We start from the raw sequence: 430,201 nt of genomic DNA, 5'->3' as shown, positions 1-430,201 counted from the left end.
TGTATAATGGGTCAGCGACTTATATTCAGTGGCAAGGTTAACCGTATAGGGGAGCCGTAGCGAAAGCGAGTCTTAACTGGGCGCTCAGTCTCTGGATATAGACCCGAAACCGGGTGATCTAGCCATGGGCAGGTTGAAGGTTGAGTAACATCAACTGGAGGACCGAACCGACTAATGTTGAAAAATTAGCGGATGACTTGTGGCTAGGGGTGAAAGGCCAATCAAACTCGGAGATAGCTGGTTCTCCCCGAAAGCTATTTAGGTAGCGCCTCGGACGAATACTACTGGGGGTAGAGCACTGTTAAGGCTAGGGGGTCATCCCGACTTACCAACCCTTTGCAAACTCCGAATACCAGTAAGTACTATCCGGGAGACACACGGCGGGTGCTAACGTCCGTCGTGGAGAGGGAAACAACCCAGACCGCCAGCTAAGGTCCCAAAGTATTGCTAAGTGGGAAACGATGTGGGAAGGCTCAGACAGCTAGGATGTTGGCTTAGAAGCAGCCATCATTTAAAGAAAGCGTAATAGCTCACTAGTCGAGTCGGCCTGCGCGGAAGATGTAACGGGGCTAAGCAATACACCGAAGCTGCGGCAATGTCCTTTGGACATTGGGTAGGGGAGCGTTCTGTAAGCCGTTGAAGGTGAATCGTAAGGTTTGCTGGAGGTATCAGAAGTGCGAATGCTGACATGAGTAACGACAAGGGGGGTGAAAAACCTCCCCGCCGGAAGACCAAGGGTTCCTGTCCAACGTTAATCGGGGCAGGGTGAGTCGACCCCTAAGGCGAGGCTGAAAAGCGTAGTCGATGGGAAACGGGTTAATATTCCCGTACTCAATCAAATTGCGATGGGGGACGGAGAAGGCTAGGTGGGCCAGGCGACGGTTGTCCTGGTTCAAGTGCGTAGGCTTAAGAGTTAGGTAAATCCGGCTCTTTCTAAGGCTGAGACACGACGTCGAGCTACTACGGTAGTGAAGTCATTGATGCCATGCTTCCAGGAAAAGCCTCTAAGCTTCAGATTTGATGGAATCGTACCCCAAACCGACACAGGTGGTCGGGTAGAGAATACCAAGGCGCTTGAGAGAACTCGGGTGAAGGAACTAGGCAAAATGGTACCGTAACTTCGGGAGAAGGTACGCTCTTGATGGTGAAGTCCCTCGCGGATGGAGCTGACGAGAGTCGCAGATACCAGGTGGCTGCAACTGTTTATTAAAAACACAGCACTGTGCAAAATCGCAAGATGACGTATACGGTGTGACGCCTGCCCGGTGCCGGAAGGTTAATTGATGGGGTTAGCGTAAGCGAAGCTCTTGATCGAAGCCCCGGTAAACGGCGGCCGTAACTATAACGGTCCTAAGGTAGCGAAATTCCTTGTCGGGTAAGTTCCGACCTGCACGAATGGCGTAATGATGGCCACGCTGTCTCCACCCGAGACTCAGTGAAATTGAAATCGCTGTGAAGATGCAGTGTACCCGCGGCTAGACGGAAAGACCCCGTGAACCTTTACTACAGCTTGGCACTGAACATTGAACCTACATGTGTAGGATAGGTGGGAGGCTATGAAGACGTGACGCTAGTTGCGTTGGAGCCGTCCTTGAAATACCACCCTTGTATGTTTGATGTTCTAACTTAGACCCATTATCTGGGTTGAGGACAGTGCCTGGTGGGTAGTTTGACTGGGGCGGTCTCCTCCCAAAGAGTAACGGAGGAGCACGAAGGTGGGCTAATCACGGTTGGACATCGTGAGGTTAGTGCAATGGCATAAGCCCGCTTAACTGCGAGAATGACGGTTCGAGCAGGTGCGAAAGCAGGTCATAGTGATCCGGTGGTTCTGTATGGAAGGGCCATCGCTCAACGGATAAAAGGTACTCCGGGGATAACAGGCTGATACCGCCCAAGAGTTCATATCGACGGCGGTGTTTGGCACCTCGATGTCGGCTCATCACATCCTGGGGCTGAAGTCGGTCCCAAGGGTATGGCTGTTCGCCATTTAAAGTGGTACGCGAGCTGGGTTTAGAACGTCGTGAGACAGTTCGGTCCCTATCTGCCGTGGGCGTTGGAAGATTGAAGGGGGCTGCTCCTAGTACGAGAGGACCGGAGTGGACGAACCTCTGGTGTTCGGGTTGTGTCGCCAGACGCATTGCCCGGTAGCTAAGTTCGGAATCGATAACCGCTGAAAGCATCTAAGCGGGAAGCGAGCCCTGAGATGAGTCTTCCCTGACAGTTTAACTGTCCTAAAGGGTTGTTCGAGACTAGAACGTTGATAGGCAGGGTGTGTAAGCGTTGTGAGGCGTTGAGCTAACCTGTACTAATTGCCCGTGAGGCTTAACCATACAACACCCAAGGGGTTTTGTAGTGGACTCAAAGCTAAGCGCATAAGAATGTGTGTGAGAACGAAAACAGCTTTCCAGATTTTAAAATTTTGCTTGGCGACCATAGCGTTTTGGACCCACCTGACTCCATCCCGAACTCAGAAGTGAAACGAAACAGCGTCGATGGTAGTGTGGGGTTTCCCCATGTGAGAGTAGAACATCGCCAGGCTTTTAATTTAGCACCAAGCGCTAACCAATGCGGAGCGGTAGTTCAGTTGGTTAGAATACCGGCCTGTCACGCCGGGGGTCGCGGGTTCGAGTCCCGTCCGCTCCGCCACTTATTTGAGAAACCCAGTCTTACGACTGGGTTTTTTGCTTTCTGGATAAAAGTGCCGTTATCTTGGTTATTCAATCCTTATAACGCTCTTATTCTGCTTCTTGAGCCCTTAGAACAATGGTTTATCCTTTGTTTTTTGTATGACTCGCACCTCTCCATGCTGGCTGTTATGATGGCAAAAAAGGAGAAAATCAGTCATGCCTCATTTACGTTTTCGCGCAGTAGAAGCGCATAGCGTTAAATCGCTAGTCCCCACACTACTCGATGAGCTTTCCTCATTACTCAATACTCCTCGTGCCGCTTTTACGTTTGAGCTGGTGAATACTCAGTATTTTTCTGAGGGTGATATTTATCCTATGGTGGAAGTATTGTGGTTTGGAAGAGAACAGCAGACTCAGGATCAGGTTGCACAGGTGATTACTGATCAGACACGTCAGTTGCTCGGTGCTGATTCTCATGTTGCTGTAGTGTTTATACCTTTGCAACGCACCGCTTATTATCTTGATGGACAACACTTCTGAGGAGGCCGCATGAATCCTGTTATTGATACCATACTTAGCCATCGTTCTATTCGTGCTTTTACCCAAGAGCCTATTTCTGCAACGCAACTTGAGACGATCATTGCTTCTGGTATTGCTGCTTCGTCATCCAGCTTACTGCAAGTGACCTCGGTGATTCGAGTGACTGATGGCGGTATGCGTGAGCAATTAGCAAAGCTTGCTGGCAATCAAGCCTACGTGGCGAGTGCGGCTGAGTTTTTGGTTTTTTGCATTGATTATCAACGACATTATGCGCTGAACCCGAACGTGAAACCTGAATTTATGGAGTTAACCTTAATTGGTGCTGTTGATGCGGGGATTATGGCGCAAAACTGTTTATTGGCGGCAGAGTCGATGGGGCTTGGTGGGGTGTACATTGGTGGTTTACGTAATTCACCGAATGAAGTCGATGCTTTGCTTAACTTGCCGCCTTATACCTCCGTATTGTTTGGAATGTGCTTAGGACACCCAGCTCAGGATCCAGAGTTAAAACCGCGCTTGGCTCCGAAGGTGATCTTGCATGAAAACCACTACCAGCCTTTGAATAAAGAGGATGTCGCAGAGTATGACCGTACCATGGTTGAGTATTACCAAAAACGTTCCGGTAATCCAAAACAGCAGGGATGGTCTGAACAAATTACCGCTAAGCTTTCAGAAGAGTCTCGGCCATTTATGCTTAGCTATTTGCAGCGCAAAGGATTAGCTTTGAAATAATGTAAAAATCCCAGCACTTGGCTGGGATTTTCGATTTACGCGAGCCCTTGAATTACCACGAACTTCTCTAGCAGTTGCTCTTCGGTTTCGCGATGGGCAGGGTCGGTGATGATGCAGTTGCTGATGGGACAAACCGACTGACACGTCGGTTTGTCATAGTGCCCTTTGCATTCAGTGCATAAATCGGGATTGATCTCATAGATCTTATCGCCCATTGAAATCGCACTGTTTGGGCACTCTGGCTCACACATATCACAGTTAGTGCATTTGGCGGTAATGAGTAGCGCCATAATTACTTGCCTGTTGGGTTACGGGTATCCTGCCCTTGCACTAGGTTACGCATCAGTAGTGCGTAGCTGAGATCCAATTCTTCCGGAACTGGAATGTAAACAAAGTGACCGTTGCCTTTGGCATCATCTGTTGCTTCACCTTTGCGGTTTTCCATCGCTTCTAAAGTGAAGATGACATTGCCTTTTGGCGTCATCAGCTCAAGGCTATCGCCAAGTATAAATTTGTTTTTTACTTCCACTTCGGCCATTGCGCCGCGGCGTTTACCGGTAAATTCACCCACAAACTGTTGAGTGTCGGAAACCGAGTAGCCGTAATCGTAGTTTTGGTAAGCATCGTGTGTGTGGCGACGTAGGAAACCTTCGGTATAACCACGGTGCGCCAAGCTTTCTAGGGTAGTCATCAGGCTATCATCGAATGGCTTGCCCTCAACCGCATCATCAATTGCTTTACGGTACACTTGCGCTGTGCGTGCGCAGTAGTAGAAAGATTTAGTACGGCCTTCGATTTTCAGTGAGTGCACACCCATTTGAGTTAGGCGCTCAACATGCTGTATCGCACGCAGATCTTTCGAGTTCATGATGTAGGTGCCGTGCTCATCTTCAAACGCGGCCATTTTCTCATCTGGGCGATGGCTTTCAGAAAGCAGTACGACATCATCAATTGGTTTGCCTGCACCAATGGTGGTGTCTGGACGTTCATTTTGAACTTCGATGGCTTGCGCAGCATTGGGATCAAACTGTTCAACGATCTGACCTGCTTCATCTTCTTTAGCTGCTTCAACTTTGTATTCCCAACGGCATGCGTTAGTGCAAGTACCTTGGTTTGGATCGCGCTTGTTGATGTAACCAGACAGCAAGCAACGGCCTGAGTAAGCCATGCACAACGCACCATGTACGAACACTTCAATTTCAGTATTCGGACATTTTTCACGGATCTCTTCGATCTCTTCTAAAGAGAGCTCACGAGAAACAATCACACGCTCAACGCCTTGTGAAGCCCAGAATTTCACGGTTGCCCAGTTCACGGCATTCGCTTGTACCGAAAGGTGGATCGGCATGTGTGGGAATTCTTCGCGAACCATCATAATCAAGCCTGGGTCAGACATGATGAGCGCATCAGGCCCCATATCAATTACAGGCTTAAGGTCACGGATGAAAGTTTTCAGCTTAGAGTTGTGTGGCTGAATGTTACACACGACATAGAATTTTTTACCCAGTGCGTGGGCTTCATCAATGCCGATTTGTAGGTTTTCGTGGTTGAACTCATTGTTACGCACGCGAAGGCTGTAACGAGGTTGGCCAGCATATACCGCATCTGCCCCGTAGGCAAAAGCGTAGCGCATATTCTTCAGGCTACCAGCGGGTGAAAGGAGTTCTGGAACAAAGGTTTTTGGCGTTGTCATTGCTTGCTTCTCTTACAATCTGATCTCAAGTCAGGCCAATACCACCTGATGGTATTGGAAAGGGCGCAAATTTTACGTCAAAAACCCTACTCTGCATAGTGAAACTCTCACCACCTCATTTTACGCAGAGGTGGTGAAATTGAGTCCACGCTTAGGCTTCAGGGTGAGGCAGGCCACCTAAGGCATTGAATAGATCTGGTAGGAAGACCGACATTTCTCCGCACAGCAGAGAGAAATCGGCATCAAGACGTGCCGCGCGATCTTCGCGTGGGATGTCATCATTCTGCTCTTTGAGTTCATCGCTGTATGTTAGGCGTTTGATGCTGCAATCTTCCGCTAATACAAAACGAATCCGGTCTTGCCAGTTTATTGCCAGTTTAGTGACCACTTTATTGGCTTGAATGTGGCTGAGAATTTCATCGCTGCTCAGCTCTTGTTTTTTGCAGCGAATGGTTGCGCCGTCATCGAGTAATGATTTGAGCTCCGCTTCTTCCATCAGGCTAAAGCCTTGGGGCAGATTGCCTTCTTTCACCCATTGCGTCAGAGTCGTTTCTACCGCAATTTCAGGAATAGCAGGGACAACAGGCAGACTGCCCATGGTTTTGCGCAGTAGCGCGAGCACATCTTCGGCTTTTTTGTAGCTGCCTGCATCCACTAGAATTAAGCCTTCGGTTGGCATGATCAGCACAAACGTGAGTTGGCTTTTGCTGAATGCGCGTGGCAGTAAATCGATTACGATGTCTTCTTTCAGTGCTTCTTTTTCTTTTTTCTTCAGTGGGCGGCCTTCTTCAGCTTCCATCGCTTCGACTTTGGCATTGAGCGAATCTTTGATCACGGAAGCGGGCAGCATTTTCTCTTCACGTTTCGCGCAGACTAAAATACGGTTTTCACTGACGTGGGTCATCATGTCGCCGTGTTTACCCAGTGCGGAAACCCAACCAAACTTCTGTTTATCCTGACTGCCGCAAGGCGTAAAACGAAATTCGGCCAACTGCTTTTCCAGCTGATCGGCATTGAAGTTAACCTCGCGATTAACGCGATACACCATACAGTTTTTAAACCACATTGTTGTTTTCCCTTGGTTAGAAAGCCAGACATGATAGGGGAAGATGCTGAGAAAGTCTTAACCCTAATTCAAAAAAATAGGGATAGCTGCCCAGTTGTTGTCTCGCTTTGCTTGTGAGGCTTAGGTATATGAATTTCGCCTGAACCTTATATGAAAATTTGTTTGCAAAGGTCACAAAAGTGTCATAAACATTTCCCATAATGCATGGCGTTGGTGAAAAACAAAGGTTAATCAATTATGTCTAGAAGGATTCTGGTTGTTGAAGACGAAGCACCGATTCGTGAAATGTTGTGTTTCGTGCTTGAACAAAAGGGCTATCAGGCGGTTGAGGCCGAAGATTATGATTCGGCAATGAGTAAGCTGGCTGAACCTTTTCCTGATCTCGTCCTGCTTGACTGGATGTTGCCTGGTGGAAGTGGCATCAACCTCATCAAGCATATGAAACGTGAAGAGGTGACGCGCAACATTCCTGTCGTGATGCTTACCGCGCGTGGGGAAGAAGAAGATAAAGTTCGCGGCCTCGAAGTGGGCGCAGATGATTACATTACCAAACCGTTTTCACCCAAAGAGTTGGTTGCCCGTTTGAAAGCGGTCATTCGCCGAGTGACGCCAACGGCATTAGAAGACGTGATTGATGTTCAAGGTTTGAAGTTAGATCCGGTTTCACACCGTGTGACGGCGAATGATCAGCCGTTGGACATGGGACCGACTGAGTTCAAGATGTTACACTTCTTCATGACGCACCAAGAGCGTGTGTATAGCCGCGAACAACTGCTCAACAACGTTTGGGGTACCAACGTGTATGTTGAAGATCGCACGGTAGACGTTCACATTCGTCGTCTGCGCAAAGCTTTAGAAGATGCTGGACATGATAAGTTGATCCAGACTGTGCGCGGTGCGGGGTATCGTTTTTCAACCAAAGCCTAAGAGGGTGTAGAACAAATCAGTATGGTTGAACGCTTAACATGGAAAAAGCTGGCTTGGGAGCTGGCTTTTTTTTACTTGCCATGGATTGTGGTTGGATGGATTTTTGGAAGCATGCCGTGGTTGCTGTTAGCTGCTACGGTGTTGCAGCTTTTCTGGCATTTGAATCATCAAATTCGCCTCTCGGCTTGGTTGTGGGATGAAAAACGCCTCACCCCGCCTTCCGGAACCGGGAATTGGGAATCGCTGTTCAATGGCATTTATCGCTTGCAGCAGCGCCATCGTAAAAAACGCAAAGAGCTGACCAATCTCATCCGCCGCTTCCGTAATGGTGCTGAATCGCTCCCCGATGCGGTTGTGGTGTTTCGTAGCGAAGGCAATATCGTGTGGTGCAACCGCCTTGCGCAGCACTTGCTGGGTTTTCGTTGGCCAGATGATGCTGGGCAGCCGATCTCCAACTTGCTGCGTACACCGGACTTTATCAAATACCTCAAGAAAGATGATTTTACCGATCCGCTCGAAATGCGTTCGCCGCTCAATAGCGAGCGCATGCTGGAACTGCGGATTGTGCCGTACACCGAGGGTGAACACCTGATGGTGGTGCGTGATGTCACTCAGCTTAAACAGCTCGAAGGCATGCGCCGTAATTTCTTTGCCAACGTTTCCCATGAACTGCGCACACCGATGACGGTGCTGCAAGGTTATCTGGAAATGACCGAAGATCCGGATGTGCTGGCCGGTCCCATGTGGAGCAAAGCCCATGGCGTGATGACTGAGCAGCTCAATCGGATGAATAGTCTGGTGAACCAACTGCTGACGCTCTCGAAAATTGAAGCATCGCCGATGGTCGATCTCGATCAAGTGGTTGATGTGCCTGCCATGTTGGAAGTGTTAGAAAAAGAAGCAGTGAGCCTCAGTGGTGATGCGCAACATAAGCTGTATTTTGAGGTAGATAAAAGCCTGAAAGTGCTGGCGGATGACGATCAACTGCGCAGCGCGATTTCGAATCTGGTGTACAACGCGGTTAAATATACCCCGCCGGGCGCGCAAATTGATGTGCGTTGGTATCGCACTGGCAAAGGCGCTTGCCTCGAAGTGGAAGATAAAGGCGAGGGGATCGAGCCGCAACACTTACACCGTTTAACGGAGCGTTTCTATCGCGTCGATAAAGCCCGCTCTCGTGATACGGGCGGTAGTGGTTTGGGACTCGCGATCGTGAAACACGCGCTTGCACACCATGACACGCATTTGGATATCTACAGTAAAGTCGGTGTCGGCAGTAAGTTTTCGTTTGTTTTACCTAAGCGGTTGGTGGCGAAAGGATGAGCCGCATGCTAAGTCGTGTTGGTTTATTAGGTACATTGTCTTTGGCTTCATCGGCTGCTTGGGCGTTGGATGAAGGTTTACCTACCTATGAAAAAGTCAGCGGTATTTCGGGCAGCTTGTTGTCCGTCGGCTCGGATACGCTGGCGGGCATGACTACGCTGTGGGTGGAGGAGTTTCAAGCCTATTACCCTGCAGTGAATGCGCAAGTGCAAGCCTCGGGTTCGGCGACGGCGCCGCCCGCATTATCAGAAAGCACGGCACAGTTTGGCCCGATGAGCCGCCCAATGCGCAGCAGTGAAATTGCTGCGTTTGAAGCCATGCACGGCTACAAGCCAACCGCATTGCGTGTGGCGATTGATGCGGTTGGGATTTTTGTACACCGTGATAACCCGATCAAAGGGCTGAATTTTCAGCAGTTGGATGCGATTTTTTCCGCGACATTGCGCTGTGGTGCTTCACAAGCGATCGTCACCTGGTCTCAGCTTGGTCTGCCTTATGACTGGGCGAAGCGTAATATTCAACTGTTTGGTCGCAACTCGGTATCCGGTACCTACGGCTATTTTAAGCAAAATGCCCTTTGCCAAGGGGATTTCCAAAACCGAGTCAATGAGCAGCCGGGGTCGGCTTCGGTGGTGCAGTCGGTTGCATCTTCCATTAACACACTCGGTTATTCTGGGGTGGGTTATCGTGTTTCTGGCGTGAAGCTACTGCCAATTGCGCGTGAAGGGAATGATTATGTTGAGCCAACCCAAGCGAATATCCTGTCAGGGGCTTATCCTTTATCGCGCTACTTGTATGTGTATGTGAACAAGAATCCAAACCGAGATTTGTCACCGATTGAGCGTGAATTCATTCGATTTATGTTTTCGGAGCAGGGGCAGGCTTTGGTTGCGAAAGATGGTTATCTACCGATTTCAGCGCAAGTGGCTCAACAAGAGCTTGCAAAGGTAGGGATTGATCCTTTAACCGATTGAGCGGGTTCGTTCCGAGCAGGACAACAAAAAACGCCCAAATAGTTTTGGGCGTTTTTTGTAGGTAACTCGTGATTAAAAATGCAATTGCCAGCCTACTTCACGCCAGTATTCTTGCTCGGTCTGTAAATCGGCGTGCAGCAATTTATTGTTTTCTAACCAATCTGGCTGTTCACATTCCAATTTCCACTCATCGTCTTTCGCTGACAAGGAGAGAGGTGGTAGCGGGTCATCGTTGCGTTGACCATTCACTAAGATTGCGAGGCGTAACACGCGGATCAAGCCGATAATGTGTTTTTTCTTGAATAGGCTGAAGTCATCTAACTCATTGAGCTTGAGTGATTTACGCTGAAAACGAGCCAGATTGGAGAGCACCAATTGCTGCTCGCTGTTGAATCCCGCCATGTTGTTGTGGCGCAAAATATAGGCGGAGTGGCGATGGAAGCCTTGCAAATTAATGCTCAGCCCCACTTCATGCAGTAACGCTCCCCACTCAAGCAGATCGCATAACTCACTCCCTTCGGGCAAATTCAATTCGCCGGCGACTTGCGCTAAGAATTCACGCGCGTGTCCTTTGACTTTGGCGGCGTGTTCTAAATCGACCAAATGTTTAGCAGCCAGATTTTCGGTGGTACGCAGACGGATGTCAGAATACTTGAAACGATCTTCCATCTCATACAGCAGCCCTTCACGCAGTGCACCATCCGAGAAGTGCATCTCTTTGATTTTTAAACCATGAAAGATCGCGGAAAGAATGGCAACCCCTGCGGCAAACACAGGTTTGCGATCATCAGTTAAACCGGGCAGTTGTAAGTCGTCAATGCTGTCCCATTCGCACAGTTTTTCAATCAGCTTGCTCAGGCGTTCAAAGGTGATTAGCCCATCTTCATGCCCTTGCCCGACTAACACTTCGTGAATCGCTTTGATGGTGCCTGATGAGCCAAATGCGACTTGCCAGCCTTTTTTGCGGTACTTAGCGGCGATGGATTCTAACTTCTGCTCACTGGCGACAATGGCTTGAGCAAAGTTTTTACGCGAGAGTTTACCGTTGGCAAAATAACGCTCGGTAAAATTTACGCAGCCCATCTGCTTACTGTTGACCAGCTCGGCTTCAAATCCTTTGCCAATGATCATTTCGGTGCTGCCGCCACCAATATCAACCACTAACATAGAGTCGGCTTGCGGTTGGGTATGGGCAACGCCGAGGTAAATCAAACGCGCTTCTTCAGAACCGGGGATGATTTCAATCGGAAAAGGGAGCACTTCTAAGGCGCGCTGAATAAACAAGTGTGCGTTGCTGGCTTGGCGTAACGTGTGGGTGGCGGCAATGCGTACATTACGCGGCTCAAAGCCTTGTAAACGCTCCGCGAACATCGCCAAGCACTCTAAACCACGTTGAATGGACTCTTCATCAAGATTTTTCTGTGCATCAAGCCCTGCCGCCAGACGCACGCGCTGTTTATGTCGGCTAATCAATTGGAGATCTTGATCGACCACCTTGGCGACCACCATATGAAAACTGTTCGAACCCAGATCAATGGCAGCGATTTCTCTTGCGTTACTGACTGCTGTTGTCATTCGTCTCTTGTTGACCTTTTAGTTTACGAGTCTGTTTCTCGACATTTTTAAGATAGTCGTAAATGGCTATTTGAGAACGTACTTTTCTGCGATTGCCGCGTTCTACATATTCATTACTCATCTCTTTGTCGATTCGACGCGCTTTGACCGTATCAATGAACTGAATATTAAGGATATCAATGATGCGCTGTTTGATACGTTCATCACGAATCGGAGCCATGACCTCGATGCGATGATCAATATTCCGCTCCATCCAATCCGCAGAGGAGATGAAAACTTGTGGATTGCCATCATTATGCACAATCAATACACGAGGGTGTTCAAGGAAGCGGTCAATAATACTGATGATCTCAATATTGTCACTGACGCCTTCCACACCGGGGACGAGTGAACACATGCCACGGATGATCATGCGAATTTTCACACCTGCCGCACTCGCACCGTACAGTTTATTGATTAAGCCTTTATCCACTAAATTGTTCACCTTGAGGGTGATGGCGGCTTTTTTCCCGGCTTTCGCGTTGGCGATTTCACCATCCAACAAGCGATAGATTTGGGTGCGAGAATTGCGCGGTGAAACAATCAAGTGATTGAACTTCACTGGGCGGAAGGGGTTTTCAATGTAGCCAAATACGGCACGGACTTCAGCAGCGAGCTCTTGGTTGGCGGTGAGCAGGGCAAAGTCGGTGTAAATGCGTGCCGTACGTTCGTGGAAGTTGCCAGTGCCAATGTGCGCGTAACGAACGAATTCATCCCCTTCTTTGCGGGTGATAAGCAGGAGCTTAGCGTGAATCTTCATTCCCGGCACACCGAAAATAACGTGTACGCCCGCATCGGTCAGAATGCGTGACCATTCGATATTGGCTTCTTCATCAAAACGAGCTTGTAGCTCGACCACCACCACCACGCGTTTGCCGTTGTGTACCGCATCAACCAGCGAGTTCATCAATCGTGAATCTTTCGCAACGCGATAGATGTTGATTTTAATACTGACGACTTTGGGGTCAAAAGAGGCTTGGCGCACCAGCTCAGTCATGTGCTCAAAACTGTGGTAAGGGTAGTGCAGCAAAATATCTTGCGCGCGAATCGCATCAAAGACGTTGGCATAGCCTTCAAAATCGGCACAAGGCATCGGGGGTAACGGTTTGTTTTCTAAATAATCTCGGCCGACATTGGGGAAAGAAATAAAGTCTTTAAAATTGTGATAACGTCCACCGGGGATCAGACTATCGTAGTGGGAGATTTTTAGTTTGTAGCATAAGAATTTCAGCATCGCTTCCGGCATTTCGCGCTCATACACAAAACGCACCGGAAGTGCGGTTAAACGCTGGCTTAAGCCTTCTGACATTTGCTCTAGCAAGCTGTATTCGACTTCGTGGCGTAAATCGTATTCCGCATCACGGGTCATCTTCATTGCGTAACCGTTGAGCGTGTCATAGTTGTAAAAACCACGGAAAATCTCATCGAGGCAAAGACGAATAATGTTGTCGAGCAGAATGATGGTTTTGCGACGTTTGCCTTTTTGCTCAGGCAGCATCACAAAGCGGGGAAGTTGGTCTGTTGGGATCTCGATCAGCGCATATTTAAATTCATCGCCGCTGCACATTTCTACTGCGATATAGGCGTATTCATCTTTCAAAAACTGCATCACATCGATGTCATCTCGTAACATAATCGGGGTGACGTGTGGCAGCACTTCTTTCTGGAAGTATTTTTTTACCCACTTAAGTTGGATGTCGTCGAGCTGAGTTTCATTGACCAAGAAAATGCGCCGTCTGGCCATTTCAAGAATCAATTCATTGTAAAGGTTATCGAAATCTTGGTTGAGTTTGAGGGCTTTATTTTGCATGCGAGAGAGGAGGTGCTTGGAGATGTCGTTACTGCCTCGTTCTCGGTTGATCAGAATCTGCCGTTTTACATCGGCGAATCTCACTTTATAAAATTCATCAAGGTTATTGGAAAATATCCCCAGAAAGCGAATCCGCTCAATCAGCGGCACGGTTTTGTCCGCCGCTTCTTGTAGTACGCGCTCGTTAAACGAGAGCCAACTGAGTTCCTTGTCGATGTACAGCTTATCCGCACTCATATTTTACCTTTGCCGTTTTGAGTTGACGTAACCATCAGTAGAAGTACTGCAAACTAAGTGATTTTTGTGACACTTTTATTGCACTGCTTTCAGTGTCATAGAGTTGTTTTGATTTCAGTAATTTATTGTGAGCTGTAATATAATTGTCACCCAACGGAAATATTATGACACTCCCCCAACCTGTAGGTAATCCCAAGCATGGTCAGACAACCATTTTCATTGAAAGAACGTGATCGCGCACGGTTAGTCAAAGACCGTGTGGTGCGTTTTGCAGTGACCTGTGGTGGCGTGAGTGTGTTAGGGGCGTTGGTACTGATTTTTATCTATTTGGGTATGGTGGTTGTGCCTCTGTTTGGGGATGGTAAGTGGCATGGGGATGTGGCGGTAAAGCCGATTACAACGCCTAATCCACTGTTTATGACCATTGGTGACTATGGCGAAAATGCTTTTGTCCTCTCAGCCGATGGTGATGGGCAGTTTTGGTCATTAAGAAAACCCGGTGAACAGCCTATTCACACTCAATCGATAGGTTTTAAGCCTACACGGTGGGCACAAACCCCTGCTGCCCAAGGTTGGTTTGCGCTAGTGGGAGAAGACAACCAAGTGGCGGTGCTGTATCCGCAACTGTCTCACTCCATGACGGCCCAAGGACGAGAGTTTACTCCGAATCTTGAACGTTTGGCCTTGCCGGCTGAGTGGCGTTTGAGTGAACTTGCGCTCCAGAAAATCACGTTTGCGCTCACTGAGCAGCAAGTGATCTTCGCCACTTATGATCAAGCGCAGCAAGTACAGATTATACGAGTGGATCGCCAAACCGGACGAGAGTTGGCGCGCTTTGCTTTTAATGCTCCCTTTACTCAGTTGAGTCAGTTGCAACTGACGCCTGATGGTAAAACGCTTTATTTGCGCACAAACTCTGAGTTGGTCGTTGCATCGTTAGATAATCAAAGGGGGCAGATCCGTGAAGTGGTGGATCTCAGTGTCGGAGATAGCCATCATCAAGTCACTCAGCTCTATTTACTCTCTGGCGCATACTCTTTGTTGGCCGTACATAGTGATGGCTTAGTGTCGCAATGGTTTGACGTCTTACGTGATGGTGAGCGCCACCTTACGCAAATCCGCGACTTTAAGTTAGCGTCTGAAGTGCAGTATTTACTGCCAGATACCAACAGCAAAGGTTTCTACAGCTTCTATCGCAATGGCACTTTGCAAAGCCACTACACGACCAGTGAAAAATTGGTGCTGTTTGAGCGTGCCTACCAACAGGCGCCACAAATGGTAGCGATGTCGAATAATGAAGCGTATTTGGCTAGTTACGATCAAGGGCGTATTCGCTTGGCCCACATTGAGAATCGTAACCCTGAAGTTTCTTTTTCAGCACTGTGGCAAAAGGTATGGTACGAAAGTTACCCAGAACCGGAATTTGTTTGGCAATCGACCGCGGCAACCGATGATTTTGAGGCGAAATTTAGCCTAGTGCCGATTGCCTTTGGTACCTTAAAAGCGGCCGCATTTGCCATGTTGTTTGCTGTGCCGATTGCGGTGTTAGGCGCAATTTATACCGCCTATTTTATGACACCATCAATGCGACGAGTGGTTAAGCCCACTATTGAGCTGATGGAAGCCTTACCCACCGTGATCATCGGATTTTTAGCCGGATTATGGTTTGCCCCTTTTGTGGAGAGCCACCTTCCTGCTGTGCTCGCGTTAATGTTGCTGATGCCACTTTCAACAATGTTGGTGGGGTTCATTTGGTCACACTTACCGAGAGTATGGCTCCGTGGTATTCCTAATGGTTGGCATGCACTGATTTTAATTCCGGTGTTGATTGGGATCGCGACTCTGATTTTGGCCTACAGCGGTGAGTTAGAAAATGCACTGTTTGCTGGTGACTTGCGGGTGTATTTAGCACAGCACGGTATTGGTTATGATCAGCGTAATGCTTTAGTGGTCGGTTTTGCGATGGGTTTTGCGGTGATCCCTACCATTTTTACTATCGCGGAAGATGCCATTTTCTCGGTACCGAAACACCTTTCTGATGGTTCTTTAGCGTTGGGCGCAACACCTTGGCAAACATTAATGTATGTCGTGTTGCTAACAGCAAGCCCAGGGATATTTTCCGCCATCATGATGGGGCTTGGACGTGCGGTGGGGGAAACCATGATTGTCCTCATGGCTACCGGAAATACTCCGCTACTGGATTGGAATATTTTCGAAGGGATGCGTACTTTATCAGCAACGATTGCAGTTGAATTACCTGAATCTGAAGTGCAAAGCGCCCATTTCCGCATTCTGTTTTTAGCGGCGTTACTGCTGTTAACTTTTACGTTTGCGGTGAACTCGTTAGCGGAGTGGGTCCGCCAACGGCTACGTGAAAAATACCGTTCTTTGTGATGGAGCAAAATAGTGAATTGGTTTAAATCCGGTGCTCCTTGGATCTGGCTAACCGGGGGGGCGGTCAGTGTCAGCTTAATTGCAGTGCTTGGATTATTGTTGGTGATTGGTTGGCGCGGCTTAACCTATTTTTGGCCTGCGCCTTTATTGCAATGGCAAACCCCAGAGGGAAAAACCGTTGTTGGGCAGCTTTATGCTCAAGAAAGTGTGCCGGTGAGCCATTTAAAAGAGATGAATCTTCCATTGCCGGCGGAGATTGAAGCTGCTGGGTTGGCGACACGACTCAATATTAAAGTGGCGAATCGCGAGCTGTATGGCTCAGATTTTATTGCGCTACTTGAGTTTCAAACCGAGTTCAAAGGCGCCCCACAAGGATGGGCGGTGATTGAACGAAGCCGTGGTGGACAACTGTTTGGTCGGCCAGTCAGCTTTGATTCTCTAACGGGGCCAAAAGAACAACTGCTTAGCGATCATTTACGTCAAGCTCTGCTCGAAGCTGAGGCGATCCGCCAACAGGCGGACACCATAGTTGAACAGCAAGTGCGAGTGATCAGTGGCAATTTAGAAAAACTGCGTCTGGAAAAGCGCCGCAAGCAGTTGAACAACCAATTGACCGATGAGTTTTTACAAAACTATGTGTTACGTAAAAGTCGTTTAGAAGCTGAACTGACGGAAGTTCAAGCGCAGTTGGATGCACTCCGTGCGCCATTAGATCAGCAATTTTTGCATGTGGTGGACATGCGCGGACAAACCATATCGGTTCCGCTGAGTGAAATCTTGGATTTTTGGTACCCCAATGATATGAATTTTGCGCAAAAATTGGCGGAATGGGGTAAGCAAGCATGGCGATTTCTATCTGACTCGCCACGTGAGTCTAACTCGGAAGGTGGTGTGTTTCCTGCCATTTTTGGTACGGTTTTCTTGGTGATCATCATGTCGATCATCGTGATGCCATTGGGCGTGATTGCGGCTATTTATCTGCATGAATATGCCAAAGAGGGCGCATTTACCCGCATGATTCGGGTGGCGGTGATCAACTTAGCCGGTGTTCCTTCCATCGTCTATGGGGTGTTTGGCCTCGGCTTTTTTGTTTACACCATAGGTGCTTCGGTTGATAACCTGTTTTATGCCGAGCGGTTACCCACGCCGACATTTGGTACCCCCGGTTTGCTTTGGTCAGCATTAACACTCGCGGTGTTGACATTGCCAGTCGTGATTGTGGCCACTGAAGAAGGTTTATCGCGTATCCCGATTTCGGTACGTCATGGTTCCCTAGCATTAGGAGCCACCCAATTTGAAACCCTTTGGCGTATTGTGTTACCGATGGCAAGTCCTGCGATCATTACCGGATTAATTTTGGCGATTGCTCGTGCGGCGGGAGAAGTTGCCCCCCTGATGTTGGTGGGGGCGGTAAAACTCGCCTCTAGCTTGCCTGTGGATGGTGAGTTTCCGTTCGTTCACCTAGAGCGTAAGTTTATGCACTTGGGCTTTCATATTTACGATATCGGTTTTCAAACCAATAATATTGAAGCCGCTCGACCATTGGTTTACGCCACCTCATTTTTGTTGGTAACGGTGATTGTGGCACTGAACTTAACTGCAATCAGTATTCGTAATAACTTACGGGAAAAATACCGAACTTTGGGGCAAGACTAGCTATGTATTCCGCTAATCCCACTTTGGGCTACTATGTGCCACCGCTGGACGTGAATCATCTCACCGATCAGCAGACGGCGATTTCCATTGAGCATTTAAGCCTGTACTACCAGCAAAGTCGTGCCTTGAGTGATATTTCCATGCGCATTCCCAAAGGGCAGGTCACGGCGTTTATCGGCCCCTCCGGCTGTGGTAAATCCACGTTATTGCGCTGCATTAACCGGATGAACGATCTCGTCGAAGGTACGCGAGTAGAAGGCGAAGTGAAGCTGCATGGCAAAAATATCTATCATCCGGATGTGGATGTTCCGACTCTGCGCCGCCGCGTCGGTATGGTGTTTCAGCGTCCTAATCCATTTCCTAAATCGATTTATGAAAATGTGGTATACGGACTACGTTTACAAGGAATAAAAAACAGTCGTACTTTAGATGATGCGGCAGAACGTTCCCTGCGTGCTGCCGCATTGTGGGATGAAGTGAAGCATCGTCTGCACGAGAATGCATTTGGGTTGTCGGGGGGGCAACAGCAGCGTTTGGTGATTGCTCGCGCGATAGCCATTGAGCCGGAAGTGCTTTTGCTCGATGAACCGACTTCAGCACTCGATCCTATATCAACCTTGACCATTGAAGAGCTGATCCACGATCTCAAAACCAAATACACGGTCGTCATCGTTACCCATAATATGCAACAGGCAGCGCGCGTCAGCGATCACACCGCCTTTATCCATATGGGAAAGTTGATCGAATACTCAGATACCGACTCTATTTTTACTTCACCATTGAAAAAGCAAACCGAAGACTACATTACGGGGCGATACGGTTAAGCGTTTTTCAGTTAGTTTCAATAAGGATATGCCATGCAGTTTGGTCGACATATTTCAGGTCAATTCAATGTGGAGTTGGAGTCCATTCGTAGCCAAGTATTGACGATGGGCGGCTTAGTGGAGCAGCAGTTGACCTTAGCCATGCAAGCCTTGCATGAGGATGATGAAAAACTGGCGCGACGTGTGATTGCTGATGATCACAAAGTTAACGCGATGGAAGTCTCGATTGATGAGGCTTGTACACGCATTATTGCTAAACGCCAACCGACAGCCAAAGACTTACGCCTGATTATGGCCATCATCAAAACCATTACCGATCTTGAACGTATTGGCGATTCTGCGACTAAGATGGCTTACATTGCGATCGAACGCCCACCCGCGAAACAACACCAGTTCCAAGTATCTCTTGAGCCACTTTGCCGCCAAGCGATTGCTATGCTGCATCAAGTGCTTGATGCTTTTGCACGGATGGATGTGGAAGCCGCCGCAGAAATTTATAAGCAAGACGATCGACTGGATAAAGAATACGAAGCCGTGGTGCGCCAGCTGATGACTTATATGATGGAAGATCCGAAAAACATTCCACATATTCTGCAAGTCATCTGGTCGGCGCGTGCCATTGAGCGGGTGGGTGATCGCTGTCAAAACATCTGTGAATACATCATCTATTTCGTCAAAGGTAAAGACGTACGCCATCTTGGCGATCAAGGTATTGATGATGTGCTAAAGAAACCAAGTTTGTAAGCGAGGCGCTATCCTCTCTCACTTGCCGCCTAGCGGCAAGTTTGTTGGGTATCGGTTATTAGTAGCGCTGCGGTACAAAGGTTTGGTCTTCAATCGGTGGTCGAACATAACCCTGCTGATTGATCTCAGGCAGCTCAATAGGCGGATATTCAATCTCGTGGTACTCAATACTGCTTAATAAGTGGCTGATACAGTTGAGGCGAGCGCGTTTTTTATCGTCAGAAGGCACTACCCACCACGGGCAATGTTTGGTGTCGGTATACGCAAACATCTCATCTTTGGCACGGGAATACGCCGCCCAACGCTTACGAGATTCGAGATCCATCGGGCTGAATTTCCAGCGTTTGAGTGGGGTTTCGATGCGTTCCATAAAACGTTTTTCTTGCTCTTCATCGGACACCGAAAACCAGTATTTGAGCAAAATAATTCCTGAGCGTTGTAACATGCGCTCAAATTCAGGGCAGGAGCGTAAAAACTCTTGATGTTCTTCTTCGCTACAAAAGCCCATTACCTTTTCAACCCCAGCGCGGTTGTACCAACTACGGTCAAACAGCACGATTTCGCCGCCAGCCGGTAAATGAGCCACATACCGTTGGAAATACCATTGGGTTTTCTCTTTTTCGGTTGGCGCGGGTAGGGCGGCGACTCGACAAACACGGTGATTGAGTTTTTCAGTGATGGTTTTGATCACTCCGCCTTTACCCGCCGCATCACGACCTTCAAAGATGATGACCACTTTGAGTTTCTCTTGCTTGACCCACTCTTGTAACTTTACCAGTTCGACTTGCAGCTGCTCTAGCTCACGCTCATAGACTTTCTTATCCAATTTTGTCATGTCATCTCTCCTGTGATGAGTTAAGCATAGCAGCGTACTTTCGTAAGTTCAGTTTACCTTGATGGAGTTGAGAGCTTGTACGGTTTGTTGCAGGGCTACCGTGTTCGTTACCGGAATAATGAAGTCATCACAGTCGCTAGCGCCCATTTTGCTTTCAGAACGAATGAACTGCATCAGGCTTGGACGAGTCGTTTTTGCAGACAAATGCAGCTCTTTCACTCCGCTTGCCACGGCAATTTCCGTCACATTTTGTGCGTTAACACCTGCGCCAGCCATAATGGAAATGCGTCCCGCACTTTGTTGAACCAACTGGGTTAAGCAATCAATCCCCAAAGAGGCAGTACGTGCCAAACCAGACGTTAAAATGCGTTCGCAACCTAAAGCAATAATGTCTTCTAACGCTTGCTCTGGATCTGCACAGAGATCAAAAGCGCGGTGGAAAGTGACGCCTAAACCGAGTGAATGGGCTAAATCGACTAAAGGTTGGGTGCGTTGAACATCAATCGTGCCATTGGCATTGAGTAAACCCAGTACCACTCCCTGTAAATTGGCTTGATGGGCTGTATGAATATCCTGCGCCATGATGATGAGGTCGTCATCGTGATAGAAAAAATCCCCTTCTCTTGGGCGGATCATGGCGTAAACCGGAATGGATGAACATTTTCCTGCACTGTGCATCAACCCCGCACTTGGGGTTAACCCACCTAGCGCGAGTGCAGAGCAAAGCTCAATGCGTGTAGCGCCCCCCGCGATGGCGTTGTGCAAGGATTCAATATTGTCGATGCAGACTTCAACTTGATAATTCATAGAGTTATCTCCGGCTAGATAAAGCAAATTAGCCTCCATGATAGCAGCAGTCTGCGTGTTGAATGAGTCAGAATAGGGGTAAAGTTTAGCGTATGAATTACCCATTTAATGATGGTGAGCGCCCTTGATCTAAATGGTACTGTCCAATAAACAGGAGAGAGAAAGAGGTGATATTTCAGATAGAAAAAAGCCCAAAGCATTGCTTTGGGCTTTTGAAGACTTTACTTCTTAACTGATTGGCGTAGCGTTTTCGCTTTATATTTTCCAACCACCCGTGTTGAGCGCGGGGTTAAGAATCTTATTTCAGGTCAGAAGAGTGTTGTGCTAGGAATGCTGCAACGCCTTTTGGAGATGCTTCCATACCTGCTTTACCAGCTTCCCATTGCGCTGGGCACACTTCACCGTGAGTTTGGTGGAAGTTTAGTGCGTCAACCATACGTAGCATTTCATCGATGTTACGGCCTAGTGGTAGGTCGTTAACCACTTGGTGACGAACCATACCTTCTTCGTCGATCAGGAATGAACCACGGAATGCAACGCCTGCTTCTGGATGCTCTACATCGTAGGCTTTACAGATTTCGTGTTTAACGTCTGCAACCAGTGGGTATTTCACTTGACCGATACCGCCGTTTTCAACAGCAGTGTTACGCCATGCGTTGTGAGAGAACTGAGAGTCGATAGACACACCGATCACTTCTACGCCTTTTGCGATGAAGTCTTCGTAACGGTTGTCGAATGCAATCAGCTCAGATGGGCAAACGAAAGTGAAGTCTAGTGGGTAGAAGAAAACAACCGCTTTCTTACCTTTTGTAAACTCAGCGAAGTTGAAGTTTTCAACGATTTCACCGTTACCCAGAACAGCTGCAGCAGTAAAATCAGGGGCTTTGCGACCAACTAGTACCATTATTTTGCTCCTAAGAAGTATGGTAATTGCTAAGGCGTGACATGGAGCCACGGCTCAGTCCGTATTTGAACGAGAGAAACTATAGTACAGATTGTAGGATTGAAAAAAGCGAATTAAATAGATTGAGTTAATCGAAAAAAGCGATAAATATGGAATCCGTTAGCTGTGAAGCAAGTTTGACCTAAGGTACTGATAAAACCATGAGTAAATGGCCGAGCCTGAAACAATTGTCCTATTTAGTGACGCTGTATGAAACGCGTCATTTTAGTGAGGCTGCAGAGCGCTGTTTTGTCAGCCAATCAACGTTGAGCAAGGGCGTTCAAAACCTCGAAGAATTGATTGGGTGTACGTTGTATGAAAAACAGGATAAGAAAAGTCCATTAGTCTTTACGCGGGCGGGAGAGTTGGTGGTCAAGCATGGGCGTGAGTTATTGGCTAAAGGCCAAGATTTGGTCGAGCTGGGTAAGCTTTGCCAAGGTGATGGCATGGAAGGGCAACTTCGATTGGGCTGTATTCCCACGATAGCGCCTTTTTTACTTGGCGATTTGGTGCAAGAGATCAACCAACGCTACCCCAAACTGCACCTACTGTTGCGTGAAGATACTACCAGCAATCTGCTTTCAGCATTGCGCAGTGGTGAATTGGATGTATTGATACTGGCGCTGCCGGTTGAGATTGGCAATATGGAAACGCGCATCGTTGGACATGATCCGTTTCGTATGGTGATCAGCCGTCATCAAGCGGATCGCATCCGTGTTCCGATTAAGTATGATGATTTACCGGATGAGTCCGTGTTTCTATTAGAAAATGAACACTGTCTGACGGAGCATGCGGTATCGGCCTGTAAATTGACTGACAAAGAGAAAATCAATCCATTTACCGCCACCAGTTTACACACTTTGGTGCAGATGGTGGCCAATGGTTTGGGTACCACTTTTATCCCACAAATGGCGATTGATCATGGCCTATTGGATAACCAGAATTTAGTCGTTGTCGATCCCCCTGGTCAAAAAGCGTATCGGGAAATTGGCTTAGTTTGGCGACCAAGCTCCTCGCGAACGCACACTTTTGAACAATTGTCTCAAGTGGTTTCTGAACTGCTTTAGCGATTGGTCGTACATTCTAAGTTGACGTTATCTAGTGAAAGCACGCTGTGAAAAGCGTGCTTTTAAGTATTTTATCTGGTTAGTAATTTTTTTATTGTGAAATTTCACAAGTCAAAATTGGTGAGGCTTTCATAAAATTGTAAATATTCACAATGTGAATTTTACACATTCTGATTTAAACGCTGTTTAAATTACGCTCATTTCGATCTGCTTCAACCCAATAAAAACCGTCGTTTTCACCATCTCGAAAAATTTAAACACTTGTTTGAGAGTGTTTTCTTATTCATTTTTAAGTGTAATTAAATTACGTAATGAGTTACGCATTTGGCCTGTTCTCTTCGGCTTAATAAGTAACCGGATAAAACTTCGAATTTAACGTTCGGTTAACTTTTGCACTTTCGTAAAAAGCCTTTGTGAGTTAAGGTTTATTGGCGTTGTTAAGACTTATGTCTAGTGTTTTCCATCTTGCAAAGAGAGTCGCTTTAGGTGACCTTAATGCACAGTAAATCAGCAAAGTTAGTGGTTTGAATTTGTAGTTTTAAAGTTACAAATGTTCTTGGTGAGCGTTTCAAGGAAGGAATTTATGTCAACCAATACTGCCGAATTAACTCAACAATCAACTGCAGCAAAAACGACCCAAGGCAAGCTTGATGTGGTGGGAGCTCTTGCGCCCGAACATCAAGCCATTTTCCCTGTCGAAGCCCAAACTTTTTTACAGCACCTTTGTGAGCGTTTTGCCTCGCGAGTCGATGAGTTGCTGGCCTTGCGTGAACAAAAACAAACGCTTATTGACCAAGGTCAGTTGCCTGATTTTCTTCCAGAAACCAAAGATATTCGAGAATGGAGTTGGAAAGTTCTCGGCATTCCTTACGATTTGCAAGATCGCCGCGTGGAAATTACAGGCCCGACCGATCGCAAAATGGTGATTAATGCCCTTAATGCGAATGTGAAAGTCTTCATGGCGGACTTTGAAGATTCGATGTCGCCCGCGTGGGACAAAGTGTTGGATGGGCAGATCAACCTGCGTGATGCGATTCTGGGTACCATAAGCTATACCAACCCAGACAATGGCAAGCGTTATGAACTCAATACCAACCCAGCAGTGCTCATCTGTCGCGTGCGCGGTCTGCATCTCAAAGAAAAGCATGTCACTTACAACGGCTTGGCGATTCCCGGTTCACTGTTCGATTTTGCGCTCTACTTTTACAACAACCATCGCGCACTATTGAAAAAAGGCAGTGGCCCTTATTTCTACCTACCTAAGCTGCAAGCTTATCAAGAGGCGCAGTGGTGGAGTGACGTGTTCCATTTCACGGAAGATTATTTTGGCTTAGACACCGGCACCATCAAAGCAACGGTGTTGATTGAAACTCTGCCTGCGGTATTTCAGATGGATGAGATTCTGTTCTCACTCAAAGAGCACATTGTCGGTCTGAACTGTGGACGCTGGGATTATATTTTCAGCTACATCAAAACCTTGAAAAAGCATCCCGACCGCGTATTGCCGGATCGCCAAGTGGTGACCATGGATAAGCCTTTCCTCAATGCGTATTCCCGTTTGTTGATTTACACCTGTCATAAGCGCGGTGCATTTGCGATGGGAGGAATGGCGGCGTTTATTCCAGCCAAAGATCCTGCGGTGAATGAGCAAGTGCTACAAAAAATTCGTGGCGACAAAATGCTCGAAGCGACCAATGGTCACGATGGTACTTGGGTTGCTCACCCCGGTTTAGCGGATACCGCCATGGCGGTGTTTAACGAGGTGCTTGGTGAGCGCAAAAACCAACTCAATGTAAGCCGAATGGACGATGCTCCGATAACCGCGGCCGATCTATTGGCACCTTGCGATGGGTCACGCTCCGAGCATGGCATGCGCCACAACATTCGCGTTGCGTTGCAATACATCGAAGCATGGATTTCTGGTAACGGTTGTGTGCCGATCTACGGCTTGATGGAAGATGCGGCGACAGCGGAGATTTCACGCGCTTCGATTTGGCAATGGATCCAACACGGTAAAACGTTAGATAACGGGCAAGTGGTCACTAACGAACTGTTTCGCGACTACCTCAAACAAGAGATTGAGGTGGTGAAAAGCGAAGTGGGTGAGTCTCGTTTTGCACAAGGGCGTTTTACTGAAGCGGCCGAATTGATGGAGCGCTTAACGACCAGCCAAGAGCTACCGAATTTCTTAACCATACCGGGCTACGACTACTTGCCGTAGGCCTCTATAACACCAGTAAGGTGAAAAAACGCCAGTAACGTGAAACCACTTTACGATCAGCGTGCGCAGTACTGATCGAACAAGGAATCGAGCTGCCAACAGGCAACCAATATACAAGAGGGATAGATTATGACACTGACTCGTCGCCAACAAATTGAAGCACTAGAAAAAGATTGGGCAACCAACCCACGCTGGAAAAATGTGAAACGCACCTATACCGCTGAAGAAGTGGTGAGTTTGCGCGGCTCGGTTGTGCCGGCCAACACCATCGCTCAACGTGGTGCAGACAAGTTGTGGGAACTGGTGAATGGTTCAGCGAAAAAAGGGTATGTGAACTGTTTGGGCGCACTCACTGGCGGCCAAGCGGTGCAACAAGCCAAGGCGGGCATTGAAGCGATTTATCTCTCTGGCTGGCAAGTTGCGGCGGATAACAACACCGCAGGCACCATGTACCCAGACCAATCTCTCTACCCTGTTGACTCAGTACCTTCTGTGGTGCGCCGTATTAACAACGCGTTTCGTCGCGCCGACCAAATCCAGTGGTCAAATGGTAAATCTCCTGAAGATGAAGGTGGCATCGATTACTTCCTACCAATTGTGGCCGATGCGGAAGCCGGTTTTGGTGGAGTGCTCAACGCGTATGAGCTGATGAAGTCGATGATTGAAGCGGGCGCAGCTGGCGTTCACTTTGAAGACCAACTGGCTTCGGTGAAAAAATGTGGCCACATGGGCGGTAAAGTGTTGGTGCCGACTCAAGAAGCGGTGCAAAAACTGATTGCAGCACGTTTGGCTGCCGATGTGTCAGGTACGACTACGTTAGTGATTGCTCGCACCGATGCCAACGCTGCGGATTTGCTCACTTCAGACAGCGATCCGTACGATGCTGATTTTGTGACCGGTGAGCGTACTTCCGAAGGTTTTTACCGCGTGCGTGCTGGCATTGACCAAGCGATTTCTCGCGGCTTGGCCTATGCACCTTACGCAGACTTGGTGTGGTGTGAAACCGCGAAGCCGGATCTGGAAGAGGCGCGTAAATTTGCAGAGGCGATTCATGCGCAATACCCAGATCAACTGCTGGCTTACAACTGCTCACCTTCGTTCAACTGGGAGAAGAATTTGGATGCGAAAACCATCGCGCATTTCCAACAAGCCTTGTCGGATATGGGTTACAAGTACCAGTTCATCACCTTAGCGGGCATTCACAATATGTGGTTCAACATGTTTGAGTTAGCACATGCTTACGCGCAAGGTGAAGGAATGCGTCACTATGTTGAGATGGTGCAACGTCGTGAGTTTGAAGCGGCAGAAAAAGGCTACACTTTCGTGGCACACCAACAAGAAGTGGGCACAGGTTACTTCGATAAAATGACCAACACCATTCAAGGTGGTAACAGTTCTGTGACGGCACTGACTGGCTCAACCGAAGAAGATCAATTTCACTAATCGATAATCCACAATTCTGTGCGAACCTTTGGCGGCCATCTGGCCGCCTTTTTTATCAACGCCGAGCACAACAGCGTTGTGTTGAAAAACGCGATGCCGCTGACTTACTGTTCTTCATCCATTTCATCTGGTTCACTTTCTTCTTGCAACTCAAGCAGGTTGATCGCAATAGTCACAAAGTCACTGTCGGTAATGATGCCGACTAACTCACTCTTCGCAACGACAGGCAAACAACCAATCTTGTGTTTTTGCATATACAGTGCGCTTTCTTTCAGCCCCGCTTGGGGAGCTACGCTCATTACATCGGTGTGCATGACTTCGTAGAGTGGTGTATCGAGAGTGTAAGAGGGATCTTGGGCTATCCGTTGCAAGTTTGACTCTTGAGCGGCCAACAAATCTCGCTGGGTAACAATGCCCAATAATTTCTTGTTCGCATCCACCACCGGAATGTGCCGAATATCGAGCGCTTCCATGAGATGCTTTGCGTCATTGAGGGTGTGAGTACGTAACAAAGTGTGTGGATTACGTGTCATCATGTCTTCAACTTTGATCATCGCCAACTCCTTTGTCAAAGAGAGAAACTTGAACGGGATTTTCTAACCCTTTCCTATTCACTATAGCCCTACTGACGGGGAACTTCTGCGAACTTGAGCCGAAATATACCTTTCATGTAGATAAGGCGAACGTGATGGATTGACTCATCGAACTTTGGCCTCAACGTCATTCGGTCTTTACAAACGGTTACCTTGCGAGAGGTGTATCACCACGCAGCATTCCTGTATCTTGAGCGCACTTAGGTATATACTGGCGCGCCGCGAAATCGGGCGACGATACTGATCACTTAATCAAGAAAGAGCCATGCAAGTTTCAGATTTTCATTTTGAACTCCCAGACGAGCTGATTGCTCGTTACCCAAAAGCAGAACGTACCGCGAGCCGCTTGCTGCAACTTGACGGCAACAGCGGTCAACTGACGGATGGAACCTTTAAAGATGTTCTCGGATTCGTTGAACCAGGTGATCTGCTGGTGTTTAACAACACACGAGTGATCCCTGCACGTATGTTTGGGCGCAAAGCCAGCGGCGGCAAGTTGGAAGTGTTGGTGGAGCGCATGCTTGATGAACACACGATTTTGGCGCACGTTCGCTCATCAAAACCGCCAAAACCGGGCACTGAACTCTATTTAGGCGAAAATGATGAATTTCATGCCGTGATGCAGGCGCGTCACGATGCGTTGTTTGAAATCCGTTTTACTGCGGAAACCGTGGTATTGGATATCCTCAACCAAATTGGCCATATGCCATTGCCGCCTTACATCGATCGTCCTGATGAAGATACGGATAAAGAACGCTACCAGACCGTTTATAACCAAAAACCAGGCGCGGTAGCCGCACCAACGGCCGGTTTGCATTTTGACCAAGCGTTGCTGGAGCAGATCCAAGCTAAAGGTGTTGAGTTGGCGTATGTGACACTGCATGTTGGCGCAGGGACTTTCCAACCTGTGCGCGTGGAAAATATTCACGATCACCACATGCATGCGGAATACGTAGAAGTACCACAAGAAGTGGTGGATGCGGTTGCTGCAACCAAAGCGCGTGGTGGCCGAGTGATTGCTGTAGGTACCACATCCGTTCGCTCGCTAGAAAGTGCCGCGCAAGATGCACTGAAAAAAGGCACGGAATTAAAGCCTTTCTTTGGTGATACCGAAATATTCATCTTCCCAGGCTATCAATACCAATTGGTGGATTGCTTGATCACCAATTTCCACTTACCAGAATCAACCTTGATCATGTTGGTGAGTGCGTTTGCTGGTTATGAGCACACCATGGCGGCTTATGAACATGCGGTAAAAGAACAATATCGCTTCTTTAGTTATGGCGATGCGATGTTTATTCGCAAGCAGACGACTAAAGCGTAACCATCCCTAATTATTTGGAGTGGCAATTTCAAATAAAGAGGGATAACGAAAACGAGTGCTGGCAGTAGCCAGAAAAGGTTCAGGCCTTTTTCGCAGGGAAACGCGACCGCTCCGCAAAGAGCCTTATTCAATGATATAAGGCTTGGATTGTAGACCTGCTGATGTGGCCAATACGCCACATTGAGTGGGAATAAAACGTCAGACTGTTTCTCTGACATTGGAGGCTTCGTGAAATTAACATTTGAACTGAAAAAGAAAAACGGCAATGCCCGTCGTGGTCAATTGACCTTTGAACGCGGCACAGTGCAAACCCCTGCGTTTATGCCAGTGGGTACTTACGGCACCGTAAAAGGGATGACACCAGAAGAAGTGAAAGAGACCGGCGCGCAAATTCTGCTCGGTAACACTTTCCACCTCTGGCTGCGCCCTGGCCAAGAAGTGATGAAAATGCACGGCGACCTGCACGATTTCATGAACTGGCAAGGTCCTATCTTGACTGACTCAGGCGGTTTTCAGGTATTCAGCTTAGGCGATATCCGCAAGATCACAGAAGAAGGCGTACATTTCCGCAACCCAGTAAACGGCGACAAAATCTTTATGGATGCCGAGAAGTCGATGGAAATCCAAAAAGATTTGGGTTCTGACATCGTGATGATTTTTGACGAGTGTACGCCATATCCTGCGACCCACGATGAAGCGAAAAAGTCGATGGAAATGTCGCTGCGTTGGGCAAAACGCTCGCGTGACCACTTCGACAAGCTCGAAAACCCGAACAATCTGTTTGGTATCGTGCAAGGTGGTGTGTATGAAGATTTGCGTGATGTATCGGTAAAAGGGCTTACTGAGATCGGTTTTGATGGTTATGCTGTGGGTGGTCTTGCGGTAGGTGAGCCGAAAGAAGATATGCATCGCGTACTGGAACATACCTGCCCACAACTGCCGGAAGACAAGCCACGTTATCTGATGGGCGTCGGTAAACCGGAGGACTTGGTGGAAGGTGTGCGTCGTGGTATCGACATGTTCGACTGTGTAATGCCAACGCGTAACGCACGTAATGGACACCTGTTTGTGACGGGTGGTGTGATCAAGATCCGTAATGCAGTACATAAAACCGATACAACACCACTGGATCCGCATTGCGACTGTTACACTTGCAAAAATTATTCGAAGTCATACCTGCATCATTTGGATCGTTGTAACGAAATCCTCGGTGCACGCTTGAATACCATCCATAACTTGCGTTACTACCAACGCCTAATGGAAAGCATTCGTAAAGCAATTGATGAAGACCGTTTTGAGCAATTTGTAGCCGAGTTCTACGCGCGTCGTAACCGCGAAGTGCCACCACTACAAAAAGACAAAGCCTGATTTCGTGCACTGGGTTGGATTTGCGTGGTAAGCCGCTTGAATTCACCCCTGTGCATCCCAATAGAATCAACATTAAACAACAATAACTTAGAGGACGTTTCTCAATGAGTTTAATTTCTGTAGCACATGCCGCAGGCGAAGGTGCCCCACAAGGTGGCGGTTTTGAAATGATCATCATGCTCGCGATGTTCGCAGTGATCTTCTATTTCATGATCTACCGTCCACAAGCTAAGCGTGTGAAAGAGCACAAAAGCCTGATGTCATCCATGGCAAAAGGTGATGAAGTGCTCACTAGCGGCGGCTTGGTTGGTCGTATCACTAAGATCGCTGAAGACAACGCTTACATCACTATCGAGTTGAACACCAACAACGAAGTTGTGATTAAGAAGGACTTCGTGACTGCAGTGTTGCCAAAAGGTACGCTGAAATCTCTTTAAAACAGCCATAGGATCCTCGCTGTGCTAAACCGTTATCCGTTATGGAAGTATCTGATGGTGGTGTTTACTATCGCCATTGCAGCCTTGTATGCACTTCCAAATATCTACGGTGAAGATCCAGCTATCCAAATTACAGGGGCGCGTGGCGCCTCTGTTGATATGTCAACGCTGGATGCTGTCACCTCTGCGCTCGATAAAGCGCACCTCTCCAAAAAATCCATTGCTCTTGAGAATGGCTCAATCTTAGTTCGTTTCAATGATACGGATACGCAAATTAGCGCCCGAGATATCATCAGTGAAGCACTAGGTAATGACAAAATCGTCGCACTCAATCTTGCGGCCTCTACCCCGGACTGGCTTGAGTCAATTGGTGCTGCACCAATGAAACTGGGTCTTGACCTGCGCGGTGGTGTGCACTTCCTGATGGAAGTGGATATGGATGCGGCGATGGAAAAATTGGTCACTCAACAAGAAGAATCTTTCCGTAGTGATCTGCGTGACGAAAAAATCCGTTACCGTGCTATTCGCCCGCTATCCGATGCCGTTGAAGTGACACTGCGTGATGCAGAACAGCTTGCACAAACCAAACTGCTTCTTGAGTCGAAACATCGTGACATGACTTTTACGACTTCAGAAACCGATGGCCGTTTTGTGTTGCTGGCTAAGTTTACCGAAGCTCGCTTGCAGGAAATTCGTAACTACGCCGTTGAACAGAACATCACAATTCTGCGTAACCGTGTGAACGAATTGGGTGTGGCTGAGCCTCTAGTTCAACGCCAAGGTGCAACACGCATCGTGGTGGAACTACCGGGTGTACAAGATACTGCGCGTGCTAAAGAAATCTTAGGTGCGACCGCAACCCTTGAATTCCGTGAAGTGGACGACAAAGCAGATCTCGCCGCGGCTGCCGCAGGACGTGCGCCAGCTGGCAGCGAAATCAAGTTCGATCGTAATGGCCGTCCTGTGGTGCTGAAAAAGCGCGTGATTCTGGGTGGTTCAAGCATTACCGATGCAAGCTCAAGCGCCGACGAGTATGGTCGCCCACAGGTGAACATTTCGCTCGATAGCGAAGGCGGCAACAAGATGTCGGCGTTCTCGAAAAAGAACATCGGTAAGCTGATGGCAACAGTCTTTGCGGAATACAAAGACAGCGGTAAGCGTTCTCCAGAAGGTAAAGTGATCCTGACTAAGCAAGAAGAAGTGATTAACCAAGCGACGATTCAATCGGCATTGGGGCGTAACTTCCGTATTACTGGGATTGATTCACCGGCGGAAGCACATAACCTTGCACTGCTGCTGCGTGCAGGTGCTTTGATTGCGCCAATTTCTATCGTTGAAGAGCGCACCATTGGTCCATCAATGGGTCAACAGAATATCGACATGGGTATTCAAGCCTGTATTTGGGGCATGGTAGCAGTAATGCTGTTTACGCTACTTTACTATCGTAAGTTCGGCATGATCGCTAACGTGGCACTAATGGCAAACCTTGTGTTGATCATTGGTGTGATGTCGATGATTCCGGGTGCAACCATGACCTTGCCGGGTATTGCGGGTATCGTGCTGACAGTGGGTATGGCAGTTGATGCAAACGTGCTGATTTTTGAGCGTATTCGTGAAGAGTTACGTGAAGGGAAAAATCCGCAGCAAGCGATTCACCAAGGTTATGCAAACGCATTCAGTACCATTGCCGATGCCAACATCACCACCTTAATTACTGCGATCATTCTGTTTGCCGTAGGTACAGGTGCGATTAAAGGCTTCGCGGTGACGCTGTCTATCGGTATTTTAACCTCTATGTTTACCGCCATTATTGGAACACGTTGTATCGTGAACCTATTGTATGGTGGCAAACGTATCAACAAATTGTCGATCTGAGGCTGGGGTAAGTTATGTTTCAAATCCTAAAAGCAGACAAAATGATCGACTTTATGCGTTGGTCGAAATTCGCTTTTGCGTTATCGCTAGCGATGATCGCTGCGTCGATGTTTACTCTGTCTACCAAATGGCTCAACTGGGGGCTGGATTTCACTGGCGGTACTTTGATTGAGGTTGGCTTTGAACAGCCTGCCAATTTAGATCAAATTCGTAGCGCCCTTGAAACGAAAGGCTTTGGTGATGCCACCGTGCAAAACTTTGGTTCTGCACGTGATGTAATGGTGCGCTTGCGCCCGCGTGAGGATATGGCTGGCGAAACGCTAGGTAACCAAATTCTTGCTGCGATCAAAGAAGGCACGGGCGGCAACGTGGAAATGCGACGTATTGAATTCGTTGGTCCGAACGTAGGTGATGAACTCACTGAAGCGGGCGGTCTAGCGATTCTGGTCTCTTTGTTGTGTATCTTGCTTTACGTTTCTGTGCGCTTTGAATGGCGTTTAGCAGCGGGTGCTGTGCTGGCACTAGCGCATGACGTCATCATCACGCTAGGTATCTTCTCTATCTTACAGATCGAAGTTGACCTGACGATTGTCGCAGCATTGCTGACGGTAGTCGGTTACTCACTTAACGATACCATCGTAGTATTTGACCGGATCCGTGAAAACTTCCGTAAGATGCGCAAAGAAGAGCCAGCAGAGATCATGAACAGCTCAATTACTCAAACCTTGAGCCGTACGTTGATCACCTCTGGTACGACCTTGTTTGTAGTGATTGCATTGTTTGCGAAAGGTGGTGCGTTGATCCACGGTTTTGCGCTAGCCTTGTTGCTAGGTATTACTGTTGGTACTTATTCTTCTATCTATGTGGCATCAGCACTGGCGCTAAAACTCGGGATTACCCGTGAGCACTTGCTGCCTCCACAAGTGGAGAAAGAGGGCGCTGATCTGGATGAAATGCCTTAGTCATTCTTTAGGCTTATTAATAAAAAACCGCTGCTTAGTCAGCGGTTTTTTATTGTTATCCGGTTACTCAATGAGTAAGTATGTCATTACCGCTATCACCGTAAATGCTTGAACTGGGTAAAAACAGGTAAAAAAGCCCCGCCATAATGGCAGGGCGATATCAGCTGTGACGGAGCAGATATTATTTCAAGATTGCGCTGTTACCGTTTTCACGGATGTGCTGCAGAATAGCTTTCACACCGCGTGGGCTTGATGCCACGATGTTGCCCGATTGCATGTAATCAGTGCCGCCAGCAAAGTCAGTCACGATAGCACCCGCTTCACGAGCAATCAGTTCACCCGCAGCCATGTCCCAAGGTTTTAGGCCTAGTTCGAAGTAACCATCAACACGGTTTGCCGCTAGGTAACATAGATCCAGTGCTGCTGAACCAGTACGACGGAAATCCGCACATTCAACAAACATCGCAGAGAGGATCTTCATGAAAGATTCTGAGTGTTGTTTTTGTTTGAATGGGAAAGCCGTTGCCAGAACTGCGCCTTGCAGATCTTTGATTGGCTGAACGCGAATACGAGCGTTGTTGAGCTGTGCACCCGCACCACGTTGTGCAGTGAACAGTTCGTTAGTCATTGGGTCGTAAACACAAGCGACTTCAGTTTTGCCTCTAAAGCGTACCGCAATAGAAACAGCGAAGTGAGGTAAACCTTTTACAAAGTTAGTGGTGCCATCCAGTGGGTCGATGATCCATTGCACTTCCTTATCTTTACCTTCGATAAGGCCGCCTTCTTCTGCAATGATGCAGTGCTCAGGGTAAGAGCTTTTGATGGTTGAAACGATAATCGCTTCTGCTTCTTTGTCGACGTTAGTGACAAAGTCGTTGGTGCCTTTCTGAGTAGTTTGAATTTTCTCTGCGTTTTCCAGAGATTTGGCAATATGGTTACCTGCTTTTCGCGCGGCGCGAATAGCGATATTTAGCATTGGATGCATACAAGTTTCCCAACGGATGTTAAAGAACGAAAAAGCGGGCGGCAGTATACCAAAACAAATCAAAAAGGGAAGTGGTTATTTTTTGTGCGCTTGGTTGTTTGAGGAAGCAAAGGGTCTGACCATTTTAGTCAGGTTTGTGTTACTATCGCGCGGCTTTGTTTGGAGTACTGTGAGCAGATAATGTTAGATCGCGTGAAAGTCGTATTAGTCGGCACTTCTCACTCTGGAAATATTGGTTCGGCCGCTCGGGCGATGAAAGTCATGGGGCTGAGCCAAATGGTGTTGGTGGATCCGCAGTGTCAGGTTGATGCTCAAGCGATCGCGCTAGCCGCTGGAGCAAGCGAAATAGCACTGAATGCACAGATTTTTCCAACTCTGGAAGCCGCCGTTGCCGATTGCGGGCTCGTTGTGGGTACCAGTGCTCGTTCCCGAACTCTAGATTGGCCAATGTTGGAACCGCGTCAATGTGGTGAAAAACTGATTGCTGAAGCTTCACAGCATACTGTCGCGATGGTCTTTGGCCGCGAACGTACCGGATTGACCAATGATGAGCTGCAATTGTGTCACTACCATGTATGTGTGCCTGCGAATCCAGAATACAGCTCACTCAATTTAGCAATGGCAGTGCAATTGCTGAGTTATGAAGTGCGCATGGCATTTCTAGCAATGGATCAGAATCAGCGCCAAGAGCAGCGAGATCAGGAATACCCACGTCATCAAGAGTTGGAATTATTCTATGAACATCTTGAAAAAGTGATTACTCAAACCGAGTTTATTTCTGCACAACAGCAGGGGCAAGTAATGAATAAGCTGCGCCGAATGTTTACTCGCTCTCGACCTGAAGCTCAGGAAATCAACATCTTGCGTGGTATTCTAACCTCAGTGCAAAAGTCGATTGCGTATAGAAAATGAGCTTATAAGTCTCAGGGTTAAATACCTGACTAAATTAGTCAAATAAATACTTGACCAAAAAACTCAAGTATGAAAAACTTCCAGCCACATAAACAGTGTGGATACGGTGTGATTATGAGACTGACATCTAAAGGAAGATATGCGGTAACAGCCATGTTAGATGTGGCTCTGCATTCGCAACAAAACCCAGTACCATTGGCGGATATTTCTGAGCGCCAAGGCATTTCTCTTTCGTACTTAGAACAACTTTTTTCTAAGTTGCGTAAAGCGGGCTTAGTCGCCAGTGTGCGCGGCCCAGGTGGCGGTTATCGCCTAGGAATGGATTCGTACGCTATTTCCATCGGTACTGTTATTGCAGCGGTCGATGAATCGGTTGATGCGACTAAATGTAACGGGAAAGGCGATTGTCAGGGCGGAACTCGCTGTTTGACTCACACACTGTGGCGTGATCTGAGTTCACGCATTACTGATTTTCTGAACAACATCACGCTCGGTGAGCTGATGGTAGATAACGAAGTTATCGAAGTTTCGGATCGACAAGATCATCATCTTTCGGTCAACCAAAGGGTTTCGCAAAACAACTCAAATACAGTCACCATTGGTGCTGCACCTTTTGGTATTAATGTTCGCTCATAGCGGCAAGGTTTACACTGGAGTAGAAAATGAAACTGCCTATTTATCTAGATTATTCAGCCACATGCCCAGTTGATCCGCGTGTAGCTGAAAAAATGGTTCAGTACATGACGATGGATGGTACCTTCGGTAACCCAGCTTCTCGATCGCACCGTTATGGCTGGCAGGCAGAAGAAGCAGTAGACACTGCGCGTGAGCAAATCGCAGCCCTGCTGAATGCAGACCCACGTGAGATTGTTTTCACTTCGGGTGCAACAGAATCTGACAACCTTGCAATCAAAGGTGTTGCTCACTTTTATAACAAGCAAGGTAAGCACATTATCACCAGCAAAACCGAGCACAAAGCCGTGCTAGATACTATGCGCCAACTTGAGCGTGAAGGTTTTGAGGTGACTTATCTTGATCCAGAATCAAATGGTTTGATCGAACTGGCTAAACTTGAAGCCGCGATGCGTGATGACACCATTTTGGTTTCTATCATGCACGTGAACAACGAAATCGGTGTGATCCAAGATATAGCCGCAATTGGCGAACTGTGCCGCTCACGCAAAGTGGTATTCCACGTTGATGCAGCACAATCGGCTGGCAAAGTCGCGATTGATGTTCAAGAGCTGAAAGTGGATCTGATTTCACTGTCTGCACATAAAATTTACGGTCCAAAAGGCATCGGTGCTCTGTATGTGCGCCGCAAGCCACGTATCCGTCTAGAAGCACAAATGCACGGTGGTGGTCATGAGCGTGGTTTCCGCTCTGGTACATTAGCGACTCATCAAATTGTTGGTATGGGTGAAGCGTTCCGTATCGCAAAAGAAGAGATGCAGAAAGATTATGAGCATGCACTCGCGTTGCGTGAGCGTTTGCTGACTGGCATCAAAGATATGGAAGCGGTAACCATCAACGGCGATCTTGAGCAACGTGTACCACATAACCTCAACGTGAGTTTTGCCTTTGTTGAAGGCGAATCTCTGCTGATGGCACTGAAAGATCTGGCGGTATCGTCAGGCAGTGCATGTACTTCAGCTAGCCTTGAGCCTTCTTACGTATTGCGTGCTCTGGGTCTGAACGATGAATTAGCGCACAGCTCAATTCGTTTCTCTTTCGGGCGTTTCACGACAGAAGCTGAAATTGATTATGCGATTGAACTGATCCGCGTAGCGGTAGATAAACTGCGTGACATGTCTCCATTGTGGGATATGTACAAAGAGGGTGTCGATCTGAACACTGTTGAGTGGGCTCATCACTAATCACACCAAGGTTATAAAGGATTCGAGGTAACGAACATGGCATACAGCGAAAAGGTCATTGACCATTACGAGAACCCACGTAACGTTGGTTCATTTGATAAAGAAGATCCTTCTGTAGGTAGCGGCATGGTTGGTGCACCAGCGTGTGGCGACGTGATGCGTCTGCAGATCAAAGTGTCACCAGAAGGCATCATCGAAGATGCAAAATTCAAAACTTACGGTTGTGGTAGCGCAATCGCTTCTAGCTCGCTAGTGACTGAATGGGTTAAAGGTAAGAGCATTGATGAAGCGGCAGCGATCAAGAACAGCGAAATCGCCGAAGAGCTCGAATTGCCACCAGTGAAAATTCACTGTTCAATCCTAGCCGAAGATGCCATCAAAGCCGCCGTTGCGGACTACAAGAAAAAGCATCAACACTAATTCGTTTGGGAGCTGTCGCAGCTCCCACCCTTTAATTTATTGAAATCATAAGGTTGAAGTATGGCCGTCACTCTTAGCGAAACCGCAGCAAGCCGAGTTAAAGCTTTTCTGGATAATCGTGGAAAAGGCATCGGTTTACGTCTTGGTGTCAAGACGACTGGGTGTTCGGGAATGGCGTATGTGCTCGAATTTGTTGATGATCTCAACGAAGAAGACCACGTATTTGAAAGCCATGGCGTTAAAGTGATCATTGACACCAAAAGCATGGTCTATTTAGATGGCACTCAACTCGATTACAAAAAAGAAGGGTTAAACGAAGGCTTTGAATTCAACAACCCAAATGTCAAAAGTGAATGTGGTTGTGGTGAAAGCTTCAACGTTTAACGGTAACTGACCATCGAGACTGTTCTCGATTACAGGACCGCTATCAAGATGAATTATTTTGAATTATTTGGGCTGCCGATTCAGTTTGAACTGGATGGTAGCCTTCTTTCTTCTCAGTTCAGAACGTTGCAAAAACGATTCCATCCGGATAACTTTGCCACCGCTTCTGAGCGCGATCGCCTATTGGCGGTGCAACAAGCTGCGCAAATTAATGACGCTTACCAAACGCTGAAAGATCCTCTGCGCCGTGCTGAATATCTCTTGTCTTTACAAGGTATTGAGATGAATGCCGAGCAGCAAACGCTGCAAGATCCTATGTTCCTAATGGAACAGATGGAGCTGCGTGAGGAGTTGGAATCCGTCACATCGCATGCAGAACCAGAAACGGCATTGATGGATTTTGATAGCAAAGTGACCAAGATGCAGCGCGCTTATCTTACTCAGTTGCAACAACTCTTATCACAAAGTGAGTGGCTAGCGGCGGCCGACCAAGTCAGAAAGCTCAAATTTATTGCCAAACTCAAAAATGAAGTAGAACGAGTCGAAGACCAACTGCTTGGCTAATTCAAGATTCAAAGGAACAACTGATGGCATTACTTCAGATTGCAGAGCCGGGTCAAAGTTCGGCACCACACCAGCATAAATTGGCTGCGGGTATTGATTTAGGCACCACTAACTCCTTAGTGGCGTCTGTGCGTAGTGGAACCGCCAGTACACTGCTGGATAGCCAAGAGCGCAGTATTCTCCCGTCCGTGGTGAATTATGGCGTCGATGAAACTCGAGTGGGCTATCTAGCTCGTGAACAAGCCGAAACCGATCCGCATAACACAGTGATTTCGGTAAAACGTCTGCTTGGTCGTTCACTGCAAGACATTAATCAACGTTACCCGCATCTGCCTTATCGCTTTAAAGCGAGCGAGAAGGGCTTACCGATTGTGCAAACCGCGCAAGGGGATAAAAATCCCATTCAGATTTCTGCGGATATTTTGAAAGCTTTAGCAGAACGCGCCACCGCTACTTTGGGCGGCGATTTAGCAGGTGTGGTCATCACTGTTCCTGCGTATTTCGATGATGCGCAGCGCGTTGCGACTAAAGATGCCGCGGCGTTAGCGGGTTTGCATGTGCTGCGTTTACTCAACGAGCCTACCGCAGCGGCGATTGCTTATGGCTTGGACTCAGGTCAAGAAGGCGTGATCGCGGTTTACGATTTAGGCGGCGGCACCTTCGATATTTCGATTTTACGCCTCTCTCGCGGCGTGTTTGAAGTGCTAGCAACCGGTGGTGACTCTGCACTGGGTGGTGATGACTTTGACCATCTGATCGCCGATCACCTGCAAGCACAAATCGGACTCACCAGCTTAACGGCTGAGCAGCATCGCACGCTGATTAATGCTTCGACTCAAGCCAAAATTGATTTGACTGAACACATGACGGCTGAGCTTGATGTGCTTGGCTGGCAAGGCACTCTCACGCGTGAAGAGCTGGAAAGCCTAATTGCACCACTCGTGAAAAAGACGCTGCTTGCTTGCCGTCGTGCGTTAAAAGATGCAGATGTCGCAGCAGATGACGTGCTCGAAGTCGTGATGGTAGGTGGTTCAACCCGTACTCCGTTTGTTCGCGAGCAAGTGGGTGAGTTTTTTGGCCGCACGCCACTGACCAGCATTAACCCTGATGAAGTGGTCGCGATTGGTGCTGCGATTCAGGCGGACATTCTTGCAGGCAATAAGCCGGATGCAGAAATGTTGCTGCTCGATGTCATCCCTCTCTCTTTGGGGATTGAAACCATGGGCGGTTTGGTGGAAAAAATCATTCCACGTAACACCACGATTCCTGTCGCTCGCGCGCAAGAGTTTACCACCTTCAAAGATGGGCAAACGGCAATGAGCGTGCATGTGGTGCAAGGTGAGCGTGAAATGGTCGATGACTGCCGTTCGTTGGCTCGTTTTTCACTAAAAGGCATTCCGCCGATGGCGGCAGGCGCAGCACATATTCGCGTAACTTATCAAGTGGATGCAGATGGTCTGCTCTCCGTGACCGCACTGGAAAAAAGTACCGGTGTGCAGGCGGAAATTCAGGTGAAGCCTTCCTACGGTTTGAGTGATGATGAAGTTGCTCAGATGCTGAAAGACTCAATGGCTTATGCTAAAGAGGACATGCTGGCGCGTGCGTTGGCTGAGCAGCGCGTAGAAGCCGATCGCGTGATTGAAGGTTTGATCTCTGCACTGCAAGCGGATGGTGATGAGCTGCTCACAGAGCAAGAGCGCCAAACTTTATTACAGGCGATCGAGCGATTGATTGAACTGCGCAATGGCGATAATGCTGATGCCATTGAGCAAGGAATAAAAGACACAGATAAAGCGAGCCAAGATTTTGCGTCAAAACGAATGGATAAATCGATTCGCAGCGCACTGGCTGGCCACTCCGTTGACGAGATTTGAAGAGACTACCAACATGCCTAAGATTATTGTTTTGCCTCATGAAACCCTTTGCCCAGAAGGCGCAGTGTTAGAAGCGCAAACTGGGGAAACGATTCTTGATGTGGCACTCAAAAACGGTATCGCCATTGAGCATGCGTGTGAGAAATCGTGCGCTTGTACCACTTGCCACTGTATCGTTCGTGAAGGGTTTGATTCACTGGAAGAGAGTGATGAACTGGAAGACGATATGCTGGATAAAGCATGGGGTCTGGAGCCAGAATCTCGTCTCAGCTGTCAGGCTCGAGTGGCGGATGAAGACCTAGTGGTAGAGATCCCGAAATACACCCTGAACCACGCGTCAGAAGATCATTAATTCTCAGCCTCGGTGAATGCCGAGGCATAACCAATCGGAAGGTCAATCATGAAATGGACAGATTCTCGCGATATTGCGATTGAGCTGTGTGATAAGTTTCCCGATGTCGATCCAAAAACCGTACGTTTTACCGATCTGCATCGTTGGATTATGGAGTTGGAAGATTTTGACGATGATCCGAATCATTCCAACGAAAAAATCCTCGAAGCGGTGATTCTGTGCTGGATGGATGAGTTTGAATAAACAGAAACCTCACAGAGTTAACACTTCTTATCAAAAAATGCGGACCACTTGGTCCGTTTTTTTATTCGTTTGACATTTTGTCACGACATAATGCTAACATCGTGGCGATTTAATGAGATGGCACAGGCAAAGCCAATATTTAAGACAAGGAGAAACCATGTCTACACAGATGTCTGTATTTTTGAGTACTCAAGCTGCCCAGCCTCAGTGGGGAGAGAAAGCGCTCATTTCCTTTGCAGAGCAAGGTGCAACCATTCACTTGGCTCAAGCACAAGATTTCAGCGCGATCCAACGTGCAGCACGTAAGTTAGATAATCAAGGTATCCGCACGGCATTCCTGGCTGGAGAAGGTTGGGATCTGGAGAGCATTTGGGCTTTCTATCAAGGTTACCGAGATGCGAAAAAGCGCAATACCGTCGAGTGGAAAGCATTAGCGGCTGCTGAACAAGCAGAGCTAGAAGCGCGCATTAAAGCGACGGATTGGACACGCGATATCATCAACAAAAGCGCGGAAGAAGTGGCGCCACGCCAACTGGCGACAATGGCGGCAGAATTTATCAAATCACTCGCGCCGGAACATGTTTCTTACCGTATCGTGAAAGACAAGGATCTGCTCACCGAAGGTTGGGAAGGCATTTACGCTGTTGGCCGTGGCTCTGAACGTACATCTGCCATGCTACAACTGGATTACAACCCAACGGGCGATGAAAACGCTCCGGTATTCGCGTGTTTAGTGGGTAAAGGCATTACTTTCGACTCAGGTGGTTACAGCTTGAAGCCTTCCAACATGATGTCTGCGATGAAAGCGGACATGGGCGGCTCAGGTATGATCACGGGCGCTTTGGGCTTAGCGATCATGCGTGGCTTCAACAAGCGTGTGAAACTGATCCTTTGCTGTGCGGAAAACATGGTTTCAGGTCGTGCATTGAAGCTCGGTGACATTATCACCTACAAAAATGGCAAAACCGTAGAAATCATGAACACCGATGCGGAAGGGCGTTTGGTTCTGGCGGATGGCCTTATCTACGCTAGTGAGCAAAAACCACAACTGATCATCGACTGCGCAACCTTAACCGGTGCGGCGAAAAACGCACTGGGTAATGATTACCACGCACTGCTTTCTTATGATGAGTCGCTGAGTCAACAAGCATTAGCTGCGGCAAAAGAAGAGAATGAAGCGTTGTGGGCACTGCCTCTGGCTGAATTCCATCGTGAGATGCTGCCTTCTAACTTTGCGGATCTGTCTAACATCAGCAATGGCGATTATACGCCAGGTGCCAGTACTGCAGCGGCGTTCCTCTCTTACTTTGTCGAAGGGTACCAACAAGGTTGGCTGCACTTTGACTGTTCAGCCACGTATCGCAAGTCAGCCAGCGATAAATGGGCCGCTGGAGCGACGGGCATGGGCGTGAAAATGCTCGCACGAATTATGATGCAGCAAGCATAAATTTAAAGGCAGCTTGTAAAGCTGCCTTGTTTTTATTAAGAGAATTAAAACAAGCACAATAAACAAAAGGAAATTTTATGGCTCTAGAAAGAACATTTTCGATCATTAAACCGGATGCGGTGAAGCGTAACCTGATTGGTGAAATTTACCATCGTATTGAAAAAGCGGGTTTGCAGATCATTGCGGCGAAAATGGTCCACCTGTCGGAAGAGCAAGCGAGTGGTTTTTACGCTGAGCACGAAGGCAAACCCTTTTTCGAACCTCTGAAAGAATTTATGACTTCAGGTCCGATCATGGTGCAAGTGTTGGAAGGTGAAAATGCCATCGTACGCTATCGTGAACTGATGGGTAAAACCAATCCAGAAGAAGCGGCTTGTGGTACGCTGCGTGCCGATTATGCACTGAGCATGCGTTATAACTCAGTACACGGTAGCGACAGTCCAGCATCGGCCGCTCGTGAAATTGAATTCTTCTTTCCAGAGTCAGAAATTTGCCCTCGTCCATAGCCTTTGAATAGGGTTATTTAGGCTCCCAATGTGGAGCCTAAAATCTGCACAAAAAACAACTCATCAAGAATTAACACCTTAGAAATGACACGGTTTTACAGCCCTTGTTGTCGCTGCATAAAGGCTGTACAATTCGCGCCCTTAATTACTGTTCCGTCTTCTTGAGAGGCACCATGACCACAGAAAAAATCAATCTACTCGATTTTGACCGCAAGGGTTTACGTACGTTTTTTGCCGAAGAGCTAGGTGAGAAAGCGTTTCGTGCCGAACAGGTCATGAAGTGGATTTATCACTTTGGTTGTGATGACTTCGATCAAATGAATAACATCAACAAACAACTCCGCGAAAAGCTCAAAGCGAAGTGTGAAATTCGTGCACCTTACGTATCGGAAGCACAACACTCAGCCGATGGCACCATCAAATGGGCAATGCGTGTGGGAGATCAGGATGTTGAAACGGTTTATATCCCAGAAGAAGACCGCGCGACGCTCTGTGTTTCTTCCCAAGTGGGTTGTGCGTTGGAATGTAAATTCTGCTCAACGGCTCAGCAAGGCTTTAACCGTAACCTACGTGTTTCTGAAATTATCGGTCAGGTTTGGCGTGCTGCACGTGAAATCGGCCTAGAGAAAGAAACTGGACGGCGCCCAATCACTAACGTGGTCATGATGGGCATGGGTGAGCCACTGCTCAACATGAAAAACCTCATCCCAGCGTTAGAAATTATGCTCGATGATCTCGGTTTTGGTCTGTCTAAGCGCCGCGTAACTGTTTCCACCTCCGGTGTGGTTTCTGGTTTAGAGCAGATGATCGGCCAAATTGATGTGGCACTCGCCATCTCATTGCATGCACCAAATGACGAGCTGCGTAGCCAAATTATGCCTATCAATGATCGCTGGAACATCCAAGAATTTTTAGCCACAGTACGTCGCTATATCGCATCATCGAATGCCAACCGTGGCAAGGTGACCGTGGAGTATGTGCTGCTGGATCATGTGAACGATGGGACAGAGCATGCCCATGAACTCGCAGAATTAATGAAAGGCACGCCTTGTAAAATTAACTTGATCCCGTTTAACCCTTATCCGGGATCACCATACAAGAAGCCAAGTAATTCGCGTATCGATCGTTTCCAAAAAACCTTAATGCAATATGAGCACACGGTAACGATTCGTAAGACTCGTGGTGATGATATTGATGCGGCGTGTGGTCAGTTAGTTGGTGATGTTATTGACCGTACTAAGCGTACCAAAGCCAAACAATTTGCTGAACAAGCCATTCCAGTGAAAACACTGTAATTCACCAGCCAGATAAGCCAGAGAAGTTTCTCTGGCTTTATTTTTGCTTAACATAGCAACAAATTGCCGCCTCTAAATGTCAAATCGAAGAAAAACCTTGAACTAACTGTGATTTATTGGCCATTTCTTTATTGTTTAGTCAACAATATCTATTAGAATGGGGCAAATTTCTCAAACTTGATTTGAGCTATACCGAAGCTAAGCGCTAACTGATTGCACCGATTAAGCTAAGCTGTCATCTCACTACCTATAATGAAAAATAAAAGTGAGCGACTTAAGCCGCTTAGTCCTGACTAAGAGATTGAAATTACGGATGACTACTGAACAACAAGACCACAACCAAACCGACACCAACGAACAAGTGATCGAAAAAGTAGCGCCAGGTACGCTGCTGAAACAAAAGCGCGAAGATCTGGGGCTGACTCAGCGCCAAGTTGCCGATCGCCTTCGGTTACGTCTGTCGATTATTCAAAGCATTGAAGACAACCGTTTTGAAGATGGTCAAGTCGCAACGTTCACACGTGGCTACTTACGCTCGTATGCAAAAGCGGTGGGGATTCGTGAGTCTGATATCTTGTGTGCTTTTGATGATAGTTACTGTCAGCAGCCACCTACGCAACCTGACATGAAAAGTTTTTCTAAGAAAACCAAACGTCAGCTGCATGATACACGCATTATGATCATTACTTGGGTCGTTTTTGCCGTGATTGTCGGGATGTCTACCTTATGGTGGTGGCAGAACAGCCAGAAAAACAGCTTAATTCCCCCACAGATGGTGATTGAGCCGACCGCCGCGCCGGATGCTCAGCCCGTGGAAGAAGAGACTATCGCTAATGAAGAATTTGCGACGGTTCCACCACTGAATGATTTACAAAATAGCGCGCCGCCGAGTGAAGAAACGCCGCTGATGGAAGAGCCTCAATCAACGGATGGCAATGAACAGACTCCTTCAAGCTCAAATGAAGCTGAAGTGATCACTGAAGCGCCTGTTGTAGAAGAAGTCACAGCGATCGCTCCTCCTGTGGTACAACCTGAAGTCGCATCAACAACTCCTGCTCAAGCTGAACCAGAGGTTAGCTCTAGTGAAAATGTTTCAGCACCGCTAGTGCTGAACTTTTCGGCCGATTGCTGGATCCAAGTGAAAGATGCCACTGGTAAAACCTTGTCAACTGGGGTGAAAACTGCAGGGCAGAGTATTAGTTTGAATGGTTTACGTCCTTATAAAGTGGTGCTTGGCGCACCAGAGGGCGTTTCAATCACATTAGCGAGTGAACCCGTCGACCTTTCTGGTTATACTTCCGGCAAAGTAGCAAGATTGACCCTACCTTAGAAAAATGTCTATGCAACATGAGTCTCCTATCAAGCGTCGCCCCTCGACACGTATCTATGTGGGCAACGTTCCTATTGGTGATGGTGCTCCCATCGCCGTACAGTCAATGACCAATACTCGAACCACAGATGTTGCTGCCACGGTTGCGCAGATCAAGTCTTTGGAAAAAGTGGGTGCGGATATTGTGCGTGTTTCTATCCCAACGATGGAAGCTGCCGAAGCGTTCAAATTGATCAAGCAACAAGTTTCAGTCCCTTTGGTGGCTGATATTCATTTTGATTATCGTATTGCTCTGAAAGTGGCGGAATACGGCGTGGATTGTTTGCGCATCAACCCCGGCAATATCGGTAATGAAGAGCGGATCCGCTCAGTTGTCGATTGTGCACGTGATAAAGGCATTCCAATTCGTATCGGGGTCAACGGTGGTTCACTGGAAAAAGATCTCCAACTTAAGTACGGAGAACCCACGCCAGAAGCTCTGGTTGAGTCGGCAATGCGTCATGTTGATATTCTGGATCGCCTTAACTTTGACCAGTTTAAAGTCAGTGTAAAAGCCTCCGATGTATTCCTAGCCGTAGAGTCTTATCGCTTACTGGCGAAGAAAATCGATCAACCACTGCACTTAGGCATTACCGAAGCAGGTGGTGCGCGTGCTGGTTCTGTTAAATCGGCTGTTGGCCTTGGCATGCTGCTTGCCGAAGGTATCGGCGATACGCTGCGTATTTCGTTGGCGGCTGATCCGGTTGAAGAAATTAAAGTCGGCTTCGATATTTTAAAATCGCTGCGCATTCGTTCGCGCGGCATCAATTTTATTGCTTGTCCAAGTTGTTCACGTCAGGAATTCGACGTGATTGGCACAGTAAACGCACTAGAGCAACGTCTCGAAGATGTGTTGACACCGATGGATGTTTCAATCATTGGTTGCGTGGTGAATGGCCCTGGTGAGGCTGAAGTCTCTCACTTAGGTTTAGCGGGCAGCAATAAGAAAAGTGCGTTCTATGAAGATGGCGTACGCCAGAAAGAGCGATTTGATAACGATGATCTGGTTGCTCAATTGGAAGCGAAAATTCGCGCTAAAGCGGCACAACTGGACGAAAAAAATCGCATCAATATCCAGCAAATAGAACAAGATTAATCTCAACGATATTACGGTAAGAATTGTGGCAAAAACTATTCAAGCAATCCGAGGCATGAACGATTGCCTCCCAACCCAGTCTCCACTTTGGCAAAAAGTGGAAGGCGTGGTGAAAAGTGTAATCAGCGCTTACGGTTACAGTGAAGTTCGTATGCCTATCGTTGAGATGACTCATCTGTTTAGCCGCGCGATTGGTGAAGTCACCGATGTGGTAGAAAAAGAGATGTACACCTTTGAAGATCGCAATGGTGACAGCTTAACGCTGCGTCCAGAAGGCACCGCGGGCTGTGTGCGTTCCGGTATCGAGAATGGCTTGCTGTATAACCAAGAGCAGCGCCTATGGTACATGGGACCGATGTTCCGCCATGAGCGTCCACAGAAAGGCCGCTATCGCCAATTCCATCAGTGTGGTGTGGAAGTGTTTGGCTTAGATGGTCCAGATGTGGATGCAGAGCTGATCATGATGACTGCACGTCTGTGGCGTGAATTGGGTATCACTGAACATGTTCGTTTAGAGTTGAACTCAATTGGTTCACTAGAAGCGCGTGCCAATTACCGTAGTGCTTTAATTGAATATCTTGAACAGTACCAAAATGTGCTGGATGAAGATTGTAAACGCCGTATGTACACCAACCCGCTGCGTGTATTGGATTCAAAAAATCCTGATGTACAGGCGATTTTGGGTGATGCCCCACAGCTGTCTGACTATTTGGATGCGGAATCAAAACAACATTTTGCAGGTTTGTGTGAACTTCTGGATGCCGCAGGCATCGAATACACGGTTAATCAGCGTTTGGTACGCGGCCTTGATTACTACAACCGCACGGTTTTTGAGTGGATCACCGAAAGTCTAGGTTCTCAAGGTACCGTTTGTGGCGGTGGCCGTTATGATGGTCTGGTTGAGCAACTGGGCGGTAAACCGACTCCTGCTGTCGGGTTTGCTATGGGTCTAGAGCGTTTAGTGCTGATGATGGAAACCTTGGGTAATACCGAAGTTCGTCGTAGCGTCGATGTGTACATGGTGACTGCAGGTGAAGGCACTATGATGGCGGGAATGAAACTCGCTGAGCAACTGCGTGAGCAAGTACCGGGTCTGCGCGTGATGACTCACTTCGGTGGGGGAAATTTTAAAAAGCAATTTAAACGCGCAGATAAAGTAGGGGCAGCCATTGCATTGGTATTGGGTGAAGACGAAGTCGCCACTCAAACCGTGGTAGTTAAAGATTTAGCGGGCGGTGAACAGAGCACTGTTGCTCAAGCTGAAGTAGCTCAATTATTGGCTCATTTAGCGTAATTCTCCCGCAGCACGTTTTAAATAAGAGGACAGGAAGTGGAACTCTACGATACTGAAGAACAACAAGTTGAAGCGATCAAAGATTGGTGGAAAGAGAATGGCAAAGCCGTGATCTTTGGTGCGGTGATCGGCCTAGGTGGCCTATTTGGCTGGCGTTATTACCAAGATACTGTGGTTGCCGCTCAAGAAGCCGCTTCACACAATTACAGTCAAGCGATGGATGCACTGGTTGCCAAAGGTGCTGAAGCGGAAAGTTCTATCCAAACCTTTATTGATGCGAATAAAGAAACTGAATACGCGGTGCTTGCTGCAATGCAGTTAGCCAAAGCACAGGTCGATGCGGGTCAGTTAGATGAGGCTCTGGCTCAGTTGGAATGGGCAAAAGGTGCGACGCAAGATCCAGCCTTGAAACCATTACTGACATTCCGAGTTGCTCGCCTTCAAGCTGAGCAAAGTCAATTTGATGATGCGCTAACTCAACTAAGCAATATCCAAGAAAAATCTTGGGCTGGTCGAGTTGCAGAGTTGCGTGGCGACATTCTGATGCGTAAAGGCGATAGTGCTGGTGCTTATGCGGCTTATACCGAAGCACAGCAAGCCGATGATGCAAGCCAAACTTTGCAAATGAAACTGGACGATCTGGCCAAGTAAGGGCACTCCCTGATGAAGAAGCTGTTCAATCAAGTGTTGGTTGCTGCGGGGGTCTTAGCACTGCTCGCAGGTTGTGCCAGTGAAGAAGAAAACGTGATTATGGCACCGCTCCCTATTGTGAAAAGCGAATTTACGCCTAAAACATTATGGAGTACTTCGGTTGGTAACGGTGTTGGTCATTACTTCTCAAAACTCGCTCCTGATTATGCTTATGACAAAGTGTATGTGGCGAGTCGTGACGGTGTTGTGAAAGCACTTGATCCTCAAAATGGTAAAGTGATTTGGACCACTGAGCTTGAAGTCAATGGATCCGCCCGCTTATCTGGTGGTATCACTGCTGCTTTTGGTAAGTTGTTTATTGGTAGCGAAAATGGTGTCGTCAATGCATTGGATGCCGAAACGGGGGAACCTTTGTGGGCCTCTGTGGTAGAAGGTGAAATTCTGGCGGCTCCCGCTGCTGACAACAACATTGTTATCGTGAACACCAGCCGTGGTGCGCTGATTGCGCTCAATCAAGAAGATGGCGCACAAAAATGGACAATCAGCACCGAAGTTCCTAACTTAACTCTGCGTGGTGACAGCCGTCCGACCGCTGTTTCTGGTGGCGTATTCTGGGGAACCCCGAGTGGTCGTCTGGCTGCTGCGATTGCCGAACGTGGTCAATTGATTTGGCAACAGCCAGTGGGTCAGCCAAAGGGAGCGACAGAAATCGATCGCTTAGTGGATGTGGATGCATCTCCTTTGGTCATAGGTGGTACGCTATTTACCGTTGGATTTAACGGTCAACTCATCGCCATTGATTTACGTTCTGGCCAGCCAGTTTGGAAGCGTAATTACTCTTCTGCAACTGATCTTGCAACGGATGGAAGCCGTCTCTACTTGGTGACGGACAAAGACCATTTGGTGGCGGTAGATACACGCAGCGGAACAGAAATTTGGAACAATACACAGTTAGAACATCGCTTACTGACCGCACCGAAAATGGTTGGTGACTATGTGGTAGTCGGAGATGCCGAAGGCTACTTGCACTGGATTGACCGTAATAGCGGTGAGTTTGTTGCTCAGCAACTGGCTAATGACAGCGGTTTTGCTGTCGGGCCATTAGTGTTGAGTGATGGCTACGTTATCGTGACTCGTGATGGTCAAATAAAGAAGCTGACGATTCAACAATAAACTGTGATATGATTCACACGCGGCTCCTGGCTGGAAACAGTTAGGAGCCGTTTTATTGCTAGCGGCTCCAATTATGGGGAGCGGTCTACACTCCACCATTATGGTGATACATAAAGTGGTTATAGGTAAAAATTTAGCGCTTGTGACAGAGTGTTTACCTATAACTACATAAGATGACATTTTGTAGAGGTTGTTATGGTACCTGTTGTTGCTCTTGTTGGGCGTCCAAACGTCGGTAAATCGACGCTGTTTAATCGACTCACTCGCACGCGGGACGCATTAGTTGCGGATTTTCCTGGTTTAACTCGTGATCGTAAATACGGCCAAGCTAAATTGGGTGAACACGAATTTATTGTGATCGATACCGGCGGTATTGATGGCTCTGAAGAAGGTGTTGAAACCAAAATGGCTCAGCAATCGCTAGCTGCGATTGATGAAGCCGATGTGGTTCTGTTCATGGTGGATGGTCGTGCTGGTCTGACGGTTGCAGATGAAGCAATTGCTCAGCATCTGCGTCGCATTGAAAAACCTGCAATTTTGGTTGTGAACAAAGTGGATGGTATCGATGCGGATGCCGCTTCTGCTGAATTCTGGCAGTTGGGTATGGAGCAGATGTACCAAATCGCCGCCGCGCATGGCCGTGGTGTGGGTGCATTGATTGACCGTGCACTTAATCCGTTTGCAGAGCAAATGGAATCTGAGCAAGCTCAGCTTGAAGATCTGACTAACGAAGAAGATCCTGAAGAAGAGCAGCTAGAGTACAGCGAAGAAGAAGCGGAAGCGGAATATAAGCGTCTGCAAGATCTGCCGATTAAACTTGCGATCATTGGTCGTCCAAACGTGGGTAAATCGACACTGACTAACCGCATTCTGGGTGAAGAGCGCGTGGTGGTTTACGATATGCCGGGAACCACGCGTGACTCTATCTACATCCCGATGAAGCGTGATGAGCGTGAATATGTGCTGATTGATACTGCGGGCGTGCGTCGTCGTAAGCGTATCAATGAAACTGTTGAGAAGTTCTCGGTAGTCAAAACCTTACAAGCAATTGAAGATGCTAACGTGGTACTGTTGGTGGTCGATGCGCGTGAGAACATCTCCGATCAAGATCTTAGCCTGCTTGGTTTTGCCCTAAATTCTGGCCGCTCCATCGTGATTGCGGTGAATAAGTGGGATGGTCTGAGTCTTGACGTTAAAGAACACGTGAAGAAAGAGCTCGATCGCCGTCTTGGTTTTGTTGATTTTGCACGTATTCACTTTATCTCTGCACTGCATGGCACAGGTGTAGGTCACTTGTTTGAATCGGTGCAAGAAGCGTATCGCTCTGCAACCACTCGTGTGGGAACCTCGGTTCTGACACGCATTATGAAAATGGCCACCGATGATCACCAACCGCCTATGGTGCGTGGTCGTCGTGTGAAACTGAAATATGCTCACGCGGGTGGTTACAACCCACCGATCATCGTTATCCACGGTAACCAAGTGAACGAGCTGCCAGATTCATACAAGCGTTATTTGATGAACTATTACCGTAAATCGCTAGAAATCATGGGTACCCCGATTCGTATCCAGTTCCAAAATAGCGAAAACCCATTTGAAGGTAAGACCAACAAAATGACCCTCTCACAAGAGCGACAACGTAAACGCTTGATGAGCATGGTGAAAAATCGCAGAAAATAATTTATAAAGCCCAAGTTTACTTGGGCTTTTTTGTCTCTAAAGGATTGTTATTGCATGAGCTATTGCGCAACAGAAGTCACTTTTCCACAAGGGATTACCACCCTTGATACTCAAATTATGCTGTGCCAATCCCATTCTGCTGGGGTTGATGTGGTGACAGATAAAACCCCTTTTCACCCAGTCAGCCATATTTGGCCAGACCATCCTGCGGATCGCGGTGTGCTTATCTGGCAAGATAACGAATATCAGGTTACTGATTGTTTAGTGGGTGCGATTGAACAAGCGTCGGGCCATTTATACGTGGGAAATGACATTCCCGTAAAACGAGATGAGGCTGGATGGTTATTTGTGGTTGTACACCGCCTAAGCCTAATACCACCTGCACTTAAAGTGGGTGAGAGTGTTAAATTGGTGGTGGATGCTCAATACCAAGCAAGTTTGAGCCGAGGCCATAGTGCCGGCCATCTTGCTTACTTAGCTCTGAATAAGGTATTGGCTCAGAACTACTGGCGTAAAGATGCAGACCGTAAAGATCCACATGGGTATTTTGATTTCAACAGCTATGCTCAAATCTCTAGTTTTGTAACCCCAGATTGCTCAACGGACCTGTATCGATTAGGAAAAACACTGCGTAAGCGCGGCTTAAATAGTGATGACGTGCTAAAAAATTTAGATTTAATAGAGGAAAAAACTAACCAACAGCTTATGCAGTGGTTAGCGTTATCGAGTTCAATTCAGATTGAGTGTGAAGGCCCGATGCTAACCGATTCTCGCTACTGGGTGTGTGATTTACATGAAGGCACTCCGGCACGTATTCCTTGTGGAGGCACGCATGTCAAAGGGTTGGAAGCATTTCGTTTGATCAAAGTGGTACTGAAACAAGTCGATGAACAGTACATTGAAGCGATAACTTACACAGAACCTGCATGATTAGAGGGATCTTTTTAGTATATTCTTTTTTCTCTGCATTTTGATTTTATTTGTAGATTATAACTCTGTTTAAAATTGAAATGCAGGATATGTAACTTATGCTTTCGGTGGGTGGTTATATAAAAGTTCTTTTGAGGGCAGATCGCTGATCAACGCCTTCTGAGCACATGATCAAGCTAGGATCTTGTTTAAAAGAGTATCAGGTATTGATTAAATGCTGCGCATTAAACCCATCAGGCGTGATAAGGATCATGGCAGATGATCTCTTTGCACTAGATTATGTGACGCAATGCAAAACGATAAGGAGAGAGTCATGGACAATCCATGCCCAAAATGCAATCAAGAGCTAGAGTGGACGGGTCAGTATCACTGTGCTGCTTGCGATGTGGATTATCGTAAAGTGGGGATTTGCCCCGAGTGTGGCTGTGAATTAGAAAAGCTGCAGGCTTGTGGTGCTGCCAACTATTTTTGTAATCAGTGTAATGAGCTGAAATCGAAATCAAAAATCCGTTTTGTCTTTCAGCCGACTAACGATGATTCACAGTAGAGATAATCTCACCGTCCATTAACTGGGTGACCAAAGTGTCGCCCGGTTTCACTTGGGCGCTTTGACGAACTAATTCACCTTGAGCCGTACGTGTCACCGAATAGCCACGTGCTAATGTTGCAAGAGGGCTGACCGCATCCAACTTCTCACTGAGTAAAGCAAGGCGATGGCGTGATTGGATCAAATGGTGCTGGATCGACTGATTCATGTGCTGTTCTTGCTGGATCAGATTAAAACGCTGCTGGCGGATCAAGTGAATGGGCGAATGGAGTTCGATCTTATGGCTTAAGCGCTCCCAACGCTGCTGCTGAGTTGCCAGACGGTGCTGCATCTTTTGCTCAAGACGCTGGCTGAGTTCATCAAGTTGCTGCTGTTGACGCTCTAAGCGAGTCTGTGGGTGCTGTTTATCGAGCTTGTGCTGTAAGCGGGCAAATTGCGTATGTTGTAGTGCCAAATAATGACGAATGGCGCCGATGAGTTTGGCTTGCCATTGATGCAAGGCTTGCTGTTTATGGCGATTATCTCGGCTAACTAACTCTGCTGCTGCTGATGGCGTTGGGGCGCGAACATCGGCAACAAAATCGGCGATGGTGACATCGATTTCATGGCCTACCGCACTGATAATCGGTATTTCACTCGCAGCGATGGTTCGCGCCACGATTTCATGGTTAAAACACCACAAATCTTCCAAAGAGCCGCCACCACGACCAACGATCAACACATCACACTCCGCGCGTGAATTTGCACGACCAATCGCTTGGGCAATTTGAATAGCGGCATCTTCGCCTTGTACGAGAGTGGGGTAAATCACCACGGGTAAATTCGGGTCACGACGCTTGAGTACGTGCAAAATATCATGCAGTGCGGCACCGGTACGTGAGGTGATAATCCCCACACAACGAGGATTTTCCGGCAGTGGCTTTTTACGCGTCTGAGCAAATAAACCTTCTGCGGCGAGCTGCATCTTCAGTTGTTCAAACTGCTGTTGTAGGCGTCCATCACCTTCAGGTTGCATGCTTTCGAGGATGATTTGGTAGTCACCACGCGGTTCGTATAACGATAGCCGAGCTTTGACTAACACCTGCTGACCATTTTGTGGCTTGAAATTGACGAGTCGATTATTGCCCTTGAACATAGCGCATTTAACCTGCGCTTGGCTGTCTTTTAGGGTTAGGTACCAGTGACCAGAAACGGGAGCGGAGAAGTTTGAAATTTCGCCCACCAACCAGACAATCCCCATTTCATTTTCCAGTAATAAACGAACTTCAGAATTTAAACGGGAAACGGTGTAGATATTTCGATTGGCGAGAGAAGAAGACAACGCTGATTCCTCAGACGTGGGTATGGAAATTAGCCGCAATATAATACATATCAAGGGGTGGAATGCAAATAAAAAATGAAAAAATGTGTAGTCAACCGATTGCCTCGGGCGTATAATCCGTCCGCAATATCAAATATAAATCCCTTTGTTACGCGAAACGATGAAGTGGATTTCCGTTGTTAACACTCCTGTTGTGAGATATTGCACATGCTACGAATCGCAAAAGAAGCTCTAACCTTTGACGATGTTCTACTCGTCCCTGCTCATTCCACCGTTCTTCCAAATACTGCCGATCTTCGCACTCGGTTGACCAAAAATATTGCGCTGAACATTCCTATGGTTTCTGCGTCTATGGATACTGTCACGGAAGCACGTCTTGCGATCGCTCTGGCTCAAGAAGGCGGCATTGGCTTTATTCACAAGAATATGTCGATTGAACAGCAAGCTGCTCAAGTTCACCAAGTGAAAATCTTTGAAGCAGGTGTGGTTACTCACCCTGTGACGGTTCGCCCTGAGCAAACCATCGCTGATGTAATGGAATTGACTTACCACCACGGTTTTGCTGGTTTCCCTGTTGTGACTGAAAACAATGAACTGGTTGGTATCATCACTGGCCGTGACGTTCGTTTCGTTACTGACCTCACCAAATCTGTTGCCGCAGTAATGACACCAAAAGAGCGCCTAGCGACGGTAAAAGAAGGCGCAAGCCGTGCTGAAGTGCAAGAAGAGATGCACAAAGCGCGTGTTGAGAAAATTCTGGTGGTGAATGATGAGTTCCAACTCAAAGGCATGATCACCGCGAAAGACTTTCATAAAGCCGAAAGCAAACCAAATGCATGTAAAGATGACCAAGGTCGTCTGCGTGTTGGTGCTGCTGTTGGCGCTGCTCCAGGCAACGAAGAGCGTGTTAAAGCCTTGGTTGAAGCGGGCGTTGACGTTCTGCTGATCGACTCTTCTCACGGCCACTCAGAAGGTGTTCTGCAACGTATCCGTGAAACTCGCGCTGCTTATCCACATCTTGAAATCATTGGTGGTAATGTGGCGACCGCTGAAGGTGCGCGAGCTCTTATTGAAGCGGGCGTGAGTGCAGTGAAAGTCGGTATTGGCCCTGGCTCTATCTGTACTACTCGTATCGTAACAGGTGTTGGTGTTCCTCAAGTTACTGCTATTGCGGATGCGGCTGGCGTGGCGGAAGAGTTCGGTATTCCAGTTATCGCAGACGGCGGTATCCGTTTCTCTGGCGATATTTCTAAAGCGATTGCTGCTGGTGCATCTTGTGTGATGGTGGGCTCTATGTTCGCAGGTACTGAAGAAGCACCGGGCGAAGTCATTCTGTTCCAAGGCCGTTCTTACAAAGCCTACCGCGGTATGGGTTCACTGGGTGCGATGTCAAAAGGTTCATCAGATCGTTACTTCCAAACCGATAACGCGGCAGACAAGCTGGTTCCAGAAGGTATCGAAGGCCGTATCGCTTACAAAGGTCATCTGAAAGAGATCATCCATCAACAAATGGGCGGCCTACGCTCTTGTATGGGTCTGACTGGCTCTGCCACGGTAGAAGATTTGCGTACTAAAGCTCAATTTGTACGTATTTCTGGTGCGGGTATGAAAGAGTCTCACGTACATGACGTGCAGATCACTAAAGAAGCTCCAAACTACCGTATGGGTTAAGCGTAAACGTTTGCTTTAATGCTTGATGACTGAATGTGAGGCGAGTAGACTCGCCTCCGTTTTAAGACTTCCTGTTTTTAATACTTGGCTGATAAGACTGCTAAACAATGACTAAGAATATTCATGACCAACGAATTCTGATCCTCGATTTCGGATCTCAATATACCCAGCTGGTTGCCCGTCGCGTGCGCGAAATCGGTGTGTACTGTGAGCTGTGGAGCTGGGATGTAGAAGAGGCGGACATTCGCGAATTCAATCCAGATGGCATTATTCTTTCTGGTGGCCCTGAAAGCGTGACCGAAGCGAATTCGCCACGTGCCCCACAATATGTGTTTGACAGTGGCGTGCCAGTATTTGGCGTTTGCTACGGCATGCAGACCATGGCTGAGCAGTTAGGTGGCCGTGTCGCGACCTCTGATGAGCGTGAATTTGGTTATGCTCAGGTGAAAGTTTCTGGCGAATCAGCGCTGTTTAAAGATCTTGAATTGACTCAAGACGTTTGGATGAGCCACGGTGACAAAGTGGTCGAAATTCCAGCTGATTTCGTGAAAATCGGTGAAACAGACACTTGTCCATACGCAGCAATGGCGAATGAAGAGAAGAAATACTACGGCGTGCAGTTCCACCCTGAAGTAACGCATACCCAAAACGGTTTGCAGATGCTGGAGAACTTTGTTCTTGGCGTGTGTGGCTGTGAGCGTCTGTGGACGTCTGAATCTATCATTGAAGATGCCGTTGCGCGTATTAAAGAGCAAGTGGGTAACGATGAAGTGATCCTTGGTCTTTCTGGCGGTGTGGATTCTTCTGTGGTTGCGATGCTGGTTCACCGCGCGATTGGTGATCGCCTGACTTGTGTGTTCGTGGATAACGGCTTACTGCGTTTGAACGAAGGCCAGCAAGTGATGGATATGTTTGGCGACAAATTTGGCCTAAACATCATCAAAGTGGATGCAGAAGAGCGTTTCTTGAAAGCGCTAGAAGGCATTGATGAACCTGAAGCCAAGCGTAAAACCATCGGGCGTGTGTTTGTAGAAGTGTTTGATGAAGAATCGAAAAAACTGAAAAACGCTAAATGGTTGGCGCAAGGCACTATCTATCCAGATGTGATTGAATCAGCGGCTTCAAAAACCGGTAAGGCGCATGTGATCAAATCTCATCACAACGTGGGTGGGTTGCCAGATGACATGAAAATGGGTCTTGTTGAGCCACTGCGTGAGCTGTTTAAAGACGAAGTACGCAAGATCGGTCTTGAGCTTGGCTTGCCTTACAACATGCTTTATCGCCACCCATTCCCAGGCCCAGGCCTTGGTGTGCGAGTGCTTGGCGAGATCAAGAAAGAGTACTGTGATTTACTGCGTCGTGCAGATGCGATCTTCATTGAAGAGCTGCACGCAGCAGATCTGTATAACAAGGTTTCTCAAGCGTTTACTGTGTTCCTACCAGTACGCTCAGTAGGTGTAATGGGCGATGGCCGTAAGTACGATTGGGTTGTATCACTGCGTGCAGTAGAAACCATCGACTTTATGACCGCACATTGGGCGCACCTGCCTTATGAGTTCTTGGGTAAGGTTTCCAACCGCATTATCAACGAAGTGAATGGCATTTCTCGCGTAGTGTATGACATATCCGGTAAGCCGCCAGCAACGATTGAGTGGGAATGATATCCCATAAAGTGCATATAAAACCTCAGGCATAGCCTGAGGTTTTTCTTTTCTCCACAGATTCTGTTGATTTTGTATTTCTGTTCAAAAACTGGGTGTAGACCGCAGGCGTACGATTTACATCGTCCTGAAATGGCTCGCAATTCTAGATTCTTTCTTATTTTTCCCTATTAAATTAGTGCTCAATAAGCCTACTCTCAAATGGATTATCAAGTTGAGAGAAGGACTTTCGTCAATGTTTAAACTCAAACACACAGCATGGTGGGTTGCGGTGGCATGCGCTTTGCCTGTGCATGCCGCCATGAATATTCAACCTGATCCACAAAATTCTGGTGGATATGTGGTGGCTAAAGCCGATATTGTCGCGGCTGAACAAGCTAAAACAGCCAATCCAATGTACTCAGTTTGGTCAAATGCCTTAGCTACGCGTTCCAATGCGATTGTTGATGCGATTGAACCGGGACTGGCGACAAACCCTGATAATGTGAAACGCGTTGAGCGCGTATTTCCTGAATCAGAGTGGAATTTCCTTACCAATATGGCGGCACCGGAATACACCTATACCCGTTTTTTACGCGCGATAGGTAAATTCCCTGCGTTTTGTGCAGAGTATACCGATGGCCGTAATTCTGATGCGATTTGTAAAAAATCCATCGTGACGGCGTTTGCTCACTTTTCTCAAGAAACTGGTGGGCATATTGCAAAAGACAACATTTCCGATAACCCATTAGCTTTGGAAGAGTGGCAACAAGCTTTAGTGCATGTGCGGGAAATGGGCTGGTCTGAAGGGCAAGCAGGCTATACCACGGGGTGTGGTCAGAATGATTGGCAGAATAAGAAGTGGCCTTGTGCAACAGGGCAGGGATATTTTGGTCGGGGGGCAAAACAGCTTTCTTACCACTTTAACTATGGTGCTTTCTCTGAAGCCATGTTTGATGGTGATGCCACCGTATTACTCAATAACCCCGGTTTAGTGGCGGATTCATGGTTGAACCTTGCCTCTGCAATCTGGTTTTTCCTGACTCCGCAAGCACCGAAACCGGCGATGTTACACGTGATCGATCGTACTTGGGTTCCTTCACAACGTGAAATTGATGCAGGGATTGGTTACGGTTTCGGTACCACGATCAATATCATTAACGGTGGTATTGAGTGCGGCGAGCAGAACAAAGACAAAGGTCAGCCGGTTAACCGTATTCGTTACTGGGAAGGCTTAGCGGCGCATTATCAAATTCCGATCGAAGCGGATGAGAAGAACACTTGCTGGCAGCAATTGCCCTACGGCAGTTTAAACCTTAATGGTGCGACCGATGTGCTTTACACCAACTGGGATGGTAACTGGAAATATTACCCAGATCGTCCGGGTGGTTACTCGTTTGAGTGTGAGTTGGTCGGTTTCCAAACCGCTTATTCCGCTTTAGTGAAAGGGGATTACGAGAAATGTGTGACAAACTTGTATGGTTCTCACGCGAGTTGGCCGAAAGTCCGCGTAGTAGAAAAACTCGATCCATTACCTACCGATCCGACAGATCCTCCCGCGGGTGGCGTATCCGCTTGGGATGCCGGAAAGGTATACAACAATGGTGATAAGGTCAGTTACAAAGGCGCAATCTACCAAGCTAAGTGGTGGACGCAAGGTAATGATCCTACTTTAGGTGGCCCTTGGGCATTGGTTTCTGGTGAAGCAACCCCTCCGACCAATCCTGTTCCGCCAACGGATCCTGTACCACCGACCAATCCAGTGCCACCAACAGAGCCCACAACACCGACTCCGATTCCACCGACAGAGCCCGTACCTACAGATGCCATTGTGTGGCAACCAGGGATTACTAAGGTGGCAAATGGTGACAAAGTCACCTTCAACGGTCAGTGTTTTATTGCAAAGAATGGTCCCGGAGTTTGGGAGTCACCAACCCAAACAAATTGGTTTTGGGATAAGGTTTCTTGCTAATTATTTGTATTTAAATGATTTATTTAATCGCTCAACTTCGGTTGGGCGATTTTTTATTCGCACCTGTAACTAATCATTTCAACAATCTAAGTTTCCAATAAGATCTTTTTTCTTTTGTCTGTACGTTAATTAAAATCCGCGCGTAATTTTTACAAACATTTTTGAATTCACACTCTGAAGGTAAGTTCACATGTCCACTAAGCTAGCCAACCCAGCACCACTCGGTCTGATGGGTTTCGGTATGACCACCATTCTGCTTAATATCCATAACGCAGGTTTTTTCCCAATCGACTCGATGATTCTGGCGATGGGTATTTTTTACGGCGGTCTGAGTCAAGTTATCGTCGGCATCATGTGCTTTAAGCGTGGTGACACCTTCGGTACAACGGCATTTACTTCTTACGGTCTGTTCTGGTTGACGCTGGTTGGCTTGATCGTAATGCCACACATGGGGCTGCCTGCAAGCCCAGCGCCTTTCATGGGTTGGTACTTAGCTCTGTGGGGTATCTTCACTGGTTTTATGTTCATTGGTTCTCTGTGCTACCCAACTGCCAAGCAAGTGGTATTCGGTTCACTGACTATTTTGTTTGCTCTGCTGGCTGCTCGTGATTTCACTGGTAGCGAACTGATTGGCACAATTGCTGGTTTTGAAGGCATTTTCTGTGGTGCAAGCGCAATCTACTTTGCGATGGCACAAGTGCTGAACAATGAATACGGTCGTGTTGTTCTGCCTATCGGCGAAAAGCGCGTACAGCCTGTTAAAGCACAAGAGCTTGCAGCATAAGTTGATATTCTGGGAACGTATAAAGGGTTAGCCATCGGCTAGCCCTTTTTTTTGCTTTGTTACCCGTGAGTCCACGCTACGTTGCTACGTGTTGGGTGAGTGAACCAAGCCGATTAAAAAGTTAACTCAGTAGCAAGACGTCACAAAGTTGCAGGGCAGGGTGAAGTGAGATCGAGTAAGATCGCTCAAGTGTGATCAGGATAAAAACGGATGAGATAATGCTGCGAGATTACGACCTAAACCTACTGACAGTGTTTGATGCTGTGATGACGCTAGGCTCGGTGAACAGATCGGCAGAAAAGTTGAACATGACTTCAGCCGCGGTTAGCCAAAATTTGGCTCGTTTACGTGAACAGGTGGGGGAGCCTTTGTTTGTCCGGCAAGGGCGTGGATTGCAGCCAACTCAGCACGCACTCAATATGCACAAACACATTTCTGAAGGTTTAAGTGCGATTCGTTTTGGACTTGAAGCAGACGCGAGTTTTGACCCTGCAACCAGCACTCGCGAATTTATCATTGGTGGACAGGCGTATTTTGATTTGGTCGTGTTGCCGCAACTGCTGCAAAAAATCAGCGACATCGCTCCGCATATCACGGTCAATTTAAAATCCTATGAAGATGACCATTTCACACCCAGTCAGGTACTGAGCGAGCGAGAAGCCGATCTATTTTTAGCCTCACTCCCCATCAGCCATCCTTCTATTATTACCACTCAGATCACCGAGGAGGCTTTAGTTGTGGTGTACTCCAAAAATCATCCTCGGCTAGGGAGCTCCTTGAGCTTTGAGCAATTTTTCGCTGAAAAACACACGGCATTAACCAGTCGCCGTTTTGGGAACTATTTGTTTTCCAGCTTGGTGGATCAAGCACTGCCAGCGCGTAGAGTCCATTATCAAAGTGATTCAATGTTGAACCTTATGGCGACCGCATCGGTGACGGATCTCCTGTGTTTTACTCCTAAGCGCTTGGCGGATATGTGGGCAGAAAAATTGGGGTTATTTATTCAGCCGTTACCGTTTGAAATTCGCGCTGTTCCAACGTTTATCTGTTGGCACAAAGCCAAACAACAAGACAAAGGCTTGATCTGGTTGCGCGAGCAAATTGAGGCTGTTCTCTGTTGATAGTTAAGTAATGCTTAACTATTGATTATCGTTTGGCGAATCGTTCTACAGCAATTTCTCTCATATTCTTGTCCCTGTTCCCTAATGACTAAGAAAGAGAGATATCCAATGAAAACAGTCTGTAAACCTACCTTGTTGGCTGTATTGGTTGCCACCTCAGCACCGGTTTTAGCCCATTCTTTTACTGCAGAAACCAAAGCGCCGAGTGCAACCACACAGGCTTTTGCTGAAGAGCTGCGCAGCACACTGCCCTTTGCGGATCAAGAAGATTTCAAACTGGTTGAGAAAGGTCTGATCGCACAGCAAAAAGATCTCAAAATTAAAGATGCAACCGGCAAAGTGGTTTGGGAATTAGGTAATTACAGCTTCCTATTGGATGGCCGTGACTACGACAGTATTCACCCAAGCTTACAACGCCAAGCTCAACTCAATATGCACCACGGTTTGTATAAAGTGACGGATCGCATTTATCAGGTGCGTGGTTACGATTTGGCTAACATCACCTTTGTGAAAGGGGATACCGGTTGGATTGTGTTTGATCCACTGACGGTTCCTGCGACATCAAAAGCCGCTCTGGATTTTGTTAATCAAGAGTTAGGTGAGCGTCCAGTAAAAGCCGTGGTGTACAGTCATGCGCATGCTGACCATTTTGGCGGCGTGAAAGGGATTGTGAACCAAGAGCAAGTTGATCGTGGTGAAGTGCCGATCATCGCACCAAAAGGTTTCTTAGAGCATGCAGTTGCAGAGAACGTATTGGCGGGGAACGCCATGTCGCGTCGTACCACGTACCAATATGGTAACGTGTTGCTGAAAGGGGCTACGGGGCAAGTTGATGCGGCGATTGGTAAAAACGTAGCACAAGGTGAAGTGAGCCTAATTGCACCAACGAAAGTGATCACTGAGCAAACGGAAACGTTGGTGATCGATGGCGTAACCATGGAGTTCCAGAACACGCCAGGAACCGAATCGCCAGCGGAAATGAACACCTACTTCCCACAGTTTAAAGCCTTGTGGATGGCAGAAAACACAGTTGGTGGTTTACACAACGTCTACACTCTGCGTGGTGCGGAAGTGCGTGATGCACAAGCATGGAGTAAATACATCAACCAATCGATTCATAGGTACGCGAAAAAGGCGGATGTGATGTTCGCTTCACATTCTTGGCCACGTTGGGGTAATGACAACATCAACTATTTCCTACGTAAACAGCGTGATATGTACGGTTACATTAACGATCAGGCGCTGCGTTTGGCTAACCATGGCGTCACCATCAATGAGATTCAGGATGAATTCCATGTTCCTGATGTGCTCGCCAAAGAATGGTATAACCGCGGTTATCACGGCAGTTACCATCGCAATGCCAAAGCGGTGATCAACAAATATCTGGGTTACTTTGATATGAACCCTGCGACCTTGCGCCCGCTATCACCGACCGATGCGGCACCGAAATACGTGGCGGCAATGGGCGGCATGGCCAATGTTCTCAAGCAAGGGCAGGCTGCGTTTGATCAAGGTGAGTACCGTTGGTGTGCGGAGATTGTCGATAAAGCCGTGTTTGCCGAGCCGAGCAATAAACAAGCTCGTTACTTACAGGCGGATTGCTTGGAGCAACTGGGCTACCAGAGTGAATCTGCTGGTGAGCGTAACACCTATTTGATGGGGGCTTATGAACTGCGCAATGGTCTACCAACCGTCTCAGCGACGAAAACGGCTAGTGCGGATATGGTGGTGGCGATGGATACCGAACTGTTCCTTGATTATCTCGGTGTACGTCTCAATGGCGATAAAGCTGCGGGTGTGGATTACACCATCAACTTTGTTCTGCCGGATGTGAATGAGAAATTCTTGGTTGAACTGGAAAACGCCCATTTGAATAACTTAAAAGGTATTCAATCGGATAAGCCAGATATGACACTGACGCTGAATCGTTCTGAATTGAATCAGGTGCTGATGGGCAAAACTACCATTCAACAGTTAGCCAAAGAAGGCAAAGCGACGATAGAAGGCAACGCAAAAGCGCTGACCGATATTGCCGGAATGCTAGATAACTTCGAATTCTGGTTCAATATTATCGAACCGAAAACGAAGTAACGTTCACCTTAAGTCGAAAAATAAAGGGTTAGCATCTGCTAACCCTTTGGCTTATTTATGTTGTGTTCACTGCTTTTTCTTATAGTGAGCTAGTTTGCTCTACCCTTTGGGTCTCTTTCACTTCCGCGGTTGGGGCTTTGCCCGTTTTGCGAAGGTATTTTCCTTCCCAGTACGTCGCACCTTTGATGCCAAGTTTCACTGGGTTGAAGGTAAATTCGGTCACGCCTTGTTTTTGCTGATCTTCATAATCTTTCAGTGCAGCCATGGTTGGCTTAGACATAAAGAAGATGATGATGATGCCGACGATGTTGAGCCACGCCATCAAGCCGACGCCTACATCACCTAAAGCCCACGCCAAGTTGGCGGTTTTGACCGTACCGTAGAACACGGCGGCCATGAGCACGATTTTGAGCACAAACATCAAGCCATCGACTTTGAAGGTACGGCGGATATAGGCCACGTTAGTTTCGGCGATGTAGTAGTAAGCCAAAATTGTAGTAAAAGCGAAGAAGAACAGCGCAAACGCCACGAACGGTTTACCAATGCCGGGTAGGGCGCTATCCACCGCAATTTGGGTAAAGGCTGGGCTGCTGGCAATGATGTCCGCTGGCAGGTTTTGCACAAGGAACATACCTTCAGCTGCACCGTGTACGTTGTAGGCACCCGTGATCAAAATCATGAACGCGGTGGCTGAACAGACCATCAAGGTATCAATGTAGATAGAGAAAGATTGCACTAAGCCTTGTTGGGCTGGGTGTTCCACACTTGCCGCTGCCGCTGCATGTGGGCCAGTACCTTGACCAGCTTCGTTAGAGTAAACCCCACGTTTTACCCCCCAACCAATCGCCGCACCTACACCTGCCATCGGCGAGAATGCATCGCCGACGATCATCGCAATAATGCGTGGAACTTCACCGATGTTGAGCAGAATGATCACGAACGCAGTGATGATGTAGGCCAGCGCCATAAACGGAACGACGATCTGAGTGAAGCTTGCGATACGTTTTACGCCACCAAAAATAATGAAGCCGAGCAGGATAGAAACCACTGTACCGGTGAAAATTTTGGCGAAACTAAAGGTACCGATAGCGGTTTCAATCATTGGGCCCGAGCCAAATGCTGACTCAACGGCGTTGCCGATACTGTTGGATTGCACGCCCGGTAATAGCACACCACAAGCAAAGATGGTCGCAATCGCGAAGATCCACGCATACCATTTTTGCCCCATGGCTTTTTCGATGTAGTAAGCTGGGCCACCACGGAATTCACCGTTGTCTTCTTCCTTATAAATCTGAGCCAGAGTCGATTCTGCATACGCGGTAGCAGCGCCAAAAAAGGCAACGGTCCACATCCAGAATACAGCACCAGGGCCACCGAAACCGATAGCGGCTGCAACGCCGGCAATGTTACCCGTACCCACGCGACCAGAAAGTGATACGGCGAGTGCTTGGAAAGAGGAGATCCCTTTTGAGGATTCTTTATTATTCAGAAGTAGGCGCCACATTTCGAAGAAGTGACGAACCTGTACAAAACGAGTCAGAATGGAATAAAACAAACCAGCGCCAAGGCAGAGATAAATCAGCGCCGGACTCCAGATGATTCCATTCAGAAAATCAACAAATGACTGCATAAGTAGTTTCCCTGTAAATGAGTTGTTGTGTTTATTGTGTCTGTTGTGTGTTCGGTATATTAATCTTTTTGTAACTCAAATGTTAATTCTTTTATCTGGCAAAGAATGGATGCGTGACGCTGAACACAAAAACTGTTTATTTGCTGTACAACGGACTGAGTATTGGATGAAGTGGTGAATTTTTGGTCAATCTGGTGGGCGATGTGTGCTAGATAAAAATTTTATGCTTTGGTTAAGTCTGTTGAGATTCAATAAGAAATGACCAACATTTATTCGGTTTTTTGAAGTTTTACACTGTAGACTACAGGCATGCTGACTGCGAGAAATGGCTCTGCCATGCTTCTGCAGGCAGAGCCAAAAAGCCGCGCATTTAGGATGCTTTTGGATAACGGAACAGATCTAGTCCTAATCGGCTCAGTGTGCTTTCGCCCTGAGTGATCACATCGGCCAGAATACTGGCGGAGCCGCAAGCCATCGTCCATCCCAGTGTGCCATGCCCAGTGTTGGTATAGAGGTTGGTATACGGAGTGGCACCGATGATTGGTGTGCCATCGGGTGTCATCGGGCGAAAGCCGGTCCAGAATTGCCCTTGCGCAAAATCCCCTCCGTGCGGAAACAAATCACGCGCGACCATTTCAATCGTCGCTTTACGTGCTTCTGGAATCGCAGGATCAAAACCGGCTAGCTCTGCCGTTCCCGCTACGCGGATCCGATCGGCAAAGCGAGTCAGCGCAACCTTATAAGTTTCATCCATCACGGTCGATTGCGGCGCAAATTTTTCATCAATAATCGGTAAGGTTAGCGAGTATCCTTTTACTGGATAGACAGGAATATCAATGCCGAGCGGTTTGAGTAACGGGGTTGAATAACTGCCCAGAGCCATCACATAAGCATCTGCTTTGAGCAAGCCTAAATCGGTTTGGACACCGATGATCTTTTTGCCTTCATTAACCAATTGTTGGATGTGGCAATCAAAGTGAAAACGCACACCTTGTTGCTTGGCAAGTTCGGTTAGCTGTTGGCAAAACAAGTAACAATCGCCTGTTTCGTCATCCGGTAGCCATAGACCACCCACCAATTTTTTCTGCACTGGGGCGAGCCCCGGTTCATGAATCAGACACTGGGCGACATTCAGCAATTCAAAACGTACGCCACTTTGCGCCAGAAGCTGCATGTCTTTTTCAATCGCAGCTAACTGCTTTTCATCACGAAATACTTGTAAAGTGCCGCGTTGGCGGCCTTGGTAATCGAGCGAATAGGTTTGATTGAGTGCTTTTAAACACTCACGGCTGTGGTTGGCAATCGCCAACATCCGAGATTTATTAACTTGGTAGCGCGACAGTTGGCAGTTGAGCAGCATTTTTCCCATCCAGCTCAGTAATGCAGGATCAAGCGAGGGCTGAATTTTGAGTGGCGCGTGTTCTTCTAGCATCCATTTCAGGGCTTTTTGCGGAATGCCCGGCGCAGCCCAAGGGGAAGAGTAGCCATAGGAGATTTGCCCTGCGTTTGCAAAGCTGGTTTCTTCGGCGCTACGTGGTTGGCGATCGACGACGGTGACATCATGGCCAGCTTGCGCAAGATACCAAGCACTGGTTAATCCGACCACACCACTGCCTAAAACCAAAACTTCCATCATTGACTCCTTGCTTCATTTTCGGCTCAGTGTCGGAGGTTTACTTTTCATTAACAATCGATAAAAATTATCACCACCCTTTAGTAAAACTAAAAGCAAGTCCATGTTAAAAAGCCAGCAAGTTGCCAGTTTGCATACTTTTATGCAGGTAGCTCAATACTCCAGCTTTAGCTTAGCTGCTGCGGCTCTCCATCTCACCACGGGGGCGATAAGCCAACAAATGTTGCAGTTGGAAGCGCAGCTGGGTTTTAGCTTATTTGAACGGCATTCTCGCGGGGTACGTTTAACTGAGGCTGGACGAATCCTACTGACGACGGTGCAACGTAGCTATCAAGATATTGAACAGACAATTCACAGTTTAGTGCCATCAACGGAGCGAAAAGAGATCCGGCTGAAACTGACACCGTCATTTGCGTTTAAGTGGTTGGTTCCGCGGCTAGAGGACTTTTATCGCCGTCATCCGGAAATTCAGATTCAGACGTTCGCGGAAGGCGCGTTGGTGGATAGTGAGCGGCGTGATTACGATCTGGCGATTGATTATGGCGCGTTACCTTATCCGCGGCGAGAAGCGCAGTTATTGATGGAGGAGTGGTTATTGCCCGTGATGAGCACGAACTATCTCGCAGCCCATTCTTGGTTACAGCAGGATTGGGCAAACGCAGAAAATTGGCAGCAGGTCGTGCTACTGCATGATGCGATGCCATGGGCGAATGCAGCACGCGACCAAGAGTGGCACTACTGGGCTCAGCAAATGGGTATTACCTTGCCTGAGCGGCGTGATCACTATTTCAACCGCACGGATATGGCGATGTCTGCTGCAGAGGCCGGAGTGGGGATTGCAATGGCGCGTACTGCCTTACTTTCAAACGAACTCGATACAGGGCGTTTGGTTACCCCCTTTGCTCCCATTCGAGCCAAGGCTGGCTACTTTTTGATTACTCACCAAGCCACTGACGCGACGCAAGTTTTTTGCCAGTGGTTGCAAAAGCAAATTCCGGTGCAGGTTAGCCAAACCGATCGCGATTCTGCGCTATAGGGGCGGTGTGTTTTGCACTCTCGTTCGAAGAAATCGACCTTATTGTGCAAATTCGCCTGCTGATATTGTGCTTAATGTAGCGCTATGCTGACCTCGTCCTGTTGTTCTCTCCTAAGGAGTTACTATGTTTCATGCTCATGTTTATTTTGATCCAGACCAAGCGATCGTCGCTGAACGTTTTCGCCAACAGATTGCCCGTGAACGCCGTGATGTGATCGCGTTATTTGGCCTAGTGCCACGCCGTGTTGGCCCGCATGTTAAGCCGATGTTTGAACTGCATTTTCGCGATAATCAGTATGGGCTTATCGAGTGGTTAGAGGCGAATCGCGGTGCGCTGAGTGTGCTCATTCATCCGGTATCGGGCGATGATGCTTATGACCATCAAGATGACCAGATCCGCTGGTTGGGTGAGGCGCTAGGCATTAATCGCACGATTTTCCGTTACATTCATTAAGCACAAAATCGGTAAGGGTTGTGTGGTGTTAGCAAGATAACGCCATAAAAACCAATAAGATTTTTATCGCTACGGCGAACTTTGAATCGCTTCATGCTTAGCGGAGTCGAAATCCATTGTAATAGGGCGACTCAATAGCCACAGTGGTGATGCGATGTTAGTAAGAAAAGTTTCTAGAGATTTGGCTTCTGCCCAAGCGCGAGAAAATTGGTTGGCCTATTGGCAGCACTTTAGCCGAGATAGCCAAGCGTTTTGTGCGGAAATCAACTGTTTAATTCCGTCGTCGCAGGCGATGTTGGTGAAACGTGATAAAGATGAAGAAGGGGTATTTGTGATCCCACTTTGTCAGTGTCACAGTAACAACTTAGAAGGGGTGTTGGAAATAGGGGAGAGCACCGAAGTGATCCCCTTTCACTACACTTTGTAACTCATGCTTGATGCATTCGGCATGCTGGGTGGGCTAGCGCTTTTGATAAAGTCGTTCGGGACGACCCACCCGGCCATGCTGAATACAGGCCTCCAGAAAACCACTGGCCACACAATATTCCAAATAACGTCTGGCCGTGGTTTTGCTGATCCCAATCGCTTGTCCTAACAATTCTGCAGTGTAGGCCGCTTGCGGTTCATGGTGATAAATCTCTTGGATTTTGATTAAGGTCAGTTCATCAATCCCTTTCGGCAACCCATCAAGCTGCTCGGTTTTGGCTTGAAAATTAAATAGCTCATCGACGTGTCGTTGATTCACACTGTCATTGGCGCGCAGCGAGCTGATGTATTTCAGATACCGTTCCAGCGAGTTTTGTACTCGATCGTAGGCGATCGGTTTTAACAGGTAATCAAAAACCCCGCAGCGTACGGCTTCGCGCACGGTCTCCATATCCGAAGCGGCGGTGATAAAAATGACATCCGGCGCTTGCGGTTGATGGGTTAACTCTTTCAAAAACTCAATGCCACGACCATCGGGCAGGTAGTTATCCAAGAAAATCAGTTTAGGTTTGAGAATGCGCACCATATTGCGCGCTTCGTTGATACTTTGTGCCACGCCGACGGGGCGAAAGCGGGCGGTTTGTTTGAGATAAAAGCTGTGCACGTCAGCAATGCTCGTTTCATCCTCTACGATCAATACGTCGATTAATTCCATCATAATCAAACTCTTCTTATGCCCGTTCGGCAAGCTCTGGAAGGTTTTCCACTGCAAGCGTGTTGGGTCTATTGGGAATAAAAATAGAAAAAATAGTCCCTTGCGGCTCCGCACTGTCGATAAGAATCGATCCATGAGCCTGAGTGACAAATTGATGGACAAGGTAAAGTCCGATACCGTGTCCTTCTTGGTTTTTGCTACTCACTCCCTTGAGAAACAAAGTTTGGGCGATGTCGGCCGAGATCCCGATGCCGTTGTCCGCCACTTCAATCACCAACTCCTCACCGTTATCGGTTAGCAGCAGAGAAATGGTTTTATTGCTGTGTGGATTTTTTAGCGTAGCTTCAAACGCGTTATCCAGCAGATTGCCAAGTACCGCCGCCAGTTCATCTGAGGTCATGCACTGCGGCTCTTGGTGTAGATGCGATAGCGGATCGAACTCCAAGCACAGCCCTAACTCTTTGGCGCGGCTGTATTTCCCCAGCAGTAACCCCGCGATTACTTTCGGGTGAAAAGTTTGGGCGATGAAATCGATCAGCTGTTGCTGCTCTGCCGTTTCGCGGCGGATGGTTTTCACTGCTTCGTCATACGCACCGATTTGAATTAAGCCGCCGATGGTCGAGAGGCGGTTGGCAAACTCGTGACTCATCACGCGCAAATTATCGTTATGTTGACGGATCTGGGTGAGCTGCGAGGTGAGCGTGTTGAAATCATTGCGGCGACGAAAACTGACCACCCAGCCGATTTGTTGCTGCCCAGAATTGATCGGTACCCGATTCGCGACCAAGGTTTCACCATTACAGCTGATCAGTTCATCTTGCTGGCTGACACGGTTTTGCTGCGCCAACTTGCCAAACGGGCTTGCGCCCATAAAAAAGCAGGTTGGAGTGATGAACTCTTGAACATTACGCCCAATCAAATGAGTCGGCTGATGGGCAATGCCCAAAATATTCAGTGCCTTAGCATTGACGGACAGGATTTCCCCTTTCAAGCTGATCGCGACGATACCTTCATACACACTTTGTAAAATCGACTGCTGTAGGTTGAGGTTCATGGCGATCTCTTCCGGCTCCATATTGAACATCTGCTGTTTGATATGGCGGGTAAAGATCCAAGCGCCGAGCGCAGAAAGCAGCATTAAAAGCAGCACAGTGAAAATCACTGGGTAGGAGTAAACCCGCAGCCAACTGCTGATGTTATCGAGCAGGTAGCCAACAGAAACCACGCCGAGGATCTCTCCCGAAGGGGCAACAATCGCGGCTTTGCCTCGAATTGCCCAACCTAGGCTGCCTTTTTGAGTTGAGGTGTAATATTCGCCCTCTTTTAATGCGCGAATACTGTCTCCTCCTTGCATCGGTAAGCCGATTTTTTGCTCATCCGGATGCGCGATGCGAATGCCATTGGCATCGCCAATCACAATAAAATTGGCATCCGAGATGCGTTGTAAACGATCGATTTTGGCCTGCACTTCAGCAAGCCGATTTTGTTGGATCAGCACAATGAGATTGGGATCGGTCGCAATCTCACGCGCTTGAATTAGCGCTTTGGTACTGATCTGATCTTCTAAGGTTTCACTTAAGGTTTGATGAAAAAAGCCGGCCACCAGCGAAAGCTGGATCACCACCATAGCCACCAACAGAGCGCCGACCCTCTGTTGAAACGAAAGCGTCTGGCAGACTTTGGTGTGTAAAAATTGCGTGAGGGATATGTTCATGCCGGCGAGTCTATCCTTGCTATAAAGGAGGCTTATTGATTGGGGTCTAAGAAACCCCAACCAATTATGTTTAGCCCATCACATATTTGATCATTACCCCAGCGGCGACCGCAGAGCCAATCACCCCCGCGACGTTGGGACCCATGGCATGCATCAGCAAAAAGTTCTGCGCATTGGCTTCAAGCCCGACCTTGTTGGAGACGCGCGCGGCCATTGGCACGGCAGAAACCCCAGCAGAACCAATCAGCGGATTGAGTTTGGTGGTCGAGAAACGGTTCATCAGTTTCGCCATCAACACCCCAGCTGCGGTGCCGACACAAAACGCCACAATACCGAGCACCAAAATGCCGATGGTTTGTGGCTGCAGGAACTTATCTGCCATCAGCTTGGAGCCGACGGACAAGCCAAGGAAAATGGTCACTATGTTGATGAGGGCGTTTTGCGCTGTGTCGGATAAACGCTCCACCACGCCACATTCGCGCATCAAGTTACCAAAGCAGAACATGCCGAGCAGTGGCGTTGCCGAAGGCAGCAAGAGAGCAATCAAGATCAGCAGTAGGAGCGGAAAGCCGATTTTTTCCAGCTTGTGCACCTGACGCAGCTGCTGCATCTGAATTTTGCGCTCTTCTTGTGTGGTCAGCGCACGCATGATCGGCGGCTGAATCATAGGCACTAACGCCATGTAGGAGTAGGCGGCGACCGCAATCGCTCCCAACAATTCTGGTGCGAGCATGCTCGATACGTATATCGCGGTTGGGCCATCAGCACCGCCAATGATGCCAATCGCCGCCGCTTGCGCCACGCTAAAATCCATCACTCCTAAACTGCTTAATGCCAACGCGCCCAATACGGTAGTGAAAATACCAAACTGAGCCGCCGCGCCGAGCAGTAAGGTTTTAGGGTTGGCGAGCAGAGGACCAAAATCGGTCATCGCGCCTACGCCCATAAAGATGATTAACGGGCCAGCGCCAGAGGCAATCGCAATGCTGTAAAACAGATACAGCATGCCATCACTGTATTGGTACTGCTCAGCAAGCAGGTGCAAGGTGGTCATCTGCAGTGGCGTTGCGCTGCTCAAGGCTTGCTTGATGTCTGCAGGCATGTAGGAGCTGAGTTGCAGCACTTCTGAAAACGCCGTCATCACTTCCGGTTTGGCCGCATACACGGCATTTTCGATGGCTGACATGGCAAGCCCAGCATCAGGCAGGTTAGATAAAATTCCCCCAAAACCTATGGGTACCAGCAGCAAAGGCTCGAAACGTTTGACGATGGCAAGATAGAGCAGCACTAACCCAACAAGGATCATGATGCCCTGTCCCCACTGAAGGTGGAACAGGCCAAAATCACGCACCATGGCTAAAATATTTTCCATACTTTCCGCCTCTGATTACGCCAATACCAACAAAGCATCGCCGACTTGTACGGCATCGCCTTCATTGACTTCAATGGCACTGATCACCCCAGCACGTGGCGCGCGAATTTCGGTTTCCATCTTCATGGCTTCTAAAATCAGCAAGACATCACCTTCGGCCACTTCATCACCGGCTGAGGCATGAATTTTCCAAATGTTGCCAGAGAGCGGTGCGGCGAGGTTTTCACCTTCTGCTGCACTTGGTACTGGTGCATTGCTGGCTGATGGCGAGGGAGCAACATGTGTCAGGTCACCGCCTTCATCCACCTTCACCACATAGCTTTGGTTGTTCACCGTAATGGTGTAGACACCGTGATTTTCCACGGGCTGTACTTTGCTTTTTTCTGTTGGCGTTTTCGGTGTGCTGGCTGAACTTGCTGCTTGCGGCGCAGGTTCAAAGGCTTCTGGGTTATGGCGGTTGGCTAAAAACTTCCAGCCTACCTGATCAAACAGCGCAATGGTCAGTACATCATCAATCGCATTCTCGGCGAGGGTGATGTGCTGCTCTTTAGCTTGCTGCAATACGCGGTCTTGCAAGGTTGGCATTTCGGCGGCAATCAAATCCGCAGGGCGACAAGTAATGGCTTCTGCGCCCGCCAACACGCGAGCTTGCAGCTCAGTGTTAACCGGTGCTGGCGTTTTGCCGTATTCCCCTTTCAGCACACCGCTGGTTTCCTTGGTGATGGTTTTGTAACGCTCACCCAGCACCACGTTGATCACCGCTTGTGTACCGACAATTTGTGAGGTAGGGGTGACCAGAGGCAAAAAGCCGAGTTCTTCACGCACGCGTGGGATCTCTTCGAGCACTAAATCGAGTTTATCCAGCGCGTTTTGTTGTTTGAGTTGGCTTTCCATGTTGGTCAGCATGCCGCCGGGAACCTGAGCCACCAAAATGCGCGCATCGCTGCCTTTCATCATGCCTTCAAAGGCGTGGTATTTTTTGCGTACATCACGGAAGTAAGCTGCAATCTGTTCGAGTTTGGTGATATCCAATCCGGTGTCGTAGCCGGTGCCTTGCAAGGTTGCGACCAGTGATTCGGTCGCCGGATGACCATAAGTGCCACTCATGCTGGAAATCGCGGTATCCACTCGATCCACGCCCGCTTCAATCGCTTTAAGCAAAGTCATATCGGCAAGGCCAGCGGTGGAGTGACAGTGCAGATGCAGCTCGACATCCACTTGCTTTTTCAGGGTAGACACCAGCTCTTCAGCGGCATACGGGGTCAAAATGCCGGCCATATCTTTCAGGGCAATTGAGTCGACACCAAGCTCAGCCAGTTGCTGCGCCACATCGACCCAAGTTTGTAAATTGTGTACTGGGCTGGTGGTGTAGCAGAGCGTGCCTTGCGCATGCGCGCCCATCTTTTTCACCGCTTGCAGCGCCTGTTGCATGTTGCGTACATCGTTCATCGCATCGAAGACACGAAATACATCCATGCCGTTTTTCACCGCACGCTCAACAAAAGTATCCACCACATCATCGGCATAGTGACGGTAGCCGAGCAGGTTTTGCCCGCGCAGCAGCATTTGCAGTGGCGTATTGGGCATGGCTTGTTTGAGTAAACGTAGACGTTGCCATGGGTCTTCGCCTAAAAAGCGGATGCAGCTGTCAAAGGTCGCGCCTCCCCAACATTCCAAAGACCAATAACCGATCTGATCTAATTGCTGCGCAATCGGCAGCATGTCGTCAATTCGTAAACGGGTGGCAAAAAGAGATTGGTGAGCATCGCGCAATACGACATCCGTAACACCAACGCGTTTGATCGCCTGAGTCATCTGTGGTTTCTCCTTCACTTAAGATAGTTTTTGTTGTGTTTTATGGTGATGGACAGCGGCCGTGAGCACCGCGAGCAATTCACCTTGGTTTTGATTTGGGTTGGCTTTGGCCTTGTTGGCAGAGGCTTTTTTATTGGTGGTTTTGGCTGGCACTTCCGGCGGGGCAAAACGCACAATCAATTGCGACATCGCACGCGTGGCATATACCAAGAAAATCAGAAAGATGAACACAAAGCCCATCCCCAGCGTCAGCAAATTAATCCCTTCGAGGAACAGTGAGGTTGATTGCATGGTCACTTCCAGTGGTAAAAACAGGGTTGAAAACGGAGAGAAAAAAGGCGCGCTAAGCGCGCCAAATAATCCCAAGGAGCAAGGGTTAAAGGGTTAAACAAACATTCCGAATACGACGCTGGCGATGACCAGCACAATGCCGCCACCCAGACGTGAAGAGATTTGTGCGTAAGAGAGCAAGCTCATACGGTTAGAGGCGGCAAGCACTTCAAGGTCGCCCGATCCGCCGCGGTTTGCCATACATAGCCCTGCCGTAATCGAAGCTTCAACAGGGTAGAAGCCCATCGCCCAGCCACCTAAAGCGGCACCGATAATCGCACCAAGCACAATCACCGTAGCAATGATTACGTTGGCAAAGGTAAGAGCGTTGATGATTTCAGCCAGATCGGTGTAAGCAATACCAACGCCGACCATCAATAGCCACAGCATCTGTTTTGAGAAGAAATTCGACAGACGTTTCGCGCCTTCTTTGATTTCATCACTGCACAAACCCGCCGCGTTAAGGATGGCGATGATCACCACCATGTACGCAAAGGTGTGGATTTGAATGGTGCCAAAACCGGGCAAAATCTCTTTCGATAACGCATAAGAGAAGGTGTACACACAAGCGGCCAGCATTAAACCGATGGCAATTTCACGGTGAGTCACTGTCAGGTTTTTCGCTTCTTCGCTCACATCTAACTGGGTGCGGCGTACCAACTCACCATTACCGGTCAGTGAAGGCATTTTTTCGCCGATGATGTTGATTACCGCTGCGGCGACGATGGCCACAATGTTGGCGATAGTCAGGATCGCGATAGCAACCGAGTAGTATTGCTCTTTCGACCCACCCGTGACCGACTCATAAATTTCAGAAAGTGGGATAGCGCCAGCACCATTACCACCGCCCATAATCGGTAGCACGTACAGCATCATGATGCGATCAGGCGTGATACCAAATACGAGGCCGATAGCGATACCGAACACCGCAGCGCCCGCTACCGCGGCGAGAATAGTTGGAATGTAGCCAGCCAAAGAGCGGATCAGCAGTTTACGGTTGACCGCCAGAATTGAGCCGGTGATCAGCACTGCGATGAACAGATCCAAGAATTTGCTCTTATCCATCACTTCGGTCACGGTTTTGATTTCGCGATCACTGAGCCAGCCCATATGCACGAACCAAGCGGCAACCAAGAAAATCATTACCGGCGCACCGCCGATGTATTTATTAAAAATCGGTAGACGTTTGCCAACTTCGCCAAATATTGCGCCGATGACAAACATAAAAGCAAAACCACCCACCAAACCGCTAGGTAAAGTGTCAGTAAAATGAGCGGCTAATACAGTGATCAGTAAAAATAAAAATAAAGGGAGTGGAGTGCCAAATATTTTTGTTTGGCTTAGATTAAATCCACTTGCAGTTGCGGACTTTTTATCTAAATGTAGGGTTTTCTCGTTCATAATTCCATGTCCAATGAGGTTATTAAGACCTTTACTACATTAAATAAAATAGTCAGTGATAATTGTGAAAATAGTCATCCAAACCAGTGGCTTTAAAAATCTCAATGGTTTTTATGGTTTAAATTTAAAATAAAATTAAAAATCAAAGAGATAAGAGTTAAATTCATTAAAACCATAAAGAGCGTTAACGGCGGGAAATAAAGTGATTACCCTCATTAAACCTTTTAGGCTGAATTTAGATAATAAAGCCAGAAAAAATAGGTGAGGAAGCCGACCATGGTGGATATTTATACCTTCTCGCGAGTTTCAACCAAGAATCGAACCAAGCTATTGCAGATCAAAGAGTTTCTCTGCCAGCATCAGTTGACCGTGGATGACGATGTAGAGCATTTTGTGGTGGCTTATGGCACAAACCAAATCATCGCTTGCGGTGGAATTGCAGGGCATGTATTGAAGTCCATCGCGGTTTCTCCTGCGCTGCAAGGCACTGGTTTTGCGCTCAAACTGATGACCGAATTAACCAACTTCGCTTATGAAATGGGGCGTTTTTCACTCTTTCTATTTACTAAGCCAGCCAATATTGATTTATTTAGACAGTGTGGTTTTTTCTTGGTCGATAAAGTCGAACCGCATATTGCTTTATTAGAAAATAGCCCTAATCGCCTTTCTGTTTATTGCAAACAGTTGCAGTTATTAAAAATGTCTGGGCGTAAAATTGGCAGTATCGTGATGAATGCCAATCCATTTACCCTAGGTCATCAATATTTAATTGAACAAGCCTGTGAACAATGTGACTGGGTGCATTTATTTGTTGTAAAAGCAGAGAATAAAGATTTTTCTTACGCTGATCGCATGGCCATGATTAAGGCGGGTAGTAAACATTTATTGAATTTAACTATTCATTCCGGATCAGATTATATTATTTCACGCGCGACCTTCCCCAGTTATTTTATTAAAGATCAGCAAGTGGTCAATCAATCCCATACCGCGCTGGATTTAAGTATTTTTCGCCATTCTATCGCGCCTGCCCTTGGCATTACGCACCGCTTTGTCGGCAGTGAGCCGATTTGTACGGTGACGCGTCACTACAACCAAGCCATGCGCCGCTGGTTGGAAGAAGAGCACGATGTTAGTGCGCCGATCCAAGTCGTTGAAATTGAGCGCAGTCAACAAGCCTCGCAGCCGATCTCCGCATCGCGCGTGCGTTACTTGCTCAAACAATTTGGCGTTGCTGCGATTGCCGATCTCGTGCCGAAAACGACCTATTCCTACCTTTGCCAGCACTATGTGGAACATTCGCTACAGACCGCACCGCAACTGTTAGCGGTATGAGCGCGGTGCTGACACTGTTTTATCCAATAACTCATTAACAAGGTTGTACCCATGAAAATTGCCCATCCCGCCTTTGCGGGAACACTGGAATCCAGTGATCTTCAGGTTCGGATTGAACCCAATAACGATGGCGGTATTGAACTGGTGTTAGACAGTACCGTCGAACAGCAATTTGGTCATGCGATTCGTCAGGTCGTGCTGCACACTCTCGATGCGATGCAAGTGCACGATGCGCTGGTCACCATCGAAGACAAAGGCGCACTGGATTGTGTGATCCGCGCGCGCGTACAGGCGGCGGTGATGCGCGCTTGTGATGTTCAGAACATTGAGTGGAGCCAACTATCATGACCAAACTTCGTCGCAGTATGTTATTTGTGCCGGGCGCGAATGCCGCCATGCTCAGCAACACCTTTATCTATCAACCTGATTCGATCATGTTCGATCTGGAAGACTCGGTCGCGCTGCGTGAAAAAGACACCGCGCGGATGTTGGTGTTCCATGCGCTGCAACACCCTATGTACCAAGAGATGGAAACCGTGGTGCGGGTCAATCCGCTCGATTCTGAATTCGGCATCAAAGACCTTAATGCCGTGGTGCGCGGCGGAGCCAAAGTGGTGCGTCTGCCGAAAACCGATAACGCCAACGATGTGATTGAGATGGAAAAAGTCATCGAGCAGATCGAGCGTGAATGCGGACGTGAAGTGGGTAGCACGCGTATGTTGGCCGCGATTGAAAGCGCGCAAGGCATCAACAACGCGGTTGAGATTGCCTTTAGCTCACGCCGCCTGATTGGGATTGCGCTTGGCGCGGAAGACTATGTGCGCGATCTGCGCACGCAGCGTTCAGCGGAAGGGATTGAGCTGCTGTTTGCACGCTGCTCCATTCTGCAAGCGGCGCGTGCTGCCGGGATCATGGCGTTTGATACCGTCTATTCCGATGCCAATAACGAAGAGGGATTTTTGCGTGAAGCGGAGCACATCAAACAGCTTGGCTTTGATGGCAAATCACTGATTAACCCGCGCCAGATTGACTTGCTGCACAACGTGTTTGCTCCAACGCAAAAAGAGGTCGATCACGCCATCGCAGTCATCGAAGCCGCTGAAGAAGCCGCGGCGAAAGGGCTAGGCGTGGTTTCCCTTAACGGCAAAATGGTCGATGGCCCCATCATCGAACGCGCACGTTGGACACTGCAACGTGCTGAATCCGGCATCAAACACTAAAGGTCATCTCATGAGTATCAATACATTAAATAACCCTCTGTCTGTGCTGGAAGTGGAACGCTACGCGTTGACGCCTTACACCCAAGCGCACGCGATCACGCCGCATCTGCACGATGAGCAAGCGAAAAAAAGCCGCAAAGTGAAAAGCTCGATCCGCGAAGCGATTGTTGATCTTGGCTTAAAAGATGGCATGACCATCTCTTTCCACCATGCGTTTCGTGGCGGCGATAAAACCGTCAATCTGGTGATGGAGGTGATTGCTGAATTGGGGATTAAAAACCTCACGCTCGCCTCAAGCTCGCTCACCTCTTGTCATTCGCCTTTGATTGAACACATCAAAAACGGCGTAGTGAGCAAGATTTACACCTCAGGGATCCGTGGAGCGCTGGCTGACAGCATTTCTAACGGCCTGCTTGATGAGCCAGTACATATTCACTCGCACGGTGGTCGTGTGCATTTGATCCAAAGCGGTGAGCTGTACATCGACATGGCATTTATTGGTGTGCCTTGTTGCGATGAATTTGGCAACGCTAACGGCTTTAAAGGCAAATCCAATTGTGGCTCACTCGGTTATGCCAAAGTCGATGCCGAACACGCTGAAAAAGTGGTGATGCTGACCGAAGCGATCGTCGGTTTCCCGAATTTCCCTGCATCGATTACTCAAGATCGTGTTGATGCGGTGGTGCAAGTAGCCGAAGTGGGCGACCCAAGCAAAATCGGTGGGGATGCCACGCGCATGACCACCAACCCACGCGAGCTGTTGATTGCCAAACGCGCTGCAGAAGTCATCGAGCATTCTGGCTATTTCTATGATGGTTTTTCAATGCAGACTGGTTCGGGCGGTGCATCGCTCGCGGTTGCGCGCTTTTTGAAAGAGAAGATGCTGCGCCAAGACATTCGCGCTTCTTTCGCTCTCGGTGGTATCACCGCAACCATGGTCGACATGCATGAGCAGGGGCTGATTGATTACTTGCTCGATGTGCAGTGTTTCGATTCGGTGGCGGCGGGCTCGTTAGCGCGCAATCCGCATCATCTGGAAATCTCTGCTAACGAATACGCCAACCCAAGCTCGAAAGGGGCGGCGGTGGATAGGCTGGATGTGGTTATCTTGAGTGCGCTGGAGATTGATACCCAGTTTAACGTTAACGTGATCACCGGCTCTGATGGGGTAATTCGCGGTGCATCCGGCGGCCACTGCGACACGGCGGCGGCGGCAAACTTATCGATTATTGTGGCGCCTTTGGTACGTGGCCGCATTCCGACCGTGGTCGAGAAGGTCACTAACGTCATCACCCCAGGATCCACCATCGATGTGTTGGTGACGGATCAAGGTATCGCGGTTAACCCTAATCGTCCCGAACTGAAAGCACATTTCATCGCGGCGCAACTGCCCGTTGTCGAGATTGAAGCGTTGCAACAGCGTGCCGAGTTGCTGACGGGCAAACCCCAGCCGTTGCAATTTGAAGACAAAACCGTTGCCTTTGTTCACTACCGTGACGGTTCGATCATTGATGTTATCAAGCAGGTAAAAAGCCTATGAGTCACCATCCGGATCTTTCAGTCAGTCTGGACCAGCTCCTTCTGCGTAAAGAAGTGCGGGTTCGGCAACAAGGTGAGTGGCTAAAACGCCATTCACTGCCTCTGGTTTCTTTCACGGTTAACATGCCGGGCGCGGTTAAGCTCAACGCTGCCAGCCAAACCGTGATGGATGCAGGTATGCGTGCCATTCAAGAACTGTGTCAGCAAACGGGTTGGCGGCAAGTGGCTTGTCAGTTGCTGGTGGAAAAAACCGGGCCGGAAGCCTTTGTGGTGATTCAGGTTCCATCGGCCAGCATGTTGAAAAAAGCCATGATGAAGATTGAACGCGAGCACCCGCTGGGGCGACTGATGGATCTGGATGTGATTGATGTCGATGGACATATTATTTCGCGCCAAGGTGCGCAGTTGCCAAGACGGCGCTGCCTGCTGTGTGAACGCGATGCGGTGATCTGTGCTCGCTCACGGCGGCACAGTGTCGAAGCTTTGCTGGCAAAAATTGAGGAGATGACGCATGACTATTCCTGCTGCGCTTGATCTGCTGTTTGAACTGCCTAGCCAAGCGTCTTCCTCTTCAGGTTCAAAGACCTTCAGCCTGCCCCGCTTAGTGGGGCATCTGGCCTACCATGCCATGATGTTGGAGGTGCATCTCACCCCTAAACCGGGTTTGGTGGATACCGCCAATAATGGCGCGCACCGCGATATGGATCTCAACACTTTTATCGCCAGCGCCGAGGCGATCGCGCCTTATCTGCACTCTTTTGTCAGTGCTGGTTGGGAGAGTGCGGGAAATCCGGCAGCTCAGCTACTGAGCGCCTTACGCCCGATTGGCATAGAAGCTGAGCAAGCTATGTTTGCGGCCACACAAGGGGTGAATACCCACAAAGGGATGATTTTCATCTTGGGGCTTATTTGCGGCTCGGTGGGGTGGCTTAAAGCCAATCAACTCAAAATCGATGCGCAGCATATAGGTGAAACCATTCGCCAAGCGTGCCAGTTTTTGGTTATCGATGAGCTAAAAGCCAAGCGTGATTGTGAACCTGAAACCGCAGGCGAGCGCATTTATCGCCAGTATGGTTTGACTGGCGCACGCGGTGAAGCTGCTTCAGGCCTTGCGATGGTGATGCAACATGCGCTGCCAGCCTACCAAGCCTGTTTAACCAAAGGTGCCAGCACCGAGCAAGCCTTGTGGCATACCTTATTGGTGTTGATGGCCAACAATAACGACAGCAATCTTGTTTCACGGGGTGGGTTAGAAGGGCTACATTTTGTGCAAGAACAAGCGCAGCAACTGCTCGCCCAAGGTGGCTTTTTATATCAAGAAATCGAACAAGCCCTCACCGCGCTTGATAGCGCGCTGATTGAAAAACACTTAAGCCCCGGCGGCAGCGCCGATTTATTGGCCGCCACTTGGCTTATTTACGAATTGGTGCAGTTATTTAAAGTGCGTCACTAAGCTTACCGGTTATTCCATTTTTCATACTGCCCTGCCTCGATAGCAGGGCTTTTTATTGCATTTTTCTTAAATCACGCAGTTATGATTGTCTGAATATCCCCTTCCTATTTGAAGCTGCAGTGGTGTTGGCTACGTTCGTTCACCCCAATCACATCGTTTATCTATGCTCATGGGGATGAACTTACTTGCCGTCTACCTGCAACTCCAAGTAGTTTCGGTATAACAGGGCTTAATGCCACAAGTATTAGTAGAACTGATTATGGATTAAAAATATTCCATATACTTATGATGCGAGCTTTTCTATCCTGCCTGCCAAGCAAAAGATCTAGAGAGTAAGTGAGGAAAAATGTCAGGAATCAAAAACTTAGAATTGTTGTTGCAATCCATGTCGCCAGAGCTGATGGCGGGCGATTACGTGTTCTGCACAGTCAATGGGACATTGAGTGACTATTTATCTTTAGAGCCTATCGCCACTTTTCGTGAGCCAGAAGGGTTGACGTTAGTGTTGGAAGCTGAAAAGGCGCAGCAAGCAGGGCTGGAGAGCAGCGCGTTGTTTAGTTTGATCACCTTAACTGTGCATTCCAGTTTGGAAGCAGTCGGGTTAACCGCCGCGTTTGCCACTAAGCTTGCTGAGCATGGCATCAGTGCCAATGTGATTGCAGGTTATTACCACGACCATATTTTCGTGCAAAAAGAGAAAGCGCAGCAGGCATTACAAGCGTTAGGCGAGTTTGCTCAAGCCTAGCCCTTGGCAATCGAAAGCTGTGATTGTGTTGGTTTGATGGCTTCTCCTACGCGCCCCTTTAGCTCGTAGGGGCTTTGCACTATAATTCGCCGGCATTTATCTCGGACAGCACCATGATTTCGAAAACCCAACTCAAATTGATTCGCGCTTTAGGGCAGAAGAAACAGCGCAAAGCGCACGGCTTATTTCTGGTTCAGGGCGAGAAAAACGTCCTAGAGCTGATCAACAGCACGCTGAAAGTACAACACATTTTTGCGACCGCCGAGTTTCTCGCCGAGCACGCACAAGCCTTAGCGGGTTTTGAGTGTATTGAAGCGACCTTGGATGATTTAACCAAAGTCAGCACCTTGGTGAGCAACAACGCCGCGATTGCGGTGGTGGCGATCCCATATATCGAGGTGCCTAAAGCACAAGGGTTGATGATTGCGTTGGATGGCGTTTCCGACCCCGGTAACTTGGGCACCATTATTCGGGTAGCGGATTGGTATGGCATTTCGCACATCATCGCCAGCCAAGATTGCGCCGACCCGTATAACCCGAAAACCATCAGCGCCACGATGGGCAGCTTTGGCCGCGTACAAGTCAGCCAAGTGGATTTACCTGACTACTTAGCCAAGGCGAATTTGCCTGTGTACGGTGCATTTTTGGAAGGGGTGAGCGTGCATCAAACCGCTTTTCAAGCCGAAGGCATTTTGCTGATGGGCAGTGAATCACACGGTATTCGCGAGCAAGCGGCGCAGTACGTGACAGACAAAATCACCATACCAGCCTTTGGTGGCGCAGAGTCACTCAATGTCGCGATGGCAACGGGGATCATTCTCGATAATATTCGCCGTCAGCATAGTTAATCCATTTACCTAAAACGAATATCCCTAAAACCAAAAAGCGTCGGATTGTCCGACGCTTTTTTCATCTCTATGTTTTGTCTTAATGCACTGCACGCTCAAGTTCGCGGCTGGGGTTTACTTCTCCAGCATATCCAGTTTGTTTGGCACGCCATCCCACTTTGCGGCGTCTTCCATGGCCGGTTTCACTTCGGTCAGATTTGGCCAATGCTCCGCCAACTCAGCGTTGAGCTCAATAAAAATCCGTTGGTCACCCACCAATTCATCTTCCTGAAAAATGGCTTGCGCGGTACATTCCGGCACACACAGCCCACAGTCGATGCACTCAATCGGGTTGATCACCATAAAGTTCGGCCCTTCATGGAACGCATCCGCGGGGCATACCGCCACACAGTCGGTGTATTTACATTGGATACAGTTATCGGTGACGACAAAAGCCATGACAATTCGCTCTATCTAGTTAGCCGTTTCGTACACCTACAGTGTACGCAAAAATCAAGAACGGGGATGATACTGCGCCGCCGCTAAAATTCAACCCAAGCTGTTTCGATGGTGGCTATTTCCAGCCTGATCTGAGCTTTTAATATGACAGAGAAAGCGAATTCTCGTAAAATGCGCGCCATTGTGAGCCGCCACGCCAGTGGTGAGGCTAAGACACCCATGACCCACGAGACATCCCATGATACGTTTAACTGAACTTAAGCTGCCCCTCAACCATGAGGAAGGCGCGCTGCTTGATGCCATTGCTGCCAAGTTGAAAATTCCTGCTCAGCAAGTCCTCTCTTTCACTCTGTTTAGACGTGGCTACGATGCTCGTAAAAAAAGCGATATCCAACTGATTTACACCGTTGATGTGGAAGTGGCGAACCCAGAAAAACTGCTCGCCAAGTTCAGCAAAGATCAGCACGTGCGCCCAACGCCGGATATGTCCTACAAATTTGTCGCCAAAGCACCTGAGAACCTACCTGAGCGTCCACTGGTGATTGGTTTTGGTCCTTGTGGCCTGTTTGCTGGCTTAGTGTTGGCGCAAATGGGCTTTAACCCGATCATTGTTGAGCGCGGCAAAGAGGTGCGTGAGCGTACCAAAGATACCTTCGGCTTTTGGCGTAAGCGTACTCTGAATACCGAATCTAACGTGCAGTTTGGTGAAGGCGGTGCAGGTACGTTTTCCGATGGTAAGTTGTACAGCCAAGTCAAAGACCCTAACTTCTACGGCCGTAAAGTGATCACCGAGTTTGTTGAAGCAGGCGCGCCAGAAGAAATTTTATATGTGAGTAAGCCGCACATCGGTACCTTTAAACTGGTGACCATGATTGAAAAAATGCGCGCAAAAATCATCGAACTGGGTGGCGAAATTCGCTTTAGCACCCGCGTTGACGATATCCACATGCAAGATGGTCAAATCACCGGCGTGACGCTATCCAACGGTGAAGAGATCCAATCTCGTCACGTGGTGCTCGCGGTCGGCCACAGTGCGCGTGATACCTTTGAGATGCTGCATGCGCGTGGTGTGTACATGGAAGCCAAGCCTTTCTCGGTCGGTTTTCGCATTGAGCACAAGCAATCCATGATTGATGAAGCGCGCTTTGGACCCAGTGCGGGGCACCCGATTTTGGGCGCGGCAGACTACAAACTGGTACACCATTGTAAAAATGGCCGCACCGTGTACAGCTTCTGTATGTGTCCGGGCGGTACAGTGGTGGCAGCAACGTCTGAAGAAGGGCGCGTTGTCACCAACGGCATGAGCCAATATTCGCGTGCTGAGCGTAACGCTAACAGCGCAATTGTGGTCGGCATTTCGCCAGAGCAAGATTACCCAGGCGATCCGCTGGCGGGCATTCGTCTGCAACGTGAGCTGGAAGCTAACGCTTATAAACTGGGCGGTGAAACTTACGATGCGCCTGCGCAGAAAATCGGTGATTTCCTGAAAGGCCGTAACCCTAGTGAACTGGGCGATGTACAGCCTTCTTTCACTCCGGGCATCAAGCTTACCGACCTTTCCAAAGCGCTGCCTGCCTTTGCGGTAGAAGCGATTCGTGAAGCGATTCCAGCGTTTGATCGCCAAATCAAAGGCTTTGCCTCGGAAGATGGCTTGCTGACTGGCGTGGAAACGCGTACTTCATCTCCGGTGTGCATCAAGCGCGGCAAAGATTTCCAAAGCATCAACCTCAAAGGCTTCTACCCAGCTGGTGAAGGCGCGGGTTATGCGGGCGGTATTTTGTCAGCAGGGATTGACGGCATCAAAGTTGCGGAAGCGGTCGCGCGTGATATGGTGGCGCAGTTCGCAGGCGAGTAAGACTTGCAATAAAACAAAAGGGCTCAGTTGAGCCCTTTTTTGATCTTGATGGATTAAAGCGAAGCGATTACTTGCTGCGCAGAAAATCTTCCATCTTATGACCTGTGATGCTGGAAAGGCTTCTAAACAGATAGAACAGCGCGCCCATCATCAAAATCGTCACCGGCAGTGAAATCACCGGAAAGCTCAGCGCCGTCATCTTACCAATCTCTTCGTTAAAGGCTTCTGTACCCGCAGGGCTTTTGACAATCCACTTTGCCAAGCCATAGTTGAGCACGGCCGACACAAAAAACGAAAACGCAATCAGATAAGAGCTGACATTCACCCGACGCTCAAATTCCGCCTTCTTCTCTGGCGTGCTTAACGCGCTGTGCAGCTTGTCGTGATCGACAATATCTTCATTGAGCAGCATTTTACGCACTAGCGGATAACCAATCAGATTACTGACCACCAGAATCACAAAAATCAGCCCCGGAATCGCCGCTTCTTTAATGGCTATATAAGCAGGGTCGAGTTGCAGCAAGCCAATGCCACCGGTGAGCAACACGCTAATCATGCCGAGCGCCGAGTAAAAATTGACTTTGCGCTCTTGAATAAAGCTGTAAACCCCAAACAGCAGGGGAAAGGCTAACGCGGCCACCAATGCCCACGTTGGGCCAAGGTTATCTTCACCGCTCATTTTGCTCAAAATCACCACTGGAATAACAATGTTGATCAGAACATTACTGAGTAAGCTTTGGTTGGATTTCATACAAACAACTTCCTAGTGATTGAGCGCCCAGTATACGAATGAAGCGGTTTGACTCAAGCCCATTGATGGCGGCGGATTGGGTTAATTGTAAGCAGGTGTTGGGCAGGATTACGGTAGAGGGAAATTCATCTAGTTCCACAATTCTTGGCTGATAAGCTGGTTGACTATGTTCAAACACAGTTGTTTATGAAAGCCACTCAGAGATAAGAATGGGCATTGCTAAGCCAAAACTTTGTGTGATTGGTATGGTATTCGTGGAGCAGTTGCTGAATGAGTTAAACTGGCGTGGGCTAATATGTTGAGAACATTGAAAAAATGAGATAAAGACAACTAGTGGAAATGTAAAGAACACAAAATGGATTAATGGAAATACGGTAATATTAATCAATCTTGATGTTAATCCAGCTATGAAAATAAAGGAGCAGCATGCAACAAGTCGGAATTTATGAGCAGCTTATAACGCAGCTTATCGAGAGTCGCATTGACCGAGAACGATTCTATGTGGGCGAGCGTGAGCTCAATAGTAGTGAAGCATCGACGTGGTTATCTCGTTTCCTATCACACATTCTTGAGTATGCGATTGAGTCAGTCCCCTCTAACGATGATCGCCTACAACAGCAGATTGCTTTATCTAACCAATTGTTACTCTGGCTAAAAACACAAATTCAAGATAACGATTTTATCGAAGACAATTTGCTTGCCAGTCAGGGTAAAATTCTGACCGCGCTCTATGAGCTCGAAAATCCTGTCTCAGCCGATTTAAAAAATTATATTAACGACATTTTTCCACTAACAGGATTAAGCCAAAGCGAGCTGTTTTGTGGCAGTAATGCAGGGTTGTCGCTCGAATCTGAATTAAAGCGGGAGATCTTGTCTGCGGATAAAATCTACTGGTTAGTGTCATTTATTAAGTGGGCAGGGATACGAATTTTTCGTAAAGAGTTAGAAGAGTTTACTGCTAGCGGTCGCGAGTTAAAAATCATTACTACCTCATATATGGGGGCGACTGACGCGAAAGCGGTGGAATATTTGGCTGGCCTACCGAATACCGAGGTGAAGCTGAGTTATAACACTGAGCGGGAGCGTTTACATGCAAAGAGCTATCTATTTTTACGCAACACGGGTTATCACACTGGTTATATCGGTTCTTCCAATCTTTCCCATTCGGCGTTAACCAATGGCTTAGAATGGAATTTAAAAATTACTTCGCAAGAAATCCCACACATTATCAATAAATCATTGAGCACCTTTGAAACCTATTGGGCTTCTCATGATTTTGAACACTTTAGTGGCGATGTAACAAGTAGCGAAAAGCTCAAAAAAGCCTTGAACCAGCAGCGCGGAGATTTTGAGGCTAATCCCACGCATTTCTTTGATATTTCGCCGTTTCCGCATCAGAGTGACATATTGGAGCAATTGGCCGTTGAACGCAGTGTGCATCAGCGCTTTCGCAATTTAGTGGTGGCGGCAACGGGTACCGGAAAAACCCTTATTTCAGCTTTTGACTTTGCCCGTTTTATCAAAGAAAAACCGCAAGCTAAGTTCCTGTTTGTCGCGCACCGAGAAGAAATATTAAAACAAGCCAGAGCGGCATATCGTGGCGTATTGCGTAATAGTGCTTTTGGTGAGTTGTGGGTCGGCGGGCATACGCCAGAGCATTATCGGCAGCTGTTTGTTTCTATCCAAACCCTGAACAATCAGCTGGAACAGTTTAACCTAACGGCTGACTATTATGATTACATTGTGATTGATGAGGTGCATCATATTGCTGCGACTAGTTATCGCGCAGTGCTGGAGCATTTTTCCCCTGCGATATTACTCGGCCTGACTGCCACGCCAGAGCGACATGATGGCGGTGATATTTTAACGGATTTTGGTGGTGTGATTGCCGCTGAAATTCGTTTACCGGAAGCTATTAATCGTCGTCACCTTTGCCCATTTCAGTATTTTGGAATTGATGATGATACCGACCTTCGAACCATTCCTTGGAGTCGTGGGCGCTATGACATCGCTCAGTTAACCAATCTTTATACCCACAACCAAGTCCGCTTTGACAAGATTTTGCTGAGTATGCAGGAGATCATCACTGATATAGGCAAAATGAAAGCATTGGCCTTTTGTGTGAGCAAAGAACATGCGAGTTACATGGCACGGCAACTCTTATTAAAAGGCATTAAAGCGGATGTGTTGACCAGTGATAACAGCCACGAGCGGCAACAAAAGCAGCAAGCGATTCGTTCTGGCAGTATTAACATGCTTTGTGTGGTCGATATCTTCAATGAAGGTGTCGATATTCCCGAAGTGGATACCTTATTGTTTTTGCGCCCGACAGAAAGCCTCACGATTTTCTTGCAACAGCTTGGCCGAGGTTTGCGTTTAGCTGACGGAAAAGAGTGCTGTACTGTGTTGGATTTTGTTGGCAACTCACGGCCTGAATATGATTTTGCCAATAAATTTAGAGCTTTAGTGGGTAAAAGCCATAGCGCGATCAGCGAAGAAATAAAGCAAGGGTTCCCTCACGCGCCACTGGGTTGTCGCATTGAGTTGAGTAAGCGCACGCAAGAAATGGTACTGAGCAATATTCGTCAAGCCTCATTAACGTTGAAACGCCTAGTCGCGATGATCCGCCAATATCCTCAGCATTCCACACTGCCGTTAACCTTGTCGAATTTCTTAACTTTAAATCCTCACATCGACTTGAATGAGCTTTATAAGCGAGGGAGTTGGGCGCAGTTGGTTCAGCAAGCCAAAGATGAAATCAACGAAAATAATCTAGATGCAAAATTGCTGAACATGCTTAAAAAAGCCGTACATAGCCGAATTTTGACTTGTGATGATCATGCCTATTTAAGTTTCTTAAAACAGCTTTGCCATAACAACTTCGCAATAGAAGATTCGAGTCATCGTTATGCTTTAATGTGTCATTACGATTTCTGGCAAAAAACAGGGCCAGAGTGCGGTTTTGATTCCATTGAACAGAGCTTAGCGAAACTGAATACTTGCGAGTTAAAAGCAGAGTTACTGGATGTTGTGAATTGGCAGCTCGCACAAACCAAGCATGAGCAACCAACAATGCAGGCTTTGCCAGAGGTCGCATTGAGGCTGCATGCACGTTATGCGCGTGAGCAAATATTGGTGGCATTTGGAGCGACCACGTTTGAGCGCCAACCTCCAGCACGCGAAGGTGTGTTTGTGCTTAAAGATCAAAATATTGAACTGATGTTTGTCACCTTGGACAAAAACGAAAAGCAGTTTTCGCCAACCACCATGTATCACGATTACGCTATTAACGAACATCTCTTTCATTGGCAGTCGCAAAATAGTGCACGACCCGATAAGGGGCGTGGCTTGGAGTACATCCAGCATCAAGAAACGGGCAAGCGACTATTTTTATTTGTGCGTGAACAAAGCAAAGATGAATACGGTCGCACTATGGGTTTTGTGAATTATGGTGAAGTTGACTATGTATCGCATACAGGTTCACAACCGATGAGCATTACTTGGCAGTTGAGAGAGCCTATGCCGCACTTTATGTGGCAACAAGCGGCTAAGTTAGCTATCGGATAACTGTCATATTGATTGAGTCATTGATTAGAATTACCAAACGAGGTTCATCCAAGTTCAAATATCATGTAGATCAAGATGAGCAAAATAGCTTGTCGGATTTATTTCAAAAGCAAATTTCTGATTGGTATCACTCGGTCAGTCAAGCGCTCAAATACCCACTCTGGCGCGAAGTGGATAGTTAGCCGGCGGTGTGCAATTGGCAGTGAGATCGCTTGCTTATGTTTTTTTGCCATGATGGATACACCAGATTAACACGATAAAATCAGTGTACCTTTTAGTGTACCTAAAAATCAAAGCTGCTATGGAATCTTGTGGAATAGTTATGAATGCTAAGTTGTTGATTTTTAATTGTTTGATATAAGAAAAAAGACGTCCGGAGACGTCTTTAAACTATGATTTGGTGGAGCTGGGGGGAGTTGAACCCCCGTCCGAAAACCATTCATCTTTGGTACTACATGCTTAGTCGATCTTTAATTTCACCACCGCCTGCGAACCGACACGCTAACGAATGGCTAACCTGAATTGGATCTCGCGCTTCATCCCTCAGGTGGGGGAATCCACGCCAGCTTGATTTGGTTTGACCTTCCTGATTTCCCCGTCTTACAAGCGGAAGCTAGGGAGGAAGGGCTCTGAGCAGGGTATTAAGCTGCTAGTGCGTAGTTTTCGTCGTTTGCGACTATTTTTTTGCGGTTTGTTAACGAGGCCTACCGCACCTCGGCATGCACCTCAGACTGCAAAATTCCCGTCGAATCCTGAATCAGCCCCAGAGGTAACGGGTGCATAGTACCAGAATACGTGCATCTGTCTAGCTCCCATTTTTCAAGTGGTTACTATTAGCGCAATGCGCTCTTCATCACTCGATCTTTTTGACGTTGCCACTCTTTTTCTTTCAGATCTTCACGTTTGTCGTGCAGTTTCTTACCTTTCGCAACGCCAATTTTGATTTTGACCCACGAACGAGACCAGTAGAGTGACAATGCGGTTAGTGTCATCCCTTCACGGTTGATGCGGCCAAACAGGTTGTCCAGCTCGCGGCGTGAAAGTAGCAGCTTGCGGATACGGGTAGGGTTGGCTACCACGTGAGTAGAGGCTTGCTGCAACGGAATGATGGTCATACCGGAAATGAACGCTTCGCCATCTTTAATGTAGACGTAGCTTTCTGCAATGTTGGCTTTACCTTGGCGAAGTGATTTGACTTCCCAGCCTTGTAGCTCCATGCCAGCTTCAAATTCATCTTCGATGAAGTATTCGTGGCGAGCTTTTTTGTTCAGCGCGATAGTGTTGCTACCCGCTTTGGTATTGGTTTTCTTTTTTGTCATAGTGGGCGCATTATACGGATTGGTCAGCGGTTAGGAAACGCTTTTGTTTGCCGTAGCATACGGTTATCTGCGCGATGACTCAAGCGCTGTATTGTGTTGTGCGAGCCTGATGGCTTGAGGTGCTGGGGGGATGAAAGTACAATCCGTTTTCCCAAGCTGTTTGAGTCGTGGTAAGGAGTGAAAATGAAACAAGTGAGTCGTTCTGCCTTGGTCTCGTTTAGTGCAGAGCAGATGTTTCATTTGGTCAATGATGTGGTGCGCTATCCTGAGTTTTTACCCGGTTGTTCGGGTTCGCGTGTGCTGGAGCAGAGTGAGGCACATATGGTGGCATCGGTGGATGTTTCAAAAGCGGGGATCAGTAAGACGTTTACCACCTCGAATCAATTGACGCCTGGGGTGTCGATTGCCATGAGCTTGGTGGATGGGCCTTTTAAAACGCTGCGCGGTGGATGGTTTTTCACTCCGTTGGATGAAGCTGCGTGTAAAGTTGAGCTGCGTTTGGAGTTTGAGTTTTCCAGCAAGATGATTGAGTTGGCGTTTGGCAAAATTTTTAATGAATTGACCAGCAATATGGTGAATGCGTTTACTCGCCGAGCAAAACAGGTGTATGGAGAGTGATGATGAGCAGTGAAATGATTCATGTTGAAGTGGTGTATGCGCTACCGCATGAGCAACGTGTACTCAAGCTGGTGGTTGAGCAATCGGCAACGGTGGAAGAGATCATCCGTACCTCAGGCATTTTGCAGATGTACCCTGAGATTGATCTGACGGTCAATAAAGTGGGTATTTTTAGCCGGAATGTGAAGTTGGATGCTAAGGTGCGAGATAAAGATCGGATTGAGATTTATCGCCCATTATTGGCTGATCCGAAAGAGATTCGCCGTAAACGTGCGGAGCAAGCCAAAGCGGCCGCTAATCAAAGTTAATGTAATGGCTGAAGAATCAATACCAAAAAAGAAAAGGCTTGTGAAAGCCTTTTCTTTTTTACTCAGCAAAGTGCGCTTAGTTGACGCCTTCGAAGAAAGAATCGCCAGCAGGGAAATCTCCCGCGACATTAACAAGTTTGCCACCGTCATTAAATTTCACGATCAGGTTTTTCTGTACGGGATCGTTATGGCCTTGGGTGTGGTGATAAATGTAATACCAAGTATCTGGATATCCATTTTCAACCAGCATAGGTGAGCCGAGAACAAAACGAACTTGTTCTTTACTCATGCCAAACTTGAGCTGATCAACCGATTGTTGATCGACATAGTTACCCTGATTGATATCGATTCGATACACCAAGCGCTCTAATAAAGAGCAGCCGGATAAGGCGGTGACGGCAAGGGGAAGGGCGATGAACCACTTAGTAAACTGCATTGTTAAAACTCTCTGTCCCTCAGGGCTAAAAACTTGGCTGATAATAAACAAGCTCAGAGCAGATGTAAAAACCTCGATCGTGCTCTGAGCCTATTGAGACTGTGAATTTTGAATTTGGTTGCAAAGCTGAACAAAAAATCCAGCGATGCGATATGAAATTAGGCTGCGATTAATAGCTCTTTAGCATTTGCGAGCGTGGATTCGGTAATTTGGCTGCCTCCGAGCAAGCGTGCAAGTTCAGCAATGCGCTGTTCTTGATCCAGTTTGAGCATTTGCGTTTCGGTTTTGCCTGCTTTGGTCTGTTTGGCAACAAATAGTTGATGGTGTCCACAGCCTGCCACTTGCGGTAAGTGGGTGACACACAGTACTTGAGTTGACTCACCCAACTTACGTAACAGTTTACCGACCACGGCTGCTGTTGGCCCTGAAATACCCACGTCAACTTCATCGAAAATCAGGCTTGGAGTATCGACTTTCTGCGCAGTAATCACTTGGATCGCCAATGACATCCGTGACAGTTCACCACCAGAGGCCACTTTGGCGATCGGTTGCAGCGGTTGACCCGGGTTCGTCGAGACTAAGAAAGTCACGGCATCAAAACCTAAGGGCGATGAGTGCGCGCTGTCTTGCAGCACTTCGATTTTGAATTGCGCTTTTTCCATGCTCAGCTCATGCATGCTTTGGCTTATCAGCTTATCTAGCTCTTTCGCGTAGCGAGTGCGTGATTTATGCAGCTTGTCCGCAGCAGTAACGAAAGTTTGGTAGAGTACTTCCACTTCACTCGCCAGTGCTGACATTTTTTCATCAGAACAATCCAACTGAGCGATCTGCTGTAGCAGCGCTTGATGATGCTGATACAGCTCTTCTGGCAGTACATGGTGCTTACGGGCCAGAGACATTACTTTGGAATAGCGTTCCTCAACATATGACATACGTTCTGGATCGACATCAATAGAATCGAGATAGTTGCGCAGTTCATGGTAAGTTTCTTCAAGCTGAATCAGTGCCTCTGCCACCATAGAAGGGAGCGTTGTCAGCTTGTTGTCCATTTCAGCCAGATCGATCAGCGTATGGCTAACGTTTTGTAAGAGTCCTAAGGCGTTAACTTCTTCCCCTTCATTGAGCAGTTCAATCGCACGTTGGCAATTAAGTGCCAGATCTCCGCTATTGGCTAAGCGTTTGTGCTCTTGTTCTAGCTCGACAAACTCATCCTGACTGAGAGCCAATTCGTTGAGCTCTTTGATTTGGTATTCCAAAAGTTGTAACTGTGCCTGATTCTGCTGGCTATTTTCGTGCAGCTGTTTGAGCTGATTACTCGCTTGACGCCAATTTTGATAGGCGTGACGCGTGGCTTTGAGCAAGTCGGCATGACCTGAGTATTGATCAAGCATGCTGAGCTGATATTCCGGTTTCATGAGTTGCTGATGTGCGTGTTGACCATGCACATTGATCAGCAGTTGCCCCAACGTTTTGAGCTGAGAGAGCGGAACAGGGCTGCCATTGATAAAAGCTTTTGAACGCCCATCTTTGGTGATGATCCGGCGCAAAATGCACTCTTTGCCTTCAAGCAGTTCATTATCTTCTAACCAACGGCTGGCGAGCAGATTGTTATCCAGATGAAAGGCGGCGCTGACTTCAGTTTTATCTTCACCCTGACGAACCATGCTGGCTTCAGCTCGTCCGCCTAGACATAAACCCAAAGCATCGATCGCGATGGATTTACCTGCACCAGTCTCACCAGTGATGGTGGTCATCCCTTTTGATAATTCCAGTTGCAGAGATTTTACGATAGCGAAGTTATTGATACTCAAATGAGCCAGCATGTTTGCACCTGTATGATTAACCAATACTGTATGCTTAAACAGTTTATACTGTTTCTTTATACAGTAAAGTCGCACAGGTAAATTTTTTAGCGGCCTTTCCTATCAATGAGTGAAATCTGTGAGCGAAATCAAAACAGTTTGCTGGACCATCCAAGTTTTGTTCGTAGCACGTGATAATAGCTGTAATCCTCAGGATGGATCAGTTTAAGCACGTTAGGGCTTTGATATATATGAATTTCATCACCTGGCGACACAGGTAATGAGACTTGTCCATCACAGCTCACTTCTTGAGTGCCGCGATTTTCAGGGGAAACCACCAGTTTAATGCGTTGATTCCCGCCCACCACTAATGGGCGGCAGGAGAGGGTATGCGGAAACATAGGCACTAAAGTAATGGCATTCAGGCTTGGCGACAGGATCGGGCCTCCGCCGGAAAGTGAATAAGCAGTCGAGCCGGTTGGGGTTGAGACAATTAACCCATCGGAGCGCTGAGAGAAAGCGAAGTTATCATCAATATAAACTTCAAATTCAATCATGTGGGCAATTTTTCCGGGGTGAAGTACTGCTTCGTTCAAAGCCGCATTATGGCTTTTGATTTGCCCGTGACGATGAATTTCTGCTTCAAGCAAAAAACGAGTCTCTTGTAGGTATTTGCCGTTGAGGACTTCTTGTAAGCGAAGTTGGAAATCTTCTGGGTTTAAGTCGGTCAAAAAGCCTAAATTGCCACGATTGACCCCGATCACGCAGATATCGAAGCGAGATAATACGCGCGCTGCTCCGAGCATATTGCCATCACCACCGACCACAATAGCTAAATCAGCTTTTTTGCCGATTTCAATCAAACTTGCAAAGTGCTCGCTCGGTAAATCGGGCAAAATTTCCCGTAAACGATCATCAATAAACACCGAATAACCTAGTGAAATCAGCCAGTGATAAATTTCTTTATGCGTTTGAATTGCTTGTTGATCTCGCGGTTTGCCGATAATGGCAAGAACGTTGAACGGCTTTTTCATAAGGTTTCCAACCGATTTAGGCTTGAATCAGAATTCATCGTCCCCATAATAAGGGCAAGTTGTGCTTTTATGCGAATTTTTGTGTTGGGAAATCGACGATTAGACGATTTCTCCTGACCAGTATGAAGTGAATTTTGGAGATATCATGAGCAACGAAGAGATCAAGAACAAAGACGAGCAGCTGCAACAAGACGCGGTTGAGACTGAAGCTGAAGTTGTAGGAACAGATGCCGATATCGACTGGAACCAAGCCGCTGACGAAATCGATGAGAAAGAAGCGAAAATTGCTCAGTTAGAAGCGGCGCTGCTTGTGAGCGAAGAGCGCGTGAAAGAGCAGCAGGACAGCGTACTGCGTGCCCGTGCGGAAGTCGAAAACATGCGTCGCCGTAGCGAGCAGGAAGTGGATAAAGCACGTAAATTTGCGCTGAGCCGCTTTGCTGAAGAGCTACTGCCAGTGATTGATAACCTTGAGCGTGCGATTCAAGCTGCCGATGGTGAAGTTGAAGCAATCAAACCTCTGTTGGAAGGTGTCGAACTGACGCACAAAACTTTCGTTGATACGATTGCGAAGTTTGGCTTGAAAGAGATCAATCCGCACGGTGAAACCTTCAATCCTGAATTCCACCAAGCGATGTCGATTCAAGAAAGCGCCGAGCATGAACCAAACACAGTGATGTTTGTGATGCAAAAAGGCTATGAATTGAATGGACGTGTGGTTCGCCCTGCGATGGTTATGGTTTCTAAATAACCATTTCTTAGCCATTATGAAATCTGAAAACGAAAAGCGAAGCCGATTGGCTTCGCTTTTTTATGCCCAAAACGCAATAAATCTGAATTTTTTTCACTTTTACCCTTGAAATGGTTTTTGAAGACCTTATTTAAGGGGCATACGAGAAGCAAACAAGCCCGTTTTGGTTTGTGAGTAGGGGTTGAAACCCGATTCTCCATCCCCACATTAGGGGTATACAAATCGAACATAGAATTTTTTTGGAGATAGCCTGATGGGTAAAATCATTGGTATTGACTTAGGTACTACAAACTCATGTGTTGCTGTATTGGACGGCGATAAGCCTCGCGTAATCGAAAACGCAGAGGGTGAGCGTACTACTCCTTCTGTAATTGCATATACAGACGGTGAAACTCTGGTGGGTCAACCTGCAAAACGTCAAGCAGTCACTAACCCACAAAATACGCTATTTGCAATTAAGCGTCTGATCGGTCGTCGTTTTGAAGACGAAGAAGTTCAGCGTGATATCAAAATCATGCCTTACAAAATTGTTAAGGCTGACAACGGTGATGCTTGGGTTGAAGCGAAAGGCCAAAAAATGGCGGCTCCTCAAGTGTCTGCTGAAGTTCTGAAGAAAATGAAGAAAACCGCGGAAGATTTCCTCGGTGAACCCGTTACTGCAGCGGTTATCACTGTTCCTGCTTACTTTAACGATGCTCAGCGTCAAGCAACCAAAGATGCTGGCCGTATCGCAGGTCTAGAAGTTAAACGTATCATCAACGAGCCAACCGCAGCTGCTCTGGCTTATGGTCTAGACAAGCAAGGCGGCGATCGTACTATCGCGGTGTATGACCTTGGTGGTGGTACATTCGATATCTCTATCATTGAGATCGATGAAGTTGAAGGCGAGAAAACCTTCGAAGTTCTGTCTACCAACGGTGACACTCACCTAGGTGGTGAAGACTTTGACAACCGCATGATCAACTACTTGGTTGACGAGTTCAAAAAAGACCAGGGCATCGACCTGCGTAACGACCCGCTGGCAATGCAACGTCTGAAAGAAGCGGCTGAGAAAGCGAAAATCGAACTTTCTTCAGCACAGCAAACAGACGTTAACCTGCCATACATCACGGCAGATGCGACCGGTCCTAAGCACATGAACATCAAAGTGACTCGCGCGAAACTGGAAGCGCTGGTTGAAGATCTGGTTCAACGTTCTCTGGAGCCACTGAAAGTTGCTCTGGCTGACGCTGGCCTGTCTGTAAACGAGATTACTGACGTTATCCTAGTCGGTGGTCAAACTCGTATGCCAATGGTTCAGAAGAAAGTAGCTGAATTCTTTGGTAAAGAGCCACGTAAAGACGTGAACCCAGATGAAGCGGTAGCGGTAGGTGCTGCGGTTCAAGGTGGTGTTCTAGCGGGTGAAGTAAAAGACGTTCTGCTGCTAGACGTAACGCCTCTGTCTCTGGGTATCGAAACCATGGGCGGTGTGATGACCAAGCTCATCGAGAAAAACACCACTATCCCAACCAAAGCGAACCAAGTGTTCTCTACGGCGGAAGATAACCAAAGCGCAGTAACTATCCATGTACTGCAAGGTGAGCGTAAGCAAGCGATGTACAACAAATCTCTGGGTCAATTTAACCTAGAGGGCATCAATGCGGCACCACGTGGTATGCCACAAATCGAAGTCATCTTCGACTTGGATGCAGACGGTATCCTGCACGTTTCAGCAAAAGACAAGCAGACAGGCAAAGAGCAGAAGATCACTATCCAAGCTTCTGGCGGTCTGAGCGATGCTGAAATCGAAAAAATGGTTCAAGAAGCAGAAGCGAACAAAGAAGCGGACAAAAAGTTCGAAGAGTTAGCAACTGCACGTAACCAAGCTGACCAGATGATCCACGCGACTCGCAAACAAATCACAGAAGCAGGCGAAGCACTGCCAGCGGATGAGAAAGCGAAGATCGAAACTGCGATCAACGAGCTAGAAACAGCGAAAAAAGGCGAAGACAAAGCGGAAATCGATGCCAAAGTGCAAGCACTGATGGCAGCGGCACAGAAGCTGATGGAAATCGCACAGCAACAAGCTCAAGCACAAGGTGCAAACGCTGAACAGTCTTCAACAAAAGAAGATGACGTAGTTGACGCTGAGTTTGAAGAAGTTAACGACGATAAGAAGTAATTGAGCGATACCGCACGAAATAATTCGTGCGGTTTGCTGAGTTCTTATTGAACTTTGAAGCAGCGGGCGTTTGAGGTAACTCTTACGCCCGTCTGTTTGAAGCGTGTCGCTAAAGATAAAGGCAACGGGATCCCCCTTATCTATATCGATACCCACCGAGCGGCGTAGCCGTTGGCAGTAACAAATTGGTGACTGAGAACATGTCAAAACGTGATTTTTACGAAGTATTAGGCGTAGGCCGTGACGCCTCCGAGCGTGATATTAAAAAGGCATACAAACGCCTTGCGATGAAATACCACCCGGACCGCAACTCGGGAGATGCTGGTGCGGCGGAAAAGTTTAAAGAAGTCAAAGAAGCGTATGAAATTCTGACCGATGCGCAGAAGAAAGCGGCTTATGACCAATATGGTCATGCGGCGTTTGAACAAGGCGCGGGTGGTTTTGGTGGCGGCGGCTTCGGCGGTGGCGGTGCTGACTTTGGCGATATTTTTGGTGACGTGTTTGGTGACATCTTTGGTGGTGGTCGCCGTGGCGGTGGTCCAAGAGCACAACGTGGTTCCGACCTACGTTACAACATGGAACTGAGCCTTGAAGAAGCGGTTCGTGGCTGCTCGAAAGAGATTGAAGTACCGACATTAGTACACTGTGACGCTTGTGATGGCTCAGGTGCGAAAAAAGGCACCTCAGCACAAACTTGTGGAACCTGTCATGGTCATGGCCAAGTTCAGATGCGTCAGGGCTTCTTTGCGGTGCAGCAAACCTGTCCAACCTGTCATGGTAAAGGCAAGATCATCAAAGATCCTTGTAACGTCTGTCATGGCCAAGGTCGTAAGCAAAAGACCAAAACACTCAATGTGAAAATTCCAGCTGGTGTGGATACCGGTGATCGCATTCGTCTTGCCGGTGAAGGTGAAGCCGGAGAAATGGGCGCGCCAGCAGGGGATTTGTATGTACAAGTACATGTCAAAGAGCACCACATTTTCGAGCGTGATGGCAATAACTTGTATTGTGAAGTGCCAGTGAGCTTCGCGATGGCGGCTCTGGGCGGCGAAGTAGAAGTGCCAACACTCGATGGTCGCGTGAGCTTGAAAGTGCCTGCTGAAACCCAAACTGGCCGCATGTTCCGCATGCGCGGTAAAGGTGTGAAAGGCGTTCGCTCTGCAGCATTAGGCGATTTGATTGTCAAACTTGTGGTCGAAACCCCAGTCAATTTGAGTGCTCGCCAGAAAGAGCTGCTGAAAGAGTTTGAAGAGTCTTGCGGTGGCGAAGCGGCGACGAAACACAAGCCGAAAGCTGAAGGCTTCTTTAATGGTGTGAAGAAGTTTTTTGATGACCTAACCAGTTAATCAAGATTCAATGAGTCACTATCGAAAAGACCAGCTTGCTGGTCTTTTCTTATTTCGGTAAATCATTCAATGATGATTTATTACTTTGATATTCGGATTGGTCATTTCCAACACGCACTTGGTGATGTCACTCCTTTCTCATTCAACGTGAGAGAGGTGTAGGTGCTACCGCCGCATTTATCACTATTTTGTCCTTTACTGGATTGCGGAGTGGCTGTAATCGCATAGCTAGTGGCCGCGGTTTCGACCACAATCTTGTAACGATCACTGTCTACGCTACAAAAAGAATTACATACCTTTTGAGCATCGACGATACCTGTCGCCGTATAGCCGTTGTTGTACTTTTCTTCTAAATAGAGCTGAATTTTGGCCATATCAGCCATCGCCTGTTTACGATGACCTTCTTTGACATAGTTGGTATAGGCTGGATAAGCGATGCTCGCTAAAATTCCCACGATCACGACCGCGATCATTAATTCGATCAATGTCATACCTTGTTGCTGACTCACACTTGGCTTGCAGAAAATTTTTCGAATCATTTCCATTACTTCTCTTTATAAAACAACGCCATTTTTGATAGCTGTTAGCATCTATGCAAGTTGATTCACCATCCTCTCACAGTTTGCAAAGGATTTTGGGAAATGCATCGCGGCTTTACTTTGCTGGAGCTTTTGATCACCGTTGCGGTATTAACCACAATGTTGCTTTTTGCTGCCCCCAATTTCTCAAAGGTGAGCCAGCAAACGAAGATGACCAATTTAGCCAATGAATTACAGGGATTCCTCATTCAAGCTAAATCTGAAGCTGTTTTTCGAAATCAGGACTTATGGGTGCATATTCAAGGATTGCCTTCTATAACGGGTCAATGGCAACTGGTGCTATCCAGCGTATCGGATGTGGCAGCGATCGATGCAAGTAATACGGTTGCTCTGTTGCAAGGTCAGCGATATCAAAATGTATTTGTATCGAAGACCAATACACTAACAGAGGTCAAATTTGATCATGTAATGGGTAATCCTCAGGAAGCGGGTAGCCTTTTTATTAAACCGTCGGAATCTGCTGCAGATTCAATCAAAGTGACTGTGCACAATCGGGCTGGGCGAATCAAAGTTTGCACCGAAAATGAGGCAAAATATGGCTTTGAAAAGTGCTAACCAGCAAGGTAATACGCTGATTGAATTTATGGTTGCCGCTTTGGTGGGGGCGATGGCTTTAGCTATTGTCGGGACTGTCTTTTTGTCTAACCAAAAAGCGGCAGCGCAACGCAGTAAAGAAATTATGCTGCTTCAGCAAGTCAGCAGCGTTATGCAGCAGATGAAAGAGGATATCCAGCGTGCTGGTTTTGACGATGTGGGTAATCAATCTATGCGGCTATCTGGTGCTGTCGGTGTGATCTATCGAGCATCGAATAAAATTGGTTATGTTTATCGAAAATCATCCACCAAGGTGAGCAATACGATCTATCAATTAAATAATGATATGTTGGAGTATTGTCAAAAGGATTCAGCTTCTCCACTCAGCGTTGTCTCTGCTGCGACAGGATGTTTTGATTTATTTGACCCGAAACAAATCAAAATTGATCAATTTGAAATATCAGAAACGCCTTTATCTGGTCAAGCGGTCAATAGTTCATTGATGACGATTTCTATTATGGCGAAGTTAAAAGATGACCCTAATATCTCTAATGCTATCTCATTACAGGTTCAGCAAAGGAATTGGCAATAATGATTCAATATCAAAAAGGTGTCGCGACTTTACTGATTACCGCTATTCTGCTTTCAATTGCATTGGTTGTGACGCTCGGTTCGTATAAAAATCTTTTTTATCAGATTAAACGTGCACAAAATGAAGTAAAAGCTAGGCAGGATCACTGGCTTGCTGAGGGTGGGTTGGAGTGTGGCTACTCACAGTTTTTATTTGCCAATGGACTCCCGGGTACGATTACTGATTGTGGTAGTGGCTTAGGTGTTATACCTCAATTTAGTTTAATCAGTTCAGGGTATAAAGTAACCTCCCACTATGGTTATGCTTCATTAGTTAAAGATATTCTTATCTCAGGCAATATGGCTCATGGTGCAATTCAATCAGCTTCTGATATTTATGTTCGAGGGAGTGTGAATATTGTTCCAGACCCAGGTGCTTTTAATTCAGAGGGGTGGGAATGTATTGCGCTACGTTATAAAAATATTTTTGATGCATCTGGTGCTATACAAAATGAGGGAGTCTTAATTCCTAACAAACCGCCCTATACTGGATTCGTAAATCCAACGGGTAAGGATTGCCAAACCACACATAAATCGAGTGCGTCGGGAAGTCTGCCCACTGGTAGTGATTTTGTTAAGCAACCAGAAATGAGCTTATTTGAAGAGTTCTTTGATGTTAGTGAAGAACAGCATGAAAAAATAAAGAACAATCCGAAGTTCACGCAAATTCTTGCTCCAGAAAATACGAATGGTCAACCTAATATTGTTCCTGATTGCGGGAAGGAAATATTGGAACAAATAGAAAATAAACATTATTACCTCTGGATTGAAGGAGGGTGTGAACTTAATGCTATTTATACGCAAAAGGTTTCTGAAGCCTCTCAAAAAACACCTGGTGTATTGATTTTGGTTCACGAAGGGATTTTTTCCGTTATGGGAAATGGAGAGTTAAAAGGAGTATTGTTTCATTTCAATAAAGACTATGTTCCATCAACTCAACATTGGGCCTCTTTTGAAGCGAATGCCTATTTAAATCATAATCCAAGTGTCATACCTGACTCATTCAGAACAATTGCCTCTTATTATCAACACGGTTCATTTACTGTGACTGGTGGGCAGTTTCTTGACAGCGCAGGTCAGGCAGCGGCATTTAATAACTCCTTAGTATTTAATTTCAATAAAGATGTGATCGATCATATTGCGAGTAATTTTGTAAAACCGTGTTGGAAAGAAGGAAGCTGGAATGCGCAATAAGCAACGTGGCTTTAGCTTGATCGAAGTGATGATCTCATTTGTGTTGATTGGTATTGGTGCGCTTGGTTTGGTGAAATTACAAGCTTATATCGAGCAACGCGCTGATTACGCGATGCACAGTATTGAAGCGTTAAATCTTGCTGAGCAAAAATTGGAATGGTTTCGTACGCGTGGAGCCTTATCTGCGGTACCCTCGATACCTTCGGCAAATTTTGATAGCAGTATTGTTTCAGGGAATGATGCCTCACATCCCTTGTATGTTTTATCTTGGTCGGTGCCTGCTGCAACGGTTTCAGGTTCGCTCAAAACAGTGACAATCGAAGCAGCATGGCATGATCGTCAGGGTACCTTACAATCGGTTACGTTGAAAACGATGATTTCTAAATACAGCGAGTTTGATTAGCCAGCGGCTTTCTTTACTTTTATAAAATCCCCCCCAATCCCCTTTACTCTAGACTCCGTGTGATTTCATGGCGTTAACCACCGTGAAACGTTAGCGTCCAATGGCTAGCTATCTCATTATGGTGGTCTCTTTGCTGGTTTTGTGATGATTTGAGTAATCTGAGATTTTGCAAATTGGTTTCAAATTTGTATGTGTTGTCTTTTTGATTATGTTTCGACCATGTATCTTCAGTTTGCCATTTTTGCAAAATATGTCTCTAAATATGTAAAAAGAGAACGAACTCTGTGCTTTGGTTAGGTCGTTTCTATACAATGCTAATTGAAAAATTTCCGTTTCATTGTGACCGGTTTCAAAGGGGCACACGGATATCCGAAACGGATACAGAAGGCCAATTTAATAAGGCCTCACGCAGCAACATCACATTATGGAATTTACTATGAGTAACCAAGCTATCAATCAAGCGCCATCCGCGAAGCCAAGTGGGATGGATCGCTTTTTAAACTTTATTGAGCGAGCAGGGAACAAAATCCCAGATCCCGCGATTCTTTTCTTTTGGGCATTAGTTATCGTTTGGATTTCTTCCGCTCTACTCTCTAATGTCAGTTTTGATTTGACTAACCCTCGTACTAATGAAGCTCTAGAGATCAAAAACTTACTCACTGGCGAATCACTGGCTCATTTTCTGGCCAATATGGTGACCACATTTACCAGTTTTGCGCCACTGGGTATCGTTCTTGTTGCGATGCTCGGGGTGGGTGTGGCTGATTCTTCTGGTTTTATTACCACAGGCCTGAAAAAAATGCTTAATGTCACGCCTGTGAAATTGCTAACGCCAATGCTTATTTTGGTGGCGATTGTTTCACATACCGCGGCAGATGCGGGTTATGTGCTGGTGATTCCACTAGGCGGTATTATTTTCCATGCTGCAGGTCGTCATCCGTTGGCCGGTATTGCCGCGGCATTTGCTGGCGTATCTGGTGGATTCTCGGCGAATTTTATTCCGTCTGGTATTGATCCTCTGCTAGCTGGGTTTACTCAAACAGCGGCGCAAGTGTTGGATCAGTCTTATCAAGTTAACCCATTAGCCAACATTTACTTCACGGGCCTTTCCTCAATCATCATCGTAGCGATTGGTTGGTATGTGACAGATAAAGTGATTGAACCACGCTTGGCGGCGACCAAAGTGGATGAGGATGCGGAATCCGCACCTGATCTAGGTTCGTTTACTGCGATTGAATCAAAAGCCTTCCGTTATGCCGGTTGGGCAATGGTGGTGGGTATCGCACTATTGGTGGCTGCGGTATGGCCAGAAAACTCGGCTTTGCGTTCTCCTGAAGGTGAGATCACTGCCTTTACTGCGCCGATCATGAAGTCGATTGTGCCACTGATCTTTATCCTGTTTATTATTCCGGGTATCGTCTACGGCCGTGTTGCAGGAACCTTCAAAAACAGCAACGATGTCATCAAGGCCATGTCTGGCACCATGTCAACGATGGGCGCTTATATCGTCATGTCGTTCTTCTGTGCACAATTCCTTTCTGCTTTCGGCCAATCTAACATTGGTACTATGTTGGCGCTGTACGGTGCAGAAGGTTTGAAAGCGATGAATCTTCCAGGTCAAGCCACGATTGTTGGGATGATTCTATTGACGGCGATGGTTAACCTACTTGTGGGTTCTGCATCAGCAAAATGGGCGTTGATTGGTCCTATTCTCGTGCCAATGTTGATGGCAGTAGGGATTTCACCTGAGCTTTCTCAAGCGGCGTACCGCGTGGGGGATTCGGTGTCTAACATCATTTCGCCATTGATGGTGTTTTTCCCACTGGTGGTGGTCTATTGCCAACGCTATGTGAAATCAACGGGTATCGGTACTTTGGCTTCGATGATGATGCCTTACTCGATTGCGATGTTGATTGGTTGGTCAATTTTCTTGTTAGCGTATTGGGCGGTGGGTATTCCATTGGGGATCCAAGCACCTTATACCTATAGCATGTAATGTGCGCCTAATCATGTGTTGTAAGCCCACTCAAGCGAGTGGGCTTTTTCTTGGGTTGGCTTTCGTTTTTGCTGCGATCTCCGCTAGAATCACTTTTTTAATACACGTTGGAGTGTGGTTTTGCCCGAATCTCTGTTTTCTCCTCAAGATGAACAATTTATGCGTCGAGCCATCATGCTAGCGGCGCAAGCAGAAGCGCAGGGGGAAGTCCCTGTCGGCGCCGTATTAGTCCGTGATGGTGAAATCATTGCCGAAGGTTGGAATTGCTCGATTACTCATCATGATGCAACTGCACATGCAGAGATTGAAGTCATTCGTAAAGCAGGGAACGTGCTCAACAACTATCGTCTGCTCGATACCACGTTATACGTCACCTTAGAACCTTGCCCTATGTGTGCTGGGGCGTTGCTGCATAGCCGAGTGAAACGAATTGTGTACGGTGCGCCAGATCTGAAAGCGGGAGCGGCAGGAACGGTGATGGATCTGTTTAGCAGTCAGGCGGCTTATCATTATGCGACGGTGGATAAGGGGCTTTTAGAAGAAGAGTGTCGCATCCAGCTCCAAGCATTTTTCCAGCGACGTCGGAAAGAGATCAAAGCGAAACGGGATGCTGAAAGGAAAGAAGAGAAGTGAATCTTTGGCAAACATCTGCAACGATGTTTGCCATTCGAGGTGTAACGAGTTAGTTGCTTTGCTGTACGAAAGCGCGATGACGAGCCAACACTTTTTTCTTACTGTTGGCTAACATACGGCGACGACGATTTGCAGATACGGTTTTGTTCAGGAGTTTTGATTGACGTTTACGTCTCAACATAAAACACCCTCCTACTACTTACTGACATAAAACCCCTGCTCGTGAGAGTCAGGGAGCCCTAATATTGACCTATTGTGTTCTTGAAATGGCCAATCTGCCGTTTCAAGGACACGCAGTCTATTGAATATATCGCTTTATTATTGCGTTTGAATGTTACCTGTTTTTGACGACAGGAAAGCGATGTCATTCACAGATTGATTTACGTGTTTTCTTCTCAAAAATCAAGTGACTATTTTTTATTCTCATCTAATGGTGTGCTACTTGGGTCAGTATTGTCTGCGGCGTCCGATTCTAGCTGTACATCATCAGATTCAATGTCTTCAGTCCCTACCTCGTCGGTCAGTGCCTCATCATCGAGCGCAATTACCGCAAGGTCTTCAATATTGTCATCTCCTGTCATGAGCTGACGTTGCTCAAGATGACCGATAATACTTTGATAGTAGCGGCGGATGTTTTCAACATAGTTACGTGCTTCATCACCACGCGCGTAGCCATAACGAGTTTGAGTAAAGTATTTCTTCTGTTGTAGCTGGGGAAGGCGGTCTTTTACATCCGCCCAAGAATCTGGATCTGCACCTTGGTTTTTGGTCAAGCGACGCGCATCCATCATATGTCCATAACCAATATTGTAAGAGGCCAAGGCAAACCAGATCTTTTCATGTTCAGGGATAGAAGCGGGAACGCGCTCCATCATCCGGCGTAAATACTCGACGCCCCCGCGGATCGATTGTTCCGGATGCAGACGATCAACCACGCCGACGCTACGGGCGGTCGGAAGGGTAAGCATCATCAAGCCACGAACCCCGGTTGGTGATTTGGCATAAGGATTCCAGTGTGATTCTTGGTAAGCCAAAGCCGCGACTAAGCGCCAATCAAATTCCGCCGAATACTTCTGAAAAAGGGGCGTCCATTTGGGTAACCGAGTGTCTAAAGCGCGAATAAATGCGCGGGTATCGACATAGTCAAAGGCACCAATATGGCCGATGTATTTTTCTTCCAATGAAGCCAAATAGCCCGATTGTTTCAGATTACCAAAGAACTCAATCATTAAAGCGTACAAACTTTCATCATCGGCACGACGTGTAAACCATGAAATAGGTTGGTCTTCGGTCAGTTCAAAGGCGGCAGTCAGTTCTGGGTAGACGCGTTGAGAAAGCGATACTTCAACAGAGTCCGCCATCGTGAACATCAGTTCGCCTTGTGAGACTTTTTTCAGGAGATCATTCACATCGGAATTGCTATCGACGTGAAATTGAAAGTCTGGGTATTTTTGCTGTTTGGCCTGCAAGGTATGTTCAAAATGGGAATCATCTACCACGCTGAAAAAGGCCAATTCAGGATTATCTTTTAAAAGTTCTTGCTGCTTTTCGACCAACTGTTTGAAGTTGCGTGGACGCCAGCCACCTTTCTTGTAGACCACCTGTTGTGACACATAATAATATGCAGGCCCGGCGCGGAAATCTTTGAGTCGATCTTCCGATTGGCTTAAGCCTGCGGCAATGATGTCCACTTCACCATTTTTTAGGGCTGGGAATAGGCTAGAAAGGCGATATGCCGGCTTCATTTCCAATTTCACACCAAGCTCTTTAGCAAATTCGCGGGCTAACTCGTAATCCAAACCTGTTGGACCATCCGGGCCGATGTAATAGGAGAGGGGGTTGTTGAGAGTACCTACACGTAAAACCCCACGTTCACGGATTTTTTCCAGCTCGCTTTTGGGTTCTGAGTCGATTTGGCAACCGACTAAGATAAGGCTCAATAGGCCTAGCCAAAGTGCGCGAACGGGAAATTTATATGCAAAAGGAGTCATCAATTTGGTTTTTCTCTCATCAAGACAGATGCCTTTATATCAAAGGCGATGGTTTTGGCAAAGTCCTCACTGAGTAAGCTGTCATTTTGCTCGAAGATTTGTGCAAATGGGTCGTAACTCAAAATTAACGAAAAAAATGACGCAAACGGTTGCTTTTGGTGTTACGTCACAAAAAGAAATCCTCTATAATGCGCAGCCATTAGTAGAGGTGAAATCGGCATACATTCAATAAATAGAGTTTAATCTACTGTATTTGAAAGAGTTTATGCCAATTACACCTCAATCAATTGGACATAGAGACCTAAGCACATGAGAATTTTGCGTGGCTCCCCAGCTCTTTCAGAGTTTCGTGTTAACAAGCTCCTGACCGCGTGTCGTGAACTGCAACTGCCTGTAACCGGTATTTACGCCGAGTTTATGCACTTTGCCGATCTCAAGGCGGAGCTCAATCCGCAAGAGTTGGAAAAGCTCGAAAAACTGCTCACTTACGGTCCAACCATTCAAGAACATGAACCGCAAGGTTTATTGTTATTAGTGACCCCGCGTCCCGGAACCATTTCTCCTTGGTCTTCGAAAGCAACGGATATTGCCCATAACTGTGGCCTGCGTGGCATCAAACGCCTTGAGCGCGGTACGGCTTATTATGTTGAAGCAGAAACGGCGTTGACCGCAGCACAAATCGCAACACTTAAGACACTGTTGCACGATCGCATGATGGAAGTGGTGTTCGCAGAACTCACCGATGCGCAGCAACTGTTTAGCGTGGCAGAGCCTGCACCGCTGAGTCAGGTGGATGTGTTGGCTGGTGGTCGTCGTGCGCTTGAAGAGGCAAACGTTTCCCTTGGTCTGGCACTGGCAGAAGATGAAATTGACTATCTGGTTGAGAGCTTCACCAAACTGGGTCGTAATCCTAACGATATTGAACTGATGATGTTTGCACAGGCGAACTCAGAGCACTGCCGTCACAAGATCTTCAATGCAGATTGGACCATTGATGGGGTTAAACAAGATAAATCGCTGTTCAAAATGATCAAAAACACCTTTGAACAGACGCCAGATTATGTGCTTTCGGCTTATAAAGATAATGCCGCGGTAATGACTGGCTCGACTGTTGGCCGTTTCTTCCCTGATTCTGATAGCCGTCAGTACACCTATCACCATGAAGATGCCCACATTCTGATGAAAGTGGAAACGCACAACCACCCAACGGCGATTTCTCCTTGGCCGGGTGCGTCGACAGGTTCAGGCGGTGAAATCCGTGATGAAGGCGCAACGGGTATTGGCGGCAAGCCCAAAGCAGGCTTGGTCGGTTTTACCACATCTAACTTGCGTATTCCCGGCTTTGAACAGCCATGGGAAAGCGATTTTGGTAAGCCAAGCCGCATCGTCAATGCGCTGGATATTATGCTGGAAGGGCCACTCGGCGGCGCGGCGTTCAACAACGAATTTGGTCGCCCGAACCTGCTAGGTTATTTCCGCACTTATGAAGAAAAAGTGACTTCACATGCGGGTGAAGAGGTACGTGGCTACCACAAACCAATCATGATCGCTGGCGGTCTGGGTAATATCCGTGCAGAGCATATTCAGAAGAAAGAGATCCCGGTTGGGGCAAAACTGATCGTACTCGGTGGCCCTGCGATGAACATTGGTCTGGGCGGTGGTGCGGCCTCTTCCATGGCTTCTGGTCAGTCTGCTGAAGATCTGGATTTTGCTTCCGTGCAGCGTGAAAACCCAGAGATGGAGCGCCGCTGTCAGGAAGTGATTGACCGCTGCTGGCAGCTCGGTGACAAAAACCCAATCGCCTTTATCCATGATGTGGGCGCGGGCGGCATCTCTAACGCACTGCCTGAGCTAGTCAATGACGGCGATCGCGGTGGTAAATTCCAACTGCGTAATGTGCCTAATGATGAGCCGGGCATGAGCCCACTGGAAATCTGGTGTAATGAATCGCAAGAGCGTTATGTGTTGGCGGTTGCTGCGGAAGATATGCCGCTGTTTGATGCGATTTGCCAGCGCGAACGCGCACCTTATGCCGTAGTGGGTGAAGCGACCGAAGAGCGCCATTTGACGCTGGAAGACAGCCACTTTGCTAACACGCCAATCGATATGCCAATGGACATTCTGCTGGGCAAGCCGCCTAAGATGCATCGTGATGCGAACACGCTGAAAGTGGCTAGCCCAGCCTTAGAGCGTTCAGGCATTGAGCTTAATGAAGCGGTGGATCGTGTACTGCGTTTACCGGCAGTCGCAGAAAAAACGTTCCTGATCACCATCGGTGACCGCTCAGTGACTGGCTTAGTCGCGCGGGATCAAATGGTCGGTCCATGGCAAGTTCCAGTGGCTAACTGTGCGGTAACGGCCGCGAGTTTTGATTCTTACCACGGCGAAGCCATGTCGATGGGGGAGCGTACCCCAGTTGCGCTGCTGGACTTCGGTGCCTCCGCTCGTTTAGCGGTGGGTGAAGCTATCACGAACATTGCCGCAACCGACATTGGCGAGCTGAAACGCATCAAACTCTCTGCGAACTGGATGTCTCCAGCGGGCCATCCGGGTGAAGATGCCGGTCTGTATGAAGCGGTGAAAGCGGTCGGTGAAGAGCTTTGTCCAGCACTGGGTATCACTATCCCAGTCGGTAAAGATTCGATGTCGATGAAAACCAAGTGGCAGGAAAATGGCGAGCAAAAAGAAGTCACTTCGCCGCTGTCACTCATCATTACCGCTTTCGCACGAGTGGAAGATATTCGCAAGACCATGACTCCACAACTGCGTACTGACCTTGGCGAGACAAGCTTAATCTTGATTGACTTGGGTAATGGTCAAAATCGTCTTGGCGCAACCGCATTGGCGCAAGTGTACAAACAGTTGGGTGATAAGCCGGCTGATGTGGATAACGCGGCGCAGCTCAAAGGCTTTTTTGATGCAGTACAAACGCTGGTGCGTAACGACAAGCTGGTGGCTTACCACGACAAAGGTGACGGCGGTTTATTGGTGACGTTGGCAGAAATGGCTTTCGCGGGTCACTGTGGTATTAAAGCCAATATTGAAACCTTGGGTGATGATGCACTGGCGGCACTGTTCAATGAAGAGCTTGGCGCCGTGGTTCAAGTGAAAAATGATGAGCTGAATGCTGTTCTGGCAACACTTGCCGCCCATGGTTTAGAAGCGTGTGCTCACGTGATTGGTGAAGTAGAAGCATCCGATCGTCTGCTGATCACTTGTGGTGAGGAAGTCTTGATTGAACGCTCTCGTACTGAGCTGCGTACTATCTGGGCGGAAATGACCCATAAGATGCAAGCGCTGCGTGATAACTCGGCGTGTGCCGATCAAGAGTTTGCGGCCAAACAAGATAACCGTGACCCAGGTTTGAATGCGAAGTTAACTTACGATGTGCAAGTCGACGTTGCTGCGCCGTACATCGCCAAAGGTGCGCGTCCGAAAATGGCGATTTTGCGTGAGCAAGGCGTCAACTCACATGTTGAGATGGCGGCAGCGTTTGACCGTGCTGGTTTTGATGCGGTTGATGTGCATATGAGCGACATTCTGACTGGGCAAACCGTGCTCGATGCTTACCAAGGTCTGGTGGCTTGTGGTGGCTTTTCTTACGGTGACGTACTGGGGGCGGGTGAAGGTTGGGCGAAATCGATTCTGTTTAACGCCCAAGCGCGTGAGCAGTTTGAGCAATTCTTCCAACGTAAAGATACTTTCTCACTTGGGGTGTGTAACGGCTGTCAAATGCTGTCTAACCTGCGTGATTTGATCCCGGGCGCAGAACTGTGGCCACGTTTTGTGCGTAACGAGTCGGATCGTTTTGAAGCGCGCTTTAGCTTGGTTGAAGTGCAAAAATCGCCATCGCTGTTCTTTAGCGAGATGGCGGGCTCAAGAATGCCGATTGCGGTTTCTCATGGTGAAGGTCGTGTGGAAGTGCGTGATGCTCAGCATCTGGCGGCAATTGAGCAATCTGGCACTGTAGCGATTCGTTTCGTGGATAACTTTGGTCAGCCAACCCAAGCTTACCCAAGCAACCCGAACGGTTCACCGAATGCGATTACCGGTTTAACCACTCAAGATGGCCGTGTGACGATTATGATGCCGCACCCTGAGCGTGTATTCCGTACCGTCGCCAACTCGTGGCACCCTGATAACTGGGGTGAGAACGGCGCTTGGATGCGTATGTTCCAGAATGCTCGTAAATATTTTGGCTAATTGATTTAAGCTTAAGCACAACAAAAAGCGCAGAGAACCTCTGCGCTTTTTTCGTTTTTTCAGCTCCGATTTGAAAGGGCGCTTTGCGATAACCGTTGATTTAGCGGAATTGGCCGACTTGCGGTAAAAACTCAAAGCCTGCGCTCGCCAGCTTAGCTTCTAACGCGCTGCGATCAATATCGAAATCGTTGACCAGTTTATCCAGATCACCACCAAAGTCGTCACGCAGTTTCATGTTAATGATGCTCATCAGTATGATCGGATCCATAGTGGCAAAATTCGCGAGATTCATGGTTATTAATCCTCAAAATCGGAAATCAGTAAATTCGCCGCCGCAAACGCCGCTTTTTCTCGTGCCGCCAGTGGCAGGGCGGTATCAGCCGCAATCTCGTTTAATGCACGTACAGCGCAGCTGATGGCTTGCGGAATATAGCCTTGATCACCACTACCAATTTGCGCGTAAAGCTCGCGTACCAGTTCGCAACAGTCATAAACTTTCATCAGGGTGTCCTCAAATGATAACTGCTCTCAATATACCTTGAGAGCAGAGAAATACCAAACCTACTACTTGCGCTGGCTCAATGAAGCCTCATGAGTGGTGAATTATTGGCCAGAGACTTGTAAGTTCAGTTGCGCGACCAATTGAGCATCTAAGCCTAGCTGTTTAGCCAGTTCATTGAGATAAGCTTTTTCCATGAAATTTTGCTCGTCGGCAATCAGCAATGACGCCAGATACAGCTCAGCGGCTTGAGCTGGATTTTGCGCAAACCGAGCGATTTCAGCAGGATCCAGTGGTTTGCGCAGCTCTTGTTCAACCAATTGTTGTACTTGGTTATCTGCGCCCAGTTCATCAATCGCTTGTTGGATTCGCGCCATCTCTTGCTCATCGACATGCCCATCCGCTTTTGCGGCGGCAATCATGGCTTTTAAAATGATCAACTCATGGCGAGGATTGCTTTCATCAAAAGGGGTTGGTGCTGTATTGCCTTTTTGATTGGCATTCCAATCGTTGTAGACTTTATAGGCAAGAGCACCGAGCGCCGCTGCCCCACCAACTTTTAAAGCGCTTTTGCCCCATTTTTTGCTCTTTTTAGAACCAAGTAACATGCCCAGCAGACCGCCACCCAAGGCTCCCGCTCCCAAAGTACCGAGTTGGCTTTTATCTTGGCTTAAGGTTTTCAACTGCTCGCTGCCTTTTTTGACAAGGTCTGAGCTCAGTGCTTGGTCGAGTAATGATTTAAGATCCATGGCTTATCTCCTCTGGTTTTGGCTCAGTGTAGATGATGAAAAATGAATCTAATATTAATATCCCCTTCCTTCTTGAAGTTGCAGCGGTGTTGGCCGCGTTCGTTCACCTCAATCACATAGCCTCTCTATGCTCATGGGATGAACTCATTTGCCGCCTACCTGCAAATCCAAGTAGTTTGGGGAAAACTGGCAATAAAAAAGGCTGCCAGAGGGCAGCCTTTGTAAGCGAATGTGACCGAAAATTAGGCCAGTTTGGCTTGGATAAAGTCGATGATCGAGTCCATTGCCACTGCTTCTTTCTCACCTTGACGGCGATTTTTGTATTCGAAGTGGCCTTCGTCCATGCTGCGATCACCAATGATAATGGTGTGTGGCACGCCGATCAGTTCCATATCAGAGAACATCACGCCCGGACGCTCTTTACGATCATCAAACAGCACTTCGATGCCTGCCGCAGTCAACTCTGCGTACAGCTTCTCTGCTGCTTCCTGAACGCGCTCAGATTTGTGCATGTTCATCGGCACAATAGCCACTTGGAAAGGCGCTAGCGCATCTGGCCAGATGATGCCGTAATCGTCATGGTTTTGTTCGATGGCAGCAGCCACTACCCGAGATACACCGATACCGTAGCAACCCATCTCAAGGATGACATTTTTACCGTTTGAATCGAGTACGCCACAGTTCATCTTTTCAGAGTAGTTGGTACCCAATTGGAAGATGTGACCGACTTCAATACCGCGTTTTAGCATCAGAGTACCTTTGCCACATGGGCTTGGATCGCCTTCTACTACGTTACGCAGATCTTCGACTTTGCCGAGTTCAACGTCACGACCCCAGTTGATACCGAAGTAGTGTTTACCGTCGATGTTCGCGCCAGCGCCGAAATCGCTCATCACTGCAACGGTACGGTCAACAATGAATGGCAGTTTCAGACCAACAGGGCCTAATGAACCCGGGCCAGCACCGATCAGCGCGCGAATCTCTTCTTCGTTTGCCATTTCCAGTGGCGATGCTACTTCTGGCAGGTTTTCTGCTTTGATTTCGTTTAGTTCGTGATCACCACGGATGATCAGCGCAACGATAGGTGCATCAATCGCATCAGAGGCTTTCACAAACAGGGTCTTTACGGTTTTTTCGATAGGCAGACCGTGTTGCTCAACCAATTCCGCGATGGTTTTCGCGTTTGGTGTATCCACCAGCGTCATTTCCTGAGTTGGCGCAGCAGCTTCAGTCGCAGGTGCCAGTGCTTCTGCTTTTTCGATGTTCGCTGCGTAGTCTGATTCGGTTGAGAATACAATCAGATCTTCGCCGCTTTCTGCCAGAACGTGGAACTCTTGTGAACCGTTACCACCAATCGCACCGCTGTCTGCCAGCACTGGACGGTAATCCAGCCCCATACGATCGAAAGCTTTGCAGTAAGCTGCGTGCATCGCATCATAAGATTTTTGCAGGCCGTCTTTATCGATGTCGAAGCTGTAAGCATCCATCATTGAGAATTCACGCGCACGCATCACCCCAAAACGTGGACGACGCTCATCGCGGAATTTGGTTTGGATTTGGTACAGGTTCAGTGGCAGTTGCTTGTAAGAGTTCACTTCGTTACGCACGAGCGCTGTGATCACTTCTTCTGCGGTTGGGCTTAATACAAACGGACGCTCATGGCGGTCAGTAAAGCGCAGTAGCTCAGGTCCCATTTTTTCAGAACGACCAGTCTCTTCCCACAATTCAAACGGCTGTACCACCGGCATCAAGGTTTCGATTGCACCAGCATTGTCGATCTCTTGGCGAACGATGGTTTCGACTTTACGCAGTACACGCAGACCAGTAGGCAGCCAAGTATAAAGACCTGAAGCCAGCTTACGGATCATACCTGCACGTAACATGAGCTTATGGCTCACGACTTCTGCGTCGTTTGGAGTCTCCTTCAAAGTAGAAAGAAGATATTTACTGGTACGCATTCTATGGTATCCGTTTTATCAAAGTTTAAGGGATCGCTTTATTTATAGGAGTAACGTTATAAAGCGAATTTGGGCGCTAATAATATCAGCCAAATGGTTTTGTCAAAAGGGTTCAATTGCGTTGACAACGATTGCATCATCGCGAACGCTAAATTTCACGTTCCAATCGTACAAATTCACCGCATACAGCTTGTCGTCAGCGCGGTTTTTTTTGTAAGCCGGGCGCGGATCTTGCGCTAACACTTCGCTGATCACCGCACTACGAATTTCACCTTCAGGATGTGTTTTGAGTATTTGCAGCGCGGCATCACTGAAGGTAACCGCCATGCGTTGTGGCTCTTGCTCGGCATAGCCACCTTGCGCGTCGGTAATGGAATCGGAGTAGGGGATATAAGGCTTGATATCAATGATCGGTGTGCCATTGACCAAGTCGACGCTACCGAGTTCGAGATAATATTGATCGCCCTCTTTGCTCACACCACGCAATTCAACCGCGGACATGCCGATGCCATTAGGCCGAAAGGTGGCACGTGAAGCGAAAACACCCACTCGTTCATTCCCACCGAGACGAGGTGGGCGCACGGTGGGTTTCCAACCTGCGGCGAGGTTTTGGTCGAACAAAAATAGCAGCCAGACATGGCTAAATTGCTCAATACCGCGAATGGCCTCTGCACAGTTACATTCCCCCAACAGTTTGATTCGAGCAGTGGCGCTCGGCACTAAACGAGGCTGTCGTGGTACCGCAAATTTCTCTTGGTACGGACTTTCAATAATGGCAACAGGTTCAATGGGATACATGTTTTCTATCTGTGAGCATGGGTATTGAGAGCGCAAAAATAGCATAGCTCGGCGTAAAAATCGCTTGCAAATCACCTTGAGAATAATTATTAATTAATATGTTATAACATAACAATTGAGGTTAAGTTTTAAGATGAAAGCAGGCATTCATCCTGACTATCGTAAAGTGGTGTTCCACGATACGAGCGTTGATCACTACTTTGTGGTTGGTTCTACTTTGCAAACCGATCGCACCATTGAGTGGGAAGGTAAAACCTATCCCTATATCACTGTTGAAGTTTCTTCAGAGTCTCATCCGTTTTATACCGGTAAACAGCGCGTGGTACAGAAAGAAGGCCGCGTTGCTAACTTTACTCGCCGTTTTGGCCAGTTTGCTAAGGAACCCAAATGAAAGTACTCAGTTCACTAAAAAGCGCAAAAAATCGTCATCCAGATTGCCAAATCGTCAAACGCCGTGGCCGTTTGTATGTGATCTGCAAATCTAACCCTCGTTTTAAAGCAGTTCAGCGTTAATTGATTGTTGGATAAACGATTCGTAGCGAGATATTTTTCTAACCAGATGCTTGTTCATTGATATGATCATCTGGTTATTTTTTAAGTTTTGGATAAATATTGTTCGATTAGACAGATTTTGTAACATCTTTGCTTTTTAATTTACCTTTCTCGTCGAGTACTCTGCGCGCGCTTTTGACATTTGTGTCACAAATGCATAGGAATCAAGACAAGGAGGGAACAGATGAGTTCATCTGCTTCAATAAATCAAAATGCACCAAAGAAACCTTTAATCACCCGTTTTCTTGATGGTGTCGAATATTTGGGGAATCTATTACCCCATCCCATCACTTTATTTGCCATTTTCTGTGTTGTACTACTGGTTGCTTCGGGTATCGCAGGATACTTCGAACTTTCGGTGGTTGACCCGCGTCCGGAAGGCGCGAAAGGCCGCTCTGCAGATGGCATGATCTACGTTGTCAGCTTACTCAATGCCGATGGATTAGAGCTGATCGTAACCAACTTAGTGAAGAACTTTGTTGGCTTTGCGCCGTTAGGCACCGTATTGGTCGCTATGCTGGGTGTGGCGATTGCTGAGCACTCTGGTTTGCTCTCCGCAGCGATGCGTGGTCTGGTGATGGGCGCTTCACAGCGCATGGTCACCTTCACGGTCGTGTTTGCCGGTATTATCTCTAACACCGCGTCTGAATTAGGCTACGTCGTACTCATTCCACTGGCTGCGATGTTGTTCCATTCGTTAGGACGTCACCCATTAGCGGGTCTGGCTGCTGCGTTTGCGGGTGTTTCCGGTGGTTACTCGGCGAACTTGCTGATTGGTACGGTGGATCCGCTACTATCGGGCATTACTGAAACTGCTGCTCGTATGATTGACCCAACCTATAGTGTTGGTCCTGAAGTCAACTGGTACTTTATGGCTGCATCTACCTTTGTGATTGCAATTTTAGGTGCTTTCGTTACTGAAAAAATCGTTGAGCCAAAACTGGGTAAATACGATGTGGCAGAAGCCAGTGACGATCTCAGCCAAGACAAAATGGGCGTTTTAACGTCACTTGAAAAAAAAGCATTAGCTTATGCCGGTATTGCGATATTGGTTGTGAGCGGTCTGCTGGCTTGGACGATTGTACCTACCGATGGCATTTTGCGTGGTGCAGATGGTCAAGTTTCCGGTTCGCCTTTCTTAAAGAGTATCGTCGCATTTATTTTCGTGTTTTTTGCTATCCCAGGTTATGTGTATGGCCGTGTGGTAGGTACGATGAAAACCGATCGTGATGTGATCAACGCTATGTCCAAATCCATGTCTTCAATGGGCGTGTACATTGTACTGGTCTTCTTTGCAGCACAGTTTGTGGCTTTCTTTAACTGGACTAAGTTTGGCCAAGTGCTGGCGGTATTAGGCGCCGATTTCCTGAAAGACATCGGACTGACTGGCCCAATGCTGTTCTTCGCCTTCATTTTGATGTGTGGTTACATCAACCTGATGATTGGCTCTGCCTCTGCGCAATGGGCAGTCACCGCGCCAATTTTCGTCCCTATGCTGATGCTGGTGGGCTATGCCCCTGAGGTGATCCAAGCGGCCTATCGTATCGGTGACTCGGTCACTAACATTATCACCCCGATGATGAGCTATTTCGGTTTAATTTTAGCGGTAGCTACCCGCTATATGAAAAACCTCGGTATCGGTACACTGATCGCAACCATGTTGCCATATTCAGTGGTGTTTATGGTGGGTTGGAGCTTACTGTTCTACGTGTGGGTATTTGTGTTAGGTCTGCCGGTTGGCCCTGGCGCAGCCACGTACTACACACCATAGAGTTTTCTCTGAATACGAAAAAGCCTGCGAATATCGCAGGCTTTTTTTATCGCGCATGGTTTCGGGCTGTGGAGGAATTAAGCGGATCGCTTAGCCAAAATCCGATCCAGATGATTGGCAAATTCTCGGCGTTCGGTCTGCGAAAGCGCGGCAGGGCCACCAGTTTGAATACCGCTGGCGCGCATGGTATCCATAAAATCGCGAATATTCAGGCGCGCTTTGATGGTCTCTTTGGTGTAGAGCTCTCCACGGGGATTCAATGCTAAACCGCCTTTGCTGATCACTTCATCGGCAAGAGGAATATCCGCGGTGATCACTAAATCACCCACTTCAGTGCGTCTTACGATTTCGTTATCGGCAATATCAAACCCAGAAGAGACTTGCAGCGCGCGAATGTTGTCGCGTTTGGGGAGTGGGATTAAGTGGTTCGCCACAAAGGTACACACCACACCAGTGCGTTCAGCGGCGCGGATCAGCGTTTCACGGATCACTTTCGGACACGCATCGGCATCGACCCAAATTTTCATCGTTGAGTTCCTTTAGTCGTGGTTTCGAGTGCTTCAATACGTGCTGTGAGCTGTAAAATTGTTTGTTCTAACATTTCAATGCGTTGCTCAAGGTGGTTGCTGGTATTGGCGGTGGCGACTTCCACCTTAGGGATACGCTGAGTGCTTTTCCAGCTTTTAATGGTGGCAATAATCGCAGGCATAGGTACAGGCGTTTTTAAGCGAGCTTTGACTAGCGCGACGCTAGGCTCTTTGCCTTGCTGGCTGAGGCTATTGAGGATCTCTTCTAGCTCTTGAGATACGTCTTTGGTCAGCATAATCGTTCCTTTTTCGGGTTTGTCGCCATCTTACTGAGAAAGTCTCACGAGCAAAAGGGGCAATGGTTTGTAAGAGATCGCTTACATCTTGTGTAAGCCAAGGCAGTGAATTGATGCGGGAATAACGATGTAATCGATTTATCATTTTGAAATTTAAAGATATTTTATATTCTTAATCTGCTCTGTTCTATCTGAATTCTCTTAGTGGCTTGTACGAAAAAGCAAAACGGGTAAATTATCTCTTGTCGAAGGAAATGACCTAGGAACTGTGATTCTCAGGATGAGAAGTGGTGAGGATGACCACAAGCAGGAAGCCGGACACGCATAAGGAATGCGTTAGCCCACAGCGACGTGAGCTGCAAGGAAGACTAGGACACTCTAAGGATGTGAGAGGGAACACCATCAGGATGATGGCAAGGACACCGCTCAAGGAACAAGTGATGATCGCTGAATAGGATAATTTAGCATCAGGAAGAATAGGACACCGCTAGGACGGCGATGCTCGGAGTTCGCTGAAAGGATCAGCGAGTTAAGGATGATGCATGGAGCACGCTTAAGTAGCTGGATGCTGCGAGTAAGATTAAGCCCCGACATACTGTGTCGGGGCTTTCCTTAATCTTATTATCTCTCGCAACTGAAATAACCATTGCCAATTTGTCACTGTGCTTGAATATTTCAGGCTATAGAGCCCGCGCGCACTAAGCTTAATAAAATGAGCGCATAACGGGTTCGGTACACCATTAAAATAACAACGTCAGCGGCTTTACCTTCCATCTCTCAATTGCTGGGATGAAAGGTACCTGATCAAGGTCAGGTGAAATAAATAGCGCCTTTCTGTTTCGGAAAGGCGCTTTTTCCGTTTGATTGATCTTCTGTACAAGGAATGTCCGTGACCATCGCGACGCGCAGAACGCTACTTATCCCTTACACCGAGGCGCTAGAGTCTGATTTTTTGGTGCTGAATTATTGTGCTAAAAACCGTGCTCAGATGAATGGGCCAACTACAGTAGCCGCGGCAAAGCAGCTGTTCCAACGGGTGTTGCACGATGCTTCTTTGTACGCCATGGCGGTGCTCGATAACTATAACCGCGAGTATATGGGGCATGTGTTTATCGAATTTGAAAGTGAAGGGCGCGCAGAACTTGGCTTCTTATTTGATAAAGCGTATTGGGGGCAGGGATTGGCTAGTGAAGCATTAAATGCTTTCTTTCCCATTATTTGCCAGCGTTTCAGCTTGCAGCTCGTGGTTGCCACAATTAAGGCTCAACATGACGCCGCGCGTACTCTTTTGCAAAAATTAGGCTTTGAACACAGCGCGGACCTCGATGAATTCTACGGCCCTTGTAGTCAGTTCGTATGGATGGCTGTGGCAGAATGCGCTACCCCATCCGATGTGGTGGCAGAGCAAAACGTACCGCTCTAAATCCCTGCATTTCTAACTTGCCTTGATAACAATCATCTCCGAGAGATGAAAACTCAAACAGATAAATCGTATGCCAGCGCCAGCTTCCCGAGGGAGTTCTCACTTTATGCTGGCCGAATGCCACGTTGAGCAGTTGCAAATCAAGCTGATCGCAGTGGCGTTGAATCGCTTGTTTAGCGATTTCGGCTTGATGGCGCTGCTGCCAAAACAGAAATCCGGCAAAACAGAGCGCCAGTATCAAGAGTAAATCGCCAATCATGGTTTATCCTCGCGTCATCTGTTGCAACTGTTCCAGTGCGTATGCCAACTCCGGTGAGGGGCTAGCATGCAGCAAAGGCAGCATCACTCCACGCAGCGCAGGTAACATAACCACATCCGCAAAGAGCTGGTTAAATAACGCTTGATTTTGAGTTTGCGCTAAACGGATCAAGAAACGTTGTGCACGTCCTGAATCCTGTAAGCTCATCCAACTGCGTCCCGCAAGTGCAATTAACACTTCTTGGTGGCAAAGTGCTGGCGAGGCGAGAATGACATCACAAGTGGCATCAAGTAACTCTGAAGGCGCACCAGCCAAGGCACGCACTAAGGCCGCGAGTAAAAACAGATCCGGATCGCTCGCTTTCACTTCAGCTTGAGCGAGTTCACTTAAGCGTTCCGCGAGTTTTTCCGGTAAGGTGACATGCTCTAATGCCCCGAGCACAGCGTAGAGTGGTTGCGCGGGTAAATGAGTCAGGGCTTTACGGAGCAATACGCCATTTTGCTCTTGCTCTAAACGGGCACAAATATCGGTAATACCTTGTAATCCTACGGTGTGCCACTTGTCCCAGCCCAAGCCTCCAGAGAAATAGTGCTGAGCATGTTCGTAATATTGGCTGCATGATAGGCCAAGCTGTGCGCGGATCTGGCTATGCAGCATCGCGAGTTTGTCTTCACTGGGTTTGAAAGTATAGGGATTGCTCGCAAGCTTCTGTTGCTGTTCTTCAGTCAACGATTGATTGAGTCGGCTGCCCATCGCTTCGAGCAGATATTGAATAAATTGCCCCACATCGGCTTGTTGCAATAGGCCACGTTCATCCAAAGCAAATTTCAGCATCCAGATCCAAGGCTGATGCTGCTCATTCCAATAAGCGATAGCGAATTGCGCATGGCGCTGTACTGGGAAAGGGTAGGCTTGCTGGCCTAATTCTACTTGAGCAAATTGGCGGCTATCCATCGGTTGCACGCGACGCCCGAGATCAAAAATTTGGTACTGGCAGCCGCTATTTTGCAGCAGAGCCGTAAGGGTATGAATGGTATCCATGCGGAAATTGATCCTAACTTTCTTTCTCCAATAAATGGTACTCTATGGCACTTTTTCAAGGTCAACGTAGAAATAAACCGGACGAATTATGCTGTTCAACTCCACATTGGTGAAGTTACTCGATGAATTAGAGTCTACATTGCGTGCTGCGCAATTGTGGCAAGCAACGCCTCCAACACCGAACGCGCTCGCGAGCCAAGAGCCGTTTGCGGTAGATACTCTTTTACCCCATGAGTGGCTGCAGTGGATTTTTCTGCCCAAGATGAAACAGGCGATCGCCCAAAATACGGTACCGCGTGGTTTTGCGTTGGAGCCTTATTTTTCTGAAGTGTGGAAAACACAACCCCATCACCAAGCAGTAATCACGGTGATCCTGCAAATCGACAAGGCGTGCCAATAGATGTTAGAGATTGTTTATCAAGATGAATATTTGGTGGCGGTCAATAAACCCGCAGGCATGTTGGTACATCGTTCATGGTTAGACAAACATGAAACCCAGTTTGTGATGCAAACCCTGCGCGATCAAATTGGTCAGCACGTTTTTCCCTTGCATCGTTTGGATCGCCCGACATCTGGCGTGTTGGTGTTTGCGCTCTCTAGCCAAATCGCTTCTGAAGTGATGCCGATGTTCGCCAATCATGAAATGGAGAAAACCTATCACGCGATTGTGCGCGGCTGGATTGAAGAAGCGGATGTGCTCGATTACCCACTCAAAGAGGAGCTGGACAAAATCGCCGATAAGTTTGCCAAGCAAGATAAAGAAGCGCAGTCGGCGATTACGGCTTATCGCCCGCTGGCCAAAGTGGAACTGCCCATTTCGACTGGAAAGTTTGCCACGACGCGTTACTGCTTGATGGAGATGCAACCTAAGACTGGGCGTAAACATCAGCTGCGTCGTCATATGGCGCATCTGCGTCACCCGATTGTGGGTGATACCACCCATGGCGATGGAGTTCATAACCGACTGTTTCGTGAACACTTTTCCGCGCAACGCTTGATGCTGCATGCCAGCGAGTTACGTTTTATTCATCCTTATACTCAGCAACCGTTAGTGATTCGCGCTGGACTAGATGAAGTGTGGCAAGGCTTGCTTAGTGAGTTTGGTTGGCAAGAGTCGCTGTTAATCAACGCTTGATGATTTTCTCAATCAGCCCAATAAAAAAGCCTTCATTACGAAGGCTTTTTCTCGTTCTGATTTCTACCTAAGCGGCTTAAAGCGGCTGATGGAAAGTGCTATTTGGCCAGATAGTTGCGGATAGCACACTCGATACCTGCCGCATCTAACCCAAGCTCTGCATGCATCTCTTCTTGAGTGCCTTGCACAATAAATTGATCAGGTAGCCCCAGATTGAGGACTGGCTTAATGAGTTTCTCTTTCATCATAAACTCAATCACACCCGCACCCGCACCACCGGCAATCGCGTTTTCTTCCAATGTCACCAGTACATCATGAGTTTGGGCGAGTTGCTTGATGAGCGTTTCATCCAGTGGTTTCACAAAGCGCATATCGGCCACGGTCGCATTGAGTTTCTCTGCCGCTTCTAAAGCGTTAGGTAGCAGAGTACCGAAACTCAAAATCGCGACTTTTTCACCAGTGTTGGCGGTGTTTTCACGCATTAAGCGGCCTTTGCCAATTTCCAAGGCTGTAAAGTCACTTTCTAAGGCAACGCCCATACCATTACCGCGAGGGTAACGTACCGCGCTCGGACCTTGATGTTGATGGCCTGTGTAAAGCATTTGGCGGCACTCATTTTCATCCGCCGGAGCCATGATCAGCATGTTGGGAATGCAGCGCATAAAGCTTAAATCAAACGCACCTTGGTGTGTTTGACCATCAGCGCCGACAATACCCGCGCGGTCGATAGCAAACATCACCGGTAGGTTCATGATGGCCACATCGTGGATCAGTTGATCGTAACCCCGTTGCAAGAAGGTGGAGTAAATCGCCACAACCGGGTGATAACCCGCAATCGCCATGCCTGTTGCCAGTGTTACTGCGTGTTGCTCGGCAATGGCCACATCAAAGTATTGGCTTGGGTACTCTTTGGAGAAGCGTACCATGCCTGAGCCTTCACGCATGGCTGGCGTAATCGCCATTAATTTCGGATCTTGCGCGGCCATATCACACAGGAAATCGCCGAAAATTTTTGAGAAAGTCGGCTGTGTGCTGGTACTTTTGGGCAAGCTGTGTTGGCTTGGGTCAAATTTAGGTACGCCATGATAACCAATCGGATCTTTCTCCGCTGGCGCATAGCCTTTACCTTTTTTGGTCATCACGTGGAGGAACTGTGGCCCTTTTAGCTCACGCATGTTTTTCAGGGTTTTGATCAGATCCAAAACGTCATGGCCATCCACTGGGCCAATGTAGTTAAAGCCGAGCTCTTCAAACAGCGTGCCGGGTACTACCATGCCTTTGAGGTGTTCTTCGGTGCGACGAACCAACTCTTTGATTGGTGGAATGCCAGAGAGCACTTTTTTGCCACCTTCACGAATCGAAGTGTACAGGCTGCCAGATAAGACTTGCGCCAAGTGATTATTGAGTGCACCCACGTTCTCAGAGATCGACATTTCATTATCGTTGAGAATCACCAACATATCCGGGTGAACATCCCCCGCGTGGTTCATGGCTTCAAACGCCATGCCAGCGGTAATCGCACCATCGCCAATCACACTCACCACTTTACGGTCTTTGCCTTCTTTGCCCGCACAGATCGCCATGCCTAGCGCGGCACTGATCGAGGTCGAAGAATGGCCGACAGAGAGTGTGTCGTATTCGCTCTCTTCACGCCAAGGGAAAGGGTGTAACCCATCTTTCTGGCGAATGGTGGGCATTTGATCACGACGACCGGTGAGAATTTTGTGTGGGTAAGCTTGATGGCCTACATCCCAAATCAGATGGTCGAAAGGAGTATGGTAGACGTAATGCAGCGCAACCGTTAGCTCAACGGTGCCTAAGCCTGAAGCGAGATGCCCACTGGATTGACTCACCGAGTTGAGCAAATAGGTTCGTAATTCGTCACACAGTGTTGGCAGCACTTCTTTTGGCAGGCTGCGCAGCTCGTCGGGGGTGTTCGCCAGAGCCAGTGTTGGGTATTTTGAAATATCAAGAGTCATAAGTATGCGCGCTTATTGTTTAGTTCTTGCGCTCGACGACATATCGGGCGAACTCTTCTAGATGCTCAGTATTGTAGGGAATTGCTTCTAAAGCCAGAAGCGCTTCTTGTAACAGAGTATGTGCTTTTTCCTGTGCTCCTTCTAAGCCTAAAAGAGCAGGGTAGGTACTTTTATTCAATTGCTGGTCAGAACCTTGCGGTTTCCCCAAGGTTTCAGTGTCACTGATGATATCCAGAATGTCATCTTGGACTTGGAATGCGAGGCCGACTGCATCCGCGTAACGATCTAAATGCGGTAACATTGCTCGGCCTTTTTCGCCCGCAGCCAATGCACCTAAACGGATTGCGCAGCGCATCAACGCGCCGGTTTTATTACGATGGATGTTTTCCAACTCTTCCAGTGAAACTAAACGGTTTTCGGCTGCCAAATCCAACGCCTGACCCAGGCACATACCTTGTGCGCCAGAGGCTTCGGCAAGGGCTTGAATCATGGCGACACGCTGCGTTTCGCCCGCAGCAGAAAGAGTGCCTTCGGCCAAAATGGTAAACGCCAGAGTTTGCAGGGCATCGCCAGTTAAAATGGCGGTGGCTTCATCAAACTCGATGTGACAAGTCGGTTTACCGCGGCGCAGTTCATCATCATCCATTGCCGGTAAATCATCATGGATCAGTGAATAAGCGTGAATACACTCCACCGCAGAGGCCGGAGTATCTAATTCATTTAGCTCACAGCCGAGCATTTGTCCGGTAATGTAGACTAAGTAAGGCCGAGCCCGTTTGCCGCCAAGAAGTAACCCGTAACGCATCGCCTCAATCAAAGGCAAGCTCTGAAAAGGAATTCGGTTCAGCCACAGATCCAGTTGCTGATTATTTCGTTGTTGGTATGAGGATAACGCCTCAATCATAGAGCACTCGTCTTTATAAGTTGTTCAGATCGTAATACCGAGCATGGCTTACTCGGATAAGTCGTTAAAATCACTGAGTGGCGCTTCGTCACTGTTACTGAGTAAGATGCGTACACGTTGCTCTGCGTCATCCAACTTCAGTTGACCAGCTCTGGCAAGCGTAATACCACGTTCAAATTTTCTCAGTGCTTCATCCAGCGCCAGATCGCCACTTTCCAGTTGTTCAACCAACTGCTCTAGTTCTTCGATAGTTGATTCGAAGGACATGTTTTCCGGTTTCTTGCTCGCCATAATCTGTATGCCTTACTTAAGATGCACGAAAGTTACCTCAGGGGGCTGAGCTGGTCAAATTTAACCAAGCGATTTTGTCAGAAATAGAACGCTTTTTTACCGTGTTAGATAACGAAATGGAAAAAAGCCCACAAAGTCACAATCCCAAGGGTAAAAACTCTGTGTACCACAGGTGCATCTTCGGCCTGTTTGCGTATACACTTGAGTAAGGTTTTTGTTCTCTATTCTGACAATTTCATTAAAGAATTTATTCTGTTGCCGATAATGAGGGTAAGCTTTTCATTATCGCGAATGTGTAGCCGGAGGAGTGCTTCGTGGATTTAGCAACACTGATTGGCCTTATTGGTGGTATGGCTTTCGTTATCATGGCGATGGTGCTGGGCGGCAGCCTAATGATGTTCGTTGATACGGTCTCTGTTCTGATCGTAGTGGGCGGCGCTGTTTTCGTTGTGATGATGAAATTTACTATGGGGCAGTTTTTTGGTGCGGGAAAAATCGCCGCTAAAGCCTTTATGTTTAAAGCGGATGAGCCAGAAGATTTGATTGCCAAGATCGTAGAAATGGCCGATGCGGCACGTAAAGGTGGTTTCTTGGCGTTAGAAGAGATGGAAATTCCGAATCCCTTTATGCAGAAGGGGATTGACCTGTTGGTAGATGGACATGATGCCGATGTGGTGCGCGCCACTTTACAAAAAGATATTGCTTTGACTGACGAACGCCATAGTAAAGGTACGCAAGTCTTCCGCGCTTTTGGTGACGTGGCACCTGCGATGGGTATGATCGGTACACTGGTGGGGCTAGTTGCCATGTTGTCCAACATGGATGACCCGAAATCGATCGGCCCTGCGATGGCGGTAGCACTGTTAACCACATTGTACGGTGCGGTACTTTCCAATATGATCTTCTTCCCGATTGCCGACAAACTGGCTTTGCGCCGTGATCAGGAAACGCTCAATCGCCGTCTGATTATGGATGGTGTATTGGCGATTCAGGATGGACAAAACCCAAGGGTTATCGATAGCTATTTGAAGAACTATCTTAACGCTGGTAAGCGTGCTCTTGATGTTGATAAAGAGTAGCGGAGCCTCCTATGGATGACGAAGAGAAGTGCACTTGCCCTCCCCCTGGGCTACCGATGTGGCTCGGGACGTTTGCGGATTTGATGTCGCTACTGATGTGTTTCTTCGTACTCTTACTCTCGTTTTCCGAGATGGATGTACTGAAGTTTAAGCAAATTGCGGGTTCGATGAAGTTTGCGTTTGGTGTACAAAACCGCTTGGAAGTCAAAGACATTCCTAAAGGCACCAGCATTATTGCCCAAGAGTTTCGTCCTGGACGTCCAGAGCCAACGCCGATTGATGTGATCATGCAACAAACCATCGATATCACCCAGCAAACGCTTGAATTCCAAGAAGGTGAGTCAGACCGTGCTGGTGGTAACCAACGCGATTCTGGTCAGCTTACTGGTGGTCAGTCGGCAGAAACTTCCGTCCAAGATAACCAAAATACCCAATCGGAAATGCAACAGCAGCAAGCGCAAGCCATGTCTGATCAGATGGAAACCGTTGCTGAGAGCATTAAAAAAGCCTTATCACGTGAGATTGAACAAGGCGCGATTGAAGTGGAAAACTTGGGACAGCAGATTGATATTCGGATCCGAGAGAAGGGCGCTTTCCCTGAAGGGTCGGCTTTCTTGCAACCAAAATTCCGTCCGCTAGTGCGTCAAATCGCAGATTTGGTGAAAGACATTCCCGGTAAAGTACGAGTGACGGGGCATACGGATAACCAAAAATTGGATTCTGAGCTCTATCGTTCAAATTGGGATCTTTCCGCGCAGCGTGCCGTTTCAGTAGCGCAGGAGATGGAGAAAGTGAAAGGCTTTGATCATCAGCGATTACAGGTTCGCGGCATGGCCGATACTCAACCGCTCGGCCCCAATGATACCGAAGCACAGCGTGCGCTGAATCGCCGTGTTGAAATCAGCATTTTGCAAGGGGATCCACTGTATAGCGATGAAGTACCTTCACTGGGTGCGCCCGCCAAACCCTAGCCTGGTTTTTTACTGAGTACTGTTTTACAAAGGCAAGTCGAATGGCTGGCCTTTTTACGGGCTTTTCTCTCTCCGATGGAATCGTGTATAATGCCGCCCCTTTAGCGTGAATGCCCCAAACGGCTTGATATTTCAGTGCTGGTTGAAGCCAAACGCCACATCGTTCATCTAGATTGCGAATAAGCTTATGAAATTTATCGTCAAACCCCATCCGGAAATTTTTGTGAAAAGTGAATCGGTACGTAAGCGTTTCACAAAGATCCTTGAAAGCAATATTCGAATTATTGTGAAAGCCCGCACACAAGGGGTGGCGGTATTCAATCGTCGCGATCATATTGAAGTGACGGCTAACTGCGATACGTATTATGCGCAAGTGTTGGAGATTCTGACTACCACACCGGGTATTCAGCAAATTCTGGAAGTGCAGCAGTCAACATTCACCGATCTGCACAACATCTATGAGCAAGTGCTGGAACTGAACCGCCCCAATATCGAAAACAAAACGTTCGTGGTGCGCGCGAAGCGTCGCGGTAAGCATGATTTTACTTCGATTGAGCTTGAGCGTTATGTCGGTGGTGGCCTTAATCAAGCGGTAGCAAGTGCTAAGGTGAAACTGACCAACCCTGATGTGACGGTGCAAGTGGAAGTTGTCGATGAACTTCTAAACCAAGTGATTGCACGCCATAAAGGTTTGGGGGGCTTCCCGCTGGGTACTCAAGAGGATGTGTTGAGCCTGATTTCTGGTGGCTTTGACTCAGGTGTGTCGAGCTATCTGCACATCAAACGTGGCTCAAAAGTGCATTACTGCTTCTTCAATCTTGGTGGCCCAGCCCACGAGATTGGCGTTAAGCAAACCGCTTACTACTTGTGGCAAAAATACGGGTCATCCGCCAAAGTCCGTTTTATCGCGATCGATTTCGAGCCTGTTGTGGCTGAGATTTTAGAGAAAATTGATGATGGCCAAATGGGCGTTGTGCTGAAGCGTATGTTTATGCGCGCAGCCGGCATGGTAGCTGAGAAGTTTGGTATTCAAGCATTAGTGACGGGTGAAGCTCTCGGTCAAGTGTCTAGCCAAACCCTGACCAACCTGCGCCATATCGACAATGTGACTGACACTTTGATTCTGCGTCCACTGATCAACTGGGATAAAGAAGACATCATTCGTCTAGCGCGTGAAATCGGCACGGAAGATTTCGCGAAAACCATGCCTGAGTTCTGTGGTGTGATTTCAAAAAGCCCAACCGTGAAAGCAATTAAAGAGAAGTTGGAAGAAGAAGAAGCCAAATTCGATTTTGCTCTGCTTGAGCAAGTGGTGTACAACGCACGTCAAATCGACATTCGTGAGATTGGTAAAGAGTCACTTGAAAAAGCACCTGAAGTGGAGTTAGTGAACTCGGCTGAAGAGAGCAACGCGGTTGTGTTAGATATTCGTAGTCCAGACGAAGAGGATGAAAGTCCACTTGAGATCGCAGGCGTTGAAGTGAAGCACCTGCCGTTCTACAAGCTCGCGACCCAGTTTGGTGATTTGGATCAGTCGAAAACTTACTTGCTGTACTGCTCACGTGGTGTGATGAGCCGCTTACAAGCGCTCTACCTGCAAGAACAAGGCTTTAGCAACGTGAAAGTCTATCGCCCATAAGCGCGATCATGAATGGAAACGCAGAGTTTGCTCAGCAGGCTCTGCGTTTTTTTTCGCTTAACATTCTCCGGTTACTTGGTCGTGACAGAAAATGCAGATAAAAAAACACCGCCAACAGGCGGTGCTAAAAATTTGACAGACAGGTCAAAAATAAATACAGGAAGTATTTGTTTTGTGGCAGGGATAACTGCACAAAACAGATGGTAGAAACTACCTAACTCGAATTTCGAGTTTGCAAACACAACATCGCAACAACTAAGCCTATTGATTTACAAGGAAATCAAGCCGTTCAGGCCGTTGCTGCGCGGTGAAATATAGATTTTCTCTGGTCGGTTAGCAACGGACAAATTATAATGTTTCAGATTAAAAAAACTAATCTTGAACCGAGTATCTCTATGTCCAGAAGATTGCCTCCCCTCAATTCGTTAAAAGTGTTTGAAGCGGCCGCTCGCCATTTAAGTTTTACCCGAGCTGCCGAAGAATTATTTGTGACACAGGCCGCAGTTAGCCACCAAATCAAAGCGTTAGAAGAGTTTTTAGGTCTGAAGCTTTTTCGCCGACGAAATCGCTCTTTGCTCCTAACGGAAGAGGGGCAAAGTTATTTCCTCGACATAAAAGATATTTTCAGCTCATTAGCTGAAGCGACCGATAAATTACTTGAGCGAAGTGAAAAAGGGGCGCTGACCATTAGTCTACCGCCGAGTTTTGCGATTCAATGGCTAGTGCCACGTTTAGCGGATTTCAACCAACAAGAACCGGATATTGATGTGCGTATCAAAGCGGTGGATATGGACGAAGGTTCGCTTACCGATGATGTAGATGTGGCGATCTATTATGGGCGAGGCAATTGGCCGGGTTTACGTGCCGATAAGTTGTATCAAGAATTTTTGATCCCTCTCTGTTCGCCAGCACTGCTACTAGGAAGTAAGCCAATGGAGACTTTAAAAGATTTATCGTTGCATACACTGTTGCACGATACGTCGCGTAAGGATTGGAAACAATTTGCCAAAGAGAACGGTCTGGATAATGTCAATGTGAATCACGGCCCCATTTTTAGCCACTCTACTATGGTGTTGCAAGCGGCCGCACATGGGCAAGGGGTAGCATTAGGCAACAACGTATTAGCGCAACCCGAAATTGATGCCGGGCGCTTAATTGCTCCGTTTGATGAAGTGCTGATGACCAATAATGCTTTCTACGTGGTGTGCCATGAAAAGCAAGCTGACATGGGGCGGATTGCCACATTTCGTGATTGGATGCTGAAAAAAGCGCGCAGTGAGCAAGTCGATATCTTGCAGCATGAACATAGCCATTAAGCTGGAGAAGATGAGGTAGAGGATGAGCAGTAAGTATTTACTCACCATCGGTGGTGTATTGTCAGGGATTGCGGTGGGGTTGGGCGCATTTGCTGCGCATGGCCTAAAAAAGATCTTAAGCCCTTATCTACTTGGTGTGTTTGAAACGGGCGTGCAGTACCAATTTATTCATGCATTGGCCTTGTTGGTTTGTGGCGTGTTATTGCTGTTACCGATTCAACCTGCTGCACAAAAAGGCTTTTATCGTGCGGGGCTGTTTTTCTTGGTCGGTATTCTTTGCTTTAGCGGTAGTTTGTACGCGTTGGCACTCACGGGCGTGAAGTGGTTTGGCCCGATTACGCCTTTTGGTGGGCTAATGTTTATACTGGGCTGGGGCTGGTTTAGTTACGCGGCGTTGAAAAGCCAGTAGCCGGTTCAGTTATGATCAACCAGGTGCTGATTTAGTCAGCCAATGGTGGATTAAAACGGATATCTTGTAAGTTAAAGCCTAGCTCGATGTCCGTTTTTAGGGCGCTGACTTGTTTGCAGATGCGCGCCATTTCAATCTGTGGATCGAGTTTTTTCCGGTATTTCTCCGGCAGCTCAGAGCTTGCGTACGCTTCTTCGATATTGGCGAATTGGTTCAAAATCTCTTTGGCGGCTTTTGGGCCAATGCCCGCAACGCCGGGAACTTGGCTTGAACTGACGCCTGTTAATCCCCAATAGTCGGTTAATTGTGCTGGCGTTACCCCAAACTCTTGCGCAATAAACGGTTCATCTAACCAGCGCTGTTGAAAGTAGTCGCGAATCTGTAAGGTTGGCGAAAGCAGTTGGCAGTAGCCTTTATCCGTCGAGATGATCGTCACTTTCTCTTGATGTGCGGCCACTTTACAAGCCAGTGTCGCCACCAGATCATCTGCTTCATCCCCTTCTGACAGCAGAGAATCAATCCCTAATTGCCACCAAGCATCTTGAATGGTTTCAAGCCCTTGCTGTAATACCTCTGGCATGGGTTTACGATTGGCTTTATAGCTGGGGAGTAATTCGGCGCGCCAACCACGATCAGAAAGATGATGGTCAAACACTGCAATCATGTGGCTAGGTTGAGCTTCATTAATGATGCGTTGCAAAGTACGAGTGGTTGTTTCGGCAGTTCTGGCTATGTCATTCGGATCGGGCTGCGCAGAGTGAACACGACGGATCAAATTAAGAGCATCAATAATGACAAGATGAAGAGACATAACCAAAAATCATCAAAAAATAAGGGCTTGTAAGGCCCTTATTGTAATCAAATTCATCAGGATTACTACCCGTCGCCCCATCCTGTCAGTAACATCAGTCATTGATAGGGGAGCTTTCTTTAGGTCACGATTCGATAACAGGGTTCGTAAACGCTGCCGCCGGGCAGTTTCATACGATTTTGTGCTACGAAATCATTGAGCAGCTGATCCATTTTTTTCATCAGAATCGGATCTCCGTGCATTTCAAAAGGTCCGTGGCGTTCAATCTCTCGAATTCCTTCCGCTTTCACGTTACCCGCTACTATACCAGAGAAAGCTCGGCGCAGATTGGCGGCCAACACTTCTGGTCGTTGGTTCAAGTGTAAATCTAAGTTCGCCATGCTTTCATGGTTTGGTTCAAAAGGCAGTTGAAATTCAGGCTCAATTTTCAGTGACCAGTTAAAGCTGTAAGCATCTTCCTTATCTTTCCGATGCTGGCGAACCAGTGGCATCGCATTATTCATGATGCGTGCCGCCTCAGCTGGATTATCAATCACAATACTGTAATGCTTACGTGCCGTTTCTCCCAAGGTATCGGCGATGAATTTATCCAAAGACCGAAAATATGCTTCACTTTGTTTGGGACCGGTCAGAACGATTGGCATTGGTTGATCGGCGTTTTCTGGGTGCATCATGATGCCCAGAATATAGAGCAGCTCTTCTGCCGTGCCTGGGCCTCCTGGAAAAATGATGATGCCATGCGCCATACGTACGAATGCTTCCAAGCGTTTTTCAATATCCGGCATGATCACCAGTTCATTCACTATCGGGTTTGGTGGCTCAGCGGCAATGATGGAAGGCTCGGTAAGACCTAAATAGCGGTATTCACTGTAGCGCTGTTTGGCGTGACCTACGGCTGCACCTTTCATTGGTCCTTCCATCGCACCGGGACCACAACCAGTACAGATGTTTAGTTCGCGCAATCCCAGTTCATGGCCGACTTCACGAGTGTACTGGTATTCGACTTCATTGATCGAATGCCCGCCCCAACAAACGACCAAATTCGGCGTTGTTCCCGGGATCAGTGCGCCCGCATTGCGCAAAATACCAAAGACAAGATTGGTAATATGAGTGGCATTGGTCAGGTTTAGGCGCTGGCTATCGGCCAAATGCATGTTGACGTAAACAATGTCGCGCAGCACAGAAAAAAGGTGTTCTTGGATCCCTTTAATGATCTGCCCATCGACAAACGCATGTTCTGGGGGATTCGCCAGTTCAAGCTTAATACCCCGTTCACGGCGCATGACCGTGATATCAAAATTTCTATACTTATCGAGCAGCTCTTTCGAGTTATCGGTATGGCTGCCAGAGTTCAAAACCGCAAGGCTGCAGTTCCGGTAGAGCTGGTAAAGATCGCTTGATGCGGTTTTTTTCAGGCGTTCGACTTCCAGCTGTGAAAGCAGATCCATGCTGCCTGCGGGGCTGACTTGAATAATCATAGTGTCCTCCTTCAACCTGAGGTTGAGGTCATGCCTGTGCATGATATTGAGCATTTGTTATAAAACAAGAGTAGCAGAGATACCCAGAGAAGGGAGATAACCTCTTGATATATCTGATTTCAATCTAGAGGTATCACTTAAGGTAAGAAAATAGCACAAAGGGGTAATTGTGAAGCTGAGCACAATTTATCCATCATTGTGCTCAAATAGTATGCTGATTACTTCCAGACCAACTGACTAGGGCCGATGCTTTTCGCTTCATTTAAGGTGAGATTTAGGCGATCCAGCACGGTTTCAGGAGTATCTGAATCGACAAAACGAATACTTGCCGCGGAGAGCGTGATGGTTAGATTTTTATCACGGAATTTAAACGGCAGTTTTGACACATTGAGCTGAATTTGATGAATGATTTGATAAGTTTCATTCTCTGATCGCTCAGGCAGCAGGAGAATAAATTCTTCTCCAGAAAAACGCGCTACCGTGTCGTTATCACATAACTCTTTTTTAATTGTACGGGCAATAATGCTCAGTGCTTTATCCCCAGCCGCATAACCAAAGCTGTCGTTGATCGATTTGAATTTATCAATATCAAACAGCACCACGCGTAGATTGTGCTGAGTGCGGATCCAGCGTCGATACTCGTGTTCGAGCCGCTCAGTAAAGCTGCTGCGGTTGTACACTTTGGTGAGTGGATCGAGTTGCGCTCGTAAAGCTTGGTCTTCAAGTCGACGGTGGTAGTCTTGCGCTAAGTCAGAGAGCGCTTCCATCTGATCTTTGCTGTAGCGGATACGTTCAAGCAGGGCTTGTTCACGCTGTTCTGCTAAGGTTAATCGTTCAGAAAGTGATGACATCTCACGCAGTAAAGGCGTCATTTTCTGCTTAAGTGCTTCTAACTCTGTTTGCTCTTTTAATGCGGTTTGACTGCGAGCGACTAGGCTGCTCAGTTCGCTGTTCATCTCTTGACGATGAGCCATATAGCTTTGAGTTTGCTCAAGATTTTGCGCCGAACTCTTTAAGTTATTCCCAATTGAGAGATTGACTTGCTCTAAAAAGGCTTCAGCCGCTTTGCGTTCTGCATGGCTGCCATCAATGACTAAACGAAGCACTTCGAGAGTCAATTCAAGTAGGGTATGCGTGTTCACCCCAAGCAGAAGTTTGGTGCGGATATCACTCAGTTGATCGCCTGACTCACCATTAAAATCGAGTTCAGTGATCAAATGCTGGAGATCGATAGACAGACGATGGAGGAGCTCGCGGTCCGCTTGCTGAGAAATTTCATTGAGTGCCAAATTTGGATTGGCGCACTGAATTTTGACCGCACGCTCATAAATCTCCAACAAACGTAGTGCTTGCTGGGTTTTCTCTAATGGCTGAGCAGCGGTAAAACTCAGCAGATCACGGAGATCGCGTTTGATCTTGGCTGGTAAACCTGGCACACGCAGTAACGTTTCACCACTGTGCTGCAACTGGCTATCTAGATGACTGTTTTGTTTGTCCATGGCCAATGACTGTTGTTTCAACATGCGTTCCAGCACAGCCAGTTGAGGGATCAGCGTGCTGATGTCTTTTTGTTGTTCTAATGCAAAACAGAGCTCTTCTAAACTTTGGTTTAGTCGCTGACTACTGCCGTGACAGGTCGTAGCCAATGAAGTGACCATTCGTTTAAGAACTTGCTGCTCTCGGTTAAATTTGAACGAAGTATCCCTTTGTGTCAAACGTACTTGTTCTAACTGAGATTTCAGTTTTTGAAGCTCTGCTTGGATATCTTGTTCTAGAACGCCCATGTACAACAAACTAGATAGTAGAGGATCAATCCTGATCCTATTTATTGATTTGTCGATAATAGCAAATATTTTACGAACGTCACTCGGTGTTTATGTCGACTGGGCAGCATTTATCCATCTTTTAATAGTTTTTTGATGTTCTCCTCATTCTTATAAGAAGAATGGACTTTGATCAGCCCCTGATTTATCGCTTGCTTGCAAGAGAGGCGAATATTCTCAGAAGCGAAACTGGCGGCTGGCGCATTCTCAATCGCTTTTAAATACACCCATTGGCTTTGACTTTCACTCAGGCTTAATTCCCGAGCAATATGTGTCGCCATTAACAAAATATCGAGTAGCTCCTTATCATTGATGGCGGTATAAGCTCGGGGTAAAAATGGATAATCGGTGATGCCAATACGAACTATCCGATTTATTTTTCGATCTGTCGCAAATTCATTCAACCAAGATTGAATCTGGTTGAATAATGTTTCTGGGTCGCTACGTTGTTCGCCATGTTTTTCAATATAAAGCAAGCTAGCGTCAGAAAAATGATACAGTCGATTTGGATCTTTTATTTTCTCTTTTAGAAAATCACCAAAAGCGCGTTCTAATTCCAAACCCGCAGTGTATCCATTTTGCAGATACATGTTGCGCATGAAAGGAATATCAATTAAAGCAAAACGTAAGCGATCGTTGAGGGGCTGTTGGATTAACTCTCCGAGCTGCCATTGCTCGTAGTTTCGATGACTGTTCTCTAATGAGCTAGGAAGCTTAGCGTTCAGCATCCTTAGGTTATTGAGTCGTGAACGTGAGTGCGTAAATAAAGTGTCATGCAGTTCGGAGATTTCATCTTGTTGACGTTGTACAATATAACCACGTCGCAAGTTGATCATAAAAAGAACTACACAGATAACCAGTAAGAAAAAGGCAATTTTACGTAATTGAGAAAATTGGTTCTCCGTTTCTTGTAGGCGTTTTTCTTGTCCAACCAAATGCAAGGTTTGTTCAATAAATTCGCGTTGTTGTCGGAAAGCATCCTCACTGATTTGATTGAGTTTATTTTGTCTTTTTTGGGCGAGTTGTTGACTCTTTTTAAAACTCTCTAACGCTTTTGTTAGTGAGCCCGTTTTCTCATATCCCAGAGAGAGTAATCGATAAGCGTGCTCTTGCAGATAATCATCTTGAATTGAATCACCAATCTGTAGCGCCATTTCTGCATAACGTACAGTTTCTTGATTGATATTTTGGTAATACGCTAATCCTGAATGCAGTAGCGCTGCATGTCCATTTAAGCGTGGAATATCTGTCACACTGAGTAATTCTTCTGCACTGGTTAAATATTGCTCAGCAATTGGGTAGTTGTAGAGTTGTAAATAAGTTGCTGCGAGGTTAATCCGAATTTCAATTTCATCACTGAGTGGTGCATTATTATTGTGGTGATCGATGACATTGAAATAATGCACTAAAGCAAGATTGTACTTTCCTTGTTGGTAGTAGATATCACCCATTTGTTTGAGAACAGTAGGCAGAAAAGGGGATTGTTCATAGCGGCCATAGAAGTCGGCAGCCTGTGAAAAGTGATCCAATGCCTTATCCAATACCTGTCGATTGAAAAAAAGCTTACCTAACAAGGTATTGGCTTTGGCTAACAATACGCCGGAGTTACTTTCAATCGCACTCCAATAAGCAATCAACAATTCTGAAAGCGCTAGGTTATAACGCTCATGGCTGAGATGGTGCTGACCCAAGGTCAGGTGATATTCGATAGCCGGTTTTTCGTCTTGTAATGTCTCCAAATAAGGCTTGGCTTGGGTGAACAGGGTATCGGCTAATTCGAGATCATTGGCTTGCGAGGCAATTTCTGCCCGCAGTAAGGTGATTTTGTAATCAATGCCTTTGGCAATTTGATCCGCATTTTCAATGCGTTGATATTGCTTAGTTATCTCATTTAACGCTTGATTAGCAGCGGTGGTATCGCCGCCAGTTTGCCAAGTTAGTCGAGTGCTCAGGATCTGTACATCCAGTAGCAAGTACGGGAGTTGATATTGTTGGGTGAGCATTTTGGCATCATGTAGTACCAATTGTGCTTGCTCATTCTCACCGAGGTTATCCAGCGCTTGCGCCAAAATCATCATGGCATCAACGGTACTGCCGGGAGTTCGCGTTCGACTGTCGGCTTCGTCGCGGGCGATGGTGGCGGGGTGCTTTTCCAACTTATCGGCTAAATGGCGATCATCAAGGTATTGCTGCGCCATTTTTTTTGCTTGTAAAGGGGAGATCTCTACCAAACTATTGGCTTCATTGAGCATGGGGGAAGAATAAATGGTGGCCTGTGCCCAACTTGAAATCAGCAGTAAGCTCGCTATGGTTATCCAGCGTAGAAATCTCATCCTAAGTCGTATCCTTTATTGTCGCGCCATACGTTGATTATGCTCTGGTGCTGAATGGCAGTTGGAGCGGAATGGGTTAATGTCTAAGCCTCCGCGTCGAGTATAACGTGCATATACAGTTAAGGTTTTTGGCTGACAGTAACGCATAATGTCGGTGAAAATACGCTCAACACACTGTTCATGAAATTCATTGTGCTCACGGAAAGAAACAATATAACGCAGTAACGCTTCACGGTTAATTTTGGCACCGTGGTAAGCAATTTCGACGCTCCCCCAATCTGGCTGATTGGTGATTAGGCAGTTGGATTTAAGCAAATGGCTGTGCAGCACTTCGCTGACCTCTTCACCCTGTGCAGCCCCTTGCAGCAAGGCATCATCAAACTCGTAGCCCTTAATATCAATATCTTGATCATCAATACACTCACCTTGCATAGTCACAATCGGCTCTGCGGTGTATTCGTTCAGAGACTTTACGTTAACGGTGACGGTTTCTCCCGCGCAAGCAGAAAGATCTTGCATTAAGCGCGTTTGCACTTCATTCCAAGACGCAAAACGAGTCTGGTTGTAGCTGTTGAGGTAAAGCTTAAAGGATTTGGATTCGATCAAATTCGCGCTGGTCGCCGGAATCGACACTTCACCGATCGCCACTTGTGGCAACCCTTTTTGATTAAGCCACGACAGCTCATACAGCGTCCAAATATCGCAGCCTTGAAAAGGCAGAGTGTCGCTAAGATGCAGATCATCACGGTTCAAGCTGCGAGGTACGGGTTGCAGCAAGGTGGGGTCATAGTGATTGGCATACTCGGTTTTTTTACCCAGTGTTAGGCCAGCAAGCTCTTTGGCGTCGGAATATTTGCTCATGTTTTTCAGTCGATTCAATTAGAATGTGCAGAATTTTACGCAATCCCAGTGCCAGTGTCATTAACGAGGCGGCGCAAACTCAACATGGAGATGATTATGACGCAAAGCGTAGTGCAAGCCTTGAGTGCATTCAGTCAGCGTTTTCTACAACATTGTGCACAGCAAACCGGTCAATTACCGGAAAATGACGAATTGTTGGGACTGGCTTCGCCTTGTGTGGTGGAAGAAATAGCCGATGCGGTGCGCTGGCGCCCTGTTCATCGTGACGTGTGGGCGGATTTCAGTAATGTCGAACGGGCGATTGAACTCACGCTGCACGAGGATATCAAAGCGTTTTACGCTAGTCAGTATAGTGCGGACATGCCCGCGCAGTGGCGAGGTCGTGAATTGACGCTGCTGCAAGTATGGAGTGAAGAAGATTTTACGCGCTTGCAGGAGAACATTCTGGGTCATTTAGTGATGCAGCGCCGCTTAAAGCAAAAACCTACCGTGTTTATCGCCACTACCGAGGATGAAATGGCAGTGATTTCAGTGTGTAACTTGAGCGGTAATGTGATCCTTGAGAAATTGGGGACAGCGCAGCGTGAAGTATTGACTGCCGATCTTGAGACGTTTTTAGAACAGCTTGAACCAAAGGTGAATTGAGATGTACGTGGTTGAGTTAGAGTTTGAGTGCTTTGATAACACTACCATTAGTGCGGTGGATAAAGCGATCAATGGCTTGATGGATGCGTTGCGTTATAACGGGCAAGTGTTGGGGCGTGAGTTTCCGATTGTGCTCGGTGACGGAGTGTTTTACGTGCGCGCCGTCTGCCCTGAAAAAGAAAGTTTGCACCCTAAATTCCATTCGCAATATGTTGAAGCTTGTGTGAGCCGTTTAAGTGAGGCCAGTTTACTCGCGCCGAAAGTTCGCGTGCTGGGGTTAGACATCAACTCAGAACAAGCCGCGGAAGAGGAAATGCCGAGTTGGCAGGTGCTTTACACCACCTATGTGCATACGTGTTCACCACTGCGCAGCGGTGAAAGTCTGTTGCCTATTCCTTTGTACCGTAATCCGCCGACCTTTAATGGTGATCACAAAGCGGTGATCAAATGGCAAACCGAATGGCAAGCATGTGATGAGTTGCAAATGGCAGGAGCGTGCAAAGCTGAACATGCTGCGCTACATGAGATTTGCGATGTGGATAGTGATTTATTCCGTCGTGGTTGGGATCTGCGTGGTCGTATTGAATTTCTGACTAAAGTGCCAACCTATTACTATCAGTATCGGGTGGGAGGCAGTAGCCTTGCGCAAGAAAAAGCGCGCCCTTGCCCTAAGTGCGGCGGAGAGTGGTTGCTGGAAGAGCCATTGCACGACATCTTCCATTTTTGTTGTGAGCCGTGCCGGATTGTCTCCAATATTTCTTGGGATCACTTGAAATAGAGTGCTGGATGCACCTTGGATGCATCCGCATTCATCTTTTCTCTATTGGTATTCAAAGCACTCAGCAATAAAAAAGGTTGGCGTAGTGCCAACCTTTTCTGTTTTTGAGCGGAAAGACCATTAGAAATTGCGATTACCAGCCTTTTACGGCACCACCTTGGAAGATTTCTGAAGCAGCTTTAGCCACTTCATCGGTTTGGTAGGCTTTCTTGAAGTTTTGTACGTTTTCGGCATTCACGTTTGCTTCACGGGCAACCAAAATATTGACGTAAGGTGACTCTTTGTTTTCAACGAAGATGCCATCTTTTTCTGGGGTCAGATTGATTGAGCTCGCGTAAGTGGTGTTGATGATAGACAGAGCCACATCATCCAGTGAGCGTGGTAGCTGGGCTGCATCCAATTCGAGGATCTCAAGTTTCTTTGGATTTTCAACGATGTCACGTACGGTTGCCAGTAGACCGACATCTTCACGCAGTTTGAGCAGGCCTTGTTGTTGCAGCAGCAGCAGTGAGCGACCTAGGTTGGTTGGATCGTTTGGAACTGCAATGCGTGCGCCATCTTGTAGTTCATCAACTGATTTGATCTGTTTTGAGTAACCTGCGATCGGGTAAACAAAGGTGTTACCGACGATCGCTAGCTTGTAACCACGATCGGCAATTTGCTTATCGAGATAAGGTTTGTGTTGGAATGCGTTCGCATCGATAGAACCATCATCTAATGCCGCGTTTGGCGTTACGTAGTCGGTGAAAGTCACCAATTCGACATCCAGATTGTATTTTTCTTTAGCAACTTTGGCTGCCACTTCCGCAACTTGTGCTTCCGCACCCGCCATAACACCAATTTTCACTTTGTTGTTATCCACGGCTTTTTCACCACAGCCGGCCAAAATCAGGGTTGAGGCTGCAGCAGCGATAGTCAGTAAACTTTTCAGGCTAAACTTCATGATGAACTCCTTGTTCAAAAAAGGCTTTTGTTTTACTTATCGATGATCGACGCGGCGTACCAACGCATCACCGATGGATTGAATAATTTGTACCAGTACAATCAGCATGACCACAGTGACCGCCATGATGGTGATGTCGTAACGGTGGAATCCATAGCGGATCGCCACATCGCCCAGACCACCACCGCCAACGGTACCCGCCATGGCTGAGTAGCTGACCAGTGTCACGAGAGTAATCGTGACTGAGTTTAAAATCGTCGGCAGCGCTTCAGGCAGCAGTACCTTACGAATGATTTGCAGTGGCGTCGCACCCATAGATTGCGCCGCTTCCACTAAGCCGGTTGGCACTTCAAGCAGCGCACTCTCAATTAGGCGCGCTACAAACGGAATCGCCCCAATCGTGAGTGGCACAATGGCCGCAGTGGTACCGATAAAAGTGCCGACAATCAGTTTGGTGACAGGGATGATGGCGACCATCAACACCAAAAAGGGCACCGAGCGACCGATGTTAACCACGGCGCCGAGTACACGGTTCAGCGGTAGGTTTTCCAGTAAGCCCTCTTTTTTGGTGGTATGGAGAATCACTCCTAGCGGAATCCCGAGCGCAAAACCCACCGCACCGGCAATCGCGACCATATACAGTGTTTGCCATGTGGCGGTTAACAGTAGGTCGCTATTGAGTGCAAACCATTGTGCAATCGTATTAAAGGACATAACCTAGCACCTCTACTTTAACGTTGTTTTCGCGCAGATAACGAATCGCGGCTTCATCATCGTCGGCATTACCAAAAATTTCAGCGACCATCATGCCAAACTTCACGCCGCCGGCGTAATCCAGATCTGAGCTAAGAATGCTGACATCAATATTGTATTTGCGAGCAATTTGCGTCATCAGCGGTGCATCCACGGTAGCGCCGGTAAATTCCAAACGCACCAGTGGGTAGCTGCCTGCCACGCGAGTTGGCTGTAAGCGCACTTGGTAATCTTCAGGAATCGATAAATCCAACGTTGAGCGGATGAATTGATGCGCCAACTCGGTTTTCGGGTGGGCAAAAATATCGCCGACCGTGCCTTTCTCAACCAGCTCACCGCCACCAATGATCGCCACTTCGTGACAGATGCTTTTCACCACATCCATTTCGTGAGTGATCAGCAAAATAGTTAAGTTGAGCTTACGGTTAATTTCTTTAAGCAGCTCTAGAATCGACTGCGTTGTCGCTGGATCCAGCGCGCTGGTGGCTTCATCACACAGCAATACTTTGGGATCGCTTGCCAAAGCGCGAGCAATCGCGACACGTTGCTTCTGGCCGCCAGAAAGATTCGCTGGGTAGCTTTCTCTTTTATCTGAGAGGCCAACCAGTGCCAGCAATTCCGTGACTTTAGTTTCTATCTGTTGTTGTGATTGACTCGCTAACTCCAGCGGCAGAGCCACATTTTCAAACACAGTGCGTGATGAAAGCAGATTAAAATGTTGAAAAATCATGCCGATGTTACGGCGGGCTGCGCACAGTTGTGGATTATTGAGCGTGGTTAAATCTACGCCATCGACAATCACTTGGCCGCTAGTCGGTTTTTCTAGCATGTTGACACAACGGATCAGCGTACTTTTCCCGGCACCGGATGAGCCAATCACCCCAAAAATTGTACCTTGTGGAATCAATAAATTGATATCTTTCAGGGCGTGGATTTGCTTATCCCCCTGATAGAAAACCTTATTTACGCTTTTAATCTCAATCATGTGCAACCCTGTACTGCTCAAGGCAGAATAATCTATCGGCCTCTTCCTCAATTGGTAGTCGATGCTATGGGCTGACCGAGTTTAAGTCAATAGATATTTTTACGTCTAGACGTCTAAATGGTCGTGACTGATTAGACGAGAACGTTATTAGATAGTGACGAAAAAAATATAGATAGTGATGAAAAAAATAAAGCGTGCAATAATTCGCGTAAAGTGACTTGAAAGAGATAGCATTTTGGCCAAACCCGCCGTATTTCTGGATCGTGATGGCGTGATCAACGTCGATCATGGTTACGTGCATGATGAGCACGATTTCCAATTTATTGAAGGTGTATTTGAAGCGACTGCGGCTTTGCAGCGTATGGGGTATTTGTTGGTGCTAGTCACCAATCAATCCGGTATTGCGCGCGGCAAATTCAGCGAAGAACGTTTCATTTCTCTCACCCAATGGATGGACTGGAACTTTGCCGATAATGGTGTTGAGTTTGATGGTATCTATTACTGTCCGCACCATGCTGAACATGGTATTGGGCAATACAAAGAAGAGTGTGATTGCCGTAAACCTAAGCCGGGCATGTTTCTTTCGGCGCGTGATTTCCTGAAAATCGACATGGCCAATTCGGTGATGGTCGGTGACAAAGCCGAAGATATGATGGCAGCTGAAGCGGCGGGTGTAGGCACTAAGATTTTGGTGCGCACCGGTAAGCCAGTCACAGAGCAAGGTGAAGCCTTAGCGACCGTGGTGCTCGATAGCATTCGCGATGTGCCTCATTATCTACTGCGAGTGAAAAAATAAGGTCGCTAGAGCGATCTTATTCCTCTACTTTTTGATGAATATCCCACTGCTCATGAATCGAAAACTGACCATTTTAGACATTGCGAGACTTTCTGGTGTCGGTAAATCAACCGTGTCCCGAGTATTGACCAATGATCCCAAAGTGAAACCTGAAACGCGTGCACGCGTAGAGCAGGTGATCGCAGAATCGGGTTATGTGCCGTCCAAATCGGCACAAACCATGCGTGGTGGCAGCCAAAAAGTGGTGGGAATTATCATCTCGCGTCTGGATTCGCCTTCCGAAAACAAAGCGGTCAGCACTATGCTGCAAGCGTTGTATGCTCACGGCTACGATGTGGTGATCATGGAAAGCCAGTTTAGCCGCGAAAAAACCAATGCTCACTTAAAAGTGCTCGCCAAGCGGCAAGTGGATGGTGTGGTCGTGTTTGGTTTTACGGATATTGACCATGACGCACTGCTTCATTGGCAACATCGCTGTGTGCTCTTGGCGATGCACAGCGACGAGATATCCTCCATCAACTATGACAATGCTGGAGTGATTGAGCGCGCTTTGCAGCATTTGGCGCAAAAACAGTTACGCGATATTGCCTTTATTGGGGTCGACCCACGTGACAAAACCACGGGTGAGCAACGGCTTAACGCTTATCTTAACTGGTGTGTGCAGCATGAGATTGTGGCGAATTACCAAACCGGACAACTGCATCATGAAAGTGCTTATCTGCTGGTAGATAAAGTGCTGACTGAGCAAACTCAAGCGATTGTGTGTGCGAGTGATACTTTGGCGCTCGGCGTGATTAAGCGTTTGCAAGAGTTGCAACGTGATGATGTCGTTGTGACTGGGGTTGGTGGCAATGAACTGCTCTCTTTTTTATTTCCGAACATTTTTAGCGTTGACCCCGGCTATCGTGAAGCGGGCAAATTAGCTGCCGATCTACTGATCGAGCAACTGTGTGGCCCTGAAAACGGTTGTGTGCATTTAACACAGATTCCTGTATCGCGGTAATTTTCCGCCTTCTTTTATTGATGATACCTTTGATAACTCGTGAACCGCCTTCTCTCGCGAGTTTAACTCTCTTTTTACTACACTAAAATCATGCGCAAATAACGCACAATGTGATCGCATTCAATTTATGGGATTGTTCCCATTTTTATCTGTTATGCATTGTGTCAATATCGCACCAATTGATTTGGGACTGTTCCCAATTGCTGCAATGATAATAATTCAATAGGGTGGACGAGGATATGAGCAAGATAGCGAAACAAGACGTTACGCGTCTTATCGAACTGGTGGGAGGCGAAAGCAATATTGCGAGCGTTACTCACTGTTTGACACGCTTACGCTTTGTGTTAAATCAGCCAGAGCAGGCTGACAAGGCGGGTTTGGAAGCGTTGAGCATGGTGAAGGGCTGCTTTACCAATGCTGGACAATTTCAGGTAGTCATTGGTACCGAAGTTGATCAGGTCTACAAAATGCTGCTGGAACAAACCGGTAAACAAGCGGTTTCCAAAGACGATGCTAAAGTCGCAGCGCGTCAAAATATGAATGTGCTAGAGCGTGGCATCTCCCATTTGGCTGAAATTTTCGTGCCTCTGCTTCCTGCGATCATCACCGGCGGTTTGATCCTCGGTTTTCGAAATGTGATTGGCGACATTCGCATGTTTGATGGCAAAACGCTGACCGAAATCAGTCAGTTTTGGGCATCGGTACATGCGTTTTTGTGGCTGATTGGTGAAGCGATTTTCTTCTTCCTACCGGTGGGTGTGTGTTGGTCAACTGTGAAAAAACTTGGCGGTACGCCGATTCTCGGTATTACCCTTGGGGTAACGTTGGTTTCTCCACAATTGATGAATGCTTACTTGATCGGTAAGCAAGTGCCGGAAGTGTGGGACTTTGGGTTATTTGCGATTGAAAAAGTGGGTTATCAAGCCCAAGTGATCCCCGCCATTTTGGCTGGTGTGGTGCTGGCCTTTATTGAAAACAACTTAAGACGTATCGTCCCTTCTTACCTTTATTTGGTAGTCGTGCCGTTTGTTTCAATTATTCTTTCTGTGGTACTTGCCCACGCCTTTATCGGGCCATTTGGCCGTGTGATTGGTGATGGCGTAGCATTTGCAGCGAAAGCGGCGATGACCGGTGATTTTGCGGTGATTGGTTCGACGCTGTTTGGCTTCTTGTATGCTCCTCTCGTGATTACCGGCATTCACCACACCACTAACGCGGTAGATCTGCAACTGATGCAAGAGCTAGGTGGTACGCCGATTTGGCCGTTGATCGCGCTATCCAACATTGCGCAAGCTTCGGCGGTAGTGGGCATCATTATCATCAGTAAAAAGCACGGCGAGCGAGATATCTCAATTCCTGCGGCGATTTCAGCCTACCTTGGTGTGACGGAGCCTGCGATGTACGGTATCAACCTTAAATACAAATTCCCTATGCTGAGCGCAATGATCGGCAGTGCTTTGGCTGCCGCAGTGTGTGGTAGCGCAGGCGTAATGGCTAACGGCATTGGTGTGGGTGGTTTGCCGGGCATTCTTTCCATTCAACCACAATATTGGAGCATTTATCTGGTCGCGATGCTGATTGCGATTGCTGTACCGATAACGCTGACATTATTGATGTACAAGCGTGCCCAGCGTTCTGGCAAGTTGGCTGTATCAGCCGCCTAATTTCTTCCTGAGTTAGGAGTGGCTTGTGCCACTCCTTTTTCTGTTATTGAGTCAGTTTTTGAGTAAGTGAGAGTAGTATGAATAGCTCAACCCAGTCCATGCCTTGGTGGAAAACCGCTGCGATTTATCAAATTTATCCGAAAAGTTTTTGTGATAGTGGCGCAAAGGGCGTGGGCGATCTGCAAGGCATCATCGGCAAGTTGGACTATCTACAAAAGCTTGGGATTGATGCGATTTGGTTGACCCCGGTTTATCAGTCGCCAATGGTGGATAATGGGTATGACATTGCCGATTACTACGCGATCAATCCTGATTTTGGCACGATGCAAGATTTTGAACAGTTATTGAAAGAAGCGCATCGGCGCGGTATTCGCATCATCATGGATATTGTGGTTAACCACACCTCCACCGAACACGCTTGGTTTCAATCCGCATTGAGCGATCGCAATAGCCCTTACCGCGACTACTATATTTGGCGCAAACCGGTTAACGGTGGTGTGCCAAACAACTGGCAATCCAAATTTGGCGGGAGTGCATGGGCGCTGGATGAAGTGACCGGTGAGTATTATTTGCATCTGTTTGCCAAAGAGCAGGCCGATCTGAACTGGGAAAACCCGCAAGTTCGAGAAGAAGTAAAAAACATCATCGGATTCTGGGCTGAAAAAGGTGTCGATGGCTTCCGACTTGACGTGATTAACCTCATTTCCAAGCAACAAGATTTTGCCAATGATGAAATCGGTGATGGTCGCCGTTTTTACACCGATGGTCCAAGAGTGCATGAGTATCTGCAAGAGATCAGCAGTGATGTCTTTCAGCGTTATGGCAGCGTAACCGTGGGTGAAATGTCTTCAACCACTTTAGAACATTGCCAACAATATTCTGCGCTCGATGGGCGAGAGCTTTCTATGGTGTTTAATTTCCATCATTTGAAAGTCGATTATCCGAATGGCGAAAAGTGGACGAAAGCGCCGTTTGATTTTCTGCAACTCAAGCAGATTTTCAATCATTGGCAAACAGGGTTGAATGGCAAAGGATGGGGCGCGCTGTTTTGGTGTAACCACGATCAGCCGCGGATTGTGAGCCGTTTAGGTGATGATCAGCAGTACCGAGTTGAGTCAGCAAAAATGCTGGCGGCCACCATTCACCTGATGCAAGGCACACCTTACATCTACCAAGGTGAAGAGATTGGAATGACCAATCCGAGGTTTACCTCGATTAAGCAGTATCGCGATGTGGAAAGCATTAACATCCACCAGATGATGGTGCAGCAACAAGGGATGCCAGAAAGTGACATGCTGGCGATTTTGGCGCAAAAGTCGCGTGATAATTCGCGCACGCCAATGCAATGGGATACGAGCCTCCACGCTGGATTTACTCGTGGCGAGCCGTGGATTGAAGTTGCGAGTAACTATCCAGAGATTAATGCACAATCTGCATTGGAAGACCAGAATTCGGTGTTTTACTTTTATCGCCGATTATTGTCGCTGCGCAAAAAGGTCAAGGTGATAACCGATGGTGACTACACCGATTTACTGCCTGAGCATAAAGAGATTTTTGCTTATCAGCGCCGTAATCAGAAACAGGTACTGATCTGTTTGAATAACTATTACGGTCACGAAGCCGAATGTGTTCTGCCAGAATTACCGCTCGATGATGCGCTTTACTTGCTAGGCAACTATCCTGGTATTGAATTACAGCGCGTGTTGGCGCACCAAGTGTTACGTCCATACGAAACACGCATCATCCTGATTGAGTCACCCCTATAGGATTCAATCACTTTTCAGCCCCGCGTGTCGGGGCTTTTTTGTTCTTGGTTGGTCACAAATCGTCACATAACGGTTAAGCTCAATCCGCTATAGTTTGGATTCTTGCCCAATGGATGTGGACATAATGAACGGGACTTTACCTCAATCTTACCGAGTGATTCTGGTTGAAGATGACTTAGAGCTTGCGGAGCTGATTAAAGATTTTCTGAACCACTATGAATTTGATGTCACTATCGTTACTGATGGCCTTCAAGCGGTAGATAGCATCTTGAATGCGCAACCCGATCTGGTCATTCTGGATATTATGTTACCCGGTCAGAGCGGTATGGAAGTTTGCCGCGCTATTCGTGAACAATATCGAGGCATGATCTTGATGCAAACGGCACTTGATGACGACATCGATCAAATGATGGGCTTAGAACTGGGTGCTGATGATTATGTCGTAAAGCAAGTTAAACCGCGGCTGTTGCTTTCTCGAATACGTGCTTTGTTGCGTCGCCAAGAGCGCAATACTCAAGGCGATAAATATGAGTTACGCATCGGCTCTTTATGGATGAATCTGCAACACAGGGCGGTGTTGTTAGCGCAATGCCCAGTCAGGTTAACCACGAGTGAATTTGAGCTTCTGTACCTGCTTGCGCAAAATGTTGGCACCATCGTCACGCGGGATGACATAGCCCAACAGATCCGAGGTTTTGAATATGATGGGTTAGACCGCTCCATTGATCGGCGGATTTCAAGATTAAGACGAGCACTTAGCGATGACCCGAATGAACCACGACTGATTAAAACCATCCGTGGCCGAGGGTATCAGCTGTGTGCGATACAAGAAGGGGAGTGGCAATGATTAGAGCATTTTGGGTGCTTTGGGTCGCGGTGTTTCTCCCCATTTTATTGCTCAGTATTCCCAATCAATTTAACCCGATCCAACAGCTTACACGCACACTGTCGGAAGACTTCTATAAGCCGGTTTATCAAAGCAACTTTTCGTTTCTATCAAGAAAGCTACAGCAAGCACCACCTACCGATTGGCCAGTGATCGTTGAACATTATGCCCAATATTTTACTTACTCGTTACGCTTGGATGAGCTAGAGGGCTACGCATCTTCCACTCTGTTTTATCCCGCTTTACAAAGTGGCGAGCTTATTTTCCAAGATGGCGACCCCAATGCTTTATTACAACGAGTCCCGAACAGTAATAAGGTGCTCTATTTCGCGATTAATGAATCCAGAGAGCAGGGCGCATTAAACCAAGCGCGAGGAACACTATCACTCGCCATTGAAGATCTGCGTAGTCAGCCTCGTAGCCAGTGGGAAAGCAGTATCGCGGAGCAGAATCGCTTGATTCCGCTAAAACTGAGTTTAGTGCGAGAAGCCGATTTATTGCCGATTGAGCAGGAAAAGCTCGGTTCAGCCAAAGGGCAGATGATCAGCTACCTGAATCCCCAAGGCAGCATGATTTTACTGGCTCTACTTGATGAGGGAGTCTGGCTACATGTTGAAGACAATATCTCCTATCAAACGCAGCTGAAACTGACGACTGCCATCGCGGGTTTGTTCTTTTTAGGTATTTCTATTGCCTTAGTGATGTGGATTTTTCCCTTGTGGCGAGATCTCAAACGGCTAGTGAAAACCGCTAATGAGTTTGGTCAAGGCATACTTTCAAAACGAGCTTCCACCTCCCGGCTTTCGGTGGTCTCTCAATTGAGCGAGTCCTTTAATCAAATGGCCAACAACATAGAAAAGTTGATCGCGAGTCAAAGAACCCTCACTAATGCGATTGCACATGATTTGCGAACACCGCTTTATCGTCTGCGCTTTGCCTTTGAAATGTTGGAGGATCCAGACATAGCGCAAAGCCAAAAAGACAAATACCGCCACATCATTCATTCCAGCATTGAAGATCTCGACCACTTGATCAATCAAACCTTAGTGCTATCGCGCTATAACCGAATCACCGACATCAGCCATTTTTCTTACTGCTATTTCACGGAGAATTTAGACGCGGAGGCCGACCTTTTCCGGCTTGAGAATCCGCATCTAAAACTGCAAGTGGACGTAGCGGAATTTCTACGTCAGCAGAAGCTGTTTGTTGACCATCGGGCTTTATTACGAGCCGTTAAAAACCTGCTAAGCAACGCAGCGCGGTATGCTAAGCAGGTAATACATCTTTCTTTGAACGAAGCTCAAGGAGAGCTGATATTAATCGTTGAAGATGACGGGGTGGGCATCTCTGCCGACGATATGGAACGTATTTTTGAACCCTTTGTGCAATTGAATAATCAGGAACGCAACAGTGAAAAAGGGCACGGTCTTGGATTAGCGATTGTTAAGCAGATCACTCGTTGGCATCAAGGCCAAGTCGAGGTGGGACGTTCGGATTTACTCGGTGGTGCGCGTTTTGAATTGCGTTGGCCGAAAGAGATTGCGATGGGAAATGTGACTAAGTTGGATACAAATGGTCAATGAATTGCTAACGAGTGAATTGTTGCTTCGATGTTAACTTGATTGGGTGGAGGAATAAACCCACTGACAAGGAGTTAGCATGAATCGTAAACCATTGGCGCTATTGCTGAGTTGCGCTTTTTTCTCAATCCCCAGTTTGGCTAAACCCATTGAATGGCGTCCCGGGTTTAGTGGTGATATCAGCTTAAATGCTGGATTTAGCCAAACCAATTCCCAATTCAATACGGATGACAGCAATGCCATCACTCAAAGTTTAAATGGAACGGGGAAACAGCTCGAAACCGTTTCTCCCCTTATCTTAGGCCGCTTGCAATATACATTTGGTCATCAGGCACTCTTCTTTGGAAATAGTGAAGATCAGATAAGTGAAGCTCAGTTTCAAAGTGAACTGGGATGGATTGGACAAATGACCGCGAAAACTTACCTCACGCTTGCGGTGTTTGGCAACATTCCCGGCATGGATGAAACGTGGCAAGATCCGTATCTCACTGGCTTACAACGCACAAAAACCGATCACAATATCGTTGGTGCGCGAACCGCTCTTGAGGTCAGCATCCCTTTTCCTGTCACTCTGAAATATGCCTACGCGGATAGTGAAATTGAACATGACGTCATAGGTCAATCACAAGCTATCACCCCTAATGAACAACATTCGCTGTTACGCAGTAGCACTTATCAACGATTTGGTGTCGAAATACATTTCCCGCTTTCTATGAGCCTTATGCTATCCCCTGGGATTTATTACACCGATCAAGCGGCTGAAGGGAGTGCGCAGAGCCGCACAGAAACTGCGGCACAACTTAGTTTCTTTGCGAATTTGGATAGGCATCAAGTGGTTGTGACTTTACGTAGCAGCAAGAGCAAATATGAACAGGACAACCCGGTCTTTAATCGCAAACGAGATGATGATGCTTTCGCCATGTTTGCTGTTTATGGCTATCAAGATCCTTTTGCACTTTCCCACACCCAATTGAATGTGATGGCGGGATACCAGCAGCAAGATGCGCAAATCGATTTCTATGACAGTGAGAGCATGTTTATCGCCACTGGTATCAGTTACACCTTTTAATCCGTGACAGGAAAGACTCATGTTTAAGCTAACCCATTTATTGAAGACATTTTGTATTGTTATTCTGCTAGCAGGGTGTAATTCCGATGATTGGAAAGACCCAGAGAAGCTAACCAAACCCACAGTGAATGCAGGAAGTGATCAGTTACTGACACTGCCACTTAACAACATTACGTTGAGTGGTTCCGCCAAGTCTGAGTTATCCGTGTATACCATTAGAAACACGACTTGGCGGCAAGTCTCAGGGCCTCAATCGCTTGCTTTGCTCAACGCGGATACATTAAAAGCGACCGCGCTTTATCCTACTGTCGCGGGAACCTATCTTTTTGAACTATTGGCCGAAGACAGTGGCGGACGAAAGAACAGTGATCAAATACAAGTAATCATCCAACCCGCTGCGCAAAGTATGCAAAGAGCGAATGTGCAAGAGTCGCTTAATGTAGTGGATTGGCGTTATGCGGATCAGAATCAGGGTATATTGACGCTGAATCAGCTGGACTCTGTGACTTTGGCTGAATTGGATGAACAACTGATCAACGCATTGGCATCTCTCAATAGTGCCGCAGAGTTAACCTTATTGTTTGCGGAGCATTCAGGGGGCAATCTACAAACCGCGATCATGCTGCTTGATAAACTCTCGGCTCAGTCTCTTCCTCTCTGTCTGGAACTGGAAGGCAGCAATTCTTGTGTTAGTTTGGAGCAAGGATTTTTATTGCAGGCGGATTTGACCGGACAAGTCGATTGTGGTGATGCGCAAAGCTGTATTCATGCTTTACTTCAAGCTCAATAAGCAGAGTTCAGGCGATGAAAGCAAAAAGCCAGCTCAATGAGCTGGCTTTCTGTATATGGTGGAGGGGGACGGATTCGAACCATCGAAGGCGGAGCCGGCAGATTTACAGTCTGCTCCCTTTGGCCACTCGGGAACCCCTCCAGGGTGTTTTTCTTTTCACTGCTGAAAAGACTTAATTGACGTTTTCCCAACGCATCAATCAAGGGTTTCTCTTATGAGAGAATATGGTGGAGGGGACGGATTCGAACCATCGAAGGCGGAGCCGGCAGATTTACAGTCTGCTCCCTTTGGCCACTCGGGAACCCCTCCAGGGTGTTTTTCTTTTCATTGCTGAAAAGACTTAATTGACGTTTTCCCAACGCATCAATCAAGGGTTTCTCTTATGAGAGAATATGGTGGAGGGGGACGGATTCGAACCATCGAAGGCGGAGCCGGCAGATTTACAGTCTGCTCCCTTTGGCCACTCGGGAACCCCTCCAGGGTGTTTTTCTTTTCATTGCTGAAAAGACTTAACTGACGTTTTCCCAACGCATCAATCAAGGGTTTCTCTTGCGAGAAGAATATGGTGGAGGGGGACGGATTCGAACCATCGAAGGCGGAGCCGGCAGATTTACAGTCTGCTCCCTTTGGCCACTCGGGAACCCCTCCAGGGTGTTTTCTTTTCACTAACTGAAAAGCTTAAGTGATGTTTTCCCAACACATCGCTCAAGTGCGGAGCGCATCTTATCAAACTCGCTCCCCCTGTAAACTGTTTTTTTAGCAAATTGAATCGAATGCTGTCTTTTTGGGCAAAGATGCAAGGAATTGAGCATTTTAGCTGCTGAAGTCACAGCACACCTTACACTTTTACTGGCAATCTTTACGTTCCTTGACGTTCAAGTTGCGTATAACTCGCTACAATATAAACGCATTTTCTAGACACTAAGCCAAATCATGAACAAAAACACTGTACTTTCATTGACATTATTGACGGTGCTGATGCACAGCGCCGTGTTATCCGCTAAAGAGCCTTCTCAGTCTCCGGCTATCTCGGTGGTGACCGAACAAGTGCAATCTCAGCAAATTTCTCAATCGCTTTCTTTGGTCGGCAAAATTAAAGCACAACAATCGGTGGAAATTGCTCCTGAGGTCACCGGCAAAGTGAATGTGATTGCTGTGCAAGCCAATCAACAAGTGAATAAAGGCCAACTGTTGATCCAGTTGGACGATGACAAAGCTCAAGCAGCATTAGTTGAAGCAAAAGCTTATTTGCAAGATGAACAACGTAAACTCACCGAATACGAGCGTTTGTTGAAACGCAATGCTATCACTCCAACCGAAATTGATGCGCAGCGTGCGCGTGTGGAAATTGGCCAAGCGAGATTGAATGCCGCGCAAGCAAATCTCGCGGATTTACATATCACCGCGCCGTTTGATGGCACGGTTGGGTTTATTGACTTTAGCCGAGGTAAGTGGGTGAGCGCGGGCTCTGAATTGCTGACGTTGGATAATCTTTCCTTGATGCAGCTCGATCTGCAAATTCCAGAACGTTATCTGCCACAGCTCAGCAAAGGCATGAAGGTACAAGGCAGTAGCGAAGCGTGGCCAAACGTGCAGTTTGAAGGTTCAGTGGTGGCCGTGGATTCGCGTATCAATCAAGAAACCTTAAATTTACGAGTACGCGTGCATTTTCCCAATTCAGATCAGCGCCTTAAGCCGGGTATGTTGATGTCGGCACGCATCAATTTCCCCGCCATCAGTGCGCCGATTATTCCAGTACAGGCTTTGGAATATTCAGGCACGAAACGTTTTGTTTACGTGATTGGTGAAGACAATGTAGCCAAACGTCGCGAAGTTAGCCTTGGCGCACGGGTTGAGAATCAAGTCGTGATTGAAAAAGGCTTAGAGATTGGTGAAAAAATTGTTGTTCAAGGCATCGTCAATCTGCGTGATAACGCGCGAGTGAGTGAAGTGAGCGTGGAAGGACGTCCACTGAAAAAGGATGACAAATAATGTGGTTGTCGGATATTTCGGTTAAGCGGCCCGTTGCGGCGCTGGTTCTGAGTATGCTGCTGTGCGTGTTTGGTGTGGTATCTTTTACCAAGCTTGCCGTACGTGAAATGCCAGACATTGAAAGCCCTGTGGTATCGGTTTCCACCCGTTATCAAGGTGCTTCTGCCACTATCATTGAAAGCCAAATCACCAGCGTGTTGGAGGACCAACTGGCGGGCATTAGTGGAATTGATGAAATTACCTCGATCAGCCGCAATGGTATGTCGCGTATCACTGTAACGTTTGAACTTGGTTATGATTTAAATACCGGTGTGAGTGATATTCGTGACGCAGTCGCACGAGCGCAACGTTCTCTGCCCGAAGAGGCGGACGATCCGCAAGTATTCAAAAATAACGGTTCAGGTCAGGCTTCGGTTTACATCAACCTCAGCTCATCAGAAATGGATCGAACCCAACTGACCGACTACATCGAGCGGGTACTGCTCGATCGTTTTAGCCTCATTTCGGGCGTCAGCTCGGTGGATGTTTCCGGTGGTTTGTACAAAGTGATGTATGTACGCATCAAGCCGGAACTAATGGCTGGGCGCGGCGTAACCACCAGTGATATCTCAGATGCGTTAAATAAAGAAAACATTGAAAGCCCTGGGGGGCAAGTCCGTAACGACTCAACCGTGATGTCGGTGCGTACGGCACGCGGATACCAATCACCGGAGGATTTTGAATATCTAGTGGTGAAGCGGGCAAGTGATGGTACCCCGATTTATCTTAAAGATGTGTCTGATGTGTTTATTGGTGCAGAAAACGAGAATTCGACCTTTAAGAGTGATGGCATCGTCAACGTGAGCATGGGGATTGTGCCGCAATCGGATGCAAACCCGCTAGAAGTGGCGAAGCGCGTACATCAAGAAGTGGATAAGGTTCAGCAGTTTTTGCCAAAAGGGACACGCTTAGCCATCGACTATGACTCAACGGTGTTTATTGAGCGCTCAATCAGCGAGGTTTACAGCACACTGTTTGTGACTGGCGGGCTAGTGATTTTAGTGCTGTATATCTTTATTGGTCAGCTACGTGCCACGCTAATCCCTGCGGTGACAGTTCCTGTTTCGCTTATCTCAGCGTTTATGGCTGCATATTATTTTGGCTTTTCGATCAACCTGATCACCTTAATGGCGTTAATTTTGTCGATTGGTCTGGTGGTGGATGATGCCATTGTGGTGGTGGAGAATATTTTCCATCATATCGAACGGGGGGAAAAACCACTGCTGGCCGCTTATAAAGGCACGCGAGAGGTGGGTTTTGCGGTTATCGCGACTACCTTAGTCTTGGTGATGGTGTTCCTGCCTATCTCGTTTATGGATGGCATGGTTGGGCTGCTGTTTACCGAATTCTCAGTACTGCTTGCGATGGCGGTGATTTTTTCATCCCTTATCGCACTGACGTTGACGCCAGTGCTTGGCAGTAAGCTTTTAAAAGCCAATGTGAAACCAGGACGCTTTAACCAGTTTATTGATCGTCTGTTTGCAGGGCTTGAGTCCGGCTATCGCAAAATTGTAAGCCGAGCCATTCGTTGGCGTTGGGCTGCTCCTGTGGTTATCGCGGCTTGCATTGGTGGAAGTTATGGTTTGATGCAGCTTGTTCCAGCCCAGCTAACACCTTCAGAAGATCGCGGTGTGATTTTTGCCTTTGTGCGTGGTGCGGATGCGACCAGTTATAACCGCATGGCAGCTAATATGGATCTGGTCGAGCAGCGTTTGGTACCGCTATTAGGGCAAGGATTCTTGAAGTCGTTCAGCATTCAGTCGCCCGCTTTTGGCGGGAACGCTGGTGACCAAACCGGCTTCGTGATCATGATTTTGGATGACTGGAATGAACGTAGTGTTACCGCCCAAGAAGCGTTAGGCCAAGTGCGTAAAGCGTTAGCGGGTATTCCCGATGTTCGTGTGTTTCCATTCATGCCCGGATTTAGAGGGGGCTCGAATGAGCCTGTGCAGTTTGTTCTCGGTGGTTCGGATTATTCTGAACTGAAGAACTGGGCTGAAAAGCTAGAAGCGGAAGCGGAAAAATCTCCGTTTATGACTGGCGCAAATATTGATTACTCAGAAAAAACACCAGAACTGGTCGTGACGATCGATAAGCAGCGTGCCGCTGAGTTAGGAATCAGCGTTAAATCGATCTCCGACACTTTAGAAGTGATGCTCGGCGGTAAAAAAGTCACCACTTTTGTGGAACGTGGTGAAGAGTATGATGTGTATCTGCGTGGTGATGAAAACAGCTTTAACAATGCTGCAGATCTCAGCCAAATCTACATGCGTACCTCAACTGGTGATTTAGTTACCCTCGATACTGTAACGCGGATTGATGAGGTTGCGTCAGCCATTCGTCTGGCGCACTACAACAAACAGAAATCCATTACCGTGACGGCAAACTTAGAAGCAGGATATACCTTAGGCCAAGCTCTGGACTTTCTTGATCAAAAAGCTCAAGAAATGCTGCCAAGTGATATCTCGGTCAGTTACTCAGGAGAGTCAAAGGATTTCAAAGAGAACCAATCGAGTGTAGCGATCGTGTTTGCTTTGGCTCTGCTGGTCGCGTACTTAGTATTGGCTGCACAGTTTGAAAGTTTTATCAACCCGTTGGTGGTGATGTTGACTGTGCCTATGGGGGTGTTTGGTGGTTTTCTTGGCCTCTTTGTCATGGGGCAAGGGATGAACATCTACAGCCAGATTGGCATGATCATGCTGATCGGTATGGTGACCAAAAATGGTATTTTGATTGTTGAATTCGCCAATCAGTTACGAGATCGTGGTGTCGAGTTTGAAAAAGCGATCATTGATGCGTCAGCACGCCGTTTACGTCCAATACTCATGACGGCATTTACGACGCTCGCGGGTTCAATTCCTTTGATTATCTCGACTGGTGCCGGTTATGAAAGCCGAATTGCCGTCGGTACGGTGATTTTCTTTGGGATGGGCTTTGCTACTTTGGTTACCTTGTTGGTAATACCTGCGATGTACCGATTGATTTCGGGTTCAACCCAAGCACCCGGTCACGTTGAAGCAGAGCTAAACCATGAGTTGCAGCAAGATGTAAAAGGCCGCGTTCAGCACTAACCTTGGTTATCACCACACCACCGCTTTGTGCGGTGGTGTGTTTAATCTCTTCCCAATCACATCGTTGAACACCATTCCCATTGAGCCTTTAGGCTATCTATACCCAAGCTACTTGGAGTTGCTAGTAGGCGGCAAGTGAGTTCATCCCCATGAGCATAGACAAACAAACTATATGATTGGGGTGAACGAGCGAAGCCAACACTGCTGCAGCTTCAAGTAGGAAGGGTATTCATTACGTTTAACTAAGTTATTTTATTTATGTCAATAAGCATCACTCAGTAAATTTAACTTGTCGTATTTTTGATTCAAATTATCAGTTTTTTTATATGAGCTCAGAAAGTAAAACTACTTTTGTTTTACTGCTTTAGTTCTAATTAATTCCTGGCTCAATTATGAGACACGCATTGTCGGTCGGCTTAGGATAACCTTGTAGCCAATTTAGTGCGTATTGTTTGAATCATTGCCTCTGATGCCGAATTTATTGGATACGAAATATAAGCCTTTATCGATACTGGTAGTTTGTACCGGTAACTTATGTCGTTCTCCAATGGCGGAGATTATTTTGCGAGAAAAAATTCGACAGAAGAAATTAAATATCTCAGTGAGCAGTGCTGGAACAATAAAAATGAAGGGTAAAACCACTCCGGATGAAAAGGCTCTGCAAGCTTTGCAGAGTCAGGGATATTGTTTGGTGGTGAGTCAGGTAAGACAAATCACACAACAAGACTTCCTCGATTACGATCTCATCTATGCGATGGATAAAACTAACCTTGCCGACTTAATTGATCAGTGTCCACCGTCTTGTCGGAGTAAGCTCGGTCTGTTTCTCTCACACGCGCCAACCACAGAAAAAGAAGTACCAGACCCTTACCAGCGCAATATGGCGGTCTTTCATCAAACCGCGGCATTGATAGAAGCAGGAGCGCAAGCTTTGATTGAATACTGGGGTAAAAACGGCATGGCGATCTCGAAGAATGCCATCACTAACTAAAAGAGCATAGCTTAATGGGAGAAGCCGGACGTAAATAACACTCAGTGTAAGTGGTCTTATTCTACGTAAGTTCTGGTTTTGTTGACGATAACCTCATAACACATGGCTTACTTGCTATCTTAGGTATTTTTTGTGTTGTTGAAGTTTGTATGAAAGGCAAATGAAAAATAATCAAAGATGTCGTTTGCAATACATTTGAAATCTAAATAGTCGAGATTAAATAAACGAGTTAATCCTCAAACCCAATAATTGAGACTTTGCTTATATAGCGCGCCTTATTAGGCGTGTCAGGTTTGTTTTTCTTACGTTTGATGTGAAGAGTTTTGAGATTTTGAGAGGAAATAGGGAAGTGAAAAAGGTTCTTATCGTATTTGGTACGCGCCCTGAAGCGATCAAAATGGCACCGTTAGTACAACAACTATGCCAAGACAGCCGTTTTACGGCAAAAGTCTGTGTGACCGGACAGCATCGAGAAATGTTGGATCAAGTGCTAGAGCTTTTTGCTATCACCCCAGATTTTGATCTCAACATTATGGAGCCTGGACAAACTCTGAGTGGCGTGACCAGTAAAATTTTACTGGGTATGCAGCAAGTTTTGAGTAGTGAACAGCCAGATGTCGTTTTAGTGCATGGTGATACTGCAACTACATTTGCTGCTTCTTTAGCTGCGTATTACCAACAAATTCCGGTAGGGCATGTCGAAGCGGGTCTGAGAACGGGCAATATCTACTCCCCGTGGCCTGAAGAGGGTAACCGCAAACTCACGGCCGCACTCACGCAATATCACTTTGCACCCACAGAAACTTCTCGTGCCAATCTGCTGCAAGAAAACTATAACGCAGACAATATTTTCGTCACAGGGAATACCGTGATTGATGCTTTGCTGGCTGTTCGCGAGAAGATCCATACGGACAGTGATCTACAGGCGACATTAGCTAGCCAATTTCCAATGCTCGATGCGAGTAAAAAGCTGATTTTAGTGACTGGACACCGCCGTGAGAGTTTTGGTGGTGGTTTTGAGCGTATCTGCCAAGCACTGATTAATACCGCAGAACAGCATCCAGAATGCCAAATTCTCTATCCTGTACACCTAAATCCAAATGTGCGTGAACCCGTAAACAAACTTCTCAAAGGGGTTAGCAATATTGTGCTGATTGAACCACAGCAGTATTTGCCTTTTGTTTACTTAATGGATCGTGCGCACATCATATTAACCGACTCTGGTGGCATTCAAGAAGAAGCGCCTTCACTCGGTAAACCCGTTTTAGTTATGCGTGAGACCACAGAACGACCAGAAGCTGTGGCGGCAGGGACAGTAAAACTCGTTGGTACAGACGAACAACAAATTTGTGATGCGTTGAGCTTACTTTTGACTGATCTGCAGGCTTATCAAACGATGAGTCAGGCGCACAACCCTTACGGGGACGGTCAGGCTTGTAAACGTATCGCGGACATTTTAGCGAAATAGCTCATCAGGGGATGAAAGATGTTTAGTAAAGTTTCAGTGATTGGCCTAGGTTACATTGGCTTACCAACCGCAGCAGTGTTGGCTTCACGTGGATTAGATGTGGTTGGTGTTGATGTTAATGCGCACGCAGTTGATACCATCAATAAAGGTGAAATTCATATTGTCGAACCCGATCTTGATATCGTGGTGCGCAGTGCCGTCATGACTGGAAAATTAAAAGCCACATTAGCCGCTGAGCCAGCAGATGCGTTTTTGGTAGCGGTACCCACTCCATTTAAAGGTGAAAATCACGAACCAGACCTGAGCTATATTGAAGCTGCAGCAAAGACGATTGCTCCGGTTTTAGCCAAAGGTAACTTGGTCGTGTTAGAAAGCACTTCTCCAGTGGGTACCACTGAAAAGTTGGCACAATGGTTAGCCGAGGCACGTCCTGATCTCACTTTCCCTCAGCAAAAAGGAATCGCTGCAGATGTGAAGATTGCTTATTGCCCAGAGCGCGTATTACCTGGCTATGTTTTACAAGAACTGGTGAGTAATGACCGCGTCATTGGTGGTGTAAGTAAAGCTTGTAGTGAAAAGGCGGTAGCGTTGTACAAAACTTTTGTAAAAGGTGAATGCATTGTCACTAATGCGCGTACGGCGGAAATGGCCAAATTGACCGAAAACTCATTCCGTGACGTCAACATTGCCTTCGCGAATGAGCTCTCTTTGGTGTGCGACAAACTCAAAATCAATGTGTGGGAATTGATCCGCTTAGCCAACCGCCATCCCCGTGTGAGCATTCTCAACCCGGGTCCTGGTGTTGGTGGTCATTGTATCGCGGTTGATCCGTGGTTTATCGTCAACAGCTGCCCAGATGAGGCTCAATTAATCCGTACAGCACGTGAAGTGAATGATGGCAAACCTCATTGGGTTGTGGATCAAGTTAAACAAGCGGCTGACCAATTCAAAAAGCCAATCATCGCTTGCTTAGGCTTAGCGTTTAAAGCGGATATTGATGATCTGCGTGAAAGTCCAGCATTAGATATCACTAAACATCTGGCTGAGAGCAAAGTGGGTCAACTGTTGGCGGTTGAACCTAATATTACTGAGTTACCAAGCAAACTTGCGAAGCAAGGCATCGAGTTGGTTTCTCTAGAGCGCGCGCTTGAGCTTGCCAATATTGTTGTTGTGTTGGTAGACCACAAAGAGTTTAAAGCGGCGGATAAAACCGAGTTTGCTAAGAAAGTGGTGATTGATACTCGCGGAGTGGTGGCATGAGTTCACCTTGGGCGCTGATCAAATCCGATCTTTATCGGCATACTGGGCGGGTCAGCATTGGGTTAATCACGAAACATTTGTTACTCAATGCCGGTTTTGCCTATATGTTTTGGTTTCGCTTATGCCGTAGCCGAAATACGTTGGTTCGCTCTTTGGCTAGACTGATGCATCGTATTCTTTCCGTACGTTATCAAATTCAATTACCTAAAGAAACACAAGTCGGCCCGGGGTTGTACCTCGGGCATGCGACAGGGGTTATTGTTAACAGTACCGCGAAGATTGGGGCGAATTGTAATTTAAGTCCTTTTACTGTGATTGGATCGAATAAAGGGCAGGCTGCCACGATAGGGGATTATGTCTATATTGGCCCCCATGTTTCAATCGTCGAAGATGTCACGATTGACGATGGAGCTGTCGTAGGGGCTGGTACCGTGGTTGTCCGTGATGTGCCGGGAAATGCTGTCGTTGTTGGAAATCCAGGGCGAGTCATTAAAACGGAAAGTAATCGAGCCTATATTGGCCATCCAGTGCAGTTGGATAATCAGCAATGAAGAAAGTACTTCTGATCATGCCTCTTTCTACTCTTAATTGGGGGGAGAAAAATGCAGGTGGTGTAGATTCTGTATGCCAGATGTTGATTCGTGAGTTAGCCTCTAAAACTCAGCCTTCAAAATATCACTATCGAGTCCTGGCTTTTGATCCTAGCAATCAAGAGCAGTATACCGGTCGTCCAATTAATCTCTCTGAACAGGTAGAAGTTATATTTGCGCCTGCTAATGAATCACGTATAGGGTTACCCTTACCAGGAATAGTGGCAGGATGGTTACGGGTAAGAGAACAAATTTCACATTATAAACCTGACATCGTACATGCTCACATGAATAGTTGGATGATTTGGCCTGGAGGCAGAACTAAGAATATATTAACTCTTCATTCATACCGAAAAATAGCAAGAAAGCCAGTGTCAATAGCCAATGATTTTTTATATGAAAAAATAGTGCCTTTTTTTAGTAATTTTTTTGTTGATGTTTTCACTTGCGTTGGAGTTGAGTTGGGAGAAGCTCTGAAAAAAGACACAAAAAAACCAATTTATATAATTGGGAACCCTTTGGATTTTCGGTATAAATCAAAAAAAAATGAAAGTCCCATTACCGGTGTTGAGTGTGTTACATTAATTACCTGCGCATTGATTTCACGTAGAAAGCGTATTGACCTAATACTTTCTTTATTGATGGAAATAAAAAATTCAGGAAGAAATGTAGTATTAAAAATTATCGGACCCAATGTCGATCCTACCTATTTCTTGGAACTTGAATCATTGATTAGTCAATGGGGACTTCATGAAAATGTTCAATTTATGGGAGGGTTGACCCAGAAGGAGATAGCTTTGCAATATAGCAAAGCTGATGTTGGGATATTTTTATCAGAGCAGGAAACTTTTGGCTTAGTTCCTCTAGAAATGATCTTGGCTGGGTTACCATTGATCGCTACTCCAGTGGGAGTTTTAGGCGAGATGAAAAAAAAATTCGTAGATCTAGGTGTAGTTTTTTACTCAAAAGAAAATGAAAAAGGCATAGCTATGAAAATTGACGAAATTAAAAGTATTGATGTTAGAGAAGCTCAGGTTTTTTTACATAAGATATTTTCCCCTGAATTTATATTAAGTGAATATGAAAATACTTATGATAAAGTTATGTTCTCTGACTATGAATTAAAGTTAAAGCACTGACATTTATATTTTTTTTCGCAATAAACTTATGATGTTAATATACAATGCTTTTATTTTGTATTGGTTGGTTAATATATGATTAATAAGTCATTGTTATATCTTGTTGAACGTTTGGTTACTATGCTTACAGGGTTGTTGGCATTTGTATTGCTAGCTAGATTTTTTGGCCCGGAAACATTAGGGGAATTATCGGTTGTTCAGAGTACTTCTGCAGTTTTAATAACATTTGTGACTTTAGGTTTAGATAGGTTCATTGTAAAAAGCTTAGTTGATGAAAAAAATGAAAAAATTAGCATACTATTATCATCAACAGTTATGAGATTTTCAGGATGGCTGATTTACTCTATTTTATTGTTAGTGTTTTCTTGGTTCTTTAGTACTAATAAAAACGTATTTGGTTTGGTTTTTATAGAAATATCTACGGTTTTATTCATGCATGTGATTGTTCTTAGATATCTATTAGAAGCTGAAGGGAAAGCCAATATTTTAGCTATTACATTGGTTATATCTAGAGTTTGTGGGTTCTTATATTTAATATTGGCAATATCGCTAGATTTTTCATTTGTTTATACATGTGCCTTTCTTCCTATTCAAAGTGTAATTAGAACGATAATGATATTGATCTTGATAAGAAAGAAATGGTTTATTAAAGTGTCATTTAATATAGACAAACAATGGATGTTAGATAATTTTAAAATGTCATTTCCTATTATGATATCAGGAATGGTATTTCCTATATTTATGCAGGCTGATGTATTAATGATTTCTTACTTTCATGATGAGCATGCAGTGGGTTTATATTCAGCACCTATGAAGATAATTCTTCAGTCTGGATATGTTGGTGTGGCAATAATGACTGCGTTTTTTCCTGTTTTAGCACATCTATATAATGTGGATAATAAAAAATATGAGGCTATGCTTGCTGTTGTTTCCAAGTTCATGCTTATTTTGTCAATTATCTTTTCTTTATTAATATATTTTTCTTCTGACTTTGTTGTTGATTTTTTATTTGGTTCTGAATATGAAAAATCAAAGCTGACTTTATCTATACTTTCTTTTGTTGTCTTTTTTCAAATATCATCAAAACTATACTCCGCCTTGTTGATTATATATGGGTTAGCTAGGTTTGAAATAATAAAGGCAATTATTGCAACAATTTTAAATTTGGTTTTAAATTTTATTCTTATTCCTAAGTTTTATATTGAAGGTGCTGCATTTGCATCCTTGATGTCTTATGTTATATCTGATTTTATTATTTACTATGTATTTAGAGGCTTGAAGCCAATATCTAAAGTGATTAATGTATCATTAGTTGGATTACTTAATCCTATTGTTACAATTACATCTTTTATAAAATTAAAAGGATTTTAAAATGAACGTCTTGGCAATTGTTTCAACTATAGAGTTCCAAAATAAAGCTACTATTGAGGCGATATCGAAGAGATATGGAAATATAAACGTCGTTGTTAAAAGAAATATTAAAGATTATTTTAAGGTTAAGGTTCGATCTGAATTTGTTAATATATCTTACTTTTATACGTTTTTCCCAGAAAGGATTAGGCGGAAATATCATATTTTAGAATTTATGGAAATGATGATAAGTTTTTTCTTTTTATATGGTAAAATTAGAGGGAACGATGTTTTTCTTTTAACTAACACCCATGTTGCATATATTGTTCCTTTGTTGAAGTTAAAGAAAAAGAAAATAGTATCTCTATTTGTTGATCCGTATAGTTTGATGAATGACTTTTTGACAAAAAAAGATGAAACAACACTTGCTACCCGTAGTGATATGTTGTTATGCACAAGTAAAAATTTGGCTGCTATATATTGCAGGAAACATCTGGGTATTAATGTTGTTGGGAAGTATTGGCCAAATACGGTAGATCTTTCCCTATGGAATATCAATAAGTTTTCCTCCATTATTAATTCAGGTGCGATCGTGTTTGGATATGCAGGTAATATGAACGAAATTACAATTGATATTGATTTGGTGGAAATGTTAGTTAAGGAGTTTTCTGATTTTAATTTTAAGTTCGCAGGTGCGATAAATTTTAAAGATGAAAAAAAATCTAAGAGAATGAATGATATTTTTAGGTCTAATAACGTAGAATATATTGGAATGGTTCCATATGATTTGATTCAAAATGAGGTTTACTCTTGGGATGTGTGTTTAATGCTTGATAATATAAATGAATTGTCAAGTTATGTTCATCACAATAAGATTTATCAATATTTATCCCTTGGTAAAATAGTTGTTGCTACCAAGACTCACGATGATTATATAAATCTATCAAGTGAGGTTTATGAAGCGAAGACAAAAGACGAATTTATTGAAAAATGCCGTGATGCTATCTTAGTTGCTAGAGATAAAGATAGAATCATCAATAGGGTTAGATTGGCAAAAGCTGAGTCATCAGATGTTCGTGCTGAAGAATTCATGAAGTTGGTACATTCGAATTTATCTCCAAACTATTTGGAGTTGCAGGTAGATAGAAGTTGAGATTGTAACCATGTGCATATGTGGCTTATGTGATATGGGGAAAACTTGGCAAACTCTACGGCAATTCTAATAGGATGGTGTATGAGGAAATAACTTGATTAGATATTTATTCCAGTATGCTCCAGCTCAGGCCTTTTCAGCTTTAAGCGTCTTTGTTTTGATGGCTGTACAAACCCGCTTTCTTACTTTAGAAAACTATGGCATTTTGGCTGTTGCAATGGTGGTTCTAGAATTGGTGCGTGCTTTTAGTACTCAATGGCTTAACACGTCAATGTTACGCTTTTATCCTGCATATTCGGTTCGTGAGCAAGCGCAGCTTGTTCAAACTATTTCATTGATGACTATACTCGGATCTTTACTTGGTTTCTTGGCTATAGCTGTAATCTTGCTTGTCTATCAGGATCTGAATTTGGAACGGTTGTTAGCGCTATGTGCTTTACTGTTTGTTAAGTCAATATATCAGTATCAGTTAGAATTTAGTCGTTTGAATGAGCGTTTAAGAGCTTATCGTCAAGCTAGCTTATTACAGTCAATCTCATCGATAATGCTCTCTATGCTATGTTTTTCTTATTCTGCCACCATTGAATCAGCGCTATTCGCATTAACCTTGAGTTTTGGGCTCGGTGTTTTAGTCCTTGGCCTCCCTAAGCGACCTAAATGGCATCTCGATATACTAAAGCGTCTACTTATTTATGGAATTCCGATTATGTTAGCTGGAGGTATCGGGGTATTGAGTAGTAGAGTTGATCGCTTATTCATCGCCCACTTTTCAGGAATGTATGAAACAGGTATTTATGCAGCACAAGCCAACTTGTTGATGGGTATTCTGGGCTTAGTTTTCATGGTTGTCGCTATGCCACTCTATCCTAATTTAGCTAAGCACTCAGAAGATAAAGCAACCATATTGAATCAACATAAGGCCTACCTGCATTTATTAGTTGCCATTACTTTTCCAGCCTTGCTTGGATTGGGCATATTGCAAAAAGAGATCATTACACTTTTTTTGGGAGAGCAATATATAAGTGGTTCTAATGCATTATTCTGGATATTAGCATTAGCTATATATCTAATTAATTTTAAAGGACATTATCTTGATCATGGTTTGCAGTTTTTATTACAAACCCGCAAATTGCTATGGGTTTCTGTCTTTGGATTATTTGTTAATATTTTACTGTTACCCTTTATGCTCAATCAGTTTGGTATACTAGGCGCAGCAATTAGCTTGCTTATAGTTAGTTGCTTAATCGCTATATTTTCTTTTAGCTGTGCACTGAGGGTAGGGTATCGCTATATAGTTGGTATTGATGCTGTAAAAGTGATCATCTCTTCACTTCTGATGGGCTGCTATTTATACGCAGTTAAACAGTGGTCACTGACTATAAGTTCCGTTTTCGTTCTAGTTTTTTATGTCACCTCATCATTACTATTCTATGGCTTGTGTTTATTGTGTGCCAATGCCTTTAATGTGCGTCAGCGTTTATTCTCAAAATGGGGGTTTAATTGAGCGATCGTAATCTCATTCGATGGATGAATCTGATTGTAATCAGCGCTTTTTTGCTGGGGGCTTTTCTACTCGAAAATATAGGTATTCAGTATGTTTCAGAAGGTGGGAGTCCTATTCTTAAAATTCATGCCTATTCCTATTTAAGTATGGGAGTTTTTACTTTTCTGTTATTTAGAATTGGACTTTTTAATCTTGTTAAGTCATTACACGAACTCAGAAAGGCATGGCTGTTGGCTATAACGTCGATACTTGCTGTCATTTTATATGGCTTCATGCGCTTTGGTACATCTGGGTTGGCATATCTTATCGATACGATTTTTATCCCTTTGATACTAATTCCTGTTGTGTATGGGTTATCCGATTCAGCCAAAGTACAATTGCAAGCTTTACTCGGTTACCTTCTATTTCTTAATTCTTGCATCGCCATTATTGAGTTTGTCTTGGGCCAGAGCATAGTTGCTGTTGAGATTGGTAGTTTTTCATTCTTCCGCTCTACTGCCTTTCTGGCACATCCGCTTAACAATGCACTTATTACTGCATCGTTGACTCCTATTGTGATGCGTTATACAAAAATTCCAGTTGCTCTATATGTCTCTGTTGTAGTGCTAGGGCTTTTTGCTTTTGGAGGCCGTGCGGCGTTAGGTATTTTTCTATTGGGAAACTTTCTCGTGATATTACCTAGGTTACGTGATTTTTTAGGCCCCGGAATTCGCTACCAAAAACTGAAATTTGCTTACTTACAGGCTTTGGTCTATTTCTCTCTAATTACTGTAGTTTTGATCTTGGTCTTAAGTCCAATAGGTGAGAGGGTTTTATCAAAGTTGCATATTGATGCTAGTGCTGAAGCGAGATTCGATGCCTTTATTTTACTTGAACAGTTATCTTATTCTGAGTGGCTATTAGGTGCTTCACACGGGCTGTTGAATGATATTGTTTTTTATATTGGTATTAATGTTGTTGAAAACTACTTGATTGGCTGGATTCTAAATTTTGGTCTACTAGGGTGCATGGGTTTACTGTTTTCTACTTATCTTGTTCCTTTTATGTTGGTTTACAAGCAAGAATGGTCAGCTAAAATTGTTCTTCTCAGTTTTATTTTGATATCAGTTACAAATAATGCTTTAACGGTAAAAACTCCTGCATTGATGTTTTTGGTTGTGGTTTTATCCTGTCACTACCGTTCATCTAAATACTATCTAACAAATTCTGTATAGTGAATGATAAGTATGAATTTATATGTTAATTTCAACCTTAAATTATTTATGATTTTAATATTTCTACAGATGTTTAAAATTGCAATGAACTGATTTTGATATTCGTCGAGATATTTAGAAAAATATCTAACGAGTGATTTTTAAATGTAATTAGTGTAGCTAAATCTAGTTTTCAATACAATCTAAGCTATGCAGACATTGATCAAAAGGATTTTTACTGATGTTTACCAGCTCATTTTATGTTAGAGCGCCAATCTGGTTGCAAAATATCATGCTTTCGGTTCGGGCTTTATCGCGCAAACTGATCAGAGAAAATGGGGAGATGCGTGTCATCCTTAAAGAGATTCAAACGAATGAATACTCAAAAGCACAGTTGGCAAAGTATCAACAGCAGCAACTGCAACATGTATTAGAAAATGCATGTCAAAATGTACCTTTCTATGAACGCTTAGGATTGGCTAACTCACCGATTCAAGCCTTCCCCTATCTTGATAAAACGGTTCTGCGTTCTGAGCATGAACAGTTTATCTCTCAAATGAAACCCTCAGTGGTCGTGAAAGGGGCTACCAGTGGTACCACGGGAACGCCATTAACGATCTTGCAAGATATGCGTTCAGTGATCCGTGAACAAGCCTTTGTCGCAAGACAGTTGTCTTGGGCGGGTTATCGGAAAGGGGATAAGCGAGCATGGATCCGTGGAGATATGGTGGTGCCTCTCAGTCAAAAACAAGGCCCATTTTGGCGTTACTCTTGGTTTGAGCAGATGATAGTTATGTCATCTTTTCATCTTACACCGCAGGCTATGCCAAATTATCTGCAAGCGATGGTTGATTTCGGCGTTGATATCATCCAAGCCTATCCGTCGTCGATTGCGGCTCTCGCTCGCTATTTAGAGGCCAACCAAACGTATTATCCCGCAAAGTTGAAATCTATCATTACCTCTTCTGAATCGTTATCTGAAGAAGATAGGCAGGTGATCGAAACGCGTTTCAAATGCAAAATTTTTGATTGGTATGGTTTATTTGAACGAGTTGCGGCAATTGGCGAATGTGAACACCATCGCTATCACCTGTTAACTGACTACTCGCAGGTTGAGCTTTTGGATGCCGGGCTGGATCGCTATGAATTGGTGGGTACGAATTTCAATAATCATTATTTTCCTTTGATCCGCTATAAAACGGGTGATCATGTCCATTTATCGGAGAATGAGGTTTGTCCATGTGGGCGAGTTTTTCCGGTGGTAAAGCGAATTGAAGGAAGAGTTGGAGATTATTTGTTGGGTGAAGATGGGCAGAAAGTACACATTCTTAACCATATTCCGAAGGGCGTTTCTGGCATTATTGCTTGCCAGTTTGTGCAACATCAACGTCAACAGATTACTGTCAAAGTGGTTGCTGAACAGGAGTTATTTGATGTTGAGCAGCAACAAATATTGATCAGTAATACTCAAGCTCGCTTAGGTAGCAAGATAACAGTGACCGTGGATCTGGTAGACGAATTAGAGCGAACCGCGAATGGAAAAATTCGCCAAGCGATTTGTACCATCAAGGATGTACAGTGAGAAAAAACATTAATCTAATGATCGCCACAGATCTGAAAGGACAAGGTGGTGTTGCCACAGTCGTTGCAACTTATGCAGAGTGTGGTTTCTTAACCGCTAATCAAGTGAAATTGATTGTTTCACACTCGACTTTAGATGAAGGTATGAAGTGGCGAATGCTGCTGCGATTTACTTTAGCTCTCGTCAAGTTAATGTACAGCTTTGTGATTTATCGCGTTGGGCTTGTGCATATTCACATGTCGTCTCGCGGTAGTTATCGGCGTAAGGCATTGATAGTACGGTTGGTAAAAGCACTGAATGGCAAGGTCGTTCTTCATCTTCATGGCGCCGAGTTTCGAGATTTTTACCGCGATGAATGTAATGAGTTACAGCAATCTCATATTAAGCAAACGTTCTTATTAGCGGATCATGTCTTAGTGCTTTCTTCTCAGTGGTTGACGTGGATGCATGAAGTGATGGGACGAACACAAGGTGTTTCTGTGCTGTATAACGCAGTGCCGAGTTTAACATTAGACCGCCGCCAAGTGCAGATTGGGCGCATCGCTTTTCTTGGACGCTTGGGCGCTCGTAAAGGAGTTGGCGATCTTATCCAAGCATTTGCTTTAGTTAAGCAGCGTTGCCCTAATGCTGAGTTGTATTTGGCGGGTGATGGTGAGATTGAAACTTATCAAACGTTAGCTCGTCAGCTTGGGCTTAGAGATTCTGTACATTGTTTAGGCTGGATTGCTGGTCAAGAGAAGCTAGATTTATTAAGCAAAACGGATGTCTATTGCTTGCCTAGCTATAACGAAGGTTTCCCTATGGGCGTGATCGAGGCGATGTCTGCAGAAATTCCGGTGGTTGCGAGTAAAGCAGGTGGGATCCCTGACGCCATTACTGATAACGAAGATGGAAAATTAGTTGATGCGGGTGATGTGACCAATTTAGCTCTAGCACTAAGTGATTTAATTGAACAACGAACTGAAAACCAACGTTTAGCTGCTGCGGGCAAGCGAAAGTTTACCGATAATTTTTCTTTGCAATCAGTTATCCCTCGTCTGCAAAGTATTTACGATGAGCTATTAAAATCATGAAATTGAAAACGGTTGCAGATATTAGTCAATCTCTGTTAGAGAAAGCTCGTACTGAACAATTTGCTGGATACGATCCTTTTGATGGATTGAATTCAAGTTGGTTCTCTTGGATGCCGGTTAGTAAAGACTCTCTATTTGGCTTAGCGTGGATCCAACTATTTAAACGATCACCAATCAACTTGCGTCCTTGGCTTGGCGTCAATAAGGCTCGCAATCCCAAAGGTGTTGCGCTGTTCATTCTTGGATTGATAGAACATTACCAAGTGACGAAAGATGAAGCGCTATTGCAAGAAGCAAAGGAACTTGCAGTATGGTTAGTGGATCAACGATGTGATGAGCGGCAATGGCATGGTGCATGTTGGGGATACCATTTTGACTGGAAAGCCCGAGCTTTCTTTGTACCCAAAGGAAAGCCTAACGTTATCACTACTGTTTATGTCAGCCGAGCGTTATACCAATTAGGCCGCCTTATTGAGCAGCCAGAGTGGATTGAGTTGGCGCTTAGCAGTGGCGATTTTATTGCTCGTCATTTACTTACCCAAAGTGATTGTGGGGATTTTTTTTCCTATATTCCTGGTGAAACGGCATTTGTGCACAACGCCAGTTTGTGGGCTGCTGCTTGGCTGGCTGTGGTTGGCCGAGAAATGTCTCGTCCAGATTACACCGAGTTGGCATTACGTATTGCTCGAAACAGTGTGCAAGCACAAGCCTCTGATGGTAGTTGGGCTTATGGCACACGTCATCACCACACATTTATTGATGGCTTTCATACGGGCTATAACCTAGAGGCTTTGCACTTAATTCGTACGGTTTTGTTAACAAATGAGTTTGATGGAGTGATTGAGCGAGGCCTGAGTTATTACAAACAGCATTTGTTTGAAACGGATGGTACGGCTAAGTACTACCATGACAATCCTTACCCGTTGGATCCACATTCTGTTTCACAAGCCATCATCACACTGCTCAGTGTGGGTGGAGATGAGAGTGATCGGCAACTCGCTGAACGAGTTGTTGAACGTGCAATCCATATCTTATACATGCCGGAGCGTGATCAATTCGTTTATCAACGTAATAAACATTCCGTTAACCGAATTCACTACGCCAGGTGGACTCAAGCGTGGATGTACTTTTCATTTCGTTTTTATTTAAGAATCAACGAGGAATACAATCTTGCAACGCATTAATTTTCTTGGCAGCCCAATGGATGTGGCTTCAATGGGTGAAACTGTCGCACTGATCCGTGATCGTATTCTGCGTCAAGAGTTTACACAACACGTAGTCGTGAATGTGGCGAAATTGGTCAATATGCGCACGGATTTGGAGCTTGCACAGTCGGTGACTGAATGTGACATCATCAATATAGATGGGATGGGTGTAGTATGGGGAGCTCGTTTTTTGGGTCATGATGTACCTGAAAGAGTCGCTGGTGTTGACTTATTCCTTGAGTTGAATGCCATGGCGGCAACGGAGAAACTGCCGGTTTTTTACTTAGGAGCTAAACCTGAGATTGTTGAAAAAACGGCTTTAGTCATGCGCGGAAAACATCCTGAACTGATCATGGCTGGCTATCACCATGGTTACTTTTGGGATGATGAGCAAGCGATTGTCGATCAAATTCGCCAATCAGGAGCAAAACTGCTCTTCGTAGCGATTACTTCTCCGAAAAAAGAAAATTTCATTAACCGCTGGAAAGATCAGTTAGGTGTTTCTTTTGTTATGGGAGTCGGTGGGACATTTGATGTCGTAGCGGGGCATGTCTCACGTGCACCACTTTGGATGCAAAAGTCTGGATTAGAATGGCTATATCGAGTGTTACAAGAGCCTAGACGAATGTGGAAACGTTATTTAGTGACTAACACAAAATATGCATGGCTATTGTTACTTGAGAGATTATCTGGAAATAAAAATAGCAATAAACTTTAGTTTATTTTTAGTTGGACTCTCACTGTAAATGAACTGATTTTTGTTAAGTATTATATTTTAGACCCTTCATGATGATGGTGTCTCATTTTTGATAAATACAAATGCTTTCATAAAAGAGTGATGTATTTTTTAAAGTTATAAATTAGCCTTGTATCCATCAAATGACACCATGTCAAACCAACATCCTTTGGAAGGGAAATACTATGAATATCCGTCGTTCTTATTTGGCTTCATGTTTTGCATTACTATTCTCTGCAGCATCTTATGCAACCGTCGATTGCGAATCTCAGCCATTGGTTGATGCCAATATCAGCTTGAGTCAGCATCAACTTGCAGCGACAGGTGGCTATATCTCAAGCCAACTAGGTATTGCTAATGAAAGTTGTGAAAGTGTGAAGTTTAAATACTGGTTGTCAGTTAAAGGTCCTAAAGGTATTTATTTTCCTGCGAAAGCAGTTGTTGGGGTTGATACAGCTCAACAAGACTCCGATGCACTCAGCACTGGTCGTACATTGAAGGTTACACGTGGTTTCTGGATTCCAGAGTACATGGCTGATGGTAAGTACACCGTTTCACTTCAAATCGTGACTGAAAATGGTCAAATCTTTAAGGCAAATGAGACTTTTGTAAAAGGTGTCGACCTAAATACTCTACCAGAGATTGATGGTCTGACTGTGGATATACAGAACCAATTTGCCATTGAAAGCGTAGAGAATACGGGGGGGTATGTGCCTTTCTCAGTGGCTCTTAACAATAGTCGTGCATCAGAAGCAACGGTTGAATTCTGGATGACTGCAGTTGGTCCTAATGGACTGATTATCCCAGTTCATTCCAGAGAGAAATGGACTGTGCCTGCGGGAAATAGTACATCTAAAGCCCGAGGTTTCAATCTGGATAAAAGTTTCCCTGCTGGTGATTACATCATTAATACTCAAATTGTAGACACTGTATCTGGTGAGCGAATCGAAGAATCAATTACTGTAGTAAAAAAAGCAATAACTTTCTAAGTTAGATCAATATAGAGAAAACCGCCGAAAGGCGGTTTTTCTTTTCAGATATTAATCTTAGCTCAATGGATATATGAATAATAGTTTCGGTTTAAAAGCTAACTCAAATTTATTGTGTTATATCATGGGTTAGGTTTATTATTTTCTGTATCATTAGTGCAGATTGTCTGAACATTATTGTTGATATAGAGAGAAGTGCTTTTGTTGTCGATAGAAATAAAACTGCTATAAGGAGTGAGCTGATAGTGGTTGTCAATAATCTTTATATTGTTAAATGAAACTTTTTTGTCATTACTAACGGTTCTTATAATAGCTTTGTATTTATTTTCAATATCATTCCCAAAATAAATATTTTTGAAGGTGTTTTTGATTATTTCTATATTTTCTATGGCTTGATGGTTGTTGCCATGAACTGAAAAGCTTTGTAGGCGAATGCCTTGCTGAATGTTTTCGAAATTATTATTTGCAATGTGAATATTTCCCCATTGAACAGATTTACTCGTTCTAGAGTTTGGATAAATATTGATAGCGAATCCGCGAATATTTTCGAACCTATTGTTTTCATAAATGACATCAGAGTAATAACTTATCTCATTAGAGGGACCATTAATATGAGAAAAAAGATTGTTTATGACTTTTGCACCTCGTGTATCAGCTCGCGCTGAGAGTTTTAATTTGCACCCAATAAAACGATTATTATCGATCATAATATTTTGAGTTCCTGCCATCTCTGTGCCTTGAGTAGCTTGTGTAGTGGTCACTTGAGTGCAATCCTCAAAGTCATTATCACTAATCGTAACCGATTGAGATCCTGGAGTTGTTGATTGGTCGAGGCTAGACGTTGTAACCCTTAATGCTGCGTCACCAAAGGTTTTGAAGTGGTTCTGAATCACGAGGGTGTTTTTAGTGCTTCCTAGATAGACGCCTTGTTCTCCCCAGGTCGGTTGTTGGTTCCCGTTGTGAATTCCTTCAAAACTGAGATCTTGCAGTTTTAAGTTCTCTGTGTAGGTGATACTAAGTAAATATTCCCCCTGAAAGTTGCTGCATTTTTTGAGTTTACTCTCACCTAGTCCAATGATCTCAATGTTATTCCTATTTTTTAAATAAAGGCTATTACAGATTTGGTAAGTTCCAGATGGAATAACCAATACATCACCGTGAGATAATGAATTTAATGCGAGTTGAAAAGACTGGGAGTCATCAATTTCATCATTTGGAATAGCACCAAAATGAGTAATATCTAAATAAGATGCCTCTACTGAAAAAGATAATCCCAACAAAGCCATTGTGATCAAATTAGAGTGCAAGGTTTAATCCTAACTTTGGTGTGGCTAATGATACTGAGTATAACAGTTTCATAGAGTTGGTCAGGTTAAGAAACTCATTTATTCCATAAGGTAAATTTTTTCTTAAAAATGAGATGTCTCATTACTGAGGCGCTTAAAAAGGATTGACATGTTGAAATATCTTTCTTGCGTATTGATAATTCTGCTTGTTGCTAAAGAGCAATTTAAATCGTGACAGTTCTAGGTCGAGAAATAATAAAAACAAACAAAATCAACCGGATGCATATTGTTGTGTGTCTGAATGTTGCATGCATTAACACTGTAAAGGTAAAGGGAGTCTTCCTAATGACATCTCAATATATTGTGCTTGCTGTCGGCTTGTTGTCGCTAAGCAGCTCTGTGGTTCAAGCCACAACGAATGATGCTGAAGGGTGTATTATCAGTCGTCTTAATGGCGAAAAGTATTGCTTAAAAGCCGGAGAGCGTTCTGGCTATTCACTGCCCAATTGGATTTATGCTCATCCAATCGATGTACAAGCACCTAGCGGAGTTTCCGTAATGCTCAGCGATTGGGATAATCTTTCTTATAACCGTCTGGCGGTATTCAGTGGTTACACTGGTAACGAAGAGCTAAAGAACGTCAAAGCGTATAATGGCGCGTATCTTGACTTCTCTAAACCACGTTCTATGCGCGTTTTAGCTTCTGAAACATATCCTGAAGCTTGTATTGTGAGTCGTCAAACCGGTGAACGTTTTTGCTTGAAAGAAGGTGAGCGCTCTGGTTATTCACTACCAGCGTTCATTTATGGCCATGAAGTTGATGTTGAAGCTCCTCAAGGGTTAGGGGTAATGCTGAGTGACTGGGATAACCTTTCATACAATCGTCTTGCGGTGTTTGGTGGTAACACACAGAACGAGCAAATGCGCGCAGTCAAAGCCTACAATGGCGAAACGTTGGATTTCTCAAAACCACGTTCAATGAGAGTGGTACCTTATGAAGGCGACAGCTCAGCTTTGAATATGAAGCTGAAATGGTCATGGCAAGGAAGCACTTTCCAACCTAATTCTAATCAAGTGATGGTCACTCCTGTCGTTGCACAGCTTAACGATGATAACGGTGATGGCAAAATCGATGAAAAAGATGTTGCTGACCTAATTATTGTGACTTTTGAAGGTAATAAATACGCAAATGGCGGTTTAGTTCGCGCTTTGAGTGGTGTGGATGGCTCTGAGTTGTGGAGTTATGCAAATGGCGGTGTTATTGCGGATGCTCGTTATTCACCAGCTGTTGCTGATTTAGATGGTGATGGCATTGTTGAAATCGTCACAACCAACAACCGTGAGCAATTTATTACTGTGCTTGATAATCAAGGCAATATCAAAAAACAAATTCCGACCACTGAAAGCGGTTGGAGAATTGTTGGTGATATTACTTTGGCCGATCTAGACCATGATGGCAGTGTAGAAATTCTTGCACCAGATGGTGTTTATAATTACAACACAGGTTTAGTGTTTAACCATGCGTGGGCGCCATCTTCAATTAACGTTGATGTCGATGGAGATCAACAGCAAGAGGTTTTTGCTGGTGGTACTTTGTTCCAGAACAATGGTGCTATTAATTGGCAATATCAAGCTAATGATGCGGTGTGGTTCTCTTCGCTCGTCAACTTAGATGATGATGCCGAACCTGAGATTGTTGCCTCTGTGCCTGCGAGTTTCGCTACTGGTGAGAATGCGCGTTTTGCAGTGTTGGAACATGATGGTTCAATCAAATGGGAAATTAATAATGCAGCTAACCCTGGTGGTGGTGTACAAGCGGTGTCTAACTTCTTAGGCAAAGCTCAAGCTGTTGAAACAAGCGAATTCTCAAAGACTTATGGTTATCAACCTAATAACAATCCATCGTCAATCGCTTTAGCTATTGATGGTAAGATTTCAGTGCGTTCTGGTTTTGCGATTGACGCGATTGGTGCATCAGCTTCAACACTGGTGGGTGGCACAGGCGGAAATCTGAATTCTCCAGTTAATGTAAAAGATATCAAAGCGATAGATCTCACTTGGGGCAAATATTACTGGGGTGGTTATCACTTGTTGGCGCTTGATTTTAGAATGAGCAATGGCAATGTGATTTCTATGGGTTCGAAAAACTATGCCTACTCTAAGCAAACCGAACGCTTTACCGTGCCTGCAGGTAGCCGTATTAAAGGTATCAAAGCTTGGTCTGCCGGTTGGTTGCTTGATGGTGTGCAATTTGAGTTAGCCACACAAAATGGTACCAATGCTCTCGACGTAAAAGGCATTGTTTACGCCGGTTATGCTGCGGTTGACATGTACAACAGCAAAGGCGAACGTGTTTGGTCTGTGGCCAACGACGATACAGGCAGCGGCAAAATTGGTGTATCTGCATATGACTTTGATAACGATGGCATCGATGAAGTGCTCGTGCAAGATCATGCACGTGTGCGTGTATTAGATGGCAAAACGGGCAAAGAACGTGCATCGCTAGCGCACTCCACGGCAACACTTTGGGAATACCCAATCGTTGTGGACTTGGAAGGGGATAACAATGCTGAGCTGATCGTTGCAGCGAATGACTTTGATCGTCAATATTCAATTAATCACGGGGTATATGTATACCAATCAGCGGATAGTGCGAAACCTTGGAAAAATGCAACTCGAATTTGGAACCAACATGCATTCCATTTAACCAACGTTAATCAAGATGGCACAATCCCAACATTCGTTGAACCAAGTTGGTTAAGCCATAATACATATCGTTCAAGCACCATGCGTGTGGCTGTCGGAGGTGAGTCACCAATCTTTGGTTACTCAAATACCCAGCAGTATCAACGTGTAGTGACGGCTGATAACCAACTGTTTTTACGTTCTGGTTTCGCTATCGATGCGATTGGGACTACAACCAGTAATTTGGTCGGTGGCCCCGTGCAAGGTACCAATGGTGGTGTATTACAAGCTCCGGTTGCTCTTGATCAACTTCAGTCAGTAGAAGTGACATCTGGCCTATACAACTGGGGTGGGTACCATATCGTCGCGATCAAGTTCACGATGAAAAATGGTTCGAGCGTTTTACTCGGTTCAAAGAACTACGCCAGTAACAAAAAAGTGGAAACCTATACCGTACCTCAAGGCAAACGTATCAAACAGATTAATGTTTGGACTGGAGGTTGGTTAGTTGAAGGATTGCAGTTTGTTTACTAAGTTTCCGAACTGACTCCATCTCTAACCCAATACCCCGCTTTTGCGGGGTATTTTTTTGTATAGAGCCCCTTAGCTAGATACTGCCAATTGATGGTAGCTAAATCATGCCTAGTAGATGGTTCCTCTGCTATTTATCCTTGATGAAACTAAGCCGTTCGTTAATGAAATATTGATTTCGAGGTAAGTTGTTAGCTCTAGCTCGAAGGCTAACGCTTCATTGGTAAAAACGTTATTAGACACTCCTACGCGGGCTCAGTTGAATGCAACAATATTAATTACGTGCAGCACTGAGAAGAATGGATCTCTTTCCTAGGCAAGGCTATTACACATGAATCATGCATGATGGAATCGGGGGAATATGTTGCCAGAACTCTATTCTGCTTGGTTTATCTATCTTGGGTTGGATTAACAGAACCAATACATAAAAGCGAAGGGAGCGATGCCGCTCCCTTCGCTTTTATGTTATGCGGAGTGCCGTTTTAAACGGTATTTCGGTGTAGGGATGGTCATACTCCAGTTAGCCATGAATAAACAGAGCATAAAATAAAGTGTTGTAGCAGGCGCTTGTAAGGGAAAGTCAACGCTCATGTGCATTAACATTCCAATAATCGCCATTAGACTTCCCAAACCAATTCCACGCATTGTTGCATTACTGCGTTTACGAAAAGCTGCGAGACCTTGCCAAGCTGAAAATAGAACCATAATCCCTAGTAAGCTTGTGGCAATAAGGCCAGATTCAAGAGCAAATTGAACATAGTCATTGTGCGCATGGTCATAAAAAAGGGCGACATTGCCTTGGTTATAAGCCGGGAAAGTGGAGTAAAAAGTGCCATTACCAAATCCCGTCAATGGTCGCTCTTGGATAGCCTGGAGTGCATAGCGAACTACATCATCACGCGATTCATTTTGTAAGCTGGTTTCCGCTAAGCGCTGACGAACTTTATCAAGTCCAAACCAATTACTGACCACAAAGGTATCGATCACAAAGAGGCTAATGATCAAGATGTAGATGCTTTTAGGCTTGTTTTTATAAAACATCAGTAATAGCAAGCTACCGAGACTTAGAGCGGTAAAGAATGCGATATTTCCCATTCTAGAACGAGTCAAAACTAGGGAGATCACCATAATCACTAACCCTAAACGGATAAATGCCTTATCTGAAATCATGATCGTGAGTAATGTTTTAAGGGTATTTTTCCAACCTTGGGTTGTCTGGTGGCTAAGTTGAGCAATCAAAAGACCAAATCCAAGGCAGAGGTTCAGCATCAGAAAATTAGCTAAGTGGTTATGATAAACAAAGCTACCAGAGGCTCTTTCGCTTAATGGAAGTGAAAAAATAGGAGAGATGTGTAACTCCAGTAATAAAACCACGCCAGCATAAAAAGCTTGGCAAGTGCCACTGGCAACCATGGTAGTGGCTAGCATTTTTAGCTTTTGCGGTGTGTCGATCAATAACGCGGCAATTAGGCACACCTGAAAATAATGTAATGATTTGATAGCTGAAATAAAGACTAATCCTGTATCGGATGAGAGTTCTAGATTTTGCCAGCTTTGTATCCATGACCATAACGTAAAAGCTGCGACAGATAGAAGGATTAATTTGGCGCGGGCTACGGCTTGCCACCATTGTGAAGCAGGGATCCTCAGTAGGCAGATGAGGAGCAAAATTGCAGTGTAAACTTCATTCAGTGACCACGCCCAAGGGCGATTACTACCCAATGGAATGGGTAACCAGAAGATCAATAATAAAAAAGCGATGAACAGTGGTTGTCGCAGTAAAGCCATAAAATATCTGATCAGAGTTAGCTAGCATCTAGCGGAAATGAAAGTGAACACTCACACACTACCATTTGAATTTATCCGTTGTTTGGGCTTTCGATGTGTAATGGTGCGACTGAAATGATGATACGCAAAAGAGATGTTGTAACGAATGACTTGGTTAGTGTAAGAAGCGAACAACATTCAGATTTTGTATTATCGGTAGCTTAAGGTCGATGAAAGAGAAGCGTACGATTGAAGACACTAGCTCGAAATAGCTTGAGTTTCCGATCAACATATTTCTTATCAACGACAATGAAGCTACCGTAAAAAGCCAACTCTCTAGTTTGGAGAGGCTGTACCACCACCATTACCATTACCCGTACCAAAAGTATTAGTTGTACCTGGCGTGAGTGCAATGGGGGGCGGAGTTGCAATACCCGCTGCGGTAGGTTCGGTAATCGAACCAGGATCTGCCCCTCCCGCAATGGCGGCGATGATAATGTCTGTTGGATCCATTAAGCCGGCTTCTGCGACAGCATCAACAATCGCTTGAGCAAGTTCTTGAGGTGCATTTTCAATGGCGGCTTGCACTACATCGGCTCGTTGCTCCAGCGCAACACTTTTCACTGCTTCAACAGTTTGTTGTACTAACTGTTCATTGGGTGTCTGTTGAAATAACGCAGTGTAAATTTCCCGAGTGAGTTGTGGGTTAATGCTTGTAGCTAATGAAGCAATCTGTAAGGCATTGTCTGGGCATGAGGTGAGCAGCGCCGTGACAGTTGACACAAAATCCGTTGCTTGCTGCAAGCGTTCAAGTATCTGAGTGTTATCTGTACAGATTGCTGGATTGAGTGCTTTTGACGAATCTATTGCGGTTTCAGCCAACACGGCTTGGCTGGTGATTAAACCTGTCAATAGCAGGAATGGAATAGGTCTCATGTCGAATAATCCATCTTTCATTAAATTGGATAGATTCTAATCTAAGCATGATAAATATAGTTTTATTCTCAATAGAGTTTTTTGAGATTCTCATTATTAGCAATCTTAGTTTCTCATATTTGATACCAATTTCTTAAATATTGGACGAAATCGTCCGTTCATAAAATTGTCACGTATTAATCACATGTGATGGGATGAATTATGAACTTAGGTTTAGTGTGGCTTTTATGATTCTGTTGGTGTTTTTTTTTGATTATGCTGTTGTTTTTTAATGATAAAATTTTCCATTTTGTAAGGTTTTTAATATTGGATAATGCATTTTTATTATTTAATGAATACTTATTTAGTATCAGTCTTATAATTGACGCACTTATTTCTTTTGATAAAGATGTAGTCTTTAAAAAATAATTCATACATTCAAATTATTCTTCGTGAAAAGCTTACGTGGGTTCAGGAGCGTTTAGTGATGAAGGAAAAAAGCAGAATACGTATTACTAATTATCAAGGGAAGTTTTTCTATCGTCTGATCGATAGCTTCTTTATATTAGCAGTTATGTATATAGCGATTAAATTAAACCAACACGTCGTAACGATGTCTTATGTTTCTGTGGCATTGCTAGGAGTACTTTTCTACTCCTATATCGCTGAAAGCTTGGATATCTATAGTGGTTGGCGTACTGCAAAATTGCGTTCGCTTTCACTGCATACTGCTTTCTGTTGGGCTGCAAGTATTGCGAGTCTTACGTTGCTGGGCTACTTCTCAAAAACGGGGATTGAGTTTTCGCGCCTTGTCATGGGTAACTGGTTTGTAGGCTCTTTCATTGCCTTAATCGGATGGCGTATTTTAGCGTTTGCCACCATCCACTACATGCACAAACAAGGCTTCCATACACGAAAAGCCGTTATTATTGGCATGACCACCCAAGGACAAGAGCTTTCAGCGAATTTGCTTAATAATCCAGAATTAGGGATTGTGATGGAAGGTTTCTACGATGATCGTGCTCCGTCACGCTTGGAGGGAAGTGCACCTGTACTGGGTAATATTAACGATGCGCTGAGTCTGGCGAAAACAGGCCAAGTGCAAAACGTGTACATCGCTTTACCTATGCAAGCTCAACGTCGAATTAACCAGATTTTGGATGCGTTTTCAGACAGTACCGTGAATACCTACATAGTGCCTGACTTTTTTACGTTTAACTTATTGCACTCACGTTGGTACACCATCGGCGATGTTAACGCGTTTAGTATCTTTGATACGCCATTTAATGGTTTGCTTAACTGGGTAAAACGATTTGAAGATTTGGTACTTAGCAGCATTATTTTGCTACTGATCAGCCCTGTATTATTGGCTATTGCGATCGGGGTTAAACTCAGCTCACCAGGTCCTGTCATTTTTAAACAAAACCGCTATGGACTTGATGGAAAACCGATCCAAGTCTGGAAGTTTCGCAGTATGCGAGTGATGGATAATGGCAGTAAAGTGCAACAGGCCACCAAAGGTGATCCTCGGGTGACACCATTCGGGGCTTTTATTCGTCGCACATCATTAGATGAGTTGCCGCAATTTTTTAATGTTTTGCAAGGTACAATGTCGATTGTTGGGCCTCGTCCGCATGCGGTCGCGCACAACGAACAGTACCGTACAATCGTCAATCGCTACATGCTGCGTCACAAGGTGAAACCGGGGATTACCGGTTGGGCACAAATTAACGGCTGGCGTGGTGAAACGGACACTCTAGATAAAATGGAAAAACGGGTACAGTTTGACCTCGATTACATCCATCGATGGTCACTGTGGTTTGATATAAAAATTGTATTTCTGACCATTTTCAAAGGTTTTGTTGGAAAAAACGTTTATTAAGTTAAGGGGCTCTCGTTGTTGAGAGTCGTACTCTTGAATGAAGATAGATTTGAATAAGTGCAGGCAAATGGAACCGATTAAACTGACTTCTCTTCTTTCAGCCAGCTTGGTTACGCTGGCTGTCTCTTATGTACCTTTTGGCGTCGCGAAGCTTACACCAAATCCGATTACCACTGAATCTGGCATGGCGATTGTGCCATTTTTAAATCTTTCCACAGGTTATAATGATAACTTGGCTAAATCTAACCAACAGCAAGCCAAATCAGCTTTTTCAATCATTGAGTCAGGTGTTGGCTTTATGGTGGAGCCGGAGGGTAATAAAACGCTGCTTGGTTACCGTTTTCGTAACGGAACCTATTTTAGTTCTCAACAAGATAACTTTACGGATCACTATCTTGACTTGAGCAGTGATTGGGAGTTGAACTCTCGGCACCGTATCGGGTTTGAGTACAACTTAGCGCTAGCTCACGAAGGGCGTGGCGAGAATGATACGACACTCGGACTCGACTACAACCAATATGAAAGCCACACCGCTAATATCGGTTATGGCTTTGGTTCAACAGAAGCGATTGGTCGTATTGAAACTAATTTGGGTTGGCAAGATTTTACGTATCAAAATAACCGTACGGTTACTCAGTATCAGGACTGGGATGAGCTGCGTTTTAACTCGACCTTTTATTACCAAGCCCTTCCTCGAACGTCGTTTATCGCACAAGTGATTGCTAACTCTCGTGGATATGACGTTATCGCACCGGGTGCAAGTAGCAAAGATAATAATCATTACTTTGGTTACCTCGGTGCATCTTGGGATGCGACTGGTAAATTGCAAGGTAATGCTAAGTTGGGTTACCAACAAAAAGACTTTGATGCGTCCACCCGAAAGGATTTTGATTCGTTTTCATGGGATGTTGATGTTACTTACTTAATCCGCACGTATTCAGCATTACAGTTAGTGACTAACCGACGCTCGACGGATTCAGATGGTGATGGAGATGCGATTGATGCGGCAACCTATCAAGTCAATTGGACACACAATTGGGATACCAAATGGACGACAGAAGCAGCGCTAATTCGTTTGAATGAAGATTACACGGCATCAAATCGTAAAGATGACACCACAAATGCCACTTTACGTGCTAGTTATGATTTTCGTCGTTGGTTAGCGTTGGAAGTCGGATTTGGCCGAGAAAAGAAAGACTCGAATATAGACTCACTCAGCTACAGCCAAAATGTGTATTACCTCACCGTTCAGGGTGTAATGTAACCAGTTATGAAGTACTTGTTCTCTTTTTTATTGAGCCTTTTGCTCCTGCCATCGTTCGCGATGGCAAATGATGATTTCTATCGATTGGGTGTTGGTGACCAGATCCGTATCCAAGTTTATGATGAGCCAGAGCTTTCTTTTGAAACTCGTGTCAGTGATAACGGTAATATTGATTATCCATTTTTAGGTAAGATCCGCCTAAAAGGTAAAACCTTGGAAGAGGTTAAAATTGCCATCCATGATGGTTTACAGGATGGTTATTTGATTAATCCCAACGTATCTGTTTCTATTCTTGAATATCGACCTTTCTTTGTTAATGGACAAGTCATGAAGCCTGGAAGTTATCCTTTCCATCCTGGTTTGAGTGTTAACCAAGCAATCACTATTGCAGGTGGATTCACTGAACGTGCGTCTAAAACAAATTTGTTTATCTCTAGTAGTGATGACCCGGAAGCGAAACCGCTCAAAGTTACTTTGCTTAGTAAACTTCAACCCGGTGACATACTGACTGTCGCCGAAAGCTTCTTTTAATTTTAGGGTGTAATGGTACACGAGATGACAGGTAAACAATTCACTCAAGAAGAAGTGATCGATATTCGTCAGTATTTTAATGTACTGCTTAATTACAAATGGCGAATTTTGTTGTTTTCAATCATGGTTACAGCAATTACGCTACTTTTTGTCCTTTCCATGCGGTCAGAGTACACAGCTCGAGCGACAATTCTGATTGAATCGACACAAGCGAAAGCGGTGTCAATTGAAGAAGTGTATGGGCTTGATACCAAAAGTCAGGAGTATTACCTGACCCAAATTGAAATCCTAAAATCTGACACGATTGCTCAAGAAGTGATCGACAGGCTTGATTTGGCCTCCGATCCTGAATTTGATCTTAACCCTGAGAGCGAACAATCACCGAGCTTAAAAGAACGCTTATTAGAGTGGATGCCGTTTCTTCAAGGATTTAAGCAACAAGATGTGGTGGTCGATCCGGAGTTGGAAGCGTATCGTGAAAATCGACTGATTTTGTATAAGTTCAAACGTGGTCTAGAAATTAGCCCCATCCGCAAGACCCAGTTGGTGAATATCTACTACACCGCTGGTGATCCTAAATTGGCGGCGAAAATCGCTAATGAGATTGCGCGGGTGTATATGGACAGCCATTTGGAAGCTAAGTTAGAGGTAGAGCTAAAAGCGAATACTTGGCTTAATACCCGCATGGAAGAACTGCGTACTCAATTACGAGAGTCTGAAGCTAAGTTGCAAGCGTTTTTACAGTCAGAAGGCTTGGTTGATGTACAGGGGGTGGAAGGACTCGCAAGCCAAGAGTTGGAAGAACTCACCTCTCAGATGAACAAAGCTCGCGATCGCCGCGTGGCAGCGGAAACGCTGTATCAAGTGGCGAACAGCTACAGTAAAAATGACAGTGACTTGACGGCTTTGTCGTCGATCCCTGAAATTTCTAACCACCCAACCATTCGTGATTTGAAAGTGGCTGAAGTGGATGCTGAGCGTAAAGTCTCAGAGTTTTCCAAGCGTTATGGTCCTAAGCATCCTAAGTTAAAATCGGCTACTGCTCAGTTAGACGCGGTTCGAAAGAATTTACGTTCAGAGCTGAAACAGTTATTGAATGGTATCAATAACGAACTGCAAGCGGCTAAGCAATCTGAGCGTTCACTACAAACGGAATTTACTCAGCGTAAATCTGAGTTTCAGACGCTGACCGTGAAAAATGCCAAGTACTCAGAGCTTAAGCGTGAAGTACAAACTAACCGTGAGTTATTTGATTTATTCTTGGCTCGTCAAAAAGAAACTAGCGCTTCAGGGGACTTTAATACCACGATTGCCCGTTTCACTGACCAAGCTAGCGCACCTTTAGTTCCGAGTAAGCCCAACAAGAAATTAATTGTCATGTTGGCGTTTGTGGTGTCGTTTGGTTTTGCTTGTGTGGTTGCGTTTATCGCGGATGCGATGTCAGATACCTTTGCGGATATTAAGCAGGTTGAAAAGCAATTGGCACTCAGTTTACTGGGTGTGGTACCAGCGGTGCGCAAACGTAATGGTAAATTGGATGCGAAAGCTTACTTTGATTCCGAACTGCGTGAATTAACAGAGGCAGTACGTACCATTCGTACCAGCTACTTACTTGCTCATGTTAACCAAGAACAGCATATCGTGATGTTGACATCATGCTTGCCGGGAGAGGGGAAAACGACGTCGAGTATCAATCTGGCGCTATCGTTAGCCCAAATGGAAAAGACGCTTCTGATTGATTGTGACTTGCGTAAACCGGCAATTGCGCATCGCTTTGCGATTTCAGGATCGCAACCGGGGGTGACGAATTTGCTGACGGGTACACAGAGCTTTGAAGACTGTGTATATCATGATGAACAGTCAGGGCTTGATGTACTTACCGCGGGTGTGTATTCATCTAATCCGTTAGAGCTGTTGTCATCCACGAAATTTAGTGACCTCCTTGCGAACTTACGTGGCCAATACCAACGAATAGTGATTGATACTCCGCCATGCTTAGCGGTTAGTGACAGTTTTATGTTGGCACAACATGTTGATTCGGTGATTTTAGTGATTGATGCTAACCATACTCGTACCCAAGTTGTACGTGAAGTGGTGGGTAAGTTAACTCAGCAAGGTAGCCGAATTGATGGTGTTGTTCTTAACCGTTTGAATGGCAAAAAAGCATCACGCTATAGCGGTTATTATCACTACCAGGCTTATTATGGTGAAGACCATAAATCGAGCGCTACTCAGTGAATAGGCTAGTGCATATTGGATGGCGTGTAGCGATAGCGATATCTGCGTTATGGGTAATTTACTTTGCCATTCAGCAAGGTATTGCTTCGCTGTACGCTCTCGCTGCCGAAAAAGAGTTGTTGGCTTGGGAGCGATCTCCCACGACTCTTGCCTCTGTTGATGATGCGCACAAGGCCATCCAACGTGCAATCGAACATAATCCCAGTCATCCTCAATACTATTTTTTACAAGGTAGAATCTGGCAGTGGCAAGCTTATCTCTCCAGTGAGAACGAAGTGGGGGAAATGCTTGAACGGGCAAAAAGGGCCTATCTTACCAGTGTTGAGTTACGCCCAACATGGCCGGATAGTTGGGCGGAGCTACTGAAAATTGAGGCACAGCAGCACGACAAGGAAGCTCAAGAGCAAGTACCGCATCAGGCGTTGAGTGAATATCTTGCTAAGGCAGCGCAATATGGCCCTTACACTCCAGCGGTCAATATTGCGATATCACAAGTGGGATTGGCTAAATGGAAGTATTGGAGCCGTGAACAAAAATGGTTGGTGATTGAGCACCTCGCTCGCGGCTTGAATGGGAAAAACAGTCGACACCTTTTGGCGGATTACCTAAAATCCACACATCAGTTTAAGTTGGCTTGTACGTTAGCTTCACGTCGTGAACCGAAATTAGAGATCTCCATTTGCACATCCGTTTTAAAATAGGTCGACAAATTTACCAGCAGCGCCGAGCATCTGCGATATTGTTTGGATTACTCGCATTGTCTACGGTTTTAGCTTCGTGGCTTAAATCTTCCGGATTTCACGCTGACTACGTCTATCAATTAGAGATAGCTGTCGGTGGTGATACTCATTTGCACAGTTTGTTAGCATTCTTGCTCACTTTAGCGTTATACCGAGTATTGTCTGTTACGGAGAGTGGCTACAATATGGTATTGATGGCGGGCGGATTAGTGACATTATGCTGTTTGGTTGATGAGGGGCTGCAAGCATTCTCACCATTACGTACTTTTTCGGTACAAGATATTTTAGCAAGCTTAATTGGTGTTTCTGTGGCCTGTGCTGTAAATACCTTATTTGCAGGGTGGCTGCAGAGAAAGCGAAGAAATACCTAAACGGTATTTCTTCGTTGTGATAGAGAGTTAGTAAATCACGCGATAACGGCTTGGCTTATGGTTCATGGCAAGCACGATATTGAGCAAGAAGGCTCCAAGAATCGACAAACCGATCGTCAATGGTGATACGAAGAAGAATGACGTGAGCAAGATTAGACCATCGATCACCATCTGACTTTTACCTACGGAAATGCCAAATCGATCTTGAATAAATAGGCATAACACATTAAAGCCCCCAAGACTTGAACGGTGTCGGAACAAAATTAGCATTCCCAGTCCCATCAATAGCCCACCGGCTATCGCACAATACACAACGTTGACTTTTTCAAGTGTAATAAACATCGCGAGATGATCTGCAAATAAGGAGACTAACGCTCCTGAGATCGCACTGTTGAAGGCAAAGCGGGTACCAAAGCGTTTCCATGCCAGTAGATAAAAAGGGCAATTGGATAAGAAGTAGAGTACGCCAAAAGTGAGTGGTACAAATTGGCTCATCAATAACGCGAGTCCTGTAGTTCCGCCAGTGAGTAAATTACCCGCTTGCAAAAAATAGACGCCCTGAGCGACCAAAAATGTCCCTGTTAGTATCGCGATCCAATCTTCTTTGTGTGAATGTTTTTCCATAAATTTGGTTATCAAGGGAGAGAATTGCGCGGATGTTAATTAAAAGAAGCGATTTACGGTAGCTAGGGATGAAAAATTAAGGTAAACCTATGTCACATCCGCTTTACAGGGTGTAAAGCAAAAAATTGACAGTTTTGTTGTTTAGATGCCATTTCTATCGTCAAGATGAAAGCTGTCTTCATGGTTATGAAAAAACTGCATGATAAATTCGTGAATTTGGGCTTTATGATAAAGATCAAATTATGTAGAATGCGCGCCATAAAGTGATGACGAAAACGTTTGCGTGGAGTCATTTTGTGGTTTTTTTGCAATTTCAGTCAATCTGAGTCAGGAGATACAGATGCTTAAGCGTGATATGAACATCGCCGATTACGATCCGGAGCTATACGCTGCCATTCAGGAAGAGACGCTTCGTCAAGAAGAACATATTGAACTTATTGCTTCAGAAAACTACACCAGCCCGCGTGTAATGCAAGCACAAGGTTCTCAACTAACCAACAAGTACGCAGAAGGTTACCCTGGTAAGCGTTACTACGGTGGTTGTGAGTTCGTGGACAAAGCTGAAGCTCTGGCCATTGACCGTGCTTGCCAACTGTTTGGCTGTGAATACGCGAACGTTCAGCCTCACTCAGGCTCTCAAGCCAACAGCGCAGTGTACATGGCACTGCTTAATCCTGGTGATACCGTTCTGGGTATGAGTCTTGCACACGGTGGTCACTTGACTCACGGTTCACCAGTAAACTTCTCTGGTAAACACTATAAAGTGATCCCTTACGGCATTGATGAAGCGGGCCAAATCAACTACGACGAAATGGAAGCGTTGGCCTTTGAGCACAAGCCAAAGATGATCATCGGTGGTTTCTCTGCCTATTCACAAATTGTTGATTGGAAACGTATGCGTGAAATCGCCGACAAAGTAGGTGCTTACCTATTTGTCGATATGGCGCACGTTGCTGGTTTGATTGCGGCTGGTGTTTATCCAAGCCCAGTGCCTTTCGCACACGTTGTGACTACGACTACGCACAAAACTCTGGCTGGCCCACGTGGTGGTTTGATCCTGTCAAACTCTGGCGAAGAGATGTACAAAAAGCTGAACTCAGCGGTGTTCCCTGGTGGTCAAGGTGGTCCTTTGATGCATGTGATTGCGGCTAAAGCAGTTGCTTTCAAAGAAGCGATGGAGCCTGAGTTCAAAGCTTATCAAGCACGTGTTGTGCAAAATGCGAAAGCCATGGTGGCACAGTTCCAAGAACGTGGTTACAAGATCGTGTCTAACAGCACTGAAAACCACCTATTCTTGGTGGATCTGATTGATAAAGACATCACAGGTAAAGATGCGGATGCAGCACTCGGTGCAGCAAACATCACAGTGAACAAGAACTCAGTGCCTAACGATCCACGTAGCCCATTTGTCACTTCGGGTATTCGTGTGGGTACGCCTGCGATCACTCGTCGTGGTTTCACTGAGCAAGATGCTAAAGATCTCGCTAACTGGATGTGTGATGTTCTAGACAACATCAACGACCAAAGCGTGATTGAAGCGACTAAGCAAAAAGTATTGGCGATCTGTCAACGTCTACCAGTGTACGCTTAATCGCTCAGACCTGAACAACGTGAAGTTGCAACCCACGGGTTCAACTTTAGTTAGAAGAACTGTAGTGATAAAAAAGCCTGCAATATTCGCAGGCTTTTTTATTGGAGTCGAGTTCAGTGAACGCTTACTTACTCACGCTGATCATCGTGCCGGATTTGCACTTGAACATGTAGTATTTGTTGCTTTCGGTAAATTTACCCAGACCTTCCCCATCACAGTAATCCACGTTGATATCGCGCATGATATCGAGGGTTTTCTCGGTTTTCAGCGCAAACTTCGCGCCATCGGCACACACAATACGCACTTGACCATCATCACTGACTGAGTAAATGTTTACTTCAGTATTACAGAGTTCAAAAGACGCTTCGCGGTAGTTATCTTGCTGGGTGTTGGATGAACAACCAGCCAATAGGGCTGCTGCGGTAAGAGCGAATAAGCCGATACGAGTCATTATTGTTTTCCTTGTAGTCAGTTTTCACTCAACAGCGAGTTCGAGTTTATGAGCGAAAATTCATCGAAACTTAGCCTAAGCCTATAGAACCCAAGCACAGGATTCAAGGTTAAAGAACTGATATGGTGAGATTATGATGTAAGATCTCATCTTAGCTAAAGTATCAAGCCAGCGCATTGGCTGGCTTGATAGAGAGTACATGGGGTTATTTGACCTCTAAGCCTTTAGCTTGTAAGTCTGCGTGATAAGAAGAACGCACAAAAGGACCACAGGCTGCGTGAGTAAAACCAAGCTCAAGGGCTATTTCTTTGAGCTCATCAAACTCGGCTGGTGGCACGTAACGCTCAACAGGCAGGTGGTGACGGCTTGGTGCTAAATATTGCCCAAGAGTTAGCATAGTTACACCATGTGCGCGCAGATCTTTCAGCACTTCGACGATTTCTTCTTTAGTTTCGCCTAAGCCCATCATCAAGCCAGACTTAGTTGGCACCTCTGGATGCTGCTCTTTGAATTGACGCAGCAGTTCTAAAGACCATTTGTAGTTAGCACCAGGACGTACTTTTCGGTATAGGCGTGGTGCGGTTTCCAAGTTGTGGTTGAAAACATCCGGTGGATTGTCTTTCAGAGCTTCCAGTGCCACTTCCATGCGACCGCGGAAATCCGGTACCAGAGTTTCGATTTTGATGCTCGGGTTTAAAGCGCGGATTTCACGGTTACAATCGGCGAAATGTTGTGCGCCACCGTCCCGCAAGTCATCACGGTCAACTGAGGTAATTACCACGTATTTGAGTTTCATGTCGTGAATGGTTTGCGCGAGTTTCTTTGGCTCTTCCGTTTCTGGCGCATTGGGGCGTCCATGGGCCACATCACAGAACGGGCAACGACGAGTACAGATGGCACCTAAGATCATAAAGGTTGCCGTGCCGTGGTTAAAACACTCAGCCAAGTTAGGGCAGGAGGCCTCTTCACAAACCGAGTGGAGCTTATTCTTACGCATCGCAGCCTTGATATCTTGGATGCGTTGGCTGTCGGCGGGCAGTTTGATTTTCATCCATTCCGGTTTGCGCAGAATTTCTTTTTGTTCGGCCGGCATATTTTTTACCGGAATCAAAGCCATTTTATCGGCATCACGGTACTTTACACCGCGTTCCATCTGAATTGGTTTACTCATGATTGTATGCTTCTGTGCTGAATTCGACGTGCTCGTAGTCCAGTAGGGTAACGAGTTTTTGGATTAATATTTTTTCAACCTGCTCTTTTTCGATCGGGCCAGAGAAGTCGCTCACTTGCACCATCTCCATTCCTGCATAACCACAAGGATTGATGCGTAAGAACGGGCTGAGATCCATCTGGATATTGAGTGCGAGTCCGTGAAAAGAGCACCCTTTACGGATGCGTAAGCCCAAAGAACAAATCTTTTTATTTTGTACGTAGACTCCAGGTGCGTCAGGACGTGCCGCAGAGTCAATGTGATAGTGTTGTAGGGTGTGAATGACCAAGTTTTCAATATGAGTGACAAGTTCTCTCACGCCGAGTCGCTTACGGCGAAGATCGATGAGAAAGTAAGCGACTAATTGGCCTGGTCCATGGTAAGTCACTTGCCCACCACGGTCACTTTGCACAACAGGAATATCACCGGTGTTGATAAGGTGCTCAGCCTTGCCAGCTTGTCCTTGAGTAAACACGGGGTTGTGTTCGACAAGCCACACTTCATCACGTGTTGTTGAGTCACGTTGATCCGTGAATTGATGCATAGCCTGCCAAACCGGAGTGTAATCCTGTCTGCCGAGGCATCTCACCAACAGCTGGTTTTCCATTATTGTCATCCACCAGAGATATATAAAGTTTTTGGATTATAAACTGCTTACCACCAATGAACTACACATCAAGGGGAACTTTTTGACCCTGCTAACAAGATGGTTTTATTAATTTTTTGAAAAATAAAGAAAAAGCAGCTAAAGCTGCTTTTCAAAAATATTTGAATAAATAAAATAATAACGTGGTTTATAGCACCATACGCACAATGTCGATGTCGCCCAACTCTTTATAGAGAATTTCAACCTGTTCAATTGAAGTGGCGTGAATGGTGACTGAAACCGCGTGATAGTTACCTTTTGCGCTTGGCTTAACGCGCGGGCTGTAATCGCCAGGAGCGTGACGTTGAATAACTTCCAGCACCCGTTCTGGCAGCTCTGGCTTAGCATATCCCATTACTTTGTAAGTAAAGGAACATGGGAATTCGAGCAAATCTTTTAATTTCGCATCAGAGTTGATGGTCAGCATAGTGAAACTCCAGTTTGAGCATTGGAAAAACGGGACGAAATACTACAGCCATTCGAATGGAATCTCAAGCGAACAAAAAAGCCGCACAGGGCGGCTTTGTTTTTCTGGTGACTTCCTCAAACATCGATGGAGAGGCGTCGGTAAGCTTATTAGAACCAACCTTTAAATAGGAGTACGAGATAATCCCAAAGACGGCTAAATAGGCTGCCTTCTTCGACATCTTCTAGCGCCATCAGAGGGTATTGCGCAATATCGTTACCCGCTAACTGGTAGTAGAGTGTACCTACGACATCGCCTTTTTTCAGTGGCGCTTTCAGTTCTTTTTCAAGTACAAAACTTGCAGTGAGATCTTTTGCTTGTCCACGAGGCAGAGTGACGTAAGTATCTTTATCTACCCCTAGGGCGACAGTATTCTTATCGCCCATCCAAATCGCTTCATTGACGAACGTTTCGCCTGCTTTGTGCGGTGCGACAGTTTCAAAGAAGCGGAAGCCGTAGCCTAGCAGTTTTTTACTTTCTGCTTTACGAGCATTCTCACTGTCGGTTCCCATAACTACCGCCACTAAACGCATGTTACCTTCAGTCGCAGAGCTCACGAGGTTGTAACCTGCACCACTGGTATGTCCGGTTTTGATCCCGTCGACATTCATGCTTTTATCCCACAGTAAACCGTTACGGTTGTACTGGGTAATGCCGTTATAGGTGAATTTCTGCTCAGAATAGATCGCGTATTCATCCGGTACATCACGAATCAACGCTTGACCTAGCAATGCGAGATCGTAAGGTGTCGAGTACAGGTTTGGATTGTCCAAACCATGAGCATTGGTAAAGTGAGAGTTTTTCATACCCAATGAACTTGCCCAAGCATTCATTAAATCGACAAAGGCATCTTCTGAGCCTGCGACGTGTTCGGCCATTGCGACACACGCATCATTACCAGATTGGATGATGATGCCACGGTTGAGATCGCTAACTTTAACGGTGGTACCCACTTCTACAAACATCTTTGATGAATCTGGGAAGTTTTTCGCCCAAGCATTTTTACTGATCACCACATCATCATTGAGTGAGATGTTGCCACGCTTGATTTCTTGTCCAATCACGTAGCTCGTCATCATTTTGGTCAGGCTTGCGGGAGAGAGCTTGGTATTCATCTCTTTTTCGGCGAGCACTTTCCCTGAATGGTAGTCCATCAGGACATAACCCTTGGCGGCGATTTGTGGAGCATCTGGTGTCACGATAGGTGAGGCAAAAACAGTACTGCTTAACGTGATGGAAAGCGTAATAGAAGACGCTAACACGGATTTTAGGATTGATTTTTTCATGGTGAATGCTTAGTTCTAATTAAGTGTCCGTAATCTTAACAAAAATAACGTCCCAAACCAGACCGGATCTCCTCAGGTCAGGTTTGAGTGGTCATTGTGCGCGCTTATTAATGGTTTTAACAAAAGCACTGTCGTAGCCTGCGGATTTTACTTGTTCAAGTAAGGTTTGCGTCAGGTCATCGTCAGTAAATGGGCCTAGAAACAGGCGGTGCGTACTATTTGTACTTTCCACGAAGCTAGGCGCCGATAAACTCTGACCTAAGTTTTGCGCTAAAGTTCGCACGCGCTCAATATGTTGTGATGAAACCACCTGAATCACGTATTCGAGAGCATTGTTTTTCCCTTTTGGGCGAGGTTTAGATGGTTTATCTACAGTGATCACGTCAACACGCACATTGGCCGTACCCGCTTGTACAACCCCAATCTTGTATGCGGCGGCATAGCTTAGATCAATCACTCGCCCGTCATGAAAAGGACCACGATCGTTGACGCGTACGATGGTTGATTTACCGTTATCGGTATTGGTCACTTTCACATAACTTGGCAATGGTAGGGTTTTATGTGCCGCTGTCATTGAGTACATGTCATAAATCTCACCGTTTGAAGTGAGATGACCGTGGAATTTTTTGCCATACCATGAGGCTTTACCATTTTCAGAGAATCCTTGAGGATTCTTGATGATGCGGTAACTTTGACCACGTAGGTTATAGTCCTTATTTCCCCCAAAGCTGTAGGGTTCATATTGGGGAACGGCATCCTCAATATGCTCGACAGACAGTGGTGTGTCTGGCGCTTGATCGTCGGGCATATCATAGCGGCCGCCCGAAGAACTACACCCAGCGAGAATTAACGTAATCAATATGTATAAATAAATTCGGTTCATTAAATTGTCTTCGAAAATGCTTTGCGATGGGTATGGATGGACATCAAAATACCGAAACCGGCCATCAGTGTCACCATTGAGGTACCGCCATAGCTAATCAAAGGTAGTGGTACACCCACTACCGGCAAAATGCCGCTGACCATGCCGATGTTTACAAAGACATAAACAAAGAAGCTCAACACAATGCTGCCTGCCATCATACGGCCAAAGGAAGTTTGTGCATGGCTGGCGAGGTAAAGTCCGCGACCAATAATAAATAAATACAGGCTCAAAAGAACTAAAAAGCCGATCATACCCCATTCTTCAGCAATCACTGCAAAGATAAAGTCAGTATGTCGTTCAGGAAGAAACTCTAATTGAGATTGAGTGCCATGTAGCCAGCCTTTACCGGATAATCCTCCCGAGCCAATCGCAATTTTACTTTGGATAATGTGATAACCCGCTCCGAGCGGGTCAGATTCTGGGTCAAATAGAGTGCGTACCCGTGTTTTCTGGTATTCATGCATTAAGAAGAACCACAAGATGGGAACAAATGCACCCACTGCCATCGCTGCGGCGATAATTAATTTCCAGCTGACACCAGCTAAGAAAATCACAAAAATACCAGACGCTGCAATCAATATCGAGGTTCCAAGGTCAGGTTGTTTTGCGATCAAGATGGTTGGGACAAACACCATAATGAGTGACGCGGTCAGGGTTTTAAACGAAGGCGGAAGAGCATGTTTCCCGATATAGCGTGCCACCATCAAGGGTACGGCCAACTTAAGCAATTCTGATGGTTGAAAACGAACAAATCCAAGATCTAGCCAGCGCTGCGCCCCTTTGGATATTTCGCCAAATAACAACACACACAGCAATAAAATGACCCCACAGAAAAATAGTATTGGAGCAGCACTTTCGTAAGTTCGTGGTGGAATTTGAGCTAACAAAACCATAATTGCTAAAGCCATCGCCATACGCATGGCTTGGCGGTCCATCATTGCGAGACTTTGGCCGCTGGCACTGTACATAACGATAAGGCCAAATCCCATTAGCGCAAGTACGCCAAGCAAGAGGGGTAAATCGATATGAAAACGCTCAAACAACGCCCGGTTTTGTCCGGTTGCAGGATCCATCTTCATGGTTGTACTACCTCTTCTTTTTTCTCTTCTTCTTTTTTACCGAGCACCACATGATCGAAAATTTGCCGTACAACAGGCGCACCATTGCTGGAACCGCCGCCACCGTTTTCCAGTACGAACGTGACGATCACTTTGGGATCTTTAACTGGGGCAAAACCGGTAAACAAAGCATGGTCGTGTAAGTGCTCCGCTAACTCGCTTGCGTTGTATTTCTGGCCTTCTGCGAGACCAAATACTTGCGCGGTTCCTGACTTACCTGCAGTTTCGTAAGACATATTCTGGAAAGCACGTCGTGCTGTTCCTTTTGCGCCATGGTTAACGAGGTACATGCCGCGAATCGCCATGTCCCAGTATTTTTGTGGAACCCCTTCGATCGGCGGATAGGTTGTGTATTGCGCCTCTTTTTGAGTTGAGAACTGCTCTCCGTTATCAATTGTGGCACGCAGCAGATGGGGAGCAATCACTTTCCCGTGGTTGACGAGAACAGAAGTCGCTTTAGCGATCTGCAGTGGTGTTGCAGTCCAGTAACCTTGGCCAATTCCAACCGGAATCGTATCACCTTGATACCATGGCACCTTATGGCGAGCCATTTTCCATTCCCGAGTCGGCATATTGGCCTTACTTTCTTCATAAATGTCGATGCCAGTAAGATCGCCAAAACCAAAACGCATCATCCAGCTTGAGAGCTTATCAATCCCCATGTCGTAGGCAATTTGGTAGAAGAATGTATCGACCGACTCTTCCAGAGATTTAATGACATCGACGCGACCATGTCCCCAGCGGAGCCAATCGCGGAATGGGCGAGTATCGGTATTGGGAATACGCCAGTAGCCAGGATCACTTCGAGTCGTATTAGGAGTGATAATGCCATCTTGCAGCGCAGAAACCGCAATAAAAGGCTTCACAGTTGACCCCGGAGGATAAATGCCGAGCGTAGTTCGGTTTACTAGTGGTCGACTCTTATCATTCAATAAATCGCTGTAAGCTTTGCCTGAGATACCGTGAACAAAAGCATTGGGGTCATAGCTTGGGCTCGAAACCATTGCCAATACACCATTGTCTTTCGGATCAAGTGCAACCACCGAGCCTCGTCGTCCCTCAAGCAATTTATAGGCGTAGAGTTGTAGATCAATGTCTAAATTGAGCACAATATCTTTGCCAGGAATAGGCGGTACGTATTTAAGGGTGCGGATCACGCGTCCACGGCTATTCACCTCAACTTCTTGATAGCCCGCAATGCCATGTAAAATGTCTTCGTAATAACGCTCGATGCCGAGTTTGCCAATATCTCGGGTGGCTTGGTAGTTGGCTTTTTTACCTTCTTTGTCCAAGCGTTCGAGATCTTTATCGTTAATCCGCGATACATAACCAATCACGTGGGTCAGTACTTCGCCATAGGGATAGTAACGCTTTAGGTTAGCGGCAACGGAAACGCCAGGGAATTTATGCTGGTTCACCGAAAACTTTGCTACTTCCTCATCAGTGAGTTGGGTGAGGAGGGGCACTGAGTTAAAACGGCGCGTTTGGCGGCGTTCTTTTTCGAATGCGGCAATTTTCTCGGGGCTGATCTCCAGTATTTGCTGTAATCGCGTAATGGTTTCATCCATATTGGCGACTTTTTCTGGGATCACTTCTAGGTTGAACACGGGGCGGTTTTCGGCCAACAGTACGCCATTGCGATCAAAAATCAGACCACGGTTCGGTGCGATCGGCACTACTTTGATGCGGTTATCATTGGAGCGAGTTTTGTAATCCTGATACTGATTGATCTGGATATTGTATAAGTTGGTGACCAGCAGCCCCATGCAGATCAAAATCGCTAAAAATGAGAAAATAGCGCGATTGCGAAACAGGTGTGTTTCGGCTTGATGGTCACGTATGGGGGTGTGCTGGCGTAACATGGCACTTTATTCTCGATGATAGGGGTGGTTAGTGGTAATACTCCAAGCTCGGTATAAGCTTTCAGCCATAACCACTCTCACTAAAGGGTGAGGTAACGTCAATGGAGAAAGTGACCAGCTTTGATCGGCAGCGGCTTTACAAGCGGGGGCCAAGCCTTCAGGCCCGCCAATCAGAATGGAGACATCTCTGCCGTCGTGCTTCCAACTTTCCAGCTGTACTGCAAGTTCGTCCGTATCCCAACGTTTACCTGGAATATCGAGAGTAATGATTCGGTTACCTTTCGGTACCGCAGCCAACATGGCTTCGCCCTCTTTTTGCAAAATTCGCGCAATATCGGCATTTTTACCACGTTTACCCGCAGTAATTTCTACCAATTCTAACGGCATATCGTGAGGGAAACGGCGACGGTACTCTTGAAAACCCTCTTCAACCCATTTAGGCATTTTGGTGCCGACAGCGATCAGTTGAATCTTCACACTTAACCCCAGAGTTTTTCCAGTTGGTACAGCTCGCGCGGTACTTCTTGCATGACATGCAGCATCACAGTACCCATATCTAGAACTACCCACTCACCTTCATTTTCTCCGTTCATGCCGAGCGGTTGCAGGCCTGATAGCTTGGCTTCACTAGCCACATGCTCCGCAATAGAGGCAACGTGTCTTTTCGAGGTGCCGGTACAGACAATCATATAATCGGTAACACTGGATTTTCCTTGAACATCAAGTGTGACGATATCGACCGCCTTCATATCGTCGGCTTTGTCGGAAAGAAAGTCTTTAAGTGCTTCACCTTGCAAGAGAATGTCCTCTGAATGTCATCAATAAAAAATAGCTTTCGCTTAAAACGGCGCAGTATATCACGCTTTTACTGTGGCAAAGGTAGGTTTGCCTGAGGATTGCAGCATTCAAGGCTTAGTTGCTGCAAGATTGGCCATACTGGCTGTTCGTATTGCGTTTTTGCCAGTAATTCAGCCTGAGTTAATATTCCAACCAACCGAAGTAGGGTGCGACTTGGTAAGCGCTGTAAGGCGGCAGAGTAGAGTGGTCTTCGATTCTGCCAGACACGATAGCGATCAAAAAGACTCCCTAAATTACCCAGCTGTTGGCGCTCTTGTTGCCATTTAAGCAGTTGAGTGAGCTCTTTTTGCGCGGTGCGGATCAGAATAATCGGCTCACTCTCTTCGAGCATAAGCTGGCGCAAAATACGCTGAGCACGGTTGGCTTTGCCTTCTAATAGCGCATCCATCCAGTGATAAGGCGTGAAATGGTTATGGCGGCTCAGCGACTCTTCCAAGCGCACTAAAGTCAGTAGACCATCGGGGTAGAGTAACGCTAATTTTTCGAGACTCTGCGCTAATGCAAAGAGATTGCCCTCATGCCATTGCGCCAACATTTGCACCGCTTCGGCATCCGGCTTTAAACCGAGTGCAAAACAGCGCTGCTGAACAAATTGAGGTAAACGACTTAGTTCAGGCGTGAGGCAATTGACCCAACAAGCTTGCTGCGCAAGCGTTTTTAGCCAAGCTGCATTTTCTTGTGCCTTAGTCAGTTTTGGACCAATCACCAGCAAGATAATATCTTGGTGAAGTTGGCCTTCCAGTGCGCTAAGTTCCTTTGCCGTTTGAGCATTGACCCCAGATTCTGGGATCTCAATTTCGATAAGTTGGCGAGATGAAAACAGACTTAGGGCTTGGCAGCAGTCATACACCGCGTTCCAATCGAGCCCGGCATCCGCGCTAAATCGGTGTTTTTCCAAAAAACCTTGCGCTTGTGCCGTTTTTTCGATGGCGGTTTTGGCTTCTTGGATCAGCAGTGGCTCATTACCGAATACGAGGTAAATCGGATAGAGCGTTTTGTGCAGTGATTCAGCCAGTTTTTCAGCATAAATGCGCATCGAAACTACTTACTGCTGTCTTCTGTTGATGCGGGATTGATCACTTCTTGAGTATCAATGCGATAGTCAGCCACACCTTCGCTTTGAATACTTTCGTCATCCAAGGTCTTACGTGCAAAGTCCGCTTTCAGACGAGCCATTTGGCGTACGATTTGGCTGGCTGCTAGCTTGCGCATTTCATCTTCAATCATGTCGCGCTCAACGGATTTTGCTAATGCAGTCAGTGGGTTGTCTAAGTAGCTGCGCGTTACGCTAGTGGTAAAGGTGCGGCTGCCCAGCTCGGGTACGGTGACACGATAGCTTGCGACAAAGGTCAGCTCAATTTCGGCTGCACGCGTGTTTTGGTAAAGCGATAGGGTGCGTTCACCAGTGCTTTCACTGAGTAGATGTAGATTTGGTAGATTTTCTGCTGGAGCTTGCAGATCGATTTTATTCAAACGCAACTGACGGTGCACCATACGAGTAAAGGTGCTGTATTGGTCATAGCTAGTCAGTGACATACGAGAGAGTTCTTGGGGAATATCGTAATCACCGCGCAAGTGGAAACCACAAGCCGTGAGTAAGCTTGTCATCAGAACCAAGAGTGACCATTTCAAAGTAGGGGAAAGAGTGTTACGCATGGATGCTTCAGTCTCGTTATTAGGCAAAATACTTATCTCAGCTCACCAAGAGCGAAAGCTTGCTGTGCGATAAGCTGAGATAAGTAAACAGGGCGAGCCCTGTTTACTGACAGTAAAGTAAGCCATGAGTTCACAGAGTGTTCTAATGGCTTGGTGACTCATCAAAAAAGTGTGAGTTAGTTGGCAACGATGTTCAGCAATTTGCCTGGTACGTAAATCACTTTACGTACGGTGAGGCCATCAATGAATTTCAGCACGTTTTCATCTTGCATGCCGAGCGCTTCAACTTGTTGTTGAGTGGCATCGGCCGCAACAGTGAGTTTACCGCGCAGTTTACCGTTGACTTGCAGCACGATCAGCTTTTCATCTTCCACCAGAGCGGCTTCATCGTACGTCGGCCAGCTGGCCGTATCGATGTTGCTTTCACCCAGTGCGACCCACATTTCAAAACAGATATGCGGTGTGATTGGGTAAAGCATGAGCGTGATGGCTTTCAGTGCTTCATCCAGAATCGCGCGATCTTGCGCTTCGGTCATCGGCGCTTTCGTCAGCTTGTTCATCAACTCCATGATTGCCGCAATCGCCGTGTTGAACGTTTGGCGACGTGCTACGTCATCCGTCACTTTAGCTATGGTTTTGTGTACATCGCGGCGCAGCGCTTTTTGGTCTGCATTCAGTGCTGAAGCATCTAAAGCTGGAGCTTGGCCGAGCTCAGTGTGTTCACGCACCAGTTTCCATACGCGGCGCAGGAAGCGGTTTGCACCTTCAACGCCTGACTCTTGCCATTCCAGTGTCATGTCCGCTGGTGAAGCGAACATCATGAACAGACGTACTGTGTCAGCGCCGTATTTATCGACCATCTCTTGTGGGTCGATACCGTTGTTTTTCGACTTAGACATTTTGATCATGCCTGAGTGTTCAACTTGACGGCCAGTGGTGTCCACAGCAGAAACGATGCGGCCTTTGCCATCACGTTCTACTTTCACTTCGGTTGGCGCTACCCACTCTTTACCACCTTTGTCATTGGTGTAGTAGAACGCATCTGCCAGTACCATGCCTTGACACAGGAGCTTTTTGAACGGCTCATCACTCTTCACATAACCTGCATCACGCAGCAGTTTGTGGAAGAAGCGTGAATAGAGCAAGTGCATACACGCGTGTTCAATACCACCGATGTACTGATCAACCGGCAGCCAGTAGTTGGCTTTCTCTGGATCTAAAATGTCATCCGCTTGTGGTGAGCAGTAACGCGCGTAGTACCATGAAGACTCCATAAAGGTGTCGAAGGTATCGGTTTCACGCAGTGCTGGCTCACCGTTAAAGGTGGTTTTTGCCCACTCTTTATCGGCTTTGATTGGGCTAGTCACGCCATCCATCACCACATCTTCTGGTAGGATAACTGGCAGCTGGTCTGCTGGTACTGGGTGTACTTGACCATCTTCAGTGGTCACCATTGGGATTGGAGCACCCCAGTAACGTTGACGAGACACGCCCCAGTCACGCAGACGGAAGTTAACGGTTTTCCTACCTTTGCCTTCTGCTTCCAATTTGGCAGCGATCGCATTAAAGGCAGCTTGGAAATCCAAACCATCAAATTCACCAGAAGCGAAAAGAACACCTTTTTCAGTGTAAGCCGCTTCAGACACATCCAGCTCGCTGCCATCGGCAGGCTTAATCACAGGGATGATGTCGAGGCCATATTTGGTCGCGAATTCAAAGTCACGTTGGTCGTGCGCAGGCACTGCCATTACCGCGCCAGTACCGTAATCCATCAACACGAAGTTCGCGATATAGATAGGTACTTCACGGCCGTTGAGAGGATGGATCGCCGTTAGGCCTGTCGCCATGCCTTTCTTTTCCATGGTTGCGATTTCAGCTTCTGCAACCTTGGTGTTTTTACATTCATCGATGAAGGCGGCGAGGGCTGGGTTATTCGCTGCCGCTTTGGTCGCCAGAGGATGACCTGCGGCGATACCGACATAAGTAACACCCATCAGAGTATCTGGACGCGTGGTGTACACTTCAAGATCGGTGTTTTCACCTTTAACGGCAAATTTCAGTTCCACACCTTCAGAGCGGCCAATCCAGTTACGTTGCATGGTTTTAACCATTTCAGGCCAACCATCGAGGTTATCCAGATCGTCAAGCAGCTCTTGTGCGTAGGCGGTGATCTTAATAAACCACTGTGGGATCTCTTTTTGCTCAACTGGAGTGTCACAACGCCAGCAGCAACCGTCTTCAACTTGTTCGTTAGCCAGAACCGTTTGGTCGTTTGGACACCAGTTGACTGATGAGGTTTTTTTGTAAACTAAGCCTTTTGCAAACAGCTTAGTGAAGAACTCTTGCTCCCAACGGTAGTACTCAGGGCGACAAGTTGCGAATTCACGATTCCAGTCATAACCAAAGCCCAGTAACTTGAGTTGGTTTTTCATGTATTCGATATTTTCGTAAGTCCAAGGTGCAGGCGCAGTATTGTTTTTAACCGCTGCGTTTTCTGCAGGCAGGCCAAACGCATCCCAACCGATAGGTTGCATAACGTTTTTGCCTTGCAGACGTTGGAAACGAGAGACTACATCACCGATGGTGTAGTTACGCACGTGACCCATGTGCAGTCGGCCACTTGGATAAGGGAACATGGAAAGACAGTAGAATTTTTCTTTATTTGGGTCTTCACTTACAACGAAGGTTTTGTTGTTGTCCCAGTGCTGTTGAACTTTGTGTTCAATATCTTGCGGGTTGTATTGCTCTTGCATCGATGACATCCATCTTGGAATTTGTGAGTTCAGTAGGAACGAAGTCTTTCGGTTCGGCATAGAATACAGAAAGCAGGGGGTTACAACAATAGCTAATCCGGCAGCCATCAGGCTTGAGAGAGGTGAGAGATGCCAAAACAGAAAGCAAGTTATGAAGCCTTACTGGAAGAGGTGGTAGAAACGCTCAAACACAGCTCGAATGGGGTTGATGAGATCGTTGAATCATCAGCGAAATACGTCGATGCGGCGAATAATTTGACCAAGGATGAGCTAGCGTTAGTCTCTGCTTATGTTAAAGCGGATCTTAAAGAGTTTTCGCAAAGTTTTGAGCAAAGCAAAAGCAGCCCATTCTATCTGATGATCACCAATTCCATCTGGCAGGGGCTACTGGATATTACCGACCGTACCAAAGTGGAATGGGTCGAGCTGTTTGCTGATTTAGAACACCAAGGGCTGTATCAGGCGGGAGAAATGATTGGTTTGGGCGTGTTGATCTGTGACCAGTGCGGTCATAAAACTGAATTTAATCATCCAACGGAAATTGAACCCTGTTCGCAATGTGGCGGTAAAGCGTTTAGCCGCCAACCACTCAAACCCTAGTTAGAATAAAAAAACGGGAAGATAACTTCCCGTTTTGCTTTTACTTATCTAGCCCGGCGCTGGCGCCAGAAAGCGAACCCAATCGCTAAGCCTACCCAGAGATAGAGTGGCGTTGTGCCCCATAGGAAGTAAGGTGTACTACCGCGAGTCGGGGTGACCGTTACTTTTAGCACGCCAGTTTCGAATTGTGGCAGTTGAGCCATAATGCGTCCACGCTCATCGGTGACGGCCGTTACTCCATTGTTGGTGGCGCGGATCAGCGGCTTGCCCAATTCTAAGGCGCGCATGCGAGCGATTTCCATGTGTTGCAATGGGCCTATCGAACGACCAAACCAAGCATCATTCGAAAGCGTCAGTAGGAAGTCGGTTTCCGGCGTCACATTATCGCGTACCTGCTCATTGAAGATGATTTCGTAGCAGAGTGCTGTAACAAATGCGAAACCCTTTGCAATCAAATTCGGTTGCACGTAAGCCCCTTGGCTAAAGGAGGACATCGGCAAATTAAAGAATGGAGCTAATGGACGCAGGATCTCTTCAAACGGAACGAATTCGCCAAAAGGCAACAAGTGGTACTTATGGTAGCGCTGAGTCAGATCATAACGGTATTCGCCATGAGGCGTATCACCGACGGTCAGCACGCTATTGAAGTACTGCTTATCTTCACTTTGATTGATGATGCCAGTAATCACCGCGCTTTGGTTCATACGTGCCGCAGCATCAAGATTATGCAGAAATGAGGAGATTTCATATTCAAAAGCGGGGATCGCCGCTTCTGGCCAAATGATTACATCGGCATCCCAGTTTTCGCGAGTAAGATCGGTGTATTTCATGATGGTTGGCCAACGCTGGCTAGGCAGCCATTTCAATCCCTGTTCGATATTGCCTTGAATCAAGGCCAGTGAGGCTGTGCGATCCGTTTGTGGGGTGACCCACTGCATGGCTTGGAGGCCATAACCGGTTGCGTAAACCACAAGAGGGATGCAAGCCATCAACCAACGGCGATTAAGCACGGCATAAGCTAAGCTACCAGCACAAAACAGCAGTAACAGAGTGATGAGCTCTACGCCACCGATGGGAGCAAAGTTGGCAAGAGGGCTATCAATTTGGCTATAACCGAGCCACAGCCAAGGAAAACCTGTCATCACCCAACCACGTAGCCAATCGGTAATCAGCCACAAAGCTGGGGCAGCACATAACCACTTACTGCGTGAGTTGTTCGGAAACAAGCGATTAAGTAGCCAACCGAAAAGGCTTGGATAAAGCGCCAGATAGCCGACCAATAGAGTCATTAAAAACAGGCTAGCGATTTTGGGCATGCCACCAAAGGTATCAATACTGACGTGTACCCAACTGATACCCACCGCAAATTGGCCAATCCCCCAGAGATAAGCAATCAAAGCCGCTCGCTTGGCGCTTTGTTGGTGGAGCAGAAGCAGTAGGATAAATGGGCTGAGTAGAGCCAAAGGCCAAAATTGATACGGGGCAAAAGCCAGAGGAGTTATGACGCCAACAAAAGCGGCCGCAAGCGGCCGCATTAGGCGATGAGATAATACGCTGTTCATCGTCTCTTTTCTTTACTCTTACTTAGTAAGAGAGTGGGGACTACTCTTCCGCAACGTGCGAAAGGGCTTCCAGATCGGGAACGGTCACTTGAAGAGCCACCACTCGGCGACTATCCGCCGCCGTCACTTTGAAGTTGTAGCCTGCAATGTCTACGACTTCACCGCGCGCGGGTAAGTGGCCGAATGCCGTCATCACCAAACCACCGACCGTATCCACTTCTTCATCACTGAATTTGGTGCCGAAAGTGTGGTTAAAGTCTTCAATTGTGGTGAGCGCTTTCACCGAAAAGGTGTGTTTGCTCAGTTGGCGAATGTCTTTTTGCTCTTCGTCGTCGAATTCATCTTCGATGTCGCCGACGATCTCTTCCAGAATATCTTCAATGGTGACTAGGCCAGATACGCCGCCAAACTCATCCACCACAATTGCCATGTGGTAACGCTCTTCACGGAATTCTTTGAGCAGACGGTCAACCCGTTTGCTTTCCGGAACCACGACCGCAGGGCGGATCACTTCTTGGATGTTGAATGGGGCACAGTTAGAGCCTAGATATTTGAGTAAGTCCTTCGCAAGCAGAATGCCTTCCACATGGTCTTTATCTTCGCTGATCACTGGATAACGTGAGTGCTGCGCATCCGTCATGATGGCAACCAAAGCATCTAGGTTGTGAGTACGATCGATAGTGACCATTTGTGAGCGTGGGATCATGATATCGCGCACGCGCATTTCGGCGATTTCCATCACACCTTCGAGCATGTCGCGGGTGTCATGGTCAATCAAGTCATTGACTTCAGAGTCGCGAATCACATCGACCAGCTCTTGGCGATCTTTAGGCTCTCCCTGAAAAAGTTGACTTAGGCGTTCAAAGAAGGACTTTCTACTCGGACCTTCCGAATTCTGAGAATTGTCTTCGTTCATTATGTCTCAATTCACTAACGCTATCAGATGTGTGATAGCTCACATAGGCCTTATCTAAAAGGATAAGGGTTACTCTTTTTCTGCCAGATATGGGTCGGTAAAACCCATATCTTGCATAATTTCGGTTTCGAGAGATTCCATCTCTTCGGCTTCATCATCCTCGATGTGGTCATAACCTAGCAGATGCAGGCTGCCATGTACAACCATATGCGCCCAATGTGCTTGCAAAGGCTTATTTTGCTCAATCGCTTCACGCTCAACGACTTGGCGGCAAATCACCAAGTCGCCAAGCAGATCCATTTCCATCCCCGGAGGAGCTTCAAATGGAAAAGACAGCACATTGGTCGGTTTATCTTTACCACGGTAGTTCAAATTCAGCGCATGGCTTTCTGCTTCATCGACAATGCGAACCGTCACTTCAGCTTGTGGCTGAAACGGTGTGATGGTTCGAGTGAGCCACAACGCAAACTCCGCTTCGCTTGGTAGCCCATGTTCATTTTCGACGGCCAATTGCAAATCCAGTTCAATACTCATGAGGGATTCGACTCATTGTTGTGGCTCAGCGTCATTTCCGCGCGTTGCATTTCGAGTAATTTATTTTCACGTTCTTCACGGCGACGCTGCTCATATTCTTTGCGCTCTTTTTGATCTTGCGCTTCCCACTTTTCATAAGCGTTAACGATACGAGCAACCACTGGGTGGCGCACCACATCGTCAGCTTGGAAGAAGTTAAAGCTGATCTCATCGACTTCATTGAGCACTTCAATCGCATGGCGCAGACCGGATTTCGCGCCGCGCGGTAAGTCGATTTGCGTCACGTCACCAGTAATGACGGCGCGCGAATTAAAACCAATCCGTGTTAGGAACATTTTCATCTGTTCAACGGTCGTGTTTTGGCTTTCATCGAGAATAATAAACGCGTCGTTTAAGGTTCGACCACGCATGTACGCCAGCGGAGCGACCTCAATCACATTGCGCTCAATCAGCTTTTCTACCCGCTCAAAACCGAGCATTTCGAACAGCGCATCGTAAAGCGGGCGCAAATAAGGGTCGACTTTTTGGCTTAGATCGCCCGGCAGAAAACCGAGCTTTTCGCCCGCTTCAACCGCTGGACGAGTCAATAGAATTCGGCGAATTTCTTGGCGCTCAAGCGCATCCACAGCGGCCGCGACCGCAAGGTAAGTTTTACCGGTACCGGCAGGGCCAACACCAAAGGTGATGTCATGGGTTACCATATTCATCAAGTATTGAGCTTGATTCGGTGTCCGCGGTTTGATCACGCCTTTTTTGGTTTTGACAAACACTTCTTTGCCGTGAGCAATGCTGGATTCGCTGTGTTGTTCAAGCACGCCAGATTCTTTGATGGCAAGATGAATTTGCTCAGGTTCAATATCGGTAATCTGACCACGCACCGGAGCCGTTTCAACGTAAAGTGTTTTGATGATGTCGAGTGCAGCAGCGGCAGTATGAGGTTGACCCACGATAGTGAAGAAGTTGCCGCGGTAGTTGATTTCGACGCCCAAGCGACGTTCAAGGTGCTTGATATTGTCATCAAAAGGACCGCATAGGCTGGCGAGTCGGTGGTTATCGGAAGGTTCCAGATTGATTTCTAAAGTTATGATTTTATTGCTCAAATTTGCCTCTCAGTATGTCAATAAGCGTCCGATTGTGACCGGACGCTTATTGACAGTGTATACGAGATTAAGGAGTAAATGTAGCAACCCCAAGCTCATCCTCGCGGCGAGTCTTCGCTTTCATTTCAGAGGGAGAGGTCGCGATACGCAGATTCATCTCTTGTTCGGTACGTACTAGTTCACCACGCAGTGAGTTGGCAAACACATCGACAATCTTCACATCAACAAACTGACCGATCAGATCCGGTGAGCCTTCGAAGTTCACTACACGGTTATTTTCGGTACGACCACGTAACTCCATCAAATCTTTCTTCGATGGGCCTTCAACCAAAATACGTTGTTCAGTACCCAGCATCAGGCGTGAGTAACGCATGGCTTGACTGTTGATTTGTTGTTGCAGCTCGTACAGACGTTCTTTCTTCACTTCTTCCGACAGATCACATGGATAATCAGCGGCTGGCGTGCCTGGGCGAGGAGAGAAAATAAAGCTAAAACTCATGTCAAAATCGACATCGCGAATCAGCTTCATGGTGTCTTGGAAATCTTTGTCGGTTTCTCCAGGGAAAGCAACGATAAAATCAGAGCTGATTTGAATATCAGGACGAGCTTTACGCAGTTTACGGATGATGGACTTGTACTCAATGGCGGTGTGCGGGCGCTTCATCATAGTCAGAATGCGATCGCTCCCACTTTGCACTGGTAAGTGCAGGAAGCTCACTAACTCAGGGGTGTCTTCGTACACCGCAATAATATCATCCGTAAATTCGAGTGGGTGGCTAGTGGTAAAGCGGATGCGGTCGATGCCGTCAATGGTGGCGACCAAACGCAGTAATTCAGCGAAAGAGCAAATACCGCCATCGTGAGTTGCACCACGGTAAGCGTTGACGTTTTGACCCAGCAGGTTAACTTCACGCACACCTTGCTCGGCAAGCTGAGCGATCTCGAACAGGACATCGTCCATAGGACGGCTGACTTCTTCACCACGAGTGTAAGGCACTACGCAGTAAGTACAGTATTTTGAGCAGCCTTCCATGATGGAAACGAATGCAGTCGGGCCTTCTGCACGTGGCTCTGGCAAACGGTCGAACTTCTCAATTTCGGGGAAAGAGATGTCCATTACAGGCGCGTCGGTGGTTTGTGACTGTTTAATCATTTCTGGCAGACGATGCAGCGTCTGTGGACCGAAGATGACATCTACATAAGGCGCACGGTCGCGAATCGAGTCACCTTCTTGAGTGGCAACACAACCACCGACACCGATCACGACACCAGGTTTTTTGTCTTTCAGTGTTTTCCAACGACCAAGTTGGTGGAACACCTTTTCCTGTGCTTTTTCACGAATCGAACAGGTGTTTAAGAGTAAAACGTCAGCTTCCTCGGGTATCTCTGTCAGCTCATAGCCGTTTGCAGCGTTAAGCAGGTCAGCCATTTTTGATGAATCGTACTCGTTCATCTGGCAGCCCCAAGTTTTAATTAGCAGTTTCTTACTCATCACACTTTCGCTCGTTCAATAGTTCTTCAATCATTTGAGCTTTAGCTCACATTCTAGCCGCCTTCTCGGCGGTAAGCGGCGTATTGTACTGCTTTAAAAACCGACTGACTAGTAATTGGCGGAATTCTCTTGTAACCCTTGTTGTGATTGGCTTTTTACCTTATTCCTCGCAAGGTTTTAACGTAAAAAATGTCGCAATATTTCCCTTACTCCGTACAATGCCGTGAAGAGAAAATACTGGGTGGGAAAAGGTATGAGTAGCAATAAATTTGACATCCTCGTGGTGGGGGGCGGCATGGTGGGCGCGGCTGCTGCATTGGGCTTTGCACGTCAAGGACGCAAGGTTGCGGTAATTGATTCTGGCACTCCCCATGCTTTTGAACCCAGTCAGCCTATGGATGTGCGTGTCTCTGCGATTTCGCAAACCTCGGTAGAACTGCTGGACGAACTTGGGGCTTGGTCAAGCGTTGTTGGTATGCGTGCTTGTTCGTATCGCCACCTAGAAACGTGGGAACACCCAGAATGTCGTACGCGTTTTTCCTGTGAGTCCTTGAATTTGCCACAACTAGGCTACATGGTGGAAAACCGAGTCATTCAATTAGCACTATGGCAACAATTTGCAGCTTATCCTCAGTTGACTTTAATGTGTCCCGAACAATTGGCGCAATTGGATGTGAGCGAAGAAGGATGCCATGTCACTTTACAATCGGGCATTGAACTTGAGTGTGATTGGGTGATCGGTGCGGATGGAGCGAATTCACAGGTTCGTCAACTGGCACATATCGGCGTGACGGCGTGGGATTATCGGCAACACTGCATGTTGATTAATGTGCAGACAGAACAGATCCAACAAGAAACGACGTGGCAGCAGTTTTTCCCAACAGGCCCGCGCTCCTACTTGCCTTTAGGTGGTAATCAGGCGTCTTTGGTTTGGTATGATACACCGCAGCGCATTCGAAAACTGGCAGCCTTAAACCCTGAGCAATTGCGTGGTGAAATTCTTCAGCACTTTCCTGTTGAGCTTGGGGATATAAAAGTGTTGCAGCAGGGCTCTTTCCCGCTGACTCGACGTCACGCGCAGCAATATGTCAAAAATCGCTGTGTTCTGGTTGGTGATGCAGCACATACGATTAACCCGTTAGCAGGGCAGGGCGTGAATCTAGGTTTTAAAGATGTGGCCGTGTTGCTGGCGGAAACACAGGATCATGCGGTATTAAGTCTGACACAGTTTGAACGCTATGAGCGTCGTCGTCGTCCAGATAATCTGCTGATGCAAACGGGGATGGATCTGTTTTACAAAACCTTTAGCAACTCAATTACACCGATTAGGTTCCTGCGTAATGTTACTCTGGCTCTGGCAGAGCGTTCTGGGCCGCTAAAAACGCAAGTGTTGCGTTATGCGCTGGGTTTTTCAAATTGAGCTGCATCTCGTTAAACAACACTAACTAGGTTAATCAGTCAGATCTGAAAAACAAAAAACGCTGCACAAGGCAGCGTTTTTTACATCACACAAGCGAATTACTTGGTCACGCGTAGAACTGGAGTTTCACCCACAGTTACTGAACCAGAAAGTTTATTCAGCTCTTTGATTTCATCCATGTTAGAGATAACAACTGGAGTCAGAGTTGATTTTGCTTTCTCTTCGAGCAGTGCCAAATCGAATTCGATAATGGTATCGCCGATTTTCACTGATTGACCTTCTTCAGCGATACGCTTGAAGCCTTCGCCTTTTAGTTCAACGGTATCGATACCGAAGTGAACAAACAGCTCAACGCCGTCATCCGATTCGATAGAAAACGCGTGGTTAGTTTCGAAGATTTTGCCGATAGTACCGTTAACAGGAGCTACCATTTTGTTACCAGCAGGCTTGATCGCGATACCGTCGCCAACGATTTTCTCAGCGAAAACCACATCTGGTACATCTTCGATGTTTACAATTTCACCAGAAAGAGGTGCGATGATGTCGATTGCACCTGCGTTAGCGCTGTCGTCAGAGACTAGCTTCTTAAGTTTGTCAAACAGACCCATTGTGTCATGCTCCTAACGTTTTAAATTTGTTCTGTCGAAGTATAGTATACCAATCGCTAGAGATAGACGACTATTTTCATCGTCTATCTCCTTGGTATCAACCGATAATTACGCTTTTGCTGCGATGAATTTATCTACGCAAGCTTCAATTTCTGCAGCCGTTGGCAGGGCAAGTGCCTCTTCAGCCATGGCTTTGATTTCCGCATAATTGGCGTTACGGATCACTTTCTTCACTTTTGGAATCGAGATGCCGCTCATTGAGAACTCATCCAGACCCATACCGAGTAGGAGCAGAGTTGCACGCTCGTCACCGGCTAATTCACCACACATACCAGTCCATTTACCTTCTGCGTGAGAAGCATCAATCACTTGCTTGATCACGGTCAGAACTGCTGGAGAGAGTGGGTTGTAGAGGTGAGAGATCATCTCGTTACCACGGTCTACCGCTAGGGTGTACTGAGTTAAATCGTTAGTACCGATAGAGAAGAAAGACACTTCTTTCGCTAAGTGGTGCGCAATGGCTGCCGCTGCTGGGGTTTCTACCATCACACCGATTTCGATGTTTTCATCGAAAGCATGGCCTTCTGCACGCAGTTCAGCTTTGTACTCTTCAATCGCTTTTTTCAGCTCACGAATTTCTTCTACTGAAATGATCATTGGGAACATAACGCGAAGTTTGCCGTGTGCAGAGGCACGCAGAATACCGCGTAGCTGGTCACGTAGAATTTCACGGCGATCTAAGCTGATACGCACTGCTCGCCAACCCAAGAATGGGTTCATCTCTTTTGGCAGATCCATATAAGGCAGATCTTTGTCGCCACCAATATCCATAGTACGGATAATCACGGCATGACCGCTCATCGCTTCTGCGACTTCTTTATAGGCTTGATATTGCTCTTCTTCAGTCGGTAGAGCATCACGATCCATAAACAGGAATTCAGTACGGTACAGACCCACACCTTCACCACCGTTACGGATGATACCGTCACAGTCTTTTACTGTGCCGATGTTGCCACACACTTCAACACGGTGACCGTCTAACGTTTCTGCTGGAAGGTCTTTTAGCTTAGCGAGCTCTTCTTTTTCAGCAAGGAAAGCTGCTTTAACCGCTTTGGCTTCTTCGATTTGAGCTTCAGTTGGATTGACAATGATTTTGTTGTTCATTGCATCCAGAATCAGCATGTCGCCATTCTTAACCTGTTTGGTGATGTCGTTGGTGCCCACAATCGCTGGTAGTTCAAGAGAACGAGCCATGATTGAAGTGTGAGAAGTACGGCCACCGATATCACAAGCAAAACCAAGAACATAGTTCAGGTTAATTTGCGCGGTTTCAGAAGGGGTTAAGTCGTACGCAACTAGGACAACTTCTTGATCGATTTCGCTGAGCGAAACGATGTGCATTCCTAGAGCATTTTTTACAAAACGTGTGCCAATATCACGGATGTCGGTCGCACGTTCTTTAAGATATTCATCATCTAATGATTCAAGCGCAGTGGCTTGTTCTTCGATAACGGTATGGATCGCGTTATCGGCAGACATTTTGTCTTTCTTGATGAGGGCTAAAATCTCTTCTTCTAGCTCTTCATCTTCAAGCAACATGATATGGCCTTCAAAGATGGCTTCTTTTTCTTCACCAAAAGTTTCAAGTGCTTTTTGTTTGATCACTTCCAACTGCGCAGACGATTTATTACGCGCAGTGTAAAAGCGCTCAACTTCGGCTTCTACTTGATCGTCAGAAATGGTGTTTGTGTTTAGGACAATTTCATCTTCTTGAAGAAGTAATGCTTTACCAATCGCAATACCTGGAGATGCTAGAATGCCTGAAATCATAGCCTTACCTTAAACTGGTCAACTGTAAACGGGAGAATGGACAATGCGCTAACGATAATGTGTAGCGTATTTCTCGGGTTATTTCCAACAAAGCCATTTTGCGTGAACAAAATGGCTTTGAAAGGAAGACCGGATTAGTGAAGTTGGTCCATCAGAGCAACTAGATGCTCAACTGCTTCTTTTGCTTGAGGGCCTTCGGCAGAAATAGTAACTACAGTACCTTTTACCAGACCTAGCGTTTGCAGCTTGAAGAGACTTTTCGCGCTTGCACTTTTACCGTTAGAAGTCACAGTGATGTCTGCGTCGAAAGCTTTCGCTTCTTTAACAAACTGTGCAGCTGGACGAGTGTGAAGGCCGTTTTCTGCTGTGATTTCTACTTGCTTCTCGTACATGTTTTATACCCCAATGAGTTTATTTTTTGTAAGTTTGTTAACCAGATTTAGCTTAACCGCATAAACTGCTTTGTGCTAGCACTGTCACAGGCTTTTCGTGTCAGAACTAAGACTGGTCAAAATTTATCAATTGCCTTTGCTATTTCTTGCAATTTGAGCAACTGAGTGTAAACCGTCGGCTTCTTTATTTTGAAGCTAAAAATAAAACATGCCGATATTACCAAAGGTGAGGCAGGGATCAACAAAAAAGCCCCTGACTGGGGCTTTTTTAAACGAAAAATTGATTTAACCACGTATTACTGTTGGTTTTCTTTTTCGGTAAAAATGCCAGCGAAAAGGGCGGTGCTTAAATAACGCTCACCTGAGCTTGGTAGAATGGTTACGATAGTTTTATCTTTGAATTCAGGTAGTTGAGCTATTCGGTTTGCGGCTACAACGGCGGCGCCTGAAGAAATTCCCGCCAATATTCCTTCTTCTTCCATCAGGCGGCGAGCCATTTCGATCGCCTCTTCTGAGGTGACGCGCTCAACGCGGTCAATTAGGCTTAAATCCAAATTTCCAGGGATAAATCCAGCACCAATACCTTGGATTTTATGTGGTGCAGGTTTAATTTCTTCTCCCGCCAGTGCTTGCGTAATGACTGGTGATTCAGCTGGTTCAACCGCAACAGAGAGAATGGCCTTACCTTGAGTGCCTTTAATGTAGCGACTGGTTCCGGTTAATGTGCCACCAGTGCCTACGCCTGCAACAAATACATCGACTTGACCATCGGTGGCTTCCCAAATTTCAGGGCCTGTGGTCTTTTCATGGATTTGTGGGTTAGCAGGGTTGTTGAATTGCTGCAATAGAAGATATTTTTCTGGGTTGCTGGCGACAATTTCTTCCGCTTTGGCAATGGCCCCTTTCATGCCTTTTGCAGCTTCGGTGAGTTCTAAAGTCGCCCCGAGTGCTTTGAGCAGTTTACGACGCTCTAAACTCATCGATTCAGGCATGGTCAGAGTTAACTTGTAACCCCGAGCTGCTGCAACAAACGCTAAGGCGATCCCTGTATTACCACTGGTTGGTTCGACTAACTCAACGCCTGGTTTGAGTTTTCCTTGTTTTTCGGCTTCCCAAATCATATTGGCACCGATACGGCATTTAACGCTGAAGCTTGGGTTGCGTGATTCGACTTTAGCGAGCACTTTTCCTTGCGACACTTTGTTTAAGCGCACTAGGGGAGTGTTACCAATAGTAAGAGAGTTGTCTTCGTAGATTTTGCTCATAGCGATGTTCCTTCATTCGTTACGCAGTCAGCGCGTGCGTGAATACTTAGTGAATATGAGCAGAGAATAAGTTCATATTCACTAAGGGAAAAGGATTAAAAAGTTATAACTTATGTGGAGCTTATTCGTAGCGTTTGGATGGACGTTGCACCTTAAATACCTCAACCCACATAGCGGTTGCACCGCAGACGGCGACTGGTACTATAAATAAGTTCACTATGGGAATACTGGTAAAAAAAGCAACTAAGGCTCCAAATCCGTAAGCTTTGCTTTGATTTTGTTTCAAAGTATTACGCATGTCATGAAACGCAACTTTGTGGTTATCAAACGGATAATCGCAATACTGTACCGCGAGCATCCAAGCAGTAAAAATAAACCAAGCAAGAGGACCTAGTGTTTGACCCAGTGCGGGGATCAGTAACAAAAGAAAAAGTCCTAGCGCTTTAGGGAGCACATAAAGCAGTTTTCGCCACTCACGGCTCAGTATCCGAGGTACATCTTTTATCAGAGCGACAATCCCCTCTTCACCGACAGATTCGCCAGAGAGATGCATTTCCACTTTTTCAGCTAATAGGCCGTTGAATGGTGAGGCGATAAAATTGGCTAAGGTACTAAAGAAGTAAGAGAAGGTGGCTAAGATGGTTAGGATAAGCAATGGCCAAAGGACATAACTTAACCAAGCAAGAAAACTAGGCAGTTGCTCCATCCATTGTGTTATCCAAGAATCTAAATGGCTAAAGAGGTAATACATAGCGCCGCCCACTAATATGACGTTTGCCAGTAGTGGGAGAATAACAAAACGGCGTATACCCGGGGTTAGGGCTAAACGTACGCCATAAAAGAAGTAGCTGAATCCGGAACGTGAGCTGATCTGCATAAAAACGGTATTCTCCTTGATTAACCGAACGAAGATTGTACTTGATTGATACTGAAGTGAAATGACGAAACTGCAAAAAACGCGTCATCTTTTCAACTTCTCACATTAAGTTGTTCTAAATTCGACGAGAGTTTTGGTAAAGTACCCCGACAAGTCAAAAACACACCCTGATAAACGTCCTGTCGGGCGCTACAGCTCAGAACATCAAACGGGATACTGAGAGTTTAAGATGCAGGAACTGCGATTCGTATTGATAATTGTTGGCGCGTTGGCAATAGCGGCGTTGCTGTTTCATGGTCTATGGACCAGCAAAAAAGAAGGGAAATCTAAGTTTGGGGATAAGCCCTTACGTAAGATTGCGGTTGAAAACGATGAGCCGCCCTCACGAGATTTTGTGGCTGAGGATGATTTTGAAATCATTCGCAAGGAGCGTAAAGAACCCGATTTCGGGCTCCCCAATCAGCAACATGATCCTTTGATCTCTGATTTTGTCGTTCATGATGAGCTGGAAGATGATAATGAAGAGGTGGTGCAACCGTTACCGACGTATCATCCACCGAAACAGGTTAAGCCTGTTGAAGAGGTTTCACGTGTTATGCCTACGGCGCAAACAAGCGTGACTCAGCCTGTTCCTGAAGCTACTCCCGTTATTGAAGAGCAAGAGCCTCAAGAAGAGCAGTTGGATGTGATTGTGATCAATGTACATTGCTCTGGTAGCCAACCCTTTATTGGAACTAAGCTATTTGACAGTATGCAACAAAATGGTTTGCTGTTTGGCGAAATGGATATTTTCCATCGTCATGCCGATCTTTCTGGAACAGGAAAAGTGTTGTTCAGTGTTGCCAACATGATGCAGCCAGGTACTCTGATGCATGATGATCCTGCGGACTTTTCGACCAAAGGCATCTCATTTTTCATGACGCTACCTTGTTTTGGTGACCCAGAGCAGAATTTTAAGTTGATGCTGAAAACAGCACAACAAATCGCCGATGATCTAGGGGGGCATGTTTTAGATGATGCTCGCAACTTGATGACTCCGAACCGTCTTGATGCTTACCGTAAGCAAATTCAAGGGTTTAAGGCTCGCTCTGTCAGAGTGTAGGCGAGTTTTGCCATATCACTAACTTGCTACTTCAAGTTTTCCCTAGATTGAAGCGAGTTAGACGAAGCAAAAATTTCTATAGTTATAATAAAAGGCTCCATAGCGGAGCCTTTTTTCATCATCCGAGAGAATTACGATGTCAAATGTAGAGCAACGATTAACCGAGCTAAGACAAACCTTGCATGAGCATGGTATCCGTTATTACGTGGAAGATGCACCGACCATTCCGGATGCCGAATATGATCGCTTGATGCGTGAACTGCTGGATATAGAAGCCCAGCACCCTGAGTGGATGACTCCTGATTCCCCCAGCTTGCGTGTCGGTGGGCGTCCACTTGATGGGTTTGACTCGGTCATACATGAGATTCCGATGCTCTCTCTTGATAACGCGTTTGATGATGCTGAGTTAGAGAGTTTTTATCGTCGCATGACGGATCGTATTCCTGCTGTACAACAAAGCCATTTCTGTTGTGAACCTAAATTAGATGGTCTAGCGGTAAGTTTACTGTATGAAAATGGTGTCTTAACTCGTGCGGCAACCCGAGGAGATGGAGCGACTGGAGAAAATATCACAGAAAACGTGCGTACGATTAAGTCTATTCCGCTGCGTTTACAAGGCTCGGATTTTCCTCGCCGTTTAGAGGTGCGTGGTGAAGTTTTTATGCCCAAAGCAGGGTTTGATGCCCTTAATGCCCGAGCGCTTAAAAAAGGTGAAAAACAGTTTGTTAATCCGCGTAATGCCGCTGCAGGAAGTTTGCGTCAGCTAGACTCTCGAATTACGGCTCAACGTCCATTAGCATTTTACGCTTACAGTGTCGGTATTATCGAAGGTGGAACGTTGGCATCAAGCCATTATCAACGGTTTTTACAGCTAAAAAGTTGGGGATTGCCGATTTGCCCAGAAACCAAGCTTGTGGCCTCGTTATCGGAAGTGAAAGATTTTTACCAAGATATATTGCAGCGTCGAGGAGATCTCGCTTACGAAATTGATGGTGTTGTCATCAAAGTGGACGATATCACACTGCAAGAGCGCCTAGGTTTTGTTGCTCGTGCACCTCGTTGGGCGATTGCTTATAAATTCCCGGCACAGGAAGAGTTAACCTTGCTTAACGATGTTGAGTTTCAAGTCGGCCGTACGGGGGCGATCACCCCTGTAGCGAAGTTGGAACCCGTCTTTGTGGGTGGCGTAACGGTGAGTAATGCTACCTTACACAATGCTGATGAGATTGAGCGTTTAGGTGTCATGGTTGGCGATACGGTGGTGATCCGCCGTGCTGGTGATGTGATCCCACAGATTGTTTCCGTCGTTTTAGAACGCCGTCCGGCTGATGCCAAATCGATTTTGTTTCCAACGTATTGCCCTGTATGTCAGTCTGATATTGAACGTATCGAGGGGGAGGCCGTTGCTCGATGTACGGGCGGATTAGTTTGTCAGGCGCAACGTAAAGAAGCGTTGAAGCATTTTGTGTCGCGTAAAGCACTTGATGTTGAAGGTCTTGGCGACAAAGTGATTGAGCAGTTGGTTGATCGCGAAATGGTGACGACACCTGCCGACTTATTCCGTTTAAGAGCTGGCGAACTGACGATTCTAGAACGTATGGGGCCTAAATCAGCACAAAATGTGATTGATGCTTTGAATAAAGCCAAACAAACTACCTTACCTAAGTTTCTATATGCACTGGGTATTCGCGAAGTTGGAGAAGCAACAGCACTCAATTTGGCTCAGCACTTTTTAACTCTTGAGGCGATTGCACAGGCAACGATGGAGCAACTGATTGAAGTTTCAGATGTTGGTAACGTTGTCGCGGGTCACTTACATGCTTTCTTTGCGCAATCTCGTAATCAAAAAGTGATTGCTGAACTTCTTGAACTCGGCGTTACATGGCCAGCAATGACTGCTGTGTCATCTACTGGGACTGATTCTATGTTGGCAGGGAAAGTCGTGGTATTGACGGGTAGCTTCAATCAACTATCTCGTAACGATGCGAAAGCTGCACTACAAGCACTTGGGGCAAAAGTGACAGGAAGTGTTTCAAAAAATACGGATATTGTGTTTGCTGGTGACGCTGCTGGTTCTAAGTTAGCGAAAGCGACAGAATTGGGTATTGCTGTGATGGACGAGCAAGCATTGATTGAACTCTTAAAATAACAAGTTTATTTGGCGGTATTTAGCATCCTTGATAAATAAATGGAACTTTTTAGCGCCGAACAGTCTAAACCTCAGTCTCGACTGGGGTTTATTTTTGTTCAAAAACAACCCTGCATTTTTTGTCAATAAATGGTTTTTGTTGTTTTATAAAAGTCATCACTCGCCCTTTTATTATTCGACGCATCTCAAATAAATTAAAATACACAATAATAAAAAGTCTTTATTTTCAATTGTTTGAGTTTTGTTTGTTTTGACTTTGATAATAATTCGATCTCGATCACTTACTCCCCAGAAGTTTGCCGTGGCTCATATTTTTTTAGATAAAAATTAAGTTCTGATTGATGTTTTCTAACCGAGAGTTAGTCTACAGACATGGATACACGGTGAGTGTGCCAACAACTAAGAGAATCGGTTTCGATACTCGAAAAGGAAATGACTTCTCCCTTCGGCGGCCAACTTAAGGGAGAAAATCAAAAACAGCTATATCCATTTTTAGGAGTTATCCATGGACAAAATGTTTAAACGTACTCTTCTGGGTGCAGTAGTAGCGATGGCAGCAGTGGGTGTTCAAGCTGCTCAGCTTACTGATAACGTACAACTTTACGGTCAAGCTGCTGGTAACCTTTACTTTGAAAGCAAAGGTGACAGTGCAAAAGATGATACTGTAGGCGTTGAAATCGAATCTCGTATCGGTCTACGTGGTACACAATCTTTTAATAACTTCGGACCTGATTTTGTATGGCAAATCGAAACATCAAATGCTTACAATGGTGACACAGGCGGTCAATTTGGTGGTCGTGATACTTATTTGGGTCTAGCTTTTGATGGCGTAGGTACAGTGAAAGTGGGTCGTCAACTTGTTTCTATCTATGACTACGTTGACTGGCCACACTCAAACCCAGGTCTAGGTAACGTGTTTGACTGGCACAATGCTATCGGTGCTGGTTACCAAGACCGTGCTGACCACGTAATCCGTTTCGACTCTTCTGACTACAGCGGTTTCAAATACTCACTGTCTGCAAGTAAGATGAATTCATCTACTGATAATGCAGTTGTCAGCTTCGCATTAGCTTACAACGCAGAGCGTTTTGGTATCCACGGTGGCGCTTATCTAGGTTCAAAAGAAGAAACTAAGACTGCGGCTAAAAAAGCTTACTATGAATTCAACTCCGAAACAGGTCTTGCTGAGTTAAAACCAGCGACTGCAGCTAAGGTTGACGAAGCTCAAGCTGCTTACTATTTAGTGGGTGGTAACGTATCTATTACTGACAAGTTAAGCTTAACTGCAGCTTGGAAGCACATGACTAATGAAGTAAACAATGTTGAGAAAAAACAAGATGCTTACTCTGCAACATTGGCTTACTGGGCAACATCTGAGTGGCTATTTAAAGCAGGTTACTCTGCGACAACTAAAGCTAAGTTTGGTGGCGAAACTCAAGCTGATAGCGATAGCCGTGCAATCACTGCCCGTGCACTATATGTACTAGACCCATCAGCAGTGTTGTATTTCGACGTTCGTAACTACGATATGATGACACCGACTGACGGCGACGACAAAGGCAATGCTGATGCAAATGACCAAACTCGTTTCTTGATGGGTGTTGAATACTACTTCTAATCATATTGATTAAAAGTTCATACCAAGGCGAGCGACAGCTCGCCTTTTATTTGGAGGTAATAATGAATAAACTTTTGATTAGCGCGCTATTAGGAATGGTTGTTTCTTCTAACACCTACGCTGATGTGACGGTGAGTATAGACCGAAACCTCCAGATTCTAGCTGTTAATGGCGTTGAGCCTGAAATTTCATTCGGTCACACCGATGAAATGACTTTACCTAATGGTTTAAACCAACTTTTGGTTCGTCTTGAAAAAGTCATTCATTTCGGGGGGACTCAAAATAAATATAAGTCACCTGCTATGGTTGTCAGTTTTAATGCGGACAATGAGAGTCTTTTTCTGAAGCCAGGATCTGTAGTTAGGGATGAAGCTACAGCCAAAACTTTTGATAAAAAGCCAGCAGTTCTTTTGACGAATTCATCTATGCAGCCTATTGAATTCCAACAAGACGTTTTAGTTGCCAAAGGCTTTTCAGTATTTCGAGATTATGAAAATGAACTCTATAACTATAATGCTCAAGATAAGATTGCCTCGATTAGTGCTCTGAATAATGTAGGGATTAATCGAAAACGTAGTGAGACCATATCAGAACCAGCAAAAACTGCTCAGGCAGCCCAAGATTCCATAGTTAATAGTCAAGCTACGACTCAATCCGTTTCAAAATCTTATGACATGATCCAGTACTTATTTGGTGAAGCCAATGCAGCCGAGCGCCAAGAATTTGCTAACTGGGCCTTTGCTAACCGTGCAGAGGTAACTCAGCCTATTTCCACCTCAAATAAGCTAGTCGACATGATGGCAGATTGGTACAAAAAAGCCGATAAAGCTGAAAAAACATCGATCCTCTCTTGGTTGATCAGCCAAGAATAATTGCATTTCTTATTGGATAGAGGCATGGTCTTTCCATGCCTTTGTTATTTTTATGTGCCATGAATATTAGCCAGATTGCCAAACTCACCTCGCTGACTGCAAAGTCGATTCGTCTATACGAAGAAAAAGGTCTTATCACCCCACCATTGCGCTCTGAAAGTGGTTATCGAACTTACACTCAGCGGCATGTGGATGATTTACTGCTCATTGCTCGCTGTCGGCGAGTTGGTTTTAGTTTGGATGAGTGTAAAGCCATGCTCACTCTTGCTAATGATCCAAACCGAACGAGCGCGGCGGTGCGTGCGCGAGCACAAGAAAAGTGGCAAGAAGTCTCGAGTAAACTGTCCGAGCTCACCATGATTAAGCAGCAGCTAGAAGAGTGGATCGCATCTTGTCCCGGAGATCAAGGCAGCGATTGTCCAATCATAGAACAGTTGAAGGGGCATTGTTGTTCAAACGATAAAACTAAGACCCCGTAGGGTCTTAGTTCCGACTTTGAAGTCGCAGTTGCTAGTAGTTTTACTCATCCTACACAAAGATTTATGCGCATTTTGTGAGCTTTCTTGACGCGCACCTATTGGAACTGTGCACGTCAAGCATCTTAGTGTAAGAGTCAATTTGCCGATGGAATTACAGACTTTTCGATAGGTTTGACGACTAAGATAATCCCATCCACAGCAATGACCGAAACACGGCTCCCTGCGGCAAGCTCCTGATCGCAGCGAGCCGTCCAAGCCGTATCACCCACTGATACTTGGAACTCTCCTGCTGGGGTATCTTCGGTTATCGGAATAATACGTCCGAGTAACTGTTTTTCCTTTTGATTAAGGTCGCGTTCTGTATCTTGCTTTTTATCGCGGCTAAATTGACGTCGCCACCAAAGCCAAGTCGTGACCAGTGAAAAACTCGCAAAAGCCAGCCACTGCAGTTGCCAACCAAAAGGCATTACGGCCAGCAATACCCCAACTAACAGTGCTGATAGGCCAAGCCACAAAAAATAACCTGCAGTGCCGAGTAGCTCAGCGGCTAATAGAAGTAGGCCCAAGGCCAACCAATGCCAGAAATTCAATTGTGAGAGTAGCTCTACCACGGGACACCTACTTAGTGGTTTGTGATGATTTAAACATTTCTGCAATTCCAGCTACAGATCCCATTAGGCCTGTTGCTTCAAGTGGCAGCATGATGATCTTACCATTCTCGGCTTGACCAATGGCTTTCAGTGCTTCGGTATAGCCTTGAGCAATAAAGTAATTTACCGCTTGCATATCACCTTTAGCGATGGCTTCGGAAACCATAGTGGTTGCCTTAGCTTCCGCTTCGGCTGCACGCTCACGTGCTTCAGCTTGTAAAATGGCGGCTTGTTTTTCCCCTTCAGCTTTCAATATTTCGGATTGTTTTTGACCTTCGGCACGTAAGATTTGCGCTTGGCGTACCCCTTCAGCTTCAAGGACTTCAGCCCGTTTGTTACGTTCAGCTTTCATCTGAGCATTCATTGCGGCGGTTAAATCAGCAGGTGGCTGCACATCTTTGATTTCAATACGTGTCACTTTTACACCCCACGGGCTGGTGGCATGGTCAACAATCGACAGCAGCTTAGTGTTAATCATGTCGCGTTGGCTGAGCATCTCATCCAGCTCCATTGAACCTAATACGGTACGCATATTGGTAAGTGTGAGGTTTCGAATCGCATGTTGCAGTTGACTAACCTCATAAGCGGCTTTCGCGGCATCAATCACTTGCACAAAACAGACCGCATCAATCACAACGTTCGCGTTGTCTTTAGAAATGACTTCTTGAGCTGGGATATCTAAAACTTGTTCCATCATATTGATTTTATGACCAACACGGTCAATAAAAGGGATGATTAGGTTGAGTCCGGGCTTGAGTGTTTGTGTGTATCGCCCAAATCTTTCGACTGTCCAGTTATTACCCTGAGGCACGGTTTTTACTGCAGAGGAGATGAAAATAACTACAGCCAGTACAAGAACTGCAATAGTGATCAATGAATCAATAGCCATGACGTATCCTTTTTATTATTGAGAAATAAAGCCACTCTATGCTTTTAACAAGCACGTGGGTATTTAGCCAAATATCCCCTTCCTACTAGAAGCTGCAGCGGTGTTGGCTGAATTCACTCACCCCAATCACATTGTGTATCTATGCTCAGAGGATTCACTCATTTGCCGCCTACCTGAAACTTCAAGTAGTTTGGGTATAGTAGAAGTGCATTATCAATGAGCGGAAATTCTCTCTCAAAGACAGGGGATGACCAAATTAAGATCAGAAATTTACAGCTTTGCTCTAAAAAATGATCAATTTTTATTTATTGACAATCAAATTGATAAAAATGGCATTCAATAAGAACGCCATTGCATTCTTCAATCCTAATGCATTAATAGCTTGAATTGGTGTAGGGCCTTAATACAGAAGTGAGTAGAGTTTCTTTCGATATTGATTGGCTAAGGGGTGACCTTGTCCTAGCGCCGTTAAAATATCCATAAAGGTTTTTTTCATATCTCCATCTAGGGCATTGAGGTTTTTGCTTAACCATGACCAAAGTAAGCTCAGTGCTTCTTCATCTCTTTTCACTTGATGATATTGTCGAGCCAGCTCGATAGCTAAGTTTGGATTGTCTAAATCACTACGCCATTGTTGCTCTAATGCGATGATTTCTGGACTATTCGCGGTTTGTTGATGCAGTTCGAGTTTAGCAAGTAAGGTTTTATACTCACCTTGCTGGTATTCAAGAGGTATGTCGCAGAGAATTGTTTGCGCAGCGTCGATATCGTTGGTTTCTAAATAACAACGGGCTAGCGCAAGCTTTACCTCACCTTTGTTGCGCCACTCATCACTCAACGTGGTCAGTATTGAGCGCGCTTCAGTGAATTGATCTTGGGCCACTAGTTCTATCCCTTGTTGCATTAATCGCTCTTCATCACTTGGCAGGTGGCGTTTGAGCATCTCTTCGATAGCTTCGATGGGCTGCGGTCCGCCTAGACCATCCACCGGTTGACCTTCAATAAAAAGTGCAATAGTTGGAATGGCTTGAATGCCAAATTGTGCAGCAATAGCTTGTTCTTCTTGACAATTCAGACGAGCAAGAACAAATGCACCTTGATATTGTTCAGTGAGCTGCTCAAGGTGTGGTAGAAGTTGGGTGCTTTCATTGCTGATAGGAGCCCAAAAATAGAAAAGCACGGGAGAAAGAGTAGAGTGCTGTAATACTTGGTGAAAATTGTGCTGAGAAACATCAATCATATTCGCTGCTGGCATAGCAAATCCTTGGTTTGGATGGTACATCGCTTCGATAAACTATGGGGATGCAACATGGAAAACTCAAGCTTTATATGGTGTTAAAAGCGGAGGGCTTATTGGTGAGCTAAAAACGAAATCACCACCCGGAGGTAGTGATTTCGTTGCTCTTACGAGCTTGCAAGCAAAGGTGTTTAAAGCAATATAAATAAGGTCAGCGCAACACCGACACTTATCCAATTCAATTGGTTTAATGTCATTTTTGTCGTACCACATGCAACGCTTGGAAATCAGGGTGTCTGCGTGCATAAGCGAAAACTGCCCTATGCACACTGTGAATTTTGCCGAGTGATTGTTACTAAATAATGACAATTAGATAATTTATGCTGCTTTAAATAACAGTTTGTCTAGCCAGCGCGCTGGTAAACATCGTTTTAGTAGTGCAAATACTTTAGTGGGAGTGGTAATGCGGTAGCGGATTTTAGGGTTTGCAGATTCAAGGGCATGGCACAGAGGCGCTAGACAAGCTTCTGGTGGTAATACAAAGCGGTTGTTGGAATGGGTTTTACCTAAACGTTCAACTTGCTGTTGATAGGCTAAGTGATGAGCACTTTGTTCAACCGTTATCCAGCGTTGGAAGGCTTGTAGTGCATTGGATCTAAATTGTGTTTCAATTGGCCCCGGTTCGAGCAAGCTGATATGAATTCCAGAACCTTGTAGCTCTAGTCTTAAAGTATCTGTCCAGCCTTCTAGAGCAAATTTAGAAGCGTTATATGCACCGCGGTATTTCATAGCAGCAAAGCCTAATACGGAGCTATTTTGGATGATGCGCCCGTAGCCTTGGCTTCGGAAGTGGGGTAGCAAGCGTGTGGTCAGATGATGCCAACCAAAAAAGTTGGTTTCAAACTGTTCTCGCATGGCTTGCACGGGTAAATCTTCCAAAGCGCCTGGTTGACCGAAAGCACCATTATTGAAGATGGCGTAAAGTTGGTGGTTTGAGATTTCCAGAGCTTGTTCTACGGCAAGATTAATACTCTGTTCACAGCTCAAGTCTAAATGAAGACAAGTGAAACCCTCTTGTGTTAATCGCGCGACATCTTGCTCATCTCGGCAAGAGGCAATCACTTGATAACCCCGCAGCTGCAGTTGCTTCGCTGCCATGTAACCAATACCTGTTGAGCAACCTGTGATTAAAATGGATTTTTTCATCTCTATCCTTTATTGAGTTAAGCCATATCATTGAAGATGAAGTGAGCACTTACTGGGTTTGGCTCAGCAAATGGCTAAATGCCCGATCAATTCGAGAATAGTGGAATTGAAAACCCAGATCAGTCAGTTTTTTGGGCTTCGCACGAATGCTATCGAGTAGAAGCTCAGAGGCTTCCCCCATCAGCAGTTTTATCAGCCATTGTGGAGTTTTTAACACATGTGGTCGTTTCAATACATTGGCGAGAGTGAGACTAAATTCAGCCTGAGTGACAGGATGAGGAGCGCAAAGATTATAAGCACCTTGAGCATATTCTGTTTCTAGTAAAAAAACGATGGCTCGCACCATATCTTGCATATGGATCCATGGCATGTATTGCTGCCCATTACCAATTGGGCCACCTAAACCGAGGCGATACGGAGGAAGCATCTTTTTCAACGCACCTCCATCTAGCGCTAATACAATCCCAGTTCGCAATAAACAAACGCGAGTTTGTTCTGATTGCGCTTTCAGTGCTCGTTGTTCCCATTGTTGGCAAACCTGATGAGGGAAGTGCTCACTTTTTACCTGAAGACTCTCGTCAAAAGCATGTTCCTGTTGATCACCGTAAAAACCAACGGCTGAACCGCTAAGGAAAACACTAGGTGGTTGAGCACTGGCGTGAATTTTTTCGACGAGCTGTTCGGTAATCTCTAATCGACTACGCATAATCTGCTGCTTTTGCTTTGAGCTCCAACGTTTATCGGCGATCGGTTCTCCCGCAAGATTAATGATGGCATCAATCTCATTGAAATCAGATAGTTCATCTAAAAAACCAATAAAGTGTATGTTTTGGCTGGGGATATGAGCGAAGCGCAAAGCCGCTTTAGCCATGTCGCGAGTTAACACAACCAGCTCATGGGTACTGAGTAACTTTATCAACTCAAAGCCGATAAACCCGGTTCCTCCGGTGATCAAAATTCTCATAGTGACTCCTTGTGTTGAGTGGTGGCGTTATCCATGACCTCTGTTGATAACGATATGAAGAGTTTAACCGTAATCGACCCTCTTTTCTCTAGCTCTAGTGAAAGGCTGCAAAGCCGCTTCACGCTTCTGTGGCACGTAAGTCTATATTGCGGCTGTATGATCGAAAACTCAGAAAATCTTATGACGAGGTATGCTACAGATCAGAGATGACAAATCAGCAGTGCATCTAAGCGATGAAAACCTTACAATCGCTGAGTATTTGATGTGAGGCCTGTCATGAAACTTTTTTTTATCTCCGATCTGCACGGCTCTTTGCCTGCGACTGAGCAAGCACTTGCTCTCTATAAAGCTTCTGGAGCTCAATCGCTCGTTTTATTGGGTGATATTCTTAACCATGGTCCGCGTAATCCGATTCCTGATGGGTACAACCCTCCTGCGGTTGCTGAACGCTTAAATGAATTTGCTGAGCAAATTATTGCGGTACGTGGGAATTGCGACAGTGAAGTGGATCAGATGTTACTGAACTTTCCGATGATGGGCGATTATGCGTGGGTGCTATTAGATTCAGGGCAACGCTTATTTTTAACTCACGGTCACCTTTATCACGGGGAAAAGCTTCCACCGTTAAAAAAAGGTGACGTATTGGTGCATGGCCATACACATGTTCCCGTGGTAGATTGGGTTGGGCATGTATGGATTGTTAATCCTGGGTCAATGACTTTTCCTCGTGGAAATCATCAGCCGAGTTATGGGGTGTTAGATGGTAATCAGATGCAAGTCATGTCGAGCATGGGGGAGATACTGCTCAACCATGATATCGACTCACCACTATAGCGCTATTATTGGTTGCTAGGGGATTCGTTTTTAGCCGGGGAGAGGCGGTCGGCATGACCGAGATCTCTTTCCGGATCAATTAAGTCACGCACTCGCTGTTTAAGCCCTTTTGCTTCTGGAAATCCACCCTCTTGTTTACGTTCCCAGATCTGTACACCATTACAAATAATCTCAAATCGACCACCTGTGTCGGGGTGAAGTGCGACATAAGCAATTTCTTCGCTAAAGGTCTGGAGTAGCTCTTGGCTTAACCAAGCGGCACGCAACATCCAATTACATTGTCGGCAGTAATATATCTCTATCTGTGCTTTATTCATTGTCACTTTCCTTGTGTTGTGCACGTTACGCATACAGAGTGAGTGGGCTTCATGTGTCATGAAGTCCACTCGTTCTCTTTACGAATTACTGAATAACACGGTAGAACCATGATTTAGACTGGTAAATAGAATGGTTCTTTCATTAACAATATCGACTCGACGGCTTTGCTGGGCATCCATTTTAAATAATTGAGTGATAAGTTGAAGTTGTTCATCCGTAAAGTCTTTGCTCTGATTGGATGAAATATCTTTAAATTCTACCGGAGTGACGAGTAGATAGTTATCACTCACGTCCCACTCGCCAAATTCGGAAATATTAATAATGCTTTCAGCACTATGATCATCAGAAAAAAGTTTGACGATAGACACACGTAAATAAGTGCCATTGGGCAAATATTTTACATTTGAGGTGACATCAACTCGGCTGAGTGGCCCCATGGCCGGACTATTACTATTCGTTTTGATGAGTGAAACCATTTTTGATTGCCACTCACGAGACGTTAATACTTGCTCTAGCTTGAAGTCACTTCCCCAATAGAGCCAGCCACTAAATAGTAGGGACAGTAGCAAAACGCCAATAGCTATATATCTGGTTTTCATAAAAATCCTACTCACACACTTTGATGGCATCTTTAGGATTAGCAACGATGCGTAAGGTTATATTTTCGCCCGAGACTTCAGGGCTATGGATGTAATTGAGCGTCAATTGGTTATTTTGCCCACCGGTGGCGATAACTTCCTTAGGTTTTAGTCCCTCAGTATGCTTTTCATTGTATTTTTTAACGCAAAGTTCGATAGAAGGTAGCCATTTTGATAGGTCGGGGTGGTTGATTGGCATATTGACGGCAACATCATCGACGACAATCAAAGGCTTAAATTTTGATTGGCTAGGGTTAGTCAGTAATAACACGGCTAACGGGATGATCATTGCAACTAGCAAAATCAGTCGAGTTCCCCAATCGTGAGTCGGTTTGTTTATCGCTGTTTGTGTCGAAGATTCGGTATGTAGGCTACTGATTGCCGGCATTGAATTGAGCGTTTCAGCTACGTCAATATTGGCATTTTGCTGAGCAGATTCGTCCACTTCTATAGATCGCAGAATCTCTTCTTCGACTGTGTCGACACGAGCGATCAGTTGATAGCCACGTTTAGGTACAGTTTTGACGTATTGTGGTGATTTTGTGGAATCTTTGAGCAGCTTTCGTAGTGTAGAGATGGCTTGAGTTAGGCTTGAGTCATCAACTTCAAAGCCCTGTTCCCGCCATACAAAATCATGCAAATCGTTACGAGAAACAACTTCATTGGGATGCTGGGCAAGTAACCACAAAATCCGGCTTTCGTTACTGCCTAAGCGAATGATCTCTTCACTATTTTCTTTATCAATTAAAGAATTGCTTAAGGGATCAAAGGTAAATCTTTCAGCAAGAATGAATTTAGTACCAATATTACTCATCGATATCTTCTTTTGAGTTATGTCCTTGTATGAACATTTGATATCCCAGCTTCTCCCTGTCACAACACTCAGACTTTACTGGTTTTTTTATCTTCTTTGATAAAAATGCCGGGTTAGGATAATCCAATCTCAATCAAAAAACAGTGTTTTTATGAGTTTTGACCTTGAATTTACATTTTTTGTCCATATCTCACTTGCACATCCAGGTAATTCCATTGAATCTCGATGGATCAATAGTTTGAAACAGAAGTAAACGGAGCGATTATGAGCGAAACAGCAACCACTAATAAAGAAACGCGTGGTTTTCAATCTGAAGTTAAACAACTGCTGCACCTGATGATTCACTCTTTGTATTCCAACAAAGAAATTTTCCTGCGTGAGTTAATTTCGAATGCATCCGATGCTGCCGACAAATTGCGCTTTCAAGCACTTTCTCAGCCTGATCTCTATCAGGGTGATGCAGAACTCGGGGTCAAGCTCTCGTTTGATCAAGAAAACAATACGCTGACGATTTCGGATAACGGCATTGGTATGAGCCGTGACGAAGTGATCGAAAACCTCGGTACTATTGCGAAGTCGGGTACGGCAGAATTCTTTTCAAAGCTTTCTCAAGAGCAGTCAAAAAGCTCACAATTGATTGGCCAATTTGGTGTGGGTTTCTATTCGGCATTTATCGTAGCCGATGCGGTGACGGTTCGTACTCGTGCGGCGGGTTCTGCGCCTGCGGAGGCGGTGCAGTGGTATTCGAAAGGTGAGGGTGAGTACACCATTGAAACCATCAATAAAGAGGCTCGTGGTACTGACATTATTTTACACCTTCGCGAAGAGGGTAAAGAGTTCCTTTCAGAATGGCGTTTGCGTGATGTGATCTCTAAATACTCGGATCACATTGGTATTCCGGTTTATATCCAAACGGCAGAGTTGGACGAGGAAGGCAAAGCCACTGCAGAAATGAAGTGGGAACAAATCAACAAAGCTCAAGCATTATGGACGCGCTCTAAATCTGACGTGACGGATGAGGAATATAAAGAGTTCTACAAGCATGTATCACACGATTTTTCTGATCCACTCGTGTGGAGTCATAACAAAGTCGAAGGTAAGAATGACTATACAAGCTTGCTGTATATCCCTGCTAAAGCGCCTTGGGACTTGTTTAACCGCGATCATAAGCATGGTTTAAAACTGTATGTGCAACGCGTGTTTATTATGGATGATGCAGCACAGTTCATGCCGTCCTACCTGCGTTTTGTGCGTGGTTTGATTGATTCTAACGATTTACCTCTCAACGTATCTCGTGAAATTCTGCAAGATAACAAGATCACGCAGTCACTGCGTCAAGCTTGTACTAAGCGTGTGTTGACTATGCTTGAGCGTATGGCGAGTAGCGATGCTGAAAATTACCAGAAATTCTGGAAAGAGTTTGGCTTGGTGATGAAAGAAGGCCCAGCGGAAGACTTTGCGAATCGTGAAAAAATTGCCGGTTTGCTGCGCTTTGCGTCAACTCATGTCGATTCAGCAGAACAAGCCATCAGTTTGTCGTCTTATGTTGAACGCATGAAAGAAGGGCAAGATAAGATTTACTATCTCACCGCGGACAGCTACACCGCAGCGAAAAACAGCCCTCACTTAGAGCAGTTTAAATCCAAAGGCATTGAAGTGATTTTGATGTTTGATCGCATCGATGAATGGTTAATGAATTATCTGCCAGAGTTTGATGGCAAAGCGTTCCAATCGATCACCAAAGCTGGGCTTGATCTTAGCCAATTCGAAGATGCGGCGGAAAAAGAGAAGCATAAAGAAGCTGAAGAACAATTCAAATCAGTGGTTGAACGAGTGCAAGGTTACCTTGGTGACCGAGTCAAAGAGGTGCGTACTACGTTTAAATTGGCCAACACTCCTGCAGTTGTCGTCACCGATGACGATGAAATGGGGACGCAAATGGCCAAGCTACTGGCGGCTGCAGGGCAACCTGTACCAGAGGTAAAATACATCCTCGAAATTAACCCAGAACATGCTTTGGTCAAGCGCATGGCCGATGAAGCGGATGAGCAGATTTTTGGCCGTTGGGTCGAGGTGTTGCTTGGTCAAGCCATGCTCGCTGAACGAGGCTCAATGGAAGATCCATCACAATTTTTGAGTGCGATGAATCTGTTGTTAGGTCCCGTACATTAATTATGCCGTGTCACTATGGTCATTAAGCCCGCTTCGGCGGGCTTTTTCTTCGGCTGATTACGGGAGTGTGATAATGGAGGGAAAGTTTGGTATAGCCAGTCCTTTCAAGCACATTCTTTAGTCTTAGAACGGTATGCCAAACGATTTCTGTGATAGAATGCGGCACTTGAATGTGGTCATTAACGCGTGTATTTTTGCACGCCAGCTCGTTTCACGGGCTGTTCTGTCTGTTATACCGAAACTTACCGTGAGTTTTTGCAAGCGCTGTGAGCTTCGGTATAAAAATCAATTAGTATGAGGATAAAACATGCGCATCATTCTTCTCGGTGCTCCGGGTGCAGGTAAAGGCACACAAGCTCAATTCATCATGGAAAAATTTGGTATTCCACAAATTTCAACGGGTGACATGCTGCGTGCAGCCATCAAGGCGGGTACTGAACTCGGTAAGCAAGCGAAAGCAGTAATCGATGCAGGACAATTGGTATCGGATGACATTATTTTAGGTCTTATCAAAGAGCGTATTGCTCAGGCTGACTGTGAGAAAGGTTTCCTACTAGATGGTTTCCCGCGCACTATTCCACAAGCTGATGGCCTGAAAGAAATGGGTATCAATGTTGACTACGTGATTGAGTTTGACGTAGCGGATGATGTGATTGTTGAGCGTATGACAGGTCGTCGTGCTCATCTACCATCTGGTCGCACTTATCACGTGGTTTACAATCCGCCTAAAGTCGAAGGTAAAGACGATGTAACTGGTGAAGAGCTAGTTATCCGTGAAGATGATAAAGAAGAGACCGTTCGTGCTCGTCTGAATGTTTATCACACTCAAACTGCTCCGCTTATTGAGTACTACGGTAAAGAAGCGGCTGCAGGCAAAACTCAATATCTGAAGTTTGATGGCACTAAGCAAGTCAGCGAAGTGAGCGCAGATATCGCAAAAGCGTTAGCGTAATCATCAACCTGATGTGTTGATTGTATTGATAGGTGAAATAAAGCGGCATTAAAGCCGCTTTTTTTATAAACTTTTTGGCAGAAATCGACGTAATACGCTTTGTTGAATGCATTTTAAGGGAAGCCATGAATAATCATAAAAAACTTGGCGTTTTGCTGGCCAATTTAGGTACGCCTCAAGCGCCCACCCCCGAAGCCGTAAAAGCCTTTTTGAGCCAGTTTCTTCACGATCCACGCGTGGTTGATATGAGTCGTTGGCTTTGGTGCCCTCTATTACATGGCATCATTTTACCGACACGCTCTCCAAAAGTTGCCAAATTGTATCAATCGATTTGGATGGAAGAGGGCTCGCCACTTATGGTGTATTCCGAACGCCAACGTCAGAAATTATCGGAAATCACACAGTTACCTGTGGAGCTAGGAATGACTTATGGAAAGCCTAGCCTGCTTGATGGTGTGCAGAAATTGCAACAACAAGGCGTGGAGTCTATTGTTGTGCTGCCTCTTTATCCGCAGTATTCGGCAACGACTACGGCTGCAGTATTTGACGGATTAGCAAAAGCACTACGTCATCTTCCTATTGTGCCTGAATTGCAGTTTATTCGTGACTATCATAATCATCCACTCTACATCGAAGCGCTTGCGGACAGTGTAAGAGCTTCATGGCAGCAGAATGGGCAAGGTGAGATGTTGCTTTGTTCTTATCATGGAATACCTAAGCGTTATGCAGAAAATGGTGATATCTATCCCGAGCATTGCCAAACTACCACTCGTCTGCTTGCTGAGGCTTTAGGATTACCAGAAGGTCAAGTGATGATGACTTATCAATCTCAGTTTGGTAAAGAAGAGTGGCTGCAGCCTTACACGGATAAGACGATGGAAGCACTACCCAATAAAGGGGTAAAAAAACTCGATGTCATTTGCCCTGCATTTTCAGTGGACTGTTTAGAAACGCTAGAAGAAATCGCAGAGCAGAACCAAGAGATTTTTCTACACAATGGGGGAGAGGCTTTCCATTACATCTCTTGTTTGAATGATAGTTCGAGTCACATAGCATTGATGGCGGCACTCATCAAACCGTATTTGCGCGTGATAGGTTAGAGGTTTGTTGCTTGCAAAAACAAACAGCGCCATTGGGCGCTGTTTTCAATTTTAAAACACACTATTCAAAGATTATTGAGTTGCTAGCTCTAACTGCTCTGTCTCGCCACGACAGATTCGAGTTAGCTTGGGTGCAATCATGAAGGTAACTAAAGCAATCGCTGCAGTGACATAGCCGATTTGGGCAAACACATCACCATAAACCAATAACGACTCGGTGGCGCCGGCCACATTAGCCGGTGTTGACGTTAGGCTTGCAACCCAACCGGCGATAACTGCAGCTGATGCTGAGGTAAGGAACCACATACCCATCGCAAAGCCCATCATGCGTTGTGGTACAAGTTGTGCGACCATCGCTAAACCAAGGCCAGAAACGAGAAGCTCACCAATCGATTGGAAAGCATAACTTGCGATCAACCAATTTGAGCTGATGATACCTTGTTCGTTGGCAAAGAGTGTTCCCCAACTTAAAACTAAGAAGGAGAGGGCACATAACGCCATGCCAATCGCGAATTTAAAGGGCATCGCTAATTTATCCCCCAGTTTTCCATAGGCCGCTGCCAAGATTGGGCTCGCGATCATGATCCAAAATGGGTTGAGAGCTTGGAATTGCTCAGGGGCAACATCAAAACCCAAGATATGATGTTCAACATTATTGATAGCGAAGAAATTAAGTGAAGTTGGCATCTGGAAATAGAGTACGAAAAACACCACACCTTGCAGCATAAGAATGAATGCCACTAACATTTTTGCACGTTCAATACCAGAAATGGAGAAGGCTTCTTTAAAATAGCAACCCAAAATAAACAGGCCGGCGAGCACTAAAATACCGTGTGCAAGACTCAGGTTCTGCAATAAATAGCTGCATACCAAGCTGGCAATAACCGATCCTACCGCGACCAAAACCAAGTGCAGTTTATTGACGGGTGCAAGGTCGGCAGGTGAGCCAGTACCCTTTAGCATGCGTTGGCAGAATAGGAAGTTGACGACAGTAATGGCGAGCCCCACGGCACTGACACCAAAAGCCATGCCGTAGCCCATTTTTACTGCGACGATCGGTGTAATGATCATCGAGAAAAATGAACCTAAGTTAATGGCCATGTAGTACATGGTAAAGGCACCATCTAAGCGTGGATCATTCTCAGGGTAGATTTTTGCAAGCAAGCTTGATGGGTTGGCTTTAAATAAGCCATTTCCGACAGTAATGAAACCCATCGCGACGTAAATCAAAGTGGGTCCGACTAATGGGTGTTTGGCTGTGGAAAGCCCAAGTAAAATATACCCTACCATCATGACGATTGCGCCAAGGGTAATTGCCCGCTTGGTGCCAATCACCTTATCGCCAATCCAACCACCGATTGCAACAAATCCATAAACTAAGGCAGAAAATGCGCCGAAAAGAACGAAAGAGGCGGATTCATCCATTCCCATAATTTTGACCATGTAGACGGTCAGGATGGCTTGCATACCGTAGAAACCAAAGCGTTCCCAAAATTCAATCGAAAAGATCAAATAGAACGCGTTGGGTTGTTTGAAGATATTAAGGTTGGACATAAGCATTCCTGTATCATTGTGTAGTGCAATTAGTGAAATCTGTTGTTCAGAAAACAACCATCAAACATTATTTTTATTTAACTCATCCATGAGAGTTTTTTATTCGGCTGATACCTATACAGTCAAAATAAATGCATAGCAATAACTTGTTTCGCGCTATTTAGGTGTAAGTAAATGTAAATTAATGAAAATTAATGAAAATTTGGTTGGTTTGAATGTGTTTTTTATTGCGAAAACTAATTTTCCATAAAAAGGTGTTGCGGCAAAGAATTAGGCTCTCTGACTTATTGATTCTTATAGTGAATGTAACAATTTGAATGTTTTGATTTTTGTTATTGATTTTGGGCGGTTGTGGCTTAACGATACGATATAGATGTTGTGCAAAGTAAGCTTAGAAATGCACTTGTGTTTAGGCATGGTTTCTATGAACGAGGGGAGGGCGAGGTTTTCTCTTTGTTGATCGGGTGTGGTAGCATGCCTAAAAAGTTTGGCTAGCAGCAAAGATAATAAATGAAACGTTGGTATTTACTCTATTGTAAGCGTGGCGAACAGCAGCGCGCGAAGATTCACTTAGAAAATCAGAGTGTTGAATGCTTCTATCCGGAAGTCTGTGTTGAAAAAATTCTACGTGGAAAGCGACAAATGGTTCAAGAACCGCTTTTCCCTTCTTATATGTTTGTGCGTTTTGACTTTGAACACGGTCCATCGTTTACAACCGTGCGTTCAACGCGGGGGGTTGTTGATTTTGTCCGTTTAGGGCCACACCCAAGAGAGCTGCAAGGTGATCTCATTTATCAGCTCAAACAGCTTGATTGTGAGCAAATGAAGAATCTAGCTCAGCAATTACCAGAGAAAGGACAAACCATTCTTGTGGCCAGAGGGCCATTTGCGGGCATCGAAGCCATCTATCAAGAGCCAGATGGGGATACACGTTCAATCATGCTGGTAAAAATGATCAGCCAGCAAGTGCCGATGAGCATTGAAAATACCGATTGGGAAATGAGCTAAAAAGAATGGGTGAATCGTGAAGTATTCATAAAAAAGCCAGAGTCATGATAACTCTGGCTTTTTTACTTTTGTGAGCAAAATATAGAATTGTTAGTAGGCTTGTTTATGCACAGCTTTGACTGCGCGACCAGATGGATCGATGCAGTTTTTAAAGGACTCGTCCCATTCAATGGCTTTAGCGGAAGAGCAAGCCACCGAAGGTCCTCCTGGTACGCAGCGTGCTGCTGATTCTAGAGGGAAGAGTTCTTCAAATATCTCACGATATACATAACCTTCTTTAGTGGTTGGTGTATTGTAAGGGAAACGGAATCTCGCGGTTTCCATTTGCTGATCGCTGATTTTTGCTTCCGCTGTGGCTTTGAGAGTATCAATCCAACCGTATCCTACCCCATCAGAGAACTGTTCTTTCTGACGCCATGCAATCGATGCTGGTAGATAGTCCTCAAAACATTCGCGCAGGATGTGTTTCTCCATCTTACCGTTGCCACACATTTTATCGGCAGGGTTGAGGCGCATTGCAACGTCGATAAACTCTTTATCTAGGAAAGGCACTCGACCTTCAACGCCCCATGCTGCGAGTGATTTGTTGGCTCTAGCACAGTCGAACAAGTTTAAAGCTAGCAGTTTGCGCACGGTTTCCTCGTGAAATTCTTTTGCGTTCGGCGCTTTATGGAAGTAGAGGTAGCCACCAAAAATCTCGTCAGCCCCCTCACCGGAAAGAACCATCTTGATGCCCATCGCTTTAATTTTACGCCCCATCAAAAACATGGGTGTTGAAGCTCGAATCGTAGTGACGTCATATGTTTCGATGTGGTAAATCACATCACGAATCGCGTCTAACCCTTCTTGAATGGTGTAAGTCATTTCATGGTGCACAGTACCGATTTTTTCCGCTACTTCACGGGCAGCTTTTAAATCAGGAGCGCCTTCTAAGCCGATCGCGAATGAATGTAACTGTGGCCACCAAGCCGCTGTTTTTTCATCATCTTCAATACGCATTGCTGCAAAACGTTTGGCAATCGCAGAAGTAATGGAGGAATCCAACCCACCTGATAGCAATACACCATAAGGTACATCGGTCATCAATTGGCGTTTTACTGCAGCTTCCAGTGCTTGAGTTAGCTCTTCTTTGCTGCTGACGTTATCTTTTACTTCATCAAAACTATTCCAATCACGCACATAGTAGCGTGTTGCCGCTTGTTCTTTCGAGCTGAAGTAGCTGCCAGGAGGAAACTCGCTCAAGGTTTTGCATACTGGAACCAGAGCCTTCATTTCGGAAGCGATATAGAAGTTACCGTGTTCATCATGCCCCTGATAAAGAGGGATAATACCAATATGATCGCGTCCGATGAGATATTCATCCTTTTCTTCATCGTAGAGGACGAAAGCAAAAATACCATTAAGCTCTTCAAGAAGCTCAGTACCTTTATCTCGGTACAGTGCTAGGATCACTTCACAGTCAGAATCGGTTTGGAATTCATATTGATCTTTATAACGCTCACGAATTTCTTTGTGGTTGTAGATTTCACCATTCACCGCAAGAATGAGTTTGCGATCTGGGCTATAAAGGGGTTGAGCACCACTGTTGAGGCCAACAATAGCGAGGCGTTCATGAGCCAAAATGGCTTTGTCAGAGGCGTAAATACCTGACCAGTCTGGGCCGCGATGACGCAGTTTTTTCGACATTTCAAGAGCAACGGGTCTTAGCGTTGCAGCATCGGTTTTAATGTCCAAGATGCCAAAGATAGAGCACATATGAAATCCTTTTAAATGTTTTTTAATCTGTTGAACTTAATTTGCCATTCTGATTAAAAACTTCAACCCTTTGTTATGTTTTATTTTGAATAAAAAGATTTTGATTAAATAATTTCCACCTTAAATTTGCTTTTGGTGGATGTTTTTTAAAAAATGGTGAGAAAAGAAGCAATAGGGCGAGATTCGCCCTATTTTTTAACGTCTTGTAAAGTTCGGTTTTAGTTGTTCACACACGTGGCGGGCAAAACCTGTACCTGCTTCACTATAAATGTTGAATGCAGCGTGGGCACCATGCTCAAGTAAACTGTCTATCTGATCGGGATATTCTGCAATGGCTGCAATTTGTCCTTGGTACTGGCGTTTTTGCAATTGTTCAAGAGCTACTTGGTTCGCCTGGTGGTGAGGCATGGCCAAAAGAACGAGTTTTACTTTACCTGTATCAAAAATACGCTCCCAAAAGTCAGGGTCAGTTGCATCGCCAGAAATCACATTGCGCCCCTCTTCACGATGACTTAGTGCTGCATCTTCACGGATTTCTACGCCAAGGCAGATATCACCATGTCGTGCTCTTAACTCTTCGTAAGCTCCGCGCCCAATTCGGCCCATCCCTAAAATCAACACTTGAGCCTCTCCAGGGTCAATCAAACGATCTCGTGTATGAAGTGACTCTGCAGCTTGTTCTTTTAACCATTTCGCCGAGCGTTGGTAGATAGCATGGCCTTTACGCTCAATGGGGGCCGCAAGAATAAATGAAAGCGGTACTGAAACTGCCAGAGCGACTAAAATATCACTGTTGATCCAGCCCATTTTAAATGCAAGCCCCCCAACAATGAGGCCAAACTCACTGAAGTTAAATAGTGACAGTGAGGCGAGCAAAGACGTACGAACCCGAAAATGGAACTGATGGATCACCCAGAAATAGAGTGCGCCTTTGATCGGCAACAAAAGCAGTAACAATAGAGCCAACATGATCCCTGTCGTCGTTGGTTGTGCCGAGAGCCCGATGTTAAGAAAGAAGCAAACCAAGAACAGCTCTTTTAGATTAAACAAGGCCTTGGAAAGTTCGGAGGCTTTTTTGTGGCTCGCGAGCATCATACCTAAGATTAAGGCTCCTAAATCAGGTTTCATGCCGACTAATTGAAATGAACCCGCACCCACGACAAGAGCGAAGAAAATACCAAATAGAACGAGCATTTCGCCATGGCCAACCCAATCTAGTAATTCATAAAACAGCGGACGTAGTAAGGGCAATAAAAATAGGCTGATGGCATACCACTCAGGCAGTTTCCCTGTCGAAGCAGTTAGAAATACAACGGCAAAAATATCTTGCATGACCAGAATGCCGATAGCCAATGTGCCATAGGTAGCATTCATTTCCCCCTTTTCTTGAAGCGATTTCACTGCAAAGACAGTGCTAGAGAAAGAAAGAGCAAAGCTGATCAAAATGAGTTTATCAAAAGTAAGTTCAGCTAAGCTATCAAGGCCTAGTTGCTTGAAAATAAGAAGTAAAATAGTAAAGAGTGCAGTAGACAGTACGTTATGTATTGTCGAACCTGCCCAGATTTCTTTTGCGAGTAATGTTTTGACTTCGAGCTTTAGACCGATAGTGAACAGAAGAAGTGTGACCCCAAGATCTGCGAGCAGAGAAATGGTGTCATTACTGCTAAATCCATAAGCATTTAGTGCAAAACCAGCAATCAAAAAACCAACCAGTGGCGGTAAATGGCACTTTAACGCGATAAAACCCGCGATAAATGCGGCTGAGAGAAGAATCAAATCCATGAGCTATGTTCTTAATTTAATAATAAAAAACGGTGGCATAAAAATGCCACCGTCATTATAGGTCAATCAGTTGCTTAAGCTTAGCGAAAATGCTTAGTCTTCAAGCAATTTTTGTAACAGAACCCCATTTAGCATCGCGCGCTTAATCATCGCAAACGCCCCCATGGTAGGTTGTTTGTAGACTTGCGAAGAGACAATGGGCAAATGTTGATGGAAAGTTTTTAACGACTGATTTTCTACATTGCGCTGAATAGCAGGAAAAACAATCTCCTTCGCGGCAGTAATTTGTCCGGCAATCACAATTTTTTGTGGGTTAAACAGGTTAACCGTGATAGCGATAGCCTTACCTAACTGATTGCCCACTCGCACTAAGGCTTGTTTGGCAAGCTCATCACCAGCATTAGCATGTTCACAAACATCATCAATTGTGATGGTGTCTAAGTTTGATAGCGATGATTCATATCCTTGGGCAATAAGCTTTTTCACTCGTGAAATAATGGCGGGGTTTGTTGCTACCGTTTCCAAACAGCCAAAGTTTCCACATTGACACTGTTCGCCTAATGGATCGATTTGGATGTGGCCAATTTCACCGACGTTACGGTTATAGCCTAAAAATACTTGTCCGTTAACAATGATCCCAGCCCCCGTGCCTCGATGCACACTGACAAGAATCGAATCTTGGCAATCTTGGCTAGCACCAAAGTAGTGTTCAGCAAGAGCAATTCCTCGCACATCGTTACCGACAAAGCATTCAACGTGGAATTCTTCACGAATGGTTTCACCGAGCGGCAATTCATTGATTACCACATTCGGCATGTATTCAACCACACCAGTCTCAGGATTCACTAAACCTGGAAGGGCAACACCAATGGCAATTAATTGATCAATGATTGGAGTGTGTTGCTGAATAAACTGTTTGATTTGTTTTATCAGGCTCGACATCAACACATCTTGAGTGTTGTAGTGAAACTCATGATGCTCATCGATTAAGGAGTTTCCGCCTAAATCATAAAGGCTTAGTTGGATGTAATCACGTCCAATGCGAACCGCAATAGAATGGAAAGGTTTGACTTCGGTGGTCAATGAAATCGCCCTCCGACCACCAGTAGAGGCTTGTTGGGCGACCTCTTTGATGAGGCCGCGTTCAAGGAGCTGGCGGGTAATCTTGGTAACACTGGCTGGGGCCAGTTGGCTTACGTCAGCGACTTGAATCCGACTGATTGGGCCTTGTTGGTCAATTAAGCGGTAAACCGCCGCACTGTTTAGCTGTTTAACTAAATCTACGTTACCAATCTGTCCGCCATTCATTATCAATTCTGCTCGTATTGTCCGTTAACTACCGTCGCTTTTACGTTGAAGTCACGATCAAAAACAGTCAGGTTGGCGATCATACCTTTTTTGATACGACCTAATTTTTCATCAACACCGATTGCTTTGGCTGGATACAGAGTAGCCATTCGCAGAGCTTCATCTAAAGCGATACCGACATGCTCAACCGTATTTTGAACTGCTTCGATCATTGTTAGGGCTGAACCGCCAAGCGTGCCATTTTCATCAACACATTTGCCATCTCGGTAATATACTTTCTTACCGACAAAAATAAAGTAATCCATATCAGCGCCTGCAGGAGCTGTGGCATCGGTCACTAATACGAGTTTTTCGCCTTTAATTTTATGTGCAATTCGGATGTTCGCGTAATCGACATGGAAGCCATCAGCAATGATGCCTGCATAGACATCTGGAGTATCATAAATTGCCCCCACCACGCCCGGTTCACGGCCGACCATTGGTGTCATCGCATTAAATAAATGAGTAGCAAAAGTGATACCGGATTCAAAGCTTTGACGCGCTTCAGCATAAGTTGCATTGGTATGGCCAATTGAAACGACAATCCCTGCTTTAACCAATTTTTCAATATGTTCAGGTTTGTTGTTTTCTGGAGCGAGAGTCACCTTTGCAATTACGTCGCGATTAGCGCACATAGTTTCAATCATCTCGTCATCGGAAGGGCGGATGAAGTCAACGCTGTGGATCCCTTTTTTCATTACATTGAGATAAGGGCCTTCAAGATGCAAACCGAGTGATTGATTTGGGTATTGGCTTTGGTATTCACGCGCAGCATCAATCGCTTGACGCATATTTTCATCTGATGATGTGATAAGCGTTGGAAGGAAGCTTGTGCAACCAGATTTTAAGTTAGCTTTGTGCATGATGTCGATGGTTTCTGCGGTAATTTCATCGTTAAACATGACTCCGCCACAACCGTTCAGTTGTAAATCGATAAAGCCAGGGCTGAGATTAGCGCCATTGAGGTCGACCATCTTAATACCTGATGGCAACATTTCCTCAGGGCAAACCGCGTCAATTGTTTCACCATTAATGATGACCGCGTGTTTTACTAGCACATCATTGCCAGTAAAGATCTTGCAGTTAGTTAGCGCATACATAATCAGCTAATCCTCTTGTCGATATTTTTTGATTCATTTTAGCGACTCAAACAAGGTTACAACCCAAGCGTAGGGTGGCTTCACTTTGCGGCTTAACTTCAATCAGGTCGCGAATTATCTATTGTGCAAAAGACCACAGAAACTGCGGTTAAAAATAAGTTTTGGTCAATCCACATTGAGTGGTGCTCAAACCAATGCTTTAAGCTAAAAATACTCTGCTTAATAGTGTAACACGGCGACTGTCTGACCAACAAACGCTGTGATATTAGCGCTTAAATAATGTTTTTTTACATCATAAAATAAGTTTTATGATCTGGCTAGCAAAATCCTTTCGTTCTTGATAGCTCTGGTGATTAGGATCACAAATGATGAGGTTTTAATTTGCGGAGCAAAATTAATGTCATAAACTGACCAGGACTAAATTGGGCGACTAAAAAAAGTCTCCTAATATTATACAAAAATCCTATAGGGGGAACTTAAGGTGAATATTCTTGGATATGCGCAAAAGTTAGGTAAAGCATTGATGCTGCCTATCGCGACGTTACCCGTTGCGGCGCTCTTACTTCGTTTGGGTCAACCTGACCTGTTAGGCATTCCATTCATGGCAGCAGCGGGCGATGCAATCTTTAGCCAACTGCCACTATTGTTTGGTCTCGGTATTGCTATCGGTCTATCTAAAGATGGATCGGGCGCTGCTGGCCTTGCGGGCGCAGTGGCTTACTTTGTTCTGACTGCAACAGCAAAAACGATTGATGCTTCAATCAACATGTCATTCTTTGGTGGTATCTTCGCGGGTATCATTGCAGGTCACGCATACAATGCATTCCACACTACTCGTCTGCCAGAATGGCTAGCGTTCTTTGCTGGTAAGCGTTTAGTGCCAATCATGGCTGGCTTGTTTGCTCTGGTTGCTGGTGCTATTTCTGGTGTGGTTTGGCCTTCAATTCAAGGTGGTTTAGACGCTCTGGCTCATGCAGTATCAACTTCTGGCGCTCTTGGTCAATTTGTTTACGGTACTCTTAACCGCGCGCTGATCCCTGTTGGTCTGCACCATGTTCTGAACTCTTACTTCTGGTTCGGTATGGGTACTTGCCAAGAGATCCTAGTTTCTGGTGCTCAAGCGGCTGGCCAAGCTCTGCCTGCACTCGAGAAACTGTGTGTGGATCCAGCTCTAGCGAAAACTCTAGTGGTTGGTCAAGAACATACTTTTGCGTTTAAAAATGCCGTAACACCTGAAATCACAGCTGTGATTAAAGAAGTGACTGAAGTGGTTAAATCTGGCGACCTACACCGTTTCTTCGGTGGCGATAAGAGCGCTGGGGTATTCATGAACGGCTTCTTCCCAGTAATGATGTTTGGTCTACCAGGTGCTGCACTTGCTATGTACCTAGCCGCTCCAGTTGAGCGTCGTAGCCAAGTGGGTGGTGCTCTGTTCTCTGTAGCATTCTGTTCATTCCTAACAGGTATTACAGAACCTCTAGAGTTCATGTTTGTATTCTTAGCTCCTGCTCTGTATGCAATGCACGCTGTGTTCACTGGTCTGTCATTGGTTGTTGCTAACATGTTTGGCACACTGCACGGTTTCGGTTTCTCTGCAGGTCTGATTGACTTCCTGCTGAACTGGGGTCTAGCAACCAAACCAGTTACACTGTTCATCATTGGTCTGGCATTCTTTGCTCTGTACTTCTTCACTTTCTCTTTCGCGATTCGTGCATTCAATCTGAAATCACCAGGTCGTGAAGATGAAGAAGTTGCAACTGAGACTGACTCAGGCGATGCAGTGAAAGGCGATCTAGCTCGTCAATACTTGAAAGCACTGGGTGGTCATGAAAACCTGACTTCTATTGATGCTTGTATCACTCGTCTACGTCTGACTCTGAAAGATCGTTCTGTTGCTGACGAAGTGGTTCTGAAGAAACTTGGCGCGAAAGGCGTAGTGAAATTGGGTGAGAATAACTTACAAGTTATCCTTGGCCCTCTAGCTGAAATCGTTGCGGGTGAGATGAAAGCCATCAGCCCAAGCGAAGATTTGTCAGCCGTAAAACTGCCATAATCGCAATCATACTCTAGCCATAATCAAAGCCTTCGCGAAAGCGGAGGCTTTTTACTTATTTAGAACTGGCGATATAACCACCGAACCATAGAAATAATCGCAAGAAATCCATACTTTTTATTGTGCCAAACGCAAGAATTGTGGATGATTAGCGGCAATATTTTCTGTTTTCTAGCCTTTGCTGCGTGAAAACAAGAAACGCTTTCTGACAATACTAAATGAATTTTGAGGTGCTATAGATGAGTGAAGCTGAGGCTCGTCCATCGAACTTCATCCGCCAAATTATCGATAAAGATCTTGCGGATGGTAAACACACGACCGTGCATACTCGTTTCCCTCCGGAGCCGAATGGTTATCTGCACATCGGTCACGCCAAGTCAATCTGTCTGAATTTTGGTATTGCTCAGGATTATCAGGGGCAGTGTAACCTGCGTTTTGATGATACAAACCCAGAAAAAGAAAACCTTGAATACGTTGAGTCGATCAAAAAAGATGTGACTTGGCTTGGTTTTGAATGGTCGGGTGATGTGTGTTACTCATCTGACTATTTTGACAAGCTTTACGAATACGCTGTAGAACTGATTCAAAAAGGCTTAGCGTATGTTGATGAGCTTACGCCAGAACAAATTCGTGAATATCGCGGCACGTTAACTGAGCCTGGTAAGCACAGCCCATACCGCGATCGCAGCGTAGAAGAAAACTTAGCGCTGTTTGAAAAAATGCGTGCGGGAGAATTTGAAGAGGGTAAAGCCTGCTTACGTGCGAAGATCGATATGGCATCTTCTTTCATTGTGATGCGTGATCCAGTGCTTTATCGTGTGCGCTTTGCAGAGCATCACCAAACCGGTGACAAATGGTGCATTTATCCGATGTACGATTTCACACACTGTATTTCTGATGCGCTCGAAGGTATTACGCACTCTATTTGTACTTTGGAATTCCAAGACAACCGTCGTCTGTACGATTGGGTTTTGGATAACATTACGATTCCGTGCCATCCACGTCAGTATGAATTCAGCCGTTTGAATCTCGAATATACGGTGATGTCAAAACGTAAGCTGAACCAGCTAGTGACTGAAAAACTGGTCAATGGTTGGGATGACCCACGTATGCCGACCATTTCTGGCCTACGTCGTCGTGGTTTCACACCAAGCGCAATCCGCGAGTTTTGTAAGCGCATTGGTGTAACCAAACAAGAAAACATGATTGAGTTCAGTGCGCTTGAATCGTGCATTCGTGATGATCTCAACGAAAATGCACCTCGTGCTATGGCAGTGCTGGATCCGGTTAAAGTTGTGATTGAAAACTTCGCGGCCGACACTGTAGAAACACTCACCATTGCTAACCATCCAAATAAACCTGAGATGGGCGAGCGTGAAGTGCCATTCACTCGTGAATTGTGGATTGAGCGTGAAGACTTCCGCGAAGAAGCGAATAAGAAATACAAACGTCTTGTGCTTGGCAAAGAAGTCCGCCTACGTGGTGCCTATGTGGTGAAAGCTGAGCGCATTGAGAAAGATGAGCAAGGCAATATCACTACTATTTTCTGCTCATACGATCCTGAAACTTTGGGTAAAAACCCAGCTGATGGTCGCAAAGTGAAAGGTGTGATTCACTGGGTATCCGCTGAAAAAGGTGTTTCAGCAGAGTTTCGTCTCTACGAGCGTCTGTTCACTGTACCTAATCCAGGTGCGGCAGATAACTTTGCAGAAACGATTAACCCTGAATCCCTGGTGAAAGTTCAAGGTTACGTAGAACCAAGCCTTGTTGCTGCTCAACCTGAGTTTGGTTACCAATTTGAGCGTATGGGTTATTTCTGTGCAGACAGCAAAGACTCTAGTGCGCAAGCATTGGTGTTTAACCGTACTGTTGGCCTGCGTGATAGTTGGGCAAAAATCGACGAAGAATAAGTCGAAAAGGATCACTATTGATAAAGCCAGCCAGAGTGCTGGCTTTATTTTTAGTCGCGTGAAAATGGGTTTGCTTCACGCTAGGGCTGAAATTTGTGTGAGATTCCTGCGATTATTCCGGTCGTGACACATTTTTTGCCAGCCAGTCTATAGTTTTGCTGGAAGGATCCGATATATTTAACCAATCTCCGTACTTCAAAATTCAAAGCACATACTGAGCCTTTTATGCGTCGATTTTTCCAACGACTACTACTGCCTGTCGCAGTGATGGTCGTGACTCAGATTTCTTTCGTCAGTGCAGAAAGCATTCGTCTTGTTGGTCCTAATGGCCAAGTTCAACCTACGCCTCAATACAGTGAAAATATTGTTCGTAATTCGGCCAATAGCGAACCCGGTAAATTTTTCGGCCCGACAACGGAAAATCAGACCTTGTGGTCAATCGCGACTCAATTAAGACCGTCTCCCAGTGTGACGGTACAGCAGACGTTACTGGCGATTTATCAGCTCAATCCACAAGCGTTTGAGAATCAAAATATCCATACTCTGATCCCTGGTAGTACATTACGCGTACCGTCATTAGCGCAAATTAGCCGTAATAGTAACCAAGAAGCAGTCAATATCATGGCTGCTCACCAAGCGAAATTAAACCAAACACCAGTGGCACCTGCTGTGCCTGTTCGTCCCGCTGCTCCACCTAAAGTGCAGGAAGTCGCTCAAACACAACCTGAGGTTGCCCCTCAACCCAAAGTAGAAGAAAAACCAGCCCCTGAGATTAAGAACGCGGTTAAGCCAGTTAATTCAGAGACTGAAGTGATGGCGTTGGAAGAGAAAAACCATACGCTGCGAGTCATGTTATCTGAAGTCCAGTCTGAAGTGAGTTCGTTAAAACAAGAGCTGGGTGATGAAAATAGGATCCGCAGTGAAGTCGAAAAACTGCTCGAAGAAGAACGTCGTAAAGCCGAAGAAGCGCAGCGTCTCGCTCCCTCATCGTTGGATAATCTACTCTCAAACGGTTGGTTAGTGGCTCTGCTAGCCCTTATTCCTGGACTTCTGATTGCGATCGTGGTGCTACTGCTGCTCAATCGTCGTTCGGCCGCACAGCAAGACAATACCAATTCATCCAATCTTATTTCTGAAATGCCTACCGCAGCGCCAGTAACCCTTGGTCCGGAACAAACCGATGATATTGGTGATGACCTGTTATTGGATGATGATCTATTCAGTACCACTGATGATAAGGAAGAAAGCGCACAAGAAGATAAAGCTTTCTCTGATGATGATGTTTTCGCCGATTTGAATGAAACCGATCTGGATTTCAATCTCGATGGGCAAGATAGCGAAGATCTGTTTGTTGGCATTGACGATGACGGAGATCTGGACACTGAATTTGATGCGTTGAATGAAAGTGCCAACGGAATTTCAGTTAATAGTGATGATAAAGCGCTTGGACTCGAAGAGATGGAGCGGGCGCTCAACGATGTGACAACAGAAACAGAGGACGAAGATCTCAATTCTTTTGACTTGGCTGATGAGCATCAGATGTCAGAGGACGATATTGAAGCTCTGTTATCTGGCGATGCAGGACAGGATGAACCTCTTGAGGATGGTAACATCGACCAGTCACTGCTGGATGATTTGCTGTCCAGTGAACTGGATGCCCTTGATGAAGAGCCGGAACTTCAAGATACCGAAACGCTCGATACTTTATTGAATGATGAATTAGACCTGCTCAATACAGAAGGCGATGATGAGTTTGATTTAAGCGGTGCAGGTGTTGTCGATGAGCAAGATCTCGATGACTTGTTTGCTTCTATTGAGGAGCAAGCCGATCTTGAACATCTGGAAGCCAATGCGGTGGATGAAACAGCACTACTCGATGAAATGCTGGCTGAGCATGAAACACCGGTCGCGGAAAATAGTACCGATCTTCTTGAAGAGTTGCTTGATGAATTTGATACCCCCGAAACCGATGAGCTTGGGCTGCGAGCGACTCATCTCGCACAAGCTGATGAACCATTAGCTGAATTAGAGCAAGACAGTACGCAATTACTGGATGAGGTGTTGGGTGAGCCGATATCGAATGAAGATCTATCTGGACTCGATATTGATCAAAATAGCACGGAACTGTTGGATGAGTTGCTCGATGACTTGGATTTAGATGATGAGTCGGTTGAAACCAGTGAATTCTCAGTGGCTCCGGAAAAACTCAGTGTTGAAGACGGCACTGAGCTGTTTGATGAATTACTTGAAATAGAGCAACAAGCAGAACAAGTTGATTCCCCGATTGACGATGAATTTAATAGCGATACTTTCATTGATGATTTACTCAACTCTGCACCCGCTACCGATCCTTTACTTGAGCCTCAACGTGATGAATTAGAGTCAATTGCGCAAGCCGATGATTTTGATTTCAAACCAGAAATTGAAGGCAGTACCGAAGAGGAGTCGGCGCCTTTACCTCAAAATACACTTCCTGCGAATGAGTTTGGCATTCCTCAAGATGATGATTGGGCCTTTGAAGAGGAAACCTCTTCGCATGGGGCTGATAATCTAGAGGCACCATCATTAAGCACTAGTGCTATCAATGACTTGTCCGATATTGCAGATAGCCATGAGACAAAAGAAGAGCAACAAGATGAAGCATTGACTATCAATGATTTGGTGTTGCCTGAGGAAACGGAAGAGCAGGCTTTTAGTACATTCGCTCAACAGGATATGACTGATGTCTCTGAGCTTGACATGGATCCTCAACCTGAGCCAGTCACTGCTGACGCGAATGATACAGATCAAGATATAGAGACCAGTATCATCGATGATGATCTACTAGATGATTTCGCACCTGAATTGAGTAACGAACAAGCCGTTTCTGAACAGGATCTTGAACTTAGCCTTGATCCAGAAGTAGAGCAAGAATTCGTTGCACTTGATGAACTGGAACTACCAGAGTTCACCGAAGAAGATGCCCTCGTCGAAGCGTTGCAAGCACCTGCAGAGTCGGAACTAGAAGCCAGCCTTGATCCAGAAGTAGAGCAAGAGTTCGTTGCACTGGATGATCTGGAACTGCCAGAGTTCACCGAAGAAGATGCACTTGCTGAAGCGTTGCAAGCGCCTGTCGAGGAGTCAGAGCTTGAAGTAAGCCCTGAGCCAGAAGCTGAAGAAGAGTTCGTTGCACTAGATGAACTGGAACTACCAGAGTTCACCGAAGAAGAGGCACTCGCCGAAGCGTTGCAAGCGCCTATCGAAGAGCCAGAGCTTGAAGTAAGCCCGGAGCCAGAAGCTGAGGATGAGTTCACTGCACTGGATGAACTGGAACAGCCCGAGTTCACCGAAGAAGATGCCCTCGCCGAAGCGTTGCCAACTCCTGCAGAGTCGGAACTAGAAGCCAGCCTTGATCCAGAAGTAGAGCAAGAGTTCATTGCACTGGATGAACTGGAACTGCCAGAGTTCACCGAAGAAGATGCACTTGCTGAAGCGTTGCAAGCGCCTGTCGAGGAGCCAGAGCTTGAAGTAAGCCCTGAGCCAGAAGCTGAGGACGACTTCGCAACACTGGATGAACTGGAACTGCCAGAGTTCACCGAAGAAGAGTCACTTGCTGAAGCGTTGCAAGCGCCTGTCGAGGAGCCAGAGCTTGAAGTAAGCCCGGAGCCAGAAGCTGAGGACGAGTTCGCAACACTGGATGAGCTGGAACTGCCCGAGTTCACCGAAGAAGATGCACTCGCCGAAGCGTTGCCAACTCCTGAAGAGTCGGAACTAGACGCCAGCCTTGATCCAGAAGTAGAGCAAGAGTTCGTTGCACTGGATGAACAGGAACTGCCCGAGTTCACCGAAGAAGATGCACTTGCTGAAGCGTTGCAAGCGCCTATCGAGGAGCCAGAGCTTGAAGTAAGCCCTGAGCCAGAAGCTGAAGAAGAGTTCGTTGCACTGGATGAACTGGAACTGCCAGAGTTCACCGAAGAAGATGCACTTGCTGAAGCGTTGCAAGCGCCTGTCGAGGAGTCAGAGCTTGAAGTAAGCCCAGAGGCAGAAACTGAGGATGAGTTCACTGCACTGGATGAGCTGGAACTGCCCGAGTTCACCGAAGAAGATGCACTTGCTGAAGCGTTGCAAGCGCCTGTCGAGGAGCCAGAGCTTGAAACCAGCCTTGATCCAGAAGTAGAGCAAGAGTTCATTGCACTGGATGAACAGGAACTGCCAGAGTTTACCGAAGATGATGCACTCGCCGAAGTGTTGCAAGTGCCTGCAGAGCCGGAGCTTGGAACCAGTCTTGAGCCAGATGTAGACCAAGTTCCCGCAGCTGCGCTTGAGATTGCGTCTGAAACACCAACCGAGACCGCTAGTCGAGCTTCTCAACAAGGCTACGATGAAGATGCATTACATGATTGGTTAAGCGAAAGACCGGAAAACGAAAAAACATTCAGTTTTGATCGTCCGCTCGATGCGAAAACGATCGACAGTGCAGGCATGGATATTGATGCCATGTTGCAGATGGGAGGGGAAGACTGGAACGGTTTCCACTTAACGCCAGATCAGCAAGCACAGTTACCGGATGACGTGCCGGAAGACGAGCAGGCAATTTGGGCAAGTGAAACACCAGAGCCACAAGCAAAACCTGAGAATTGGGGTTCGCAAGAGGATCTGTTGGATTTCGACCCGCAGCGTGATGGTTACATGACGATTGATGAATTAATGGCACAGGTTGAATCGGAAGAGCAAAACCTAAACCCAGATGAAGAAGAACTGAAGCTTGATGTGGGTCTGGATGAGTTCCCCGATGTGATCGGTGATATTCGAGATATCGATGTGGATAGTGGCGCGGAAGCCGCGGGTAAGTTGGATCTTGCGAAAATTTACATCGAAATGAACGATGAGAAAGGTGCTATCAAATTACTCGAAGAGGCGATTGTTGACGGTGATGATGAAATTCGTCAGCAAGCTAAACGGCTAATTGATGTTCTTAATGGGCGAGTATAACCACTCTTTAAAAGGCAGCTTAGCTGCCTTTTACTTTTCTGGTGATTAGAAATTTATGAGCAAACTGTTTATACTTCCCGCCCCATTTTTATTGAGACAAGTAGCATGAGAATTGCGTTAGGTATTGAGTATGACGGGACTCACTACTATGGTTGGCAGCGCCAAAGAGAAGTCAAAAGTGTTCAAGAAGCGCTAGAAAAAGCGCTGAGCAAAATTGCCAATCATCCGGTTGAAGTACAATGTGCGGGTCGAACGGATGCAGGTGTTCACGGTACAGGGCAAGTAGTACATTTTGATACTACCGCGGAACGGCAGATGGTGGCATGGACGATGGGCGCCAATGCTAATTTGCCCAAAGATATTGCAGTGCGTTGGGCCTGCTCAGTACCAGACGACTTTCATGCACGATTCAGTGCTACAGCCAGACGCTATCGTTATGTCATCTACAACCATGTTTACCGTCCTGGCATTTTGAATTCTGGTGTCAGTCATTATCACGGTGAACTGGATGTCGAAAAAATGCAGCAAGCCGGACAATACTTGCTCGGCGAAAACGATTTCACTTCATTCCGCGCAGTGCATTGTCAATCACGTAGCCCTTGGCGCAATCTCATGCATTTGAATGTCACTCGTCACGGCCGCTATGTGGTGATTGACATCAAAGCCAATGCGTTCGTGCATCATATGGTGCGTAATATCACCGGTAGTTTGATTGCGGTGGGGCGTGGCGAGCAGAAGCCGGAATGGATTCAATGGTTACTTGAGCAAAAAAATCGGACTTTGGCTGCTGCGACAGCAAAAGCAGAAGGTCTTTATTTGGTAGAAGTGGATTATCCTGCGCATTTTGGATTGCCAGAAATGCCAATTGGGCCACTTTTCTTACCGGATAATTTGAACTAACGGCTAGTAATTGACTCAAAAATAAACAATATTGTGCTGTGGCCTAAGGGCGGAAATAGGTACAACCAGTTTTTTGTCTACAGTTAGCATTTTCTGTGCTTTAATCCACACGCGTTTTTGTCGAATTTATCTCTCCTGCTAATGGCAGGAGATTGAGAGTAAAAGGTCTTCCATGAGTTGGCTCGAAAAAATTTTAGAGAAAAGCAACATTGGTAGTTCACGCAAAGCCTCTATTCCAGAAGGTGTTTGGACTAAATGTACGTCGTGTGAACAGGTGCTTTATTACGCCGAATTAGAGCGTAACCTAGAAGTTTGTCCTAAGTGTAATCACCATATGCGCATGAAAGCGCGCCGCCGCTTGGAAACGTTCCTCGATCAAGGTGAACGTTTTGAGTTGGGTGAAGAGCTAGAGCCACAAGACAAACTGAAGTTTAAAGATTCTAAACGCTACAAAGAGCGTATCGTTGCTGCTCAGAAAGCCAGTGGTGAGAAAGATGCACTGGTTGTTATGAAAGGTGCGGTACTTGGCGTTCCTGTGGTGGCTTGTGCATTTGAATTCTCCTTCATGGGAGGATCAATGGGCTCTGTAGTAGGCGCTCGCTTTGTGCGTGCGGTCGAAGCGGCAATGGAACACAACTGTGGTTTGATCTGTTTCTCCGCCAGTGGTGGTGCACGTATGCAAGAGGCGTTGATGTCTCTGATGCAGATGGCAAAAACCAGTGCGGCGTTAGAGCGTTTGTCTGATAAAGGTCTGCCGTTCATTTCCGTGATGACCGACCCGACCATGGGTGGTGTTTCGGCTAGCTTGGCGATGCTTGGTGATATCAATATTGGTGAACCTAAGGCGCTGATCGGTTTTGCTGGTCGTCGTGTTATTGAACAAACGGTACGTGAAGACCTGCCAGAAGGTTTCCAACGCAGCGAATTTCTGCTTGAGCATGGCGCGATCGATATGATTGTTGATCGTCGTGATATGCGCCAACGCGTTTCTAGCCTATTGGCTAAAATGACTGGCCAAGCGTCTCCGCTAGTGGTTTCTGTGAACGACGCGCCAAATGAAGCTCCTTATGCGGTACCAGAAGCCAACAAAAAAGGGTAAAGTAAGCGCTAACTAAACCAACGGATTCTATGGTTGTACGTTAGATGACTCAAAAGCCTGTTCCTCAAGCCACATCTCCACTCGCGGTGTGGCTTGATTATTTAGCCCACATACACACTTCAGCAATTGATCTCGGCTTAGAACGCGTTCAAGCCGTTGCCCAAAAAACCAAACTCACCAAACCTGCACCAACCATCATCACAGTGGCGGGTACCAATGGTAAAGGTTCCACCTGTGCATTAATGGAAGCCATTTTGCTGCAAGCCGGCTATTCCGTTGGCGTGTACAGCTCACCTCATCTGATTCGTTATAACGAGCGCGTACGCATCAATGGGCAAGATCTGCCCGATGAGATGCACACCCAAGCGTTTGCGCATATTGAGCAAGAGCGTGGTGACGTGAGCTTAAGTCTGTTTGAATTTGGCACCTTGGCTGCGCTTTACCTTTTCCAACAACAGAAAGTGGATGTATTACTACTGGAAGTTGGGTTGGGTGGTCGCCTTGATGCCACCAACATTGTTGAGCACGATGTCAGTGTGATTACTAGCTTAGCTCTGGATCATACCGATTGGCTCGGTAATGATATTGCTGTCATTGGTTATGAAAAAGCAGGGATCTTCCGCTCAGGTAAACCTGCGATCTGTGGGCAACCTAAACCACCTGCGACGGTTGCGGCGCATGCTGATGATATTGGCGCCAAGCTGCACCAAGTTGAAATTCAATTCAGCTATGAAAAAACCTCAGAGACTACTTGGCATTGGCGCAGTGGGCGTTTTGAGTTAACGGACTTGCCCGTTCCGTCACTGCCTTTACCCAATGCTGCGACGGCGCTGATGGCGCTCGGCTGTTCTGGGCTAGAAATCAGTGATCTTGATGTTGTTGAAGGGTTACGTCATGCGCAATTGGCGGGACGTATGCAGGTAATTAGCCGTGAGCCAACCATAGTGCTGGATGTGGCGCACAACCCACACTCTGCGCACTATTTAGTGGAGCAGCTCAAGCAGCGTTATCCGCAGCAAGTGATCCATTTGGTGTTAGGTATGCTGCACGATAAAGACATTGCCTCGACAGTGATGGAACTGAATCCAGTGGTAACACATTGGTATCCAGCTTCTCTGTCTGGTCCTCGCGCTGCAACGGCGGAACAGCTTTGCCAGTATTTACCCGCAGGCAATATTCAATATGCTAATCCGGTAGCGGCATTTGAAGCCGCGTTGACACAAGTTTCAGCGCAAGATGTCATTGTGGTAGCAGGCTCTTTCCATACCGTGGGTGAAGTGCTTGAGCATTGGCAGAAGAGAGGATAGTAAATGGCCAGTAAATTTCAAAGCCGTTTAGTTGGCACCATCGTGTTGGTGGCGATCGGTGTGATTGTGTTGCCCGATGTGCTCGATGGTAAGAAAACGCACTTTAAAGAAGAGATCGCTAGCATTCCTATCAAACCGCAGCTAGAAGGTGAAGTAGAAAAGTTTGAGGTGCAGGATCCAGTACAAGATACCATTGCACTGCCCGAAGCGCCGGTGTCCGTTACTCAAACGGGTACTGAAAGCCCGTCTGTAGCTGCAAGTACCGCTTCTGTACCCAAAAATCCACCACCTACAAAAGTGGTGGAGCAGGTACCGGTGACAGTGACGGAAGTGCCAGAAACCAACGATTACCAAGATTCCGCTTGGATCATTCAGCTCATGGCATTAAAGAACGCAGACAATGCACGCAGTGTGGTCGCGGATCTGCAAAAGCGTGGCTATCAGGCGCATGTCAAACAAGAGAATGATTTTACCCGAGTGATTATTGGTCCGGATGTGTCGAAATCTAAGCTAGAAACTCAGCTGCTGGAATTAGAAAAAATTACCGGTGCCAAAGGTCAATTGCTCAAATTTAAACCATTAAACCCATAAGAAAACGTTTGCGTCGCGTTTTTTTCTGTTAAAATGCGCGCCAACTTAAGATGTAAGAACTCATGAACTGGTTAGATATTGTCATTTTAAGTGTGATCGGCCTGTCTGCGCTGATCAGTCTTGTTCGCGGCTTTGCTAAAGAAGCCTTGTCTTTAGTGATTTGGTTTGGGGCGTTTTATATCGCTTCGGAGTATTACGCCAAACTGGCGGTGTACTTCACCAACATTAAAGACGATATGTTTCGTAATGGAGCGGCGATTGCGGCTTTGTTCGTGGCGACTTTAATCGTGGGTGCTATCGTTAACTACGTGATTGCCCAATTGGTCGAAAAAACAGGACTATCAGGAACCGACAGAATTCTCGGCGTGGTGTTTGGTGCACTACGTGGTGTGTTGATTGTCGCAGCAGGTCTGTTCTTCATGGATGCGTTTACCGCATTTCCAAACACAGAGTGGTGGAAGAGTTCGCAGTTAGTGCCTGAATTCAGTCGCGTTATTGCTCCGTTCTTTGAACACCTAAAAGCAACATCAAGTTTTCTCTCTGGCGCGATTTAGCGCCGGAGACGGTTGAAATCGAGGATTAGGACATGTGTGGTATTGTTGGAATCGTGGGAACAACGCCTGTAAACCAGTCAATTTATGACGCTTTGACTGTGCTGCAGCATCGTGGCCAAGATGCCGCGGGTATTTGTACCATAGAAAGCAATCGTTTTCGTCTGCGTAAGGCAAATGGATTAGTCAGGGATGTCTTTGAAGCGAAACACATGCAACGCCTGCAAGGCAATGTCGGGATCGGCCATGTGCGTTACCCAACCGCAGGCAGCTCCAGTGCCTCAGAAGCTCAACCTTTCTATGTCAACTCTCCTTTCGGTATCACACTTGCTCACAACGGTAATCTGACCAACGCGAACCAAGTGCGCCAGAAGTTGTTCGAAAAAGATCGCCGTCATGTCAATACCACGTCTGACTCTGAAGTGTTGCTCAATGTGCTGGCACATGAGATCGATACGGTAAAAGGCAACGTGACAGCTGAGGATGTATTCCGTGCCATCAGCAATGTACACCGTACCATTCGTGGTGCTTACGCGGTGGCGGCGATGATCATTGGTCACGGTATGGTTGCATTTCGTGACCCACATGGTATTCGCCCATTGTGCCTCGGCAAGCGCGAAACCAATGGTCAGCACGAATACATGGTGGCTTCAGAATCGGTGGCGCTGGATGCTGTGGGTTTTGATTTTGTGCGTGATGTGGCACCGGGTGAAGCGATTTATGTCACTTTTGATGGTGAGCTTTACACCAAACAGTGTGCAGATAACCCAGCCCTGAACCCGTGTATCTTTGAGTTTGTTTATTTTGCGCGTCCTGACTCCTTCATCGACAAAATTTCGGTGTACAGCGCACGTGTGGAAATGGGCAACCGCTTGGGTGAGCGCATTAAAGCGGACTACAGCGATCTCGATATTGATGTGGTTATTCCAATTCCAGAAACGTCGTGTGATATCGCACTGCAAATTGCTCAGGCAATTGATAAACCATACCGCCAAGGTTTTGTGAAAAACCGCTATGTTGGCCGTACCTTTATTATGCCGGGTCAGCAGCAACGTAAGAAATCGGTACGTCGTAAACTCAATGCGATTCGCTCAGAGTTTAAGGATAAGAATGTACTGTTGGTGGATGACTCAATCGTACGTGGCACGACCTCGGAGCAGATCATCGAAATGGCTCGTGATTCCGGCGCGAAGAAGGTGTACATCGTTTCTGCTGCACCTGAGATCCGCTTCCCGAACGTGTATGGTATTGATATGCCAAGTGCCAATGAACTGATTGCTCACGGTCGTGACAATGACGCGATCTGTAAGCAAATTGGTGCTGATGCACTGATTTTCCAAACTATCGATGATCTGGTGGACGCGGTACGCTGTGGCAATCCGGATATCGTCAAGTTTGAAGCCTCGGTTTTCAATGGTGAATACGTAACGGGTGATATTGACCAGCAGTACTTGGATTTCCTCGAGTCCATGCGTTGTGATGATGCAAAATATCAACGTGAGATTCAGCAAGATCTGGCGAACCTAGAGTTACACAACGAAGGCGCTTAATCGCTCAGAGTGTCATGATTGAATCTCCGTCCAGTAACAAAAAGGCTTCCCTCGGGAAGCCTTTTTCGTAGGTGTTATTTCTCACTACGCTGTAGTTACAGCACCATAGCGGCAATCCAGCCGAAGACAATGAGCGGTAGGTTGTAATGGATAAAAGTTGGTACTACGGTTTCCCAAATATGCTCATGTTGACCATCGGCATTGAGGCCAGAGGTTGGGCCTAACGTTGAATCGGAAGCTGGGGAGCCAGCATCACCTAATGCAGCAGCGGTACCCACGAGAGCAACCGTCGCCATCGGTGAAAAACCAAACGAGAGGCAGAGTGGTACATAAATGGTGGCAATAATTGGAATGGTTGAGAAAGAAGAACCGATACCCATGGTCACTAACAGACCCACCACTAACATCAGTAGGGCAGCCAAGGCTTTGTTGTCTCCAATGCTAGTGGAGAGTGAGGCGACTAACGTTTCAACGCCTCCTGTGGCTTTCATTACCGCCGCAAAACCGGCCGCAGAAATCATGATAAAACCAATCATCGCCATCATGTGTACGCCTTTGGTGAACACGTCGTGCGTTTCTTTCCACGCAATCACACCACCAAAAGTGAACACCATGAAGCCAGCCAGTGCGCCAATAATCATTGATCCCGTAAACAACTGTACGGCCAACGCAGCAGCAATCCCCAATCCTGCGATGGCGATGTGTTTGCTATTGATTGCAAAACTGTCTTGCTGAACCACCGTCAACTCAGTTTCTTGATATTCACGAGGTTTACGGTAGCTGAAAAAGACCGCTAGCAATAGACCAAAGATCATACCAATCGCAGGCAGAATCATTGCCGTAGGCACTTGGCTGGCCGTGATGGCTTCCAATCCATTATCATGCAGGTTTTTCAGCAGAATGTTGTTGAGGAAAATGCCTCCAAAACCGACTGGAAGTACCATGTAAGGGGTGATCAAACCAAAAGTCAGTACGCACGCGACTAAGCGGCGATCGAGCTTGAGCTTGGCGAATACGCTCAGCAGTGGTGGGATCAAAATCGGGATGAACGCGATGTGCACGGGAATAACGTTTTGTGATGCCATTGCCATGAGCAGCAATGAAATCAGCACAACGTATTTCAGGCCCGTAGAAGCCACATGGTTTTCTTGACCATGAATGCGACGAATCACACTTTGCGCGAGTAAGTCGGTTATGCCCGATCTAGAAATCGCGACGGCAAAGGTGCCGAGCATAGCGTAACTTAAGGCGATAGTGGCTCCGCCACCCAAACCGCTTTCAAAAGCGGCAACGGTATCATTTAAACTCATACCTGCGACTGAACCACCAACGATGGCACTGAACGTCAAAGCAACCACGACGTTCACCCGCATCAGGGCTAGTAGCAGCATGACACAAACGGAAATGACTACTGGATTCATATTTTTTCTCGGGATGTTGTGTGTTTCCCCTGACTACCTGAAAAAAGAGGTGGTGTGGGGACAGGCCTTACCTGTTGAAGTCGCTCATACGCAGTAGCGAGCTTCAATCTAAGTCGGCATCATTGTTATTGTCCTCATTATCATTGACCAATGGCCAGCCACCTAAAGCCTTCCATCGGTTGACAATGGTGCAGAACAGCTCTGCAGTTTTTTGGGTATCGTACAAGGCAGAATGTGCCTCGCGATTGTCAAATTCCATCCCTGCGGTTTTACACGCTTTGGCAAGCACGGTCTGCCCGAAAGCAAGACCGCTCAGAGCCGCAGTATCAAACGTGGCAAAAGGATGGAATGGAACACGTTTTAATTTACAACGTTCGCTCGCCGCCATCACAAAACTATGATCAAAATGCGCGTTATGCGCCACAATGATGGCGCGGCTGCAGTCTGCGGCTTTTTGTTCTTTGCGAACCAGTTTGTAAATTTCTTTTAAAGCATGATCTTCAGTGACGGCGCCACGCAGTGGGCTGAATGGGTCATAAATCCCAGTAAATTCCAATGCGGCTTTTTCAAGGTTAGCGCCTTCAAAAGGCTCGACATGAAAATGAATCGTGCTTGCTGGGTGCAAATCCCCATTTTCATCCATACTCAAAGTAACGGCACAAATTTCAAGAAGGGCATCCGTCTGAGCATTGAATCCTGCGGTTTCTACATCGATAACCACAGGAAAATAACCGCGAAAGCGTTTTCTCAGGGTCTGCGCGTCATTTTTATCAGTCATGCGGGTTCTAAATTGTGTGATAAGGCTGGCATTATTGCAGATTCTGCTCGGGAGAAAAACCTAGCCTATTCAAATCAAGGCAATTAATTGCTCAAGAAAGAGGATCGGTGGTGTTTGACTGCTGAAGGTTTAATCGGTTAACCGAGAGTCAATTCCGTTTATCGTTATCCATGTTACTATCGCGCTGGCTAGATTTTTGCATCTAAATCATCAAGTCTCGCAGGTGGCAAACCTCCACCTGAGCATGCAGTACCAGTAGTGAGAAAAAGTATTTATGAATAAATGGGTTATCACAAGTTTGTTTGCCTTGAGCACATTATCAGCGCCAGTTGCTTTGGCGTTGGAGGTGCGTTATGTGGCAACACCACAGCAGTCTACGTGGCAAATGCAAACCAACACGCCGTTGGAATGCCGCCTTGTGCACCCGATCCCGAACTATGGGGATGCCGAGTTTTCTTCTCGTGCTGGCAAAAAAATCAACCTCGATTTCGAACTGAAAATGCGCCGCCCGATGGGCGATACTCGTAACGTTAGCCTTGTGTCTATGCCGCCGATTTGGCGACCGGGTGAGGCGGCAGATCGCATTACCAATCTACAATTCTTCAAACAATTTGATGGTTATATTGGCGGGCAAACGGCTTGGTCACTGTTGAGTGAGCTTGAAAAAGGGCGTTACCCAACCTTTAGCTACCAAGATTGGCAAAGCCGCGATCAACGCGTTGAAGTGGCGCTTTCTGCGGTGCTCTTCCAGCAACCTTACAACGAATTTAGCGACTGCATTTCCAAGTTACTGCCTTACAGTTTCGAGGACATTTCGTTCACGATTTTGCATTACGACCAAGGCGATAGCGTTGAGCTGAACAAAGCTTCGCAAAAGCGCTTAGCTCAAATTGCCGAATATGTACGCTATAACTCCGATATTGATTTAGTGCTGGTATCGACCTACACCGATTCAACCGACACTAACAACAACAGTCAAAATCTCTCTGAAAAGCGTGCTGAAGTGCTGAGGGAGTATTTTAAATCCATCGGTTTGCCGGAAGATCGAATTCAGGTGCAAGGTTATGGCAAGCGTCGGCCGATTGCTGATAACGCTTCACCGATTGGCAAAGACAAAAACCGCCGCGTGGTGATTTCTCTAGGTCGTACTCAGGTGTGAAACCCTACCTATGACGATTTACTAATAAGATGGCTTGTTATTACCCTAAAAAAATACCGCCAATCGTGGCGGTATAGGGAAGAAAACGGCTTGCTTAACCTTCTAGACCTGCTGTTGCTTGCTTGTTTTGGATGAGTTCAATCATGTAACCATCCGGATCTTTGACGAAAGCGATGTGCGTTGTACCGCCTTTCACCGGTCCTGGCTCGCGTGTCACGATGCCACCTGAGGCTTTGATGATGTCGCAAGTGGTATAGATATCGTCAACACCAATCGCGATATGGCCGTATGCATTGCCTTTTTCATATTCAGCAACACCCCAGTTGTAGGTCAGCTCAATCACGGCACATTGTGATTCATCACCATAACCTAAGAAGGCGAGGGTGTATTTGTATTCGGTATTCTCATTTTTACGCAGTAGAGTCATGCCCATGACTTGGGTGTAAAACTCGATCGATTTATCCAAATCGCCGACACGTAGCATGGTGTGCAAAATACGATGGTTTGACATAAAGGCTCCTTGCTTTCCGGATAACGGTTTTTTTTGAAATTAGCTTTCTGGGTAAACTTTCTCTTTGAATTCACAAAGATCTTCAATGATACAACTACCACAGCGCGGTTTGCGTGCAATGCACGTATAACGTCCGTGCAGGATCAGCCAGTGGTGTACATCGAGCTTAAACTCGCTTGGAACCACTTTGAGTAGCTTGTGTTCAACTTCATCGACATTTTTACCCACCGCAAACTTGGTGCGATTGGAAACACGGAAGATATGGGTATCCACCGCAATGGTTGGCCAGCCAAAGGCGGTGTTCAGTACCACATTGGCAGTTTTGCGCCCAACACCAGGTAGAGCTTCCAACGCTTCGCGGTCTTCCGGTACTTCACCTTGATGTTTCTCAAGCAAAATACGGCAGGTTTTGATGACGTTTTCTGCTTTGGAGTTAAACAGGCCAATCGTCTTAATGTACTCTTTGACTCCATCAACACCCAGATCGAGCATGGCTTGTGGAGTGTTGGCCACCGCATACAGTTTATCGGTGGCTTTGTTGACGCTAACATCGGTCGCTTGTGCGGAGAGCAATACCGCAATCAACAACTCAAAAGGTGAACTCCAGTTTAATTCGGTCTCTGGCTTTGGGTTGTTAGCCCGCAGGCGCTCTAAAATTTCAATCCGTTTCGCGTTATTCATTAGACGGGTTGGCTTCCTTTACAAGGTTAGACATTGGTCACTCGTGCGCGCTCTATGGCTTGCTTTTGTTGTTTTGGTTGGCGAGCGGCAATCTGTTTATCAATCACACTTTTCGCGGCAATCAAGAAGCCAACACCGATGAAGGCACCGGGAGGCAAGAGTGCCAGCAAAAAGCTGCTGTCAAAATGGAAGATTTCGATACGCAACACTTTGGCCCATTCACCAAGAAGCAGATCGGCGCCATCAAACAGAGTGCCGTTGCCGATGATTTCACGCAGTGAACCGAGTACGACCAGCACGGAAGTCATGCCGAGTCCCATCCAAAATCCATCAAGTGCGGCAGGCAAGACATCATTTTTTGAAGCGAAAGCTTCGGCACGACCAATGATGATGCAGTTCGTCACAATCAGCGGAATAAAAATGCCGAGTGAGAGGTAAAGCCCGTAGGCATACGCATTCATCAGCAGTTGTACGCAAGTGACTAGCGATGCAATGATCATGACGAAGACGGGAATGCGCACTTCTTTTGGCACATAGTCACGCACTAGAGATACCGTCACATTGGATCCAACCAATACCAGTAGGGTTGCGATACCTAACCCGAGCGCATTGGTGACGGTAGAAGAGACTGCCAGCAGTGGACACAACCCCAGCAATTGTACTAAGGCCGGGTTATTGTTCCACATGCCATTTAACATCAGAGTTCTGTTTTCACTCATGTTATTGACCCTCGCACGGATTAGGCTGACTGTGCAGCTGTTGTTTATGCTGGTTCACATACATCACCGCTTTTTTCACGGCTTGTACGACCGCACGCGGTGTAATGGTTGCGCCGGTAAACTGATCAAACTGGCCGCCATCTTTACGTACTTTCCAGTCATCTTGGTTATCTGCGGTGACTTGTTGACCGTTAAATCCTAATACCCAATTACTGATCCGTAAATCAACCTTATCGCCTAATCCTGGCGTTTCTTGGTGAGCAAGCACACGCACACCGAGCACTGAACCATTATTAGCGATACCAACAATCACTTTGATTTCGCCGTTGTAACCATCGGGTGCAATGGTTTCAATCGCAATGGCGCTTGGTTCACCACCTCGTTTAGCCAGATAAGCATGCATGGTTTTTGGTGTGCCAAGTTCGGCATCGTTTACCAAGGTGCAGGCTTCTGCTAGCGAGTTATCGTGGTATTTATGTGGGATCACTTGGTTCAGAACTTGCAGCAGTTGCTTCTGTTCTTGTTGCTTAATTTGATTGGCCGTCAAAGCGTACGTCAGCGCGACCAAGCCAGTAGAAACACAGGCAAAGACGGCGAGAATCAGACCATTTTTTCGAATTGCTGTCAGCATAAGTCGCGCTCTTAGTGTCCGTAAGTTCTGGGTTTGGTGTAGTAATCAATCAGTGGTACGCACATGTTGGCGAGCAGCACTGCAAACGCAACACCATCAGGGTAACCACCCCAGCTACGAATGATAAACACCATAGCACCGATAAAGAAACCGTAAATCAAACGACCCTTGTCAGTGGTGCTGGCACTGACCGGATCGGTCGCAATAAAAAATGCGCCGAGCATGGTCGCGCCTGATAAAAGATGGATAACGGGTGAAGCGGTTGTCCCCGGAGCAAAGAGCTGAGCGAGTAACGACGTGATGACTAAACCTGCCAACATTGCCACCGGAATATGCCAACGTATGATACGCAGCTTCAGCAGCATCAGGCCGCCGAGCAGATAGGCAATATTGACCCATTCCCAACCGATACCCGCAAAACCGCTAAACTGAGGCTGAGTTAAGGTTTCACTCATGGTGTGCCCCGCTTTGAGCGAGGTTTTGATGGCATCCAGTGGGGTTGCCATGGTTACGCCATCAATACCGGTGCGGATTTGCTGTAACGACAGCCCATCAATGTTAAAGCCACCGAAAATCAGTGATACCGAATCGACCAGCGAACTGGGTTCGGCATTCAACTTGGTTGGTGCAATCCAGCTGGTCATCTGTACCGGGAAGGAGATGAGCAGTACCACGTAAGCAATCATGGCGGGGTTAAATGGGTTTTGCCCAAGCCCACCGTAAAGATGTTTGGCTATCACGATCGCAAAGATCAAACCAATGACCACAATCCACCACGGTGAAAGCGGCGGAATGGCTACGGCCAATAACAGTGCCGTCACCACTGCGCTGTAGTCGCGTAGTGCGGATACGGGGGAGCGTTTACGCAGTAGCATAATTCCCGCTTCTAGCGCCACGGCGACTGAGATAGCCAGCAGTAATTGAATCAGTGTGCCGTAGCCAAAAAAGTAGGTTTGGGCAATCAGGCCTGGCACAGCACAGGCCAATACCCAGCGCATGACATCGGCAGTATTACGTTTGCTGCGTAAATGTGGGGAGCTAGCAATAAAGAAGGCCACTAGTCATTCTCCTCAGCGTTTAAATTAGATGATTGTTGTGCGGCTTTGCGCGCTTTAGCGCGAGCGATAGCAGTGGCAACGGCGGCTTTTTTCGGATCGGCGTCGTCATTGCTTGGTGCGACTTCAACTTGTACGGCATCGCTTTGTTCCGTTTCGTTTTGCTGCTGGGCTTTACGCGCTTTAGCACGAGCAATCGCTGCGGCTACCGCAGCTTTTTTCGGATCGGAGTCGTCATTGCTTGGTGAGACTTCGGCTTGCTGAGTTACGCTTTGCTCTGTTTCGTTTTGCTGCTGGGCTTTGCGTGCTTTAGCGCGAGCAATCGCAGCGGCAACGGCGGCTTTTTTCGGATCGGCATCGTCATTGCTTGGTGCGACTTCGGCTTGCTGAGTTACGCTTTGCTCTGTTTCGTCTTGTTGCTGGGCTTTGCGTGCTTTAGCGCGAGCAATCGCAGCAGCTACCGCAGCTTTTTTCGGATCGGAGTCGTTATTGCTTGGTGCGACTTCGGCTTGCTGAGTCTCGCTTTGCTCTGTTTCGTCTTGCTGCTGGGCTTTGCGTGCTTTAGCGCGAGCAATCGCAGCGGCTACCGCAGCTTTTTTCGGATCGGCATCGTCATAGCTTGGTGCGACTTCGTCTTGCTGAGTCTCGCTTTGCTCCGTTTCGTCTTGCTGCTGGGCTTTGCGTGCTTTAGCGCGAGCAATCGCAGCGGCTACCGCAGCTTTTTTCGGATCGGTGTCGTCATTGTTTTGTGTGACATCTGCTTGCTCAGGCTCGTTTTGCTGCTCGGCTTTACGCGCTTTAGCACGAGCAATCGCAGCAGCCACGGCAGATTTCTTATCGTTCGCGTCATCACTGATTGGTGCTTGTGCTTCTGTCGGTTCGCCTTTTTCCGTTTTGCGTTCCCGAGCTTGGCGTTTACGTTCTTCACGCAGTTTAGCCATTTCACTGTTATCCGGCTCACTTGCACCACTCTGTGCAGCTTCTGCCTGTTTGGCTTTGGCGCGTGCAATCGCCGCCGCAATCGCAGGTTTTACGCTGTTATCGGCTGGCTCAAGCTGAGCTTTTTGCGCTTTAACGCGTTCAATCGCAGCGGCAATGGCATCGGATCCACCTTGCTGCTGCATCTCTTTACGGCGATCTTCCGCCGCTTGCTTGAAGCGATTTTCGCGTTCCGCTTTGTCGCGATCCATGCGCGCTTTTTTCTCTTCAAAGCGTGCTTTAGCGCGTTCAGCGGCTTCCGCTTCTAAACTGCGGGTGCGAATTTCTGCTTTGGCTTGGCGATAATACTGCACCAAAGGAATGTCACTTGGGCAGACGTAGGCACAGGCACCGCATTCAATACAGTCTTTAAGATTTAACTCTTCACACTTATCAAACTCTTGCGCCTTGGCATGCCATTGTAACTGCTGGGGTAACAATGAAACCGGGCAAGCATCCGCACACTGACCGCAGCGAATACAGGCCATTTCATGATCACTGCTGGTTAACTCATTGCGTGTTGGTGCGAGAATGCAGTTGGCGGTTTTAGTGATCGGCACTTGCGCGTGTGGCAGGGTGAAACCCATCATCGGGCCGCCCATGATTAGGCGCGGCAGCTTTTTATCAGCCTTGTAGCCAAACTCATTGAGCAGAGCTTGTACTGGAGTGCCGAGCAGTGCCCAAACGTTACGCGGCTTACGGAAACAATCACCGGTGAGCGTTACAACGCGGCGGATCAGTGGCTCGCCATGCAAAATGGCGCGCGCAATTGCCTGTAAAGAGCCGACGTTTTGTACCAACAGACCAATATCAGCAGGAATGCCGCCTTTCGGAACTTCCAAGTTAGTCAGGATCTTGATGAGTTGCTTCTCACCGCCTGACGGGTATTTGGTTGGGATAACGCGGATCACTATTGGTTTGTCTTGCGCGGCTTGTTGCAGCGCTGCAACGGCTTCCGGTTTGTTATCTTCAATCCCGATGATGGTCAGTTTGGGCTTTAAAATGTGCTCAACAATCTCGATGCCCTGAATAATTTCATTGGCATGCTGACGCATTAACACATCATCTGCGGTGATATAAGGCTCACACTCGGCAGCGTTAATGATCAAGATTTCGGTGCGTGATAGCCCAGATTGCAGTTTCTTCGCGGTCGGGAAGCCTGCGCCACCCATACCTGAAATACCAGCCTGACGGATCAGTTCCAAAAGTGTCTCGGGTGACAACTGTTGATAATCCGGCTGTGGCTGCAATTCGAACCACTCTTCTTGGTGGTCTGGTGCCAGTACAATACACAGCTCGCTCAAACCGGAAGGGTGAGCCACCGTACGCGGTTCAATAGCGCTAATGACGCCTGAAGTTGGTGCATGAATCGGCAACATGAAGGTCGAGGTGTATTGAGTCAGCGGCTGGCCTTTTAGGACACGGTCGCCCACTTTCACCAGTAAATCGCCTGCCTTACCAATGTGCTGTTTGAGCGGCAGTACCAGCTCATTCGGAATGCTCGCATTGATAATGGGCTGACGGTTGGATTGATGTTTATTTTCAAATGGATGAATGCCGCCGGGGAAGTCCCAAAGCTTGCCTGATTTGATTTGTTCGATTAATGACAGCATACCAATCCTTAATTCACACTCTTCTGCGCAGCAGGCGCAGAATCGGTCACATTGACCACAGGGATGGCATTGAGTTGCCACTTCCAGCTCTCTGGCGTGGTTTGTACCGGGATCATTTCAATACAGTCGGTCGGGCAGGGGGCGACACACAGGTCACAGCCTGTGCACTCATTTTTGATCACAGTGTGTACGGCTTTGTTACCGCCCACAATCGCATCGACCGGACAAGCCTGAATACACTTGGTACAACCGATACACATGTCTTCATGGATAAAGGCGACCATTTTGACTTTGTTGTCCAGATCATGGGCGGAGTCTTGTACTTCGACGCCCATTAGGTCTGCGAGTTTTTCAATGGTCGCTTGACCACCAGGAGGGCACTTGTTAATCGCATCACCATTGGCAATGGCTTCAGCGTATGGGCGACATCCGGGGTAGCCGCATTGGCCACATTGGGTTTGCGGCAAGATGGAGTCAATTTGATCAACGATGGGGTCTGCCTCAACCTTAAAGCGGATCGAAGCAAAACCCAGTATGGCTCCAAACACGGCGGCCAATGCCGCCAGAGCAAGAACAGCGATGACTATGGTACTCATTACAGTTTCACCAACCCGGTAAAGCCCATAAAGGCCAAAGACATTAAACCTGCGGTGATCATAGCAATGGACGCTCCTTTGAAGGGCGCGGGAACATCGGCGACATGGATCCGTTCACGCATCGAAGCGAACAGGATCAACACCAGAGAGAAGCCGACTGCAGCGCCAAAGCCATAAATGATCGATTGAATGAAGTTGTGATTTTCGTTGATGTTGAGCAGTGCAACACCTAACACCGCACAGTTGGTGGTGATCAGCGGCAGGAAAATCCCTAGCAGGCGATAGAGTGTCGGGCTGGTTTTGTGCACAACCATTTCGGTGAACTGTACCACGACAGCGATCACCAAAATAAAGCTCATGGTACGCAGATACTCAATGCCTAGTGGTCGTAACACGTAGCTTTCCACCAGATAGGCGCAAACTGAGGCCAAGGTCAGGACGAAGGTTGTCGCTAACCCCATGCCAATTGCGGTCTCTAGCTTTTTCGATACGCCCATGAAAGGACATAAGCCCAAGAACTTCACCAGTACAAAATTGTTCACCAGCACCGTGCCGATTAACAACAAAATATATTCGGTCATAGTTATATAAATGTTTGATTCCGATCCCGGCATTATCCTGCTTTGCCAAAGCAATAACAACCAAGGAAAGCTAAGGTTTTAGATACATGAACATAAATTATACGCAATAGGTGGCAAATAAGAGGCGAACGGTAGAGAAGCACAAGAGATCGTGTAGGGAATTTTGTTCTGAAAATCGGTAATAAAAAAGCCCAGTCGCTAGGGACTGGGCTTTAAATTTGGCTCCTCCTGCGGGACTCGAACCTGCGACATACGGATTAACAGTCCGCCGTTCTACCGACTGAACTAAGGAGGAATAGTTTCGGAGCGGATGTTAGCGATCTGGTTTTTTCGTGTCAATGTTTTTCGCTGAAAAAAATGTCGCTTTTTTATGTGGTTAAGGGTTTACTTTCTCGTATCCCTTACGGCTATTGAGCTGCATTCACTTATCCACTAAATTTGTGGATAAGTGTGTTGATGAATCTTGAGTTAGTTCGGCTTAGAGTGTTTTTTGAGTAAAAGCTCAGTTTTATATAAAGGCGATTTTTTGTTTTATTTATTGTTTTATAAGAGTTATTTTTTCTTTTCCACAAGTTTCGTTGTGCGACATGGATTGATGAATTTTAGGCATGAAAACGGGTCAAGAGGAAAATCTGGGGAAAACAGGTGGATTATTTTTATGGCGAGGGTAGGCGATAAGCCTGAGTAGGGCTGAGGATGTTAGCAAACCTCATATCGTGAAGCTAGGATTATTTTCAGTAAAATGAAGATCCTTCGCACATGGATGCGGAAATCCATTTACACCACAGTGTACGTGATAAAAGGTGGCGAAATTAAGTGCTTGATCATCCGCTATGCATACAGCAACAATAGCGTTCGAAAAAGAGTGCAACGAGGATGCAATGAGTAAAGCATTTGAATTGGTTTCGGATTATCAACCTGCCGGCGACCAACCTACAGCGATTAAGCAATTACTAGAGGGGTTGGATTCAGGATTAGCGCACCAAACTCTGCTTGGGGTAACAGGGTCAGGTAAAACCTTTACCTTAGCCAATGTGATTGCTACCGCTCAGCGTCCTACCATTTTACTTGCGCCGAATAAAACCCTTGCGGCTCAGCTGTACGGCGAAATGAAAGCCTTTTTCCCCAACAATGCGGTGGAGTATTTCGTTTCTTACTATGACTACTACCAGCCTGAAGCTTACGTTCCGAGCACCGATACTTTTATTGAGAAAGACTCTTCAGTTAATGCGCACATTGAGCAGATGCGTTTATCCGCGACCAAAGCATTATTAGAGCGTAAAGATGCGGTGATTGTCGCTTCGGTTTCTGCTATCTACGGTTTGGGTGACCCCGATTCTTATTTAAAAATGATGTTGCATTTACGCCGAGGTGATGTCATCAACCAACGCGATATGCTGCGTCGGTTAGCTGAGTTGCAATATTCACGTAATGACATGGCGTTTGAACGGGGTCAATTCCGCGTTAGAGGCGAAGTCATTGATATCTTTCCCGCAGAATCAGATCAAGAAGCCGTTCGGGTAGAGATGTTTGATGATGAAGTGGAATGCATCAGCCTTTTTGACCCATTAACTGGGGTTGTGACGTCACGTGATTTAGCGCGTTTCACCGTTTACCCTAAAACGCACTATGTAACCCCGCGTGAACGGATCCTTGAGGCGATAGAGCAGATCAAGCATGAGCTGCAAATACGTCGGCAATATCTCTTAGATAACAATAAACTGCTCGAAGAACAGCGGATTTCTCAACGAACTCAGTTTGATATTGAGATGATGAACGAGCTGGGATTTTGCTCCGGGATTGAAAACTACTCGCGTTACCTTAGCGGGCGATCCGAGGGGGAGCCGCCTCCAACGCTCTTTGATTACTTGCCCCACGATGGCTTGCTGATCATCGATGAATCACACGTCACCGTGCCGCAAATTGGCGCGATGTTTAAAGGCGATCGTTCACGGAAAGAAACCTTGGTGGAGTTTGGCTTCCGCTTACCTTCCGCTCTGGATAACCGCCCGCTTAAATTTGATGAATTTGAAGCACTGGCTCCGCAAACCATTTTTGTGTCTGCAACACCGGGTGAGTATGAGTTAACCAAATCGGGTGGTGAAGTGGCGGATCAAGTGGTTCGCCCGACGGGTTTGCTGGATCCGATCATCGAAGTGCGCCCAGTGGCTACTCAAGTGGATGACTTGCTTTCAGAAGCACGTATTCGCGCTGCAAATGATGAGCGGATCTTGGTGACTACCCTAACCAAGCGCATGGCGGAAGACTTAACCGAATATCTGCATGAGCATGGGGTAAAAGTACGCTATCTGCATTCAGATATTGATACGGTTGAACGGGTCGAAATCATCCGCGATCTGCGATTGGGTGTGTTTGATGTGCTGGTGGGGATCAACTTGCTCCGTGAAGGTTTGGATATGCCGGAAGTCGCTTTAGTGGCTATCCTTGATGCAGATAAGGAAGGCTTTTTGCGTTCTGAACGTTCATTAATTCAAACCATCGGCCGTGCTGCTCGTAACATCAATGGTAAAGCGATTTTGTACGCCGACTCGATCACTAAATCTATGCGTAAAGCGATGGATGAAACCGAGCGCCGCCGTGAGAAGCAGCATGCTTATAACGAGCAGCTGGGTATTACTCCACAGCCACTAAAGCGCAGCGTGAAAGACATTATGGAGTTGGGCGATATTGCGAAATCTCGTAAGCAAAAGAACAGCAAAGTAGTGCCTTTGGCCAAGGTTGCGGAAGAATCGGCTGTATATCAAGCTCTTACACCACAACAATTGGAAAAAGAGATCAGCAAACTAGAAGCGGCGATGTACCAACATGCGCAGAACTTAGAGTTTGAGTTAGCCGCGCAAAAACGCGACGAGATTCATCAGTTGCGTCAGCAGTTTATCGCCAACAGCTAATCGGTGAATGCGTATTTCAAACACGCAGATAAAAAAATAGCCAATAGAATGAGTCTATTGGCTGTTATTTGTGAACATTTTTATTCACTAACAACGTCAGTTGGCTAGGTGACCCTTGCGGGTCAATAGTAGTAAAGCACATATCGTGCCAATGAAAAGCGGTCAATATTTGTGAGCATTGGCGCTATCGGGGAGAAATTTTCGATTGGAATTTGCAAAATGCAATTCCAAATGCAATTATTACAGCAAAATGCAAAACAATAATGGCTAGGCTATGCAACAACATCAATCTTTGCAGAAAGCAAAATACTTACTCATGGTAGAAGATACAGCGTCGGTGGCGGCGTTGTATCGCTCCTATCTCACCCCGTTGGATATTGATATCAATATCGTCGGCACAGGGCGCGATGCAATTGAAAGCATCAGTCGTCGTGAGCCGGATCTGATCCTGCTCGATTTACGTTTACCGGATATGACGGGGATGGATGTCCTGCATGCGGTAAAAGAAAAATCACCGGATGTGCCTATCGTGTTCATGACGGCGCACGGTTCAATTGATACAGCGGTTGAAGCGATGCGCCACGGCGCTCAAGACTTTTTGATTAAGCCTTGTGAAGCGGATCGTCTACGCGTAACGGTGAATAATGCGATCCGTAAAGCGTCGAAACTCAAAAACGATGTCGATAATAAAAATCAGAACTATCAAGGCTTTATCGGAAGTAGCCAAACCATGCAAGCGGTCTATCGCACAATAGACTCAGCGGCGAGCAGTAAAGCGAGTATTTTTATTACGGGTGAAAGTGGTACCGGTAAGGAAGTGTGCGCGGAGGCGATTCACGCTGCGAGTAAACGTGGCGATAAACCGTTTATTGCCATTAACTGCGCCGCGATCCCGAAAGATCTGATTGAAAGTGAGTTGTTCGGCCACGTCAAAGGCGCTTTTACCGGTGCGGCGACTGAACGCCAAGGCGCTGCGGAAGCCGCTGATGGTGGCACACTGTTTTTGGATGAATTGTGCGAAATGGATTTGGATTTACAGACCAAACTGCTGCGCTTCATCCAAACCGGAACCTTCCAAAAAGTCGGCTCATCGAAAATGAAAAGCGTGGATGTGCGCTTTGTGTGTGCGACCAACCGTGACCCATGGAAAGAGGTGCAAGAAGGCCGTTTTCGTGAAGACTTGTATTACCGCTTATATGTGATCCCTCTGCACTTACCGCCATTGCGCGAGCGTGGTGATGATGTGATTGAGATTGCCTACTCGCTGCTTGGTTTTATGTCCAAAGAAGAGGGGAAAGATTTCGTCCGCTTGTCGGCCGAAGTGGTCGAGCGCTTCCGTCACTACGAGTGGCCGGGTAACGTGCGCCAGCTACAAAACGTTTTGCGTAATGTCGTGGTACTGAATGAAGGCCGTGAAATCACGTTAGATATGCTCCCACCACCACTAAACCAAATGCCAGCACCGATCAATCGAGCTTTACCGCTCGCCCATGAAAACAAAGTGTCGGTGCATGAAATTTTTCCATTGTGGATGACTGAGAAACAAGCTATTGAGCAAGCCATTGAAGCTTGTGATGGTAATATCCCCCGCGCCGCGACCTATCTGGATGTCAGTCCTTCAACCATTTATCGCAAGCTGCAAGCTTGGAATGAAAAAGTTCAAGAAAAAGAGAGGGAGCGGTAAGCGATGAGTGAATGGATTAACCAGAGCAAAATTGATTTGCTTGCCAAAGAAATTGGCGAAGAGAATGTCCCCATACTGGTCAACATTTTTCTTGGTGAATTGAACGATTATCAGATTAGGCTAGTGAGTGAAGCTGTAGCCGATAAATTGGCGTATCTAAAAGAAATCAGCCACGCACTGAAAAGTAGCGCGGCTAGTTTTGGCGCAGACCGCTTGTGTGCCAAAGCGATTGAATTGGATAGCCGAGCCAAATCTGGCGAGATGCTGGACATCTCGCTAGAAGTCACACTGATGCTCGATTTGTTGAAACAGACGCATCAATGTTACTCAGAGCTCGTCGATTAACTGCTCTTCAATCGCTTGTCTCAGCTTCTGCCGATCATGACGCCAGTCACGGTTGGCAGAGGCCAAATCTCGGGTAACAAAATTCCATTGCCCTTGCAGATCCGAATGAGGGTGATGACCTAGCACTACATCAATTTTGCGTCCCTGACACGCTCTTTCACACCACTCCAACTTCTGCTCTAGGCTCATTCTTCCTGCTGGACCATATTCTGGTGAAAGGTTCTCCACAAAAATCACTTTAGCCTTTTGATTGCGTGCAATCGCTTTACCCAATTCTGGTAACAGAAGCGGTGGCATGATGCTGGTTAAGAAACTACCGGGGCCGAGGATCACGCAGTCCGCTTCTTGAATCGCAGTGATTGCTTCTTTGGTGGCGGGGACTTCAGGTGCAAGATCGAGTCTTCGCAAATCTTGCGTCATTTCGTCAACGCTGGTTTCGCCCGTTACCCATTTCCCATCCATTGAAAGAGCAGCAAGATCAGAGGGATGCTCAGACATCGGCAGAATATTCACATCAACTTTAAGCATGTTACGAATAAGATTAATCGCATCCAGCGGACGTACAGAAAGGTTGTCCAAAGCGGTGAGCATCAGGTTGCCCAAGTTGTGGCCGTTGAGCTCTCCAGCCCCTTTAAAGCGGTATTCGAACATCATCGAACTGATGGACGGCTCGGTAATCAACTGGTTGATGCAGTTGCGGGTATCACCCCAAGCAATCCCACCTTGGCAGTGACGAATACGTCCTGTTGAGCCACCATTATCTGTGGTGGTGACTATGCCGGTGGCATTGGAGCCAAACACTTTGAGCGCCGCCAACATGCGTCCCAAACCATGGCCGCCGCCAATGGCGACGACTTTCTTGTTTTCGTATAGAGACATGAGCATCTTCTTATTTTTTCATAACCTGCAGCAATTTAACGAACTTCATTCACAATGAGTACCTATTTAGGGCTAATTTCCGCAAGGTCATCATTTTTTTCTCGTTAAGGCTAGAATCACATACAATTATTAAGTATTTTACCAGCAGCCTGAGCTAAAGAGATGGAAACATCGTACTGCTTGGCCTTAACTCCGAGCTTACCGCGCTAAGTTTAAACCTGTAAATATGCGTTGTAAGCCAGTGGCAGAATGTCACAAGGGCAGGATTGGAAATGATTTTGCCTCCCGTATTTGGAAAGGTGTTCTGTGGCGCAACAATTCGAAGACAGATTTCAACGTAGGTTTTACTACTTACGTCTATCCATAACTGACGTTTGTAATTTCAAATGTACCTATTGCTTACCTGATGGCTATAAGCCATTGGTGGATCGTCCTACCTCATTTTTGGCTGTGAATGAAATTCGCCGAGTGGTGAATGCGTTTGCCCATTGCGGCACCTCAAAGGTGAGAATCACCGGCGGTGAACCTTCGCTGCGCAAAGATTTTGGCGAAATCATTCATACCATAGCGCAAACTCCCGGCATTCAGAAAGTCGCTACCACCACCAATGGCTATCGTTTAGCGAAACATATTGGTGAGTGGCGTGATGCGGGGTTGACGCAACTGAATGTCAGCGTGGATAGTTTAGATCCGCGTATGTTCGCGCAAATCACAGGTGAAAACCGTTTCCAGCAAGTGATGTCCGGTATTGATCGCGCGTTTGAGGTCGGTTTCGAGCAAGTCAAAGTCAACGTGGTGCTGATGAAAAATCTGAACCACCTTGAGCTCCCTACATTTATGGCGTGGATTAAAACCCGCCCCATCCAACTGCGTTTTATTGAATTGATGCAGACCGGAGAAATGGACGAGTTATTTACTCGCCATCATGTCTCAGGCGCGTCAATCCGTGACTATCTGCTTGGTAACGGTTGGCTACTCAAAGCCAGAGCGGATAACGATGGCCCTGCACAGGTGTTTATCCACCCGGATTACCAAGGCGAGATAGGCCTCATCATGCCTTATGAAAAGAACTTTTGTAGCAGTTGTAACCGCCTGCGTGTGTCGGCGCTCGGCAAACTGCATCTCTGCTTATTTGGCGAACAAGGGATAGATTTGCGCGATCTTTTGCAAGAAGATCACCAAGAAAACGCATTGATTGAACGAATTCAAACTCAGTTGCAAAACAAGGCGGAAACCCACTTCCTGCATGATGGAAACTCGGGTGTCACGCCGCATTTAGCCTCGATTGGCGGCTGAGTTTCTACCGATAATTTGACCTCACTATTGAGGTTTAACCATTTTTAAAAGGTGAACAAATGGGTCACGCAGAAAGCAAATTTCAAGCAGCAAACATCGCCGTTTTAACGGTGTCAGATACTCGTACGGAAGAAAACGATACCTCAGGTCGTTACTTGGCTGAGCAGCTGCAAGAAGCGGGTCATAAACTGGCGGATAAACAGATCGTGATTGACGATATGTACAAAATCCGTGCGGTAGTTTCACAGTGGATTGCGGATGAAACCATCCAAGCAATTTTGATCACTGGCGGTACAGGGTTTACCTCACGTGACAGCACACCTGAGGCGCTTAAGCCTCTGTTTGATAAAGAAGTTGAAGGCTTCGGTGAACTGTTCCGAATGGTCTCTTTTGAAGAGATCGGTACCTCGACCATTCAGTCGCGTGCGGTAGCGGGTTTTGCTAACCACACGGTGATTTTTGCTATGCCGGGTTCAACGGGTGCATGCCGCACAGGTTGGACAAAAATCATTAAACAGCAATTGGATGCTTCCCATCGCCCATGTAACTTTATGCCGCACCTAACGGTATAAGGGAGGTTTGATGAGTCAACTCACTCACATTAATGCTTCAGGTGAAGCCAATATGGTGGACGTGTCGAATAAAGCTGACACGGTTCGTGAAGCTCGTGCCGAGGCCTATGTGCGCATGGCACCCGAAACGCTGCAACTGATTCTCTCTGGTCAGCACCATAAAGGGGACGTATTTGCCACGGCGCGTATTGCGGGCATTCAAGCCGCGAAACGTACGTGGGAGCTGATCCCGCTTTGTCACCCGCTGCTGCTTTCTAAAGTAGAAGTACAGCTTGAAGCCTTGCCAGAGCAAAACAGTGTACGCATTGAATCACTGTGTAAACTCAGCGGTAAAACCGGTGTTGAGATGGAAGCCTTGACCGCCACATCGGTTGCTGCGCTCACTATTTACGACATGTGCAAAGCGGTACAGAAAGATATTGTGATTGAGAATGTTCGGTTGCTTGAAAAATCGGGCGGAAAATCAGGGCACTTTAAGGTGGATGCATGATTAAGGTACTGTTTTTTGCGCAAACCCGAGAGTTAGTCGGTTGCGATAGCCTTACCGTAGATGAGCATTTTTCGAGTGTAGAAGCTTTGCGTCAGCATTTGGTGCAGCAAGCGGGTAAGTGGGATTTGGCTTTAGAGCCGGGCAAGCTGCTGGCTGCTGTCAACCAATCCATTGTGCCACTTGATACGCCGTTACAAGAAGGTGATGAAGTGGCCTTCTTCCCGCCAGTGACGGGGGGTTAATATGGATCATCGCGTATCGGTACAAACGGAAGATTTCTCTGTTGCTCAAGAATACGAAGCTTTAGCGCAAGGGACTCAGGCGGGCGCTGTGGTGACTTTCGTCGGCAAGGTTCGAGATATGAACTTGGGTGATAATGTGGTGGGGCTGCACCTTGAGCATTATCCGGGGATGACGGAAAAATCCTTGTTGGAGATTTGCGATATGGCGGAAGAGCGTTGGCCTCTGCAGCGCGTTCGGGTGATTCACCGGGTGGGCGACATGCTCAGTGGCGATCAAATTGTGTTGGTTGGTGTGACTAGTGCGCATCGAAATGCAGCCTTTGAAGCGTGCGAATTCATCATGGATTACTTGAAAACTCGCGCGCCATTTTGGAAAAAAGAGCTGACGACGGAAGAGAGCCGCTGGATCGATTCACGTGATAGCGATCATCAAGCCGCGCAGCGTTGGGAGAAAGGTGAATAACTGTTACGGTTATTCATGCCAAGTCGTACTACTGAACATATGAATCGTGCCACGTTGCTGATGTTTAGCATGAAAAAGGGCCTTATCGGCAACAGAAACCAGTTTTTCGGCCGTCATTTCTCGCTCTATCAAGTCACAGTGACGAATGCCTATCGTGATCGTCACGTGATCTGAGACTCTTGAACTGTGATGTGGGATGTGCAAATTCGCGATCATCCCCATTAATTCTTCAGCGCGCTGTTGGCACAGTTCGATATTCGCACCTGTCATAAAAATCAGAAACTCATCTCCTCCGTAACGGAAACAGAGTTCAAGGTTGGATTTCCATCGGCGTAACGTTTGGCTGATTTTACGCAGAACCTCATCACCTTGAATATGACCATACCCATCGTTGTACTCTTTAAAACAATCGATATCGATCATCAGTATGGCGGCGCTCATCTTATCCAGTCTTGCAATATCAAGAGCTTGCGGTAGTAATGAATCCATCGCATAGCGGTTATACACTTGGGTGAGATGGTCCATATGCGTTAGGTGTTCCAACTCCAACTGATGCTGTGCGAGTTTTTCAACCGTGTGCTTGTAATCGGAGATGTTACGTATTGTCCATAGCACCATTTCCGTGCCCGGTAACGGGATCACTAACGCAGAAAAATACTGCTTGTCGGTAGGTCCTGGAACATGCTGAAAGCAAGGCAACTGAGTTGGGTCGACTTCATATTCCAACTCTTTAGCACAATTTTGTTCGATTGACTCAACAATCACCTCGGTAAACCAAGCCGCTTGTGCTGCGGGGAGTACGTCATACTGATTTAAACCCACTAAGTAAGAGGGATTATGGTGGCGTTCACTGTCAGTGCCTCCCCATGCTTCTAAATAGACACCTTGTTTATTGAGCAGAAAGGTAGGTTCAGGCAGTGATTGGAAAATAAACTGCAGAATTTCAGGGTTAGCAATAATCGTCGAGGAGAAAATAGAAGTCACCGACTCGATCCCTATTGAGTGATTACGTATTACTTTATTTATAGATGATCTTATCGTGAACGAATATGGGCCATGTATTACTTTTATTAATTAAACCTAATGTTCATAAGAAAGGATGAGATCGTTTTGATATTGTGCGATTGAGTTAAGAAATGAGACAGGATAAATCGTTCACTTTGTACAACACTTAAGATGATTCACAAGAGCGTGAACATAAGGAGAACAGGATGAACTCACTGAAAGTTAGTGATTATATGACCACGCAAGCGATTACCTTTAGTCCGGAAATGTCGTTGACTGCCGCGTTAGAGAAAGTGGTGCGTTCAGACAATATGGGGGGCCCCGTCATTGATGCACAGCGGCATGTGGTTGGATTTTTATCCGAACAGGATTTGTTGGATAAATTGGTACACGCCAGTTATCACTGCCAAGATACTCATATCGTTAGCGACTGCATGCATAACGAAGTGCTGTCGGTGTCACCGGACACTTCAATTATCGAGATGGCGGCGATGATGAAAGTGGGAAAACCTAAAATGTACCCTGTGATAGAGGATGGCAAGCTAGTCGGGGTGATCACTCGGCGTGATGTTCTTCGTGCTTTGAGTAAAACATTAAATAGCTGTTTTCAACATCCCGTTTAAGTCTCGTTATGGTGACTGAACGATAAACTTTTTGCTACTTATTGCTCAATAAGCTTGACCTTGAAGTTAACTCCAAGGTGTAAGCTGACGGCAGACCACAAAAAGGAGATGAAACTATGTGCACTAAACACCATGCTTGTCGTTCAAAATCATTAACGAAACCTATGTCTGGCCACCAAACAAGTTGCGCGGGAAGCCCTAAAATTGCGTCAATCCGTGCTGCCGACGTTGTGGCTTCATGTGGCGGTGATAGCTGCTGCAGTGGCGCTGAGGGCGGCGGAAGTTCCGATGAGGAGCCCGAGCGACGTCGAAATTCAGAGCTCTCATCACGTTTTCAGCAAAGCTGGTTCATTGCGGGAATGGATTGTCCTTCCTGTGCGCAAAAAATTGAAAAAGCAGTCAAACAACTGAGTGATGTCACTCAGGTACACGTCACTTTTGCTACCCAGAAACTGGTCGTGGGTTTTAACCAAGAATCGACGGCGCGACACATTGAACAAGCCGTGGTGAATAGTGGTTTTACCTTAAGTTCAACGGGTGCGACAGCTTCGGCTGCAGAGTCCACGAAACCACCGTTTTGGCAAAGTGAAAACGCACGAATTATTGGTATTTCAGCCTTGATGGCGGTGGGAGTAATAGTCAATTCCGCCGAAATCAGCCGTTGGATATTCACAATTACCTGTCTGTTAGGTTTATTACCGATCATTCAGCAAGCTTGGCGTCTGGGCAAATCGGGTTCTCCTTTCTCGATTGAAACCTTGATGTCGGTTGCGGCGATTGGCGCATTGTATCTGGGGGAAACCTTAGAAGCAGCAATGGTTCTTCTACTGTTTTTGATTGGTGAACGCTTGGAAGCGTACGCCGCGTCACGCGCCCGAAGCGGAGTGCAAGCCTTAATGGCTCTGGTGCCTGAAAATGCGCTACGGATTGAAAATGGTCAGCGTATTACGGTGCCGGTCGCGCAGTTACAGCCGGGAGATGTCATTGAAGTGGCTCCCGGAGGTCGTTTACCTGCGGATGGGCGCTTACTTGCCGCCGCCAGTCTGGATAACAGTGCGTTAACGGGCGAATCCTTACCTGTCGAATTAACGGCAGGGGAGCGGGTTTCTGCAGGTTGTGTGGTCGTGGATAAGGTGGTGCAGATTGAAATCACCTCGAAACAAGGTGAAAACGCGATCGACCGTATTTTGCATATGATTGAGGAAGCGGAGTCACGTAAAGCACCGTTGGAGCGGTTCTTAGATAAATTCAGCCGTTGGTACACACCACTTATGATGGTAGTGGCTGTTGCGGTAATTACGATTCCACCGTTGGCATTTGGTGCCGATTGGCAAACGTGGATTTACCGAGGCTTGGCTTTGTTGCTGATTGCTTGCCCTTGTGCTCTGGTGATTTCAACTCCTGCGGCCATTACTTCAGGCTTAGCCTCTGCGGCGCGTCGTGGTGCTTTGATTAAGGGCGGAGCCGCATTAGAACAACTCGGTAAAATCGAAACCATTGCCTTTGATAAAACCGGTACGTTGACCGAAGGTAAGCCACAAGTGACGGATCTTATTGCTTATCAGGGATGGAACGAGAACCGCTTATTGGCTCAAGCAGCTGCGATAGAGATGGGGTCACATCATCCATTAGCTACATCACTGGTCGCTAAAGCACAAGCAACAGGTTGTGAGATCCCAGATGCGGAAGATAAAACCGCGCTCGTAGGAAGAGGCATTAGCGGAAGGATTAATGGTGTCACTTACCAAATTTTAGCGCCCAATCGGGTTGCAATAGCATTACCTGAAACCGTACGCCAACAGGTAGAACAGCTCGAAGCAGAAAGTAAAACGGTGGTGGTGATGCTAGAAGGGGAGAGCGCCGTAGGCGTGATTGCTTGGCAAGATACCTTGCGGCAAGACGCTCGCCAAGCTGTTGAAGCACTGCAGAGAATTGGTGTGAATGCGTTAATGCTAACGGGTGATAACGAACGCAGTGCTGCCGCCATGGGTCGCCAATTGAATATGGATTTTCGTGCGGGGTTACTACCGCAAGATAAAGTGAAATATATCCAGCAGTTAGCGCAGAATCAGCGTGTCGCCATGGTGGGCGATGGCATTAACGATGCCCCTGCGATGAAAGAAGCCAGTATTGGTATTGCCATGGGCGGCGGTACGGATGTGGCGTTAGAAACGGCCGATGCGGCGCTGACCCACAACCGGTTGGTTGAGCTTGCCAGCATGATTGAACTGTCGCGGGCGACGCTGGCGATTATTCGCCAAAACGTCACCTTGGCATTAGGTCTAAAAGCCGTGTTTTTGGTCACGAGCTTACTTGGCATTACGGGGCTGTGGGTCGCTGTGCTTGCCGATAGTGGTGCGACAGCATTGGTCACACTGAATGCGCTACGTTTGCTCCGATTCGGTTCTCGATCTCCGTCATGATCTCTCTTCCTAATAGAAGACCGCTTTCGCTAGAGGCAATTGTTGCCTCTAGCAGGGTTGGTGCTGTGACTAACCCGCTTGAGGATGACAGATTCTGCACTATGCTTTGCTGAGATTGACGAAAGACGGCAATGGGTTGTATGTATTTGCAGCACAGATACAGATTATTTGTGATGCAAATCGATTAATTGTGAAAGATTGATGTTTATTGCTGTGTTTGATGTGATTGCTATCACTTAATTGATTTGCCCTATCAGGTACATTAGTTTCGTACCCCAAATGATTAATGCGCTGAATAGACGCAATTGAAGGAGCCCCCTTATGACCAAAACTGTATTCCACCTTGGTGTGACTGAAGCAGATTTAAACGGTGCAACATTAGCGATTATCCCGGGCGACCCTGCTCGTGTACAAAAAATTGCTGAGCTGATGGATAACCCAGTTTTCCTCGCTAGCCATCGTGAATATACCGTGTACCGCGCAGAGCTGGATGGCCAGTCTGTTGTGGTTTGTTCAACCGGTATTGGTGGTCCTTCAACGTCGATTGCAGTAGAAGAACTGGCACAATTGGGTGTACGTACTTTCCTGCGTGTTGGCACTACAGGTGCTATTCAACCACACGTTAATGTGGGTGACATGATTGTTACAACGGGTTCAGTGCGTTTGGATGGTGCAAGCTTGCACTTCGCGCCGATGGAATTCCCAGCAGTACCGGATTTTGATGTGGCGACCGCAATGAAAGCGGCAGCACAAGAAAGCGGTGCAACAGTGCACATGGGTATTACCGCTTCTTCTGATACTTTCTACCCAGGCCAAGAGCGTTACGATACTTTCACCGGCCGTGTCGTGCGCCGTTTCCAAGGCTCTATGAAAGAGTGGCAAGAAATGGGCGTGCTGAACTTTGAAATGGAATCGGCAACTCTGCTGACCATGTGCGCGAGCTCTGGTTTGAAAGCGGGCTGTGTGGCGGGGGTGATCATCAACCGTACTCAGAAAGAGATCCCTGACCACGCAACGTTGAAAGAAACCGAAGCTCGTTCTATCAAAGTTGTGGTCGAAGCTGCGCGTAAGATGCTGAAATAACGTACAGTTATTTTCCTCGATTAATGAAAAGCGCCACTTGATGTGGTGCTTTCTGTTTTTAGCTTCCTTTAAGCAATAACGAGTTGTGGTAACGGCTGATAAAGGCTCTCTACTAAATCATTCAGCATATGGTCATACACCTGTGCGATCGTTGAAGAAAGTTCACTGCTTAATTGATAAAGCTCGCTGCTCTCCAAATTGAATTGGTTGTTATCGGTGATTTCGTTAAGTTGGCGCATCGCCGATGAACAGACGGGGGAGCCGAGTGTCAAAGGGCTAATCAGCGCTAGCTGATTGAGCTTACGTTGCATCAGTTCACAATAGTGTCTCAAACGTAATCCATTGTTTTCATTGCGAGTATCTTCAATACTCAGACGCAGTTGAGTGAGTGTTTCCATCGCATCGAAAATTTGTTGCCAGTTCATATGGTACTCATCACTTAATTCTTCGCGTCCAGATTCTGCTAACCATGCCAACACCACATCATCCATCAAGTACATGCAGTGGCGGATCAACTTGCCATGCAGACGTTGATTTTTTCCTACGCTGGCTTGCTGCCACTCGTTAAAGACCGTTTTTAATGAGTTTTGCAAAATGCGGTATGAGGGCTTGTTATCAAAATGGGCAATCTGGATCAGTTGTTCAGATTTTTCCAACAGGCGTTTTTCTAGTGCAGCCAGTGCACTGAGCTCAGAAGAATTGACCTCGGTATGATTGAGTGCGTGATGAGTCAGGCTGCGGTGCTGACGGCACAGTGCTAGCACCTCGCGCAGGCAGATCAGCAACTCAAATTTACGTTGCTGCGTTGAATGCTTTTGTTGAGAAAGAGAATAAATGAAGCCAAGAATCGCCAATGATATCAGCATTGAAATCGTCACAAACATAGCCACCTCCGTGTTGGTATTAAATCGCCCTTTCGTATTGCACTGAGCCTATGAAAAGGGATGTTTGGAGTATTGCAGTTTGGATGCCAGAAATTTAATGATTAAAAATCAATGTATTATGAATTCAGGCTTCGATTTGATGCACATTTATGGGGCATGATGCGCAAAAAGTGTGAGCGACTTTAAGTTTTTCAGCGTTTGCATTGCACATCGCTGCACAGTGATTTCAGGGAAAAGCGCCAGTGAGTTGTTATTACAGGATTGGGATAAAAAAAAGCCTTTGCAATAGCAAAGGCTTTTAATTGTCATCCCTAAACCACCGCTTTTAGCGGTGGTGAATGTCCCTAGGGGCTTTTGCCCGAAAATGCGCCCATGTTAGAAGACAAACTCTTATTCACCATAAGTAAGAGGATTCAAATAACATGGGCGACTACAGAAGTTCATCACACGTCTATTGGCGTTGCAAATATCATATTGTTTGGACACCAAAATTTCGTTTTAAGATCTTAAAAGGTAATGTAGCCAAAGAGCTAAATCGTTCGATCTACATTCTTTGTAATATGAAAGATTGTGAAGTTTTGGAACTCAATGTTCAGCCAGAACATGTCCACTTAGTTGCGATAATTCCGCCCAAAGTATCGATTTCGACGTTGATGGGAGTTTTAAAGGGTAGGAGTGCAATTAGGCTATTCAACAAGTTTCCACATATCAGGAAAAAGTTATGGGGAAATCATTTTTGGGCGCGAGGCTATTTTGTGGATACGGTAGGTGTAAATGAAGAAATCATTAGACGGTATGTACGGCATCAAGACAAAAAAGAGCTTGAGCAAGAGCAGCAGTTAGAGTTATTGAGAGACTAACAGCGTCGTGGCCCCCTTTTAGGGGGCTTATATTAAAACCGCCTTCTAAGAAGGCGGATTTTTATGCTCTCAAACTCGATAACAATCGAAGAGAGGCGAGAATTACATCACGCGCATGCCCGCTTGAGCACCTTGATGTGGTTCAAGCAACCACAGGTCACTACCGCCAGGGCCGGCGGCGAGGATCATGCCTTCTGACATACCAAACTTCATCTTGCGTGGTTTGAGGTTGGCTACCACAACCGTGTATTTGCCAATCAGATCTTCTGGTTGGTAGGCAGATTTAATGCCAGAGAAGACTTGACGGGTTTCACCGCCGATGTCGAGTTCAAACTTAAGTAACTTGTCTGATTTCTCTACGGCTTCACAAGAAAGAATCTTGGCAATACGCAGATCCACTTTCGCGAAATCATCGAACTCAATTTCAGCCGCTAGGGGATCTTTGCTCAGTTCAGTTTCTTCACTCTTTGGTTTTGCTGCATCTGCCGCGGCTTTTTCTGCTGCCGCCTCGGCTTTAGACGCTTCAATCATGGCTTCAACGTGTTTCGGATCGATACGGTTGAACAGCGCTTTGAATGGCGTTACCGCATGATCAGTCAGCGGTGTTGCGATGCCTTCCCAAGTCAGTTCTTGGTTTAGGAAAGCTTCAGTGCGCTCTGCCAAAGCGGGCATCACTGGCTTGAGGTAAGTAACCAGTACGCGGAACAAGTTAATGCCTACAGTACAGATATCTTGCAGCGCTTGGTCTTGGCCTTCTTGTTTCGCGACAACCCAAGGGGCTTTTTCATCTACATACTGGTTCGCTTTGTCTGCCAATGCAGTAATTTCACGGATGGCACGACCAAACTCACGCGCTTCAAACAGCTCCGCAATGCGATCGGCTGCGCCAGCAAATTCTGCATACAGCTCAGGCTCAGCAAATTGTGCTGACAGCTTGCCATCAAAACGCTTAGTGATGAAGCCTGCGTTACGTGACGCAAGGTTAACGATTTTGTTCACCACGTCAGCATTCACACGTTGGGTGAAGTCTTCGAGGTTCAAATCGAGATCGTCAATGCGGTTGTTCAGTTTTGCTGCGTAGTAGTAACGTAGACACTCTGGATCCAAGTGATTCAGGTAAGTGCTTGCTTTCACAAACGTACCTTTCGACTTAGACATTTTCGCGCCATTGACGGTCACATAACCATGCACAAACACGTTGGTGGGTTTACGGAAACCAGAGCCATCCAGCATTGCAGGCCAGAACAAGCTGTGGAAGTAAACGATGTCTTTACCGATGAAGTGGTAAAGCTCTGTTTTGCTGTCTTTATTCCAGTATTCGTTAAAGTCCAGATCGCCACGCTTGTCGCACAGGTTTTTGAATGAACCCATGTAACCAATAGGGGCATCTAGCCACACGTAGAAGAATTTGTCTTTCTCGCCCGGGATTTCAAAACCGAAGTACGGTGCATCACGGGAGATATCCCACTGCTGCAAGCCACCTTCAAACCACTCTTGCATTTTGTTAGCGGTTTCAGATTGCAGAGAACCTGAACGCGTCCATTCTTTGAGCATGCTTTCGAACTGAGGCAGGTCAAAGAAAAAGTGCTCAGAATCTTTCATCACTGGCGTCGCACCAGAGACCGCTGATTTTGGATTGATCAGCTCAGTCGGGCTGTAAGTTTCACCACAGGCGTCACAGTTGTCACCGTACTGGTCTTCTGATTTACATTTCGGGCAGGTTCCTTTTACGAAACGATCCGGCAGGAACATCTCTTTTTCAGGATCGAACAGCTGAGAAATGGTGCGGCTTGAAATAAAACCGTTCTTTTTCAGTTGCAGATAGATGTGCGAAGCCAGCTCGCGGTTTTCATCGCTGTGCGTGCTGTGGTAGTTATCAAAGCTAATATCGAAGCCAGCAAAGTCGCGTTGGTGCTCTTCGCTCACCATCTCGATCATCGCTTCTGGTGTCATACCCATTTGCTGTGCTTTCAGCATGATAGGTGTGCCGTGCGCATCATCCGCACAGATAAAGTTTACTGTATTGCCACGCAGACGCTGATAACGAACCCAAATGTCAGCTTGGATATGCTCAAGCATATGACCAAGGTGGATTGAACCGTTCGCGTAAGGCAGGGCACAAGTTACCAGAAGTTTTCTTGGATCGTTTGCCATACTTAATATTCGCTTTTCTTGATAGGGACCAAATTGAAGCGATAATACTACCCTAAGCACGCAGTCACGCCAAGGCGCGCAACAGTTGATTCCCCTATCTTTTTCGGGGTTCAGTCGCAGGCTGAGCGGTGATAGCATGGGTAAAAAAGGGGAAGTTATGCAATCTATTCAATCCAAACAGGATCTCTGCCTATGGCTGAGTCAATTTTCGCATCCCGATTTAATTGCAGATTGGGCAATGTCACCGTCTGTCGTTACGATAATGCCCAATCAGCAAGTCACGATTCAACTACCGTTTGCTGCGAACACTCTTATCAATGAATTGAGTGACTGGATCGCCAAGCAGCAGGCAAGCGGCGCGATTGCGCCAGTAACCTTTGACATTCAAGTGAAACCTCAAGCGCTGGAAACTCGCGTAAGTGCGGCAGTCAAAGGGGTGAAAAACATTATTGCGGTGACGTCAGGCAAAGGTGGCGTGGGTAAATCCACGACTGCGGTGAATCTTGCACTCGCAATTGCGAAGTCAGGATCCAAAGTTGGTTTATTGGATGCCGATATTTATGGTCCTTCCGTCCCGCTCATGCTCGGTAAAACCCAAACTAAACCAGTAGTGCGTGAAAATAAATGGATGCAGCCAATTGAGGCACACGGTATTGCCACGCATTCGATTGGTTATTTGGTTGATGAGGCGGATGCCGCGATTTGGCGTGGGCCAATGGCTTCTAAGGCGCTGGCGCAGTTACTTAATGAAACCGAGTGGCCGGATCTGGATTATCTGGTGATCGATATGCCGCCGGGCACGGGGGATATTCAGCTCACCCTCGCGCAGCAAATTCCGGTGACCGGCGCAGTGATTGTGACCACGCCGCAGGACTTAGCGCTCGCCGATGCCCGCAAAGGCGCAGCGATGTTTGCCAAAGTGGACGTGCCCGTGATTGGGCTGGTGGAAAACATGAGTTACCACATCTGTAGTCATTGCGGCGAAAAAGAGCATATTTTCGGCGTGGGCGGAGCGCAAACTCTTGCCGCTGAATTTGGTTTATCCCTGCTGGCACAAATTCCGCTGCATATTGACATGCGAGAGGATATTGATGCGGGAGTTCCGACCGTGGTGGCGCGTCCCAATAGCGAACATACCGAACGCTATTTAGCGTTGGCGCAGCGTATGTGTGCTTCGCTGTTTTGGCAAGGCAAAGCCAAACCAGAGAGCATTCAAATCCAGTGGGTTAATTAAAGCCGCATCCTGCTCTAACAGCCAGAGTGAATGTAATCGTTTGCTCTGGTTTAATCTTATCCATCCGACATTTATGTGGCTGTTTTTGCCTAATGCAAACTGGTATCTCGGTCACATTCTCCCTATAATCAGGCGGTTTACCTTCATTCCTCACAACCATGTTCGGGTGCATAACCATGTCTGAGAATAATCAATGTGTCATCGTCGGTATTGCTGGCGCTTCTGCTTCTGGTAAGAGTCTCATTGCGAGCACGATTTATAATGAGCTACGCGCCAAAGTGGGTGACCATCAAATCGGTGTGATTACGGAAGATTGCTACTACAAAGATCAGAGCCATCTGAGCATGGAAGAACGTGTTAAAACCAACTACGACCACCCAAGTGCGCTAGACCACGATCTCCTTTGCCAACATTTGCAAATGCTGGCGCGTGGCGAAGCGGTTGAAGTGCCAGAATACAGCTACACTGAGCACACACGTACCGAGCAAACCACCACCATGACGCCGAAGAAAGTGATCATTCTGGAAGGCATCCTGCTTCTGACCGATCCACGTCTACGTGATTTGATGCACGCGACCGTATTTATGGATACGCCGCTGGATATCTGCTTGCTGCGCCGTGTGAAGCGTGATGTACAAGAGCGTGGTCGCACTATGGAATCTGTACTGAAGCAGTATCAAGAGACGGTACGCCCTATGTTTATGCAATTTATTGAGCCGTCTAAACAGTACGCTGACATCATTGTGCCGCGTGGTGGTAAAAACCGTATCGCGATTGATGTTCTCAAAGCGCATATCGCAAAATTGCTCAAATCGTAATTTTGACCAGAGCTTTGCATCGCTTAGCTTTATTTTTCAAAGTAGAAGTGGCACTTTAAGTGCCACTTTCTTTTTCTCGTCAAGCAAGGAAAAGCAGATGAAAAAACTGTTTATTTCTCTTCTCGGTTTAGTTGTGCTGATTGTTGGCGCACTGCTGGCCTTAGTGTTGTTGGTTAACCCCAACCAATTTAAACCTTTAATCGTAGAGCAAACCAAAAAACAAACTGGCTTAGATTTGGTGATTGAAGGCGATATTGGCTGGCAATTTTTCCCATCTATCGGTTTTGAGTTAGGCAAAACCGAGCTGAAAAACCCACAAGGTTTTGCTAGCCCAAACCTGTTTAAAGTTGAGAGTGTGGGTATTGATGTCTCAGTGATGCCACTGTTCGATAAACAGCTCAAAATCGGCAACATCCGTTTGGATGGTGCAGAATTCCATCTGGAAACGCTTAAAGATGGTCGCTCCAATTTGGATGCCTTGACGCAAGCGCAATCTAAACCCGCGTCCGCGCCAGCGACAACTGACTCTGCACCCGCTTCTCAGTCAAGCTCAAGCGAGCCAACCGCGGCGTGGAGTATTGAATTAGGGGGCGTTTCTGTCTCCAATGCGGTGTTGGAAATAACGGATAAAAAAGCGGGTTCGCATACCAAGCTGTATGACGTTCAACTGAGCGTTGCTGAGTTTGTGCCAGACAGCTGGACGAAAGCGACCTTTGCCGCGAAAGGCGATAAAGATCAGCAGAAGTTTGCCGCGCAAGGTGAAGCTGAAGTGCGCCTATCAGCAGATTTTAAGCAATATGCACTACGTAACATTAATCTCGATGCGAGCTTTAGTGATCCAAGTAACCAAATTGATTCTGCGAAGTTGCAACTCGATACTTTTGAGTTTGATAAAGCCAACGCTTTGACCTTCTCTGTGGCGGGTAAAGCGGCAGACATGAAGCTTAATGCGCAAGGTTCTGCATCACTGATGGTCAATCAAGCGATCAGCAAAGTCGGTTTGGATGCACTGAAGCTGCAAGCCGAACTGGAAGGGGCTGCGTTACCGCAATCACCGATGAAGTTAAGTTTAGACTCGCAGATTGCTTTCGATTTGACACAAAACCATCTCAGTGTGCTGCTCAACAAACTAACGGCTAATGCGCTAAGTTTCGATGGCAAAGCGGATGTCACTCTCGCAGATATTCCGAAAGTGCGTTTCAACTTGCACAGCCCTGAGATTGACTTGGATGCCTTCTTAGGCACGAAAGCTCAAGAGTCGCAACCTGCGCCAGCCAAGGAAGCAGCGGCATCCTCAGCGTCAGCTCCCGCGACAAATGCCCCAGCAGAAGTGGAACCAGATTTGTCGGCACTCAACGCCTTGGATGTGGCGGGTGAGATTAGCATTGATAAATTCAAAGCCAGCAACGCCCATCTACAAAATGTAAAAGCGAATTTTGCGGTCAATCGTGGCGTGGTGGATTTGAAATCCTTCACCGCGAATCTGTATCAAGGATCCGTGCAAGCTAGCGCGCAAGTGGATGCGCGTAAAACGCCCGCGACTTACAGTGTGAAGAAGCAGATCAAAGGGGTACAGGTTAAGCCTTTGCTAAAAGATGTGCTGAACAACGAAATGCTAGAAGGCACAGGCAATATTGATGTGAATGTGCAAGGCCAGAGCCTAACACCAAGCGGCATCCAGAAAAATCTGGTCGGTACTGTGGCGATTAACTTTGCCGATGGTGCGGTGAAGGGCATTAACGTGGCGCACTTGATTCGTACCAACTACGCCAAAATCAAAGGCCAAAGTGTTGAAGAAGTGGATACCGTCAAGAAAACCGACTTTAGTGCGATGACGACGACGCTGAAACTCAATAAAGGTGAAGTAACGACCAACGATCTTAATATGCAATCGCCATTGTTGCGTATTCATGGTGAAGGTAAAGCCAATTACCTACAGCAAAATGTTGATTTTCTGGTGCGTACTTCGATTGTTGGAACCTTGGAAGGTCAGGGCGGTAAGAGTTTAGATGAGCTGCGCGATGTGACCATCCCGATCAATATTTCAGGCGCATGGAGTGATCCGAAGTTCCGCTTGGTGTTTGATGATGTACTCAAACAAAAAGCCAAGAAAGAAGTGGATCGCGGCGTGGAAAAATTGACGGACAAGATCAAAAACGAAGACACCAAGAAAGCGGTGGATGGGTTGTTGAAAGGTCTATTTAACTGATGGTTATGCATTGCTAATGAAACTAAAAAGGGCTGAATTTCAGCCCTTTCTTATTGATTTTTTAGTGTCTTACCAATCGACCCCTTTAAGGGCTTTCACGCCGGATTCGAAAGCGTGCTTGATGTTTTTCACTTCAGAAACCGTATCGGCCATCTCAATCAAAGTGCGGTGTGCGCCGCGCCCAGTGATGATCACCGATTGCATTTTCGGACGCTGATTGAGTGCTTCGACCACTTCATCCAACTCGATGTAACCGTAGCTCACCATGTAAGTGAGTTCATCAAACAGCACCACATCCAGCGATTCATCCTGCAACATGCGTTTGCAGTGTTGCCATACTTCTTGTGCCGCTGCGGTATCACTCTCGCGGTTTTGGGTTTCCCAAGTAAAGCCAGTCGACATGACCTGAAATTCAACGCCGAGCTTTTCTAAAAGATTACGCTCTCCATTCTCCCAAGTGCCTTTGATAAACTGAGCCACCGCACACTGTTTACCGTGACCTATCGCGCGCGCAATGGTGCCAAAACCTGAGGTAGATTTTCCTTTACCATTGCCAGTAATAATCAGCAGTAACCCTTTTTCTTCTTGAGCGGCGGCAATTTTGGCATCCACTTGCTCTTTGACTTTTTGTTGACGAGCTTTGTGACGCTCTTGTTTGATTTCATCGCCGGACATGGCAAATCCTTTTTCAATCTGAAACTTGTCGCTATGATAGCCCAACTCGTCAGTGGCAAACACCAAACAAAAATAGGGATATAAGATGCAGAAGGTACTCGTGGTGTGCATGGGCAATATTTGCCGTTCTCCGACCGCGGAAGCGGTATTGCGTGCTAAGGCGGCACAACTCAAGGTTGATGTGGAAGTCGATTCAGCAGGCACGATTGGGTATCACCAAGGGAATCCACCGGATGCACGCTCAAAAGCGGTAGGTGAGAAGCGGGGATACTCATTTTCTGGCATCAAAGCGCGAAAGATCCATGATGAAGATTTTGTGAAATTTGATTGGATTTTAGCCGCAGACAAAGAGAATTTAGCTGAGCTGAAAGCTCGCTGCCCTCAATCCCATCAACATAAACTGTCATTGATGCTCAGCCATTGTGATTGCGGATGTGAAGAGATCCCCGATCCTTACTATGGAGGTGAGCAGGGTTTTGAGCGGGTATTAGATTTAGTGGAACAAGCGGCAGAGCAGTTTTTACTGAAACTAAAACAACAAGGCCAGCATTAAGCTGGCCTTGAAATACATTATTCGTTTCGCTATGGCGAAATGAGTACGTGATTAGAAGCGGTAGTTCGCTTGTACACCGATCAGCCACACATTACCGGTCACATCGGCATTGAATGCACCACCAACTTGAGCTGCCGCTTGGTCAGAGGCATCACGTGGTTCGTTAACCGTTGCGTCTTTGGCAAAGATGTAAGTGAAACCTGCATCCAGAGTCAATTGTGGTGTCGCGACATAGCTGCCACCGATGCTTACCCAAGTTCGATCAGTTTCTGGGATAGTGGCGGTACGGTTTTTATCATTGACGGCTGAAGTATCGTAAGCCACACCGGCACGCAGGGTGATTTTTTGATCGTACTGATAGGTTGTACCTAGCGCGAAGCGATAGTTATCCTCCCAGTTTTCCGATTTTATTTTATCGGGACCATCAGAAAAGACTGCTGTTAGTTCTTGGAAAGTGCTCCAGTCCGTCCAGTTAACACTGGCATGGATTGCCCATTGTTCATTCAGTTGATGGAGGCTTGCTAGCTCAGCGGTTGCTGGGAGTGTAATTGACATCATCCCTGGCTTTTGGCCACCATAAATGATGCCTTCTGCATGCCCATCAAAATCCATCACAACTTCCGATTTGTAGGCGAAACCTAAGCGATGATGTTCATTGATTTGCCATGCAGTACTTACCTGCCATCCCCAAGAGGTATCTTCACCTTCCATATATTTCAAGGTTGTACCTTGAGGCACTGAAATCGGCTGATGCGTTACAGGATGTTGCCCAACGATATTTTTCGCAGGAGCGGTAGCACCAAAATGACCGTCACCCATTACGTAGCGAATGCCGCCACCAATGCTCAATTGAGGCAGAATTTGGTATGCAATGTTTAGGTTTGCTTCTTTGCTGATCACGCTCGCTTGGTTACCAAAGTGAGAGCCTGCAAAGTCAGTACCCAGATCGGTTTCCATACCGTAGTTAGTGCCAAGGGCAAAGCCTAATACGATTTGTTCGCTCAATGGGTGAGTCAGGTAAAGATTAGGAACGATGGCATCGTGAGCAAAATCTTTTGCAGATGCTTGGCTTTGTCCTAGGTAGGTATGCTGAACAGTACCATTCACATCGACATTAGGGTTGACATAAATGGCTCCGATGGAGACTTGGGTTCCCTCTAAATAAGTGAGCATTGCAGGGTTGCGCCATTGTGCGCTGGCGTTGTCTGCGATAGCCGCTTCACCCGCGTAAGCACGGCCAAGACCCGTTGCTGAATACTCAGCAAGCTGGAAGCCAGCAGCATGAGTCACGGTTGAAACACTGGCTAAACCGAAAGCCACGGCGCAGGAAAGGAGAGTCTTATTGCTTTTCATTGGGATTGTTCGCTGAAATTTGCTGGTTTTTGTTGCGGCAAGTCTACGGCTAGAGCAATTGCTTTAAAACTTCAAATCAATGAAAGCAAAGGATTTGAAGTTTTAGCCTGTAAAATAGATATTTTCCAGATGATATTTCTATTTGTTCAACAAAGGTAATTAAAGGTTCAGCGTACAGATGTAGTGATATTGAGGCGGTTAATCGCACGCTTGTACGCTGAAATTAAGCAAAACTAGGTAGTCAGGAAAAGAAAGGGGCTGATAAATCAGCCCCTTAGTCAGGATATGTGGTGACGTTTTAATTAAAACGTACGGCTGTATTGTAAGCCGAACAGAATCGCGTCTGCGTGGGTTACACCTGAAACAGATGTATAGGCGTAACCAGTAGGGCTTGTAGTTGATGGTAATACAAGCGATTCTTTAACGTTGGTGTCTTTACCCATTAAGTAAGTAAAACCAAAGTCAATGTTCGATCTATCATCAATGTGATACGTGAAACCAGTTGATAGCCATTGACGATCTGAATCAGGAACAGAAATTGAAGTCAGAGAGTCTTGTGCGCTGGTGTCATACATGTAGCCAGCACGCAGTGTCCATGCACTGTTTAGGTAGTAGGTACCACCAATCGAGTAGTGCCAACCATCTTTCCATTGATATTGTTTTGCATAGGTTTTGCTTGAGGCTGCTAGCGCAGATTGGCTTACATTTAGATTTTCAAAGTCGATCTTGTCAAACGCTGACCAACCAATCCACTGTACGCTATAGTGAACCGCAAAAGAGGTATTTTCAATTTTATGGTAGCCAGAAAACTCTGCGATATCTGGTAGAGGAAGTGTGATCTCCTGACCATAATCGTCTTTAGCTTTAAACTCTGGGCTGTAGCGATAAGCTAAACCAAAGCGATTGTTTTCATCCAACTCATAAACTGAACCAAGGTTAAAACCAACTGCCCAGCCATCAGCTTTATCAACGTTGAGTAGATATGTGCTTGATGAACCAGGAACAGCACGTTTCATGGTTCCTTGACCGTAAATCAGATCAAGGCCAGCACCAACACTGAACTGTTGATTAATACGATATGAGCCAGAAAGCCCTAAGTTGAAGCTTTTAACGTCAGTCAAACCACCATACTCTGCTGCAGCATAGCTATTTGAGAATTCTGTTTTCGTACCAAAGTTAGAGTATGCATTTACGCCCCAAGCAAATTGCTCATTTACAGGAACAATTAGATGAATATTTGGTGCAACAGATGTACCGCCTGCGTCATCGTAATTTGCGCTTGTAGTCGTTGCGCCTAAAACAGAACCTGTAGCAGGCACATACGCGCCTTTTGTATATGCGGCATCTTTTACTTTGATATCGGTTGTAATGGTTTCAAAACCAAGAGAGAGCGCCATCTCATCAAACAGTGCCATCGCCGCTGGGTTGCGAGACATTACGGCAGCGTTATCGGCAATAACGGCATCACCCGCAAAGGCGCGACCAAGACCGGTAGCAGATTGTGCGTTGAGCTGGAAACCCGCAGCAAAAGCTTGTTGTGTGGCTAGCGTTACCGTTACGGCAAGCAGAGATTTTTTAAACAGACGCATGTTGTTCATTAGACTTTTTCCTTTTTGGTTTCGCCTCTGATGGGCGTTGTATGAGCTGTTGCTTTTTTTGAGCAATTGCTCAGTGGTGGCTGATCCTAGTCGCTAGTATAGGAGATAGAAATCCGACCATTGTCTAATTTGACGATAAAATTGCTGAAATGATGGCTATTTGGCAGGAATTTAGGCGAAAACTCTAAAAGTTAGAGTTTTCGCTCTATTTTTGGCATTTGCCATACTTAGCACATGGTTAGCCTAGTATGTGAAATTTAGATAGATGACTGAATCATTGGCATTAATTTTTCTGCAATAGCAGAGACATTTTCACCTTGTTCACCAACAAGAATTAAACTGGCATCTCCTATTGGTTCGACAATGCCAGACATACCGTCTTGCTTAAATGCTAATGCTTGCTTGCTGACGATAGGGGTAAAGAACAGAGTAACTTTGCCTTTTTCACCTTGAAACACCATATGCACTGCATTTTCTTTACCAAAACCACAATGGTTCAGATAGTAGACGTGATAGGGGAAATTTCCATCCAGCTTATAAGCAAAAGGTTGCATTTTAGCGTTGATTTGGCTCATGTCTGCTTGTTCATCCAGTCGATTGACAAAGCCTTCTTCATGAATCACATGTTGTACGGCCATTTCTGACAAACTGGCTTGTGCGGGAGAAACCAAAATATTCCCCCACTGGATCTGACCGACCAACAATCCTGCGGTAAAGGCAATGGAGGCCGCTATCGCCATCGCTTTACGTACAAATTGTGGGCGGATCACTTTCTCATCTTCAAGCAAAGCACTTTGCTGGAATAAAATTTTATCGGCCAACTCATCGGGAACATCGATCTTGAATGCCTGCGCTATGTGTTTATCGAGTTGCAGTACATCATCGACATATTTAGCACTTGATTCATTGGTGGCGATCATCTCAAGCAGTTCTTTGTCCCGTTGTTTAGGGTCAGACATGACTTTGCGGCGAAACTCTAATTCATCCATTTTGCTGCTCCGGGTAGTGTTCTGAACCATCCATCATCTCTTTAAGTTGGTTGCGTGCTCTAAACAAACGGGTCATTACGGTATTTTTATTTAATGAAAGAATATCGGCGATCTCTTCCCCGCTGAATCCCCCGACGACTTGTAAAAAGAGGGGTTCTCGATATTCCACATCCAGTTTTAAAATTTGATTCTGTAGCCACTCATTTTGGTGGTATTCATCATCGGTGTATTTCGCGTCATAGTCGTGTTCATCAATATCCACTAAGTCAAACTGTTTACGCTCAAAACGACGAGCATTTTCTCTGCGTAAAATAGTGATGAGCCACGCTTTGGCTGCTTTTTCATCTAGCAAACTATCGAGCGATTTCCACGCTCTTAAGCAGGTTTCTTGCACCAAGTCTTCGGCAATCGAGCGATCTTTACATAACCAATAGGCGTATCGGTAAAGATCGCGATGATAAGCTCGCACTAGAGCTTCGTATTTTCTTTGTCTGTCCATGTCACTATTGACCGGACGTTGGGAAACTTTCTTTCCAAACAGATTCAATATCGACACCAAGGACTCCCTGTATGCGTCGTGCAAGTTAAATAGATTTTAGTGATGTACTTGGCCATCATAAAGGTAAATAGGTCTCTACGAGTAGTGTTGAACAGATGTTCAATGAGTTGAGTTCAATAAATCACATTAAACTTGATCTAATTCAAAATCTCTTACTCTGAAGCCGTTATAGTAACTCCTGTCATCTCGTTAGTCATTTTGACTGACATTGTTGAGCAAAGATGACACTTCCTTTTGAAGGCTGACTTTACTTTCTCCTAATCAGGAAACTGATTTTTCAATTGGCGTAAGTTAATTGCTTTACCCATTCCGACCACACAGTTCTGTGTGGTTTTTTTTTGCAAAAAATCCCGAATCCTGCGTTTCTCCTGTATTTTTCCTTAGAAAGGATTGTCTAAATCACGATTATTTAAACGCTCGTTTGATTTGTTTAACATTCTCGTTACAATGCTTCAGGTCAGACCTCTTATTCGAAGGAGAAATCATGGGCAAGCAGGAAGTCAGGACTCGTTCTGGAGAACGAGTGGCGATTGTGGCGGGGCTACGTACGCCTTTCGCCCGTCAAAGTACCGAATTTGGTCAAGTACCCGCCGTCGATCTCGGCAAAATAGTGGTACAGGAAATGATGGCACGCACGGCCATCGATCCAAAATTGATTGAACAAGTGGTATTTGGTCAAGTGGTGCAAATGCCGGAAGCGCCTAATATTGCTCGGGAAATTGTGTTGGGTACCGGTATGTCGATTCACACGGACGCCTACAGCGTAACTCGTGCCTGTGCAACCAGTTTTCAAGCGGCGGTCAATGTTGCAGAAAGCATCATGGCGGGAACGATTGATATTGGTATTGCGGGCGGTGCTGACTCTTCTTCTGTTTTACCGATCGGTGTTTCCAAAAAGCTCGCCTCCTCACTCTTAGCCTTGAGCAAAGCCAAAACGATGGGGCAGAAGCTCAAGTTGCTGAGTAACCTTTCTTTCAAAGATTTGATGCCGGTTCCTCCCGCGGTGGCTGAATATTCTACTGGGCTTTCCATGGGGCAAACCGCTGAGCAGATGGCCAAAAGCTATGCCATTTCTCGCGCCGAGCAAGATGCGTTAGCGCATCGTTCACACACTTTAGCGGCGCAAGCATGGGCAGAAGGCAAAATTCGCGATGAAGTGATGACCGCTTTCCCTGAGCCTTATAAAAAGTGGATTGATACTGACAACAACATTCGCCTTGATTCCAAATTGGAGAGCTATGCCAAGTTGCGTCCGGCGTTTGATCGTCAATACGGCTCCGTGACCGCAGCCAACTCTACGCCGCTAACCGATGGCGCTGCCGCGATCATGTTGATGCGTGAAGGTAAAGCGAAGGAACTTGGCCTAGAAATCATGGGTTACATTCGTTCTTATGCGTTTGCGGCGATTGGCGTAGAAAAAGATATGTTGATGGGGCCATCGTATGCCACTCCGATTGCTCTGGATCGTGCAGGGATAACGCTCAACGATTTAACCTTGATTGATATGCACGAAGCGTTTGCGGCGCAAACCTTGGCGAACTTGAAGATGTTCGCGAGCGATAAATTTGCTCAAGAGCAGCTTGGTCGTGCGCAAGCCATCGGCGAAGTGGATATGAGCAAATTTAATGTTCTTGGCGGATCGTTAGCGTATGGGCATCCATTTGCAGCAACGGGCGCGCGGATGATCACTCAAACGTTACGTGAATTGAAACGCCGTGGCGGGGGCTTAGGCTTAAACACTGCTTGTGCAGCAGGTGGTTTGGGCGCTGCAATGATTCTGGAGGTGGAATAATGGACAACAAAAAAGCGTTTCAACTCTCGTTTGATGAGCAACACTACGCGTGGTTGGCTATTGATGTCTCCGGCGAGAAAATGAACACCTTGCAAGCGGCGTTTGCGGAAGAGATGCAAGCGGTGTTTACCGCACTCAATGAAAAGAAAGGGCAAGTAAAAGGCCTGATTATCCACTCTCTTAAGCCGGATAACTTCATTGCGGGCGCGGATGTGCGTATGTTGGAAGCTTGTCAATCTGTCCACGAAGCACAAGCGTTGGCTTCGCAAGGTCAGCAGATGTTTCAACAGCTTGCGGATCTGCCTTTCCCTGTGGTTGCTGCGATTCACGGCTCCTGTCTCGGCGGTGGTTTAGAATTGGCTCTGGCGTGTGATTATCGAGTCTGCACTGAAGACGATGTTACTCGCCTTGGCTTACCCGAAGTGATGCTGGGTTTGCTGCCGGGCTCTGGCGGTACGCAGCGTTTGCCACGTTTGATTGGCCTGCTTCCGGCGCTTGATTTGATCCTGACAGGCAAACAGCTGCGCGCGAAAAAAGCCAAAAAACTTGGCATTGTGGATGCGTGTGTTCCGCATTCTGTGTTGCTTGATGTCGCAAAGCGTGTGTTGGAAGAAAAAGGCCACAAGAAGCGTGCGCAAGCCGCACTACCGATCAAAGAAAAACTGCTCGCCAATACAGGCTTGGGGCGTAAGTTGATTTTTGATCAAGCCGCCAAGAAAACGCAGCAGAAAACACGCGGAAACTACCCAGCAGCGCAAGCCATTTTAGAGGTGATTCAATACGGCCTTGAAAAAGGGATGCATGCAGGTTTGGAGTATGAAGCGAAGCGTTTTGCTGAACTGGTGATGACCCGAGAATCAAAAGCACTTCGTTCGATTTTCTTTGCCACCACGGAGATGAAAAAAGATCTCGGTGCGGACGCGAAACCCGCAGCGATTAAAGCGGTAGGCGTGTTGGGTGGTGGCTTGATGGGAGCGGGCATTAGCCATGTCTCTGTGGCAAAAGCCAAAGTGCCAGTACGAATCAAAGATGTGGCCAACGATGGAGTGCTGAATGCGCTTAATTACAACTACAAGCTGTTTGATAAGCAAAGACAGCGCAAAATTTTGAGTAAGGCACAGTTGCAAGCTCAGATGTCGCAACTCTCTGGCGGTACCGGCTTTGTTGGATTTGATCGCTGTGATGTGGTGATTGAAGCAGTATTTGAGGATCTCAAACTTAAGCAACAAATGGTGGCGGATATTGAAGCGAATGCCAAACCGACAACGATTTTTGCAACCAACACATCTTCGCTGCCGATCCATCAGATCGCCAGCCAAGCGCAGCGTCCGGAAAACATTGTGGGTCTGCATTACTTCAGCCCTGTGGAAAAAATGCCGCTGGTGGAAGTGATCCCTCATGCTACTACTTCGGATGAAACCATTGCAACGGTTGTGGCACTTGCGCGTAAACAGGGCAAAACACCGATAGTGGTGAAAGATTGTGCCGGTTTTTACGTCAACCGCATTTTAGCGCCCTATATGAATGAAGCCGCGCAAGTATTGATGACCGGTGAACCGATTGAGAATCTGGATTCTGCTTTGCTCGATTTTGGCTTCCCAGTCGGCCCCATCACTTTACTCGATGAAGTGGGAGTGGATATTGGCGCGAAGATTATGCCGATTCTGGTTAATGAACTGGGGCCACGTTTCCAAGGTCCGGATGTGTTTGATGTCTTGCTCAAAGACAACCGTAAAGGGCGTAAAAGTGGTAAAGGTTTTTATATCTACAAAGGCAGCAAGAAAAAAGAAGTCGATAAATCGGTTTATAAGCTACTTAAGTTAACGCCTGAATCGAAGCTCAATGACAAAGCGATTGCGATGCGTTGCCTGCTGCCTATGCTCAACGAAGCTGTACGTTGTCTTGATGAAGGCATAATTCGTAGTGCACGAGATGGGGATATGGGCGCGATTTTCGGTATTGGCTTCCCTCCATTCTTAGGTGGGCCTTTCCGTTACATGGATACGCTTGGTTTGACCAAAGTGGTGGAACTGATGAATCAGCATACCGAGAAATATGGTGAACGGTTTGCCCCGTGTGATGGTTTGTTAACCAGAGCGGGCTTAGGCGAAAAGTTTTACCCCTAAGTTCGAGATTTCATCATGATTAAGAAAGAGGCCAAGTGCCTCTTTCTTATTGCGAGTGATTCTCAAAAATCTGTGCTAGGATGAAACGTAACATCAAGAACTAACAAGGAATTCACAATGGAAGCGCTCGATTTATTGCTCAACCGCCGTTCAATCGCCAAATTGGATGCACCAGCACCACAAGGCGAAGCTCTCGAAAATATTTTACGGGCGGGTCTGCGCGCCCCCGATCATGGTGCACTTACTCCGTGGCGTTTCGTGGTGGCTCATGGTGAGGGGTTGACAAAGTTGGCCAGCATTCTGGAGCAAACCGAAATCGCCAACGGCAGTGATGAAGCGGTGATCAGTAAAGCGAAAAATGCGCCTTTTCGCGCCCCCATGGTGATCACAGTGATCGCTAAAGTCACTCACAGTGAAAAGATCCCTGCGTTTGAGCAGCATCTATCCGCCGGTTGTGCAGTACAAGCCATGCAAATGGCGGCCGTAGCACAAGGGTTTCAGGGGATTTGGCGCTCTGGAAGTTGGATGTTCCATCCGGTTGTCCGTCGTGCTTTCAATGTACAAGGTGAAGACCAGATTGTTGGTTTTCTTTACCTTGGCACTCCAGGAACCACGGCAACAAAAGTCCCTGAACGTGAACTCTGCAAGTACGTTGAGTATCTCTAAATACGAGATTCTAAGAAAAAGGGCGCGAAGCCCTTTTTCTGTTTGAAAGCTCGAACAATAGAGCTGTGTGGTTTATTGCAGGTGATAGCCAATCACAAAATCAATAAACAGACGTACTTTCTCTGGTTGATGATCTTTGTGGTTATACAACATGTAAATGTCGCGTGGGTTAGAGCTCCAGTCCGAAAGCACTTGGACTAAGCTGCCATCACCCAAGAACTCACGCAACATCACATCCGGCATCAGTGTGATGCCTAACCCCTCTGAGCATGCACTGCGTACCACATTCAACGCACTGGCTTGAAAACGGCCACGATCCGTGTTGACGATGGTTTCCCCTTGGCTGTTCGTCAGTTGCCATTTAAGTAGCGGATACCCCTTGAGCAGTTGATGTTGGTGCAACTCTTCTGCGTGAGTGGGTTGGGGATGATTGGCCAAGTAGCTTGGGCTTGCCACCAAAATATCTTTCACTTCTCCAATTTTACGTGCAATCAGGCTTGAATCGCGCTGTGGCCCAACGCGGAAAATCACATCCCATTCGGTAGGGTCGAGATCGTCAGCTTGATTGCTCATCATCAGTTCGATATGGATGTCGGGGTATTTCTCCATAAACGCGTTGAACATCGGCATCATCATACGTTTGGTGAGGTTTGATGGCGCTGAGATCCGAATTCGACCTGAAGCACCGCGGCATTCATCAGTGATTTCTTCTGTCATTGACGCAAGTCGCTCGAGGAGCGGAGAGCAGTCTTTATAAAAGCGTTCACCCGCCTCGGTTAGCGTCAGTTTACGTGCGTGACGATTGAGTAACCTAAGATTCAGCGAGTCCTCTAAAGCTTGGATACGCCGAGTGATGGTGGCCACCGGAATCATGGTTTTTTTTGAAGTTGAGGTATAGCTTCCATTTTCGACAACCAGTCGAAAGAGGTTTAGGTCATCTAGTTTCATCGTTTCTGACACATTATGTTGCAACTATGGCTAATTTATACATATATAAGCTGTTAAATTTTGCGTGATGTCAACTTGTATGATGATTTGCTGAAAACCATACATCTAGTGATAGAACGATTTTTGGGTACCATGGTTTGTGTAAAGTCTATTTCAGAGCTATTTTTTAACTAGTCAATAATCCATTTCTCCGTAGCAAGTTAGTGATAACTTGTGCGCTGATGTTTATCAGTGAGGTCGATGTTTATGTTTAAATCTCACATCCCGGATACCAGTGAAGTTGAAGATCAGCGAGTAGCAGAAAAACTGATTTTGCTCGTCGATGATGACCCTGTTTTCCGACGTATGACGAGAGGTTATCTTCAGCAAGACGGCTACCAAGTCGTAGAGGCTGAAAATGGCCTTGATGGCTTGCGCAAGTTACGTGATAGCAAGCCAGATTTGATTCTTTGTGACTTATCAATGCCAGTGTTGAATGGCATTGAATTTGTGGAAGAAGTGAGCTTAGCGTATCCCTCCCTACCGTTGATTGTGGTTTCTGCGACCGAAGAAATGGCGGATGTTGCCAAGGCATTACGCTTTGGAATTAAGGACTTTCTACCTAAACCGATTACTAACCATCATCATTTAACCAATTCTATTGAGAATATATTGGCTAATGACGAACATCAGCGTGATTTTGTTAGCTGTTGGTATGGTGCCGATAGGCAAGGAGGTATCCCAGAAGAGCAGGAATTGCACTGGCATTTACAGCATTTAAAAGACAACCCGAATGCCGCGAGAGAATTACTCAATGCTCTTTTACCTGAAAAGGATTCACAGTTAGGTGGGTGGAAGTGTAGTTACCGATTGTTACAGTCGGCTGAACTGATGCCGCTAGTGTTTGACTATGCTTGGTTGATGAACGGGCAGTTTGTGTTTTATTTAGTGGATGCAGCAAGTCATGAAGATTGTGGGGCTGCATCGACATTGTTGGTCCGAGCCTTATTCCATGACTATGTGCGTAATTTACGTAATTTCAGTGTTGAGCTGAAAGATCTGGCTGAGATTATTGAGCGGGGGATTTGTTGCTCTGACTGTATTGGTAAAGTTTCCGCATTGTTTGGCGTTGCCGACGTTGCGGGTGGAACATTATCTCTCTTGCCGGCTGGGCTAAACTGCCAATGGTCAAATGGCTATGTGCAACATCGTATCACTTCTGGCGTTCAGCTTGGTGATAACAGTCTACGCAATTTTATTACCAAAGATTTGCCCATTCGTTCAGCTTGCCAAATCACGTTGAGCCAGCCGAGCGCTTATAGTTTTACTTTAGATCTCTATCAAGGTTGTGAGGTGTGATTTTACTGTCTAAATTGTGAGTGTGGTTGGAACTTTAGATCGAGTTGCTAATAACCTTATATATTGTCAGTGTTTGTGGCAGCGAGGTTTCGTTATAGTTCTGAGCGCATAAAACAAACGAGGCTGCCGTAGAGCGGTCCAATGTAAAGTCACCCAAAAGAGAAGATTACAATGGCAAATCACGAGTTTAAAGAACCTTTTAACATCTATTATTTCCTTGGCGTGGTCGCGGTTTTACTGATCCCGACACTGCCAGCAACATTAACTTGGATCCGCGTACTTAACGGTTACGCCACCTTTTAATGCGTTCATCCCTACAACGTTTCTTATTCAGTTTCATTGGAATGACGAGTCTATGCCTAGGGATACTGGGCATATTTCTCCCTCTCTTACCGACAACGCCCTTTATCCTACTCGCTAGTGCCTGTTTCTTACGCGGTAGTCCACGTTTCCACCGTTGGTTGAATCAGCATGAAACGTTTGGGCCGATCATTCAAAATTGGCAACAACACCGTGCCGTTAGCAAAGCGGTAAAAAAACGCGCCACAGTTTTTATCTTACTGAGCTTTACCTTTTCGATTTGGATGGTGTCTCTCCTGTGGCTCAAAGTTGGGCTGTTTATCTGGCTTGTGCTTCTGATCACTTGGTTTGCCCATCTGCCAACCCATGAGTTGGTTGCTAACCAACAAGAAAATCACTAGCATTAGCGGGAAGTGTGCCCACTCTTCGAGTGGGCTTTGTTTTTTCAGTGTAGGTTATACCGCGCTATCGCCTGCACCGGAATTGTTCTGTAATCACCTTAGGTGATTAAGCAAATGAAGCTAACGTAACTATGACAACTGAAACTCTTTCTCTGATCAAATCCAGCATCAAAAGCATCCCAGACTATCCAAAAAAAGGCATTCTGTTTCGTGATGTCACCAGCTTGCTAGAAGATGCCAAAGCGTATCAAGCGACGATTCAACTTCTGGTGGATAAGTACAAAGACATGGGTTTTACCAAGGTCGTTGGTACAGAAGCGCGTGGCTTCCTGTTTGGTGCGCCTTTGGCATTAGAACTGGGCGTGGGTTTTGTTCCTGTGCGTAAACCAGGCAAGCTGCCTCGCCAAACCGTTGCACAATCTTATGAACTGGAATACGGCACAGATACACTGGAAATTCATGTAGATGCGATCAAAACCGGTGACAAAGTGTTGGTCGTTGACGACTTACTGGCAACTGGCGGTACGATTGAAGCGACCACTAAGCTGATTCGCCAATTGGGTGGTGAAGTTGAGCACGCAGCCTTCGTGATCAATCTGCCAGAAATTGGTGGAGATAAGCGCCTTCAAGGGTTAGGCTTGCAGGTTTACAGCATCTGTGAATTTGAAGGTCACTAACCGACAACGGATATTGGAATGAGTTATCTTGCTTTAGCACGCAAATGGCGTCCGACACGATTTAGCGAAGTAGTCGGACAAACCCATGTTTTAACGGCCTTAGAGAACGCATTGGCGCAAAATCGTTTGCACCATGCGTATCTGTTTAGTGGAACCCGAGGTGTGGGTAAGACCACTATAGGTCGTCTGTTTGCGAAAGGGCTCAACTGCGAAACCGGAATTACGGCCACACCTTGTGGTGAGTGCGCAACCTGTAAAGAAATCGACCAAGGACGCTTTGTTGATCTGCTAGAAATTGATGCGGCATCACGCACCAAAGTGGAAGACACGCGCGAGCTGCTCGATAACGTGCAGTACAAGCCAGCGCGTGGACGCTTCAAGGTTTACCTGATCGACGAAGTACACATGCTCTCGCGTCACAGCTTTAATGCGCTGCTCAAAACGCTTGAAGAGCCGCCCGAGTATGTGAAGTTTTTGCTGGCAACTACAGATCCACAAAAACTGCCAGTGACCATCTTGTCGCGCTGTTTGCAGTTCCATCTCAAACCGATCAGTGTTGAAAATATTCAGCAGCAGCTTGATAAAGTGCTGCAAGCCGAACAGATCGCCAGCGACAGCAAAGCGCTGAATCTGTTAGCGCACGCCGCTGACGGTAGTATGCGTGATGCACTGAGCCTGACTGACCAAGCGATTGCGTTGGGTAACGGTGTAGTGAAAAGTGACATCGTCGCACACATGCTGGGCACGTTAGACACGGATCATGCACTGCATCTATTGCAAGCCATCAGCCAACAAACACCGCAAGCGGTGATGGAGTGCATCGATACACTGGCGCAAAATGGCGTGGAGTGGGATGGCCTATTGCAACAGCTTTCTACCCAGTTGCATCGCATTGCCATGTATCAAGCGTTGCCAGCGACTTTGGATAAATCGGTGCCTGAAGCATCAAGAATCGAGTCGCTTGCTAAAGTGTTAACGCCGCAAGATGTACAGCTTTACTACCAAATTGCTTTGAAAGGGCGACAAGATTTGCCGTTGTCACCCACGGCGCGAATTGGCATTGAAATGCTGATGCTGCGCATGATGGCGTTTCGTCCGTCGAGTGTATCTCTAGCCAGTGTGATCACGCCGGTCAATGCACAATCGGAAGTATCATCAGTTGCCTCACCAGCACCAATGGTTCGCCCTGCACCTCAAGCAGCAGTTCAAACACCACAGTCACAACCTGTAGTTCAGCCTCCAGTGTCGCAACCCGCACAAGCTATGCCGAATGCTATGGCACAGCCTATGATGGCTGCGGAGCCTGAGATGGAAAGGGCTGCTCCGGCCGTTCAGCGAGAAGAAGCAAACTCGATGAACTCACCAATGGGTACCGCTGTGCCCAATACGGATGCTCAAAACCAAACCACTATGCCTGCCTTAGCAGGGCTGCGTCATCAGCTGCGCTCTAAGCGTCAAGAAGTACAAAACAAAGGTGCGGACGGAAAAAAGCCTGACGCGACATCTGCTACTCCTGCATCCGCGCTAGAGCGTATTGCGCAGCGAGCACAGCAAGTGCAGGTGTCGCCAGATCTGAGTGATGAAGATGAGCTGGAGCCAGAAGAGGAAATTTATCAATGGCGTCCAATGCAACCCATCGAAGTCGCGGTGAAAAGTGAAGTCACACCGACTCAGCTGAAAAAAGCGTTAGAGCATGAAAAAACGCCAGAAATGGTGGCGAAGTTGATCGAAGAAGCGGTCGCGCAAGATGCATGGTCAGCTCTGATTCAACGCTTGCAGACGGCAAAAATGGTCGAGCAATTGGCGCTGAATTCCGCTTTTGTTCGTCAAGGCGACCAGATTTCTCTAACGCTGCGTCCAAGTCATGCCCATCTGCACAACGAAAAAGCGCAGCAAGAGTTAGAACAGGCATTGAATCAAGTGCTTGGCGAATCTTGTACTTTGAGTATTACCGTGGGGCAAGAGGGCGAAACACCGCTTGAGCTGCGTGAGCGGCTCTATCAGCAGAAGCTCACTTCGGCACTCCACAGTTTACAAACCGATCCGCATGTACAATTTATTGAGCGTCGGTTTAATGCGCAGTTGGATAGCGACAGCGTACGACCCATTTAACTGGGGTTGAAACCGAAGTGTCTCACCCCCACACTATGTGAAACATTCAACGATAACCAGAGAGATAAAGATGTTTGGTAAAGGCGGAATGGGCAACCTGATGAAGCAAGCCCAACAAATGCAAGAGCGTATGCAAAAGCTGCAAGAAGAGATCGCAAACATGGAAGTGACTGGTGAATCCGGTGCTGGCCTTGTGAAAGTGACAGTGACTGGTAGCCACAGCGTACGCCGTGTCAACATCGATGAAAGTCTGATGGAAGACGACAAAGAGATGTTGGAAGATTTGATTGCAGCCGCATTCAATGATGCCGCTCGTCGTATCGAAGAGACGCAAAAAGAGAAAATGGCTTCAGTCACCGGTGGAATGCAACTGCCTCCGGGCATGAAGATGCCATTCTAATCTGAGCCTGAATTTATGCGTACCAGTCACATGCTGGAACATTTGATGGAAGCGTTACGCTGCCTGCCGGGCGTTGGCCCAAAATCAGCGCAGCGTATGGCATTCCATCTGTTACAGCGCGATCGTAAAGGCGGTATACAACTGGCTGAGGCACTGAGTCAAGCGATGGTCGAAATCGGTCATTGTCAGGAGTGTCGAACCTTTACCGAGCAGGATGTTTGCCACATCTGTAGCAACCCGAAACGTAAAGAAAATGGTCAGTTGTGTGTAGTCGAAAGTCCGGCAGATATTGCTGCGTTGGAAGCAACCGGTCAGTTTTCTGGTCGCTATTTTGTGCTGATGGGTCACCTGTCACCACTGGATGGTATTGGTCCGAGCGATATTGGCTTGGATACTCTGGATTATCGCCTACAGCGCAAAGACATCAGTGAGGTGATCCTTGCCACTAACCCAACTGTGGAAGGTGAAGCCACTGCGCAATACATTGCGGAGTTGTGTCGTGAACATCAAGTGACAGCGAGCCGAATTGCCCACGGTGTCCCCGTGGGGGGCGAGCTAGAGTTGGTGGATGGCACGACCTTATCGCATTCGCTGTTAGGTCGTCATAAGCTGTTTTAACTCAGCCTCTACATTCACAATGCCGCTCATCGAGCGGCATTATTTTATCTTGGTTTAGGATGCTTATGAGCATGGCTCAATCAGCATCATGCTCAAGTTAGCCGTTCAAGTTCAGTCAAGTTATCGAATGCTTGTTGGTTGGTTTTTCCACAAACGACAGGGCAAGCTTTAAAATCGTGACACACTTTGGGGCGCTCGGGGCGACCAAATAGCTGGCACAGATTATCGTCATTGAGCTGAACACAGCGCACTCCAGCAGGTTTGCCATTTGGCATACCGGGAATGGGTGAAGAAATACTTGGTGCGATACAACAAGCACCGCAGCCTAATCGACAATCCATTATGAACTCTTTGCGCTGGAAAAATGGGCGGCCATCCTAACAGAAAGCCAAATAGGATGCACTGACTTGCGCTTTTCTTGCACTTTGGCAGTGCAAAGAGTATAAATCGACCCCCGATTGATTAACCGTAAGACAATGCAATGAGTACACCCTTCTGGCAAAGCAAAACTTTAGACCAAATGACCGAAGCCGAATGGGAATCGCTGTGCGATGGCTGTGGTAAATGTTGCCTGCACAAACTCATGGATGAAGATACGGATGAAATCTACTACACCAATGTGGCGTGTAGCTGGCTCAATAGTGACACCTGCTCTTGTAAAGATTATCCCAATCGTTTTAGCTCAGGTGAAGAGTGTTTAAAGCTCACTCGCGACAAGATTGAAGAGTTTAACTGGCTGCCGGATACTTGCGCTTACCGTTTACTTGGTAATGGTCAAACACTTCCAGAATGGCATCCTTTGCTGACCGGTTCGAAAGACGCCATGCATGCTGCCGATGAAAGTGTGCGCGGTAAAATCGTCTATGAAGTGGATGTGATCGATTGGGAAGATCACATTGTGCTGATGAGCCGAGATTAAGCGCTTTACTCATCGATGATGTTAGACAACAAAAACGCCTTGCTTCTCGCAAGGCGTTTGTCTTTGAGCGAAAGCTAAACTTAAGCCGCGTTATTTCTTCGGTTGGGCGTCGATACATTGCCCATGAACTTCACGGCCTTCTGGTGCCATTAGGTACAAATAGAGAGGCATGATGTCGAGTGGCGTTTTTAATTTGTCTGCATCTTCCGCTGGGTAAGCTTTCGCGCGCATTCCGGTACGAGTACCACCCGGGTTAATTGCATTTACACGAATGGTGCTGTCGCTCAGCTCATCGGCCAGAATTTGCATCATGCCTTCGGTGGCGAATTTAGAAATCGCGTAAGTCGCCCAGAAAGCGCGGCCAATGTGGCCTACGGTTGAGCTGGTAAACACAATTCGAGCATCGGCCGATTTATGCAGCAAAGGCAGCAGTGCTTGAGTCATTAGAAACTGTGCTTTCACGTTCACTTGCATCACTTCATCGAAGCTGTCTTCGCCAATTTGATCAAAAGGGCTAAGCACACCAAGCAAGCTTGCGTTGTGTAGAACGCCATCCAAGCGGCCAAACTGCTCTTCAATGGTATCGACCATATCCAGATAGTTTTGTTTGCTCGCGCCTTTCATATCTAGGGGAACGATGGCGGGTGTAGGGTAACCTGCAGCTTCAATCGCATCATAAGTTTGTTCGAGCTTTTTCACGGTGCGACCGAGGAGGATCACGGTAGCGCCATGTGCCGCGAAGCTGATCGCCGCTTGTTTACCGATGCCGTCGCCGGCACCTGTTACTAAAATCACTTTCTCTTTCAGGGCATCTGCTGAGACTGAATAATTCACGTCTTACATTCCTTATTATTCTTGGTTCTTCCTATTGATACACCGCGGTTTTTTCTTGTTAACCTCGCGAAGAATGTAACAGGGAAGAGGATTTGCTTTAAGTCTTCGTGACAAGGTGGTTACAATACACCAATTCGCATTGAAGAAGGATGAGTCACTTGGAGTTTTTGTTAGATTACGGCCTGTTTTTGGCCAAGATTGTGACTGTGGTAGTCGCGTTAGTGGCGGTGCTGGTCGTTGTTAAATCACTGGGTGGACGCAGTGGAACAGCCAAAGGTGAGCTGGAAATCACCGATCTGACTGAGCAGCACAAAGAGACTGTTGAACGTTTAGAATCTTATTTGCATGACGACGCGTTTTTAAAAGCGCGCGATAAAGCGGATAAGAAGAAAGAAAAAGCTGAGCAGAAAAGTCGTGAGAAATCACTCAAACAAGCGGCAAAAGAAGGCGAATTGGAAAGCAAACGCGAACCGCATCTGTTTGTGCTCGATTTTCATGGCAGCATTGATGCCAAAGAAGTCGCTTCACTGCGTGAAGAAGTGAGCGCGATTTTGGCGGTGGCACAAGCCGGTGATGAAGTATTACTGCGCTTGGAAACCGGTGGTGGCATGGTGCATGGTTACGGCTTGGCTTCCTCACAGCTTGATCGTATCAAAGCGGCTGGCTTACCGCTGACCATCTCAGTCGATAAAGTCGCGGCTAGCGGCGGTTATATGATGGCTTGTATCGCCGATAAAATCGTCAGTGCGCCATTTGCGATTGTCGGCTCAATTGGTGTAGTGGCTCAGTTACCGAACTTCCATAAACTACTGAAAAAGAACGATATCGAGTTTGAACAACTTACTGCGGGTGAATACAAACGTACGCTAACTATGTTTGGTGAAAACACCGATAAAGCGCGTGACAAGTTCAAATTAGAGCTCGAAGAAACGCATCAACTGTTTAAAGACTTTATTCGTGAGCATCGTCCTGCGTTGGATCTGGATAAAGTCGCTACGGGCGAACACTGGTTTGGTACACAGGCTAAAATGCTGGGTTTGGTGGATGAGATTCAGACTTCCGATGATTTGATTGTTGCCGCGTGCAAGAGCAAAACCGTACTTCTGCTGCGTTATACGCAAAAGAAAAAGCTGGCCGATAAATTGGCTGGGGTGGCGGGAGATGCCGCCGACAATGTGTTGATGAAACTGATCAGCCGAGGCCAACGTCCATTAGTGTAATGTTGGTTTCCACTACGGATTTCTAATGAATAAAAACGCGCTTAGTGACCCTAAGCGCGTTTTTTATTGGAAGGAGTGAGAAAGTTTAATCCAAACAGCCTGTAGCGGAAAACGTCTCCAATTTGTGCAGGTATTCGCTCAAGTCACCAATGTTATTTTTCACCCATTCAGGGTTGTAATAGGTGTCAAGGTAACGTTCACCGCTGTCGCACAGTAGAGTGACGATCGAACCTTGCTCGCCGCGACGCTTCATTTCACACGCCAGTTGCAGTGCGCCATACAGGTTAGTGCCTGTAGAAGCACCTGCTTTACGGCCAAGAATTTTCTCCAACCAGTAAATGGTGGCCACACTGGCGGCATCGGGAATGGCGCGCATTTCATCCACTACGTCAGGAATAAAACTTGGCTCGACTCTTGGGCGGCCAATACCTTCAATTTTGCTCCCACAATTGCGGGTTAATGCCGCATCACGAGTACGGTAGTAGTCATAGAAAACCGAGTTTTCAGGGTCGACCACACACAGTTTGGTGTTGTGCTGCTGATAGCGAATGAAGCGGCCGATAGTGGCAGAAGTACCGCCTGTTCCTGGGCTCATGACGATCCAACTTGGAACTGGGTGTTCTTCCATCTGCATTTGGCTGAAAATACTATCAGCGATGTTGCTGTTGCCGCGCCAGTCGGTAGCTCGTTCGGCGTAAGTGAACTGATCCATATAATGGCCTTTCAGCTCTTTGGCTAGGCGGTGAGATTCCGCGTAAATCTGATCTGAGCGGTCTACAAGGTGTGCTTTGCCACCATAGAACTGAATCTGCTCGATTTTTTTACGCGCCGTGCATTTGGGCATCACCGCAATAAAGGGTAGGCCAAGCAAGCGGGCAAAGTAAGCCTCAGAAACCGCGGTGCTGCCAGAAGAAGATTCAATAATCGTGGTTTCTGGCCCAATCCAGCCATTACATAGGCCATACAAAAACAGTGAACGGGCTAAACGGTGTTTGAGAGAACCGGTTGGGTGGGTACTTTCATCTTTCAGATAGATATCGACGCCAGAGACGCAAGGTAAATCGAGTTTAATCAGGTGTGTATCGGCAGAGCGTTGATAGTCTGCTTCAATTTTACGAATTGCGCTGTTAATCCACTGATGGTCAGTACACATAATCCAGTTTCTCCCTTAGGTTATGAAATAAGTTTAGCTAGGTTAGGAGAGAAAAACTTTGCTATTTTGCCTATGCTTTTGTAGTTTGGGAGAAAAATTTTCCCCTAATAAGGTGGTTTGTATGTTGCTCGACAAAATTGATCGGCAAATCTTGGCAATTTTGCAACAAGACTGCACCGTGTCACTCAATGAATTAGCCGAAGCGGTGAACTTAACCACTACACCTTGCTGGAAGCGCTTGAAAAAAATGGAAGAGGGTGGAGTGATTCGCGAGCGGGTAGCACTGCTGGATGCTCAAGCCCTCGAACTTTCTTTCACGGCGTTTGTGATGGTGACCACCAATAACCACTCCCATGAATGGTATTGCCGCTTTGTGACTGCCGTGGAAGAGTTTCCTGAAGTGATGGAGTTTTATCGAATGGCTGGTGAGTACGACTACATGATGAAAGTGCAGGTGAAAGACATGCAGTGTTTTGATCAGTTTTACAAAAAATTGGTTAACAGCATTGAGGGTCTGAACAAAGTGACCTCCACCTTTGCGATGGAGTCACTGAAATACACCACTCAATTGCCTCTGTGAGCGCTATTATTTAGTCAAGAAAACGCATCACGCCTTCTTGCACCGCCGTGGCTACAAGGTTGCCTTGGCGGTCATAAATCTCGCCACGTACTAAACCGCGTGTATTGCTCGCTGTTGGGCTTTCGATGGCATACAGCAACCAGTCATCCATCTTAAATGGGCGGTGGAACCAGATGGAGTGATCAATAGTGGCCACTTGGAATTTCGGGGTCATCAAAGAAACACCATGGGGATGTAAGGCGGTGACCAAAAATCCCCAGTCAGAAGCATAAGCGAGCAGGTATTGATGGATGAGCTGATCTTCCGGCATGTTGCCATTGGCGCGGATCCACAAATACTGTTTCGGCTCTGCTTTTTGTGGTTTCAATGGATTGATGACTGTGACTGGACGCATCTCAATTGGCTTTTCACCACAGAACGCTTTCTGCAATTTTTCTGGTAGGAAATGGGCAATTTGTGCCGCCAATTCGGATTCCGAAGCAAAATTTTCAGGCCCTGGTACCTCAGGCATAGTTTTCTGGTGTTCAAAACCGGGTGCATCACCATGATAAGAGGCGGTTAAATAGAAAATAGGGCGACCATTTTGAATCGCTTTAACGCGGCGAGTGCTGAAACTTCTACCATCACGCAAGTTTTCCACATCGTAAATGATCGGCTTTTCTGGATCGCCAGGATAGAGAAAATAGCTGTGGAAAGAGTGAACGGTGCGGTCAGATTCTACCGTGTAACGTGCCGCAGACAGTGCTTGACCGATCACCTGCCCACCATACACTTGAGGAAGACCCAAATTTTCGCTGGCACCCCGATAAAGTCCCTCTTCCAGTTTCTCCAATTGCAGCAGACTTAATAGTTCGTCTAACGGTTTACTCATGTACCTAGGATCCTTTTTCAGTGTTTTGATAATTTTGTGATGTTAGTCAGATATTTGTCAATAATCACGCTGTCCAATGACACAGATATCCGTGCAGCATATAATCCACGTGTTTCTTAATTTGCTATTTCCATTAGGTAATGAGGCCCTATGAAAAAGGTTCTACTTGTTGTTCTCTCTGTTCTGTTTGGTTCTTTACTCGTAGGTTGCCAAATGAATGAATCTGCCCCTAAAGAACAAGATAAAATTCAATCTATTACTGGGAGCGTTGCGTACCGCGAACGTATTGCTCTGCCTGATAATGCGGTAGTGACGGTTTATCTACAAGATGTCTCGTTAGCGGATGCGCCTGCAACCGTTATCGCAAAACAGAACTTTATCACTAATGGTATGCAAGTACCGCTAGAGTTCAACTTAGCGTATGACAGCAGCAAAATTAAAGCGAGCCACAGCTACAGTGTAAGTGCTCGCATTGAGGTGGATGGTAAATTGCGCTTTATCACCGATACCCATTACGGCGTGATCACCGATACGGATGCCACCAAACAAGTACAGATGATGCTCGTCGGCGTACAGAGCGAATAGCTGCATTTGTAAAACCAATGCATTCAACCAATGGCAGCTTTAGGGCTGCCATTGGTATTTTCGTAGCGATATTTTCCCTGCCTCGCTCACCTCAATACCCTCTGCCAACAAACGTTGTTGCTGGCGAATAAAATCGTTTCCCTGCAATGAAATCTTCCCTTGGCTGTTGATGACTCGATACCAAGGTAGTTGGCTGCCATCTGGCAGATTGCCAAGTGCCTTACCAACATGCCGAGCGTAGCCCGGATAACCGGCCATTTTGGCAACCGCACCATAGGTGGATACCTTACCAACAGGAATTTGGTGAATCACGACAAAGATCTGTTGTAAAAACTGGTCCATAATACAAAAGCCCGCAACAAATTTACCAAGGATAGGTATAGGGAGTTGGCATGATACTGTCTGCCTTACAATTTTTGACTGCAACACTCTTCGCTATTGCTGCTGCACATGTGGCAGGACTAAGCGAAGGCGATATTCCGATCATCGCATTTTTGATCCCCGCGCTCTGGTTACTGCCCAAATCTGGATTTTCCAGCATTGCCATGCTGATTGCGATCGGTATTTTTGGTTTTACCTTGCCGATGCAGCCTGTCGCCCTTTCGATTGGGCAATGGGTGCTGATCCCGCTACTGATGGTTGCATTTTCCGCACGTAGTAATTGGGGAGTCATCTTGGTGAGTGGTTTGATCGTGCTCACTTTGCAAGTGGGGATTATGGTAACGCAATCTGCTGGAAAACTGGAAGGCTCACCAATGGTGACGGTGGTACAGATTGTCATGGTGATGCTAATTTGGTGGGCAGCACGGGGTTGGAAGCCTAATCACTCACATAGCTGGTGGGCGTTAGTTCTAGTTATTCCGCTTTGGGTGGCCGAGCAATTTTATGCGGCAGCATTAGCGTTATTGATCACAGGGGTGATTGCGTCGTGCGAATCATTGGTACGCAAAACCACGGCTGAGCTGAACTGGGGAACGTTGCTGGGTTGGAGCCTGCCTTGCGTTAGTTTTGCTGCTTTGGTTGTCTCGCCAGAGACTGACGTACCTAATCCGGTATTTGTGGTGTGGATTTGCATTTTAGCCACGGCATGGACAACGGACTATGTGCTAAAAAATACCGAAGAAGCGCATGAACAGTGACCTGATTTGCCTTATTGAGGGTCGTCGCGAGCCCTATGCTGGTTGGGGTTGCATCGTTCTTGAGCATGACTTTTTGAAAACAAATTGACCAGTTTTATGAAATTTATTACCTAAAGTTGATAGTGAGGTAGGGGTATTTACGGTAAAATGCGCGACAAAAAATAACATCTAATATTCAACGTCTATGCTGTGTAATGTATTTTGTCGCTTTGTCTTGCTCCTCCTCGGATGGCTTGTAATTTCAGCGAACGGCTTGGCCGCGCCTCAATCTTATGTTGTTGCGACAGAGGCAGATGATGTGGTGACGCGAGTATTGTTTGACTCGATCGCGTACCATTTCAACCTTGAGATTGAGTACGTCAACTATCCCAGTTTTAACCATATCTTGATGGCAATAGAATCCGGTCAGGCCGATTTTGCCGCCAACGTAACCTACACGGAGCCGCGTGCTCAACGGTTTGATTTTTCAAGTCCCACTAATATTGAGTACACCTATCTCTACAGTTATGGTGGGCTACGCCTCAACGAAACTCGCATGCTCGGCATACCGAAAGGAACGATTTATGGTGATTTAGTTCGTCAACACTATCCCTATATCCAGCAAATTGAATACCAAGGCCATGAAGAAGCGGCCGCTCTGTTAGAAAGTCGTCGTGTGGATGGGGTCGTGGATGCGATCAATCAACTAAAACCGATGTTACTCAAGGGGTTGGATGCACAGCTGCTGAATGATCAAGTTCCGATTCAGCCGGTATCGATCATTTCTCCCAAAGGTAAACACCTGCAGCTATTGAACGACATTCAGCAATACGCGCATTCTGCTTATGTTCAACGTTTGTTACGTGAATCGATACAACGATACCAGTTTGATATCCGCAAACAGGCGCTACGCCAAGCGGTTGTGGATAGTGGGCTCAACGTGCAGCGTGTATTGCGCGTTAAACTGGAAAACAACCCTCAATATGCACTTTACCAGCCAGATGGTTCTGTACGCGGGATCAGTGCTGATGTTGTATTTCAGGCCTGTGACATGTTGCTGCTCAAATGTGAATTGGTGAGTCATGGTCAAGAAACATGGGAGAGCATGTTTGCCGATTTACAAGAGAAAAAAATCGATATTCTTGCTCCGGTAACCATTTCGCCACAGCGTAAAAATTTCACCTATTTCAGTGAGAGCTACTATCATCCAGAGGCGATTTTAGTCAAGCGAGAGCATTATAAAGATGATGTTTATAGCAATGTTTCTGAGCTTGTTACCGAACGAATTGGTGTCATCAATGACGACTTCTTCGAAGAATTACTTCAGCAGATGTTGCCCAACAAAAAGCTGTTTACTTACTCCAATCAGCAAGAAAAGTTACAAGCTTTATTAAACAAAGATGTCGATTATATCGTGCTCAATCGGGCGAACTTTAACCAGCTGCTTCGTGAGTCTAAAGAGATGCTGCCTATTGTGGAAGACACCATGATTGGCGCATTCTACCAGTATGATATTGCGATTGGATTTTCTAAAAATCCATTAGGTGCAACGCTTGCCCCTCTTTTCTCGCGAGCGATCAAAATGCTTAACACCGAACAAATTATCCATACCTACGATTATCAACCGAACTGGCGTGCCACGTTGCTTGCTGAAAAAAAATACCAACGTAGCACTCAGTGGTTGTTTGCCTTGGCATTATTAGCCTTATTCATGGTGGCTTTTTACCTGCATGGTATTTCACATACTGACAATTTAACCAAGCTACGCAACCGACGCGCCTTATATAATCGGTATCAACGTGGTTTATCGCCTCGATTGACGTTGGTGTATCTTGACGTCAATAAATTCAAATTGATCAATGATCAATACGGACATGAAGTGGGAGACAAGGTCTTAAAACAACTGTCACAGCGGATTGAGAATGTTTGGCGAGGTCGCAGTTATCGTATTGGTGGCGATGAATTTATCTTGATTGGTGAATGTTCAGCGGCACGCCTTGAGTATGTTCAAGCCCAATGTGAGCGTTTTATGTTTGTTGATGCGGAGCGCGACGTCAGCTTTGAAGTCTCTGTTGCCATTGGTGTTGCCAAGAACCGTGAACGAACGCAATCTCTCAACGATGTGATGCATCAAGCCGATATTGAGATGTATCGGGCGAAAGCCGAATCGGCACAACAACCATTTCAATCAGACCCCAAGGTAAAAAGATTACACATCATTTAGTCAAAATGGTGAAATGATGGCCGATTAGTCGGGGATGCAAGTTTAAATGAGGATTATCGCTTGCATTGCCCATGTCGATGTTTAATAATCGCACCCGCTTTGGAGCAATCCAAACTCAAATCGATGGAGGCCCTGGTCCTCCCGCAACACTAGTTCGTGAACCTGGTCAGATCCGGAAGGAAGCAGCCACAGCGGATGATGTGTGTGCCGGGATGTGGCTGGGGCCTCCGCCCATCTTGATGTTTGCAAAATAAGTTCGCATAAATTGCAGAATATTTCGCAAATTTGCACTATAAGTCTGCATAGACTACGTTTTGTTGTAGGTTTACAACAAAAGTGACTTAGCTATGTTTGACCAAACTAAGAAATCATCTCACGTACACAACATCTGTAAGTTTATGAGCTTGAAGAATGATGCTGTTGTTCGCACTCTCTCCATTCTGGAGTTCGATTTCTGTTTTCACCTCGAATACAACCCAAACATCAAAAGTTTTACCTCTCAACCTTTTGGTTTCCACTATCTATTCAATAACCGTAAGTGTCGATATACCCCTGACTTTTTAGCAATAGGTCACAATGAGCAATCAACATTCTTCGAGGTCAAACACTCTAGCCAGATTCTTAAACCTGATTTTAAGGAGCGCTTTGAAGAGAAACAGAGAGTAGCGTTGAGTGAGTTCAACAGACGGTTAGTACTCGTTACTGAGAAGCAAATTAGGATGGGACCAACGCTAGATAACTTTAAGTTGTTACACCGCTACTCTGGATTGCGCACAGTGACCGAGTTTCAAAAGCGAGTTTTGGCTTTTATTCAACGCAAGCAAATGGTCAAGTTGCAAGAGGTGTCTTTGTATTTTGGTCTATCAGAGCAAGACACACTTATTTCTACTCTACCTTGGATTTCTTCGGGGCACGTTAAAACAGACCTCAACACGATTGGCTTTGGTCTAGAAACTTGCGTTTGGTGCTAACTATGCCACCTGACTCTAATAATATATTTGGGTTCTTTGATGAGTTTGAAGTGTCAGAAGAAGAATCACAATTGCTCCCAAAAGAGCTAATTCTAGAACCCGTTGAAATATCATCGACCATAGATAGTTTGCCAGCAAAAATTCAGGAAGAGGTTCTTCGCCGCATAAAAGTGATTACCTTTGTAGAGAAGCGCTTGAAAGGTGGGTGGACAGAGAAAAACTTGAACCCCATCTTAAGTCTCGTTGAATCAGAATTACAGCTGACTCCCCCTAGTTGGCGGACTGTAGCAACTTGGAAAAAATCCTACTCTGAAGCAGGTAGAGAACCATGGGCACTTATTCCGAAGCATACGTTTAAGGGTAATCGCCAGAAAGAAATGGATTCGCAATCCTTGATTGACGAGGCAATTCAGAACGTATACCTGACACGTGAACGACTTAGTGTTGCAGAAGCATACCGATATTATAAGAGTCGAGTGATTCAAATGAATCGAGGGATTGTTGAAGGAAAAATCAAGCCAATTGCCGAACGCTCTTTTTACAATCGAATAAATGAGTTACCCCCTTATGAAGTGGCGATTGCGAGATTTGGTAAACGATATGCAGATCGGGAGTATCGCTCGGTTGGTCAGCAGGTAGCTGCAACTAAACCTATGGAGTTTGTTGAAATAGACCACACCCCAGTTCCAGTGATTTTGATTGATGATGAGCTAGATATTCCTTTGAGCCGCCCGTATTTGACGATGCTTTATGACCGTTTCAGTAAGTGCATTGTTGGTTGCAGTCTCAACTTTAGAGAGCCAAGCTTTGACTCTGTTAGAAAGGCTCTGTTGAATTCACTTTTGGATAAAAGCTGGCTTAAAGCAAAGTATCCATCGATTGAGAATGAGTGGCCTTGCCACGGTAAGATTGATTGCTTGGTCGTCGATAACGGTGCCGAGTTTTGGAGTCAAAGCTTGGAAGATTCGTTACGGCCTTTGGTGTCCGACATTCAATACAGTCAAGCAGCGAAGCCTTGGCGAAAGTCAGGGATCGAAAAGTTGTTCGATCAAATGAATAAAGGGTTAGTTAACGCTCTGCCTGGAAAAACCTTCACCAATCCTACTCAACTACAAGATTACAATCCAAAGAAGGATGCGGTGGTCAGGGTATCGGTATTTCTTGAATTACTCCATAAATGGATTGTCGACTATTACCACATGGCACCAGATTCTAGAAAGCGTGAGATTCCATACCACAAGTGGCACCAATCGAAATGGACGCCTTCTTACTATGATGGTGCTGAGAAGGAGCAACTCAGAGTAGAGTTAGGATTGCTTAGACACAGGACGATTGGAGTGGCAGGGATCAGGCTGCATAACTTACGCTATCAGTCCGCCGAGCTTATTGAATACCGGAAATATTGCACACCTAATGATGGCAAAAAGCTCTTTGTTAAAACCAAAACAGATCCTTCCGATATCAGCTACATCCATGTTTATCTAGAATCAGAAAAGAAGTACATAAAAGTTCCAGCGGTAGACAACAGCGGATATACAAACGGCCTTTCACTTTTTGAACACCAGCGCATACAAAAAGTACGCAGACTGAACACCAAGGATCTTGCTGATGATGAGGCTCTTGCGGATACATTTCTATATATGAAAAAACGTATCCAGGAAGAAACCGATAGATTCCGCCGTGTTAAAAGTAGCAAGCCCAACCTTCCTAAAACAGGTAACACGTCGAAACTAGCAAAGTTTAATGATGTTGGATCTGAGGGGCCAAGCTCAATCAACGTGACTCCTGTTAGGCTCAAATCTGAGGTTGTTTCCGATGCCTCAGAGTACTTAGATGACGATGATTTTGAAGATATTGAAGGGTATTAGTTTGAATTTAACACCAAAGCAGCTTGAGCAGCTAAAGTCCTTTGAAACCTGCTTTATCGAGTATCCCGCGATAACTGAAATCTACTCCATTTTCGATCAACTTCGTTTCAATCACTCTTTAGGTGGTGAACCAGAATCTTTCTTGTTAACTGGTGAGGCTGGAAGTGGAAAGACAGCTTTGATCAACAACTACTTGTCACGCTTTCAATCGGGTTCAACTTGGGGAAAGCAGCCAGTATTAAGCACTAGAGTGCCAAGTCGTATCAATGAACAGAATACGCTGACCCAATTTCTGGTTGATTTAGATTGTAAATCAGGAGGACGAGGGATTCGGCGCCGTAATGAAATTGCGCTTGGCGAAGCGGTTGTAAAGCAACTTAAACGTAAATCTGTTGAGCTGATTATTGTTAATGAAATTCAAGAGCTTGTTGAGTTTTCAACCGCAGAACAGAGACAAGTTATTGCCAACACATTCAAATATATAAGTGAAGAAGCAAGAGTCTCTTTTGTGCTTGTGGGTATGCCTTATGCTGATGTGATAGCGACAGAACCACAATGGAATTCGCGGCTAAGCTGGAGAAGAAAGATAGATTATTTCAAATTGTTGAAAGCGAATAGTCATTCGAGTAGAACGGCATCTTATGGGTTTGACTTAGAACAAAAAAAACATTTTGCCAGATTTGTCGCGGGTCTGAGTTCAAGGATGGGCTTTGATGAGCCACCAGTACTTACAAAGAATGAACTGCTATATCCTTTGTTTGCAATGTGCCGAGGAGAATGTCGAGCGTTAAAACACTTCTTGAAAGACGCGTTGCTTATTAGCTTCAACGACAATGCGGATACGATAGACAAAGCAATATTGTCACGCACTTTTGCATTTAAGTTCCCCTACCTAGATAACCCGTTTGATCGTCCTTTAAAGCAGCTTAGTCTTCATCAAATTGACTCTGGTTCTGCTTACCACTTAAATGCAGTCACCACTGAAGATAAAATAGTAGCCCCTCGTTTTACGGATGCTATTCCGCTGAGCATGCTATTGAGCAAAAATGGGCTTAAAGCTTAGAGGCTACTTGTCACGGCTTAGGCTGTCCAACAGCGCTGCTTTCTCTTCATCACTCATTTTGTCAATCACGCAAGCCAGTTCAGCACTTAACTCGTTTCTACAGAAAAAGTAGTTTAGTGGTACGTTTAACTCTTCAGCCATTCGTTCGAGCGTGCCAAGATCGGGTACATGTCTCCCTTTCTCATAGTGGTTCATCCGCCCACTCGCCGAGCTAGGTTCCATACCAATTCTGATACCCAGATCTTTCTGGGTAATGCCAGCTTTTTTGCGGGCTTCTTTAAGCCTCGTTGGGATTGGGTTGTCTTTATGCACTTACACATTTCTTTTCAACCTTTCGATAACTTAGATTGTCTAAGTTTTACCGATTTTTGTATACTTAGCAATCCTAAGTTTTGGATGGGTGAAATAGTGCAATGAATCGAAAAGTACCCCTTAACCAATGGCTATATAAGGCATTGATAAATAAAGAAATGGATGGTTTCACGGTACTGGAACTAAGAAATAGACTGTTGTACGCAACAGTGGGCGTATTCAACAAAAATGAACTCAGAAAAATGCTTTATCGCCAGCTTTATCAACTTGCAGAACGGGGATACCTTGAGAAAAGAAACAATCAGGCTAACGAAAAATCACGCTATTTCAAAACCTCTGCGTTCAAATCAGTAGAGTTTATTTCTGCGCATCGAACAAATTTACCATCCGCGAAAACAGGCTTGCCAAATAGCATTCAACAGCCTTTCATTCGGTATATATCCAAAGAAAAAGCGCAGTCCGAAGCTGAGCTTAGAATTCTGTTAGGGGAAGTTGAAGAATATAAGCGTGTGCTTACCCATTTTCCTGCTCAGTCAGCTCTTATCAAGCCGCTCTATGACAAATCAAAAGAATACTCAGCTAAGCTATTGGGAAGAGTTAATGCTCTGAGTAAATTGGAGTCACTGTAATGCTTGTGCGGGTCACCAAGATATGAAAGCGAGCTACATTCCGACTTTTTGTTGCTTATTATGAAAGCGGTGAGAGCTAGTGTGGTCGGTCTGGTGGATCACAGTTCTCATGGCACGTGTAAGTTAGTATCTGAAAAGCTTTGGGCAATTCCTTTAGCTATTCCTCCTTACAGAGAGCAGAAGAATATCACTAATATGGTGAATGGACTTCTTTCTATTTGCGACGAGTTAAAGTTATGTGTCGGTGATAGCCAACAAACGCAGCCTTAAAGTTGCCGGTTTGCTTTCTTAGATTTATATTTCTTGCAAATTACTGAAAAGATAAAAGTTCTTGTGGCGTACAGGGGGATTAGCCAAATTGTGTTACCATATCTGCCTTTCCGGATATTTAGTTTTGACCTTTAATCTGATGATATCTTTATAACAGTTAATCTTCACTCATCGAACCAGCGCGGATTATTATATGGATTTTTTTGGTGCTGATACTATTTACTTACTATCCAATAAGGTAACAAATGGAAAAGTCTGATTTATATCTTACATTTACAGATGAGAATCGTGCTCCAAAAGTAAATGAAGTTATTCTTTATGCAGAAGATAGCTCTTGGAATGACTTCGGTTATAAAATTGGGTGTACATTGAGAGTTCTTACTCATGAAGAGAATAAAAACTTTGAAGTTAGAGCATTTATAGGTTTTTTTGATCCAAGAAACTCAGAACTAGATGAAGAGCTCAAAAATGTAAACTACAAAACGACATCATATCTGGCGATGCTCCCTATAATACGGCAACTAGAAAAGAGAAGTGCATTAGATAAATTAGGCTTCTTCACTATGCTTCCTGATATGGAGGCTTACAGGTATGCAGTATCATATCTAGGTCCGGAGTTCTTAGAAAAGGTACTGCGAATTGTAAATGATTTGGTTCTTTACAAAGATAAAAAAAATAAATGGATTCCTCATGCTATGAATAGCGATGTTTTTAAACTGGGATTTATGAGGCATTCAAGTTCTTTTTTTGCGTTCAATAATGCTGACAGTGTGTTAGGAGGAGTAGAAGAAGAAAAGTTCGATGGGATATCCCAAGAGTTAACACTTAGGTATGAATTGGCCGGATTCGAAAATGATCATGAAATAAAATTAAAGTATGATCATACTAGCATTATACCCAAAAGGATCAATGTGCTAATCGGGAGGAATGGCCTGGGCAAAAGCCAAGCTCTCATGTCTTTTTGTCGAGCTGCTTTGAGATATCCAGATAAAGGCATTTCTCTCTCAACTTCAGATAGTAATGGTAGACCTGTAATAAATAGGTTACTTGCTATTGCAACGCCAGGCGAAACTCAAAACACCTTTCCATCAGAGAGAGTAAAAACCCAGAAGCTATACTATCGAAGGTTATCTTTAACTCGAAATGGACGCGCAAAAACCACGAAAACCATTAGTGATATGCTAGTTCAATTAGCACGTAGTGAAGATAGTATAGGCAAGAAGACTCGATGGGATATATTCATTGATGCTATCTCAAAAGTATTACCTATTAAAAGTTTGGTGATCGAATCAAGAGACAAGAAATATGTTGGTTTGGCTGATTTAGGGTGGGGTGGTGGAGAGCAGGCTTCTCTTGAAAGATGGGGCAACATTGCGCCTAATGCTGAGCCAAAAATAATGTTAGCTAGGGAAGCTTACCCGCTTAGTAGTGGGCAACTGACATTCATGAAGTTTGCCATTCTTTGTTGTTTATACATAGAGAACGGTTCATTCGTTCTATTAGATGAACCAGAAACTCACATGCATCCAAATATGATATCGGATTTTGTGGGGCTATTGGATGAAATTTTAGAAAATACAGGATCCTTGGCTCTTATTGCAACGCATTCTGCTTACTTTGTGAGAGAAATTCCACAAGATCAGGTTCATGTGTTTAAGAAAGAAGCGAACAACGTATGTATTTCTAATCCTAGACTGACCACATTTGGTGCACCCGTAGACTCGATATCAAGGTTTGTCTTTGATGACGATGCTGAGAGTAAACTCGCAGAGAAACTGTATCGACGAATCAAAAGGCAAAACACAACTTTTGAAGATATTGTTAATAAATTAGGTTACGAAATATCAGTAGCTGCAATGATGAAGTTGCGCCAGAAGATGGAAGAAGCATAATGAAAAAGCTTCCTATTCCTACCTACGACGATAAAGAGCGGACTACACAAGCATCTGAAAACACCAGAATGAGTAGTTACCCCCATCTTCGAAACCGATTAGCAGATGTAACTAGCGCATATCACAACTACTTGCAGCAGTCTGGAAATGCACTGAACATTGGTCCTATAGGTATTAGTAATGATCTAGCAAAAGCACTGAAGACGCACTACACGAGCGAACCTGAATGTTTTTCATTTATCCCATTACTACGTAGATCTTCTAGGCGCGTATGCCCCATGTGCGGTTCTTTGGGGACAGGAACGCTCGATCATTTATTGCCTCAGGCTATCTATCCAGAATTTGCGGTTTTTTCGAAAAACCTAGTACCAGCGTGTGATTGTAATACTAAGCGGCAAGATGTTGTTGCAGGATTTTGCAATCAATTCAATACTGGTGTAAGAGTTCTACATCCATATTTTGACGACTGCTTATCAGAGCGACAGATTTATTTCTCAATAGAGCCTTCCCCAGAATACCCGTTAGCGAAATTTGGGCTGGTATATATCAATCAGAACTGCAACGAATTCCCCTCAATCAAGTTTCATGTGGAGAGTGTTGTCCTTCCTTCGGGCATTGTGGCTGAAATGGTGGATATGTGGTCTAGCCTTAGCGAGTATCCTTCTGACAAAATTCACACGCTACCATCAGATGCAACCATAACTATTGAAAGCTTGAACGAAGCTTTGAGAGATGTATTAGGTAGACACGATCGACAAAAAACAACACCGAACAATTGGGAGTCTATTTTTGTCTATTCGATCATAAACAGTGAGAGTGCAAAAGAATGGATAGTTGAAAAACACAACTCTCTGATGGAGGAATGAGTCTCTACAACATCCCCAAAAAAACTGACCGCTTTAATTCAAACCACTTTTGAAGCTGAAGGGCTGCAAGAAAATCAGGATCTGCAAGAAGCACTTAAAGGATGCATCGACGCCATTGCCTCAGATTGCCTCGTGATCTCAAAAAGAGTTTTCCGACTGGGAAGACAGCTGTCGTCTTATTGATCTTCTGGCAATTATTCGAAATGCCAACTTTGTAGTCATTGAGCTAAGACGGGATGAAATCGGCGCACGGATGAAGCTTCAAGCTATTCGCTATGCTGCCATGTTCTCGCCTATGAATTGACGATATTTTGGTAATCATTTGAAAATACACTACACTAAAACTTAGATACTCTAAGTTTTAGTGGTGATATGTGAATACAGACATTCAACTTTACGCTGATGAATCGCTCGAAAGTTTCTTGCTGCGCTTATCGCAAGAACAAGGCTACGAGCGATTTTCTCATTTTGCTGAAGACATCTGGTTCGACACATTGGAGCAGCATGAAGTGATTCCCGGTGCTTTCCCTCTTGAGCTCAACCGAATCAATATCTACCATGCGCAAACTACAAGCCAAATGCGAGTGCGAGTTCTTATCCATCTTGAGAACCAATTAAAACTCAATAACTTTGGCGCTCTTCGCCTTGCGTTGTCACATTCAAAAGCTCAATTTTCTCCCGAATACAAAGCTGTGCATCGGTTAGGAGCTGATTATCCTTTCGTTTTTCTTGGTAAACGCTTCACGCCTATTTGCCCTTTATGTATTAGTGAGGCTCCATACATTCGCCAGCAGTGGCAATTTCTTTCTCAGCAAGCTTGTGAGCGCCATGGCTGTAAATTGGTTCATCACTGCCCCGAGTGTCAATCGAGATTGGAATACCAAACCACTGAGAGTATTAGCCAATGCGAATGCGGTTTTGAACTCCGAAACTCACCGGTAGAAGATGCGCCAGTGGCTGCGCTACTGGTTGCTCGATGGTTGTCAGGAAATGACTCAAAACCTTTGGGATTATTGAAGGCTGTGATGACGCTCTCTGAGCGATATGGTTTTTTACTATGGTACGTTAATCGTTACGGTGATATTGAGAACATCAGTTTTGAGTCATTTGTTGAGTATTGTTCTTGTTGGCCAAGAGTGTTGAAGGAAGAACTTGATGAGTTGGTAAACAAAGCCGATCTCATTCGAATCAAAGATTGGAAAAAGACGTTTTTCAATGAAGTTTTTGGCGCTTTGCTTAAAGATTGCCGCCAGTTACCAAGTAGGCAGTTAGAGCGTAATAGCGTGCTCACTCAAGTGTTAGCCTACTTTACAAAGTTAATGGCAACACTACCTTCAAGCAGCAAAGGGAATGTAGGCGATGTGCTGTTAAGCCCCTTAGAAGTGTCTACATTGCTTTCTTGCACAACGGATGAGGTGTATCGGTTGTATGAGTTTGGTGAGATTAAAGCAGCGATTAGGCCGCGGATGCATACCAAAATTGCCAGTCATGAATCGGCGTTCACCCTAAGAAGTGTCATCGAAACAAAGCTGACTCGAATGTGCTCTGAAAATGACGGTTTAAGCGTGTATCTACCTGAGTGGTAATTATGACGAAATTAAGTGATCTACTAGCAATTGAAGACGAGGCAATAAAACAAACTGCTCTAAAAAAGATGTTCATGCCCTATACAGAAGAGGTTTGTGTTGATGGGTATGAACAAGAAACGTTGACGATTTTGCTCAATCTCAGTTCTAGTCATCAAGCTGATAGGTGCTCAGATTGGTTGGATGTAGCTCGGGCTCAAAGGTATTTAAAAGACCGCGAAAACTTAAATGCCTCTCTTGCTGAAATCCAGTGGTTCCACACACATAACCTAAAGTTTCCAGATTGCCGTGTTAAGGATCAGCGGATAATTGCGCGACCTCTTTCTACAGCCGAGGAGTTTATTTCAAGTGCAGTATTGGATCAGCGATTGGGATGGGCTCATAACTCTGCTGTCTATCGTCACACATTGTGGTTACTGAATCCTTTTAAATGGCAATCACAGCCAGTGTGTATCCTTTCGCTTATTCAGCAGAAAAATCCAGTTTGGCTTGATCTGCTTACAGAATTTGGCTTGGATGTGAAGTCACTTGCTCGCTTACAACGTGCAATTGAAGAACAGCTTCCTGAGAATAGTTTTCCCGACAGTGTTAGTACTTACAGTAAGCAATTACGGTTTCCATGGGGTGATGATTATGTTTCGATCACCCCCGTTGTGAGTCATGCTCTTCAGTGCGAATTAGAAATAAGAGCACGAAGTCCAGAAAATAAACTCAGTTTTGTCTCTTCGTCACTGCCTAATTCTGCCAGTATTGGGAACCTGTGTGGCAGTTTGGGTGGGTATATGAGAGTCCTAAATTACCCGCTAGGTGTTAAGCAGGCCAAGGGGGGGACGTTAACGGAAAACCGTCAAAAGAGTGGTCATTACTTTGATGACTATCAGGTAACTAACGCCAAAATTTGTCAGGTACTAAATCGCCTAATTGGGTCTGAGCCATCCAAAACACAGCGGCAAAGAGAAAGAGCTCGTCAGGTTAGGGGTAAGATTTTACGAAAGCAAATAGCCTTATGGATGCTGCCACTCATTGAGTTAAGAGATATCGCCGAATCTGAACCCAATCAGCAACAACTAGAGCATGACGACACCTTAGCTCAAGCCTTTTTGTCGTTACCAGAATGGGAGCTTGGCTCTTTGGCTAGTGAGTTTAACCGACGCTTACATCTCACGTTTCAAAATAATATGTATTCAGCCAAGTTTGCTTATCATCCCAAACTGATGCAGGTAGCTAAAGCACAAGTGACATGGGTGCTTGAGCAACTAAGTAAGCCAATTAACAATCAAGATACGGTGACGGGGGAGCAATATATCTACCTGTCGTCAATGAGAGTGCAAGATGCGGTAGCGATGAGTAACCCTTGTTTGTGTGGTGTGCCGTCTTTGACGGCCATTTGGGGATTCATGCACGATTATCAAAGGCAATTTAATCAATTGGTTAACAATGATTCCCCAGTTGAGTTTTCGAGTTTCGCTTTTTATGTTCGAAACGAGAATATTCAATCAACAGCGAAGTTGACAGAACCTAATTCAGTGGCCAAAGCGCGAACGGTTTCTAATGCGAAACGACCGACCGTTCGTAGTGAACGATTGGCGGACCTAGAAATAGACTTAGTTATCAGAGTTCATAGTGAAAGCCGAATTTCAGACTTTAGATCAGCGCTTAAAACGGCCCTTCCCGTTGCTTTCGCCGGAGGGGCATTATACCAACCACAGCTATCGATGCAGATTGAGTGGCTTAGAACATTTACAGGCAGGAGTGAACTTTTCCATGTTTTAAAAGGATTACCTGCATACGGGCGATGGTTATACCCAAGTGAAAAGCAACCTACTAATTTTGATGAGTTAGAGCGGTTGCTCACTCAAGACGATGATAACTTGCTTGTTTCTCTTGGCTACCATTTATTAGAGCATCCAACTAAGAGGGGTAACGCAATCACAGGTTGTCATGCTTATGCGGAGAATGCGATAGGGCTAGCTAAGCGAATAAACCCGATAGAGGTCCGTTTTAGTGGACGAGATCACTTTTTAAACCGCGCCTTTTGGTCGATAGAATGCAGTAGCGAAACTATTCTTATAAAAAACTATAGGGATTAATCGTTTATGGAACTTTGCACTCAATTGAACTATGTCCGATCACTTTCTGCTGGCAAAGCTTATTTCTACTATCTATCCGAAAGTGGTGATATGTGTCCCCTTAATGTAGATAGAACCCGATTGCGCGCACCAAAAGGGAGTTATTCAGAAGCATATAAGGGGAACAAGTTCGTCGACAAGAATGTTGCCCCCCAAGACTTGGCATATTCAAACCCTCAGTTCATCGAAGAGTGCTATGTAAAGCCCGGCGTTGATGAAATCTATTGCGCATTTTCACTTCGAATTCGGGCCAATTCGTTAACCCCAGATATCTGTAGTGATGATGAAGTGCGCAGTAAACTGTCTATGTTTGCTAAGATTTATAAAGAGCTCAACGGATACAAAGAGTTAGCTAATCGTTATGCGAAGAACATCTTGCTTGGTACTTGGTTATGGCGAAATCGTGAGTGCAGAAATATCACTATTGAAGTGACGACCAGTGAATTGGATACCTTTGTTGTCGAACATGCTCAAAAACTCTCTTGGTATGGTCATTGGGATGGTGATTCAACAGAATGCTTAGAAAGGCTTACAGCCTATCTGGAGCGAGCATTGTCTGACCCGACCGAATACTTCTACATGGACATCAAAGCAAAACTGCGGGTTGGCTGGGGAGATGAGGTTTACCCAAGCCAAGAGTTTTTGGATAGTCGAGAAGATGGAATCCCTACTAAGCAGCTAGCCACAGTAGAGCTTTTGAGCGGAAAAGAAACCGTCGCGTTTCACGGACAAAAAGTTGGTGCAGCGTTGCAATCGATTGACGATTGGTGGCATGAAGAGGCTGATAAGCCTTTAAGAGTGAACGAATATGGTGCAGATCGAGAATACGTTATAGCAAGAAGACATGTAGCATATGGAAATGACTTCTATCAATTACTCAGAAATACAGAGAACTGGATTGAAAGTATGACTGCTTCTGAATCCATTCCGAATGACGTGCACTTTATTATGTCTGTTTTGATCAAGGGCGGATTGTTTAATTGCGCCAAGGTCAATTAAGAGGTTCTATCATGTCTCAACGGTACTACTTCTTGATACGTTACACGAATGCTAATGCCGACTATGGCTTGCTAGCAGGGCGTTGTATCTCACAAATGCACTTGTTTATGGTTAATCACCACCAAGCAATGAATAGAGTAGGTGTGAGTTTTCCTGATTGGAATGAATCTTCAGTTGGTCAAACCATTGCCTTTGTTTCCGAGGACAAAGAGATGATGATGGGCCTCTCTTTTCAGCCCTATTTTTCATTGATGGTTAATGAAGGTTTGTTTGAGATCTCCAGTGTTTATGAGGTGCCAGATACTTCCGAAGAAGTAAGGTTTGTTCGTAATCAGACGATTGGGAAAAACTTTTTGGGTTCCAAAAAGCGTCGAATCAAACGCAGTATGGCTAGGGCCGAGTTATTTGGTATTCAACAATCATTACCAGTAACGAATGAAGACCGTGTCATCGATAGTTTTCATCAGATCCCTATTTCTAGCAGCTCTTCACGGCAGGATTATATTCTGTTTATTCAAAAGGAATTCGCAGATGAGCGTGCTGAATCTGGCTTTAATAGCTATGGTTTTGCAACCAATCAAGAAAAAAGAGCGACGGTACCTGACTTACGTTTTAACCCTTTTGACGAAGACTCTTTTTTAGTTCATTAGAAACAAAGAGTTACAGTTGTGAAAATAAAAATGGTGTTTTTACCAAGTTGTGACTTTAAGCAAGAATGATCAGATGCTTAGTGATTATATTTTATAGTGTTCTGCCGAATAGGCAGCCAAGAAATTACTAATCCTCCTTTTTCTACTGTGAAAAAAGTGTTCTGCCGAATAGGCAGCTAAGAATAGGTCAGGAAGCAAGCAACCTACCTGCTGAACAAGCAGTTAATATTCAAAACCATCAAGTTTTCTCTTGGTGGTTTTTTGTTTTACAGCTTGTGTTGTGACGGCGGATTGGTTGTGGCCATTTAAGAACAGCAACGCACTTTTGCCCCTAAGTTTGTTTCCACGCATTCGTTCTAACGACAGTCTAGCTGATTTTGCTATACTGCAACTAATCTAAATCTTCTGTCAGGTTGTATGCTATGAGCAAGAAAAAGTTGTCCGAAAAAGAGTTGTTAGAAGGGATGACTCCTTATAATACCCACAGTGATTTGCTCGCAAAGACAGAAATAAAGCCTGATTGGATGTCTTTCGCCGACGAGGTTGAACGGCTTACAGATGATTTCATAGCTAACCGAAATGAGGTTTTCGATGATCCTAGTTCCGATTTGGTGAACCCATATATTTTTCTTTCAAACCTCAAGTTAGCACTTGATAGCCTTCCTGATGGTGATATTGAACTTTATGACTTGGGCAATGAAATTGGTCGGGTTATTGCTAGTTTGAGTTCACCAAATAAGACACGTTTACGTGAAGTCACTGATGGTATTGAACATGGTTTTGATTTAAAGAGGATCTTCGAATGAGTAAGCTTGATGAATGGGTTGACAACAATATGACATTAACCGGTATCATCATAATGGTTGCTGGGTTAACGCTCGGATACATCCTTTTCTAACATCGATTGCTATGTCTTTGAAGAAAACTTCAGTCGTTGCAAGTTTTATATTTGCAACAATTCCCACAGGCTCCAATTGTTCTACAGCCTGTTGCACAAATTAGTCTAAATAAAAAGTTGCTTAGACCTTTTACTCATTCACACCCTTATCATGGGCCTTTGCAATACCAAAAGTAATCCACTTTATTCCCACTCAAATCCTAAAAATATGCCATCTGTTTGACATGAGCACCAGTTGCACATATTCGATTGTGCTAGCATCCAAAAAGTCAGCATTACACCACTTCAAAGGAGAAACCATTGGCTAGACGAGGTAGTGGTTTACGAACGGCTATAAAGATTGTTAAAGCAATAGATAGAGCTAACAAACAAGCTGCTCGTGAATCCCAGCGTAGGCAAAAAGCTAATGAGCGAGCACATGCTCAGGCAATGAGAGAGCACGAAAGAGAAGTGCGAGAAGCTCAGCGCGAATTACAAAGGCAAGAAAGACTAAATAAGTCAGCAGCAAAACAAGCTTTTAAAGATGCAGTAGCTAACGCCGCAGAAGAATACCAAGAGCGATGTGAAGAGCGAGCAGCTCTTAGGAAACAATTCATACAAGAGGTTCTAAAGTAATCAATGGATAATAATTTACTGATGTTGGCAGGCTTATCATTAATAGCTGTCGTATTAACTTATATTCTAACAAAACGCTCAGCAGATAAGAAAATCGAGCAATACAAGTCGCTAGATGAAGCACTAGCAAAAACAAAAGAGGAATATGATTCAGTGTGTATGAGCCGAGAATCAATAATCGCTGCCACTGAAACCGCAAAGCTAGAGCTAGATAAAATCAATGAGGAAACTGCCGAACTTCAAGCTTTGAAAGGACAAGATAATGTACTAAAAAAGAGCATTCAAGAGCAGCAAGCGACCTTAGAATCGACTAAATCAACACTAGATGAACTTAACTCAAGTATTGAAAAAGGTGAGCTTGAGCTAGAAGAGTTAATGGGTGATCTCGACTTATATTCAAGGCTTGATGAATACACTGCTCATGGTCATTTTGAAATGCCAAAGTACCTTTACGAAACATCTACTCGATTTGCGGAAGAGATCAAGGATATTAGGCAGCAGCAAAAAGACATGATAAAAGATAAAACAGCGATCACTTTCCCAGAGTCAACGGTGATATCTAACGACAAGTCATTCAATAATTCAGTTCTAAATGGTCAAGTTAAACTCATGCTTACTGCTTTTAATATTGAATGTGATCTTCTTATCGGTAAGGTGTCGCCGAGTTCGTTTGGGCGTACTCTAGAGCGTATAGAAAAACTTGCCAACACACTAGAAAAGTCAGCTGCGACATTAGAGTGCGGATTTAATATAGATTACATCGAACTTAAGTTCGAAGAGTGTAAGCTTCAATACCAATACACACTTAAAAAGCAAGAAGAGGTCGCTGAGCAGCAGCTTATCAAAGAACAGATCCGTGAAGAACAACGAGCTATTAAAGAGTTTGAGAAAGCGATAGCCGATGCCGAAAAAGAAGAAAAAATGTACCGAAATCTTCTTGATAAAGCACAGCGAGAACTTGCTAACGCTACTGAGCAGGAGCGCTCTGAAATGGAGAAACGGATAGCAATGTTAGAGCAGCAGCTCGCCGAAGCAGAAGCCAAAGAAGAACGAGCTAAGAGTATGGCGGAACAAACCCGTAAGGGGCATGTTTACGTCATCAGTAATATTGGTTCGTTTGGTGAGGATGTTTACAAGATCGGTCTTACTCGCCGTTTAGAGCCAATGGACAGGGTTAAAGAACTAGGCGATGCAAGTGTACCATTCCCATTTGACGTACATGCCATGATTTACACCGATGATGCTCCAGCTCTTGAAACAGCATTACACCGCGAATTCAATTCTAAACGTGTAAACGCTGTAAACCTTCGCAAAGAGTTCTTTAATGTCGACCTTGCATCTATCCAAGAAGCCGTAGAAAAGATAGCTGGAATAGAAGCCGAATTTAAAATGACTGCTTTAGCTGAGGATTACTATGAAAGCTTGAGATTAAGTGAAGCAGCATAATGTGGAAATGTACTGAGCTAGCTGCTGTAGCTAGCTCAATTCTGCCCCAAAGTTGCTTAGACCTTTTACTCATTCCCATCCTGTTCAAGAGTTTTCCCCTACTAAAACTTATCCATTCTTCTAGTACTGTTCGTTGTGAATCCCCATGTTGTATTACGGGGGTAAATTCCACCTAAGTTCAACGTTTGTGACGTATGGTCCTATATTCATACAAAAAATATGGAAATAGTTGCACCTCTAATATAGATTATCATGCGATAAGTTGCGTCTATTCATATGGTTACAAGCGTATCCAAATTAAGAGTCAAGGTATTAACAATGGAAAACCTTTCCTATCAGAAATTCTCACAAATCAACCTTAATGATCCCTTCTTCTCAACACTTAAAGCTGATTACGTTGAGTTTCCGGATTGGTTTGCTAAAAAGGCACGCGAAGACGAAAGTGCTTACGTTCTTTATAACCGACATGGTGTAATCGAAGGGTTTATGTATCTCAAAATTGAAGTCGGAGAAATTACGGATACAAATCCACCTTTACCAAATGCTACTCATCTAAAGATCGGTACCTTTAAGTTTGATTCAGCAGGAACTCGCCGTGGTGAGCGCTTTATTAAGAAAGTCTTTGACCATGCTATTGAGTACAAGGCTGATGATATTTATGTAACGATTTTCGACAAGCACGAATACTTAATCATTTTAATGCAAAGATATGGCTTCAACATCATTGCGACTAAAGAAACAGCGAATGGTAATGAAAATGTACTGTTTCGCAAAATGTCGTCTGTAACTGGCGACATTTTGCATGATTATCCAAAATTTGAAACTAGAGGTAACAGTAAATACCTGATGTCGATTTATCCCGATTATCATACACGTATGCTACCTGACTCGATTCTTAACAATGAGTCCCACGACTTGATTCAAGATGTTTCTCACACTAACAGCATCCATAAAATTTACTTGTGTGCGATGGAAGGAACCTCGAATTTCAAACCCGGTGATATTATCGTTACATACCGTACTACGGATCGTCAGGGACCTGCGAGATACCGATCGGTTATAACTTCAGTCTGTGTTGTCGAAGAATACAAAAACATAGGTGAATTCAATACGTTAGAATCTTTTCTTCAATATGCTGGCTCATATTCAGTGTTTAGTACTGAAGAGCTGACCCGCTTCTATAGGACAAAACGCTATCCTCATATCATTCGATTCACGTATAATACTGCTATGACTAAACGCGTAATTCGTGGCCGACTTATTGATGAAGTTGGACTTAGCGATGGACCTGGCTCTTATTGGGGCGTAATGAGATTAACAGATCAGCAGTTTCATCATATGCTTGATTTAGGTGAGTTAGATGCAAGTTTTATTATCAATTAAGCCCGAATTCGTCGAAAGAATTTTTGCCGGGGAAAAGAAATTTGAATATCGCAAAGCAATCTTTAGACGTAGCGATGTAGAGAAAGTGATCATCTACTCTACACTACCTGAGGGTAAAGTAGTTGGTGAGTTTTCTATCGACAAGATACTAACGGACACTCCACAAAAGATTTGGAAGCAGACAAAAACCAAATCGGGAATCAACAAAGAGTTCTTTGACGAGTACTTTGATGGTCGAGCAGAGGCTCATGCAATAAAAATTGGTAATGTGAGAAAGTATCTCACCCCTTTCAAACTAGCCGACATGAAAGAGAAGGTTTCAGCACCGCAATCTTTCAAATATTTATCGTGCGAGTTACTACCCGAGTTAGCGTTTGAATGAATAAATTGATTTTTGTTTCTGGGGTGCATGGTGTAGGAAAATCCACACTATGTAAAAAGCTAAATGAGCATGTTGATATTCCATCGTATTCTTGTAGTGAGATCATTAAGGCAAACTCTGAGTATGTTGAAACTTCTAAGGTTGTTGATAAAGCGGAAGCAAATCAAATCGCTTTGCTCAATGGCTTATCAACATTACGCAATAGCTCGATTTTTCTTGACGGCCATTTCTGTCTCATCGGTAAAGATTCACAAATCATTGAACTAGATTTTTCTGTTTTTGAGCAAATAGCTCCAGCTTTGATCATTAATGTTATTGCTGAGCCGGACGAAATACATAGACGACTTGTCTCTCGTGATGGTGATTCTATAGGTATCTCATTGATTGAGAGCTTACAGAAACAAGAAACATCTAATGCACATGCTTTTGGTAACTCTCGAAGTATACCTGTAATTGATTATGTCTCTGGTACAGATGTGTCAAACTTGCTCAAACAGATAAAATAGACTGATTAGTTCAGTTTTATAAAGACTCCTTTCGGCTGTCTCTTGATCACAAGTCTTCGAGATTGAGAGACATGGCCAATTCGTAACCCTCAAGGATGGTTTGTAATTTAAAGCTTCTTTCCCACAATACCTCTACTGAAGCCCGGCCTGTCCGCTTGGTATTTTTCCAACCCCCTAATCTGGCTAGACGCTCGTACGCCCACTGCATATCTGGCGCCTGTTGCGGTAACGGACCTCCCTCCTTTTTCAGCCAAAGTAACTTCCAGGTTTTCTGACCCAACAATGTTTCACAACATTGTTATTCCACTTCCGCTTTATATTCCTTCATAAAGCGAAGTTGGAGTAGGCGATAAAAGCCAGTATCACACTCATGCGCTCCAGATTCTCCAGTCTCTGCATTCTAGCGGTGCCGCTGCTTTCCATACCTTTCAATCAACCAACGATGCTCGTAATAGCTGACAACCTCCAGCGCCTCTTCTGAGCATGTGATAGGTAATAGTTTTTCCCTTATCCCATTCTTTAACTGTTCTCACAGTTTTTAAACAAAGTTCAGCAGCTTGTTCGACGGATAACCACATTCAACCTCACGAAAAATATAGTTTTTTGTCATTTCGTGATACTTCATTAAATTGCCCCTCAAAAGCGGGACATTCTATATATAATTAATATGCAGCTGCATTAAGTATAAGCAGATAAAGTGCGCACTGTGCGAAGGCGTATTAATTGGCAAATTTGCCTTATAAAAAGTTATTCATGAATAGCTAATATTAGAACTCCTGAAACTAATTTTTGTCCATCTTCGAGCTAGCTAGGTGTGGCTCGCTCAGGTTTGTCCAAGAATGTGCGTTCATCATCCAGTTGGGACAACTCATATTGTGTCAAATGGCCAATCAATAGGAAAACAATTACAGTAATCTTATCTCCGTTGCGCTGTTGCAAAATACCTAATCTGAAATACAATATACTGTATCTATATACAGTGTGTGTTTTGTGTGAAAGTTATCCCTATCTTTGCTCATGCAGGTATCACAGGCTTTGAGAGTCCTGCTGAAGAGTATACTCAGCTCGCTTTAGATCTAGACCGGCTTCTTATTGAGCATCCTTGTGCCACGTTTCTGGGATATGCATGTGGAGATTCTATGCAAGATGTGGGTATCTTCGACAAAGATTTACTGATTGTAGATCGCTCATTAGATATACAAGATTTCGACATCATAGTGGCAAACCTCAATGGGGAATTTATTTGTAAACAAATTGACCTCAATCGTCGATTACTCCTCTCTGCTAATGAGCGATACCAGCCCGTTCCTATCCACGAATTTGATCAATTTTCCCTCGAAGGGATTGTAACTCGCTCAATTCGCTGCCACCGAGTGAGTCCATTGTTGAGAACAAGATAATGTTTGCTTTGGTTGATGCTAATTCTTTCTACTGTAGCGCTGAGCAAGTTTTCCGCCCCGATTGGCGTGGAAAGCCGATGATCGTTTTGTCCAATAATGACGGTTGCATTGTCGCAGCAAATCGACAAGCTAAAGAAGCTGGCATAGAAAAGTTCAAACCTTACTATCAAGTTAAAGCACTTTGTGAACAGAAGGGGGTGATTGCTCTGTCATCGAACTATGAGCTGTACGCGGATTTATCTGCCAAAATGATGCAGGTTATTGGTCGCTTCGCACCTGAACAACACATATACAGTATCGATGAGTCTTTCCTTTCATTTGAGCATAGCTTTCCAGCCATTCGTTCTCTTAAAGAGCACGGAATGAAATTACGACGCGCTGTTTGGCGTGAATGTCGCTTACCCGTATGTGTCGGGTTTGGGCAAACATTGACACTCGCCAAAGTGGCCAATCATGCTGCGAAAAAAATTGAGGGATATAATGGGGTATGTGTCTTAGATAGCGAACGAGAGCGTAGGGCGGTTTTAGGGCAACTGCATGTCTCAGAGGTATGGGGCATAGGCAGGAAACTAACTCATCGATTAGAGATGATAGGAATTAATACAGCGCTCAAGCTTGCCAATTATCCTCCTGCACTGATTAGAAAAGAGTTTAACGTAGAAGTGGAGCGTACAGTACGTGAACTCAATGGACAAAAATGTAAGGGTTGGGATACCGCTAGAGCGGATAAGAAACAAATATTTTCTACCCGCAGTGCAGGGCAGAGGATTACTAACCTTGAGTCGTTGCGGCAAGCGTTGTGCAAGCATGCGAATATTGCTTCCCTTAAGGCTCGAAAACAAAAATCACTGTGTCGAGTGATGCTTTGTTTCGCTAACAGTTCACCATTTGACTCGCTTCCTGTGGTACGCCGAGCGGTTCATCGTTTTGCGTATCCTACTGCTGATGTGACTCTGATAACTCAAGCCGCCTCTCGACTGGCAGAGCAGTTATTCCAACAGGATGTGAGATTTTATAAAATTGGTGTTGGGCTGATTGACTTAGTTGACGGTCAGCATGAGCAGCCCGATCTGTTCAACCTGACCCCGAATAATCCTAAGCTTATGAATGTGTATGACACGTTAAACAATCGATTTGGGAGTGATGCTATCTTCCTTGCTGCTCAAGGCATAACTCAAAAATGGGCAATGCGGCGTGAAATGTTATCCCCTCAATACACCACCCGTTGGCAAGACCTACCAAAAATCAAATGCTGATAGTGTGAATTATGCTCTACCTAATACAGAGCTAGTTTGGTTTTGCTCCCCAATGCGCTACCTTACTTCTGCCCCTCGAGTTTATAAACAGCCATTTGACTTAATTTTTCTTATCCGAGCAAAGGGCATTTCGTCTGAGTTTTCTAAGCTAAATATGATATTGTAATCATATTGGTGTTCTTAGTGCCGCTGTTACCAATAGGAGCGCTATCACCTCTATTGATGTGATTAATCGTCACTTAAGTCACAACACCTAAAAGTTAGAACTTTAAACACAAAAGGAAACATGATGCGATTCCTCGAAAATGGACCTTCAATACCTGATGAACTCTTATTAGCCAGAGACCAAGGTCGGGTGGTATTTTTTTGTGGTGCAGGTGTTTCAAGAGCAAAAGCGGGATTTGCCGACTTTTTTGGGCTAGCTTCATCTGTAACATCTGAGCTTGGTGTAGAAACCAGCAGTCCTGCCTTGAAGCTTATAGATGCAGCTAAAGCAATAACCGCTAGTACTGGCGTGGAAGGAGTAGTTTCGGCTGATAGGATATTTGGTTTGCTGGAGCGAGAGTTCTTAACGAGAGATATATATAAATCAGTAGCTAAGGCTCTCACGCCTGAGAGAGAAATTGACCTAAGTGCACACCAAACGATGCTTAAACTAGCTACAACGAACGATGGTATAGTACGTTTGGTAACAACTAACTTTGATTGCTTATTTGATCTTTGCAAACCAGATATAAATACCTTTATCCCCCCAAGACTACCTGATCTTAATCATCCAATTGAATTTAATGGTACGGTATATCTTCATGGCAAAGTAAACGAGGATGGTACAGGTGCTGCAAGCAACGGCTTTGTCCTCTCAAGTTCTGAATTTGGAGATGCTTACTTGGCTAATGGTTGGGCTACCTCATTTGTCAAAGGGATATTGGAAAAATATGTCGTAGTTTTTGTCGGTTATTCTGCGGACGATCCGCCAATTCAATATTTGTTAGAAGCACTCAATAAAAGCTCAAGCCATCTTAACGATATATACGCATTTCAATCTGGTGATGAAGGTTACGCTAGCTCAAAGTGGCACCATAAAGGGGTAAAAGCGATTGCGTATGACGATACAAATGGGCATATCGCGCTTTGGAACACTTTGGAATCTTGGGCAGATCGGGCTTCTGACCCAGATGCATGGTATCGAGGAATAATCACAAAAGCTGGAATGGGGCCTCACCTGTTACAGCCCTTTGAACGCGGTCAGATTGCACATATTGTTTCTACAACCGAAGGAGCCAAAAAGTTTGCTAATAGTGAAATACTAGCTCCTGCCACTTGGCTTCATGTGTTTGATCCTGAGCTGAGATATGAAGTTCCTCGTAAGAATTTATCCGGTAAAGAAAACCTAGCTGATATGGTAGACCCATTTCACTTTTACTCTTTGGATTCGGATCATACACCACAGCATGTTGACCCTAATGACTTTTATAACAAACGTGAAGTTCCCACTGGTGCATGGGATGCTTTTGAGTTTAATTCACAAGATATTAAAGGAACACAAGACCAACGTTCTATCAGATTTAGAGGGGATGATTCCAGTTTCCCTCAGTTTTCTACCCTGCCTCAAAGGCTTAACGCATTAACATATTGGTTGAGCAGAGTGGCGGAACAGCCTGAAGTAATCTGGTGGGTTACGAAGCAGCAATGTCTTCACCCTTGGGTTCAGTTTGTACTTAAGTCACAATGTGAGCGTCGTTCTAAAAATATGGAAAGTACACTCAATGAGGCATGGAACTATGTTTTTGATGGCTTTGAACAAACTGATAAAAGAGGACACCGCGATTGGTTTACTCTGGAAGGAGCAATAAAGAATAATGGCTGGTGTCCCAGAAAATTACGGCAATTTGAAAAGATAACGAAACCATTCATCAAGGTCACACCTCCTTACCGCACCCCGAATGAGATCAACCGAGAGCAGATTAGTTTAAAAGACTTAATTCATTTAGATGTCCATTACCCAGAACTACCAAGAAGGCTAGAAATTCCTGATGAGTGGATAATTCGTATCGTTGAAGTCCTGAGACGTAACCTAGAGCTTGCTGTTGAACTAGAAAAAGAAATAGGAGGATACGGCCTGAGCCTGAGTTGTTCGTTAACACCGGATAAGACTACAGAGGATTCGTATAGTCGAACTTATGGTCTATCTGCATGGGTATTGCTGTTTGTTTCTTACTTAGAGAAATTAGTATTGATTGATCTTGATGCAGCTCGGAAGGAGCTTTCAAGGTGGCCATGCGCTGACAGTACTATCTTTGCAAGGTTAAAGATTTGGGCGTTAGGGAAAACCAATCTTGTGCCTAATGAAAGTATTATTATTACTTTAAATCAACTTTCAGACGAGGCATTTTGGGATAATTATAATGCTAGAGACTTGCTTCTAGCTTTCGTAGCCAGATGGAAAGAACTCGACAAATGTAGCCGTTCCGCAATAGAAAATAGAATATTGCAAGGACCTAAACCTTGGAAAAACGAAGATGAAAGTAGATTTAAGGAACGGAATGCGAGGAATATTCTGGATAGAGTAACTTGGCTTGAACAAAATGGTTGTGAGTTAACAATAGCTACGGATAAGTTAGTTGATCGGCTAAGAGATGATACGCCGGAATGGAAGCCTGAGCATGCAAAAGATGCAGCGCGCTCCTTTCAAGTTCGCAGTGGTATTGTTACCAAAAATACAGACTATTCTTTGTTAGCAGATGAACCAATAGCCTCAATCCTTGAAAGAGCAAGTGAATTATCTGGTAGACAAGCTGATTTTTTGATTGATGAAGACCCATTTCTTGGTTTATCACAAGAAAAACCGATTCGAGCTTTCAACGCTTTAACTTGTTCTGCAAAAAAGGGAAACATTGTTGACTGGGCTTGGGATACTTTCCTTTATTCTGAAGCCCGTAAGAATGATAAACCCCGATTTATGGCATTAATTGCAGAGCGTTTGTCTGGTTTTACCAGTAACGACTTGGTAAAAATACTTCGTTCAGTATCAAGCTGGTTTGAGAAGTCTACTAGCGTACTCGCTGATAATTATTATGCTACATACTATAAATTAGCGTTTAAATTAGTTGATGTAATGTCGATACAACCTGCTAAGGGTGAATCTTCAACAATACGAGGTAGTAAAGCTCCTGATTGGGCCATGGAGTCAATAAACTCACCAACTGGAAACTTAACCAGTGCAATACTGCAATCACAGCATAGCCGTACTTTTGAATCTGGAGAGTGCTTCACTGGAAATTTATTGTTATTGCTCAACCAATTATTAGCTTTACCTAATGATTTACATCGTTACGCAATGGTTATACTTAGCCGCAGTTTAAGTTGGTGCTTTTGGGTTGATCCTGACTGGACTCAACGGAACTTGCTTTCTGTCTTAAACTCTTCTTCCAGAGAAGATCGTCAGGCATTTTGGGCTGGTGTTTTATGGGGAGGAGTTTGTGGGAAAGAACTATTCACCATTTTGAAGCCAAGTATTCTGGAGTTGGCATATTCAGGAGAAGTTGAAAGCCGAGGTCATCAGGATGCTATTGTGGGATTAATTTTCTCAGCTTGGAAAATTAAAGATGAGGATAAAAGGTGGGTATCTGATCTTGAATTAAAAGAAGTATTAATTAAAGCAAGTGATGACTTTAGGTGTGGAATATTATGGCAAGCTAGGCATGGAGATAGTGAAGACAAAGAGCATTGGTTACTACCATTCAGAGAACTTATCTCAAATGTTTGGCCTAAACAGCTTGCTGTTAAATCACCCGCTGTATCAGAACGCCTTTGTGATATCGTATTTTGGTCGGAAGATCACTTCCCTGAAATTGTAAACCTAATCACTCCGTTCTTAACGAAATTAGAATGCGCTAACCATATCTACCTGAATGACGACAACGTACTTAAACAATATCCTAATGATCTTTTGTTACTCCTGAACATCATATTACCTGATGATGTTCACAAATGGCCTTACAACATGGGGGACTATTTAGACCAAATGATAGAAGCCAATACCGAGTTAGGTGATGATGAACGCTTTATCGAACTCAAAAGAAAATGGGATGCAAGGTGAGTCGATTTTAACAAATATTCGAGATTTTAAGTTACTTTTTCTTATCGGAGTAAGGCGCGTTAGAGTGAGATATCTAACGCTTTTTTGTCTAAAACTTTGTTAAACGTATGCTCATTGTTTTTCCAATGCACACGATTATCTACGAGCATTGGTTATTATGTAGTAACTTTACAACGTAATATTCCGATACCTACTCAAATATGCTGACTTTTGATGCAATCTTATGCGAACTTATTCTGCAAATTTCTTCGTAACTACTTGAAAGCTAGCTCTGTCTATGCAGACTTATGCTGCAAGCATCACATCTGACGATCTAAAAATCCCATTCCTTCCCAATAATTCTGTGAGCTTCCTTGTTCAAGGGATAAGTTGGCCTAACTTCAGCTATCGCTATTTCCCCCCCCTCGGTTCTACTCATTTTTCTAGCCTTAATGATTTTTTATCCAATACACCATCAAACACTGATTGACATCGATTTTTTATTCAATAAGATATTCACATATCCATATATATTGGAGTTGATTATGTTACCTCACCAGTTTTTCAAATTACTCGCCGATGAAACGCGAGTGCGCTGCTTACTGATGATTGCTCGGGAAGAGAAGGTTTGTGTGGCTGAACTCACCGAAGCCTTGAATGAAAGTCAGCCGAAAATTTCTCGCCATTTGGCGTTGCTGCGTGCCAGCGGCGTGGTGGTCGATATCCGTCAGGGGCAGTGGGTGTTTTATCGTATTTCCGATCAACTGCCGGGATGGATGCGCAAGCAGATCCAAGGGTTGGTGGAATCCAACTGTCTTAAACAAGAATACCAGCAAGATATTCAGCGCCTCGCCGAGATGACCTCTCGTCCTCAGTGCTGTGTGTAGAGAACCAAGTTGAGTTATCCCCCAATGGCTTAGCGTTGCAGCCAAGGTCGCTACTTAGTTGGGAAGGAATAAAAGCAAGTTTAAAGGAAAAGGAAGATGGCAATTAAAGTCGGAATTAATGGATTTGGTCGTATCGGGCGTTTGGCTTTAAGAGCTTCGTTTGATTGGCCTGAGATTGAATTTGTACAGATCAATGATGTGGCGGGCGATGCTGCAACATTGGCACACCTTTTGGAGTTCGATTCGGTACAAGGTCGTTGGCACCATGCCGTGAGCAGTGAAGCGGATGCGATCCTGATCAACGGCAAACGCATTCGCGCAACACAAGAAAAAGCGATTGATGCAGTGGATTGGTCGGGCTGTGATGTGGTGATTGAGGCTACGGGTAAGCACCGTAAAGGCGAGTTCTTGAACCAGTATTTGGCACAAGGAGTAAAACGCGTCGTCGTTTCAGCGCCTGTCAAAGAAGAGGGGATCGCCAATATCGTGGTGGGGGTGAACGACCATATCTTCAATCCTGAACAACATCGCATTGTTACTGCTGCTTCTTGTACCACCAACTGTATTGCCCCTGTGGTGAAAGTGATCCACGAAAAACTGGGTATTGCGCAAGCCTCTTTTACCACCATCCATAACCTAACCAATACGCAAACCATTTTGGATGCACCGCATAAAGATTTACGCCGTGCGCGTGCTTGCGGTATGAGCCTTATCCCCACTACGACAGGTTCTGCCAAAGCGATTATCGAAATTTTCCCGGATCTGAAAGGCAAGATTGATGGACACGCCGTGCGTGTGCCGCTGGCGAATGCCTCGTTAACCGACATCATTTTTGATGTGGAGCGTGATACGACGGTGGAAGAGATCAATCAGCTGTTAAAACAAGCCTCAGAAAACGAGCTTAAGGGTATTTTGGGTTTTGAAGAGCGTCCACTGGTGTCGATTGATTACCAAGGCGATCAACGTTCAACGATTGTGGATGCGCTCTCCACTATGGTGGTTGGTAAGCGAATGGTGAAAATCTACGCTTGGTATGACAACGAAATGGGTTACGCCACGCGCACCGCGGAATTGGTTCGTAAAGTCGGCTTGGCATAAGGAGTAGTAAAAAATGACGCATCCTACTTGGGAATTACTGGTAGCCGACAGTCAGGCGAGCTTAGTGCTCACACCTTGTCCGGGAACCAAAGGCACACCACTGTCGGAAAGCATTGCCCAACTGAAAGCGCAAGGGGTTTCGGCTGTAGTGACGGCGCTGAGCCATGAAGAAATGGAGCAGCATGGTGTCGGAGAGCTACCTGCGGAAGTCGAAAAAGCCGGATTACAGTGGTTTCATGCGCCGATTGAAGATGATTGCGCGCCAGATGCCGCCTTTGCGCAAGATTGGCAACAGTGCTCACCCGCTTTGCATCAGGCACTCAGCCGCGGTGAAAAAGTTGCTTTGCATTGTATGGGCGGTTCTGGTCGTACTGGCTTACTGGCCGCGCATCTGCTGCTTGAAAAAGGTTGGCCGCTGGAAAGCATCATTACTCAGGTGCAAGCATTAAGACCGGGCGCTTTTACCAAAGAAGTGCAAGTAGAGTACGTCCAACAGCTCGTGAATTCATAACCAGAGCAAAGAGCCGCATCACGCGCTCTTTTTAAGAGAGTGTTTATGTTGTCCCAACTGAATGCCCATGTTCGTCAGTACATGCTCGTGACGTTCAACTACTGGAACTTTACCCTGACTGATGGGGCGCTGCGTATGTTGGTAGTGCTCTATTTCTATGATTTAGGCTATTCCAGCTTAGCGATTGCCTCGCTGTTTCTGTTCTATGAATTTTTTGGTGTGGTGACCAACTTAATTGGCGGGTGGCTTGGGGCTCGGCTTGGGCTGAATCGCACCATGAACATCGGGCTTGGCTTGCAAATCATCGCGCTTTTGATGTTGGCAGTGCCGGCAAGCTGGTTGACCATTCCTTGGGTCATGGCCGCGCAAGCTCTATCGGGCATCGCGAAAGATCTCAATAAGATGAGTGCTAAAAGCGCCATCAAAACCTTAGTGCCAGAAAATGCACAAGGCGCGTTGTATAAGTGGATTGCGATACTGACGGGTTCAAAGAATGCCTTAAAAGGCGCTGGATTCTTCTTGGGCGGCGCGTTGTTGTCTTTGATCGGTTTCCAGTACGCGGTGGCTGCTATGGCGGCTGTGTTGGTATTGGTTTTCATTGGCAGCGTAATGAGTTTGAAATCGGATCTAGGCAAGGCTAAGAACAAGCCTAAGTTTTCCGATATTTTCTCTAAATCGGCGAGTGTGAACATTCTCTCGGCGGCACGGCTCTTTCTGTTTGGCGCGCGCGATGTGTGGTTTGTCATCGCACTGCCTATCTATTTAGGTAGCGTGTTTGGTTGGGATCACAGTGCCGTAGGTGGCTTTCTGGCGCTTTGGGTGATTGGCTACGGCGTAATTCAAGGTTTTGCACCGAAAATTACGGGCAGCAAATCGGAGCATCCACCTACAGGGCGAGCCGCCATTGGTTGGGCATTGGTACTGTCCTTGGTCACGGGGCTGATTGCTTACGGTGTGCAGATACAGTGGCACCCAGAAGTAGTGATCATCGGAGGACTCATGCTGTTTGGCGCGGTATTTGCGGTGAACTCTTCACTGCATTCATACCTGATTGTCAGCTATGCCAAAGACGATGGCGTGTCGCTCGATGTCGGTTTTTACTACATGGCGAATGCAATGGGGCGCTTAATCGGCACGATATTATCCGGCTGGGTCTTTCAGCTTTGGGGGCTGGCAGCTTGTTTGTGGTTCTCTTTCGGATTTTTAGTGCTGACGACGCTGATCTCATTTTGGTTGCCGAATCGCACTCAGGAATAACGTTGGGAAAGTGTGGCATAACCTCGCTGAATGAGGCGCAGAACGTAGTGCCACTCTTATTCAACTGGTAAACTTATTGCACCTCAATCTTATCTAAAATCAATACTATGACCTCGACCCAGCGTAGAGATGCAATTCTGAAATACATTCAGCACCACCAAAGTGGTTCGGTGAATTATTTTGCTGAGCAGTTTCAGGTGTCGGAAGTTACGATCCGCCATGATCTGAATATTCTTGAAAAAAAAGGCTGTGTCACCCGTTGCTACGGTGGTGCGCTGATCAACGCACAATTTGCGTTTGACCAACCGTTGCAAGATAAAAAGCAGCTCAATCAGGACATCAAAAGCCAGTTGGGGGCGTACGCAGCCTCTTTAGTGGAAGATGGTGACACGCTGATCCTTGATTCAGGCTCAACCACGGAGCAGATCGCCTTTCATCTCACCGATAAAAAACAGCTCAAAGTGATGACCAACGCCATCAACATTGCCTATCACTTGGCGAATCACGACAACATTGAGGTGATTGTGACTGGGGGGCTAATGCGCAAAAACTCGTATTCGTTACACGGTGAATCAGGTGAGGCGCTGCTCGGGCAGTTTCGTTTTAATAAACTGTTTCTGGGTGTTGATGGTTTCGATAAGCTGGCGGGCGTGACGACACCCCATGCGGGTGAGGCGAGTATTAACCGTAGAATGGTTGATGCGGCACAAATGGTGATTGCGGTGACCGACTCTTCAAAATTTAATCGACAAAGTTTCTGTTTGATTGCACGCCCAGAGCAGCTCGACATGTTGATCACCGATAGTGGGATGCCTGAAGATTATCGACGTGAATTGACCGCGATGGGGGTAGATGTCCGCATCGTCGATGCCTATTAAAGACGTTCTGATGACGTAATCAGCTCTGCATTTTGTCTCGGTTGGCGAGGATGTTTTTTAGCCCTCTTTCCTAAAGTGTGATCTCACGCAGGTCGCAATCTGAAATTTCGCTGCTTTTTTGATCAGTGCTTTGCCTTTCACTTTCGTTTCCCTGCTTTCCTTTAATTTCCATCGATTAAGCCGCTTTTCTCATTCAATCATTGAAAGTTATTGCTTTCACTTTCTGCAAAGTGAAAGGGTTTTTGCATCCAAATCGAAAGGTTTTTGGCTGTGATCTGGCTTTCATTTTTCTCAATCTGCCCCTGATTAAATAAAAACACAAGGAAGCGAAAGCTTTAGCAGGCTAACCGAAAGGTAGCGAAAGGGGAGAGGAATGATGACCAGCGCAGAACGTCGACAACGAATCATGTCCCATATCGTGCAACACGGTACGGGGAAAGTGGATGAATTCGCTCTGACCTTCAATGTTTCTGCGGTCACCATCCGTCATGACCTTAATCTTTTGGAAAAAGAAGGCTGCGTTTTTCGTTGTTACGGAGGCGCGAACCTGAACCCTAATTTCGCATTTGACCAGCCGTTATACCGAAAAGATCAGTTAAATCGCGACATCAAACAGATGATTGCTTTCGCGGCAGTGCAACTGATTGGTGATGGTGAAGCGATTATTCTCGACTCGGGTTCCACTATTGCTTTGATGCCGCAGCATCTGACCCAGAAAAAATTGGTGGTGATGACTAACGCGCTCAACACCGCATACCAACTTAGCCACAACGACAATGTGGAACTGCATGTGATTGGCGGCAGTTTACGCCGTGCTTCTTGCTCGCTGACGGGGCATCACGGTGAGCAGCAAATTCGCTCCTACCTGTTTGATAAGTTGTTTTTAGGCGTGGATGGGTTTGACCTGCAAGCGGGCATCACCACACCAGATAACCACGAAGCCCAAGTAAATCGAGCGATGTGCGATGTGGCGCGACAGGTAATTGCCGTGACCGATTCTAGCAAGTTTGGTCGCAAAAGCTTTTGCATGATCCGTGCGGCAAGCCAGATCGATGTGCTGGTGACCGACAGCCATATTCCGCCAGCGACTCATCAGGCACTGCTTGATATGGGGGTGCACGTCATCCTCGCTGACCAAACTTCCCCACACCGTAAGTTGAACTAGGACCGCTCATGAAAACGCTACTCTCTTTAATTCAGCAACATAAACAAGGCCAAGCTAAGGGCATCTACTCGGTATGCTCAGCGCATCCACTGGTGTTGGAAGCGGCGATCAAACAAGCGGCTCGCGATGGTCAGTTGGTGTTGATTGAAGCAACCTCCAACCAAGTGAATCAGTTTGGCGGTTATACAGGGATGACGCCCCAAGCGTTTGCGGATTATGTCTTCACCTTAGCAGCGCGTTTGGATTTTCCGCGAGAACGGATGATTTTGGGCGGTGATCATCTTGGTCCCAACTGCTGGCAGCATCTGCCTGCGAGACAGGCAATGGAATATTCTGCACAACTGATTCATGACTACGTGAGTGCAGGGTTTAGCAAAATTCATCTCGACTGTTCTATGGCTTGTGAAGGCGATGAGCTGCCGTTGAGCGAAGCGATGATGGCCGAGCGTGCCGCGCAGCTGTGCATGGTGGCTGAACAAGCATGGAAAAACCGTGGCGGTGAAGCACCTGTGTATGTGATTGGTACTGAAGTGCCGACGCCGGGTGGGGCTTTGGAATCTTTGCAAGACCATGAGCTGCAAGTCACTCAGCCAGAGCAAGCGCTCGCAACCTTAGGTGCGCATCACCAAGCCTTTAGTGATTTGGGGTTAGGTTATGTGTGGCCTCGGGTGATTGGTTTAGTGGTACAGCCGGGCGTGGAGTTTGATCATCACCAAGTGCATCACTACCAAAGTACTCAAGCCCAAGCGCTGAGCAAGATGATTGAAAGCCAACCGCATTTGGTGTTCGAAGCGCACTCGACCGATTATCAAAACCCGCAGGCATACCATGAGCTTATTCGCGATCACTTCGCGATTTTGAAAGTCGGTCCCGCGCTGACTTTCGCGGTACGTGAAGCGCTGTTTGCCTTAGATGCCGCTGAAAAAGAGTGGATTGGCGTACATCAAGCCTCCCACCTGCGTGACACCATTGAGCAAGTGATGCATGAGCAGCCGAATTATTGGCGCTCCCACTATCAAAGCAAAGGGCACCAGCAATTTCTGGATTGTAACTACAGTCTGAGTGACCGTATTCGTTACTACTGGACACACCCTGAAGTGCAAACGGCGCAGCAAGCACTGTTTGAGCATCTGATTGAAAAACCATTACCGACCACTTTGTTAAGCCAATACCTGCCGAATCAGGCTCGGGCGATTGCGCAGCAGCACATCGCTAATCATCCCGCTGAGATCATCGTTCACAAAATTATGGAAGTCACTCAGCTCTATTCCGATGCCTGTTACCGCAATGCAGCTGTTTGTAAGGAGACGATTTAATGACAACTTTTTTAGGTTATTCATCCACTTGGCTTGCTGAGCATAACGCGACCCATACGGCAAAAGAGATTTCTCATCAGCCCGTATTGTGGCGCGCTTTAGCCGAGAATTTGCAGCAACAAGCGCCAAGCATTGAAGCTTTTCTGGCTCCGCTATTAAAGCGTGATGATTTGCGCATTATTTTGACCGGTGCTGGCACTTCTGCCTTTGTCGGCGATGCGGCCGTGCCGTTTTTGCAACCTGAATTGAATTTTCAAATGGAATCAATCCCGACGACGGATTTGGTTTCTAACCCTGAACTGTATCTGGATGCGGATCGTCCGACCTTGCTGATTTCCTACGCACGCTCCGGCAATAGCCCAGAGAGTGTGGCCTCGGTGGCCTTGGCGGATCAACGGGTCAAAGAGTGCTATCACCTGTTTTTAACCTGCAATGGCGAAGGGGCGTTATCGCGTTACGCACAGCAAGCCAAGCGTGCCTTATGTGTGCTGATGCCAGAAGGATCAAATGACAAAAGTTTTGCCATGACCTCCAGCTTTAGCTGCATGTTGATGGCGACACTGATGCTGTTGGGAAAATCTTCTCAAAACGCGATTCAAGCCACGGCAGAATTGTGCGAAAGCAAACTCGTGCAGTGGCCTGAAGCGATTAAACAGTTGGCGGCGCTGCCTTATGAACGCCTGATTGTGCTTGGCAGTGGTGGCTTTGCTGGATTGGCACGCGAGGCTTCACTCAAATCGTTAGAACTGAGTGCCGGCAAAGTGATGACGGCTTTTGATTCCTCACTCGGTTTTCGTCACGGGCCTAAATTTGCCATCAATCACAAGGCGCTGGTTATTCAACTGCTGTCGAGTGATGACTACACCCGTCAATACGATCTGGATCTATTGCGCGAAATTCGCCGTGATAACCAAGCGCTGCGTCACATCGCCTTGACCGAAACCCCACTCAACGAAGACGACGTATTTGAGCTCGGACATTTAGGTCTTGGCGATCGTTGGCTCTGTTTCCCTTACATCCTGTTTTGCCAAATGTTGGCGTTTGAAAAATCGCTCCAGCTTGGTTTGGGGCCTGATAACCCATGCCCAACCGGCGAAGTTAACCGTGTCGTACAAGGCGTCACGATTTATCCCTACCCACAGCAACCTGTTTTGAATCAATAAGGAAATGATCATGCCGAATATTGTACTCAGTCGAATTGATGAACGTTTAGTGCATGGCCAAGTGGGTGTGCAGTGGGTGGGTTTTGCCGATGCCAATATCGTGGTGGTCGCCAATGATGAAGTGGCGGAAGACACGATTCAGCAAAACCTGATGGAAATGGTACTGGCCGATGGGATCGCCATCCGTTTTTGGACGGTACAAAAGACCATCGAAACCATTCACAAAGCCTCGGATCGTCAGCGCATCCTTTTGGTGTGCCGCACTCCGCGCGATTTTCGCCGTCTAGTTGAAGGGGGCGTACCCATTCAAGCCATTAACGTTGGCAACATGCATTACGCCGACGGCAAAAAGCAGATTTCTAAAACGGTTTCGGTTGATGCCGAAGACGTGGCGGATTTTCAACAACTTAAAGCACTCGGGGTTCGCTGCACGATTCAAGGCGTTCCAACAGAAAGTGCAACCGATCTCTTCACTCTACTCTGATAAAAGGACATCTATCATGGAAATAGGACTCTTTCAGGCGTTGATGTTGGGCATACTGGCCTTTCTGGCTGGTCTTGACCTGTTCAATGGCCTTACACACTTCCACCGGCCTGTCGTACTCGGGCCAATCGTGGGTCTGATCTTAGGCGATCTGCAAACCGGTATTTTGGTCGGCGGTACCTTAGAACTGATCTGGATGGGCTTAGCCCCGTTGGCGGGCGCACAGCCACCTAACGTTATCATCGGCACTATCGTCGGTACGACATTCGCGATCACCACGGGGGTTGAGCCCAATGTGGCAGTTGGGGTTGCCGTGCCATTTGCGGTTGCGGTTCAAATGGGCATTACCTTGCTGTTCTCTGCCATGTCTGCGGTGATGTCGAAGTGCGATGAGTACGCTCAAAACGCCGATACCGATGGTATTGAACGCGTCAACTATTTTGCGCTGGCGGTGCTCGGCACGTTCTATTTCCTCTGTGCTTTCTTACCGATTTACCTTGGCGCTGAACATGCGGGAACCATGGTTTCCACTTTGCCGAAAGAGCTGATTGATGGCTTAGGCGTTGCGGGTGGCATCATGCCTGCGATTGGTTTCGCGGTACTGATGAAGATCATGATGAAAAACGCTTACATCCCGTATTTCATTTTGGGTTTTGTCGCCGCTGCATGGCTACAACTGCCGATTTTGGCGATTGCCTCTGCTGCGACAGCGATGGCGATTATCGACTTTATGCGCAAATCCGAACCGACGGCAGTGACTGCGAAAACTGAGGATCTTGAAGATGGAATCTAATGCAATCAAATCAATGGATATGGGTAATGTGAATCCAGATGTCAGACCGGCTCCCGGTGTGGCGGCGGATGAGTATGAGAATAAAGCGATTGGCGCGGAGCTAACCAAAGCCGACATCAACACCATGGCGTGGCGCTCACTTTTATTGCAAGCCTCATTCAACTTTGAACGTATGCAGGCTTCTGGCTGGCTCTATGGGTTATTGCCTGCGCTGAAAAAAATCCACACCAACAAAGCGGATCTTTCCAAGGCTATGCAAGGGCATATGGGTTTCTTCAATACCCATCCATTCTTGGTCACCTTCGTGATGGGCATTGTTCTGGCGATGGAGCGTTCCAAGCAGAACATCAACAGTATTCAAAGTACCAAAATTGCGGTGGGTGCACCGATGGGCGGGATTGGTGATGCCATGTTCTGGCTCACACTGCTGCCAATCTGTGGCGGTATTGGTGCTGACCTTGCGCTGCAAGGTTCCATCATGGGGGCGGTGTTCTTCTTCGTGCTGTTTAACGTAGTGCACTTTGGTCTGCGTTTTGGGTTGGCGCATTACGCCTACCGCATGGGGGTTGCCGCAATTCCAATGATCAAAGCTAACACCAAGAAAGTCGGCCATGCTGCTTCCGTGGTGGGGATGACGGTGATTGGTGCTTTGGTCGCGACGTATGTTCGCCTCTCCACCACGGCAGAAATTACCGCGGGGGATGCGGTAGTGAAATTGCAAGCTGATGTGATTGATAAATTGATGCCTGCTTTCCTGCCACTGGTTTACACCCTAGCCATGTATGCCTTGGTGAAACGAGGCTGGAGCCCTCTAAAACTTATTGCGATCACGGTGACATTAGGGGTAGCCGGACGTTTTATGGGCTTCCTCTAACCTAACGAGATATAGCCGTAATAATGGGGTTGGTACGCCAACCCCTATCAAGGAGACTAATATGCTAGCGGTAATTTTATCTGGTCACGGAGCATTTGCTTCTGGAATGGCGCAGGCAGTACATCAAGTGATCGGTGAGCAGCCACAGTTTCGCTTCATCGATTTTCCTGAGCAGATGACCACACCACAGCTTGATGTGGCGATGCGTCAAGCCATGGACGAAATCGATACGGGGGATGGCATTGTGTTTCTCACCGATTTACTCGGGGGGACACCGTTTCGTACCGCTTCGCTGCTTAGCCAAGAGCGTGCAGATATTGAAGTGGTAACCGGAACCAACATGCAGATGGCCGCAGAAATGTTGCTTGAGCGAGATGAGCTGTCGTTGGTGGAGTTTCGTAATCTCGCGTTGGAGTGCGGACACCGAGGCATTACCTGTTTAGCGACAGAAATGGCAGAAAAGACACCGAGCAACACAATGGTGGAAGAAGATGGTATCTAACCTGCAACGTTTTCGTGCTCAGCGTGTTCTGCATGGCGATAAGTGGCAACCCGATGCGGTGGTCACGGTCGATGACACAGGAGTGATCACGGCCATCGAAACCTATGATGCACAGCGTCATGCTGATGCGGTGGATTTAGGTCAAGTCGACCTGCTGCCCGGCCTGCTTGATAGCCATGTGCATGGCAGTAAAGGTTGCGATGTGATGGATGCGACGCACGAAAGCCTCAATACCTTGTCACTTTATTTTGCTAGTTTAGGTGTAACAGCGTTTGTCGCGACTACAGTCACCGCGCCGGTGGCCAAAATTCGCGCTGCTTTAACTCAAGTGGCGAAAAGTAAGCAAGAGGGCGTGGCAGGTGCGGAAATTCTAGGGGCGTATTTGGAAGGGCCTTATTTCACCGAAAAGAATAAAGGCGCGCACCCAACGCAATGGTTTCGTGAATTGGCTCTCGAAGAGCTGGATGACTGGATCTCGTACAGCGATAACCAACTGCTCAAAGTGGCGTTGGCTCCGGAAAAATCTGGCGCGCTTGAAGCCATTCGCTATCTCGGTGCGCACGGCGTCAAAGTCATGCTCGGCCATAGCGATGCCAGTTACGATCAAGTACAACTCGCCCTAGACGCGGGCGCAAAAGGCATAGTGCACTGCTACAACGGCATGCGTGGACTGCATCATCGTGATCCCGGCGTAGTTGGGGCAGGGCTGCTACATCCTGAATGTTATGTGGAGATGATTGCTGATGGTCACCATGTACATCCTGCGGCGATTGAGGTAGCGCACCGCTGCTGCGGCTCACGCATGACACTCATCACTGATGCGATGTGCGCGACTGGTATGCCCGATGGGCAATACACATTAGGTGAATACCAAGTTGAAATGAAACAAGGCGTTGTCACCACTCAGTCCGGTGGATTGGCGGGCAGCACCTTAACCCTGCTTGACGGGGTAAAGAATATTCAACGTTGGCTCAATCTGCCGGTTGAGCAAGCGTGGCTGATGGCGTCACTCACTCCAGCCAAATCGTTAGGCATTCAACATCAACTCGGCACCTTAGAAGTGGGCAAATACGCTTCCATGGTCGCCATCAGTTCCGATTTCTCAATTGAAAAAACGTGGGTGAAAGGTCGTCTGGTCTTTGACACCGTGGTGTCCCCACGTCAGGAGGTTTTATGTATCTAATTTCTTCTCGTGAAATGTTAAAACGCGCTCAACTTGGTGGTTATGCGGTTCCCGCATTCAATATTCATAACCTCGAAACTGTACAAGTGGTGGTGGAAACCGCTTCAGAAATGGGCTCCCCTGTCATTTTGGCTGGCACGCCGGGTACCTACGATTACGCGGGTACCGACTATCTGATCAGTATTTGCAAAGAAGCGGCGCACAAACACTCGATTCCGCTCGTGCTGCATCTGGATCACCATGAAGATCTGCAAGATATCCGGAACAAAGTTGAACACGGCATTCGTTCTGTGATGATAGATGGTTCGCATTATGCCTTTGAGCAGAACATCGAAATTGTGCGCTCTGTTGTGCAGCTCTGCCATCGGTTTGATGCCACTGTCGAAGCGGAATTGGGGCGTTTGGGCGGGCAAGAAGACGATCTGATTGTGGATAGTGCCGATGCCTTGCTCACTGACCCTGCCTCTGCCGCTGAATTTGTACGCCGCACGGGGATTGATTCGTTAGCGGTGGCGATCGGGACGGCACACGGACTGTATAAAGCGGAGCCGCGACTCGATTTTGCGCGTTTAGAGAAAATTCGCGCGGTGGTGGATATTCCTTTGGTGCTGCATGGTGCTTCCGGAGTGCCAGATGAGATGGTACGCCGCTGTATTGGTCTGGGTGTGTGCAAAGTCAATGTCGCGACAGAGCTGAAAATCGCTTTTGCGGATGCGGTAAAAGGTCATTTTGCACAGCACCCCGATGCGAATGATCCACGCAAGTACATCACGCCCGGCAAAGCAGCGATGAAACGAGTTGTGATGGATAAAATCCGTCTGTGTGGTAGCGAAGGCAAACTGTAAAAATCGGTTAAGTTTACTAATACTTCCCCCTCATTAAGTATTAGTCAGGCACTGGAAACAGTGCCTTTTTTATAGGCTGATTCCTTCGTTTATTACACTCACAATAAGATATTTTTGGATACATTAATTACGTGCGTGAATATTATTGGGTTGAGTTTAAAAATAAGTGCGTGAGAATTTTCTTACGTAATGCTCTCTAGGGGAATTGTTTTGTTATTATTAATTTGTGTTTCGTATAGTAATAATAAACTATTCGTTTTTTGAAGTTTATTTCGAGGAAGTAAATAGGATTTCACTGTGTTATTTTTGAACTGAAATGTAATTGGATGTTTCTGATTGTCTGGTTTTTATCTATCTACTATGCTGATTTTAAATGTTATTTATCGCAAGTGGTTATAATTTTTAGCTGTTTTTATCAGTATTGAATATGACTTGAGTGGTAATGAAATTATTTTTATTGAACCGTGATCTCAGATGTGATTTTTAGATTTAATTATTGATTGATTTCAATGTTTTTTAATGTGGTTTAAATTTGTATAAGGATATTTACATTCTCTTACATCCGGAGAAATCAGAATGAAATGGTTTTCTTTTTATAATGAGACATAAATTTTGTTCAATAAAATAAGTCTCGAAATAATGAAAAGATCAGCATTAACTTTAATGCCGACCGTTCTTGCATTAGCAGTGGGAATGGCGATGCCTGCAGCGCAGGCGGCAATCAATAGTGACGCTTCTGTGGTTGGTACGGAAAGCCAGTGGTGGAATACCTACAAAGTGACGTTGACCAACAATGGCAGTCAGCCAGTTGAACTGCGTGGCGCAAGTATTGTGTTTGATACCAACCTTTCCGTTTCAACACCTTCTTGGTCAGCACAAGGCATCTCATACCCAAGCATGAGTTTTAGCAGTAATGCACAAGGTTCTGTGTTTAGCAATCGCTTAACGCTGAGCTTTGATCAAGGTAGCTGGGTAAAAACGCAACTGCTGCCGGGGGCAAGCATTGATCTTACTTTAGGCGTCAGTGGTGTGCTTGACCTGAGCCTGCTGCAAAGCACGATCGCTCTGGAAACCGATGGTGAAGTTGAGCCGGGCGAACCAGAAATTTCGCTAGAGCTGGCTTCACCCGTTCAAGGTGCAGAGTTCATTGAAGGCCAGACCGTTGCGATTGCGGCTAACGTTACCGCAACCAACACAACCGTAAAAACTGTCACGTTCTTGGTGGATGGTGAGCAGATTGCGTTGCTTGAGCAAGCACCATTCCAAGCGAACTGGACTGCGGCTGGTGAGGGTGCTCACTCCATCAAAGCCATCGTGGAAGATGCTTCTGGTTTGCTAAAAGAGCAAGCGGTACGTATTACCGTCAAGGCCGAGGAAATTGATCCACCAGTTGAGCCTGAAGTTCCTGTTGCCCCTGTGATTGAACTGACCAATCCACGTAACGGACAAAGCGTATTTTTGGGCAAAGTCACCACACTGGCCGCGAATGCGACAGACGAAAATAATGATCTCACCGCAGTTGAGTTTTTGGTGAATGGCGAATCGATTGGCCGTGTTACGCAAGCTCCATATCAAATGGCTTGGACTCCGGTGGTTTTGGGTCAATACACCATTGAAGCGATCGCTTACGATGCTGCAGGGCATCAAACGCAAACCCCAATGGTGACAGTGAACGCCAAAGAAATGGGCACGGGCAACCTAAGTTGTGACATCAAACAGATCTATCGTGAAGATGGCACAGAGTGCATGGGTGACGATCACCCGCGCCGTATCATCGGTTACTACACCTCATGGCGTACCGGTAAAAATGGTCTGCCAGCGTACCTCGCCGGCGATCTGCCTTGGGAAAAACTGACCCACATTAACTACGCGTTCGCCAGCATCAACAAGTCTGATTTCAGCATGCAAGTGGATGATTCCGCGACCAAGATGACGTGGGAAAATGTACCGGGTGCCGAGATGGATCCTTCACTGCCATACCAAGGTCACTTCAACCTGCTGAGCAAGTTTAAGAAACAGTACCCCGATGTGAAAACGCTGATTTCTGTTGGCGGTTGGGCGGAAACCGGTGGTTTCTATCCAATGACGACCGATCTGGCTTCTTGTTCAGTGAATATGGAAGGCATCAAGGCGTTCAACAAATCGGCAGTGGATTTCATCCGTCAATACGATTTTGATGGCGTGGATATCGACTACGAATACCCATCTTCAATGAAAGATTCCGGTAATCCGGTCGATTTCGAGCAGTCGAACAAGTGTCGTGGCCAGCTGTGGGATAACTACATGGTGATGATGACCGAACTGCGCAAAGAACTAGATAAAGCAGGCGAAGAAGATGGCCGTCGTTACATGCTGACCATCGCGTCACCTTCATCAGCTTACCTACTGCGTGGTATGCAAGACTTCGCGATGCAAGATGTACTGGATTACGTCAACATCATGTCTTACGACCTGCATGGTACGTGGAACGAGTTTGTCGGCCCACAAGCCGCACTGTTTGATGATGGTAAAGATGCTGAGCTGGCCAAATGGGGCGTGTACACGACCGCAGAATATCAAGGCATTGGCTACTTAAACCAAGCGTGGACGCACCACTTCTTCCGTGGTGCCTTTAAACCAAGCCAAATCAACATGGGGATTCCTTACTACACCCGTGGCTGGCAAGGCGTGAGCGGCGGCGATAAAGGTCTATGGGGTCGTGCGGTTGAACCAAACCAATCGTCATGCCCAGAAGGCACCACCGTTTGTGGTTGGGGCGCGGAAGGTACCGACAACATCTGGCATGATGTGGATGCCAACGGTAACGAAATCAAAGCCGGTGTGGTGCCCATGTGGCATGCGATGAACTTGATGCATGCTGAAACATTGGGTATTGACGGTATGCCAAGCTATGGCCCAGCGTGGGGCATGGATCCAAACAACCCGAAACACCTGATTGAAGGTAAATACGAGCGTGTGTGGAGCCAAGAGCTGCAAACGGCATGGCTGTGGAACGACACCAAAAAAGTGTTCCTGAGCATTGAAGATAAAGACTCACTGAAGCCAAAACTGGACTACATCGTTGATAACGGTTTAGGCGGCATGATGATTTGGGAAATGGCAGGTGACTACTCGTATGATGCGGTGAAACGCGAATACGTGATCGGTTCTGACATGACTTCTTATGCTCATGAAGTGTTTGCTGCGGCGGAGCCGATGGATATTCGTCATAACGATCTGCCACAACCAGACTCGGTGATTGATGTCACGGTATCAACCACTGAATGGCCAGAAGGCGATAGCAACTACCCAATCAACCCGAAATTGGTGTTTACCAACCACTCAAATGTGGCGATTCCTGGCGGTTCAACCATTGAGTTCCTAATGCCAACGTCAACCGGTGATATCGTCAAAGATTGGAGCGGTGCAGGCCTGAAAGTGATTGAAAGTGGTCATACTGGCAGCAACTTCTCGGTGAATGGTGAGAAGAAACTGTTCCACAAAGTGGCAGTAACACTGCGCTCAACCGAAACGCTCCCTGCGGGCGGTGAATACAGCGTTGATATGGTGTACTACACCCCAGTGTCTGGCGTGGCTAACGGCGTGCGCTTTATCGTGGGTAACGAAACGGTTGGTCTGAAGAAAGACTTCCCAACCCTGCCAGCGTTTGAAGGTGCCACCGATGGCGGCAATGGTAGCGAAGGTGGTGCGGGTCAATCTTGTGCCGATGCTGGCATCAACCCGAATGGCTTGAAAGTGTACCCAGAGTTTCCACGTGGCGACCACGCTGCAGGCGGTGACCAACTGATCCACAACGGTTCAGTATGGCAAGCGAATTGGTGGACGAACAGCACGCCATCCAGCGCCGATGCATCATGGAAAGCAGTGTGCAAAATCTAAGCTAACTACCGTTCATTAAACATAAGCCCGGCCACTTGGCTGGGCTTTTCTATGCTCGGAAAAAGAAAAAAGGAAAAGGCGTTTAACGCGCCAGCATGGGATAGGTGAAAAACAGCAAGTGAGCGAAGTTAAATAAGAAATGCACGCCAACACTGACCCAAAGACGCCCGGTAAAATGGAACACCAAACCATAGCCAAGTCCCGCAAGGGCGGCGAAAATCATCAAAAGCGGGCCACCCGCCAAATGGGCCATACCAAACAGCGCGCTGGCGATCAAAAGTCCAGCAATAGCGCCAAACTGCTGCTGAGCTTTTTGCTGAATCAAACCACGAAATAGCGCTTCTTCTGCCACACAAGTAAATAGCAAATTGTTGAGGGCAAAAATCCACCACCACGCCGGCAATGACCATTCAAATGCCAGCGCGCCTAACCAAACCGCGATCGGCAAGAGAGCAAATAAAGGCACTAAGGTCAGCAGTGTGGCCTTGATGTTTGGCGTTTTAGCATGACCCAGTAGCGCTGGAAACGCGAGTAACAGTGCAAAAAACACCAGCGGTTTATCTAAATTTAGATAAAGGCTGAAAGGGGTACTGTGCGCACTAGCGATCACTTTATCCAGCACTTTGAGGTTAGAAAAACCGGGTAGCCAATGGAGAAATAGCGCCAAACACCACAGCAGCAAAGCAACCCAAGCAGCACTGCGCCAATGTGCTGTACCATTAGCGGCAAAATACGCCAGAACAAAACCCAAACCAGCAATTAGGCTGCCGATCAGCGATAAATGCCCTGTTGCAAAAGCACTCAGCAGCGTGAGGCTAAGCAATCCCCATGTGATGTGACGATAACGGGTAAATCCAGCTATAACAGCAAGTGCCAACGGCAGCCAAATGAAAGCAGAAAGAGACAATAACATTTTGATATCCTTTTATATTCCTCAGAACAGGGAGTAAGACGCCCAGTTTCCGAAGTTTGGTTTTATATACCTTGTGAATAAAAAGTGGCATTGAACCGATGAGCAAGAGAAGAACGATGGAGTCCATAACGGAGTGGCACATCGATGAAAACTGCATTGTTTGGGTTCGCCACATCAAATCGGCAAGATATAAGGTCGGGATAATGACGTGCTAAGCTAGCAGCGACAAGTCACATCGCTAGGCTTTCTCACTGGTTAAACCTGTTATTCATCCAACCTATAATGGTGATTTTCTTATAGATAAATAAAATTGAGTTCACCATAAAACTCAAAAATGGCTATTATTAGGTTAATATTGAGTGCTTTTGTTACCTCATATGGAGTTGGGAAACGGTAAATTACTCTCGTCAACTTAATGAGGAGAATCTCTATGAAAGCACGTTACCTTTTACCTGTACTCGCCGCCGCGATCACTTTTCCTGCGCTGAGCAGCCCTGTAATGACGCTCACTAGCCAAGACATTCAAGAAGGTTCACGTATGGCGAACCAATTTGTGTTTAATGGTTTTGGTTGCAGCGGCGATAATTTGTCGCCACAACTGAGCTGGAACAATGCCCCGAAAGGTACCAAAAGTTTTGCCATTACGGCTTATGATCCTGATGCGCCGACTGGTAGTGGTTGGTGGCACTGGGTAGCTCTGGATATCGCGGCGGATCAACATAATGTGGCGCGTGGCGCAGCTAAGCAACTTAAAGGCGTACGTGAACTGAACAACGATTACGGTTTTAGCGGTTTTGGTGGTGCGTGTCCTCCACAAGGCCATGGTATGCACCGTTATCAATTTACCGTGTGGGCTCTGCCTTTCGAGAAGATGGAGATCCCACAAGGGGCTTCTAATGCTCTGGTTGGTTTTATGTTGCGCGCCAATACATTGGGGCAAGCGACTCTCACCGCGACGTATGTGAGCGAATAATAGGAATTGCAATGAGTAAGGTCATCGTCCAGACGGGGCAGTTTAGAGGTTTACGTAAACAGCCTCTGCATAATGTCTTGATTTATGCCCCCACGATTATTTGGGTAACCCATGGGCATAAACAGCTCTGGTGGCATGACTCAACGCTCAATTTCCACGCTGCTGATTGGCTGATGTTGCCAGCCAATCAGTACCTCACTTTTGTGAATGTACCGCAGCAGGCACAGTTCTATTCACGGACATTAACCTTGCACGAGGCTCCGCCTGCTGAGTGGATTGCACAATCAAGCCAGATGGCGACGGATCCAGAGCCGAGAATCAAAGTGACTACAGCACTGGCCTATTGCTTCGAGCTTCTTTACGAGATGAGCCAAAAATCACTCAGTGAAGAAACACAGCGACAATTTGTGCTGGGTTTTTATGCCCAACTGCGTGATGTCAAAGCGCTGCACCTACTCTTTCCTAGCGAAAATGCGTTGATGCGTGAGCGTCTTGCGCGCTACTTAAGTGTTAATCCCGGTGATGAACACAGTATTGAAACCGTAGCCACACACTTTGCGATGAGCCGCGCGACAATGGCTCGCCATTTGGCTGCGGAAGGAACGGGTTTTCGAGAAGTGCTGAGTGAAGTGCGGATGAACTATGCGCTAGCGTTGTTGCAGGAGTTACGCCCGTTGATGGATGTTGCCGTCGCGTGCGGCTACCAGTCTCTGACTCGGTTTTCTGCACGTTTTAAGCAGCAGTACCGGATCACGCCATATCAATACCGGCAAACGCTAACGGATAAGCCGTAAAAATAAAAAGAGCCACCTTAGGTGGCTCTTGAACTATGAATTACCGAGATTAAATGCCCGCACGTTTTAGCAAACCCGCCATCAAAGCTGAGCTCGATTTCACTTGCTTAGATTTGTTGATCAGATTTTTAGCTAATGCTTGGTTATCAATGCTTTTCGCGATGTAAGACATCGCATGATAGAAGTCGCTCGCCGTTTTGATCTTGTTGGCATCATTAAGTGGCGCAAGCAATTTCACCATTTCGGTGCCTTTCATTTTTTTCTCAGTGGCGTACGCTTCAACGGCATCCAGCACAAGGTCGAGATCGCCCATGGCTTCCGCGCTTTCTACGCCGTGCTTTCTCATCTCTTTTTGGTTGCGTTTACGCAGTTGCTTAATCATAAAAGCAGGTTTGTTGATTGTTCTAAAACCAAAATAACCTGCAGCAATCACGATGACGATCCCGCCGACGACATAACCCCAAATTGAGCCACTGGACTCAACTACAGGCTGTACGGTTTGGGTGGCAAAATCGACGGTGGTAGAAACATCAGACATCTTACAAATCCTATCGGTGGCGCTTCAAAACTGAAGCTATTAATTAATCTGGCTGCCGAGTTGGCGCATTGCGGTGCATCAATCTTTATTGAAAGGGAGACTGAAAAGCACGTTTTTTTCACCAGCTTTGTGAACATCAATGGGGATATGTATCCACAAAACCAAGCCGATATCTGCTGACATCTCAGTTTGGTTATCCAGTTTGCTGCGTGAGTTCACAAAAATTGTCACAATTTATCGCTGTACTCAGCGTTGCCATTGGCTTAGCTGGCCGCGCGACGCAGCCGATCATGCACGGCAAGCCATGTTTCACCCTGCGGTGGACGCTCTAACCAAATTTCATCCACGCCCCATTTATCCACTTCGGCCAGAGAACGATATAACGCTTGTCCGTAGGCTTTGGCATCTTGCGGCATCGGTTTAAGTAAACGTTGTTCACTGGCTTGCAATTCGGATAGGTGCAATAGAGCGATTTTGATATTGCCCGCCGTCGCTAGCTCTTTTTCAAGTGCGTCAATCACGCGCAGACGTGTTTTGGGTTGGTAGTGGCTATCGACATTTCCCGGCACCGCAACTTGATGAACTTGCGGTTGCACGACTTCTTGACCTAGCACTGCACTTAATTCACTTGCCGTGATGGGGCCGGCACGAAGCACGCGAAAAGGTTTACAGGTTAAATCGACAATCGTGGATTCCAAACCGTGTTGGCATTCACCGCCATCGAGCACTGCCGCCAGTTTGCCATTAAGTCCCTCTAATACTTGCTGAGCTGAGGTTGGGCTGAGTTTTTTATACGGGTTTGCAGACGGTGCCGCCACGGCTAGCCGATGGTTTTTTAAAATCTCCAATAACACAGGGTGAGCAGGCACTCGGATACCGATGGTGTCTAAACCCCCTGTGACCACAGGAGAAACATGCTCCGCTTTCGGCAGCAGCATGGTGAGTGGCCCTGGCCAGAATGCTTGCGCTAATTGATAGGCTTCGTCAGCAATATCGGTTGCCCACTCGCAAAGTTGTTCTGCCGAACCTAAATGAACGATTAACGGATGATTGGCTGGGCGACCTTTTGCGCTAAAAATTTGTTTCACTGCCTCAGGCTGGGTGGCATCAGCCGCCAATCCGTAGACGGTTTCGGTCGGTATCGCAACCAGTTGGCCTTGCTTAAGTAACTGCGCTGCGCATTCAATATCAGCAGGTGTCGTCGCTGAAAGCTGTTGGGTATTCAACAAAAAATCTCCGTGGTTCGGCATAACTTCATCGCATCAACCATTCACCAAAAATATGGCTTCCGGTGTTTTGAAACGCGGCATTCTAGCAAACCTTGACGCAGATCCCTACTCAAGATTATGAGCAATCCACCAGACCTTGAGTATGAAGTTTATTGTTAACTTTAAAACTAAAACTGTGCTTCAAGGCCGTTCATCGGGCTAATATTGAACTACACTGTGGTTAAGGTATTGGTTTATATCGCAACCCTGACACTGGAATAAGAAAATATGGAGCAGAGCGCCGCATTTAACACTGCTACGATCGCCAAAATGGTGGGAAGCGAACTCGTGGAATCTATGCTCATCAGCTATCAAGAAACGATGCAGGTACAGTTACCTAAATTGGTGGAAATCAGTGCCACACAATCGGTGAGTGATCTGCATCGTTTAGTACATAGTATGAAGTCTTCCGCACGATTTATTGGTTGTGACACCTTGTCGGAACTCTGCTTCCAGCTAGAAATGAAAACCGCAGCAGATCCACTTTGGCATGCCAGCTACGGCAAAAAAATCGCTGAATTATGTCAATGCAGTCGTGATGTATTGGAGCAGATTGCGATTTATGTAGAACAGCAAAAAGTGAGTAGTCGATGACAACAGAGATTATGAAAGTCGTCTGTGTCGATGACGATGATTTTATGCTTAAAGCGCTTGGACGCATGATTCGACGCATGCGGCCGAGTTGGGAGGTCGTTTTAGTTGAAGATGCCACACAATGGGTGGTGAATACCGACGATCCTCCGAGTGTGGTGATTTCCGATCTGCTGATGCCGGGTAAAAATGGTGAAACCTTGCTGACTGAAGTGCGTTCGCTTAGCCCACAAACCTTGCGGGTGTTACTGACGGGGGATACCACTCAAGAATTACCGAAAAAAGCCCATACTTACGCGCAATTTGTTCTGCCTAAACCTTTCACTCATGAGGATTTCGAACACCTATTCATATGCATGGAACGGCTTTATCAAATGCCGTTCAATAATGAATGCCGGAGGCGCTTAGGCGCATTGGAAGAGATCCCGATCTTGCCCAATTCTGTGCGCAAGCTGCAGCAAGTGATCTCCTCGCCCAATTGCAGTATGGATGAGATAGCCGAAACCATCGTACATGAACCGTTACTGACCGCCAAAATTATCCAAATTGCTAACTCGTCCTATTTTGGTTTTCGCCGTAATACCGATTCTTTGCATGAAGCGGTCGCAAGGTTAGGTGCAGTGTTGGTGGAGTCAATAGCGATCTCGCTGTTGGCGATTCATCCGAGTAATCCTAATTCAGCGGAAGATCATCAGTGGGTGGCGGATTGCGCGTTTAAATCGAGTTCGATTGCCAGAGCGTTAGTCAAAATGCTGGGTTATTCGCGCCAGGATCAAGACCGAATTTTTGTGGCAAATCTGCTGACATCGATCGGAAAAATCCTTTTGTTAGAAGATGGTGCGAGTAAAAAAGAGTTTGTGGACTTCTACCAATTACAGCCAGGTTATGCAGATTGCGATGTGATATCGGCATACATACTGATTATGTGGGGCTACGATATTGGTATAGGGGATATCATTCTTAACCAAAGATTGACGACGTATAGCGGTGAACATTTAGAACAGCTTGGTAGCCTCTCATGCTTGGCCAATCAAATTGAAAATTGTCGGCAAATCAATGAGTACCGACAGCTAGTGCAAAAGACACCTGAATCAATACAGGGTGCGCTCAAAGAGCTAGAAGAGCAGTTTTTTCCAGATTAGTCAGTGAAATACTGCATTGTTAAGGGAGTGAATGTATGGCGATTCGACTAACGGTAGCAGATGATTCAAAGATGTCGCGCAAGTCCGTGATTAGGGCGATTCCTGCCGGTTGGGATGTAGAAATAACCGAAGCTCAAAATGGCAAAGAGGCGGTCGAACATTATAACAATGGTCTCGCGGATGTGATGTTTCTGGATCTAACGATGCCTGAAATGGATGGGATGCAAGTGCTGGAACATTTTCATCATATTGATGCGAAATGCTTAGTTATTGTGATCAGTGCAGATATTCAACCTTTGGTTCAACAACGAGTTCGGGAATTAGGCGCGTTGAATTTTTTGCAAAAACCGCTTGATCCAGCGCAACTGGAACAGACACTTCATGAGGCAGGGTTGCTATGAGCATAGTACTTTCCGCAGATCATAAAGATGCATTGCAGGAATTTATGAACATCTCAATGGGTAGAGCAGCCAGTAAATTGGCGACCTTGCTCAATTTGCATGTCACCATTTCTGTTCCCAATATCCGAGTCGCTACCGAAGAGGATATGCAAGCTCTGCAATCCTATGCCACCGATTATTATTACACTAGACAATCCTTTTATGGCGGAATGGATGGTGAGCTGATTACCTTAATGAGCCGCCGTGGTTGTGAACAAGTGGTCAATGATTTGAATCATTCCAAAGGCATGATGAACGGGTTAGTGAGCATTGAAGAGAGTATTTTGGATATTTCCAACATTCTTTCGGGCGCGAGTTTGAAAGGGCTCTGTCAGCAAATTGAGCTGAAAACCAAAATCCAGCCTCCTGTGCTTTTTGACCCAAACCATCAGCCTTTGCCGATTTTGCAATGGCGGTTGTCACTCATTATGGAAATCAACTTTTTGGTTGAGAAAGCCTCTTTTTCGGCGAAAACCATCATCTGTTTTGCAGATAAAGAGTTGGATAAGGTACTTGCGCATCTCGATGAACTGTTGATGTAAGGAGACGAGTATGGCAAAGAGTCGCTTGTTGCTCTCTGAACTGCTGGATCAGCTCTCTTTTGCGCTGTGCATTGTGCGTAACGATTATGTGATCGTCAAAGTGAATGAGTATTTTGAATCTCGTGTCATTTTTGATGGGGAAACCATGCAAGGGAAGAACATTCTTGACCTGTTTCCTGAATCTGCAGACTACTTAAAACGCAAAATCGATACCGCCTTAGTCATTGAATCCTCAAGTTTCAGTAGCTGGGAGCAAAAGCCCCATCTTTTGCCTTTTAAAAGCTCTCGTCCGGTTTCTGGTGATGAAGAAAAAATGTATCAGGATCTCGAAGTCGTCCCCATCCATAGTGATGATGGCTCAATAGAGCACGTTTGTCTGTGTGTTTACGATGTGACGATTCAAGCTAGCCAACAACTGGAATTAAAGCGTGTTTCACAGAAGTTGGAAGAAGAACATTTATCGCAAAAGGTATTAATCAAAAAACTCGAAGACGCTCAAGGGCAATTGATTCAATCAGAAAAAATGGCCTCGATAGGTCAGCTTTCTGCGGGGATCGCCCATGAAATTAATAACCCCGTTGGTTTTATTACCTCCAACTTGCAAACCTTAAATGACTATTTCAACAGCTTAGAAAAAGTGTTGAAAAATATCATTAAAATCATCGACCAAGGTAAGGATGCTGACTTGATAGAAGCGTGCCAAAACATCCTTAAACAAGGGCAAGTCGATTTTATTTTGGAGGATACTGCCGAGTTGATCACTGAGTCTTTAGAAGGCTCATCACGAGTGATGTCGATCGTCAAAAACCTCAAAGAATTTTCACATGTGGATCGTTCTGAATGGGGATATGCCAACTTAGAGAACTGTATCGAATCGACACTGAAAATCATCAATAACGAGATCAAATACAACATCACGGTAGAAAAACATTATGCGCCGAGTGTGCCAGATGTGTTTTGTCAGCCAATGCAGATCAATCAGGTACTGTTGAACATTCTTGTCAATGCCAGTCATGCCATTGAGGGTGATGGAACGATTTCCATCACCTTACAGGCCGCCAATACCGAGTTTGTGGAGATTCGTATTCAAGACACTGGGTGTGGTATTCCTGAAGATATCCGTGAGCGAATTTTTGAACCTTTCTTCACCACTAAGCCAGTTGGATCAGGGACGGGGTTAGGCCTGTCAGTTTCCTACGGCATTATCAATAAGCATCATGGCACCATCAGTGTGACCAGTGAAGTCGGTAAAGGCAGTGAGTTTGTGATCCGTCTACCGATTAATCCGATTCCGGAAACGGTAAATCATACCGATCCCAATGCGGCGTAAATGGGGTGGAGTATGGTTGATAAACAACGAACTTCATGTGTGAACATGCTGGCGCAAGGGAATGATAGCCACATTCCTTTTGCGTTATTAGCTTTCCTTAAGGTTTTGTTTTCCAATGTAAAACCCAAAAGAAAGTTTGATAGTTTGATGACCACCATCAACGATCTGGTACCGGGGTGCCAAATTGCGTTATTCGAACATCAAACCGATGAACGTTGGCGTGTTATTCAAACCAGTGGCGGATCGAATGTCCCGCAAAACCGTGGAACATTCTCTGGTTTGTTAGATGAAGAGTGGCGTTGCTTGCCGAATGTGCGGGATGACGCCGTATGGTTGGCAGAATATGCGCATTATTTCCCTGAATGTCACAGTGCATTGGCGGTGAAGTTTCATACCGCAGAAAGCCACTATTTCTTATTGATGATGCAGCCCTCAGAAAATGGGTTTAGCCACCAACAACGTGATGAGTTGTATGCCTTATTTGATGTGACCAAAAGTGCGCTTTACTCCATGTTGCAGTTTCGTAAATCGGTGATCGACAAGCATCAAGTTCAGCAAGAAGAGAAGCTAGCATCTTTGGGTAAGTTAGCAGCCGGTGTCGCCCATGAAATCAATAATCCGCTCGGTTTTGTGATGAGCAATTTCAGTTTTCTCAATGAGTATGTCGCCAAAATCAAACAACATCCACAGATTGAACAGATAGACGATCCGCAATTACAAGAAATGATTGCAGACAGTGAAGCGATTTTGATGGAGAGCTTAGAAGGCTTATCACGGATCAAAAATATCGTTTCAAGCCTCAATGTGTATGCGCATACGAGTGAAAATCTGGCTGAAATCGATATGCGCGATGTGGTCAGCTCTGCTCTGGCGTTGATCATTGGTGATTTAAAATTCCGCGCTCAGTTTATTTACCCATCGCCGGACAAACCTTATTACATTCGGGGAGTTACAACAAACTCCAACAAGTGTTTATCAATTTGATCATCAATGCTGTGCAATCTGTCTCTGCTACTCATGAAGGCATTGTTCATATAGAAATCAGTGAAATACGCTGGCCCGGTGAAGGTATTCCGCGTGTGCAAGTGATGATTGAAGACAATGGTAAAGGGATCAGTCCCGAATATCTTGAGAAAGTGTTTGAGCCCTTTTTCACCACCAAAAAAGTGGGCGATGGGGCTGGGTTAGGGTTATCGGTCGCACGTGAAATCATCGAAGAACATCACGGTAAAATTAAGCTTTGTTCAACACAAGGGGTTGGAACCCGAGTCTATGTGATTTTGCCGCAAACGGTGCATGCACAAGGAGGGGCTTGATGCAGGCAAACCGCGAGATTTTACTGGTCGATGATGAACCTGCGGTGCTCAATGCGTTGAAGCGAGAGTTGCGACCTTATTTTTCTCATTTATATACCGCAAGCTGTGCTCAAGAAGCCTTAGAGATCCTGCAGCAACACCCAATCCAGATGGTGATTTCTGACTATCGAATGCCCGGTATGAATGGTGCGGATTTGGTGATTGAGATTAATCGACGTTATCCGCAGATTATGTCGTTAATTCTCTCCGGTCAGGCGGATATGGATGGATTATCGCGGGCATTAAATGAAGGTGAGCTCTACAAATTTTTGTTAAAGCCTTGGGATCGAACCTATTTATTACAAACCATCATGCATTGCTTTAGTGAGTTAGATCGTGAGCAAGAATTTAATGCCACCTCGGGGCTGAAAACCCTGCAAGCTCTAAACAAACAAATATCTCTTCTGCATTCTCTGGCTGATCATCCGTATCTTGTGCTGATCATTGAAGCTACGACTCCGATTGATGAGCAGCAGCAGGCTGTAATGACTCAACATCTTATCAGTCAATTACCGGATTCCGATAATCTGTATCAAGAAGGCCAACGTTGGTTCTGGGTGGTTCACCGGTTAACCTCATGGTATCAAACACTATTTAAACTCCTTACAGGCTTTGAAGCGGTATCGAGAAGTCGCGTGGATTGCGCGCCACGCTGTGCGATCACTGATATAGAATCTTGGTCGGAGGTAGTTTTGTCGTTCGATAAGGCTTCCTCTCAAGCCTCCCTTTTATTAGAAAATGCTCCTGTTTATTGGTATGGAAAGATAGAAGACGCTCTGGAAATCAAACAGTTGCTGAATATTTATCGTGATTTGCAACAAGGCCGCTTTGGCGCGTTTTATCAACCGCAAAAACACCTTATCTCTGGTGAGATTATCGCATTCGAAGCCTTAGCAAGACGATGGATGGAACAAGGCACTTATGAGATGCCTGATCGTTTTTTTCCGGTCTTAGAAAAATACCATCTGATCCCTGAACTTACCGAAGTCATGGTACGCGATATCTTGACCTTTTTGTCCGATGAGCAAGATGGCCTACAAGACATCACCATCGGGGTTAATATTCCGGGTACGATGTTGACTGACGGTAGCTTCTACCGCTTGTTACTTAACATCGCCGAGCAACAGCAAGCCGAAGCCGCACTGCCTCGTCTTTCGGTTGAGATTACCGAGCATGATCTGATTGCCGATTTTGATGCCGCTAAACATGAGATTTATAAGCTAAAATTATTAGGAATACGCTGTGCTTTAGATGATTTTGGTACAGGCTACTCGGGTTATGAGTACTTGTGTGAGATCCCGTTTGACGTCGTCAAGATTGATGGACGTTTTATCCAGAGTTTAGGGAGCTCGGATTCGAGTAACGTGATAGTGAATGCCATGATCGCCAGCATTAAATCCTTGTCGATGCAAGTGATTGCTGAATGGGTTGATTCTGAGCAACAGTACCAAATTCTAAAAGAGATGGGATGCGATATGGTGCAAGGGTATTTAGTCAGCCCCGCAATCTCGCCACAGAAAGTCCTGACATACCTCAAGAAAGAAAGGGGGCGCTATGCAAATGGATAATACGCACGATGATAAGTTAAATGTTCTGCTGCTAGATGATGAAAACGATATTCTCAAAGCGCTTAACCGAGTATTACGCATGGATTACAACGTAGTCACCTTTGATAACGGGGCGGAAGCGTTGGAGTATCTGCAGGAAAATCCTATTCATATCATTATTTCTGATATGCGTATGCCTGAAATGGATGGTGCGGATTTCTTGGCGAAAGTACGAGAGATGCAGCCACAAACGGTGCGCTTATTACTCACAGGGTATGCCGACATCCAATCTACGGTTCGAGCGGTCAATGCAGGCGGAATACACACCTACATCAGCAAGCCATGGGATAATGAAAACCTTAAGTTGATTGTGGCAAAGGCGGCTGAGTTTTATCGTTTAACCCGAGATAAAGAGCGCCTGACGATTGAGTTGGAGGAGCGCAACAAAGAGCTTGAAGTTGCTAACCAAGCCTTAGCTGAGAATAACCAGAAGCTGGCAGAGTTTAACCAAGAGCTAGAAGTGAAAGTTCAAGAACGTACCTTAGAGCTACAAGATACCAATAAACGGCTGGAAGTATCGCTGGCCTCTCGTAATAAAACGTTTAAAGATATTCTTGCTATGGTCACGGCAATTATTCAGCATCGTACCGGATTTCCTGCCGATCATGCCGAGCGAATTGCTAACCAAGCCAAGTCAGTGGCAATCAAGCTCAAATTACCCGAAACAGTGGCCAGTCACGTTTATTTATGTGGCTTAATGCATCAAATTGGTTTGATTGGTGAATCTGGCAATGATTGGAAAGTGGTTAAGGTTGATCAAGATTCTGATATCCCGATAACCCCGAATGTGAACCCGATTTTGGGGGCAGAAATCGTGGGTCGGATTAAACGCTTTGAGCCTTTGATGGAGATAATTCGACATCAGGATGAACTATATGATGGCACCGGCAAACCCGACCATTTTCAAGGGGAGCAGATCCCGATAGGGGCTCGAATCATCAAAGTGGTGAAAGATTACGATTTCTTTGTCTCAGGCGCTAATAACCCAAGACGCATGCACACCAAGAGCGCACAAGGTTACCTGCGTCAACAAGCCGGTATTTGCTACGATACACAAGTGGTTGAAGCATTCATTACGATTGTGAGTGCTGTAACCCGTATTGAAGAGGGTATGGAGTTGTGCGTGAGTCTTAATGAAGTGCGTCCGGGTATGATCATCAAGCGCGATATTTATTTGCCTAATGGTAGCTTGATGCTCACCGCTGGAAACAAGATGAATGAATCTTTGTTGCGTAAACTAAAAGACCTTGAACAAGAAATGAACATGCCGATTCCGGTTTACATTGGTTAAGCCTAGAGGTGATGGCGTTTTTAAGGGGACGCAGAGGTCAGTGGTAGGGTGATGAGAACTCGAGTACCTTGGCCTAGTTCACTGAAAAGTTGAATATCTCCTCCGTATTTTTTGATGCTACTGTAGGCCTCAGTTAACCCAAGGCCAACACCTTGACCAACGTCATGCGTTGTGAAAAAGGGATCAAAGGCATGCTGTTTCTCTTCTACACTCATGCCGCGTCCGAAATCAGTAATTTCAAGTTCCAGTTGCTGCTGGGTATGGCGCAGCGAAAGTTCTATCCGCCGCTCAAGCGTTTCTTTCGCGTAGGCTTGATAAGCGTTGTGTAAGATCGCACTGAATGCGCGGCTTACATCATGGCTATCACAATAAATCATCGGTGGATAAGGTGCTTTGTCTTTCCAGACGATCCACTGGTTCAGGTCGCTGATTTGGATCGCCTGTTCCAGCAAACTCAACGGGGAAAACCAATGATTATTATGAGTATTAGGTTGAGCTTGACAGTGTTGAACCTTATCGACAATCACTTTGATACGATCGACGCAATGTAGGGCATCTTTCAAGCTTTCTTCAATGCCCGAAAAACTCTCATCCAAGTAAAGCTCTCGTTGGGTTTGGGAAAACTGGGCGTAATAAGGACTGTCTTTGAGCATGGTTTCAATCGAATCAAACCCGATTTTTAACTGCTGAAAATCTTGCTGGAGCAGTTGTAAATGGCTTTTTAGAGCGCCATTTGGATTGTTGATTTCATGGGCAAACCCCGCCGCAAGTGTGCCAATTGAGATCATTTTTTCGGTTTCGACTAACTTATCTTTCATCAGTGTTAGCTTGGTGTTTATTTCTTCAAGCTGCTGATTTTTAGATAAAAGTGTTTCAGTTCGTTGATTAACTTTATCTTCTAATTCTAAATTCCATTGTTCAAGCTGATGCTGATAATCACGCATGGTTGATTCAGAATGGCGGAGTGATTGCACCATTTGTTGAAAAGAGTGTGCCACGCGGCTGATTTCATCATGTCCTTGTAGATCGAGTAGTACGTCACGGTTACCAAATGTGATTTGATCGGTCGCCACTTTCAGCTCAGTTAAACGACGGGTTAGAGCATGACCAAGCAGATAGGAGAATAGGGCAACAAGCCCCATTTCGCCAAGCACGATAAGCAATGTCCAGCGTCTCGCATGACCGATTTGTTGTTCAAGGTAGGAGAGGTCAAAACCGATAAAGACCGTTCCAAAAACAGTACCACTGACTTCAATTTGGTCACTGATACTGTAAATAGGTTGTAGTTGGGAAAAGTCTTGGTCGTTAATCGTATGATAAGCTTCGAATAATTCACGATTACCTTGAAAAGCCAGCCGTTGACCATGTGGATTTTCTACGGCCACGTAAACAATGTCTTGGTTTGACATCATCAGGGCCGTCGCCGATTCAATGTTGGCAAGATCATAGGCAAGTACTGGGTTCTTCACCATCGTGGCAAACAGAGTAATGGTTGTTTGAGCACGTTTTTGCAATCCACTATAGTTGGTGGATTCGAGATAACTCAGGGTGAATGTGATTAAAATGGTTAGCAAAATCGCTTCAATCAAGGCCACACCGAGCATTGTCTTCAAGCGTATCGACATTGCTTATTCCTTCAGCAGATGAGACAACGTCTGGATGTTTAAAGCGCGAATATCATTCCAGTCACTGTCTTGTGCGGCTTCAATACCCGTAAATCCAATAGCTTGCAGCTGCAATTTTCCTTGCTCGGTTTGAGAAAGATTCAGTAGTGCAGTTTGTAGCGTAACCACCTGATCTTTAGTTAGTTTTGGGTGGTAAGCAAACGCATGGGGAGTAAAGCGTGGGCTCTCCCATAAAATGCGCAGCTGATTGGTGACCGCTTTGGGGGCAGTATCAAAGGTGCGTTTAATCCCTCCCCCCGCGATAAAAAAACCATTGGCCACATTAAGGTACACAGAATCGTGTGACGAGACATATTTAGAGTCAATATTGATGCCCTCTTGAATTAATGAGGCTTGAGGAATAATGGTTGCCGCAAAAGCAGCAGGAGAGGGAAATGCCAAGGTATGGAGATTGAGATCTTGAATGGAGCGAATCGGGCTTTCTTTAGCTACTACGATAATGCCTTGTAATTTTTGATCTTTCTGTTTAGCAAACGCGATATATCCGGGGTTTTGGTGGAATAAGGTGTAGTGATAAGGATTCATATACACCACATCGTATTCTCCTTTTAGCACCCGTTGTTCAAATTCAGGAATTGTTGCCGCAGTACGAAATTCCACATCCATGCCTGTGCTTTTTGAAAGGCTTTCGAGGATAGGAACCCAACGTTTAGCCAACTCTTCAGGAGATTGTTGTGGCACCACACCAAAAGAAAGGGTGGATGCCAATGTTAACGAAGAGAAAAACCAAACTAACCCAAACCACTCATAGCGCATATTGTTGCCTTTCATTTTCTAATACTAATGGGGTAAGTATAGAAAATGGTTGATCAGCTTGGTGATTATTTTCCAGTGCACAATTTTTGTGGATGAATGGCCTTCATTCTGTTCAACAAAATTTACGCTTATGGGTCAGATGACGAATGTACGCGACGCTAGTACAAAATCTAGTGATTTATGCCAAACGATTGCTTAAAACGTAGGTTTGAGGTGGCTCACATTTTTATCGTGTTAGACAGTGCATTGTCATTAAGAGTTGGAGTGTTTGTGTACGAAATGTTAAATAGATCTGAGTTATCTAGCATAATGCACTGTACATTGGGTGTGCACTAGATAATCTTGCACATTGTCTGTTTAGGCCAGCTTCCACGCTCTAATTCACTAGAGATAATCACGAGTGGTGAAGTTTTTTACTGATGTCTGAGAAAACCAAAGAGGATAGTCGGTTTTTAAGACATTTTTATGGCAAATTAATTCAATGATTGCTAATGTGTGCCGCAATCCCTGTCAGGTGTAAGTTGCCTTTGTTTAAAACTTATACGACAAACGACAACAATCAGCCGTTCTGAATACCTGACATGGAAGTCATGGATGCAATACTAAAACTTGGAGTTTATGCATGTATAAGAACAAAATCACCCAAGCACTGCTGTTAAGTGCTGGTCTAGCGGTGGCCGCTACATCTTTTTCCTCCCTTGCAGCGAATGTTCCTGCTGGTACCAAACTTGCTCCTGTTCAAGAGCTGGTTCGTGGTAACGGTACTGAAGTCGCATCACTTGACCCACATAAAACCGAAGGTGTTCCTGAATCTAACGTGATTCGTGACCTGTTAGAAGGCTTGGTTAACCAAGACGCTAACGGCAACGTGGTACCGGGTGTAGCAGATAGTTGGGAAACGACGGACAACAAAACCTTTACATTCCACATCCGTAAAGATGCAAAATGGTCAAATGGCGACCCTGTTACCGCACAGGATTTCGTGTACAGCTTCCAACGCGCTGTCGATCCTGCTACGGCTTCTCCTTACTCTTGGTATATGGAATACACCAAGATGATCAACGCGAAAGAAATCATCGCAGGAGAAAAAGACAAGTCTACTTTGGGCGTGAAAGCGATTGATGACAAAACGCTGATGTTTGAACTGGAAAGCCCAGTGCCTTACTTCGTGATGATGATGGGTCACACTACTGTGAAGCCTGTTCACAAAGCGACAGTAGAAAAGTATGGCGAACAGTGGACGAAGCCTGAACACTTCGTAGGCAACGGTGCTTATGTTCTCGATAAATGGGTAGTGAACGAGCGTTTAGAGCTGAAACGCAACCCTCAATACTGGGACGACAAAAATACCGTTCTGAACAAAGTGACTTATCTGCCAATCGAAAACCAAGTGGCAGAGATGAACCGCTTCCTATCGGGTGAAATTCAGATCACCAACGAACTGCCTCTTGAGCACTTCAAACGTCTGAAAAAAGAGCATCCAGAATCTGTTCAAGTGCAAGGCCAACTTTGTACTTACTACTACGGCTTTAACACAGCCAAAGCACCATTTGATGATGTTCGTGTACGTCAAGCGCTCTCTTATGCGATTGACCGTGATGTCATCTCTGATGCGATCTTAGGTCAAGGCCAAAAACCGGCATACTTCCTGACCCCAGAAATCACCGCAGGATTCAGCCCAGAGATGCCGGCTTACGGCAAAATGACGCAGAAAGAGCGTGTGGCTGAAGCGAAAAAACTTCTTGAAGCTGCGGGTTATAACAAGTCAAACCCTCTGAAATTCACTCTGCTGTACAACACATCTGAAAACCACAAGAAGATTGCAACTGCAGTTCAATCTATGTGGAAAACGACATTGGGTGTTGATATCGCACTGGAAAACCAAGAGTGGAAAACTTTCCTAGATACGCGTCGTCAAGGTAACTTTGATGCGACTCGTGCGGGATGGTGTGGTGACTACAATGAAGCGTCTTCATTCCTAACTCTATTGATGTCAAGCAACTCATCGAATGACTCTAAGTACCACAGTGCTGAGTATGATGCGACGCTAGAAAAAGCGATGACTTCAACGTCAGAAGAAGAGCGTCAAAAACTCTATGCTGAAGCTGAGAAGTTGTTGGCTCGTGATATGCCAATCGCGCCTATCTATCAATACGTAAGATCACGTCTTGTTTCTCCAACAGTCGGTGGTTACCCATCGAACAACGCGGAAGACAAGATCTATATGAAAGATCTTTACATCAAAGCTCAATAATCGAGCCATAAAACTATAAATAACACAGACACTGCATGTGAAATTCACATGCAGGGTCTTTTCTTTTCCTTGTCACAGATTGAAAGAGTGAGTTTATGCTTAAATTCATAGCAAAAAGGATATTTGAAGCAATCCCAACCATGTTGGTGTTGATTACTATATCTTTCTTTCTTATGCGCTACGCGCCAGGTAACCCATTTTCTTCAGAGCGTCCTTTGCCGCCAGAAGTCATGGCCAACATCAACGCTAAATACGGTTTAGATAAGCCGGTTTCTGAACAATATCTCACTTATTTAACCAACATCGTTCAGGGTGATTTTGGTCCATCGTTTAAGTACAAAGACTATACGGTGAATGAACTGATCGCCAGTGCACTGCCAGTGTCGGTGAAAATCGGTTTAGCCGCATTTATCTTCACCGTGATCATGGGGGTAACGGTTGGAACCATTGCCGCCTTGAAGCAGAACACTTGGGTTGACTACACCATCATGTCGACCGCCATGATAGGGGTGGTGATGCCCTCGTTTGTTTTGGCTCCTGTGCTGATTTATATCTTCGCGATCAATTTTAATCTGTTCCCGGCTGGGGGATGGCAAGACGGCGGCTTCAAATATATGGCTCTGCCAGTTTTGGGGATGTCTCTGCTGTATGTGGCTACTTTTGCCCGTATTACCCGTGGTTCGATGATTGAAACCCTGAACAGTAACTTTATTCGTACCGCTCGTGCGAAAGGCTTGAGTTACGGTTATATCGTGGTGAAGCACGCGCTGAAACCAGCGTTGTTGCCTGTCGTTTCTTATATGGGACCTGCTTTCGTCGGTATCATCACGGGTTCGGTTGTTATTGAGACCATTTTTGGTTTACCTGGTATTGGTAAGCTCTTCGTTAACGCCGCCTTCAACCGAGATTATTCTCTGGTGATGGGGGTAACGATCCTGATCGGTTTCCTATTTATTCTGTTTAACGCGATTGTCGATATTCTTCTCGCTTACATCGATCCGAAGATTCGCTACTAATAGGACTTAGATAATGTTGACGAAAAAAGAAAATTTAGCGGCGATTGAAAATTTCTCGCAAAACCTTGAGATCCAAGGCCGCAGCCTATGGCAAGACGCGCGAATTCGCTTCATGCGCAATAAAGCGGCGATGGTGAGTTTGTTTGTTCTAACCCTGATCACGTTGGCTGTGATATTCCTGCCGATGTTTTCAGCCTATAGCTATGAAGATACTGACTGGTATGCAATGCATGCCGCACCTTCGGCTGAACACTGGTTTGGTACTGATGCTCTTGGGCGTGACCTCTTCGTGCGCACGCTCGTGGGTGGCCGTATCTCACTGATGGTAGGTATCATGGGTGCACTCGTCGCGGTACTGATCGGTACCCTGTATGGCGCGGCATCGGGTTTTATTGGTGGACGTACTGACCGTGTGATGATGCGTATTCTGGAAATCCTCTACGCTATCCCATTCATGTTCTTGGTTATCGTATTGGTGACGTTTTTTGGCCGTAACATCGTGCTGATTTTCGTGGCGATCGGTGCGATTGCATGGCTAGATATGGCGCGGATCGTACGTGGTCAAACCCTGAGCTTACGTAGCAAAGAGTTTATCGAAGCGGCACATGTGTGTGGTGTGAGTAAGTGGAACATCATTACTCGCCATATCGTACCAAACGTATTGGGCATTGTAGCGGTTTACTCAACCCTGCTGATCCCAAGCATGATTTTGACCGAATCTTTCCTTTCTTTCCTTGGCCTTGGTGTGCAAGAGCCGATGACCAGTTGGGGCGCTCTGCTACAAGAGGGTGCAAACACAATGGAAGTGGCCATTTGGCAACTGCTATTCCCCGCTGCATTCATGGTATTGACCTTGTTCTGTTTTAACTATGTCGGTGATGGTCTGCGTGACGCGCTCGATCCGAAAGACAGATAAACCAAGAAGAATCAAAAGGAAGTAATGATGAGTTTATTAGATGTCCAAGATCTGCGCGTAGAGTTCTCTACCCAAGACGGTATTGTTACCGCAGTGAACGATCTCAATTTCTCTCTGAAACAGGGAGAAACCTTAGGTATTGTTGGCGAATCCGGCTCAGGTAAATCACAAACCGTGTTTGCCATCATGGGGCTATTAGCCAAAAACGGCAAAATCACTGGTAGCGCAAAATTTGAGGGTAAAGAGATCCTCAATCTGCCGGAGCGTGAACTGAATAAAGTGCGCGCTGAGCAAATCGCGATGATTTTCCAAGACCCAATGACTTCACTCAACCCTTACATGAAAGTGAGCGATCAGCTGATGGAAGTGCTGATGCTGCATAAAGGTATGGGTAAAGCGGAAGCATTTGAAGAGTCAGTTCGTATGCTGGAAGCGGTAAAAATTCCAGAAGCGCGTAAGCGTATCACCATGTACCCGCACGAGTTTTCAGGCGGTATGCGTCAACGTGTGATGATCGCGATGGCGCTGTTGTGCCGTCCAAAACTGTTGATTGCCGATGAACCAACCACGGCATTGGATGTAACGGTTCAAGCGCAGATCATGGAACTGCTTAACGATCTGAAGCGTGAGTTCAATACAGCCATCATTATGATCACTCACGATTTGGGTGTGGTTGCAGGCTCTTGTGACAAAGTGCTGGTGATGTATGCCGGCCGTACTATGGAATACGGTTCAGTAAACGATATTTTCTATAACCCAAGCCACCCTTACGCAGAAGGTCTGCTAAGTGCCATTCCACGTTTGGACTCGGAAGGTGAAGTGTTGCCAACCATTCCGGGTAACCCGCCTAACTTGCTGCGTTTGCCAGTGGGTTGCCCTTACCAAGAGCGCTGCCATCGCGTGACGGATCGCTGTAAGCGTGAAGCACCGATTCTGCTGCCGTTTGGCAATGACCGTCAACGTGCGTGTTTTTCTGATTGGGAGGCTTGGACAAAATGAGCGCAGAGAAAAAATTATTACTGGACGTTAAAGATCTGAAAGTCCACTTCAACATCACGCCAAAATCGGCTTGGCCGTGGACCAAACCGATGACCCTGAAAGCGGTAGACGGTGTAAATGTACGTCTGTATGAGGGTGAAACGCTAGGCGTAGTGGGTGAATCTGGCTGTGGTAAATCAACTTTTGCACGTGCCATCATCGGCTTGGTACAAGCGACTCATGGCGAAGTGCTGTGGTTAGGCCAAGATTTAACCCGCATGCAGGAAGTCAAACGTCGTGCAACGCGTAAGCAAATCCAGATGATTTTCCAAGACCCATTGGCATCCCTCAATCCACGGATGACGGTGGGGGATATCATCGCGGAACCACTGCAAACGTTTTATCCTGAACTTTCAAAGCAAGAGGTGAAAGATCGGGTAAAAGAGATGATGATGAAAGTAGGCTTACTGCCTAACGTGATCAACCGCTACCCACATGAATTCTCTGGTGGTCAGTGTCAGCGTATCGGTATTGCTCGTGCATTGATCCTCAAACCTAAGATGATCATCTGTGATGAACCGGTTTCAGCACTGGATGTGTCGATTCAAGCTCAGGTGGTTAACTTGCTGAAAGAGCTGCAAAAAGAGCTCGGTTTAAGTCTGGTGTTTATCGCGCACGATCTCTCGGTAGTAAAACACATTTCTGATCGTGTATTGGTGATGTATTTGGGCAATGCGGTGGAGCTTGGGGTATCCAAAGAGTTGTTTGCGAATCCTAAACATCCCTACACGAAAGCACTGATGTCAGCCGTTCCGATTCCAGACCCTGATCTGGAACGCAATAAAACCATCCAGATGCTGGAAGGGGATTTACCTTCACCAATGTTCCCGCCTTCCGGTTGTGTGTTCCGTACTCGTTGCCCTCAAGCAACGGCAGAGTGTGCGAAAACCAAACCAGTGATTAAAGGTTCGGATATTCACTCAGTCTCTTGTTTATACGCTGAGGCATAAATTCAGCCTGTGACGGGCCAAGCGCGATTCCTTGTTTGGATCGCGCTTTTTTTGTATTCGAATTTTTTGAACAACACGGCCAACAGCCTTGGGTTAAGTCCACAGCTCAGTTACTTATAATGCCCAAAAGAAGCAGAAAGGGGGCAACATGGGCAAACTGATCAAAGGTAAGTGGCATGACGTGTGGTACGACACTAAGCAAAGTGACGGCGAGTTTGTCCGCGAAGACGCAGGATTTCGTGATTGGGTTGAAGCCGCGCCCAGTGCATGTTTTAGTGCTGAATCTGGCCGCTATCATTTGTATGTTTCATTGGCATGCCCATGGGCGCATCGAACACTGATTTTCCGCGCGCTCAAAGGACTTGAAGCGCATATTGATGTGACAATTGTCTGTCCAGACATGCTTGCGCACGGTTGGCAGTTTGGCATCCCTGAGCCTCTCTATGGTTATACCCAACTACATCAACTGTATACCCACGCAAAAGCCGATTACACAGGGCGAGTGACTGTGCCTGTATTGTGGGATAAGAAGCTACACACCATCGTCAGTAATGAATCTTCTGAAATTATTCGCATGTTGAACAGTGCATTCAATGGGTTAACGGGCAATGAAACCGATTATTACCCCAAAGCTTTACGAACGGTTATAGATGAATGGAATGATTTTATTTATCCCAACATCAACAACGGGGTATATCGTTGTGGTTTTGCGACTACGCAAAAAGCCTATGAAGAAGCGTTTGAAGCGCTTTTTGCAGCATTAGATAAGGTTGACCAGCATCTCGCAACACACCGCTATTTAGCTGGGCATCAAATTACTGAAGCCGATTGGCGCTTATTCACGACTCTGATTCGCTTTGATGCAGTGTATGTCGGGCATTTCAAATGCAATCGCCAACGTATTGCAGATTACCCACACCTGAGTGGCTACTTGCGTGAGTTGTATCAAGTAGACGGCATTCAAGAAACGGTCGATTTTTACCATATTAAGCGGCATTACTACTTCAGCCATACCACGATCAACCCAACTCAAGTCGTGCCCGTCGGGCCGCAATTGGATCTCCTGAGTCCGCATCAGCGAGAGCTGATTGTTTGAAATGCGACCATAGATTTCATGAATAAAGAGCATAAAAAAGCCCCCGAGTTTCGGGGGCTTTGCATTTAAGCCGATAAGTCAGACTTATTTCTGCTCTTGACCTGCTTGGATAGCTGTCAGGGCGATGGTGTAAACGATATCGTCAACCAATGCGCCGCGAGACAGGTCGTTAACTGGCTTACGCATACCTTGCAGCATAGGACCGATAGACACTAGATCCGCTGAACGTTGTACCGCTTTGTAAGTGGTGTTACCTGTGTTCAGATCTGGGAATACGAATACGGTCGCTTTACCTGCCACTGGCGAGTTAGGCGCTTTAGAAGCCGCTACGTTTTCCATGATCGCTGCATCGTATTGCAGAGGACCGTCAATGATCAGATCAGGACGTTTCTCTTTCGCAATGCGGGTTGCTTCACGTACTTTATCAACGTCAGCACCTTGACCAGAAGTACCAGTTGAGTAAGAGATCATCGCTACGCGAGGCTCAATACCGAAGGCTGCTGCGGAATCTGCAGACTGGATAGCAATCTCAGCCAGTTGCTCTGCGTTTGGATCTGGGTTGATCGCACAGTCACCGTATACCAGTACCTGATCAGGCAGCAGCATAAAGAAGATTGATGAAACCAGAGACGCATTTGGTGCAGTCTTGATGATTTGTAGCGGTGGACGAATGGTGTTCGCTGTGGTGTGAACCGCACCAGAAACCAGACCGTCAACTTCGTTACGCTCAAGCATCATAGTGCCCAGAACAACGGTATCATCCAGTTGTTCACGCGCAACCACTTCAGTCATGCCTTTGCTCTTACGGAGTTCCACTAAACGAGCCACATATTGCTCTTGCGCTACTTTTGGATCGATGATTTCGATACCAGAACCCAGCTCAACGCCTTGCTGCGCAGCAACACGTTTGATCTCTTCTGGGTTACCCAGTAGCACACATTGTGCAATGCCGCGCTCAGCACAGATAGCTGCTGCTTTCACGGTACGTGGCTCATCACCTTCTGGCAATACGATACGCTTGTTCGCGCTACGAGCCAGTTCAGTCAGTTGGTAACGGAACGCAGGTGGACTCAGGCGACGAGACGCTTGCGCACCTTCAGTCAGAGAGTCTACCCATGGGCCGTCAATGTGGCTTGCTACGTGCTCGCTGATGAATTCGATACGCTCTTTATCGTCTGCAGGTACTTCAAGGCTGAAGCTTTGCAGGTTCAGCGAAGTTTGCCATGTGTTACCTTGCGCTTTGAAAATTGGCAGGCCAGTATCAAAGGCAGGTTTACACAGGTTAACGATTTCATGTGGGATGTCGTAACCGCCAGTCAGCAGTACCGCACCAATTTCCACTCCGTTCATTGCCGCCAGTGCCGCAGCCACAATCACATCAGGACGGTCTGCTGAGGTTACCAACAGCGAACCTGGTTTGAAGTGCTCAATCATGTGTGGAAGAGAGCGTGCACAGAAAGTGATGCTCTTGATACGACGGGTATTGATCTCGCCTTGATTGACGACTTCGGCTTTCAGATGCTTCGCCATATCGATTGCACGAGTCGCAATCAGGTCGATGCTCCATGGCACACAACCCAGAACACGGATCGGGCTAGTGTTGAAGATCTGCATCACTTCCAGGTTGGCTTGCTTCGCGCTGTCAGCATCATCAAAGATTTCAGACAAGTCAGGGCGAGTACGGCCCGCTTCATCAACCGGTGCATTCAGTTTGTTGATGATAACGCCAGAGATGCTCTTGTTCTTGGTGCCACCAAAGTTAGAACATGCGACTTCAATGCGCTCTTTCAGTTGCGTTGGGTTATCAGTACCCGGAGTGGCAACGAACACAATTTCTGCGCCTAGCGTGTTGGCGATTTCCGCGTTCACTTGGTTAGCAAAAGGGTGTTTACGTGTTGGAACCAAACCTTCGATCAGAGTCACTTCTGCATCTTTGTTGATCTGGTTGTAACGTTCAACCACGGTTTCTAGCAGAACGTCCATCTTCTCGCTACCAATCAACGCTTCTGCAGCAGACATACTCATCGGCTCACCGATCTTAATGTCGCTGTTGCGGCTCATGACAGTAGAAGTCAGGTCAGGTTGGTCATCGCCAGTACGTGGCTGTGCGATAGGCTTATAGAAAGAAACGCTAACCCCTTTACGTTCCATAGAACGCAGGAGACCCATGCTCACGCTAGTCAGACCGACGCCAGCGCTGATTGGGATAAGCATAATAGTACGGGACATTGGTAAAGTACCTCAACACTATTGATACCAATCTAAGGTGCTTAGATTGAAAGTGACAAAGCTCAAACGCAGGACAGGCTTACGCTGAGCCCCTAAATGACACTGGCTAACCTGAGTTAGCCAGTGTAAGTCGAATTAGATGTTAGTCAGACGAGCTGTATCTTCTGCAATCACTAACTCTTCGTTAGTCGCGATAACCATCGCTGGGATACGGCTGTCAGCAGTCGTGATCACACCTTCACCGCCGAAACGCGCTTTCAGGTTTGCTGCGCTGTCAACAGTGATACCGAAGATCGCTAGACGGTTCAGAACCATTTCACGGATAGGCGCAGAGTTTTCACCGATACCACCAGTGAAAGTGATCGCATCCAGACGGCCTTCTAGGCTTGCAGTGTAGCCTGCAACGTATTTCGCCAGACGGTGACAGAACACGTCCATTGCGCGAGTTGCTTCTTCTTTTTGACCGTAGTTGTCTTCAACAAAACGGCAGTCAGAAGTCACTTCAGTCAGACCCAGCAGACCTGATTCTTTGGTCATCATTGTGTTGATTTGCTCAACTGAGTAACCCAGTGCATCGTGCAGATGGAAAATGATCGCAGGATCGATATCACCACAACGAGTACCCATCACCAGACCTTCCAGTGGAGTCAGACCCATAGAAGTGTCAACAGATTGGCCGTTTTTGATCGCACAAACAGAAGCACCGTTGCCTAGGTGGCAGTTGATGATGTTCAGTTCGTTAGCTGGTTTGCCCAAACGCTCAGCCGCTTCACGTGCGATGAACAGGTGAGAAGTACCGTGCATACCGTAACGACGGATGCCGTGCTCTTTGTACAGCTTGTATGGCAGAGCGTACAGGTACGCTTCTTCAGGCATAGTTTGGTGGAACGCAGTATCGAACACGGCTACGTTTTGTAGTGCAGGGAACGCTTTTTGCGCTGCTTTGATACCGATGATGTGTGCTGGGTTGTGCAGTGGAGCTAGAGTGGCACAATCTTCGATACCTTTCAGCACAGCGTCGTCGATCAGTGCTGATTGAGTGAACTGCTCACCACCGTGTACTACGCGGTGACCGATAGCTTTCAGTTGAGCTGCCAGTTCTGGCTTAGAAGCAAGAATAGTTTCAACGATGAACGACAGGGCTTCATCGTGTGCTGCGCCTTCGCCCAGTTGAGCTTCGTGCTTGCCGTCCAATTTCCACTTGATACGAGCTTCAGGAAGGTGTAAACATTCAGCAAGACCTGAAAGATGTTGTTCACCGCTTTGAGCGTCAACAACTGCAAACTTAAGTGAAGAACTACCGCAGTTTAAAACTAAAACCAGCTTAGACATGTGTGACTACCTGTAATAATCGGTTAGGATAAAATCAGTACCAAGAATAGATGACGCCTTGATGTACGGCACTAATCTCGGTCAATAAAACGTCAATTTCCGTATCGTGGAGACGTGACAAAGTCAGTATAAATCGTCGATGCAATCCGTGCAGGAATCGTCCCAACGTTGCCTAAATTGTAAATAAGGGCAACAATGAGATTGAGAGTCCGCAGAGCATAGCGATAATAGACAAATATAACAAAAAAAATTTGAATCAATATTAGCTTTTGTCAAATTTTTGCGTCTTTTGTTGAATCATTCAACTAAATTTTAGTGGGTTGAGCAAAGAGCAGCGAGGAAGTGGGTATGAATAATAAAGTCGGTATCGTGCATAGCCTCAAAGACGGCCAGAAGTACATGGATATTTGGCCGATACGCAAAGAGTTAAATCCGCTGTTTCCTGAGCAACGTGTGATCAAGGCGACTCGCTTCGCGATTAAAGTGATGCCAGCGGTAGCGGCGATCAGCGTATTGACTCAAATGGTGTTTACCAATACGCAAGCCATGCCTCAAGCGATTGTGGTTGCTTTGTTTGCCATGAGCCTGCCATTGCAAGGTATTTGGTGGTTAGGTAATCGCGCGAATACTCAACTGCCTCCCGCGCTAGCCAGTTGGTACCGTGAACTCTATATGAAGATAGTTGAAACCGGATTTGCACTTGAGCCGATCAAAAGCAAACCGCGTTATAAAGAGCTGGCTCATGTGCTGAATCGCGCGTTTCGTCAGTTGGATGATACTGCGCTAGAACGTTGGTTTTAATTCTTCCGCCTAGAGGGTTTGCCTCGTCAGTCAGTTGTGGCCAACGGATATCGGATAGTTGGCCACGGAAACATACAGTAGGCTAAGGCAACTTAGCTCTGTCGCTCAAGATAACTTAGCGCTGAGTGTGGCGACTGCGGGACGTTCTTTCTTTATGAGCAGAAGCTGCTTTCGCTTGAGATTTCAAAATAGAGTCTACTGTTAATTGCATCGGTTCTTTCGGCTGTAGGCCATGAGGGAAAGTTCGTGCGCGTGGCGGGAGATTAAACTCTTCACTGGAAGCGCGAGGCATGCGTTTAAAGCGATAGAGATAAAAGTTTTCTAGTTTTTCTCGTGCCCACTCGGTCTTGTTTAAATATTTGACACTACTAGCAATCGAAGGCTTGGTATGAAAGCAGTTAAAGTGCATTGCTGTATCTAAAATATCCCAGCCATAAAAATCCACCAGCTCTTGTAGCAAGGTTTCTAACTTAAGGCCGTGTAATGGGTTGTTCTTTTGTAGTTCGATTCTTTCTTGATCGGTCATAATAATCGGCTCCTAAGGGTAAATGGTAGATAGGGTAGGCATACCAAGATTTGGCAGATATGAGTCATGTACTTGTTGATCCCGGCGAGGGGGGCGAATTCTAGCAGAGTTGATCTTACATCCCTATGGTTATCTGTTATGGGGATCATCTTTTATTAGTTCACCTCAATCACATCGCTTCTTTACACTCATGAGAATCAATTTACCCACTGTCATCTGCAACTCGAAGTCGTTTGGGTATAGTCAACTTCACTTCCATTTTCGACATTGACCAAATTCTGCACTTTTTTCTGTTATCTGACTGTTAAATCCTACTTCCCTTTGCCTAAAGTTACTGGTAATAATGTTGTCAGCGACACCTTGAGTGTCCAATAAAAACTATTAAATATATACCCACACACAACATCATAAAAACTATGCTTTATATCAAGGAGTTAAGATGAAAGCAGGCAAAGTTATTGCTACCGCCGTTCTAGCCGGAGCTGCACTACTGTCTTCTCAGAGTATTATGGCCAAAACAGCCAAAGTCGCGGTGTCACAAATTGTGGAACATCCTGCTTTGGATGCAACACGTCAAGGACTACTCGATGGATTGAAAGCCAAAGGCTATGAAGAAGGCAAAAACCTAGAGTTTGATTACAAAACCGCGCAAGGTAATCCTGCCATTGCTGTACAAATTGCGCGTCAATTTGTTGGTGAAAATCCAGATGTGTTAGTTGGTATTGCAACACCTACTGCGCAAGCACTGGTTTCTGCAACTAAAACTATTCCTATCGTGTTTACTGCAGTGACCGACCCTGTTGGTGCTAAGTTGGTAAAACAACTTGAACAACCGGGCAAAAACGTCACAGGTCTGTCTGATCTGTCTCCGGTTGAACAGCATGTTGAACTGATTAAAGAAATCCTACCAAACGTCAAATCGATCGGCGTGGTGTACAACCCAGGTGAAGCCAATGCAGTCAGCTTAATGGAGTTACTCAAACTCTCGGCTGCAAAGCATGGTATTAAGTTGGTCGAAGCTACCGCGCTGAAAAGTGCTGATGTTCAATCTGCTACCCAAGCGATCGCCGAAAAATCTGATGTGATCTATGCCCTGATCGACAACACTGTCGCAAGTGCAATCGAAGGTATGATTGTGGCGGCTAACCAAGCCAAAACCCCGGTCTTTGGTGCAGCGACTTCTTATGTAGAACGCGGCGCGATTGCGAGCCTCGGTTTTGATTACTATCAGATCGGTGTGCAAACCGCTGACTATGTGGCGGCTATTTTAGAAGGTAAAGAGCCGGGCTCGCTTGATGTTCAAGTCGCAAAAGGCTCAGATCTTGTGATCAACAAGGCTGCGGCTGAACAGTTGGGTATCACCATTCCTGAAGCCGTGCTTGCACGTGCAACCAGCATCAAATAACTAAGCAATATCCAAATCACAGGTCGTTTCTGCTATTGAGCGGTAACGACCTGTAGAAAGCGTATATTCCAAGGTGTTGGAGTTATCTAACGCCTTGAAGCAGAAAGGAGTATGTATGTCTGCTTTTGCCTTTTTTGGCGCTTTGGAGCTTGGCTTGTTGTATGGCTTAGTAGCTTTGGGCGTGTATTTAACTTTTCGAGTGCTCGATTTTCCAGATTTGAGTGTCGATGGTAGTTTTCCTATGGGAGCTGCGGTCGCAGCAACCGCAATTGTGGCGGGGATTAACCCTTGGGTGGCAACAGGATTAGCGATTCTTGCTGGTGCTGCCACAGGCTGGGTAACGGCATTTCTGACTGTGCGCTGTGGTATTTTGCATTTGTTAGCCTCGATTTTGACCATGATTGCTGCATTTTCGATCAATATCCGCATCATGGGGCGTCCTAATCTTGCCTTGTTAGGGGAAGATACGATTTTGACTCCCTTTGAGGCTCTAGGCGATCCCGTTTTTATTCGTCCTCTGGTGGTCGCCGTTCTGGTTCTTATCTCTGCTCTATTCGTGATCAGATTGTTGAACAGCGATTTCGGTTTAGGATTGCGAGCCACAGGCGTCAACGCGCGTATGGTGGCAGCCCAAGGGGCAAGCACCGCATTTTATACCTATTTCTGTTTGGCGCTGTCTAATGGTTTTGTGGGTTTTGCAGGTGCTCTATTTGCGCAAACCAACAGTTTTGCGGATGTAACCTCTGGCGTCGGCACCATTGTGGTTGGTCTTGCGGCGGTCATTTTGGGTCAAACTTTAATTCCTGGACGTAAAATATGGGTCGCTGTCGTCGCTGTGATTGTTGGCTCTGTGCTGTACCGTTTGGCGGTGGCTTTTGCGCTTAGCTCAGGTATGTTTGGCTTACAAGCTTCGGATCTTAACCTAATCACGGCGGTCTTGGTCGCCTTGGCGCTGATCATGCCGAAGATCAAAAGGAATTTGAAAACAAAAAAGCGTAACGCACCTGCTCAGAAGTCGGAAGTCTCTCAGCAGGGAAGCGCCTCAGGAGAAGCAGTATGATCCGTTTGCAAGATATTCAGGTGACATTCAACTCTGGCACGATTTTGGAGAATCGCGCGTTACGCGGTGTATCGTTAGAGGTTCCTGAGCATCAATTTTTAACTGTGATTGGCTCTAATGGTGCAGGGAAATCAACTTTGCTCGGGGCGGTCACAGGTGAAACCCCCATCGTAGGCGGTCAGGTATTAATTGATGAGATTGATGTAACTAAACAGAGTGTCGATCAACGCGCTAACCTTTGTGCGCGTGTGTTTCAAGATCCGCTAGCTGGGACTTGTGGAGCCCTGACCATCGAAGAGAATATGGCGCTTGCTTACATGCGTGGCAAAAACCGCGGTTGGAGTTTGGCGCTTTCCAGTCAGCGCCGCAAATTGTTTCAAGAGCGCATTAGTATTCTTGGCTTAGGGTTAGAAAATCGCCTGGGCGACAATATTGGTCTGCTTTCTGGTGGCCAGCGCCAAGCAGTAAGTTTGGTGATGGCAACCTTGTCAGAAAGTAAACTTTTGCTACTGGATGAACATACTGCAGCACTCGATCCTCGTATGGCGGCATTCATCATTGATCTGACGAAAAAAATTGTTAAAGAGTTTAATTTAACCGTGATGATGGTGACCCACTCGATGAAAGATGCTCTGGCTTGTGGTGATCGTACGGTCATGTTGCACCAAGGCCAGATTGTATTGGATGTTACGGGTGCACAACGTGCCAGTATGGGTGTTCCAGAGCTGCTGGAGATGTTCTCTAAAGTACGAGGTGAAGAGTTGGCGGATGACAGCCTGCTACTGAGTTGATTGCAGTTTTTAACTGGAAGTAGTGAAAACTTGCAGTGTCCTTACCAACAAAATCTAGCAATTTTTGGGTTTTTCTTGGCATAATCGTCGCAACGCAATATCCCTACCCATCATAAGCGTTATCTGTTTATGATGGGTTTTTCATTTCTAGAGGTTAGCAGGCAATTATGAATCAGCGCATGAGTTTGACTTGGATAATCTGCGCGCCACTATTTGTCGCTTTCGTGTTGGTCGCTTCAGTTTTTCAGCAATACTTATATGATTTAAACGAAGAGATCGATGATGCCTACGTTGATATCCAACAACAGCTTGAACGCGCCGAAAAAGTGGTGACAGCACTGGATTATACTTTCACGCATAATCAACGCCCGGCGGAGAATATATTGTTTAAACACTCGGCTCGTGTGGTTGCGAATGTTTGTCAAATCAAACCGATAGATGGGCTGATTCTGGCTCAGGGGTTGAGTTCCAAGTTTACCGTTCCCAAATTAGATCTAAGTTATATGCTAATTGGGGATGCCTCGTTATGCGATTCAAAGCCAAGTCATGATCCCAGTTTACAAATCAAACTCTCCATGGCTCCTATGCTCTCGTTTTTGCATGACATGGATGAATATATTTATGGTGTGCATTATGTGGATACCAGCGGTTATATCATTTCATCGCCGGACACCATCAGCGAAAAGGTAACCTATCAGCAAATTAAAGACTTTATCAGCGAGAGTCCTTTGTGGAGCCATGCGATTGCTGCCCCCAATATGATTGCCGTTGATGGACCTTATCGCTCAGTTATCAGAGAGCAACATGAGTGGTTATTAACACTGATTCTGCCCGTTTACCGTGACGCGGATTATCAAGGACTCGTTGCGGTAGATATTGGTTTACGCGAACTGCTTAGTCGCATGCCTCATTTAGCTTCTCGTTTTGAAATGATTGATTTGAATGAGATGGCTATTCCAACGTTTGCCTATCGTCCACACAAGCTCACCAGTGAATATGCCGAGTATCATCAGGTGGTATTTTATAAGTTGGATATTCAGTCCGAATTGAGCAATTTTCTTACTGAGAAGAGCGGTAATTTACTGGTCGTTGCTCTGGTGTACCTCTTTCTCACAGGCGTGCTTATTTATCTCAATACGCGTTGGGATCGCCAACATTATGCGCAGCTCGCCGCGCGTGATCCGATGACGGGTTTACTCAATCGACGTGGTATGGAAAGCTTTCTGAAAGGCAAACGCCACAGTCAATATTTAGCCATTGCCGTGTTGGATATCGATGACTTCAAGCAGATCAATGATGCTTACGGTCATGATATGGGTGATAGGGTGATCTGCTACATTGGTGAGCAGATTGAAAACCATATTCGTAGCTCAGATGCCGTGGCACGCTTTGGTGGCGAAGAGTTTGTGGTTTATGTCACAGCAAAAGAAAAAGAGCAGATCACGAGAATTATGCAGCGCATTTTTGATGCGGTTTGCCGCGAGTCCCCTTTAATACTAGAGCCAGGTTTTACCGTCTCCGGTGGGATAGAGGTGGTTGAAAGTACAACCGATCGCAGTTTTGAAGATTTGTTTAAAGCCGCTGATGAAAAGTTGTATGTGGCGAAAACCAGCGGCAAAAATCAGTTGGTATACTAATCAGTTGATTTACTGATCCGTTGTTTTACTCATTAGACAGGTAGCTCGATCGCAGCATGATGGAGTTGATCGCGATAGCGATGTAGCTGATCAACGATCGGCTCGACTAGAGTCAACGTACGTAATTCACCAAACAGCTCATTCGCCTGAGGGTAGGCGTGGCGCAGATAAGCAAACCACTGCTTAATACGGTTTGGGTAGTATTTGCCTTTGTCACCACGCACTTCAAATTGCGTATAGCGCAGCAACAAATCCACCACTTCATGCCAAGGCATGGCGGCGTGATTGTGTTTAACCACATTGCCTAAATTCGGCACGTTGAGCGCGCCGCGGCACACCATGAGTGAATCGACACCTGTGGTTTGGATGCAAGCTTGACCATCGGCGTAATTCCACACTTCACCGTTAGCAATCAATGGAATGCTGCATTTTTGGCGGATCTGATCAACATAATGCCATTTAATTTCGCTGGCTTTGTAGCCACCCGCTTTGGTACGCGCGTGCACAGTGAGCTCATCGGCTTTGGCTTGCGCAACGGCATCAACAATCTCAAAACAATCTTCAGGATCTTCCCAACCTAAGCGGATTTTCGCCGACACAGGAATGTGCGCAGGCACTGCGTCACGACACGCTTTGACCACCTGATAAATCAACTCGGGATGCTGCAAAAGAGCCGCGCCGCCTTTGCTTTGATTGACCATCTTCGCTGGGCAACCAAAATTCAGATCGATGCCATAAGCCCCAAGCTCAGCTGCGCGAATAGCGTTTTCTGCCATCCAGTGTGGATCTTGGCCAAGCAGTTGTACTTTTACCGGAACACCGGACGGGGTTTTAGAACCCTGTTGCAATTCAGGACAGAGGCGATAAAACACATGATCAGGCAGCAGCAGATTCACTACGCGTACAAATTCGGTGACGCAGAAATCGTAGTCATTGATTTGTGTCAGCATGTCACGCATCAAATGATCTAACACGCCCTCCATCGGGCCTAAAATAACTCGCATAGTGATGAATACCGGCTAGCGCTGAAGAAAAGGGAGCGAGATTGTAGTAGTAGCATCGATAAATGTCACCCATCCATTCTGATTCAAGTTCAGTGTGACGACCTGCCACTTCTTTGGCTTTGAGTATATAATGCGGCGCAACTTTCCTTGTCTTAAGTGTTTCCTATGAATTATTCCCTGATCGATCTCAGCGCGATTGAATGCCCTGAGTCGGATCTGTTTATTGAAGGTGTGGTGCTCGCCGCTAACTTGGCGACTCGTCCGCTCGATCCTGAGCAGTGGCTACCAGAGCTGTTTACCGAGCAACATCAGGCGTTATTACAACCGGTGACCGAGCAAATTCATCGCCAATACCAGCTGCTTAAAGGCAACGGTTATGATTTGTTGACGCTGTTGAATGAGCATGCACCCTCGCGTGAGCAAGGTTTGGCAGATTTTGCGGAAGGCTTTATGCAATTATGGCCACAAGTTGAACCCATGTGGCAGCAAGGCGCATTTGCAGATGGTTCGATCCGCATGCTGCAAGCATTATTGACCACCTTGATGTTGGCGATTGATGAAGCGCAAACCCAAGCGCAAATGCGCGAAGCGGGCTATGAACAAGTTCCTGCGCTCGCCGATTTGATCGAGCAACTGAATTTAATGGTGCACGAAGTCGCGCTTGCGGCGGATGAAGCCATGCTCGGCGCTAAAGCACAAAGTGTGAATCCGTTTAAAGGCATTGGTCGCAATGATGCTTGCCCTTGCGACAGCGGTAAAAAATTCAAACAGTGTTGTGGGCAATAGTTTATTACACATCACTGACACGTTAGAGAAGGCAAACGCTTAGGCTTTTGCTTTATTATCTTCCTCATCGCTAAATTGCTTGGAGCAGAGTCAGCATGAACAAATGGTTAGCCCTGTTATTTTGTAGTTTCTCGGCCATTGCCGCCCCTAAAGATACTTTAAGTGAGCGTTTAGCCATGAGTGAAGGCTTCAGCGCGACCTTTAATCAGCAAGTATTAAGCCCAGAGGGCAAAGTGATCCTGACCGGAAATGGCAAGGTGGATATTGCTCGTCCGAGCCTATTTCGTTGGGAAACCGAAACGCCGGATGAAAACTTACTGGTCTCTGACGGTACAACCTTATGGCATTTCGATCCTTTCGTGGAGCAGGTCACCTTGTACCGCGCCGAAGAAGCTTTAGAGCAGACGCCTTTTGTGCTGCTGACTCGTAATAAAGCCAGCGATTGGGATGCTTACCATGTGGAAGAAAAGGGCGATGTGTTTACCCTGACGCCAACTGCGCTGGATTCAAACCAAGGCCGTTTCCAAATCACCATCAGTGAGAAAGGGGTGGTGCAAGGTTTTAAAGTGATTGAGCAAGATGGTCAGCAGAGCGAATTTACCTTTAGTAAGGTGAAACAGCAGAAACCAAACGCTAGCGTATTTAACTACAAAGTGCCGAAAGGCGTGGAAGTTGACGATCAGCGTAACTAAATCAGCACCAAGGAAGCGAGTCGAGTGAGTAATTACAGCTTAGATTTTTCCGGCGACGAAGATTTTCGTCCGTTAGCTGCCCGTATGCGTCCACAAACCGTGGAGCAGTATATTGGTCAGCAACACATCTTAGGGCCGGGAAAGCCGCTGCGCCGTGCATTAGAAGCGGGGCATATTCACTCGATGATTCTTTGGGGACCTCCGGGCACCGGAAAAACCACTTTAGCTGAAGTGGCAGCCAACTACGCCAATGCGGAAGTGGAACGCGTATCGGCGGTGACGTCCGGAGTCAAAGAGATCCGTGCCGCGATCGAAAAAGCGCGTGAGAACAAGCTCAGTGGTCGTCGCACGATTTTGTTTGTCGACGAAGTCCACCGCTTTAATAAATCACAGCAAGATGCGTTTTTGCCGCATATTGAAGACGGTACGGTCACTTTTATTGGCGCAACCACGGAAAACCCTTCTTTTGAGCTCAATAACGCGCTGCTTTCCCGCGCGCGGGTTTATAAGCTTACCTCGCTCAATCAACAAGAAATTCTGCAAGCCCTGCATCAAGCGATTGCGGATACTGAACGCGGGCTTGGCAAAGTGGCCGCAGTCTTTGCCGATAACGTACTGGATCGCTTAGCAGAACTGGTGAATGGCGATGCGCGCATGTCGCTAAATTATCTTGAGCTGTTGTATGACATGGCTCGCGAGGATGATCAGGGACGCAAGCAGATTGATCTGCCTTTACTGGCCGAAGTCGCTGGCGAAAAAGTGTCGCGCTTTGATAACAAGGGCGATATTTGGTACGACCTGATTTCCGCTGTGCATAAATCGATTCGTGGTTCCGATCCCGATGCGGCGCTGTATTGGGCAGCGCGGATGATCTCTGCAGGTTGTGACCCTTTGTATATCGCGCGTCGTTTGCTCGCGATTGCCTCAGAAGATGTCGGCAATGCCGACCCGCGGGGGATGCAAGTGGCGCTTTCTGCTTGGGATTGCTTTACTCGTGTGGGGCCTGCAGAAGGGGAGCGCGCGATTGCCCAAGCGATTGTCTATCTTGCCTGCGCACCGAAAAGCAATGCGGTGTACACCGCTTGGAAACAAGCGCTGTCGGATGCGCATAATCTGCCTGAGTTTGAAGTACCACCGCATCTGCGTAATGCACCAACGCGACTGATGAAAGATCTCGGTTATGGTGAGGAATATCGTTACGCCCATGATGAACCGGGTGCTTATGCCGCAGGTGAATGTTATTTCCCACCAGAAATGAGTGGAACTCGCTACTATCAGCCCACACAGCGTGGGCTGGAAACCAAGATTGCTGAAAAGTTAGCGTATCTGGCGGATTTGAACGCAAAAAGCCCACAAAAGCGCTATGAAAAGTAGTGCCTTTTGGTTATCTTTGGCAGGGTAAATTTCAATACGCGTGGCTTTGGCTAAAAAGGAAGCACACGCGCTTTCTCGCAACTCTTAAAGCATAGGATTAGCAATGCTGGATTCTAAATTACTTCGTACTGAGCTGGACGAAACAGCTGCAAAATTGGCACGTCGCGGTTTTAAACTCGACGTGGAGACTATCCGTACTCTTGAAGAACAACGTAAGTCCATTCAAGTAGAAGTTGAGAATTTACAATCCACGCGTAACTCCATCTCCAAGCAAATCGGTCAACTGATGGCGTCTGGCGACAAAGCGGGCGCAGAAGCGGTTAAGCAACAAATCGGCACCTTGGGTGACGATCTGGATGCGAAAAAAGTTGAACTGGATGCGGTTATGGCGCAATTGGATGCGATCACCCAAACCGTGCCTAACATTCCAGACGATGCAGTGCCAAACGGTAAAGACGACAGCGAAAACGTAGAAGTTTCTCGTTGGGGAACACCAAAAACTTATGATTTTGAAGTGAAAGATCATGTGGATTTGGGTGAAATGGGCGACGGTCTGGATTTCGCTAGCGCAACCAAGATCACTGGCGCGCGTTTTGTGGTGATGAAAGGTCAATTTGCTCGCCTGCACCGTGCTATCGCACAGTTCATGTTGGATCTGCACACCGATCAACACGGTTACACTGAGCTGTATGTGCCTTACTTAGTGAACGCAGAAACATTGTTCGGTACGGGTCAATTACCAAAATTCGGTCAAGATCTATTCCACACTGAGCCTCTGACTGAGAAAGCCAGTGATGAAGAGCCACGCCGTCTGTCACTGATCCCAACTGCGGAAGTGCCAGTGACTAACTTAGTGCGTGACACTATTTTGGATGAAGCTGAACTGCCTCTGAAAATGACCGCACACACGCCATGTTTCCGTTCTGAAGCGGGTTCTTACGGTCGTGATACTCGTGGTCTGATCCGTATGCATCAGTTTGATAAAGTGGAACTGGTACAAATCACTCGCCCTGAAGATTCAATGGCGGCATTGGAAGAGCTGACTGGTCATGCAGAAAAAGTTCTGCAACTGCTGGAGCTGCCTTACCGCAAAGTGATTCTGTGTACTGGCGACATGGGCTTTGGCTCTTGCAAAACTTACGACTTGGAAGTTTGGGTTCCAGCGCAGAAGACGTACCGTGAAATCTCTTCTTGTTCAAACATGTGGGATTTCCAAGCGCGTCGTATGCAAGCACGTTTCCGCCGTAAAGGTGAGAAGAAGCCTGAATTGGTGCACACACTGAACGGCTCAGGTCTGGCGGTTGGTCGTACCATGGTCGCGATTTTGGAAAACTACCAAGAAGCCGATGGCCGTATTGCGATTCCTGCGGTACTGCAAAAGTACATGGGCGGTTTAACCCATATCGGTTAATTCTGTTTCCTATCAAGCGAAATCAGTGCCCAAATTGCATAAGAATGAAAAAAGCCGACGTGATGTCGGCTTTTTTGTGCTTGCCGTTTGTTGCGTGGCGTATTGTCTATTGTTTAAAGCAGTCTGGTTGGCTTAACGCGGCTGCAATTGCATCCACTAGCTTTTGCAGATGTTCAGGTTGACTAATATACGGTGGCATCAGGTAAATCAGCCGGCCAAAGGGGCGGATCCAAACTCCATGCTCCACAAAGAGAGCCTGAATCACTTCCATATTGACCGGAAGATGCGTCTCCACCACACCAATCGCGCCTAGCCAACGAGTCTGTTTCACCCGTGGCGAATCGTTGAGCTTAGGTAGATGTTCGGCAAAAAACGCTTCAATGTTTACGACTTGCTGTTGCCAATCTCCTTGCTCAATCAGCGATAAACTCTCGCTTGCCACCGCGCAAGCCAGCGGATTGCCCATAAAGGTAGGGCCATGCATAAAGCAGCCAGCTTCTCCCGCACACACGGTATCGGCCACTTGTTTGGTAGTGAGGGTGGCTGATAGCGTCATGTATCCGCCAGTCAGCGCTTTACCTACACAGAGAATATCTGGTTGAATTCCTGCATGTTCACAAGCAAAGATTTTGCCTGTGCGACCAAAGCCGGTCGCAATCTCATCCAAAATCAGCAGCACGCCAAACTCATCACACAACGCACGAACTTGGCGTAGAAACTCGGGGTGATAGATACGCATACCGCCAGCGCCTTGTACGATAGGCTCAAGGATTACTGCGGCAATCTGGTGGTGATGTTCAGTCAGTTTGTGACGAAAATCGGCAATATCACGCTTATCCCACTCATCAAAAAAACCACCTTCTGGCGAGTTGGCGAAAATATGCTCTGGCAGAAAACCTTTGTACAGGCTGTGCATTGAGTTATCCGGATCGGTCACTGACATCGCCGCAAAGGTATCGCCGTGATAGCCGTGGCGTAGGGTGAGAAACTTTGCTCTCGGCTGACCTTTGCTGTGCCAATACTGCAACGCCATTTTCAGGCTCACTTCTACGGCGACTGAACCTGAATCGGCGAGAAACACTTGCTGTAAATTGTTGGGCGCGAGTTTGAGCAGCTTTTGGCAAAGCTCAATCGCCGGTTGATGAGTTAACCCACCAAACATGATGTGTGACATCTGCTCGATTTGCTGGTGCGCCGCTTGATTGAGCTTGGGGTGATTGTAACCGTGGATCGCCGCCCACCAAGAGGACATGCCGTCCACTAAGCTGCGCCCATCTTCAAGTGTGATCATTACGCCATCGGCTCGACTCACGGGGTAACAGGTCAGAGGTGTCAGGGTCGAAGTGTAGGGATGCCAGATGTGGCAACGGTCGAAGGCTAAATCCATCATCATTCCAAAATCAATAGAAGATTAATTAATAATCACATGTAAACCTTGTGATTTTCTTGTTGTTGACAGTCTAACGCCTGTCAGTAGACTAGCCAAGCATAAAACCAATAACCCCAATAAGGATTACACGTGGAAGTTCGTCATAACTGGACGGTCGCTGAGGTCAAAGCGTTACTGGATAAACCTTTTATGGATCTGCTGTTTGAAGCGCAGCAGGTGCATCGTCTTCATCATCCGCACAACCATGTGCAGGTCAGCACGCTGCTGTCGATCAAAACCGGCGCTTGTCCAGAAGATTGCAAATATTGCCCGCAAAGTGCTCACTATCGTACGGATGTAGATAAAGAGCGTTTGATGGAAGTCGAGCGCGTATTGGATGCGGCGCAAAAAGCCAAAAATTCAGGCTCGACCCGTTTTTGTATGGGCGCGGCGTGGAAGAATCCGAAAGAGCGTGATATGCCGCTGCTCAAAGAGATGATCCGCGGCGTCAAGGATATGGGGCTAGAAACCTGCATGACGCTGGGTATGCTAACGCCAGATCAAGCGCAGCAATTGGCGCAAGCGGGGCTAGATTATTACAACCACAACCTTGATACCTCCCCTGAATACTACGGCAACATCATCACCACACGAACATACCAAGACCGCTTAGATACCTTGTCACATGTACGTGATGCAGGGATGAAGATCTGCTCGGGGGCATTATCGGCATGGGCGAAAGCACCAATGACCGCGCTGGGTTATTGGTTGAGCTCGCGAATTTGCCGACTCATCCGGAAAGTGTGCCGATCAACATGCTGGTAAAAGTGAAAGGTACGCCACTGGAACAAGTCGATGATGTGGAACCTTTTGATTTTGTTCGCTTGATTGCAGTGGCGCGCATTATGATGCCGAAATCCGCGGTTCGCCTTTCAGCTGGACGCGAGAAGATGAATGAGCAGATGCAGGCGCTGTGCTTTATGGCCGGAGCCAATTCGATTTTCTACGGTTGCAAACTGCTGACCACCCCCAACCCAGCAGAAGACAGCGATATGCTGCTGTTTAAAAAGCTAGGAATTAACCGTGAACAAGTGGCGCAAAAGCCCGATGAAATCACGGAAAATGAGTTGCTGGATAGAGTCGTTGAACGAGTAGCCGCGCGCCCAACCGCCAGCGATCTATTTTATGACGCTGCGCTTTAAATCGCGGATTGAGCAAGCTCTGAATGAGCGTGAACATTCAGGGCTGACTCGCCGTCTTCAGCATTTAGATCGAAGCGCTCAAGGCGAACTGATTCAGCAAGATCGTACTTACCTGAACTTCTCAAGCAACGATTACCTTGGTTTAGCCAATGATGCAGAGCTAATACAGGCTTGGCAAACCGGTCTGGCGCGCTTTGGTGCTGGCAGTGGCGCTTCGCCGATGGTGACTGGTTTTAGCTCAGCTCATGCCGAGTTAGAGCATGAGTTGTGTCATTGGCTTGGTTACGAGCGAGCAGTCTTGTTCAGCTCTGGCTTTAGTGCCAATCAAGCCCTGCTGTTTACTGTGCTCGAAAAAGAGGACTTGCTGCTGCAAGACAAACTCAATCACGCCTCCTTGATGGAAGCGGGTATGTTAAGTCCTGCCACAATGAAACGCTTTAAGCACAATGATACTGATCATCTTCGCCAATTACTGCATGAGCAGAGCAACAGCTTAGTAGTGACGGAAGGAGTGTTTAGTATGGATGGCGATTGCGCACCCTTGGCGCAAATTGCCGCTGCGGTGAAACAGCGGGCGTGGTTGATGGTGGATGATGCGCACGGCATTGGCGTGCTTGGAGAGCATGGGGCGGGGAGCTGCCAAGCGGCAGGGATTCATCCCGAGATTCTGGTCGTTACTTTTGGTAAAGCCTTTGGTTTAGCAGGTGCGGCGGTGTTGTGTGATGCACACGTTGGCGATTATCTGACGCAATTTGCACGCCACCATGTGTATTCCACCGCTATGCCTCCGGCACAAGCGCATGCTCTGATCCATGCTGCGCGGATGATCCAAAGTCAGTCTTGGCGCAGAGAAAAACTGGCTGAGCTGATGGCGTGTTTTGATGAGCAGTGCCGCAATATTCCGGGTTTTGTGGCAACACAAACGCCAATCAAACCTTGGTTGTTGGGCAGCTCTGATTCAGCATTGAGTGCATCCCACGAGCTCAAGCAACAAGGGATTTGGGTAAGTGCTATTCGACCACCCACCGTGCCTGTAGGCTCTGCTCGTTTACGTATCACGATAACGGCGGCGCATACCCAAGCGCAGATACGCCGCTTATCGGAGCAGTTAAAACATGTGATGGAGAAGGACACATGAGCATGACAGCCACGGAGCTTTGTGTTGAATTAAAAGATAAAAGCGCGATTGCGCAAGCCTTTGGCAAAGCCGCCGCGCACTATGATCAGCACGCCGCTTTTCAGCGCGATGTCGGATTGCGTTTACTGCAAAAAATGCCCAGTTGTCTGAATGGGCTGCGAGTATTGGATCTCGGCTGTGGTACCGGTTATTTTTCAGCCCTGCTGCGCGAGCGGGGAGCGCAAGTGGTGTGCGCCGATATCTCACACGCCATGCTTGATCAAGCAAGGCAACGTTGTGGCGATGAAAGAATGAATTATCAGTTAGCGGATGCCGAGCAACTGCCTTTTGCATCTGCTTGTTTTGACATGGTGTTTTCAAGCTTAGCATTGCAATGGTGTGAAGATCTGTCGCTGCCGCTGGGCGAAATTCGCCGTGTACTCAAACCACATGGTCAAGCCTTTGTCTCGACTTTGCTTGATGGCTCCTTGTTCGAGCTACAAGAAGCTTGGCGGAGTGTTGATCATCATCGCCATATCAATCAGTTCATTTCCATCAATCAGGTAAAAATTGCGTTAGCGCAAGCCGGATGTGCGCAACATCACTTAGACTTAGCGCCAATCACAGTTTGGTATGAGACAGCCTTCGCACTGATGCGCGATCTAAAAGGGATCGGAGCCAATCATGTCAGTGGGCGTTCAACTGGGCTGATTAGCCGTAGAACGTTGGCAAAAGTTGAGTTGGCCTACCAATCATTTCGTAACCAACAGGGTCTTGTGCCTGCCACATATCAGGTTTGTTTAGGGGTTATTCACCGATGAGAAATGCAATTTTTATCGCAGGGACGGATACCGACGTTGGGAAAACAGTCGCTTCGAAAGCGATTCTTCAGGCGCTAGCGGCGCAGAATATTGCCACAATTGGCTATAAGCCAGTGGCGGCGGGTAGTGATAAAACGGAATTTGGTTATCGCAATTCAGATGCCTTGCATCTAATGAAAGCAGCAACAGTGACAATGCCGTATGACGATGTGAATCCTTACGCTTTGGTTCTGCCGACATCTCCTCACATTGCGGCTAAACATGAAAATGTGGCGATTGATTATGCGTTGCTAAGCAATAAGCTAGCGAAACATAAACAAAATGCTGAGTTGGTGGTGGTTGAAGGGGCTGGTGGCTGGCGAGTCCCCACTTCGGATTCTGATTGCTTATCCACTTGGGTAAAACAAGAGCGTTTGCCTGTGATTTTAGTGGTTGGAATTAAGTTAGGTTGTTTGAGCCATGCGATTTTAACGGCGGAAGCGATTCGTGCCGATGGCCTTGAATTGATAGGTTGGGTTGCTAACCGTATTAATCCCGGTACGGAGCATTATGCTGAGATTATTGAACACCTCGAAGGGCGAATTGGTGCCCCTAAACTGGGTGAAATTCCTTATATGCCGAGTGCGAAGCGTCAGGAATTGGGCAAATTCATCCATCTTGAACAGGTGTTAGAAGTCACTCCTACCGCGTAAGTATAGAAAAGTAACAAAATAAAAAGGCAGCTCATGCGTGAGCTGCCTTTTTAGTATCCGAAGTGCTTATTTTTCTGCACTTAGCCCCATCAGGGATTGTTGAGTCTCGACGATCTGCTGTTGCAGCGTCTGCTCTTTGGCTTCCAATCCGAGTTGAGTACGAGCTTCTTGTTCACTGATACCTAAATGACAACAAAGTAAATCAATCGCCATTTGATAGCTATGTGCTTCAGCCATGTGTTTTCCTTTGTTTATGGTGAAATTCCTTTGACTCCCGCACTCTATTCTTTCGCTATGCTTAGCTCAATACGACCAAAGTCTATATCTCTGCTCATTTAAAACGCCTGCTAGGTTAGCTAGACATTAAATGTTGCAATTTCCTACTTAACCTTGTTTTTCAAATGAAAGAACATATGTTGTAAATAAGAACAAACGATGTGTGGTAAAGTCGCGCATCGCATCAGCTGAGAAGTTTCCTTCGGAGAGTAAGTCATGAAACGTATATTGTTATTCTTAGCAACCAACCTTGCTGTCGTATTGGTGCTTAGTGTTGTTTTGAATATTGTTTATGCTGTTACCGGCATGCAACCGGGCAGTTTATCTGGGTTGTTGGTGATGGCTGCGGTATTTGGCTTTGGTGGTGCATTTATTTCGCTGCTGATGTCTAAAAGTATGGCACTACGTTCAGTAGGTGGCGTGGTCATTGATACACCGCGCAATGAAATTGAGCATTGGTTATTAGAAACGGTACGCCGCCAAGCAAACCAAGCGGGTATCGGTATGCCAACCGTGGCGATTTACGATGCACCTGATATGAACGCGTTTGCGACAGGGGCTAAGCGTGATGATTCTCTGGTCGCGGTTTCTACCGGCTTGTTGCACAACATGACGCGTGATGAGGCCGAAGCCGTGCTGGCGCATGAAATCAGCCATATTGCGAACGGTGATATGGTGACCATGACGTTGATGCAAGGCGTGGTAAATACCTTCGTGATCTTCCTGTCACGCTTTATTGCCAATATCGTTGCGTCACGTGACTCTGAAGAGGGTGAAGGCAGCAATATGATGGTGTACTTTGGGGTTTCAATGGCTCTAGAGTTGGTATTTGGTTTGCTAGCAAGCTTCATTACTATGTGGTATAGCCGCCGTCGTGAGTTCTATGCTGATGCCGGTGCGGCTCAACTCGTTGGTAAGCACAAGATGATTGCTGCATTGGAACGGTTGAAAATGGGCCAAGAGTCGCATCTTGAAGGTTCGATGATGGCGTTTGGTATCAACGGTAAACGTTCATTGTCTGAATTAATGATGACTCACCCGCCATTGGAAAAACGTATCGCCGCCTTGCGTAATATGTAATGTTTGAGAACCAGCCTTCGGGCTGGTTTTTTTATCTCTGCTTTAATTTCTCTTCAGCTAATTTTCTTAATATTTTTCAGTGATCCCTTGCGTTCTGAGTTGCGTAATATGAACTACAAAGTTGTACAGAAAAAATATTGTACAAGGTTGTAAACTCAACTATGGTTGTAATGCATTATACGAATATTAAATTTGTATAACTTTAGGGATGAGCATCATGGACGTACAACACGTCGCGCAGTTTTATCAACAATTAGATAAGAGCCAATTACATAGGCTGATTGAAATCTATCATCCTGATGTGGTGTTTGAAGATGCTGCACATCGTATCGAAGGGTTTGACGCCCTTTACCAGTATTTTTTGAATCTTTACCAAAACGTTCATACCTGTACCTTTACCATTCATGAGCAGTACGCGGTCAATGAGGGCGCGTTTTTGATCTGGACCATGCATTTGCGCCACCCCAAATTAGCCAAGGGCGAGCAGGTGGATGTGAAAGGCGTGAGCCACTTGCGCTTTGCCGAGGGCAAAGTGACCTACCATCGCGATTATTTCGATATGGGGGAAATGCTTTATGAGCAGTTGCCTGTGTTGGGGCAAGTTATCCGCGCGATTAAGCGGAGACTAGGACAATGACTGCCGTGTTCATTACCGGTGCGACCTCCGGAATTGGTAAACAACTGGCGTTGGATTATGCCAAACAGGGCTGGCAAGTAATTGCGTGTGGACGTAATCAGCAGGTGTTAGACAGCTTGCAGACACAATATGCCAACATTTTTGCCTTGGCGTTTGATGTCACCGATCATCTCGGCACAAAAGCGGCATTAGCGCAGCTTCCATGTCAGCCGGAACTCTGGATTTTAAATGCAGGTGATTGTGAGTACATCGACGATGGCAAGATGGATGTGACACTGATGGCACGTGTGTTCAATATCAATGTGCTTGGCGTAGCGGCAGTAATTGAATGTATACAGCCACATTTGGCGCGTGGTCACCGTGTGGCGATTGTCGGCTCGATTGCCAGTGAGTTGGCCTTGCCGCGAGCAGAAGCTTATGGCACTTCCAAAGCGGCCGTTGCTTATTTAGCACGAACGCTTCAACTCGATTGGCGTCCGCTTGGTATCGAAGTCACCACCATTTTTCCGGGCTTTGTCGCCACACCACTCACGGATCGCAATACTTTTGCCATGCCCATGATCATCACAGTAGAGCGTGCCGCCCAGGAGATCAAAGCTGGCTTGGCGCGCGGTGTGTCACAACTCTATTTCCCTAAACGATTTACTTGGCTGATTCGGTTACTCGGTGCTTTGCCTTATGCATGGCAAAGTCGCTTAGTTCGACGTCTGTTGAAGGCTTAATAAGGATTTTTTGATGAAAATTGCAATCATTGGCTCGGGCATTTCAGGTTTAACCTGTGGTTACTATCTGCACCGTTATCACGATATCACCCTATTCGAAGCCAATGACTACATTGGCGGGCACACTGCGACGGTGGATATTGAGCTTGCGGGTAAGCCATACGCAGTGGATACGGGCTTTATCGTTTATAACGACAGAACCTATCCCAATTTCATCAAAATGATGGATGAGATTGGCGTACAAGGTAAACCGACGCAGATGAGCTTCAGCGTGCGTAATGATGCTAACGGTTTGGAGTACAACGGGCATACCCTGACGACCTTATTCGCTCAAAAACGTAACTGGCTGAATCCAAAGTTTTATCGTTTTATCGCGGAGATTTTACGCTTTAACCGTTTAACGAAAGCGTGCGTCGATAATCAATTGGCGAATGAGCAAACCTTAGGTGATTTTCTGGCTCAGCATCAGTTTTCTGAATACTTCTGTGAAAACTACATTCTGCCCATGGGGGCGGCGATTTGGTCTTCCTCTCTGGCTGATATGCGAGCTTTCCCTCTGATGTTTTTCGCGCGCTTTTTCCTAAACCATGGCCTATTGGATGTCACCAATCGTCCGCAGTGGTATGTGATCCCCGGCGGTTCGCGCAGTTATATTGCACCTTTAACCCAAGGATTTGGCGATCGCATCCGCCTCAATAGCGCGGTCACTCAAGTGAAGCGTTTACCAAGTGGGGTAGAAGTTGTGGTGAATGGTCAGAGTGAGCGTTTTGATGAAGTGATTTTTGCCTGCCATAGCGACCAAGCTCTCGCCATGCTCAGCGATCCGACAGCCAAAGAGCAGCAGCTGCTTTCAGCTTTGGCTTATCAAGCGAATGAAGTGGTATTGCATACCGATACTCGCCTGCTGCCCAAACGTAAAGCGGCTTGGGCGGCTTGGAATTACTGGTTGAAAGGGGAAGCCAATCAAGAAAGTCGTTTGCCATCTTTGACCTACAACATGAATATTTTGCAGCATATTGAAGCGCCAGAGACGTTCTGCGTCACACTCAATAGTAGTGAGGACATTGACCCGAGCAAGGTGCTGCGTCGATTTACCTATCATCATCCGGTGTTTTCTCGTCCTGCGATTGAAGCGCAGCAGAAAAAAGCGCAGATCAGCGGTGTCAACCACACTTGGTTTTGTGGCGCATACTGGCATAACGGTTTTCATGAAGATGGGGTACGCAGTGCGCTGGATGTGGTGACCCAATTGGAAGCTTACGCACAGCGCAGTGAGCAAGGAGCAGCCTAATGCCTGTGCCCCAAGATAGCACCGAGTGGCAAAGTTGTTTGATGGTTGGACAAATCAGACACCGACGTTTTACGCCGGTCGAGCACGCGCTCAACTATCCGCTGTTTATGCCTTGTATTGATTTAGATGAATGGCCACAGTTGGCGGATAAAGTTTGGGGATTGGGTGAGCGTTGGTGGCATTGGGCGCGTTTTCGCCGTGAAGATTACCTCGGGCAAGGCCCGCTCAAACAAGCAGTACTTGATAAGGTCGAGCAACTGACGGGAGAGCGAATAGAAGGCGGCAGAGTGGTGGCTTTGCTGCACCTGCGCTATCTGGGAATCTATTTTAGCCCAGTCAATTTTTACTACGTCTACGATAGCGAAAAGCGTTGGCGTTATCTGTTGGCTGAAGTCAGTAATACTCCGTGGAATGAGCGCCACTACTACGCGGTTCCGGCGCAGACGGCCTCGACATCGACAAATGCTGCCGCGATTGAGTGGCAGCATGCGAAAGCATTTCATGTGTCGCCATTCAATCCCATCGAACAGAGATACCACTGGAAAATAAAACCCTTAACCCGCGCGCTGATGATCCATCTTGAATGTCATCGAAGTGATAAAGAGTTTGATGCCACATTAGCGATGCAGGCTGAACCCTTAAGCGCAAGCAATTTATTACCTCGATTGATCAAAACGCCGATCATGGCAGTAAAAGTGGTACTGGGAATTTATTGGCACGCCTTCAAACTGTGGCGTAAAGGCGCGCCGTTTTATGCGCACCCAAACCAGAGCCAAAACAATAATAAGGAGCAACCTCATGTTAAATAGCTCGTCGATGGAAATATCCCGCTCTCTCACCAGTTGGCAGAAAGGTGCCCGCAGTATCATTCACCGTGCATTACAGTATCTCGAAGGCAATTTAACTGTGGTTGAGCATTTTTCTGGACAAACGCAAACATCACATGAGCAATTTGGCCACGATAAGCCTGATGCTATTCATGCAGTGATCGAGGTTAAGCACCCTGATTTTTACAGTCGTATTCTGAAAGGTGGAAGTATTGCTGCGGCCGAAGCCTATATGGATGGTTGGTGGGAAAGCCCTAACCTGACGGCCTTGATGCAGTTGATGGCTGCCAACCTCGGTACGCTCGATAAATTGGAAAGCCAAAGTAGCCCAGTAACTCAATGGTTGAATCGGCTTGCCCATTGGTTAAAACGCAACACGATCGAGCAAGCGAAAAACAATATCCATCAACACTATGATTTAGGTAATGCGCTGTACCAATTGTTTTTAGATGACAGCATGCTTTATTCCAGTGCGCTGTTTAATCAACCCGATCTCTCACTTGAACAAGCGCAGCAGCAGAAGATGCAACGTTTATGTGAACAGCTACAGCTTAAACCCACTGATCATGTGTTGGAAATCGGTACTGGATGGGGGGCGATGGCGATTTATATGGCGCAAAACTATGGTTGTAAAGTCACCACCACCACGATTTCTGAAGAGCAGTTTGCTTACGCAAAACAGCAAATTACAGCGTTGGGTTTGAGTGAGCAAATTACGCTTTTAAAACAAGACTACCGTTTATTGGAAGGCCAGTATGACAAACTGGTTTCAATTGAAATGATTGAGGCGGTTGGCAAAGCGTATTTACCCTCCTTTCTTAGCCAGTGTTACGACTTGCTCAAACCTCACGGCAAGATGGTGTTGCAGGCGATTACCATTGCTGACCAACGTTATGAAAGTTACAGCAATAGCGTGGATTTCATTCAAAAGTATATTTTCCCCGGCGGCTTTTTACCGTCGGTCAGTGCATTGACTGCGCTTGCCACAAAACGCACGAGATTCGTTGTGCGTAATCTGCACGACATCGGCATGGATTACGCCGTGACATTGCAACATTGGCGTGAGCGCTTTGAACAGCAACTGCCCAAAGTGCGTGATCTCGGTTATGACGAACGCTTTATTCGCATGTGGCGTTACTACTTTTGTTATTGCGAAGGGGGCTTTTTAGCTCGCAGTATCAGCACAGTGCATATGACGTTCGAGCGAGATTAATGATGGCACTGGTATGGGTTTCCATTTGGTTTGACCTAATTTGGGCTCTGGCGGTGTTTGGTCAGCAAAAATGGCTATGGCTAACCGCTTTGCTTGTTATTGGGACCTATGCATTGGCTGCTATGCAGCGCCATCCGCTATTTGAAAAAATGGTGTGGATGGCAATTATTGGCATCTTACTCGATAGCGGCAATATGGCGATCGGCCTGCTTAGCTTTGCCGACGGCGAGTTTCCACTTTGGCTAATGGCACTTTGGTTTGCCTTTACTTGGTATGCAGGCCATTTGCTGCCGCAGCTGACCCGTTATTCCAATACTTTATTGTGCATAGCTGGTGGTGGCTTAGGTTGCTTAAGTTATTGGTTCGGTTATCGAATCGGAGCAGTGAGTTGGGAATACCCCACATTGATGGTGATGTTGGCACTGTTTTTGGAATGGATAGGTATCACTTGGTTACTGTTGAAGGTAATGAGGCATGAAAAAAGGACTTATAACCCTATTCGTTTTGCTGATGAGCGGTTTGGGATACGCCGACGCCGCTAGTGCAGCACAAGCTGAGCATAAACCGACCAGTACATGGACGGATTGGCCAGTGGTCGGGCAGGCAACGCTTTCGTGGTTTTGGTTGGATATCTACTCTTCACAACTGAGAGCACCGGATGGTCAATACCATGAGTCGCAGGATATCTCACCGCATCCCATGGCATTGGAGATTCGTTATCTGCGTAATATTAAACGCCAACAGTTAATCGATGCCACCAAAGACCAATGGCATAAGTTGGGGTTTAAAGAGCCACAAACCCAGTCTTGGCTCGATCAATTACAGCAAATGTTACCGGATGTCTCGATAGGTGATCGTCTGATATACGTTTCCGATGGGAAAAGCGGTGAATTCTTCTTTGCTCGTGAGCAAGAAGCACAACAAAGCATTGGAGTGGTTGCGGATGAAGCATTCAACGATGCCTTTTTATCGATTTGGCTTTCTCCACAAACTGAATATCTAGCCTTACGGAATCAACTGATAGGAATGAATCGGCAATGAAATACTACTCAACTTGGCTGTTATTGTTCTTCTTAGGACTTAGCGGATGTTCAGCGGATATCGATGATTACCGTGTGGCGACGCCCAAGTTTGATCTGTTCAATTACTTTGTTGGCACTACTCACGCTTGGGGTATGGTGCAAGACTATACCGAGACGCAGACGCGCCGTTTTGAGGTGGTAATTGAAGGCCGAGTTGAGAATAACCAACTGATTTTAGTTGAAGACTTTGTGTTTGATGATGGGGAGAAGAACCAACGGATCTGGACGATTAACCGAACGGCTGATGATGAGTACGAAGGACGAGCGGATGATATTGTTGGAACGGCTCGTGGTAAAGAAGTGGGTAATGCACTGCAGTGGCAATACGATTTTGTGTTGCCACGCGACAGAGGCGATGTGCAAGTACACTTCGATGACTGGTTGTATCGACAAGATGACAAGCGGGTATTTAATTTAACCAAAATTCGCAAATTTGGTCTTGAAGTCGGTCGGATTACTCTGTTTTTTGAAAAGCACGAGTGAAACGGTCTGGTATAAACCAAGTCGATAAGTCGTCAATAAGTAAAAGGGGAGCTGTTGCTCCCCTTAGTCATTTGGTCTCTCTTGTCGAGATTACAGCTTGTCCGTCAGCTCAATCGCGTAGCCAATATAGCTGGCTGGTGTCATGGCTTTCAGGCGCGTTTTCTCTTCGGCAGGCAGCTCTAAACCGTCGATGAATTGACGCATCGCTTCGCCATCAACACGCTTACCACGAGTCAGCTCTTTCAGCTTCTCATATGGCTTTTCAATGCCGTAGCGGCGCATCACAGTTTGGATTGGCTCAGCCAAAACTTCCCAGTTGTGATCCAGTTCTGCGAGCAGTGCATCGCGGTTCACTTCCAGCTTGCTGATGCCTTTTAGGGTTGAAGTATAGGCAATGAGCGCATAACCCACACCCACACCGAGGTTACGCAGAACGGTAGAATCCGTCAGGTCACGTTGCCAACGAGAGATAGGTAGCTTTTGTGCTAGGTGAGTAAACATCGCGTTGGCCAGCCCCAAGTTACCTTCCGAGTTTTCAAAGTCGATTGGGTTGACTTTGTGTGGCATGGTAGAAGAGCCAATTTCACCCGCGATGGTTCTTTGTTTGAAGTGGCCCAGAGCAATGTAACCCCAAACATCACGATCAAAATCGATCAAGATGGTATTGAAACGTGCTACTGCTTCAAACAGCTCAGCAATGTAATCATGCGGCTCGATTTGTGTGGTGTATGGGTTCCAGTCTACACCCAAAGATTCAGTGATGAACTCTTCGCTGAATTTATGCCAATCTACCGTTGGGTAAGCAGAAAGGTGCGCGTTGTAGTTACCCACCGCACCGTTGATTTTGGCTAGGATTTCTACGTTAGCGATCTGCTTGTATTGGCGCTCCATGCGGTAGGCCACGTTCGCCATCTCTTTACCCATGGTCGATGGAGAGGCTGGCTGACCGTGAGTACGAGAAAGCAGCGGAATATCGCGGTACTCTTCGGCCAGTTTGCGAATTGCGTCAATCACATTGCGAATTTCAGGCAGGATCACCGTGTCACGCGCTTCTTTGAGCATCAACGCATGTGAAGTGTTGTTGATGTCTTCTGAAGTACAAGCAAAGTGGATAAACTCATTCACTGCATGCAGCTCTGGCATCGCAGCAACTTTCTCTTTCAGGAAGTATTCCACGGCTTTTACATCGTGGTTGGTAGTGCGTTCAATTTCTTTGATACGCAGTGCATCCGCTTCATTGAAGTTCGCGGCAATCGCATCAAGGAATTGATTCGCTTCGGCACTGAATGCAGGCACTTCTGCGATCTCAGCAGTGGCGGCTAGCTTTTGTAGCCAGCGAACTTCAACGATAGTGCGGTACTTTAGGAGACCAAACTCACTGAAGATACTGCGTAACGCAATCGTTTTACTTCCGTAGCGGCCATCTACCGGTGAAACAGCAGTCAATGCTGACAGTTCCATGTTCTTCTCCTGAATATTGAGTTAAAGGTGTGAGTAATTTGAGTGGGTTGTCATCATTTAGATTCGCGCTAATAAAAGCTGCGCCTGTTCGATCATCTTTTTACGACCGAAAATCAGGTGACGACGTCGTCCGCCAACCTGACGCCACAATACGGCGCAGCGGATCCCTGACAGGAGTAGGGCGCGCACTTTGTGCTGGTTAGCGGTTTGCTGTAATACGGCTGGAGTACCAGTCACTTGAATGCGAGGACCAATCGGGCTAATCACATCAAGGTAAATACTGGCGAGGTTACTGATCATCTGATCATCAAATAAGTCAAAATGCTCAAGCTGGCGCTCAATCATTTGAATGCGATCGCCTAATTGACTCATCGTGTCACGGCGGCCACTCAACTTACGTTCAAGCGCCATTAGGCTAATTAGATAACGGGTGATTTCGCTACCTGATGGTGTGCTGTCAATCCCTTTGACCAAGCACTCCAAGCCGAGCTTGAGCTGACTTTCGTGGCCGAAAACTTCCAGTGTATTACTGGGATTAGTACACGTAATGGCTTTGAGCGACGTTTCAAACGCATCTGAATCACAGTGACCATTTTGGGCGACTTGTTGAACAAGTGCCACAGCCTGACAAATGCCAGCGAAAGCGATGGTACGGTCGTAAATTGCGTTAGCCACGTAAATCTCCTAAAAATTGACTCTAAATGCGCTCTTCAATGATGCCGCCACCAAGGCAGATTTCACCTTGATAAAACACGGCGGATTGTCCTGGCGTTACAGCTACTTGCGGCTCATCAAACATCACTTTAATTCGGTCATCACTGAGTGGAATGATGGTACAAGCGATGTCGCTTTGGCGATAGCGGGTTTTCACGCTGCAACGTAGAGGTTCAGTGATTGGAGTACGGTCAACCCAATGCAGCTGCGCCGCCACCAAACCGTGAGACTTGAGCAGGGGATGATCGGCGCCTTGTACTGCAATGAGCACATTGCGTTTGAGATCTTTATCCGCCACATACCATGGCTGTTCGCTGCTCTCTTTCATACCACCAATGTGCAGACCTTTACGCTGTCCGAGTGTGTGGTACATCAAGCCTTGGTGCTCACCAATCACTTTGCCTTCCGGGGTCTCAATTTTACCCGGTTGAGCTGGCAAATAGCGAGATAAGAAGTCGGTAAATTTGCGCTCACCGATAAAACAAATACCGGTTGAATCTTTCTTCTTCGCCGTAATTAAGCCTTGTTCTTCGGCAATGCGGCGTACTTCTGGTTTTTCTAGTTCACCGACGGGGAATAGGCTGCGCGCCACTTGCTCATGACTCAGTGTATAAAGGAAGTAGCTCTGATCTTTGTTACCATCGAGACCGCGTAACATCTGCGGTTTTTCACCATTTTGCGGGAAAGTACGGCGCACATAGTGACCCATGGCAATGTAATCAGCATCCAGCACTTCATCGGCAAATTCTAAGAACGCTTTGAATTTAATTTCTTTATTACACAGAATATCTGGGTTTGGGGTCCGTCCGGCTTTATATTCCGCGAGGAAGTATTCAAATACGTTATCCCAGTATTCTGCGGCAAAATTAATGGTATGAAGTGGGATGCCGAGTTTGTCACACACTGCCTGAGCATCTGCAAGATCTTCCGCCGCAGTACAATACTCTTCGTTATCGTCTTCTTCCCAGTTTTTCATAAACAGGCCTTCCACTTGGTAACCCTGTTGCTTGAGAAGATAGGCTGAAACAGAGGAGTCAACCCCTCCAGACATACCGACAATCACTTTCTTTTGGCTGTTTGCGCTGTGCTCTACAGACATCACTTTTCTACCACTTGAGGAACTTGGACGGGGATTCTAACAGAAAGAATTTTTCGAGGACAGATCCGAGACGGTAATCACACTTCATCTGACTTCAGTCAAATGTTGCTAAATCATTGAATCACTTGTGCTCCAATAGCTAAAGATGGAGAGCGAAATAAAATCATCATCGTGCAAACGTTTGCTATTTTTTCCTTTGTTGCTGCACTAAAAGGTGCGCGGTAGAATCGGCGCTCCTTTCATCCCAGAAGCCTAGTAACCCTTATGAAATTTCCTGGCCAACGCAAATCTAAGCATTATTTTCCAGTTCACGCGCGTGATCCTTTAGTGATTCAAGCGCAAGAAAATAAGAAGATGTCGCGCACTCATATTATCGGTATTGATCAAACGTTGGTGGATATTGAGGCCAAGGTGGATTCAGATTTGATCGAGCGTTATGGGCTGAGTAAGGGACACTCATTAGTGATCGATGATCAAGCGGCTGAGGCCTTATATAACGAATTAAAAGATCAGCGTTTAATTACCAATGAATATGCAGGTGGAACCATAGGGAATACGCTGCACAACTATTCAGTATTAGCCGATGACCGTTCAACCTTGCTGGGTGTGATGAGCCAAGACATCAAAATTGGCAGCTATGGCTATCGTTACCTATGTAATACTTCTAGCCGTATGGATCTGAATTATTTACAAGGTGTTGAAGGTGCCATCGGGCGCTGTTTTGCATTGATTACCGAAGATGGTGAACGTACTTTTGCGATCAGCGAAGGTCAAATGAACCAATTACGCCCAGACAGTATTCCTGAGAAAATATTTGCCAGTGCATCTGCATTAGTGATCACCGCTTATTTAGTTCGCTGTAAAGAAGGCGACCCGATGCCAGAAGCGACAATGCGCGCCATTGAATATGCCAAAAAATACGATGTTCCTGTGGTATTAACTCTAGGAACCAAATTTGTTATTCAGGATGATCCTAAATTCTGGCAAGATTTTTTACGTGATCATGTTACTGTCGTTGCAATGAATGAAGATGAAGCATTGGCGTTAACTGGAGAGAGTGACCCTCTAGCGGCTTCTGATAAAACCTTGGATTGGGTTGACTTAGTGTTATGTACTGCAGGCCCAGTTGGTTTATTTATGGCCGGATATACAGAAGAATCAGCCAAGCGCGAAACCTCACTTCCATTATTACCTGGTTCGGTTGCGGAATTTAATCGCTATGAATTTAGCCGCCCTGCACGTAAAGACAGCTGTATAAACCCGATTCGTGTTTATTCACATATTTCACCGTACATGGGTGGGCCAGAGAAGATAAAAAATACCAATGGTGCGGGTGATGCAGCATTATCGGCCTTGTTACACGATATGGCTGCCAATAAATACCACAAAGAAAATGTACCTAACTCAAGTAAGCATCAACATGAGTTTTTAACCTATTCCTCTTTTTCTCAAGTGTGTAAATATTCAAATCGCGCCAGTTATGAGGTATTGGCTCAACATTCTCCACGTCTTTCTCGTGGTCTTCCCGAGCGGGAAGATAGCCTTGAAGAAGCTTATTGGGAAAGATAAAGATAATAAAAAGGCTCCTTTGGGAGCCTTTTTCATATTCGTTTGAAACGCTTAATTAAAGAGCAAACTCTTCGAGAGATTTACCTTCGTCGAGTGCTTTTTGAATGGCAGAAGGAGTACGGCCTTGACCTGTCCAAGTCTTTTCTTCACCGTTGGTGTCGATGTACTTGTATTTTGCAGGACGAGGAGCACGTTTGCCTTTTGCTTTCGTTTTTGTTTCACCAGATAGCGCAGAAATAAGCGCTTCTAGATCAATACCATCTTTAGCAATTTGCTCTGCAATCGCGGCTAATTTCGCTTCTTGTTCTGCACGAGCAGCAATTTCTTCTGCTTCGGCTTCTTTACGCTCTTCAACAACTGTAGTGAATTTATCTAAAGCTTCTTCAAGTTGCTCAATAGTCAGTTCGCGTGCATAAGCACGTAGGCTACGAATATTTAATAAAGTCTTAGTGATTTCCGACATTACCATTTCCTGTTCACAATTTGGATAACGAGTTAATACTAAACCTAGCTTATTATACTGACAAGTTTTCGCTGCAAATATTAAGTCAAAATAGTAAGAAAGTAAAAATATAAAGTTTATTTATATTGGTATTTCCTAGTTTTTGGAAAATTTACACAAGGCATATAAAAGTAACTGCAGAAAACGTATCACACAGATAAATAATATTAGACCGATATATCAAGGTGTGAGAATTTTTTATGAAATAGGTATCAATAGTATGGTTGATTTGTGAGCTGTGCCACTTGTTTTTCTCACCTATACCTAGTTGCATTGATATTTTTGTTAAGTAAAATGTTTCTTACCTAATGCGAAAAGCGGGCTGAACTTGAACCAAATGAATTGGAATAGTGAGCTACGAGGTTTTCGCCGTAGAGGAGCGATTACGAAGAGTATCCACAATTAGGGTGATGCCTATGAGTTGTGAAGAAAGGCGTTGTCGCCGAAGTCAGTTTGCCCATCAAAGCAACTGGCTGGGGTTACATCAAATAGGTGTAACACTGCCATAGTCTATATTGTTGTTAAACTATGGAGCGCTACTGTAGGGTTGGGTGAAGTGTTCGCTTCCCTTTCGCTTAGTTCAACATAAATTAAGTTGACATGAAGTCACTTAGTTTGTCTGCAGTAGATCTCTAACCATTTTTTACTGGTTTAGGAAGATCATGAATTTAATCGATTTTGCTTCTTCGCCTTTCTCAGTTGTGCCACCTCTTGTGGCTTTGAGTCTGGCTATCATTACTCGCCGCGTATTACTTTCTCTCGGTGTGGGTATTTTCTTAGGTGCTTTATTGTTGGCCGACTATTCTGTTGGTCAAGCGTTGCAATATATTGCCACTCAAGTCGGTAGTGTGTTTGTAAAAGACGGGGCAATCAATGCTTGGAATATGAGTATTGTTGGCTTTTTACTGTTACTGGGCATGATGACTGCGCTACTGACATTGTCGGGCGGCACTCGCGCTTTTGCTCAGTGGGCACAGGTTCGAGTCAAAAGTAAACGAGGTTCGAAATTACTGGCAGCATTCTTAGGCGTATTCATTTTTGTTGACGATTATTTTAATAGCCTTGCTGTTGGTTCTATCGCCCGTCCGGTGACGGATCGCTTTTACGTTTCGCGTGCTAAGTTAGCCTATATTCTTGATTCCACGGCGGCACCGATGTGTGTGGTGATGCCCGCTTCAAGCTGGGGCGCGTATATCATGACCATTATCGGCGGTATTTTGGTTTCGCATGGTATTGAAGATTACTCCGCACTAGGTGCTTATCTACGCTTAGTGCCGATGAACTTCTACGCAATCTTTGCGTTGCTGATGGTATTTGCGGTGGTATGGTTCCAGATGGATATCGGCCAGATGCGCAAACATGAAATTGCTGCCTCTCAAGGTCGTGGTTTTGAAGAAGATCCAAGTACCGATGCGAAAGAAGCGCATGAGCTGAATGAAGAACTCGACATCCACGAAAGTGAAGGTGGTACTGTTTTAGATTTGGTTCTACCTATCGTCTTCCTTGTTGTTGCGACGATTAGCGCAATGATTTGGACTGGCGCGAGCGCATTAGCAGAAAGCGGTCAATCCTTTAATATTTTGGGGGCGTTTGAAAATACCAATGTAGGTACCTCATTGGTTTATGGCGGATTAGTTGGTCTGGCGATGGCCTTTGTCACCGTATTTCGTCAAAAATTGCCAACAGTTGAAATCGCAAAAACGTTGTGGACTGGCGCTAAATCGATGTTTGGTGCGATTCTGATCCTGATTTTTGCGTGGACGATTGGCTCTGTGATTGGTGACATGAAGACGGGGACTTACCTTTCATCATTAGTACAAGGGAATATTGGCCCACATTGGTTACCGGTCATTTTGTTCATCTTGTCAGGCGCAATGGCGTTTTCCACCGGCACATCATGGGGTACTTTTGGCATTATGCTGCCGATTGCCGGAGATATGGCGGGAGCCACCGATATTGCGCTGATGCTACCTATGCTCGGTGCGGTGCTTGCAGGTTCCGTTTTTGGTGACCACTGCTCACCGATTTCCGATACCACCATCCTGTCATCGACAGGCGCGCGTTGCCACCATATTGATCACGTCTCTACTCAGCTGCCATATGCGTTAGCCGTTGCTTTGGTTTCTGCATTGGGCTACGTAGTGTTAGGTATGTTTGGCTCACTGTGGTTAGCATTAGGTGCAACTTCTGTGGCTTTTGTGGCAGTGTGCTTTATCTTTGCTTTGCTTTCTAAGGCGAAAGTCAGTAAGCAAGTCTCCGCATAATTCATCGCGTGATCGATATATAGAAAAGAGGCCATTTGGCCTCTTTTTTCGGCTCAAACAAGGTGTCATGAAAAAATAACCAGAAAAGTATCAATTTGTGGTTGAAAAAAAAACTCAGCTTGGTTAGTGTGAAGGCAGTTATCAAAAAGATAGAAAGTAACTAAGTATGCGTAATTTCGTAATGAACATTCATCACCATCATCATCCCTAAGGTGTCTTTCGGGAGATGTACGCATACCCGGGGGACAGGAATCTCCCGGAGTTGAAATCAGAGCCACAAAAAGATTCTAACCCTCGGGAGACCAAACTCCCGAGGGTTTTTCGTTTTAAGCTTTGAAAAAATCATTAAATTCAACAAATTGCAAAGGAATAATGAGATGCAAACACAACGACTAAGAATCGCGGTACAGAAAAAAGGCCGCCTGAGCCAAGAGTGCCAAGAACTGCTGAAAAAATGTGGTGTGAAATTCAACATCATGGGCGAGCGCTTGGTGGTTCATTCACTGAATATGCCGATTGATCTGTTGTTGGTGCGTGACGATGATATTCCAGGACTGATCATGGATGGGGTGGTGGATTTGGGTTTTGTTGGTGAAAACGTGCTTGAAGAAACACGTTTAGATCGCCTAGCACTCAACCAACGTAACGAATTTATCACTCTTCGTCGTATGGACTTTGGTGGTTGCCGTCTGTCGATCGCGATCGAAAAAGATGCTGAGTATCGTGGCCCGCAAGATCTGAATGGTAAGCGTATTGCCACCACTTATCCGCAACTGCTCAAAGCTTACATGGATCGTCAAGGTGTGGATTTCAGCACCTGTATGTTGACGGGTTCGGTTGAAGTTGCCCCACGTGCGGGGTTAGCCGATGCGATTGCGGATCTGGTCTCCACTGGCGCAACCTTGGAAGCCAACGGTCTTAAAGAAGCGGAAGTGATCTTCGAATCCAAGGCCACTCTCATTCAACGCCCAGGGGCTTTTGCTGAAGATAAAGCGGCACTGATCGATAAGCTCCTCACTCGTATGCACGGCGTACAACAAGCCAAAGAATCCAAATACATCATGCTGCACGCACCGGTTGAGAAGCTGGCTCAAATCAAAACCTTGTTGCCCGGTGCGGAAGACCCAACAGTGCTCCCCTTGTCTGCCGACAAATCCAAAGTCGCGGTACACATGGTGAGCTCAGAAAATCTATTCTGGGAAACCATGGAGCAGCTCAAAGCTCTCGGTGCTAGCTCAATTCTGGTGTTACCGATTGAAAAAATGATGGAGTAAGGCGATGAGAACCGTGGTTTGGCAATCGTTGAGTGAAGCTCAGCAAGAATCGATTTTAGAACGTCCTGCGATTACGGAAGGAGCAAACATCACTGCCGCAGTTGCGCAGGTGATTGCGAAAGTGCGCAGTGAGGGTGATGCTGCCCTGTTTGAATTAACCGAAAAATTTGATCGCGTAAAACCCGCCTCACTGCGCGTATCTCGCGAAGAGATGGATGCCGCCGCTGCACGTTTGTCGGAAACGATGAAACAGGCACTAGAGCAGGCATACAACAACATCAGCAAATTCCACAAGGCGCAAAAAGCGCAGCCAATCAAAGTGGAAACCATGCCCGGAGTGGTGTGTGAGCAAGTGACTCGCCCGATCAATAAAGTGGGTCTGTATATTCCGGGTGGAAGCGCACCGCTACCATCAACCGTGCTAATGCTCGGTGTGCCTGCTCAAATCGCAGGTTGCCGTAAAGTCGTGCTCTGCTCACCACCGCCAATCGCTGATGAAATTCTCTACGTCGCTAAGCTGTGTAACATCGATGAGGTGTACAACTTAGGCGGCGGCCAAGCGATTGCTGCTATGGCCTATGGCACGGAAACGGTCACTAAAGTTGACAAAATCTTTGGCCCCGGTAACGCCTATGTGACAGAAGCAAAACGCCAAGTGAGTAACGATTTCCGCGGCGCAGCGATTGATATGCCAGCGGGCCCATCTGAAGTGTTGGTGATTGCCGATGAAACGGCGGATGCTGATTTTATCGCCGCCGATCTACTCAGTCAGGCAGAGCACGGCCCTGATTCTCAGGTGGTCCTGGTCACACCATCACCAGTGTTGGCCGATCAAGTGACTGATGCGGTACAACAGCAGCTTAAAGTGCTTTCGCGCGCCAGCATTGCTGAAAAAGCTTTGGCTTCCAGTCTGATTATTATTGCTGAATCACTCACCCAAGCGGTGTCCATTTCTAACTACTATGGCCCTGAGCACTTGATTGTGCAGACGCGCAACCCACGTGAACTGGTTCCACTGCTCGATAACGCAGGCTCCATTTTCCTTGGCGACTGGTCACCCGAATCGGTAGGTGATTACGCTTCTGGTACCAACCATGTGCTGCCAACTTACGGTTACACCCGCACCTATTCTAGCTTAGGTTTGGCCGATTTCAGCAAACGCATGACAGTGCAAGAACTGACCGCTGATGGTTTGCAATTGCTCGCGCCCACCGTAGTCACGATGGCAGAAGCGGAAGGGTTAGACGCGCATAAACGTGCGGTTACGATTCGAGTAGAAAAATTACAGAAGGCTCAATAAATTATGGAAAAACTGGCTCGTCAACAAATTCAGGCGTTAACCCCATACCTTTCTGCGCGTCGTATTGGTGGTAGTGGTGATGTTTGGCTCAATGCCAACGAATCGCCTTTCAATAACGAATACAAAACCGATTTTGCGCGCCTTAATCGTTACAGTGATTGCCAACCTAAGGCGATGATCCAAGCCTACGCCAATTACGCTGGAGTACAGCCGGAGCAAGTGCTGACTTCGCGCGGCGCGGATGAAGGGATTGAGCTTCTGATCCGTGCGTTTTGCGAACCCAATCAGGACGCGATTCTGTTTTGCCCTCCAACCTATGGCATGTACGCGATCAGTGCAGAAACCTTTGGTGTTGAGCGTAAAAAAGTGCCGTTGACTACTGATTGGCAACTCGATTTACCGAGCATCGAAGCCAATCTGGATCGCGTCAAATTGGTGTTTGTGTGTAGTCCAAACAACCCGACTGGAAACTTGGTCAAACGTGCCGACATCATCAAACTGCTGGAGATGACCCAAGATCGCGCGATTGTGGTGATGGATGAAGCCTACATCGATTTCTGCCCAGAGGCATCGACGGTTGATTTGCTCGCCCAATATCCGAACTTGGCGATTCTACGCACACTCTCTAAAGCTTTTGCTTTGGCGGGACTACGCTGTGGCTTCACGCTTGCCAATGCTGAACTCATCAATGTGTTGCTCAAAGTGATCGCGCCTTATCCGGTGCCGGTGCCGGTTGCCGAAATCGCGGTGCAAGCCTTATCACCTGCAGGTCTCGCGCGCGCCAAATACCAAGTATTGGATCTCGGCGCGAATCGAGCTTACCTACAAGTGGGGCTCTCTATGGTTCCGGGTGTGCAGGTCTTTGAAGGTTGGGGTAACTATCTATTAGTGAAATTCCCTGATGGCAATGCGCTATTTAAAGCAGCGTGGGAGCACGGCATTATTCTGCGTAACTCGCCGATTGAAAATTGTGTGCGTATCAGTGTTGGCAATCGCGAAGAGTGTGAAAAAACCGTCGCGTTTATTCGCAACTACTACCAGTAATTTTGTTTACAGCAGCTCGCAGCGCGGGCTGCTGATGAAAAGGACATTCTTGTGAGCAAACAACAAAAAATTCTTTTTATCGACCGCGACGGCACCTTAATTGTTGAGCCGCCAGTGGATTTTCAAGTCGACCGTTTGGACAAACTCAAACTTGAGCCTTATGTGATCCCAAGCCTGCTCAAGCTACAAGAGGCGGGCTATCGCTTAGTGATGGTAACTAATCAGGATGGTTTAGGCACTTCAAGCTACCCGCAAGCGGATTTCGATGCGCCGCATAACATGATGATGGACATTTTTGAATCGCAAGGCGTTAAGTTTGATGATGTGTTGATTTGCCCGCACTTTGAGCGTGATAACTGCTCGTGCCGCAAACCGAAACTTGGCTTGGTCAAAGAGTATCTACAAGGTGGCAAAGTCGATTTCAAATCATCAGCTGTGATTGGCGATCGCATGACCGATCTGCAACTGGCGGAAAATATGGCGATTCGCGGTATTCAATACCACCCGCAAACTATGGGTTGGCTGGATATCGTTAAAGATCTCACCACCAAGCCACGTGTTGCCCAAGTGGTGCGTAAAACCAAAGAGACCGATATTCAGGTTCTAGTCAATCTTGACCAAACTGGCGGTAATCAGATTGAAACTGGATTGGGCTTTTTTGATCACATGCTGGATCAAATCGCAACCCACGGCGGTTTCCAACTGCAACTGAAAGTGGTGGGCGATCTGCACATTGATGATCACCACACGGTGGAAGATACTGCCTTGGCACTGGGGCAAGCGCTGCGTGAAGCACTGGGTGACAAACGTGGTATTGGACGCTTTGGTTTCACATTGCCCATGGATGAGTGTTTGGCACAGTGCGCGTTGGATCTATCGGGCCGCCCGTATCTGAAATTTGATGCGAGCTTTAGCCGCCCGCAAGTGGGCGATCTCTCGACTGAGATGGTGTATCACTTCTTTCGCTCATTGACCGATACCTTGGCGTGTACTCTGCACCTTTCATCCAGTGGCGATAACGATCATCACATCATTGAGAGCCTGTTTAAAGCGTTTGGTCGCACGCTGCGTCAAGCAATCACGGTGCAAGGTAACGATCTGCCGAGCAGTAAAGGGGTGCTCTGATGACTCAAAATGTGGTGATTATTGATACTGGCTGCGCCAATATCTCCTCGGTCAAATTTGCCATTGAGCGATTAGGTTATGCGGTGACGATTTCGCGCGATCCGCAAGTGGTACTCGCGGCAGATAAACTGTTTCTGCCCGGAGTTGGCACCGCGAGCGAAGCGATGAAAAACCTCACTGAGCGTGATTTGATCGAGCTAGTGAAACGGGTTGAAAAACCATTGCTTGGGATCTGTCTTGGCATGCAACTGCTTGGCAAATTGTCCGAAGAAAAAGGTCAGAAAGCCGATGAGATTGTACAATGCTTAGGGCTGGTCGATGGAGAAGTCCGTTTGCTGCAAACCGGCGATCTGCCGTTGCCACACATGGGCTGGAACACGGTGCAAGTGAAAGAGGGGCATCCGCTGTTTAACGGTATAGAACCTGATGCGTACTTCTACTTCGTGCACAGTTTTGCTATGCCCGTTGGCGATTACACCATTGCCCAGTGCGAATATGGTCAGCCGTTTAGCGCAGCGATTCAAGCAGGGAACTATTACGGGGTGCAATTTCACCCTGAGCGCTCTTCAAAAGCGGGCGCACGCTTGATTCAAAACTTTCTTGAGCTTTAGGGACAAGCGCTGGTCAAAGCTGGCGCAATACAAGGAACCACAATGATTATTCCCGCATTAGATTTGATTGAAGGTCAGGTTGTGCGTCTGTATCAAGGTGATTACGGACAAGTGACCGAATATAAAGTAGACCCAGCGGAGCAGTTTAATTTGTACCACCAAGCTGGGGCAGGTTGGTTGCACTTGGTGGACTTAACTGGCGCGAAAAATACCGCGGCACGCCAACTGGATTTGATTGCCCGCCTGCTCGCGAGCACACCCGCCAATATTCAAATTGGTGGTGGAGTACGCAGTGAACAAGACGTGGTGGATCTGCTTGAAGCAGGTGCGCAGCGCGTGGTGGTGGGTTCAACCGCGGTTAAACAGCCGCAATTGGTCAAAAGCTGGATGGAAAAATACGGCGCTGAGAAAATTGTTTTAGCGTTGGACATCAACATTGATGAACAAGGTACGCGCAAAGTCGCGATTTCCGGCTGGCAGGAAGATTCCGGCGTGACGATTGAAGCTTTGATTGATGACTACTTAACGGTTGGCTTAAAGCACGTACTGTGTACCGATATTTCCCGAGATGGCACGCTAGCCGGCTCGAACGTTGAGCTGTATCGCGATCTCTGTCGTCAATATCCACAAGTGCAGTTCCAATCGTCCGGTGGCATTGGTTCACTTGCCGATATTGAGGCATTGAAAGGCACAGGCGTTGCGGGTGTGATTGTCGGCCGCGCGCTATTGGATGGCAAATTTACCGCGCAGGAGGCATTCGCATGTTGGCAAAACGGATAATTCCTTGTCTGGATGTACGAGATGGACAGGTAGTGAAAGGCGTTCAGTTTCGTAACCACGAAATCATTGGAGACATTGTGCCACTGGCCAAACGTTACGCCGAAGAAGGCGCGGATGAGCTGGTGTTTTACGATATTACCGCTTCCAGTGATGGCCGCGTGGTCGATAAAAGCTGGGTCGCGCGAGTCGCGGAAGTGATCGACATTCCTTTCTGTGTCGCGGGGGGATCAAATCGGCGCAAGATGCTGCACGAATCTTGGAGTTCGGTGCAGATAAAGTGTCAATTAACTCGCCTGCACTGGCGAATCCACAACTCATCACCGATCTTGCGGATCGCTTTGGCGTGCAATGTATCGTGGTTGGCATCGACTCTTATTTTGATAAAGAAACAGGTCAATATCAGGTTTATCAGTTTACCGGTGATGAAAGCCGCACCCGAGCGACTCAATGGCAAACTTGTGATTGGGTGCAAGAGGTTCAAAAGCGCGGCGCTGGGGAAATTGTACTGAACATGATGAACCAAGATGGTGTGCGCAATGGTTACGATCTTGAGCAGCTCAATTTAGTGCGCTCGGTGTGCCGAGTTCCACTGATCGCCTCCGGAGGTGCAGGGGCGATGGAACATTTCGCGCAAGCTTTTACTCAAGCGAACGTCGATGGCGCTTTAGCCGCTTCGGTGTTTCACAAGCAGATCATCAATATCGGTGAACTCAAGCAGTATCTAAAACAACAAGGAATTGAGGTGAGACGATGAATCCAGCAAGCCCATTTGCCACGCTAACCGACCGTATTGATTGGCAGAAAGTCGATGGACTTGTGCCAGCGATTGTGCAGGATTTTCAGTCCAGCCAAGTCTTAATGATGGGGTATATGAACCCTGAGGCGTTGCAAAAAACCCTCGATACTCAACAAGTGACCTTTTTCTCGCGCAGCAAACAGCGTTTGTGGACCAAAGGGGAAACCTCAGGCCATGTGTTGCAACTGAAAAACATCGCGCTGGATTGCGACCAAGATACGCTACTGGTGAAAGTGAACCCGATTGGCCCTACCTGCCATACAGGCACCGTGACCTGTTGGGATGGTGATGCACAAGAAGAGTCGCAAATGGTTTGGCTTCATCAGCTTGAACAATTGTTGGCTGAGCGAAAAAATGCCGATCCCAGTTCTTCTTACACGGCCTCTTTGTATGCGCGTGGCACCAAACGTATTGCGCAGAAAGTGGGTGAAGAAGGGGTTGAAGTCGCGCTGGCGGCGACGGCAGGGGATAAGGAGGAGCTGATTTGCGAATCCGCCGACTTGATGTACCACTTGCTGGTGCTGCTGCAAGAGCAAGGCTTAGCCATGAATGATGTGATCAATAAGCTGAAAGAGCGTCACAAGTAGTTTAGATCTAATCACGATCCAAACGATAACGCCCCATTATTGGGGCGTTATTGTCTTCCTACTTGAAGCTTCGGCGCGGTGTTGGCTGCATTCGTTCACCCCAACCACATACTGTATCTATGCTCATGGGGATTGACTCATTTGCCGCCTACCTGCAACTCCAAGTCGGAAGGCTATATATCGTTGATTAATCAGAGTGTTAAAGCGTCACTTCCTGCCACTCACCAGGCTGCAAATCTCCCAAGTTCCAATCGCCCATGGAGTAACGAATCAAGCGTAGAGTCGGGAACCCGATGTGCGCCGTAATGCGTCGTACTTGGCGATTGCGCCCTTCCATCAAGGTAATGGCTAACCATGTGGTAGGAATCGCAGCGCGAAAACGCACCGGAGGATTCCGTGGCCAAAGCGTGGGTTCGGGCATGATTTCTACTTTCGCCGGTAAAGTCGGACCATCTTTTAAGGTCACTCCGTGGCGCAATGCCTCAAGGTCGTTTTCTTGCGGCGCACCTTCAACTTGTACCCAGTAGGTTTTTGGCGCTTTGGATTGCGGTTGCGTCAATCTGGCCTGCAAAATGCCATCATTGGTTAAAATCAGTAGTCCTTCGCTATCGCGATCCAAACGTCCTGCGGCGTAGACATCCTTAATCGGGATGTAGTCGGCCAAGGTTTTTCTTCCATCCCCATCGGTAAATTGGCTTAAAGTGTCATATGGTTTATTAAATAGGATCACTTTCCGTTCACTGGGCGAAATCGTGCGTTTAGGGGAGCCAATGTCGTTAGATGTTGCTCTTCTCTTGGTAGAAGAGTTTCTCTTTCCTGATGTGTTATTGGCGCGAGCGGTGTTTTTTGTTGCCTTCTGTTTGAAATGCGATTTTCGTTGCGCAGGAGAAGAGGGAGCATTGTCGCTAGGAGAGCGAGATGACATGTTAAGCACCTTGCAAAAATGTAAAGAAACTGTGTTTGAAAGTTTTCCGCAGGAGCGATATCGGCTATCATTTGCGCGCCCTGGAAAAGGTTTAGCGAACAAGATAATAGACTATTGTCTTCAATTTGTTTAATTATAAATACCTTCACTCAAGGACGAGCTCGAAGGCGGCTCAACGTCATTCGAACACAGGATTTGCAAGAGTGAGAAGATCGTACTCAGGTTGAGGGGATGTCGCCGACTTGAGTACGGACAGTCACACAGTGTCATTGCATCCAATGGTGCTGTTAGAACAGATAGGGAAAGTTCATGCCTACCAATAAACCTACAATTATTTATACCATTACTGACGAAGCCCCGGCTCTAGCCACGTATTCATTACTGCCAATTATTCAATCGTTTACTGCCTCATCAGGCATTGATATCGATACACGCGATATTTCATTAGCTGGCCGTATTTTGGCTAATTTCCCTGAGTATTTGACTGAAGAACAACGTATCGGCGATGCGTTAACTGAATTGGGTGCATTGGCACAAACACCAGAAGCTAACATAATCAAACTGCCGAATATTTCAGCCTCAATTCCGCAGCTCAAAGCGGCAATTAAAGAACTGCAAGACAAAGGCTACGCACTGCCAAATTATCCAGAAGAACCGAGCAACGATAAAGAAGAAGTGATTAAAGCGACTTATGACAAGATCAAGGGCAGTGCGGTAAACCCTGTTTTGCGTGAAGGTAACTCAGATCGTCGTGCACCTGCCTCGGTGAAAAACTACGCCAAGAAGAACCCACACTCAATGGGCGCTTGGAGTAAGGATTCTAAATCCCATGTCGCGAGCATGAGTGATAAAGATTTCTTTGGTAGTGAAAAGTCAGTCACGGTCAGTGGCGCAACCAAAGTTGCGATTGAATTTGTGGGTAAAGATGGTGCAGTGAAAGTGCTGAAAAAGCCATTTGTGCTGCAAGATAAAGAAATCATTGATACCAGCGTGATGAGCAAAAAAGCGCTGATTGCTTTCTTTGAAAAAGAAATCGCCGATGCGAAAGCGCAAGATGTGCTGTTCTCTCTGCACATGAAAGCGACCATGATGAAAGTCTCGGATCCAGTGATCTTTGGTCACGCGGTGAAGGTGTACTACAAAGCAGTTTTTGATAAGTATGGCCAACTGTTCGATCAACTGGGTGTAGACGTCAATAACGGCTTAGGTGATGTTTACGCGAAAATTCAATCGTTACCAGAAGCGCAACGCGCAGAGATTGAGGCGGCGATTCAAGCGGTATACGCCACTCAACCTCCTCTTGCTATGGTGGACTCTGATCGCGGCATTACCAACCTGCATGTACCAAGCGATGTGATTGTCGATGCGTCAATGCCAGCGATGATCCGAACTTCTGGCCAAATGTGGGGGCCAGATGGTAAGCAGAAAGATACCAAAGCGACGATTCCAGATCGTTGCTACGCGGGTGTTTACCAAACCGTTATCGATTTCTGTAAACAGAATGGCGCATTTGATCCAACCACCATGGGCAGTGTGCCAAACGTTGGTCTGATGGCGCAAAAAGCAGAAGAATACGGTTCACACGATAAGACCTTTATTCTGGATGCTGAGGGTGTGGTGCGTGTGATTGACGAAGCGGGTAAAGTGTTGCTGGAGCAAACCGTCGAAGCGGGCGATATCTTCCGTATGTGTCAGGTAAAAGATGCGCCAATCCAAGACTGGGTGAAACTGGCGGTAACTCGTGCTCGTGCTTCAGGTACACCTGCCGTTTTCTGGCTTGATCCAGAGCGTGCACATGATGCTGAACTGATCAAAAAAGTGAATCAGTATCTACCAAATCACGATACATCAGGCTTGGAAATCAAGATCCTGTCTCCTGTTGATGCAACGCAATACTCACTAGTACGCATGAAAGCAGGACAAGATACCATTTCCGTAACGGGCAACGTATTGCGTGACTATCTAACTGACTTATTCCCAATCCTTGAGTTGGGTACTTCAGCGAAAATGCTTTCCATCGTTCCGTTGATGAATGGCGGTGGCTTGTTTGAAACGGGCGCGGGCGGCTCTGCTCCGAAGCACGTACAACAAGTACAAAAAGAGAACCACTTGCGTTGGGATTCACTGGGTGAGTTTTTGGCGTTGGCCGCTTCTCTGGAACACATGAGCGTGGTTACTGGCAATCGCAAAGCGCAAGTGTTGGCAGATGCCCTAGACAAAGCGACCGGTAAGTTCCTCGATATGAACAAATCGCCTTCTCGTCGTGTGGGTGAAATTGATAACCGTGGTAGCCATTTCTATTTGGCAACTTACTGGGCACAAGCACTAGCTGAACAAACGGCAGATGCTGCTCTGGCGGCTGAATTTGCACCAATTGCCAAAGAGCTTGAAGAGAAAGAGGCACTGATTGTGGCTGAACTGAATGGTGCACAAGGTAAGCCTGCCGATTTGGGTGGCTATTATGCGCCTGAGTTTGCTAAAGCGGCTCAGTTAATGCGCCCTAGTGCGACTTTTAACGCTGTGATTGATCGTTAATAGTGCGCTATTGCAAAACAAAACCCGCCACATTGGCGGGTTTCTATTTTGGGTGCTGATCAATATCAAACACACCGAGTGCGGCAGTGCACCTATCACTTAGCCACTTGTCCCTCGACCGGCACAACGCAGCTAGCGTGGTATCCTTTAGGCCCCTGCTCCACCTGATAAGAAACCTGTTGTCCGGCTTTGAGTGTACGGTATCCGTCCATTTGAATGGTTGAGTAATGGGCGAAGATGTCTCCGTCTTCACCTTCCGGGCAAATAAAACCGAAGCCTTTGGCATTATTAAACCATTTCACTGTACCTGTAGCCATGCTATACATCCCTCATGCATTTTATAACTGATGTTTTAAGAGAAACGTCAATTCGTCCCAAGGACTCTCTGACTTCTCAAAAGTGAATAGCGATTCAGCTTATGCTTAACGTTAGTCACTAATTGACCAATTTAGACGATGATTGAACGCAGTCAATAGGACGAACGTATAAAAGCACACAGTTTGATATGAAAACTCAATTTTGCAATTGCAATTATATAAATTTGTCATTTGCAAATCGCGAAGCAAATTACTAGCAAGGTTGCATACTGGTGTTGGTAAAATAAGCAATCGCGCTATTCGTGATCGCCATTCGCAATGTTTTATTTGCAGCGTTACAATTGCTGCATTAGTCTCTAAGTAAGAGGCGAAAATCATCGAAGTGCGAACTCAGTAAGTTAGTTAAAAAAGCTAGGTTTACAGCACTTTATAGTTGAATTCTCGGTAAAAAGTCCTCAAATACTGAAGTGTTATGAGTAAAAATTTTGAATGGATATCTCCAGACCTCGATTTGCTGGAGAAAGAAAAGACGGCGGTTAAGCCACCATCTATGTATCACGTTGTATTAAACAATGATGATTACACCCCGATGGACTTTGTCATTGAGATTCTTGAGCGCTTTTTCTCTATGGATATAGAGAGGGCGACACAAGTGATGCTCAAAGTGCATTACGAAGGAAAAGCAATATGTGGCACGTTTACTGCAGAAGTTGCAGAGACGAAAGTCGCTCAAGTAACGATGTACTCAAGGGAAAATGAGCATCCACTCTTGTGCACGATGGAGCAAGCGTAAGCTTGCCAGACAACGTGGTTGTTCCTTAAGGAGGCCTTATGCTTAACAAAGAATTAGAGTCTAGTCTAAACGGCGCGTTCGCTCGGGCACGAGACAAAAGACATGAGTTTATGACCGTCGAGCACCTCCTACTTGCATTGTTGGAAAACGATGCAGCGCGGGAAGCCTTGTTAGCCTGCCAAGCTGATATCGATGTGTTACGCCGTGAGCTGGATACTTTTATCGACCAGACCACGCCCCTTATCCCCAAAAACGATGAAACCCGTGAGACTCAACCGACCCTGAGCTTCCAACGTGTACTGCAACGTGCAGTGTTCCACGTGCAATCTTCTGGTCGCAGTGAAGTGACGGGGGCGAACGTGTTGGTGGCGATTTTTAGCGAGCAAGAGTCACATGCGGCGTATCTGCTCAAGAAAAATGACATCAGCCGTTTGGATATTGTCAATTTTATCTCGCACGGTATTACTAAAGCCTCTAATCACAGTGAAGACTCTTCTTCTGATTCGTTTGGTAGCAGCGATAGTTCCGAAGAAGTGAGTGCTGATGAACGTTTGGAAAGCTTTGCGACTAACCTGAATCAACTGGCTAAACAAGGTCAAATTGACCCGTTAATAGGCCGTGATAAAGAGTTGGAACGTACGATTCAAGTCTTGTGCCGCCGCCGTAAAAACAACCCGCTATTGGTGGGTGAGGCTGGCGTAGGAAAAACAGCCATTGCTGAAGGTTTAGCGTGGAGAATTGTGGAAGGCAACGTGCCGGAAGTGATTCAGCGCAGCGTGATTTATTCACTCGATATTGGCTCGCTGTTGGCGGGTACCAAATATCGAGGTGATTTTGAAAAACGTTTCAAATCGATTTTGAAACAGCTTGAGAAAGAAAAAGACGCGATCCTGTTCATTGATGAAATTCATACCATCATTGGTGCTGGTGCGGCTTCTGGTGGACAAGTTGATGCTGCGAATCTGATAAAACCTCTGCTCAGTAGCGGCAAATTGCGTTGCATCGGTTCTACCACCTATCAAGAATACAGCAACATTTTTGAGAAAGAGCGCGCTTTGTCTCGCCGCTTCCAAAAGATTGATATTGTTGAGCCTTCGCTCGATGACACCACCAAGATATTGATGGGGCTTAAAACCAAATACGAAGCTCACCATGATGTACGTTATACCAATAAAGCGCTGCGTGCGGCGGTGGAATTGTCGGCGAAGTACATTAATGAACGTCATCTGCCAGATAAGGCGATTGACGTGATTGATGAAGCTGGCGCGCGTGCGCGTTTGATGCCAGCAAGCCGTCGTAAGAAAACGGTCGGTGTGGCGGAAATCGAATCTATGGTCGCCAAAATGGCGAGAATCCCTGAGAAATCCGTCTCGTCTTCTGACAAAGATATTCTGAAGAATTTGGATCAGAAGATGAAGATGTTGGTGTTTGGTCAAGATGCTGCAATCGATGTACTGACTGAGTCAATCAAACTGACTCGTGCCGGATTGGGCGCGGAACATAAACCAGTCGGTTCTTTCCTGTT

379 protein-coding genes, 6 tRNA genes, 2 rRNA genes, 2 other RNA genes, 10 pseudogenes, 2 riboswitches and 1 other annotated feature (2 of these 402 cut by a window edge) are annotated in these 430,201 nt (G+C 46.3%); of the genes and pseudogenes, 258 read left to right on the top strand and 141 right to left on the bottom strand.

The window, feature by feature from the left end; translation table 11 throughout:
- From EPB59_RS09255 to nfsA, 5 genes are all read left to right on the top strand, one after another.
- A 23S ribosomal RNA gene (locus EPB59_RS09255) occupies positions 1 to 2,330 on the top strand (it extends 556 nt beyond the left edge of the window).
- A 92-nt stretch (positions 2,331 to 2,422) separates the two neighbouring features.
- A 5S ribosomal RNA gene (gene rrf, locus EPB59_RS09250) occupies positions 2,423 to 2,538 on the top strand.
- Between the two features lie 31 nt (positions 2,539 to 2,569).
- Positions 2,570 to 2,646: transfer RNA gene (locus EPB59_RS09245), tRNA-Asp, on the top strand.
- 197 nt (positions 2,647 to 2,843) lie between these two features.
- Complete coding sequence (locus EPB59_RS09240) at positions 2,844 to 3,167, top strand: DUF1904 domain-containing protein (protein WP_055052328.1); 324 nt, start codon at positions 2,844 to 2,846, stop codon at positions 3,165 to 3,167.
- Positions 3,168 to 3,176: 9 nt separating this feature from the next.
- Complete coding sequence (gene nfsA, locus EPB59_RS09235; RefSeq protein WP_154172463.1) at positions 3,177 to 3,899, top strand: oxygen-insensitive NADPH nitroreductase; 723 nt, start codon at positions 3,177 to 3,179, stop codon at positions 3,897 to 3,899.
- A 35-nt stretch (positions 3,900 to 3,934) separates the two neighbouring features.
- Here nfsA and EPB59_RS09230 read toward each other — a convergent pair whose 3' ends face one another.
- From EPB59_RS09230 to rdgC, 3 genes are all read right to left on the bottom strand, one after another.
- The gene (locus EPB59_RS09230) at positions 3,935 to 4,189 is read right to left on the bottom strand and encodes a YfhL family 4Fe-4S dicluster ferredoxin (RefSeq protein ID WP_001196281.1); all 255 of its coding nucleotides are present in this window, start codon (positions 4,187 to 4,189) and stop codon (positions 3,935 to 3,937) included.
- A 2-nt stretch (positions 4,190 to 4,191) separates the two neighbouring features.
- The gene (gene yegQ, locus EPB59_RS09225; protein ID WP_154172461.1) at positions 4,192 to 5,592 is read right to left on the bottom strand and encodes a tRNA 5-hydroxyuridine modification protein YegQ; all 1,401 of its coding nucleotides are present in this window, start codon (positions 5,590 to 5,592) and stop codon (positions 4,192 to 4,194) included.
- 151 nt (positions 5,593 to 5,743) lie between these two features.
- The gene (gene rdgC / locus EPB59_RS09220) at positions 5,744 to 6,658 is read right to left on the bottom strand and encodes a recombination-associated protein RdgC (RefSeq protein WP_095459224.1); all 915 of its coding nucleotides are present in this window, start codon (positions 6,656 to 6,658) and stop codon (positions 5,744 to 5,746) included.
- A 237-nt stretch (positions 6,659 to 6,895) separates the two neighbouring features.
- On the opposite strand from rdgC, the gene phoB reads away from it, so the two are divergent.
- The 3 genes from phoB to EPB59_RS09205 are packed head-to-tail and all read left to right on the top strand — an operon-like array spanning position 6,896 to position 9,882.
- Positions 6,896 to 7,585, top strand: a complete 690-nt coding sequence (gene phoB, locus EPB59_RS09215) for a phosphate regulon transcriptional regulator PhoB (protein ID WP_000091118.1) — start codon at positions 6,896 to 6,898, stop codon at positions 7,583 to 7,585.
- 21 nt (positions 7,586 to 7,606) lie between these two features.
- Positions 7,607 to 8,908, top strand: coding sequence for a phosphate regulon sensor histidine kinase PhoR (phoR, locus tag EPB59_RS09210; protein WP_154172459.1), 1,302 nt, complete (start codon positions 7,607 to 7,609; stop codon positions 8,906 to 8,908).
- A gap of 5 nt (positions 8,909 to 8,913) precedes the next feature.
- A complete protein-coding gene (locus EPB59_RS09205) occupies positions 8,914 to 9,882 on the top strand; it encodes a PstS family phosphate ABC transporter substrate-binding protein (RefSeq protein WP_154172457.1) in 969 nt (322 codons plus the stop codon).
- 72 nt (positions 9,883 to 9,954) lie between these two features.
- Here the strand turns inward: EPB59_RS09205 and ppx are convergent, their stop codons facing one another.
- Both ppx and ppk1 read right to left on the bottom strand, forming a co-directional pair.
- Positions 9,955 to 11,457 (bottom strand): exopolyphosphatase, encoded by a 1,503-nt coding sequence (gene ppx / locus EPB59_RS09200; protein WP_095469357.1) that lies wholly within the window; start codon positions 11,455 to 11,457, stop codon positions 9,955 to 9,957.
- Positions 11,438 to 13,543, bottom strand: coding sequence for a polyphosphate kinase 1 (gene ppk1 / locus EPB59_RS09195; RefSeq protein ID WP_055052288.1), 2,106 nt, complete (start codon positions 13,541 to 13,543; stop codon positions 11,438 to 11,440). Before ppk1 ends, ppx begins: the two co-directional genes overlap by 20 nt.
- A 198-nt stretch (positions 13,544 to 13,741) precedes the next feature.
- Here ppk1 and EPB59_RS09190 point away from each other — a divergent pair, with 198 nt between their 5' ends.
- Genes EPB59_RS09190 through phoU form a run of 4 tightly spaced genes read left to right on the top strand, consistent with a single transcriptional unit; the run spans position 13,742 to position 19,161 of the window.
- Entirely contained in the window at positions 13,742 to 15,937 is a 2,196-nt protein-coding gene (locus EPB59_RS09190; protein ID WP_154172455.1) for an ABC transporter permease subunit, read from the top strand.
- Positions 15,938 to 15,946: 9 nt separating this feature from the next.
- Complete coding sequence (gene pstA, locus EPB59_RS09185; RefSeq protein WP_154172453.1) at positions 15,947 to 17,593, top strand: phosphate ABC transporter permease PstA; 1,647 nt, start codon at positions 15,947 to 15,949, stop codon at positions 17,591 to 17,593.
- A 2-nt stretch (positions 17,594 to 17,595) separates the two neighbouring features.
- Positions 17,596 to 18,417 carry a phosphate ABC transporter ATP-binding protein PstB gene (gene pstB, locus EPB59_RS09180; protein ID WP_055052291.1) on the top strand — a complete coding sequence of 274 codons (822 nt, stop codon included), beginning with the start codon at positions 17,596 to 17,598 and terminating at the stop codon, positions 18,415 to 18,417.
- Positions 18,418 to 18,450: 33 nt separating this feature from the next.
- Positions 18,451 to 19,161 carry a phosphate signaling complex protein PhoU gene (gene phoU / locus EPB59_RS09175; protein ID WP_001159461.1) on the top strand — a complete coding sequence of 237 codons (711 nt, stop codon included), beginning with the start codon at positions 18,451 to 18,453 and terminating at the stop codon, positions 19,159 to 19,161.
- A gap of 58 nt (positions 19,162 to 19,219) precedes the next feature.
- On the opposite strand, the gene ppk2 is transcribed toward phoU, so the two are convergent.
- The 3 genes from ppk2 to EPB59_RS09160 form a co-directional block, all read right to left on the bottom strand.
- Positions 19,220 to 19,996 (bottom strand): polyphosphate kinase 2, encoded by a 777-nt coding sequence (gene ppk2, locus EPB59_RS09170; protein WP_055052292.1) that lies wholly within the window; start codon positions 19,994 to 19,996, stop codon positions 19,220 to 19,222.
- Between the two features lie 48 nt (positions 19,997 to 20,044).
- Positions 20,045 to 20,803 carry a copper homeostasis protein CutC gene (locus tag EPB59_RS09165; RefSeq protein WP_154172451.1) on the bottom strand — a complete coding sequence of 253 codons (759 nt, stop codon included), beginning with the start codon at positions 20,801 to 20,803 and terminating at the stop codon, positions 20,045 to 20,047.
- A gap of 298 nt (positions 20,804 to 21,101) precedes the next feature.
- Entirely contained in the window at positions 21,102 to 21,707 is a 606-nt protein-coding gene (locus EPB59_RS09160) for a peroxiredoxin C (protein ID WP_000244650.1), read from the bottom strand.
- A gap of 200 nt (positions 21,708 to 21,907) precedes the next feature.
- Between EPB59_RS09160 and EPB59_RS09155 the strand changes: the two genes are divergently transcribed.
- The 3 genes from EPB59_RS09155 to aceA all read left to right on the top strand — a co-directional run bounded on the left by EPB59_RS09155 (position 21,908) and on the right by aceA (position 26,477).
- Positions 21,908 to 22,813 carry a hydrogen peroxide-inducible genes activator gene (locus EPB59_RS09155; RefSeq protein ID WP_154172450.1) on the top strand — a complete coding sequence of 302 codons (906 nt, stop codon included), beginning with the start codon at positions 21,908 to 21,910 and terminating at the stop codon, positions 22,811 to 22,813.
- A 583-nt stretch (positions 22,814 to 23,396) separates the two neighbouring features.
- Positions 23,397 to 25,034, top strand: a complete 1,638-nt coding sequence (gene aceB, locus EPB59_RS09150) for a malate synthase A (RefSeq protein ID WP_195706971.1) — start codon at positions 23,397 to 23,399, stop codon at positions 25,032 to 25,034.
- 129 nt (positions 25,035 to 25,163) lie between these two features.
- Complete coding sequence (aceA, locus tag EPB59_RS09145) at positions 25,164 to 26,477, top strand: isocitrate lyase (RefSeq protein ID WP_000176891.1); 1,314 nt, start codon at positions 25,164 to 25,166, stop codon at positions 26,475 to 26,477.
- 104 nt (positions 26,478 to 26,581) lie between these two features.
- On the opposite strand, the gene EPB59_RS09140 is transcribed toward aceA, so the two are convergent.
- Positions 26,582 to 27,031 (bottom strand): CBS domain-containing protein, encoded by a 450-nt coding sequence (locus tag EPB59_RS09140; RefSeq protein WP_055052295.1) that lies wholly within the window; start codon positions 27,029 to 27,031, stop codon positions 26,582 to 26,584.
- A gap of 304 nt (positions 27,032 to 27,335) precedes the next feature.
- Between EPB59_RS09140 and queA the strand changes: the two genes are divergently transcribed.
- The 5 genes from queA to secF all read left to right on the top strand — a co-directional run bounded on the left by queA (position 27,336) and on the right by secF (position 33,036).
- Positions 27,336 to 28,394, top strand: a complete 1,059-nt coding sequence (gene queA, locus EPB59_RS09135) for a tRNA preQ1(34) S-adenosylmethionine ribosyltransferase-isomerase QueA (protein WP_154172446.1) — start codon at positions 27,336 to 27,338, stop codon at positions 28,392 to 28,394.
- A gap of 228 nt (positions 28,395 to 28,622) precedes the next feature.
- The gene (gene tgt / locus EPB59_RS09130) at positions 28,623 to 29,762 is read left to right on the top strand and encodes a tRNA guanosine(34) transglycosylase Tgt (protein ID WP_055028793.1); all 1,140 of its coding nucleotides are present in this window, start codon (positions 28,623 to 28,625) and stop codon (positions 29,760 to 29,762) included.
- Positions 29,763 to 29,866: 104 nt separating this feature from the next.
- The gene (gene yajC, locus EPB59_RS09125; RefSeq protein WP_000053139.1) at positions 29,867 to 30,199 is read left to right on the top strand and encodes a preprotein translocase subunit YajC; all 333 of its coding nucleotides are present in this window, start codon (positions 29,867 to 29,869) and stop codon (positions 30,197 to 30,199) included.
- Positions 30,200 to 30,220: 21 nt separating this feature from the next.
- The gene (gene secD / locus EPB59_RS09120; RefSeq protein ID WP_154172444.1) at positions 30,221 to 32,074 is read left to right on the top strand and encodes a protein translocase subunit SecD; all 1,854 of its coding nucleotides are present in this window, start codon (positions 30,221 to 30,223) and stop codon (positions 32,072 to 32,074) included.
- A 14-nt stretch (positions 32,075 to 32,088) separates the two neighbouring features.
- The gene (gene secF, locus EPB59_RS09115) at positions 32,089 to 33,036 is read left to right on the top strand and encodes a protein translocase subunit SecF (RefSeq protein ID WP_055052298.1); all 948 of its coding nucleotides are present in this window, start codon (positions 32,089 to 32,091) and stop codon (positions 33,034 to 33,036) included.
- Between the two features lie 181 nt (positions 33,037 to 33,217).
- Here secF and suhB read toward each other — a convergent pair whose 3' ends face one another.
- Positions 33,218 to 34,021 (bottom strand): inositol-1-monophosphatase, encoded by an 804-nt coding sequence (gene suhB, locus EPB59_RS09110; protein ID WP_000553438.1) that lies wholly within the window; start codon positions 34,019 to 34,021, stop codon positions 33,218 to 33,220.
- 180 nt (positions 34,022 to 34,201) lie between these two features.
- Here suhB and trmJ point away from each other — a divergent pair, with 180 nt between their 5' ends.
- The 20 genes from trmJ (at position 34,202) to EPB59_RS09010 (ending at position 52,635) form a co-directional block, all read left to right on the top strand.
- On the top strand, positions 34,202 to 34,933 hold the full coding sequence (gene trmJ, locus EPB59_RS09105) for a tRNA (cytosine(32)/uridine(32)-2'-O)-methyltransferase TrmJ (protein WP_195706970.1): 732 nt from the start codon (positions 34,202 to 34,204) through the stop codon (positions 34,931 to 34,933).
- 114 nt (positions 34,934 to 35,047) lie between these two features.
- On the top strand, positions 35,048 to 35,569 hold the full coding sequence (gene iscR / locus EPB59_RS09100) for a Fe-S cluster assembly transcriptional regulator IscR (protein ID WP_050412787.1): 522 nt from the start codon (positions 35,048 to 35,050) through the stop codon (positions 35,567 to 35,569).
- Between the two features lie 26 nt (positions 35,570 to 35,595).
- A complete protein-coding gene (locus EPB59_RS09095; RefSeq protein WP_154172442.1) occupies positions 35,596 to 36,810 on the top strand; it encodes an IscS subfamily cysteine desulfurase in 1,215 nt (404 codons plus the stop codon).
- Between the two features lie 36 nt (positions 36,811 to 36,846).
- Positions 36,847 to 37,230 (top strand): Fe-S cluster assembly scaffold IscU, encoded by a 384-nt coding sequence (gene iscU, locus EPB59_RS09090; RefSeq protein ID WP_000331703.1) that lies wholly within the window; start codon positions 36,847 to 36,849, stop codon positions 37,228 to 37,230.
- Positions 37,231 to 37,290: 60 nt separating this feature from the next.
- On the top strand, positions 37,291 to 37,614 hold the full coding sequence (gene iscA / locus EPB59_RS09085; protein WP_154172440.1) for an iron-sulfur cluster assembly protein IscA: 324 nt from the start codon (positions 37,291 to 37,293) through the stop codon (positions 37,612 to 37,614).
- 48 nt (positions 37,615 to 37,662) lie between these two features.
- Positions 37,663 to 38,178, top strand: a complete 516-nt coding sequence (gene hscB / locus EPB59_RS09080; RefSeq protein ID WP_154172438.1) for a co-chaperone HscB — start codon at positions 37,663 to 37,665, stop codon at positions 38,176 to 38,178.
- Between the two features lie 23 nt (positions 38,179 to 38,201).
- Positions 38,202 to 40,052 (top strand): Fe-S protein assembly chaperone HscA, encoded by a 1,851-nt coding sequence (hscA, locus tag EPB59_RS09075; RefSeq protein WP_154172436.1) that lies wholly within the window; start codon positions 38,202 to 38,204, stop codon positions 40,050 to 40,052.
- Positions 40,053 to 40,065: 13 nt separating this feature from the next.
- The gene (gene fdx / locus EPB59_RS09070; protein WP_001124187.1) at positions 40,066 to 40,404 is read left to right on the top strand and encodes an ISC system 2Fe-2S type ferredoxin; all 339 of its coding nucleotides are present in this window, start codon (positions 40,066 to 40,068) and stop codon (positions 40,402 to 40,404) included.
- Positions 40,405 to 40,452: 48 nt separating this feature from the next.
- Positions 40,453 to 40,647 carry a Fe-S cluster assembly protein IscX gene (gene iscX / locus EPB59_RS09065; protein ID WP_000872174.1) on the top strand — a complete coding sequence of 65 codons (195 nt, stop codon included), beginning with the start codon at positions 40,453 to 40,455 and terminating at the stop codon, positions 40,645 to 40,647.
- Between the two features lie 157 nt (positions 40,648 to 40,804).
- Complete coding sequence (pepB, locus tag EPB59_RS09060; protein ID WP_000107228.1) at positions 40,805 to 42,094, top strand: aminopeptidase PepB; 1,290 nt, start codon at positions 40,805 to 40,807, stop codon at positions 42,092 to 42,094.
- Positions 42,095 to 42,171: 77 nt separating this feature from the next.
- Complete coding sequence (gene ndk, locus EPB59_RS09055) at positions 42,172 to 42,600, top strand: nucleoside-diphosphate kinase (protein WP_001162852.1); 429 nt, start codon at positions 42,172 to 42,174, stop codon at positions 42,598 to 42,600.
- 173 nt (positions 42,601 to 42,773) lie between these two features.
- Positions 42,774 to 43,895: a bifunctional tRNA (adenosine(37)-C2)-methyltransferase TrmG/ribosomal RNA large subunit methyltransferase RlmN gene (locus EPB59_RS09050; RefSeq protein ID WP_000206069.1), complete on the top strand. Its 1,122-nt coding sequence runs from the start codon at positions 42,774 to 42,776 to the stop codon at positions 43,893 to 43,895.
- Positions 43,896 to 44,208: 313 nt separating this feature from the next.
- Positions 44,209 to 45,225: a cytoskeleton protein RodZ gene (gene rodZ / locus EPB59_RS09045; protein WP_154172434.1), complete on the top strand. Its 1,017-nt coding sequence runs from the start codon at positions 44,209 to 44,211 to the stop codon at positions 45,223 to 45,225.
- Positions 45,226 to 45,235: 10 nt separating this feature from the next.
- The gene (ispG, locus tag EPB59_RS09040) at positions 45,236 to 46,360 is read left to right on the top strand and encodes a flavodoxin-dependent (E)-4-hydroxy-3-methylbut-2-enyl-diphosphate synthase (protein WP_055033506.1); all 1,125 of its coding nucleotides are present in this window, start codon (positions 45,236 to 45,238) and stop codon (positions 46,358 to 46,360) included.
- 25 nt (positions 46,361 to 46,385) lie between these two features.
- Positions 46,386 to 47,654, top strand: coding sequence for a histidine--tRNA ligase (gene hisS, locus EPB59_RS09035; RefSeq protein WP_154172432.1), 1,269 nt, complete (start codon positions 46,386 to 46,388; stop codon positions 47,652 to 47,654).
- 36 nt (positions 47,655 to 47,690) lie between these two features.
- Positions 47,691 to 48,305, top strand: coding sequence for a YfgM family protein (locus EPB59_RS09030; RefSeq protein ID WP_055064820.1), 615 nt, complete (start codon positions 47,691 to 47,693; stop codon positions 48,303 to 48,305).
- A gap of 12 nt (positions 48,306 to 48,317) precedes the next feature.
- A complete protein-coding gene (gene bamB, locus EPB59_RS09025; RefSeq protein WP_154172430.1) occupies positions 48,318 to 49,478 on the top strand; it encodes an outer membrane protein assembly factor BamB in 1,161 nt (386 codons plus the stop codon).
- A gap of 195 nt (positions 49,479 to 49,673) precedes the next feature.
- Positions 49,674 to 51,158, top strand: a complete 1,485-nt coding sequence (gene der, locus EPB59_RS09020; protein WP_055028803.1) for a ribosome biogenesis GTPase Der — start codon at positions 49,674 to 49,676, stop codon at positions 51,156 to 51,158.
- Positions 51,159 to 51,212: 54 nt separating this feature from the next.
- Positions 51,213 to 52,088, top strand: a complete 876-nt coding sequence (locus tag EPB59_RS09015; protein WP_154172428.1) for an alanyl-tRNA editing protein — start codon at positions 51,213 to 51,215, stop codon at positions 52,086 to 52,088.
- 313 nt (positions 52,089 to 52,401) lie between these two features.
- A complete protein-coding gene (locus EPB59_RS09010) occupies positions 52,402 to 52,635 on the top strand; it encodes a zinc ribbon domain-containing protein (RefSeq protein ID WP_055051538.1) in 234 nt (77 codons plus the stop codon).
- On the opposite strand, the gene xseA is transcribed toward EPB59_RS09010, so the two are convergent.
- A complete protein-coding gene (gene xseA, locus EPB59_RS09005) occupies positions 52,616 to 53,956 on the bottom strand; it encodes an exodeoxyribonuclease VII large subunit (RefSeq protein ID WP_154172426.1) in 1,341 nt (446 codons plus the stop codon). The genes EPB59_RS09010 and xseA overlap by 20 nt on opposite strands.
- Before the next feature lie 207 nt (positions 53,957 to 54,163).
- Between xseA and guaB the strand changes: the two genes are divergently transcribed.
- From guaB to EPB59_RS08975, 6 genes are all read left to right on the top strand, one after another.
- Positions 54,164 to 55,627, top strand: a complete 1,464-nt coding sequence (gene guaB, locus EPB59_RS09000; RefSeq protein ID WP_154172424.1) for an IMP dehydrogenase — start codon at positions 54,164 to 54,166, stop codon at positions 55,625 to 55,627.
- Between the two features lie 107 nt (positions 55,628 to 55,734).
- Positions 55,735 to 57,288: a glutamine-hydrolyzing GMP synthase gene (guaA, locus tag EPB59_RS08995; protein ID WP_000164602.1), complete on the top strand. Its 1,554-nt coding sequence runs from the start codon at positions 55,735 to 55,737 to the stop codon at positions 57,286 to 57,288.
- A gap of 235 nt (positions 57,289 to 57,523) precedes the next feature.
- On the top strand, positions 57,524 to 59,239 hold the full coding sequence (locus tag EPB59_RS08990) for a chitinase (RefSeq protein ID WP_154172422.1): 1,716 nt from the start codon (positions 57,524 to 57,526) through the stop codon (positions 59,237 to 59,239).
- A gap of 190 nt (positions 59,240 to 59,429) precedes the next feature.
- Positions 59,430 to 60,023 (top strand): acetate uptake transporter, encoded by a 594-nt coding sequence (locus EPB59_RS08985; protein WP_000104914.1) that lies wholly within the window; start codon positions 59,430 to 59,432, stop codon positions 60,021 to 60,023.
- Between the two features lie 218 nt (positions 60,024 to 60,241).
- Positions 60,242 to 61,144 carry a LysR family transcriptional regulator gene (locus tag EPB59_RS08980; RefSeq protein ID WP_154172420.1) on the top strand — a complete coding sequence of 301 codons (903 nt, stop codon included), beginning with the start codon at positions 60,242 to 60,244 and terminating at the stop codon, positions 61,142 to 61,144.
- Positions 61,145 to 61,252: 108 nt separating this feature from the next.
- Entirely contained in the window at positions 61,253 to 63,235 is a 1,983-nt protein-coding gene (locus EPB59_RS08975; protein WP_154172418.1) for an alkyl/aryl-sulfatase, read from the top strand.
- Positions 63,236 to 63,314: 79 nt separating this feature from the next.
- Here EPB59_RS08975 and EPB59_RS08970 read toward each other — a convergent pair whose 3' ends face one another.
- Both EPB59_RS08970 and EPB59_RS08965 read right to left on the bottom strand, forming a co-directional pair.
- Entirely contained in the window at positions 63,315 to 64,865 is a 1,551-nt protein-coding gene (locus tag EPB59_RS08970; protein ID WP_055051544.1) for an alanine/glycine:cation symporter family protein, read from the bottom strand.
- Positions 64,866 to 65,235: 370 nt separating this feature from the next.
- On the bottom strand, positions 65,236 to 66,498 hold the full coding sequence (locus EPB59_RS08965; RefSeq protein ID WP_195706969.1) for a D-amino acid dehydrogenase: 1,263 nt from the start codon (positions 66,496 to 66,498) through the stop codon (positions 65,236 to 65,238).
- 103 nt (positions 66,499 to 66,601) lie between these two features.
- On the opposite strand from EPB59_RS08965, the gene EPB59_RS08960 reads away from it, so the two are divergent.
- The 3 genes from EPB59_RS08960 to EPB59_RS08950 all read left to right on the top strand — a co-directional run bounded on the left by EPB59_RS08960 (position 66,602) and on the right by EPB59_RS08950 (position 68,415).
- Positions 66,602 to 67,534: a LysR substrate-binding domain-containing protein gene (locus EPB59_RS08960; protein ID WP_154172414.1), complete on the top strand. Its 933-nt coding sequence runs from the start codon at positions 66,602 to 66,604 to the stop codon at positions 67,532 to 67,534.
- A 124-nt stretch (positions 67,535 to 67,658) separates the two neighbouring features.
- Positions 67,659 to 67,988, top strand: coding sequence for a DOPA 4,5-dioxygenase family protein (locus EPB59_RS08955; protein ID WP_000468219.1), 330 nt, complete (start codon positions 67,659 to 67,661; stop codon positions 67,986 to 67,988).
- Between the two features lie 154 nt (positions 67,989 to 68,142).
- On the top strand, positions 68,143 to 68,415 hold the full coding sequence (locus EPB59_RS08950) for a hypothetical protein (RefSeq protein ID WP_055044121.1): 273 nt from the start codon (positions 68,143 to 68,145) through the stop codon (positions 68,413 to 68,415).
- A gap of 33 nt (positions 68,416 to 68,448) precedes the next feature.
- On the opposite strand, the gene EPB59_RS08945 is transcribed toward EPB59_RS08950, so the two are convergent.
- From EPB59_RS08945 to citS, 6 genes and pseudogenes are all read right to left on the bottom strand, one after another.
- Positions 68,449 to 69,132, bottom strand: coding sequence for a response regulator (locus tag EPB59_RS08945; protein ID WP_000970288.1), 684 nt, complete (start codon positions 69,130 to 69,132; stop codon positions 68,449 to 68,451).
- A gap of 13 nt (positions 69,133 to 69,145) precedes the next feature.
- Positions 69,146 to 70,843, bottom strand: a complete 1,698-nt coding sequence (locus tag EPB59_RS08940) for an ATP-binding protein (protein ID WP_154172412.1) — start codon at positions 70,841 to 70,843, stop codon at positions 69,146 to 69,148.
- Positions 70,844 to 70,913: 70 nt separating this feature from the next.
- Positions 70,914 to 72,215: a sodium ion-translocating decarboxylase subunit beta gene (locus tag EPB59_RS08935; RefSeq protein ID WP_000427751.1), complete on the bottom strand. Its 1,302-nt coding sequence runs from the start codon at positions 72,213 to 72,215 to the stop codon at positions 70,914 to 70,916.
- Between the two features lie 15 nt (positions 72,216 to 72,230).
- Positions 72,231 to 74,030 (bottom strand): sodium-extruding oxaloacetate decarboxylase subunit alpha, encoded by a 1,800-nt coding sequence (oadA, locus tag EPB59_RS08930; RefSeq protein WP_154172410.1) that lies wholly within the window; start codon positions 74,028 to 74,030, stop codon positions 72,231 to 72,233.
- Between the two features lie 18 nt (positions 74,031 to 74,048).
- Positions 74,049 to 74,422: pseudogene (locus EPB59_RS08925) on the bottom strand (OadG family protein).
- A complete protein-coding gene (gene citS / locus EPB59_RS08920; protein WP_055032044.1) occupies positions 74,415 to 75,761 on the bottom strand; it encodes a citrate/sodium symporter CitS in 1,347 nt (448 codons plus the stop codon). The pseudogene EPB59_RS08925 and the gene citS overlap by 8 nt, the downstream one beginning before the upstream one ends.
- A 276-nt stretch (positions 75,762 to 76,037) precedes the next feature.
- On the opposite strand from citS, the gene citC reads away from it, so the two are divergent.
- The 8 genes from citC (at position 76,038) to EPB59_RS08880 (ending at position 82,898) form a co-directional block, all read left to right on the top strand.
- Positions 76,038 to 77,093 (top strand): [citrate (pro-3S)-lyase] ligase, encoded by a 1,056-nt coding sequence (gene citC, locus EPB59_RS08915; protein ID WP_176467357.1) that lies wholly within the window; start codon positions 76,038 to 76,040, stop codon positions 77,091 to 77,093.
- A gap of 51 nt (positions 77,094 to 77,144) precedes the next feature.
- Positions 77,145 to 77,441, top strand: coding sequence for a citrate lyase acyl carrier protein (citD, locus tag EPB59_RS08910; protein WP_000684014.1), 297 nt, complete (start codon positions 77,145 to 77,147; stop codon positions 77,439 to 77,441).
- Entirely contained in the window at positions 77,438 to 78,313 is an 876-nt protein-coding gene (citE, locus tag EPB59_RS08905) for a citrate (pro-3S)-lyase subunit beta (protein ID WP_000164137.1), read from the top strand. The genes citD and citE overlap by 4 nt, the downstream gene beginning before the upstream one ends.
- Positions 78,314 to 78,323: 10 nt before the next feature.
- Positions 78,324 to 79,853 carry a citrate lyase subunit alpha gene (gene citF / locus EPB59_RS08900; RefSeq protein ID WP_154172408.1) on the top strand — a complete coding sequence of 510 codons (1,530 nt, stop codon included), beginning with the start codon at positions 78,324 to 78,326 and terminating at the stop codon, positions 79,851 to 79,853.
- Positions 79,850 to 80,386 carry a citrate lyase holo-[acyl-carrier protein] synthase gene (citX, locus tag EPB59_RS08895; protein WP_033930749.1) on the top strand — a complete coding sequence of 179 codons (537 nt, stop codon included), beginning with the start codon at positions 79,850 to 79,852 and terminating at the stop codon, positions 80,384 to 80,386. The genes citF and citX overlap by 4 nt, the downstream gene beginning before the upstream one ends.
- Positions 80,364 to 81,305, top strand: coding sequence for a triphosphoribosyl-dephospho-CoA synthase CitG (citG, locus tag EPB59_RS08890; protein ID WP_154172407.1), 942 nt, complete (start codon positions 80,364 to 80,366; stop codon positions 81,303 to 81,305). The genes citX and citG overlap by 23 nt, the downstream gene beginning before the upstream one ends.
- Before the next feature lie 346 nt (positions 81,306 to 81,651).
- Positions 81,652 to 82,050, top strand: coding sequence for an ACT domain-containing protein (locus EPB59_RS08885; RefSeq protein ID WP_154172405.1), 399 nt, complete (start codon positions 81,652 to 81,654; stop codon positions 82,048 to 82,050).
- A gap of 113 nt (positions 82,051 to 82,163) precedes the next feature.
- A complete protein-coding gene (locus EPB59_RS08880; protein ID WP_195706968.1) occupies positions 82,164 to 82,898 on the top strand; it encodes a TrmH family RNA methyltransferase in 735 nt (244 codons plus the stop codon).
- A 114-nt stretch (positions 82,899 to 83,012) separates the two neighbouring features.
- On the opposite strand, the gene fdxA is transcribed toward EPB59_RS08880, so the two are convergent.
- On the bottom strand, positions 83,013 to 83,336 hold the full coding sequence (gene fdxA / locus EPB59_RS08875; RefSeq protein ID WP_000896327.1) for a ferredoxin FdxA: 324 nt from the start codon (positions 83,334 to 83,336) through the stop codon (positions 83,013 to 83,015).
- Between the two features lie 238 nt (positions 83,337 to 83,574).
- Here fdxA and EPB59_RS08870 point away from each other — a divergent pair, with 238 nt between their 5' ends.
- Entirely contained in the window at positions 83,575 to 85,191 is a 1,617-nt protein-coding gene (locus EPB59_RS08870) for an NAD(P)/FAD-dependent oxidoreductase (RefSeq protein WP_142629531.1), read from the top strand.
- A gap of 67 nt (positions 85,192 to 85,258) precedes the next feature.
- Here EPB59_RS08870 and EPB59_RS08865 read toward each other — a convergent pair whose 3' ends face one another.
- Entirely contained in the window at positions 85,259 to 85,942 is a 684-nt protein-coding gene (locus EPB59_RS08865; protein WP_000841479.1) for a VC0807 family protein, read from the bottom strand.
- Positions 85,943 to 86,368: 426 nt separating this feature from the next.
- Between EPB59_RS08865 and EPB59_RS08855 the strand changes: the two genes are divergently transcribed.
- Entirely contained in the window at positions 86,369 to 89,509 is a 3,141-nt protein-coding gene (locus EPB59_RS08855; protein ID WP_154172401.1) for a DUF3427 domain-containing protein, read from the top strand.
- A gap of 398 nt (positions 89,510 to 89,907) precedes the next feature.
- On the opposite strand, the gene ssrA is transcribed toward EPB59_RS08855, so the two are convergent.
- Positions 89,908 to 90,274: a transfer-messenger RNA gene (gene ssrA, locus EPB59_RS08850) on the bottom strand.
- A gap of 68 nt (positions 90,275 to 90,342) precedes the next feature.
- Positions 90,343 to 90,828 (bottom strand): SsrA-binding protein SmpB, encoded by a 486-nt coding sequence (gene smpB, locus EPB59_RS08845; RefSeq protein ID WP_000162689.1) that lies wholly within the window; start codon positions 90,826 to 90,828, stop codon positions 90,343 to 90,345.
- Between the two features lie 183 nt (positions 90,829 to 91,011).
- Here smpB and EPB59_RS08840 point away from each other — a divergent pair, with 183 nt between their 5' ends.
- Both EPB59_RS08840 and EPB59_RS08835 read left to right on the top strand, forming a co-directional pair.
- A complete protein-coding gene (locus tag EPB59_RS08840) occupies positions 91,012 to 91,446 on the top strand; it encodes an SRPBCC family protein (RefSeq protein ID WP_000815882.1) in 435 nt (144 codons plus the stop codon).
- 2 nt (positions 91,447 to 91,448) lie between these two features.
- Positions 91,449 to 91,754, top strand: a complete 306-nt coding sequence (locus EPB59_RS08835; RefSeq protein WP_001929603.1) for an RnfH family protein — start codon at positions 91,449 to 91,451, stop codon at positions 91,752 to 91,754.
- A 76-nt stretch (positions 91,755 to 91,830) separates the two neighbouring features.
- Here EPB59_RS08835 and bamE read toward each other — a convergent pair whose 3' ends face one another.
- The 3 genes from bamE to nadK all read right to left on the bottom strand — a co-directional run bounded on the left by bamE (position 91,831) and on the right by nadK (position 95,026).
- On the bottom strand, positions 91,831 to 92,190 hold the full coding sequence (bamE, locus tag EPB59_RS08830; protein ID WP_001160912.1) for an outer membrane protein assembly factor BamE: 360 nt from the start codon (positions 92,188 to 92,190) through the stop codon (positions 91,831 to 91,833).
- 158 nt (positions 92,191 to 92,348) lie between these two features.
- The gene (recN, locus tag EPB59_RS08825) at positions 92,349 to 94,013 is read right to left on the bottom strand and encodes a DNA repair protein RecN (protein ID WP_154172399.1); all 1,665 of its coding nucleotides are present in this window, start codon (positions 94,011 to 94,013) and stop codon (positions 92,349 to 92,351) included.
- Between the two features lie 128 nt (positions 94,014 to 94,141).
- Entirely contained in the window at positions 94,142 to 95,026 is an 885-nt protein-coding gene (gene nadK / locus EPB59_RS08820) for an NAD(+) kinase (protein ID WP_154172397.1), read from the bottom strand.
- Positions 95,027 to 95,171: 145 nt separating this feature from the next.
- Here nadK and grpE point away from each other — a divergent pair, with 145 nt between their 5' ends.
- From grpE to dnaJ, 3 genes are all read left to right on the top strand, one after another.
- Positions 95,172 to 95,774 (top strand): nucleotide exchange factor GrpE, encoded by a 603-nt coding sequence (gene grpE, locus EPB59_RS08815; RefSeq protein ID WP_154172395.1) that lies wholly within the window; start codon positions 95,172 to 95,174, stop codon positions 95,772 to 95,774.
- Between the two features lie 253 nt (positions 95,775 to 96,027).
- A complete protein-coding gene (gene dnaK, locus EPB59_RS08810; RefSeq protein WP_000516151.1) occupies positions 96,028 to 97,935 on the top strand; it encodes a molecular chaperone DnaK in 1,908 nt (635 codons plus the stop codon).
- Positions 97,936 to 98,135: 200 nt separating this feature from the next.
- Positions 98,136 to 99,281 (top strand): molecular chaperone DnaJ, encoded by a 1,146-nt coding sequence (gene dnaJ, locus EPB59_RS08805; protein ID WP_000043912.1) that lies wholly within the window; start codon positions 98,136 to 98,138, stop codon positions 99,279 to 99,281.
- Positions 99,282 to 99,382: 101 nt separating this feature from the next.
- On the opposite strand, the gene EPB59_RS08800 is transcribed toward dnaJ, so the two are convergent.
- On the bottom strand, positions 99,383 to 99,826 hold the full coding sequence (locus EPB59_RS08800) for a type IV pilin protein (RefSeq protein ID WP_154172393.1): 444 nt from the start codon (positions 99,824 to 99,826) through the stop codon (positions 99,383 to 99,385).
- A 96-nt stretch (positions 99,827 to 99,922) separates the two neighbouring features.
- Between EPB59_RS08800 and EPB59_RS08795 the strand changes: the two genes are divergently transcribed.
- The 6 genes from EPB59_RS08795 to tadA all read left to right on the top strand — a co-directional run bounded on the left by EPB59_RS08795 (position 99,923) and on the right by tadA (position 105,270).
- Positions 99,923 to 100,435 (top strand): pilus assembly FimT family protein, encoded by a 513-nt coding sequence (locus EPB59_RS08795; RefSeq protein WP_000554595.1) that lies wholly within the window; start codon positions 99,923 to 99,925, stop codon positions 100,433 to 100,435.
- A complete protein-coding gene (locus tag EPB59_RS08790) occupies positions 100,416 to 101,006 on the top strand; it encodes a PulJ/GspJ family protein (protein ID WP_001185559.1) in 591 nt (196 codons plus the stop codon). Before EPB59_RS08795 ends, EPB59_RS08790 begins: the two co-directional genes overlap by 20 nt.
- Positions 101,006 to 102,238 (top strand): hypothetical protein, encoded by a 1,233-nt coding sequence (locus EPB59_RS08785; protein ID WP_195706967.1) that lies wholly within the window; start codon positions 101,006 to 101,008, stop codon positions 102,236 to 102,238. Before EPB59_RS08790 ends, EPB59_RS08785 begins: the two co-directional genes overlap by 1 nt.
- A complete protein-coding gene (locus EPB59_RS08780; RefSeq protein ID WP_055051563.1) occupies positions 102,228 to 102,641 on the top strand; it encodes a type IV pilus modification PilV family protein in 414 nt (137 codons plus the stop codon). Before EPB59_RS08785 ends, EPB59_RS08780 begins: the two co-directional genes overlap by 11 nt.
- Positions 102,642 to 103,077: 436 nt before the next feature.
- The gene (locus tag EPB59_RS08775; RefSeq protein WP_055051564.1) at positions 103,078 to 104,637 is read left to right on the top strand and encodes an AbgT family transporter; all 1,560 of its coding nucleotides are present in this window, start codon (positions 103,078 to 103,080) and stop codon (positions 104,635 to 104,637) included.
- 120 nt (positions 104,638 to 104,757) lie between these two features.
- Positions 104,758 to 105,270 carry a tRNA adenosine(34) deaminase TadA gene (tadA, locus tag EPB59_RS08770; protein WP_081017812.1) on the top strand — a complete coding sequence of 171 codons (513 nt, stop codon included), beginning with the start codon at positions 104,758 to 104,760 and terminating at the stop codon, positions 105,268 to 105,270.
- A 49-nt stretch (positions 105,271 to 105,319) separates the two neighbouring features.
- Here the strand turns inward: tadA and EPB59_RS18850 are convergent, their stop codons facing one another.
- Complete coding sequence (locus EPB59_RS18850; protein WP_258463652.1) at positions 105,320 to 105,451, bottom strand: hypothetical protein; 132 nt, start codon at positions 105,449 to 105,451, stop codon at positions 105,320 to 105,322.
- Between the two features lie 229 nt (positions 105,452 to 105,680).
- Positions 105,681 to 107,261: a membrane-bound lytic murein transglycosylase MltF gene (mltF, locus tag EPB59_RS08765; RefSeq protein WP_055051565.1), complete on the bottom strand. Its 1,581-nt coding sequence runs from the start codon at positions 107,259 to 107,261 to the stop codon at positions 105,681 to 105,683.
- 106 nt (positions 107,262 to 107,367) lie between these two features.
- On the opposite strand from mltF, the pseudogene EPB59_RS19025 reads away from it, so the two are divergent.
- Both EPB59_RS19025 and purL read left to right on the top strand, forming a co-directional pair.
- Positions 107,368 to 107,574, top strand: a pseudogene (locus EPB59_RS19025) (hypothetical protein).
- Positions 107,571 to 111,464, top strand: coding sequence for a phosphoribosylformylglycinamidine synthase (purL, locus tag EPB59_RS08760; protein ID WP_154172383.1), 3,894 nt, complete (start codon positions 107,571 to 107,573; stop codon positions 111,462 to 111,464). Before EPB59_RS19025 ends, purL begins: the two are co-directional and overlap by 4 nt.
- Before the next feature lie 100 nt (positions 111,465 to 111,564).
- Here the strand turns inward: purL and EPB59_RS08755 are convergent, their stop codons facing one another.
- From EPB59_RS08755 to tsaA, 5 genes are all read right to left on the bottom strand, one after another.
- Complete coding sequence (locus EPB59_RS08755) at positions 111,565 to 111,756, bottom strand: DUF4250 domain-containing protein (protein WP_154172381.1); 192 nt, start codon at positions 111,754 to 111,756, stop codon at positions 111,565 to 111,567.
- A gap of 5 nt (positions 111,757 to 111,761) precedes the next feature.
- Positions 111,762 to 111,965 (bottom strand): YaeP family protein, encoded by a 204-nt coding sequence (locus tag EPB59_RS08750; protein ID WP_000870111.1) that lies wholly within the window; start codon positions 111,963 to 111,965, stop codon positions 111,762 to 111,764.
- Positions 111,966 to 112,067: 102 nt separating this feature from the next.
- Complete coding sequence (locus EPB59_RS08745; RefSeq protein ID WP_154172380.1) at positions 112,068 to 112,712, bottom strand: tellurite resistance TerB family protein; 645 nt, start codon at positions 112,710 to 112,712, stop codon at positions 112,068 to 112,070.
- 242 nt (positions 112,713 to 112,954) lie between these two features.
- Positions 112,955 to 114,670, bottom strand: a complete 1,716-nt coding sequence (locus tag EPB59_RS08740) for a proline--tRNA ligase (protein ID WP_154172378.1) — start codon at positions 114,668 to 114,670, stop codon at positions 112,955 to 112,957.
- A gap of 102 nt (positions 114,671 to 114,772) precedes the next feature.
- Positions 114,773 to 115,468 (bottom strand): tRNA (N6-threonylcarbamoyladenosine(37)-N6)-methyltransferase TrmO, encoded by a 696-nt coding sequence (gene tsaA / locus EPB59_RS08735; protein WP_154172376.1) that lies wholly within the window; start codon positions 115,466 to 115,468, stop codon positions 114,773 to 114,775.
- Positions 115,469 to 115,601: 133 nt separating this feature from the next.
- Between tsaA and EPB59_RS08730 the strand changes: the two genes are divergently transcribed.
- The 3 genes from EPB59_RS08730 to EPB59_RS08720 all read left to right on the top strand — a co-directional run bounded on the left by EPB59_RS08730 (position 115,602) and on the right by EPB59_RS08720 (position 117,791).
- On the top strand, positions 115,602 to 115,859 hold the full coding sequence (locus EPB59_RS08730; RefSeq protein WP_095456962.1) for a type B 50S ribosomal protein L31: 258 nt from the start codon (positions 115,602 to 115,604) through the stop codon (positions 115,857 to 115,859).
- Entirely contained in the window at positions 115,856 to 115,981 is a 126-nt protein-coding gene (gene ykgO, locus EPB59_RS08725) for a type B 50S ribosomal protein L36 (protein ID WP_000866542.1), read from the top strand. The genes EPB59_RS08730 and ykgO overlap by 4 nt, the downstream gene beginning before the upstream one ends.
- Positions 115,982 to 116,204: 223 nt before the next feature.
- Complete coding sequence (locus tag EPB59_RS08720) at positions 116,205 to 117,791, top strand: AbgT family transporter (RefSeq protein WP_154172374.1); 1,587 nt, start codon at positions 116,205 to 116,207, stop codon at positions 117,789 to 117,791.
- Positions 117,792 to 117,868: 77 nt separating this feature from the next.
- Here the strand turns inward: EPB59_RS08720 and EPB59_RS08715 are convergent, their stop codons facing one another.
- Together EPB59_RS08715 and EPB59_RS08710 are read right to left on the bottom strand one after the other, a co-directional pair.
- Positions 117,869 to 118,318: a YaiI/YqxD family protein gene (locus EPB59_RS08715; RefSeq protein WP_055051572.1), complete on the bottom strand. Its 450-nt coding sequence runs from the start codon at positions 118,316 to 118,318 to the stop codon at positions 117,869 to 117,871.
- Entirely contained in the window at positions 118,315 to 118,614 is a 300-nt protein-coding gene (locus EPB59_RS08710) for a hypothetical protein (protein ID WP_154172372.1), read from the bottom strand. The genes EPB59_RS08715 and EPB59_RS08710 overlap by 4 nt, the downstream gene beginning before the upstream one ends.
- 889 nt (positions 118,615 to 119,503) lie before the next feature.
- Here EPB59_RS08710 and EPB59_RS08705 point away from each other — a divergent pair.
- Positions 119,504 to 120,037, top strand: a complete 534-nt coding sequence (locus tag EPB59_RS08705) for a GNAT family N-acetyltransferase (RefSeq protein ID WP_195706966.1) — start codon at positions 119,504 to 119,506, stop codon at positions 120,035 to 120,037.
- Here EPB59_RS08705 and EPB59_RS08700 read toward each other — a convergent pair.
- Both EPB59_RS08700 and EPB59_RS08695 read right to left on the bottom strand, forming a co-directional pair.
- Positions 119,994 to 120,296 carry a DUF3301 domain-containing protein gene (locus tag EPB59_RS08700; RefSeq protein WP_081017813.1) on the bottom strand — a complete coding sequence of 101 codons (303 nt, stop codon included), beginning with the start codon at positions 120,294 to 120,296 and terminating at the stop codon, positions 119,994 to 119,996. The two genes, EPB59_RS08705 and EPB59_RS08700, sit on opposite strands and share 44 nt — an antisense overlap.
- 3 nt (positions 120,297 to 120,299) lie before the next feature.
- The gene (locus EPB59_RS08695; RefSeq protein WP_154172368.1) at positions 120,300 to 121,337 is read right to left on the bottom strand and encodes a DUF3549 family protein; all 1,038 of its coding nucleotides are present in this window, start codon (positions 121,335 to 121,337) and stop codon (positions 120,300 to 120,302) included.
- 88 nt (positions 121,338 to 121,425) lie between these two features.
- Here EPB59_RS08695 and EPB59_RS08690 point away from each other — a divergent pair, with 88 nt between their 5' ends.
- Complete coding sequence (locus EPB59_RS08690; RefSeq protein WP_154172366.1) at positions 121,426 to 121,737, top strand: YqcC family protein; 312 nt, start codon at positions 121,426 to 121,428, stop codon at positions 121,735 to 121,737.
- Entirely contained in the window at positions 121,738 to 122,472 is a 735-nt protein-coding gene (truC, locus tag EPB59_RS08685; RefSeq protein WP_154172364.1) for a tRNA pseudouridine(65) synthase TruC, read from the top strand. It begins immediately after the preceding gene.
- A gap of 98 nt (positions 122,473 to 122,570) precedes the next feature.
- Here truC and dxs read toward each other — a convergent pair whose 3' ends face one another.
- The 4 genes from dxs to EPB59_RS18875 form a co-directional block, all read right to left on the bottom strand.
- Complete coding sequence (dxs, locus tag EPB59_RS08680) at positions 122,571 to 124,451, bottom strand: 1-deoxy-D-xylulose-5-phosphate synthase (RefSeq protein WP_154172362.1); 1,881 nt, start codon at positions 124,449 to 124,451, stop codon at positions 122,571 to 122,573.
- Positions 124,452 to 124,470: 19 nt separating this feature from the next.
- On the bottom strand, positions 124,471 to 125,355 hold the full coding sequence (gene ispA, locus EPB59_RS08675) for a (2E,6E)-farnesyl diphosphate synthase (RefSeq protein ID WP_154172360.1): 885 nt from the start codon (positions 125,353 to 125,355) through the stop codon (positions 124,471 to 124,473).
- Positions 125,356 to 125,403: 48 nt separating this feature from the next.
- Positions 125,404 to 125,646, bottom strand: a complete 243-nt coding sequence (gene xseB / locus EPB59_RS08670; protein ID WP_000157117.1) for an exodeoxyribonuclease VII small subunit — start codon at positions 125,644 to 125,646, stop codon at positions 125,404 to 125,406.
- 247 nt (positions 125,647 to 125,893) lie between these two features.
- The gene (locus tag EPB59_RS18875; protein WP_320194350.1) at positions 125,894 to 126,103 is read right to left on the bottom strand and encodes a hypothetical protein; all 210 of its coding nucleotides are present in this window, start codon (positions 126,101 to 126,103) and stop codon (positions 125,894 to 125,896) included.
- Between EPB59_RS18875 and pomA the strand changes: the two genes are divergently transcribed.
- The 5 genes from pomA to EPB59_RS08645 all read left to right on the top strand — a co-directional run bounded on the left by pomA (position 126,012) and on the right by EPB59_RS08645 (position 131,060).
- A complete protein-coding gene (gene pomA, locus EPB59_RS08665) occupies positions 126,012 to 126,725 on the top strand; it encodes a flagellar motor protein PomA (RefSeq protein ID WP_309303986.1) in 714 nt (237 codons plus the stop codon). The two genes, EPB59_RS18875 and pomA, sit on opposite strands and share 92 nt — an antisense overlap.
- An 11-nt stretch (positions 126,726 to 126,736) precedes the next feature.
- Positions 126,737 to 127,696: a flagellar motor protein MotB gene (locus EPB59_RS08660; protein WP_154172358.1), complete on the top strand. Its 960-nt coding sequence runs from the start codon at positions 126,737 to 126,739 to the stop codon at positions 127,694 to 127,696.
- Between the two features lie 187 nt (positions 127,697 to 127,883).
- Positions 127,884 to 129,335 (top strand): tRNA uracil 4-sulfurtransferase ThiI, encoded by a 1,452-nt coding sequence (gene thiI, locus EPB59_RS08655; RefSeq protein ID WP_154172356.1) that lies wholly within the window; start codon positions 127,884 to 127,886, stop codon positions 129,333 to 129,335.
- A gap of 395 nt (positions 129,336 to 129,730) precedes the next feature.
- Positions 129,731 to 130,651 (top strand): transcriptional regulator GcvA, encoded by a 921-nt coding sequence (locus EPB59_RS08650; protein WP_154172354.1) that lies wholly within the window; start codon positions 129,731 to 129,733, stop codon positions 130,649 to 130,651.
- 22 nt (positions 130,652 to 130,673) lie between these two features.
- A complete protein-coding gene (locus tag EPB59_RS08645; protein ID WP_154172352.1) occupies positions 130,674 to 131,060 on the top strand; it encodes a DUF423 domain-containing protein in 387 nt (128 codons plus the stop codon).
- 31 nt (positions 131,061 to 131,091) lie between these two features.
- Here EPB59_RS08645 and xni read toward each other — a convergent pair whose 3' ends face one another.
- From xni to queF, 5 genes are all read right to left on the bottom strand, one after another.
- On the bottom strand, positions 131,092 to 131,871 hold the full coding sequence (gene xni / locus EPB59_RS08640; RefSeq protein WP_055051582.1) for a flap endonuclease Xni: 780 nt from the start codon (positions 131,869 to 131,871) through the stop codon (positions 131,092 to 131,094).
- 119 nt (positions 131,872 to 131,990) lie between these two features.
- Positions 131,991 to 133,349: a nucleotide 5'-monophosphate nucleosidase PpnN gene (gene ppnN, locus EPB59_RS08635; RefSeq protein WP_195706965.1), complete on the bottom strand. Its 1,359-nt coding sequence runs from the start codon at positions 133,347 to 133,349 to the stop codon at positions 131,991 to 131,993.
- A 218-nt stretch (positions 133,350 to 133,567) separates the two neighbouring features.
- Positions 133,568 to 135,133 (bottom strand): GGDEF domain-containing protein, encoded by a 1,566-nt coding sequence (locus tag EPB59_RS08630; protein WP_055051584.1) that lies wholly within the window; start codon positions 135,131 to 135,133, stop codon positions 133,568 to 133,570.
- 110 nt (positions 135,134 to 135,243) lie between these two features.
- Entirely contained in the window at positions 135,244 to 137,505 is a 2,262-nt protein-coding gene (locus EPB59_RS08625) for a tetratricopeptide repeat protein (protein WP_154172348.1), read from the bottom strand.
- A 15-nt stretch (positions 137,506 to 137,520) separates the two neighbouring features.
- Positions 137,521 to 138,366: an NADPH-dependent 7-cyano-7-deazaguanine reductase QueF gene (queF, locus tag EPB59_RS08620; protein WP_154172346.1), complete on the bottom strand. Its 846-nt coding sequence runs from the start codon at positions 138,364 to 138,366 to the stop codon at positions 137,521 to 137,523.
- Between the two features lie 96 nt (positions 138,367 to 138,462).
- On the opposite strand from queF, the gene syd reads away from it, so the two are divergent.
- Together syd and EPB59_RS08610 are read left to right on the top strand one after the other, a co-directional pair.
- On the top strand, positions 138,463 to 139,011 hold the full coding sequence (syd, locus tag EPB59_RS08615) for a SecY-interacting protein (RefSeq protein ID WP_195706964.1): 549 nt from the start codon (positions 138,463 to 138,465) through the stop codon (positions 139,009 to 139,011).
- 1 nt (position 139,012) lies between these two features.
- Entirely contained in the window at positions 139,013 to 139,789 is a 777-nt protein-coding gene (locus EPB59_RS08610) for a Zn-ribbon-containing protein (RefSeq protein ID WP_055051588.1), read from the top strand.
- 133 nt (positions 139,790 to 139,922) lie between these two features.
- On the opposite strand, the gene metQ is transcribed toward EPB59_RS08610, so the two are convergent.
- Genes metQ through metN form a run of 3 tightly spaced genes read right to left on the bottom strand, consistent with a single transcriptional unit; the run spans position 139,923 to position 142,470 of the window.
- The gene (gene metQ, locus EPB59_RS08605; RefSeq protein WP_000672706.1) at positions 139,923 to 140,732 is read right to left on the bottom strand and encodes a methionine ABC transporter substrate-binding lipoprotein MetQ; all 810 of its coding nucleotides are present in this window, start codon (positions 140,730 to 140,732) and stop codon (positions 139,923 to 139,925) included.
- A gap of 36 nt (positions 140,733 to 140,768) precedes the next feature.
- Complete coding sequence (locus EPB59_RS08600; RefSeq protein ID WP_000009572.1) at positions 140,769 to 141,446, bottom strand: methionine ABC transporter permease; 678 nt, start codon at positions 141,444 to 141,446, stop codon at positions 140,769 to 140,771.
- Positions 141,436 to 142,470: a methionine ABC transporter ATP-binding protein MetN gene (metN, locus tag EPB59_RS08595; RefSeq protein ID WP_154172342.1), complete on the bottom strand. Its 1,035-nt coding sequence runs from the start codon at positions 142,468 to 142,470 to the stop codon at positions 141,436 to 141,438. The genes EPB59_RS08600 and metN overlap by 11 nt, the downstream gene beginning before the upstream one ends.
- Before the next feature lie 235 nt (positions 142,471 to 142,705).
- On the opposite strand from metN, the gene gmhB reads away from it, so the two are divergent.
- From gmhB to EPB59_RS08555, 8 genes are all read left to right on the top strand, one after another.
- The gene (gmhB, locus tag EPB59_RS08590) at positions 142,706 to 143,266 is read left to right on the top strand and encodes a D-glycero-beta-D-manno-heptose 1,7-bisphosphate 7-phosphatase (RefSeq protein WP_055051590.1); all 561 of its coding nucleotides are present in this window, start codon (positions 142,706 to 142,708) and stop codon (positions 143,264 to 143,266) included.
- 52 nt (positions 143,267 to 143,318) lie between these two features.
- The gene (treR, locus tag EPB59_RS08585; RefSeq protein WP_154172340.1) at positions 143,319 to 144,269 is read left to right on the top strand and encodes a trehalose operon repressor TreR; all 951 of its coding nucleotides are present in this window, start codon (positions 143,319 to 143,321) and stop codon (positions 144,267 to 144,269) included.
- Between the two features lie 239 nt (positions 144,270 to 144,508).
- Complete coding sequence (treB, locus tag EPB59_RS08580; RefSeq protein WP_195706963.1) at positions 144,509 to 145,933, top strand: PTS trehalose transporter subunit IIBC; 1,425 nt, start codon at positions 144,509 to 144,511, stop codon at positions 145,931 to 145,933.
- Positions 145,934 to 146,010: 77 nt separating this feature from the next.
- Complete coding sequence (gene treC / locus EPB59_RS08575; RefSeq protein WP_154172335.1) at positions 146,011 to 147,699, top strand: alpha,alpha-phosphotrehalase; 1,689 nt, start codon at positions 146,011 to 146,013, stop codon at positions 147,697 to 147,699.
- A gap of 124 nt (positions 147,700 to 147,823) precedes the next feature.
- Positions 147,824 to 148,546 (top strand): response regulator, encoded by a 723-nt coding sequence (locus tag EPB59_RS08570; RefSeq protein ID WP_154172333.1) that lies wholly within the window; start codon positions 147,824 to 147,826, stop codon positions 148,544 to 148,546.
- Positions 148,543 to 150,168 carry an ATP-binding protein gene (locus tag EPB59_RS08565; protein WP_195706962.1) on the top strand — a complete coding sequence of 542 codons (1,626 nt, stop codon included), beginning with the start codon at positions 148,543 to 148,545 and terminating at the stop codon, positions 150,166 to 150,168. The genes EPB59_RS08570 and EPB59_RS08565 overlap by 4 nt, the downstream gene beginning before the upstream one ends.
- 76 nt (positions 150,169 to 150,244) lie before the next feature.
- Positions 150,245 to 151,234 carry a DUF2860 family protein gene (locus tag EPB59_RS08560; protein ID WP_154172329.1) on the top strand — a complete coding sequence of 330 codons (990 nt, stop codon included), beginning with the start codon at positions 150,245 to 150,247 and terminating at the stop codon, positions 151,232 to 151,234.
- Between the two features lie 19 nt (positions 151,235 to 151,253).
- On the top strand, positions 151,254 to 152,024 hold the full coding sequence (locus tag EPB59_RS08555) for a PKD domain-containing protein (RefSeq protein WP_055051596.1): 771 nt from the start codon (positions 151,254 to 151,256) through the stop codon (positions 152,022 to 152,024).
- 56 nt (positions 152,025 to 152,080) lie between these two features.
- Here EPB59_RS08555 and EPB59_RS08550 read toward each other — a convergent pair.
- The 4 genes from EPB59_RS08550 to EPB59_RS08535 all read right to left on the bottom strand — a co-directional run bounded on the left by EPB59_RS08550 (position 152,081) and on the right by EPB59_RS08535 (position 152,672).
- Positions 152,081 to 152,165: transfer RNA gene (locus EPB59_RS08550), tRNA-Tyr, on the bottom strand.
- A gap of 84 nt (positions 152,166 to 152,249) precedes the next feature.
- Positions 152,250 to 152,333: transfer RNA gene (locus EPB59_RS08545), tRNA-Tyr, on the bottom strand.
- 84 nt (positions 152,334 to 152,417) lie between these two features.
- Positions 152,418 to 152,502: transfer RNA gene (locus EPB59_RS08540), tRNA-Tyr, on the bottom strand.
- An 85-nt stretch (positions 152,503 to 152,587) separates the two neighbouring features.
- Positions 152,588 to 152,672 (bottom strand) — tRNA-Tyr (locus EPB59_RS08535).
- Positions 152,673 to 152,957: 285 nt separating this feature from the next.
- Between EPB59_RS08535 and vexG the strand changes: the two genes are divergently transcribed.
- From vexG to EPB59_RS08455, 16 genes are all read left to right on the top strand, one after another.
- Positions 152,958 to 154,016, top strand: a complete 1,059-nt coding sequence (gene vexG / locus EPB59_RS08530) for a vibriobactin export RND transporter periplasmic adaptor subunit VexG (RefSeq protein WP_154172327.1) — start codon at positions 152,958 to 152,960, stop codon at positions 154,014 to 154,016.
- Positions 154,016 to 157,126 (top strand): vibriobactin export RND transporter permease subunit VexH, encoded by a 3,111-nt coding sequence (vexH, locus tag EPB59_RS08525; protein WP_154172325.1) that lies wholly within the window; start codon positions 154,016 to 154,018, stop codon positions 157,124 to 157,126. The genes vexG and vexH overlap by 1 nt, the downstream gene beginning before the upstream one ends.
- A 547-nt stretch (positions 157,127 to 157,673) precedes the next feature.
- On the top strand, positions 157,674 to 158,117 hold the full coding sequence (locus tag EPB59_RS08520; RefSeq protein WP_241666215.1) for a low molecular weight protein-tyrosine-phosphatase: 444 nt from the start codon (positions 157,674 to 157,676) through the stop codon (positions 158,115 to 158,117).
- A gap of 349 nt (positions 158,118 to 158,466) precedes the next feature.
- Positions 158,467 to 159,585 carry a UDP-N-acetylglucosamine 2-epimerase (non-hydrolyzing) VpsA gene (gene vpsA / locus EPB59_RS08515; protein WP_154172321.1) on the top strand — a complete coding sequence of 373 codons (1,119 nt, stop codon included), beginning with the start codon at positions 158,467 to 158,469 and terminating at the stop codon, positions 159,583 to 159,585.
- Positions 159,586 to 159,603: 18 nt separating this feature from the next.
- A complete protein-coding gene (gene vpsB / locus EPB59_RS08510) occupies positions 159,604 to 160,845 on the top strand; it encodes a UDP-N-acetyl-D-mannosamine dehydrogenase VpsB (protein WP_055028758.1) in 1,242 nt (413 codons plus the stop codon).
- The gene (vpsC, locus tag EPB59_RS08505; protein WP_154172319.1) at positions 160,842 to 161,396 is read left to right on the top strand and encodes an exopolysaccharide biosynthesis acetyltransferase VpsC; all 555 of its coding nucleotides are present in this window, start codon (positions 160,842 to 160,844) and stop codon (positions 161,394 to 161,396) included. Before vpsB ends, vpsC begins: the two co-directional genes overlap by 4 nt.
- On the top strand, positions 161,393 to 162,574 hold the full coding sequence (locus EPB59_RS08500; RefSeq protein WP_154172317.1) for a VpsD family glycosyltransferase: 1,182 nt from the start codon (positions 161,393 to 161,395) through the stop codon (positions 162,572 to 162,574). The genes vpsC and EPB59_RS08500 overlap by 4 nt, the downstream gene beginning before the upstream one ends.
- A 75-nt stretch (positions 162,575 to 162,649) precedes the next feature.
- Positions 162,650 to 163,945, top strand: a complete 1,296-nt coding sequence (locus EPB59_RS08495) for a flippase (RefSeq protein WP_154172315.1) — start codon at positions 162,650 to 162,652, stop codon at positions 163,943 to 163,945.
- 1 nt (position 163,946) lies between these two features.
- Positions 163,947 to 165,077, top strand: coding sequence for a hypothetical protein (locus EPB59_RS08490; RefSeq protein WP_154172313.1), 1,131 nt, complete (start codon positions 163,947 to 163,949; stop codon positions 165,075 to 165,077).
- A gap of 94 nt (positions 165,078 to 165,171) precedes the next feature.
- A complete protein-coding gene (gene vpsE / locus EPB59_RS08485) occupies positions 165,172 to 166,581 on the top strand; it encodes an exopolysaccharide biosynthesis flippase VpsE (RefSeq protein WP_154172311.1) in 1,410 nt (469 codons plus the stop codon).
- A complete protein-coding gene (gene vpsF / locus EPB59_RS08480) occupies positions 166,578 to 167,795 on the top strand; it encodes an exopolysaccharide biosynthesis protein VpsF (RefSeq protein ID WP_154172309.1) in 1,218 nt (405 codons plus the stop codon). The genes vpsE and vpsF overlap by 4 nt, the downstream gene beginning before the upstream one ends.
- Before the next feature lie 220 nt (positions 167,796 to 168,015).
- Positions 168,016 to 169,356, top strand: coding sequence for an exopolysaccharide biosynthesis protein VpsH (vpsH, locus tag EPB59_RS08475; RefSeq protein ID WP_154172307.1), 1,341 nt, complete (start codon positions 168,016 to 168,018; stop codon positions 169,354 to 169,356).
- Positions 169,332 to 170,429, top strand: coding sequence for an exopolysaccharide biosynthesis glycosyltransferase VpsI (vpsI, locus tag EPB59_RS08470; RefSeq protein WP_154172305.1), 1,098 nt, complete (start codon positions 169,332 to 169,334; stop codon positions 170,427 to 170,429). The genes vpsH and vpsI overlap by 25 nt, the downstream gene beginning before the upstream one ends.
- The gene (gene vpsj, locus EPB59_RS08465; RefSeq protein WP_154172303.1) at positions 170,426 to 171,613 is read left to right on the top strand and encodes an exopolysaccharide biosynthesis protein VpsJ; all 1,188 of its coding nucleotides are present in this window, start codon (positions 170,426 to 170,428) and stop codon (positions 171,611 to 171,613) included. The genes vpsI and vpsj overlap by 4 nt, the downstream gene beginning before the upstream one ends.
- A 16-nt stretch (positions 171,614 to 171,629) precedes the next feature.
- Positions 171,630 to 172,352: an exopolysaccharide biosynthesis glycosyltransferase VpsK gene (gene vpsK, locus EPB59_RS08460; RefSeq protein WP_154173208.1), complete on the top strand. Its 723-nt coding sequence runs from the start codon at positions 171,630 to 171,632 to the stop codon at positions 172,350 to 172,352.
- 203 nt (positions 172,353 to 172,555) lie between these two features.
- Positions 172,556 to 173,359, top strand: coding sequence for an RbmA family biofilm matrix protein (locus EPB59_RS08455; RefSeq protein ID WP_154172301.1), 804 nt, complete (start codon positions 172,556 to 172,558; stop codon positions 173,357 to 173,359).
- 122 nt (positions 173,360 to 173,481) lie between these two features.
- On the opposite strand, the gene EPB59_RS08450 is transcribed toward EPB59_RS08455, so the two are convergent.
- Positions 173,482 to 174,645 (bottom strand): right-handed parallel beta-helix repeat-containing protein, encoded by a 1,164-nt coding sequence (locus EPB59_RS08450; RefSeq protein WP_241666229.1) that lies wholly within the window; start codon positions 174,643 to 174,645, stop codon positions 173,482 to 173,484.
- A 345-nt stretch (positions 174,646 to 174,990) separates the two neighbouring features.
- Here EPB59_RS08450 and EPB59_RS08445 point away from each other — a divergent pair, with 345 nt between their 5' ends.
- Positions 174,991 to 177,864: a beta-prism lectin domain-containing protein gene (locus EPB59_RS08445; RefSeq protein WP_154172297.1), complete on the top strand. Its 2,874-nt coding sequence runs from the start codon at positions 174,991 to 174,993 to the stop codon at positions 177,862 to 177,864.
- A 462-nt stretch (positions 177,865 to 178,326) separates the two neighbouring features.
- Here the strand turns inward: EPB59_RS08445 and EPB59_RS08440 are convergent, their stop codons facing one another.
- Together EPB59_RS08440 and EPB59_RS08435 are read right to left on the bottom strand one after the other, a co-directional pair.
- Entirely contained in the window at positions 178,327 to 179,649 is a 1,323-nt protein-coding gene (locus tag EPB59_RS08440; RefSeq protein WP_154172295.1) for an O-antigen ligase family protein, read from the bottom strand.
- 315 nt (positions 179,650 to 179,964) lie between these two features.
- The gene (locus EPB59_RS08435; RefSeq protein WP_154172293.1) at positions 179,965 to 180,564 is read right to left on the bottom strand and encodes a hypothetical protein; all 600 of its coding nucleotides are present in this window, start codon (positions 180,562 to 180,564) and stop codon (positions 179,965 to 179,967) included.
- Between the two features lie 463 nt (positions 180,565 to 181,027).
- Here EPB59_RS08435 and vpsL point away from each other — a divergent pair, with 463 nt between their 5' ends.
- The 6 genes from vpsL (at position 181,028) to vpsQ (ending at position 187,569) form a co-directional block, all read left to right on the top strand.
- Positions 181,028 to 182,425 (top strand): exopolysaccharide biosynthesis glycosyltransferase VpsL, encoded by a 1,398-nt coding sequence (gene vpsL, locus EPB59_RS08430; protein ID WP_081017821.1) that lies wholly within the window; start codon positions 181,028 to 181,030, stop codon positions 182,423 to 182,425.
- Between the two features lie 67 nt (positions 182,426 to 182,492).
- Entirely contained in the window at positions 182,493 to 183,689 is a 1,197-nt protein-coding gene (gene vpsM / locus EPB59_RS08425) for an exopolysaccharide biosynthesis beta-barrel protein VpsM (protein WP_154138692.1), read from the top strand.
- Between the two features lie 6 nt (positions 183,690 to 183,695).
- Positions 183,696 to 184,220, top strand: a complete 525-nt coding sequence (gene vpsN / locus EPB59_RS08420; RefSeq protein ID WP_055027485.1) for an exopolysaccharide export protein VpsN — start codon at positions 183,696 to 183,698, stop codon at positions 184,218 to 184,220.
- A 24-nt stretch (positions 184,221 to 184,244) separates the two neighbouring features.
- Positions 184,245 to 186,458: an exopolysaccharide regulatory tyrosine autokinase VpsO gene (vpsO, locus tag EPB59_RS08415; RefSeq protein WP_154172291.1), complete on the top strand. Its 2,214-nt coding sequence runs from the start codon at positions 184,245 to 184,247 to the stop codon at positions 186,456 to 186,458.
- The gene (gene vpsP / locus EPB59_RS08410; protein WP_206666804.1) at positions 186,455 to 187,159 is read left to right on the top strand and encodes an exopolysaccharide biosynthesis protein VpsP; all 705 of its coding nucleotides are present in this window, start codon (positions 186,455 to 186,457) and stop codon (positions 187,157 to 187,159) included. Before vpsO ends, vpsP begins: the two co-directional genes overlap by 4 nt.
- Positions 187,138 to 187,569 (top strand): exopolysaccharide biosynthesis protein VpsQ, encoded by a 432-nt coding sequence (gene vpsQ, locus EPB59_RS08405; RefSeq protein ID WP_154172289.1) that lies wholly within the window; start codon positions 187,138 to 187,140, stop codon positions 187,567 to 187,569. Before vpsP ends, vpsQ begins: the two co-directional genes overlap by 22 nt.
- A 27-nt stretch (positions 187,570 to 187,596) precedes the next feature.
- On the opposite strand, the gene EPB59_RS08400 is transcribed toward vpsQ, so the two are convergent.
- Complete coding sequence (locus EPB59_RS08400; protein ID WP_154172287.1) at positions 187,597 to 188,193, bottom strand: YitT family protein; 597 nt, start codon at positions 188,191 to 188,193, stop codon at positions 187,597 to 187,599.
- Between the two features lie 340 nt (positions 188,194 to 188,533).
- Between EPB59_RS08400 and glyA the strand changes: the two genes are divergently transcribed.
- Positions 188,534 to 189,784, top strand: a complete 1,251-nt coding sequence (gene glyA / locus EPB59_RS08395) for a serine hydroxymethyltransferase (protein WP_154172285.1) — start codon at positions 188,534 to 188,536, stop codon at positions 189,782 to 189,784.
- Between the two features lie 124 nt (positions 189,785 to 189,908).
- Here the strand turns inward: glyA and EPB59_RS08390 are convergent, their stop codons facing one another.
- The 13 genes from EPB59_RS08390 to leuS all read right to left on the bottom strand — a co-directional run bounded on the left by EPB59_RS08390 (position 189,909) and on the right by leuS (position 203,015).
- Positions 189,909 to 190,235: a hypothetical protein gene (locus tag EPB59_RS08390; RefSeq protein ID WP_055051618.1), complete on the bottom strand. Its 327-nt coding sequence runs from the start codon at positions 190,233 to 190,235 to the stop codon at positions 189,909 to 189,911.
- A gap of 205 nt (positions 190,236 to 190,440) precedes the next feature.
- Positions 190,441 to 191,406, bottom strand: coding sequence for a lipoyl synthase (gene lipA, locus EPB59_RS08385; RefSeq protein WP_055051619.1), 966 nt, complete (start codon positions 191,404 to 191,406; stop codon positions 190,441 to 190,443).
- Positions 191,399 to 192,052 carry a lipoyl(octanoyl) transferase LipB gene (lipB, locus tag EPB59_RS08380; protein ID WP_055051620.1) on the bottom strand — a complete coding sequence of 218 codons (654 nt, stop codon included), beginning with the start codon at positions 192,050 to 192,052 and terminating at the stop codon, positions 191,399 to 191,401. Before lipB ends, lipA begins: the two co-directional genes overlap by 8 nt.
- A gap of 187 nt (positions 192,053 to 192,239) precedes the next feature.
- Positions 192,240 to 192,518: a DUF493 family protein YbeD gene (ybeD, locus tag EPB59_RS08375; protein ID WP_000955768.1), complete on the bottom strand. Its 279-nt coding sequence runs from the start codon at positions 192,516 to 192,518 to the stop codon at positions 192,240 to 192,242.
- Between the two features lie 149 nt (positions 192,519 to 192,667).
- Positions 192,668 to 193,843, bottom strand: a complete 1,176-nt coding sequence (locus EPB59_RS08370) for a serine hydrolase (RefSeq protein WP_154172283.1) — start codon at positions 193,841 to 193,843, stop codon at positions 192,668 to 192,670.
- Positions 193,844 to 193,934: 91 nt separating this feature from the next.
- Positions 193,935 to 194,726, bottom strand: coding sequence for a septal ring lytic transglycosylase RlpA family protein (locus EPB59_RS08365; protein ID WP_055051621.1), 792 nt, complete (start codon positions 194,724 to 194,726; stop codon positions 193,935 to 193,937).
- On the bottom strand, positions 194,726 to 195,847 hold the full coding sequence (rodA, locus tag EPB59_RS08360; protein WP_154172281.1) for a rod shape-determining protein RodA: 1,122 nt from the start codon (positions 195,845 to 195,847) through the stop codon (positions 194,726 to 194,728). The genes EPB59_RS08365 and rodA overlap by 1 nt, the downstream gene beginning before the upstream one ends.
- Positions 195,844 to 197,748, bottom strand: coding sequence for a penicillin-binding protein 2 (gene mrdA / locus EPB59_RS08355; RefSeq protein ID WP_154172279.1), 1,905 nt, complete (start codon positions 197,746 to 197,748; stop codon positions 195,844 to 195,846). Before mrdA ends, rodA begins: the two co-directional genes overlap by 4 nt.
- Positions 197,749 to 197,754: 6 nt before the next feature.
- Positions 197,755 to 198,225 carry a 23S rRNA (pseudouridine(1915)-N(3))-methyltransferase RlmH gene (gene rlmH / locus EPB59_RS08350; RefSeq protein WP_000701619.1) on the bottom strand — a complete coding sequence of 157 codons (471 nt, stop codon included), beginning with the start codon at positions 198,223 to 198,225 and terminating at the stop codon, positions 197,755 to 197,757.
- A 2-nt stretch (positions 198,226 to 198,227) separates the two neighbouring features.
- A complete protein-coding gene (gene rsfS, locus EPB59_RS08345; protein WP_154172277.1) occupies positions 198,228 to 198,545 on the bottom strand; it encodes a ribosome silencing factor in 318 nt (105 codons plus the stop codon).
- Positions 198,546 to 198,613: 68 nt separating this feature from the next.
- Complete coding sequence (gene holA, locus EPB59_RS08340; RefSeq protein WP_154172275.1) at positions 198,614 to 199,642, bottom strand: DNA polymerase III subunit delta; 1,029 nt, start codon at positions 199,640 to 199,642, stop codon at positions 198,614 to 198,616.
- A gap of 5 nt (positions 199,643 to 199,647) precedes the next feature.
- Entirely contained in the window at positions 199,648 to 200,262 is a 615-nt protein-coding gene (gene lptE, locus EPB59_RS08335) for an LPS assembly lipoprotein LptE (protein ID WP_154172273.1), read from the bottom strand.
- Positions 200,263 to 200,438: 176 nt separating this feature from the next.
- Positions 200,439 to 203,015 (bottom strand): leucine--tRNA ligase, encoded by a 2,577-nt coding sequence (leuS, locus tag EPB59_RS08330; protein ID WP_154172271.1) that lies wholly within the window; start codon positions 203,013 to 203,015, stop codon positions 200,439 to 200,441.
- Positions 203,016 to 203,144: 129 nt separating this feature from the next.
- On the opposite strand from leuS, the gene EPB59_RS08325 reads away from it, so the two are divergent.
- Positions 203,145 to 203,615, top strand: coding sequence for a zinc ribbon-containing protein (locus EPB59_RS08325; RefSeq protein ID WP_001125924.1), 471 nt, complete (start codon positions 203,145 to 203,147; stop codon positions 203,613 to 203,615).
- A 44-nt stretch (positions 203,616 to 203,659) separates the two neighbouring features.
- Here the strand turns inward: EPB59_RS08325 and lnt are convergent, their stop codons facing one another.
- From lnt to miaB, 5 genes are all read right to left on the bottom strand, one after another.
- Positions 203,660 to 205,177 carry an apolipoprotein N-acyltransferase gene (gene lnt / locus EPB59_RS08320; protein ID WP_154172269.1) on the bottom strand — a complete coding sequence of 506 codons (1,518 nt, stop codon included), beginning with the start codon at positions 205,175 to 205,177 and terminating at the stop codon, positions 203,660 to 203,662.
- A 40-nt stretch (positions 205,178 to 205,217) separates the two neighbouring features.
- Positions 205,218 to 206,093 (bottom strand): CNNM family magnesium/cobalt transport protein CorC, encoded by an 876-nt coding sequence (gene corC, locus EPB59_RS08315; RefSeq protein WP_001001301.1) that lies wholly within the window; start codon positions 206,091 to 206,093, stop codon positions 205,218 to 205,220.
- A 69-nt stretch (positions 206,094 to 206,162) separates the two neighbouring features.
- Positions 206,163 to 206,627, bottom strand: a complete 465-nt coding sequence (gene ybeY / locus EPB59_RS08310; protein WP_000021210.1) for an rRNA maturation RNase YbeY — start codon at positions 206,625 to 206,627, stop codon at positions 206,163 to 206,165.
- Entirely contained in the window at positions 206,624 to 207,727 is a 1,104-nt protein-coding gene (locus EPB59_RS08305; protein WP_000066204.1) for a PhoH family protein, read from the bottom strand. The genes ybeY and EPB59_RS08305 overlap by 4 nt, the downstream gene beginning before the upstream one ends.
- A gap of 67 nt (positions 207,728 to 207,794) precedes the next feature.
- On the bottom strand, positions 207,795 to 209,219 hold the full coding sequence (gene miaB / locus EPB59_RS08300; protein ID WP_154172267.1) for a tRNA (N6-isopentenyl adenosine(37)-C2)-methylthiotransferase MiaB: 1,425 nt from the start codon (positions 209,217 to 209,219) through the stop codon (positions 207,795 to 207,797).
- Positions 209,220 to 209,472: 253 nt separating this feature from the next.
- Between miaB and EPB59_RS08295 the strand changes: the two genes are divergently transcribed.
- A complete protein-coding gene (locus EPB59_RS08295) occupies positions 209,473 to 210,639 on the top strand; it encodes a 2-octaprenyl-3-methyl-6-methoxy-1,4-benzoquinol hydroxylase (protein ID WP_195706961.1) in 1,167 nt (388 codons plus the stop codon).
- Positions 210,640 to 210,737: 98 nt separating this feature from the next.
- Here the strand turns inward: EPB59_RS08295 and crr are convergent, their stop codons facing one another.
- From crr to cysZ, 5 genes are all read right to left on the bottom strand, one after another.
- A complete protein-coding gene (gene crr, locus EPB59_RS08290; RefSeq protein ID WP_000522239.1) occupies positions 210,738 to 211,247 on the bottom strand; it encodes a PTS glucose transporter subunit IIA in 510 nt (169 codons plus the stop codon).
- A 108-nt stretch (positions 211,248 to 211,355) separates the two neighbouring features.
- On the bottom strand, positions 211,356 to 213,077 hold the full coding sequence (ptsI, locus tag EPB59_RS08285) for a phosphoenolpyruvate-protein phosphotransferase PtsI (protein ID WP_055051632.1): 1,722 nt from the start codon (positions 213,075 to 213,077) through the stop codon (positions 211,356 to 211,358).
- Between the two features lie 134 nt (positions 213,078 to 213,211).
- Positions 213,212 to 213,469: an HPr family phosphocarrier protein gene (locus EPB59_RS08280; protein ID WP_000273061.1), complete on the bottom strand. Its 258-nt coding sequence runs from the start codon at positions 213,467 to 213,469 to the stop codon at positions 213,212 to 213,214.
- Positions 213,470 to 213,765: 296 nt separating this feature from the next.
- On the bottom strand, positions 213,766 to 214,734 hold the full coding sequence (gene cysK, locus EPB59_RS08270) for a cysteine synthase A (protein ID WP_055027475.1): 969 nt from the start codon (positions 214,732 to 214,734) through the stop codon (positions 213,766 to 213,768).
- Positions 214,735 to 214,855: 121 nt separating this feature from the next.
- Positions 214,856 to 215,611 carry a sulfate transporter CysZ gene (gene cysZ / locus EPB59_RS08265; RefSeq protein WP_154172264.1) on the bottom strand — a complete coding sequence of 252 codons (756 nt, stop codon included), beginning with the start codon at positions 215,609 to 215,611 and terminating at the stop codon, positions 214,856 to 214,858.
- A gap of 229 nt (positions 215,612 to 215,840) precedes the next feature.
- Between cysZ and zipA the strand changes: the two genes are divergently transcribed.
- The 5 genes from zipA (at position 215,841) to cueR (ending at position 221,831) form a co-directional block, all read left to right on the top strand.
- Positions 215,841 to 216,713: a cell division protein ZipA gene (gene zipA / locus EPB59_RS08260; protein ID WP_154172262.1), complete on the top strand. Its 873-nt coding sequence runs from the start codon at positions 215,841 to 215,843 to the stop codon at positions 216,711 to 216,713.
- A 136-nt stretch (positions 216,714 to 216,849) separates the two neighbouring features.
- On the top strand, positions 216,850 to 218,862 hold the full coding sequence (gene ligA / locus EPB59_RS08255; RefSeq protein ID WP_154172260.1) for an NAD-dependent DNA ligase LigA: 2,013 nt from the start codon (positions 216,850 to 216,852) through the stop codon (positions 218,860 to 218,862).
- Between the two features lie 505 nt (positions 218,863 to 219,367).
- On the top strand, positions 219,368 to 220,480 hold the full coding sequence (locus EPB59_RS08250) for a porin (protein WP_154172258.1): 1,113 nt from the start codon (positions 219,368 to 219,370) through the stop codon (positions 220,478 to 220,480).
- A 62-nt stretch (positions 220,481 to 220,542) separates the two neighbouring features.
- Positions 220,543 to 221,352 (top strand): YccT family protein, encoded by an 810-nt coding sequence (locus EPB59_RS08245; protein ID WP_154172256.1) that lies wholly within the window; start codon positions 220,543 to 220,545, stop codon positions 221,350 to 221,352.
- Positions 221,353 to 221,411: 59 nt separating this feature from the next.
- Positions 221,412 to 221,831 (top strand): Cu(I)-responsive transcriptional regulator, encoded by a 420-nt coding sequence (gene cueR / locus EPB59_RS08240; RefSeq protein ID WP_055051663.1) that lies wholly within the window; start codon positions 221,412 to 221,414, stop codon positions 221,829 to 221,831.
- A gap of 134 nt (positions 221,832 to 221,965) precedes the next feature.
- On the opposite strand, the gene EPB59_RS08235 is transcribed toward cueR, so the two are convergent.
- From EPB59_RS08235 to EPB59_RS08210, 5 genes are all read right to left on the bottom strand, one after another.
- Positions 221,966 to 222,442, bottom strand: a complete 477-nt coding sequence (locus tag EPB59_RS08235) for an NfeD family protein (RefSeq protein ID WP_154172253.1) — start codon at positions 222,440 to 222,442, stop codon at positions 221,966 to 221,968.
- A 7-nt stretch (positions 222,443 to 222,449) separates the two neighbouring features.
- Positions 222,450 to 223,370 (bottom strand): SPFH domain-containing protein, encoded by a 921-nt coding sequence (locus EPB59_RS08230; protein ID WP_000963390.1) that lies wholly within the window; start codon positions 223,368 to 223,370, stop codon positions 222,450 to 222,452.
- Between the two features lie 400 nt (positions 223,371 to 223,770).
- Positions 223,771 to 224,625, bottom strand: a complete 855-nt coding sequence (locus EPB59_RS08225; RefSeq protein ID WP_195706960.1) for a co-chaperone YbbN — start codon at positions 224,623 to 224,625, stop codon at positions 223,771 to 223,773.
- Positions 224,626 to 224,985: 360 nt separating this feature from the next.
- On the bottom strand, positions 224,986 to 225,813 hold the full coding sequence (locus EPB59_RS08215) for an SDR family oxidoreductase (RefSeq protein ID WP_154172249.1): 828 nt from the start codon (positions 225,811 to 225,813) through the stop codon (positions 224,986 to 224,988).
- Positions 225,814 to 225,862: 49 nt separating this feature from the next.
- Positions 225,863 to 226,777, bottom strand: a complete 915-nt coding sequence (locus EPB59_RS08210; RefSeq protein ID WP_154172247.1) for a TIGR01777 family oxidoreductase — start codon at positions 226,775 to 226,777, stop codon at positions 225,863 to 225,865.
- A 276-nt stretch (positions 226,778 to 227,053) separates the two neighbouring features.
- Between EPB59_RS08210 and yfcE the strand changes: the two genes are divergently transcribed.
- Positions 227,054 to 227,611 carry a phosphodiesterase gene (gene yfcE / locus EPB59_RS08205; RefSeq protein WP_154172245.1) on the top strand — a complete coding sequence of 186 codons (558 nt, stop codon included), beginning with the start codon at positions 227,054 to 227,056 and terminating at the stop codon, positions 227,609 to 227,611.
- A gap of 5 nt (positions 227,612 to 227,616) precedes the next feature.
- On the opposite strand, the gene EPB59_RS08200 is transcribed toward yfcE, so the two are convergent.
- From EPB59_RS08200 to EPB59_RS19015, 4 genes and pseudogenes are all read right to left on the bottom strand, one after another.
- Positions 227,617 to 227,928 (bottom strand): SelT/SelW/SelH family protein, encoded by a 312-nt coding sequence (locus tag EPB59_RS08200; protein WP_154172243.1) that lies wholly within the window; start codon positions 227,926 to 227,928, stop codon positions 227,617 to 227,619.
- Between the two features lie 78 nt (positions 227,929 to 228,006).
- Positions 228,007 to 228,528 carry a regulatory protein ToxS gene (locus EPB59_RS08195; protein WP_055051645.1) on the bottom strand — a complete coding sequence of 174 codons (522 nt, stop codon included), beginning with the start codon at positions 228,526 to 228,528 and terminating at the stop codon, positions 228,007 to 228,009.
- A 7-nt stretch (positions 228,529 to 228,535) separates the two neighbouring features.
- A pseudogene (locus EPB59_RS19020) lies at positions 228,536 to 228,883 on the bottom strand (transcriptional regulator); the annotation flags it as partial.
- A gap of 137 nt (positions 228,884 to 229,020) precedes the next feature.
- A pseudogene (locus EPB59_RS19015) lies at positions 229,021 to 229,381 on the bottom strand (winged helix-turn-helix domain-containing protein); the annotation flags it as partial.
- 264 nt (positions 229,382 to 229,645) lie between these two features.
- Here EPB59_RS19015 and htpG point away from each other — a divergent pair.
- From htpG to hemH, 3 genes are all read left to right on the top strand, one after another.
- A complete protein-coding gene (htpG, locus tag EPB59_RS08185) occupies positions 229,646 to 231,553 on the top strand; it encodes a molecular chaperone HtpG (protein WP_154172239.1) in 1,908 nt (635 codons plus the stop codon).
- Positions 231,554 to 231,860: 307 nt separating this feature from the next.
- Complete coding sequence (adk, locus tag EPB59_RS08180) at positions 231,861 to 232,505, top strand: adenylate kinase (RefSeq protein WP_154172237.1); 645 nt, start codon at positions 231,861 to 231,863, stop codon at positions 232,503 to 232,505.
- Positions 232,506 to 232,630: 125 nt separating this feature from the next.
- Positions 232,631 to 233,605 (top strand): ferrochelatase, encoded by a 975-nt coding sequence (gene hemH, locus EPB59_RS08175; protein ID WP_154172235.1) that lies wholly within the window; start codon positions 232,631 to 232,633, stop codon positions 233,603 to 233,605.
- Positions 233,606 to 233,677: 72 nt separating this feature from the next.
- Here the strand turns inward: hemH and dtpA are convergent, their stop codons facing one another.
- A complete protein-coding gene (gene dtpA / locus EPB59_RS08170) occupies positions 233,678 to 235,159 on the bottom strand; it encodes a dipeptide/tripeptide permease DtpA (RefSeq protein ID WP_195706959.1) in 1,482 nt (493 codons plus the stop codon).
- Between the two features lie 510 nt (positions 235,160 to 235,669).
- On the opposite strand from dtpA, the gene rfaH reads away from it, so the two are divergent.
- Positions 235,670 to 236,167, top strand: coding sequence for a transcription/translation regulatory transformer protein RfaH (rfaH, locus tag EPB59_RS08165; protein WP_154172231.1), 498 nt, complete (start codon positions 235,670 to 235,672; stop codon positions 236,165 to 236,167).
- A 90-nt stretch (positions 236,168 to 236,257) separates the two neighbouring features.
- Here rfaH and asnB read toward each other — a convergent pair whose 3' ends face one another.
- The 4 genes from asnB to nagA (EPB59_RS08145) form a co-directional block, all read right to left on the bottom strand.
- A complete protein-coding gene (gene asnB / locus EPB59_RS08160; protein ID WP_055051650.1) occupies positions 236,258 to 237,922 on the bottom strand; it encodes an asparagine synthase B in 1,665 nt (554 codons plus the stop codon).
- 195 nt (positions 237,923 to 238,117) lie between these two features.
- A complete protein-coding gene (locus EPB59_RS08155) occupies positions 238,118 to 239,704 on the bottom strand; it encodes a cation:proton antiporter family protein (protein WP_154172229.1) in 1,587 nt (528 codons plus the stop codon).
- A gap of 93 nt (positions 239,705 to 239,797) precedes the next feature.
- Positions 239,798 to 241,012, bottom strand: coding sequence for a DNA-binding transcriptional regulator NagC (nagC, locus tag EPB59_RS08150; RefSeq protein ID WP_154172227.1), 1,215 nt, complete (start codon positions 241,010 to 241,012; stop codon positions 239,798 to 239,800).
- A 2-nt stretch (positions 241,013 to 241,014) separates the two neighbouring features.
- Entirely contained in the window at positions 241,015 to 242,151 is a 1,137-nt protein-coding gene (gene nagA / locus EPB59_RS08145) for an N-acetylglucosamine-6-phosphate deacetylase (protein ID WP_154172225.1), read from the bottom strand.
- 481 nt (positions 242,152 to 242,632) lie between these two features.
- Between nagA (EPB59_RS08145) and nagE the strand changes: the two genes are divergently transcribed.
- The 9 genes from nagE to purF all read left to right on the top strand — a co-directional run bounded on the left by nagE (position 242,633) and on the right by purF (position 257,083).
- Positions 242,633 to 244,204: an N-acetylglucosamine-specific PTS transporter subunit IIBC gene (gene nagE / locus EPB59_RS08140; RefSeq protein WP_055051654.1), complete on the top strand. Its 1,572-nt coding sequence runs from the start codon at positions 242,633 to 242,635 to the stop codon at positions 244,202 to 244,204.
- A gap of 239 nt (positions 244,205 to 244,443) precedes the next feature.
- Positions 244,444 to 246,114, top strand: a complete 1,671-nt coding sequence (gene glnS / locus EPB59_RS08135; RefSeq protein WP_055043876.1) for a glutamine--tRNA ligase — start codon at positions 244,444 to 244,446, stop codon at positions 246,112 to 246,114.
- Positions 246,115 to 246,339: 225 nt separating this feature from the next.
- Complete coding sequence (locus tag EPB59_RS08130; protein ID WP_154172223.1) at positions 246,340 to 251,085, top strand: FimV/HubP family polar landmark protein; 4,746 nt, start codon at positions 246,340 to 246,342, stop codon at positions 251,083 to 251,085.
- Positions 251,086 to 251,190: 105 nt separating this feature from the next.
- Positions 251,191 to 251,985 carry a tRNA pseudouridine(38-40) synthase TruA gene (gene truA / locus EPB59_RS08125; protein ID WP_055043874.1) on the top strand — a complete coding sequence of 265 codons (795 nt, stop codon included), beginning with the start codon at positions 251,191 to 251,193 and terminating at the stop codon, positions 251,983 to 251,985.
- Positions 251,986 to 252,157: 172 nt separating this feature from the next.
- A complete protein-coding gene (accD, locus tag EPB59_RS08120; protein ID WP_000118589.1) occupies positions 252,158 to 253,084 on the top strand; it encodes an acetyl-CoA carboxylase, carboxyltransferase subunit beta in 927 nt (308 codons plus the stop codon).
- 44 nt (positions 253,085 to 253,128) lie between these two features.
- Complete coding sequence (gene folC / locus EPB59_RS08115; protein WP_154172221.1) at positions 253,129 to 254,391, top strand: bifunctional tetrahydrofolate synthase/dihydrofolate synthase; 1,263 nt, start codon at positions 253,129 to 253,131, stop codon at positions 254,389 to 254,391.
- 3 nt (positions 254,392 to 254,394) lie between these two features.
- Complete coding sequence (locus EPB59_RS08110; protein ID WP_154172219.1) at positions 254,395 to 254,982, top strand: SPOR domain-containing protein; 588 nt, start codon at positions 254,395 to 254,397, stop codon at positions 254,980 to 254,982.
- 62 nt (positions 254,983 to 255,044) lie between these two features.
- Positions 255,045 to 255,536 carry a CvpA family protein gene (locus EPB59_RS08105; protein ID WP_001104251.1) on the top strand — a complete coding sequence of 164 codons (492 nt, stop codon included), beginning with the start codon at positions 255,045 to 255,047 and terminating at the stop codon, positions 255,534 to 255,536.
- Positions 255,537 to 255,568: 32 nt separating this feature from the next.
- A complete protein-coding gene (purF, locus tag EPB59_RS08100) occupies positions 255,569 to 257,083 on the top strand; it encodes an amidophosphoribosyltransferase (RefSeq protein ID WP_055050467.1) in 1,515 nt (504 codons plus the stop codon).
- Between the two features lie 95 nt (positions 257,084 to 257,178).
- Here purF and EPB59_RS08095 read toward each other — a convergent pair whose 3' ends face one another.
- Together EPB59_RS08095 and rnt are read right to left on the bottom strand one after the other, a co-directional pair.
- The gene (locus tag EPB59_RS08095) at positions 257,179 to 258,504 is read right to left on the bottom strand and encodes a Na+/H+ antiporter family protein (protein ID WP_154172217.1); all 1,326 of its coding nucleotides are present in this window, start codon (positions 258,502 to 258,504) and stop codon (positions 257,179 to 257,181) included.
- 103 nt (positions 258,505 to 258,607) lie between these two features.
- Complete coding sequence (gene rnt, locus EPB59_RS08090; protein WP_000130235.1) at positions 258,608 to 259,282, bottom strand: ribonuclease T; 675 nt, start codon at positions 259,280 to 259,282, stop codon at positions 258,608 to 258,610.
- Positions 259,283 to 259,556: 274 nt separating this feature from the next.
- Here rnt and motY point away from each other — a divergent pair, with 274 nt between their 5' ends.
- A complete protein-coding gene (gene motY, locus EPB59_RS08085; RefSeq protein ID WP_134818710.1) occupies positions 259,557 to 260,441 on the top strand; it encodes a flagellar protein MotY in 885 nt (294 codons plus the stop codon).
- Positions 260,442 to 260,535: 94 nt separating this feature from the next.
- On the opposite strand, the gene gloA is transcribed toward motY, so the two are convergent.
- The 9 genes from gloA to EPB59_RS08040 all read right to left on the bottom strand — a co-directional run bounded on the left by gloA (position 260,536) and on the right by EPB59_RS08040 (position 268,101).
- Positions 260,536 to 260,952, bottom strand: a complete 417-nt coding sequence (gene gloA / locus EPB59_RS08080) for a lactoylglutathione lyase (protein ID WP_154172215.1) — start codon at positions 260,950 to 260,952, stop codon at positions 260,536 to 260,538.
- Between the two features lie 39 nt (positions 260,953 to 260,991).
- A complete protein-coding gene (gene nth, locus EPB59_RS08075) occupies positions 260,992 to 261,633 on the bottom strand; it encodes an endonuclease III (protein ID WP_001057748.1) in 642 nt (213 codons plus the stop codon).
- 26 nt (positions 261,634 to 261,659) lie between these two features.
- The gene (locus tag EPB59_RS08070) at positions 261,660 to 262,352 is read right to left on the bottom strand and encodes an electron transport complex subunit E (RefSeq protein WP_055050471.1); all 693 of its coding nucleotides are present in this window, start codon (positions 262,350 to 262,352) and stop codon (positions 261,660 to 261,662) included.
- 1 nt (position 262,353) lies between these two features.
- Positions 262,354 to 262,983, bottom strand: a complete 630-nt coding sequence (gene rsxG / locus EPB59_RS08065; protein ID WP_148534489.1) for an electron transport complex subunit RsxG — start codon at positions 262,981 to 262,983, stop codon at positions 262,354 to 262,356.
- An 11-nt stretch (positions 262,984 to 262,994) separates the two neighbouring features.
- On the bottom strand, positions 262,995 to 264,041 hold the full coding sequence (rsxD, locus tag EPB59_RS08060) for an electron transport complex subunit RsxD (RefSeq protein ID WP_055050472.1): 1,047 nt from the start codon (positions 264,039 to 264,041) through the stop codon (positions 262,995 to 262,997).
- Positions 264,041 to 266,629, bottom strand: coding sequence for an electron transport complex subunit RsxC (gene rsxC / locus EPB59_RS08055; protein WP_195706958.1), 2,589 nt, complete (start codon positions 266,627 to 266,629; stop codon positions 264,041 to 264,043). Before rsxC ends, rsxD begins: the two co-directional genes overlap by 1 nt.
- Positions 266,630 to 266,637: 8 nt before the next feature.
- Positions 266,638 to 267,225 (bottom strand): electron transport complex subunit RsxB, encoded by a 588-nt coding sequence (gene rsxB, locus EPB59_RS08050; protein ID WP_000104491.1) that lies wholly within the window; start codon positions 267,223 to 267,225, stop codon positions 266,638 to 266,640.
- Complete coding sequence (gene rsxA / locus EPB59_RS08045) at positions 267,225 to 267,806, bottom strand: electron transport complex subunit RsxA (protein WP_000141446.1); 582 nt, start codon at positions 267,804 to 267,806, stop codon at positions 267,225 to 267,227. Before rsxA ends, rsxB begins: the two co-directional genes overlap by 1 nt.
- A 219-nt stretch (positions 267,807 to 268,025) precedes the next feature.
- Positions 268,026 to 268,101, bottom strand: a tRNA-Asn gene (locus EPB59_RS08040).
- Positions 268,102 to 268,687: 586 nt separating this feature from the next.
- Here EPB59_RS08040 and uvrB point away from each other — a divergent pair.
- From uvrB to luxU, 3 genes are all read left to right on the top strand, one after another.
- Complete coding sequence (uvrB, locus tag EPB59_RS08035; RefSeq protein ID WP_154172211.1) at positions 268,688 to 270,718, top strand: excinuclease ABC subunit UvrB; 2,031 nt, start codon at positions 268,688 to 268,690, stop codon at positions 270,716 to 270,718.
- Positions 270,719 to 271,034: 316 nt separating this feature from the next.
- Entirely contained in the window at positions 271,035 to 272,402 is a 1,368-nt protein-coding gene (gene luxO, locus EPB59_RS08030) for a quorum-sensing sigma-54 dependent transcriptional regulator LuxO (RefSeq protein WP_081017668.1), read from the top strand.
- Between the two features lie 3 nt (positions 272,403 to 272,405).
- Positions 272,406 to 272,747 (top strand): quorum-sensing phosphorelay protein LuxU, encoded by a 342-nt coding sequence (gene luxU / locus EPB59_RS08025; RefSeq protein ID WP_055050478.1) that lies wholly within the window; start codon positions 272,406 to 272,408, stop codon positions 272,745 to 272,747.
- Here luxU and EPB59_RS08020 read toward each other — a convergent pair.
- Positions 272,730 to 273,626, bottom strand: a complete 897-nt coding sequence (locus tag EPB59_RS08020; RefSeq protein ID WP_055050479.1) for a YvcK family protein — start codon at positions 273,624 to 273,626, stop codon at positions 272,730 to 272,732. The two genes, luxU and EPB59_RS08020, sit on opposite strands and share 18 nt — an antisense overlap.
- 178 nt (positions 273,627 to 273,804) lie before the next feature.
- Positions 273,805 to 273,944: riboswitch (molybdenum cofactor riboswitch) on the top strand.
- On the opposite strand from EPB59_RS08020, the gene moaA reads away from it, so the two are divergent.
- The 5 genes from moaA (at position 273,933) to moaE (ending at position 276,689) form a co-directional block, all read left to right on the top strand.
- Positions 273,933 to 274,922, top strand: coding sequence for a GTP 3',8-cyclase MoaA (gene moaA, locus EPB59_RS08015; protein WP_195706957.1), 990 nt, complete (start codon positions 273,933 to 273,935; stop codon positions 274,920 to 274,922). It overlaps the preceding riboswitch by 12 nt.
- 59 nt (positions 274,923 to 274,981) lie before the next feature.
- Positions 274,982 to 275,494 (top strand): molybdenum cofactor biosynthesis protein B, encoded by a 513-nt coding sequence (gene moaB, locus EPB59_RS08010; protein WP_000509704.1) that lies wholly within the window; start codon positions 274,982 to 274,984, stop codon positions 275,492 to 275,494.
- 10 nt (positions 275,495 to 275,504) lie between these two features.
- Complete coding sequence (gene moaC / locus EPB59_RS08005; protein WP_195706956.1) at positions 275,505 to 275,984, top strand: cyclic pyranopterin monophosphate synthase MoaC; 480 nt, start codon at positions 275,505 to 275,507, stop codon at positions 275,982 to 275,984.
- Entirely contained in the window at positions 275,981 to 276,226 is a 246-nt protein-coding gene (gene moaD / locus EPB59_RS08000; protein WP_154172204.1) for a molybdopterin synthase sulfur carrier subunit, read from the top strand. Before moaC ends, moaD begins: the two co-directional genes overlap by 4 nt.
- Before the next feature lies 1 nt (position 276,227).
- Positions 276,228 to 276,689, top strand: a complete 462-nt coding sequence (gene moaE, locus EPB59_RS07995) for a molybdopterin synthase catalytic subunit MoaE (RefSeq protein ID WP_154172203.1) — start codon at positions 276,228 to 276,230, stop codon at positions 276,687 to 276,689.
- Positions 276,690 to 276,698: 9 nt separating this feature from the next.
- Here the strand turns inward: moaE and EPB59_RS07990 are convergent, their stop codons facing one another.
- Entirely contained in the window at positions 276,699 to 277,673 is a 975-nt protein-coding gene (locus EPB59_RS07990) for a GGDEF domain-containing protein (protein WP_154172201.1), read from the bottom strand.
- A 227-nt stretch (positions 277,674 to 277,900) separates the two neighbouring features.
- Here EPB59_RS07990 and EPB59_RS07985 point away from each other — a divergent pair, with 227 nt between their 5' ends.
- The 3 genes from EPB59_RS07985 (at position 277,901) to udp (ending at position 281,823) form a co-directional block, all read left to right on the top strand.
- A complete protein-coding gene (locus EPB59_RS07985; protein ID WP_001086715.1) occupies positions 277,901 to 278,317 on the top strand; it encodes a CBS domain-containing protein in 417 nt (138 codons plus the stop codon).
- A gap of 116 nt (positions 278,318 to 278,433) precedes the next feature.
- Positions 278,434 to 280,740 carry a zinc/cadmium/mercury/lead-transporting ATPase gene (locus tag EPB59_RS07980; RefSeq protein ID WP_154172199.1) on the top strand — a complete coding sequence of 769 codons (2,307 nt, stop codon included), beginning with the start codon at positions 278,434 to 278,436 and terminating at the stop codon, positions 280,738 to 280,740.
- A 321-nt stretch (positions 280,741 to 281,061) separates the two neighbouring features.
- Positions 281,062 to 281,823 (top strand): uridine phosphorylase, encoded by a 762-nt coding sequence (gene udp, locus EPB59_RS07975; RefSeq protein ID WP_055031974.1) that lies wholly within the window; start codon positions 281,062 to 281,064, stop codon positions 281,821 to 281,823.
- Positions 281,824 to 281,891: 68 nt separating this feature from the next.
- Here the strand turns inward: udp and EPB59_RS07970 are convergent, their stop codons facing one another.
- A complete protein-coding gene (locus EPB59_RS07970; RefSeq protein WP_055050485.1) occupies positions 281,892 to 282,707 on the bottom strand; it encodes a hypothetical protein in 816 nt (271 codons plus the stop codon).
- Between the two features lie 422 nt (positions 282,708 to 283,129).
- On the opposite strand from EPB59_RS07970, the gene tnpA reads away from it, so the two are divergent.
- Positions 283,130 to 283,567, top strand: a complete 438-nt coding sequence (tnpA, locus tag EPB59_RS07965; protein ID WP_142740806.1) for an IS200/IS605-like element IS1004 family transposase — start codon at positions 283,130 to 283,132, stop codon at positions 283,565 to 283,567.
- A 102-nt stretch (positions 283,568 to 283,669) separates the two neighbouring features.
- On the opposite strand, the gene metG is transcribed toward tnpA, so the two are convergent.
- Positions 283,670 to 285,721 carry a methionine--tRNA ligase gene (metG, locus tag EPB59_RS07960; protein ID WP_154172197.1) on the bottom strand — a complete coding sequence of 684 codons (2,052 nt, stop codon included), beginning with the start codon at positions 285,719 to 285,721 and terminating at the stop codon, positions 283,670 to 283,672.
- A gap of 157 nt (positions 285,722 to 285,878) precedes the next feature.
- Between metG and apbC the strand changes: the two genes are divergently transcribed.
- The 3 genes from apbC (at position 285,879) to EPB59_RS07945 (ending at position 289,982) form a co-directional block, all read left to right on the top strand.
- On the top strand, positions 285,879 to 286,955 hold the full coding sequence (gene apbC, locus EPB59_RS07955) for an iron-sulfur cluster carrier protein ApbC (RefSeq protein WP_195706955.1): 1,077 nt from the start codon (positions 285,879 to 285,881) through the stop codon (positions 286,953 to 286,955).
- 176 nt (positions 286,956 to 287,131) lie between these two features.
- The gene (gene udk, locus EPB59_RS07950; RefSeq protein WP_001293736.1) at positions 287,132 to 287,773 is read left to right on the top strand and encodes a uridine kinase; all 642 of its coding nucleotides are present in this window, start codon (positions 287,132 to 287,134) and stop codon (positions 287,771 to 287,773) included.
- Between the two features lie 97 nt (positions 287,774 to 287,870).
- Positions 287,871 to 289,982, top strand: coding sequence for an AsmA family protein (locus EPB59_RS07945; RefSeq protein WP_154172193.1), 2,112 nt, complete (start codon positions 287,871 to 287,873; stop codon positions 289,980 to 289,982).
- Positions 289,983 to 290,051: 69 nt separating this feature from the next.
- Here EPB59_RS07945 and cobO read toward each other — a convergent pair whose 3' ends face one another.
- Positions 290,052 to 290,768, bottom strand: a complete 717-nt coding sequence (gene cobO, locus EPB59_RS07940) for a cob(I)yrinic acid a,c-diamide adenosyltransferase (RefSeq protein WP_347233056.1) — start codon at positions 290,766 to 290,768, stop codon at positions 290,052 to 290,054.
- Between cobO and EPB59_RS07935 the strand changes: the two genes are divergently transcribed.
- Positions 290,767 to 291,210 (top strand): low molecular weight protein-tyrosine-phosphatase, encoded by a 444-nt coding sequence (locus tag EPB59_RS07935; RefSeq protein WP_195707107.1) that lies wholly within the window; start codon positions 290,767 to 290,769, stop codon positions 291,208 to 291,210. The genes cobO and EPB59_RS07935 overlap by 2 nt on opposite strands.
- A 51-nt stretch (positions 291,211 to 291,261) precedes the next feature.
- Here the strand turns inward: EPB59_RS07935 and EPB59_RS07930 are convergent, their stop codons facing one another.
- The 4 genes from EPB59_RS07930 to EPB59_RS07915 all read right to left on the bottom strand — a co-directional run bounded on the left by EPB59_RS07930 (position 291,262) and on the right by EPB59_RS07915 (position 295,649).
- Complete coding sequence (locus EPB59_RS07930) at positions 291,262 to 292,563, bottom strand: outer membrane protein transport protein (RefSeq protein WP_154172187.1); 1,302 nt, start codon at positions 292,561 to 292,563, stop codon at positions 291,262 to 291,264.
- 302 nt (positions 292,564 to 292,865) lie between these two features.
- A complete protein-coding gene (locus EPB59_RS07925) occupies positions 292,866 to 294,161 on the bottom strand; it encodes an outer membrane protein transport protein (RefSeq protein WP_055028687.1) in 1,296 nt (431 codons plus the stop codon).
- A gap of 257 nt (positions 294,162 to 294,418) precedes the next feature.
- Positions 294,419 to 295,150 (bottom strand): DUF3379 domain-containing protein, encoded by a 732-nt coding sequence (locus tag EPB59_RS07920; protein ID WP_195706954.1) that lies wholly within the window; start codon positions 295,148 to 295,150, stop codon positions 294,419 to 294,421.
- Complete coding sequence (locus tag EPB59_RS07915) at positions 295,143 to 295,649, bottom strand: sigma-70 family RNA polymerase sigma factor (RefSeq protein ID WP_233358176.1); 507 nt, start codon at positions 295,647 to 295,649, stop codon at positions 295,143 to 295,145. The genes EPB59_RS07920 and EPB59_RS07915 overlap by 8 nt, the downstream gene beginning before the upstream one ends.
- 544 nt (positions 295,650 to 296,193) lie before the next feature.
- Between EPB59_RS07915 and fadI the strand changes: the two genes are divergently transcribed.
- The 3 genes from fadI to EPB59_RS07900 all read left to right on the top strand — a co-directional run bounded on the left by fadI (position 296,194) and on the right by EPB59_RS07900 (position 300,293).
- The gene (fadI, locus tag EPB59_RS07910) at positions 296,194 to 297,501 is read left to right on the top strand and encodes an acetyl-CoA C-acyltransferase FadI (RefSeq protein WP_154172183.1); all 1,308 of its coding nucleotides are present in this window, start codon (positions 296,194 to 296,196) and stop codon (positions 297,499 to 297,501) included.
- Complete coding sequence (fadJ, locus tag EPB59_RS07905) at positions 297,501 to 299,627, top strand: fatty acid oxidation complex subunit alpha FadJ (protein WP_154172181.1); 2,127 nt, start codon at positions 297,501 to 297,503, stop codon at positions 299,625 to 299,627. The genes fadI and fadJ overlap by 1 nt, the downstream gene beginning before the upstream one ends.
- Positions 299,628 to 299,744: 117 nt before the next feature.
- Positions 299,745 to 300,293 carry an NAD(P)H nitroreductase gene (locus tag EPB59_RS07900; protein ID WP_154172179.1) on the top strand — a complete coding sequence of 183 codons (549 nt, stop codon included), beginning with the start codon at positions 299,745 to 299,747 and terminating at the stop codon, positions 300,291 to 300,293.
- A 72-nt stretch (positions 300,294 to 300,365) separates the two neighbouring features.
- Here EPB59_RS07900 and EPB59_RS07895 read toward each other — a convergent pair whose 3' ends face one another.
- Positions 300,366 to 301,241 (bottom strand): LysR family transcriptional regulator, encoded by an 876-nt coding sequence (locus EPB59_RS07895; protein ID WP_195706953.1) that lies wholly within the window; start codon positions 301,239 to 301,241, stop codon positions 300,366 to 300,368.
- A gap of 246 nt (positions 301,242 to 301,487) precedes the next feature.
- On the opposite strand from EPB59_RS07895, the gene EPB59_RS07890 reads away from it, so the two are divergent.
- The 7 genes from EPB59_RS07890 (at position 301,488) to recR (ending at position 307,087) form a co-directional block, all read left to right on the top strand.
- Entirely contained in the window at positions 301,488 to 302,579 is a 1,092-nt protein-coding gene (locus EPB59_RS07890) for a response regulator (RefSeq protein ID WP_195706952.1), read from the top strand.
- Positions 302,580 to 302,750: 171 nt separating this feature from the next.
- A complete protein-coding gene (locus EPB59_RS18845) occupies positions 302,751 to 302,882 on the top strand; it encodes a hypothetical protein (protein WP_001273570.1) in 132 nt (43 codons plus the stop codon).
- On the top strand, positions 302,882 to 303,280 hold the full coding sequence (locus EPB59_RS07880; protein WP_154172173.1) for a YbaN family protein: 399 nt from the start codon (positions 302,882 to 302,884) through the stop codon (positions 303,278 to 303,280). The genes EPB59_RS18845 and EPB59_RS07880 overlap by 1 nt, the downstream gene beginning before the upstream one ends.
- Before the next feature lie 131 nt (positions 303,281 to 303,411).
- Positions 303,412 to 303,957, top strand: coding sequence for an adenine phosphoribosyltransferase (apt, locus tag EPB59_RS07875; RefSeq protein ID WP_055027241.1), 546 nt, complete (start codon positions 303,412 to 303,414; stop codon positions 303,955 to 303,957).
- A gap of 18 nt (positions 303,958 to 303,975) precedes the next feature.
- Positions 303,976 to 306,069, top strand: coding sequence for a DNA polymerase III subunit gamma/tau (gene dnaX / locus EPB59_RS07870; RefSeq protein ID WP_154172171.1), 2,094 nt, complete (start codon positions 303,976 to 303,978; stop codon positions 306,067 to 306,069).
- Between the two features lie 70 nt (positions 306,070 to 306,139).
- Positions 306,140 to 306,469 carry a YbaB/EbfC family nucleoid-associated protein gene (locus tag EPB59_RS07865; protein WP_000467103.1) on the top strand — a complete coding sequence of 110 codons (330 nt, stop codon included), beginning with the start codon at positions 306,140 to 306,142 and terminating at the stop codon, positions 306,467 to 306,469.
- A 15-nt stretch (positions 306,470 to 306,484) separates the two neighbouring features.
- A complete protein-coding gene (gene recR, locus EPB59_RS07860) occupies positions 306,485 to 307,087 on the top strand; it encodes a recombination mediator RecR (RefSeq protein ID WP_001260576.1) in 603 nt (200 codons plus the stop codon).
- Between the two features lie 92 nt (positions 307,088 to 307,179).
- On the opposite strand, the gene EPB59_RS07855 is transcribed toward recR, so the two are convergent.
- Positions 307,180 to 307,428, bottom strand: a complete 249-nt coding sequence (locus tag EPB59_RS07855) for a YkgJ family cysteine cluster protein (protein ID WP_055043851.1) — start codon at positions 307,426 to 307,428, stop codon at positions 307,180 to 307,182.
- A gap of 140 nt (positions 307,429 to 307,568) precedes the next feature.
- Between EPB59_RS07855 and EPB59_RS07850 the strand changes: the two genes are divergently transcribed.
- The gene (locus EPB59_RS07850; RefSeq protein ID WP_001880862.1) at positions 307,569 to 308,006 is read left to right on the top strand and encodes a YcgN family cysteine cluster protein; all 438 of its coding nucleotides are present in this window, start codon (positions 307,569 to 307,571) and stop codon (positions 308,004 to 308,006) included.
- 90 nt (positions 308,007 to 308,096) lie between these two features.
- On the opposite strand, the gene EPB59_RS07845 is transcribed toward EPB59_RS07850, so the two are convergent.
- Positions 308,097 to 308,840: a YciK family oxidoreductase gene (locus EPB59_RS07845; protein ID WP_055050498.1), complete on the bottom strand. Its 744-nt coding sequence runs from the start codon at positions 308,838 to 308,840 to the stop codon at positions 308,097 to 308,099.
- A gap of 158 nt (positions 308,841 to 308,998) precedes the next feature.
- On the opposite strand from EPB59_RS07845, the gene sohB reads away from it, so the two are divergent.
- Positions 308,999 to 310,060, top strand: a complete 1,062-nt coding sequence (gene sohB, locus EPB59_RS07840; protein ID WP_154172169.1) for a protease SohB — start codon at positions 308,999 to 309,001, stop codon at positions 310,058 to 310,060.
- 85 nt (positions 310,061 to 310,145) lie between these two features.
- Here the strand turns inward: sohB and EPB59_RS07835 are convergent, their stop codons facing one another.
- Positions 310,146 to 311,213 carry a PLP-dependent cysteine synthase family protein gene (locus EPB59_RS07835; RefSeq protein ID WP_061052339.1) on the bottom strand — a complete coding sequence of 356 codons (1,068 nt, stop codon included), beginning with the start codon at positions 311,211 to 311,213 and terminating at the stop codon, positions 310,146 to 310,148.
- A gap of 124 nt (positions 311,214 to 311,337) precedes the next feature.
- Here EPB59_RS07835 and EPB59_RS07830 point away from each other — a divergent pair, with 124 nt between their 5' ends.
- Positions 311,338 to 311,793, top strand: coding sequence for an Lrp/AsnC family transcriptional regulator (locus tag EPB59_RS07830; RefSeq protein ID WP_170938086.1), 456 nt, complete (start codon positions 311,338 to 311,340; stop codon positions 311,791 to 311,793).
- Between the two features lie 10 nt (positions 311,794 to 311,803).
- Here the strand turns inward: EPB59_RS07830 and tesB are convergent, their stop codons facing one another.
- Positions 311,804 to 312,664, bottom strand: coding sequence for an acyl-CoA thioesterase II (gene tesB / locus EPB59_RS07825; RefSeq protein WP_055027237.1), 861 nt, complete (start codon positions 312,662 to 312,664; stop codon positions 311,804 to 311,806).
- A gap of 150 nt (positions 312,665 to 312,814) precedes the next feature.
- Between tesB and EPB59_RS07820 the strand changes: the two genes are divergently transcribed.
- The gene (locus EPB59_RS07820) at positions 312,815 to 313,249 is read left to right on the top strand and encodes a YbaY family lipoprotein (protein ID WP_055050500.1); all 435 of its coding nucleotides are present in this window, start codon (positions 312,815 to 312,817) and stop codon (positions 313,247 to 313,249) included.
- A gap of 39 nt (positions 313,250 to 313,288) precedes the next feature.
- Here EPB59_RS07820 and EPB59_RS07815 read toward each other — a convergent pair whose 3' ends face one another.
- On the bottom strand, positions 313,289 to 313,591 hold the full coding sequence (locus EPB59_RS07815) for a DNA base-flipping protein (RefSeq protein ID WP_055064455.1): 303 nt from the start codon (positions 313,589 to 313,591) through the stop codon (positions 313,289 to 313,291).
- 50 nt (positions 313,592 to 313,641) lie between these two features.
- Between EPB59_RS07815 and EPB59_RS07810 the strand changes: the two genes are divergently transcribed.
- The 6 genes from EPB59_RS07810 (at position 313,642) to EPB59_RS07785 (ending at position 320,493) form a co-directional block, all read left to right on the top strand.
- The gene (locus EPB59_RS07810) at positions 313,642 to 314,388 is read left to right on the top strand and encodes a hypothetical protein (RefSeq protein ID WP_154172167.1); all 747 of its coding nucleotides are present in this window, start codon (positions 313,642 to 313,644) and stop codon (positions 314,386 to 314,388) included.
- Positions 314,389 to 314,572: 184 nt separating this feature from the next.
- Positions 314,573 to 316,591, top strand: a complete 2,019-nt coding sequence (locus EPB59_RS07805; protein WP_154172165.1) for a GGDEF domain-containing protein — start codon at positions 314,573 to 314,575, stop codon at positions 316,589 to 316,591.
- Positions 316,592 to 316,721: 130 nt separating this feature from the next.
- Positions 316,722 to 316,818: signal recognition particle sRNA small type (ffs, locus tag EPB59_RS07800), an RNA gene on the top strand.
- Between the two features lie 120 nt (positions 316,819 to 316,938).
- On the top strand, positions 316,939 to 317,562 hold the full coding sequence (locus tag EPB59_RS07795) for a TnsA endonuclease N-terminal domain-containing protein (RefSeq protein ID WP_000460250.1): 624 nt from the start codon (positions 316,939 to 316,941) through the stop codon (positions 317,560 to 317,562).
- 2 nt (positions 317,563 to 317,564) lie between these two features.
- Positions 317,565 to 319,430, top strand: a complete 1,866-nt coding sequence (locus EPB59_RS07790; protein ID WP_154172163.1) for a Mu transposase C-terminal domain-containing protein — start codon at positions 317,565 to 317,567, stop codon at positions 319,428 to 319,430.
- On the top strand, positions 319,396 to 320,493 hold the full coding sequence (locus EPB59_RS07785) for a TniB family NTP-binding protein (protein WP_000177823.1): 1,098 nt from the start codon (positions 319,396 to 319,398) through the stop codon (positions 320,491 to 320,493). Before EPB59_RS07790 ends, EPB59_RS07785 begins: the two co-directional genes overlap by 35 nt.
- 3 nt (positions 320,494 to 320,496) lie before the next feature.
- Here the strand turns inward: EPB59_RS07785 and EPB59_RS07780 are convergent, their stop codons facing one another.
- Positions 320,497 to 320,805, bottom strand: a complete 309-nt coding sequence (locus tag EPB59_RS07780) for a helix-turn-helix domain-containing protein (protein ID WP_000548580.1) — start codon at positions 320,803 to 320,805, stop codon at positions 320,497 to 320,499.
- Between the two features lie 101 nt (positions 320,806 to 320,906).
- Between EPB59_RS07780 and EPB59_RS07775 the strand changes: the two genes are divergently transcribed.
- The 14 genes and pseudogenes from EPB59_RS07775 (at position 320,907) to EPB59_RS07715 (ending at position 335,056) form a co-directional block, all read left to right on the top strand.
- On the top strand, positions 320,907 to 321,434 hold the full coding sequence (locus tag EPB59_RS07775; protein WP_001080692.1) for a hypothetical protein: 528 nt from the start codon (positions 320,907 to 320,909) through the stop codon (positions 321,432 to 321,434).
- 515 nt (positions 321,435 to 321,949) lie between these two features.
- The gene (locus EPB59_RS07770; protein ID WP_000415647.1) at positions 321,950 to 323,596 is read left to right on the top strand and encodes an AAA family ATPase; all 1,647 of its coding nucleotides are present in this window, start codon (positions 321,950 to 321,952) and stop codon (positions 323,594 to 323,596) included.
- Entirely contained in the window at positions 323,596 to 324,462 is an 867-nt protein-coding gene (locus EPB59_RS07765) for a hypothetical protein (RefSeq protein WP_000735927.1), read from the top strand. Before EPB59_RS07770 ends, EPB59_RS07765 begins: the two co-directional genes overlap by 1 nt.
- Positions 324,459 to 324,760, top strand: a pseudogene (locus tag EPB59_RS18870) (hypothetical protein); the annotation flags it as partial. The gene EPB59_RS07765 and the pseudogene EPB59_RS18870, both read left to right, overlap by 4 nt.
- A 76-nt stretch (positions 324,761 to 324,836) precedes the next feature.
- Entirely contained in the window at positions 324,837 to 326,048 is a 1,212-nt protein-coding gene (locus EPB59_RS07760; protein ID WP_154172161.1) for a TniQ family protein, read from the top strand.
- 2 nt (positions 326,049 to 326,050) lie between these two features.
- On the top strand, positions 326,051 to 328,138 hold the full coding sequence (locus EPB59_RS07755; protein WP_154172159.1) for a type I-F CRISPR-associated protein Csy2: 2,088 nt from the start codon (positions 326,051 to 326,053) through the stop codon (positions 328,136 to 328,138).
- 6 nt (positions 328,139 to 328,144) lie between these two features.
- Complete coding sequence (gene csy3 / locus EPB59_RS07750; RefSeq protein WP_000417845.1) at positions 328,145 to 329,176, top strand: type I-F CRISPR-associated protein Csy3; 1,032 nt, start codon at positions 328,145 to 328,147, stop codon at positions 329,174 to 329,176.
- An 11-nt stretch (positions 329,177 to 329,187) separates the two neighbouring features.
- Complete coding sequence (cas6f, locus tag EPB59_RS07745; protein WP_000083149.1) at positions 329,188 to 329,826, top strand: type I-F CRISPR-associated endoribonuclease Cas6/Csy4; 639 nt, start codon at positions 329,188 to 329,190, stop codon at positions 329,824 to 329,826.
- Positions 329,827 to 330,248: 422 nt separating this feature from the next.
- Positions 330,249 to 330,632: a hypothetical protein gene (locus EPB59_RS07740; RefSeq protein WP_000038289.1), complete on the top strand. Its 384-nt coding sequence runs from the start codon at positions 330,249 to 330,251 to the stop codon at positions 330,630 to 330,632.
- 392 nt (positions 330,633 to 331,024) lie between these two features.
- Positions 331,025 to 331,339: a hypothetical protein gene (locus tag EPB59_RS07735; RefSeq protein WP_000113900.1), complete on the top strand. Its 315-nt coding sequence runs from the start codon at positions 331,025 to 331,027 to the stop codon at positions 331,337 to 331,339.
- 3 nt (positions 331,340 to 331,342) lie between these two features.
- The gene (locus tag EPB59_RS07730) at positions 331,343 to 332,785 is read left to right on the top strand and encodes a DUF4041 domain-containing protein (protein ID WP_000369786.1); all 1,443 of its coding nucleotides are present in this window, start codon (positions 331,343 to 331,345) and stop codon (positions 332,783 to 332,785) included.
- 318 nt (positions 332,786 to 333,103) lie between these two features.
- A complete protein-coding gene (locus EPB59_RS07725) occupies positions 333,104 to 334,168 on the top strand; it encodes a hypothetical protein (protein WP_000429454.1) in 1,065 nt (354 codons plus the stop codon).
- Positions 334,146 to 334,550, top strand: coding sequence for an ASCH domain-containing protein (locus tag EPB59_RS07720; protein ID WP_001197714.1), 405 nt, complete (start codon positions 334,146 to 334,148; stop codon positions 334,548 to 334,550). Before EPB59_RS07725 ends, EPB59_RS07720 begins: the two co-directional genes overlap by 23 nt.
- Entirely contained in the window at positions 334,547 to 335,056 is a 510-nt protein-coding gene (locus tag EPB59_RS07715) for an ATP-binding protein (protein WP_001037425.1), read from the top strand. Before EPB59_RS07720 ends, EPB59_RS07715 begins: the two co-directional genes overlap by 4 nt.
- Before the next feature lie 46 nt (positions 335,057 to 335,102).
- On the opposite strand, the pseudogene EPB59_RS07710 reads toward EPB59_RS07715, so the two are convergent.
- Both EPB59_RS07710 and EPB59_RS18515 read right to left on the bottom strand, forming a co-directional pair.
- Positions 335,103 to 335,549 (bottom strand): annotated as a pseudogene (locus tag EPB59_RS07710) (IS4 family transposase); the annotation flags it as partial.
- Position 335,550: 1 nt separating this feature from the next.
- Positions 335,551 to 335,681, bottom strand: a pseudogene (locus EPB59_RS18515) (regulator); the annotation flags it as partial.
- 367 nt (positions 335,682 to 336,048) lie between these two features.
- On the opposite strand from EPB59_RS18515, the gene EPB59_RS07700 reads away from it, so the two are divergent.
- The 18 genes from EPB59_RS07700 to EPB59_RS07615 all read left to right on the top strand — a co-directional run bounded on the left by EPB59_RS07700 (position 336,049) and on the right by EPB59_RS07615 (position 358,625).
- Entirely contained in the window at positions 336,049 to 336,456 is a 408-nt protein-coding gene (locus tag EPB59_RS07700) for a LexA family protein (protein ID WP_000864707.1), read from the top strand.
- Positions 336,456 to 337,712 (top strand): Y-family DNA polymerase, encoded by a 1,257-nt coding sequence (locus EPB59_RS07695; protein WP_000457824.1) that lies wholly within the window; start codon positions 336,456 to 336,458, stop codon positions 337,710 to 337,712. Before EPB59_RS07700 ends, EPB59_RS07695 begins: the two co-directional genes overlap by 1 nt.
- 286 nt (positions 337,713 to 337,998) lie before the next feature.
- Complete coding sequence (locus EPB59_RS07690) at positions 337,999 to 341,811, top strand: SIR2 family NAD-dependent protein deacylase (RefSeq protein WP_154172157.1); 3,813 nt, start codon at positions 337,999 to 338,001, stop codon at positions 341,809 to 341,811.
- Between the two features lie 524 nt (positions 341,812 to 342,335).
- On the top strand, positions 342,336 to 342,677 hold the full coding sequence (locus tag EPB59_RS07685; protein ID WP_000936745.1) for a metalloregulator ArsR/SmtB family transcription factor: 342 nt from the start codon (positions 342,336 to 342,338) through the stop codon (positions 342,675 to 342,677).
- 96 nt (positions 342,678 to 342,773) lie between these two features.
- A complete protein-coding gene (locus EPB59_RS07680) occupies positions 342,774 to 343,775 on the top strand; it encodes an ArsJ-associated glyceraldehyde-3-phosphate dehydrogenase (protein ID WP_000985833.1) in 1,002 nt (333 codons plus the stop codon).
- 13 nt (positions 343,776 to 343,788) lie between these two features.
- Positions 343,789 to 344,286: a cyclin-dependent kinase inhibitor 3 family protein gene (locus EPB59_RS07675; protein WP_154172155.1), complete on the top strand. Its 498-nt coding sequence runs from the start codon at positions 343,789 to 343,791 to the stop codon at positions 344,284 to 344,286.
- Positions 344,287 to 344,331: 45 nt separating this feature from the next.
- Positions 344,332 to 345,543 (top strand): organoarsenical effux MFS transporter ArsJ, encoded by a 1,212-nt coding sequence (gene arsJ / locus EPB59_RS07670; RefSeq protein ID WP_195706951.1) that lies wholly within the window; start codon positions 344,332 to 344,334, stop codon positions 345,541 to 345,543.
- 107 nt (positions 345,544 to 345,650) lie between these two features.
- Positions 345,651 to 346,421, top strand: coding sequence for a transcriptional repressor AgaR (agaR, locus tag EPB59_RS07665; RefSeq protein ID WP_154172151.1), 771 nt, complete (start codon positions 345,651 to 345,653; stop codon positions 346,419 to 346,421).
- A 376-nt stretch (positions 346,422 to 346,797) separates the two neighbouring features.
- The gene (gene agaR, locus EPB59_RS07660; protein WP_154173203.1) at positions 346,798 to 347,586 is read left to right on the top strand and encodes a transcriptional repressor AgaR; all 789 of its coding nucleotides are present in this window, start codon (positions 346,798 to 346,800) and stop codon (positions 347,584 to 347,586) included.
- Between the two features lie 8 nt (positions 347,587 to 347,594).
- Positions 347,595 to 348,902 carry a D-tagatose-bisphosphate aldolase, class II, non-catalytic subunit gene (locus tag EPB59_RS07655; RefSeq protein WP_088131525.1) on the top strand — a complete coding sequence of 436 codons (1,308 nt, stop codon included), beginning with the start codon at positions 347,595 to 347,597 and terminating at the stop codon, positions 348,900 to 348,902.
- Complete coding sequence (locus tag EPB59_RS07650; RefSeq protein WP_154172149.1) at positions 348,902 to 350,065, top strand: SIS domain-containing protein; 1,164 nt, start codon at positions 348,902 to 348,904, stop codon at positions 350,063 to 350,065. Before EPB59_RS07655 ends, EPB59_RS07650 begins: the two co-directional genes overlap by 1 nt.
- Positions 350,066 to 350,075: 10 nt before the next feature.
- Complete coding sequence (gene agaV, locus EPB59_RS07645; RefSeq protein ID WP_001132996.1) at positions 350,076 to 350,549, top strand: PTS N-acetylgalactosamine transporter subunit IIB; 474 nt, start codon at positions 350,076 to 350,078, stop codon at positions 350,547 to 350,549.
- Positions 350,550 to 350,565: 16 nt separating this feature from the next.
- Positions 350,566 to 351,342 carry a PTS N-acetylgalactosamine transporter subunit IIC gene (agaW, locus tag EPB59_RS07640; RefSeq protein ID WP_032469404.1) on the top strand — a complete coding sequence of 259 codons (777 nt, stop codon included), beginning with the start codon at positions 350,566 to 350,568 and terminating at the stop codon, positions 351,340 to 351,342.
- Positions 351,332 to 352,216, top strand: coding sequence for a PTS N-acetylgalactosamine transporter subunit IID (agaE, locus tag EPB59_RS07635; protein WP_000445372.1), 885 nt, complete (start codon positions 351,332 to 351,334; stop codon positions 352,214 to 352,216). The genes agaW and agaE overlap by 11 nt, the downstream gene beginning before the upstream one ends.
- Before the next feature lie 61 nt (positions 352,217 to 352,277).
- Complete coding sequence (agaF, locus tag EPB59_RS07630) at positions 352,278 to 352,718, top strand: PTS galactosamine/N-acetylgalactosamine transporter subunit IIA (protein WP_002043632.1); 441 nt, start codon at positions 352,278 to 352,280, stop codon at positions 352,716 to 352,718.
- On the top strand, positions 352,708 to 353,901 hold the full coding sequence (nagA, locus tag EPB59_RS07625; protein WP_154172147.1) for an N-acetylglucosamine-6-phosphate deacetylase: 1,194 nt from the start codon (positions 352,708 to 352,710) through the stop codon (positions 353,899 to 353,901). Before agaF ends, nagA (EPB59_RS07625) begins: the two co-directional genes overlap by 11 nt.
- The gene (locus EPB59_RS07620; RefSeq protein ID WP_154172145.1) at positions 353,892 to 354,746 is read left to right on the top strand and encodes a tagatose bisphosphate family class II aldolase; all 855 of its coding nucleotides are present in this window, start codon (positions 353,892 to 353,894) and stop codon (positions 354,744 to 354,746) included. The genes nagA (EPB59_RS07625) and EPB59_RS07620 overlap by 10 nt, the downstream gene beginning before the upstream one ends.
- 663 nt (positions 354,747 to 355,409) lie before the next feature.
- The gene (locus tag EPB59_RS07615; protein ID WP_195707105.1) at positions 355,410 to 358,625 is read left to right on the top strand and encodes a glycosyl hydrolase family 18 protein; all 3,216 of its coding nucleotides are present in this window, start codon (positions 355,410 to 355,412) and stop codon (positions 358,623 to 358,625) included.
- Positions 358,626 to 358,707: 82 nt separating this feature from the next.
- Here EPB59_RS07615 and EPB59_RS07610 read toward each other — a convergent pair whose 3' ends face one another.
- Positions 358,708 to 359,538: a CPBP family intramembrane glutamic endopeptidase gene (locus tag EPB59_RS07610; RefSeq protein WP_154172141.1), complete on the bottom strand. Its 831-nt coding sequence runs from the start codon at positions 359,536 to 359,538 to the stop codon at positions 358,708 to 358,710.
- Between the two features lie 430 nt (positions 359,539 to 359,968).
- Here EPB59_RS07610 and EPB59_RS07605 point away from each other — a divergent pair, with 430 nt between their 5' ends.
- Together EPB59_RS07605 and EPB59_RS07600 are read left to right on the top strand one after the other, a co-directional pair.
- Positions 359,969 to 360,511, top strand: a complete 543-nt coding sequence (locus EPB59_RS07605; protein WP_055050513.1) for a YbhB/YbcL family Raf kinase inhibitor-like protein — start codon at positions 359,969 to 359,971, stop codon at positions 360,509 to 360,511.
- An 11-nt stretch (positions 360,512 to 360,522) separates the two neighbouring features.
- Entirely contained in the window at positions 360,523 to 361,305 is a 783-nt protein-coding gene (locus EPB59_RS07600; RefSeq protein ID WP_154172139.1) for a helix-turn-helix transcriptional regulator, read from the top strand.
- A gap of 49 nt (positions 361,306 to 361,354) precedes the next feature.
- On the opposite strand, the gene EPB59_RS07595 is transcribed toward EPB59_RS07600, so the two are convergent.
- Positions 361,355 to 361,843 carry a hypothetical protein gene (locus tag EPB59_RS07595; protein ID WP_154172138.1) on the bottom strand — a complete coding sequence of 163 codons (489 nt, stop codon included), beginning with the start codon at positions 361,841 to 361,843 and terminating at the stop codon, positions 361,355 to 361,357.
- Between the two features lie 263 nt (positions 361,844 to 362,106).
- Positions 362,107 to 363,093, bottom strand: a complete 987-nt coding sequence (locus EPB59_RS07585) for an L-threonylcarbamoyladenylate synthase (protein WP_154172136.1) — start codon at positions 363,091 to 363,093, stop codon at positions 362,107 to 362,109.
- A gap of 246 nt (positions 363,094 to 363,339) precedes the next feature.
- On the opposite strand from EPB59_RS07585, the gene EPB59_RS07580 reads away from it, so the two are divergent.
- From EPB59_RS07580 to EPB59_RS07545, 8 genes and pseudogenes are all read left to right on the top strand, one after another.
- Entirely contained in the window at positions 363,340 to 363,705 is a 366-nt protein-coding gene (locus EPB59_RS07580; RefSeq protein WP_154172134.1) for an Hpt domain-containing protein, read from the top strand.
- On the top strand, positions 363,702 to 364,844 hold the full coding sequence (locus tag EPB59_RS07575) for an HDOD domain-containing protein (protein ID WP_055050518.1): 1,143 nt from the start codon (positions 363,702 to 363,704) through the stop codon (positions 364,842 to 364,844). The genes EPB59_RS07580 and EPB59_RS07575 overlap by 4 nt, the downstream gene beginning before the upstream one ends.
- Before the next feature lie 35 nt (positions 364,845 to 364,879).
- Positions 364,880 to 365,245 (top strand): response regulator, encoded by a 366-nt coding sequence (locus tag EPB59_RS07570; protein ID WP_055050519.1) that lies wholly within the window; start codon positions 364,880 to 364,882, stop codon positions 365,243 to 365,245.
- A complete protein-coding gene (locus EPB59_RS07565) occupies positions 365,242 to 365,826 on the top strand; it encodes a chemotaxis protein CheC (RefSeq protein WP_055050520.1) in 585 nt (194 codons plus the stop codon). The genes EPB59_RS07570 and EPB59_RS07565 overlap by 4 nt, the downstream gene beginning before the upstream one ends.
- A 10-nt stretch (positions 365,827 to 365,836) precedes the next feature.
- Positions 365,837 to 367,156, top strand: coding sequence for a sensor histidine kinase (locus EPB59_RS07560; RefSeq protein ID WP_154172132.1), 1,320 nt, complete (start codon positions 365,837 to 365,839; stop codon positions 367,154 to 367,156).
- 12 nt (positions 367,157 to 367,168) lie between these two features.
- Positions 367,169 to 368,472, top strand: a pseudogene (locus EPB59_RS07555) (sensor histidine kinase).
- Entirely contained in the window at positions 368,472 to 370,079 is a 1,608-nt protein-coding gene (locus EPB59_RS07550) for an EAL domain-containing response regulator (RefSeq protein ID WP_154172130.1), read from the top strand. The pseudogene EPB59_RS07555 and the gene EPB59_RS07550 overlap by 1 nt, the downstream one beginning before the upstream one ends.
- Positions 370,066 to 371,409 carry a response regulator gene (locus EPB59_RS07545; RefSeq protein ID WP_055050523.1) on the top strand — a complete coding sequence of 448 codons (1,344 nt, stop codon included), beginning with the start codon at positions 370,066 to 370,068 and terminating at the stop codon, positions 371,407 to 371,409. Before EPB59_RS07550 ends, EPB59_RS07545 begins: the two co-directional genes overlap by 14 nt.
- 20 nt (positions 371,410 to 371,429) lie before the next feature.
- Here EPB59_RS07545 and EPB59_RS07540 read toward each other — a convergent pair whose 3' ends face one another.
- Both EPB59_RS07540 and EPB59_RS07535 read right to left on the bottom strand, forming a co-directional pair.
- A complete protein-coding gene (locus EPB59_RS07540; RefSeq protein WP_154172128.1) occupies positions 371,430 to 373,034 on the bottom strand; it encodes an ATP-binding protein in 1,605 nt (534 codons plus the stop codon).
- A gap of 3 nt (positions 373,035 to 373,037) precedes the next feature.
- A complete protein-coding gene (locus EPB59_RS07535; protein WP_154173201.1) occupies positions 373,038 to 373,850 on the bottom strand; it encodes a phosphate/phosphite/phosphonate ABC transporter substrate-binding protein in 813 nt (270 codons plus the stop codon).
- Positions 373,851 to 374,472: 622 nt separating this feature from the next.
- Here EPB59_RS07535 and EPB59_RS07530 point away from each other — a divergent pair.
- From EPB59_RS07530 to EPB59_RS07505, 6 genes are all read left to right on the top strand, one after another.
- Positions 374,473 to 376,104: an ABC transporter substrate-binding protein gene (locus EPB59_RS07530; RefSeq protein ID WP_055028660.1), complete on the top strand. Its 1,632-nt coding sequence runs from the start codon at positions 374,473 to 374,475 to the stop codon at positions 376,102 to 376,104.
- 95 nt (positions 376,105 to 376,199) lie between these two features.
- Positions 376,200 to 377,120 (top strand): oligopeptide ABC transporter permease OppB, encoded by a 921-nt coding sequence (oppB, locus tag EPB59_RS07525; protein ID WP_009355309.1) that lies wholly within the window; start codon positions 376,200 to 376,202, stop codon positions 377,118 to 377,120.
- A 13-nt stretch (positions 377,121 to 377,133) separates the two neighbouring features.
- Positions 377,134 to 378,036 carry an oligopeptide ABC transporter permease OppC gene (gene oppC / locus EPB59_RS07520; RefSeq protein ID WP_055034376.1) on the top strand — a complete coding sequence of 301 codons (903 nt, stop codon included), beginning with the start codon at positions 377,134 to 377,136 and terminating at the stop codon, positions 378,034 to 378,036.
- 27 nt (positions 378,037 to 378,063) lie between these two features.
- Positions 378,064 to 379,035 (top strand): ABC transporter ATP-binding protein, encoded by a 972-nt coding sequence (locus EPB59_RS07515; RefSeq protein WP_055034377.1) that lies wholly within the window; start codon positions 378,064 to 378,066, stop codon positions 379,033 to 379,035.
- Positions 379,032 to 380,024 carry a murein tripeptide/oligopeptide ABC transporter ATP binding protein OppF gene (gene oppF / locus EPB59_RS07510; RefSeq protein WP_195706950.1) on the top strand — a complete coding sequence of 331 codons (993 nt, stop codon included), beginning with the start codon at positions 379,032 to 379,034 and terminating at the stop codon, positions 380,022 to 380,024. The genes EPB59_RS07515 and oppF overlap by 4 nt, the downstream gene beginning before the upstream one ends.
- A 148-nt stretch (positions 380,025 to 380,172) precedes the next feature.
- Positions 380,173 to 381,120 carry a glutathione S-transferase family protein gene (locus EPB59_RS07505; RefSeq protein WP_154172124.1) on the top strand — a complete coding sequence of 316 codons (948 nt, stop codon included), beginning with the start codon at positions 380,173 to 380,175 and terminating at the stop codon, positions 381,118 to 381,120.
- A gap of 84 nt (positions 381,121 to 381,204) precedes the next feature.
- Here the strand turns inward: EPB59_RS07505 and pta are convergent, their stop codons facing one another.
- Positions 381,205 to 383,349, bottom strand: a complete 2,145-nt coding sequence (gene pta / locus EPB59_RS07500; protein WP_055050528.1) for a phosphate acetyltransferase — start codon at positions 383,347 to 383,349, stop codon at positions 381,205 to 381,207.
- A 135-nt stretch (positions 383,350 to 383,484) separates the two neighbouring features.
- A complete protein-coding gene (locus EPB59_RS07495; RefSeq protein ID WP_055050529.1) occupies positions 383,485 to 384,681 on the bottom strand; it encodes an acetate kinase in 1,197 nt (398 codons plus the stop codon).
- Between the two features lie 348 nt (positions 384,682 to 385,029).
- On the opposite strand from EPB59_RS07495, the gene yfbV reads away from it, so the two are divergent.
- Positions 385,030 to 385,482: a terminus macrodomain insulation protein YfbV gene (gene yfbV / locus EPB59_RS07490; protein WP_154138727.1), complete on the top strand. Its 453-nt coding sequence runs from the start codon at positions 385,030 to 385,032 to the stop codon at positions 385,480 to 385,482.
- Positions 385,483 to 385,597: 115 nt separating this feature from the next.
- Here the strand turns inward: yfbV and EPB59_RS07485 are convergent, their stop codons facing one another.
- Positions 385,598 to 386,008: a VF530 family DNA-binding protein gene (locus EPB59_RS07485; protein WP_154172122.1), complete on the bottom strand. Its 411-nt coding sequence runs from the start codon at positions 386,006 to 386,008 to the stop codon at positions 385,598 to 385,600.
- A 439-nt stretch (positions 386,009 to 386,447) separates the two neighbouring features.
- Between EPB59_RS07485 and EPB59_RS07480 the strand changes: the two genes are divergently transcribed.
- The 4 genes from EPB59_RS07480 to EPB59_RS07465 all read left to right on the top strand — a co-directional run bounded on the left by EPB59_RS07480 (position 386,448) and on the right by EPB59_RS07465 (position 390,901).
- A complete protein-coding gene (locus tag EPB59_RS07480) occupies positions 386,448 to 387,413 on the top strand; it encodes an ABC transporter substrate-binding protein (protein ID WP_055050532.1) in 966 nt (321 codons plus the stop codon).
- A gap of 115 nt (positions 387,414 to 387,528) precedes the next feature.
- A complete protein-coding gene (locus EPB59_RS07475; RefSeq protein WP_154172120.1) occupies positions 387,529 to 388,473 on the top strand; it encodes an ABC transporter permease in 945 nt (314 codons plus the stop codon).
- The gene (locus EPB59_RS07470; protein ID WP_055050534.1) at positions 388,470 to 389,264 is read left to right on the top strand and encodes an ABC transporter ATP-binding protein; all 795 of its coding nucleotides are present in this window, start codon (positions 388,470 to 388,472) and stop codon (positions 389,262 to 389,264) included. Before EPB59_RS07475 ends, EPB59_RS07470 begins: the two co-directional genes overlap by 4 nt.
- Before the next feature lie 167 nt (positions 389,265 to 389,431).
- The gene (locus tag EPB59_RS07465; protein WP_154172118.1) at positions 389,432 to 390,901 is read left to right on the top strand and encodes a sensor domain-containing diguanylate cyclase; all 1,470 of its coding nucleotides are present in this window, start codon (positions 389,432 to 389,434) and stop codon (positions 390,899 to 390,901) included.
- Positions 390,902 to 390,933: 32 nt separating this feature from the next.
- Here the strand turns inward: EPB59_RS07465 and dusC are convergent, their stop codons facing one another.
- Positions 390,934 to 391,905, bottom strand: coding sequence for a tRNA dihydrouridine(16) synthase DusC (dusC, locus tag EPB59_RS07460; RefSeq protein ID WP_154172116.1), 972 nt, complete (start codon positions 391,903 to 391,905; stop codon positions 390,934 to 390,936).
- A gap of 165 nt (positions 391,906 to 392,070) precedes the next feature.
- Here dusC and EPB59_RS07455 point away from each other — a divergent pair, with 165 nt between their 5' ends.
- The 4 genes from EPB59_RS07455 (at position 392,071) to serS (ending at position 396,168) form a co-directional block, all read left to right on the top strand.
- A complete protein-coding gene (locus EPB59_RS07455; protein ID WP_195706949.1) occupies positions 392,071 to 392,691 on the top strand; it encodes a YecA family protein in 621 nt (206 codons plus the stop codon).
- A 95-nt stretch (positions 392,692 to 392,786) separates the two neighbouring features.
- A complete protein-coding gene (gene lolA, locus EPB59_RS07450) occupies positions 392,787 to 393,383 on the top strand; it encodes an outer membrane lipoprotein chaperone LolA (protein WP_001045827.1) in 597 nt (198 codons plus the stop codon).
- 24 nt (positions 393,384 to 393,407) lie between these two features.
- The gene (locus tag EPB59_RS07445; RefSeq protein ID WP_000073977.1) at positions 393,408 to 394,757 is read left to right on the top strand and encodes a replication-associated recombination protein A; all 1,350 of its coding nucleotides are present in this window, start codon (positions 393,408 to 393,410) and stop codon (positions 394,755 to 394,757) included.
- Positions 394,758 to 394,860: 103 nt separating this feature from the next.
- Positions 394,861 to 396,168, top strand: a complete 1,308-nt coding sequence (gene serS / locus EPB59_RS07440; RefSeq protein WP_000887349.1) for a serine--tRNA ligase — start codon at positions 394,861 to 394,863, stop codon at positions 396,166 to 396,168.
- A 106-nt stretch (positions 396,169 to 396,274) separates the two neighbouring features.
- Here the strand turns inward: serS and bioA are convergent, their stop codons facing one another.
- The gene (bioA, locus tag EPB59_RS07435) at positions 396,275 to 397,555 is read right to left on the bottom strand and encodes an adenosylmethionine--8-amino-7-oxononanoate transaminase (RefSeq protein ID WP_195707104.1); all 1,281 of its coding nucleotides are present in this window, start codon (positions 397,553 to 397,555) and stop codon (positions 396,275 to 396,277) included.
- 132 nt (positions 397,556 to 397,687) lie between these two features.
- On the opposite strand from bioA, the pseudogene bioB reads away from it, so the two are divergent.
- The 4 genes and pseudogenes from bioB to bioD all read left to right on the top strand — a co-directional run bounded on the left by bioB (position 397,688) and on the right by bioD (position 401,369).
- Positions 397,688 to 398,739, top strand: a pseudogene (bioB, locus tag EPB59_RS07430) (biotin synthase BioB).
- Positions 398,723 to 399,877, top strand: coding sequence for an 8-amino-7-oxononanoate synthase (bioF, locus tag EPB59_RS07425; RefSeq protein WP_154172110.1), 1,155 nt, complete (start codon positions 398,723 to 398,725; stop codon positions 399,875 to 399,877). Before bioB ends, bioF begins: the two are co-directional and overlap by 17 nt.
- A complete protein-coding gene (gene bioC / locus EPB59_RS07420) occupies positions 399,874 to 400,677 on the top strand; it encodes a malonyl-ACP O-methyltransferase BioC (protein WP_154172108.1) in 804 nt (267 codons plus the stop codon). Before bioF ends, bioC begins: the two co-directional genes overlap by 4 nt.
- Positions 400,674 to 401,369 carry a dethiobiotin synthase gene (gene bioD / locus EPB59_RS07415; protein WP_055050541.1) on the top strand — a complete coding sequence of 232 codons (696 nt, stop codon included), beginning with the start codon at positions 400,674 to 400,676 and terminating at the stop codon, positions 401,367 to 401,369. The genes bioC and bioD overlap by 4 nt, the downstream gene beginning before the upstream one ends.
- A gap of 66 nt (positions 401,370 to 401,435) precedes the next feature.
- Here bioD and EPB59_RS07410 read toward each other — a convergent pair whose 3' ends face one another.
- Positions 401,436 to 401,606, bottom strand: a complete 171-nt coding sequence (locus tag EPB59_RS07410) for a hypothetical protein (RefSeq protein WP_000796533.1) — start codon at positions 401,604 to 401,606, stop codon at positions 401,436 to 401,438.
- 255 nt (positions 401,607 to 401,861) lie between these two features.
- Here EPB59_RS07410 and htpX point away from each other — a divergent pair, with 255 nt between their 5' ends.
- The 9 genes from htpX (at position 401,862) to EPB59_RS07365 (ending at position 408,980) form a co-directional block, all read left to right on the top strand.
- Positions 401,862 to 402,725, top strand: a complete 864-nt coding sequence (htpX, locus tag EPB59_RS07405; protein ID WP_055050542.1) for a protease HtpX — start codon at positions 401,862 to 401,864, stop codon at positions 402,723 to 402,725.
- 217 nt (positions 402,726 to 402,942) lie between these two features.
- Positions 402,943 to 403,362 carry a nuclear transport factor 2 family protein gene (locus EPB59_RS07400; protein ID WP_195706948.1) on the top strand — a complete coding sequence of 140 codons (420 nt, stop codon included), beginning with the start codon at positions 402,943 to 402,945 and terminating at the stop codon, positions 403,360 to 403,362.
- Positions 403,359 to 404,084 carry an SDR family oxidoreductase gene (locus EPB59_RS07395; protein WP_154172104.1) on the top strand — a complete coding sequence of 242 codons (726 nt, stop codon included), beginning with the start codon at positions 403,359 to 403,361 and terminating at the stop codon, positions 404,082 to 404,084. Before EPB59_RS07400 ends, EPB59_RS07395 begins: the two co-directional genes overlap by 4 nt.
- Positions 404,085 to 404,097: 13 nt before the next feature.
- The gene (locus tag EPB59_RS07390) at positions 404,098 to 405,375 is read left to right on the top strand and encodes an NAD(P)/FAD-dependent oxidoreductase (RefSeq protein WP_195706947.1); all 1,278 of its coding nucleotides are present in this window, start codon (positions 404,098 to 404,100) and stop codon (positions 405,373 to 405,375) included.
- Complete coding sequence (locus EPB59_RS07385) at positions 405,375 to 406,184, top strand: DUF1365 domain-containing protein (RefSeq protein WP_154172100.1); 810 nt, start codon at positions 405,375 to 405,377, stop codon at positions 406,182 to 406,184. The genes EPB59_RS07390 and EPB59_RS07385 overlap by 1 nt, the downstream gene beginning before the upstream one ends.
- Positions 406,174 to 407,415: an SAM-dependent methyltransferase gene (locus EPB59_RS07380; protein WP_154172098.1), complete on the top strand. Its 1,242-nt coding sequence runs from the start codon at positions 406,174 to 406,176 to the stop codon at positions 407,413 to 407,415. Before EPB59_RS07385 ends, EPB59_RS07380 begins: the two co-directional genes overlap by 11 nt.
- Positions 407,416 to 407,417: 2 nt before the next feature.
- Entirely contained in the window at positions 407,418 to 407,957 is a 540-nt protein-coding gene (locus EPB59_RS07375) for a DUF2878 domain-containing protein (protein ID WP_055050548.1), read from the top strand.
- Positions 407,920 to 408,456 (top strand): chalcone isomerase family protein, encoded by a 537-nt coding sequence (locus EPB59_RS07370; protein ID WP_195707103.1) that lies wholly within the window; start codon positions 407,920 to 407,922, stop codon positions 408,454 to 408,456. The genes EPB59_RS07375 and EPB59_RS07370 overlap by 38 nt, the downstream gene beginning before the upstream one ends.
- Entirely contained in the window at positions 408,453 to 408,980 is a 528-nt protein-coding gene (locus EPB59_RS07365) for a DUF3833 domain-containing protein (protein ID WP_154172094.1), read from the top strand. Before EPB59_RS07370 ends, EPB59_RS07365 begins: the two co-directional genes overlap by 4 nt.
- A gap of 90 nt (positions 408,981 to 409,070) precedes the next feature.
- On the opposite strand, the gene purB is transcribed toward EPB59_RS07365, so the two are convergent.
- The 3 genes from purB to mnmA are packed head-to-tail and all read right to left on the bottom strand — an operon-like array spanning position 409,071 to position 412,254.
- Positions 409,071 to 410,441, bottom strand: coding sequence for an adenylosuccinate lyase (gene purB, locus EPB59_RS07360; protein ID WP_154172093.1), 1,371 nt, complete (start codon positions 410,439 to 410,441; stop codon positions 409,071 to 409,073).
- Positions 410,442 to 410,498: 57 nt separating this feature from the next.
- A complete protein-coding gene (hflD, locus tag EPB59_RS07355) occupies positions 410,499 to 411,116 on the bottom strand; it encodes a high frequency lysogenization protein HflD (RefSeq protein WP_154172092.1) in 618 nt (205 codons plus the stop codon).
- 22 nt (positions 411,117 to 411,138) lie between these two features.
- A complete protein-coding gene (mnmA, locus tag EPB59_RS07350; protein ID WP_195706946.1) occupies positions 411,139 to 412,254 on the bottom strand; it encodes a tRNA 2-thiouridine(34) synthase MnmA in 1,116 nt (371 codons plus the stop codon).
- 264 nt (positions 412,255 to 412,518) lie between these two features.
- Between mnmA and EPB59_RS07345 the strand changes: the two genes are divergently transcribed.
- Positions 412,519 to 413,823 (top strand): inosine/guanosine kinase, encoded by a 1,305-nt coding sequence (locus EPB59_RS07345; protein ID WP_154172090.1) that lies wholly within the window; start codon positions 412,519 to 412,521, stop codon positions 413,821 to 413,823.
- A 55-nt stretch (positions 413,824 to 413,878) separates the two neighbouring features.
- Here the strand turns inward: EPB59_RS07345 and EPB59_RS07340 are convergent, their stop codons facing one another.
- On the bottom strand, positions 413,879 to 414,286 hold the full coding sequence (locus EPB59_RS07340) for an H-NS family nucleoid-associated regulatory protein (RefSeq protein WP_001290196.1): 408 nt from the start codon (positions 414,284 to 414,286) through the stop codon (positions 413,879 to 413,881).
- Positions 414,287 to 414,689: 403 nt separating this feature from the next.
- Positions 414,690 to 414,872, top strand: a riboswitch (Lysine riboswitch).
- 115 nt (positions 414,873 to 414,987) lie between these two features.
- Between EPB59_RS07340 and EPB59_RS07335 the strand changes: the two genes are divergently transcribed.
- The 9 genes and pseudogenes from EPB59_RS07335 (at position 414,988) to hisIE (ending at position 424,106) form a co-directional block, all read left to right on the top strand.
- Entirely contained in the window at positions 414,988 to 416,589 is a 1,602-nt protein-coding gene (locus EPB59_RS07335) for a Na+/H+ antiporter NhaC family protein (protein WP_154172089.1), read from the top strand.
- Positions 416,590 to 416,778: 189 nt separating this feature from the next.
- Positions 416,779 to 416,911 (top strand) — a sequence feature (His leader region).
- Positions 416,912 to 416,966: 55 nt separating this feature from the next.
- Positions 416,967 to 417,863, top strand: coding sequence for an ATP phosphoribosyltransferase (gene hisG / locus EPB59_RS07330; protein WP_154172088.1), 897 nt, complete (start codon positions 416,967 to 416,969; stop codon positions 417,861 to 417,863).
- 4 nt (positions 417,864 to 417,867) lie between these two features.
- Positions 417,868 to 419,163 carry a histidinol dehydrogenase gene (hisD, locus tag EPB59_RS07325; RefSeq protein ID WP_005524408.1) on the top strand — a complete coding sequence of 432 codons (1,296 nt, stop codon included), beginning with the start codon at positions 417,868 to 417,870 and terminating at the stop codon, positions 419,161 to 419,163.
- Between the two features lie 3 nt (positions 419,164 to 419,166).
- The gene (gene hisC, locus EPB59_RS07320) at positions 419,167 to 420,207 is read left to right on the top strand and encodes a histidinol-phosphate transaminase (RefSeq protein WP_154172087.1); all 1,041 of its coding nucleotides are present in this window, start codon (positions 419,167 to 419,169) and stop codon (positions 420,205 to 420,207) included.
- 51 nt (positions 420,208 to 420,258) lie between these two features.
- Positions 420,259 to 421,332: a bifunctional histidinol-phosphatase/imidazoleglycerol-phosphate dehydratase HisB gene (gene hisB / locus EPB59_RS07315; RefSeq protein WP_000043564.1), complete on the top strand. Its 1,074-nt coding sequence runs from the start codon at positions 420,259 to 420,261 to the stop codon at positions 421,330 to 421,332.
- Complete coding sequence (gene hisH, locus EPB59_RS07310) at positions 421,332 to 421,943, top strand: imidazole glycerol phosphate synthase subunit HisH (RefSeq protein WP_000193249.1); 612 nt, start codon at positions 421,332 to 421,334, stop codon at positions 421,941 to 421,943. The genes hisB and hisH overlap by 1 nt, the downstream gene beginning before the upstream one ends.
- A gap of 42 nt (positions 421,944 to 421,985) precedes the next feature.
- Positions 421,986 to 422,723, top strand: a complete 738-nt coding sequence (gene hisA, locus EPB59_RS07305; RefSeq protein WP_000586508.1) for a 1-(5-phosphoribosyl)-5-[(5-phosphoribosylamino)methylideneamino]imidazole-4-carboxamide isomerase — start codon at positions 421,986 to 421,988, stop codon at positions 422,721 to 422,723.
- Positions 422,705 to 423,477, top strand: a pseudogene (gene hisF / locus EPB59_RS07300) (imidazole glycerol phosphate synthase subunit HisF). Before hisA ends, hisF begins: the two are co-directional and overlap by 19 nt.
- A complete protein-coding gene (hisIE, locus tag EPB59_RS07295) occupies positions 423,474 to 424,106 on the top strand; it encodes a bifunctional phosphoribosyl-AMP cyclohydrolase/phosphoribosyl-ATP diphosphatase HisIE (RefSeq protein ID WP_001067502.1) in 633 nt (210 codons plus the stop codon). Before hisF ends, hisIE begins: the two are co-directional and overlap by 4 nt.
- A gap of 199 nt (positions 424,107 to 424,305) precedes the next feature.
- Here the strand turns inward: hisIE and rluE are convergent, their stop codons facing one another.
- Positions 424,306 to 425,031 carry a 23S rRNA pseudouridine(2457) synthase RluE gene (gene rluE, locus EPB59_RS07290; protein WP_154172086.1) on the bottom strand — a complete coding sequence of 242 codons (726 nt, stop codon included), beginning with the start codon at positions 425,029 to 425,031 and terminating at the stop codon, positions 424,306 to 424,308.
- A 309-nt stretch (positions 425,032 to 425,340) separates the two neighbouring features.
- On the opposite strand from rluE, the gene EPB59_RS07285 reads away from it, so the two are divergent.
- Entirely contained in the window at positions 425,341 to 427,566 is a 2,226-nt protein-coding gene (locus EPB59_RS07285; RefSeq protein WP_154172085.1) for an NADP-dependent isocitrate dehydrogenase, read from the top strand.
- Positions 427,567 to 427,661: 95 nt separating this feature from the next.
- Here the strand turns inward: EPB59_RS07285 and cspD are convergent, their stop codons facing one another.
- Positions 427,662 to 427,883 (bottom strand): cold shock domain-containing protein CspD, encoded by a 222-nt coding sequence (cspD, locus tag EPB59_RS07280; RefSeq protein ID WP_000190604.1) that lies wholly within the window; start codon positions 427,881 to 427,883, stop codon positions 427,662 to 427,664.
- A gap of 472 nt (positions 427,884 to 428,355) precedes the next feature.
- Here cspD and clpS point away from each other — a divergent pair, with 472 nt between their 5' ends.
- Both clpS and clpA read left to right on the top strand, forming a co-directional pair.
- On the top strand, positions 428,356 to 428,676 hold the full coding sequence (clpS, locus tag EPB59_RS07275; protein ID WP_000041730.1) for an ATP-dependent Clp protease adapter ClpS: 321 nt from the start codon (positions 428,356 to 428,358) through the stop codon (positions 428,674 to 428,676).
- Between the two features lie 38 nt (positions 428,677 to 428,714).
- Positions 428,715 to 430,201, top strand: the 5' portion of a protein-coding gene (clpA, locus tag EPB59_RS07270) for an ATP-dependent Clp protease ATP-binding subunit ClpA (protein ID WP_055034400.1). The gene runs 784 nt beyond the window's last position; the window shows 1,487 of its 2,271 coding nt (coding positions 1–1,487); the start codon lies at positions 428,715 to 428,717; its stop codon lies off the right edge, out of view.

This window comes from Vibrio metoecus, from assembly GCF_009665255.1.
GTDB classification, from domain to species: Bacteria; Pseudomonadota; Gammaproteobacteria; order Enterobacterales; family Vibrionaceae; genus Vibrio; species Vibrio metoecus_B.
Note: the sequence above shows the minus strand (reverse complement) of the source record. Positions and strands in the feature narration are given on the sequence as shown.

Coding starts and splice junctions, on each gene's coding strand:
- phoB (WP_000091118.1), top strand. CDS start 6,896: ATGTCTAGAAGGATTCTGGTTGTTGAAGACGAAGCACCGATTCGTGAA.
- EPB59_RS08970 (WP_055051544.1), bottom strand. CDS start 64,865: ATGCAGTCATTTGTTGATTTTCTGAATGGAATCATCTGGAGTCCGGCG.
- iscR (WP_050412787.1), top strand. CDS start 35,048: ATGAGACTGACATCTAAAGGAAGATATGCGGTAACAGCCATGTTAGAT.
- EPB59_RS07690 (WP_154172157.1), top strand. CDS start 337,999: ATGATGCGATTCCTCGAAAATGGACCTTCAATACCTGATGAACTCTTA.
- citF (WP_154172408.1), top strand. CDS start 78,324: ATGAGTATCAATACATTAAATAACCCTCTGTCTGTGCTGGAAGTGGAA.
- pomA (WP_309303986.1), top strand. CDS start 126,012: ATGGCGATGGTGCTGGGCGGCAGCCTAATGATGTTCGTTGATACGGTC.
- vpsK (WP_154173208.1), top strand. CDS start 171,630: ATGGATGTGGCTTCAATGGGTGAAACTGTCGCACTGATCCGTGATCGT.
- lnt (WP_154172269.1), bottom strand. CDS start 205,177: ATGAACAGCGTATTATCTCATCGCCTAATGCGGCCGCTTGCGGCCGCT.
- EPB59_RS07505 (WP_154172124.1), top strand. CDS start 380,173: ATGGGCAAACTGATCAAAGGTAAGTGGCATGACGTGTGGTACGACACT.
- EPB59_RS07685 (WP_000936745.1), top strand. CDS start 342,336: ATGTTACCTCACCAGTTTTTCAAATTACTCGCCGATGAAACGCGAGTG.
- EPB59_RS07410 (WP_000796533.1), bottom strand. CDS start 401,606: ATGGCTGAAGCACATAGCTATCAAATGGCGATTGATTTACTTTGTTGT.
- apbC (WP_195706955.1), top strand. CDS start 285,879: ATGCAATCTATTCAATCCAAACAGGATCTCTGCCTATGGCTGAGTCAA.
- cysK (WP_055027475.1), bottom strand. CDS start 214,734: ATGAGCAAAATCTACGAAGACAACTCTCTTACTATTGGTAACACTCCC.
- EPB59_RS07880 (WP_154172173.1), top strand. CDS start 302,882: ATGCGTTCATCCCTACAACGTTTCTTATTCAGTTTCATTGGAATGACG.
- miaB (WP_154172267.1), bottom strand. CDS start 209,219: ATGAGTAAGAAACTGCTAATTAAAACTTGGGGCTGCCAGATGAACGAG.
- queA (WP_154172446.1), top strand. CDS start 27,336: ATGCAAGTTTCAGATTTTCATTTTGAACTCCCAGACGAGCTGATTGCT.
- lolA (WP_001045827.1), top strand. CDS start 392,787: ATGAACAAATGGTTAGCCCTGTTATTTTGTAGTTTCTCGGCCATTGCC.
- agaV (WP_001132996.1), top strand. CDS start 350,076: ATGCCGAATATTGTACTCAGTCGAATTGATGAACGTTTAGTGCATGGC.
- EPB59_RS07900 (WP_154172179.1), top strand. CDS start 299,745: ATGGAAGCGCTCGATTTATTGCTCAACCGCCGTTCAATCGCCAAATTG.
- vpsN (WP_055027485.1), top strand. CDS start 183,696: ATGAAGTACTTGTTCTCTTTTTTATTGAGCCTTTTGCTCCTGCCATCG.
- iscX (WP_000872174.1), top strand. CDS start 40,453: ATGAAATGGACAGATTCTCGCGATATTGCGATTGAGCTGTGTGATAAG.
- udk (WP_001293736.1), top strand. CDS start 287,132: ATGTCTGAGAATAATCAATGTGTCATCGTCGGTATTGCTGGCGCTTCT.
- EPB59_RS08070 (WP_055050471.1), bottom strand. CDS start 262,352: ATGAGTGAAAACAGAACTCTGATGTTAAATGGCATGTGGAACAATAAC.
- EPB59_RS07865 (WP_000467103.1), top strand. CDS start 306,140: ATGTTTGGTAAAGGCGGAATGGGCAACCTGATGAAGCAAGCCCAACAA.
- EPB59_RS09015 (WP_154172428.1), top strand. CDS start 51,213: ATGAGCTATTGCGCAACAGAAGTCACTTTTCCACAAGGGATTACCACC.
- EPB59_RS07755 (WP_154172159.1), top strand. CDS start 326,051: ATGACGAAATTAAGTGATCTACTAGCAATTGAAGACGAGGCAATAAAA.
- EPB59_RS07515 (WP_055034377.1), top strand. CDS start 378,064: ATGAGTTTATTAGATGTCCAAGATCTGCGCGTAGAGTTCTCTACCCAA.
- EPB59_RS08245 (WP_154172256.1), top strand. CDS start 220,543: ATGAATAAACTTTTGATTAGCGCGCTATTAGGAATGGTTGTTTCTTCT.
- EPB59_RS08960 (WP_154172414.1), top strand. CDS start 66,602: ATGTTAAAAAGCCAGCAAGTTGCCAGTTTGCATACTTTTATGCAGGTA.
- EPB59_RS08775 (WP_055051564.1), top strand. CDS start 103,078: ATGAGTAACCAAGCTATCAATCAAGCGCCATCCGCGAAGCCAAGTGGG.
- EPB59_RS08520 (WP_241666215.1), top strand. CDS start 157,674: ATGGCGGAGATTATTTTGCGAGAAAAAATTCGACAGAAGAAATTAAAT.
- rodA (WP_154172281.1), bottom strand. CDS start 195,847: ATGAAGATGGATCCTGCAACCGGACAAAACCGGGCGTTGTTTGAGCGT.
- accD (WP_000118589.1), top strand. CDS start 252,158: ATGAGTTGGCTCGAAAAAATTTTAGAGAAAAGCAACATTGGTAGTTCA.
- rsxC (WP_195706958.1), bottom strand. CDS start 266,629: ATGCTGTCATTAATCGAACAAATCAAATCAGGCAAGCTTTGGGACTTC.
- EPB59_RS08130 (WP_154172223.1), top strand. CDS start 246,340: ATGCGTCGATTTTTCCAACGACTACTACTGCCTGTCGCAGTGATGGTC.
- rsxG (WP_148534489.1), bottom strand. CDS start 262,983: ATGCTGACAGCAATTCGAAAAAATGGTCTGATTCTCGCCGTCTTTGCC.
- EPB59_RS08445 (WP_154172297.1), top strand. CDS start 174,991: ATGACATCTCAATATATTGTGCTTGCTGTCGGCTTGTTGTCGCTAAGC.
- moaC (WP_195706956.1), top strand. CDS start 275,505: ATGAGTCAACTCACTCACATTAATGCTTCAGGTGAAGCCAATATGGTG.
- purF (WP_055050467.1), top strand. CDS start 255,569: ATGTGTGGTATTGTTGGAATCGTGGGAACAACGCCTGTAAACCAGTCA.
- EPB59_RS08440 (WP_154172295.1), bottom strand. CDS start 179,649: ATGGCTTTACTGCGACAACCACTGTTCATCGCTTTTTTATTATTGATC.
- EPB59_RS07850 (WP_001880862.1), top strand. CDS start 307,569: ATGAGTACACCCTTCTGGCAAAGCAAAACTTTAGACCAAATGACCGAA.
- EPB59_RS09205 (WP_154172457.1), top strand. CDS start 8,914: ATGCTAAGTCGTGTTGGTTTATTAGGTACATTGTCTTTGGCTTCATCG.
- EPB59_RS08500 (WP_154172317.1), top strand. CDS start 161,393: ATGAAGAAAGTACTTCTGATCATGCCTCTTTCTACTCTTAATTGGGGG.
- hisIE (WP_001067502.1), top strand. CDS start 423,474: ATGAATCCAGCAAGCCCATTTGCCACGCTAACCGACCGTATTGATTGG.
- EPB59_RS07835 (WP_061052339.1), bottom strand. CDS start 311,213: ATGTGTACTGACCATCAGTGGATTAACAGCGCAATTCGTAAAATTGAA.
- ybeY (WP_000021210.1), bottom strand. CDS start 206,627: ATGAGTATTGAACTGGATTTGCAATTGGCCGTCGAAAATGAACATGGG.
- EPB59_RS07340 (WP_001290196.1), bottom strand. CDS start 414,286: ATGTCGGAAATCACTAAGACTTTATTAAATATTCGTAGCCTACGTGCT.
- ndk (WP_001162852.1), top strand. CDS start 42,172: ATGGCTCTAGAAAGAACATTTTCGATCATTAAACCGGATGCGGTGAAG.
- EPB59_RS08955 (WP_000468219.1), top strand. CDS start 67,659: ATGTTTCATGCTCATGTTTATTTTGATCCAGACCAAGCGATCGTCGCT.
- dnaX (WP_154172171.1), top strand. CDS start 303,976: ATGAGTTATCTTGCTTTAGCACGCAAATGGCGTCCGACACGATTTAGC.
- EPB59_RS08600 (WP_000009572.1), bottom strand. CDS start 141,446: ATGTCCTTTAATACGATTGCACAATGGTTTGCACTCAATAGCGACCTA.
- fdx (WP_001124187.1), top strand. CDS start 40,066: ATGCCTAAGATTATTGTTTTGCCTCATGAAACCCTTTGCCCAGAAGGC.
- EPB59_RS08610 (WP_055051588.1), top strand. CDS start 139,013: ATGTACGTGGTTGAGTTAGAGTTTGAGTGCTTTGATAACACTACCATT.
- ppx (WP_095469357.1), bottom strand. CDS start 11,457: ATGACAACAGCAGTCAGTAACGCAAGAGAAATCGCTGCCATTGATCTG.
- lipA (WP_055051619.1), bottom strand. CDS start 191,406: ATGAGTAAACCAATTCAGATGGAACGCGGTGTAAAGTACCGTGATGCC.
- ybeD (WP_000955768.1), bottom strand. CDS start 192,518: ATGCTGACCATCAACTCTGATGCGAAATTAAAAGATTTGCTCGAATTC.
- oppC (WP_055034376.1), top strand. CDS start 377,134: ATGTTGACGAAAAAAGAAAATTTAGCGGCGATTGAAAATTTCTCGCAA.
- EPB59_RS08210 (WP_154172247.1), bottom strand. CDS start 226,777: ATGAGAATTTTGATCACCGGAGGAACCGGGTTTATCGGCTTTGAGTTG.
- iscA (WP_154172440.1), top strand. CDS start 37,291: ATGGCCGTCACTCTTAGCGAAACCGCAGCAAGCCGAGTTAAAGCTTTT.
- rnt (WP_000130235.1), bottom strand. CDS start 259,282: ATGACTGATAAAAATGACGCGCAGACCCTGAGAAAACGCTTTCGCGGT.
- EPB59_RS08020 (WP_055050479.1), bottom strand. CDS start 273,626: ATGTCTCTATACGAAAACAAGAAAGTCGTCGCCATTGGCGGCGGCCAT.
- EPB59_RS08645 (WP_154172352.1), top strand. CDS start 130,674: ATGAGCAGTAAGTATTTACTCACCATCGGTGGTGTATTGTCAGGGATT.
- EPB59_RS07575 (WP_055050518.1), top strand. CDS start 363,702: ATGACAACAGAGATTATGAAAGTCGTCTGTGTCGATGACGATGATTTT.
- EPB59_RS08835 (WP_001929603.1), top strand. CDS start 91,449: ATGAGCAGTGAAATGATTCATGTTGAAGTGGTGTATGCGCTACCGCAT.
- guaB (WP_154172424.1), top strand. CDS start 54,164: ATGCTACGAATCGCAAAAGAAGCTCTAACCTTTGACGATGTTCTACTC.
- EPB59_RS08200 (WP_154172243.1), bottom strand. CDS start 227,928: ATGAATAAAGCACAGATAGAGATATATTACTGCCGACAATGTAATTGG.
- EPB59_RS07480 (WP_055050532.1), top strand. CDS start 386,448: ATGAAAGCAGGCAAAGTTATTGCTACCGCCGTTCTAGCCGGAGCTGCA.
- EPB59_RS08840 (WP_000815882.1), top strand. CDS start 91,012: ATGAAACAAGTGAGTCGTTCTGCCTTGGTCTCGTTTAGTGCAGAGCAG.
- EPB59_RS08940 (WP_154172412.1), bottom strand. CDS start 70,843: ATGAACATATCCCTCACGCAATTTTTACACACCAAAGTCTGCCAGACG.
- dnaK (WP_000516151.1), top strand. CDS start 96,028: ATGGGTAAAATCATTGGTATTGACTTAGGTACTACAAACTCATGTGTT.
- EPB59_RS07620 (WP_154172145.1), top strand. CDS start 353,892: ATGTATCTAATTTCTTCTCGTGAAATGTTAAAACGCGCTCAACTTGGT.
- fadJ (WP_154172181.1), top strand. CDS start 297,501: ATGGACAACAAAAAAGCGTTTCAACTCTCGTTTGATGAGCAACACTAC.
- EPB59_RS07400 (WP_195706948.1), top strand. CDS start 402,943: ATGGACGTACAACACGTCGCGCAGTTTTATCAACAATTAGATAAGAGC.
- vpsC (WP_154172319.1), top strand. CDS start 160,842: ATGAGTTCACCTTGGGCGCTGATCAAATCCGATCTTTATCGGCATACT.
- moaE (WP_154172203.1), top strand. CDS start 276,228: ATGGATCATCGCGTATCGGTACAAACGGAAGATTTCTCTGTTGCTCAA.
- ppnN (WP_195706965.1), bottom strand. CDS start 133,349: ATGATTATTCAAGTCAGCCCCGCAGGCAGCATGGATCTGCTTTCACAG.
- EPB59_RS07970 (WP_055050485.1), bottom strand. CDS start 282,707: ATGTTTGTGACGATTTCAATGCTGATATCATTGGCGATTCTTGGCTTC.
- EPB59_RS07945 (WP_154172193.1), top strand. CDS start 287,871: ATGAAAAAACTGTTTATTTCTCTTCTCGGTTTAGTTGTGCTGATTGTT.
- tesB (WP_055027237.1), bottom strand. CDS start 312,664: ATGAGTAAACCGTTAGACGAACTATTAAGTCTGCTGCAATTGGAGAAA.
- EPB59_RS07740 (WP_000038289.1), top strand. CDS start 330,249: ATGAGCAAGAAAAAGTTGTCCGAAAAAGAGTTGTTAGAAGGGATGACT.
- recN (WP_154172399.1), bottom strand. CDS start 94,013: ATGCTGGCTCATTTGAGTATCAATAACTTCGCTATCGTAAAATCTCTG.
- dxs (WP_154172362.1), bottom strand. CDS start 124,451: ATGACTCTTGATATTTCAAAATACCCAACACTGGCTCTGGCGAACACC.
- EPB59_RS07790 (WP_154172163.1), top strand. CDS start 317,565: ATGCCACCTGACTCTAATAATATATTTGGGTTCTTTGATGAGTTTGAA.
- citS (WP_055032044.1), bottom strand. CDS start 75,761: ATGAACGAGAAAACCCTACATTTAGATAAAAAGTCCGCAACTGCAAGT.
- EPB59_RS08950 (WP_055044121.1), top strand. CDS start 68,143: ATGTTAGTAAGAAAAGTTTCTAGAGATTTGGCTTCTGCCCAAGCGCGA.
- citC (WP_176467357.1), top strand. CDS start 76,038: ATGGTGGATATTTATACCTTCTCGCGAGTTTCAACCAAGAATCGAACC.
- EPB59_RS07920 (WP_195706954.1), bottom strand. CDS start 295,150: ATGGATGAATTAGAGTTTCGCCGCAAAGTCATGTCTGACCCTAAACAA.
- clpS (WP_000041730.1), top strand. CDS start 428,356: ATGAGTAAAAATTTTGAATGGATATCTCCAGACCTCGATTTGCTGGAG.
- vpsO (WP_154172291.1), top strand. CDS start 184,245: ATGACAGGTAAACAATTCACTCAAGAAGAAGTGATCGATATTCGTCAG.
- bioD (WP_055050541.1), top strand. CDS start 400,674: ATGAGAAATGCAATTTTTATCGCAGGGACGGATACCGACGTTGGGAAA.
- EPB59_RS09165 (WP_154172451.1), bottom strand. CDS start 20,803: ATGAATTATCAAGTTGAAGTCTGCATCGACAATATTGAATCCTTGCAC.
- rluE (WP_154172086.1), bottom strand. CDS start 425,031: ATGTCATCTCGCTCTCCTAGCGACAATGCTCCCTCTTCTCCTGCGCAA.
- EPB59_RS08715 (WP_055051572.1), bottom strand. CDS start 118,318: ATGAAAATTTGGGTCGATGCCGATGCGTGTCCGAAAGTGATCCGTGAA.
- bioC (WP_154172108.1), top strand. CDS start 399,874: ATGAGCATGACAGCCACGGAGCTTTGTGTTGAATTAAAAGATAAAAGC.
- EPB59_RS08365 (WP_055051621.1), bottom strand. CDS start 194,726: ATGAACCGAATTTATTTATACATATTGATTACGTTAATTCTCGCTGGG.
- EPB59_RS08225 (WP_195706960.1), bottom strand. CDS start 224,625: ATGCCAGCAGCGAATATGATTGATGTTTCTCAGCACAATTTTCACCAA.
- EPB59_RS08280 (WP_000273061.1), bottom strand. CDS start 213,469: ATGTACGAGAAGCAAGTAGAAATCACAGCAGAAAACGGCCTTCACACT.
- csy3 (WP_000417845.1), top strand. CDS start 328,145: ATGGAACTTTGCACTCAATTGAACTATGTCCGATCACTTTCTGCTGGC.
- glyA (WP_154172285.1), top strand. CDS start 188,534: ATGCTTAAGCGTGATATGAACATCGCCGATTACGATCCGGAGCTATAC.
- apt (WP_055027241.1), top strand. CDS start 303,412: ATGACAACTGAAACTCTTTCTCTGATCAAATCCAGCATCAAAAGCATC.
- dusC (WP_154172116.1), bottom strand. CDS start 391,905: ATGCGAGTTATTTTAGGCCCGATGGAGGGCGTGTTAGATCATTTGATG.
- EPB59_RS08945 (WP_000970288.1), bottom strand. CDS start 69,132: ATGATGGAATTAATCGACGTATTGATCGTAGAGGATGAAACGAGCATT.
- leuS (WP_154172271.1), bottom strand. CDS start 203,015: ATGCAAGAGCAATACAACCCGCAAGATATTGAACACAAAGTTCAACAG.
- agaF (WP_002043632.1), top strand. CDS start 352,278: ATGCTAGCGGTAATTTTATCTGGTCACGGAGCATTTGCTTCTGGAATG.
- EPB59_RS07890 (WP_195706952.1), top strand. CDS start 301,488: ATGTTTAAATCTCACATCCCGGATACCAGTGAAGTTGAAGATCAGCGA.
- vpsM (WP_154138692.1), top strand. CDS start 182,493: ATGGAACCGATTAAACTGACTTCTCTTCTTTCAGCCAGCTTGGTTACG.
- EPB59_RS08555 (WP_055051596.1), top strand. CDS start 151,254: ATGTTTAAGCTAACCCATTTATTGAAGACATTTTGTATTGTTATTCTG.
- EPB59_RS09140 (WP_055052295.1), bottom strand. CDS start 27,031: ATGATCAAAGTTGAAGACATGATGACACGTAATCCACACACTTTGTTA.
- mrdA (WP_154172279.1), bottom strand. CDS start 197,748: ATGTTACGCCAGCACACCCCCATACGTGACCATCAAGCCGAAACACAC.
- EPB59_RS07770 (WP_000415647.1), top strand. CDS start 321,950: ATGGAAAAGTCTGATTTATATCTTACATTTACAGATGAGAATCGTGCT.
- tsaA (WP_154172376.1), bottom strand. CDS start 115,468: ATGTATCCCATTGAACCTGTTGCCATTATTGAAAGTCCGTACCAAGAG.
- EPB59_RS07595 (WP_154172138.1), bottom strand. CDS start 361,843: ATGTCTGATGTTTCTACCACCGTCGATTTTGCCACCCAAACCGTACAG.
- cueR (WP_055051663.1), top strand. CDS start 221,412: ATGAATATTAGCCAGATTGCCAAACTCACCTCGCTGACTGCAAAGTCG.
- EPB59_RS07855 (WP_055043851.1), bottom strand. CDS start 307,428: ATGGATTGTCGATTAGGCTGCGGTGCTTGTTGTATCGCACCAAGTATT.
- EPB59_RS08935 (WP_000427751.1), bottom strand. CDS start 72,215: ATGGAAAATATTTTAGCCATGGTGCGTGATTTTGGCCTGTTCCACCTT.
- hscB (WP_154172438.1), top strand. CDS start 37,663: ATGAATTATTTTGAATTATTTGGGCTGCCGATTCAGTTTGAACTGGAT.
- EPB59_RS07930 (WP_154172187.1), bottom strand. CDS start 292,563: ATGAAAAGCAATAAGACTCTCCTTTCCTGCGCCGTGGCTTTCGGTTTA.
- EPB59_RS18845 (WP_001273570.1), top strand. CDS start 302,751: ATGGCAAATCACGAGTTTAAAGAACCTTTTAACATCTATTATTTCCTT.
- suhB (WP_000553438.1), bottom strand. CDS start 34,021: ATGCATCCAATGCTAAATATCGCTATTCGCGCCGCGCGAAAAGCAGGT.
- truA (WP_055043874.1), top strand. CDS start 251,191: ATGAGAATTGCGTTAGGTATTGAGTATGACGGGACTCACTACTATGGT.
- EPB59_RS08625 (WP_154172348.1), bottom strand. CDS start 137,505: ATGAGATTTCTACGCTGGATAACCATAGCGAGCTTACTGCTGATTTCA.
- syd (WP_195706964.1), top strand. CDS start 138,463: ATGACGCAAAGCGTAGTGCAAGCCTTGAGTGCATTCAGTCAGCGTTTT.
- oppF (WP_195706950.1), top strand. CDS start 379,032: ATGAGCGCAGAGAAAAAATTATTACTGGACGTTAAAGATCTGAAAGTC.
- EPB59_RS09190 (WP_154172455.1), top strand. CDS start 13,742: ATGGTCAGACAACCATTTTCATTGAAAGAACGTGATCGCGCACGGTTA.
- EPB59_RS08790 (WP_001185559.1), top strand. CDS start 100,416: ATGGCTTTGAAAAGTGCTAACCAGCAAGGTAATACGCTGATTGAATTT.
- phoR (WP_154172459.1), top strand. CDS start 7,607: ATGGTTGAACGCTTAACATGGAAAAAGCTGGCTTGGGAGCTGGCTTTT.
- EPB59_RS08490 (WP_154172313.1), top strand. CDS start 163,947: ATGAACGTCTTGGCAATTGTTTCAACTATAGAGTTCCAAAATAAAGCT.
- recR (WP_001260576.1), top strand. CDS start 306,485: ATGCGTACCAGTCACATGCTGGAACATTTGATGGAAGCGTTACGCTGC.
- EPB59_RS08110 (WP_154172219.1), top strand. CDS start 254,395: ATGGCCAGTAAATTTCAAAGCCGTTTAGTTGGCACCATCGTGTTGGTG.
- citG (WP_154172407.1), top strand. CDS start 80,364: ATGACTATTCCTGCTGCGCTTGATCTGCTGTTTGAACTGCCTAGCCAA.
- nagA (WP_154172225.1), bottom strand. CDS start 242,151: ATGTATGCGCTAACTAACTGCAAGATCTTTACTGGCAATGATGTGCTA.
- mnmA (WP_195706946.1), bottom strand. CDS start 412,254: ATGTCTGTAGAGCACAGCGCAAACAGCCAAAAGAAAGTGATTGTCGGT.
- EPB59_RS08695 (WP_154172368.1), bottom strand. CDS start 121,337: ATGGATACCATTCATACCCTTACGGCTCTGCTGCAAAATAGCGGCTGC.
- aceA (WP_000176891.1), top strand. CDS start 25,164: ATGACACTGACTCGTCGCCAACAAATTGAAGCACTAGAAAAAGATTGG.
- EPB59_RS07695 (WP_000457824.1), top strand. CDS start 336,456: ATGTTTGCTTTGGTTGATGCTAATTCTTTCTACTGTAGCGCTGAGCAA.
- hisH (WP_000193249.1), top strand. CDS start 421,332: ATGACTCAAAATGTGGTGATTATTGATACTGGCTGCGCCAATATCTCC.
- EPB59_RS08800 (WP_154172393.1), bottom strand. CDS start 99,826: ATGGAAATGATTCGAAAAATTTTCTGCAAGCCAAGTGTGAGTCAGCAA.
- EPB59_RS07365 (WP_154172094.1), top strand. CDS start 408,453: ATGAAATACTACTCAACTTGGCTGTTATTGTTCTTCTTAGGACTTAGC.
- rsxA (WP_000141446.1), bottom strand. CDS start 267,806: ATGACCGAATATATTTTGTTGTTAATCGGCACGGTGCTGGTGAACAAT.
- hscA (WP_154172436.1), top strand. CDS start 38,202: ATGGCATTACTTCAGATTGCAGAGCCGGGTCAAAGTTCGGCACCACAC.
- citX (WP_033930749.1), top strand. CDS start 79,850: ATGAGTCACCATCCGGATCTTTCAGTCAGTCTGGACCAGCTCCTTCTG.
- EPB59_RS07345 (WP_154172090.1), top strand. CDS start 412,519: ATGAAATTTCCTGGCCAACGCAAATCTAAGCATTATTTTCCAGTTCAC.
- EPB59_RS07580 (WP_154172134.1), top strand. CDS start 363,340: ATGGAGCAGAGCGCCGCATTTAACACTGCTACGATCGCCAAAATGGTG.
- motY (WP_134818710.1), top strand. CDS start 259,557: ATGAATAAATGGGTTATCACAAGTTTGTTTGCCTTGAGCACATTATCA.
- hisG (WP_154172088.1), top strand. CDS start 416,967: ATGCAAACACAACGACTAAGAATCGCGGTACAGAAAAAAGGCCGCCTG.
- EPB59_RS07655 (WP_088131525.1), top strand. CDS start 347,595: ATGAAAACGCTACTCTCTTTAATTCAGCAACATAAACAAGGCCAAGCT.
- EPB59_RS08230 (WP_000963390.1), bottom strand. CDS start 223,370: ATGGCTATTGATTCATTGATCACTATTGCAGTTCTTGTACTGGCTGTA.
- bamB (WP_154172430.1), top strand. CDS start 48,318: ATGAAGAAGCTGTTCAATCAAGTGTTGGTTGCTGCGGGGGTCTTAGCA.
- EPB59_RS08560 (WP_154172329.1), top strand. CDS start 150,245: ATGAATCGTAAACCATTGGCGCTATTGCTGAGTTGCGCTTTTTTCTCA.
- EPB59_RS08865 (WP_000841479.1), bottom strand. CDS start 85,942: ATGAAATCCAACCAAAGCTTACTCAGTAATGTTCTGATCAACATTGTT.
- EPB59_RS08295 (WP_195706961.1), top strand. CDS start 209,473: ATGAGTAGCAATAAATTTGACATCCTCGTGGTGGGGGGCGGCATGGTG.
- folC (WP_154172221.1), top strand. CDS start 253,129: ATGACTCAAAAGCCTGTTCCTCAAGCCACATCTCCACTCGCGGTGTGG.
- EPB59_RS08700 (WP_081017813.1), bottom strand. CDS start 120,296: ATGATTGGCGATTTACTCTTGATACTGGCGCTCTGTTTTGCCGGATTT.
- ykgO (WP_000866542.1), top strand. CDS start 115,856: ATGAAAGTACTCAGTTCACTAAAAAGCGCAAAAAATCGTCATCCAGAT.
- EPB59_RS08660 (WP_154172358.1), top strand. CDS start 126,737: ATGGATGACGAAGAGAAGTGCACTTGCCCTCCCCCTGGGCTACCGATG.
- EPB59_RS08435 (WP_154172293.1), bottom strand. CDS start 180,564: ATGAGACCTATTCCATTCCTGCTATTGACAGGTTTAATCACCAGCCAA.
- EPB59_RS07895 (WP_195706953.1), bottom strand. CDS start 301,241: ATGAAACTAGATGACCTAAACCTCTTTCGACTGGTTGTCGAAAATGGA.
- EPB59_RS07285 (WP_154172085.1), top strand. CDS start 425,341: ATGCCTACCAATAAACCTACAATTATTTATACCATTACTGACGAAGCC.
- yajC (WP_000053139.1), top strand. CDS start 29,867: ATGAGTTTAATTTCTGTAGCACATGCCGCAGGCGAAGGTGCCCCACAA.
- EPB59_RS07715 (WP_001037425.1), top strand. CDS start 334,547: ATGAATAAATTGATTTTTGTTTCTGGGGTGCATGGTGTAGGAAAATCC.
- EPB59_RS08450 (WP_241666229.1), bottom strand. CDS start 174,645: ATGGCTTTGTTGGGATTATCTTTTTCAGTAGAGGCATCTTATTTAGAT.
- lptE (WP_154172273.1), bottom strand. CDS start 200,262: ATGCGTAACACTCTTTCCCCTACTTTGAAATGGTCACTCTTGGTTCTG.
- EPB59_RS09230 (WP_001196281.1), bottom strand. CDS start 4,189: ATGGCGCTACTCATTACCGCCAAATGCACTAACTGTGATATGTGTGAG.
- ispG (WP_055033506.1), top strand. CDS start 45,236: ATGCAACATGAGTCTCCTATCAAGCGTCGCCCCTCGACACGTATCTAT.
- tnpA (WP_142740806.1), top strand. CDS start 283,130: ATGGGCGACTACAGAAGTTCATCACACGTCTATTGGCGTTGCAAATAT.
- metQ (WP_000672706.1), bottom strand. CDS start 140,732: ATGAAGTTTAGCCTGAAAAGTTTACTGACTATCGCTGCTGCAGCCTCA.
- EPB59_RS08750 (WP_000870111.1), bottom strand. CDS start 111,965: ATGAAAGTTTATGACTGTTGCGAACTGGTACGCGAGCTTTACGCGCAA.
- EPB59_RS08650 (WP_154172354.1), top strand. CDS start 129,731: ATGTCCAGAAGATTGCCTCCCCTCAATTCGTTAAAAGTGTTTGAAGCG.
- treB (WP_195706963.1), top strand. CDS start 144,509: ATGAGCAAGATAGCGAAACAAGACGTTACGCGTCTTATCGAACTGGTG.
- EPB59_RS07680 (WP_000985833.1), top strand. CDS start 342,774: ATGGCAATTAAAGTCGGAATTAATGGATTTGGTCGTATCGGGCGTTTG.
- EPB59_RS08455 (WP_154172301.1), top strand. CDS start 172,556: ATGAATATCCGTCGTTCTTATTTGGCTTCATGTTTTGCATTACTATTC.
- EPB59_RS07375 (WP_055050548.1), top strand. CDS start 407,418: ATGGCACTGGTATGGGTTTCCATTTGGTTTGACCTAATTTGGGCTCTG.
- EPB59_RS07335 (WP_154172089.1), top strand. CDS start 414,988: ATGAATTTAATCGATTTTGCTTCTTCGCCTTTCTCAGTTGTGCCACCT.
- hisC (WP_154172087.1), top strand. CDS start 419,167: ATGGAAAAACTGGCTCGTCAACAAATTCAGGCGTTAACCCCATACCTT.
- crr (WP_000522239.1), bottom strand. CDS start 211,247: ATGGGTCTGTTTGACAAACTTAAGAAGCTAGTCTCTGACGACAGCGCT.
- hisD (WP_005524408.1), top strand. CDS start 417,868: ATGAGAACCGTGGTTTGGCAATCGTTGAGTGAAGCTCAGCAAGAATCG.
- grpE (WP_154172395.1), top strand. CDS start 95,172: ATGAGCAACGAAGAGATCAAGAACAAAGACGAGCAGCTGCAACAAGAC.
- hemH (WP_154172235.1), top strand. CDS start 232,631: ATGAATAATCATAAAAAACTTGGCGTTTTGCTGGCCAATTTAGGTACG.
- citD (WP_000684014.1), top strand. CDS start 77,145: ATGAAAATTGCCCATCCCGCCTTTGCGGGAACACTGGAATCCAGTGAT.
- EPB59_RS07475 (WP_154172120.1), top strand. CDS start 387,529: ATGTCTGCTTTTGCCTTTTTTGGCGCTTTGGAGCTTGGCTTGTTGTAT.
- holA (WP_154172275.1), bottom strand. CDS start 199,642: ATGCGCATTTATGCTGAAAAACTGGCTGAATCACTGCACAAAACGCTC.
- yfbV (WP_154138727.1), top strand. CDS start 385,030: ATGAATAATAAAGTCGGTATCGTGCATAGCCTCAAAGACGGCCAGAAG.
- zipA (WP_154172262.1), top strand. CDS start 215,841: ATGCAGGAACTGCGATTCGTATTGATAATTGTTGGCGCGTTGGCAATA.
- cspD (WP_000190604.1), bottom strand. CDS start 427,883: ATGGCTACAGGTACAGTGAAATGGTTTAATAATGCCAAAGGCTTCGGT.
- agaW (WP_032469404.1), top strand. CDS start 350,566: ATGGAAATAGGACTCTTTCAGGCGTTGATGTTGGGCATACTGGCCTTT.
- ppk2 (WP_055052292.1), bottom strand. CDS start 19,996: ATGACAAAATTGGATAAGAAAGTCTATGAGCGTGAGCTAGAGCAGCTG.
- ispA (WP_154172360.1), bottom strand. CDS start 125,355: ATGATTGAGGCGTTATCCTCATACCAACAACGAAATAATCAGCAACTG.
- luxO (WP_081017668.1), top strand. CDS start 271,035: ATGGTAGAAGATACAGCGTCGGTGGCGGCGTTGTATCGCTCCTATCTC.
- EPB59_RS18850 (WP_258463652.1), bottom strand. CDS start 105,451: ATGTTGAGACGTAAACGTCAATCAAAACTCCTGAACAAAACCGTATCT.
- rdgC (WP_095459224.1), bottom strand. CDS start 6,658: ATGTGGTTTAAAAACTGTATGGTGTATCGCGTTAATCGCGAGGTTAAC.
- EPB59_RS08325 (WP_001125924.1), top strand. CDS start 203,145: ATGCCAAAACAGAAAGCAAGTTATGAAGCCTTACTGGAAGAGGTGGTA.
- ligA (WP_154172260.1), top strand. CDS start 216,850: ATGTCAAATGTAGAGCAACGATTAACCGAGCTAAGACAAACCTTGCAT.
- EPB59_RS07675 (WP_154172155.1), top strand. CDS start 343,789: ATGACGCATCCTACTTGGGAATTACTGGTAGCCGACAGTCAGGCGAGC.
- metG (WP_154172197.1), bottom strand. CDS start 285,721: ATGGCAAACGATCCAAGAAAACTTCTGGTAACTTGTGCCCTGCCTTAC.
- EPB59_RS07545 (WP_055050523.1), top strand. CDS start 370,066: ATGCAAATGGATAATACGCACGATGATAAGTTAAATGTTCTGCTGCTA.
- EPB59_RS07810 (WP_154172167.1), top strand. CDS start 313,642: ATGATACTGTCTGCCTTACAATTTTTGACTGCAACACTCTTCGCTATT.
- EPB59_RS07610 (WP_154172141.1), bottom strand. CDS start 359,538: ATGTTATTGTCTCTTTCTGCTTTCATTTGGCTGCCGTTGGCACTTGCT.
- truC (WP_154172364.1), top strand. CDS start 121,738: ATGTTAGAGATTGTTTATCAAGATGAATATTTGGTGGCGGTCAATAAA.
- aceB (WP_195706971.1), top strand. CDS start 23,397: ATGTCAACCAATACTGCCGAATTAACTCAACAATCAACTGCAGCAAAA.
- EPB59_RS08105 (WP_001104251.1), top strand. CDS start 255,045: ATGAACTGGTTAGATATTGTCATTTTAAGTGTGATCGGCCTGTCTGCG.
- guaA (WP_000164602.1), top strand. CDS start 55,735: ATGACTAAGAATATTCATGACCAACGAATTCTGATCCTCGATTTCGGA.
- der (WP_055028803.1), top strand. CDS start 49,674: ATGGTACCTGTTGTTGCTCTTGTTGGGCGTCCAAACGTCGGTAAATCG.
- bioA (WP_195707104.1), bottom strand. CDS start 397,555: ATGGATTTAGCCTTCGACCGTTGCCACATCTGGCATCCCTACACTTCG.
- asnB (WP_055051650.1), bottom strand. CDS start 237,922: ATGTGCTCTATCTTTGGCATCTTGGACATTAAAACCGATGCTGCAACG.
- EPB59_RS08390 (WP_055051618.1), bottom strand. CDS start 190,235: ATGACTCGTATCGGCTTATTCGCTCTTACCGCAGCAGCCCTATTGGCT.
- ptsI (WP_055051632.1), bottom strand. CDS start 213,077: ATGATTTCAGGCATTCTAGCATCTCCAGGTATTGCGATTGGTAAAGCA.
- pepB (WP_000107228.1), top strand. CDS start 40,805: ATGTCTACACAGATGTCTGTATTTTTGAGTACTCAAGCTGCCCAGCCT.
- EPB59_RS08965 (WP_195706969.1), bottom strand. CDS start 66,498: ATGGAAGTTTTGGTTTTAGGCAGTGGTGTGGTCGGATTAACCAGTGCT.
- oppB (WP_009355309.1), top strand. CDS start 376,200: ATGCTTAAATTCATAGCAAAAAGGATATTTGAAGCAATCCCAACCATG.
- EPB59_RS08985 (WP_000104914.1), top strand. CDS start 59,430: ATGTCCACTAAGCTAGCCAACCCAGCACCACTCGGTCTGATGGGTTTC.
- bamE (WP_001160912.1), bottom strand. CDS start 92,190: ATGCAGTTTACTAAGTGGTTCATCGCCCTTCCCCTTGCCGTCACCGCC.
- EPB59_RS07395 (WP_154172104.1), top strand. CDS start 403,359: ATGACTGCCGTGTTCATTACCGGTGCGACCTCCGGAATTGGTAAACAA.
- agaR (WP_154172151.1), top strand. CDS start 345,651: ATGACCTCGACCCAGCGTAGAGATGCAATTCTGAAATACATTCAGCAC.
- EPB59_RS08870 (WP_142629531.1), top strand. CDS start 83,575: ATGATACGTTTAACTGAACTTAAGCTGCCCCTCAACCATGAGGAAGGC.
- EPB59_RS07985 (WP_001086715.1), top strand. CDS start 277,901: ATGAACTCACTGAAAGTTAGTGATTATATGACCACGCAAGCGATTACC.
- EPB59_RS07495 (WP_055050529.1), bottom strand. CDS start 384,681: ATGTCTAAGCTGGTTTTAGTTTTAAACTGCGGTAGTTCTTCACTTAAG.
- gloA (WP_154172215.1), bottom strand. CDS start 260,952: ATGTCAAACCATCGTATTTTGCACACCATGCTACGTGTCGGCGATTTG.
- EPB59_RS07540 (WP_154172128.1), bottom strand. CDS start 373,034: ATGTCGATACGCTTGAAGACAATGCTCGGTGTGGCCTTGATTGAAGCG.
- EPB59_RS09050 (WP_000206069.1), top strand. CDS start 42,774: ATGACCACAGAAAAAATCAATCTACTCGATTTTGACCGCAAGGGTTTA.
- secF (WP_055052298.1), top strand. CDS start 32,089: ATGTTTCAAATCCTAAAAGCAGACAAAATGATCGACTTTATGCGTTGG.
- EPB59_RS07385 (WP_154172100.1), top strand. CDS start 405,375: ATGCCTGTGCCCCAAGATAGCACCGAGTGGCAAAGTTGTTTGATGGTT.
- EPB59_RS08980 (WP_154172420.1), top strand. CDS start 60,242: ATGCTGCGAGATTACGACCTAAACCTACTGACAGTGTTTGATGCTGTG.
- EPB59_RS07805 (WP_154172165.1), top strand. CDS start 314,573: ATGCTGTGTAATGTATTTTGTCGCTTTGTCTTGCTCCTCCTCGGATGG.
- smpB (WP_000162689.1), bottom strand. CDS start 90,828: ATGACAAAAAAGAAAACCAATACCAAAGCGGGTAGCAACACTATCGCG.
- vexG (WP_154172327.1), top strand. CDS start 152,958: ATGAACAAAAACACTGTACTTTCATTGACATTATTGACGGTGCTGATG.
- nagA (WP_154172147.1), top strand. CDS start 352,708: ATGGTATCTAACCTGCAACGTTTTCGTGCTCAGCGTGTTCTGCATGGC.
- EPB59_RS07605 (WP_055050513.1), top strand. CDS start 359,969: ATGAAAGCACGTTACCTTTTACCTGTACTCGCCGCCGCGATCACTTTT.
- nth (WP_001057748.1), bottom strand. CDS start 261,633: ATGAATAACGCGAAACGGATTGAAATTTTAGAGCGCCTGCGGGCTAAC.
- EPB59_RS08250 (WP_154172258.1), top strand. CDS start 219,368: ATGGACAAAATGTTTAAACGTACTCTTCTGGGTGCAGTAGTAGCGATG.
- htpG (WP_154172239.1), top strand. CDS start 229,646: ATGAGCGAAACAGCAACCACTAATAAAGAAACGCGTGGTTTTCAATCT.
- iscU (WP_000331703.1), top strand. CDS start 36,847: ATGGCATACAGCGAAAAGGTCATTGACCATTACGAGAACCCACGTAAC.
- EPB59_RS08570 (WP_154172333.1), top strand. CDS start 147,824: ATGAACGGGACTTTACCTCAATCTTACCGAGTGATTCTGGTTGAAGAT.
- citE (WP_000164137.1), top strand. CDS start 77,438: ATGACCAAACTTCGTCGCAGTATGTTATTTGTGCCGGGCGCGAATGCC.
- EPB59_RS07815 (WP_055064455.1), bottom strand. CDS start 313,591: ATGGACCAGTTTTTACAACAGATCTTTGTCGTGATTCACCAAATTCCT.
- phoU (WP_001159461.1), top strand. CDS start 18,451: ATGCAGTTTGGTCGACATATTTCAGGTCAATTCAATGTGGAGTTGGAG.
- dnaJ (WP_000043912.1), top strand. CDS start 98,136: ATGTCAAAACGTGATTTTTACGAAGTATTAGGCGTAGGCCGTGACGCC.
- EPB59_RS08755 (WP_154172381.1), bottom strand. CDS start 111,756: ATGAATCTCGCGAATTTTGCCACTATGGATCCGATCATACTGATGAGC.
- EPB59_RS07915 (WP_233358176.1), bottom strand. CDS start 295,649: ATGGACAGACAAAGAAAATACGAAGCTCTAGTGCGAGCTTATCATCGC.
- xseB (WP_000157117.1), bottom strand. CDS start 125,646: ATGGCGAGCAAGAAACCGGAAAACATGTCCTTCGAATCAACTATCGAA.
- EPB59_RS08370 (WP_154172283.1), bottom strand. CDS start 193,843: ATGAAAAAATCAATCCTAAAATCCGTGTTAGCGTCTTCTATTACGCTT.
- nadK (WP_154172397.1), bottom strand. CDS start 95,026: ATGAAAAAGCCGTTCAACGTTCTTGCCATTATCGGCAAACCGCGAGAT.
- EPB59_RS07925 (WP_055028687.1), bottom strand. CDS start 294,161: ATGAACAACATGCGTCTGTTTAAAAAATCTCTGCTTGCCGTAACGGTA.
- EPB59_RS08215 (WP_154172249.1), bottom strand. CDS start 225,813: ATGAAAAAATCCATTTTAATCACAGGTTGCTCAACAGGTATTGGTTAC.
- glnS (WP_055043876.1), top strand. CDS start 244,444: ATGAGTGAAGCTGAGGCTCGTCCATCGAACTTCATCCGCCAAATTATC.
- cobO (WP_347233056.1), bottom strand. CDS start 290,768: ATGCACACCACGAGTACCTTCTGCATCTTATATCCCTATTTTTGTTTG.
- moaD (WP_154172204.1), top strand. CDS start 275,981: ATGATTAAGGTACTGTTTTTTGCGCAAACCCGAGAGTTAGTCGGTTGC.
- EPB59_RS07470 (WP_055050534.1), top strand. CDS start 388,470: ATGATCCGTTTGCAAGATATTCAGGTGACATTCAACTCTGGCACGATT.
- EPB59_RS08745 (WP_154172380.1), bottom strand. CDS start 112,712: ATGGATCTTAAATCATTACTCGACCAAGCACTGAGCTCAGACCTTGTC.
- corC (WP_001001301.1), bottom strand. CDS start 206,093: ATGAACGAAGACAATTCTCAGAATTCGGAAGGTCCGAGTAGAAAGTCC.
- EPB59_RS07795 (WP_000460250.1), top strand. CDS start 316,939: ATGTTTGACCAAACTAAGAAATCATCTCACGTACACAACATCTGTAAG.
- ppk1 (WP_055052288.1), bottom strand. CDS start 13,543: ATGAGTGCGGATAAGCTGTACATCGACAAGGAACTCAGTTGGCTCTCG.
- EPB59_RS07455 (WP_195706949.1), top strand. CDS start 392,071: ATGAATTATTCCCTGATCGATCTCAGCGCGATTGAATGCCCTGAGTCG.
- agaR (WP_154173203.1), top strand. CDS start 346,798: ATGACCAGCGCAGAACGTCGACAACGAATCATGTCCCATATCGTGCAA.
- yfcE (WP_154172245.1), top strand. CDS start 227,054: ATGAAACTTTTTTTTATCTCCGATCTGCACGGCTCTTTGCCTGCGACT.
- hisA (WP_000586508.1), top strand. CDS start 421,986: ATGATTATTCCCGCATTAGATTTGATTGAAGGTCAGGTTGTGCGTCTG.
- EPB59_RS07380 (WP_154172098.1), top strand. CDS start 406,174: ATGTTAAATAGCTCGTCGATGGAAATATCCCGCTCTCTCACCAGTTGG.
- EPB59_RS07785 (WP_000177823.1), top strand. CDS start 319,396: ATGACGATGATTTTGAAGATATTGAAGGGTATTAGTTTGAATTTAACA.
- EPB59_RS07765 (WP_000735927.1), top strand. CDS start 323,596: ATGAAAAAGCTTCCTATTCCTACCTACGACGATAAAGAGCGGACTACA.
- EPB59_RS08975 (WP_154172418.1), top strand. CDS start 61,253: ATGAAAACAGTCTGTAAACCTACCTTGTTGGCTGTATTGGTTGCCACC.
- pta (WP_055050528.1), bottom strand. CDS start 383,349: ATGTCCCGTACTATTATGCTTATCCCAATCAGCGCTGGCGTCGGTCTG.
- serS (WP_000887349.1), top strand. CDS start 394,861: ATGCTGGATTCTAAATTACTTCGTACTGAGCTGGACGAAACAGCTGCA.
- EPB59_RS08720 (WP_154172374.1), top strand. CDS start 116,205: ATGAGTTCATCTGCTTCAATAAATCAAAATGCACCAAAGAAACCTTTA.
- EPB59_RS07650 (WP_154172149.1), top strand. CDS start 348,902: ATGACAACTTTTTTAGGTTATTCATCCACTTGGCTTGCTGAGCATAAC.
- oadA (WP_154172410.1), bottom strand. CDS start 74,030: ATGACTCAGGCGATCAAACGCGTTGGTGTTACGGATGTCGTATTGCGC.
- treC (WP_154172335.1), top strand. CDS start 146,011: ATGAATAGCTCAACCCAGTCCATGCCTTGGTGGAAAACCGCTGCGATT.
- EPB59_RS07725 (WP_000429454.1), top strand. CDS start 333,104: ATGGAAAACCTTTCCTATCAGAAATTCTCACAAATCAACCTTAATGAT.
- EPB59_RS07720 (WP_001197714.1), top strand. CDS start 334,146: ATGCAAGTTTTATTATCAATTAAGCCCGAATTCGTCGAAAGAATTTTT.
- EPB59_RS08885 (WP_154172405.1), top strand. CDS start 81,652: ATGTCAGGAATCAAAAACTTAGAATTGTTGTTGCAATCCATGTCGCCA.
- EPB59_RS07935 (WP_195707107.1), top strand. CDS start 290,767: ATGGGCAATATTTGCCGTTCTCCGACCGCGGAAGCGGTATTGCGTGCT.
- EPB59_RS07600 (WP_154172139.1), top strand. CDS start 360,523: ATGAGTAAGGTCATCGTCCAGACGGGGCAGTTTAGAGGTTTACGTAAA.
- htpX (WP_055050542.1), top strand. CDS start 401,862: ATGAAACGTATATTGTTATTCTTAGCAACCAACCTTGCTGTCGTATTG.
- EPB59_RS07730 (WP_000369786.1), top strand. CDS start 331,343: ATGGATAATAATTTACTGATGTTGGCAGGCTTATCATTAATAGCTGTC.
- EPB59_RS07485 (WP_154172122.1), bottom strand. CDS start 386,008: ATGACCGATCAAGAAAGAATCGAACTACAAAAGAACAACCCATTACAC.
- EPB59_RS07465 (WP_154172118.1), top strand. CDS start 389,432: ATGAATCAGCGCATGAGTTTGACTTGGATAATCTGCGCGCCACTATTT.
- cysZ (WP_154172264.1), bottom strand. CDS start 215,611: ATGCAGATCAGCTCACGTTCCGGATTCAGCTACTTCTTTTATGGCGTA.
- fdxA (WP_000896327.1), bottom strand. CDS start 83,336: ATGGCTTTTGTCGTCACCGATAACTGTATCCAATGTAAATACACCGAC.
- EPB59_RS09010 (WP_055051538.1), top strand. CDS start 52,402: ATGGACAATCCATGCCCAAAATGCAATCAAGAGCTAGAGTGGACGGGT.
- mltF (WP_055051565.1), bottom strand. CDS start 107,261: ATGACTCCTTTTGCATATAAATTTCCCGTTCGCGCACTTTGGCTAGGC.
- moaB (WP_000509704.1), top strand. CDS start 274,982: ATGGGTCACGCAGAAAGCAAATTTCAAGCAGCAAACATCGCCGTTTTA.
- EPB59_RS08400 (WP_154172287.1), bottom strand. CDS start 188,193: ATGGAAAAACATTCACACAAAGAAGATTGGATCGCGATACTAACAGGG.
- vpsB (WP_055028758.1), top strand. CDS start 159,604: ATGTTTAGTAAAGTTTCAGTGATTGGCCTAGGTTACATTGGCTTACCA.
- EPB59_RS07550 (WP_154172130.1), top strand. CDS start 368,472: ATGCAGGCAAACCGCGAGATTTTACTGGTCGATGATGAACCTGCGGTG.
- lipB (WP_055051620.1), bottom strand. CDS start 192,052: ATGGAAAACCAGCTGTTGGTGAGATGCCTCGGCAGACAGGATTACACT.
- EPB59_RS09155 (WP_154172450.1), top strand. CDS start 21,908: ATGAGTAAATGGCCGAGCCTGAAACAATTGTCCTATTTAGTGACGCTG.
- EPB59_RS07535 (WP_154173201.1), bottom strand. CDS start 373,850: ATGCGCTATGAGTGGTTTGGGTTAGTTTGGTTTTTCTCTTCGTTAACA.
- rfaH (WP_154172231.1), top strand. CDS start 235,670: ATGAAACGTTGGTATTTACTCTATTGTAAGCGTGGCGAACAGCAGCGC.
- EPB59_RS08780 (WP_055051563.1), top strand. CDS start 102,228: ATGCGCAATAAGCAACGTGGCTTTAGCTTGATCGAAGTGATGATCTCA.
- udp (WP_055031974.1), top strand. CDS start 281,062: ATGACCAAAACTGTATTCCACCTTGGTGTGACTGAAGCAGATTTAAAC.
- pstB (WP_055052291.1), top strand. CDS start 17,596: ATGTATTCCGCTAATCCCACTTTGGGCTACTATGTGCCACCGCTGGAC.
- EPB59_RS07390 (WP_195706947.1), top strand. CDS start 404,098: ATGAAAATTGCAATCATTGGCTCGGGCATTTCAGGTTTAACCTGTGGT.
- bioF (WP_154172110.1), top strand. CDS start 398,723: ATGACGCTGCGCTTTAAATCGCGGATTGAGCAAGCTCTGAATGAGCGT.
- treR (WP_154172340.1), top strand. CDS start 143,319: ATGAATCGAAAACTGACCATTTTAGACATTGCGAGACTTTCTGGTGTC.
- EPB59_RS07565 (WP_055050520.1), top strand. CDS start 365,242: ATGAGCATAGTACTTTCCGCAGATCATAAAGATGCATTGCAGGAATTT.
- adk (WP_154172237.1), top strand. CDS start 231,861: ATGCGCATCATTCTTCTCGGTGCTCCGGGTGCAGGTAAAGGCACACAA.
- arsJ (WP_195706951.1), top strand. CDS start 344,332: ATGTTGTCCCAACTGAATGCCCATGTTCGTCAGTACATGCTCGTGACG.
- uvrB (WP_154172211.1), top strand. CDS start 268,688: ATGAGTAAAGCATTTGAATTGGTTTCGGATTATCAACCTGCCGGCGAC.
- EPB59_RS07560 (WP_154172132.1), top strand. CDS start 365,837: ATGGCAAAGAGTCGCTTGTTGCTCTCTGAACTGCTGGATCAGCTCTCT.
- xni (WP_055051582.1), bottom strand. CDS start 131,871: ATGTCTCTTCATCTTGTCATTATTGATGCTCTTAATTTGATCCGTCGT.
- nagC (WP_154172227.1), bottom strand. CDS start 241,012: ATGAATGGCGGACAGATTGGTAACGTAGATTTAGTTAAACAGCTAAAC.
- EPB59_RS08565 (WP_195706962.1), top strand. CDS start 148,543: ATGATTAGAGCATTTTGGGTGCTTTGGGTCGCGGTGTTTCTCCCCATT.
- purB (WP_154172093.1), bottom strand. CDS start 410,441: ATGGAACTGTCAGCATTGACTGCTGTTTCACCGGTAGATGGCCGCTAC.
- EPB59_RS08740 (WP_154172378.1), bottom strand. CDS start 114,670: ATGCGTACCAGTAAATATCTTCTTTCTACTTTGAAGGAGACTCCAAAC.
- EPB59_RS09160 (WP_000244650.1), bottom strand. CDS start 21,707: ATGGTACTAGTTGGTCGCAAAGCCCCTGATTTTACTGCTGCAGCTGTT.
- vpsj (WP_154172303.1), top strand. CDS start 170,426: ATGAAATTGAAAACGGTTGCAGATATTAGTCAATCTCTGTTAGAGAAA.
- metN (WP_154172342.1), bottom strand. CDS start 142,470: ATGATTGAGATTAAAAGCGTAAATAAGGTTTTCTATCAGGGGGATAAG.
- fadI (WP_154172183.1), top strand. CDS start 296,194: ATGGGCAAGCAGGAAGTCAGGACTCGTTCTGGAGAACGAGTGGCGATT.
- EPB59_RS08195 (WP_055051645.1), bottom strand. CDS start 228,528: ATGAAAACCAGATATATAGCTATTGGCGTTTTGCTACTGTCCCTACTA.
- dtpA (WP_195706959.1), bottom strand. CDS start 235,159: ATGTCCAACCTTAATATCTTCAAACAACCCAACGCGTTCTATTTGATC.
- rodZ (WP_154172434.1), top strand. CDS start 44,209: ATGACTACTGAACAACAAGACCACAACCAAACCGACACCAACGAACAA.
- queF (WP_154172346.1), bottom strand. CDS start 138,366: ATGAGCAAATATTCCGACGCCAAAGAGCTTGCTGGCCTAACACTGGGT.
- EPB59_RS08795 (WP_000554595.1), top strand. CDS start 99,923: ATGCATCGCGGCTTTACTTTGCTGGAGCTTTTGATCACCGTTGCGGTA.
- cas6f (WP_000083149.1), top strand. CDS start 329,188: ATGTCTCAACGGTACTACTTCTTGATACGTTACACGAATGCTAATGCC.
- trmJ (WP_195706970.1), top strand. CDS start 34,202: ATGTTAGATCGCGTGAAAGTCGTATTAGTCGGCACTTCTCACTCTGGA.
- luxU (WP_055050478.1), top strand. CDS start 272,406: ATGAGTGAATGGATTAACCAGAGCAAAATTGATTTGCTTGCCAAAGAA.
- EPB59_RS08730 (WP_095456962.1), top strand. CDS start 115,602: ATGAAAGCAGGCATTCATCCTGACTATCGTAAAGTGGTGTTCCACGAT.
- EPB59_RS07530 (WP_055028660.1), top strand. CDS start 374,473: ATGTATAAGAACAAAATCACCCAAGCACTGCTGTTAAGTGCTGGTCTA.
- EPB59_RS08710 (WP_154172372.1), bottom strand. CDS start 118,614: ATGCTGACCAAAGACGTATCTCAAGAGCTAGAAGAGATCCTCAATAGC.
- EPB59_RS08095 (WP_154172217.1), bottom strand. CDS start 258,504: ATGAATCCAGTAGTCATTTCCGTTTGTGTCATGCTGCTACTAGCCCTG.
- EPB59_RS07775 (WP_001080692.1), top strand. CDS start 320,907: ATGAATCGAAAAGTACCCCTTAACCAATGGCTATATAAGGCATTGATA.
- EPB59_RS08495 (WP_154172315.1), top strand. CDS start 162,650: ATGATTAATAAGTCATTGTTATATCTTGTTGAACGTTTGGTTACTATG.
- EPB59_RS07585 (WP_154172136.1), bottom strand. CDS start 363,093: ATGCCGAACCACGGAGATTTTTTGTTGAATACCCAACAGCTTTCAGCG.
- EPB59_RS08990 (WP_154172422.1), top strand. CDS start 57,524: ATGTTTAAACTCAAACACACAGCATGGTGGGTTGCGGTGGCATGCGCT.
- yegQ (WP_154172461.1), bottom strand. CDS start 5,592: ATGACAACGCCAAAAACCTTTGTTCCAGAACTCCTTTCACCCGCTGGT.
- EPB59_RS08855 (WP_154172401.1), top strand. CDS start 86,369: ATGCAACAAGTCGGAATTTATGAGCAGCTTATAACGCAGCTTATCGAG.
- EPB59_RS08880 (WP_195706968.1), top strand. CDS start 82,164: ATGATTTCGAAAACCCAACTCAAATTGATTCGCGCTTTAGGGCAGAAG.
- thiI (WP_154172356.1), top strand. CDS start 127,884: ATGAAATTTATCGTCAAACCCCATCCGGAAATTTTTGTGAAAAGTGAA.
- EPB59_RS07570 (WP_055050519.1), top strand. CDS start 364,880: ATGGCGATTCGACTAACGGTAGCAGATGATTCAAAGATGTCGCGCAAG.
- nfsA (WP_154172463.1), top strand. CDS start 3,177: ATGAATCCTGTTATTGATACCATACTTAGCCATCGTTCTATTCGTGCT.
- EPB59_RS08785 (WP_195706967.1), top strand. CDS start 101,006: ATGATTCAATATCAAAAAGGTGTCGCGACTTTACTGATTACCGCTATT.
- EPB59_RS07820 (WP_055050500.1), top strand. CDS start 312,815: ATGAAAAAGGTTCTACTTGTTGTTCTCTCTGTTCTGTTTGGTTCTTTA.
- EPB59_RS08690 (WP_154172366.1), top strand. CDS start 121,426: ATGCTGTTCAACTCCACATTGGTGAAGTTACTCGATGAATTAGAGTCT.
- purL (WP_154172383.1), top strand. CDS start 107,571: ATGAGAATTTTGCGTGGCTCCCCAGCTCTTTCAGAGTTTCGTGTTAAC.
- EPB59_RS07980 (WP_154172199.1), top strand. CDS start 278,434: ATGTGCACTAAACACCATGCTTGTCGTTCAAAATCATTAACGAAACCT.
- vexH (WP_154172325.1), top strand. CDS start 154,016: ATGTGGTTGTCGGATATTTCGGTTAAGCGGCCCGTTGCGGCGCTGGTT.
- agaE (WP_000445372.1), top strand. CDS start 351,332: ATGGAATCTAATGCAATCAAATCAATGGATATGGGTAATGTGAATCCA.
- rsxB (WP_000104491.1), bottom strand. CDS start 267,225: ATGAGTACCATAGTCATCGCTGTTCTTGCTCTGGCGGCATTGGCCGCC.
- EPB59_RS07615 (WP_195707105.1), top strand. CDS start 355,410: ATGCCGACCGTTCTTGCATTAGCAGTGGGAATGGCGATGCCTGCAGCG.
- EPB59_RS08155 (WP_154172229.1), bottom strand. CDS start 239,704: ATGGATTTGATTCTTCTCTCAGCCGCATTTATCGCGGGTTTTATCGCG.
- EPB59_RS08630 (WP_055051584.1), bottom strand. CDS start 135,133: ATGGGCGTTCTAGAACAAGATATCCAAGCAGAGCTTCAAAAACTGAAA.
- EPB59_RS09240 (WP_055052328.1), top strand. CDS start 2,844: ATGCCTCATTTACGTTTTCGCGCAGTAGAAGCGCATAGCGTTAAATCG.
- EPB59_RS09095 (WP_154172442.1), top strand. CDS start 35,596: ATGAAACTGCCTATTTATCTAGATTATTCAGCCACATGCCCAGTTGAT.
- vpsH (WP_154172307.1), top strand. CDS start 168,016: ATGTTTACCAGCTCATTTTATGTTAGAGCGCCAATCTGGTTGCAAAAT.